We start from the raw sequence: 454,961 nt of genomic DNA on the forward strand, positions 1-454,961 counted from the left end.
AGCGAAACCGACGACGCGATCACCCGCTACGAGTACACGCCCACCGGCCTGGTCAGCAAGATCACCCAGCCCGACGGCAGCTACACCGTGTTCGGCTACGACGCCGCGCACCGCCTGACCACGGTCACCGATAACGCCGGCAACCAGATCGTCTACACCCTGGACAACGCCGGCCAACGCACCAAGGAAGACACCAAGGACAGCGGCGGCGTGCTGCTGCGCACACTGTCGCGCGTCTACAACCAACTCGGTCAGCTCAGCACGCGCAAGGACGCCTACAACCACGCCACGGGCTACGTCTACGATGCGGCAGGCAACCTGGACACCGCCACCGATGCCCTCTCCACAGTCTCCGACAACGCCTACGACCCGATCGGCCGCCTAGTGCAGACCTTGCAGGACACCGCAGGGATCAACGCCCAGACCCAGTTCCAATACGACGCGCTGGACCGCCTGACCCAGGTCACCGATCCCAAGGGCTTGAACACCCAGTACCAATACAACGGCCTGGGCGACCTGACCCAGCTGACCAGCCCGGACACCGGCGTCACCGGCTACAGCTACGACAGCGCCGGCAACCGGAAGACGCAGACCGACGCCCGCAACGAGACGGCCACCTACAGCTACGATGCCCTCAACCGCGTCGTCGGCATCGCTTACAGCGATACCGCGCTCAATGTCGGCTACACCTACGACACCACCCAGGCCGTCTGCCAGAGCGGTGAGACCTTCAGCGCCGGCCGCCTGACCCGCATGGACGACGGCAGCGGTAACACCCGCTACTGCTACGACCGCCGCGGCAACGTGGTGCGTAAGGTTCAGACCACCAATGGGCAGGTGTTCACCCTGGTCTACGGCTACACCCTGGCCAACCAGCTGTCCTCGGTCACCTATCCCAGCGGCCTGCGGGTGGACTACACCCACAACGCTCTGGGCCAGCCCAGCGGCGTGACGGTCACCCAGCCAGGCCAGGCCCCGCAGGTCCTGCTGACCAGCGTCACCTACTACCCCTTCGGCCCGGCGGCCGAGCTGGAATACGGCGACGGCCGCCGCCTCAAGCGCACCCACAACCAGAACTACCANCTGCTGACCAGCGTCACCTACTACCCCTTCGGCCCGGCGGCCGAGCTGGAATACGGCGACGGCCGCCGCCTCAAGCGCACCCACAACCAGAACTACCAGCCGGGCGTGATCGAAGACGTGGGCCCGGATGGCCTGTCCCTGGGTTACGAGTTCGATGCCGTCGGCAACCTGATCAAGCTGCGCAAGGGCGACCAGTCCGAACCGCCGCTGCGGGCTTACGCCTACGACAAGCTCGGCCGCCTGACCGAGACCCGCGACGGCACGACCAACGCGTTGCTGCAGGGCTACACCTACGACGCTACCGGCAATCGCACCAGCAAGACCGACAGTGGTGCAACCGAAACCTACACGTACCCGACTACCAGTCATCGTCTGTCGCAGGTTGGCGCCACCGCCCGCAGGTACGACGCCGTCGGCAATACCGCCGCCATTGGCGGTACCGCCAAAGAGTTCATCTACACCGCGGCCAACCGCATGGGTCAGGTGAAGCAGGGCGGCAATGCGGTGATGAACTATGCCTACAACGGCAAAGGTGAGCAGACGCGACGTTACCCGACTACCGCGTCAACGACTCAGACCTATGCGAGCTACGACGAGGCGGGGCATGCGGTCGGCGTGTACGACTACGCGGGCAGTCGCATCCAAGAAGTCATCTGGCTGGGCGATCTGCCGATTGGTGTGATCGACACGAACAAGCTGCACTACGTTCAGGCCGATCATCTGGGCACGCCGCGCAATGTGATCGATCCAGTCGCGGAGAAGTCAGTGTGGGCGTGGCAGTTAGGTAATGAAGCGTTCGGCGATAGCACACCCAACCAAGACCCCGACGGCAATGCCACGGCATTTGTGTTCGATCTGCGGTTCCCGGGGCAACGGCATGACGCGGCTAGCGGCCTTAACTACAACTACTTTCGAGACTACGATTCGACCACGGGTCGCTATAGCGCAGCCGATCCAATCGGCCAATTTGGAGGGGGCGCGCTCTACGGCTACGTAGGAGGGAAAGTCATCACTCGGTTTGATCCGCTCGGCCTGCAGTCTGCTGCCCGCGACCATGTGCGCAATAGCGGATACGGTGGAGAGCGGGGAAGCTTGGGAGGAGAGTTGCTTCAGGACTTTGTCTCAAACGTGTGGGGTGCGATCGGATTTGATTTGAAGGCCAGAAAGCTCACGAATTGCGAGCGGAACGTTCTGTCGAACTATTATCCTAAGGAGACACTCGAAAATGTAACTGTGCATGGTCATCTGCCTTGGTTCATGGTTGACGGTTTTGATGGGATTACGATCGGGAACGATATCTATTTGGCTGACGCAAGTCCCGATACGCCTTATGGGATACCGGTCCTGGGGCATGAGGTTAAGCACGTTACCCAGCAGCAGAGTCCTAGTTTCATTCCCAAGTACCTGTGGGGTTCTTTTTGGGGGCTGTTGTCGACAGGTGATCGTGGTAAAGCTCATGATTCGATTGGGATGGAGGTGGAGGGTATCAATATGCAGGATAGGATCCGTGCCGACATGTCGCGATCAGAAGATCCTGGGTGTTACTGCAGATGAGAAATTGCGCCGCACTGGCTTTCATCCTTTTGCTTGCGGCCTGTGCGCAAGAGTTCCCTTTGACAGCGGAGTACAAAGAGATTGCAGCGAAAGGTTTGCAGGAACGAGCTCGCATTGTCTGTAGTAAGCGTCCAGTCCAGCGAGTCGATCTCTATCTCTATGGGGTAGAGAAAAGGCGGCCCAGCAACTACGCTTTGATGCCGAGCGACTGCATTGATGCTGAGACGGTGGAGGTTGCGGTCAAGTTGATTCGCCGATCCGATGACAAAAATCGCACATTTGCTCTCACGTTGCTGTTGCACGAGGCGCCGGAGAGTATTCTGAGGGGCAGAACGGATGCGTTCGATGCCGCGGCGAAGTGCTCGAAGTTTTATGCGGCAGGATCGCCATGTCACGATCTGGCAGGCGATGTTGACGCGATTTATGGGCGAAAGTCTTCTGCTAACTGATGGTGAGGATGGCTGTCGTTGCCGCATCGCAGCGGAGGGGCGCATTGAGCCAGGGTCGGCGGGGAACGGGGTCAGAGTGCACTTTCAGGTGCAGTTCCCCGCAAGCTCAAGCCTTACGCGGCCGCCCGATCGTTAGCAGTGGAACAAGCCATGAATGACATCAAGTATCCGCATATGCGGGGTGAATTGATTGACGATCTAAGGGCGCTCTTCGAACCTGCGCGCGCCACGGACAAATTTGCGCTGCGCTCAACCGCACTGGATTATCTGGTCCATTTCTTGTACGACGACACATCGCTCGGCAGTGATGCTGACGCAGCAATAGGATGGTTTCTTAGAAGTCGCGCCGAGGCCGAGGCGATAACGGTTCTGGTGAAGAGCTTTGATCGCTTCTTTTCCTTGTATGGGCTGAAGCCAGATTCCGAGGGGTACTTTGAACGGCCCGAATGGTTGGAAGTGGAGAGGAACGGGTTGCTAGCACTGAGCCTGCTCAGAGATGGGGCGCCAAAGGGCAACGGCAGTTAGCCTAGAAGGCTGGTCCATTTACTGGCCGTGTGGTGTTGTGGAGAAAGTCCGAATTACGCCCGTCTTGCGGCCGTCCCCAGTTGCTGTGCTATAAGCCCACTTAACCGTCTCTTCTACCCCAAGAAAAGCAGGAATGGCTCGTAACAAGGACGATCGGGCGCGGCGCTCTGGGCGCCACCGCACACTCACTTTCAGCGCGCTGCTGCTGGCGGCCCTGTCGGGCTGCCAGGGCGCTGCGCAGTCGCAGCCCGCGGCGGAACCTGCCGCGCCGCCCCAGGCCGAAACAGCACCGGCTCCAGCACCCGCCGCCGCCCCGACCGCCGTGCCTGCAACCGCAGACGCATCGGCGCCGCAAGGCAGCCGCAAATACCGCGAGTGCCTAACCGCCGCCCGCGACGACGCGCAGGCCCAGGCCCGTTGCCTGGATGACGAACTGGCCTATCAGGCCCGCGCCCTGGATCAACTGCTGCAGGAACGCATCGCAGAGCTGGCCGGCGCGGAGCGTGAAGCGCTGCGCGCGCAACAAGCCGCGTGGGAGGACAAGACCCACAGTCTGTGCAACTCAGGGACTCCGAGCTTGGGGCCGAGCCGTGCCGACGGTGGTCTCTGCCGGCTGGAACGCACCATTGAGCGCTTCGACGTACTGGCCGATGAATCGTTCTCTGCCGCACCGGCGCTGAGCGCGCGGGGCGTGCCCGACGCGCAAGGTGCGCTGCGCCTGAAGTTGGGCGATGCCGTCATTACCTTGAGTTCGGAGGGGTGCAGCGGCCAGGGGCGGATGGTGTGCCAAGGCCCCAGCCTGCAGATCAAGGCGCCGGACCTGGCTGAGCCGCAAACGCTGACGCCGGCGCAGGTAGTGGTGGCCTTGCCGCCGCAATCCGGCGCCACTGGCTATCGTGGCCCCCTGGACACCGGTTTTGCCGACGGTTGGCATAGCTTCGCACTGTCGGACCTCAACGCCGACGGGCATGAGGATCTGATGGTCTGGACCGGCTTGGACGGCACTTACGGCGATCCGTCCTACACCTACTATTTGTACGACGCCGGCACTCGGCGCTTGGTCGAAAACCGCGCGCTGGCGGAACTGGTGCGTGGGCAATCGGTGTCGCGCATCGCCGTGGGCCGGCTGTACGTGTGGTCCCGCAGCGGGGCCTGCGAGCGCGGCGAGCAAACCATCGACGCGCGCGCCGGCATGCCCAAGGTCGTGGAACGCAAGCAATACAACACCTGCACCAAAAACGCCCCATAACACGGGCCGGGGCCGCGCACGACGCGCGGCCCCCAGGAGTTCAAAGACACAAGGAGATAGGACGTCATGAGCGATGGATACGGGCGCAGTGCCGCTTCCCCCATTACCCGCGATCAGGCGGTGCGCCTGATCGTGCAAACCTGCTTGAACGAGGGCGTGACCGACCAGCGCCAGATCGCCTACGTGCTGGCGACCGCCGAGCACGAAAGCCTCAACTTCACCAAGCCCGAGGAAGACTACGGCCGCCAGCAGGCGGCGCGCCTGGGCTACCAGGGCGGCGAGGAGTACTTCGGCCGCGGCTACGCGCACCTCACCCATCGCGACAACTACCAACGCCTGGGCGAAGCGCTGGGGCGCGGCAGCGAGCTGGCGGACACCCCCGCCTTGGCCGCCGATCCGCAAACCGCTTCGCGCGTGCTGGTGATCGGCATGCGCGACGGCCTGTTCACCGAGCGCCGGCTGGACCAATACGTCAACGCCAACACCACCGATTACGACGGCGCGCGCGCCATCGTCAACGGCAGCGACCGCGCCGCCCACATCGCCGGGCTGGCGCGCGGCTGGGAGGGCCAGGTCGCCGACCTGGTGACCTCCGTGCAGCGCGACGGCGCGGACCTTACGCCGGTGGCGCCGGCGCCTGCCGCCGACGCTGTTCTGCGCAGCGGCGACGCCAACGCCCGCGCATTCGAAATGCAGCAGTACCTGGCGGCGCTGAACGTGCGTGGCACCAACGGTCAAGCGATTTCCACGGACGGCGATTTCGGCCCGTCCACCGCGCAAGCCGTGCGCAACTACCAGCGCGACGCCGGCATCACCCCGCAGACCGGGACCGTCGACCAGGCGCTGATGGACCGCATGCGCGGTGAAGTGCTGCAGGCCGATCCCAACTTCCGCCTCAAGAGCATCACAGACCTCTACGGGCCCTTGAACGACCGCGTGTTGAACACCGGCGATCGCGGCGATCCGGTCGCCGACCTGCAGGGCCAGCTGCGCGGTCTGGGCTATCGCGACAACGACGGTCTGCTGGATGTGACCCGCCGCTACGACGCCAACACCCAGGCGGCCGTGCGCCGGTTCCAGCGCGACGAAAACATCGAGCCCGCCAACGGCATCGCCGACGAACGCACCCGCGATGCGATCAACGCCCGTGCGGTGGAGCGCGGTCTGCCCGAAGCCGCCGAAGCCGTGCGCCGGCGCCAGGAAAACGCCCCCGCGCCCAACCCGCAGGCGCCGGCCCAGCAAGCGCCCGGTGCCGCCCCCGTCGCGCCGCCGGCACAGCCGCCCGGCGACCAGCGCCAAGGTGCGGTCCAACCCACCGGCGGCGCGCAAAGCACCTATGCCTCGATGTTTCCGCAGGTGCTGGACCACGTGCACGGCGTCGAGCGCGAACGCGGCATCCCCGCCGGCCAACACAGCGCCAACCTCGCCGGTGTGCTGACCGTGGCCAGCCTGCGCGCGGATATCAACCCCGACCGCGTGGAGTTGAACAACGACGGCTCGCGTGCCCGCGCCGTCGAAGTCAGCCGCGTCAACGACCACCCCGCGTTCAACCGCAGCACCGAAGCGGTCCACACCGCCGCCGCGGTCGCCGTCCCGCAACGCCAGAGCGCCGAGGAAGGCGAGCGCGTGGTGGCCGAGCGCGAACTGGCGCAACGCACGGCGACTCAGAATCAGACCCAGACGCAGGGCTCGGGCATGAGGATGGCCTAGCCGGGGCGGAGCGCGCTGTCCGAATCGTGCCTCTGTAGCCGACGCTGCCGCCCGCGGATGCGGCGCGTCGTGCGCTGAGCCGGTGACGCGGCCCCGTACCGGCGCGCTACAGTCGCTGGCGTGTGTCCTCATCGGATCAAGGAGCGCCGTCTCATGGAAGATACTTCGCGCAAGTCGCTGCGTTTCGCAGCGGTGTCTCTAACCGGCAGCCTGTTGCTCTCGATGACCGTCTTGGCGAATCCGCCCGAGGATAGTCCCATCGCGGACTGGTATGCGCAGACCTACGGCGTGTCCATCGCCGAAGCCAAGCGCCGCACCATGCGCGAGCTCGAGATCGGCAAGCTGGGACAGCGCATCCAGGCCGAACGGCCGGACACGTTCGCCGGGCTGTACATCGAGCACCGGCCGACCTATCGCGTGGTGGTGCGCTTCACCGGCGACGCCAAGGCCCAGCTCGCCGCCTACAGCGACGATCCTCTGTTCGTGGCGGAAACCGCGCCACGGTCGCTACAAATCCTGCTCAGCACCCAGCAACTACTGACTCAGCGTCTGCACGAGGCGGGCATCGAGTTCCTGTCCGAAACCGACCTTAAGACTTCACATGTCGACATCTTCGTGCGAGACGTGGAGCAAGCCACCGCATGCCTGGCGGACCTGCCGGTGATGAAGGAAGGCTTCGTCCGGATGCACAAGACCAGCGGATTCATCGAGCCGACCTAAGCCGCCGGGTGCGGATCCCGGGCCGATACGCGTGGACACGCGCTTGACTCCGCCGGCGTTACCGTCCGCTATGGCCGATCTGGCTTAGAGGAGATGCGCCATGGAGCGAGTCACCGGCAGTTGCCTGTGCGGCGACGTCCGATTGGTGGCCTCGGGTCGCCCCTACCGGGTCGGCCTGTGCCACTGCCTCGATTGCCGCAAGCACTCCGGCTCCGTGTTTCACGGCTCCGCGATCTTCCCCGAGGACGCGGTGACGGTGGAGGGCGAAACGCGCGACTACGCCGGACGCTACTTCTGCCCGCGCTGCGGCTCATCGGTGTTCGCGCGCATGGGCGACGAGATCGAGGTGAGCCTGGGCGCTCTGGATGCTCCCAATCGACTGACGCCGACGTACGAGAACTGGACGGTCCGCCGCGAGTCGTGGTTGCCGGCGTTTCCGTTCAAGCGGCATTACGAACGCGATCGCGAGGGCACGGGGCGCTCGGAGGAGTAAGGCGCGCGGGCGCTACTCGGGCAAGTGCCTGGTCCTGTGCAGTACCCGGAGGCTTATGCCAATTCGGCTTGAGGGGTGGGTGCGCGACGTACCCAGCGCGCTATGGCGGACATCAGCTCGTAGACCAGCAGCGGCGCGGCCCAGCTCAGCCACAGCAGCGTCGGGATCAGCACCGCCGGATGCGCCAGCGTCATCATGCCCGGCACCTGGATCGACAAGCGGAACACCATCGGCGCCAGGGTGACGATGTAGTTGCGCAGCATCCAGCGCCTGTGGTCCTGCGTGCGGCCGGCGCGGATCGCGATATAGCCGGGCAGGGCGGTGCACAGCCAAGCCAGCGCAGTCGCGGCGAACGCGGCCTGCAGGGCGAAACCGCCGGGCGTGGTGGCGATCAGGCCGGCGGCGCCGACGCAGGCCACCAGCATCGCGCTCAGGTATACGCGGCCGGTCCAGCGGTGCGCGCTCGGGTAGGCGTTGCGCAGGCGCGTGATGAACTGCCACGGCCCCAGCAGCGCGGTGAGCGTGCCGCCGGCCAAGTGCGTCCACAGCCACGCGCGCCGCGACCAGAACATACCGTAGGCGTTAGGGTCTTGCGCTGCGTACTTGTGGAAGGTGCCCCACAGGAAGTGCAGCACCACGGCTACCGCGAGCAACCACAACGCGGCCCACGCGACGCGGCGGGCCACGATCGCGGCGGTGACTGAACCTGCTGCACGGCTGGATGGGGCCATGGTGCCCTCGCTGGCGGTAAGTCGGTTAGTGCTTGCTGCCCGAATCATAGCCCGCGCGCCTGTGGGTTCCGGGGCGTCGGCGTTCGCTTCAGCGCATCTCGCGCACGGTCCATCGACGCAGCGGTGCGTTAGCGCCTAGGGCTGGCCGGTGAGGATATTTCGATGCGGCTGATCGCCAGACCTGGGTGAAGTACACCCAAGGCTGCGTTCCCGCACACGAGTACCTCGGTACGCGGGTTCCGCCGTGCAGCGGATCGCACGCTGCTCAATCGACCGAAACGCCGGCCCTCAGCATGGCCTCCAGCAACGGCCGCTGTTGCTCGCGTTCCAGGCCGGCGAGGATCTCCGCGAGATCGCTCGGCCGCTCGTTCTGTCCGAGCTTGAACTTGGCGTAGGCCGCGATCACGCGCGCGCGGAAGGCGACCACGTACGGAGCCAGCTTGGCGTAGCGCGCGCCCATTTCGGCGACCGCCCAGGCGTTCGGGCGACCGCGCTCCATGTGGTCGACCAGGCGGTTCAGTGCATTCTGGGTGGCTTCGTCGCTGTCGTCGAAATCGACTTCGATCTCCAGTTGCACGCTCTCGTAGTTCCAGGTCGGCGCCTGGGTGCGGTCGCTCAGCCACGACGGCGAGATGTAGCCGTGCGCGCCCTGGAACACCGCCAATGCCCTCGGTTGCTGGCGCAGCAGGTCGGTATGCGGATGGGCGCGCGGCACGTGGCCCAGCAGCGTCATGTCGCCGTTGACGCCGCGTTCCAACAGCAGGGGCACCGGCGTGGCCAGCGGCGCGCCGTCGGTGGAGCTGATCACCAGCGCGAAGGGGTGCGCGGCGATCATGCTGTCGACGTCGGCGAGGGAGGCGGGCTTGTAGACGGGATGGGTGTTCATGCGCTCGGGGCGTCGGTGCGATCGGCAATTCTAGGAGCAAACCGGCGGCGCGGATGCCCGCTACTGCACGAAGATCAGCAACACGCCGCACGGGTCCCAGACATGCAGCACGCTGGAGTCGTCCACCGGTTCGGGCGGCATGTAGCGCGCCGGCGCATAGCGGCCGCTGGCCACGACCTCCTTGGCGCGCTGGTGCCAGGCTTCGATGTCCGGCACGCCGATCACCATCATGAAGTTCTCGGCCCAGTCCTTGACGTAGTAGTTCTGCAGCCGGAAGCGCTGCCCGTTCATCTCGAAATCGGCAGTGCCGCCCCAGCCCTCGGACAGGGCGAACCCCATGGCCTGGTAGAAGCCTTTGGACACTTCGAAGTCCTGGGCGGGGACGTAGGCCTTGAGGTCGGTGATGCTTAAGGACATCTCTGTCGCTCCTGAGACAGGATCTGATGCCGATGGCTCGCTTTCGAGCGCTATTCAACCATCTCCCACATCCGATTGCGTGGTTGCGCTACGTCCCTGTCCACCGCGCGAGGCCATCGGCTTTACGGTTCGATTACCCGCCTTTCACGGTTCCCTCCACGCGTCATGCTCGAATGCGCGCGTCCACTCGGGCACGGGAGAACTAGCATGAGGAAATACTCGATAACGACAGCACTGGCGCTGCTGTTGATCTGCGGATCCGCCTTCGCGACGGTGGTGACCGTTAGCGGCCAAGGGCAGAGCTACGATCCGGGCATCGCCCTGGCGGATGCGCGCGCGGATGCGAATGCCCAATGCATCGCGCAAGGCGGCACGCCGCTGGAAGAGGTCTACAACCACGTCACCCGCGCCAACCTGTGGCTGGCGAGTTCGATCTGGCGTTGCGACGTACCTTGACGCGGGCGTTGCAGCCCGCCGCTCCGCGCGCATGGACGGCTAACGTTCGGTAACCGTGAAGAGCGGCGAGCATGCGCTAGACCCTGCCTTAACCGCCCAGCACGCAGCGTGCAGATTAGCCGGACCCCACCCGGCGCTTACGAGGCGATCGATATGGGCAAGGACACCAGCAAGCAAGGCGGCGAAGGCCCGCCGGACGGGCAAGGTCATCAGCCGCTGCCGGGCGAAAACCCGAATTCCGGTGAAGGGCATGCGCGCCGCAAGCACGTTCAGAACGCGGACCTGCCGGAGGGCGAAGGGCATCAGCCGTTGCCGGGCGAGGATCCGCCGTCGAAGGACTAGCCCTGAGCGTTATCGGCGCTGCACGAGCGCAGCGCCGACGCTTCGATGTGCAGTCGCGGTGTTAGCTGCTAGCGGCACGCAGCGATTCGACTGCGTTCTTCGGCCAAGCGAAATAGGTCCGCCACGCGTAGCCCCACGGCACCACCAAGGCCAGCAGCGGCAGCGCCAAAAACGACGCCGCGACTTCGCCGGTGGGCGTGCCCCACAAGGTCCCGGCCTGCCACAGCGGGTAGGCGATGAAGGCCAGCCACACTGTCTTGTAGCCGACGGTGAAGAACATCAGCGGCAACCAGCGTAGCGGACGCAGCAGGCCGAACAGGGCGAGCGCGGGGTAGGTGGCCCACACGGCGAATGCGACCGCGCGCACCGGATCCCAGGGGCCTTCGTGGGTTAGCAACGCGCTCCATGCGGTGGGTGTGACGAATACCAGCATCAGCAGGAAGAACAGGCGCAGGCCCCAGAGCTGGATCGGGCGCACGCCTTCATGGCGCGGGTCGGGTGCTAACGGGTTGCGCATGGCGTCAGTCCTCGGAGGGCAGGCTGGGATCGAACGCGAGCAGGTCGCCGGGTTGGCATTCCAGCACCGCGCAGATCGCTTCGAGCGTGGAGAAACGGATGGCCTTGGCCTTGCCGGTTTTGAGGATGGACAGGTTGGCCAGGGTGATGTCGATGCGCGAAGCGAGCTCGGTCAGGGTCATGCGGCGCGCATGCAGTTGTTCGTCCAGGCGGACCACGATCGCCATGTCACACCGTTCCTTCGAGATCGGCGCGCATGCGGGCACCGCGGGCGAACACGCCGGACAGCACGAACAGCAGCAGCACCGCCAGCCAGGGCGCGAAGGAGAAGGCTTCAATGCGGCCGGGTTCCCACACGGCGGCGGCGATCGCGGCCACGATCAGGCGCAGCACTTCCAGTGCGACCACGCTCCAGGCGATCCAGTCCAGGCGGCGGACGTTGGCGAGGATGAAGGGATCGCCATTGCGCACGGTATCGACGATGGCCAGCAGCCGGCGCAGCACGGTGTGCACGATGACCGCGCTGGCGATGCCGACCATGACGATGCCACGCAGCCCATAGGAGGCCTGCGGGTACTTCGCGACCAGGTCGAAGCCCAGGGCGCGTTCGGGCCAGCCGTTCATCAGGAAGCTGGCGCTCAGCAGCGCGGCCAGGCAGCCCAGGTAGATCAGGTTCAAGACGGTCAGGCCTTGGATGACGGGGCGGGAGACGGCCAGGGCGCGGGCGGAGGTGCGGTTCATGGGGTACTCCTGCCTTGTTATCGTGAAGCGATAATGCACATATCGTTTAACGATAAAAATAGGCCGAAAGGCAGGGGCGCGACTGGGCGGGCGAGCGCTGACGTTGCGAATGCCCCACGGAAAAGCCGCCAGAGACAGACTTCGGCCCGGCTGCCGACGGCTTTGCGATTGTTGGCTGTTCGCCTCAGCCCTGCATAAGGGCACAGGAATTGCCGGCCAAAAGGCACTCAAATCGGCCCGAAGCCGGGCGAGGGCGCTTGACCCCGCCCGCCAAAGAAAAGAGAATGATCGTTCATTCTACGATGTGGCCGCGGTCTGTCCGACCGCAATAACGACCTGAGGCTCCCCCATGCCGTCGCGCAAGTTCATGACCCATAACGCTATTTCCCGCGTCCCCGCAGTACTCACCGTGGCCGTGCTGGCGCTGTCCCTGGCCGCCTGCGGCAAGGGCGGAGAGCCGCAGGGCGGTCCCGGCGGCCAGAAGGGCCAGGTCACCGTGGTGACCCTGAAGCCCGAGACCGTCACCCTGACCCGCGAACTGCCGGGCCGCACCAGCGCCTCGCTGGTTGCCGAGGTGCGGCCGCAGGTCAGCGGCATCGTCGAACAGCGCCTGTTCGTCGAAGGCGGATTGGTGCGCGCCGGCCAGCCGCTGTATCAGCTGGACGACAAGACCTACGCCGCCGATCTGGAAACCGCCAAGGCCACGCTCGCGCGCGGCGAGGCGGCGCTGAACTCGGCGCGTTTGAACGCGCAGCGCTCCAGCGACCTGGTCAAGATCGACGCGGTCAGCAAGCAGGACGACGAAACCGCGGTCGCCACGCTCAAGCAGAGCCAGGCCGATGTGGCCTCGGGCCGCGCGGCGGTGCAAAGCGCCGGCGTCGTGCTGGGACGCGCGCGCATCACCTCGCCGATCAGCGGCCGCATCGGCAAATCGGCGGTGACTCAGGGCGCCCTGGTCACGGCCAATCAGGCCGATGCCCTGGCGGTGGTGCAGCAACTCGATCCGGTGCACGTCGACATCAGTCAGTCCAGCGCCGAATTGCTGGCGCTGCGCAAGCAGATCGCCGCCGGCACGCTCACCGAGGCCAACACGCCGGTGACGATCCTGTTGGAGGACGGCAGCCAGTACCCGCTGCAAGGCAAGCTCGCGTTCTCGGAAGTCACCGTGGACGAAGGCACCGGCAGCTTCCTGCTGCGCGTGGTGGTGCCCAACCCCGACAACCTGCTGATGCCCGGCATGTACGTGCGCGCGCTGATCGGCACCGGCGTGCGCCAGAACGCGCTGCTGGTTCCGCAGCAGGGCATCAACCGCGACCCGAAGGGCAATGCGACCGCGATGGTCGTCAACGCCAAGGGCCAGGTCGAGCCGCGCGAAGTCCAGGTCAGTCAGGCCATCGGCGACAAGTGGCTGGTCGAAGGCGGCCTGAAGGCCGGCGACAAGGTGATCGTCGAGGGCCTGCAGAAGATCGGCCCCGGCATGCCGGTCGACGCGACCGAGAAGGGCGCCGCCCCGGCCAAGCCGGCCGCGGCCCCCGCCGCCGCGCCGAAGCAGTAATCGGAGAAATTCATGGCACGGTTCTTTATCGATCGCCCGATCTTTGCCTGGGTCCTGGCGATCATCATCATGTTGGGGGGCGCGATCGCGATCACCCAGCTGCCGATCTCGCAGTACCCGACCATCGCGCCGCCGACCGTATCGGTGAACGCGTCCTACCCCGGTGCTTCCGCCAAGGCCGTCGAAAACTCGGTGACCCAGATCATCGAGCAGAACATGAAGGGCATCGACGGCCTGATGTACATGTCGGCGACCAGTTCGTCCGACGGTCAGTCCGGCGTGACCCTGACCTTCGAAAGCGGCGTCGACCCCGACATCGCCCAGGTGCAGGTGCAGAACAAGCTGCAGCTGGCCACGCCCTTGCTGCCGCAGATCGTGCAGCAGCAGGGCGTGAGCGTGTCCAAGGCGAACTCGTCGTTCCTGCAGGTCATCGGCTTCGTGTCCGAGGACGGCAGCATGAACGGCGCCGACATCGCCGACTACGTGGCCGCCAATCTGGTCGATCCGCTGGCGCGCGTCGACGGCGTCGGCAGCACCCAGCTGTTCGGCACCAAGTACGCGATGCGCATCTGGCTGGATCCGGACAAGCTCAACACCTACAAGCTGACCCCGACCGACGTCATCACCGCCCTGCGGGCGCAGAACGCGCAGGTCGCGGTCGGCCAGCTCGGCGGCACGCCGTCGGTGAAGGGCCAGCAGCTCAACGCCACCATCACCGCGCAGGACCGCCTGCAGACCGCCGAACAGTTCCAGAACATCGTGGTGCGTTCCAATAGCAGCGGCGCGGTGCTGAAGCTGCGCGACGTCGCGCGCGTCGAACTGGGCCAGGAGGACTACAGCACCATCGCCCGCTTCAACGGCAAGCCGGCCACCGGCATCGCGATCTCTCTGGCGACCGGTGCCAACGCGCTGGCCACCGCGCAGGCGGTGCAGGCCGAACTGGAGCAGCTCAAGCCCTCGTTCCCCAAGGGCTTGAAGGCGGTGACGCCGTTCGACACCACGCCGTTCGTGCGCGTGGCGATCGAGGAAGTGATCAAGACCCTGCTCGAAGCGATCGTGCTGGTGTTCCTGGTGATGTACCTGTTCCTGCAGAACTTCCGCGCCACCCTGATCCCGACGATCGCGGTGCCGGTGGTGCTGCTGGGCACCTTCGGCCTGCTGGCGCTGTTCGGCTACTCGGTCAATATGCTGACCATGTTCGCGGTGGTGCTGGCGATCGGTTTGCTGGTGGACGACGCCATCGTCGTGGTCGAGAACGTCGAGCGCGTGATGAGCGAGGAAGGGCTGTCGCCGGTCGAAGCCACGCGCAAATCGATGGACCAGATCACCGGCGCCCTGATCGGCATCGGCCTGGTGCTGTCGGCGGTGTTCGTGCCCATGGCGTTCCTGGGCGGCGCCACCGGCGTCATCTATCGTCAGTTCTCGGTGACCATCGTTTCGGCGATGGCGCTATCGGTGCTGGTCGCGATCGTGCTGACCCCGGCGCTGTGCGCGACCATGCTCAAGCCCATCGCGAAGGGTCAGCACGCGTCCGACAAGGGCTTCTTCGGCTGGTTCAACAAGAAGTTCGACGCCGGCAACAGCAAGTACCAGGGCGTGGTGCGCGGCATCGTCACCCGTTCGGGCCGCTTCATGATGGTATTCGTCGCGATGGCGGTGCTGATGGGCGTGATGTTCTTCCGCCTGCCGTCCTCGTTCCTGCCGCAGGAGGATCAGGGCTTCCTGTTCACCATCGTGCAGGCGCCGGTCGGCGCGACTCAGGAGCGCACCGGCGAGGTGCTCAAGAAGGTCGAGGAGCAGTTCCTGTCCGACAAGGCCGTGGATTCGCTGTTCACCGTGCAAGGCTTCAGCTTCGCCGGTAACGGCCAGAACGCCGGCATGGCGTTCTCGCAGCTCAAGCCGTGGGAAGAGCGTGCGGCCACCTGGGGCGACCGCTGGCGCTGGCTGACCAGCTTCGGCAAGACCCCGATGCCGGACAACAGCGTCAACGGCGTGGTCGGGCGTGCGATGGGCAGCTTCATGCAGATCAAGGACGCGTTCGTGTTCGCGCTGGCGCCGCCGGCGGTGTTCGAACTGGGCAACTCCAACGGCTTCGTGTTTTACCTGAAGGACAACGCCGGTTTGGGCCACGACGCCCTGGTCGCCGCGCGCAACCAGTTCCTCGGCATGGCCGCACAAAACGAGGCGATGCAGAACGTGCGACCGAACGGCATGGAAGACACGCCGCAGTTCCGCGTCGACGTCGACAACCAGAAGGCTTCGGCGCTGGGTCTGAACATCGCCGACATCAACTCCACCCTGCAGGCGGCCTGGGGCGGTCAGTACATCGACGATTTCGTCGACCGCGGCCGGGTCAAGCGCGTCTACATCCAGGCCGACGCGCCGTTCCGCATGGTACCCAGCGACTTCAACCGCTGGTACGTGCGCAACGACAAGGGTGAGATGGTGCCGTTCTCGGCGTTCGCGACCACGCGCTGGGAATACGGGTCGCCGCGACTGGAGCGTTACAACGGCGTATCGGCGCTGGAAATCAACGGCGAAGCCAAACCGGGCGTGAGCTCGGGCCAGGCCATGGCCGAGGTCGAGAAGCTGGTGGCTCAGCTGCCGGCGGGCATCGGCCTGGAATGGACGGGGCTGTCGTTCCAGGAACGCCAGGCCGGCGCGCAGACGCCGCTGCTGTACACGCTGTCGTTGCTGATCGTGTTCCTGTGTCTGGCGGCGATGTACGAGAGTTGGGCGATCCCGACCTCGGTGCTGCTGATCGCGCCGATGGGCATCCTGGGTACGGTGCTGGCCACGTGGCTGCGCGGCATGGAGCGCGACGTCTACTTCCAGGTGGCGATGCTCACTACCGTGGGCTTGTCGAGCAAGAACGCGATCCTGATCGTCGAGTTCGCCAAGGAGAATCTGAAGAACGGCATGGATCTGATCGGCGCCACCCTGGCCGCGGTGCGCGACCGTCTGCGCCCGATCATCATGACCTCGCTGGCCTTCGGCCTCGGCGTGTTGCCGCTGGCCCTGGCCACCGGCGCGGGTTCCGGCGCGCAGCGCGCGATCGGTACCGGCGTGCTCGGCGGCATGGTGGTGGGCACCTTCCTGGGCATCTTCTTCGTCCCGCTGTTCTTCGTGGTGGTCGAGAAATTGTTCGTGAGGAAGAAGCACGCGCCCGCTGCGCAGGCTACGGAAGGAGTGCAGAGCCATGAATAAACTGTCGATCCATGCGCTGGCGCTGGCGATTACGCTGGCGACCGCCGGCTGCGTGAGCCTGGCGCCGAAACTGCCGGTCGCCGACGCGGCGATCCCGGGCGAGTGGCCGTTGCCGCCGACCACCCAGGCTTTCGCCGGCGCCGCGCTGGCGGGCGAGGCCACCGAGGCGGTCTCCACCGCCGCGGTGGCCGACATCGGCTGGCGCGACTTCTTCGTCGACCAGAACCTGCAGACCCTGATCGGTCGCGCGCTGGAGAACAACCGCGATCTGCGCGTGGCCGTGCTGAACGTGGAGAAGGCGCGCGCGCAGTACCGCATCCAGCGCGCCGACCGCGTCCCGGCGGTCGGCGTCAGTGCGCAGCTACAGCGCACCGGTGGCGACAATCAGGCGGTCAGCGATCAGTACACCGCCGGGGTGGGCATCACAAACTTCGAACTGGATCTGTTCGGTCGCGTGCGCAACCTGAGCCAGTCGGCGTTGCAGCGCTACTTCGCCGAGGAGGAGGCGCGCCGCGGCGCGCAGCTGAGCCTGATCGCTGAGGTCGCCAACGCTTACCTGACCCTGGCTGCCGACCGCGAGCTGCAGTCGGTGTCCGAAGCGACCTTGAAGAACCAGCAGTCGGCCTACGACCTGACCGTGAAGCGGCGCGAGCTGGGCGCGGTGTCGGGCCTGGAAGTCAGCCAGGCGCGCACCCAGGTCGAGCAGGCGCGCGCAGACGCGGCGCGCTATGCGGGGCAGGTGGCCCAGGACATCAACGCGCTGAATCTGCTGGTCGGCGAGCCGGTCGATCCGTCGTTGCTGCCGCAGCGCTTGAGCGATGAGGTGAGCGGCATCGCGGCCCTGCCGTCCGGTCTGCCGTCGGAGGTGCTGTTGCGCCGTCCCGACGTGCTGCAGGCCGAGCACACGCTGCGCGCGGCCAACGCCAACATCGGCGCCGCACGGGCGGCGTTCTTCCCGTCGATCAGCCTGACCGGCTTGTTCGGCAGCGCCAGCACCGAGCTGTCGGGGCTGTTCGATGCCAACACGCGCGCCTGGTCGGTCAACCCGGTGGTCAATATCCCGATCTTCCAGGGCGGCAAGCTGCGCGCGGGCCTGGATTCGGCGAAGGCCGATCAGCAGATCGCCCTGGCGCAGTACGAGAAGGCGATCCAAGCCGGTTTCCGCGACGTCGCCGACGCGCTGGCGCTGACCCAGACCCTGGCCCAACAGCGCGAGGCGCAGCAGGCGCTGGTGGAAGCCGCGGCGCGCGCGGACCAGCTCTCGACCGCGCGCTACAAGGCCGGTCGCGACAGCTACCTCAATCAGCTCGATGCTCAGCGCACGCTGTACGGCGCGCAGCAGGGCCTGGTAAGCACGCGCTTGAGCGAACAGGTCAATCGGGTGACGCTCTACAAAGTCCTTGGAGGTGGCTGGAACGAGCGCAGCCAATGAGCACTCCCAAGCGTACCGTCAAAGCCGAGGAGCGCGCGCTGGCGCAGCGCGAGCGGATACTGGTCGCCGCGCAGAAATGCTTCGTGATGCATGGCTTTCATGCCGCGAGCATGGCCAACATCGCCGAGACGGCCGGCATGAGCGCCGGCCTGATCTATCGCTACTTCAAGGCCAAGAACGACATCATCCTGGCCATCATCGAGCGTCAGCTCGAAGAGGCCAGGGCCGATGTGGCCAAGCTGCATGCGAGCAGCGACCTGGTCGGCGGCATCGCCGAAGTGTTTCAGCAGTGGCAGGCCAACGATCCCAGCATCACCAACGCGGCGCTGTTTCTGGAGCTTACCGCCGAGGCCACGCGCGATCCCGAGATCGCCGCGGCCACGCATGCCTCCGACAAGGTGTTCCGCGCCGATCTGGCGGCGTGGTTCGCGCGCAGCTGCGAGCAGGGCGGCCTGGGCGTGCCCGAGTGCGAGGTCGAAACCCGGGTGTTGATCCTGCAGTCTTTGATCGAGGGCCTGGCGATGCGTTCGATCGCGCAGCCGGATCTGAGCGTGGCGCAAGTGAGGGTGGCGCTGGAGCGGGTCCTGCCGGGGCTGTTGTCGACCACTGATTGAACGGCCGGCGCCGCGGCGCCGACGAATCGCTTTAAGACGGCCGCCTTCGGGCGGCTGTCTTGTCTGAGGGGCTGCGATCGCGCGCGCGATGTTCGCGCCGTCGTCAGGCTCAGCGCTTGGTCGCCAACACCCCATCCAGCGCCAGCTGCGCCTTGAAGCCCGCCTTGTCCAGGCGCTTGGCGACTTCGCGCGGCACGTCGCGGCCGCTGGTGAGCTTGTTCGGACTGCCGGTGTAGTGGAACAGACGGCCCCCGCGGCGCAGCACGCGCGCGAGGTGGTCGTAGAAAGTTTGCGAGTACAACTCGCCGGCGATGCCGAAGCGCGGCGGATCGTGGAGCAAAGCGTCCACCGAGGCGTCGCCGATCTGCGCGATCGCTTTCGACACGTCGGCATGGGTGAGCTGCAGACGGCCGCCGCTGCTGGGCGCGTCGGGATCGGGCGACCAGGGGTTGAGCGTGCGTAGCCACAGCACGCTCTCGTTCTTCTCGAAGGACTGGATGCGCGCGGCGCCGGCCTCCAGGCAGCAGGCGGCGAAGTAGCCCAGGCCGCCGCAGGTATCCAGCACCGCTTTGCCGCGCGGTTCGACCAGCGCGACCTTGCGCTGCGCGTCGTCAACAGGCGAGGTCTTCGCGGTGGGCAGCATCTTGATGCCGTCGATCTCGAAAGTAGGCGCGCCCCATTCGGTCGGCACCAGCTTGATCAGCGAGCCGGCGTAGCGCGATACCGCCGCGTAGTCCTCGCCGTCCCAGTAGTAGATGGTGCGGTCCTTGAGCGTATCCGGGTAGGGATAGGCCTGGTCGCGCCAGTGCCAGGCGTCCGCTTCCAGCCGCGTCTCCTGGTTCGATCGACCCAGATCCAGCGAGCCGGTCCACGCGCCGGCCTTGGCGTCGCGTGCGGCCAGCAAAGCATCGGCGACGGGGCGGGTGAGCAGGGGACCTGAGTAATGGGACACGGCGGGCGGCATCTCGGAGGGCGCGATGGTGAGCGCATGCATCCGGAGCGATCGGGAGCAGTGCGGCTTGGAGCTGCGGATCGTACCGCGCGCCAACGCCCTTGTGAGCCAGGACGAGTTCGTCGACGCCGCTATCCGCGTCCCAGCGGCGTGGGGGCCGTCTTCATGGGGACGCGCGGATGCGCGTGTCGATGGCGATCCAGTTGGTTTCCCAGGTCCGGCCGCCGTCGCCGGAGTAGGCCTGCTCGAAGCGCGCCGAATCGGGCGTGATGTCGGAGATCACGAAGCGCACCAGGATCGCGCGGCCATCCAGGTCCTCCGGGCCGTAGAACTCGCCGCGCCCGTTCTGGAATCCGCCGTACAGCGGACGGGTCAGCATGCCGTTGCCGGCGCTGGCGTAGTTGATGTTCCACTGCCGCGTCTGCGGGTTGTACAGGCGCAGGCTGGTGCCGTGGATGCGGCCGCTGGGGCCTTCGATGCGCAGCTCGACCAGGTTGGCGCGATCGTCCAGCACGCCGCTCACCACGCTGGTGCCCGTGTACTCCACCCAGTCCTGCGATCCCGATAAGGGGCGCGTCAGCCGGCGCACCTGGGTCTTCCAGGTGCCCAACTCCCAGTCGAAATCGTGTTGACCATCGCGCTGCGCGGTTGCGGCCTGCGGCGGTTGCGCGGACGCCGTCATCGCCAGCAGGGCCAGCAGGCAGGCGCCGTGGCGCCAGTGTCGCAGGGCGTTTTGCATCGCGGGGCTCCGTTTCGCATGATGGCGCACAGATTGCGAGCGCGAGGCGGCCATGAACAAGAACGCACCTGCAGGTAACCGTGCCCGGCCCAATCCGCTGGAAGGCTGTCCGCTCGCGGCGGCGTTCGCCGCCATCGGCGGCAAATGGAAGCTGACGATTCTGTACTGGCTGGCCCACGGCGAACTGCATTTCGCCGGCCTGACGCGCCGGGTCGCGCCGATCTCGCACAAGGTGCTGGCGCAGCAACTGCGCGAACTCGAGGCCGACGGCATCGTGGAGCGCACTCCGACCGGCACGCCACCCGCGCCAGTGATCTATCAACTCACCGCGTACGGCCAGACGCTGCTGCCGCTTATCGAGGGCGTGCGGGTTTGGGGCGAAGGGCATCTACAGCGGAGATCCGCATCGCCCATCGCCGCGGAGGGCCTGGCGTGCGGCCTTGCCATCGAGCCGCGCGGTTAGGCGCATTCGTGACCCTCAAAGCGGTGTCGCGATCGAGGCCGGGGACCGCTACGGCGACGGTTATGTCGTATCCGTAGCGGTTGAGTCCGCAAAGCAAGCCATCGCAGCTGGCTTTGCGGCTCAGACGCTTCGTCGGAATTCAGAACTGCCCCAAGCCCCACGCGTCGTACAGCGCCTGCAAGGCGAAACGCTGGCCCAAGGTGACCTGGCCCCGGGCGGTGTAATGCATGGGGTCGTTGTTGTAGGCCTCCAGGTCGCGGCCGTTGACCAGGTAGACATTCGGATCGGCGTCGGCAACGGCTTGCTGCGCGTTCCAGATGTGCTGGCGATAGGTCCAGACCGGCGTGTCGCGGATGGTGGCGACGTAGAAATCCAGATTCGGCTTGTTGAGCTGGGTCCTCAAGGTCGCGATCAGGCGTTCTAGATTGGCCTGGTAGTGCTGGGCGTACTTGATGTCGCCCGAATCGCTTTCGCCCTGCATCCAGAACACGCCCTGGATATCCAGCGCGATGCCGCCTGCGGCCATGGCTTGGGTGGCATGGTTGATGGTGTTGATTAGATAGTCGTAACGGTTGATGCCGGGATCGGTCGGGTCCCAATCCACCGCGAGCAAAGTCCCGCCCTTGCTGTACTTGATGATCGCGATCGGCTCCTTCAGGTGCGCGGCGATCTCGCGGCCGATTCCCAGTTCGGGCCCGAACATGTTATTGCGGTAGAGCGAATGTTCGTATCCGCTGCCGTAGGCGGGGCGCATCGCATCCCAACCCGGGCCGACGCCGCTGTCCGGATGGCCCTTGTAGATCAAGGCCTGGTTGTAGTCGCTGTCCCAATGGCCGAAGCCGATGGTGTAGAGGTCTTGTTGCGGATTCAGGCCGTTGGCCGGGTTGTTTCTGCGAACGCCGGTGCCTTCGGCATTGGACTGTCCGGCGACGATGTAGGTGCGCAGGGTCGGCATCGGGGCTTGCTGGGCCTGCGCGCTGGAACTACCACCGAACACGCACAGGGCGAGCATGAGACCGACACAGCGACGGATGCGCTTGCGAGAGCTGGAGTGCGACATGCGGGTTGTCCTCTTTGGGGCGCGGACGCTAGCCGGCCATTACGATCGGCTAGCGTCCGACGCCGGGGGCGAAGTGGCGAGCCGGCCTTACCAGGGGACCTGGCCCAGGCCCCAGGCGGTGTAGAGCCCTTGCAGCGCAAAGCGATTGCCCAGCGTGACCTGACCTGCCGCGGTGTAATGCGCGGGGTCGTTGTCGTAGGCCTGCAGATCGCGACCGCTGACCCAATTGACGTTGGGGTCGGCGTCGGCGACGGCCTGCTGCGCATTCCAGATCATCTGACGGTAGGTCCAATGCGGCGTATCGCGGATGGTGGCAAGGTGGAACGGCAGTTGCGGCTTGCCCAGTTGCGTCCTCAAGGTCGCGATGAACTGTTTGAGATTCGCCTCGTAGGCCTGCGCATACGGCAAGGCGATGGAGTCGCTTTCGCCCTGCATCCAGAACACGCCCTGGATATCCAGTTCGACACCGGCGGCCTGGGCGGCGGCGGTCGCGTTGGCGATGGCGACCAGCAAGTGGTCGTACTGGTTGGTGCCCGGATCGGCGGGGTTCCAGTCCACCGCCAGGGTGGTGCTGCCCTTGGATTGCTTGATCAGTACGATCTGTTCTTCGAGGTAGTGGGCCATGCTGCGCGCGATGCCCAGCTCGGGGCCGAACAGGTGATAGTTGAGCGGATTGCTTTCGTGCCCGAGGCCGTAGGTCGCGCGCATCACGTCCAGGCGTTGGCCGACACCGCTGTCCGGATGGCCTTTGTAGATTAGGGTCTGGCTGTAGGTGGTGTCGTAGTGGCCGAATCCGATGGTGTACAAATCCTGCTTCGGATTCAGGCCATAAGCCGCGGCGTTTCTGCTGATGCCGACACCCTCGGCATTGGATTGTCCGGCCACGATGTAGGCACGCAGCGTCTTGACCTGGCCCTTGCCCCAGGCCGCGTACAGGGCCTGCCGCGCGAAACGCTGGCCCAGGGTGACTTCGCCCCTGGCGGTGTAGTGGGCGATGTCGTCGTTATAGGTTTCCAGGTCTTTGCCGTGGACCAGATAGGCGTTCGGATCGGCGTCGGCCACGGCCTGTTGCGCATCCCAGATGAGCTGCCGATGCGTCCATAGCGGCAGATCCTTCAGGGTGGCGATGTGGAACGCCAGGTTCGGCTTGTTGAGCCGGGTCCTGAGCGCGGCGATCAGGCGTTCGAGATTGGCTTTGTAGTTCTGCGAATCGGCCAGGCTCCACGAGTCGCTTTCGCCCTGCGTCCAGAACACGCCCTGGATGTCCAGGGTAATGCCGGCGGGCGCGATCGCCTGCTTGGCGTTTTCGATGGTCGCGATCAGCTTGTCGTAGCAGTTGATCGCCGGGTCGTCGGGGTTCCAGAACTGCGCCAGCGAGGTGCCGCCCTGGCCGTATTTGATGATCGCGATCTGCTCGTTCAAATGCGTGGCGACTTCGTGCCCGATCGCGAGTTCGGGGCCGAACTGGTTGTTCAGATGCCTTGCTTGGTCGTAGCCGCCGCCGTAGGCCGGGCGCATGTTGTCCCAACCGGGGCCGACGCCCGTGTCGGTATGGCCCTTATAGATCAAGGCCTGCGGGAAGTCGGCGTACCAATGGCTGTAGCCGATGGTGTTGAGATCCTGTTCGGGATTCCGGCCGCCGGGGTTCTTGCGGGTGCCGCCGCCTTCGGAGTTGGATTGCCCGGCGACGATGTAGGCGCGGATGGTTCGGGTTTGCGCTTGCGCGGCCAGACTGGCGCACAGCACGAATAGCACCAGCAGCAGGCTGCAGGCGCGGCGGATGCTGCTTGGCGTGTTGGGATGGAACATAGGGAGCCCCCCGAGGGTGAAGTGCGTGCGCTACGGAAACTGCCGGTGATCGGATGGGCCTCGTTGCAGAGGCCCCGGACCGCGCCGAGCCCGTTGCGAGATGGATCGCGTTTCGGGCCAAGGCGGCGCGGATGCATTTACCAGGCGACTTGGCCCAGTCCCCAGACGTCGTACAGCGCTTGCAAGGCGAAGCGCTGGCCCAACGAGACTTGGCCGCGGGCGGTGTAGTGGATGGGATCGCTGGTGTAGGTCTCCAGGTCCCGGCCGTGGACCAGATAGACGTTCGGATCTGCGTCGGCCACCGTCTGTTGCGCGTTCCAGATCTGCTGCCGATACGTCAGGTACGGCGTGTCCTTGATGGTGGCGACGTAGACGTCCAACTGCGGCTTGTTGAGGTCCCGTCGCAAGGCGGCGACGAACTTCTTGAGATTCGCTTCGTAGGCCTGCGCGCGCGCCTGGTCGATCGAATCGGCCTCGCCCTGCATCCAGAACACCCCCTGGATATCCAGGGCGATGTTGGCGGGGGCGATCGCATGTTTGCCGTTGTTAACCGCCGCCAGCAGGTGGTCGTAAAGATTCTGAGCCGGATCGTCCGGGTCCCACATCGAGATGGGCGAGCCGCCGAGGGTGTACTTGATGATCGCGATCCGCTCGCCCAGATGGGTGGAGACTTCGCGACCGATGGCCAGTTCCGGACCGAACATGTTGTTGTGGTGCAGGTATTGCTCGTAGTAGTAGCCGTAGTGGGGGCGCATGGCATCCCACCCCGGCGCGACGCCGGTGGAGGGGTGGGCTTTGTAGATCAGCGCCTGGTCGGTGGTGCTGTCCCAAGTGCCGAAGCCGATGGTGTACAGGTCCTGCTTGGGAACGACGCTGTTGATGTAGCGGTCCTGGTCGGTGTTGTTCTTCGCGGAGAGGGCGATGTTGCGGATGCCGAAGCCTTCGGCATTGGATTGCCCGGCCACGATGTAAGTGCGCAGCGTCACGACCGGGGCTTGCGCGTGAGCGCCCAGGCTGGCGCCCAGGACGGCGAGCGACAGCAGCAAACCGGAGAGGCGGTGGGCGCGGGTTGCGGCGGTGCGTAGCGGCATGTCGTGGCTCCTTCGTGCGTGTAGGCGGGCGGACGGGGCGGTGCGAGGCGGCAGGGGCCGGCTACGGCGGATGCGAAACCTGTTTTCCAATCGGAGAACATGGGCCCGTCATAAAGCTCCCGAGCGGCGTCGAGCCAATGGTCTTGGGGGTCCTGTGGAGTACTGCGCGAACGCTTGCCTGCGGCTGTGCCAGCGGGCTGGAGCGAGTCGGTCCGCGTCCGGCGGATGGGATCGACGCTAGGAATGCCCGCCCGGACTGTCAAGCCGAAATGGACCGGTGTTCTTCCTGAGTGTTTTCCCTAGGCGTATGATTTTTATAGCTATTCAGGGCAGTTGCGCGGCCGCAATTCAGACCAAAGTATCAGGATCGGACAGCCAATTTCCGCAGTCGAAAATGACGCCGCCGAGTCGAATGCGCGGCGGCCTCACCCTGCGCACGAAGACCGGTTCACAGAATGCGTGCTGACGGTCTGCGCAATCGGCGCCTAAGAAATGCTGGCGCACCACCGACTGCGCGTAGACGCCCAGGGGCGCCCGCGCAGTCCGCGATGCGTGGGGGTGGAACTGGATTACATGCCTGGAATCGGCAGGCACTCCATGACCTCGACGCCGTCGCCGGGGAAGATCGCGAAGTGCGGATGGTTCTCGAACAGCTTGGCGGCGTCGTCCTGCGACTCGGCGCGCACCACGGTGTAGGCGGCCATGGCGTTGCGGATGTCGGCAATGCCGTCGCTGGTGATGCGCTTGGTTTTGCCCAGTGGTGCGCCATGATCGACGATGGCGTCGGCGTTGCGGGTCGCCCATTCCTGCCAGGCCTGCATGCCGGCTTGCTCGCGCGCCGCGCGCGTGCCCTCGTCCAATGTTTTCCAAACGTCCATCGAGGCGGGGGATCCGGTAAAGATCGCCAGATAAGTCTTCATCGCTTACTCCTGTGAGGGTGAGGGATCCACGGTGGGCTCGGGGCCGCCGTGGCGAGGTGAAAGATCGCTGGATCGCCAGCGGGGGGGGCTGCGTTCAAGCGCACTGTGCGAATGACGGATTTTTGGAATGCACCGCTTGGAGCGTTATTCGCGGCTATTTGTCGCCTTCCTTCTTCATGCCCTTCAGCAGCGCCACGATCGCCATCGAATGGCCATGCCCCAGGTCGAAGTCCTGCTTCAGCCAGGCGATGATGTCGCCGGGTTTGACCCCCGGCAGCAAGCCCTTGGGACCCGCATAGCCCTTCTTGGCGGCCAATGCACGGAAGTCGGCCGGGCTCTTGCCGGTCTTGGTCTGGATGTTGTCGAGATAGGCCTGGAAGGACATGGGTGGGCTCCTGGATGGTGGGCGAGCGTGCGAGATCGTGGGCGATTCGGCCGCTCTTACTTGAGACGACGAACCAGGGCGGGCCAAATCGACATGGCCGGCGAACTTTTTTTCGACCGGGCGAGGCGGAGCGGACCGCCCTCCCGCAGCCGGCCCGGTTCCAGGCGTGCGACGGCTGCCGCGAAACGCATCGAGCGAGCCGCGAACGGCCCGTTGCCGACAGGCTGAGCGGCGGAATCGCGATGCTAAAATGTCGGCCTTCCCAGCCAGCCTTCGGAGCGAGCGACGCGATGACCGCCACAGCCTTCTATCCCATCGGTACCCCCGGCCAGGCCTGGGGCGCCGCGGAAGTCGCCCAGTGGCGCTCGCGACAGGTTCGCCATCGCAGCTATGCGGACGATGTGCTGAGCAAGATCGATGCGCTGCGCTCGCGTTTCGACGTGCTGGAATACGGCCGCCTGGACTACGCGCCCGATAGCTACCCGCTGTTCGCGATCAAGAGCCGCGACTGGCAGGAAGGCCTGCCCACCGTGCTGGTGACCGGCGGCGTGCACGGCTACGAGACCAGCGGCGTGCACGGCGCGCTGGAGTTCGTCGACCGCCATGCGGCGGACTACGCCGGCCGCGCCAATCTGCTGATCGCGCCCTGCATCAGCCCTTGGGCCTACGAGCGCATCCACCGCTGGAATCCGCAGGCGATCGATCCGAACCGTTCCTTCCGCGAGGACAGCCCGGCGCCGGAGTCGGCCGCGCTGATGCGTCTGGTCGCGCCGCTGAGCGACAGCGTGCTGGTGCATATCGATCTGCACGAAACCACCGACAGCGACGAGTCCGAATTCCGGCCGGCCCTGGCCGCGCGCGACGGCAAGCCGTTCGAACCCGGCGAAATCCCCGACGGCTTCTATCTGGTCGACGATGCGCAGGCGCCCCAGCCGGCGTTCCAGCAGGCGGTGATCGCGGCGGTGGCCAAGGTCACCCACATCGCGCCGGCCGACGACAAGGGCGAGATCATCGGCTCGGCCGTGGTCGCCCCGGGCGTGATCAACTACGCGCTGCGCCCGCTGGGCCTGTGCGCCGGCGTCACCGACGCGCGCTACCGCACCACCACCGAGGTCTATCCCGACAGCCCGCGCGCCACGCCCGAGCAGTGCAACACGGCGCAGGCGACCGCGGTGTGCGCGGCGATCGATTACGCGCTGGCGCATCCCTGATCGCAGGCGCCCACGATTCGGCTTGAGGACTGGATCGAAGGGCCGCTGACCAGCGGCCTTTCTTTTTGCCCTCGCGACTGATTTCAACGCGGTTTGCGGCCGAAGTGGACGCGCCTCGGCGGGCTCTGCTATCAATGCGCCAGACCGTGGGCCTGGGGGAGGCCGAATGGATCCGAAGCTGCAACAACTGGTGGCGCGCACCAATCTGGACGAACTGCTCGCACCGCCCGCGCAGGCAGTCGATCTCAATCAACCCGTGGCGCCGCCCGCATCCGCGCCCATGGAACCGGCACGCTCCACCTCCGATCCGTTCCAGGTCAGCTTCGCCACCACCGACGTCATCGGCAAGCTGCACGACGGCGGCAGGAGTTCGGGCGTGCGCTGGTTCGCGCTGGTGTTCCTGGGCGGACCGATGCTGATCTTCGGCCTGAGCCTGCTGTACCTGACCTGGTACGACCCGCAGTTGCAGATCTTCAAGATCCCCAACGACGTCCGCTCGGCCTTGAAGGCGTTGTTCGGTACGGTGGCCGGGCTGGCGTTCAGCGGTTTTTGGCCCTACGTCATTTTTCGGCGCAGGCCTGCGTCGGCGGGCAAGGCGTGAGGCGGCTCGCGCTGGTCGCCGTGCTGGGGCTGAGCGTGGGCGTCGTCTCCGCACAGGAGCGCGCGTCCGACTCGCCCGATCCGCTGATGCACGAATACACGCGCGCCGTGCAAAGCGCCATCCTCAAGCGTTGGACGCGACCGCAGTCGGCGGTCGTCGGTCAGCATTGCGTTTTGGACGTGCGCCAGCTCCCCGGCGGCATCGTCGCGAGCGTGGACGTGGCGTCGGACTGCGAGTACGACGCGGCCGGCAGGCAGTCCATCATGGCCGCCACGCTGAAGGCGCAGCCGCTGCCGTACGCGGGCTACGAAAGCGTGTTCCATCGTCGCTTGATCCTGAAATTCGTCGTTCAGGACATCGTGCCATAGCGTAGGCCAACCGCGGAGGGCCGTGCGCCGCGCGCCGGGGCGGCATCGTAGCTGACCGGCTTAGGTTGCCAATCCATGCTGCGTCGTGTCCTGGATGCACGGGGCACACATTGTCCGTCTTCCTGGGGAGGCCCCATCGGCTTAGGATGAGCGCCTGAAGCAGGGGGCTACATGGCACTCATCAAACGGCATCGCGCAGTAGGAGCGCTCGCGATTTTCCTGGCGCTGTCGTCGGGCCAGGCTTGGAGCCAGGACAAACCAGCGGTACTGATGTTCGACGATTCCATGGACACCGTCTCCGGCGCGCGCATGCGCTTGGGCTTCGAGCGTCTTCCGGCCGAGAACGAACATCCGGTCTGGACCGATGGCAGTCTGGCGGACGATGTGGCAGTGGCGCTGCTGGCCGGCGGCGGCCTGGTAGGCGGCGGAATCGCCGAGGCGCGCAAGCAGGAGCAGCGCAACGACTCGATCGCTCCGTTGCGTCAAGCGATGGAGCGCGGCGATCGGCTGCGACTGCTGATCGACACAGCACTGGAAGGCGCGGTTCGAGGGCAGGGCTACACGATCACGCAAACGGTGCGTTCCAACAGCCTCAGTCAGGGGGCCGTCTCGCGCATCCTCACCAAGCCCGAGGACGGCATGGGGATCGCGGTTCAGAGAACGCCCGCTGTACAGTTGGTCACGCTGAGCTGGGACAATCGTCAGCTGTTTTTGGCGATGGATTTGCGGTTCTATAAGCACGGCGGCGGCGTGCGCATGCCGATCCGTGAAAAGGGCCGTCGTGTCGTGCGATACGTGGGGCCGCAGTCGCCCACGGGAGTAGACCCGCTGGCGTATTGGTCAGCGCAGGACGGTACCGCGTTCCTGGCACAGGTCGAGTTGGGTTTGCAGCATCTATTGCCGTTGGTGTGGGACGAGACTCTGGATATACCGAATGTCTCGCGCAAGGACACAACGATGCTGCAGATCGGGCAGGGGGTGCAGACCTTTCCGGGGCGCTTGTGGAAGCAGGAGGGCGGCTACGCTTATCTCTACAACAAGGACGGCGGCGTCACCGTCGTGGCCACAGAGCCTGCGCAGGTCGCTGCCGGGCAATAGCTCGAATCTGGTCGGGTGGCTCTGACGCCACCCGACGTCTGGGGGCGTGCCTATCGTTTGCCGCCGCTGCCCTCGTCGGTCAGCGGCCGCACGTAGGTGAGCAGGCTGGTCAGCAGCTTGCCGGGCTCCTCCCAGGGCACCATGTGCGAGGAGTGTTCGAACCAAACCCCTTGTTTATAGGGCGCCTTGATCCGCGATAGCCAGGCATCGGTCGGTTCCGACGGCGTGGTGTAGTCGTGGCGGCCCATGAACATCAGCACCGGTATCGGGAATTCGCGCACGTCGCTCATGTTCACGGCCAGGAACTCCGGCAGCAGGCGGCCCAGCGAGAACACGTTGCCTTCGTCCACCGCGGCGCGGTCGCAGTCGTCGTAGTCCGGCGACAGCAGCGGCGCGCGGTAGTAGTACAGCGAGCTGTCGCGATAGGCGCTCAGGCCGCCGTAGTGCTGGGCCCATTTGCGTGCGGCGATGATGCGTTCGCGGGTGATGGGCTGGTCGCCGGGGTAGGGGGCGATAGCCTGCATTTCCTTGATCGCCTCCTGGTTGCCCTCGGCGGTGGCCTGGCGCAGGCCGTGGTCGAAGCTGATGCGCTCGTTCTCGCGTACGTTGATGACCTGGCCGATGCCGATGTAGGCGTAGAACAGGTCCGGTCGCTTCAACGCCGCCTGCATGCCGACGATCGTGCCCCAGCTATGGCCCATCAGCACCAGCTTGCGCTTGCCGTAGCGCTTGCGCAGGTGCTCGGCCACCTCGATGGCGTCGTCGACGTAGCGTTCGATGTGCAGGGTGTCGGCGTAACCGTTCGGGTCTTGCTGGGTGTAGGTCTTGCCGGCGCCGCGCTGGTCCCAGTTGACCACCGTGAAGTATTCCTCGAGCGGGCGCTGGAACTGCCACATGCCCGGAATCAACGGCGAGGCGGGTCCGCCGTGTACGAACAGGATCATGGGGTTGGCCTTGTCCTGGCCGCGCACGTTCACCCATTGCTCGATGCCGCCGGCCTTCACGGCGTAGGCCTCCTGCACGCCGTCAGGGTTGAGGATGCGGCCCAGGTCCTGGATGACGAGGCGGGCGTCCGCGTACTTGGAGGTGTCCTTGCATTCGGCCGCCTGAGCGACGGGGCTCAGGAGCAGCGACAAGGCGAGCAGCAGCGACAGTGTTTTCATAGGCGGGCCTCATGCGTGGAAACGGAACGCGCGGCCGCACGATGTACTGGACTGAGGCGACGGGTGCAAGACCGGCCGCTCGTATCTGTGCGGTTACCGATACAGATACGGAGAAAGCGCGCACGGTTGCATCGACCGCTCGCGGTCGTCGGCGCAGGAACAGCGTGGGTACGAGCGCGCCTTGTGCGCGCTCGCTTGCAGGGCTGCCCGGGGCTAGCGGTTCACCGACGGCCCGTTCACGCCGACATAGCCGTTCGCGCACCCCGTGGTGCACGTGGTCGCCAGCATGTTGTAGACGATCCGGCCCGCGTTGCTCTTGGAGCGGAAGTGGCCGACGCCGCTGCTGGTGTCGCCGCCGCCGGCGTTGTAGGGGCTGCCGTCCGACCAGTCCCAGTCGTAGGCATAGGCGCTGCTGCCGGTGCCGATGTCGACCTGCGCTTTGACGTTGCTGGCTGCATTGAATAAGGCGCCGGAGCTGCAGCCACCCGAGTAGCTGGTGGTGAAGCAATGGACCTGGTCGTAGAGGCCGCCGGTGATGGTGTAGAACGAAATCGTGCTGAGCAGGGTCGGCATCGCGCGCAGACTGTTGCTGCCACTGCCGGTCCAACGGTTGTAGCCGTAGTAGACGGCGCCGCTGCTGGGATAGAGGCCGAAGGTGTAGTAGTCGTAAGGGAAGACGTAGGCCTCGGCGTTGCAGGTCGGCGCGTAGGGCGACTGGTAGCCCGTGCTCAGACAGGTCTGCAGGCCGCGCAAGCCTCCGCCGATGTTCACGAAGCGGCGCACGCTGCCCTGATAACCGTAGTAGCGCAGCATGGCCAGACTCATCGACGAGCCCAACGAGTGGGCGACGATATCGACCTGGCTGCGGCCGGTGTAGGCCTTCACTTTGTCGATGAAGGTCTTGAGGATCTGGTATTTGGCCGGCTCGTGGTAGTTGTACTGCGGCGTCGCGCGCTCGTCCGCGTCCAGATAGGTCACGCCGAACAGCTCGCAGTCGTTGTAGCCGCGCGCCTTGAGCTCGTCGTAGATCGAGTTGGCCGGCGTGGTGTAGCCGGCGACGGCGGCGGGCGGCATGTCGAAACTGATCGCGCTGTCGCCGTTGCCGGCGATGAACACCACCGGCGTGCGTGTGGCGACGCAGCTGCCGCCGCCGAAACCGCCGCTGCCCACGCCCGGGCTGAATCCGCCCGCGTACTGACTGGCCGTGCCCAGGCAGGTGTAGCCGTTGTTGCTGCCGCAATCCAGGGCTTGTGCGGTGGCGGGTGCGAGCAGGGCCGCGCCGCCGAGCGCCGGCAGCAGCGCCGCCAGGGCCAAGCCGGACAGGCGGGCGCGAATGAGGGTGGATGTCAGGGCCGCGGCGGCGCACGACCGGGTAAGACCGGAGCCAACGAACTTCAGCGTGCTGCGAAACATGAGAGCCCTCCCCAGGGTGCCAGTTCGATCACAACGAAAGCCGGATCGAACGATGGTGAACCTGCGGGACAGGGCTTGGGTATTGCACCTATGGGCAATGCCGGGCGCTTGGGCGCTTGCAATGACCTTCATTCATCGCTCAGCTCGAATCGGGCCTGCAGCAGCTACTGCCGATGGTGTAGGACGAGACGCTCGAGGTGCCTCAGGTCCCTGGCAAGGAGGTGGCCCGCCTGCAGGTAGGCGGAACGACCCTGACTTTTCCCGGTCGCGTATGGAAGCAGGAGGGCGGTTATGCCTATCTCTACAACAAGGATGGCGGCATCACCGTCGTCGCCACGCAAGCGCTTCCGGCCCGATGAAGTTTGGCGTCTGAACCAGCTGCACCAAGACGGCATGGCTATGGGCATCGTCGCGGTTCACGCCCGCGGCGGCGCGACGTTCGTAACTGAAGAGGTGCGTAATCGCGCACCGCCGCTTCAGTCACGAATCGAGCGATTTCCATGCCCACTCCCGCCAAGAAGACCGACGAAGCCCAGCTCGAGGATTACCTCAAGTCGCTGGGCCTGAAGAACCAGATCAAGGTCATCAAGGCCTACGGCATCGATTCGCTGGAGTTCCTCAAGGCGGTCTGCGCCAATTCGGCCGAACGCAAGGCATTGGCGCAGCAGATCCGCGGCGACAATCCGGATGGGCCGGCGCGGATCGCGGCGGGCATCGTCGAGAAGCTGACCGCCAAACAGGTGCAGACGCGTATCGACCAGTTGGCCAGCGAGACCGAGGAATCCGGCAGCGCGAACTTCGACCAGAAGAAGCAGCAGCTGGCCGACGCGATCGAGGCGGTCGAGAAGCTGCGCAAGGAGACTGCCGACGCGGCCGCCGCCGACCGCGAGGCCGCGACCAAGCAGGCTCAGGCACAGCTCGATCGGATCCTGGCCAAGGTCAACGCCAAGGATCTGCTCAAGGGCGGCGAGACCAGCTTCGCGACCATCGCCAGCGCCACCGCGCTGATGGAACGCATCCAGGAGGGTCTGCAGAGCAAGATCGCCGACAGCCTCAACGGTTACCTCGATCAGCGCCCGCGCAGCACCGCCGAACTGCTGGAGGAGAACCAGTTGCTGCGCGGCTACTGCGCCAGCGCGGCCGGTCTGGCGCGCGCCAGCGGTTCCAACCTGCTCGACATGGCCGCGCTGCTCGGCAAGCCGGCGCCTATCCAGACCCAGGATTTCGAGTTTAGCAGCGAGGCCGCCTACAGCGAGGCCTCGCAACAGTTCGAGACCTCGGCCAGCTCCTACGCCACCGCCAACAGCGCGCGCGGCGCGATGTTCATGGGTACCGGCATCGGCGCGGCCAGCCTGATGGTGCAGTACGCGACCGCCGGCCAGCGCCAGCGGGACGAGGCTGCGATGAAGCGCTCGCAGAAGGCGACCAAGTTGCGCGTGCACTACCAATGGGCGCCGCAGGCGACCCTGACCCTGCCCAGCAACCGCTTCGCGCTGAGCGAGGACGCGCTGGACGCCCTGCGTGCGATCGAGGCCGCGCAGCCCGCACAGAAGGCCGCGGCGGCGGCCGAGTTCCTGCGCAGCTTCGGCAGCCATGTGTTCTGCACCGCGGTGCTGGGCGGCTGGTACAAGCACGTGGCCAAGGCCAGCTGCAGTTCCTCCGAACAGATGAGGACCCTGGACGAAGCCCTGTCCACAGCGACCAACTGGGCGGTTTCGGCGTCGGCGTCCTACGTGGGCCTGAGCGGCGCGGGCTCGGTGTCGAGCGCGCACGCCGGCGGCGTCAGCTCCGCGCGCGCGACCTCGACCGCGATGTCGTGCGTGGTCAAGGAGCAGCAGGTGTCGGTGGCGACCAGCGTGTTCGGCGGCCTGCCGGAGCTGCCCAGCGACCTGTGGCTGACCAGCGTCAAGGCCAACGCGCATTGGCAGGTGATCGACCGCAGCGACGAACAGCCGGTGTGGAAGATCGTGGGCCTGCTGTCGGCGAAGACGCTGGGCTTCGATCGCAAGGCCATGGCCGAGCTGTTGGAGCGGGCCTGGGTCAACGAGGTGTTCATCCCCTCGATCGCCGACGCCAAGGTGCGCGAGGCGATGCGGCCGAAGGCGCTGGCGAGCGCCGCCGCGCTGACCGAGGCGTTGCTGGCGCTGACCCGGCCGCCGGCCATGCGGCTGACGGTGATCCAGCGCCGCTGGGACCAGGCCGAGCAGCACTTCGGCCAGGAAGTCGCGTTGCCCAAAGGCTACAAGATCCTCGCCGGCGGCGTGTCCGCGGTGACCCAGGCGGCCGGCAACTTCGTCGTCGCCAGCTATCCCAAAGTCAGCGGGCAGGGCGCGGATCAGCGTTGGAGCTGGTGTGCGCGCATGAAGGACATCAAGCATGTGTCCAAGGTCCGACATGCGCTCACCATCGTGGCCTTGCACGACCCCGACGACGTCTGGGACGTGCAGATCTTCGTCAAGGAGGCGACCGCGCACCAGACCCTGCACGAGATCGCGCTGCAGCCGCCGGGCGACTTCCTGCTGACCGGCTGCGGCGGCGAGGTCGACGTGTTCTCGGTGGCTGCGCTGAAGGCCTGCGGCTTCGCCCAGTTGGACGGCAAGCCGCCCGCCGCGATCGAGCGCCGATGCCAGGTGGTGGTGCGAACGACCGATCTGGTGCTGGCCTGCCCGCACACGGCCAAGGCCTATGCGATCGGCGTACGCGCGCGCGCCGGCACCGCCCTGGACGCCGACTACCAGTACCACCGCTTCGGCGCCACCAGCAATCACGACCACACCGTCACCCACGCGTTGCATCCGGGCGGCGACGAGAGCAAGCGCAGCGTGATGATCGCCGGTGGCGCCTGCCTGACCGACGCCGACATGCACCACGGCCTGACCGGTTCGCGCCCGGTGGTCTCCGATGCCTGGCGTGGCGGCGCGGCTCAGGTTTATGGCTGGCTGGCGACCAGCAAGGATCACGAGATCAAGCAGACCAGCGCGATGACCTTGTACACGCTGGGTCTGTCGAACGTCGACATCGTGTGGGAGGCCGAACCCGCGGGCAGCTGACGGCTCGTAACGCAGCGGTGGCGGTTGCGCGCAGCGCCGGGCAACCCGGCATTCTGGCCGGCGCCGGCGCGCGCCGCATCGCCGAAAACGGGTAGGACGCGCGCGCTCGCGCGCGTCGTCGCGGCGCTATCCTGGCGCGCAAACGGGGCCAACCCGGCGCGATCAAGGACGAAGTCGTGAACGACGAACGCAGCGGTCGTGAGGAGGCGGAGGCGCGGTCCGCGGACGCCAACCTGCAGGCCTACCTCGCCGAGGCGAGACGTTTGTTCGAGCGCGAAATCCTGCCGCGCTGGGTGACGGCCGACAACGTCTGGCGCAGCGCCTGGGCGATGGACGGCATCCTCGACTATTTCCTGGTCAGCGGCGCCGACAGCGCGCCCTACGGCGACGCCGCGCTCGGCGCGCTGGACCCGACCCAGCTGGGCAACTGGTGGGACGACTTCGGTTGGATCGGTATCGCCGCGTTGCGTGCCGCCGAGCAGGGTTTCGCGCCGCAACGCCGCGACGATTTCCTCAAGATCGCGATCAACGCCTGGGCTTACATGTACGGCCCGGGCTGGTCCACGCAGGCCGGTGCCGCGATCTATCCGTTCCGGGACTTGCCGGGCTGGGCGAGCTTCGCCAGTGAGCACGCGAACAACATCGGCGCGCCCAACGTCGGCAAGCGCATCGGCCAGACACGTCCGAATCCGCAGCCGCCGTTGCCGCCGAATGCGTGGATGATGCCGCGCCGGATTCCCGGCGGCGCGTGGAACTCGCCGATCACCTTGGACGCCTACCCGGACCCGGTGCCGACGCGTCAAACCGATTGGTGGCGCAGCTACCTCAACCCGGTGCAGAACACTGTCACCAACGGTTTGTATGCGCTGTTGAGCCTGCGCCTGCATCGCGCCTCGCAGAACCCCGCGTTCGCGCAGGTGTTCCGCGCCAGCAACTTGAACACATCGGCCTGCAGGGTCGCCTGGACCGAACAGATCGGCTGGTTCAACCAATGGATGACAGGCACGCCGCAGCCCGACCAGTCCTTGTTGATGTCCTTGCCGTCGGGCGTGCTGGTGCGCGAGCGCGTGTCCACGTTCCAGCCGGTCGGGCCAAACGCGCAGCTCTATTGGGACGCGATGTACCGCAGCAGCCTGGCCTGGACCGGCGATCAGGGCCTGCTCCTGGGCGCCTTGCGCGAGGCGCAGGCGGCCTGGCCCGGCGGTGTCGCGCCGCCCAAGGTGCTGAGCCTGTATCCGGCTTTGATCGAGGGCGTGTTCAAGAACGCCTACCAGCCGCGCAGCTACGGCTCGGTGTCCGGCAGTTTTCCGATGCCGTGGTTGGACACCTCCTCACCCAGCCCGTATTACGCGCCGTCGCCCGGCAACGACGACGGCGACTACCAGACCGGGGTGGGCGTGTTCATGCGCTATCTGCTGCAGGCTTGGCGCGCCAGACCGACCCTGGTGCAGGGTTATCGCGCGCAAATTCTGGCCAACGCCGACGCCATCGTGCAGCCCGGTTTCGGCGAGCATGCCTATCCGGGCGGCGCCTGCGATGCGTTCACGCCGAGGCAGGGCAGCATCGCCGATACGATGACGGCTTACGTCAATCGGCTGTCGGTGCTGGTGCTGGCGATCGCGATGGGGCGCTGACGCAACGCCTGGATCACAGCGACGCCAGGAAGGCTTCCACCTGGGCGGTGTAGTCGCCGGGCAAGCCCAGATCTGCGTTGATCTGCGCGTGGTTCAGATCCACCGGCAGCACGGTCGCGCGAGCGCCCAATGCGACCGCGCGGCGGGCGAACCCCTCGGCTTGCGCGCAGGACAGGCGACGCTGGCTGGAGCACACCAGCAGCATCGGCGCCGGCGCGCTGCGCAGTTGCAGGGTGGGCGAAGTCCGGCGCCAATAGGCGGGGTCGCGGCCGAAGGCCTGGTCGTAGAGCGGCAGGTGCGGCCGGCGCATGAGGGCATCGACGTCGTACGCGGCGCTGTCCAGCGCCACGGTGCCGCGCCAAGGCTTGGCGCCTTGAGCCCGCACGATATCGGGCGCGGCGGCGAGCAGGGCGACCAAGTGCGCGCCAGCGGAATGGCCCATCAGCGCCACCCGCGCCGGGTCGCCGCCCCAGTTGGGGGCTTCCTTCTGCACATAGGCCAGAGCGCGCGCCACGTCTTCGGCCTGGCTCAGCGGATCGGCCCCCGGCAGCAGGCGGTAATCGATGGAGACGAATATCCTGCCGCTGGCCAGGGCGTGCTCGGCCTTGTTGCCGACCACGCCGCGCGCATCCTTGCTGCCGATCCGCCAGCCGCCGCCATGGACCATCACGACGATCGGCGCCTTGCGCGCCCGTGCCGGACGGTACACGTCCAGGCGCTGAGCGGGATCGGGACCGTAGCTCAGGTCGCGGGGGGCGGCGCGTGGCGGCGCAGCGGCGGCCATGGATGCGATCGCTGCCAGCAGCAGGGCCAGTACGGTTGGAGGGATCGAACAGGGGCGCATGGCGATGAAGTCCCGGGGCGTTGCCGATCCAACGCGTGACCGGGCGCCGGGATGACATGTGTCGCGATCGATAAGGCGAACTCTGGATGTTCGCCCCTAACCACTCTCGCCGCGGGCGCGTTCCAGCCAGGCCCAGATCTCGGACGTGCTGCTCTCCCAAACCCCACCGAGCAGATGCCGGAATGCAGAGCTTCGCCGCGCTTCGTGCTCGATGCGATCGATGAAGTGCGGGCTGGCGGAATGAATCAAGTCTTCCAGCGGGCCCGCAGTCAGCAGAGCGAGCACTTCCTTAGCTTCCGTCTTGTCGATAATCGAGAGGATTGCGGCCCGATTGTCCTCCCAATGCTCGTCCTCCATGAATCGGTCCACGGCCCACCACTGCGGATGGCCCTCGGTAGGTCGTTGGGCGTCCAACTAAAAGTCGATGTAGGCGGCCGCCCATGCTTCGATCTCGTCGCTGGACCAAAGTCTCCCACTCACTCAGCCGGCTCTTCCTCGTCGTCGGGCGCGCACCACCACACGCCGCCGTCCGCGGGCGCTTGGGGCAGGGCATCGACCGCATTCACTGCGTCGACCCGGCGGCCGCGACCGCCTCTGGTCCAATCGCGCAGGAGCTTGTCCACCACCCGCCGGCTTTGCGCGGCGATGCCCAGGCTGCGCTCGGGCTCCCAGTCGGCGTCGTCCTGAGCGGATGCGTGGCTATGCGGGGCGCCGTAACTGCAGCGCAAACAGTAGTGAACGATGGATGCGCTCCAGTCTTCGGCATCGGCGTAGCCCGGCAGCGAGACCGAGCCCAAGGCCGCGATATCGTCCGCGCTCTCGCACGATACGAAGGCCACATAGGTCTGGAGGTCGGAAGGCACCAGCCGGGCGAGGGCATTGAACACCGGTACGCGTTGGCCGAAGTAGCCGCGTTCGCCGGTGCGTGCGCCGTCGTGCAGGACGATGTCGCCGTAGCGGTAGCCGCTGTCGGGCAGGGGAACGTTGAGCAGCCGCGCACGGACGAGATCGATGCGTCGTGCGTAAAGGGTTTCGCCGTCGCCCCAGGGATTCAAGCGGATGCTGACGATTCCGTAGTCCGCCTCGATGGGGCCGGTGCCCTCAGGAATGGCGATCCCGCCCAGCGTCCATAGGCGACGCGCTTGCGCCCAATCGCCCAAGGCGGTCGCTGCGATGGCGCCGTTCCAGACGGCGCCTTCATTGGGAGCCTGTTCCAGCGCGAGTGCGTCCAGGTTGTGACGCAACGAGGTCGGCCAGTCGAGCAGGTACTTGTGGGTCAGCCCGCGCATGTAGTGGTAGTGCGCGGCATCGGGCTCGCGGCGTAACAGCTCCGCGAACAGGGTTGAGCTGTCTTTTAGCCGGCCGGCATCGAATGCGTCGTAGGCGCGTTGGTGCAGAGTCTCGATGTCGAGATCGCGGTGGTCCATGCGTATGCCGGCCTGAGGGAGACTTCAGTATCGCAGGCTTGGGCGCGACCGGTCGACGGAACGGATTCGCAACAAGGGCGGCCTCGCCGCCGCCCCTGCTGCGAACCCAACTGCGAGAGGCGATTACGGCAGCGGCGTGCCCTGATCGGCGATCGCCAGCCACTTGCCGCGGTCGTAGGTGTAGGTGACCCCGGTCAGCGCGCGCGAGCGGAAGCCGATGCGCGGGATCTCGTACACGGTTTCGTACAGGATGAAGGCGGAGCTGCAGCCGTCGACCACGCGATAGCGCTCGGTCCAGCTCCAGCGAGCTTCGCGGTTGCTGAAGTGGCCGGTGAAGGCGTTCATGATCGCGTCGATGCCGATCAGGGTGGTGCCGCTGCCGAACACCGTGATCGCGCGCTCGTCGTGCACGGCGCGGAAGGTTTCGGCGTCGTAGTCGCGGAAGGATTCCATGTCCATGCGCTGGGCGACTTCGAACTGGCGGGCGCAGATGCGGGTGATGATGTTGTCCTTCCAATCCATGCCGACATGGTGCGCATCGCCGGCAACGGCGCTGGCGGAAGAGCACAGGGTGATCAGCGTGGCGGCGACCAGAGTCGACAGCGGGGCTAGACGGAACGTGCGGGTCTTCATGGTGAGTACCTCCTTGTGGTGTGCAGGGCGGACCTTAGGCCCGATGCCTGCCGACTTGGAGTGCCAATTACCCTGCGGCGGAGAGGGCCAATTCGCCGGCCACGGTCTGCGTGCGCCGCGCGGCGGCAGGATCGATCCGAATCGAAGGCACGATCTGTACGCGGCGTCCCGAGCTCGAGCCAAGTAAGCGCCGCCGAGGTTCAGTCCCGCGGTTGTTCGGTGGCGATCAGCAGGATCGTGCTTGCGGCGGACAGGCCGAGCGCGCTGCGGGCGCGGTCGTCGACCGTGGCTTGCAGCAGTCCGGCCAGGCCGGCGGCTCCGGAAGAACTGGTGCGCGGACCGCCATGCTCATGCAGGCAGGCGGCCGCGTTGACCAAGGCTGACTCGTCGACGGCGATGGCGACCGCGCCGTGGTCTCGCAGCACGCGCAGGGCGGGCGCCGATGCCAGGCCGCAGGAAAGCATTTCGGCGCTGGTGCGCAGGTCGCCGGGGATGCGCGAAGGCGCGCCTTGCGACAGCGCATGCGCCACGCAGGCGGCCGCCTCGGGTTCCACCACGACCAGGCCCGCGGGCTGGGCGAGACGGTCGTGCAGGCCTTGCGCGACCGCGGCTGCGAGGCCGCCGACCCCGGCCTGGACGAAGGCGTGACTGATGCGGCCATCGCCGTGTTCGTGCAACTGCGCGCGCAGTTCGTCGACCAGCAGGCCGTAGCCGGCCATCACGTCGCGTACGACCGGGTCGTTCGGATCTTCGCTGGTGTCCGCGATCAACAGCCCGTCGCCCCGCAGCGCGGCGGCCTGGGCGGCATCGACTGCGTCGTCGTAGGTGCCGTGGACGCGCACGACCAAGGCGCCCAAGCGGGCGATGCGACGGGCGCGGCCGGCGTCTACGTCGGCGGGCAGATAGACCGAAGCGCCGGCACCCGCACGCGCCGCCGCGGCGGCCACGGCCAGGCCGTGGTTGCCGTCGCTGGCGCAGAGCAGGCGATAGGTGCCGGTCGCCCGCTTGCGCGTCTCCAGCTCGCGCAGCGAGGACGCGCCGGTCGCGCGCGCCAGTGCGCGCAAGCCCGCGTACATGCCGCCCAATGCCTTGAAGTTGCCCAGCGGGCGCTGGCCCTCGCATTTGACCAGCACCTGGGCGACGCCGGTGTGGCGGGCGAGCGCGGGCAGGGCGATCAACGGGGTGGGACGGTAGTCGTCCCAGAGTTCGGCGATGTCCCAGTGCGTGGCGTCGGTGTCGGAGTTCATGCCGACAGTCTGCGCGCCGCGTGCGCGGTCTGGCCGCGTTGTGGGCGCGCGGATGCGGGAAAAACGCGCGCAAGCGTCCGGCGACGCCAGAATCCGGCGCCGCGCCCGTGCCTCATTCGTCTTCGTCCAACGGTATCGGAATCGTCAGCCCGCGCTTGACCACGCCCAGGGCGACATTGGTGGTGAAGCGCTTCACGTTCGGGTTGTCGCCGACCAGTCGCGCCATCAGGGCGTCGTAGGTCTCGGTGTCGGGCGCGGTGATGATCAGCACGAAGTCGGCCTCGCCGGTGACGTAGAAGGCCTGCTGCACGTGTTCCTGTGCCGCCAACCATTGCCGCAACTGGGCCAGCAGTTCGGGGCGTTCGCGTTCGACCTGCAACGAGACCACGAAGAAGGTCGGGCGCCCGACCTTTCTGGGGTCGACCACCGCCGCGTCGCGCACGATCACCCCTTGTTCGCGCAGGCGCCGCAGCCGGCGTTGCACCGCCGATGGCGACAGGAACACCTGTTCGGCCAGGCGCTCGGCGGTCTGGCCGGCATCGTCCTGGACCAGGTTCAGGAGTTGGCGATCGAATCGGTCTAGCGACATGCGGGGCTCCGGAGCTTGCCGACAACGCGGAAAAAAAGCGCAGGACCATGCCGGTTCGCGGCGAAACCGCGGGGCTGCGCTCCTAGGATGCTAGCTCCAAAACACAGACCCAGGCCATGGATTTTTCCGCATTGCAGCGTTTCATCGCCCACCGCTGGCAGGACGACCTGTTGCCGGTGCTGAGCGACTACATCGCCATTCCCTGCCAGTCCCCGGCTTTCGAGCCCGACTGGGCCGAACGCGGACATATGCAGCGCGCGGTGACATTGATGATCGACTGGGCGCGCGAACGCCTGGCGCAAGTACCGGGCGCGCGCGTCGAGGTCGTGACGTTGGCGGGGCGCACGCCGGTGATCTACATCGAGATTCCCGGCGAAGGCACGGCGCCGGTTTTGATCTACGGGCACCTGGACAAGCAACCGCCGATGACGGGCTGGACCCACGGACGCGATGCCTGGACACCGTCCCTGGAGGGCGAGCGGCTCTACGGCCGCGGCGGCGCCGACGACGGTTACGCGATCTTCGCCGCGATCCTGGCGATCCAGGCTTTGCGCGCGCAGGGGCTGACGCATGCGCCCTGCGCGATCCTGATCGAGGCCTGCGAAGAATCCGGCAGCGGCGATCTGCCTTACTACGTCGAACACCTGGCGCCGCGGATGGGGTCGCCCGCGGTGGTGGTCGCCTTGGACGCCGGCTGCGGCAACTATGAGCAACTGTGGCTGACCACCTCCTTGCGCGGTCAGGTCGCGGGCGCCTTGAGCGTGCGCGTGCTGGAAGAGGGCGTGCATTCGGGCGATGCCTCGGGCGTGGTGGCCTCGTCGTTCCGGATCGCGCGGATGCTGCTGTCGCGCTTGGAGGATCCCGGCAGCGGCGAGATCGCCAGCCCGTTCCACGCCCCGATTCCGCCTTCGCGCCGTGCGCAGGCGCGGATCGCGGCGCGCGCCCTCGGCGACGGCTTGCATGCGCAGCTGCCGCTGCGTCCGGGCATGCGCCCCGTGCATGCCGACGCCGCCGAGGTGTTGCTCAATCGCGCCTGGCGGCCGCAGTTGGCGATCACCGGCCTGGACGGTCTGCCCGCGGTGGCCGATGCGGCGGCGGTGATGCAGCCGGCGACGACGCTGAAGCTCAGCCTGCGTCTTCCACCGACGCTGGACGCGCAGGCCGCGGCCGGGCGATTGAAGGCGCTGTTGGAATCCGAGCCGCCCTACGGCAGCGAGGTCGCGTTCCGCATCGACATGGTGTCGCAGGGTTGGCATGCGCCCGAGACCGCGCCCTGGCTGAGCGCCAGTTTGGAGCGGGCCTCGCAGGCCAGCTTCGGCGCCGGCCTGGCCTTGATCGGCGGCGGTGGCGGCATCCCGTTCCTGGCGATGCTGGGCGAGCGCTTTCCATCGGCGCAGTTCGTGGTCACCGGGGTGCTGGGTCCGCAATCGAACGCGCACGGTCCAAACGAGTTTCTGCATTTGCCGACCGCGCAACGGATCACCGCGGTGGTCGCGCAATTGCTGCACGATGCCCGCCTGGCCCACGCCGATGGTCCGGCATCGCAGCCGCGCGTCTAAGCGTTTCCTTCCTCTTCAAGGTCCTGCCATGAAACTGCTCTATCAAACCCATTCCCCGTACGCGCGCAAGGCGCTGGTGTTCGCGCACGAGGCTGGCATCGCCGACCGCATCGAGGTCGTGCACCACGAAACCAGCCCGACCTTGCGCAACGAAGCGGTCTACGCCGCCAACCCGTTGGGCAAGGTGCCGGTGCTGCTGCGCCCGGGCCTGCCGGCCCTGTTCGATTCCGACGTGATCTGCGCCTATCTGGACACGCTGCACGCGGGCCCGCGCTTGATTCCCGACCAAGGCGAAGCGCGCTGGCAGGCCCTGCGCGTTCAGGCGATCGCGCAAGGCCTGGGCGACGCCGGCATCAAGGTGCGTTGGGAGACGGTGCGGCGGCCGGAAGCGCTGCGCTATCCGGCGCTGTGCGAGGGCTATACGGAGAAGCTGGTGACCAGCTACGACTGGCTGGAAAGCGAGCTCGATACCGACGGCGCGTTGCATGTCGGCCATATCGCGCTGGCGACCGCGCTGAGTTGGCTGGAATTCCGCGCGCTGCCGGATTTTCGCGCGGGGCGTCCGCGCCTGAGCGCCTGGTTCGATGCCTTCCAGGCGCGGCCCTCGATGCGGGCGACGCCGTTGTCGGGCGAGACCCACGATTGAGTCTCGGGGGAGGGCAGGGCGGTCGCCTGGCGCCGCCCTGGGGCGGGCCTACTGCTCCAGCAGCAGGTACTCGCCCTTGGGCCCGTAGCGTTTGGCGTTCGCGTCCACGCGCGCGCACAGCGCCTGGCCGCAACGGCTGAGCGCACCGGACTTGGTCGCGCGCAGGATGTCGCTGGCGAATTCGGCGCGTTTGACTTCGCGACCGCTCTGCCAGATCAGATATCCCGCGCCGCTGGCGGCGAGCAGGGCGCCCAGACCCAGGCCGATCAGGCCGGTCCAGATCAGCGACTTCTGTTCGCGCTTGAGCTCGCGTCGTTGGTCGTCCAACTGCTGCAGGGTCTTCTCGGCATTGCGCGAGACCTCGCGCAGCGCCGCGGCGGTGTTCTGCAACTGCTGGCCGTACTGCGCCGAGGCCGCGCCCACGCCCTGCTCGATGGCGTCGCGGGTCTGCTCGCCGACGCTGGCGACCAGATCGCGGGTCAGCAACTGGGCGTTGGTCTCCCAGACATCGGCGGTGCGCTTGAGTTCGGTCGCGCTTTGGGTGAAGCGTTCGGTGGCCTTGTCGCAGACCACCTCGAACATCTTGGCGACGCCCATCAGCTGGACGGCGAACAACTCCAGATCCTGTTTCTCCATCGTGCGCTTTCTCGTCCTGCTGTCAGAGCCGCGGCGTCATGCGGCGTTCGGGGCCTTCGTGGCCGTTCGGCGGCAACGTGGGCGGCGTGGGCGTCGTGGGGTCGGCCGGCCGGTCCTGCTGGCGCTCGGGCGGTGCGGCCGCGGCCTGGGCTTGTTCGCCGCCGCGGCGTTGCAGGTGCTGGCCCTGCTCGGAGGCGAGGAAGCTGCCGCCGACGGCGCGTGCGCCGTCGACGTCGCCGTTCACCGCGGCCTGGCCCAGGCGCTGGAACAGCGCGCGGGTGTCCGCGGCGGCGATCGGCGCGGGCTCGGCATTGAGGCGCGGCTCGGGCGAGGGCCGCTCCGGCGGCACCGGCCCGATCGCGACCGGGCGCTGCGGGAAGCGCCCGTTCATGATCTCGTCGCGCGCCTCGTTGTTGTGCTGATCGGCCACGCGCTTGTCCCGTGTCAGCTGGGTCATGCGGTCGCGCTGGCCGTCCTTGTCGAAGTCGGAGGTGCGGTAGAACCACTGGTGCTCTTCGGAGCGGTGGACGACGTTCATCTCCGGCGCGGTGGGCAGCGGGCGCTTGGCCAGGAACGGTTGGTCGCTGAGCGAGTTGAGGTAATCGACCATCAGATTGCCGCTGCGCACCGACAGGCCGTTGAGCGCATAGCTGCCGCCGATGTCGCTGTGGGCGCCGCCGACGGTGACGTTGAGGAAGCGGCCGTTCTCGCTCACGCCCGGGTCCAGCACGCTGGTGGACTTGAACAGGTTGCGGCGTTCGTCTTCGGCGGTGATCTGAAAGCCCGACAGCACCGACGGCGGTTGGCGGCGGTCGTGCTTGCGCGGTTCGCCGGTGCCGACCGGATCGAACAGGGCCACGGCCTGCGGCACTTCGTGCGCCGGCACCAAGGGCTCGCCGGTGTAATGCACGCCCTTGAGCTTGCCGAACAGGTTGCGATCCTCCACGCGCTCTTTCGGGTCGCCGATGCCGCGCTCGTCGACCAGGCGGGTGAAGCCCGCCGCCTGTTCCGCGCCGCGGCTGAAGCCCAGGCTGACCACGCGGATCTCCGCCTCCGGATCCTCGGCCAGCCACTTCTTGCTCTGGGTGGTGAGGCGCACGTACATCTCTTCGACGCGGTCGTCGTAGGTGCCGCCGGTCATGCTGTCCAGACCGCTCTTGATCGCGCCGTCCTGGGTGCCGGGGCCTTCCATGTAGTCGACGCGGATGTTGGACATGCCGCGGCTGTTGGCCGCGGCGGTCTGACGCACCACGTCGGCGATGTTGGTGTGGTTGGTCGGCGCGTCCTTGAGCATGCTGTTGCCGGTGCCGTCGAAGGCGGCGATGAACAGCCGCTCATGCGGGTTCGAGCTGTGCAGCAGCACCGGCGTGGACAAACGCGATAGCGCCTCGCTGGCCTGTTCGTAGCTGGCCAGGTCGTGCGCGTCGGCGGGGTAGGTGCTGACCCCGTCCGGGCCCTTTTTCTTCTTGTCGTCCGTCATCGCACTACTCCTTTAGTACGTATGGCTGAACACCAGGACCGGATCGTTGCGGAAGTCGCTGTGTTTGTTGCCGGGGATCTGCAGCTCGCGGGTATGGACCATGGCGCGCATGTAGACGTTGACGGTGCGGTCGTTGACCTCGACCAGGATCTCCGGGTCTTCGGCGATCACGCCGGATCCGGCGAGCTCGGCGCTGGGCACGTTATGGCGGATCACGCGGTCTTCGAACAGGCCGGGGATATCGATCGTGGCCTCGTGCGCGCTGCCGTCCTTGGACCGCCAGCTCAGCTGCGCCGGGCCGGGGAAGTTGCGGATCGCGGCCCAGGGCGCGGCGATGTGCTTGCGGTAGTCGGTGCCCAGTGAGGCCGAGGACGGCGTCTTGGTCTCATCGGAATCGCGCAGGGCGTATTCGCCGTTGTAGAGCACGCTGCAGCCGAAGGTGTCGTAGGCCGCGGCGCCGAAATCGTGCTGGGCGAAGGTCAACGGCCGGCTGGCGTCGGTCTTGTTGGGCGCGACGTAGGCAGGTTGGGTGGACATGGCGGGTTGGCATCCTGTTACGAATAGGACGGAAAGCGCGAGCACGCGGGCCAGTGCGGCCAGACGCGTACGAGGGGATGGCATCGGAATGCCGCGGCGGGCGGCGCGGGGCGAGGCGCGGTCCGGATCGGGACCGTCGTGGCGGCCGGGAGCGCTGGCGGATCCGCGAGAGCGGGGCGCCGAGCCCTGACCTGACTTTGGATCCATTCCCCTCCTCCCTTGGAGACCGTCGCCGCGGTCCATCGCCGGCATGAGCATCGCCCGATGGTAGCGCAGGCACGCTACCGACACACGCCGCCGTATCGTGAGAGGAGACGCAGGTCCGCTTGCGCGGTCGCGGCCGCGCCCGGGAGGCCGGTCCAGGGTCGAGCAGCGCTCAGCTTCGCTCGGCTATGCTGTTTGTCCCTTCCACCGCACCCGGAGGCGGCCATGGCAACCGGCTGGGCAGGCGACGGCGCCGTGCAGGACCAGATCGACGCCACCATCAAGGACGCGATCAAGCGCGCCCGCGACCAACTACCGCAGGGCCCCGGTCTGGAGCGCTGCGAGGAATGCGACACGCCCATCCCCGAAGCGCGCCGCAAGGCGATCCCGGGCGTGCGTCTGTGCGTGAGCTGCCAGGAAGCGCACGACCGCGAGCAGGGCGCGGCCAGCGGCTACAACCGACGCGGCAGCAAGGACAGTCAGCTGCGCTGAGATCGCTTGCGTGCGCCTCGCCGTGGCGAGCGGGGCGCGAACGATCGGGTTCTCCATCCAGGACTGCGGCGGCCTGCCACGGATGCCGCCAGACGCGTTCCGGCGAGGGCCGCGCGCGCCGTCGAACCCCTGCCTTCGGCACATACGCGCGCGCCGATCGGCCCCTATGATCCGGCCACCATCCGAACGCGGGGAGTTCCGGCATGTCCTCCAGTCTCAATCACGCCTCGCGCTCGCCTGCTTGGGCGCAGGTGCTGCTGGGCGGCCTGCTGGTGGCGCTAGGCGACATGAGCTTCGCGGCCACGCTGTGGTTCGGCTGGGACGCGGCCGGCATGGTGCGTCTGTTCCAGACCATCGCGGTGGGCGTGCTGGGGCCGGCCAGTTTCGACGGCGGCCTGCAATCGGCCGGGTTGGGCGTGTTGTTGCATGTGTTCATGGCGACCCTGTTCGTGCTGATCTACACCCTGGTCGCGTGCCGCTACACCGGACTGCTGTCGCGCATCTGGGCCTACGGCCTTCCCTACGGCGTGGTCCTGTACCTGGTGATGAATTTCGTGGTGCTGCCGCTGTCGCGCGTCAACGCCACGCCATCGCTGAAGCATCCGGACTGGATCGCCTGGAGCGTGCTCGCGCACATGCTGTTCGGGGTGATCTGCGTGGTGTTCGCCAAGCGCGCGCTGCGGCGTTGATGCGCCGAACCGGTTAGGCGCAATGGCGGCGCCTTGCGCTTGTAACGGTCATGGCGTTCCGACACCATCCGCATGAAGTTTCGATCGTCGCGATAGCCGGCGCTTTCGTTGCCGGCGACGTGTGCCGATAGCGAGCCGAGCCGGCCGCGTTCACAGGGGAAAGCATGAAATTGGCAAACAAGACGCGCGCGGCCCTGCTGGCCGGCGTGCTGCTGGCGTGTTCGTCGGGTGCCGGTCTGGCCCAGAGCTTGCCCGTCTCGCCCGCGGCCCAGTACCAGCCCCGCAGCGAACGCGGCGCGCTGGTGGCCGGCATCGTGCGCCGTTGGGCCGGCCATGTGCAACGCATCTACGGCACGCCGCCGCAGCGCTGGGCGCAGACGATGGGCCCGACCTTCGCGCGCGCGCCGTTGGTCAATCTCAAGCGCGCGGCGTCGATGCCGGACTACGAGGCGATGATGGCGGCGGTTAGCGAGCCGTTTCCGCACATCGCCGAGACGGCGGCGAAGGCGCCGCCGGTTTCGGTGAAGGCCTTCTATCCGCAGACCGACCGGCTGCTCTACACCATGCTGTCGCCGTGTCGCCTGGCCGATACCCGTACGGTTGCGCGTCGTCTGTACGCGGGCGAGGCGCGCGTGTTCAACACCGATACCATGCTGACGCAGCAGGGCGGCGCCAACGGCGGCTGTGGCCTGCCTAGCGATGCCTCGGCGGTGACGCTCAACATCACCGTGGTCGACCCGGGCACCGCCGGCTACCTCACCGTGTATCCGACCGGCGGCGTTCGTCCGCTCGCTTCCAGCTTGAACTACCGCAATGGCGACATCGTCGGCAATGAAATCATCGCCCGCATCGGCGGCGACAACCTGCCCAGCTTCACGCTGTACAGCTATGCGGCGGCGGACGTGGTGATCGATGTGGCCGGCTACTTCAGCCCGACCAAGAACGAACCGTTGAACTGCACCACGGTTTACTCCTTGAACGTCACTATCCCGCCTGGCGGCACCGATGCGGCGATCACGCCGGCGTGTCCGGCCGGTTCCACCCTCAGCGGCGGCGGCTGCAGCTCGGTCGATCTGTACCCCTCGGTCAACGGCGTGTACTTCCATAGCTTCGGACCGCGCGCGGACGGGCGTTACGCTTGCTACGCGCGCAACCGCGCCACCACTAGCGACAAGATCACGGCCTCGGGCATGTGCTGTCGCGTGCCCAGTCGCTGAGCCTGGGATCGCGATCGTGAAGACTCCGATGAAGAAGGCGGCCCTGGCGCTGGCGTTGTTGCTGCCTGCGGGCTTGATGTTCGCGATCGCGGCGCCGCGCGCGCTAGGCGCGTTGCGCGGGGAGACCCGTGCGGTCGCGCAGGCCGGGAGCGCGGCGGCTGCGGCCTCGGTGAGCGAGGCGCCGACGCGACAGGCCGGCGAGCGCCTGCTGCAGCTATGGGCGCCGCATGTACAGCAGGTGTACGGCACGACGCCGCAGGCCTGGGCGCGGGCGATGCGTCCCACCCTCGCGCGTCTAAGCGAACGCGATTTGCGGCGCGCCGCAGCCATGCCCAGTTTCGACGCGATGATGGCTGCCTTGACCCCGCAGCCGGCGCTCGACATACCCGCGCCCTCGGCCTGGGACGCGCGCAAGGCCGGTGCGGCCGCGTTGCTGGAGACGACGTCGGCGCAACTGGTCTACAACATGCTCTCTCCTTGTCGCCTGTCGGACACCCGTCTGAACGGCGCGCGCCTGGTGGCGACTGGGCAACTGCACCTGAAAACCGCCGGCGCCGACCTGAGCGCGCAAGGCGGGCACCCGGCCGGCTGCGCGATTCCCGTCGATGCGCGCGCCGTGGTGGTCAATGTGGTCGCGGTGAATCCGGCTCAGGCCGGTTACCTCACCGTGTTCCCTTACGGCACGCAGTTGCCGGTCGCGTCCAGCCTCAACTATCGCGCTACCGACATCGCCGGCAACGAGATCATCGCCAAGCAAGGCGCCGACCCGGCCCAGCCCTCGTTGTCGGTGTTCTCTTCGGCGGCCACCGACCTGGTTGTGGACGTCGTCGGTTACTTCGGCGATGCGCCCAAGGTCGGCATGGCTTGCGAGCAGGTGGTGCAGGTCTACGACATGGAACCTAGTCGTTACGGCAGCAAGGGCGCGCAATGCCCTTACCTGACGCCCGACAGCGGCTCGCGCGGCACCGCGATGGGCGGTGGCTGCCGTTGGCTGGAGAACGCGGCCGGCGATCCCGAGCCCGGACAGGTGAACGGCAGGCCGAGTAGAGACACCTACTACTGCGACGCGGACAACAGCGGCCGGCAGGTAACGCGCAGCTTCGAAGTCACCGCGACCTGCTGCTGGGTGGCGTCGCAGTAAACTTGGGGCTTACCATCGGAGGCGCCCGAACCGGAGCCGTCACCGCATGAACCCGCCCCGTCATCCCGGCGCGCGCAGCGCCGGCCGTCGCCGTATCGCGCGGCCTTCGCGCCGCGCCGAAGCGCGCGCCCAGCGACTGATGCCGGGCGAACTGGCCTGGTACGCGACCGGACGCTTTTACCTGGACAACGACAACCGACTGGCCGACTTCGGTTATTTCCTGCATCTGTCCGGCATCGACGCGCCGCTGTTCGACGGCGCGCAAAGCGACACCACCGCGCATTTCACTTTCGCCGCGCGTCCCTTCGAAGCCGGCAGCGTGGTCAACGGCGCCTTGAGCCTGGGGCTGGACCCGGTCGGCGAGTTCTCGGTGTACCTGCAACGCGAGCCGGCGGCGAGCTTCGACGACCCAGCCTCGTTCGCCCTGGGCGAATGCATCGCGACGCTGCGCAGGACCGGGCTGGTCGTGGGCACCACCGTGGAGCAGGGCATCGGCCCGGCGCAGACGCCGTTGTTGGCGTCGAACGTGTTCTCGGCCTGGCTGCTGGAAAGCCGCGCCTTCGAGTTCGGCGGGCGCCGCTACGATCTGGCCCAGATCCTGGGCGCCGGCGTGACCCAGTTCGGCACCGCCGCCGCGACTTCGGCGCCGGTGCCGGCCGGCTACAAGCTGGCGGTGCCGTTCACCGGCTCGGCCCTGGCTTTGGGACCGAAGTAGCCTCGGCCGGCGACGCCCGCTTCATGTCCTGATTGCCGCGCGGAGCGCGTTGGTGATCGATGGCGCCGGGAACGGCGCGACGCGGGCTGTCGGCCCGCCATCACAAGGAGTGAGGCCATGAAGAAGGCGTTCGGGCTGTTGTTGATAGCGCTGCTGGGCCTGCTCGGGTACTGGTTCTGGCGCGGGTCCGTATCGCGGCCCGAGCCTTCGCCAGCTTCGGTATCGACGTCGGTCATCGCGGGCGCGGACGGCGCCAGTGCGCCCTTGGCGCCAGGCTGGCCGCAGGGCGACGCGCTGCGGGTGGCGCTGAAGCCCGATCCCGGCGCAGTGTCGCTAAGCAAGGCTTTGTACCGCGACGGCGATGAGGTGTTGGAGCAGCGTTGGCCCGACGGCAGCAGCGAGCGTTGGTGGCATCCGCCGTCCGCGCCCTCGCGCTACATCGGCCGCGACGGTCGCGAGACGGTGGCCGGCGCCGGAGGGGCGCCATGAGCGCGGGGGCGAGCGCCATGCGCACCTTGCTGCTGGCGGTGCTGGCGTTGGCCTGCGTGCCTGCCTATGCACAGGTGCAATGCCCGTCGCCGCGCGCGGCCGGCGATCCGCTACGCAAGATCAACGAAGGCTTCACCCAGAACGTCACCGAACCGTTGATCCGCGCCAATGCGGGCGGCCTGGGGCCGGTGCTGTGGACCTACATCGCCGGCCAGGCGCGTGCGGAAAGCCTCGGTGGCAAAGTCGACAAGGCCGGCAACCACACGGTCAAGCCGGGCAATAATCTTTGGAACGTGCAGAAGGACGCCAAGCCGGGCTGCGCGCAGACCACCATCGTCAACTGCAAGGTCAGCAATCAGGCCAAGCCCCTGGCCGCGTCCAAGGCCGACGCGCTGAAATCGCCCGTGGCCACGCCGTGCTGGATGGAGAACGGCCAGTCGATGCAGGCGGTAACGGTGTGCTTCCCCTCCTATCCGACCCTGAAAGACGCCGCCAACGAATACTTGGCGTTCCGGCCCTCCTATACCGAAAAGCTCAAGGCCATGGCCCAGGCCGGCACGCCGGGCATAGACGAATTCCTCCAGCATCTGGGGGCGACCGGCTGGTCCTCGCGCATGCGCGCCGACCCGGACAAATACAAGAAGGAAACCCGCGACAACATTGACGAAGCCCTGCGCGGCATCGCCGAACGCCGCGACACCACCGAGCGCGAACTGGCGCAGAACCAGCAGGCGATCGCGGCCTGGTGCGGGGAGGCCAACGGCGCCGACGACCCGGCCCGGCGCGAGGCCCTGAAACAGCAACAGGACGCCCTGCTGGAACGGGTGGCGCTGTACGACCAGGTCTGTCTGCGGCCTTCGGCCAACGGCAGCGCCACGCCCGCGCCCACGCCCACGCGCAACTCCGCGATCGACGAATGCCGCAAGCCGACCGCCGCGGCCCCCGCGACGCCGCCGACCGTGCCGGCTTCGACGGGCGGCCCCGATGGGCATGGCAGCAAGCACGGCGGTGGCGCGGTCGGCGAGCCGCATTACATCGTCCCCAGCGGCGCGGTGTTCAGTACCCAGCGCGCGGGTGAGTTCTGGTTGCTGCGCAGCACGCGCGGCGTCCAGATCCAGGTGCGCCAGGAGCCCAGGCACGGCAGCGACTCGGTGGCCGCGGTCACTGCGGTGGCGATACGCGCCGGCGCGCGCCGCGTCGGCATCTATGCCGACGGCGTGCGCGTGGACGGTCGTCCCCTGCAGTGGCAGGGCGCTTTCGTCCAGCACGATCTGGGCGACGGCCATGTGCTGGGCGTGTGGGGTGCGTCGACTCGGCCGGAGGTGATCGCGCTGATGTGGGCCGACGGCAGCAGCTTGCGCGTGGTTCATCACGGCAGTTGGCTGGACCTCGACTACCGGCTGATGCGCGGCGTCGATACCGCCGGGGACGCGGGGCTGATCGGGCGCGCCGACGACGATCCCCGTCATGATTTCGTGCCGCGTTCCGGGGTCGCGCTTTCGCAGCCCGATACGGCCGGCATCGACGGCTTCGTGCAGAGTTGGCGCATCGGCGCCGACGAGTCGCTGTTCGACTACGCGCCGGGCCGCAACGCGGCCAGCTACGCCCTGCGCGACTTCCCGCGCACGCCCGCGGCGCCGACGGCCGCCGCGCTGGCGCAGGCACGCGAGGCCTGCGCCGCCGCCGGGGTGGCCGCGCTACTGCTGGACGCCTGCGCCTTCGATCTGGCGGTTACCGGCGAGCGCGGTTTCCTGAGTTCGCATCAACTGGGTTCGCGGGCGCTGGGCCGGATCGCCAAACCCGAGGCGGGGGCCGCACGCGAGACCGGGCCGAGCGTGTTCTTCGAGGCGCGATGGACGCCGGACATGGATCGGGCCGAGGCGCTGGCGAACGGCAACACCCGCAACGTGGCGCTAGCGGCCGGACAACGCACCACGTATCTGATCGACATCGTCAAGCCCGATGTCGGCGACCTGTTCGTGCTGTCGCATCAGATGACCTGCATCGGCGACCCCTACGACGGAGAGTCCCCGGGCTATCAACTGTTCGATGCCCGCGGCCGCGCCTTGTCCAAGGCCCTGGCGATCTGCTCGGACCTGTACTCGGGGCCGATACGCCCGGGCAAGTACTACCTGGTGCTGGTCGGCGCCGCGTCCGGCGCCCCGGTCGAGGTGAAGTTCGAAGCCTTCCACAACTAACGGCGGTGGCCGTCAGCGCCGCGTTTGTTCGGCGGTGCAGCGCGGGCAGACCTGGGCCGGTGCGTAATGGCGCTGCGCGATGTGCAAGGCATCGCGCGCCTGCGCGAACTCGCCCAGGTGGATCCGATACAAGGGCAGGCGCGGGCAGCCCAGCGCATGCACTTCGTAGGTGCCGTTGGGTTGCGGCGTCCGGTTGAGGTAGTAGCTGGGCATGCGGGCGGCGGCGCGGATTCGACCGCCTACTGTGCGAGGCATGCGTCTCGCCGGCTGCGACGGCGCGATCGAGGGGGGCGAGGTGTGAGTGTTGAGAAGTGAGAAGTGAGAAGTGAGCAGGCAAAGAGGCTGTACTCACTTCTCCACGCTCACTCCTGCTCCCTGGATATACCGCGGCGACGCGGCTCAGTCGCCACCGCCTCCACCGTCTCCGCCGCCGCCATCCCCGCCGCTGCTGTCGGCGTCGTTGGCGCTGCAGTCGCGATTGTCGTCGTTGCTGTTGCTGGACGAGTTCCAGTCGCTGCTGGAGCTGTTGCTCCAGCTGCTGCCGCCGTCGTAGCCCGAGCCGGTGTCCGCGGCCAGGGGCACGTTGCGCCGAGCGCTGTTGACGACCAGCACGCCCACGATCAGCACCGCCACGCCGATCAGCCAATGACTGGCCAGGGCGAGCAGGGCGCCTGCGACGATCGCCACGAATCCCACGAGCATCCGCTGCATCGGTGTCTCCCCTCCGATCCGGCACGGGCCGCGGGCGCGCCGCGGTTGCGCGCATTGTCCATGGTTTTGCGTCGCCGGCGGTACCGGCCGACGGGGTTTTTCGGCCCTGCGGCGGGGCGGCGGGCCGGTCCCGAATCGGGCCGCCAGGCGACTCGGCCGCCTCGGCACCCAGCGCTGGGTCGCGCCGTCGCGGCAGCGCGGTGCGGCGCCGCCGCAACGACTCGGCGCAAGGCCATCGCGAGGGATAGGCAGGACCCCGCCGCGGTTCTATGCTGACGCTGCGGGCGCAGCCAGTGGTCGCGACGGCGCCCGCATCCCCCAATCCCTTCCACTGTCGCGCGCCGCGGTCGCTGCGCCTCGCGACGCTATACGAGTACTCGATGGGTCGCCTTCCCGGTCTGGATCTGCTGCGCGCCATCGCCATCGTCTGGGTGATGCTGTTCCATTCCTATCTGGTCGGCGGATTGGGCGAGTTCTGGCAGGCGGGGGTCACGCATGGCTGGATGGGCGTGGACCTGTTCTTCGTGCTCAGCGGTTATCTGATCGGCGGCCAGTTGCTCAAGCCCTTGAGTCAGGGCCAACCGTTCCGCCCCGGCGACTTCTACCTGCGCCGCGCGTTCCGCGTGCTGCCCGCGTTCCTGGCGGTGCTGGCGCTGTACTTCACCGTACCGGGCTTCCGCGAGGCTCCCGGCATCCAGCCGTTGTGGCAGTTCCTCACTTTCACCTTGAACCTGCTGATCGATTACCAGCACAACAAGGCCTTCTCGCACGCCTGGTCGTTGTGCGTGGAGGAGCATTTCTACCTGGTGTTCCCCTGGCTGGCGTGGTGGATGACGCGGCGCCCTTCGACGGCCAAGTTCCTGAGTGTCTGCGCCGCGGTCCTGATCGCCGGGCTGGCGCTGCGCGGCTACGTCTGGGTGTACGAAATGGCCCCGGTGCGCGGCCTGGAGACCGCCGAACGCAGCTTCGGCCAACGCTTCGTCGAGGACATCTACTACCCGACCTGGATGCGCCTGGACGGCCTGCTCTGCGGCGTAGTGCTGGCCAGCATCCAGGTCTACCGCCCGCAGCTGTGGGCCGGCCTGCAGCGCCGCGCCAACTTGCTGCTGATCGCCGGCCTGGCCGTGGTCGCCGTGGCGATCGCTTTGTTCAACGAGCGCACCGCCTTGCTGCCGACCGTGATCGGCTACCCGCTGCTGTCGATCGGCCTGGCCTTGCTGGTCGCTGCCGGCGCCAGCACCAGCGGCTGGCTCGGCCGCTGGCGCGTGCCCGGCGCGGGCTGGATCGCGCTGACCTCGTTCAGCTTGTACCTGATCCACAAGCCGGTGTTCCGCCTGGTGGAGACCCATTTGGGTGCGCAGTTGGAGGGGAAGGGGGTGCTGGCGTTTGCGGTGTACGCGATGGCCACGCTGGTGGCGGGTGCCTTGCTGCATTACGCGGTCGAGCGGCCGTTTCTGCAGTTGCGGGCGCGCTGGTTGCGGCGCGAGGCGAGCGCTCCGGCCGCGATTGCTCCTGCCGGCTGAGCCGGGCCCTGGGCTATGCTTCGATGAGGGGTGGTAGCGGATATACGCGTGGATAGGGGGCGCCCGTTGGGGCGTGGGTAGCGATGGCGAAACTGGCGGATGGCCGCGGCAGCGATCGGGTGAAGACGCACGGCCCGCGGCGGGCATGGAAATGGGGCGCGTGCTGGCTGGCGGCCCTGCTGTTGATGTCGCTGGCGCTGGACGCTGCGGCGATGCGCAAGATCGATCCGGGCGAAGCGCCCAAGCTGGCGCCGGACGAGGGCCTGCTGGTGCTGGTGGTGGATACCAGCGTTTACGTCAGCAGCGTGCACGTGCGCGAGGCCGGGCATGGCCCGACCGAGGGTGTGCTCAACCGCATGGAAGGGGGCCGCAACCTGCAGTTGTACGCGCTGAAGGCGGGCGAATACGAGTGGGCCGAGGTCAATCTCTATGGCGGCGACTATCACGCGCGCTACTCGATCACCGATCCGGAATACCGCTTCAGGGTCGAAGCCGGAAAACTTAACTACGGCGGCGATCTGGTGCTGCGCGCGACCGGCTTTCTGCGCATCTTCATGCACGTCTCGAACCGCTCCTTGCCGGTGATCGACTGGCTGGAAGCTCAGCATCCGGCCGTTTACGCGCAGCATGGCCTGTCCTTCGTCGGGCGCTATCCGGACCCGTTCCCCGCTTTGTATCGGAGCGCGCGCGCATCCAATTCCGAAGCGCCGGCCAAGCTCAACGTCGGCCGCGAGCCGCCCAAGCCCGGGACGCTGCCGATTCCGGTCGAACAGATGTGGAAACCCGGCCGTGTGGTCGATGTCGCGCTCAATCCCGGCGGCGACCTGTTGGCCGAGGTGGTGCGCGAAGGCGAGGACCGTTACGGGCTGGAGTTGATCGACCTGGTCGCCGGTAGCGTGCAACGCCTCACCACCCGCAAGGAGGCCATCGACTCGCTGGCGTGGGACAGCGATCGCATCCTGCTGGCCGGCAATGGCAGCGGCAACTACACCGTGGCCCGGATCGGCGAGTCCAAGGATGGAAAGCGCGCCGCGCAAGTGCTGGCATTGGAAGGCAAGGGTGCCATAGTCGATCTGCTGCCCGACGAGCCCGGCGCGATCCTGTTCGAGGGCTACGACAGCCGTGGCACCCTGGTGGTGCATCGCATCGACTTGACCGTCGGCGATCGAGACATCCGCAGTTTCTCCACTGCCGCTTCGCGCGACCGGCTCAACAAAGGCATGAGCAACGACCTGGGCTGGTACGCAGACGGGCAGGGACGGCTGCGCGCGGCGATCGTCAAGCGCGATGAGCGCATGGTGCTGCTGCACGGCATCGCCGGGCAGTATCAGGAAGTGCTGGAGCTGGGCAAGGAGGGTGGGTTCCAGCCCTTGGCGCTGTCCTTCGACGGCGACCTGATCTATGGGCTCAGCGACGAGGGCCGCGATCAGCGCGACCTGGTGGTGTTCGATCCGGCGACGAAGAAGATCGAGCGCACCTTGTTCAGCAAACCGGGCGTGGACGTGGCGGCGCCGGTGCTGGATCGCCGGCGCGAGCCGGTGGCGGCGCGCTACTACCAATCGGGCCGTCTGGTCACCGAGTACTTCGACGAGAAGGATCGCGCGCTGGGCGCGACCCTGCAGGCGGCATACCCCGGCCGCACCGTCGCCGTGATCGACCGCAGCCTGGACGGCAAGCAGCTGATTCTGTGGGTAGACGGCAGCGATCGCCCGCCGCAGATCTACCACATGGACGTCGCCGCCAAGCGTGCCTCATTGATCGATGAAGTGATGCCTTGGCTGGCGGAGAAGCGCTTCGCGCCCGCGAAGGTGCTGTCGGTGAAGGGCAGCGATGGGCTCACGATCGAGGCCTTCCTGACCTTGCCCGAGGCACCTGGCAAGCGGCCGATGGTGGTTTTGCCGCACGGCGGCCCGGTCGGGGTCGGCGACCGCCTGCATTTCGATCGCCAAGTGCAGTACCTGGCGTCGCTGGGCTATGCGGTGTTGCAGGTGAACTTCCGCGGCTCCGACGGCTATGGCAAGGCCTTTCGCGAGGCCGGCCACCGCAACTACGGAAAGATGATCGAAGACGACATCGACGCGGCCGTACGCAGCGCGATCGCGTCCTACCCCATCGACGGGACCCGGATGTGCATGGTCGGCGCCAGTTACGGCGGCTATTCGGGCCTGGTGTCGGCCATGCGCTGGCCTGGGCGTTTCCGTTGCGTGGTGTCGATCTCCGGCGTCAGCGATCGCGCCTTGTTCTTTACCGCCAGCGACAGCGCGCGCTCGGCCAAGACCCGCGCCTTGATGGAGCGCATCATCGGCGATCCGAATAAAGATTTGGCTGAAATGGAAGCGACTTCGCCGCTGTACAACCTCGACAAACTGCAGTTGCCGATCATGCTGGTCCACGGCCGCGAGGACCTGCGCGTGGATTTCGAGCACACCCGTCGCCTGGTGCGCATGCTCAATCTCAAGGGGCGCCAGCCGGTGGTGCTGGCGTTCCCGAACGAGGGCCACAGCTTCGATCAGCCTTTGGCGCTGGAGATTACCTGGTCGGGCATCGCGGGCTTTTTGCGCGAGCATCTGGACGGCGCCGCGGCGCCCAAGACGGATCCCGCCGGCACCGCTCCCGCTCCCGCTGCGACGACGCAATGAGGCCGCAACCCGTGCGCATGGCGCGGCGCATGCCTGTCGCCGGGCGGGTGCGTCGATAATCGCGCGATCCGCTCTCGTGCCTGTCGCCGAGGCCGATCAATCTCAACGGGGCACTGCATGCATACGCTTTTGAAGATGATGACGACTGGTTGCTTGGCGGTCTGTGTCTGCGCCTCCGCGCTGGCTGCGGAACCGGCCGTCGTCGCCGAACCCGTGCCCGCGCACGAGAGCTTCACCATGGACACCTCGGCGCCGAAGGAAACGCGGCGCATCAACGTCTATACGCCGCCGGGTTACGACGCGGCCAGGGGGCCGCGCTATCCGGTGCTGTACATGCTCGACGGCGGCTTGCAGGAGGATTTCCCGCATGTGGCCAGCAGTGTCGATGCGGCGATCCGGGCCGGGGAGATGCGGCCGGTGCTGGTGGTCGGCATCGAGAACACCCAGCGGCGGCGCGACATGACCGGTCCGACGGCGTTCGCCGAGGATCGTAAGATCGCGCCGGTGGTGGGCGGCTCGGCGCAGTTCCGTGCCTACATCGCCGACGAGCTGATGCCGTTGATCCGCAAGCGCTATCGGGCAGGCGATGAGACCGGCATCATCGGCGAGTCGCTGGCGGGGTTGTTCGTGGTCGAGACCTTCTTCGAGCAGCCCAAGCTATTCGATGTCTATATCGCGATGAGTCCCAGCCTGTGGTGGAACCAGGATGCGTTGGTGCAGGCCGCGGAGCCGCGTTTGAAGGCGGGCGGGTTCGGGCGACGGACCTTGCTGTTGTCGTCGGCCAACGAAGACAACATCGCGCCGCAGACCGCGCGCTTGGCCGATGCGCTGCGCGCGGTCGCGCCCAAGGGACTGACCTGGCGCTACGATCCGCGGCCCGACCTGCGGCACAGCACCATCTACCGCGCCCTGTCGCCGCAGTTGCTGCGCGATGCGTTTCCGCCCGAGACTGGCGCGGGCTCGCGGCAGGCGAAGTGAGGAACGGGATGGATCATCGGCGGATACTGATCGGTTTGGGGTTGGCCGGCCTGATGTGCGGGGTGTCGGCCTTGGCCGCGCCGCCGAAGTCCGCGGCCGCATCGGCGGTGCTGCCCTTGAACGCCAAGGTCGAAGGCCTGGGCTATGCCGAGCTCAGCGCGCACTGGTGGCGCTGGACCGATCGCTTTCCGGGCGGGATGGAGCCTTATCGCGACCCCGACGGCCGCTGGTGCAAGATCGCGCAGTCTGGGCCGGTGTGGTTTCTGGCCGGCACCGACGGCAGCGAGAACGTGAAGCGGCGCTGTTCGGTGCCGGTCGACAAGCATGTGTTCCTGCCGATCATCAATCTGTACCAGCGCAGCCGCTATCCGGTTCCGGCCAGCCTCAAGCCGGCGCACTGCAAGTCGCTGCTGGACGGACTGGCCCTGAGCAACGACGCGCTGCGCAGCGCGGTGGTGCTGATCGACGGCGTGCGGGTGGCCGATCCCAAGCGCTATCGGGTCCGCACCGAACGTTGTTTCGACGCCTTCGGCGAGGACGATGGCAGCGGCGCCACGGTGATCGCCGCCAGCGACGGCTACTGGCTGTTGCTGCCGCCGATGAAGCCGGGTCGCCACACCCTGGTGGTCGGCGCGAACTACGGGCGCGACGCCGAGGACGACGACGGCTACGGCAACATGGTGCAGAACTTCGAGTATGTGCTGGACGTGGGCGGTCCGACCTACTGAGGCCTGGCGCGTCGCATCCACACGCTCTGCGCTCTGCTTGACCTATGCCGCGTGCGCTTCAGCGCCAGCGCGGCGCGCTTCAATCCCGCTTGATCGTCGCGATGCTGCGCGCGCAGGCCGCCGCACGTTCGGTCAAAAACTCGCGCTCGCGCGCATTGCGGGTCAGCAAGGCCGCGCGTTTGAATTCGGCATGCGCCTCGCCGTAGCGGCCGAGCTTGGCGAGGAAATCGCCGCGTACGCTGGGCAGCAGGTGGTAGGTCTTCATCGACGGTTCGTCGAGCAGGGTGTCGGCCAGTTCCAGGCCGGCGGCGGGGCCGAAGGCCATGGCCAGGGCGACGGCGCGGTTGAGTTCGACCACGGGCGAGGGTGCGAGCTGGGCGAGGGCGTCGTAGAGCGCGGCGATGCGCGCCCAGTCGGTTTCGTCGGCGGTGCGCGCGCGGGCATGGCAGGCGGCGATTGCGGCTTGTAGGGCGTAAGGGCCGCGTGCGCCGCCGAGTTTTTCGGCGCGCTCCAGCGCGGTCAGGCCGCGCCGGATCAGGACCTGGTCCCAGCGTGCGCGGTCCTGGTCCAGCAGCAGCACCGGCGTGCCGGCGGCGTCGACGCGGGCACGGGCGCGCGAGGCCTGGATTTCCATCAGCGCGGCCAGGCCGTGCACTTCGGGTTCGCGCGGCACCAGCTCGGCGACGATGCGGCCCAGGCGCAGCGCTTCCTCGCACAGCGCCGGGCGCATCCAGTCGTCGCCGGCGGTGGCCGAATAGCCTTCGTTGAAGATCAGGTAGATCACCGCCAGCACCGAGGCCAGGCGTTCGGCGAGTTCGTCGCCGCGCGGCACTTCGAAGGGCACGCGCGCTTCGGCCAGGGTGCGCTTGGCGCGCACGATGCGCTGGGCCACGGTCGGTTCCGGTACCAGAAACGCGCGCGCGATCTCGTCGGTGGTGAGGCCGCCGAGCAGGCGCAGGGTCAGGGCGACGCGCGCCTCGGTCGACAGCACCGGGTGGCAGGCGGTGAACACGAGCCGTAGCAGGTCGTCGCCGATGTCGTCGTCGATGGCCGCCTCGAACGCGGCCTCGGCGTCGTCCTGCCAGTCCTCCAGTTCGTAGCCCAGCTCCTCGTACTTGCGCTGCTGCAGTTTGCTGCGGCGCAGGCGGTCGATCGCGCGGTGCTTGGCGGTGGCCATCAGCCAGGCGCCCGGATTGTCCGGCACGCCGGTCTCGGGCCAGCGCTCCAGCGCCGCGACCAAGGCATCCTGGGCGAGTTCTTCGGCCAGGCCGACATCGCGCACCATGCGCGCCAGGCCGGCGATCAGGCGTGGCGATTCGATCCTCCAGACGGCATCGATGGCGCGGTGGGTGTCGGTGGTCATGCGGTCCGTCTTCGTGATGGCGGTAGGGCTTACTTTTCGGACAGAGCCTTGAGCGAGGCCAGGCCAGTCTCGAAATCGCGTCCGATCATACGGTCCATATTGAAGAAAACGCCCATGAGTTTGGTCATGTAGGCGGCCGGGCCCTGCATGGTCCAGGTCACCCGGGTGGCGTCGGCCTGCGCGACCGCGGCGAACTCGGCGATGTTGTGGCTGACGAAGGGCTTGCTGAAGTCGAGCTGGATGGTGGTGCGGTCCGCGCGGGTGTCGGTGATTTCCATGCGGCCGGCACCGGCCTTGCCTTTGCCCTCCCAGGCGTAGGTCGCGCCGCGTCCGCTGGCGGCACCGCCGATCTCGCGGCGCATGTCGGGCTCGAGCTTTTCGTAAGGCGACCAGTCGCGCCAACGGCGGAAGTCGTTGACGTGGGCGAGGATGGTTTCGGCGGGGGCGTGGATGACCAGGCTGCGTTCGATGTGCAGCGTGCTCGGCCGGGTGGCGGCATAGATCAGCACGGCGACCACGATCAGGGCGAGCAGGGACAGGGTGAGTGCGAGCATGAGGGTGGTTCCGGTTTAGTTGCGCTGGCCGATGCCGGTCTGCATCTCGCGCAGGCCGGAGGCGGCTTCCTGTACGTCGGCGGGGAAATCGGCCAGTTCCTGGACCTGGCGGATCTCGATGGTTTCGTTGTCCGAGCCCGGGCAACGCCGGGCCCAGGCGATCGCTTCCTCGCGCGAGGCGACGTCGATCATCCAGTAACCGCCCAACACTTCCTTGGCCTCGCTGAAGGGACCATCGGTGACCTTGGGCTTGCCGCCGGCGAAGGACACGCGCGCGCCCATCGACGGCGGATGCAGCCCGTCCAGCGCGATCAGCACGCCGGCCCGCTGCAGGGCCTGGTTGTACTCCATCATCGCCGCGACGCGGTCGGCGGGCGGGGAGGTGCCGGGCTCGGCTTGTTCGTAGCCCTGGGGAATCATCAACATCATGAAGCGCATGGTGCGGCTCCGGTGGTGGCGGAAAAGCGGGGCGTCGAGCGACGTGGCAAGGCTACGCCGCGCGCCAGGGGGAGGGGTATTCGTGGGCGAGGGCCGCGCGTACGCGGTGCGAATGCGGGAGCGCGACGGCTCCCGCGTTCGCAAGGCCGCTCAGGCGGTCTTTTCGCAGTTGATCAGCCAGCTCACGCCATAGGCATCGGTCACGCAGCCGAAGCGTTCGGCCCAGAAGGTCTGCTGCAACGGCATGGTGATCTGTCCGCCTTCCGACAAGCCCTGAATGATGCGTTCGGCATCGGCGGCGGAGTCGAGGTTGAGCGAGATCGACATGCCCTTGATGCCCTGGTACGGATACTCGGGCGTCGCGTCGGAGGCCATCAGCACCCAATCCTTGGCGGCCAGGCGCACGTGCATGACTTTGTTCTTGTCGGCGGCGGACATGCCTTCGCAGCTGCCGTCCGGCGCCTCGCCGTAGCGCAGCAGCAGTTCGATCTTGCCGCCCAGCAGTTCGGCGTAACGGTGGAAGGCTTGTTCGGCGTTGCCGTCGTAGCTCAGGTAGGGACTCAGGTACATGGTGGGCTCCGGTGTGGGTGGGGGGATCAGGGGCAGCCGGCGTCGCCTTCGGCGATGCGATGGATCTGGCTGGTGCCGTCGCCGGCGATCTCCAGGAAACGCCGGGTCTGTTCGATCGCCGCCGCGGTGGATTCGGCTTCGATCAGGGCGTAGCCGGCGATCACTTCCTTGGCCTCGGCGTAGGGGCCGTCGGTGACGGTGATGCGGCCCGCAGTCAGGCTGACGCGCGCGCTGCCCTGTGCGAGCAGACCGCCGGTGTGCAGCAGGCTGCCGTCCTTGAAGCCTTGCTCGATCAGGGCGCCCATGCGCTGTTGCTGCTCCGGGCCGAAATCGGCGGGCTTGGTCGGGTCGGGGGTGTAGATGGTCAGGAACTTCATCGCGTGCTCCGTGGCGGTGATGCGGGTTGGGTTTCGACGCTGTATGGGAGTGCGACGAACGGGGGCGGGCGGAATCGACAAGCGCGCCGAATCGATTTCGTCGCGCATCAGTGGCGGGCGGCGCTCTCGGCGCGCAGGCGCTGTTCCTGCTCGCGCAGTTCGGGGGTGAGTTCGGCGCCGAAGTCCTCGGCCTCGAAGACCTGGCGAATCTCGATCTCCGATTCGTCCTCGCAGGGATTGGGGCAACGCTTCACCCACTCGATCGCTTCTTCCTTGGATTTGACCTGGATCAGCCAGAAGCCGCCGATCATTTCCTTGGTTTCCGGGAACGGGCCGTCGATCACGCTGCGCCGCTTGCCGAAGAAACGCACGCGCGCGCCCTTGGAAGAGGGGTGCAGGCCTTCGCCGGCCAGCAGCACGCCGGCCTTGACCAGTTCCTCGTTGTACTTGCCCATCGCGGTCAGCAGTTCTTCGCTGGGCATTTCGCCGGCTTCGCTGGCGGCGTTGGATTTGACTATCACCATGAATCGCATCGTCGTGTCTCCGGGTCGAGTGAGGAGCGTCGTCCGCGTTCGGCGGTGGTTTGACGGCGCTCTTACCCAAGACGACGAACGCAGGCGCGCGGAATCGACAAGGAGTGCGAAATAAATTCCCAATCGGCGCGGTTGCCCCTGGGCGGGGCCCGGTGCTAGCGTGCCGGCTCCCGCCACGGACCCTGAGGCCGCCCCGATGAAGTCGCTCAAGTATCTGATCCCGCTCGCTTTTCTGGCCAGCACCGCGGCGGTCGCAGCGCCCGAGACCTACGAGATCGACCCCTCGCACACCTATCCCAGCTTCGAGGCCTCGCACATGGGCGTGTCGCTGTGGCGCGGCAAGTTCAATTCCTCCAGCGGCCAGGTCGTGCTGGACAAGGCCAAGGGCGCGGGCACGGTCGAGGTGACGGTGGACGTCAACAGCATCGACTTCGGCCACGACAAAATGAACGAGCACGCGCGTGGCGCGGATCTGTTCGACGTCGCCAAGTACCCGACCGCCACCTACAAGGGCAAGCTCGAGGGCTTCGTCGACGGCAATCCGACCAAGGTGGTCGGCGAGCTCACCTTGCACGGGGTGACCAAGCCGCTGGAACTGAAGATCAATTCCTTCAAGTGCATCCCGCATCCGATGCTCAAGCGCGAGCTGTGCGGCGCCGATGCGCTGGCCACTTTCCAGCGCGACGCGTTCGGCATCTCCGCCGGCAAGGACTGGGGCTTCAGCATGGACGTGACCCTGCGCATCCAGGTCGAAGCGGTGGCCAAGGCCAAGTAAGCGCGGCCCGCCTCGATGCCTACCGTGCCAGGAGCATGAGCATGAACAACGAACCGCAAGCCGAACACCGCTGGCTGCATCGTCTGGTCGGCGAATGGGAAGGCGATGGCGAGATGCCGGCGGCGCCCGGCGAAGCGGCCACCACCTGGCGCTCGCTACAGAGCGTGCGCAAGATCGGCGAGCTGTGGATCCAGTGCGAGGCGCGCATCCAGATGGCGGACGGCGGCGCGGACATCATGCAGATCACCCTGGGCTACGACACGGCCCAGGGCCATTACGTGGGCGTGTTCGCCGGCAGCATGATGTCCAACCTGTGGATCTACCAGGGCAAGGTCGAGGCCGACGGGCGCACGCTTACGCTCGATACCGAGGGTCCGGACTTCGGCAGCGGGCAGACCCGCAGGTTCCAGGACATCGTCGAGCTTATCGACGACGACCGCCACGAGCTGCGTTCGCGCATGCTCGGCGACGACGGCCAATGGCAACCGGTGATGACGGTGCGTTACCGACGCACCGGCTGAGCGCCTTTCGCGGCCGCGACTGCGGTCGCGGCCGCGGCACTTGTCAGCGCCGCGGCCGGGCGGCAGTGTCGGGGCTTTGCACAGGAGAGTCCCGGCATGTCGCGTGCGCTATCGGCCTTGAGCCTCGTTGCGGCGATCGCCGCGTCCTTGTGGTCCGGCGCCAGCCCGGCCGCGCCGGCGGCCGACGAGGCCGCGTTCCGCGCCTTGTATCGCGAACTGGTCGAGATCAACACCACCCGTTCGGTCGGCAGTTGCACGCGCGCGGCGCAGGCGATGCAGGCGCGCCTGCTCGCGGCGGGCTTGCCGGCGCAAGACGCGCGCATCCTGGCGCCGGCCGACCGACCGCAGGACGGCGCCCTGGTCGCGGTGCTGCGCGGCCGCGAGCGCACGCTCAAGCCGCTGTTGCTGCTGGCGCATATCGACGTGGTCGAGGCCCGGCGCGAGGATTGGGAACGCGATCCCTTCACCCTGGTCGAAGAGGACGGCTGGTTCTACGCGCGCGGCGCCAGCGACGACAAGGCCATGGCCGCGATCTTCACCGACAGCCTGGTGCGCTATCGCCAGGCCGGTTACGTGCCGCGCCGCGACATCAAACTGGCCCTGACCTGCGGCGAGGAAACCCCGGACGTGTTCAACAGCGTCAAGTGGCTGATGCAGACCCAGCCCGAGACGCTGGCCGCCGGTTTCGCGCTCAACGAAGGCGCCGGTGGCGAGCTGCGCGACGGCAAGCCGCTGGCCTTGCAGATCCAGGCCGGCGAGAAGGTCTATCAGGACTTCGAGCTGAGCGCCCGCGACGGCGGCGGCCACAGCTCGCGCCCGACCCGCGACAACCCGATCACGCGCATGGCTGTCGGCCTGGAGCGGTTGGGCGCGTATCGCTTCCCGATCGCCCTCAACGCGGCCACGCGCGCCTACTTCGAGGCCCAGGCCGGCCTGTCGGCCCCGGCGATCGCGGCCGACATGCGCGCGGTGCTGGCCGATGGGTCCGACGAGAAAGCCGCCGAACGCCTGTGGGCGATCAATCCCGGCTGGAACAGCTCCTTGCGCACCACCTGCGTGGTCACCCAGATCGAGGGCGGACACGCGCCCAACGCGCTGCCGCAGCAGGTGCGCGCCAACGTCAATTGCCGGATCCTGCCCGGCGTGCCGGTCGAGGAGGTGCGTCAGACCCTGGTGCGCGTGCTCGGCGACGAACGCATCGCGGTGGCCGCGCACGGCGAGCCGGGCATGGCTACCAGCGTGCCGCCGTTGTCGCCGCGCATCCTCGGCCCGGTACGCGAGGTCGCCGACACGATCTGGCCTGGGGTGGCGATCGTGCCGACCATGGCCACAGGCGCCACCGACGGCCGCTTCCTCAACGCCGCCGGCATTCCGACCTACGGTTTGTCCGGGCTGTTCCACGATGCCGAAGGCAGCCGCGCGCACGGGCTTAACGAACGCATCCGGGTGCGCTCGCTGCTGGACGGGCGGCGTTTCCTGCACGAGATCGTGCGCCGTTACGCCGACGCCGCGGATTGAACGGCACGCCGGTACGCGATGCCCGGCCAGGGCTGGGTGCCCCGGCCGGCGACCACAGGGGAGGCCCATGGAAATCCTGCTGCACACCACCGAACTCGGCGACGGCGCGACCGTCGCCAACGCCAGTGTCGACGATTTCGCCGAACTCATCGCGCAAACCTCGCACCTGGGGCTGGTGCACTACCTCGTCTACGACGAGCGCGACGTCCGCCTGGTCGTCAGCAGCGATCCGGGCATCGCAGCGAAAATCGCGCAGTCGGACGTGCCGGACAACCTGCTGAGCTTGTTGAGCGCGTTGCGGGCCGCCGGCGCCTGCGCGTCCTAGCCCAACGCACGCATCGCCGCCGCGCGCGCCGGTGCTATCGGTGCGCCTCGGGCGATAATGCCCGCCTTCCCAGCGAACGAGGTGCAGCATGATCCAGCGTTTCGAGGTCGGTCCGCGGATGTCGGAGATGGCCGTACACAACGGCACGGTGTACCTGGCCGGCCAGATCGCCGACGACGAACATGCCGATATCGGCGAGCAGACCCGCCAGGTGTTGGCGGCGATCGACGCCCTGTTGGCCCAGGCCGGCAGCGACAAGTCGCGCATCCTGCGCGCGCAGATCTATCTGGCCGACATCGGCGATTTCGCCGGCATGAACGCGGTTTGGGACCAGTGGGTGGTGGCCGGCCGCACGCCGCCGCGCGCGACCGTGCAGGCGGCGTTGGCGAATCCGAACTGGAAGATCGAGATCGTGGTGACCGCGGCGGTCTGAGGGGTTTCGCGTCGCGACCTTGCGGCTTAGCCCTCGTCGCGACGCCCGGCCTCGGCCGCGGCCAGGAACGCATCCAGCAGCGGCCGTCCGGGCATCAGGTCCGGAAAGCGCGCGTCGTGGAACTCCGGATGCCATTGCACGCCGACCACGAAGGCGGCCTCGGGCGCGCGCACACACTCGGGGATGCCGTCCTCGGACCAGGCCTCGACCTCCAGGCCTTCGCCGAGCCGACGGATGCCCTGGTGATGGATGGAATTCACCCGCGTGCCTTCCTGCGGCGGATACAGACCGGCCAGCCATCCATCGGCCTGCACGCGCAGCGGGTGGGCGTGCTCGTCGTAGCGATCGGGCAGGTAGTGCACGCTGCGGGTGGCGCCGCCGGCGACCAGGTCCTGATACAGGCTGCCGCCATAGGCCACGTTGATCAGCTGCATGCCGCGGCACACGCCCAGCACCGGTTTGCCGGCGGCGACGAAGGCGCGCAGCAGCGACAGCTCGAAGCGGTCGCGGTCCGGGTCGGTGCTTTGCAGCATCTCGCTGGGCTGTTCGCCGTAAGCGACCGGGTCGATGTCGGCGCCGCCTTGCAGGATCAGGCCGTCGAAGGAGTGCGCGTACTCGCGCACCGACAGGTCGCTGCGCTGGACGTCGCCGTGCGGGTCGACGGTGGGGATCATCGCCACCAGCGCGCCGGCCGACATCACCCAGTGCGCCATCGACTGCTCCAGGTATTGCAGGGTCTTGTTGCGGAAGCCGTACTGCGCCGGCAGGTTGCGCATCAGGCGCGGGGACAGGCCGATCATCAGTTTGCGCGGAGTGGACATGGACGGCCTCGTGGGATGAGCGATCAGTCGGCGACGACGGTGGCCGCGCGCAACCAGTCGACCACCGCGTCCAGCGAGGCCACCCGGCCCAGGCCGCGTTCGCGCTGCTCGCGGTACAGGGCCAGCTGCACATGCGCGCTGCTGCCTTCGGCGATGATCGCATCCAGCGGCGCCAGCGCGTCGGCGCAGTCCAGGGCGCGGATGTCGTCGGCGCACAGCGCGCGCAGGCGCGTGAGCGCTTGCGGCAGCGGCTCGGGTTCGGCGCCGCTTTCGTCGAAGAACTTGGCTTCGGTGCCGAAGCGCTTGGCGCGCCAGCGGTTCTCGTCGATCACGCGCCGGGTCAGGGCGCTGCGCGGCGGGTCGTCCTGCGGGGTGCGCACCAGGTAGCGCAGCAGGCAGCGGTACAGCGCGGCGATCGCCAGCGCGTCGCGCACCCGCGTGCAGCAGTCGGCGATGCGCAGCTCCAGGGTGGGGTAGCGCAGCGAGGGCCGGATGCCCCACCACAGCGAGCGCGCGTCGTTGATCGCGTTGACCCGGGTGAGCAGGGCGGCGAAGGCGTCGTACTCGGCCTCGTCGGCGAAGAAATCCGGGATGCCGGTGCGCGGCCATTCGTCGTACACCGCCTGGCGATAGCTGAGCAGGCCGGTGCGCGAACGGTTCCAAAACGGCGAGGAGGTCGACAGGGCCAGGAACAGCGGCAACCAGGGCATGGCCCGGTTCATCACCCGCACCCGGTCCACGCCCGGCGGCAGCTGCACGTGCACGTGCAAGCCGCAGACCAGGCTGCGGCGGGCGACGATCTGGAAGTCCTCCATCATGCGCCGGTAGCGCGAACGCGGGCTGCGCTCCTGTTCGCGCCATACGCCCAGGGGGTGGGTGCCGGCCGCGACCAAGCCCAGGTCGAAACGCGCGGCCACCTGCGACAGGCTGGCGCGCAGATCGGTGAGGCAGCGCTGCGCATGAGCGGCGTCGCGCAGGATCGGGCTGGAGATCTCGATCTGCGATTGCAGCATTTCGTTGGCGACCGAGTCGCCGAGTTCGCGCCGCGCCTGCTTGAGCAGTTCGGCCGGCACCCGCGTGGCCAGGCCGTGCGCGCCGGGACGCACCAGGAAATACTCCTCCTCGATGCCGTAGGTGTAGTCGTGGGCCTCGCTCACGCGCGGCGACCGCGCGGCGGGAACGGAACGATGGGGTGGCGTCGGCGCATGCGGCGCTCCTTGCGATCGCGGGAACGTTCAAGGTAACGCGGGCGATGTAAGCGCCAGTTGAAGACGACGCGCTATCATCGCGGTATGTCGAAATTACTGCTTAACCTGCGCCAGGTGCCCGACGACGAGGTCGCCGACGTGCGCGCGATGCTGGACGCGCACCGCATCGAGTACTACGAGACCCAGCCCAGCCGCTGGGGCATTTCCTATGGCGGCATCTGGATCGCCTCCGACGCCGACGAGACCGCCGCGCGCGCGCTGATGGCGCAGTACCAGGCCGGGCGTCAGGCGCGCGCGCGCGCCGAGCACGCGGCCGCGCAACGCGACGGCAGCGCCGAAACCTTTTCCGGGATCGTGCGCCGCGAACCGTTGCGGGTGCTGGCGATCGTCGCCGCGATCGTGGCCCTGCTGGCGGTACTGGCTTTGCCGGCCTGGTTGCTGCGGCCCTGAGCCTGCCGCCGTGGGCGCGCGCCGCGCGCATGCGGCCTTAGGCGTGCTCAGCCTTGCGATGCCGCTGCGGCGCCTTCCAGGTCCAGCGAGGTGAGGTAGAGGCGCAGATCGAACTCGAGCTGGTGGTAATCCGGCTCCATGTGCGTGCACAACTGATAGAACGCGCGGTTGTGCTCGCTTTCCTTCAGGTGCGCCAGTTCGTGCACCACGATCATCTTCAGGAACTCCGCCGGCGCGTCGCGGAACACGCTGGCGATGCGGATCTCGCGGCTGGCCTTGAGCCGCCCGCCTTGCACGCGCGAGATCGCGGTGTGCGTACCCAAGGCCTGGCCGATCACCTGCAGGCGATTGTCGTAGATCACCTTGTGCAGCGGCTCGGCCTTGCGCAGATAGCGGGCCTTGAGCTCGGTCGTGTACTCGTACAACGCGCGGTCGCTGCGGACCTCGTGCGCCTGGGCGTAGCGCTGGCGCAGCACCTCGCCCAATCGGCCTTGCGCGAGCAACTCGCGCACGCGCGCCAGCACGGGTTCGGGATAACCGTTGAGATAGGTCAGTCGCTGCATCGCTAGACGATACGGCAGGCGCGATGCGCAGCGGCCAGCGCATGCGGTCGCCGACGAAGCGCAGACACAGATTCTGCGCACTGCATCACCTAATGAAATGCCTTCGATGCGTGCAAAGCGCGCCGTTCTATGTAGCAACTTAAAATTGGTATTGATTATCAATTTAGGATTGTGTTTTATCTTCCGGCAACTTGAAGTTGCGCGTTTCTCCAATGCGAACTGGCGAGCGCATGCCGGCGATGGCCGGAGACGAACAAGACGGCGTAGGAGCGAAGGAATGCAATCCAATCAGCGCCGGTCGCGTACCGCGATCGTGCTCATAGCCTTGGTGACGGTGGGTCTGGCGGCGGGCTGGTGGTGGAGCCGGCGTGGACAGGATGCGACGCCCATCGCGCAATGGGCCGCTCCTGCACCCGCGCCGATCGCAGGTGTCGACCAGCCGACCGACCTCGTCGGCGGTGATCCCGCTGGCGATATCGCGCGGGCACGCCGTCCCGGCGCGGCGCGACGGGACCTGAGCACCGAGCGCAGTTACGACCTGCCGCGCGGTCGCGCGCTGGACGTGATCGCAGCCCTGCAGCCGCGTGCCGAGGCCGGCGACAACGACGCGGCGTTCTATCTGTTTCTCAAGATAGAGGGCTGCCGTTACCAGCTCTATCACAGCGGCGACAACAACCGTCCGGCACCGACCAGCGGCGACAGTGTCGAGTCGCAACTGATCGCGCGCACGTCACCGGATTGCCACGGCCTGACGCCCGAGCACTACCGGAACAACCTGCGTTGGCTGGAGCAGGCCGCCGACAGCGGATTGATCATGGCGCAGCTCAGCTACGCCGGAAATGCCGAGGCCGTGGTCGGGAATTCCTCGCAGATGCTGGCGAATCCCGAAAAGGTCATCGCCTACCGGCGCAAGGCGATGGGCTACCTGCATCGGGCGGCCGCCAACGGCAGCGTCGGTGCCCTGCACAGCCTCGGCGATGCCTACCACTACGGCGTGCTAGCCCCGCGCGACCCGGCTCGCGCCTACGCCTATGCCTACGCGGAAAGCCTGGCCTTGCCGCAGTACGGGCAGTTCCGTCTGGGCAACTACGCGAAACAACTCGATCCCTCACAACTGGCTGCGGCCACTCAACAAGGAAGGAGAATTTACGATGCGTGCTGCAAATAAACACAAGGTGTGGCTCGTCGCTGCGCTGGCGATACCGCTACTGGCTGCGGGTACTTGGCTGGTGGCAGCCGAACGCGGGCCTTTCGAATGCGACAACGGCTGTCAGATCGGCTATCCCAAACCCGATCCCGCCACCTTGGACTACATCGAACGCATGAAGCCCTTGTTCAATCGATGGTTCGGCGATGTGTTCTGGAACAAGGGCGACATCTACATCGTCTGCAATGCGACTTATTGCGCGAAGTACTACATCACCGACGACTTCGGCATCTTCGGTACCAACGACGGACGCATGGAGCGCGAAGGCGGCGACAGCGGTAGCGGCAATGCCAGCGGCGGTGGCGAAGCCGGCGGCCAGGGTGGCTACAACCCGGGTTGGGACGGCGGTGGCGGTGGCAGCACGGGCGGCGGTACCGGCACGGTGTACGTGGGCGATCCGCAGACGGTGCAGGAGTGATCCTGGGGCGGCGTCCGTATCGCACGGACGTCGCTTTGGGCCGGTTGTTCCGCACGAACGCAACGCCGCCGCGGCTGGCGGGCGATCGGCTCGCCAGCTGCGGCCCAGAGGTGCCACGGCCGAGTCGGTTAGCTCAAGGCATCACGTACTCCACCCGCAACTTCGCGCTCGCGCCGCGATCGATCCACAAATAGTTCGTCGCGTCTGCGGGCTGGCGTAGCGCAGGCGTAGCTGGGTGCGGCTGTCGCGGTTGATCGCGGCCAAGCCGGCGGCGTCGAAGGCGGTGCTGGTCTGGCTACTGCCTGAGTCGTAGATCGCCTTGTGCGGCGGCTCGGTATTGCGCAGGTAACGGGCCTTGGGCTCGGTTGCGTATTCGTACAGCGCGTGGTCGCCGCGGACCTCGTGCGCCTGGGCGTGGCGCTGGCGCAGCATCTCGCCCAATCGGCCTTGCGCGAGCAACTCGCGCACACGCGCCAGCACGGTTCGGGATAGCCGTTGAGATAGGTCGGTCGCTGCAACGATAGACGCACGGCAGGCGCGATGCGCAGCGGCCAGCGTACGTGCTAGCTCCTCCTGCAAGCACGCAAATCATGAGTATTCCATCGTCGTACGAGGTGCCTTCGGTGTGTGCAAAACACGCCGTGACTCCTATCGCAACTTCAATTTGGAATTGATTTTCATATCAGGGCTATGTTTTTCTTTTCGTCAAATGGCGGGCTCATTTGTCGAATGCGAGCTGGCGAAAGCATGCCGGCCTTCTCGCCGGCGACCTAGATGGAACGAAAAGGAGCGAAGGGATGCAGTCCAAGCGCGGGTCGCGCATCGCGATCGTGATGGCGTTGTTGCTGGCCGTGGGGCTGGGTGCGGGCTGGTGGTGGAGCCGGCGTGCGCCGGAACCGGATGCGGCCGGGCCGATGGCCAGCGCCGGACCCGCCGAGCCGCCGGCGACGGCGACGGCGACGGCGACGGCGACGGTAGCGGCGGCGCACGAGCGCGACGTCGATGGACCGGCCGCCGAGCTGCTGCGGGCGCGAGCGCCGAACACTGTGCCTCGGGTATCGACTTTCACTCGCAGCTACGACCCGCCGCCCGGACGCGCGGTGGACGTGGTGGCGGCCCTGCAGCCGAGAGCGGAGGCGGGCGACAACGAGGCCGCCTTCTATCTGTTCGTCAAAGTCGAAGGCTGTCGCTACGCGCTCTATCACGGCGCCAGCAGCGGCGCGCGACCCGCGCCCGTGCGCGGCGACGATGTCGAAACGCAGTTGATCGCGCGTACGCCCACGCAATGCCACGGCCTGACCCCCGATCAATACCGGAACAACGTGCGCTGGCTGGAGCAGGCCGCCGACAGCGGCATCGCCATGGCCCAGCTCAGCTATGCACGGAATGCGGAAGCGGTGATCGGCAACTCCTCTCAGATGCTTTCCGATCCTGAGAAGGTCATCGCTTACAGGCGCAAAGCCATGCACTACATGCAGCGGGCCGCTGCGGGCGGGAGCATCGAAGGGCTGATGAGTCTCAGCGATGCCTACCACTACGGCGTGATTACCCGCCGCGATCCGATCAGGGCCTATGCCTACTACTACGCGAAGGACCTGGCCGCACCCAGCACCTACGGCCAGAAGCGGCTGCAAGCCTATGCCGATCTATTGAATTCAACGCAACTGGCTGCGGCCACCCAACAGGGAAGAGGGATCTATGATGTGTGCTGTAAACCTTAAGAAATGGTGTCTGATCACGGGCATCGCCGTGCCGCTGGCGGTTGCGGGTGCTTGGCTGATTGCCGCAGAGCGCGGCCCCTTCGTATGCGATAACGGCTGCCAGATCGCGCATCCCTTGCCGGATGAGAAGACGGCGGAGTATGTGGAGCAGATGAAACCCTTGTTCAACCGATGGTTCGGCGACATGTTCTGGAACAAAGGCGACATCTACATCATCTGCAATCCGACGCATTGCGCGAAGTACTTCATCACCGACGACTTCGGCATCTTCGGCACCGACAACGGACGCATGGAGCGCGTAGGTGGCGACAGCGGTAGCGGCAATGCCAGCGGCGGTGGCGAAGCCGGCGGCCAGGGCGGCTACAACCCGGGTTGGGACGGCGGTGGCGGTGGCGGCACGGGCGGCGGTACCGGCACGGTATACGTGGGCGATCCGCAGACGGTGCAGGAGTGATCGTGGGCGACGCCCGTGTCATGGGGCGTCGCTTTCCGGCTTGTCGTTTCACCAGAACGCCATGCATGAGTGGCTGGCAGGCAATCGATCCGTCAGCTGCGATCCGCATGCAGTGCGACCGGCCCGATGAGTTCAGGGCATCACATACTCCACCCGCAACTTCGCGCCCACGCCGCGATCGATCCACAGATAGTTCGTCGCCGTCTGCGGGCTGGCGTAGCGCAGGCGCAGTTGGGTGCGGCCGCCGCGGTTGATCGCGGCCAAGCCGGCGGCGTCGAAGGCGGTGCTGGTCTGGCTGCCGCCGGTGAAGGGCGGTAACTGAGCGACCGCGCTGGCGCTCGCGGCGGCGGCGTAGTCGGCGGCCTCGATGGTGCAGGCGCCGTAGCAGCCGTTGCGTACGTCGATCAGCAAGGTGTTGCCGGCCGGGTTGCTCCAGGGGTCGCCGTAGGCGCTGCGGTAGACCACGCTGAGCGTGGCCGAAACCACGGTAGCGCCGTCGGGAATCGCGGCGGTATCGAAGGACAGCAGGCTGCGGTTGTACTTGCCATCGGCGCCGCGGCCGGAGGCCAGGCCATAGGTCGCTTCCAGGGTGCCGACGACGGGCGCGCCGCCGTTGGCGTCGGCTTTGACGTAGCCGTCGTTGGCGTCTTCGTTGTCGAAGCTCAGCACGCCGCCGCCGCCGCCGGTACCGCCGCTGACACTGACGCCGACCGCGGCGGAGCTGCCGACGTTGCCGGCCAGGTCGTAGGCGCGCGCCTGCAGGCTATGCGCGCCGTTGCTGCTGTTGGCGCTGTTCCACGTACCCGTATACGGCGCGCTCGCGTCGTTGGCGATCAGGTTGCCGTCGAGCAGGAACTCGACCCGGTCCACACCGACGTCGTCGCTGGCATCGGCGCTGAGGGCGACGTTGCCGCTGACGGCGGCGCCGTCGGCAGGCGCGGTCAGCACGACCTGCGGCGCGATGCCGTCCAGGTTGTCCAGGCCCCAGAAGCGCGCGATGTAATAACTAGAGCAAATGTTGACGTCGAGGATGTAGGCGCCGGCGGTGCCGCATTGGCTTTCGCCGCTGCCGGGATCGACCGGGGTGCCGTGGCCCATGCCGGCGATCGTGTAGGTTTCGACCAGGGCGCGGCCGGCGGCGTCGCGGTAGACCCGGTGCGGATAGCCGGCGACCGTGTCCTGCACCTCCGGGATCTGGTCGATGCCGTGCACGTTGGTCCATTGCTGCAGGATTTCGGTCTGATTGGCCGGGCGCACGGTGTAGTCGGCGTCGCCGTGCCAGATCGAGACGATGGGCCAGGGGCCGGCGTGGGGGCTGGCGGCGCGCACCTTGTCGCCCCATTGCGCGGGCGTGAGGTCGCTGCCGGGGTTCATGCAGCCGAAGGCCGCGCTCTGGCTGGTCGCGCAGCGGTAGGGGATGCCGGCGACGATGGCGCCGCCAGCGAACACGTCGGGGTAGGTCGCGAGCATCGTCGAGGCCATCGCGCCGCCCGCGGACAAGCCGGTGACATAGACGCGGTCGGCGGCGCTGGCGTGGTCGCTGCGCATGCGGTCGACCATTTGCTTGATCGACAGCGCTTCGCCTTGGCCGCGGGCGATGTCGCCGCTTTCGAACCAGTTGAAGCAACTGCTGGAATTGTTGCCGCTTTGCTGTTGCGGCAACAGCAGCGCGAACTGCCAGCGCTGGGCCAGCAGCTCCCAGCCGGTTTCGGCGTCGTAGCTGGCCGCGCTTTGGGCGCAGCCGTGCAGGGCGACCACCAGCGGCGCGTTGGCGGGCAGGCCCGGCGGCACGTACTTGAACATGCGCAGGTTGCCGGGGTTGCTGCCGAAGCCGGTGACTTCGGTCAGGGCCAGGGCGGGCGTGCTGATGGCGAGCGCGAACAGACCGGCCAGGGCGACCGGCAGGAAACGGCGGCGACGTGCGGGCGTTGTGGCGGGGCGAGACGGGACAGTCATGCGGTCGACTCCTTCGGACGAGGATCCTGCGGGTGACGCGGAGCGGGCGACGACGTGGTTCCCCGGATGCGCCCGATGCCGGCGGAGTAGGCCATGCCGACAGGCGGCTCACCATCGTCCGATGGGGCAAGCTGCGCTGCAGCATCGGGCGCGAAGGCGGTCGCCGGCCGCCGGTTCAGGCCGCCGCCATAAATCCGTCATCGCCTCGCCATAGTCTGGTGGCCATGAACATCCTGATGCTGTCCGACGTGTATTTCCCGCGGGTCAACGGCGTCTCGACGTCGATCCGCACCTTCGCCCAGTCGCTGGCGCGCATGGGCCACGCGGTGACCCTGGTGGTGCCGGACTACGGCCCGGGCAGCGGCCAAGAGCAGCACGACGGCCACGGCGAGTTCGAGATCATGCGGCTGCCGTCGCGGGTGATCTTCTTCGATCCGGAGGACCGTCTGATCCGCGCCTCCGCGCTGCGCGAGGTGGCGGAGACCTTGGCGGCCCGCGATTGGGACGTGATCCACATCCACACGCCGTTCCGCGCCCACAGCCTGGGCGTGCGCCTGGCGCGGCGGATCGGGCGGCCGACGGTGGAGACCTACCACACCTATTTCGAAGAATATGTGGGCCACTACCTGCCGTGGCTGCCCGCGCCGCTGCTGCGCGCGTCCGCGCGGCGCGCCTCGCGCTCGCTGTGCCATGGCGTGGATCATCTGATCGTACCGACCGCACAGATGGTGGAAGTGCTGGACCGCTACGGCATCACCACGCCGTCGACGGTGCTGCCGACCGGCATCGACCTGAGCGAATTCGCGCGCGGCGACGGCGCGCGCTTCCGCGCCGAGCACGGCATCGCGCCGCAGCGGCCGACCCTGGTGACGGTGAGCCGGCTGGCGGTCGAGAAGAACATCGCCTTCCTGTTGCGGGTGGCCAAGCGGCTGGTCGGGGAGTTTCCGGAGCTGTTGTTCCTGATCGCGGGCGAAGGCCCGGACGCCGAACGCCTTAAGCGGCTCAGCGTCGAATTGAAGTTGCAGGACCATGTGCGTTTCTTCGGCAATCTCGATCGCCGCACCACCTTGCTCGACGCCTATCGCGCCGGCGACGTGTTCGTGTTCGCCTCGCCCACCGAAACGCAGGGCCTGGTGCTGATCGAGGCGATGGCGCTGGGCGTGCCGATCGTATCGACGGCGGTGATGGGCACGGCCACGGTCCTGCGCGACGTGCGCGGCGCGGTGGTCAGCGCCGAGGACGAGGCCGCGTTCGCGGGCCATGTCGCCGACGTGCTGCGCTCGCCCGAGACGCGTGCCGCCTTGTCGGCTGCGGGGCCGCAGGATGCGCGCGCCTGGAGCACCGACGGGCTGATGGAGCAGGTGGTCGCCTTGTACGAGCAGCTCGCGCGCCCGCGCGCCGTCGCGACGCCGATGACCGCGGAAGCCAGTTCGTAAACCCATCGCCACGCAGGATGCGGTAAGCCACAGGCGCGCCGCATCGCATTTCCACGAGCGAACGCAATGAAGCCGATGCGGTTATCACCGCATCCTACGGTTTACGCACAGCGTTCTCGTAGGATGCGGTAAGCCGTAGGCGCACCGCATCGAATCTCCACGAGCGAACGCAATGAAGCCGATGCGGTTATCACCGCATCCTACGGCTAATGCGCAGCGTTCTCGTAGGATGCGGTAAGCCGCAGGCGCACCGCATCGCATCTCCACAAGCGAACGGGATGAAGCCGATGCGGTTATCACCGCATCCTACGGTTTACGCGCAGCGCTCTCGTAGGATGCGGTAAGCCAAAGGCGCACCGCATCGAAACTCCACAAGCGAACGTGATGAAGCCGATGCGGTTATCACCGCATCCTACGGCTAATGCGCAGCGCTCTCGTAGGATGCGGTAAGCCGTAGGCGCACCGCATCGAATCTCCGTGCACGAACGCGATGGAGCCGAAGCCGTGGTCGCAGCCGCCTACGGCTGCACCCGCCGCGCCAGCAGCGCGCCGAGCACGGCCAGCGCCAGCGAAATCGCGAACCCGGCCAGATAGGCGCCGGCGTGGCCGTGCGGCAACAAGGCCGCGAACAGCGAGCCGCCGATCGCCAGGACGCTGGCTGTGAACAGCGCGTCGCACAGCTGCAGCGCCGAGGAGTTGAGCCCTTGCTGCGCCGGTGGCGACAGCTCCAGCGTCAGCACCGACAGGCTGGGGAAGGTCACGCCCATGCCCAGGCCGGCCAGCACCCAGCCCGACACGCCGACGGCGGTGGGCACCGTCGGCACGAGTATCGCGACGATGGCCGCGATGCCGATCGCGATGAGGCTCATGCCGATCTGCAGTAGACGCGCCGGGGCGTAGCGCTGCACCGGACGTCCGCGATACCAGGAGCCCGTCGACCAACCGACCGCACCGACGGTAAGTGCGAGCCCCGCCGCGGTCGGCGACCAGCCACGCTCGTGCGAGAGCAGCAGCGGCAGGAACACCTCGGTGCCGAAGAACGCCGACGAGGCGATGCCGCGCAGCGCGATCACGGTCGGCAGGCCGCGCGCGGCGCGCAAGGTGCCGGTCGGCAGCAGGCGCAGCGCGCACACCACCAGGCCGAGCGCGGCCAATGCGAGCAGGACGGCCGCGAGCGCGCCGCGTTGCTGACCGGCGATATGCAGCAGCAGCGCACTGGCGGCGGCGCCGATCGCCCAGGGCATGCGCGCGGGTGTGGCGGCGTCGGAGGCGTCGGCGTGTTCGGGTGCACCCAGATCGCGCACCGCGGGCAAGACCAGCGCCGCCGCGGCCAGCGCGATCAACGGCACCGACAGAAACACCCAGCGCCAACCCCAGTGTTCGACGATGGCGCCGCTGATCGCCGGTCCGATCACCGCCGGCACCACCCAGGCCGCGGCGAACGCGGCGAAGATGCGCGGGCGCAGCGCTTGCGGATACTTGCGGCCGACCACCACGTAGAGCGCGACCGACATCAGTCCGCCGCCGAAACCTTGCACGACGCGGCCCAGCAGCAGCCACGCCATCGACGGCGCCAGGCCCGCCAACAACAGGCCGATCGCGAACCAGACGATGCCCTGGCGCAGCGGCGCGGCCGGGCCGCGCGTATCCGCCCAGCGTCCTGCCGCGACCATGCCGACCACGCTGGCCGCCAGCGCGCCGCCGAAGGCGAGCGCGTACAGCGGCAGGCCGTGCAGCGCTTCGGCCACGGTCGGCATCGCGGTCGCGACCGCCAGCGCCTCGAAGGCGGCAAGCGCGACCAGGGCGATGGCGCCGACGGTGAGCGCGCGGTAGCGGCGATCGAACAGGCCGGCCGCGGCGCCGTCGGCGTCGTGCGCGCGCAAGGGCGCGAGAGCGTCGGCCGCGCTGTCGGCCTCGCTCATGGCCCGAAGCCGCTGTCGCCGGTCTGGTAGACCATCAGCACCACCTTGCCGCGACCGTGGCCGGTCTCGACGTCGCGGTGCGCGACCGCGGCGTGCGCGAGCGGGTAGATCTCGCGCACGTGCACGTGCAGGCGGCCGTGTTCGTACAGCTCGACCAACTGACGCAGGCGGTCGCGGTCGCATTCGCCGCGCAGGCGCAGCACGCCGTGTTCGCGCGCGCCGTCGGCGTCGACCAGGGTGCCGATGCGTTCGCGCGCGGCGCCCAGCGCCAGCGAGGCGGCGATCGCGCCGCGCCCGGCCGCGTCCAATGCCGCGCTCACGCCTTGCGGCGCCAGCTCGCGCACGCGCGCGACCAGGCCTTCGCCGTACAGCACCGGTTCGACACCCAGGGTGCGCAGGTAGGCATGGTTCTCGCGGCTGGCGCTGCCGATCACGCGCGCGCCGGCCAGGCGCGCAAGCTGGACCGCGATCGAACCCACGCCGCCGGCCGCGCCGTGCACCAGCAAGGTGTCGCTGCGGCCGACGTTGAGCGCGCGCAAAGCGACCTGGGCGGTCTGGCCGGAGGCCGAGAGCGCGCCGGCGACCGCCCAGGACATCATCGGCGGCTTGGCCACGACTTGCGCGGCGGGCACGGCCAGGACCTCGGCGTAGGCGCCGCCGTCGCACCAGCCCAGCACTTCCTGGCCGTGGTAGTAGCCGCGCACGCCGTCGCCGATCTGGTCGACGACGCCGGCGAATTCGTAGCCCAGTCGTTGCGGGAAGGCGGCGTCGGCGTCGATGCCGCGGCGCGCGAACTCGCCGTTGCGGCGCGCGATGTCGGCCGGCTGCACGCCGGCCGCGCGTACGCGCACGCGCAGCTCGCCGTGCGCCGCATCGGGCACCGCCAGCACGGTGGGATAGAGCACGTCGGGCGAACCGTAGCGATCGAAATGCACGGCTTGCATCAGGTTGTCGTCGCCGTCGTCGAGGGCGTCGGCGTCGCGATCGAGGCGGGCGCCGGAGCGGTCGAGGTCGTCCTCGCGCGCGTTGCGATTGTCCATGGCTTGACCGTAAAGAGGGGGGAGATCCAGGATAGGACCTGAACTTAAGTTGAGGTCAAGCCCATGGCTGCGGCTACCGAACTGAGCGTGGGGCAGATGGCGCAGCGTAGCGGGGTGGCGGTGTCGACGCTGCACTTCTACGAGGCCAAAGGCTTGATCCACAGCCAACGCACGGCCGGCAACCAGCGCCGTTACGGGCGCGACATGCTGCGCCGGATCGCGATCATTCGGGTCGCCCAGCGCGTGGGCATGCCGCTGGCGACGATCCTGGAGGCGTTCTCGACGCTGCCCGACGGACGCACGCCCACGCGCAAGGACTGGGAGCGCCTGTCGACGATCTGGCGCGAGGAACTGGACGAGCGCATCCAGAAACTGAGCCAGATGCGCGACACCCTGGACGACTGCATCGGCTGCGGCTGCCTGTCGATCGATCGCTGCCGCCTGGCCAACCCAGGCGACGTGCTGGCCGAGGACGGGCAGGGTGCGCAGCGTTGGGAGCATGCGGGGGAGTAACGGCCAACTTCCCCCTTTGTAAAGTGGGGGTCGAGGGGGATTTGCTTTACCACCGCCGCGTAAGCGATCCGCCCACGCTTAGACGCACTCGCCCCAGCGCGCATCCCATACGCCACCGCCCGCAGGACGCATCGATCCACGGTTGCGCGCGTGGTCGGACGCCGGAGGCGGCGTACCATGTGCGATTCACCCCACGAGTCCCGCCATGACCGTTTCCATGCACGCCGCCTCCGTTCCCGTGTTCAAGCAGTTTCTCGGCAGCCTCAGCGCGCTGCTGGACAAGGCCCAGGCCTATGCGGCCGAGAAGAAGGTCGACCCGGAGGTGCTGCTGCAGTCGCGTCTGTACCCGGACATGTTCCCGCTGCTGCGTCAGGTCCAGATCGCCTGCGACTTCGCCAAGGGCGTGAGCGCGCGCCTGGCCGACGCGGAGGTGCCGGTGTACGACGACTCCGAGCGCACGTTCGAACAGCTGCAGGCGCTGGTCGCCAAGACCACGGCCTTCATCGACAGCCTGGAGCCGGTGCTGTTCGACGGCGCCCATGAGCGCGAAGTGGTGCTGCGCCCGGGTACGCCCAAGGAGCGCCGTCTTATCGGCCACGACTACCTGCTGCACTACGGCCTGCCGCAGTTCCAGTTCCACGTCGTCACCGCCTACGCGATCCTGCGCCACAACGGCGTCGAGGTCGGCAAGCGCGATTACATGGGTCAGTACTGAGCCTTGCGCGCGCCGCGCGCGCTTGCATCGCGCGCGCGGCGCGGCGACCATGGTTCCCAGGTTTTAGGGGAACCCGCATGGAACTGCTGACGCTGGATCATTTCGCCCGCCACGTGAACGAGACCTTCTCGGCGGCCTTGAACGACGGCGAGGTGCCGTTCGTCCTGGTCGAGGCGCGGGCGCTGAACCCCCAGCAGGTCATGCCGGGGGCGGCGCGCGCGCCGTTCTCGCTGCTGTTCCGCAATACCTCCTCGTTCCTGTTCCCGCAGCAGACCTATCTGATGCGTCACGACAGCGTGGGCGAGATCGGGATCATGCTGGTGCCGGTCGCGCGCGAGCGCGAGGGCTTTCTGTATCAGGCGATATTCAACTGAGCGCGCACCGGCCCGCGGTCCGTTTGGCGGCTGGGTGATCCCAACCTGATCCAAGCGCTCCTGCGTGCGGCGCGGATCGTGCCAGCCTGGTCGCGGTTTACGCCGCTCCTTCCCCTTAAACGGATCGCCGGCGTCAGGGCGCCGGCCAACGCATGCGGCGGTGGGCGCCGCTGTCTTCGGTCTGGACGAAGCCCAGGCGCCGGTATAGGCGCTGCGCGCCCGCGTTGTCGGAGGCCACGTGCAGATGCAGGCCGCGGCCCAGCGCGGCGGCGTCGCGCTGGCTGTGCTCGATCAGCGCGCTGGCGATGCCTTGGCCGCGCGCGGCGGTCAGCAGGCTGATATCGACGATCAGATGATCCGGTGCGCGTCGTTGCAGGTAGTAGCGGCCGACGGGGGCGCCGTCGCGTTCGATCGCGAGGAAGTCGGCGTCGGCGTAGTGCAGCAGATAGTGCTGATGCTGGAGTGCGAACTGGCTGTCGAGGAAGGCGCGCTTGGCCTCGTCGGGCCAGGGGATGGGAGCGAGTTCCTCGGCGCGGGTGCTGGCGTAGAGCGTGCGCAGCCAGGGCAGATCGTCGTCGCGTGCGGGGCGCAATGCGAACCCGCGCTCGCTCAGGAGCGCGGGTGTCGCCAGACGGTCGTCGCGGCCTTGCGGATCGTCGCTGCGCGGAAACGGCAGCAGCCGCGATGGCGCCTGCATGGCCTCAGGGGAAGCTGGGGAAAATGCCCTGCAACGCGATGCAGAAGTTCGACGCGAGGTAGGGCTGACGGTTCTCGTGCGGCTGGCCGCCGCCGGCCGGACCGCACATGGTCGGGGCGAACTGCACGTTCGGCTGCAGCCCGCCGATGAACGGGTTGCTCGAGGTCGGGATACCCAGGTAGTTGCCGGGGGCCGGCGCACTGGTGCGCAAGGTGCCGGTAGGTTGGTTGTAGGCGGTCAGCGTATGGCTGTGTCCCGGCATTTCGCCCTGCTGCAGGGTCACGCTGTTGGAACCGAAGGTCTCGCCCATGCTGCGCGGGGTCAGGCCTTGGCCTTGGCCTTGGTTGCAGGCGGTGCGGTTGACGAAGTTGGGCAGCTGGAACGTGGTGGTGCCGTTGCCGCCGTAGTTGGTGCCCAGCAGCGAGAACAGCGCGGTGTTCTGCTGAATGGCCAGGGTGGCGCCGTTGCAAGAGGCCCAGCCGCGCGGTGCGAAATTGAATCCGAACAGCTGGATTTCGCCGATGAAAGGTTCGGTCATGGTGATGTCCTCGAATGATGGTCCGCGGCGGCCGCTCAGCTCTGCGACGGGTAGACGCCGGCCCAGGCGATGCAGTACCCCACCGTCAGGGTGGGCATCAGGTTGGCGTGCGGCTGGGTGTTGCCGCTGATCGAGACCGCGGCCGGCGCAAGCGCGGCGCCGGTGGCGCCGGTGATATCGGTGACGTACATGGTGTCGCCCGCCACCGCGCCCGGCTGCACCGTCACGCCGACCGCGCCGGTGGTGGCCGCGGCCGTAGTGGCCATCAGCGCGTGGTTATGGCTGGGCAGTTGCTGGCTGATCAGGGTCACGCTCTCGCTGCCGGACATCTGGCCGATCACATAGGTGCTCAGGCCCGGGCCGGTGCCCTGGTGGATCGGCGCGCGACCGCGCAGGTCGGGCACGGCGAAGGTGCTCTGGCCGTCGCCGCCGTAGATCGTGCCGAGCAGGGTGTACAGCACTTCGTACTCGCTGATGGGCTTCAACGAACCGTCGCAGCTGAACCAGCCGTTGGGCACGCGGCCGAAGCCGAACATACGGATTTCTCCGACGTAAGGGGTGCTCATAGGGAACTCCTGTAGATGGCTAAGGCGTCAGTTGCGCGACGGGAAGATGCCGGCCAGCGCGATCACGAAATTGATCGTGGTGTAGGGCTGCATGTTGCTGTGCGGCTGGTTGTTGCCCGTCATGCCGATGCCTTGCAGCGCGACCTGGGCACCCGTGGAGGGGGCGAAGGTGAAGGCGCTGTTGGTGCCGTACAGGGCGTTGGTCGGGTTGCGGACCGCGCTCGCGGTCGTGTTGCCGGCCACCATGTGGTTGTGCGTCGGCATCTGCGTGGTGAGCAGGGTGACGTTCTCGACACCGCCGGTTTCGCCCTGTTGATAGGGCGCCGGATTCCAGCCGCCATCGACCGAATTGCCGAAGCCCACCGGGGTGCGCGACTGCATGTTGGGCAGCTGGAAGTTAGTGGTGCCGTTGCCGCCGTAGGTGGTGCCGAGCAAGGAGAACAGCGCTTGGTTCTGGGCGATCGGCAGCAGCTGCCCATTGCAAAGGGCAAAGCCCTTGGGCGCGAACTGGAACCCCGTGAGCATAATCTGCCCGAGGAAGACTTCGGTCATACCTTTCCCCCCAAAGGATGGTGGCACCGGACGTCATGTCCGGCGCGGTGGCTACTCTCGCTCACAGCCCGTACGCCGTACAAGCTAATTTTTTGTGGCAGTGCAGCATATAAATCTGTGAAGTGGGTGGCACTTTATTTGCGGGCCGATTCCTGATTGAATGGGGGAGAGCAGTTCGCAAGGGGTGCGGCTCGGGCGTAGGCCCGGTGTCCGCGGACAGGGATTCGAGTCTCGCCGGACGGTTCGACAGCCAGCGGCCGATCGAGCTCGTGTGGTGTCAACAGGGGCAGAACATGCATCAGTTTTCAGCGCATAGCGTGGAGACGCCGCGTGCGCCTTCGCACGTCTTCTTTTCCTGGTTTTCATGGCTCGCGATAGCGCTGCTGTGCCTGGCCAGCGCATGGCCGCAGCGGGCGATGGCGGCGCCATCCACGTTCTGCCCGACCTTGAGCATGTCGGTCGCGCACAGCGGCTCGCAGACCATCAACATCAACAACTGCCATGGCGGCTTCGGCATCACCGCCGGCACCGCGACCACGCCGCACGGCACCCGCATCGTCGGCGCGCAATCGCCTGGCAACATCCCGCTGACCTATTCGCACAACGGCGATAGCGCGACCACCGACACCTTCACCCTGCAGGACGATTTCGGCGGCGACATCGTCGTCACCGTGGCCATCGGCCCGGCCTCGACCATCGTGATCGGCCCGGCCACCATCAGCCTGACCGCGGGTGTGCCGTTCAGCACCACCCTGACCGCGACCGGCGGCACCGGGTCCTACACGTACACGCTCGACAGCGGCGTGCTGCCGGCCGGCCTCACGCTGAGCGGCGCCGTGATCAGCGGCACGCCGACCCAGCGCGGTCCGCACAGCTTCTCGATCCGCGCCACCGACAGCGCCAGCGTCAGCGGCGTCAAGACCTACACCCCCAACGTCGCCAACCCGACCCTGCAGATCGTGCCGTCCACGCCGCCGAACGCGGCGCAGGGCTTCCCGTATTCGGTGACCTTCAGCACCAATGGCGGCGTCAGCCCGTACACCTATGCGCATGAGGTCGTTTCCGGCCCGCTGCCGCCAGGCCTGAGCCTGAGCGGCGCGACCCTGAGCGGCACGCCGACCGCCCTGGGCACCTTTACCTTCGGCATCCGCGTCACCGATAGCAGCACCGGCGTGGGCTCCTACTTCGAAGTCGAGACCGTCACCCTGACCGTGGTGGTCGCGCCGACCATCGTGGTCAACCCGGCCACCATTCCGGGCGCGACCGTGGGCGCGGCGTACAGCCAGACCTTCACCGGCAGCGGCGGCACCGCGCCTTACGGCTTCGCGATCACCGCCGGCGCCTTGCCGGCCGGCTTGAGCCTCAACACCACCTCCGGCGCCCTGACCGGCACGCCGACCGCGGCCGGCACCTTCAACTTCACGGTGCGAGCGACCGACGCCAACAACTTCTCGGGCACCCGCGCCTACACCCTGGTGGTGGCAGCGCCGACGACCGTGATCGCGCCGACCACCTTGCCCAACGGCACGGTCGCGGCGGCCTACAGCCAGGCCATCACCGCCAGCGGCGGCATCGCGCCGTACAGCTATGCGATCACCGCGGGCGCGTTGCCCGCAGGCCTGACGCTGAGCGGTACCGGCACGCTGAGCGGCACGCCCACGGCGGGCGGCACCTTCAACTTCACCGTCACCGCCACCGGCAGCAGCACCGGCACCGGCGCGCCGCATACCGGTTCGCGCGCTTACTCGCTGGTGATCGCCGCACCGACCATCTTGCTGCCGGCGACCACGCTGGCCAACGGCACCCAGAACGTCGCTTACAGCGCCACGCTCAATCCGGCCAGCGGCGGCACCGCGCCGTATGCCTACGCCGTCACCGCAGGCGCCTTGCCGCCGGGTATCGCCCTGAGCAGCAGCACCGGCGCGCTGTCCGGCACGCCGACCGCCGCGGGCACGTTCAACTTCGCCGTGACCGCGACCGACAGCAGCACCGGTACCGGCCCTTACAGCTCGGCGCCGCGTGGCTACACGCTGCAGATCGTCAACATCCTGCCGGTGGCCAACCCGGTCTCGGCGACGGTGGCCTACAACAGCAGCGCCAACCCGATCACGCTGAGCATCACCGGCGGCGTTCCGACCTCGGTGGCGATCGGCACGGCGGCCGCGCATGGCACCGCGATCGCCAGCGGCACCACGATCAGCTACACGCCGGTCGCCGGTTACGCTGGTCCGGACAGCTTCACCTACACCGCGACCAACAGCGCCGGCACTTCGGCGCCGGCCACGGTGACCATCACCGTCGGCAATCCGACCATCACCGTGACTGCGGGCGGCCCGCTGACCGCGCAGATTGGCGTCGCTTACAGCCAGACCTTCAGCTGGAACGGCGGCACCCAACCGTTCGTCGGCTATGCCGTCACCGGCATGCCGCCGGGCCTGCTCATCACCGGCACCACCGCCAACAGCGTGACCGTGTCGGGCACGCCGACCGCGGCGGGCTCGTTCGCGCTCAACGCCAGCGCCACCGACTCCAGCACCGGCAACGGTCCGTTCACCGTCGGCCAGGCCTTCACCCTGACCGTGAGCGCGCCCACGCTGAGCATGACGCCGGCGGCCGGTACCTTGAACGCGACTTACGCTGCGGCGTATAGCCAGACCTTCGTCGCCAGCGGTGGCACGCCGGCCTACACCTATACGGTGTCGGCGGGCGCCTTGCCGGCCGGCCTGAGTCTGGACGCCAACACCGGCGTGCTCTCGGGTACGCCGACCGTCACCGGTCTGTTCACCTTCTCGGTGCGAGCGACCGATAGCTCCACCGGCGCCGGCGCACCGTTCGCGCGCACGCAGAACTATGTGCTGCAGGTGGCCGCGCCGACGATCACGATCACGCCGGCCACCGTGCCGGGCGCGCAGATCGGCATCGCCTACAGCCAGGCCGTGAGCGCGGCGGGCGGCATCGCGCCGTACACCTACGCGGTCACCGCCGGCGCCTTGCCGGCCGGCATCAGCCTGAGCGCCACCGGCACCCTCAGTGGCACGCCGACCGCGGGCGGTACCTTCAACTTCACCGTCACCGCCACCGACAACCACTCGCAGAGCGGTTCGCGCGCCTACAGCCTGACCGTGAGCGCGGCGACCATCACCGTCGCCCCGGCGACCCTGCCCAACGGCGGCGTGGCCCAGGCCTACAGCCAGACCATCACCGCCTCGGGCGGTACCGCCGGCTACAGCTTCGCGGTCACCGCCGGCGCCTTGCCGGCCGGCCTGAGCCTGGCCAGCAACGGCACGCTGAGCGGCACGCCGACGGCGGGCGGTACTTTCAACTTCACCGTTACCGCCACCGACAGCAGCACCGGCAGCGGCCCGTACACGGGCTCGAACTCCTACACGCTGTTGATCACGGCCGCGACGGTGATCCTGCCGCCGACGACCCTGCCGAACGCGACCGTGACCAACGCTTACGGCGTGGCCGTGACCGGCGCCACCGGCGGCGTCTCGCCGTACACCTACGCGCTGGTCAGCGGCGCGCTGCCGCCGGGCCTGTCGCTCGGCAGTTCCGGTGGCATCACCGGCACGCCGACCGCGCCGGGCACCTACAACTTCAACCTGACCGCGACCGACAGCAGCACCGGCAGCGGCCCGTACACGTCGGCGCCGCAGAGCTACACCCTGCTGGTCAACGACATCGTGCCGGTGGCCAACCCGGTCTCGGCGACGGTGGCCTACGACAGCAGCGCCAACCCGATCACGCTGAACATCACCGGCGGCGTTCCGTCCTCGGTGGCGGTGGCGGCAGCGGCGGCGCATGGCACGGCGACGGCCAGCGGCACCACGATCACTTACACGCCGACCGCCGGCTACGCCGGTCCGGACAGCTTCACCTACACCGCGACCAACAGCGCCGGCACTTCGGCGCCGGCCACGGTGACCATCACCGTTTCGAACCCGACCATCACCGTGACCGCGGGCGGTCCGCTGACGGCGCAGGTCGGCGGTGCCTACAGCCAGACCTTCACCTGGAACGGCGGCACTCAGCCGTTCTCCGGCTACAACGTGACCAACCTGCCGGCGGGCCTGAGCATCACCGGCACCACCGCCAACAGCGTGACCGTATCGGGCACGCCGACCGCGGCGGGTTCGTTCGCGCTCAACGCCAGCGCCACCGACTCCAGCACCGGCAACGGTCCGTTCACCGTCGGCCAGGCCTTCACCCTGACCGTGGGCGCTCCGACGCTGAGCATGACGCCGGCCGCCGGCAACCTGCCGATGAACTACGGCGTCGCCACGACGATCAACTTCGCCGCCAGCGGCGGCACCGGTCCGTACAGCTTCTCGCTGGCCTCCGGCTCGCTGCCGGTCGGGGTGAGCTTCAGCTCGGCCGGCGTGCTCAGCGGTACGCCGACCGTGCCGGGCAACTACAACGTGAGCGTCCGAGTCACCGACGCCAGCACCGGCGTGAGCGCACCGTTCGCGCTGCAGCAGAACTACACCATCGTCGTAGCGACTCCGGCGATCGCGATCGATCCGCCGAGCCTGCCCAACGGCAACGCGGCCGTCGCCTACAGCGCCCAGCTCAGCTCCACCGGCGGTGTCGCGCCGTACAGCTACTCGCTGCTCAGCGGTGCGCTGCCGATCGGCATGAGCTTCACCTCGGCCGGCGCGTTCTCCGGCATCCCGCGTTCGGACGGCAACTTCAGCATCACCGTGCAGTCCACCGACAGCAACGGCCAGACCGGCAGCCGCGTGTACACCTTCACCATCGCCCCGGCGACGGTGACGATCTCGCCGGCGACCCTGCCGGGCGGCACCGTCGGGGTGGCGTACAACCAGAGCCTGAGTAGCAGTGGCGGCATCGCGCCGTACACCTACTCGATCGTCTCGGGCAACCTGCCGGTCGGTCTGGCCTTCAGCTCGGCCGGCGTGCTCAGCGGCACCCCGACCACCGCCGGCAGCTACACCGCCGCGATCCGCTCCACCGACGACGCCGGCTACAACACCACGGTGAACTACACCATCGTGATCGCCGACGCCGTGCCGGTGGCCAACAACGACACCGCCACGACCCTGGCGCAGCAGCCGGTGACCATCGCCGTCACCGCCAACGACACCGGCGTGATCACGTCCATCGCGATCGCCTCGGCGCCGGCGCACGGCACCGCGACGGTCAGCGGACTGAACATCGTCTACACCCCGACCACCGCGTACTTCGGTCCGGATACGCTGACCTACACCGCGATCGGCCCGGGCGGCACGTCGGCTCCGGCCACGGTCTCGATCACGGTCACGCCGCTGCCGGTTCCGGTCGGCCAGCCGCGCACCGCGACCACGCTGGCCGGCCAGCCGGTGACCATCGACACCACGGTCGGCGCCACCGGTAGTCCGTATACCGGCGTCACCATCGTGACCGCGCCGGCCACCGGCACCACCACCGTGGCGGGCACCAACATCACCTACACGCCGCCGGCCAGCGCCTCGGGCTCGGTCTCGATCGTCTACACCTTGAACAACGCCTTCGGTCCCTCGGCGCCGATCACCTCGACGGTCACGGTCAATCCGTTGCCGGTCGCGGTGTCGCGTCGGGTCGCCGCGATCGCCGGCACGCCGGTGACGGTCGAGCTCACCACCGGCGCGACCGGTGGGCCGTTCACCGCCGCCAACCTGGTCTCGCTGACGCCGGCCAGCGCCGGTACCGCGACCATCGCGTCCTCCGGCAGCGGCGCCAGCGCGAGCTACCGCCTGACCTTCACCCCGGCGGCCTCGTTCTCGGGCACGGCCACGGCCACGTTCACGCTGAGCAACGCCTACGCGACCTCGGCCCCGGCGACCATCGACTTCGACGTCGCCGGCCGTCCGGATCCGACCCAGGATGCGGAGGTCATGGGCCTGCTCGGTGCGCAGACCTCGGCCGCGCGCCGCTTCGCCACCTCGCAGATCGGCAACTTCCAGCAGCGCATGGAGGGCATGCACGGCGGCAACGGCGACGGCGCCCGCTTCCAGAACCGGATCAGCTTCGGCGTGGATCGCCGTTGCGCCGACGACGTGCGCCGCACGCCGGGCAGCGACTGCCGTCAGGTCGCCACCCGCGACGAGGCCGCGCCGGTGGAAACCGCTGCGCCTGCGTCGGGCGGCGGCGATGCGAGCTCGTTCACGATCTGGACCGGTGGCGCGCTCAACAGCGGCGACCGCGACAGCCGTTCGGGCAGCGCCGGGTTCGACTTCGAGACCACCGGCATCAGCGCCGGCATCGACACCCGCGTCAACGATGCGTTCGCGATCGGCGGCGGTATCGGCTACGGCCGCGACAACACCGACATCGGCCGCAACGGCACCCGCAGCGACGCCAAGAGCTACACGCTGGCGATGTACGGCAGCTACCACCCGGGCGAGACCTTCTTCCTCGACGGTCTGCTCGGCTACCAGTGGATGTCGTTCGACTCGCGCCGCTACGTGACCGCCAACGGCGGCCGCGTGCGCGGCGAGCGCGACGGCAAGCAGTGGTTCGCCTCGTTCTCGGCCGGCGGCGACTACCAGCGCGACCGCCTGCACATCTCGCCCTACGCCCGCATCGATATCGCACGCGCGCGCCTGGACGGGTACACCGAGCAGGGCGACGCGGTGTATGCGCTGCGTTACCAGGATCAGGACGTCGATACCACCACGGCCAGCCTCGGCCTGCGGCTCGACTACAAGATCCCGGTCAGCTACGGCACCTTCTCGCCGCAGCTGCGCTTCGAGTACCAGCACGACTTCCAGGACGACAGCGCGGTCACCATGAACTACGCCGACCTGCTGTCCGGTCCGTTCTATCGGGCCGAGATCGAAGGGCTGGAGCGCAACCGGTTCGTGTTCGGACTGGGCGCGATCCTGCACACCGAGCGCGATTTCACTCTGCGCTTCGAGTACCGCGGTCTGTTCGGTAGCGATGACGACAGCGACCATGGCGTCCTGCTGAACCTGGAGAAGAAGTACTGATCGAGCAGGCGGAGGCGGCGACACCGCTTCCGCCTGTTCTCAGGAACGCCGGCGCGACGTCACCGTGAACGTCGCGCCGGCACTTTATTCCGGCGCCTCCGGCCCGAACGGGCCGGGGGCGCGCTGACGGAGGCGCGCATGCGCTGGCGGTCGTGGGGCTGGGTGGTGATGCTGGCGGTGCTAGGCGCACCGGCGGCGCACGCGCACGGCGGCGGTCTCAACCGCGACGGCTGCCACAACGACCGCCGCAATGGCGGTTATCACTGCCACCGCGGGGCGCCCGCGACGCGAGCGCAGGCGCGGTTCTCGTACTCGGCTTCCGATGCCAACGCCTACGTCCCCGCGCGTGCGCAACGCCACGCGCCGGCATCCGGCTCGGCCTACCGCAATTGCACCGAAGCGCGCGCGGCGGGCGCCGCGCCGGTGCGTCGCGGCGACCCCGGCTACGGCCCGCATCTGGACCGCGACAACGACGGCATCGGCTGCGAGCCGTATCGCGGCCGCTGAGCGATCCCTGCCTGGGCCAGGATGAGCGGGGCGCCGTGGGGCAGGGCATGGCCGGTCCGTGCCGGCTTGGACGCGACCCTGCCGATACGCGCGCCGCCGCCGCGTTCGGTGCCAAGATGCGCGCAGGTTCCCCTAACCGTGCCGCCGATGTCGCCTGCATTGCCCGTCGATCTGCCCATCGCCTTGCCGCCCGAACTCTGGGCCGAGCTGGAAGCCGCCTACGCGACGCCGCCGCGGGCGTACCACAACTTCGATCACGTGCGCGAAGTGCTGCGCCACTACGGCGAGGTCGCGGCCGGGCCAGGCTGGCAGCAGCCGGTCGAGGTGGCGCTGGCGGTGCTGTACCACGACGCGATCTACCAGGCCGGACGGCGCGACAACGAGGCGCGTTCGGCTGAACTGGCGGCGGCGCACATCGCGCGCTATCTGCCGGAGGCGGGCATCGAGGTGCGGCGGGTGGTCGAGTTGATCGATCTCACCGCGCGTCATGGGCAGATCGATCCGAGCCAGGTCGACGAGGAGGCGGCGCTGTTCCTGGATGGCGACATGGCCATCCTGGGGGCGCCGCCGGAGGCGTTCGACGCTTACGACCGCGGTATCGCGTCGGAGTATCGCGGGCACGTGCCGGGGCCGTTGTTCCGGCTCAATCGGCGCCGTTTCCTCAAGGGGCTGCTCAAGCGCGAGCGCATCTATCTGAGCGAGTTTTACCACCAGCGTTACGACGCGGCGGCGCGCAATAATTTGCGGCGGGCGATTACGACTAAGCGCTAGCGCGCCTGGCTCGGCGCTTGATTGTCGGCCGATTTGATATTCACTGCTTTGGCTCTGGCTCCCCCTTTATCCAAGGATGAAGTCGTGCAGCTTACGAATCGCAGGTTCGTGCACGGCTGGACGCCAGCAGGCTCTTGCTGCTAGCTCCCTCCTTTGTAAAAGGAGGGTTGGGGAGGATTTGCTCTTGCTTGGCTTTTCGTCGGTTCTTCACGGAAGTCAACAGCTTCCGCCTGCTGCGCATGCGGGTCACTTTCTCTTGCTAGCCCAAGAGAAAGTAACCAAAGAGAAGGGCTAGCGTGACCAACCCTCCCCTGCGGGTTCATTCGAAAAACGGCGCGCGTCCTGCGCGCCGCCCTTCGGGTCTACGGTTGGTCGTGTGAGTGCGGGGCTTTTGGACTTCAATGCCACGGCCACGGCCACGGCCACGGCAGCGACAACGACAACGACAACGACAACGACAACGACAACGACAACGACAACGGCAGTGCGCGGGCCTTCGTGAAGATGGGGCAGGTACCGCGGGCGACGGCCGCGCAGCGCCAGCGCATTAATGCGCCAGCCCAGTCGGGGCCCTGCCGGCGTCCGGTCGCCGGCCCGGGTAAAATGCCCGCATGTTGCTCAATATCGCCGCCTACCACTTCGTCCCCATCGACGACGCCGATGCCCTGGCCGTGCGCCTGCGCGCGAGCGCCGAGGCCGCGGACCTGCGGGGGACGGTGCTGGTGGCGGAGGAAGGGCTGAATCTGTTCCTGGCCGGTAGCGAGGACGCGATCGGGGCGTTCCTGGCCGAACTGCGCGCCGACCCGCGCTTCGCCGAGCTCGCGGTCAAGGCCAGCCACAGCCACGCCCAGCCGTTCGCGCGGCTCAAGGTCAAGCGCAAGCGCGAGATCGTGACCTTCCGGCGTGAGGACAGCGCGCCGCTGAGCCGGCGCGCGCCGGCGGTGACGCCCGAGCGCCTCGCCCAATGGCTGGACCAAGGCCACGACGACGACGGCCGCCAGGTCGTGCTGCTGGACACCCGCAACCGCGAGGAGGTCGGCTACGGCAGCTTCGCCGGCGCCCTGACCCTGCCGATCGACAACTTCGTCGACCTGCCCGAGGCCCTGGCGCCGCACCGCGAGGCGTTGGCCGAGGCTACCGTGGTCAGCTTCTGCACCGGCGGCATCCGCTGCGAGAAGGCCGCGCTGTGGCTGCGCGACGACGGCATGGACAACGTGCTGCAGCTCGAGGGCGGGATCCTGGGTTACTTCGAACGCGTTGGCGGCGCCCACTACGAAGGCCGCTGCTTCGTGTTCGACGAGCGCGTCGCGCTGGACCCGGAACTGCGTCCACTGGTCGACGCCGCGGCCTGAAACGCAGGCCCGGGCTGCGCCATCGGCGCCCCGAAAACGGTATTGTTCGGTCCAAGGACAGGGGAACGTTAGCCGAACCGTAAACCGGGCGGGCGATCCCATTCAGACAAATCAAGGGGTTACCTGAGGCGACGCGGCCGCTATGATCGACGGTCGTCTCTTCCAGCCCCCGTACGAAGGACCCCTGATGCGTCGAATCCACCCTTTATCTGCCCATCGTTTTGCTTGGCCGCTAGGCTTGGCGCTGTGTGCGCTGGCCCTTAGCGCCTGCCAACCGCAGGCTCCGGCCAACGCCGCCGCGCCCGAATCCACCACCGCCGCGCCGCCGCCGGCCATGCCCTCGCCGGACCCCAACGCGGCCCCGGTTGAGCGCGCCGCGCCGCCGCTGATCAAGCCCGTCGCCCTGGGCGAGTTCGAACCCGGCAATCCCGTCGCCAGCGCCGCCACCGGCAAGCTCAGCATCGAGGATGCCACCCTCAAGGGCGCCAACGGCGCCAGCTTCGGCACCGAGCGCGTCGCCCTGGTCACCGGCGGCGACGAGTACAGCGCCGGCGCCACCTATGCCGCCTCGATGCAGATCGACGCCAGCCAACCGGTCGAGCTGCGCCACGTGGTCGAACAAACCCCGCCCACCGATCAGCCCGGCAACGCCTTCTGCGGCGGCACGCCCACCGCCTATATCGCCCTGGCCAAGGTCGGCGAAGGCGAGCGCGAGGTCGTCAAGGTGCTCGCCCTGCAGGGTCAAGATTTGCCCGCGCCCGGCGCCAAGGGCGTGAGCGTGTGCGCCACCACCAGCTACCTGGTCGCCAGCCGATGACATCCACGCCGCGTACGACTCCGCAACGCCTGCTGGGCCTGGCCTGGTCGGGCCCGCTCGCCCTGATCCTGTGTTGCGCGAACGCCTACGCGGCGCCGATGCCCATGCAGCCGCCGACCCTGCGCGTGGCCGGCGACAGCGCGATGGCCAACCGCCGTCCCGAACAGCGCCCGGCCACCGGCTGGGGCGAGTCCTTGCCGATGCTGCTGCGCGGCGACGTGGTGCAGTACGAGAACCGCGCCGCCGACGGCCGCAGCAGTCGCCGTTATCTGGAAGAAGGGCTGTGGTCGAAGCTGATGACCGCGACCAAGTCCGGCGACGTGGTGTTCATCGCTTTCGGCCAGGACGACGCCTCCAAGCGGCCGGAGCGCTACACCGCGCCGGAGGCGTTCCGCGCCAATCTCGAGCGCTTCGTCGACGAAGCGCGCATGCGCGGCGCCACCCCGGTGCTGCTGACCCAGGTCGCGCAGCCGGACTTCCGCTCCGGCGGCCTGCGTACCGACAACACGCCGTATGCCGACGTCGTGCGCGCGATCGCGGTGCAGCGCCAGGTTCCGCTGATGGACATGCAGCGCGCCAGCGAAGCGCTGCTGCGCGAGGCCGGGTCGGAGGGCGCCAAGACGCTGTTCGTGTACGACAGCGAATACGAGCTGGTGTACGCCAACCGCAACACCCGCTACGTGCTGCCGGTCGACGATGAGGCTTCGCCGACGGCCTGCGGCGCGGCCAGGATCGCCCAGCGCGCGGCCATGCTGATGCGTGCGGGCGGCTTGGAAGCCTGGTTGGAGGACGCGCCCACCATCGAGCAGCGCGTGAACCAGGTCTGCAATGCCCAGCGCGATGCCTTGAAGCGCTGAGGCGGCGCGCGCCGCGGCGCACGATTTTCCGATGTCCCGCAAACGGCCGCCTGCGCGGCCGTTTTGTTGAGTTGTCGGGGCAAATCCTGCCGCTTCGACCTCTGCCCCCCAGGCAGATGCGCTATCAGGCCTTATTGGGGCAGAAGCGGCGTAAGCCGCGACCGCGTCGTGGCCGCAGTGGCGTGGTCGCGGCTTGCGCCGCTGCTAGCCGAAGCGGTGTCGCGTTCGCGGTCGCTCACCGGCCGCGCAAATACGCCACCGCCGCGCGTCCCGCGATCAAGCCGCTGGCGTAGCAGGCGGTCAGCAGATAGCCGCCGGTCGGGGCTTCCCAATCCAGCATTTCGCCCGCGCAGTAGGTGCCGGGCAGGGCGCGCAGCTGCAGTTGCTCGTCCATCGCCTCCAGGCGCACGCCGCCAGCGCTGCTGATGGCCTCGGCGATCGGGCGCGCGCGCAGCAGGCGCAAAGGCAGGCGCTTGATCGCCTCCGCGATGCGCGCGGGATCCTGCTTGGCCTGCGCATCCAGCACCTCGTGCAACAGTGCCGCCTTGACGCCGCTGAGGCCGGTCTGGCGGCGCAGGTGCTCGCTGAAACTGCGGCCCGCGCGCGGGCGCGCGAGCTCGGATTGCAGGCGTTCGCGTTCGCGGCCGGGCGCGAGATCCAGCCACAGCGATGCCGCGCCCTCGCGCGCGATGGTCTCGCGCAGCTCGGCCGACAGCGCGTAAATCAGGCTGCCCTCGATCCCGTGCGCGGTCGCCACGCATTCGCCCTGCAGCGCGTGCTCGCGGCCGTCGGCATCGCGCCAGTGCGCGATCACCGGCTTCAGCGGCGCGCCGGCGTGACGCTGGGCGAAGTGCTCGCTCCAGGCGATGTCGAAACCGCAGTTCGACGGCTGCAACGGCGCCACCTCGACGCCGCGCTGCGCCAGCCAGGGCGCCCAGGCGCCGTCGGAACCCAACTCGGGCCAGCTGCCGCCGCCCAGCGCGAGCACGCAGGCGCGCGCCTGTACGCGCCGTTCGCCGTCGGGCGTGGCCAAGCGCAGCGCGCCGTCCTCGCTCCAGCCTAGCCAGCGGTGCTGGACGTGGAAGCGCACGCCGTCCTCGCGCAGGCGCCGCACCCAGCCGCGCAACAGCGGCGCGGCCTTGCGATCGACCGGGAACACGCGGTCGGAGCTGCCCACATAGGTCTCCACGCCATGCCCGCGCGCCCAGGCGCGCAGGTCCTGGGCGTCGAACTCGTCCAGCCAGCGCGCGATCTGCGGCGCGCGTTCGCGATAGCGCGCGTCGAAGCCCGGGCGCGGCTCGGCATGGGTGAGATTGAGCCCGCCCTTGCCGGCGATCAGGAACTTGCGCCCGACCGAACCCTTGCCCTCGTAGAGATCGACCTCGACCCCGGCCGCGCGCGCGACCTCGGCCGCCATCAGGCCGGCGGGACCGCCGCCGACGATGGCCAGGCCGGGCAACAGGGTGGGGGCATCGCTCATCGGTTCGCGGCCGGCGCCGTCGTGTACGGCGCGCCATTATGAGGCCGCACTCGCGCTGCGAGGCCGGGGCCCATGACCATCGTGCCGGGTCGCGGCGGCCGGCTTCGGGTATCGTCGGGCGTCACCCCTGATCGGCGGAGTTGCGAACGATGCGATCCACGTCCCTGGCCACGCGCGGCGCCGGCCTTTTGTTCGGCGCGCTGCTGGCCTGCCAGGCCCTGGCCGCGCCGCCCGCGCCGGAACTGCCGGCGCAACTGCAGGACTTCGATGCCTACGTCGAAGGCGTGCGCCAGCGTTTCGACGTGCCGGGTATCGCGGTCGCGATCGTCAAGGACGGCCAGATCGTGCTCGAGCGCGGCTACGGTCTGCGCCAGCTCGACCGTCCCGAGAAGGTCGACGCGCGCACCCTGTTCGCGATCGCCTCCAACACCAAGGCCTTTACCTCGGCCTCGCTGTCGATCCTGGCCGACGAGGGCAAGCTCAGCCTGGACGACCGCGTGATCGACCACTTGCCGTGGTTCCGCATGGCCGATCCCTACGTCACCCGCGAGATGCGCGTACGCGACCTGCTGGCGCACCGCAGCGGCCTGGGCCTGGGCGCGGGCGATCTGCTGTATTGGCCCGGCACCGACTACAGCACCCTGGAAGTTGCCCAGCGCCTGCGCGATGTCCCGCTCAGCGGCAGCTTCCGCGGCCAGTACGCCTACGACAACATCCTGTACGGCGTCGCTCAACTGGTGATCGAACAGGCCAGCGGGCAAAGCTACGAGCGTTTCCTGCGAACGCGCATCCTCGAGCCCCTGGGCATGCGCGACACCCGCTACAACAGCGACGCGCTCAAGCCCGGCGACAACGTCGCCACCGGCTACGCCAAGGCCGACTTCAAGGACCTGCAACCGGCGCCGCGCATGGCCTGGGGCAACGTCTCCGGCGCCGGCGGCCTGTACTCCAGCGTGCACGACATGAGCCAATGGCTGCGCATGCAGCTGGACGGCGGCGCGTACACCGACGCCGGCGGCAAACCGCAGCGCTTGTTCAGCGCGCAGCGCCAGAAAGCGATGTGGTCCATCGTCACGCCGATGCCGATCAGCGAGCCCTCGGTGCCGGCGCTGGCGCCGGTGCGTCCCAACTTCCTCGGCTACGGCGAAGGCTGGCAGCTGTCGGACTACCGCGGCCGCAAGCTGGCCTGGCACACCGGCGGCTGGCCGGGCATGGTCTCGCGCGTGACTCTGGTGCCGGAGCACAAGCTGGGCATCGTGGTGCTGACCAGCGCCGAGCTGTCGGGCGCGTTCCAGGCCGTGACCCTGCGCGCGCTCGATGCCTATCTCGACGGCCCGCGCACCGACTGGACCGCCGCCTATGGCGCGGCGCTGGACAAATCGCTGGCCAAATCCGACGACGACTGGAAGCAGCACCAGGCCGCGCGCGCGCCCAACACCCAGCCCTCGCTGGCGCTAGCCAAATACGCCGCGACCTACTGCGACCCCTGGTACGGCGACGTGGTGATCGAACAGCAGGGCGGCAAGCTGCGCATGCGTTTCGCGCGCAGCGAAGCGCTGGTCGGCGAACTGCAGCACTGGCAGTACGACAGCTTCATCGTGCGCTGGGACCAGCGCTGGCTCAACGCCGACGCCTTCGTCGATTTCTCGCTGAGCGCCGACGGCGCGGTGCGCGAAGTGCGCATGGAGTCGGTGTCGCCCAACACCGATTTCAGTTTCGATTTCCACGATCTGCGCCTGACGCCGGTGCCGGCCAAGGGCGGCGGTTGAGCGCCGGCTGCTAAGCTCGAAGCCACAAGCGCGGCGCCGCTGCCGGCGCCCGCACCGAAGGAGCGAACGATGAGTTGGATGGCCATAGGAATCGTGATCGTCGCGGGCTATCTCGCGTTCAAGGCGGTCAAGCTGGTGTTCAAGCTGTTGCTGTGGGCCGTGGTGCTGGGCGGCCTGTACTGGCTGGCCGCGCCGGCGCTGGGCTGGCCCTTGCCGTTCTGAGCTGGAGCCGCGCCGCATGTCCTATGTGAGGTGTCTGCGCGGTCTGGGTTCGGGCATCGAGTACTCCGCCGACACGGCGATGAATCTCGATCCGGTCGACGGCCGCCCGGTGGAGATGTTGCTCGACCTGGAGCGCCTGGCCGCGCAGCGACCGAACGCGGCCTGGTACGACCCGCGCCGCCGCGACCTGTGGCGCTTCGGCGCGCTGATGGCGCTGGACGCGTCCGATCCCGAGGACGCGCGCCATATCGTCGCGCTGGGCGAGGGGCACACGCCCTTGCTCGACTACTCGGCGCATCCGATCGCGCGCGCGGCCGGTATCTCGCTGTGGTTGAAGGACGAAGGCCGCGCGCACCCCGGCTACGGCGCCAATCCGACCCAGAGCTTCAAGGACCGCGGCATGGCCATGGTGGTCGCGCAGGCGCGCCGCCTGGGCCTGCGCAAGCTGGCGGTGCCGACCCAGGGCAATGCCGGCGATTCGCTGCTGCGCTATGCGCTGGCCGGCGGGCTGTCGGTGGCGATCGCGATGCCGCCGGACACGCCGATGCCGATCCTGGGCAACGTCGCCGCGGCCGCGCAGCGCGACCCCGAGCGCGTGCGCCTGGAACTGGTCGGCCCGACCATCCGCGAGGCCGGCGCGCTGCTGAAGGAGCGCTACCTGCCGCAAGGCTATTTTTCGGTGGCCACGTTCCAGGAACCGGGCTGGCGCATCGAAGGCAAGAAATCCCTGGGCCTGGAACTGGCCGAACCCGCGCCCGGATCGACGCGCTGGTTGCTGCCCGACGCGGTGATCTATCCCACCGGTGGCGGCACTGGCGTGCTCGGCATGTGGAAGGCCTGGGACGAGCTGCAGGCGCTGGGCCTGATCGACGCGCGCCGTCCGCGCATGCTGTGCGTGCAAAGCGCGGCCACGCCGCCGCTGGTGCGCGCCTTCGATAGCGGCGCGGCCGACACTCAAGCGGTCGCGGCGGGCCAGACCCTGGCATTCGGGCTCAACGTGCCCGGCGGCGTCGGCCACTTCCGCGTTCTGGAAATTCTGCGCGCCAGCGGCGGCGCCGCGGTCGCGGTGGAGGAGCGCGACAGCATGGCCGAGTTCGCGCGCCTGTGGCGCGAGCCGGTCGGCGGCGGCGCGCCGGCCTGGATCGCGCCGGAAGGCGCGGCCTGTCTTGCCGCGTTGCCACAGCTGATCGAACGCGGCCTGATCGCGCGCGGCCAGCGCGTGGTCGCGGTGAATACCGGTTCGGCGGAGAAGTACCTGCCGGACCTGCGTCATCTGATCTGACCTCAAGCCCGCAGGAGCGGACATGGACACCGACAACCACGAGTGGTGGCAGGACACCCAGGACATCGAGCGCTGCGTGCGCGCGGTTTACGCTTGCATCTCCGGCCCGGCCGGCGCGCCGCGCGACTGGGCGCGCTTCCGCTATCTGCAGCACCCGAACGCGCGCAGCCTGCGCACCGTGGTCGAGGCCGACGGCAGTACCCACGCGATGGTGTTCGACGTCGACAGCTACATCGCCAACGTCGAGGCCTTCTTCGCTCAGAACGACTTCTTCGAAGTCGAGATCGACCGCCGCGTGCAGCGCTTCGGCCAGGTCGCGCACGTGTGGAGCCTGTACGAGGCGCGCCCGACCGCGGACTCGCCGGTGCTGCTCAAGCGCGGCGCCAACAGCGTGCAGCTCTGCCACGAACACGGGCGCTGGTGGGTGTTCAGCACGATCTGGGACAACGAGCGCGAGGGGCTTAAGTTCGATCTTTGGTGAGGGTGAAAGCAAATCCCCCCTAGCCCCCCTTTTGCAAAGGGGGGAAGAGCATTACGTTCGTCGAAAGCCGCTTGTTTCCCCCCTTTGCAAAAGGGGGGCTAGGGGGGATTTGCTCCTAAGCAACGCCACCCCCGCAACACTGCGTACCCCCGACGCGCTCGCAATCGTGCGCAGGTGCCCCCAACTTCATAGGGACGCCATCGCCGCGAGCGCCCATGATTCCCTTTTCCGTACTCGACCTGGCCCCGGTCACCGAAGGCAGCGACGCCGCCCAGGCCTTCGCGCACAGCCTCGAGCTGGCCCAACATGCCGAGCGCCTGGGCTACCGGCGCTACTGGCTGGCCGAACACCACAACATGCCCGGCATCGCCAGCGCCGCGACCGCGGTGTTGATCGGGCATATCGCCGGCGGCACCTCGACCATCCGGGTCGGCGCCGGCGGCATCATGCTGCCCAACCATTCGCCGCTGCAGGTGGCCGAGCAGTTCGGCACCCTGGCGTCGCTGTATCCCGATCGCATCGATCTGGGCCTGGGCCGCGCGCCCGGCACCGATCAGGCCACCGCGCGCGCCTTGCGCCGCTATTTCGACGGCGCCGACAGCTTTCCGCAGGACGTCGCCGAGCTGCTGCAGTACTTCGAGCCGGTGCGGCCCGGCCAGGCGGTGCGCGCAGTGCCGGGCGCGGGCCTGCGGGTGCCGGTGTGGCTGCTCGGCTCCAGCCTGTTCGGCGCGCAGCTGGCCGCGCAGTTGGGCCTGCCGTACGCGTTCGCCTCGCACTTCGCGCCCGATGCGATGGACGAGGCGCTGGCGATCTACCGGCGCGAGTTCCGGCCCTCGGCGGCCTGGCCGCGCCCGCATGCGCTACTGGCCTTGAACGTGGTCGCCGCCGAAACCGACGCGCAGGCGCGGCGCTTGTTCACCACCCAGCAGCAGAGTTTCGTCAACCTGCGGCGCGGCCAACCTGGCCTGATTCCGCCGCCGATCGACGACATCGACGCCTACTGGACGCCGGCCGAACGCTCAGGCGTGGAGCGCGCGCTGGCCTGTGCGGTGGTCGGCGATCCCGATAGCGTGCGCGAGGGCATCGCCGCCTTCATCGAGCGCCATCGTCCCGACGAGTTGATGCTGACGGCCAACGTGTACGAGCACGCGGCGCGGCTGCGCTCGTTCGAGCTGGCCGCGCAGGCGCGCGCGCAGTTGGCGCAGCGCGCCTGACGCGCGACAGGCTTGCCTCAGCGCGAGCCCGGCACGTGCTCGCGCACGCCCAGCAACTCGACCTCGAACACCATCGACGCGTCCGGCGGAATCACGCCGCCGCCCGCGCCGTCGGCGCCGTAGCCGTATTCCGGCGGCAGCATCAGCACGCGCTTGCCGCCGACCTGCATGCCGGCGATGCCTTCGTCCCAGCCGCGTACCACCCGGCCGGCGCCGAGCAGGAACGAGAACGGCTTGCCGCGATCGACCGAGCTGTCGAACTTGCGGCCGCGCTTGTCGGCGGCCTTTTCGTCGTAGAGCCAACCGGTGTAGTGCACGCTCACGTCCTGGCCGCTGCGCGCGGCCGGGCCGGTGCCGGGGCGCTCGTCTATCCATTCGAAACGTTGCACGCGTCCGCCGCTGGCGGGTTCGGCTTCGCGGCGGGCGCAGCCGGCGAGCAGAAGCGTAGCCAGCAGCGCGCTGGACACGAGGGTGACGAGGGTTGGGCGCATCGGGTTCATCCCTGAGGGCGTGGCGGTGACGACGCCCAGGATAACGGACCCGGCGCGCGCTCAGTCGACCAGCGCGCCGCAGCTGAGATTGGCGACGGCTCCGGTCATGGCGCCGGCGCGGTCGGAGGCGGCGAAGGCGGCGTAGTCGGCGACCTGGGCCAGGGTCGGCAGGCGGCCGAGCAGGGTGCCGGTGCGCGCGGCCTCGTCGAGCATGGCCTCGATCGACACGCCGGCGCGGCGCGCGCTTTCGGCGAAGACCTCGTGCGCGTGCGAGGCCGGCTGCGCGTCGGGTATCGCGTGCGGACGCAGGCAGACCACGCGGATACCGGACGCGCCCAGTTCGGCCGCGAGCAGACGCGAGTAGGCCTCGATCGCCGCGCAGGTCACGCCGTAGCCGAGGAAGCCCACGCCGCTCATGCGCGAGCCCGGCGTGGACAGGGTCAGGATCGCGCCGCCGGACGACATGTGCCGCGCCGCCGCCTGGGCGGTGATGAAGTTGCTGCGCGTGTAGGCCTGGATCGGGTGCAGATAGTCCGACAGCGTCAGCTCGGCGAAGGGTACGCCCTGCACGTGCGGCACGCCGATCGCGTTGAGGGCGATGTCGATGCCGCCCGCGTCCGCGGCGACCGCGGCGGCATGCGCTTGCACCGCGGCTTCGTCCAGCGCGTCCACGGTCGCGATATCGGCGTGGCCGCCGCCGGCGGCGATGTCGGCGGCCACGCGTTCGAGCTTGGCGCGGCCGCGTCCGGCCAGATAGACGCGCGCGCCCTCGCGGGCGAAGGCACGCGCGACCGCGCCGCCGATGGCGCCGCTGCCGCCGTGGATCAGCGCCACTTTGTGTTCGAGCAGCATCGGGAACTCCTGGGTCAGGGCAGGGTGGCGGCGGTCGCCGCGAGATCAGAATCTGCGTCGCTGAAAGGGCAGGCCGACGCCTTCCTCGCAGTAGGACTTGAGGCTGTACAGGAACATCGCCCAGTTGTAGTTGCACCAGCGATAGAACTCGGTGACCTCGCGCCAACCTTCATGGCGCAGCACCACCGCGGTCTTTCCCTCGCGCGCTTCCAGGTCGAAGCTGATCTGGGTGCCGATCCACTGCGGATCCGAATCCAGGCAGCGCCAGGCCAGGCGGCTGCGCGGCAGCCATTCGGTGATCTTGACTCGCACCAGGCCGGCCTCGCCGAAGCGGAATTCGTTGACTGCGCCCTGCACCGCCTGCACGGTCAGGTCGTCGGTCCAGACTTCGGCCAGGCCGCGTTCGCTGGTCAGCGCGTCGTAGACCTGCGCCGGCGATGCGTTCACGTATTGGATGTGTTCGATGGCGGCCATGGCCGGCTCCTGTCGCGGATACGAGGGCTCATTCCTTGGGGATCCGCCGTTCGTACTCCGCCTCGATCGCGGAGTGCTTGGACCAGAAATGGCTGGGCGTGCGGCCCTCCAGCAGGTCCAGCAGCAGATCGAGGTGGCTGTGCCAGCCGCCGGCGACGCTGACCATCTCGCCGCGGTTGGGCAGACGGCGGTGGGTGACCACCAGCAGCACGCGGTCCTGCTTCGGGGTCAGCTCGAACACCACTTCCGATTCGCCGTCCCAGGTGTAGCTGAGTCGATGCGGCGGATCGCAGTCGATCACCCGGCCTTCGCTGCGGTACTCCTCGTGGTCGGCGTACTTGGCCGGGGTTGGGTCGTCGTTGGTCAGTTCGGCGTTGCGGAACACGTGTTCGACGCGGCCGCCGGGGCGCAGTTCGATCTCACCGGCGGCCATCCAGGTGCGGCGCTTTTCGGATTCGGTGAGATAGCTCCACAGCCGTTCGATCGGGCCGGGCATCAGGCGTTCGATGCGCACGGTGTCGGGGGCGGTGACGATGCCGTAGTCGCTCATGGTAGGGCTCCTGGGGAATGCTCAGTGGGGGGCGTGCGACAGCTGCTCGGCCAGCGAGGCGAGGATGTGCTGCCAGCCCGCTTCGGTGCGCTGCGCGTACGGCGCGTATTCGGCCGCCATTTCGTGGGTGAGGCGGAGTTCGCAGCCGCTGCCGATGGGCGCGATCTCTATGGTGATGCGGTCGCCGTCCCCGGCCGGATCCAGGGCCAGGGTGAACACCAGCCGGCGCGGGCGATCGATCTCGAGATAACGGCCGTAGTGCGCGGCGTCGCCGTCCTCGCGGGTTTCGACGATGACGTAGCCGCCGCCGACGCGCGCGTCGATCTCGACCCGCTGCATGCGTCCGTTCGCGGTCGCGTAGAGGAAGCGCGCGGCCATGCGCGGATCCAGCCAGGCGTCGAACACGCGTTCGGGCGAGGCCTCGAAGCGGCGCGCGACGCGCACGACGATGGGGGAGGTCGGGCTCATCGTTTGCTCCTGGGTTTGCGCGCGGCCGCGAGGGCGCGATCCTCGGCCTGCAGCAGGGCGTCGAGGGCGTCGAGGCGTTCGTTCCAGAACCGTTCGTAGTGGCGCATCCACTCCATGCCGCCGTGCATGGGGCGCGCATCGAGGCGGCAGACGTGGGTGCGGCCCTGGACTTCGCGCTGGACCAGGCCGGCGCGCTCCAGCACCTTGATGTGCTTGGAGGCCGCGGCCAGCGACATTTCGAACGGCGCGGCCAGTTCGCCGACGCTGCAGGGCTGGCGCGACAAGCTGCGCAGCATCGCGCGCCGGGTCGGGTCGGCAAGGGCGTGGAACACGGCGTCCAGGCGTTCGGGTTTATTCTCAACCATAGAGTTGAATATCCTCCGGCCGGGAGCGATTGTCAACCATTCGGTAAAATATTGAGCGACCCCAGCAAGGCGTCCTGCGGGGCGGATGGCGTCTAAAAGTGGCTGCGCAGCGCAGCCTGGTAGCAAATACACGTCGCCGGCGGCCGTGCGCTGGCACTGCTTAGCCGCCTCCAGCTATGCGTGACCAGCGGCGCGCCGCTGGCTGTGCTGGATTGCCAGAGCCGAGTCGGCGCGATCTGGCGCTGCGGCGGCGCTCTAGCCGGCCTGGCTTTCGGCGGCCTGCAGCGCGCGCAGCGCGTTGGCGGTGGCGGCGTCGGCGGGAAAGAAGGATTCGATCGCCAGTTCCGCCAGGGTCACGTCCATCGGCGTGCCGAACACGGTGGTGGTGCTGATATAGGCGTGCTCGCCGCCGTCGGGGCTGCGCAAGCGCAGCGGCACCGCGACGCTGAGCGTGGTGGGCAGTTCGACCTCGTCGGCATCCGCGCAGGGGTAGGCGGCGAGTTCATCGTGCAGCTCGCTCAGCACCGGATCGCCGGTGGCGTCGGCCTGATGGCGTAGGCGATGCAGCAAGTGCGCGCGCCACTGCGCGAGGTTGACGATCAGCGGCGCCAGGCCGCGCGGGTGCAGGCTCAGGCGCAAAACGTTGATCGGCGGCTGCAGCAGGTCGGTGGGGATGCCTTCGAGCATGCGTTCGACGGCGCGGTTGGCCGCCAGCAGGTTCCAGTGGCGGTCGATGGCCAGCGCGGGGTAGGGCTCGTGCCCGTGCAGCACCAGTTGGATCGCCGCATGCGCTTCGTGCAGTGCGGGATCGTCCAGCGAGCGCTGCGCGTACATCGGCGCCAGCCCGGCCGCGGTCATCAACTGGTTGCGCTCGCGCAGTGGCACGTCGAGGCGATCGGCCAGACGCAGCAGCATCGCCCGGCTCGGCAGCGAGCGCCCGGTTTCGATGAAGCTGACGTGGCGGGTGGAGATGTCGGCCATGCCGGCCAAATCCAATTGGGTTAGGCGGCGGCGCTGGCGCCAGTCGCGCAATTGTTCGCCTACGGGTCGGGTCGCGTTCATGGCCGAACGATAGCCCAGGGCGGCGGGTTCGGACATGACCTCGCAGGTAATCGACCGGCGGCGAGCGCTGGGTTGAGATGGCGTCGAACCCAACCGACCGACATCTCCGACAGAACCAGGAGCAACTCATGAGCGCCATCGTCCGATCCTCCCAGTCCCAACTGCTGCGCCGCGCGATCCAGCTCGACGCCATCGCCACCGCGGCCATGGCCGCGCTGCTGATCGCGGCCGCCGCGCCCTTGTCTCAGTGGCTGCACTTGCCGCAGAACCTGTTGCTGGGCGCGGGCCTGGTACTGGTGCCCTACGTGGCCTTCCTGGGCTGGCTACTCAGCCGCGAGCGCATCTCCGCGCCCCAGGCCTGGTCGGTAATCGCGATCAACGCCTGCTGGACGATCGACAGCGCGATCCTGCTGCTCAGCGGCTGGGTCTCGCCGAACGCGCTGGGCTTGGCCTTCGTGATCGTGCAGGCGCTGGCGGTGGCGGCGTTCGCCGAGCTGCAGTACTTCGGCCTGCGCAAGCAGCAGCGCGGCTGAGCGGGCCCGGATCCACCTTTGCCTTCATGCAGGAGCGGCGCAAGCCGCGACCGCGCCACTTCGCTTGCGGCGATGGCGCGGTCAAAGGGATGGATGACAGTCGCGGCTCGCGCGGCTCCACCCCCAAAGCGCAGCGCCCCTTGCTTGCTGTGGGAGCGGCGTGAGCCGCGAAGGATGTGTCAGATCGAGACGAGATTCGGCATCTCGGTGCTTCGATCGCGGCTCACGCCGCTCCCACAGAAGGCAGAGCTCTGCTCCCACAGCGAGCGCGGAGCCGGTAGCGGCCTTCAGCTCAGACCGCGATACCGGCCGCGTGTCCCGAGGCCCAGGCCCACTGGAAGTTGTAGCCGCCCAGCCAGCCGGTCACGTCGACCACTTCGCCGACGAAATGCAGGCCCGCTACGCGCCGCGATTCCATCGTGCTGGAGGACAACTCGTCGGTGTCGACGCCGCCCAGGGTGACTTCGGCGGTGCGGTAGCCCTCGGTGCCGCTGGCGACCAGGGACCAGTCCTGCAGCGCCGCCGCCAGTTGCTTCAACTCCGGCGGCGTGTACTGCTTCATCGGCTTGTTGCTCAGCCACAGCTCGCACAGGCGCTGGGCGAACCGCCGCGGCACCGCATCCGACAGCACGGTCTTGAGTTCGGCCGCCGGGCGTTCCAGTTGCTGCGCGCGCAGCCAGGCCGCGGCGTCCTGGCCCGGCAGCAGGTCCAGGCGCAAGTCGTCGCCGGGCTGCCAGTAGGACGAGATCTGCAGGATCGCCGGGCCGCTGACGCCGCGGTGGGTGATCAGCATCTGGTTGCTGAAGCTGCGGCCGTTGCAACGCGCGGTCACCGGCAGGGCGACGCCGCTGAGGTCGGCCAGACGTTCCTGATGCTTGCCGCTGAGGGTCAGCGGCACCAGGCCCGCGCGCGTGGGCAGCACGCTATGGCCGAACTGGCGGGCGAGTTCGTAGCCGAAACCGGTGGCCCCCATGCTGGGGATCGACAGCGCGCCGGTGGCGATCACCAGCCGCGGTGCCGCGAATGCGCCGCGCGTGGTGTGCAGGCGGAACGGCGCCTCGCCCTCGGCGTGCAGCACGCGCTCGACGCTGCATGAGGTCTCGATGCGCACGCCCGCGTCCGCGCATTCGTCCAGCAGCATCTTGACGATCAGCTTGGACGACACGTCGCAGAACAGTTGGCCGAGTTCCTTCTCGTGGTAGGCGATGCCGTGGCGTTCGACCAGATCCACGAAATCGGCCGGCGTGTAGCGCGCCAGCGCCGATTTGCAGTAATGCGGATTGGCCGAGATGAAGTTGGCCGGGCCGGTGCCGGTGTTGGTGAAGTTGCAGCGGCCGCCGCCCGACATCAGGATCTTCTTGCCGACCCGGTTGGCGTGCTCCACCACCAGCACGCGCTTGCCGCGCTGGCCGGCGGTCAGCGCGCACATCAGGCCGGCCGCGCCACCGCCTAGGATCAGGACGTCGTAAAGCTCCGCCATGCGTTCAAGCGGCCTGCGTGCCCACGCCCTGGCGCACCGACGGCGTCAGCGTGAGCGCGACGCGGTCGTTGCTGAGCGCGACTTCGCCGTCCTGGATCTGGCAGTCCAGGCGGAAGCTGCGTTCGACCATCGCCGCCATCGCCTCGACCGCGTCGCTGTCGATGTCCAGCACGGTGAGGTTCTTCAGGCGGCGCAGAATGGCGACGTTCTTGTCCCACCAGATGTCGGCCGCGCGCCCGCCGTAATTCACCACCACCACCTGGCGCGCGCGTCCGCAGGCCTTGCGGATGCGCGACTCGTCCGGCTGGCCGACGTCGATCCACAGCTCGATGTCGCCGGTGTAGTCGCGCAGGGCGAGATCGGGCTCGTCCTCGCTGCTCAGGCCTGGGCCGAATTCCAGGCGCTCGTGCGCGTTCAGGGCGAAGGCGAGCATGCGCACCATCAGCCGCTGCTGGGTTTCCGAGGGGTGCTGGGCCAGGGTCAGGGCGTGGGCGGCGTAGTAATGCCGGTCCATGTCGCTGATTTGCAGTTCGATCTTGACGATGGTGGCGTTGGGCGCCATGGACGGACCTGCGGAGTGAAAAACAGCGCGCATTCTAGGCCCTGCGCGCCGGCGCCGCCTGAGCGGGGCCGGCTGGGCGAGAATGCGCGCATGCCCGCACCCCCCTTTCAGCCGCTCGACGGCGTCGCCGCCAGTCGCCTGCAACTGCCGCCGGGCCCCTGGGCGACCGTGCTGGACGGCCTGTGCGCGCGCTTCCCGGCGATCGACCGCGCGCAGTGGCGCGAGCGCTTCGCGCGCGGGCGCGTGCTGGATGCGCAGGGCCGGGCGCTGGCGGAGGACGCGCCGTACCGGGTCGGCGCCGAGATCCGCTACTTCCGCGAGGTCGCCGCCGAGGCCGAGATCCCGTTCGAGGAACGTGTGCTGTACGCCGACGCCCATCTGCTGGTGGTCGACAAGCCGCATTTCCTGCCGGTGGTGCCGTCCGGCGGTTATGTCAGCCAGACGCTGCTGGCGCGGCTGACGCGCCGTTACGGCAGCGCCGAATTGGCGCCCTTGCACCGCCTGGATCGCGCCACCGCCGGGCTGGTGCTGTTCTCGGTCGATCCGCGCACGCGCTCGGCTTATCAGGCGCTGTTTCGCGAGCGCCGCATCGTCAAACGCTACGAGGCGCTGGCCGCGCCCTTGCCGCAATGGGCGTTTCCGCTGGAGCGGGCCAGCCGGCTGGAGCCAGGCGATCCCTTCTTCCTGATGCGCGAAGCCGAAGGCGCGCCCAACAGCCTGACCCGGATCGAGGTACTGGCGCGCGGCGACACGCATTGGCGCTACGGGCTGGAACCGGTGAGCGGCCGCAAGCACCAGCTGCGCGTGCACATGGCGGCGCTGGGCGCGCCCATCCTCAACGACCCGTTCTATCCCTTGCCGGCCGAGCGCACGGCCGACGATTACGCCCGGCCCTTGAAGCTGCTGGCGCGGTCGCTGGCGTTCGTCGATCCCGTGGATGGCAGCCAGCGGCGCTACGAAAGCGGCCTGTCGCTCTAGCGCTGCGATTCGCAGGGCAGGAACGGCGCGAACCACGACCGTCATCCACCGCCTGCCGCGCTGGCGTCGTCAGCAGGGCGACGCGGTCGCGGCTCGCGCCGCTCCCTTAAAACAGGTTCACACCCACTCGCGCGAGGGCAGGGTGTAGCGGCGCTGCGGGCGGCCGACCAGGTCCAGGAAGTTGTTGAACACCGCGTCGGCGCGTTGCTGCATGCCGGCGATGTGTTCGGCGGTGTGGGCGCGGATCGCGGCCTCGCTGGTGCCGTGGCCCAGCTCTTCCAGTTCCCGCCGGTAGACCGGATTGGCCAGCCAGCGCTCGATCAGGGGCACGTCCATTTCCAGATGGAACTGGAAGCCGTAGGCGTTGTCGCCCCAGCGAAACGCCTGCTGTTCGCAGCTGTCGGTGCGCGCGAGATGGGTCGCGCCTTGCGGGACCTCGAAGCTGTAGCGATGCCACTGGAACACCGGAGCGCTCTCGGCCAACGGCGCCAGCACCGCGTCGTCGCGGCCCGGTTCGGTCGCGTGCAGCGGATACCAGCCGATCTCGGGCTGATGGTGGCGCCGCACCGGCGCGCCCAGCACATGCGCGAGCAACTGCGCGCCCAGGCAGATGCCCAGGATCGGTTTGCCCTGTTCCAGCATGCGTTCGATCGCGAGCAGCTCGGTGCGCAGGTGCGGGCGCTGGGCCTGGTCTTCGACGTTCATCGGCCCACCGAGCACGATCAGGCCGCGGTAGCGGTCGACATTGGGCTGGGCGTCGGGATCGCGATCGAAGTTGGTGAACCGGATGCGGTGCCCGCGACGACGGATCAGCGGGTCCAGCGTGCCCAGCGGCTCGGCGGCGACGTGTTGGAAAACCAGGATGCGGGGCATGGGGGACGAGGCGGCGGCTTACCTCACGACTATGCCAAAGCCGGGGCGTGCGTAGCGAGACTTGGCTTATGACGATTGGTTCGCTGAAGGCGGCGGGGGGCTGAGGACGCCTCAAGCTTGCGCCGCCGCTTTGGATTCGCGCGCCCTCATCCGCCCTSCGGGCACCTTCTCCCGCAAGCGGGAGAAGGGACCGCTAAGGTCGCCTGTTTGCGTTAGCCCCTCTCCCGCTTGCGGGAGAGGGGTTGGGGTGAGGGCACGCGCAGCATCAACTTGCGCCGCCGCTTTGATTCGCGCGCCCTCATCCGCCCTGCGGGCACCTTCTCCCGCAAGCGGGAGAAGGGACAGCCAAGGTCGCCTGCTTGCTTTAGCCCCTCTCCCGCAAGCGGGAGAGGGGAGCCAGCCGCCTCAGCGCGGATCGCGCGGCTTGAACGGCTTACGGGGACCGGCGCCGTGCGGCTTGCCGCCGGCGGGACGCGGGCCGCCTGGGCCGCGCGCACCGGGGCCGCCAGGGCCGCCCGGACGACGGCTGCGGCCGCCCTCGGTGTCGCCGGGGCCGGCGCGCTGGATGCGCAGAGGCTGGCCGGCCACGCGCACCTTCTTCAGGTGCTCCATCAGTTCGCGCGGCATGCCTTCCGGCAAATCGACCAGGGTGTAGTCGTCGCGGATGTCGATGCGGCCGATGTAGCGGCTTTCCAGGTCGGCCTCGTTGGCGATCGCGCCGACGATGTTGCCCGGCTGCACGCCGTGGCTGTGGCCGACCTCGATGCGGAAGGTCTCCATGCCGACCTCGGGACCGGCCTGCGGCGGGCGCGGGGCGCGTTCGCGCTCCGCGCGCGGCGCGGGCGCTTCGTCGTCGAAGAAGGACTCGGCGGCATTGACCGAACGCGGCGCGGGCGGGGTGAACTGGCGGGTCTCGTGGCGGTGCGCGGGCGGCGCCTCGTCGCGCGGCGCGTAGCTGCGCTCTTGGGCCGGACGCGGCGCGTCGGCGCGCGGATGCTCGCGGCGGTGGGCGCCGGCGTTGGAGGCGTTGTCGCGCTCGACGAATTTGCGCGTGGCCGCGCCGCGGTGCTCGCGCGGCCCCTCGCGCTCTTCGCGCTGGTAGCGTTGCGCCGGCGGCGGGGTCAGCAGCAGCGGGTTGTCGCCCTGCACCAGCTTGGCCAGGGCCGCGGCGATCTCCACCGCGGGCACGTTCTTTTCGCGCTCGTAGCGCTCGACCATGTCGCGGAACAGGCTCAGGTCGCTACTTTCCAGCGCATCGCTGATGCGGCCGAGGAAGCGCGTCACCCGCTGCTCGTTGACGGTCTCGACGCTGGGCAGCTCCATCGGTTCGATCGGCTGGCGGGTGGCGCGTTCGATCGCGCGCAGCATGCCGCGCTCGCGCGGGGTCACGAACAGGATCGCTTCGCCCTTGCGCCCGGCGCGGCCGGTGCGGCCGATGCGGTGGACGTAGCTTTCGGTGTCGTAGGGGATGTCGTAGTTCAGCACGTGGCTGATGCGGTCCACGTCCAGGCCGCGCGCGGCCACGTCGGTGGCTACCAGGACGTCGATCTTGCCGTCCTTGAGGTTCTGGATGGTCTTCTCGCGCTGCGCCTGCTGCACGTCGCCGTTGATCGCTGCGGCCGAAATGCCCCTGGCGGACAGTTTCTCGGCCAGTTCCTCGGTGCCCAGCTTGGTGCGCGAGAACACGATCATGGCGTCGAAGGTCTCGGCCTCCAGGATCCGGGTCAGCGCATCGAGCTTGTGCACGCCGCTGACCGACCAGTAACGCTGGCGGATGTTGGCCGCGGTGGTGGTCTTGGCCTTGATCGCGATCTCGACCGGCTCTTTCAGATAGGTCTGGGCGATGCGCTTGATCGGCGCCGGCATGGTCGCCGAGAACAGCGCGACCTGGCGCGATTCCGGGGTCTTCTTGAGCACGCTCTCGACGTCGTCGATGAAGCCCATGCGCAGCATTTCGTCGGCTTCGTCCAGCACCAGGCAGCGCAGCTCGGACAGGTCCAGGGTGCCGCGGTCGAGGTGGTCGATGACCCGGCCCGGGGTGCCGACCACCACGTGCACGCCGCGCTTGAGCGCCTGCAGCTGCGGGTAGTAGCTCTGGCCGCCGTAGATCGGCAGTACGTGGAAACCGGGCAGGTGCACGGCGTATTTTTGGAAGGCCTCGGCGACCTGGATCGCCAGTTCGCGCGTCGGCGCCAGCACCAGGGCCTGCGGCTTGAACTGCTTGGGATCGATCTGGGCCAGGATCGGCAGCGCGAACGCGGCGGTCTTGCCGGTACCGGTCTGGGCCTGGCCCAGCACGTCGCGGCCTTCCAGCAGCGGCGGGATGGTGGCGGCCTGGATCGGCGAGGGCGACTCGTAGCCGACGTCGGACAGCGCGCGCAGCAGCGGCTCGGACAGGGCGAGGTCGGTGAACTTCAGCGACGGCGCCTCGGCGGAACTGGCGGGGTCGGAAGGGGCGGAACTGGAACTGGGCGTCTCGGCGCTCATGGGGCGGCTCGGCAGCGCCGGCGGAGGCCGGTCGGAAGACCGCCTAGTGTACCGGACCCGGGTGGAGCACTGGCTCAGCGGCGCGGAAACCGCCTGGAAATGCGCGGTTTTCTGGCGCTGGCGGCGTTCCGCGCGCTGAATCGTCGTTCAGTTCCCGCCTTTGGAAAAGGGGGCTGGGGGGGATTTGCGCGAAGGCGATCGGCTGCGTCCGCTTAGAAGCGAAAGCAAATCTCCCCCAACCCCTCTTTTTCAAAGAGGGGAGACCAGCCAAAAATGGGGAGGGCCGCGGCGAGCGATATCCGCGCCTCAGCGCGCCCGCGCGTCCTTCTCGACTCGCCCGTCCTTCATCACCCACTCGACCCGCTTGAGCACGGTCACGTCTTGCAGCGGGTCGCCCGATACCGCGATCAGGTCGGCGCGCTTGCCCGGTTCCAGGCTGCCGACCTGGTCGGACAGGCCCAGCAGGTCGGCGGCGTTCACGGTCGCGGCCTGGATCGCCTGCGGCGCGGTCATGCCGTGGGCGACCATGAGCTCGAATTCGTCGGCGTTGCGGCCGTGCAGGCTGACGCCGGCGTCGGTGCCGAAGGCGATCTTCACGCCCGCCGGCACGGCCGCTTCCAGGGCCTTGCCGGTGATGCCGATGCGCCATTCGATCTTGGCCCGGACTTCGCCGGTATAGGCTTGCGGGTTCTTGGCCAGACGCTCCTTGTAGCCGTTGACCGTGGACAGCGTGGGCACGTAGTAGGCGCCGGTCTTGCGGAACAAGGCGATGTCCTCGCGATCCAGCAGGGTGCCGTGCTCGATCGAATCGGCGCCCGCGCGCAGCGCGACCGCGATGCCGTCGGCGCCGTGCGCGTGCACCGCGACCTTCTTGCGGTACAGGTGCGCGGTTTCGACGATGGCGCGCGCCTCGTCGTCGAACATCTGCTGGCCCAGGCCGGCGCCGATGCGGCTGTTGACGCCGCCGGTGGTGGCGATCTTGATCACGTCGACGCCGCGCGCGATCTGCCGGCGCACCGCGCGCCGGCAATCGTCGGCGCCGTCGCAGGTGTTGCCGTGCACGTCCAGCGCGGCATGCAGGTCCTCGCGGAAGCCCAGGGTCGGGTCCATGTGGCCGGCGGTGGTCGAGATGGCCGAACCGGCGTCGAGGATGCGCGGCCCAGGCAGCTTGCCGGCCGCGACCGCGTCGCGCAGGGCCAGGGTCACGCCGTCGCTGTCGCCGAGGTTGCGCACCGTGGTGAAGCCGGCATGCAAGGTCTTGCGCGCGTTGACCGCGGCCTCGAAGGCGTGGTCGGCGACGCCGCCGGAGACGCTGTCGAGCTGGCCTTCGACGCCGGCCTTGTCCGACACCAAGTGCACGTGGCAGTCGATCAGGCCCGGCAGCACGTAGCGGTCGCGCAGGTCCAGCACGGTCGCGTCGGCGGGCACGCCGGCGAACGCGGCAGCGTCCTGGTAGCCGTCGCGCACCGCTTCCACGCGCCCGGCGCGCAGCAGCAGGGTGCTGGCGCCGCGCGGCGCCTGGCCGGGGCGGTCGAGCAGGTGGCCGGCATGGACCAGGGTCCAGTCGGCGTTCTGAGCGGACGCGGCCAAGGGCAGGCAGGCCAGCAGCGCGGGCAGGCACCAGGCGGGCAGGGCGGGGCGGCGCGGGTTCGGGGTCATCGTCGGGCTCGGCTGGACGCGAAGCCCCGAGCATACCCGCGCGCGCCGGGCTTCAAACGCGACTTCGCGCCAGCCAGCGATCGAGTTGGTTGGCGAAGGCCTGGCGATCGCGCGCATGGAACACCGGCGGGCCGCCGGTCTGCACGCCGGCGCCGCGCAGTTCGTCCATGAAATTGCGCATCGACAGGCGCTGGGCAATGTTGTCGGCGGTGTAGAGGTCGCCGCGCGGATTCAGCGCGACCGCGTGTTTTTCCAGCACCAGCGCGGCCAGCGGGATGTCCTGGGTGACCACCAGGTCGCCGGCGGCCACGCGCTGCACGATCTCGTTGTCGGCCACGTCCAGGCCGGACGGCACCTGGATCGCGCGCACGTAGCGCGAGCCGGGCGTGCGCAGCCACTGGTTGGCGACCAGGGTGACCTGGATGCGCGCGCGTTCGGCGGCGCGGAACAGGATCTCGCGGATCACGCCGGGGCAGGCATCGGCATCGACCCAGATCTGCGGGGCAGGCGGCTGCGCGGCAGGGACGGGGGCGTCGGTCATCGGAAGGGGGTCGCAGGCACGGCCGTGACGGCTGCGCCGGGGGGGAGGCGGGGCGGACAGCGGGGTCCGCGCGCCTGCACTGGCTGGGGCGGGGCGGGCGACTGGCGTCGCCTCGGCCCGGGGCACGGCTCAGCCGTTGCTGCGTTCGTCGTCGCGGGGGCTGCCGCTGGGATCGGCCGGCGCGCCGGTGTCCTTGGCCGCGGCCTTCTTGGCCGCCTTTTCGTCCTGCTTCTTCTTCTTGGCGATCTCGCGCTGGCGCTTCTCGAACGAGTAATTGGGCTTGGCCATGTATGGCGATCTCGATGGGGAATGCCACCAGTCTAGGCCATGCGCGGCCCTGGAGCCGAATCGCCGAACCGCCGCGACCGCTACCATGGGCCCGGACCCCACCGCCCAGGCCGTCATGATCCGCGTCCACCATCTGAACAATTCGCGCTCGCAGCGCGTGCTCTGGCTGCTGGAAGAGCTGGAACTGCCCTACGAGGTCGTGCGCTACCAGCGCGACGCCCAGACCCTGCTGGCGCCGCCGGAACTGCGCCGGATCCACCCGCTGGGCAAATCGCCGGTGCTGGAGGACGGCGAGCGGGTCCTGGCCGAGTCGGCCGCGATCCTGGAATACCTGGCCGAGCGCTACGACGGCGAGCATCGCTACAGCCCGCCGCCGGCGCCGCTGGACGCGCCCGAACGCCTGCGCTGCCGCTACTGGCTGCACTACGCCGAGGGTTCGGCGATGCCGCCGCTGCTGCTGAGCCTGGTGTTCGCGCGCCTGAAGCGCGCGCCGATGCCGTTCTTCGCCAAGCCGGTGGCGCGCGGGATCGCCGACAAGGCCATGGCCAGCTTCGTCGGGCCGCAGCTCAAGCTGCACCTGGACTACATCGAAGCCGAGCTGGGCCGGCACGCCTGGTTCGCGGGCGAGCGCTTCGGCATCGCCGACATCCAGATGAGCTTCCCGGTCGAAGCCGCGGTCGCGCGCGCGGGTGGCGATCGTCCGCGCATGCAGGCGTTCCTGGAGCGCATCCACGCCCGGCCCGCGTACCAGCGCGCGCTGGAGCGCGGCGGTCCCTTCGACGTGCTGGGCTGAGATGCTGGCCTTCGACTTCGACAACGCCTTAATCCGCGAACTGCCCGCCGACCCCGAAACGGGGCCAGGCGTGCGCCAGGTGCAGGGCGCCTTGTATTCGCGCGTGCAGCCGACCCCGGTGGCGGCGCCGCGCCTGCTCGCGTACTCCGCCGAGATGGCCGCGCGCCTGGGTCTGGACGAGGCCGCGCTGCGCTCGCCGGAGTTCGCCCAGGTGTTCGCCGGCAACGCCTTGCTGCCCGGCATGCAGCCGTTCGCGTCGAATTACGGCGGGCATCAGTTCGGGCATTGGGCGGGGCAGTTGGGCGACGGTCGCGCGATCAGCCTGGGCGAGGTCGTCAACGCCGCCGGCGAGCGCTGGGAGCTGCAGCTCAAGGGCGCCGGCCCCACCCCGTACTCGCGCACGGCCGATGGCCGCGCGGTGCTGCGCTCCTCGGTGCGCGAATTTCTGTGCAGCGAGGCCATGCATCACCTGGGCGTGCCGACCACGCGCGCGCTCAGCCTGATCGGCACCGGCGAGCACGTGGTGCGCGACATGTTCTACGACGGCCACCCGAAGGCCGAACCCGGCGCGGTGGTATGCCGGGTCGCGCCTTCGTTCCTGCGTTTCGGGCATTTCGAATTGCCGGCCTCGCGCGGCGACAACGAATTGCTGCGGCGCCTGGTGGATTTCTGCATCGGCCGCGACTACCCGCAGCTGACGGGCGGCGGCGAAGCGCTGTACGCGGCCTGGTTCGCCCAGGTCTGCGAGCGCACCGCGATCACCACGGCGCATTGGATGCGGGTCGGTTTCGTGCACGGGGTGATGAACACCGACAATCTGTCCATCCTCGGCCTGACCATCGATTACGGCCCTTACGGCTGGATCGACGACTACGATCCGGACTGGACCCCCAACACCACCGACGCCGGCGGCCGCCGCTACCGTTATGGCGCGCAGCCGCAGGTGGCGTACTGGAATCTGTCGCGTCTGGCGGGCGCGCTGTCGCCGCTGTTCGCCGACGTGGCGCCGCTGCAGGATGGCCTGCGCCGCTACGTCGAGGCCTGGAACGCGGCCGAGCGCGACACGGTCGCGGGCAAGCTCGGCCTGCGCGAGTGCGGCGATGAGGACCTGGCGCTGATGGACGCGCTGCGCGAACTGATGCGTGCGGCCGAGATCGACATGACCTTGTGGTTCCGCGCCTTGTCCGACTGGGACGCCGAGGCCGGCCTGCAGCCGTTCGCGGATGCGTTCTACGACCCGGCCAAGCGCGCCGAGCACGAACCGGCGCTGCTGGCCTGGCTGGCCCGCTACCGCACGCGCCTGGCCGAGGACGCGCTGCCCGCGCCCGAGCGACGGGCGCGCATGCGCGCCAGCAACCCGCGCTATGTGCTGCGCAATTACCTGGCCCAGCAGGCGATCGACCGCGCCGAGCAGGGCGATCCGGACGGCGTGACCGAGTTGCTGGAGGTGATGCGCCGACCCTACGAGGACCAGCCCGGCCGCGAGGCCTATGCGCAACGCCGCCCGGACTGGGCGCGCGACCGCGCCGGTTGTTCGATGCTGTCCTGCAGCTCCTGAAGTCGGGTGCCGTCGTCGCAGCGAGGGTCGGCTCGATGGCTACGCAAACCGCCGCTCCCACAGGAAGCAGGGGTGCGGCTTTGCGAGTGGTCGCGCGCGCTCGAGGTCTCGGGATAGGAGCGGCGTAAGCCGCGATTCGTCGGTGGGCGCCGGTGGCGCTGGAGTGTGCGGTGGCGCGATCGCGGCTTACGCCGCTCCCACAGGAAGCGGGGCGCGGCGGTCTTGCGAGGGCTTGCGCCGCTGCTATCCCGAGGCGTGGGGCGTGCCGACGAATGGCGTCAGCGGGCTCGGTGGCTGGGGCCGGCTTGCCCGAGGCTCCTGAAGCACGCCCGCGCACAGGCGCGGGCGGCGGGGTGGATCGGCGATCCGGCCGGCCGCATAGGGCCGGCGAAGCGCGCGATCAGGTCGGCGCAAAGCCCTTGGTGGCCTTCTTTTCGTTCTTCTCGGCGCGCTTTTCCTTGATCGTCTTGGTCGGTTTCTTCTTGGTTTCTTTCTTGCGGTCCAAGCCCTTGCTCATGGCAGGCTCCTCGATTCGGTGGTGGCGGCCGCAGCACCATGCCGGCGGCGAGGCGCCAGTATGCGCCGTGCCGGCATCCGGCGCGCGGCCGGACGGCGCCGGGGCACGTGCCCCGGCTACAATGGTCGGATGCCTTTGATCACCGTTCAGAACGTCGACTACAGCGTCGGCGGCCCGCTCCTGCTCGAAAACGTCGAACTGTCCATCGAACCGGGCGAGCGCATCGCCCTGATCGGTCGCAACGGCGCGGGCAAGTCCACGCTCATGAAACTGCTGGCCGGAGAAATCCAGCCCGACGACGGCCGCATCCTGGTCGACGGCGGCCGCCGCGACGGCAATACCCGCATCGCCCGGCTCGAGCAGGAAGTCCCGCCCGGCGCCAACGGCACCGTCTTCGACGTGGTCGCCGACGGCCTGGGCGAGCTCGGCCATTGGTTGGCCGAATACCACCATCTGACCCACGCCGACCACTACGACGCCGATGCGGTCGCCGCGGTCCAGACCAAGATCGAGGCCGCCCACGGCTGGGGCCTGGATCAGCGCGTCACCGAGACCCTGGCCCGGCTCGACCTGGACGGCGAGGTCGAATTCTCCGGCCTGTCCGGCGGCATGAAGCGGCGCGTGCTGCTGGCGCGCGCGCTGGTCTCCGCGCCGGACCTGCTGCTGCTGGACGAGCCCACCAACCACCTCGACATCGAAGCCATCGACTGGCTGGAACAGTTCCTCAAGTCCTGGCAGGGCGCGCTGGTGTTCGTGACCCACGACCGCCGCTTCCTGCGTGCGCTGGCGACCCGCATCGTCGAGATCGACCGCGGCCAGGTCACCAGTTGGCCCGGCGACTGGGACAACTACGTGCGTCGCCGCGAGGAACGCCTGAACGCGGAAGCGCAGGAGAACGCGCGCTTCGACAAGCTGCTGGCGCAGGAAGAGGTCTGGATCCGCCAGGGCATCAAGGCCCGGCGCACCCGCGACGAAGGCCGCGTGCGCCGCCTCAAGGCGATGCGCAACGAGCGCGCCGCGCGCCGCGACCTGACCGGCAACGTGCGCATGGACTTCGCCCAGAACGAAGCCTCCGGCCGCAAGGTCGTGGAGACCAAGTCGGTGTCGTTCGATTTCGGCGGCAAGCCGCTGCTGCGCGACGTGTCGACCACGATCTTCCGCGGCGACCGCATCGGCCTGATCGGGCCCAACGGCAGCGGCAAGACCACCCTGCTCAAGATCCTGCTCGGCGATCTGCAGCCCAAGGCCGGCGAAGTGCGCGAAGGCAGCAAACTGCAGGTCGCCTACTTCGACCAGTACCGCGCGACCCTGCGCGAGGACTGGAACGCGATCGAGAACGTGGCCGAAGGCCGCGAGTTCGTCGAGGTCGGCGGCAAGAGCAAGCACGTGATCGGCTATCTGCAGGATTTCCTGTTCACCCCCGAACGCGCGCGCGCGCCGATCACGCGCTTGTCCGGCGGCGAGCGCAACCGCCTGCTGCTGGCCAAGCTGTTCGCGCAGCCGTCCAACCTGCTGGTGATGGACGAGCCGACCAACGATCTGGACGTGGAAACGCTGGAGCTGCTGGAGGAATTGCTGGGCGATTACCCCGGCACCCTGCTGCTGGTCAGCCACGACCGCGACTTCCTCGACAACGTGGTGACCTCGACCCTGGTGATGGAAGGCGAGGGCCGGGTCGGCGAGTACGTGGGCGGCTACACCGATTGGCTGCGGCAGCGGCCGGTGGCCTCGGTCAGCGCGGCCAAGCCCGCCGCGGGCGCGCCCAGCGCGGGCAAGCCGGAGCCGGCCAAGGCCGAAGCCGCGGCGCCGGCGGCCAAGCGCAAGCTCAGCTACAAGGAAGCGCGCGAGCTGGAGCAGTTGCCGCTGCGCATCGAGCAACTGGAAACGCGCCTGGCCGAACTGGCCGAACAGATGAACGAGCCGGCGTTCTACCAGCGCGACAGCGCCGCGATCAACGCCCACAACGCGACCTTGGCGCAGGCCCAGGCGGAGTTGGACGCGGCATACGCGCGCTGGAGCGAACTGGACGCCTGAGGCCGCGCCGCCCCCCAACTTCCGTCGCTTGCGCGGCGGCCGCGGCGCGGTTCCTAATCGCCGCATCGGCCCATCGCGGCCAGGCGAGAGGAAGGCGGCTATGGGGCGGATCGCAATGGCATGCGCCGCGGCGCTGCTGCTGGGCGTTGGCGGCACGGCCACGGCCGCGGTCAAGGACGTCGCCGCCAACGGCTTCAGCATCGAGAACGAACAGGTCGTGCCCGTCGACCAGGCCACGGCCTGGAAGGCGCTGGTCGGCGAGGTCGATCGCTGGTGGCCGAAGGATCACACCTGGTGGGGCAAGGCGTCGCGGCTGTCGATCGAGCCGCGTGCGGGCGGTTGCTTCTGCGAGATCGGCCTGGACGGGCAGCAGCAGGCGCTGCACATGACGGTGAGCTTCGTCGATCCCGGCAAGACCCTGCGCCTGCTCGGCGGGCTGGGCCCGCTGCAGGGCATGGGCTTGAGCGGCGCGATGGAGTTCCGGCTGGCGCCCGCCGACGGCGGCGGCACCCGCATCACCCTGGCCTACCGCGCCGGCGGCTACACGCCGGACGACCTGAGCAAGTTCGTGCCGGTGATCGACAAGGTCCAGGGCTTGCAGTTGGGCGGTTTGGCCGACTACCTGCGCAAACCCGAAGCGCGCGGCGGCGCGAACGGCGCCCAGGAGCCGCCTCGTTGAATCCGATCGGCAGTGCCTACCGCACCCGTCACGAACGCGGCGCGACCTTGGCGACCCATCGCCACAGCGCGCCTTACGCCGCGCTGGTGCTGGACGGCGACTACACCGAAGCCAGTCTCGACGGCCCACTGCCGTGCCGGCCCGGCACCCTGGTGCTGCACCCGGCGTTTCACGCCCACGGCGACCGTTTCGGTGGCTTGGGCGCCAGTGCGATCAACATCGAACTCGCGCCCGGCGCGTTCGAGTTGGCCGCCAGCGCCTGGGAAGTGCACGACCTGCGCGAGGTGGCGGAAGTGTTCGAGCGTTGCCCGCAGCGCCTGTCGGAATTGCTGGCCTGCGCGCGCCCGCAGGCCGCGCCGGAGCTGCCCGACTGGCAGGGCGAGCTGTTGCGCGGCATGGCCGAGTCCGAACACGAGATCGCCGTGCTCGCGCGCGGGCTCGGGGTCTCGGCCGAACACGCCAGCCGCGCGTTGAGCCGCAGCTACGGCATGTCGCCGCGCGCGCTGCGCCGCGAAGCGCGCTGGCGCCACGCCCTGCAACTGCTGGGCGGCGCGCTGCCGCTGGCCGAGGTGGCCGCGGCCGCGGGATTCGCCGATCAAAGCCACCTGCACCGCATCGTGGTCGCGCATGCCGGCTGCACGCCGGCGCGGCTGCGCCGCCAGATCAAGTACGTACAAGACCGGCGGCTCGCCATCGCGGCCTAATGGCTCCAACGCGCATCCCCCGCGCTCTGGAGTCTTCGCCATGAAACCTTCCCTGTCGTCCGCCGCGATCGCCGCGCCGCTGCTGCTGGCCTGGGGGCTGGGCGGTGCCGCCGCTCCGCCGGCGCCGTTGCCGGAAACCAGCGGCCCGCTCGCCGCCAAGGCGGTCAGCGACGCTTTGGGCGCCTCCCTGCGCGCCGACGTGCCGACCGCGCTCACCGCCTTGAAGGCGGCGCCGGTCGAGCAGTTCAACGCCAAGGACGCGGCCTTCCGCAGCTGCATGCTGGATCGTCACGAGCGTCGTTCGCCGCCGCCGCCCTCGGCCGCCGAGGTCCGCGATCCCTACGCCCGGCGCGTGCTCGAGATCTATCAGCGCTATTGGTGGCTCGCGGTGCGCAATCCGGCCCAGCGTCCGGCCGAGGATGCCAAGCTCAAGGCCGACTTGGCCGCGACGATCGGCGAGAAACCGCCGGCCGACGGCGACGAGGCATTCGATGCGTTGACCGAACGCATCAACGTGAAACTGCGCGCCAGCGGTTTGCATCCTCTGCAAGGCCGCACCCCGCCGCTGTACGACCTGTTCCTGTGGAGCGAGCAGGAGGAGCAGGACCACGTCGTCGCGCTGCCCGGCGGCGAACAGCAACCGGTCAAGGTGTTCGTGATGGACGGCTGGCTCAGCCGCGGCTGGAGCAATTACACCGCCTGCAATCAGACCGGTGCGGCCGGCTGGGCCAATCCCGAGGGGCTGTACGCGGTGCGCGCGGCCTACGGCGATCTCAAGGGCGAGGACTTCCAGGTCAGTTTCCTCGGCCACGAGTCCCAGCACTACGCCGACCTGAAGCGCTGGCCCGACATGCCGCCGTGGACGCTGGAGTACCGCGCCAAGCTGGTCGAGCTGGCCAAGGCCGACGTCACCCGGATCAAGCTGCTCGACCGCTTCTACCGTAGCCAGGACGACGAGCCCGATCACCCGCATCCGTACGCGAACAAGCGCGTTATCGCCGACATGTTGGCCAAGCTGGGTCTGCCGGCCAACGCCGACTTGCGTCAGTCCGATCCCGAAGCGCTGCGCCGCGCCGCGCGCGAGGCGCTGATCGAGGACACCCGCAAGCGCGAGGCCGAATCGCCGGCGGCGGCGCCGAAGGGCTGAGATCGCCGCGCGCGGGCGCTAAACTGACGGCATGCAACAAGACTCCTTGTTCGGCCCGGCGCCCGCGGCGCGTTCCGATATCCATCGTTTGTTCTTCGCGCTGATGCCGGACACGGCCACGCGCGAGCGCATCGCCGGCCTCGCGCCGGCCTTGCGCCAGCGGTACGAGGGCGGCGGGCGCCTGATCGGCGCTCACCGCTATCACCTGACCCTGCAGTTCCTCGGCGATTTCGGCGCGCTGCCGCAGGCCATCGCCGAACGCGCCGCCACGGCCGCGCAGACCCTGCGCCTGCCCGCGTTCGAGCTGTCCCTGGACCGCGCCGGCAGCTTTCGCAACCACGCCATTCCGTGGTGGCTGGGTTGCGAGCACCCCGCGCCGGGCCTGACCGAGTTGTGGGAGCGTCTGGGCGTGGCCCTGGCCAAGGCCGGCGTGCGCATCGAATCCGGCCATCGCGCGCATGCGCCGCACGTGACCATCCTGCGCGATGCCGAACGCGCGCTGGCGCCGACGCCGATCGAACCGATCGCGTGGCGGGTGGACCGCTTCGTGCTGGTGCATAGCCTGTTGGCCGCGCAAGGACAGAGTCGCTACGACATCTTGGGCGAGTGGGCGCTCGCGGACGCATGAAGACGCTGGCGCTCGCCGTGCTCGCGGTCGCGACGCTGTCGGCCTGCGGCGCGGACGAAACCTTGCAAGGCCATTGGGTGGTGGACCTGGACGCGACCGTCGCCGAGGCGCGTCGGGGCGGCCGCAGCGAGCGCGAGATCGCGTTTCTGCGCGAGCTCTACGGCCGCGGCCTGCTCGAAATCACCGACGACGCCCTGGTGATGCGCGTGGTCGGCGTGCCCGACGCGGTGGCGCGCAACTACCGCGAGCTCGAGCGCGACGGCGACTGCCACCGACTGCAGGTGCAGGGCAGCGCGCCCAGTCACCGCTACTGCCTGCGCGACGGCCGCTTGATCGTCGACGATCCCGGTGCCACGCTCAGCCTGGTGTTCAAGCGCCAGTGAGCCGCGCCGGCCCCGGGAGCCCGTCATGCCCCAGCACGACCCACGCATCGACGCTTACATCGCCCAGGCCGCCGAGTTCGCCCGGCCCATCCTCGAACAGGTACGCGGCGTGGTGCATAAGGCCTGCCCGGAGGTCGAGGAAACCCTGAAGTGGGGCATGCCCAGCTTCGTCTACCGCGGCCGGATCCTGTGCGGCATGGCCGCGTTCAAGCAGCACGCCAGCTTCGGTTTCTGGCAGGGCGCCAACATCGTCGGGCCGGACGGTCGCAAGGGCGAGGAGGCGATGGGCCAGTTCGGGCGACTGACCCGGCTCGCCGATCTGCCCAGTAAGCGCGAGCTCGGCGGCTACGTCCAACAGGCCATGGCCCTGATCGACGCGGGCGTGAAGCGGCCCACGACCAAGAGCGCGCAACCCAAGCCGCCGCTGGCGGTGCCCGAGGACCTGGCGGCGGCGCTGAAGAAGAACGCCCCGGCGCGCAAGACCTTCGAGGCTTTCCCACCCAGCCACAGACGCGAGTACGTGGAGTGGATCGTCGAAGCCAAGCGCGAGGCGACCCGGCTCAAGCGTGTGCAGCAGGCCGTGGAATGGCTGGCCGAAGGCAAGCACCGCAACTGGAAGTACATGCAGCGCTGAGTGGGGCCCGCTAGGTTCGCGCGTCGATCGCTGCGCGGCGGTCGCGTCGAAGCGTATCGGTCACGGAGCGGTCGGCGGCGTCATGCGCAGCACGGCATGCAGGCCGTAGTGGTCCGATGCCCACACGCCGTCCGCATCCGGTGCGTCGAACAGAATCTCGGCCTGGCTGGGCGCGAACGCGTCGGGCTGGTACCAGACATGGTCGATGCGCAGCGGCGCGTATTGATTGAGGTTGAGCGTGCTGTGCTCGCGGGCGTCGTCGGCGATGCCCGGATGCAGCGCGCCGTAGGCGTTGCGGAAGCGGCGGCCGAACTCGGCGAACTCGGGCGCGTGCTCGGGCGCGTTGAAATCGCCGGCGACCAGGCTGGGAGCGCCGCCGGCCGTGGCGTCGATATAGGCCAGCAGATCGTCGATCTGACGCCGACGGATCGCGCCGCCTTCGGGCTTGTAGTGCAGGTGGGTGGCGTAGACATTGACGACGCGACCGTTCACCTCGATGCGGGCGTGGGCGACGGTGCGGTAGTCGTCGGCGGGCTGCAAGGGCTTCCAATCGAAGGCCAGCACCGGGCGACGGCTCAGGATCGCGTTGCCGTAGCGGCGCGCCGCGTCGGTGGCGTCCACCGAAACGAAGTAGGCGCGGTAACCCAGCGCATCGGCCAGGGTCTGGGCCTGGTTGGGTAGGGTCTGGTGTTGCAGCACTTCCTGCAGCGCGATCACGTCGGGTTGCAGGCGGCGCAGTTCGGCCACGATCTGGCGTTGGCGCGCCGGCCAGTCGCTCTTGTCGTGCCAGAGGTTGAGGGTAACGACCGAAAGCCCGCCGTCGGCGGGCGCCGCTTGCGGGCGCGCCTGCGGTTCGGCGGCCGGCGATGGCGCGGCCGCCAGCGCCGCCAGCAGGGCGACGCCGCCCAGCAGCCGCGCGGCCAGGCGCCGCGGCGCCGGCCCGCCGTTCGCCCGCGCGCTCAGCGCGGCACCGTCGCGATGCGCAGCACCGGATACAGGCGGTAGCTGTCGTCCCAGGACGAGTGGCGACGATAGAAGAACTCCAGGCGCGCCTGCGGATCCTTGGCGAAAGCCGGGTCGGATTTCAGCTTCTGCTCGAACGCGGCCTTGAGCTTGGGATCGGCGGCGAGCATCTCGCGCGCGACCTCCTCGGCGACGTAGTCCTCCATGTACTCCTTGCGCTCGAAGGCGTTGTTGAACTCGCCCCAGGCCGCCAGCGCGTCCGGTGCCTGCGGTTCCAGCAGGGCCATGGCCAGGCGCGCCTTGGGCTGGGCGATCGGCACGAACAGTGCGCCGGCCCCGAGGTTGCGCAGTTCCGGCTTCCATTCGCCGCTGGCGGTGAGGCGCTGGTGGCCTTCCACCGACTGCGCGCCGAACTCGGCCTTGTCGGCGCGGAAGGTTTCGACCCGCGCCTTGGGCAGCGCGCCGTCGAGGCGACGGTAGGCGATGCCGTGCTGGTCGAGCTTGGCCGCTACCCAGGCCGCGTGTGCGGCCGGCACCAGGTAGCCGCCGCGCGGCGCCTTGACCGTGAGGCTGGGCTGGACGTCGTCCTTCATCGGGATGTTCCAGACCTGCGGCGTGGTCTCGTCGTAGCGCGTCATCAGCGCGCCGGAGATCTCCGAGGGCGTGCGCGTGTAGGCGTAGCCGCGGAAGGCGACGGTGCGGGTCTTGGGGCCGGCCTTGTAGTCCAGCGCCACCGGCTGACCGCCGAGCTTGGTCGCGCGCTGATCGGCGGCGGCGGTTTCGCGCTGCCAGGCCGCGCCCTGCGCGCCGACCAGTTCCATCAGCGCGACCACGGTGTTGCGGGTGATGCGCACGCGGGTCGGGTAGTCCTTCCAGGAATGGGTTTCGACCAGCATGCCCAGGCGGTTGCGCAGCTGGAAATAGCCGTGCGAGAAGCGCGGCGGCGCCACGCCGTCCTCGAAGCCGGAGCTGGGATCGTCGTTCTGCACGAACGAGGGGTAGTAGGGCAACGGCAGCGAACCCTGCGCGGCCAGGCGCTGGATCACGCCGTCGCGCAGCGCGGTGCCGGCCTTGCGCAATGCGGCGTCGCCGGACTTCACCGGCTCGACCTGGATCGACACGTCGTGCTCGAACTTGGCGCCGTCGGTCACGTGCAGATCGACGTAGACCAGCGGGTCCCAGGCGTCGACCAGCTTGAGCATGGACTGCATCTCGATGCTGTCGGCCTTGAGATAGTCGCGGTTGAGGTTGTAGTTCTGGGCGGTGGTGCGCCAGCCCATTTCCTCGGGGCCGCGCTGGTTGGGGCGATTCCAGCGCGCGAAGCGCTCGTGGCCGTCGACGTTGAACACCGGCACGAACAGCAGCACCTGCCTGGCCAGCGCGCCGGGCGCGGCGGCGCCGTCCAGGGCTTCGCGCAGGGCCAGGAAGCCCGCATCCTTGCCGTCGATCTCGCCGGAATGGATGCCGCCCTGGATCAGCGTCACCGGCAGGTTCTTGGCCTTGGCCGCCTGCGGGGTGAACGCGCCGGCCGGCGACACGATCAACACCTTCATCGGCCGGCCCTCGGGCGAGGTGCCGAAATCGGCGCAGCGCACCGCGTCCGGATAACGCAGCGCATAGGCCTCGCACAGCGAGATCACTTCGTCGTAGCGGCCGGTCTTGGTGAAGCCGCTGCGCTCGGCGACGGTGCTTAGCGAGGTGTCGGCGGCGGCGACGGGCAGGGCGCTGGCGAGCAGCGCGGCGAGCAAGAGCGTGCGGGTCATGCGGGGTCTCTCTCCCAGGTCTGCCCGCATGGTAACGGAGCCTCCGGGCCAAGGCTGTGCACGGTTGGCACACTGCTGACAAGCGGCGTCAGCACATTCGAAACGCAAGGCGCGCGCTCCACGCGGCAGCGTACGGACCGAGGCCTGGCTTAGACTGCTCGGCCGTCTCCAGGGATGTCCGCATGTACGCGCTCTACTACTCTCCCGGCGCCGCCAGCCTGGTCGTGCATTGGTTGCTGATCGAGCTGGATCAGCCGCACGAGCTGCGTCTGACCGACATCGACAGCGGCGCGCACAAACGCCCGGACTATCTGGCCCTGAATCCGGCCGGCCGCATTCCGACCCTGCTGGTCGATGGCCAGCCGCTGCACGAGACCTGCGGCCTGTTGCTGCTGCTCGGCGACCGCCATCCCGAGTCCGGCTTCGCGCCCGCGCCCAGCGATCCGCGCCGTGGCGCTTACTACCAGTGGATGCTGTACCTGGCCAACGCGGTGCAATCGCCGCTGCGGTTGTGGTGGTACCCGGGCGACGTCGGCGCCGATCCCGAGGCCGTGCGCGCGGGCGTGCGCGAGCGCGTCGAGGCGGCCTGGCAGCACATCGACGCGCACCTGGCCGCGCATGGCCCCTATCTGCTGGGCGAGGGCCCGGGCATCGCCGATTTCTACCTGACCATGCTGATGCGCTGGACCCGCAACATGCCGCGCCCCGGCCACGACTGGCCGCACTTGGGCGAGCTGGCCCGACGCATGAAGGCGCGGCCCTCGTTCCGCACCTTGTACGAGCGCGAAGGCCTGAGCGAATGGGCCTGAACGACCGCGCCTGAGCGGCGCCCGGCTGTGCCGTATCTGGCTGCCGGCGACGCCGGCACGGGCTCCCGGCCGAGCGGCCGGTGCGGCCCCCCGGCGGCCCGGCCGCGACGATCGGTTAGGCTTAGCGGACCGCAACCGCAGGACCGCCCGTAGATGAGCCAAGCCGCCACCGCCCGCGCCGATTCGCAGGGGCGCATGCCCCGCCAGATCGCCTACATCATCGGCAACGAGGCGGCCGAGCGCTTCAGCTTCTACGGCATGCGCAACATCCTGACCTCGTTCCTGGTCGGGACCCTGTTGCTGGCGTCCACCTCCGACCTGGCCGAGCGCGAGCACCTGGCCAAGGAGGTGTTCCACAGCTTCATGATCGGCACCTACTTCTTCCCCTTGCTGGGCGGCTGGCTGGCCGACCGCTATTTCGGCAAGTACAACACCGTCATCTGGTTCTCGCTGATCTACTGCGCCGGCCACGCCTGCCTGGCCCTGTTCGAGCACAGCCAGACCGGCTTCTACACCGGTTTGTTCCTGATCGCGTTCGGCGCCGGCGGCATAAAACCGCTGGTGGTGTCCTTCGTCGGCGACCAGTTCGACCAGAGCAACAAGGCCAAGGCCAAGCTGGTGTTCGACGCGTTCTACTGGACGATCAACTTCGGCTCGCTGTTCGCGTCCTTGCTGATGCCGATTTTCCTGCGCGAGTACGGCCCCAGCGTCGCCTTCGGCATCCCCGGCGCGCTGATGTTCCTGGCCACCCTGATCTTCTGGCTGGGCCGCCACCGCTACGTGCGCGTGCCGCCGACCCGCGACACGCCCGATCCGGATTCGTTCTTCAACGTCGCCCGCACCGCTCTGACCACGTCGGCGCCGGGGCAGGGCAACCCCGGCGCGATCGTCGCCTGCCTGGGCGTGGCCCTGGCGCTGGCCGCGGCCTCGCTGAGCTTCGTGCCGGCGATGGGCTTCGTCAAAAGCGTGTGCCTGGCGCTGGGCCTGCTGATCGGCTTCGGCGGTTACGGCATCTCGCTGCAGCTGGACCGCGCGCGCGGCAAGCATTCGGCGGTGGCGGTGGACGGCGTGCGCGCGGTGCTGCGCATCGTGATCGTGTTCGCCCTGGTCACCCCGTTCTGGTCGCTGTTCGACCAGAAGGCCTCGACCTGGGTGCTGCAGGGCCAGAAGATGGTGGTGCCCACCGACCTGTGGTGGTGGCCGACCTGGCTGATCTCCGGCGAAGGCGGCGCGCGCGCCGCGGCCTCGCAGATGCAGGCGATCAATCCGCTGCTGGTGATGCTGCTGATCCCGTTCAACAACCTGGTGCTGTACCCGGCGCTGCGCCGGGTCGGCCTCAACCCGACGCCGCTGCGGCGCATGGGCTTCGGCATCGCGATCTCCGGCCTGTCCTGGATCGTCGCGGCGGTGCTGCAGCTGTACCTGGACGCCGGGCACCCGATGTCGCTGTCCTGGCAGATCCTGCCCTACGTCCTGCTGACCCTGGGCGAGGTGCTGGTGTCGGCGACCGCGCTGGAGTTCGCCTACAGCCAGGCGCCGCAGTCGATGAAGGGCGTGATCATGGCGCTGTGGTATCTCACCAGCACCTTCGGCAACCTGTGGGTGATGCTGACCAACGCGGCGGTGCGCAACGCCTCGGTGACCGCTCACATCGCCGGCACGGGCCTGAGCGAAAATGCCTTCCTGATGTTCTTCTTCGCCGGATTCGCCTTCGTTGCGGCGGCCGCGTTCGGGCTATACGCGCGGCGCTATCCGATGCAGGACCATTACCGAGCCGCCTGACGCAACGCCGCGAGACCCGACCCGATGCTGACCTATGTACTGATCGCCGCGACCGTGCTGGTGTCGTGGCTGGCGTTCGATAACCCCAAGGCGAAGCAGCGCCTGCTGTTGTGGCCGCCCGCGGTGGAGCGGCATCGTCAGTACGACCGGCTGCTCACCCATGGCTTCGTCCACGCCGATTGGCAGCACCTGCTGTTCAACATGCTGACCTTGTATTTCTTCGGTCTCAGGGTCGAGGATGCCATGACCCAGTCGGTGGGTCCCGTCGTGTTCGTGCTCTTCTATCTGTCGGCGATCGTGGTCGCGATCCTGCCCAGCTACCTGCGCCATCGGCGCGATGCCGGCTACAGCAGCCTGGGCGCTTCGGGTGGCGTGTCGGCGGTGCTGTTCGCCGGAATCCTGCTGCAGCCCTGGACGCTGGTCTTCATTCCGATCCCGATGCCGGCGATCGTGTACGCGGTCGCATACGTGGCCTATTCGTTCTGGATGGACAAGCGCGGCGGCGACGGCATCAACCACAGCGCCCATCTGTCGGGCGCGATCTACGGCGTGTTGTTCATGCTGCTGATGGATCCGCGCGTGGGCCCGTCCTTCCTGCAGCAGCTGAGCAACCCTCAGTTCCGCTGATCGCGCCCTTCCCCTAAGACGGGGGTCAGGCGGCCCAGCGGCTCTCGATGCGGGGCAGGGCGTCCAGTTCCGGAATGGTCTCGCCGTAGGCTTCGGCCAGGCGGCCGTAGATGGCGGCGTCGAGCTGCATCAGCTCCTGGGGATCGCCTTCGCCGGTGCGCACCAGGTCGTACATGCGGGTGACCAAAGCGTCGTCGCTGACGGTATTCATGGGTAGGTTCATGGACATGCGCCTTCTCCTCTCACTTTCCCTTTCTGGTAACGGAAAGAACGCAGAAACCATGCCAGCGTTTGTGGCGGCTATCACCCGGAAAATGTGACGTACGGTGTCAACGCTGGCCGTTCAGGGCCGGCCGGGGCTGACGCGCTGGGGCGGCCGGGCGGGGCGTCGCTCACCCGGCTTGAATGCCCGCCGTGCTACCACCGATACAGCGGTGGCACCGCGCCGCCGCCCCCTCGGAGACGCCACAGGAGGCAAGGCATGGCGACCAAGAAAGCCGCCAAGACCGTCAAGAAGGCGCCCGCCCGCAAGGCGGTGGCCAAGAAAACGGTACGCAAGACCGCCGCGCGCAAGGTGCCGGCCCGTAAGACCGCGAAGAAGGCGGCCAAGAAGACGACCCAGCAGGTCGTCAAGAAAGCGGTCAAGCAGGCCGCGAAGAAGGCGGTGAAGAAGGCCGCGAAGAAGACCGCGAAGCCGGCGGCCAAGAAGGTCGCGGCCAAGCAGGCGGCGAAGAAGGTCGTCAAGCGCAGCGCGGGCAAGGTCGCCACGGCGCGGCCGGCGGCCAAGCCGGCGCCGGCCAAGAAAGTCGTCAAGCCGGTCGTGGTCAAGAAGACCGCCGCCAAGTCCGCGTCCGCGAAGCCGGCCGTCGCTAAGCAGCCGGTGGCCGTGCCCCGGCCCGCCGTCGTCCGGCCCACGCCGCAACGCAGCCCGGTGGCTGCGCCGGCCCAATCCAAGCCCACGCGCGCCGCGCCGGCGGCCAAGGCCGCCGCGAAGCCGCGCGCCGAGCCAGCGGTCACCGCACCCGCCGCGACCTCGGCCGTTGCCGTGCCGGCGCTGGGCGCAGCCAAGCCGGCCACGCGCGCGCCGGTGGAGCAACCGATGGCGACCTCCGCGCCGGTGCCGGCGGCCGCGCCGCGCAGCGCCGCCGCGCAGGCCAAGGAGGCCGCAGCGGAGGCCGCAGCGGAGGCCGAACGCAGCCGCCCGATCACCCCCGAGCAGGCCCTGGCCAATACCCGCCAATTGTTGGAGGCCAAGCAGGAACACGACCGCCAGCCGCCGCCCTGGCAGCACCTGGATCCGCAGCACGGCCAGGCCCCGCAGCAGGGCAGCGAGTCGCCGGGCGCCGCCGCCAAGGCCGAGGAACTGCACGCCGCCGAGAGCCGCATGCAGGCGATCCAGGGCAGCATCGGCACCCAGGATCGACGCAACCAGGGCAAGCGCGATAATCGCTGACCCGAGCACCGCGCCGGGGCCCGCCGTGCGCGGGTCTCGGCGCCCCCACCAGGAACCGCCATGCCCGATATCCGCCACGACGCTCCCAGCGGCCGCTTCTCGACCACGGTCGACGGCGAGCTCGCCTACCTGGACACCCGCCTGGACGGCCACCATCTGGTGATTACCCACACCTGGGTGCCGGAAGTGATCGGCGGGCGCGGCATCGCCGGCGGTCTGGTCCGGGCGGCGTTCGAACATGCCCGTGCCACCGGCCTCAAGGTCCGGCCGGCCTGCTCCTACGCGGCGGCCTGGATCGAGCGCCATCCTGAATTTTCCGACCTGCTGGGCTGAGCCCGACGCTGCACCGCGGCCCAAGGTGTGACAGCATGCGCGCCCGTCCCAGACCGGCGCGCCCCGCGTCCGATTCCGCATGCGCCTGAACAAACACATCAGCGACACCGGCCACTGCTCGCGCCGCGAGGCCGACCGCCTCATCGCCGAGGGCCGGGTGGCCGTGAACGGCGTGCGCGCCCGGATCGGCGCCGAGGTCGGCGAGGACGACGAGGTCCTGGTCGACGGCCAGAAGCTGCGCACCCGCGTGGCCATCAAGGGCCAGCGCCAGCACGTCTACATCGCCCTCAACAAGCCGACCGGGGTGACCTGCACCACCGAGTCCACGGTCAAGGGCAACATCGTCGACTTCGTCGGCCACGAGCGCCGGATCTTCCCGATCGGGCGCCTGGACAAGGAGTCCGAGGGCCTGATCCTGCTGACCAGCAACGGCGACATCGTCAACGAGATCCTGCGCGCCGAGAACAAGCTGGAGAAGGAATACCTGGTGGCGGTGAACCACGAGGTCACCCCCGAGTTCCTGCGCGGCATGAGCCGCGGCGTGCCGATCCACGGCCAGACCACGCTGCCGTGCAAGACCGGCAAGCTCAACCGTTTCGGTTTCCGGATCGTGCTGGTGCAGGGCTTGAACCGGCAGATACGCTTGATGGCCGAGCACTTCGGTTTCCGGGTCAAGCAGCTGATGCGGGTGCGCATCGGTAACGTCAAATTGGCATACCTCAAGCCCGGCCAGTGGCGCAATCTGACCGACGCCGAACTGCAGGGGCTGCTGCCGCACCGCAGCCAGTGGTGATCGGCCGTCGTACCTAGCGCGAATTCGGCGAGCTTGTGCATGCGGGCATCACGGTTTCGACGATAATGTCCGCGGGAACACCAAAGGATTGCCCCATGAAGTCCGTTATCGCCCGGCGCGCCGTCGCCGTCACTGTGCTTTGTCTGGCCATGGCCGCGTGCAAGCGCGAGGCCGCCGCCCCGACCACGGCCGCCGCGCCGGGCACGACGCCCGCGGCCGCCACGCCCGCGGCCGTGCCCGCGGTCGAACTCAAGGACGTGGTCGAGACCACGCCCGATTACATCATCGGCATCAGCTACCAGACCCCGGCGGCCAAGTACCCGGGCCTGGCGGCCGAGCTCAAGCGCTATGCCGACGCCGCGCGCACCGACCTGATCGAAGCCGCGCAGGCGCGCAAGAAGGGCGAGGGCAGCGCGCCCTACGACCTGTCGCTGAACTTCACCGAGGTGCTGGATTCGCCGACCCTGGTGGCGGTGGCCGCCGAGGGCAGCAGCTACACCGGCGGCGCCCACGGCTCGCCGCTGATCGCGCGCTTCGTATGGCTGCCGCAGCAGAACCAGATGCTCAAGGCCACCGACCTGGTGCCCGACAAGAAGGGCTGGGATGCGATTTCGCGCTACGTGCGCGAGCAACTGCATTCGGCGTTGTCGCAGCGCGTCGACGCCGACGACCTGGCCCCGGCCGAACGCGCCGAGGTGGTCGAAAGCGCCGGCCGCATGATCGACGACGGCACCGACGCCGACCCAGCCAACTTCGCCCTGTTCGAGCCGGTGGTCGCGCCGGACGGCAAGCTGAGCGCATTGCGCTTCGTGTTCGCGCCCTACGAGGTCGGTCCGTACTCCGACGGCACCCAGACCGTGGAAGTGCCGGCCAGCGTGCTGCTGCCCTACGTGGCACCGACGTACAAGGCGCTGTTCGCGGGAAGCTAGGAACGAGTAGCGAGTAACTAGCAACTAGTGGCGATAGGTGGGAGTAAGCACACAGGCACGGCCTTTACTCGTTCCTGTTTACTCTCCACTCGTTGCTAGCTTTCAGCTGGATCGGAGCCACCATGCCCGCCACCTTGCGCAATCGGGTCGTCGCTCTATTGGCGCTAGCCGACGTCCAGGTCGATGGCGACCGTCCCTGGGACATCCAGGTCGACGACGAGCATTTCTATTCGCGCGTGATCGCGCAGGGTTCGCTCGGCCTGGGCGAGTCCTACATGGACGGCTGGTGGCGCTGCGCATCGCTGGACGGGATGCTGTACCGGCTGCTGCGCGCGCATGTGGACGAACGCGTGCACGGCTGGAGCGCGTTGTTCGACGGCCTGCGCGCGCACCTGATCAATCTGCAAAGCCGCAAGCGCGCGTTCGCGGTGGGCGAGCGTCATTACGACCTGGGCAACGACCTCTACCGCGCCATGCTGGGGCGGCGCATGGTCTACAGCTGCGGCTACTGGCGCGATCGCGGGGGCGCGCCGCTGCAGGACCTGGACCTGGCCCAGGAGGCCAAGCTGGACCTGGTCTGCCGCAAGCTCGGTCTGGCGCCGGGCATGCGCGTGCTCGACATCGGTTGCGGCTGGGGCGAGGGCCTGAAGTTCGCCGCCGAACGCTACGGCGTGAGCGGCGTGGGCGTGACCATCTCGCGCGAACAGGCCGAGTACGCGCGCGAGCTGTGCGCCGGGCTGCCGGTGGAGATCGCGCTGCAGGACTACCGCGATCTGCAGGGCGATGCGCTGGGCGGCGGCCGCGCCGACGGCCGTTTCGACCGGGTGTTCTCGCTGGGCATGTTCGAGCACGTCGGCGTGCGCAACTACGCGATCTATTTCGACGCCGCGCGGCGCGCGCTCAAACCCGACGGCCTGTTCCTGCTGCACACCATCGGCGGCAACCATTCGGTCACCCATACCGATCCCTGGATCGGCAAGTACATCTTCCCGAATTCCATGCTGCCCTCGGCGCGCCAGATCGCCGAAGCGGTCGAGCAGCGCTTCGTGATCGAGGACTGGCATAACTTCAGCACCGACTACGACCTGACCCTGCAGGCCTGGCGCGCCAACGTCGAGCGCGCCTGGCCGGAGCTGGACGCGCGCTACGACGAACGCTTCCGGCGCATGTGGCGCTTCTACCTGGCCGGCGCCATGGCCAGCTTCCGCAGCCGCCACGCCCAGCTGTGGCAGCTGGTGCTGTCGCCGGAGGGCGTACCGGGCGGGTATGTGGCGCCTCGCTGAAGGCGAGGAGTGAGCGTAGAGGAGTGAGAAGTGAGCGTAATGCTTTTGCTCACTTCTCACTTCTCACTTCTCACTTCTCACTTCTGCTCCAACGCCAGCTTGCTGTGGCGGATGCCGTAGCCGAAATACACCAGCAGGCCCAGCGACAGCCAGATCAGGAAGATCAGCCAGGTGATCGCCTGCAACTCGGACAGCAGCCAGATCGAGAAGGCGATGCCGATGATCGGGATCAGCGGGACTAGCGGAGTGCGGAAGGAGCGCTCCAGGTTCGGCTTGCGCACGCGCAGCAGCCACACCGAGGCGCAGATCACGATGAAAGCCGAGAGCACGCCGATATTGACCAGCTTGGCGACCTCGCCGATCGGCAGCAGGCCGGCGACCAGGGCGGTGAACACGCCCAGCACCACGGTCGGGCGATGCGGGGTGCCGTAGCGCGGGTGGATCTTGGCGAACCAGGCAGGCAGCAGGCCGTCGCGCGACAGCGAGAACCAGATCCGCGCCGCGCCCAGCATGAAGGCGAACAGCACGCTGGCGATACCGACCACGGCCGAGAAGGCGATGGTCTTGGCGATCCAGGGCAGGCCCAGCGCCGCGAACGCGTCCGACACCGGCGCGTCGCCGCCCAGGGTCGAGTAGTGGGCGATGCCGGTCAGCACCAGCGACACCGCCAGGTACAGAATCATCGACACGCCCAGCGACAGCAGCACCGCGCGCGGCAGATCGCGCTGCGGGTTCTTGGATTCCTCGGCCGCCGTGGTCAGGGTGTCGTAGCCGAACACCGCGAAGAACACCACCGCCGCGGCGGTACCGACGCCGGCGAAACCGAAGTGGCCGACGCCGTCGGCGCCGATCACGCGCTCGGGAATGAACGGCGTCCAGTTGGCGGTGTCGATGTAGAAGACGCCCACGCCGATCACCAGCAGCACCGCCAGCACCTTGATCGCCACGATCAGGGTGTTGAAGCGCGCGCCCCATTCGGTGCGGAACACCAGCAGGGCCGAGACGGCCAAGGTGACGGCGGCCGCGATCACGTTGAACACGCGGCCTTCGCCGGTGCCGATCGCGCCCTGCGCCCACACCGGCAAATGGATGCCCATGCCTTCCAGCAGCACCTGCACGTAGCCGGACCAGCCTATCGCCACCACCGCCACGATCAGCGCGTACTCCAGCAACAGGTCCCAGCCGATCAGCCAGGCCGGCAATTCGCCCAGGGTCGCGTAGCTGTAGGTGTAGGCGCTGCCGGTGACCGGAATCATGCCGGCGAACTCGGCGTAGCACAGCGCCGCGGCGGCACTGGCGATGCCCGCGATCAGGAACGACAGCGCGACCGCGGGGCCGGCATTCTCGGCGGCCTGATGGCCGGCTAGCACGAACACGCCGACGCCGATGATGCCGCCGATGCCGATCGCGGTGAGCTGCCACAGGCCCAGCACGCGCCGGAAATCCGATCGCTTGCCGATATCGGCCTGAAGTTGCTCCACCGACTTGTGCCGCAAGATACGCGCCAACAGGCTCATCCGCTGTCCTCCCCAGTGATCGCCGCATCATAGCCGCTGTCGCCCCGGACGGTGGCGCATGGGCGGTTCGATACGGCCAGAGCCCGCGCGTCACAGCCGCGTCGCCGCCGCGTTTTTCCTGTCACCACGCCAACAGGCGCACCACAGGAGAGATTCGAATGAGTATCCGCTGGAACCGCACCTTTTCCGACCTGATCCGGCGCAGTCGTCCGGCGTATTGGGGCAACTGGGCGCTCAATGCGCAGATCCGGCCCGGCGCGGTGGGCATCGTCGATGCCGAAACCGGCGACTTCCGCCTGGTCCGGGAGCAGCTGCCCAATGTCGAGCTGCTGCACACGGCGACTTCGAGCTCCTGGCAGCTGATGTCCGAGCGCGTCTCGCGCACCGAGGCCAGCGTCGACGTGAGCGCCGAGGCCACCGATCCGGATTCGGGCATCAAGGGCGAGGCCGGGCTGGAGGTGAGCTGGTCGATGGCCAACAGCAACTCGATCGCCTCGGAGTTCTCGCTGCGCCAGGAGTCCTTCCTGCGCGATCTCACGGTGGTCGAGCGCAGCGTCGATTGGCTGGCCGAGCAGGCGCAGTCGGTCGGCTTCGGCGGCAACGGCCAGATCGCCCAGGGCTTCGGCGTGGTCACCAATGTGATCTTCGCCAACAGCGGCCTCAATGTGGGCTCGCAGTCCAGCGACGCTTCGTTCTCGATCGCCGGCCGCGCCAGCGCGGTCCAGGAGATGCTGGGCGGCGCCAGCGGCAAGGGCTCGTTCAGCTCGATCCGCAAGGCCCGCGACGTCGACCGCCACCTGTGGCCGGATCAGGCCAACACCCGTCCGGTCGAGCCGGTGCCGATCGCGTACTCGTTCGCGTCCTTCGACGGCCGCCTGCTGATGCCCAACTGGATCGGCAAGCTCGGCGGCTTCCAGATCTTCTTCAACAACCGTCCGGGCAGCACCTACATCACCCGCATCCTGCTGACCTACAACACGCCCAGCGGCCCGCGCCGCGAGCAGTTCGAGATCAGCGGCGGGCTGTCGCGCACGATCGGCAACATCCCGCTCGACGCCACCGACCTCAACCTCGACGTGACCTTCGTCGGCATGATCAATTCCGATCGTTACCGCCGCCATTGGGCGCGCCCGCTGGGTCAGTGGTTGACCGGCCAGCGCCATGTCGAGATGTCGGGCGTGTGGCCCGGCGCCACCCACTTCTCGGTGCTCGAAGAGTGATCGCCGCCGCGGTCGCCCCGGCGGCCGCGGCTTACTCCGCCCACATCCGCGCAAGGGCGCCGCGCGCCCGGAGCCATCCGCATGACTTACACCTACGTCAACGAAATCAGCGCCAAGAAGATCTCCAAGCTCGGCGATCCGGTCACCGCCGAGGCCCGGCTGCAGGCCATCGACACCCTGTGCACCGAGACCGAGCCCACCGAAGGCGATCAGGTCAACCAGTGGCTGCTGGTGCTGAAGCAGAACGGGATCGTCGCCCAGAAATGGAAGAGCAGCCTCAACGGCATCGAGATCTATCCCGGCGGCAAGCGCAGCGAGGACCGTCTGGCGATCACCGTGGCCGACGGCACGGTGACCGCGGTCAACGCCTGGATCAGCGAACACTGAGGCACGCGCGGCCCGGCGCGAGGCCGGGCCGCAGGGGCAGGGCCGTCCGCGTGCGCAGGCGTTGTCGCCGCCGGCGCGCGCGGCCGGCGCGGAATGCGCCGGCGGTCGCAGTCCGGCGATCGCGGGCATGGACGGTCAAGTGCGCGCAATGTTCGGCCGCGAGCATGGCGGTGCCGGCACGCAGGGGCGCCGGTCTTCCCCCACGCCCGAGGTTGTCCGCCATGACCCCGCATTGCACTAAGCTGGCCCGACTGTTCGGCGCCGTGCTGTTGACCGCCGTCAGCGCCGCCGCCTGCGCCGAGATGCCCACCGTGACCGACCGCTCGCCCGACCGCGCCGCCGACCGGCACGCGCCCGACCGCCACGGCCTGATCGTGATCGGCCACCGCGGCGCCAGCGGCTACCGCCCCGAACACACCCTGGAGTCCTACCGCCTCGCGATCCGCATGGGCGCCGACTTCATCGAGCCCGACCTGGTCGCGACCCGCGACGGCGTGCTGGTCGCGCGCCACGAGAACGAGATCTCCGGCACCACCGACGTCGTCGCGCATCCCGAGTTCGCCTCGCGTCGCGTCACCAAGACCATCGACGGCGTCGCCGTCACCGGCTGGTTCACCGAGGATTTCACCCTCGCCGAGCTCAAGACCCTGCGCGCCAAGGAGCGCATCCCGGCGATCCGTCCGGCCAACACGCGCTTCGACGGCATGTACCAAATCCCGACCTTCGCCGAGGTGGTGCGCCTGGCCCAGCGCGAGAGCCGCGGCGGCCGCCGCATCGGCATTTATCCGGAAACCAAGCACCCGACCTATTTCGCCCACGAAGGCCGCCGCATCGACGGCACCCCGATCGCGACCTCGCTGGGCGCCAAGCTGATCGAAACCCTGGTGACGGAAGGCTTCACCGATCCGCGCCGCGTCTATATCCAAAGCTTCGAGATCGAGAACCTGATCGAGCTCAAGACCCGGGTCATGCCGCGCGCCGGCGTCGACCTGCCGCTGGTGCAGCTGTACGAGGACTTCCAGAGCCGGCGCCCGTACGATCTGGCGTATCACGTCGCGCGCGGCGACGATCTGGGCGCGATCTATGGCGACTTGAACCAGCAGATCGAAGGCGGGCTCGGCGCGAACACGCGCTATGCCGACTTCGCCACCGAGCCGGCGCTGCGCTGGATGAAGGGGCACTACGCCAGCGGCGTCGGCCCGTCCAAGAGCAGCCTGCTGCCGCGCCTGGCACTGGACCCGAAAGTCGACGCCGACGGCGACGGCAAGGCCGAACTGGGCACGCGCAATACCGGCGTGGTCCATCCCATGCTGGCCTGGGCGCTGAAGGTCGGTTTGGTCGTGCATCCGTATACGGTGCGCGCCGAGGAAGCGTTCCTGAGCCAGGGCCCGAACGGCATCGCCCAGACCGCGCTGGCCGAAGCCGTGCAGCTATACGGCCTGGGCGTGCAGGGCTTCTTCATCGACCAGCCCGACATCGGCGTGGCCGCGCGCGACATCTTCCTCGACCTGCATCGTCCGCTGCGCGAGCGGTGAGGGCGGCGCGAACCACCGCGCGACTTCAGTCGAGGCGGCGGCTCGCTCCTCGGTGCTTGCGCCGCACCGGACCCGACCTGGTCGCGGCAAGCGCCGCTCCTACCCCTAGGTAGGCGCGGCTGCGCGTTCTTGCAGGCTTTCTGTGGGAGCGGCGTAAGCCGCGATAGAGCAACTACGGCCACCAGCGCAGGTGTACGCATGACGCGATCGCGGCTTACGCCGCTCCCACAGGAGGCAAAAAGGCGGGCTATTGGCGCGAGGCGCGAGTACAGCGTTACGCCGCCAGCGCGAGATCCAAGGTCGCCGCGCAATCGGCTTCCAGCTTCAAGGTCGCGATGTCGTCGGCGCGGGTCACGCCGCGGTTGAGCAGGGCCAGCGGCAGCCCGGCCTCGCGCGCCGCGCGCGCGAAGCGGAAGCCGGAATACACCATCAGCGACGAGCCCACCACCAGCATCGCATCCGAGGCTTGCAGGGCTTCGTGGGCGGCGGCGACGCGCGCGCGCGGCACGTTCTCGCCGAAGAACACCACGTCGGGCTTGAGCAGGCCCGCGCAGACTTCGCAGCGCGGCGGCACGAAATCCTCGAAGCGTACGTCTTCCAGATCGGCGTCGCCGTCGGGCGCGCTGCGCGCGCTCAACGCGGTCCATTCGGGATTGTTCGCCGCCAATTCCTCCTGCACCGCCGCGCGCGAACGTCGCGCGCCGCAATCCAGGCAGACCGCCTCGTCCAGACGGCCGTGCAGATCGATCACGTCGGTACTGCCCGCGCGCTGGTGCAGGCCGTCGACATTCTGGGTCAGCAGCCGCGACAGCCCGCCGCGCGCCTGCCAGCGCGCGAGCGCGGCGTGGCCCGCATTCGGCTGCGCGCGCGCGAACCAGGGCCAGCCGACAAAACTGCGCGCCCAATAGCGCGCCCGCGTCGCCGCCTCGCCGACGAAAGCCTGATAGGTGACCGGCGGCTTGCGTTGCCATTGGCCGTCTTCGCCGCGGTAATGCGGTATCCCCGAGCCGGTGCTGACGCCGGCGCCGGTAAGCACGAACACGCGACGATGCCCGTCCAGCCAATCGCGCAGCGCCTGTGCGGCCGCGTGCGGGTCGTGGCGGTCGGAGTCGGGTAGGGTGGTCATGGCGTCCATTCTAGAGCGCTGGGTCGGATCGCTTCGCTGCCGCGGAAAGCAAATCTCTCCTGACCCCTCTTTTTCAAAGAGGGGAACCGTGCCGGAAAGGAACCGCCCCGACGCAACGCCTCCGCATTTGCTTTCAGCCTCCCCCTTTGAAAAAGGGGGATTGAGGGGGATTTGCTCCCCCGAGTCCGCAGCCACCACGCACTGGAACGCCGGCTCGGACCGCTTCGCTGCCGCGGAAAGCAAATCTCCCCTAACCCCTCTTTTTCAAAGAGGGGGACCGTGTCGGAAAGGAACCGTTGCGACGCAACGCCTCCGCATTTGCTTTCAGCCTCCCCCTTTGTAAAAGGGGGATTGAGGGGGATTTGCTCTTCACCTGCCTGACGACCGCCCAAAAAAAACCGCCCGGATCGCTCCGGGCGGTTGCGGTGCGTAAACCGGAGGATTACTCCTTGGAGCCGGTCTTGACCGGGCTGCCGCCGGCCGGCGCGGTCAGGCCGCGGCGCTCCAGCAGCGGCTGGATCTGCGGCTCGTGGCCGGAGAAGTCGCGGAACAGCTGCAGCGCGTCCTTGCTGCCGCCCTGCGAGAGCAAGGTGGCGCGGAAGCGGTCGCCGTTCTCGCGGGTCAGGCCGCCGTGCTCCTTGATCCACTTGACCGTGTTCGCGTCCAGCACTTCCGACCAGATGTAGGCGTAGTAGCCGGCCGCGTAGCCGCCCATGATGTGGCTGAAGTACGGGGTCTTGTAGCGCGGCGGGACCGGCGCGTAGCTGACGCCGTCCTTCTGCAGCGCCGCCGCTTCGAAGGCCATCACGTCCTTGGCCGCCGGGACCTGGTCCGGGCTGCCGATCTGGTGCCAGTTCTGGTCCAGCATCGCCGCGCCGAGGTACTCGGTGGTGGTGAAGCCCTGGTTGAACTTGGACGAGGCCAACACCTTGTCCAACAGCGCCTGCGGCATCGGCTCGCCGGTCTGGTAGTGCTTGGCGTAGTTGGCCAGGATCGACGGCCAGTCGGCCCACATCTCGTTGACCTGCGACGGGAACTCGACGAAGTCGCGCGGCACATTGGTGCCGGAGAAGTAGGGATACTTCACGTTCGAGAACATGCCGTGCAGGGCATGGCCGAACTCATGGAACATGGTGGTGACCTCGTCCCAAGTCATCAGGGTCGGCTTGCCGGCCGGCGGCTTCGGGATGTTGAGGTGGTTGGCCACCACCGGCAGCGTGCCGTACAGCTGCGACTGGTCGACGTAGGAGTTCATCCAGGCGCCGCCGCGCTTGCTGTCGCGGGCGTACATGTCGGCGATGAAGATCGCCAGCTGCTTGCCGTTGGCGTCGAACACGTCGTACACGGCGGTGTCGGGGTGGTACAGCGGCAGGTCGGTGCGGCGCTTGAACTTCAGGCCGTAGAGCTGGCCGGCGGCGTAGAACACGCCGTTCTCCAGCACGTTGTTCATCTCGAAGTACGGCTTGAGCTGCGCTTCGTCGAAGGCGTACTTCTCCTGGCGCACCTTCTCGGCGTAGTAGGCCCAATCCCAGGGCTCGAGCTTGAACGAGGGCTGGCCCTTGGCGGCCTGCTCCTTGTCGATCATGGTCTGCAGATCGGCGGCTTCGAGCTTGGCGTTGGCGACCGCGGCCGGGGCGAGCTGGCCCAGCATGTCGTTGACCGCCTTCGGGGTCTTGGCGGTCTCGTCCTCGAGCACGAACGCGGCGTAGTTCGGGTAGCCCATCATCTTGGCGCGCTCGGCGCGCAGCTTGACGACCTGGGCGACGATGGCGGTGTTGTCGAACTCGTTGCCGCGGCTGCCGCGTGCGACCGAGGCGCGATACAGCCTCTCGCGCAGGGCGCGGTTGTCCAGGTCGGTTTCCGGCGGCTGGCCGGTGGTGTTGAGCAGGGTCAGCACGTACTTGCCGTCGAGCTTGCGCGTCTTGGCCGCTTCGGCCGCGGCGGCGATGCGCTCGTCGGACAGGCCTGCCAGCTCTTCCTTGGTGTCGACGGTGATCGCCGAGGCGTTGACCTCGCCCAGCACGTTCTGGCTGAACTTGGCACCCAGCCCGGCGAGTTCGGCGTTCATCTCCTTGAGCTTGGCCTTGTCGGCCTCGGACAGGTTGGCGCCGCTGCGTACGAAGTCGGTGTAGTAGCGCTCGATCAGGCGCACGCCCTGAGCGTCGAGGCCGAGCGAGTCGCGGGTTTCGTGAAGCTTCTTGATGCGTGCAAACAGCTTCGGGTTCAGCGAAATCGCGTCGCGGTGCGCCGACAGCTTCGGCGCGTATTCGGCCTGCAGCTTCTCGCGGGTCGGGTTGGTGTCGGTGCCGACCAGGTTGTAGAACACCGAAGTCGAGCGGCCGAGAATGCGGCCGGACTGCTCCAGCGCGATGATGGTGTTGTCGAAGGTCGGCGCGTCGGGGTTATTGGCGATCGCCTCGACTTCCTTGATCTGGTCGGCCATGCCGCGATCGAAGGCCGGCGCGAAATCGCTGTCCTTGATCTTGTCGAACTGCGGATACTGCAGCGGCAGCGGGCTCTGAGCGTAGAACGGGTTGGCGGTTTGCGCGCTCACGGCGGTGTCGGCCTTTTTAGCGGGGGACGCGGCATACGTGGGGGCGGTGACGCTCAATGCCACGGCCAGCGCCAGGGCGAGGGGGTGCTTCATCGGACGGACCTTGTCGAAAGGAACCCTGAAGCCTACCGGATGGGGTCTGTGCCGACGTATGACTAAAGGCATGGTTGCCGCGGGCCGGCCGCTGCGGCAAGGCCGAACGCCTGGTCGGAAGCTGCCTGAACCGGCGACTTCAGGCACATACGCGCCGGGGGCCCTGGCTTACACTGCCGGGCACGCACAGGCCGGGGCAGGGCGCATGGGACAGCGCAACGAGGGGCGTGGATCGCGGCATTCCCATCGCCGGGCCGGGTATGAATCCGCCGCCGGTACGCGTCTGCACCTGCTCGGCGCACCTCGCCGACCGCCGTGCGCGTCCGCATTCCATGCCTACCCGGGCTTGCGCATCGAAAGCCGGCATTGCGATCCAGGCCGCCGCGGCGTCGCAGATGCCGGCGGAGACGCCGTCATGATCCCCACACCTAAAACGCGCGTGGTCACATCCGCGGCCGCGCCCGCGTCTTTTACCCACCTCCCTGAGACGAGCGAAACGACGATGACCTTTGTGCTTACGACGTCCGCGATCCCCCATCCGATCCGTCCGCGCCGCGCCTTGGCCCGCCTGGCCTTGGGGCTGTGCCTGAGCGCCTGCTTCGTCAGCAGCGTGCTGGCGGCCGAGACCACGCGTTACCTGGCCCTGGTCGACGGCGGCAAGCAGGCCGGCCACCAGACCGTGACCCGCGCCGACGACGGCAGCATCGCCGTCGACTTCATCTTCAAGGACAACGGCCGCGGCCCCGAACTCAAAGAGACCTACACCCTCGCCGCCGACGGCACCTACCAGACCTACGCGGTCAAGGGCACCTCGACCTTCGGCGCGCCGGTGGACGAAAGCTTTTCCATCGCCGACGGCAAGGCCAAGTGGAAATCCACGTCCGACCAGGGCGAGCAGGCCGCCGCGCCGGGCGCGCTGTACTCGCCGCTGGGCGGCACCCCGGCCGGTTTCAGCGTCGCCCTGGCCGCGCTGAGCAAGCGCAGCGACGGCAAGCTGCCGTTGATCCCCAGCGGCAATCTGACCGTGCGCAAGGTCGGCGAAGCCGAGGTCGTGCGCGACGGCAAGAAGCAGAAGGTGCAGCTGGTCGCGATGACCGGCGTCGGACTCACCCCGACCTTCGCCTGGGCCACCCAGGGCGAGAATCCGCGCTTGTTCGCCTACATCTTCCCGGGCTTCCTGCAATTGATCGAGGAGGGCTGGCAGGGCAACGCCGACGCCTTGGAAACCCAGCAGAAAGTCGCCGAGGGCGAGGCCCTGGTCGATCTGCGCAAGCGCCTGGGCCATCCCATCGCCGGCAGCACCCTGATCCGCAACGCGCGCGTGTTCGACAGCGAGCACGCCAAGCTCGGCCCGGCCTCCGACGTGCTGCTGCGCGACGGCCGCATCGTCTCGGTCGAGGCCGGCGGCGCCACCAAGGTCAAGGCCGACCGCACGATCGACGCCGGCGGCAAGGTGCTGTTGCCCGGCCTGTTCGACATGCACGGCCACGTCGGCCGCTGGGACGGCGGGCTCAACCTCGCCGCCGGCGTCACCACCGTGCGCGACATGGGCAACGACAACGCCACCTTGCAGCAGATCCTGGGCGAAATCCGCGAGGGCAAGCTGATGTCGCCGGACGTGGTGCCGGCCGGCTTCATCGAGGGCGAGAGCAACTTCTCGGCGCGCAACGGCTTCGTGATCAAAGACCTGGACGGCGCCAAGAAAGCGGTGGACTGGTACGCCGAGCACGGCTATCCGCAGGTCAAGATCTACAACTCCTTCCCCAAGGACCTGCTGCGCGACACCGCCGCCTACGCCCACAGCAAGGGCCTGCGCGTAAGCGGCCACGTGCCCGCCTTCATGCGCGCCCAGGACGTGGTGGAGCAGGGCTACGACGAGATCCAGCACATCAATCAGGTGCTGCTGAACTTCTTCGTCGACGACAAGACCGACACCCGCACCCTGACCCGGTTCTACCTGGTCGCCGACAAGACCGCCGACCTGGATTTCGATTCCAAGCCGGTCCAGGACTTCATCGCGCTGCTGGCCAAGAAGCAGACCGTGATCGATCCCACCCTGACCACCTTCGATTTCCTGCGTCAGCGTCCGGGCGAGTTGTCGCAGGCTTACGCCGCGGTCGCCGCGCATCTGCCGCCGGACCTGCAGCGCGGCCTGCGCGTGGCCGAGATGAACATCCCCGACGACGCCACCGCCGCGCGCTACAACAAGTCCTACGGGAAGCTGGTCGAGTTCGTCGGCCGCCTGTACAAGGCCGGCGTGCCGATCGTGGCCGGCACCGACGCGATCCCGGGCTTCACCCTGCAGCGCGAACTCGAGCTGTACGTGCAGGCCGGCATGACCCCGTCGCAGGCGCTGCAGATCGCGACCTGGAACGGCGCCAAGTACTCGCGCACCCTGGAAGACCGCGGTTCGATCGCGCCGGGCAAGCACGCCGACCTGATCCTGATCGACGGCGATCCGACCGCCAACATCGCCGACATCCGCAAGGTCGCGCTGGTGCTCAAGGGCGAGGTCGCCTACTACCCCAGCGAGATCGACGAAGCGCTGGGCATCAAGCCGTTCGCGGCGCCGGTGAAGGTCGGCGGCGCGCAGTAAGCGCAAGCGAATGGACCGTCGCCGACACGGCGGCGGTCCATTCCACCGGCCCCGCTTTGGGGTAGCAGCGGCCTAAGCCGCGACCGCGCCACCGCGACTGCCCGCGCAATCGCGACTCACGTCGCTCCCACAGACAGCGGTCGCGTCCGTGCCCGGCTCCGGGCCTAAAGGTAGGAGCGGCGCAGGCCGCGACCGCGCCGTTTCCGTTGCGGCGTCAGCTTCGTTTAGCGATTCGGGAGTCGGTGACCGCGGCTTTTTAAGGTCCGCCGAGCCCGCCACGGCCCGTGCTTGCACGCGCCGCTTCGTCGGCCCGTTCGGTGGCACGCGCGATTCGACCGGCGTCGGCCCGGTGGTTCGCGGTTGCGGCTCGCGCCGCTTCTAGCCGAGCAGGGCCAGGATTTCTACGTATAAATTCAGTTATTTCATTTAGTTGCGCGATTTTTATCGCGTAGTCTTGCAAGCGCGACTTGGCCGAAACATGTGCCAAATCCATGCCTAAACGCATACCGCCGAGTACGGGCTCTTTAATGCTTTGGTAACATTCGCCTGTCAAAGAGCCGCCACCGGCGCGGGCAGGTCCGCGCTACGGCCGTCAGGGGACGGTCGGACCGACGTAGCAGTCGTCCCGTCGCCGAGCCGCATGCCAGGCGCATGCATCGCCCGGCTTCTTACGAACCCAGGCCGCCCCGATCCGGGCCGCCGCTTTCATCGAGACCCCCCGCCATGCGTCAGCACGTCCGTGCTCCCCGCAGCCATGCCCTGGCCATCGCCGTCGCGATCAGCCTGACCTCCGCCGCCGCTTTCGCGCAGGACGCGCCCGCCGCCGCCACCGAGACGGCGCCCGCCGCCGAATCCGACGCCAAGACCCTGGACGCGCTGATGGTCACCGCGCAGCGCCGCGTCGAACGCGCCAAGGACGTGCCGATGGCGCTCACCACCGTCGACGCCGAGAAGCTGCACGTGCTCGGTTCCGGCGGCGGCGACATCCGCTTCCTGTCCGGCCGTCTGCCCAGCCTGAACATCGAGTCCTCGTTCGGCCGTGCCTTCCCGCGCTTCTACATCCGCGGCCTGGGCAACACCGACTTCGACCTCAACGCCTCGCAGCCGGTCTCGCTGGTGTACGACGACATCGTGTTGGAGAACCCGCTGCTGAAGGGCTTCCCGGTGTTCGACATGGAGAACGTCGAACTGCTGCGCGGCCCGCAGGGCACGCTGTTCGGCCGTAACACCCCCGCCGGCGTGGTCAAGTTCGAATCGGCCAAGCCGACCCGCGAACTGGAAGGCTACGGCCAGGTCGCCTACGGCAGCCACGGCACCACCAATATCGAAGGCGCGATCAGCGGCCCGCTGGGCCCGAACTGGTCGGCGCGCGCCTCGGTGCTGTACCAGCGCCGCGACGAGTGGGTGACCAACACCAACCCGAACGCCCGTACCAATCCCAAGCTGGAAGGCTACGACGAGTCGGCCGCGCGCCTGCAGCTGCAGTACGACGGCAGCGAGACCTTCCACGCCCTGTTCAACGTGCACGCGCGCCATCTCAACGGCACCGCGCGCCTGTTCCGCGCCAACATCTTCAAGCCGGGCACCAACGACCTGGTCGCCGGTTTCGACGACAGCAAGGTCGCCATCGACGGGCGCAACTCGCAGCAGCTCGACACCTTCGGCGCCAGCGCCCGCCTGAGCTGGGACTTCGGCAACGACCTCACCCTGTACTCGATCACCGGTTACGAGTCGGCCGACTCGCTCAGCCGCGGCGACATCGACGGTGGCGTGGGTGCGGCCTTCCTGCCGACCGGCAGCTACCCGGGCGTGATTCCGTTCACCGCCGAGTCCGCCGACGGCCTGCCCGATCACCGCCAGTGGACCCAGGAATTCCGCCTGGAGTCCAACTACAGCGGCCCGTTGAACTGGCAGGCCGGCCTGTTCTATTTCGACGAAGACATCACCGTCGACAGCTTCAACTACGACACTCTGGGCGGCGGCGTGCAGGCCGGCTGGGCGCAGCAGAAGCAGCGCAACAAGGCCTGGGCGGCCTACGGCTCGCTGGACTACGCGGTGACCGACAAGCTGACCCTGCGCGGCGGTCTGCGCTACACCCAGGACAAGAAGGACTTCACCGCCAGCGTGCTGCAGAGCGCGCCGTTCGGTGCGCCGGTGTCGGGCCCGTTCCCGGTCCACACCGACGTCGACGACGTCAGTTGGGACGCCAGCGCGGTCTATCAGGTCACCCCGGACGTGAACCTGTATGCGCGCGTGGCCAAGGGCTTCCGCGCGCCGTCGATCCAGGGCCGTTTGCTGTTCCAGGTGCCGCCGCAGCCGTCGGTCGCCGACGCCGAAAAGGTCATTTCCTACGAAGCCGGCGTCAAGGCAGATCTGTGGGACAAGCGCGCACGCCTGGGCTTCGCGGTGTTCCATTACAACGTCGACAACCAGCAGCTCAACGCCGTTGGCGGCGCCGCCAACCAGACCATCCTGCTCAACGCCGACAAGACCGTGGGTCAGGGCTTCGAGCTGGATTTCGACGCCTACGTCACCGATAACCTGATGATCACCCTCGGCGCCAGCTACAACGACACCGAGATCAAGGACGCCAACCTCGCCGTCGCTCCCTGCGGCAGCGGCATGTGCACGGTGACCGATCCGGTGATCGGCGGCCTGGCCCGCATCGACGGCAACCCGCTGCCGCAGGCCCCGAAGTGGGTCTACAACCTGACCGCGCGCTACTCGCTGCCGGTCGGCGACGGCGGCGAGTTCTTCGTCTACACCGACTGGGCCTACCGCAGCGAAGTGAACTTCTTCCTCTACGAGGCCAAGGAGTTCCGCGGCAAGGCCCTGGTCGAAGGTGGCCTGCGCGTGGGTTACGGTTGGGAAAACGGCAAGTACGAAGTGGCGCTGTACGGCCGCAACATCCTCGACAAGGTGCAGGCGGTCGGCGCGATCGACTTCAACAACCTGACCGGCTTCGTCAACGAGCCGCGCATCGTGGGCGTGGAGTTCAAGGCCGGCTTCTAAGGCCGGGCTGGGCGGCCCGCCGCCTGCCATCGCAATACCGGACGGCCCGCCTCGCGCGGGCCGTTTTTTTATGCGAAAGAGAGGAGTGAGTAGTGAGAAGTGAGTAAAGGCGGGGCTTGCTCCGGCTCACTTCTCACTCCTCCCCGCTCACTTCTATTTCCGTACCCTCGGAACGCGCTATCGTCTCCCAATCCCCGCCGCCCCGCCGGAGCGACCATGACCACCGCCTACGACTTCACCGCCACCGACATCGACGGCCAGCCGCGCTCGCTGGACGAGTATCGCGGCAAGGTGCTGCTGATCGTCAACGTCGCCTCGCAATGCGGCTTCACACCGCAGTACACCGGCCTGGAACAGTTGGAGCGCAAGTTCAAGGATCGGGGCTTCGAAGTGCTGGGCTTCCCCTGCGACCAGTTCGGCCACCAGGAGCCGGGCAACGAAGCCGAGATCAAGGAATTCTGCTCGCTGACCTACGACGTGAGCTTCCCCCTGTACGCCAAGGTCGACGTCAACGGCGCCCAGGCGCATCCGCTGTGGAAGTGGCTGAAGGACGAGAAGGGCGGTTTCCTCGGCATCGACGCGATCAAATGGAACTTCAGCAAGTTCCTGGTCGGCCGCGACGGCAAGGTCATCAAGCGCTACGCCCCGACCGACAAGCCCGAGTCGATCGCGTCGGATATCGAGAAGGCGCTGGCCTGAGCCGTTGGCGCTCTGGCTTTGGGGTAGGAGCGGCGTGAGCCGCGACCGCGCAATCGCCAATGCCCGCGCCGCTTCGCTCGAGTCGATACCGAGGCGCGACGCCCTCGTTCTGTGTGGGAGCGGCGTCAGCCGCGATAGCGACACCGCGAGGTCCTGCGTTGCTCCACGGAGGGCGACAAACCGCCAGTCGTTGCTTGCGCCGCATCGGCGTTTGCGCGATCGCGGCTGACGCCGCTCCCACAGGAAGCGGCGTCGCTTTAGGTCCTTAAGCGCAGCGCGATGGCGCGGGAATCCTCAAGCCGCGTCGTTCGCCGCTTGCAGGCCGGTTGCGGCGATTGCCGGTCGGCGCGGCTGGACCCGCGCCTTGAGCCCGAAGCACGGCCGCAGCAGCGGCACCCGGCGAATGATCGCGTGCAGCCCCCAGCAGCCCAGCACCGTGCCCACCACCACGATGACCGGCTCGCTCACCGGGCCCAGGTGCAGCGGCAGGATCCAGTACGCGATCAGCACGATCAGGCTCTGGTGCAGCACGTACCAGGGATAGACCGCCTCGTTGGCCCAGGGCAGCCAGCGGAACGGGCGATTGAGCAGGGCATGGCCCCAGCCCAGGATCGCGGAAATAGCGAACCAGATGTACAGATTGCGCAGCAGCCACACGCTGTTCTGCAGCAGGTCCGGAATCTGGTCGGGCAGCACCAGCACCAGGGTCAGGTAGAAGCCGAACAGGCCCAGGGCCAGGCTCAGGGTCCACTTGCGCAGCCGCACCAGCTCGTTCCACAAACCGCTGTCGTTACCCAGCCAATAGCCGTACAGGAACACGCTGAAATAGATCGCGTGGCGGTACCAGTCGTGGATCAGGTCGCCGGTTTCCTCGAAGTGCGGCTGCAGCAGCATGGTCGCCAGGGCCAGCGGCAGGGCCGGCAGGATCACCAGCTTCCAGCCACGCAAGCCCGTCGCCAAAGCGTGCAGGCGCCGGCCCAGACCGTTGCGGAACAGCGGCAGCAGGGCGGCCAGGGCGAGGGTGTAGACCCACAGATAGGCCAGGTACCACAGGTGGTTCCAGGTGAAGCCGTACTCCCAGCCGTCGAAGGCGTCCTTGGGCCAGGGCTGGAACTGGTAGTAGCGCAACAGGAAGTCGACGAAACCCGGCTCGACCAGGCCGTTGGCCACGCCCTGGGCGTAGGGCTGGATCGGCACCACCACCAGGCAGCCGAAGGTCAGCGGCAACAGCAGGCGCCAGCTGCGCTGGATCACGAAGCGGCCCAGCGAGGTGCCGCGCAGCAGGAAGTGCACCGACAGGCCCGAGATCAGGAAGATCAGATCCATGCGCCAGCGGTTCATGAACAGCATCGGGATCTGCAGCGGTTCCGACAGATGGGTGCTTTTCAGATGCCAGTCCCACTCGGCGACGTAGAGCATGGCGCAGTGGTAGAGGATCAGCAGGGCGAAGGCGATCGCGCGCAGGGCGTCGATGTCGTGGCGGCGTTGCATGGTCGGTCCGCGGCAGTGAAGGTGCGCCCAGCCTTGCCGCGAGCGGCGCCGCGCGCAGCGCTCAGGTGACCGGTGGCGGGCCGGCAGGGACGAATCGCGGGCCCTGGGGACGGCCGGTTGCCGCGCGCCTGCCCGCACAGGCGAGAATGCGCCCATGAATTACGAACCGACCGCGGCCAGGACGGCCGACGCCGACACCGCCATTCCGCCGGCCCAGCCGGTCGCCCCGCTCAGCGCCTGGGACCGCTACCAGCCCTGGCGGCGCACCGCCGAGGTCGCGAGCTGGGTGCTGCTGTTCGCGGCCAACGCGATCGGCGGCACCCTGACCACCATCATCGACATCCATCGGGTCGGCTTGGACATCCCCGACTGGGCGCCCGCGATCTGGGAGGCGACCAGCTGCCTGGTCGCGCTGTGCCTGGTGCCGGCCCTGGTCTGGTACACCCGCCGGATCCCGTTCCATATCGACAGCTGGCGACGGGCGCTGGCGCTGCACCTGCTGGGCAGCGTGATCTGGTCGTTGCTGCACGTGAGCCTGATGGTCGGCCTGCGCAAGCTGATCTATGCCGGGCTGGGCGAGTCCTACGATTTCGGTTCCTGGGGCATGGGGTTGGTCTACGAGTATCTGAAAGACGTGCGCTCCTACGTCTACATGGTGTTGTGGATCGAGGGCTACCGCCTGCTGATGCGGCGTTGGCAGGGCGAGGCCAGTCTGCTGGCGCCGCCCGACGACCTGCCCGAGCCGGCCACGCCCGAGCGCCCGGAGCGCTTCCTGGTGCGCAAACTGGGCAAGGAATTCCTGATCGCGGCCGGCGAGGTCGAATGGCTGCAGGCCTCGTCCAACTACGTGAACCTGCACTTGCGCGGCCGCGACTATCCGCTGCGCACCACCATGGCCACGATCGAGGCCCAACTGGACCCCGCGCGCTTCGTGCGCGTGCACCGTTCTTATATGGTCAATCTGGACTGCGTGGGCGAGATCGAGCCGCTGGAAAGCGGCGACGCGCGCATCACCATGCGCGACGGCACCCGCATCCCGTGCAGCCGGCGCTACCGCGGTGTGCTGCGCCAGGACCGGCGCGCGGCCTGAGTCGTCTCAGTCGCGGCCGGCCTGCGCGGCCGGCGGCGGCAGCAGGGCGTGCAGCTCGCGCACCAGGCGCTCGACCTTCTGCGGGGTGTAGCCGCGCTGCACGTGCGCGATCCGGCCGCGAGTGTCGATCAGGAAGGCGTTGGGGACCGCGCGCACCCGGTAGTAGCGCGCGACCGTGCCCGGGTCGCGCAGCGTCAACAGGTCCAGGCCGGGGTTCTGGCGCAGGAAGGCCTCGTAGTCGCGCTGCGGTTCGGCGTAGTTGATCGCGACGATCTGCAGGCGCTCGCGGCCGAATCCGGTCTGCAGCGCCGACAGCTGCGGCAGCTCGCGCCGGCATTGCTCGCACCAGCCGGCCCAGAACACCACCAGCACCACCTTGCCGCGGTAGTGGCTGACCTGGATCGACTTACCGTCGCGGTCCAGCCCCAGCCAGTCGGGCGGCAGGTCGCCGACCTGCGGGCCCTGCGCGGTCGCGCTCGCCGGTGTGGCGTCGCCCGTCGCGGCCTGCGCCGGCAGCAGCGCCGCGCCGCACAGCAGCGCCAGCATCGTTGCGAACAGCCAGCCCCGCAGCGTATGGGTCAGCGGCGAGGGCGGGCGCGCGCTCATTTCTCGACGAACGCGCGCTCGTACACGTACTGGCCGGGGACGCCGATACGCGGCGCCGCGCCGAAGCCGCGGCCGTCCAGCAGTTCGCGGAAATCGGCCAGCATCTGCGGGCTGCCGCAAATCATGGCGCGGTCGTGTTCGGCTGCCAGCGGCTCGATCCCGAGCTGCTCCATCATGCGCCCCGTGGCCATCATCTCGGTCAGGCGCCCGCGCTGGTCGCGGCCGGCGAAATCGAAGCCCTCGCGGCTCACCGCCGGGTAGTACAGCAGTTTGGCCGCGATCTGCTCGCCCAGGAATTCGTGCTTGGGCAGCTCGTTAACGATGTAATCGCGGTAGGCCAGGTCCCGCGCGCTGCGCACGCCGTGGCACAGGATCACGCGCTCGAAGCGTTCGTAGGTCTCCGGGTCCTTGATGATCGACAGCCACGGCGCGAAGCCGGTGCCGGTGCCCAACAGATACAGATTGCGGCCCGGGTGCAGGTCGTGGATCAGCAGGGTGCCGGTGGGCTTGCGGCCGATCAGCACCTCATCGCCGGGACGGATTTCCTTCAGGCGCGAGGTCAGCGGCCCGTTGGGCACCTTGATGCTGAAGAACTCCAGCTGTTCTTCCCAGTTAGCGCTGGCGATCGAATACGCGCGCAGCAACGGCTTGGACGAACCGTCCGCCTGCGGCACCTGCAGTCCGATCATCACGAACTGGCCGTTGTCGAAGCGGAATCCGTCGTCGCGGGTGGTGGTGAAGCTGAAGTAGTCGTCGGTCCAGTGACGGACGTCCAGCACCGTCTCGGTGCCAAAAGCGGAGGACATGCGGGGCAGGGGTGTGGAGCTGGGAGCGCATTGTAGCCGATTGATGAGATTGACTCTCATCTGTCGCACGGCGGCCGTGGCAGCGGTTCAGACCGCCGCCACCATGTCGGCTGCCAGCGCAGCAATGGTTTCCGGGCCAGTCCAGGCCGGATCGAGCTCTCGGCCGATCCGGGGGTAGGCGTCGACCTGATAGGCGCGCCCGAAGCTGATGGCCCCGTCGCTGAAGCCTTCGTAGCAGACCATCGCGTGACGGCTGCCGGGCGGGGTGACGGGCAGGTAGGGCTGTTGCGGCGCAGGCCACGCATTGAGCGATACGTCGAAGCGAATGGCGACGGCCTCGCGCGCGATACCGATGGCGATATCGGTGGCGAGGCATTTGAGCTCCAGCGCCACCAGCGCCGGCATCCTATGGCCGCCTTCGGTACTGCCGCCGGCGGCGATGCGCCGGCGTTCCTCATCGACGGCGCCCGGGCGCAGCAGGGCGATATCGAATTCGTGCGCGACGCCGCTGCGGCCGGAGAATCGGAGGGAGTTATGCAACTGCGCGATCGGTTGTGCGTTGCGGTAGAGGGTGATGTAACCGGGGCTGTTGGGGCGCGAGCCCAGCAGCCCGGGGCCGCCGCGAATTACCGCACGATCGGCGCTGGTGGCCGAAGCGCCGGAGCCGAGATGCCAATGAGCGTGGTACGACCCCGCCGAACGGGTTTTCAGTTCCTCCACTAGCGCGGCCGACAATGCCAGCATCACCCAGGCTTCGTAGCACTTGCCCTTCTCTTGGTTCTTGTCGCTGTGGCGCAGATGGCGGTCCTCCACGTGGGCGCCGAGCGCGCCGGCGATCCGGCCGACCTCCGCGATGGCCTGGTCGATATCGAAGGCGACTTTGCTCATGGCTTCATGCCTCGGCCGTAGCGATGAGCGTCTTCATCCAGATCGACATCGGGTTCGATGTCCCCCTGGCGGGCATAGTCGGGCGCGATTTCCACCAGCAAGGCTTGCTGTTCGAGCGGCTGGATCCAGGTGTCGGCATCGGCGCCGTAGCCCACGACCGTCGATTCGAAGCTGGCGGCCCTCGGCGCACCGCCCGGGCTTCCGCCCTGGTCGGGTTCGCGCTGGGCGTTGCTGGCACCGGATTCGGGATCGTCCGGTGTGAACGCGGCAAGGATGCGGCGCAATTGCAGCGCCAACTGCTCGATCAGCGGTTCCAGCTTCGCGCGCTGCTCGATCACGCGCTCGTGGACCAGTCGCTGCGCAGGCGCTTCGGTATGGGCGATCAACATCTGCTTCCAATGCAGGCCCACCGCTTCGGCCAGACGGTCGGCGATGTCCCACTGCATGCGGATCGGCAGCACCAGCACCGATTCGATCGCCTGGGCGACGAATACCGTCGCCTGCGCGGATTCGGGGCTGTAGTCATGCAGACGCAGGTTGGCGCGGATGTCCTCGGCGATCGCCGGAAACGCCGGCGCGATCGCGTCGATCAAGCCCAGCGCGGGTGAGGGGTTCGCAGCCATCGTCGTGCTCCCTGCCTGCCGATGTCGTCCTTTCGCGCCATATAGCACGAATCCCGCGGCAGCGGCGACAGCGCGGAAACGACCCCGCTTCCGTGCCCGCTGTCAACGGGTTTCCCCTGCCGCCCGGCGTTGCGACAATCGGTCCAGCCCGCAGCTAGCGGGTGCCAGACCGATTGGAAGCAATGCAAGACACGACCTCGAAGTCCGCACCGCAGATCGCCGAACAGATCGCACGCACCATCGCCGCCGAGATCGGCGCGCAACCGGCCCAGGCCCGCTCCGCCATCGCCCTGCTCGACGAGGGCGCGACGGTGCCGTTCATCGCGCGCTACCGCAAGGAAGTCACCGGCGGGCTGGACGACACCCAGTTGCGCGATCTCGAGGGCCGCCTGCGTTATCTGCGCGAGCTCGAGGACCGCCGCGCCGCGGTGCTGGAGAGCATCGCCGAACAAGGCAAGCTCACCGACGCGTTGCGCGCCGACATCGAGGCCGCCGACAGCAAGGCGCGCCTGGAAGATCTGTACCTGCCGTACAAGCCCAAGCGCCGCACCAAGGCCCAGATCGCGCGCGAGGCCGGCCTGGAGCCGCTCGCCGACGGACTGCTCGCCGACCCGACCCTGCAGCCCGAGGTCTACGCCGCCGAATTCGTCAGCGAGGAAAAACAGGTCGCCGACGTCAAGGCCGCGCTGGACGGCGCGCGCGCGATCCTGATGGAGCGCTGGGGCGAGGACGCCGCGCTGGTCGGCGAGCTGCGCACCTGGCTGCACCAGACCGGCGTGATCCGTGCGCGCGTGGTCGAGGGCAAGGAGAACGAGGGCGCCAAGTACCGCGACTACTTCGACCACGCCGAAGCGCTGGCCAAGATTCCCTCGCACCGCCTGCTGGCGCTGTTCCGCGCGCGCCGCGAGGAAGTGCTGTACCTGGACCTGGAACCCACCACCGATCCCGCTGCCGGCCACGCTTACGGCGAAGGCCGCGTCGCCCTGCATGCCGGTGTCGCCGACCGCGGCCGCGCCGGCGACCGCTGGCTGCTCGACGCCTGCCGCATGACCTGGCGCGCCAAGCTGCACCTGCACCTGCTGCTGGACCTGTTCGGGCAGGCGCGCGAGAAGGCCGAGGCCGAAGCCATCGACGTGTTCGGCGACAACCTCAAGGATCTGTTGTTGGCCGCACCGGCCGGCCCGCGCGCGGTGCTCGGACTGGACCCGGGCCTGCGCACCGGCGTCAAGGTCGCGGTGGTCGACGCCACCGGCAAACTGGTCGCCCACGACACCATCTACCCGCACGAACCGCGCAAGCAGTGGGACCAGTCGCTGCACACCCTGCGCGCGCTGTGCGCCAAGCATGCGGTCGAACTGATCTCGATCGGCAACGGCACCGCCTCGCGCGAAACCGACAAACTGGCCGGCGATCTGATCAAGCTGGCGCCCGAGCTGAAGCTGACCAAGATCGTGGTCAGCGAGGCCGGCGCGTCGGTGTACTCGGCTTCCGAGTTCGCATCCAAGGAATTTCCGGACCTGGACGTGAGCATCCGCGGCGCGGTCTCGATCGCGCGGCGGCTGCAGGATCCGCTGGCCGAGCTGGTCAAGATCGAGCCCAAGGCGATCGGCGTTGGCCAGTACCAGCACGACGTCGACCAGTACCGCCTCGCGCGCGCGCTGGACGCGCGCGTCGAGGACTGCGTGAACGCGGTCGGCGTGTACGTGAACACCGCGTCGGCCGCGCTGCTCGCGCGCGTGTCGGGCCTGTCCAGCACGGTCGCCGAGAACATCGTGCGTCACCGCGACGAGAACGGTCCCTTCGCCTCGCGCAAGGCCTTGTTGAAAGTGCCGCGCCTGGGCGACAAGACGTTCGAGCAGTGCGCGGGCTTCCTGCGCATCGTCGACGGCGATCAGCCGCTGGACGCCTCGGCGGTGCACCCCGAGGCTTATCCCGTGGTCGAGCGCATCGTCCAGCAGTGCGGCCGCGAGGTGAAGCAACTGCTGGGCGACCCGCAGTTCGTGCGCGGGCTCAAGGCCGAGCAGTACACCGACGACACCTTCGGCCTGCCGACGGTGCGCGACATCCTCAAGGAAATGGAAAAGCCCGGCCGCGATCCGCGCCCCGAGTTCAAGGCCGCGCGTTTCGCCGACGGCGTCGAGGATCTCAAGGACCTCAAGGTCGGCATGATCCTGGAAGGCGTGATCAGCAACGTCGCCGCATTCGGCGCCTTCGTCGACATCGGTGTGCACCAGGACGGTCTGATCCACATCTCGGCGCTGTCGGACAAGTACATCAAGGACCCGCGCGAGGCGGTCAAGGCCGGCGACGTGGTCAAGGTGCGGGTGTTGGAAGTCGACATCGCGCGCAAGCGCATCGCACTCACCCGACGCCTCGATGACGCGGTGCCGGCGCCGCGTCCGCCGGGCAGCGGCGATCGTGCCGGGGCGGATCGCGGTGGTCCGCGCGGCGGCGATGGCGGCCGTGGCGGACGTCGCGAGCCGCCTGCCCGCGGCGGTTCGTTCGCGCCGGCGGGTAAGGGCAATGCGCCGATGGGCGGGGCGTTGGCTGATGCGTTCGCGCGGGCTAAGCAGAAGAATTGATTCCGCGACTGCTTCAGGCGTCCTCCTTTGGAAAAGGGTGAAGCCGTGCGGCTCACGAACCGCAGGTTCGTGAGCTGCTGAACATCAGTAGGCTCTTGCTCCTAGCTCCCTCCTTTGAAAAAGGAGGGTTGGGGAGGATTTGCTTTTGCTTTGCTGTCGCCTCTTCTGACCGAAGGTCAACTTCTGACCGAAGGTCAACGGCTTCCGCCTGCTGCGCATGCGGGTCACTTTCTCTTGCTAGCCCAAGAGAAAGTAACCAAAGAGAAGGGCTAGCGTGACGAATGGACATCCCTGTCCATTCGAAAAACGGCGCGCGTCCTGCGCGCCGCCCTACGGGTCTGCGGCTGTCTGTGTGAGTGCGTTGCTTTTGGACTTCAATGCCGCGGCGACGGCGACGGCGACGGCGACGGCGACGGCATTGGCATTGGCATCTATTTTTTGCTGTCATCCCCACGAACGCGGGGGGCCAGTGACTTTGGGGCGCAGCGGCGCCGACGCCAATCGCCTCGACCGTAGGATGCGGTGAGCCATAGGCGAACCGCATCGTCGCGTCATCGCACATCGCCACGGCAACACGGCCATCGCTGCGTTGCCTCGCAACGCAGCTCTACTCAGCCGCCAGCCTTCCCCGGCGGATCCAGGCGCAACAACTTGCCGTCCTTCTCGTCGGTCAGCACATAGACCTTGCCGTCCGCGCCAACACGCACGTCGCGGATGCGCAAGCCGAGCTCCTTGAGCAGGCGCTCTTCCTTGACGATCTTGTCGCCATCCAGCGTGAGGCGGATCAGGTTGCCGTCGGCGAGCGCGCCCAGGAACAGGCTGTCGTTCCAGGGCGAGTCGGGGCGGCCGGTATAGAAGGCCATGCCCGACAACCCCGGCGATTTCGCCCACACGTGGTACGGCGATTCCATGCCGGGCTTGCTCTTGCCCTCGGCTTCCGAGATCGGCAGGCCGCTGTAGTCGATGCCATTGGTGATAATGGGCCAGCCGTAATTCTTGGTCGGCTCGGGCAGATTGATCTCGTCGCCGCCGCGCGGGCCGTGCTCGGCTTCCCACAGCTTGCCGCTGCGCGGATCCAGCGCCAGCGACTGCATGTTGCGATGGCCGTAGCTCCAGATCTCGGCGCGCGCATCGCTGCGGCCGACATAGGGATTGTCGGTCGGCACGCTGCCGTCCAGGTTCAGGCGCACCAGCTTGCCCTGCAGCATCTTCAGATCCTGCGAGGCCATGCGCTCCTGGCGCTCGCCTTGGGTGATGAAGACATGCCCGTGGCCGTCGAAGGCGACGCGCGAACCGAAGTGGTTAGGTCCGACCAGCTTGGGCTGCTGGCGGTAGATCACTTCGACCTCGCTCAGGCCGGCATCGCCCAGCGTCGCCGTGGCGACCGCGGTGCCGGCGCTGCCGTTGGGGCCCGGCTCGGCGAAACTGAGGTAGATACGCTTGCTGCTGGCGAAGTCCGGTGCCAGCACCACGTCGAGCAGGCCGCCCTGGCCCTCGGCCCAGACTTGCGGCACGTTGGCCAGCGGCGCCGAGATCGCGCCGTCCGCGCCGATCCGGCGCAAACGCCCCGGCCGTTCGGTGACCAGGAAGCCGCCGTCGGGCAGCAGCGCCACGCTCCAGGGCTGCTCCAGGCCGTGGGCGATCTCGGTGACCTGGATCGGCCCGCGTTCGCTGGCCAGTGGCTGGGCTTTCTGCTGCGCCGGCGCGGGCCGCGCCGCGGCGCTGTCCTGGGCCGGGGTCTTGTCGCAGGCGACCAGGGCGCAAGCGAGGGCAAGGGCGAGCGCGATGCTGCGGTGACGGACAACCATGCGGGGAATCTCCTTAGCGATAACCGGCGGCTTGCAATTCGAACAGTTCGGCGTAGCGCCCGCCTTGCGCGAGCAGCTCGGTATGGGTGCCGCTGGCCTCGAGTCGGCCTTCGGCGAGCACCAGGATACGATCGGCCATGCGCACGCTGCTGAAGCGGTGGGAGATCAGCACCGCGGTGCGGTCGTCCGACAATTCCTTGAAGCGCTGGAATACCTCGAACTCCGAACGCGCGTCCAGGGCCGCGGTCGGTTCGTCCAGGATCATGACCTGGGCATCGCGCATGTAGGCGCGCGCGATCGCGATCTTCTGCCACTGCCCGCCGGAGAGGTCGACGCCGGTCTTGAAGCGGCGCCCGATCTGCTGGTCGTAGCCCTGCGGCAGCGATTCGATGACCTGGTCGGCCATGGCGCGCCGGGCCGCGTTGCGGATGCGTTCCTCGTCGTGCATGGCGTCGATCTGGCCGACGCCGATGTTCTCGCCGGCGGTGAGGTGGTAGCGCACGAAATCCTGGAAGATCACACCGATGTTGGCGCGTAGCTCGTCCAGGTCGTATTCGCGCAAGTCGCGGCCGTCGAGCAGGATGCGGCCTTCGTCGGGGTCGTACAGGCGTGCCAGCAATTTGACCAGGGTGGTCTTGCCGGCGCCGTTCTCGCCGACCAGGGCCAGCACTTCACCCGCGCGCAGTTCGAAACTCAGCCCGCGCAGCGCCCAGCGCTCGGCATCGGGATAGCGGAAGCCGACGTTCTCGAACGCGAAGCCGCGCACGATCGGGCGCGGCACCGGCAGCGGATCGGCGGGCGAGACGATCTCCGGTTCGATCTCGAAGAACGAGAACAGGTCGTCCAGGTACAGGGCCTGGCCGGCCACCTGCGAGAACCCCACCAACAGACCTTCCAGCAGCTGGCGCAGGCGCCGGAAGCTGCCGGCCAGGAAGGTCAGGTCGCCGATGCTGAAATCGCCCTTGACCGTGCGCCAGGCGATGTAGGCGTAGGCGACGTAGTAGCCCAGCGTGCCCAGCGCCGCCAGCAGCGTGCCCCAGAACGCGCGCCGCCGCGCCAGCGAACGGTTGGCCTTGAAGAACTTGTCCGCCAGCTCGCGGTACTTGGCGATCAGATAACGGTGAAGATTGAAGATCTTCACTTCCTTGGCGGTCTCGACGCTGGCGCCCATCTGGCGCACGTACTCGAGTTGGCGGCGCTCGGGCGTCCAGGCGAAGTTGAGCGAATAACCCAAGGCGTTGAAATGCGCCTCGCCGACGAAGGCTGGGATCAGCGCCACCGCCAGCAGCAGGATCAGCCAGGGCGCGTACACCAGCAGGCCGATCGCGAAGCTGATCACCGTGATCGTGTCCTGGACCTGGCCGAACAACTGGCTCATCAGGTTCATGCGCCCCATGGTCTGGCGACGCGCGCGGTCCAGCTTGTCCTGCAGGTCGGGGTCCTCGAAGTCCTCCAGGTCCAAGGTCGCGGCGTGCTCCATCAGGCGCACGCTGGTGGCGTTGGTGAACAATTCCGACAGCAGCGAATCGCCGTAGCTGATCAGGCGGCCGAGCAGGTCGGAGCCGATCGCCAGCCCGAACTCCAGCGCCAGCAGGCCGAGCAGGGTGGTGAGCTGGCCGCCGTCGAGCGCGGCGCGCACCGATTCGAACTGGACGCCGGCCGCGACCAGGCGCACCGCCTCGTCGATGATGAGCTTGCCGACGTACAGGGTCGCGACCGGCAGGAATGCGCGCACCAAACGCAGGCCCAGCGTAATCAGAGTCAGGCTACGGCTGGTCTGCCATATCTGGCGCAGGAACGGCGGCAGATTGCGCAGCGCGTCGAAACGCTCGCGCAGGCTGGGCTTGCCGCTCGATCGGCCGGCGTTGCGGCCGGGCGTGCTCTGTCCAGGAGCGTTCTGGTCAGGTGCGCTCGGGTTGGAGGCGGGCGGGGCGGCGTCGGCGGGCGAGGGCATGGCCGGATTGTGCCTGGGCTGCGCTAGAGGGCCGTGAAAGCGACGCGGCTCACAGGCGCATGCCCAGCCGGATCACCGCTTCGGTGGAGGCCGCGACCACCGTATCGATGCCGCGGGTGAGCGCATCGTCGCGGCCGACGCGCTCGGCGGCGACGTCGCGGTGCTCGAGTTCGTCGTGCACGATCGAGGCCACTGCGGCGTGCGCATCCGGATCGCTATGCGCCATGTGGGCGAGCTGTGCCTCTAGGTGGCGGTTGACCACGGTCTCGACCGAGCGCGTGCAGGCCATGACCGCGCGCTCGCCCAGCAGGGCGGTGATCAGGCCCAAGGCATATCCGCCCACGCCGCACCACAGGAAGCTGCGGCAACGGCGGATGCCGCGCGCGGCGAGGATTTCGTCGAAGGTGGCTAGATGGCGGCGCTCGTGACTGAGGAAGTCTTCCAACAGGCCAACCGAGGGGCGGCCCAGCCAGCGCCCGACCAGGATCTGGGCGCGATAGATCTGGATCGCGCCGAACTCGCCGGCGTGATCCACGCGCAGGTAGCGCGCAGCCAGCGACGGCGTCGGGATCGGTGTGGGCAACGCGGAGTCCAGGCTGTGCGTCATCGCGGCGGCATCGAGGTGGAGGCCTGCATGCAGCATAGCCGCGACGAAGCCCGCCGGCGCCGCCGCGAGCGGTTCGCCCTCAAGCCGCGGCCCGCTCCGCGGGGCAGGCCAGCGCGATCGCGGTCAGGCGTTCGGCCAGCTGCGCCGGCGCCGACAGCATGGCCAGATGGCCGGCGTCGAGGTCGTGCACCCACGCCTGCGGCAGGCGCGCGATCATCGCGTCCTGGCGCGCCGGCAGCAGGCTGCGGTCGCGCAACAAGCGCAGATAGGTCGCGGCCGCGCGCACCGGCTGCGCGCATGTGGGCGTGAGGTAGAGGCCGGGGAACTCGGCTTGGTAGCGCGAGACCACCAGGGCCGCGCTGGCCTCGTCGAGGTCGTTGCACAGTTCCTTGCGGATCATCGCCGGTCCGGGCGCGAGCCCGTCGCGGTTGAAGCGGAACAGCAGGCGCAGCAGGGTGCGTTCGACCGTGCCCAGCGCATCGACGAAGGCGCCGCCCGGCGGTGGCACCACCGCGGCCAGATAGAGGGCATGGCGCAGACGCGCGCCCAGGCCCGCGGCCAGGTCCGGCATCAGCACGCCGGCCAGCGAGTGCGCGACGATCGTCACCTCGTCGAGGCCGCGACGGTCCAGTTCGGCGATCAGCGCCCGTGCGCAGCGCTCCGGCGTCGCGTCGGCATGCCGACCCGCGATATCCAGCGCGATCGCGGGGACCGCCATGCGTTCGATCACGCGATCCCAGACCCAGGCGCCGACGCCGGCGCCATGCAGCAGGACGGTGGTGGGGGTGGACATGCGGCGGTGCCTCGGCGATGGCGGGAATGGCCTCAGGCTAAGGCGCGCGGCTGCCAGCTTTTGTCAGCAGCGCCACCGCCACGGCGCACGGCGCCGGGTTTTTCTTGACGGCGCAGGAGCGCGCACCGAACAATCCCGCGGCGAATCGGCGCAATCCCGTACCGCGCGCCGGCGTCGCGACTACGTCACTATCAGGGGAACCATGAGAATTCTTGCGTCTGCGCTGATCCTCGCGATCGGCTTCGCCAGCGCGCCTGCGGGCGCGCGCAAGCTCCAGTACGCGCTGCCGCCCGCGGCCTCGGCAGCGGGCGAGGTGCGACTGGTCGAAGGCGAGCGCGGTGCGCTGCCGCCGGAGGTTTCCGGCGTCGCCTATCTCGACGAGGCGCGCAGCGTCGTCTACCGCCAGGACTTCGGCGGCATGGGCGTGGCCGGCGGCCTGCTGCTCGGCCCGTTCGGCGCGGGCGCCAACGCCCTCGCGATCCAGAAGAACACCGCGCGCGAGGCCGAGGCCCTGCGCGGCAAGCTCGGCTTCGCGCCGGATGCGCTGCTGCTGGCCGCATTGACGGCGATGCCGGCGAGCGCGTCGGCCAGCCGCGAGGCCAAGCTGCGGCCCAGCCTCTACCTCACCCGCGACAAGCAGGAGCGCCTGATCTTCTGGACCATCGTCGATGTCGACCTGGACGGTTGGCGCGGACGCTATTCGCGCGTGCTGCCGGCGCGTGTCGCCTCGGCGGCGGTCGTGGCCGGCCTGCCGGAAGCGGAACGCGCGGTGCTGGAAACCCAGCTGCGCGACTCCTACATCGAGACCTTGAAGGTGCTGCAGCTCGATCTGGAAGGACGGGCCGGCGAATTCGCCAAGATGAAGGTCGAGGTGGAAGCGCTGGCGCCGCGCTTCCATGCCGCGGTGAAGTACGAGTTCGTGCGTCGCGACGAGACCCACACCCTGATCCGTGCGCTGGCGCCGTCGACGGTGCAGGCCGCGGGCCTGGGCTTCTCCGGTGTGCTGATCGTTCCGAATTCGGAAGCGCTGGTGAAGTAATCCGGTGCCGGGCCTGGCTTCGCTCAGGCCCACAACCGCAGCGGCCATAGCCCCCAGGCCGCCAGCACCAGCGTCCATTGCAGCAGTGCGAGCATCGCCACCGCATCCAGGGCCGCCACGATGCCCGCCGGTCGCAGGCGCAGATGGCGCCACAGGCCGAACAGCAGCGCGACGGGCAGGGCGCAGGCGACCGCGGTGAGCAGACCGCTGCCGAAGGTGAGGTCGCCCAGTTGCAGGAACGACTGGCGATAGAGGAACGGCAGCGGCAGCAGCAAGGCCAACGTCGCCAGCCACGGCGCGAAGACGGGGTCGCGTCGGCGCAAGCGGCGCAGCGCCGCGCGCATGCTGCCGCCCAGCATCAACCACAGCAGGCCCAGGCCTCCCGCGGCCAGGCTGGCCCACAGCGCCAGCAGTTTCCACAGCGCGATGCGCTGGTAGCTCTGGGTGCCGGTGGTGAGCACCTGAGCGCCGTCGGCGGCGGCGAGCAGCGCGTGCGAAGCCTGGGTTCGACCTTCGGCGCGGAACAGGGCACCGCCCAGCGGCGTCAGCGCGGTCGGTTGGCCCTGGAACGGCAGCAGGCGCAGGCCGTCGCCTTCGCGGCGCAGCCGGACGAACCCCAGCGTGGTGTCCAGCCAGGCGAAGCTGGCGAAGCGATTGGGCGCGGGCACGTAATAGCCTTCCCACGCCGGCAGCGACAGCGCGCTGCGCCGCTTCGCGGCGAGCGTCGGCGCAGGCAGGCCGAGGGCCTGGATCAGGGTCCGGTCCAGCGCACCGGCGTCGGCGGTTTCGCTGTCGGTGTTGGTGGTGTGAAAGAACGCGCGCTGCTGCTGCGGAAACACGCACAGCATCGCCCGGTAGCCGATCGTGCTGCCGCCGTGGCAGTGCCCGAAAACGCCGTGGCGGTCGCGTGCGAACAGGCCCAGGGCATAGCCGACGCCGAGTCCGGCATTCGCCCCTTCGGTGCCCGTGGGGCGGCCCATGCCGCGCAGCAGCGTCGGGTCGATGAAGGGCGCGCCGCCGACGCGGCCGTCGCTCATCAGGAAGCGCGCGAACCGCGCCATGTCGGCGGCGGTGGTGCTGAACTGCCCGGCAGGCCGCAGATAGATCGGCACGATCGGATGCGTGCTGCCATCGTCGAAATGGCCCATCGCCAGGCGCGGATCGCGGTGCTGGTCCGTGTAGGCGAAGCTGCTGTCGCGCATGCCCAGCGCCTGCAGCAGTTCGCGGTCCAGATACGCTTCGTAGCGCTGACCGACCGTGGCCTCCACCACCATGCCCAGCAGGGTGTAGCCGCTATTGGAGTAGGACATGCGCGTGCCGGGCCGCGAGCGCACGCGCAGGCGGCCGTCTTCGCGCGCGAACGCCAGCGCGAGCGGCGTGTCGGGCGTGGGCTTGCGGCTGAACACCTGACTGAAGCGCGCGTCGTCGAGGCCGGCGCTTTGGTCGAGCAGATGGCGCAGGCGCACCGGATCGGTCGCGGCCCAAGGGTTGTCGAAGGCGATGCCGGGCAGCAGTTCGGTCACCGGCTGGTCCAGGCGCAGCCGGCCCTGGCTGACCAGCCGCAACACGCCGGTGGCGAGCATGGTCTTGGCGATCGAGCCGACCAGCACCCGATCCTCGGCGCGCAGCGGCGTACCGGTGCGGGCGTCCTTGAGACCGGCCGCGCCGATCCGCACGCGCTGCGGTTCGACCAGCGCCCAGGTCGCGCCGGTCAGGCCCTGTTGCCGCAAGGTAGTGGCGACGTCCGGCTCCGGCGCGGCCACCCCGGGGGCGGCGGCGAACAGGTGGGCGGGCAGGATCAGCAGCGCGAGCAGGCAGGCACGCCAGGCGGCGGACGCGCGTTTGCGGGCGATCGTCGAGGTTCTTGCCAAAGCTGCACCAGCGAATCGGAAGGGTGGCAGTGTGCGCGAGCGGCGCAAACGCGCCCCGTGGCCAAGGTCACGGGGCCTTCCCGCACGGAGCGGCGGCGGCGCGGTCCCGGCCCGGGATGCTCGGCGGCCGCAGGCGGCGCGACAGGCCGGGCGAGTAGAATAGCCGTCCCCACCGCCAGCTTAAGCCCGCCGTGACCGCCAGCCCGTCCCCCGCCGCCTCCAGCGGCCCAGTCGTCATCCGCCAGGACGACCTGATCCAGTCCATCGCCGATGGCCTGCAGTACATCAGCTACTACCACCCGGTCGACTACATCAAGAATCTCGCCGCCGCTTACGAGCGCGAGGAGAGCGTCGCCGCCAAGGACGCGATCGCCCAGATCCTGATCAATTCGCGCATGTGCGCGGAGGGCCACCGGCCGATCTGCCAGGACACCGGCATCGTCACCGTGTTCCTGGAAATCGGCATGGACGTGCGCTGGGACGGCGCCACCATGGGCGTGGAGGATATGGTCAACGAGGGCGTGCGTCGCGCCTACAACCACCCCGACAACAAGCTGCGCGCGAGCGTGCTGGCCGATCCGGCCGGCAAACGCAGCAACACCAAGGACAACACCCCGGCCGTCGTCAACGTGAAGGTCGTGCCGGGCAATACGGTCGACGTGATCGTCGCGGCCAAGGGCGGCGGTTCGGAAGCCAAGTCCAAGTTCGCGATGCTCAACCCCTCCGATTCCATCGTCGATTGGGTACTCAAGACCGTGCCGACCATGGGCGCGGGCTGGTGCCCGCCGGGCATGCTCGGCATCGGCATCGGCGGCACCGCCGAGAAGGCGATGCTGCTGGCCAAGGAATCGCTGATGGAGCCGATCGACATCACCGAGCTGCAGGCGCGCGGCGCCAGCAACCGCGCCGAAGAGCTGCGCCTGGAGCTGTACGAGAAGGTCAACGCGCTGGGCATCGGCGCGCAGGGCCTGGGCGGCCTGACCACGGTGCTGGACATCAAGGTCAAGGATTACCCGACCCACGCGGCCAATCTGCCGGTGGCGATGATTCCGAACTGCGCCGCCACCCGCCACGCCCATTTCACCCTCGACGGCAGCGGCCCGGTGATGCTGGATCCGCCCTCGCTGGAAGACTGGCCGAAGCTGACCTACGACGCCTCCAAGGGCCGTCGCGTCGATCTGGACACGGTCACGCCGGAAGACGTGGCGAGCTGGAAGCCGGGCGAAGTGCTGCTGCTCAACGGCAAGCTGCTGACCGGGCGCGACGCCGCGCACAAGCGCATGGTCGACATGCTCAACAAGGGCGAGCCCTTGCCGGTCGATTTCAAGGGCCGCTTCATTTATTACGTCGGGCCGGTCGATCCGGTGCGCGACGAGGTCGTCGGCCCGGCCGGTCCGACCACGGCCACGCGCATGGACAAGTTCACCGAGCAGGTGCTGGCGCAGACCGGCCTGCTGGGCATGGTCGGCAAGGCCGAACGCGGCCCGGTCGCGATCGAGGCGATCAAGAAGCACCGCTCGGTGTATCTGATGGCGGTCGGCGGCGCGGCCTACCTGGTGTCGAAGGCGATCAAGGCCTCGCGCGTGGTCGGGTTCGCCGACCTGGGCATGGAGGCGATCTACGAATTCACCGTGCAGGACATGCCGGTCACGGTGGCGGTCGACAGCGCCGGCGAGTCGGTGCACAAGACCGGCCCGAAAGAATGGCAGGCGCGGATCGGCAAGATCCCGGTCGTGGTCGAACCGGCCTGAGCGCCGGACCCGTCGTCCTCGCAACGCCCGGCCCGCGCCGGGCGTTGCGCTTTATGAGCGCAGCTTCGCCTTGGGGGAGGAGCGGCGTCGGCCGCGACCGCGCAACTCAGGCATCGACGAACCCGGCCGCTGCCGGCGCATGCGCCGTCACGCCACGTGGTCGTCGTAATGCTTGCCCTTGCGGAACGGCATCAGGTGCTGCTCGACGATGCCGCGCGGCACGGTGGCCAGCTTCATCACCCCGTACTCCTGCGGCCAGGCGTCGCGCTCGCGCGGCAGCTTGAAGGTGCCCATCAGCATGTCTACCAGCGGCAGGTGGATGGCGTAATTCACGTCGATGTACTCGTACTGCCGGGCGTGGTGCCAGTGGTGGTAGCGCGGCAGCACCAGCAGGTACTCCAGCCAGCCGAAGCGGATGCCGAGATTGGCGTGCGCCAGCACCGCTTGCAGACCCACCAGGATCACGTAGGCGTTCACCGCGGGGGTGGAGAAGCCCAGGATCAGCAGCGGCAGCAGCACCGCGCTGCGGGTCAGCACGATCTCGACGAAATGGATGCGCGAGCCCGCCAGCCAGTCCATCTCGCGGCTGGAATGGTGCACGGCATGGAAGCGCCAGAGCCAGGGGATGTTGTGATACGCGCGGTGCAGCAGCGCCTGCGCCAGGTCGGCGATGAACACCGCGATCAGGAACTGCGCCCATACCGGCAAGGACTGGATCGCGGCTTTCAGGCCGGGAAAGACCGCCAGCCCGGCGATGGTCGAGGTCGACGCCGTGACCAGGATCAGGATGAACTGCACCAGTACATGGCTCATGAAAAAGTAGGCCACGTCGGTGCGCCAGCCGCGCCGCAGCGGCGAGACCCGGCGGCGCCCCAGGTAGTGTTCCAACGGCACGAACACCAGCGCCGAGAAGAACAGCGAGATCACGAACCAGTCCAGCCCCAGCGAATACGGCGTCTGGCCGATCGCGTCGAATTGCACGTTGCTGCCGCCCAGCAGCACCGCCAGGGTCGCGCCGCCGACGCCGAGCATGGCCACGCGCCTATTGCGGTCGCGCAGGATCGCCACGGTGCCCAGCACGAACGCCGCCACCAAGCCCACCAGCAGCAGGTGGCGGGCGAAGGTCTCGTTGTAGACCGCGCGGAATTCCTTGCTGGTCAACAACTCGGGAAAGTGGAAGCACAACACCGCCATCAGGCTGAGCAGGCCCAGCAGGGCCGAGGCGTAGGCGAAGAACGAACGGCGGGGGCGGGTGGCGGTCGACGTCATGTCTGCGAGCGGGGTACGCCGCAAGGCGGCGGCACGCCTAGCCTAACGCCTGCGCGCGCCGGTCCGCACGGCCTTGCCCGCCAAGCCGATACGACCGGCCGTAGGTGCGGGCCTACAGCTGCCGCGCCAGCTCCGCCAGCATCTGCTGGGTGTCCGCCTTGGCCAGATACTCCTTGGCCATGAACTCCAGCGCGATCAGGTTGGTCGAGCTGGTGTCGTCCAGATCGTCCAGGCCGATGTGCAGGTGCTCCTGCATGCGGAAGTAGCCGTCGCCGACCAGTTGCCGGGCGATGTAGTCGACCGAGTCGGTGCTGCCGTCGAACAGCACGTCGATGATCGGCACCGCCCATTCCAGCGCGCCCCACTCGCGCGCCGAGGCCAGCGAGATGCTGCGCGTGCGCTCGCCGGTGCCGACCGACAGCACCACCAGGTCGCGGCTGTTGTCGACCTGGGCGTCCTTGCGCAGGGCCTCGGCGATCGCGCAGGCGGTGGGGTTGTTGGCGACCACGCCGCCGTCGATCAGGGCGCAGTCGCGGCCCTCTATCTTCATCGCATGCGCGGGGAAATAGGTCGGCGCCGCCGACGAGGCGCGGCAGACCTCCCACAGCGGCAGGTCGCGGTGTTTGGCGTTGAAGCTCTTGAACATCACCGGCGTGCGCGAAATCGTGTCGTACGCGGTGATCAGCAACGGCACCTGGGCATCGCCCAGGGTGGCGTCGCCGAATACCTGTTTCAGCACCTGCTCCAAACCCTTGGCGTCGTACTTGGGCGCCGACACGCCGGCCGAGAGCACGCTGCCGGCGCGCGTCCACAAGCGCTGCGCGATGCCCGGGAAGATGGCGTGGCGGTGATCGCGGTAGAGGTCGGCCATCTTGATCGGGGCCAGGCCGATCGCCAGGCCCGAGGCGACGATGGCGCCGGTGGAACTGCCCGCGAGCAGGTCGAAGGCCTGCGGCAATCCGGGCTTGCCGGCCTGGGCCAGCGCCTGTTCGACGCCGCCCAGCCACAGGCAGCTGACCAGTCCGCGGATGCCGCCGCCGTCCAGCGACAGAATGCGGCGCATTTTCATGGGGAGTCTCGCGCGTGCGTGGGGTAGGTCGAGCCTACCCCAGCGTAGTCGCGCGGTTTGCGAACGGGCGGGGCCCGTCTTGCGCGTTTCGTGCGCTCAGTACCATTCCAGCAGCGATACGCCCAGGCCGATGTAGGTCGCACGATGGTTGTAGTCGATCAGGCTCTCGCCGTAACCGTCGAAGATCTGCAGGCGGCCGCGCAGCGAATTGTGGATCGGAAACGCCCAGTCGAACTGGACCGCGCCGTGCGAGCGGTCGCCGCCGCGCAGCGAATGCCGCGCCATCAGGCTGAACTCGTGGCCGCCGCGGCGGTGGACCAGGGTCATGTCGCCGCGACCGATGTAATCCTCGATATCCGGATTGTCGTCGTCGTTGCCGTCGGAGATGCGCCACCACGGACGCAGGGTCAGCGCCCAGTCCTCGCGGTCCAGGCCGATGTTGGCGATCACCCGGTTCCAGCTGCGCGAGAGCGGATCGGCGCGGCCATTGGACTGGTGGTTGAGGCCGATCGCGGCCATGCGCCCGTTCCAGCCGCCGATGCGGTAGTTGTTGCGGAATACCAGCAGCACTTCCGGCTCGTAGTTGGTCTCGCGGAACGGCCGCGAGTTGTCGGCGTTGTAGACCTGCCAGCGCGAGCTCTGGGTGTAGCCCATCCAGATGTCGCCGTTGTCGCCGAACAGGTTCTCCACCGCCTTGGTCTTGAAGCTGAGCTGGAACTTGGCCTCGACGCTGTCCAGCGCTTGCGGGGTCGGGACCTGGTTGCGTGGGTTGGGCGAGTAGGGCTGTTCGTTGATGTCGCTGGTCCAGAACGCCGGCAACAGATACACCGGCTTGTAGGCGCGGAAGTTGAACACGCCCAGCTTGGAGTCCTTGGCCAGTTCCCAGCGGCTGTCGAGCAGGCCGCCCTTGCCGGCGTTGGCGATTGCGCTGTCCAACGGCGCCTCGCTGGAATACAGGTCGTTGCGGCGGCGCTGGCTTTCGGCTTCGACCGGCGGCGCCTTGCCTTCGATCTGGTCGGCCAGTTCCAGATTGCGCTGGATCGCCTTGGCTTCCTTGGCCGCCACGTCGGCGGCGCGGGTGTCCGGGGCTTGCCGGTTGAGCGCCTTGTCGTAGCAGGCCAGGCGATCGGCGTCGCCGGCGATCGCGGTGCAGGCCTCGGGCGTGGCCGGGGCCGGCACCGGTTGCGCCGACGCGGCCAAGGGCGCCGCGGCCGCCAGCGCCCACAGCAGCGGGCGGACCGCGGCGTGGGCGTTGGGGCGGGAGCGGGCGGGACGGTTCGCGGCTGAACGCATGTGCGGGTTCCATGATCGAAGCGATTACGCAGACAGTGTGTCTTCCACTGCCTGCGGTTTCCAGTTTTCATGAGTTCGAGCTTCAGCCACGCTTTTAGTATCCAAGCCGGCCTCCCGCGAAACTCGCTAGTAACTATCGGCCTAGAAAATCCAGGCCGCGGCGAATAGCGCGAGCATCGCGAATGCGAGGCCGAGTTTCAGCACCGTGCCGATCAGAATGCCGACCCAGGTGCCGACCCCGACCTTGGTCGCCTGACCGAGCTGGCGGCTGTGGATCAGCTCGCCGACCAGAGCGCCGACGAAGGGGCCGGCAAACAGGCCGATCGGGCCGCCCACGAACAGGCCGCCGAAGGTGCCTACCACGGCGCCGATCAGGGCCAGCTTGCTGGCGCCGACGCGCTTGGCGCCCATCGCCGTGGCCAGGAAATCCACGGCCAGCGATACCAGGGTCAACAGCCCCAGCACGGTCAGCATGATCCAGCCGACCTGTTCGAACTTGCCGGCCCAGGCGGCCAGCAGCATGCCGGCGAAAACCAGCGGCAAACCCGGCAGTGCCGGCAGTACCGTACCGGCGATTCCGACCAGGATCAGCAGCCCGGCCAGCACGTAATAAACAGTCGTGAAATCCATCCAGAACCCCCGTCCGGACAGGCTGTCCGGGCTGTTTGCATTTTGCCCCATAGCGGGGTAAGTTGCGGGCGCTGTGTTTGCCAAGGGTCACCGTGAATCGTGGCCCGATGCGGTTGATCCTCGATCCGCTACATCGTTGCACCTCGCTTCCTCCTTGCAACCAGCACGCAGCGCGAGCTGCGGTTAAACAACCAACGTTTCAAGGAGCAAGTAAAAATGTCGAACCGTGAATTCGGTACCGTCAAGTGGTTCAACGATGCCAAGGGCTTCGGCTTCATCAGCCGCGAGAACGGCGAGGACGTGTTCGTGCACTTCCGTGCGATCCAGTCCCAGGGCTTCAAGAGCCTGAAGGAAGGCCAGAAGGTCTCCTTCACCGTCGTGCAGGGCCAGAAGGGTCTGCAGGCCGACGCCGTCGAACCGCTATAAGGCAACACCCCTGATCGAAGCGTCGCCGCAAGGGGGCGCTCAGGACCTGAAAAACCCGGCGCGAGCCGGGTTTTTCTTTTTCCGGGATTTATTCTCGGCGTGTATCTGCCGCCGACGCCCACTCGCCCGATAAAGTTTCTAAAACTTGCGATTTCGAAACATAAAGAAAGCGGCCCGTCGAAACGGACCGCTTTCCGGTATCGCCGCGTCGTTGGATAGTCGACGCTTAGTTCTGGAACGGGGTGTTCTCGGCGAAGTACTCGTGGTTATCGGCATTATCCAACGCGTTGGTCGGATTGCTGATCGCCAGATTCTTGGCGCCGGTCTGGCCGTAGACGTGATCGTCGGTGCCGGCGACCGCGTTGAAGTGGCTCATCTCGTGGATCAGGGTGCCGGCCTTGGAGTCGGTGCCGGTCAGCGGTGCGTTCCAGAACGCCTTGCACACGTAGATCTGGTAAGGCTGGTTCGGATACACGTAGGCGTAGGCGCTGCTGGTGCAGCCGCAGTTGATGGTGATCTGGCCGCTGTTCTGGTCCATCGCCGCGTCGATCGAGACGAAGTGCTGGCGCGCGGTGCTGTAGCGCGACGAGGTGTAGGCGCCGAACCAGGTGGTGTAGCGCGCGCCGACGGTGCCGCCGTTGAGATAGCCCTTGGCGTTCTCGGAGTAGTTGCGCGCCGCGGTCACGGCCTGCCCGGCGGTGGTGATGCGTGCGCTGGTGCAGCCGACGTAGTTGACGCCGTTGACCACCTGCAAGGGGCCGACCGGCTTGGCCGCCGCGCTCACGCGCTGCGCGGCGTCGAGCTTGGCGCCGCCGTCCAGCCACAGGCGCAAGGGCGCGCTGCGCGCGCTCATCGGCAGGCCGTTGGCCTGGTTGAGCAGCTTGCGGTCGTCGGTGGAGGCGAACTGCAGCGGGGCGTTGTAGGTGACGGTGTAGTCGCCGGCCTGCGAGAGGTCGTAGGCCGAGGCCAGGTCGACCACCACGCGGTAGGTTTCGCCCGGACGCAGGATCGTGAAGTCGGCCGCCTGCGGCGCGCCGCGCTTGATCATCGGGCCCTGGTAGTCGAGCTTGACGCCGTCGACGCTGACTTCGAACAGATTGGCATCCAGCACTTCGGTCGGCAGCTGCCACTTGGGCAGGCGCACGGTGCGGCGGCTGGTGTTGGTGACCGCGATTTCGACCGCGCCCTGCAGCGCGCCGGCGTCGGCGCTGAGCGCCTGGGCGCCGCCGTCGAAGGCGTTGATGCTCACGCGCAGCGGATTGGTCGGGGCGGCGGGGCCGGCGGCGGTGGCCGCGGCGATGGCGCCGGCCAGAACGGCGGTGCCGGACACGAGGTGCAATAGCTTCATTCGACTGGTCTCCATGTCTTGGGTAGGCGAGGCCCGCGGGGGCGGACCTGCCGACACTAATCCTCTACGCAGGCGTTGGGCGCGCTCGGCCACGACCGCGTCGCGACGCAATCGTGACTGCCGTTGCAGTGTGGCGATCGGCTGCCGATGCTGCTGTGCAGCATCGGCGCGGGCGTCGTGCTAGCGCTTCAGACGCAAAAAAGGCGGCCCGCCGTAGCGGGCCGCCTTCGTGTTCGCGACGCCGAGGCTCAGCGCACCGAGGCGCGGCCGTTGTAGACGCGTACGTAGCTGCCTTCGCGAATGCCGCCCAGATCGTTCTGGGTGACCACCGTGGTGCGGCCGTCGTCCATGCGTACGTAGACGTTGAAACGGCCGCCGTCGGTGCGGTTCTGGATCGCGTTGCCGGCGATCGCGCCGCCGACCGCGCCGGCCACCGCGGCGACGTTCTGGTTGCCCTTGCTGCCGCCGGTGTGGGACGAGATCTCATGGCCGGCGACCGCGCCGACGATGCCGCCGAGCACGGCGCCGGTCTTGCTGGGCGCGGAGCCGCCGGCCAGCTGCTCGATCCGGGTCACGGTGCCGCAGTCGTAGCAGTTGGCCGGGGCATTGCCGTAGCTGGGCTGCGGGTTGCCGTAACCGGAGGAGTAGCCCGGTCCCGTGGCGCAACCGGCCAAGGCCAGGGTGGCGGCCGCGGCGATGCCGAGCAGGCGTAGATTCTGGGTATTCATTCGGATCTCCTGCGGATGGAGGGGCGAGTGGCATACCTCGCCACGCGCCCTCCAAACTAGGCGGCTCCGCGTGAACAGCCGATCAACCGTTCCTGTGCCGCGACGCAATGTTCAGCTTGCGGCGGGGCTGGCGGCCTCGCTCAGCCCTTGAAGTCCTGGTGACAAGCGCCGCAGGCATCCTGGATCTGCTTGTTCATCGTGCCCACGCCAGCGCAATTGAGCGGCGGGCTCGCCAGCGCGCTGTCCAGGGTCGCGCGGAATTTGCTCGCGTGGCCAGTGAAACGGGCGTCGTCCTTGAGGTCGGGGAAGGCCCATTCCAGGTCGTCGCCGGTGGTGCGCAGCGCCTTGACGTGGGGCAGGGTGTCGGTGGCCGCGCAGCGGTTCTCCTGCACCCGGCTTTCCAACTGCTTCAGGTGCCAGGCCTGCACGTGCATCACGCTGTCGGGGAAGGGGTCCTGGCGCGCCTGCCAGGCGCGCATCAGCATCACCGTGCCGATCGCGCCCATCACCAGGCCGATCAGGAACAGGAACAGGTACTTCCTGCCGTTGCCCTTACGCGGGGCGGCGACGGTGTTGGGCTGGGTATCGTTCATTGCCTGGCCTCCATCCAAGATGGCCGAACCTTAACACGCAGCGTTGCGCGTTCCGCCATCGGGCCCCGCGCGGCGCGCCCGTACAATGCGCGCATGAGCGAAAACACCCTGGCGCCCGCATGGCGGGAGCGCTTCGCCGGCATCGACCGGCTTTACGGCACCGGCACCGTCGCCCGGCTGTCCCGCTGCCGCGTCGCGGTGGTCGGGATGGGCGGCGTGGGCTCGTGGGCGGTGGAGGCCCTGGCGCGCAGCGGCGTCGGCCATCTGACCCTGATCGATGCAGACGATTTGTGCCTTTCCAACACTAACCGGCAGTTGCCGGCCATGGACGGCCACTACGGTCGCGCCAAGGTCGAGGTCATGGCCGAGCGCTGCCGCGCGATCAATCCGGAAATCGGCCTGGACGTGGTGCAGAGCTTTCTGACCCCGTCCAACCTGGACGAATTGCTGGACCGCGACTACGACCTGGTGCTGGACGCCTGCGACAGTTTCCGCAGCAAGGTCGAGTTGATCGCCTGGTGTCGCCGCCGCAAGCGGCCGGTGATCGCGGTGGGTTCCGCCGGCGGGCGCACCGACGCGACCCTGGTGCGCGTGCGCGACCTGTCGCGCACCGAGCACGACGCGATGCTGGCGCTGATCCGCAAGAAGCTGCGCGGCGAGTTCAACTTCCCCAAGAATCCGGACCGCTACTTCGGCGTCTCGGCGATCTACTCGCTGGAGAACGTCAAGTATCCGCAGGCCGACGGCACCGTCTGCGGCCTGCGCCCCAAGCTGGACGCGGACGCCGCGCTCAAGCTCGACTGCGGCGCCGGCTTGGGCGCGGCCACCCATATCACCGGCGCCTTCGCGTTCGCGGCGGTGGGGCGGGCGCTGGAGATATTGCTGAAGCCCAAGCCGGCGTCTTAGCGCCGCCAGCTCGGGGTAGGAGCGGCACAAGCCGCGACCGCGACACAACCCTTGCCGCGCTAGCCACAACGATTTCGAGTGACCGCGATGGCGTCGGCTTACGCGCTGCGTGGTCGCGGCTTACGCCGCTCCTACCCCGAAGCGACCGCGATCGCCTTATCCGACGCTTGCGGCTGGCAAGCGAAACAACCGCTCCGCGTTCGCGCTGGTCACGCGCGCTAGTTCGTCGGCATCGATTCCGCGCAAGGCCGCGATGGTGTCGCGCACCGTCGCCAATCGCGCCGGTTCGTTGCGCTGGCCACGGATGCCGGCGTCGGGCTGGTCGGGCGCGTCGGTTTCCAGCAGCAGGTGTTCGATCGGCATGCTCGCCGCCAGCCCGCGCAAACGATTCGCGCGTTCGTAGGTGACCGGCCCGCCCAGACCCAGCAGGAAGCCGGCCTTCCACAACTGCCGCGCCTGTTCCTCGCTGCCCGAATAGCTGTGCACCACGCCGCGCAGCGGGCCGCAGCGGCGGATCGCCGCGATCACCGCGTCCACCGCGCGCCGCGCATGCACGATCACCGGCAGATCGAAGTCGCGCGCCAGCCGCAGCTGACCGTCGAAGTACAGCGACTGCGCTTGCGGGTCCAGGTCTTCGACGAAGTAGTCCAGCCCGCATTCGCCGACCGCCAGCGGGCGCTCGCGCTCGATCCAGTCGCCGAGTTCGCGCAGGTGCTCGGGCCGGTGCGACGCCAGATACATCGGATGCAGCCCGTAGGCCGGATACAGCCCCGGAGCGCGCGCGCAGACCTCGCGCAGCTTGGGCCAGCCGGCGGCATCGACCGCCGGCACCACCTGTCGGGTCACCCCGGCGGCGCGTGCGCGCGCCACGACTCGATCGCGGTCTGGGTCGAACTCGGCCGCGTCCAGATGACTGTGGCTGTCGACCAGCGCCACCACGGTTCAGCGCGCGGGCGGGGCGGGCGGCTCCAGCGGCGCTTTGCGCTTCTTCCAGTTGGCCAGCAGCAAGGTGCCCAGGCCCAGCAGCAATTCGTCCGCGAACGGCACCAGGTCCGGGATCACCAGATCCAGGCCGAACAGGACCGCGGTCAGCATGAACAGCCGCGGATAACTCAGGCGTCCGAGGAAGCCCATCAAAGGAGCGAGCAGGGGATTGGCCATGGACTCACCAGGGGTGTGACACGCGTTGCAAACACGCTAGCACGTCGTCGCGATGGGTTCATGCAGGGGACAGTTTTGCGGATTTCAATAGGTGCTCGTTCAGGTTTCGAGTGGTGCAATGGCGCCGTCCACACCCGCGGCTCGTCCCGCACCAATTCGCTTCACTGCAGGAGGCTCACGATGAACAAGAACATGTTGGCTGTAGCGCTCGCTTCGCTGCTCGTAGGCGGCGTCGCCGTCGCCGCGTTCCAGAGCTTCCGTGGCAACGGCTCGGCCGCCCCGACCACGGCGCTGACCAGCGCCGACGCCGCGGCTGCCGCCGAGGGCGACATCGCCGCGAACGGCGCGATCGCCACCACCGCCAAGCCGGAAGTCGATTACGCCGACGTCGTCAACGTCAAGCCGATCAACCAGAAGGAAAAGCTGTACGCCACTGTGATCGGCACCGACCCGGTGCGCGAGACCAGCACCGCCTCGACCCCGCGCGAAGTCTGCGAGGACGTGGTCGTGCAGGAGCGCCTGCCCGAGCGCGACGGCAACGTCGGCGGCACGGTCGCCGGCGCCCTGATCGGCGGCCTGGTCGGCAACCAGATCGGCGGCGGCAACGGCAAGAAGGCGGCGACCGTGGCCGGCGCCGCCGCCGGCGGCTACATCGGCAACCGCGTCGACCGCAACCACGTCGGCGGCAAGGTCGTGAACCGCACCGAGCGCCAGTGCCACACCGTGTCGGAGACCTCGCAGTCCACCCGCGTGGTCGCCTACAACGTGACCTACCGCAATCCCGACGGCACCACCGGCACCATGCGCACCGGCAGCAAGCCGGGCAACCGCATCGCCCTGGGCGACGAGAACAAGGTGGTCGGCTACGACGTGACCTACCGGTATCAGGGCCAGGAGCAGACCGTGCGCATGGACGAGCGTCCGGGCCAGCAGTTGCCGGTGATCGACGGCAAGGTCGTGACCCAGACCGCCTCGGCCGGCGCGGGCAACGAACGCGGCTGAGTGCGCGCGCGGGCATGGCCCGCGGCCATCCAGCGCAACCGAACGGGGCCGGCTATCCGGCCCCGTTTCTTTTTGGGTGCGCTGTATCGGCGCAGCGCCAGCGCCGACCGGCCTGATAACGCTTACATGCGGGCTTGAGCGCGCGCAGCGCGGGTTTACCCCGGACCGGGCGCGGCCAGTACAATGGCGGTCTTTCCGTTCCTACGGTCTCCTGAGCGCGCCATGGCCCTGCATCCCTACGATCTGTACGACGTCCGTTCCCTGCTCACCGAAGAGGAGCGCGCCGTCCAGGACACCGTGGCCCGCTTCACCGACGAGCGCGTGATCCCGATCATCGGCGACGCCTTCGACCAGGGCCGTTTCCCCAAGGAACTGGTGTCGGAGATCGCCGACCTCGGCCTGCTGGGCTCCTCGCTGCCCGAGCAATACGGCTGCGCCGGCCTCAACGCGGTCAGTTACGGCCTGATCTGTCAGGAACTCGAGCGTGGCGACAGCGGCATCCGCAGCTTCGTCAGCGTGCAGTCCTCGCTGTGCATGTACCCGATCTACGCCTACGGCAGCGAAGAGCAGCGCCAGCGCTGGCTGCCGGGCATGGCCCGCGGCGAGATCATCGGCTGCTTCGGCCTGACCGAGCCGCACGGCGGTTCCGATCCGGCCAACATGAAGACCCACGCCAAGAAGGACGGCGGCGACTGGGTGCTCAACGGCTCCAAGATGTGGATCACCAACGGCAACCTGGCCGACATCGCGATCGTCTGGGCGCAGACCGAGGACGGCATCCAGGGCTTCGTGGTCGAGAAGGGCATGGCCGGTTTCGCCGCCCAGGAAATCAAGCACAAGATGAGCCTGCGCGCGTCGGTGACCTCGTCGCTGTTCTTCGACAACGTGCGCGTGCCCGAGGCCAACCGCCTGCCCAACGTGAAGGGCCTCAAGGGCCCGCTGGGCTGCCTGACCCAGGCCCGCTACGGCATCACCTGGGGCCCGATCGGCGCGGCCATCGCCTGCCTGGACGAGGCCTTGAACTACAGCAAGGAACGCATCCTGTTCGACCGTCCGGTCGCGGCGACCCAGTCGGCGCAGATCAAGATGGCCGAGATGGCGCGCCGCATCACCCTGGCGCAGTTGCTGGTGGTCCAGCTCGGCCGCCTCAAGGACGCCGGCCAGATGCAGCCCACCCAGGTCTCGCTGGCCAAGTGGAACAACTGCCGCATGGCCATCGACATCGCGCGCGAATGCCGCGACCTGCTCGGCGGCGCCGGCATCACCACCGAGCACGCCGCGATCCGGCACGCGCTGAACCTGGAGTCGGTGATCACCTACGAAGGCACCGAGACGATTCACCAGTTGGTGGTCGGTCGCGAGCTGACGGGCATCAACGCGTTCTAACGAGTTTCCCTGCTCCCGCATCGCGGGAGCAGGTGGCCCGCAGGGCCGGATGAGGGCCCGCGCCAAGGCAACGACGGCGCAAGTCGCAAGCTTAGGAGCGGCCTCACCCCAACCCCTCTCCCGATAAGAGAGGGGCTTGCATACCGCTAGCGATGTCACGCTCAGCAGGAGAGCCGATCCGTGATGACCATCCCCGACATCGAACTGGAAACGCCGCGGTTGCTCCTGCGCCCGCCGCGCTTGGACGATTTCGAGGATTGGGCGGCCTTCATGGCCGGCGGCGGCGACTATCTGCGCTACCTCGGCGGGCCGCAGGCGCGCTCGCCGGCCTGGCGCTCGCTGATGTCGGTGATCGGCTCCTGGGCGGCGATGGGCTACGGCTTCTTCTCGGTGTTCGAGAAATCCTCCGGGCGCTGGATCGGCCGGCTCGGCCCGTGGCAGCCCGAGGGCTGGCCCGGTCCCGAAGTGGGTTGGGGCATCATCGAAAGCGAAGGCGGCAAGGGCTATGCGACCGAAGGCGCGACCGCGGCCATCGACTGGGCCTTCGAGCACCTGGGCTGGAGCGAAGTGATCCACAGCATCGACACCGGCAACCTCGGCTCCAAGGGCGTGGCCGCCAAGCTGGGCTCGCGCTACCTGCGCCAGGACCGTCTGCCGGCGCCGTTCGACGACAAGGACATCGAGATCTGGGGCCAGAGCCGCGAGCAATGGCGCGCGCGTCGCGCGGGGGCGCCGACATGATCGCGATCCACGGTTTCTCGCCCTCGGGCAACTGCCACAAGCTCAAGCTGCTGCTGGAGCAACTGGGCCAGCCCTATCGCTGGGTCGAGGTCGACAGCAGCCGCGGCCAGACCCGCACGCCGCAGTTCCTGGCCTTGAATCCGAACGGCAAGGTACCGGTGATCGAACTCGAGGACGGGCGCACGCTCAGCGAGTCGAACGCGATCCTGTACTACCTGGCCGACGGCACGCCGTTCCTGTCCGACGACAGGTGGGAGCGCGCGCAGACCCTGAGCTGGATGAACTTCGAGCAATACAGCCACGAGCCCTATGTCGCGGTCGCGCGTTTCATCGCCGGCTGGACGCCGCTGGACTCGCCGCGGCGCGCCGAACTGCCGCGCCTGCGCGAACGTTCGCACGCGGCCCTGCAGGTGATGGAAACCCACCTGCGAGAGCACGACTGGTTCAGCGCCGGGCGCTATGGCATCGCCGATATCGCCTTGTTCGCCTACACCGATGTCGCCGGCCACGGCGGCGTCGATCTGACGCCGTACCCGGCGCTGCGGTCCTGGCTGGCGCGCGTGCGCGCGACGCCGGGCTTCGTCGCCTTGCCCGAGCCCGACGCGGTCGCCGCCGAGCTCATCGCGCAGACCCCATGAACACGATCCGCGACTAAACGACCCGATTCCCCCTACGACTAGCCGGCCCCCGGGGCGGCGGAGCCTCACGATGTCAGCGCAAGCGCAGTCTTCGATCTTCAGCAGCGTCCCCCACTTCAACGCTGTGCCCAGCCCGATCCCGGCACGCATGAAGGGCCTCAACCGGGCCGAGATCTGCGACCTCAACTTCGTCGAGTTCGTCAAAGCCTGGAGCGGCCGCGCCGACGCGCGCCCGGCCGCCCACGAGGCGGTGCTGGACGGCAGCGCGCTGGACGCGCAAGGCTTTCGCGAGCTGTTCGAATCGCAGCTGATCAGCCGCCATCTGGATCTGATGGCGCGCGTGCTGCGCGTGCAGAACAAGGTCTTCTACACCATCGGTTCCAGCGGTCACGAAGGCAACGCGATGGTCGCCCGCCTGACCCGCCATACCGATCCGGCCTTCCTGCATTACCGCAGCGGCGGCTTCATGGCCGAGCGCTTCCGCAAGCTGCCGGGCATGGACCCGGTGATGGACTCGGCGCTGTCGTTCGCGGCCAGCAAGGACGATCCGGCTTCCGGCGGCCGTCACAAGGTCTGGGGCAGCAAGCCCTTGTGGGTGCTGCCGCAGACCTCGACCATCGCCTCGCACCTGCCCAAGGCGCTGGGCACGGCGGTCGCGATCGAGACCGGCCGCCGCCTCGGCCATGCGCTGCCGATCCCCGACGACAGCATCGCGATCTGCTCTTTCGGCGATGCCTCGGCCAATCACGCCACCGCCCAGACCGCGTTCAACGCCGCGGCCTGGACCGCCTACCAGAAGCTGCCGGCGCCGGTGTTGTTCGTGTGCGAAGACAACGGCATCGGCATCTCGGTGAAGACCCCGGGCGGCTGGATCGGCAATCGCTTCCGCAACATGGACGGCCTGGACTATTTCGCCGCCGACGGCCTCGACCTGGCCAGCGGCTACGCCGACGTGCAGCGCGCGGTCGAGCATTGCCGCCGCAACCGCCGCCCGACCTTCCTGCACCTGCGCACCACCCGCATCATGGGCCACGCCGGCACCGACTTCGAGATCGAATGGCGTTCGATCGAGGAACTGTGCGCGGTCGAAGCCAGCGACCCGCTGCTGCGGTCGGCGGCGATCGCGCTGGAGTCGGGCCTGATGTCGCGCGACGAAGTGCTCGAACTGTACGAGGCCACGCGCAAGCGCTGCTTCGCCGCGGCCGAGGAAGCCGACCGCCGGCCCAAGCTCGACCAACTCGCCGAAGTGATCGCGCCGCTGGCGCCGTACACGCCGGCCGCGGTCGCGCAGGAAGCCCAACGCGCCGACTACGCGCCGCGCCGCCTGGAGGTGTTCGGCGGCGAAGCCAAGCTGCCCGAGCACCAGCCGCCGCGGCATCTGGCGATCCAGATCAACAACGCCCTGCACGACCTCTTCGCCAAGTACCCCGAGACCCTGCTGTTCGGCGAGGACGTGGCCCAGAAGGGCGGCGTCTACACCGTCACCAAGGGCCTGCAGAAGGCCTTCGGCCCGCGCCGCGTGTTCAACACGCTGCTCGACGAAACCATGATCCTGGGCATGGCCCAGGGCTTCGCCAACGTCGGACTGCTGCCGATCCCCGAGATCCAGTACCTGGCGTATTTCCACAACGCCTGCGACCAGATCCGCGGCGAAGCGGCCTCGCTGCAGTTCTTCAGCAACAACCAGTACCGCAATCCGATGGTGGTGCGCATCGCCGGCCTGGGCTACCAGCGCGGTTTCGGCGGCCACTTCCACAACGACAACTCGATCACCGCGCTGCGCGACATTCCGGGCCTGGTGGTCGGCTGCCCCTCGCGCGGCGACGACGCCGCGACCATGCTGCGCACTCTGACCGCGCTGGCCAAGGTCGACGGGCGCGTGGCGGTGTTCCTGGAGCCGATCGCGCTGTACATGACCAAGGATCTGTACGAGCCGGGCGACGGCGCCTGGCTGACCGCGTACCCGCAACCCGACCAGGCGATGACGCTGGGCGAGGGCCGGGTGTACGGGGAGGGCGAGGATCTGGTGATCTTCAGCTACGGCAACGGCGTGCCGATGAGCCTGCGCGCGGCGCGCGCGATCGAGGCCAAGCACGGCTGGAAGACCCGCGTGGTCGATCTGCGATGGCTGGTGCCGCTCAACGACGCCTACATCGCCGAGCAGGCGCGCACCGCCAAGCGCATCATCGTGGTCGATGAAGGGCGGCGCAGCGCCGGCGTGGGCGAGGGCGTGATCACCGCGATCGCCGAGGGCGGCTACGGCGCGCGCCCGTTCCAGCGCGTGGTCGGCGTGGACACCTACACCCCGCTCGCGGGCGCTGCCTTCCTGGTGATTCCGGGCGAAGACGACATCGTCGCCGCGGCGGACACGCTGGCCGCGGGCTGAGGCATCGGTGGGCGGAGCGACTCGCTCCGTCCGCTAGCGTCAGCGCTTGGGTGCAAGAGCGGCGTCCCGCAGGGATTTCCTACGCTCACAAGCCGCGACCTTGAGGCATAGCATCGCCGCCACACGCGGCGGCGCGGTCGCGGCTTGCGCCGCCTCTACCGGAGGTTGCCGCGCGGCATTGGGCGGCTAGCGCGCCAAGCCGTCCAGCAATGCGATCTCGGCCACCGCATGGCCGTCCAGGCTGAGTCCGCCTTCCGCACGCTCCAACGGCGCGACCGCGAGGGCCAAGTGGCGGTCGCCTGCGCTGGCGCTGGCCGCGATCGTGCCCAGCACCGCATCGTGCGAGCGCAGCTCGGCGCCGACCGCCACCGAGTGCGGCGATTCGATCAGCGCCAGCCCACGTTTGGCCTTGCCCAGGAAATGCGTGCGCGCCACGATTTCCTGGCCCGGGTAACAGCCCTTCTTGACGCTGAAGGCGCGTAGGCGCTCCAGCGAGAGCTGCTGCGGGGTCCATTGTTCGATCTGGGACGGGCCCAGCCGGGGCAGGCCGTGGCGCAGGTCGTCCAGGGCCCAGCGCGCGGCCTGGACAGGGTCTTCGGCGCCCGCCGCCTGTGCGGGTGCGATGCGCAGCGCGCGCGCGTCGCCGTCGCCGCGATAGTCCAGTTCCACGCCCGTCGTCTCCTCGCCGGCCAGGGTCGCACCCACGGCCGCCTGCGGCGCAGCGTAATGCCCGAACGCGCGCAGATCGTCGCGTACGACGATGGTCGTCTTGCTTCTGAACAAGAAGCGTTTCAGCGCAGTTACGACCGATTCCGGGTCGGCATCGGGCAACAGCAGCCAGATCCGCTCATCGGCCAGACGCAGTAAAGCCATCAGCGCGATGACCCGTCCTTTGGGCGTCAACCAGCCGCTCCACTGCCACTGGCCGGGGGCCAAGGCGTTGACATCGTTCATGAACTGCGCCTGCGCGAACGTCGCCGCGTCGCGGCCGGAAAGCTCGATCACGCGGTGGCCGGGCAGGGCGAATGCCTGTCCGGACGAAGGCTGCGGGTTGTCATGCATGGGGGCGGGACTTAAGATTTAACGCTGTGATGATAGGCGAAACCACCCCGGAAGCAGCGCCCGACCCCCAGGTCCAGGCTCCGACGACTTCCGTTCCGGCCACCGGCAGCGATGCGCCACCGGGCAAGGAGTACGGCGGTCGCGAGGGTCCGGAACCGACCCGTTACGGCGACTGGGAAAAAAACGGCCGCTGCATCGACTTCTAGCTACGCCCCGCCTTCACGACACCTCACCGATCCTTCCTGCCACGCGGCGCCGCCGCCCAGCCGAGACAGCCATCGCTCATGGCGAACCGCGAACGCCCCTTGTCACCGCATCTGCAGGTCTACGCCTGGCAGATCCAAATGGTGACCTCGATCGTGCACCGGGCCACCGGTGTCATCCTTGCCATCGGCGGTCTCCTGATCGCCTGGGCGCTGGTCGCGCTGGCGGCCGGTCCCGAAGCCTGGGCTCAGTTCACCGCCTGCGCGCGCTCGCCGCTGGGCTTCCTGATCCTGTTCGGCTGGACCTGGGCCTTCGCCTACCACCTGATCAACGGCATCCGTCACCTGGTCCAGGACGCCGGCTACGCCTACCGCGTGGCGAGCTTCGTGCGCAACGGCTGGATCAGCGTGATCGGCAGCCTGGTGCTGACCGCCATTATCTGGTTGGTCGCGATGATGCAGCGGGGTGGCGCATGAGCGGCCGCGGCAAATTGCGCAATCCGCTCAAGACCGCGCGCGGTCTGGGCTCGGCGAAGGACGGCACCCATCACTTCGTGGTCCAGCGCGTCACCGCGATCGCGCTGATCTTCCTGAGCCTGTACGTGCTGGGCCTGGTGATCTCCTGGATCGGCGGCGACTACGCCGCGGTGCGCGCCTCGGTCGCCCACCCCTGCAACGCCGTGCTGCTGGTGGCGTTCCTGGTCGCGATGTTCTGGCACGCCAAGCTCGGCCTGCAGGTGATCATCGAGGATTACGTGAGCCACCACGGGCTGGCGCTCGCCTCGCAGCTGGCCGTCGTTTTCATTTGCGTCCTCGCTGCGCTCGCTAGCGTGCTCGCCGTTATCCGCATCGCGCTGGGAGCCTGACCGTGGCCGCTGCTTACAAGATTCAAGAACACAAGTTCGACATGATCGTGGTCGGCGCCGGCGGCGCCGGCCTGCGCGCCACCTTCGGACTGGCCCAGAAGGGCCTGAAGACCGCCTGCATCACCAAGGTATTCCCGACCCGCTCGCACACCGTCGCCGCCCAGGGCGGTATCTCGGCCGCGCTGGCCAACATGGGCGAGGACGACTGGCGCTACCACTTCTTCGATACCGTCAAGGGTTCGGACTGGCTGGGCGACCAGGACGCGATCGAGTACATGTGCAAAGAGGCCATCCCGGCCATCATCGAACTCGAACACCAGGGCGTGCCGTTCTCGCGCACCGAAGAGGGCAAGATCTACCAGCGCCCGTTCGGCGGCATGACCACCAAGTACGGCGAAGGCCCGCCGGCGCAACGCACCTGCGCCGCCGCCGACCGCACCGGCCACGCCATCCTGCACACCCTGTACCAGCAGTCGCTGGCGCACGACGCGCAGTTCTTCATCGAATACTTCGCGCTCGACCTGATCATGGACGCCGACGGCGCCTGCCGCGGCGTGCTCGCCCTGGACATGGCCGAGGGCACGCTGCACCTGTTCCGCGCCCAGGGCACGGTGCTGGCGACCGGCGGCTACGGCCGCGCCTATTTCTCCGCGACCTCGGCGCATACCTGCACCGGCGACGGCGGCGGCATGGCGCTGCGCGCCGGCCTGGGCCTGCAGGACATGGAGTTCGTGCAGTTCCACCCGACCGGCATCTACGGCGCCGGCTGCCTGATCACCGAAGGCGTGCGAGGCGAGGGCGGCATCCTGCGCAACAGCAACGGCGAGCGCTTCATGGAGCGCTACGCACCCAGCGTGAAGGACCTGGCGCCGCGCGACATGGTCAGCCGTTCGATGACCATCGAGATCCGCGAAGGCCGCGGCGTCGGCGAGCACAAGGACCACATCCTGCTCGACCTGACCCACCTGGGCCCGGAAGTGATCCACGAAAAGCTGCCGGGCATCGCCGAGTCGGCGCGCATCTTCGCCAACGTCGACGTCGAGAAGGAGCCGATCCCGGTTATCCCGACCGTCCACTACAACATGGGCGGCATCCCGACCAACTACCACGGCGAAGTCGTGCAGCTGAAGAACGGCAACCCCGATGCGGTGGTGCCGGGCCTGTACGCGATCGGCGAAGCGGCCTGCGTGTCGGTGCACGGCGCCAACCGCCTGGGTTCCAACTCGCTGCTGGACCTGGTGGTGTTCGGCCGCGCGGTCGCCAACCGCTGCGCCGAGACCGTCAAGCCCGACGCGCCGCAGCCGCGTCTGGCCGCGGACGCCTGCGACGTCGCCCTGGCGCGCCTGGACAAACTGCGCAACGCCAACGGCGGCACGCCCACCGCGGTCATCCGCGACAAGATGCAGCGCACCATGCAGGCCGACGCCGCGGTGTTCCGCACCGGCGAGACGCTCAGCGACGGCGTGCGCAAGATCCGCGAGATCCACGCTTCGTTCGCCGACGTCAAGGTCAGCGACCGTTCGCTGATCTGGAACTCGGACCTGATCGAGACCTACGAGCTGTCCAACCTGCTCGGTCAGGCCCTGGCTACCATCGTCTCGGCCGAGAACCGCACCGAGTCGCGCGGCGCCCACGCCCGCGAGGACTTCCCGACGCGCAACGACGAGCAGTGGCAGAAGCACACCCTGTGCTACGTCGATGAGAGCGGCAAGACCAGCATCGACTATCGCCCGGTGCACAACTACACGCTCACCGACGACGTCGCCTACGTCCCGCCCAAGGAGCGTAAGTACTGATCGGCCCACACGGCGCGCGCCGCAATGCGCGCCCGCACCGCACCCGACCCCAGTACCGACGCTAGCCGAGAGATTGCCAGCATGGCCGAATTCGCCCTACCGAAGAACTCGCAGATCCAGAAGGGCCGCCATTGGGCGACGCCGGGCGCCAAGCAGCCGCGCACCTTCAAGGTCTACCGCTGGAACCCCGACGACGGCATGAACCCGCGCGTGGACACCTACGAGGTGGACCTGGCGACCTGCGGCCCGATGGTTCTCGATGCCTTGATCAAGATCAAGAACGAGATCGATCCGACCCTGACGTTCCGCCGCTCCTGCCGCGAGGGCATCTGCGGTTCCTGCGCGATGAACATCGACGGCACCAACACCCTGGCCTGCACGCGCGCGATCGCGGACTGCGGCAAGGCCGAGGTGCCGATCTATCCGCTGCCGCACATGGACGTGGTCAAGGATCTGGTGCCGGACCTGACCCACTTCTACGCCCAGTACGCCTCGATCAAGCCCTGGCTGCGCACCCAGAGCGCAACCCCGTCCGATCGCGAGCGCCTGCAGTCGCCGGAAGACCGCAAGAAGCTCGACGGCCTGTACGAGTGCATCCTGTGCGCCTGCTGCTCGACCAGCTGCCCCAGCTACTGGTGGAACGGCGACCGTTACCTAGGCCCGGCGATCCTGCTGCAGGCCTACCGCTGGATCGTCGACTCGCGCGACGAGGACACCGGTGCGCGCCTGGACGACCTGGAAGATCCGTTCAAGCTCTACCGCTGCCACACCATCATGAACTGCGCGCGCACCTGCCCGAAGGGTCTGAACCCCGCGCAGGCGATCGGCGAGATCAAGAAGCTGATGCTGGCGCGTCGCGTCTAAACGCGACGCTAGCGGCCTGTTCGCGGCGACGTGCCCTCTCTCCCGCCTGCGGGGCGGGGGCAGCGCAGCTCCGCTAGCCCGGCTACCATCCCCATCTAGCCCGACACCGACAGGCGAGCGATGGACCCCAAGCAGTTGTTCCTGCCCGCCGCCGCGATGGCGGCGCTGACCTGCCTGGTCTGGATCCGTCTTTACGTGGTCCGTATCGGCCAGATGCGGCGCGAGCGCATCCACCCACAGGCGGTGGCGACCTCGGCCCAGGCCAGCGCCCGGCTCACTCAGAGCGCGGCCGCCGACAATTTCCGCAACCTGTTCGAACTGCCGGTGCTGCTGTACCTGGCGCTGACCGTGGCGGCCATGACCTCGCTGGGCGATCGGGTCGTATTGAGCCTGGCCTGGAGCTTCGTGGCGCTGCGCGTCGTCCACAGCGCCATCCATTGCGGCTACAACCGGGTCATGCACCGATTCGCGGTCTATGTCGCCGGCGCCGTGGCGTTGTGGTCACTGTGGGCTTATCTGGCCTGGGGGCTGTTGCGCGCATGAAGACTTCGATCCGCAGTTCGGATGCGGGCGCGATGTCGTCGCGACCTGGCCCTGGCTGGCGCGGAGGGTGGCTGGCGCTTGCCCTGGGCGCAGCCCTCTGGAGCCTGGCTGCTCCGGCCGCCGACAACGCCCAAACCGATAGGCTGGCGCTGGCGCGCGAGTATGTCGCCAACGCCAAGCCGCACGGCTTCCTCGATCATCTGCCGCCGCCCGATCCGGACGCCGACGCCGATCGGCTGCGGCTCGCGCGCGCGGTGCGCGCCATGCCGCGCGAGGTCCTGGCGCAATCCCTGGCGGTGGCCCTGGCCGAACGCGCCAGCCTCGAACAACTGCGCGAGGCCGCGGCCTACGCCCGATCCGACGCCGGCCGTTTCGCGGCCGACTGCTTCGCGCGCATGCCTTTCGCCGGAGCGCGCGGCGAGGGCTGCTTCGGCAGCGACGAAGACCAGCAGCCCTTGTTCGCGCAGGTGGTGGCAGCCCAGTCGGGCGTGCCCGGGCAGGTGTACCAATTGGCGGCGCAGGGCATGCAGGGCGCCATCGCCGATGCGCTGCGCGCCCTGATGGCCAGCGACGACGATACCCGCCGTTTTTTCGACGATTACTGCGCTCGCCAACCGCAAGCCGGTCCATGTCCATCCTTGCGCCCGCCCAGCGGGGCGACGCCCACCGCCGAGAGCCGCATCCATGACTGACCGTACCCAGCCACGCCGCCCGCGCACGCGTCGCGCCAGGATCGCGCTGTCGAGTCTGCTGGCGCTGGCGCTGCCGTGGTCGCTGTCGGCCGCGCCTGCGGAGGCGACGGCCGACCGGTTGGGCGTGGCGCGCGACTACGTCGTGAGCGCGCGCTTCGTCGACCTGCTGGACGGCATGATCAACTACATGGCGGCCAATCCCGCCGCTCCGGAAAGCGCGGACGATCTGGCCATGAAGCGCCGCATCGTGCGCGACCTGTCGCGCGATGTCATCGCCGATTCGTTGGCGCGCTCGCTTGCGGCCAATGCGTCGCTCGACGTGTTGAAGGCCGGTCTGGCCCACGCCAGGAGCGATATCGGCCGGCTCGAGTTCGGTTGCATGTCGCGCTGGCCGCAGCCGGCCGAGGGCTACCAAGCCTGTCTCGAGGCCGGCGCCAGCAAGGCCCAAATCCTGCGCATGGCCGAGCACGGCGAAACCGAATCCGGCTGGCCCCTGGTCAACAAGTTGCTCAAGGGCGACGCCATCGTCACTGCTTTGAATGCCTCCACCCGCGACCTGGCTTCGCGCGACTCCGAAATCGCCGCGCAGCTGGCCGACTACTGCAAGCGCAAGCCGAGCGAGGGCATGTGCGGATACAGCGCGGACGCCACCGCCGAGCAGGCTACAAGCGCGGATGGCGCGGCGGGAGACGACGATGAGCGGCCTTGAGGGCGACGCCATGGCCGCGGTGCGGGCGCACGGCGCGCGCGCCGTCTCGGCTGCCGACACCTGGGCCGCGTCCGCGATGGTTCGAGGCTCCCGGCCACGGTCCTCGCGCACGCTGCGCAACGTCACGATGCGATTCGTCCTCGCGGGCGTTTTGACGGGCTGGGCCGGTAGCGTCTGTGCGGCCGAGCCCGCCGCCACCGACGAGCGCCTAAGCCTGGCGCGCGACTACGTGGCCACGGGCCGGGTGCTGGCGCTGTTCGATCGCATGGTCTCGGCCGACCCGCCGGCCGACCCCGACGACCGTATGCTCACGCGCATCCTGCGCGATGCGCCGCGCGAGGTCATGAACGAAACCCTGGCCCAGGGCTTGGCCAAAACGGCGAGCGTGGCCCAGTTGCGCGAGGCCTTGGACTACGTCCGCTCGGACGCGGGGCGCTTCGAGTCCGAATGTTACGCGCGCTGGCGCCTGGAGGCTGGGCAGCCGCCCAACTGCTTCAAGGACGACGTCGACAACAAGTTCTTCCCAAAGATCGTCAAGGCGAATCTCGGCGCGCCGGGTGAAGTTCGCGTCCTGGCGGTGGAGCCGATGGAAACCGCGCTATGGGACGCACTACAAGTGCTGAAGGCGCGCGACGCGGAGGTCGCCCGCTTCATGGTCGATTACTGCAGCCGTAACCCAGACATCGGTTTATGCGTGGGGCCGGGCAAAGGGACCGAAGCGAAGGCGGCACCGAGCCAGGAGACCGGTCATGACTGACGACGTCGAACTGCGGCGCCTGCGCTGGCGCAGCCGCCGCGGCATGCGCGAGCTGGATCAGCTGTTCGGCCGCTACCTCGACCGCGCCTGGGCGCAGGATTCCGAAGCCCAGCGCGGCGTTTTCCTACGCTTGCTGGATTGCGAGGACGATAAGCTCTGGCGCTGGTTCATGGGCTACGACGCTTGTCCCGATGCCGAACTCGACGCGCTCATCCAACGCATCCGCGCCATGCCGGCTTGAATGGCGGCCCTCGCGCGGGCTCGCCTGCGTGCTGGTCGCGATCGGGCTGCTCGCCGCCGGTGCGGTCCTGAGCAGCGAATTGCCGGCGCCGGGGTCGTTGCCCTTGGCCGCGGGCGCCGCGCTCTACGGCGCCTGGCTGGCGCGGCGGGAGCTGCGCAGCGCGCCGCAGCAACTGGTCGTATCGGCCGACGCGGTCTCCCTGGACGGCGCGCCCCTGGACCAGCCGGCCCTGCAATGGCGCGGTCCGCTGGCGTTTCTGCGCTATCGCGACGGCTCCGGCCGGCTCCGGTACCGGATCTGGTGGCCCGACACCCTGGATTCCACCGGCCGTCGTGAACTGCGGCTGGCTTGGCCGGTCCAAACGCCTACGCCCGATTCGCTTTCGATGGCACCATAGCCGGATATGTTCAAACCTATTCCTGTCGCCATCGGCCTGCGCTACCTGCGCGCCAAGCGCCGCAACGGCTTCATCTCCTTCATCTCGCTGGCCTCGATCGCGGGCATCGCCCTGGGCGTGACCGCCCTGATCACCACCCTGGCGGTGATGAGCGGCTTCCAGCGCGAGATCCGCGACCGCATGCTGCAGATGGCCGCGCACGCCACCGTCAGTGCCTACGGCGAGCCGCTCACCGACTGGCAGCGCGCCGTCGACGCCGCCATCGCCGACAAGCGCGTGGCCGGCGCGGCGCCCTACATCGAGAAGGAGACCCTGCTGTCCGGCGCGCGCAACCAGCCCGCGATGGTGCGCGGCGTGCTGCCGGCCGAGGAGGGCAAGGTCTCGGTGCTGGCCGAGAAGATGGTCCAGGGCAAGCTCGATTCGCTTACCCCCGGCAGCTACAACATCGTGCTCGGCAAGGAACTGGCGGCGTGGCTGGGCGTCGGGGTCGGCGACAGCGTGGTGATGATGACCTCCGACTTCCGCAGCACCCCGATGGGCGCGCTGCCGCAGCTCAAACGCTTCACCGTCAGCGGCATCTTCGAGGCCGGCTACAACGAGTTCGACAAGGGCCTGGCGGTGGTCAACCTGCGCGACATCCAGCGCGTGCTGCGCATGGGCGACGGCGTCACCGGGGTGCGCCTGAGGCTGCACGACATGGACCTGGCCTGGGACGTGGCGCGCGATCTCGCGATCGGTCTGGGCGGGCCCTACAACGTCAGCGACTGGACCAGCGACAACGCCAATATGTTTCGCGCGCTGAAGATGGAAAAAACCATCATGGCGATCCTGCTGTCGCTGATCATCGCGATGGGCGCGTTCAACCTGGTGTCCTCGCAGGTGATGCTGGTCACCGACAAGCAGGCCGACATCGCGATCCTGCGCACCTTGGGCCTGACCCCGCGCGGGGTGATGCAGGTGTTCGTGGTACAGGGCACCCTGATCGGCGTGATCGGCACCGTGCTGGGCGTGATCGGCGGCATCGTCCTCACCCTCAACCTCGAACACATCCTCAAGGCCATCGAGAAGGTGCTGGGCGTGCAGTTGTTGCCCGAGGACGTCTACTACATCACCGGCCTGCCCACCGACCTGCAATCCGGCGACGTGGTCGCGATCGCCGCGGTCGCGCTGGCGATGGCCTTCGTCGCCACCATCTATCCCGCCTGGCGCGCCGCGCGCACGGCTCCGGCGGAGGCGCTGCGCTATGAGTAATCCGCAAGCCGAAATGGCCGACGACGCGGTGATCCGCTGCTCCGGCCTGGCCATGACCTACGCCGAGGGCAAGATGCGCACGCCGGTGTTCGACGGCCTGGACCTGGCGGTGGAGCGCGGCGAGACCGTCGCCATCCTCGGCGCGTCCGGCGCCGGCAAGAGCACCCTGCTGCATTTGCTCGGCGGTCTCGACACCCCGACCGCGGGCGAGGTCTTCGTCGCCGGGCGGCGCATGAACGCCTTGTCCGACGCCGCCCGCGGCGCGCTGCGCAACCAGGCGCTGGGCTTCGTCTATCAGTTCCACCACCTGCTGCCCGAGTTCACCGCGCTGGAGAACGTGATGCTGCCGGTGCTGTTGGCGGGCGCGGCTGTGCCCGACGCCAGCCAGCGCGCCAAGGCGCTGCTGGAATCGGTCGGCCTGGGCCATCGTCTCGAACACAAGCCCGGCGAGCTGTCCGGCGGCGAGCGCCAGCGCGCCGCGGTCGCGCGCGCCCTGGTCAACAAGCCCGCCTGCGTGCTCGGCGACGAGCCCACCGGCAACCTGGACGAGAAGACCGCCGCGACCGTGTTCGAGCTGATGCTGGCCTTGAACCGCGAGCAGGGCACCAGCCTGGTCCTGGTCACCCACGACCGCCGCCTCGCGCGCCGCCTGGATCGCGTGCTGGAGCTGCACGAAGGCAAGCTGCGTCAGCTGGCGGCCAGCGAGGTCTGATCGCGCATAGGTCCGGTCCGCCGGACCTGAGCTTCGCTCAGATTTCTTCGGGGCGCGGCGCGCGCACGCGCGGCAAGAAGCGCCTGTGACACGCACCGAACTGGCCGTAGTTGAGTCTGGCCAGGCTCAAGCTGAGCTCGCCATTCGGCCCGCCGCGGACCTCATCGGCGTCGGTGTCGTCCTGGCCGTCGTCCTCCCAGCAGCACACCGCGCAGATCTCGTAAGCGCGACGCTCATCCAAGGTTTTGCAGCCGCAGCAAGGGCAGCGCAGCGCTAACTCGTTTGCGGCCATGCGGGTGACCTGAGCTCTGCGCGTATGTTGGATTCTAGCTGTCCGTGTCCCGCCGGTGCTCCAGGGCGTTCATCGCCGCGCCGGCGCCCACGAAGGCCAGCAGGCCCGCCAGCACCAGTTCCCAGGCTTCGCTACCGGCGATGCCGTTCCTGACGAAGAAGATCGCGCCGCCGATGCAGAACAGCAGCAGCACCAGGTCGGCCTAGGGCAGGGGCTTGCGGCCTTGCCCGGACTGCTCGCCGTAAACCCGATCCATCCGCCGCCCCACCGCGGCCCGCACCCGGTTCGTGCGCTCGTCCGTCTCGCCGAACGTGTGCCTCGATTTCTCCAGTATCTCCAGGTCGAGCTTGATCTTGTCGCGACGCGACTTGGTGCGCAGCTGATGCAGCCAGGCGATCGCGCCGCCCAGCAGGGCCAGCGCGGAGAGAATCGCTTCCATGTTGACGTCGGACAAAAGGCCTCCTCGATGCTGCGCGCGTATCAAGCGGAATCGTCGACGAGGTCGGCGCGAGCCTGTCGCCGCGGAGCGGTGTTCGAATCTTCGGTTTGCCGTCGCCGACGGGTGGCCTGCGCGCTCATATCTCGTAGCGATAGTGGCAGGACATCTTGATATCGCGCACGTAGTCGTCGTAGAGGTAGCTGGCGCCGGCGTCCGCATGGCGCGAGGGTCGCAGCGCGGTCAGTTTCGCGACGAAGCGGGCGTCGGTGCCGTAGGGCAGAGGCGTGGCTTTCACCGTGGCGGGAATGGCATACAGCGTGGTCTCGAACCCGCGCGACCTGATGTTCAGCGCGAACACGCCCTCCGCCAGGGACTCGATCACCGTGGTTTCGGAGCCCGCGTCGCTGAGCGTGTAACGATGCTCGCGGCTGGAAACCACCAGGGACAGGGTTCCCTCGCTCGCCGGAATCGTGCCGTCGAGCTGCATGCTCGAGCCCTTGGTCAGCGGCGTGCAGGTCAGGCTGGCGGGGGCGGAGCCGGCGTGGGCTTGGCTGTGCAAGCAAGCTGCGAGTATCGAAAGCGCCAGTATGGTTCTGAGATGCACGACGAAGTCCTTGGAAAGCGAGTCAGCCTGTTTGGTAGCGGCCCGGCCGGCTCGAATGTTCAAATTGGATGAGACGCGTCCGCGGTGCCGTGCCAGCGCGCGCCCTTGCGGCGGCAGATCGAACAGTTGCACTCGATCGCGTACTTCACTTCGCCGTCGAGCTCGAAGCTCACGCGGCGGCAATGGCAGGAACCGCGATAGGTCTGTTGCATGGCGTCTGATCTCCTTGGCGGCCTGCTCGCGCCCATGGCGATCATACGGCCGCTCCGATGTCGCCGGCATTCGGATTAATCCTAGTCCGCATCGGGTGTAGCGCCGATAGTGGCGCGCCAGACGGATTCCTAAGCTGGACGCACACGATTCGGTGCGGGCGGGGCGATGGCGAAGGGCGTCGAGATCAGGGCAACGACGGTGGCGGCTTTCGGTCCGGCGGCCGCGATCGGCTTGCTGGGCGGTACCGCGGTCAGCCTCGCGGCGCCCGTTCTGTCGCCGGTTCTGTTGCTGTTGCCCCTGCTCGTGGTCGGCGTGTGGGTCTGGCGCCGCTGCGGTCGCGCGTGGCGCCTGCTCGGGGTCGCCCTGGTCGGGTTCGCCTGGACCGGGCTGCACGCGGGCTACGCCTTGTCCCGGCAGCTGCCGCCGGAATGGGAACGGCGGCAGGCGACGGTGTCCGGTCGCATCGTCGAAATGCCGGCGCATGAAGTCAGGCGCACGCGCTTCGCGTTCCGCGTCGATGGCGGCGACGATCAGCCGGCGCCCTTGCGCGGGCGGTTGCTGCGCCTGTCGTGGTACAGCGAGGATCGCGTCGAGCGCGAGCGGTTGCGCGCGGGCCAGCGCTGGCGCTGGAAGCTGCGGCTGCGCGCACCGCGCGGCCTGCGCAATCCGGGCGGCGCCGACGCCGAGAAGTACGCGCTAATGCAGGGTCTGAGCGCGAACGGCTATCTGGTCGCCGCCGAGCAAGCGCAACTGTTGGCGCCGGCGAGCGGGCTGGAGGCCTTGCGCGAACGCCTGTCGGACCGCATCCGCGACGCGGTCGCGGCGCCCTCGTCGCGCTACGTGCGCGCGCTCGCGTTGGGCGACACCCGCGCCTTGGACGAGCGCGACTGGGAGGTGTTGCGCGCGAACGGACTCACCCACCTGATCGCGATCTCCGGTTTCCACGTCGGCCTGGTCGCGGGCTTCTTCGCCTTGATCGTGCGCGGCGTGTGGCGCCTGCGGCCGGGGTTGGCGCGGCGTTGGCCGCGGCCGATCGCCGCGGCCTCGGCGGCCGCCACCGGTGCCTTGCTGTACGCCGCGCTGGCGGGGTTCGCGTTGCCCACGGTGCGTACCCTGCTGATGATCGCGGTGGTCGCCGGCGTGCGTCTGTCGCGGCGGCCGTTCGAGGGCGCCGCGGCGCTGGCCCTGGCCGCGATCGCGGTCCTGCTGGTGGATCCGCTGGCGGTGCTGGGTGCGGGCTTCTGGCTGAGCTTTCTCGGGGTGGCCTGGCTGCTGTGGTGCCTGCCACGCAGCGGGCCGCGGCCTTCGCTGCTGCGCGAGTTCCTGTCGGCGCAGGGCGTGGCCACCCTGGGTCTGCTGCCGGCCTGCGTGGCGCTGTTCGGCCAGGCCTCCTTGGCGGGCCCGCTCGCGAACCTGCTCGCCGTGCCTTGGTGGGGCCTGGTGGTGGTGCCGCTGGCCTTGATCGGCACCGGGCTGGATCTGCTGTGGACGGGAGCGGGCGAGGGTGCCTGGCGCCTGGCGGCGCTCTGCTTCGACCTGAGTTGGCCCTGCTTCGAGCGCCTGGCCACGGGCGGCCTGGCGTTGTGGTGGTTGCCGCAGGCGCCATGGTTCGCCCTGCCGCTGGCCCTGCTCGGAGCGTTCTGGCTGTTGCTGCCGCGCGGGGTGCCCGGCAAGCCCTTGGCCCTGCTGCTGTGGCTGCCGTTGCTGTGGCCGGACCGGAACCTGCCGCAGCCCGGCGAGGCCGAGTTGACCGTGATCGACGTCGGCCAAGGGCTGTCGGTGCACGTGCGTACCGCGCGCCACGAGCTGCTGTACGACTTCGGGCCGGCCGTGGTCGACGGCTACGACGCCGGCGAACGCGCGGTGCTGCCGACCCTGCGCGCGCTGGGTGTGCGCTCGCTGGACCGGCTGGTGGTCAGCCATGCCGACAACGATCACGCGGGCGGGCTGGAGGCGGTGGCGCGGGCCTACCCTGGCGACGACCGGCGCGCACCCGAAGGGGCCGGAATCGCGCTGGCCCGGGCCTGCGTGGCCGGCGAGGCCTGGACCTGGGACGGGGTGCGCTTCCGCTTCCTGCACCCGCCGCCGTATTTCCCTTATCTGCGCAACGAGTCCAGTTGCGTGCTGCGCATCGACACAGCCCATGGCGCGGTGCTGCTGACCGGCGACATCGGTGAGGTGGTCGAGCGCGATCTGGTCCGTCGCGATCGCGAGAGCGGCCGTCGCGACCTGCGCGCCGATGTGGTCCTGGTTCCCCATCACGGCAGCCGGGGCTCGTCGGATCCGGCCTTCGTGGCCGCCACCGGCGCCCGCCACGCCCTGATCTCCAGCGGCTACGGCAACCGCTACGGGCACCCCAAGCCGCAGGTGCTGACGCGCTGGCGCGCGGCCGGCGCCAGCGTCTGGGACACCAGCCGCGGCGGGGCCCTGCGGCTGCGGCTCGCGGCGGAGGGGCTCGAGCTGGAAACGCGACGCCAGGCACATCCGAGGCTGTGGGACGCGGCCAGGCGGGTGGAGGCCGCGCCGCCTGGGCTATCCTATCGGCCAGATTGACGCGGCCGAATGGGCCGGAGGTTCGCGAGTGCTGGAACTGATCAAGGCCGGCGGTTGGCCGATGATCCCGCTGTTGCTGCTGTCGGCCGTCGCGCTGGCGATCATCATCGAGCGGTTGTGGACGTTGCGGCGCAAGGCCGTGCTGCCGCCCGAACTGGGCAAGGAAGTCCGTGCCTGGGCCGGTCGCGGCAAGCTGGACCCGGCCCACATCGAATCCCTGCGTGCGACCTCGCCGCTGGGCGCGCTGCTGGCCGCGGCCCTGGACGTGCGCGGTCGCCCGCGCGACGAGATCCGCGAGCGCATCGAGGACGTGGGCCGCCACCTGGTCCACCGCATGGAGCGTTACCTCAACACCCTGGGCACGATCTCGGCCGCCGGTCCGCTGCTGGGCCTGTTCGGCACCGTGGTCGGCATGATCCAGATGTTCCTGGGCATCCTCGACCACGGTATCGGCGATGTGAACCAGCTCGCCGGCGGCATCGGCAAGGCCCTGGTCTGCACCGCGGCCGGCATGATCGTGGCGATCCCGGCGCTGATTGCGCACCGCTGGTTCCGCGGCCGCATCGCCGAGTACATCGTGGCGATGGAGCACGAGGCGATCCAGTTGCTGGACACCCTGGACCCGCGCACGCCCGCGCGCCCGGTCGCGGCCACGCCGGCGGCGCCGGCGTCGGCGCAGCAGCAGGCCGCGGGCTGAGGCAGGGCCGGCATGCGCATACGCGACCACCGCGCCGACGACGAGCCGGAGATCAACCTGGTCCCGTTGATCGACGTGATCCTGGTGCTGATCATCTTCTTCGTGGTCACCGCCACCTTCGACGCGCGTTCGGTGCTCAAGCTGGAGCTGCCGCGCGCCAGCGGCGAGCCGGTCAGCGACGCGTCCAAGGCGCTGATCGTGTTGGTCAACGCCGATGGCCGCTATTTCGTCGACGATCGTGAAGTGCTGCGCGACGATCTGGAATCGCTGAAGACCACCATCGCCGAGGTCGCCGGCAGCGACCGCGAGCGCCCGGTTATGCTGCGCGCCGACGCGCGCACGCCCTACCAGGCGGTGGTGACCGTATACGACGCCCTGGGCCAGCTCGGCTTTCGCCGCATCATGAGCGCGACCGCGCCGCCGGCCGGCACGGGCGCCGCGCCCAGCGAGGGCAAGCGGTGACCGCCCAGGTATCGCCCTGGCAGACCTACCGCCGCCTGCTCGGCTTCGCCCGTCCCTACGGCGGGCTGTTGTGGCTGGCCCTGATCGGCATGCTGGTCGAGGCCGCCGCGGCCGGCATCTTCACCACCTTGATGACGCCGATCATCAATCTGACCTTCATCGAGAAGGAAAAGAACCTCAGCACCCTGTTGCCGCTGGCGATCGTCGGCCTGTTCCTGCTGCGCGGCGTGGCCGGCTACGTCACCGACTACCACATGGCCAAGGCCGGCCGCAGCATCGCGCGCGACCTGCGCGTGAACGTGCTGGGCAAGTACCTGCGCCTGCCGGGCCTGCGCTTCGACACCGAGCCGGTGCCGTCGATGCTGGTGCGCCTGGGCTCGGACAGCGATCAGGTCGCGCAGGCCGCGGTCGACGCGATGAAGGTGATGCTGCAGCAGAGCTTTCAGGCCATCGCGCTGCTGGGCGCGATGCTGTTCGCGAGCTGGCAGGTGACCCTGGCGGTGCTGTTGATGGCGCCGCCGCTGGCCTTCGTGATGGACAAGATCGGCCGCCGCTACCGCCGCATCAGCCATCGCATCCAGGAGAGCGCGGGCGCGTTGCTGCAGTCGGCCGACCAGGCCCTGGGCAACCACCAGGAGGTCAAGGTCTACGGCGCCCAGGACGTCGAGCTGGCGCGCTACGGCGCGATCGCCGACAACCACCTCAAACTGAGCATGAAGGTCGAGTCCACGCGCTCCATCGCCTCGGCGATGGTGCAGCTGATGGGCGCGGTCGGCCTGGCGCTGTTGCTGTTCGTGGCCGGGCGCGAAGCCCTGGCCGGGCGCCTGGATGCGGGCAAGTTCGTGACCCTGATGACCTCGATGATCGCGATCATCCCGGCCCTGCGTCAGCTCACCAACGTGCAGAACATGCTGCAACGGGGCGTGGCCTCGGCCGAGCGCCTGTTCTCGGTACTGGACGCCGACGACGAACCCGACAACGGCAGCCGTCCGCTCACCCGCGCGCGCGGCGAGCTCGAGTTCCGCGATGTGGTCGCGCGCTATCCGGGCCAGAAGGACCCGGCGCTGGCCGACATCAGTTTCAGCGCCCGGCCCGGCACGGTCACCGCCATCGTCGGCCGCTCCGGCAGCGGCAAATCGACCCTGATCAAGCTGATTCCGCGTTTCTACGAGCCTGAATCCGGCCAGATCCTGCTCGACGGCCATCCGCTGCAGGACTACCGCTTGGCCGACCTGCGCCGTCAGATCGCCCTGGTCGGCCAGCAGGTGATGCTGTTCGATGGCACCGTGGCCGCCAACGTCGCCTACGGCGAATTGCAGGAAGCCGCGCCCGAAGGCCTGGAGCGCGCGGTGCGCGGCGCCAATGCGATGGAATTCGTCGAGCGCCTGTCTGAGGGCGTGCAGACCCACATCGGCGCCAAGGGCGGCAAGCTCTCCGGCGGCCAGCGCCAGCGCCTGGCGATCGCGCGCGCGATGCTCAAGGATGCGCCGATCTTGATCCTCGACGAGGCCACCGCGGCGCTGGACACCGAGTCCGAGCGCCTGGTGCAGGACGCCCTCGACCGGCTGATGCCCGACCGCACCACCCTGGTGATCGCGCACCGGCTCTCGACCATCGAGCACGCCGACCAGGTGCTGGTGCTGGACCAGGGCCGCATCGTCGAGCGCGGCAGCCACGCACAGTTGCTGGAGCAGGGCGGCCTGTACGCGCATCTGCACCGCATGCAGTTCCGCGAGGCGGAGTAGGGCATGGCCGGCGGTTCCCACGAGCGCCGCGCGCGCCTGCCGGCGTACTGGTACGGCGACGCGCCGATTCCGCTCGGCGCACGCCTGCTGTCGGCGCTATACGGCAGCGTCAGCGGCTTGCGCCGCGGCCTGTACCTGAAGGGCTGGCTGCGTCGCCGCCATCCCGGCGTGCCGGTGATCGTGGTCGGCAACATCACCGCCGGTGGCGCCGGCAAGACCCCGATGACGATCGCCCTGGTCGAGCGCCTGCGCGCCGAGGGCTGGAACCCGGGCGTCGCCAGCCGCGGCTACGGCCGCGAGCGTGCGGCGCAGCCGATGTGGGTCGAGGCCGCCACCGATCCCGCCTTGGGCGGCGACGAACCGGTCCTGATCGCCATGCGCACCGGCGTCAAAGTGCGCGTCGACCGCGACCGCGTCGCGGCCGCGCGCGCGCTGGTCGAGGCCGGCTGCGACGTGGTGGTCTGCGACGACGGACTGCAGCATTACCGACTGGCGCGCGACATCGAGATCGAGGTGGTCGACGGCCGTCGCCGCTACGGCAACGCGCAACTGCTGCCCGCCGGCCCGCTGCGCGAGCTGCCCGAGCGCGCCGCGCGTTGCGACTTCCGCGTGGTCAACGGCGGCGAGACCGGCTTCGGCGAATGGCCGATGCGCCTGGTCGCCGACCAGGCCCAGCCGGTGCTGGGCGGGCGCGGGCGCAAGCTCAGCGCCTATTCCGGCCAGCGCGTGCATGCCGTTGCCGGCATCGGCGATCCCGAGCGCTACTTCGCCATGCTGCGCGGCTTCGGCATCGCCTTGGTCCCGCACGCGTTTCCCGACCACCATCGCTACAGCGCCGCCGATTTCGAGTTCGGCAGCCAACTGCCGGTGCTGATGACCGAGAAGGACGCGGTCAAGCTGGCCGGCGTGGGCGAGGGCTCCTTCGTCACCGAGCAGTTCTTCAGCGTGCCGGTGCGCACCGAACTGCCCGAGGCCTTCTGGGTGTCGTTGCTGGCCAAGCTGGCGGCATTGAAAGGGTGCTAGCGGCCGCGATGCGGGGCCGCATCGAACACAAATCCTGCCGCAGGCGTGAAGCACCAGCCCTTACGCTGATCGGTCGGTATTCGGCGGGCCGGGGCAGGCATGCCGGAGCGGGCCGCAACGCGCATCCGCGAGCTCCGCCGTAAGATGAGACAGGCTGCGGTTTCGCCCTGCGCCGTCAGCCCACACCCCCGCGGCCCGTCCGCGAAACGGAAATCCCATGTCCCAGGACTTCGTCGTCGCCATTCCCGCCCGTTACGCCGCCACGCGTCTGCCCGGCAAGCCGCTGCGCCTGCTCGCCGGCGAGCCGCTGGTGCTGCACGTCGCGCGTCGCGCGCTCGCGGCCGGTGCGCGCGAGGTGTGGGTAGCGGCCGACGACGCGCGCATCGCGCAGGCCCTGCGCGACAGCGGCGTACAGGTGGCGATGACTTCGACCGAACACGCCTCCGGCACCGATCGCCTGGCCGAATGCGCGCGCATCGCCGGCTGGTCGGACGACACCGTGGTGGTCAACCTGCAAGGCGACGAGCCGTTCGCGCCGGCCGCGGGCGTGCGCGCCTGCGCCGAGGCGCTGCGCGCGAGCGGCGCGGAGATGTCGACCCTGGCCGCGCCGGTGACCGAAGTCGAAACCCTGCTCGATCCCAATGCGGTCAAGCTGGTGCGCGCGGCCAACGGCGACGCGCTGTACTTCAGTCGCGCGCCGATCCCGTGGCCGCGCGACGAGTTCGCGCGCGAGCGCGAGCGCATGCCCGAGCACGGGCAGTGGCTACGCCACATCGGCATTTACGGCTACCGCGCCGGATTCCTGCAGCGCTTCGCGGCGATGCCGCCGGGGCGGCTGGAGCGGATCGAATCGCTGGAGCAGCTGCGCGTGCTCGAGGCCGGGCACCGCATCGCGGTCGCGCTTACGCCCGAACCGTTTCCGCCCGGCGTGGACACCCCGGAAGACCTCGCGCGCGCCGAGTCGCGCCTGGCCCAGGGCGCCTGAGCGGTGCGCTTGCTGGTGGTCTGCCTGGGCAACATCTGCCGCTCGCCGGTGGCCGAAGGCGTGCTGCGCGCGCGTATCGCCGCCTCGACGTTGGCCGGCCAGGTCGAACTGGATTCGGCCGGCACCGGCGACTGGCACGTGGGCCAGCCGCCGGACCGGCGCGCGATCGCCAACGCGGCCGAGCACGGCATCGACATCGCCGGCCTGCGCGCGCGCCAACTGCAGGCCGCCGACTACCGCGACTTCGACTGGTTGCTGTGCGCCGACCGCGCCAACCTGCGCGACGTGCAGGCGCGCGCGCCGCGCGGCGCGCGTGCGCAGGCGGCCTTGCTGCTGGATTGGACCGGCGTTGAAAGCCAGGGCGAGGTGCCCGATCCCTACACCGGCGGTCCCGCCCAGTTCGAACACGTGTTCGGCCTGCTGGACCGCGCCGCCGACGGCGCGATCGCGCGCCTGCGCGAGGAATTGGGGTTGCGCGGGCGCTAGCGCAAATCCTCCTCGCTCCCCCGTTGGAAGGGGGAGGGCAGGGTGCGGTTCCCCTTTCGGAAAAGGGGGCAAGCTGCCGCCCTGTTCGGTGCAGGTAGAAAACAAGCTCTCGCCCCACGTCGGAAAATGGAAGAAGGCAAGCCGCCGCCCCCTACCGCGAAAAGGGAGAACACCAGCGCTTGTTCCCCCCCCTTTGCAAAAGGGGGGGCTAGGGGGATTTGCTTCACCAGTCCGCAACCCCCATTCCAGCGCCGCCGTCTTGCCTTCACGCATAATCGGCCCAATCCAGTAGCCGATGTTCGCGACCGTGACCGCCCGCACCCCGCCTATCGTTCCGCTCGCCGCGCGCTTCGGCGGCTCGGGCGCGGCCGCGCGCGCATGCCGCCCAAGCGCGACGGAGCGGGCCGCATGAGCGCGTCGCCGCCGCCGTTCGACGGCAAGTCCTTCGTCAAGGCCTTGAGTACGGCGCCCGGCGTCTACCGGATGATCGGCGCCGACGACGGCGTGCTCTACGTGGGCAAGGCCGGCGCGCTCAAGAACCGCGTCTCCAGCTATTTCAACGCCACGCCGAAGTCGGCCCGGATCATGTCCATGCTGGCGCAGACCGCGCGCATGGAGGTCACGGTCACCCGCACCGAGGCCGAAGCGCTGATCCTGGAAAACCAGCTGATCAAATCGCTGAAGCCGCGCTATAACGTGCTGCTGCGCGACGACAAGAGCTATCCCTATGTGCTGATGACCCAGGAGGCCTGGCCGCGCATCGCCATGCACCGCGGCCCGCGCGCGATCCCGGGGCGGTATTTCGGCCCCTACGCCAGCGTCGGCGCGGTGCGCGACAGCCTGAACCTGATGCACAAGCTGTTCCGCCTGCGCAGTTGCGAGGACAGCGTGTTCCGCAATCGCTCGCGGCCCTGCCTGCAGCACCAGATCGGCCGTTGCAGCGCGCCCTGCGTGGGCCTGGTCGCCGCGCGCGACTACGCCGAGAGCGTGCGCCGCGCCGGGCTGCTGCTGGACGGCCGCAGCGACGAGCTCACCGACGAACTCGGCAGCGCCATGGAGGCCGCCAGCGCGCGCCTGGATTTCGAGGAGGCCGCGCGCATGCGCGACCTGGTCACCTCGATCCGCACCCTGCAGGCGCGTCAGTACGTCGACGGCCGCGCCGCCGACCTGGACGTGCTGGCGGTGGCGATGCAGGGCGTGGCCGCCTGCGTGCTGCTGCTGGCCTTCCGCGACGGCCGCAATCTCGGCACCCGCGCCTTCTATCCCAAGACCAACGGCAGCGACAACGCCGAAGAAGTGCTGGCCGCGTTCGTGTCGCAGTACTACGCCGAGCAGACCCCGCCGCGCGAGATCGTGCTCGATCGCGACATCCCGGATCGCGAGCTGTTGGAGCAGGCCCTGTCGGCCGCCGGCGAGCGCAAGGTCCAGATCCGCAGCAACGTACGCGGCGAGCGCGCTGGCTACCTCGATCTGGCGCGCCGCAATGCCGAGCTGTCGCTGGCCGCCGAGCGCACCAGCCACGCCGCCCAGCACGCGCGCGCCGAGGCCCTGCGCGAGATGCTGGGCATGGCGGCGATCCCGACCCGGATCGAATGCTTCGACATCAGCCACACCATGGGCGAGGCCACGGTGGCCTCGTGCGTGGTGTTCGACGCCGAAGGCCCGGTACGCGGCCAGTACCGCCGCTACAACATCGCCGGCATCGTCGAGGGCGACGACTACGCGGCGATGAACCAGGCGATCGAGCGGCGCTTCCGGCGCGCGGTGGAAGAGAACGGCGTGATGCCGGACCTGCTGCTGATCGACGGCGGTGCGGGGCAGGTCGCGCAGGCGCGCGCGGCCCTGGACGAACTCGGGGTCGAGGGCGTGATCCTGGTCGGCGTGGCCAAGGGCCCGGCGCGCCGCCCCGGCGACGAGGAACTGCTGCTGCCGGACGGCCGGGTGCTGCACCCGGGCGCGGAGTCGCCGGCCCTGCAACTGGTCCAGCAGGTCCGCGACGAGGCCCACCGTTTCGCCATCACCGGCCACCGCGGCCGCCGCCAGAAGGCGCGCAATACCAGCCGGCTGGAGGACATCCCGGGCATCGGCCCGCGCCGCCGCGCCAGCCTGCTGCGCCACTTCGGCGGCCTGGGCGGGCTGAAAGCGGCCGGAATCGAGGAAATTTCGCGGGTCGAGGGCGTCAATGCCGCCCTGGCCGAGCGCATCTATGCGACCCTGCACGGGCTGGAGGCGCCGGATGCCGGCGCCCCGGTCAAGGCCAACCCGAAAGCGGCCAACGGCGGCACGCGGAGCGAAGGATGAAGTTGACGATACCCACCATGCTCACCCTGGCGCGGATCGTGCTGATCCCGGTACTGGTGGTGGTGTTCTATCTGCCGTTCCAGTGGACCAACTTCGCCGCGGCCTTCATCTTCGCGTTCGCGTCCGTCACCGACTGGCTCGACGGCTGGATCGCGCGCCGCTACAACCAGTATTCGGCCTTCGGCGCTTTTCTCGATCCGGTCGCCGACAAGCTCATGGTCGCCGTGGCGCTGCTGCTGATCGTGCAGAAGCACCCGACGGTGTGGATGACGCTGTGGGCGGCGGTGATCGTGGGTCGCGAAATCGCGGTGTCCGCGCTGCGCGAATGGATGGCCGAACTGGGCCAGCGCGCGGCGGTGAAAGTGGCCTCGATCGGCAAGATCAAGACCATCGTGCAGATGGTCGCGCTGGTATGCCTTTTGTATCAAGAACCTGTATTCGGTTTGCCGATCTTCCGCATCGGCGAATGGCTGCTGGCCGGCGCCGCGCTGCTGACTTTGTGGTCGGGGCTAGCGTATTTGCGCGCGGCATGGCCTATAATGCGCGAGGACGCGAAGGGCCCCTCGGGCTGATCGCGGTATCCGTCTCCGGGGCACTGGGGGCCGGATGCACCGGGGCTGAAGCCCGGGTCCGGGGCTGTAAGGAAAACGAAATTGGGTGTTGACAGTTTTGTTTCCATGCCTAAAATGTTGGTTCCTCTGCGGGAATAGCTCAGTTGGTAGAGCACTACCTTGCCAAGGTAGATGTCGCGAGTTCGAGTCTCGTTTCCCGCTCCAAATTCGAGGAGTCATCCTCAGGAACAAAGCCCCGCATGCGGGGTTTTGTTTTTTCGGCGATAGCCCACGCGCGACGTGTGCAATCGCCACCGCAAGCGGTATGCTTGCGACCAGTCACCGGCCTCGTGGCAGAGTGGTGATGCACCGGATTGCAAATCCGTTTACAGCGGTTCGATTCCGCTCGAGGCCTCCAATTTCGGACCCTGCTTGCAGGGTCCGGCTTTATCGGAACTCCGAAGCCCCGCGCAAGCGGGGCTTTCTTTTTGGCGCGTCGCCGCGCGACGACCCGCGCGGCCCCTTTGAAGCGGGTGATGGCGCGTTTACGAACCGCAGGTTCGCGCGCGACCGAACGCCAATGGTCTGCGCGCGCCGGCCGGACCGATCGAGGGGGCACTGTTGCGCATCCTCGCTTGATGCCGACCCGCAGCCACCGCAGCCACTTTCCAGACCAGCGGCGCCGTGTCGTAAGCTATCGCCGCAGTCGCAACCCAGGCCCGGGTGGCGAAATCGGTAGACGCATCGGACTTAAAATCCGCCGGCCGCAAGGCCATGCCGGTTCGAGTCCGGCCCCGGGCACCATTCCCTGATTCGGGCGATCCGCCCATAGCCGCCTTCGGCGCGCCCCTGGCTGCGCCGCAAGAGGCGGCCCGCGCGCTCCGCACGCGTTTGCCCTTAGCGAGAGTCGCTGTGGCCCGTGGCCCGTGGCCCGCGGCGATTCCGCACGGTCGCGTACGTTCGCGTACCCATTCGTGCGCTTCGCCCCTGCGTCGTTGTCGCGGCGTTGGCCTTGGCATTGACTGAGTGTGGGGACTCCCGTGGTCGAACCCGTGTCGCGCGCCTGACTGGCGTCGCGCCCGGGCGGGCGCCGCTGGAGATCGAGCCCACATCGCACAGCCCCGAGCGTCGGGGCGGGGTCAGGAGGCCGCATATGCGTGCTGTTGCAACTAGGCTGTCGTTGTTGAGATTGATCGCCGGATCGGGCGCGGTTCGAACGCCGAACCGCACGCTCGCATCCTTGCTCTGCCTGATGGCGCTGGCGGGCTTGTGCTTCGCGCCGGGCCTGAGCGCGCAGACGGCGAGGACCGAAGTGGAGGATTACGACAATGCCATCAAGGGCGCTCAGAGCCTGAGTCGCTCCGGCCCCGATCAGTTCGGCGAATCCGTCGATCTCAAGGACGGCGCCACCGCGTTCGACGCGACCGATATCGAACTGCGCACCAACAGCGGCCTGCCGCTAGCGGTGAAGCGTTCGCTGCGCATCAACACCCGGGACGCCGGCCAGTACGCCGATCCGGCCAGCGACGGCGAGTTGTTCGGCAACTGGCAACTCGACGTGCCCTACATTTCCGGCATATTCGACGAGCGCACCGGCTGGGTGTCCAGCATGCCCAACGGGCAGCAGCGATGCAGCATCTCCGGATGGGGAGCGGCCGGCCCGCCGGCGGTCAAGAGCGCCTATACGTCCTGGAATACCTACTACCTGCCGGAGGAGTACTGGAGCGGCAACAACGTCAATATTCCGGATGTCGGCCGCTATCCCTTGCTGTATCTGCCGCCCGAGCGCTCGCGTCCCAGCGATGGCCGCGCCTACTACTGGACCACGCGCGGCGATTGGCGCGTGGCCTGCGTCCCGACGCTGAAGAACGGCACCGGCGAGGGCTTCCTGATCGTCCTGCCCGACGGAACCCGGTACACCTTCGATTGGATCTCCTCGCGCAAGTCGGCGCCGCTCAAGAGCAGCAACTGCGTGTCGACCGCGTTGTACGAAAGTCTGTTCGCGCAGCGCCCGTCGGCGCCGGTGACCACTCAGTTCGGGCGTCCGCCGCTGACCTGGGAGAGCGGCTTCAATACCCATTACGCGCACGCGTTCGAGGGCGGGGGCGGTTCGCTGGGAGGCTGCGCCCTGAGCAAGCAGGTCGTCGTCAACCGACGCGAGTACTTCCTGCACGCGACCAAGGTCGAGGACCGCTTCGGCAACTGGGTCGCGTACCAGTACGACCCGGCGCGGCCGCGGCGCTTGACCTCGATTACGTCCAACGACGGCGTGTCGGTGTCGTTCCAGTACGGCGCCAACGGCAAGATCGTGTCGGCCACGACCGGCGATCGCAGTTGGCAGTACCAGTACGCCGATGCCGGCGGTCGCGCGCTGGCCGCGGTGGTGCAACCCGACGGAGGCCGCTGGACGTATCAGTACGGCGACCTCGAGCGCATGCTCAATCCGGAGAATCAACGGGTCGTGTGGATCGATTGCGACCCCGTCATCCTGGCCGACGCGACCCAGTCGGTGACGATCGGGCATCCCGCCGGCGCCAAGGGCGTCTTCACCTTCAAGACCTTGCTGCACGGCACCGACCGCACCCCGGGGTCGTGCTCGGTTCCCAATCCGAACCGTCCGCTGCAGGTCGATCTCAGTCCGAACCTGATGGCCTACAAGGTCGCCTCGTTGATATCCAAGCAGGTCAGCGGCCCGGGTCTGGCCCCGATGACGTGGAGCTATCAGTACCAGCCCAGTTGGAGCTGGAACCCGACCGGTTATTCCGACGACTGCACTTGGGCCGGCGCTAGCTGCAACGCGACCTCGTCCACCCAGGTCGTGGGCCCGGATGGAACAGTCACGCGTTCGACCTTCGGAAACGACTACTACCGCAGCGCGGGGCAATTGCTGCGCGTGGATGTCGTCAGCAACGGCACGGTCCTGCGCAGCGTCGCCCACACCTACATGGCCGACGCCAACGGGCAGGCGTATCCGGACCGCGTGGGCTGGGACCCGAACCTCACCAACAACCGCTTCGCGACCGAGCGCCTGCATCCCCTGCGCGCCACCTCGATCACGCAGGACGGGGCTACGTTCGCGTGGGAAGTGGAGGCCTGTGCCGGCGCGGCTTACTGCTTCGACGGCTACGCGCGGCCCACGGTGGTCAAGAAGCACAGCAGCCTGGGTTACAGCAAGCGCGAGGAGATCGCTTACCACGACAATCCGGCGCTGTGGGTACTGGGCCAGATGCGTCGGCGGGCCGACCTGGGCACCGGCATGCTCGAATTGGATATCCGCTACAACGACCGTGCCTTGCCCGCCGAGGTCTATTCGTTCGGAGCGCTGCAAAGCTCCATGACCTACGCGGCCGACGGCAGCCTGGCCGCCAGCTCGGACGGGCGCGGCAACACCACCTCTTTCGAGAACTATTACCGCGGCATTCCGCGCCTGACCCGTTACCCCGCGACGCCCGAGGCGCCGTCGGGCGCCGTTAAATCGGTCTCCGTCGACGACAACGGACGGATAGCCTCGTTGACCGACGAGGTCGGCGCGAAGACCTGCTATGGCTACGACGCGATGGGGCGGCTGGCCAGCATCACGTATCCGTCCGAGACCGCGCTCGGCGTCTGCGACGCCTCGCGTTGGCAGCCGGTCACGCTCGCGCTTCAGTACGTCGATTCGGAGGAGCACGGAATCGCGGCGGGCCACTGGCGCCTGGCCAGGCGCATCGGCGCGAATGCGCACATCAATACCTACTACGACGGACTCGCGCAGCCGCTGCTGGAAGCGTCCATGGACGCCAACGACATCGCCGGCACTCTCAAGCAGGTGGTCAAGCGTTACGACGCCGACGGGCGCAAGACGTTCGAGTCCTATCCGACCCGAGGCGTAGTTGGTTTCGCCGACGTGACCGAGGGCACGCGTACCTACTACGACGCCCTGAGTCGCGTCACCAAGGTGGAACAGCACAGCGAGCACGGCCCGCTGACCACGGTGACGGAGTACTTGTCCGGCTTGCAGACGCGGGTCACCAACCCCCGCGGCGCGCAAATCAGCAACCGCTACATGGCCTGGGAGCAGCCGCGCTACGACCTTCCGGTGCAGAGCCTGCAGCCGGAAGGCAAGGTCGTGGAAATCTCGCGCCACGCGCAATTCGGCTGGCCGCTGCAGCTCAAGCAGCGCAGCGCCGACAACACGCTGCAGGCCAGCCGCTACTACGCCTACGACGGCAATGCGCGGTTGTGCAAGACGGTCGAGCCCGAAACCGGCGCGACGGTGATGGGCTACGACGCCAGCGGCAATCTGGCCTGGTCCGCATCGGGCCTGGACGCGACCGCCTTCGGCCCGTCCTACGACTGCCAGCACGTCGCTGCATGGAACGCGGGGCGTCTGGCGCTGCGTAGTTACGATGCGCGCAATCGGCTGTCGCGTTTGAGCTTCCTGGGCGACGGTCGCGGCAACCAGGTGTGGACCTACACCCAGGACGGGCTGCCGGCCAGCATCACGGCCTACAACGAGCCCAACGACGCGGCCCCGGTCGTGACCGGCTACACCTACAACAACCGGCGCCTATTGGAAGGCGAATCGTTGACCCAGCCCGGCTGGTACACCTGGGGCATCGGCTATCACTACGACGCCCGCGGCCATATGGATTGGCAGACCTATCCGGGCGGAGTGGCGATCGACTACGCCCCGAACGCGCTGGGTCAGGCGACCAAGGCCGGCCCGTTCGCCCGCGGCGCCAGCTACCACCCGAACGGCGCCCTCAAGCAGTTCACCTACGGCAACGGTCTCGTCTACACGATGACCCAGAACGCGAGGCAGCTGCCGCAACGCATCGCCAGCAGCGCAGGCGTGCTGGACCTGGGCTACCACTTCGACCAGAACGGCAATGTCACCCAGATGGTCGATGGCCTGCGAGGCGACCATTACGGACGTTGGATGAGTTACGACGGTCTGGACCGTCTGACCGACGCCGGCTCGTGTTCCTTCGGTGGCGACTGCTGGCATCGCTTCGGTTACGACGCGCTGGACAACATGAAGTCGTGGAAGCTGGCGGGCGTCAAGGACCATGCCGAGTATCTGTACGACGGTCGCAATCGCCTGACCAATGTCCGCAACAGCGCGGGCGCCTCGGTGATCGGTCTGGGCTACGACCTCCACGGCAACCTTCAGAACAAGAATGGGCAGGGCTACGAGTTCGACAGCGGCAACCGCCTGCGCGCCGTGACCGGAAAGGAGTACTACCGTTACGACGGCCTGGGGCGCCGGGTGACGAGCTGGCGTCCCGCGGCTCCGGACGGCGCCGATCTGCTGATGTCGCAGTACGGCCTGAAGGGGAAGCTGCTGTTCCAGCACGAGACCGGCAAGCTGGATAACTCGTATATCTATCTCGGCGACCAACTGGTGGCCACGCTGGACAGCGCGAGTCAGGCCAAGTACCGGCATACCGACGCACTGGGCAGTCCGGTGGCGACGACCAACCAGGCCGGAGCGGTGATCGAGCGTCAGGAGTACGAACCTTACGGCGCGATCGTCGGTCAGCCCAGTCCCAACGGCTTGGGCTACACCGGCCATCACATGGATGGCGCCACCGGCCTCACCTACATGCAGCAGCGCTACTACGACGCGCAGTTGGGTAGCTTCCTGAGCGTGGATCCGATCGCCGCGAACGCGACCTCGGGCGAGGGCTTCAATCGTTACCGGTATGCCGACGGCAATCCCTACCGGTTCGTGGATCCGGACGGGCGTCAGGCCAGGAACGCGCCCGTGGTGCCGACTCCGCCGCCGCCGCCGGCTGCGGATGAGGTTCCCATTCTCGAGACCATTCATGTTTTCGCTCCGAAGCCGGTGCCTGCGCGTGGGACCGTTCGGAATCCGCCCATGGGTCAGATGTCCGACAAGCAGGCCGAGTGGTACATGAGGAGGAGGGTGTCGGCGGACTTCCTGTTCACGACATTGCCTGCCCAGGCTGGCGCGGACTGCGCCGTCCGGGGCTGCGTCAAGTCGGTGACGAAGGCCTACAAAGCCGCACGAGACGTAGCCATAAGCGGGGCAGCGGGAATGGCGACCGTCGGCAATATCGAAGTGCCGACGGATGCGGAGATCGATGCCCATTACGCCAAGCCCTGGATGGAGAGGAACGGGGTGGATCTGCTGAAGCTGGAGAAGAAGCTGACGGGAATAGCGGAGAGCGTCTGGAAAGCCATGCAGGAATGAGGGTTCGATACCGGAGCCCCCGGTCTTTATAGTGGTGTCTCGAACCAGCCAGCCGCAGTGCTGGCTGGTTCGTGTCCGCATAGGCGGATATCGCGACCCAGGGGCACGGATGCCGGTTGTTTCCCCGTGTGCGGTGTGGTTCTTCGTATTGAAGTATCGGCGACCCCCTATCGGTATCCGTCCATATGTCTAAGCGCAATCTATCGGTCTTCTGGATCGTCTTTTTCTGGTGGGCCGCTTGCTCGCTGGTCCTGAGCGGCCAGACCGTGCGGATGAACCAGGCGCTGGGCACGCCCGTCAGTTGGGCCGAGTCCCTGGTCAGCACCTACGCGGGCTGGATGACCTGGGTGCCCCTGACGCTGGGCCTGTACTGGCTGATTCGGCGCTACCCCATCGAGCGCGGTCGGGTCCTGCGCTCGGGGCTGGTGATGGCGGCGGCCGTGGCGGTGATCGTGTTTCTGCGCGCCGTCTACGTCTACTCCACCGATTCGATCTTCGACTGGTACGGCGACAAACCGCTGCCCGATTTCGGTGGCGTGTTGTTGGCCAGCGTGGACAGCAACTTCTTGATGTCCTGGATCGTGGTCGGCATGGTGCACGCCCTGGTCTTCTACGAACGCATACGCGAACGCGAGAAAAAGGTGGCGGAGCTGGAAACCAGCCTGGCGACGACGCGGTTGGATGTGTTGCGGGCCCAGCTCAATCCGCACTTCCTGTTCAACGCCTTGAACTCGGTGGCGGAGATGGTCCATCGCGATGCCGAGCAGGCCGATCGCATGTTGGTATCGCTGTCGTCGCTGTTGCGCGACAGCCTGGCCTTGGATCGAGGGCAGCAGCGGCCCTTGCGCGAGGAGCTCGCATTGGTGCGCCACTACCTGATGATAGAGGCGATACGGCTCGGCGATCGCTTGCGCGTCGAGTGGCAGGTCGCCGCCGATTGCCTGGAGGTGCCGGTGCCGGCGCTGATTCTGCAACCGCTGGTGGAGAACGCCATCATTCACGGCATCGCGCGTCGGCGCACGGCCGGCACCCTGCGCTTGAGCGCGAGAATCGTCGGCCGACAACTGCTGCTGGAGGTCGAGAACAGCGCCGCGCCGCAGACGGACGTGGTTCCGGGCACGGGTATCGGCTTGCAGAGTACCCGCAGCCGCCTGCAGTTGCTGTACGGGGCGGAGGCGGGTCTGAGCCAGGCCGTTACCGATTCCGGGCGTTATCTGATGCGTCTGAACATCCCGGCTGTGCGGATGGATCGGGTCGCGAAGCCGAGCCTGCGCGAGGCGTTCTCGTGACCGCTCTACGCGTGGCCATCGTCGACGACGAGCCGCTGGCGCGCGCGCGCCTGCGCCGTCTGCTGGGGAAAGTGGGCAACGGTTCGCTGGAAGTGGTGGCCGAATGCGTCGACGCCGAGGAGCTGATCGCGATCGCCGACAGCGCCAGGCTGGACGTGCTGTTCCTGGATATCGAGATGCCCGGGGTGGGCGGGTTCGGCGCGCTGGCGCGCTGGCAGGGGCCGCGGCCGCAGGTGGTATTCGTCACCGCGTATCCGCAACACGGCGTGCGTGCTTTCGATGCGCGCGCCACCGACTACCTGATGAAGCCGGTTTCGGCCGAGCGGTTACGCGACACCCTCAAGCGCGTGCGCGAAAGCATGCCGGCGCTGGCCGCATCGGCGCAGGTCCCGGGCGAGGGAAAACGCTTGTCGCTGCAGGTCGGTCAGCGCACCCACCTGGTGCCGGTTGATCAGATCGATCTGGTGCTGGCCCAGGGCAATTACCTGGATGTGCATGCCGCCGGCGCCGTATACACGGTTCGCGGCACCCTGACCGAGTTCCACGGCGGTCTGGAAGCGCAGCGCTTCGTGCGCGTGCATCGCTCGGCGGTGGTGCGCATCGCCGCGGTCCGCGAGATCCGCCCGATCGGTTCCGGGCGCTTCCGTATCAGCTTGTGGGGTGGCCAGCATCTGCATTCGGGCCGCCACTACCGCGATCAGGTGCACGATCTGATCGGTTGACGATGCCGAGGGTGGCGCAGCGCCGCTCCCTGTCGCGGCGAGAGTGCGGTTCGTCGACGCGGTAATGGCGTTCGTCCCCGACGCGCGCGCAGCGAAGGCCGTATGCGTTCTGATCGAGTCTCTTCCATTCGCTACGGAGCGAGACATGAGCATAGGCAACAAACCGTCGGCCCAGTTCGGCATCGCGGCGATCGCGGCGTCGGCGCTGCTGTCGGCCTGCGCGTCCTTCGCGGTCAGCGACGACGCGCTGGTCCAGCGCACGGGCTTCGCCTTGGGCATGGAGCCGGGCGAGTTCATCATTTCCAATCGCATGGACGAGGGCACCACCACGCGCTACCAGGTCAAGGCGAGCGGCGGGCGCACATACAACTGCTTCGTCGGGGGTTCGGTGTCGGTGCTGGGGAAATCGGTGTCCGAAGCGGTATGTACCGAAACCGGCAAGGGCGCGGGGCAGTCGGCTCCTAAGTCTCAGCGCTCCGGCACTTGCAACGCGCTGCTGAAGGCCGCGGGCAAATGCTGAGGCGGCCGCAAGAATGCGCGGCACGCCGGATCTAGCGGTCGTGCCGCTCGTCGTGCGTCTTGGCGCGGCGTTCCAGGACGTTGAGCACGGTCAGTACCAGCAAGGTCAATAGGGTCGCGGCGAAGGCAAGGGCGTGGTAGCCGAAACCGCAGGCGACGCCGATCACGGCCACCATCAGCAGCGAAGCGGCGGTGGTGATGCCGGCGACCGCCTGGCCGCGGCGGTGCGAGAAGATCGTGCCGGCGCCGATGAAGGCCACACCCGCGACGACCGCTTCGACCAGACGCAGAGGGTCGGTGCTGATCCGGCCCGGCGGCGCCAGGTTGGCGTCGGCCAGGCTGAGCTGACCGATACCGATCAGCAAGGCGGATGCGCTCGCGACCAGCATGTGGGTGCGAAAGCCGGCGGGGCGATCCTTCAACTCGCGCTCCAGGCCGATCAAGCCGCCCAGCGCCATGGCGTAACCGGTGTCGACGATCACCCACAGCTGGTCCATCCAATCCATGCTCATTCGCGCTCCTCGCGTTTCATGTGGCCGCTTCGATCCGGTAGGGGCGGCTGATGCGATGCGGCTGCGCCAGCGAGGCGGCCGCCAGCGCGCCGTACGCGCGCACCGCGTCGATGCGCAACTCGTTCAAGGCCGGTGGTTCGCCGACGACCAGCGCCGACATCAGCAGGTGCGGATCGTCGGCATGCGGGCTGACCCAGCCGGCGATGCCGGCGACCGGTTCGTCCTCGCCCATGTCCCAGAAGCAGCCGGTCACGGTGTGCAGCCGGCGATGCGCCACGGCCGTGGTTGGCGACGTGGCGGCATCGGCGCGGTACTGCGCCGCACCGATCAGCAACACGGTGCGGGCGGCAGCCGCGCAGGTGAGGTAATCGGCCCAGGTGTGCAGGGGCACCTGCGCGATCGGCCCGTAGTGATGCAGGGCGAGGAAGGCATGCAAGCAACGCTCCACCAAGGCGGTCGCGCCGCGGCGATCGAGCTGGATCGCCGTGGACAGCAGGGCCTGGCGACGGTAAGGCGGCGCATTGCGTTGCCTTACCGCCTGACGGAAGCAGGCGCCGACCTCGGCAACGATGTCGACCTGCAGGGACGCGAGCGCGTCCAGGGCCCGCGCCTGCGGCGGGCCGCGTGCGGGGCGGGCCTGGCGAGCCTCCAGGCCCGCGAGCAGGAGCAGCTCGGGGACCGGTGGATAGTATTCGCGGCTGGCCAGCCGCAGGGCGGCGTCGATGGACATCGGAAGGTGGACTCGGCGTGTGTGACTGTCCAATACGCCTGCGCGAGTCAAGCTTGCGTCATGTGCAGCCGCGCGCATTGACCCCGTCGTCACCGACGTGAACCGTTCGCCGTCGGCGATATGCACCTCGTTCAAGAGGCTCGCTTGCTGGCCCGACGCTTGCTCGCCTTCGCCGCCTTCTTGGCGGGGGCGGCCTTCTTCGCCGCGGGCGTGCGCTTCTTGGATTTCAGGCTTTGCTCCAGCAAGGCCATGAAGTCGACCACGTTGGTCGCCGCGTGCTCGTGCTCGGCCGGCTCGTCGACGATCTTGGTGGTCTTGCCCTTCGATTTGATGCGCTTTTGGATGATCGCCGACAGGCGCTTGCGGAACTCGTCGTGGTAGCCGTCCGGCTTCCATTGCGAGGTCATGGATTCGATTAGCTGCTTGGCCATGGTCAGCTCCTTGGGCGCGATGCGGTAGCGACCGGTGGCGGCGTGCGGCAGCTTGTATTCCTCTGGGTCGACCAGCTCCTGCGGATAGCGCAACAACATCAGGATCAACGCGTCGCCCTCCGGAATCAGCGCGCACAGATACTCGCGCGTGCGGATCACCACCCGCGCCACTCCGACCTTGTCGGTCTCCTTCAGGGTTTCGCGCAGCAGCACGTAGCCTTTTTCGGCCTTCTTGCCGGGCACCAGCACGTAGGGCTTCTCGAAGTAGCGCGTGCCGATTTCCGCGCGGCCCACGAACGCTTCCACGTCGATGGATTCGTGGGTCTCGGGCGCGGCCGCGGCGATGTCCTCCTTCTCGATCACGACATAACTGCCCTTGTCGTATTCGAAGGCCTTGACGATGTCCTTCCAGGGCACTTCCTCGCCGGTGTCCGCGTTCACGCGCTCGAAGCGGATCGGTTTCTTGTCGCGCGAGTCGAGCATGCGGAAGCTCAGGTCGGTGCGGCGCTCGCCGGACATCAGCGATACCGGGACATTGAGCAAACCGAACGAGAGGGTGCCGGTCCAGATGGGGCGTGCCATGGCGTTTTCCTTGCGTAGACGAGACGAAGGCGTTAGGCCGGACGATACGAGCGCCCGCGTTAACGCCGTTTCATCGGGCTGAAGGCGCGCCGAACGCGCCTCGGCTCAGGCCCGCCTGTGCCGCGCGAGCAGGGCATCGACCCTATTCAGGTCCTGCGACACGCGCTCGATGCCGTCCCAGGGATGGGCCTTGAGGCGCTTGAGGCGTCGCAGCGCGGAATCGATGTCGAAGGCATCGCCGGCCTTGACGCGCCCCAGTTCCTCCCAGCGCAGCGGCATCGCCACCGGCGCGCCTGCGCGCGCGCGTAGCGAGAACGAGGCCACGCTGGTGGCACCGCGGCCGTTGCGCAGATAGTCGATGAAGATCTTGTTGCGGCGGAATTTCTTGGCCGCCGACGCCACGTACTTGAGCGGTTCCGCCGCCGCCATGGATTCGGCGAAACCGTGGGCGAAGGGTTTCACCTGCGACCAGTCGCAGGCCGGGGCCAAGGGCACCACCACGTGCAGACCCTTGCCGCCGGAGGTGCGCACGTAGCTGCGCAGTTCCAATGCCTCCAGCAGCGTGCGGATCTTGCGCGCCGCGGCGACGGTATCGGACCAGGTTACGCCCGGTCCCGGGTCCAGATCGAAGACCATGCGGTCGGCGCGGTCCGGCGCGTCGGCGAGCGCGCCCCAGGGATGGAACTCCAGCGCATTGAACTGCACCAGCTCCATCAGGCCGGGCGCGTCGCGGATCACCAGATAGTCGGCGCGCGCGCCGGACTCCTCTTTCAGCGCCACCGCGTCGACGCGTTCCAGGCCGGCGATGCGGTGCTTCTGGAAAAAGCACGGCCGCGCCGTGCCCTGGGTGCAGCGGATCACCGAGACCGGACGATCGATCAGTTCCGGCAACAGCCAATCCATCACGGCCTGGTAGTAGTCGGCCACGTCCTGTTTGGTGGTGCCGCGATCGGGATAGACGACGCGATTGGGACTGGTGAGCTGCATCTGTGTCTCCGGTAGCGCGGTTTTGTCCTGGGCGGCGGCGCGCTTGCGTGGCGAAGTCGGCGCCGCCGGCCTCGCGCGCGGACGATCGGAGTCGACGAGGTCCGCCGGCGCCTTATCCGAACGCAGGCCCTTGAGCGAAGGCTGGCGCAGCAGGCCGTAGCCGCCGTAACCGCGGTAGTAGACCTCGACCACCGCGCGCGGCTCGAACCAGCGCGCGCCGCGCAGATCGGTGCTGTGCGGCGGCACGTGCACGCTGGGGCTGTCCTGCGCGTCGCGTGCGAGCAGCGGCGCGAGTTGTCGGATCAAGCCTTCAGAGAATCCGGTGCCGACGCGACCCGCATATACCCAGCCGTGGCGCGCGTCCGGGCGCGCCAACAGCAGCGCGCCGAAGCCCTGACGCCGGCCCTTGGGCGCGGTGTAGCCGACCACCGCGAACTCGTCGCTGCTCAAGCGTTTGGTCTTGCGCCAGTCGTCGCTGCGGCCGGCGTGATAGTGGCCGTCGGCACGCTTGGAGATGATGCCTTCGTAGTGTCGGTCGGCGGCCAACTCATAGGCGGTTTCGCCGTCGCCTGCGATGTGCGAACTCAGGCCCAGCCGTGCGGGCGGCGGCTCGAGCAAGCGCGCAAGCAGGCGCTTGCGGTCGAGCAGGGTGGCCTTGCGCAGGTCGACGCCTTCCAGATGCGGCAGGTCGAACAGCATCAGGGTGAGCGCACCGGTCCTCTCGCCGGACAAAATGCCTTGCAGGAGATTGAAATCCGCCTTGGTGCCGGCGCCGGCGATCAGCTCGCCGTCGAGCTGGGCCTGCTTCAGCCGCAAGGACGCCAGCGCCGAGACGATGTCCGGCAGGCGCTGCGTCCATTCCAAGCCGCTACGCGACCACAGCCGGACCCTGCCGTCGACCACCGTCGTCAGCAGGCGGTAGCCGTCCCATTTGAGCTCGTGCACCCAGCCGTCGCCCGCGGGCGGTCGCTCGTGCAGACGCGCGAGCTGGGCTTCGAAGGCTTGGTCGCGGATGCGGGCTTTCGTGGCGCCGGCGATCGCCAGCGCCCGCGCGCCCCAGTCGATGCGACGGCGGCGCGACGGCGCGGCGACTTCGCTCAGGCGGCGTTTGCTCGCCTTGCCGGTGCCGGCGCGCCTGCGGTCCGCGGCGGGCGCGGGGGTGACGTCGCCCAGCAGGTCGTCGGCCTCCAGGGCGCTGGCGTATTCGTCGGCTTCCTTGAACAGCAGCCATTGCGGTTGCCGCGCCGGCTTGCCGGATCGGACCAAGTGCCAGGCGCCCTTGAGCTTGCGGCCGTGCAAGGCGAAGCGCAGGTGGCCCTTGGCCAGTTGCGTCTCCACGTCGTCGTCGGTGGTCCATGCGCCGTGGTCGAATTGGGCGACGTGGCCGGCGCCGTACTCGCCTTCGGGAATGGCGCCTTCGAACGCGGCATAGCGCAGTGGATGGTCCTCGACCTCCACGGCCATGCGCTTGATCTTGGGGTCGTAGGACGGCCCTTTGGGCACGGCCCAGCTTTTCAGCACGTCGCCCACTTGCAGGCGGAAGTCGTAGTGGCGACGGCCGGCGTGGTGCAGTTGCACGACGAACTGCGGTCGATCGCCGTGCCGCGGTCCCGTCTTCGCAACCGGCTCCCGGGTCTTGTCGAAGCGCCGTTTGCGCTGGTACTCGCTCAGACTCATTGCGGCGTCCGCTCGCAGGCGCTGGGCGATACGCTGGGCGGCGGACGAGTGGCCATGGCGCGATCCGGGCCTCTAGCTCTCGCTTATCAGGGAGAGCAGGGGCCGTCGGCCCATACGGCTCGACAGCAGCGCCTTGAGCGGATCCAGGCTCACGTTTTCGTAGGCGTAGGCCGTAAGGTTGTGGCGCCCGTGGTAGTACTCGTAGCGCCGGCTGTCCTGGCTGCGGCGGATGCAGCCGACCCTCTTGCCGTCGCAGTACACGTCGATGGCATCCGCGCTCGATCCTTTGCGGAACGTGACTTGCATAAGTCTGCTCCCGAGACGTATCGCGATCGGATGGTGCGCACCGGCGCGTGCACAGCGCGTCAGCAAGGTCGATCCAGTCGAAACCCTGAACGGCCGATATCCCCGTCGATCTCGACGCGCAGCGCGGCGACGGGACGCGAGCCCCGCCGCCGCGCCGTTGCCGGCGTCCTACTGCTGGGTCGGAATGTTGACCTTGTCGATGCCGTGGAGGACGCCGTTGCTGGAGCCTATGTCGGCCGCGGTGATGCGTGCGCCGTCGATGCTGATCGTGTCGTCGAGCACGGCGATCGGCGCCGATTGGCCGTTCACGGTTCTGGCGTTTTCCCACTGGCCGATATCGGCCACCAGCCTGCGTCCGCTGACGACGTGGTAGTTCAGCAGCGAGGTCAGCTCTTGCTTGTTCTCGGGCTTGAACAGGCGCTCCAGATCGCTGGCTGGCAGCTTCTCGAAGGCTGCGTCGGTGGGCGCGAAGAGGGTGTACGGACCTACGCTGCGCAGGATGTCGCTCATGCCGGCGCGATCGATCGCCTGACCGAAGGTCTTGAACGAGCCGTGGGCGGCGGCGGTATCGACCAGGTTCTGGCTGTTGGGCGCGCGGTTGTCGGGATTCATGCGATGAGTGCCTTTGAGTGCGATCCGCACGAGGGCGGAATCGGGAACGGCCGTGGCCGCGACTCCCGCGTCGGCAGGAGGTCGAAAGGCTCAGTGCGGATGGGGAGGGAAGCGTGCTGCGCGGCTGAGTGGCCGTTACGACCTTGCGTCGTAGTGCCGCCGGAGCATGCGCGCGTCGGCGTTACTGATTCGTGATCGCAGGCGGGGTGCCGTCAGGCGTCGTTTCGCGCGCGATGCGGGCCTCATCCGGCGCTCTCGCATCGCCGACCGCCGGTCCGAAACTTCAACGCCGCAGGCCGGTTGGTGCTAGTTTGAAGCTGCCTTCAAGGGCTGCGGCACAGCATGTGCTACGGGATCTTGTCCGCTCCAGCGAGACGATCTCATGAATCCGGTCAAGCGTCACCGCGTCGTCCGTCACTCAGCTGCGGCTGCGGGCGAGTCCGACCCGTATTCCCGTCCCGCCATCGAATCGGCGGAGAACGAGGGCTGGCCCCCACGATGGTTGGGTGCGCAGCTGGTTCAGATCCTGCATGCGGTGCCGGGCCCGCGGCCGGGTGGGCGTTGGTCGCGCAAGGAAATCGCGCCCAGCCCATGAGCAGCGGCCCGACCCTATGCGCCCTGGTTTTCTTCGTGTCGGCCATGCTGCTGGAAAGCGCGGTGTCGCTGCGCTTTCTGCTGCGCCTGAGGCGCAAACATCCCAAGCAATGGGCGCACGCGGCGCAGCCGCCGTTGTGGCAGGACCGTACGCTGTTCAGCGCGCGCGAGACCATGCTCTATCTGAAGGACCACGCCTTCGTTTCCAGTCGGGATTCCAGCGGCATCCGCTATTGCGAACGCAATCGCGCGGCGATGCTGGCGGCCTACTGGATCACGGCCGTGGCCGGCGTGGCGTTCCTGGTCAGCGTGGCGACGAACGGATGGTAGGGCGCGCCATCGAAACCGCTGCGAGCGGCAGGACCAGCAATGGCCGCCTGTTCGAGCGCTATCGCGGGGTGGCCTATGAGATCGGCATCGCCGGGCACCGCGGCGGCCGCTTCGATCCCCAGGCCTGGGTGGAGGGCAGCGCGATCGGTATCGTCGGCGCCGGCGCCGGAACCTATGCCCTGGCGCTGGCCGACATCCGCGCCAGGGTCGAGATCCGGATTGGGCGGATGCTGCTTGGACTGGAATGCGCGGGCGAACCCCTGTAAACCGGAGTGTGGCGATGCGGCGATCCAACACCCATTCCTACGCAATCTCGGCCAAGAGGGGCTAGCCATGTTTCAGAAGAACGACGGCGAGTTTCAATTCGCCTTCGCGGGCTACGGGTCCTCGCGCGAGGACAAGCTCGCGCCGATGGTCGAAGTCGGCGATCAGGTCATATTGCGCGTCGACGCGGGCGACGAGCTCGATCATCAGTTGATCGTGCGGGTGCGCACCGCCGCGCCCGGACAGGACTATCTGGGCGCGGTCGAAGGCTTCGAGGAACTGTCCGAGCGCGTGGCGGGTTTCCCGCGCGGGCAGATGGTCCGGTTCGCCCACGATGAGATCCATTTCTGCGACAAGTCGGGGATGCGCTCGCCGGATCGCGGACCCAACAAGCGCGAGCGGGCCTAGGACGGCTCGCTCACTCCTGGCGCGTCGTCGCCAGGCGCAGGAAGGCTTCGTGCTGGTAGCGGCTCATGCGCAGCTGCTGGCCGGTGTCCATGGTGACCACGTGGTGGCCGTTGAACCAGGGATGGATGGCCTGGACGCGGCGCACGTTGACGATCGCCGAGCGGTGGACGCGGGCGAAGTGGCGCGGGTCCAGGCGCGCGGCCAGCGCGGCCATGGTCTCGCGCAACTCGTGCACACGATCGGCCAGGTGGATCTCCACGAGGTTGCGGCTGGCCTTGATCCAGACGATGTCCTCGACCGGGATGAAGACCAGGCGTTCGTCCACGCGCACCGGGATGCGCTCCAGGTAGTCGTCGCGGCGGCGCAGCGCTTCCAGCGCCTGCAGGATCTGCGCGGAGGGCAGGGCGCCACCGTCGGCGGCCGCGTTCAGGCGCGCCTTCGCGCGCTGGAGGGTGGCGGCGAAGCGCTCGCGGCTGAAGGGTTTGACCAGGTAGTCGACCGCGTTGGCTTCGAAGGCGCGCACCGCGTATTGCTCGTAGGCGGTGACGAAGATCGTCGCCGGCATGCGTTCGGCGCCGATCGCGGCGACCACCTCCATGCCGGTCATCGCCGGCATCTGGATGTCCAGGAACACCAGATCGGGCCGTTGCGAACGGATCGCGACCACCGCCGAGGCGCCGTCCCCGCATTCGCCCAGCAGCTCGATCTGGGCATCGTCGCGCAGCAGACGCACGATCGCGTGGCGCGCGATCGGCTCGTCGTCGATCACCAGCGCGGTCAGGTTCATGCGGGCACGTGCTCCGGCGCCTCGTCGGCTTCCTCGATCTCGCGGTAGGGCAGGCGGATGCGGCAGGCGACGCCGCTGGGCCAGATCATGTCGAGACGGATATCCGCGGTCTCGCCGTAGAGTTCCTTCAGGCGCAGGCGGGTGTTGGACAGGCCGATGCCGTGCCCCAGCGGATCGGCGCCTTCCTCCAGCGTGCTGTTGCGGTTGCGCACATCGATGCAGAGCTGGGCGTCCTCGCGCCGGGTCTCGATCTCGATGCAGTCGTCGCCCACGCGGCGGCCGATGCCATGGCGGATCGCGTTCTCGACGATGGGTTGCAGGACCAGGCTGGGCACGGCGCAGTCGAGGGTGTCGGGGGCGATGTAGATGCGCGTGCTCAGGCGGTCCTTGAAGCGCATGCGCTGGATGCCGAGATAGAGATCGAGCAGGGCCAGTTCGCGGCGCAGGGTGATCTCCTGGCCGTCGTAGTCCTCCAGGAACGCGCGCAGCAGATCGCTCAGGCGCAGCAGCATGTCCTCGGCCGAGCGCTGATCCTCGTCCAGCAGGGTCACGATGGCGTGCAGGGTGTTGAACAGGAAGTGCGGCTGCAGCTGGGTCTTGAGCACCTGCAGGCGCGACTGCGCCAACTCGGTCGCGAGCCGGCTGGCCTCCAGTTCGCGCCGCGCCTGCTCGGCGCGGAAGTGCAGGGCCTGCTGGATCGCCAGCAGGGTCCAGTAGGTGAGCAGGCAGGTGGCGGTGTGCTTGCCGACGAACTGGCGGAACTGATCGGCGAAGGTGCTGGACTCGGTCACGCTCGAGATCAAGGCGCCGATCACCAGCGCCAGCAGGCTCACGCCGGCGCTGGCGAGCAGTTGGGTGCCGAACGAGTCCAGGCGGAACGGCGGCTGGATCGGGTAACGCTCGGCCAGGCGGAACACCAGCGGCGCCAACGCGGCCCAGGTGTACCACTGGATCGCCGACCAGCGCAGATAGTCGAAGGACGACCAGGTGCTGCCGCCCAGGGCGTCGTGCATGTAGCCCTGCAGGGCGAACACCACCACCACCGCCGACCACAGGACGAGGTAGCGCGACAGGGCGATCTCGGTGCTGCCGAAGCGGATCTTCATCGGGCGCGGTCGTGAGGGATGTCCGCATCCTAGGCGCAGCGCTGGCCGGCTGGAAGCGCCGCACGCGCTCGCTACGATTGGTCGCCGCGCTGCGACGATTCGTCCCGAATCGCTTTCGCGCGCGGCGGCGGGCTGCCCTGATGGTCGCGCCGATGGCGACGCGCATGCGCGCCGCGGCGCCCCTCCATCCCGCCGGAGTCCCGCCATGCGCCCCATCCGTTCCGCCGTCGCCCTCACCCTGTGCGTCGCCGCCACGACCGCCGCGAACGCCCATGCCCGCGGCCGTTACCTGGAATTGGTCAACCGAGCCCACGACAGCGTGGTCGCCGTGGCGATCGCCGACGTCGGCCAGAGCGCGTTCCGCGACGCGGCGCTGGGCGAGTCGCTACGCGGCGGCGGCGGCTCGGCCACGATCGAGCTGGACGGCGAGGCCTGCCGGCGCGATTTCCGGGTTGCCTTCCGCGACGGCCGTAGCCAGCTCTATCGCGATATCGATGTGTGCCGCCGCCAGCGCCTGCAACTGCGCCCGTTTCCGCGCGAGCGCGAAGCCGGTGCGATGGCCCGGGAGTGAGCCGGGCCGTGCGCCGCGTGCACGGGCCTAGACCATCAGGCCCGTGCTGGACAGCGGCGAGCGCCCCATGCGAGCGCCGAGCACGCGTTTGAGTTCGTCCAGGCTACTGTTGCTGTAGGCATAGGCGAAGTCGTTGAGGACGCCGTGGTAGTACTCGTAGCGCGCCTGGTCGGCGCTGCGGCGGATCCAGCCGACGTGCACGCCGCCGTAGCGCACCTCGATGAGCACGCCCTTTTCCGTAACGACTTCCAGATAGCCCAGATCCATGCTTGCCTCATGCAGTCGTGGCGACCGCGGCACCTTGCCTGTGCCTACATGAACGTACTGGCTCTGGTGGCCGCGACGCGCGGAATTCGTATGGGTTTGTGAAAACCGCGTCAGTGCCGCGTTCGCGCTCGCGCATTTGACGTTTGCGCGGCGCCGATCCAACAATCCGCCGGCCTTCCTTTGCGGAACCCTCATGCCGGCCAGCCGCGACATCGAGATACTCAACCTGATCAACGCGATCGTGCATCAGGCCACCGCGCGCATGCAGCGCTCGCTGCGCGAGGCCGAAGTCGGCCTGGCCGCGATGGAAGCGCGCACCCTGCGTTTCATCGCCCGCCATCCGGGCTGCACCCAGAGCGACATCGTGCGCGAGAGCGGGCGCGACAAGGCCCAGATCGCGCGCGTGATCAAGACCCTGTTGGAGCGCGATTACGTGCGCCGGATGCCGGACCAGGCCGGCGAGAAGCGCCAGCGTCTGCGCATGACGGCAAGCGGCGCCGCTACCCACGAGACCGCCGAAGCGCTGCGCGCCACGGTCGCGCGGGACCTGCTGGCGGACCTCGCCGCGGCCGAACGCGCGCAGTTGGAAAAGCTGCTCAAGCGCATCGCCCAGGCGCCGCCGTCCGAGCCGGACTGAGCTTCTCTCGGTTGACTTTATCAACTCGCTTCGGCAAGGTTGACATTATCAACTCTATGCCCGCGTCCGTGACCGGGCGCGGTCGGACACAGGACCGACGAAGCCATGAATGACGACAACCGCGACATCGCGGCCATGCCCGACAACGGCGAAGCCTTCGCGCGTTTGCGCGCGCAGCTGGCCACGCAAGCGCCGGCGCTATTGATCGACGGCCGCTGGCAGGCCTGCGCCTCGGGCGCGACGCTCGAGGTCGACGATCCCGCCACCGGCGAGCGCATCGCGCGCATCGCCGCAGGCGACGCCGACGACGTCGATCGCGCGGTGGCGGCAGCACGGCGCGCGTTCCGCGACGGCCCCTGGCCGCGCCTGCCGCCGTCGCGGCGCGCCGCGGCCTTGTTCGCCCTGGCCGATGCGATCGAGCGCGAACAGGACGAGTTCGCGCTGCTGGAAGCGCTGGACGCCGGCCACAGCCTGGCGTCGATACGGCGCGGCGACCTGCCGCTGGGTTTGCGCTCGCTGCGCGATTACGCGGGCTGGGCGACCAAGATCGCCGGCGAGGTGCCGATGCGCGCCAGCGAGCAGGCCGGCATGGATTACTTCCTGCGTGAGCCGATCGGGGTGGTGGCCATCGTCACGCCCTGGAACGCGCCCTTTCTGATGGTGCTGCAGAAGCTGGCGGCCGCACTGGCGGCCGGTTGCACGGTGGTGATCAAGCCGGCCGAACTGGCGCCGCTGTCGGCGCTGCGCATCGGCGAGCTGTGCCGGCATGTCGGCATTCCCGACGGCGTGGTCAACATCGTGACTGGTACCGGCCCCACGGCCGGGCAGGCGCTGGCCGAGCACGCCGACGTCGACCTGATCAGCTTCACCGGCTCGACCCAGGTCGGACAGTCGATCATGGCCGCGGCGGCGCGCAGCAATCTCAAACGCATGGTGCTGGAACTGGGCGGAAAATCGCCGGTGCTGGTGTTCGCCGACGCCGACCTGGACAAGGCGGCGCGCGCGATCGTCGGCGAGATCGCGTTCAAGAGCGGGCAGTACTGCGCGGCCGGCTCGCGTTTGTTCGTGCAGCGTTCGATCCAGGACGCCCTGCTGGAACGCATGCAAGCGGCGATGGACGGGATTCGCATCGGCGCCGGTTACGCGCAGGGCAGCGACATGGGGCCGATGATCTCGCAGCGCCAGCGCGAACGCGCGCAGGCCATCGTCGATCACAGCCTGGGCGAGGGCGCGCAGGCCTTGCGCGGCGGGCGCGCGCGGCCGGGGCCCGGCTATTTCTACGAGCCGACCCTGCTGACCCAAGCCACGCCGAAAATGCGGATCGCGCGCGAGGAGATCTTCGCGCCGGTGCTGACGGTGATGGCTTTCGACGACGACGCGACGCCGGCGCAGGTCGCGGCGCTGGCCAACGATTCGCACTACGGCTTGTCGGCCAAGCTGTGGGCGCGCGACCTGGGTACGGTGCACGAGCTGATCGGACGACTCCAGAGCGGGCAGGTCATCGTCAACGGCGGCGGCGGCGAGGCCACGCTGCCGTTCGGCGGGGTCAAGCAGTCCGGTTACGGCCGCGAGAACGGCCATGTCGGCCTGTCGGCCTACACCGAGATCAAGGCGGTGCGGCTGGGCTACTGACGGCGCCGGCTCAGGCCGGCGAACGCGCCAGTCGCGCCTGCTTCGCCGGCGGGCGGCTGGGCAGGGCGTGGCGCAGGATCCGCCACACCACCTGACCGAACTGGCGCGGCAGCGAGCCGGTGTTGTAGTGCTGGCCGTAGCGCGCGCAGATGTCGCGCACGTCCACCGCCATCGCGGCGTAGCGGTGGGCGGGGATGTCGGGATAGAAGTGGTGCTCGATCTGATGGCTGAGGTTGCCCGTCATCAGGTCCATCAGCTTGCCGCCGGTGAGGTTGGACGAGCCGCGCAGCTGGCGCAGGTACCAATGGCCGCGCGATTCGCCGGCCACCGACTCCTTGGAGAAGGTTTCGGCGTCGGCGGTGAAGTGACCGCAGAAGATCACGGTGTAGGTCCACAGGTTGCGCAGCACATTGGCGACCACGTTGCCCAGCAGCACCGGCAGGAAGAACGGGCCGGCCAGCAGTGGGAAGAACACGTAGTCCTTCAGGACCTGACGCGCCATCTTGCGGCCGACCGGACGGAAGTGCCGGCGCAACTGCGCGGTGCTGGTCTTGCCGATCCACCAGCGGCCCAGGCGCAGGTCCTGGATCGCCACGCCCCATTCGAACAGCAGGGCGAAGATCACCGCGACCAGCGGCTGGACCAGGTAGTAGGGCTTCCAGCGTTGCTCCGGGAACAGACGCAGCAGGCCGTAGCCGATGTCGTCGTCCATGCCGCGCACGTTGGTCCAGGTGTGGTGCTGGTAGTTGTGGGTCTTGCGCCAGTTGTCGCTGGTGCCGGCGATGTCCCATTCGTAGGTCTTGCCGTCCAGATGCGGGTCGCGCATCCAGTCGTACTGCCCGTGCATGACGTTGTGGCCCAGCTCCATGTTCTCCAGGATCTTGGACAGCGCCAGCAGCAGCACGCCCAGGATCCAGGCCGGCAGCAGCAGGGCCGGCAGGAAGGCGCCGCCGATCGCGCCGATCATCAGCGCCAGGCGTCCGCCCAGGCCGGTCCAGCGCACCGCGGCGACGATGGTGCGGATGTAGTCGGCGTCGCGCTGGCCGAGCTGGGCGGCGGTGCGCGCGCGCACCGCGTCGAGTTCCACGCCGAAACGTTCGAGTTCGTCGGGGCTCAGCGCGCGATTGCGGGGTGTGATGGTCATGGGGGTCACAGATCGAGGACGAGATCGCTGGTGGCGCTGTTCACGCACAGGCGCAGCGCGGACACCGGCTCGTGTTGGACATCGCCGGTGTGCAGGTGGCGGGTGCTGCCCGAACGCTTGCCGCAGGCGCAGGTGTTGCAGATGCCCATGCGGCAGCCGGAGGCGGGCTTGAGGCCTTGCGCTTCCAGCGCGCTGAGCAGGGACTGCCCGCGCGCCACGGTGAAGCTGCGTGCGCTCGCGGCCAGGGTGATCTCGACCGTGCCCTCGGTTTCCAGCGTGCGCGGCGGCGGGCTGAAGGCCTCGGCTTGGAACGAGCGTGCCTGCGTGGCGAGCAAGGCGCGCGCCTGGTCGACGAAACCGCCGGGGCCGCAGGCGTAGACCTCGCGCTGCGCGAGATCGGCCAGGCTGGCCAGCTGCGCGGCGTCGATGCGGCCTTCGCCCTCATCGCGCGCGAGCGCGGCCTCGCCGGTGAGCAGGAAGCGCACCTGGAACTGCGGATGCGCGGCCGCGTAGCCGCGCAGTTCGTCGACGAAGCACAGCTGCTCGCGCTTGCGCGCCCAGTACAACAGGCTCAGCGGGGCGGGCATGCCCTGCGCGGCCAGGGCGCGGGTGAGCGCGATCATCGGGGTGATGCCGCTACCCGCGGCCAGCAACAGGCGTGCCACGTGAGCGCCCTTGTCCAGGCGCAGCTCGCCGAAGGCCGGGCCCAGGTCGAGCACATCGCCGACCTGGGCCTGTTCGCACAGATAACGGCTGAGCTTGCCGCCCTCGACCGCCTTGACCGTGATCGCGATGCGGCGGTCGCGGCCGGGCAGGCCGGTGGGGCTGTAGCTGCGGGTCACCCGGCAGCCGTCGATCTCGGCGCTGACGTTGAGGTGCTGGCCGGGCAGGCAGCCGGCCCAGTGGCGGTTCGGGCGCAGGACCAGGGTCACCGCGTCGGCGGACTCGGCGCGGCGCTCAAGGATGCGCGCCAGCGGGCGCTCCCAGGACCAGGTCGGGTGCAGGCGCGAGGCCCAGAAATCGAACACGCCCGGCGACAGCCAGGGCCGGGCCAGGCGCCTGAAAGGGCTTTCCGGGCGGCTGGAGTTGCGGGCGGGGGTGGGGCGGGGGCGGGCGCTCATGGGCGACACTATACACGTGAGAGCACAAGTGTATAGACACATGTATATTGACCGCCGTCGTTATGATGCAGGCCCGATCCCGTCCATGCTCGTCTCCGTGACCCAACACCCCGTAGCTGCCGACGACGATTCGACCTCCGCGCGCAAGGCCGCGATTTCTCGCGACGACCTGCTGGCCGCCGCGCTGCGCCTGATCGGGCCGCATCGCAGCGTGTCCAGCCTGAGCCTGCGCGAGGTCGCGCGCGAGGCCGGGATCGCGCCCAACAGCTTCTATCGCCAGTTCCGCGACATCGACGAGTTGGCGGTGGCCCTGATCGATCTGGCCGGGCAGTCGCTGCGCAAGATCGTCGGTGCGGCGCGCCGGCGCGCGGCGACCAGTCACAGCATCGTGCGCGACTCGGTCACCGCCTTCATGGAACAGGTGCGCGCCGACGACAAGTTGCTGCACGTGCTGCTGCGCGAGGGCACGGTGGGTTCGGACGCGTTCAAGCAGGCGGTGGATCGCGAGCTGACCTTCTTCGAGGAAGAGCTGCGCATCGACCTGGTACGCCTGTCGGCGGCCGACGGCGTGACCCTGCTGGAACCGGCGCTGGTTGCCAAGGCGATCACCCGCCTGGTGTTCGCGGTCGGCGCCACCGCGATGGACCTGCCGCCGCACAAGGACGCCGAGCTGATCCAGCAGCTGACCCAGATGGTGCGGATGATCCTGGCCGGCGCGCAGGCGATGGCGCGCGACTGAGGCCGCGGGGCGCGCTCGACGCCGCGCCGCGGATGCCGCGATCGCGCCGATCGCGTAGGCGCCAGATTGGACGGATGTAGCCGCGTAGCCGCGGCAGCGCGGCCTGGGCCGACGAATGTGGATGCGAAATCGCGAGCGCTACGCTCGCCGGCATCGTGCACCCGCGCTCAGGGTGCGCTTGCGACCAGGGTCAGATGCGGCCGCGGCCGGCCCGGTGCGGCGACTTCGGAATGACGTACCTGGGTGCCCATGGCGAGCTGGCCGGACGGGGCGTAGATCTGCACGCGCACGTCCACCCGGTAGGCCTTGGCGTGCTCGACCGCGTCCTGGTGCGCGGCGGCGCCCGCGGCCTGCAGGTCGCGGTGCGGCTCGATCGTGGCCGGACTGCAGATCAGGCTGCCGCGGTTGTGCTGTTCACGAAGTTCGACTCGGTACGGCATGGCACAGGTCCCGGTGGCGTGGGCGGGGGCCGGCTTGGACGGGCCGGTGGTCGGGGGCATCCAGGGGCGAGCGAGGTCCTGGTCCGGATCCGCGCTGGCTGCCAGACCGGGCCAGTCTGCGCCCGCGTCGGTGGCGAGTCAGTCGGCGCAGGCCTGATACGCATGTAGGAAAAATCCGAATCGGCCCGTTCACGCGTGCGCACGGCCGCCTCGCGGTCGGATAGTGGCGCGCGCCGATGACAGTCGTGCGTTGCCGGGCGCTGGCGGCGTGGGCCGACCCCTATAATCGGCCGGCGCCTGGCCTGGGCCTTCCCGGGACGGTGGCGGTTCCTCACTACGTCAGGGCAGGGCATGCAGGATCTGGCAAGCGCACGCATCGCGGTCATCGGGCTGGGCTACGTCGGGCTGCCGCTCGCGATCGAGCTGGGCAAGCGCTACGACACCCTGGGCTACGACATCGACGCCGCGCGCGTGGCCGCGCTGGCCGCGGGCGAGGACGGCAACGGCGAGGCCGGCGCCGACGAGATCGCGGCCGCCGCGCGCCTGCGCTTGAGCGCCAACCCCGAGGACCTGCGCGACCGCGACGTGTTCGTGGTCACCGTGCCCACGCCGGTGGACGAGCACAAGCGCCCCGACTTCTGCCCACTGGTGCGGGCCAGCCGCAGCATCGGCGGCCTGATGCGGCCGGGCGCGCTGGTGATCTACGAATCCACCGTGTACCCGGGCGCGACCGAGGAAATCTGCGTGCCCGAGCTCGAGCGCGCCTCGGGCCTGCGCTACAACCAGGACTTCCACGTCGGCTACAGCCCGGAGCGGATCAATCCCGGCGACAAGCAGCGGCGCCTGATCGATATTCCGAAGGTGACCTCGGGGTCGACCCCGGAGGCGGCCGAGCTGGTCGATGCGCTGTACCGCAGCATCATCCTGGCCGGCACCCACAAGGCCTCCAGCCTGCGCGTGGCCGAGGCCGCCAAGGTGATCGAGAACACCCAGCGCGACGCCAACATCGCCCTGGTCAACGAATTCGCGCTGATCTTCCAGCGCCTGGGCATCGACACCACCGAGGTGCTGGAAGCCGCGGGCACCAAGTGGAATTTCCTGCCGTTCCGTCCGGGCCTGGTCGGCGGCCATTGCATCGGCGTGGACCCGTATTACCTGATCCAGAAGGCGCAGGCCGCCGGCTACCACCCGGAGATCCTGCACGCCTGCCGCCGCATCAACGACGCCATGGGCGAGCACGTCGCCGCCGACGTGATCAAGCGCATGATCCAGCGCGGCGTCGCCGTCGCCGGGTCGCGCATCCTGATCCTGGGCCTGGCGTTCAAGGAAAACTGCGCCGACCTGCGCAATACCCGGGTGATCGAACTGGCGCGCCAGTTCGGCGAGTACCGGGCCCAGGTCGATATCCACGACCCCTGGGTCGATGCCGACCATGCCTTGCGCGAATACGGGGTCGAGGTGGTGACGCAGCCGCAGGCGGGCGCTTACGACGCGGTCGTGCTGGCGGTCGCGCACGAGCAGTTCCGCGCGCTGGGTGCGGCCGGCGCGCGCGCCTACGGGCGCCCGGGCGCCTTGCTGTACGACATCAAGAGCGTCTACCCGCGCGACCAGATCGACGCCCGGCTTTGATCGTTCGATGCGACCCGCGCGACGCGCGGCCGCGTTATGCTCGCCGCAGCCCGCGATCGAACCGCCCTCCATGCGCTATGCCGTCTACATCGCCAGCCTGATCCTGCTGCTCGCATCGGTGCTGATCGCGACCCTGTGGGAACCGGATTGGTGGTGGGGCGCGCTCGCGTTCGGCGCCATCGCCGCGCTGGGCACCTGGGACCTGCTGCAGACGCGCAGCACCCTGCGCCGCAACTATCCGGTGCTCGCGCATTTCCGCTACGGCCTGGAATCGATCGGCCCGGAGATGCGCCAGTACTTCATCGAAGCCGATACCGCCGAGGTGCCGTACTCGCGCCAGCAGCGCGCCCTGGTCTATCAGCGCGCCAAGTCGGTCAACGACGTGCGCCCGTTCGGCACCCAGCAGGATGTGTACGGCCACGACTACGAATGGATCAACCATTCGATGTCGCCCACGCCTCATGTCGAACACGATTTCCGCATCGTCATCGGCGATGCCAGCGCGCAGCCGTACTCGGCCAGCGTGTTCAACATCTCGGCGATGAGCTTCGGCTCGCTGTCGGCCAACGCGATCCGCGCGCTCAATCGCGGCGCCAAGCTGGGCGGCTTCTACCACGACACCGGCGAGGGCTCGATCTCGCCGTATCACCGCGAGAACGGCGGCGACCTGGTCTGGGAAATCGGCTCGGGCTATTTCGGCTGCCGCGACGAGCAGGGCCGTTTCGACCTGGCGCGCTTCACCGCGGCCGCGGCCGATCCGCAGGTCAAGATGATCGAGATCAAGCTGTCGCAAGGCGCCAAGCCCGGCCACGGCGGGGTGCTGCCGGCGGCCAAGGTCAGCGCCGAGATCTCGGCCACGCGCGGCGTGCCGATGGGTCAGGACTGCGTTTCGCCGGCCAAGCACAGCGCCTTCGATTCGCCGCGCGGGCTGCTCGAGTTCGTCGCGCGCCTGCGCGAAGCCTCGGGCGGCAAGCCGACCGGCTTCAAGCTCGCGATCGGCCACCCCTGGGAATGGTTCGGCATCGCCAAGGCCATGCACGAAACCGGGTTGCTGCCGGACTTCATCGTCGTCGACGGCGCCGAGGGCGGCACCGGAGCGGCGCCGGCGGAGTTCATCGATCACGTCGGCGTGCCCATGCATGAGGCGCTGATGCTGGTCCACAACACCCTGGTCGGACTGGAGCTGCGCGATCGCATCCGCATCGGCGCGGCCGGCCGCATCACCAGCGCCTTCGATATCGCACGCACCCTGGCGATGGGCGCGGACTGGTGCAACGCGGCGCGCGGCTACATGTTCGCGCTGGGCTGCATCCAGGCCCAGAGCTGCCACACCGATCGTTGCCCGACCGGTGTCGCCACCCAGGATCCCAGCCGCTGGCGGCGCCTGGACGTGCCGGACAAGGCCACGCGCGTGTTCCATTTCCACGACAACACGCTCAAGGCCTTGCGCGATCTGCTGTGCGCGGCGGGGCTGTCGCATCCGGAGCAACTGGGGCCCGAGCACATCGTGCGCCGGGTGTCGGCGACCGAGGTGCGTTCGCTGGGCGCGCTGTACAACTTCCTCGCGCCCGGCGATCTGATCGGGCGCATTCCGCAGCACGCGGTGTTCCAGAGCTACTGGGCCGGCGCGCGCAGCGATTCATTCGCCGCGCCCGACAAGGTGGCGTCGCTGCGGGCCAGCAAGTCCATGTGAGTCCGCGGTTTGCCGCGGGGCCCGCTTTCTGTGGGAGCGGCGTGAGCCGCGATTGAGCCCGCACACCGCAGTGCGAGCCCGACAGCCGTTGGAGTTCAATCGCGGCTCACGCCGCTCCCACAGAAGTCCAAAGCGGCCAAGCGGCAAGACTCAGAGCAGCTCCAACACCCGTTCCGGCGGTCGCCCGATCACCGCGCGGCCGCTATGCACGAACACCGGGCGTTCGATCAACTGCGGGTGCGCGGCCATCGCGGCGATCAGCGCCGCGTCGTCGAGGTTGGGGTTGTCCAGGCCGAGCGCGGTATAGGCGTCCTCGCCGTTGCGCAGCAGGGCGCGCGCGGGCAGGCCCAGCAGGTCGAGCAGGCCGCGCAGTTCCTCGGCGTCGGGCGCGCGTTCCAGATAGGCCACGATCTGCGGCTCGATGCCGCGCTCGCGCAGCAGCTCCAGCGCGCCGCGCGACTTCGAGCAGCCGGGGTTGTGATAGAGGCGGGTAGGGGACGAAGGCTGCATCGCGCGCTCCTGACGGCGGCAGTGCCGGCCGCGATCGCACGGCGCCGGCCCACGGTACCGGCTCCGGAGAATCGAGCCGCGGAAAAGACGAAGGCCGGCTTGGGCCGGCCTTCGTCAGTATCTGGTGGGCGGTACAAGTTTCGAACTTGTGACCCCTGCCGTGTGAAAGCAGTGCTCTACCGCTGAGCTAACCGCCCAAATACTTGGGCCGCAGATTGTAGGGGGCGGGCGCGGACTAGGCAAGCCTTCCTCGTTGCCGCCCCCCGTGGCCTCATTCCAGCTGCGCGCGCGCGTAGGCCCCGTCCAGCGCCTCCATGGCGTCGATGGGCTTGAGTTTGGCGGCTTTTTCGTAGGCCGCGGCGGCCGCATCCTCCTGCTTGTCGCCGTGCAGCAGCATCAGCACGTTGCCCTGCTCGATGTAGGCGATCGGCGAGTCCGGAGTCAGCTTGAGCGCGGTCTTGATGTGCTTGTCGGCCTCGGCCGCCTTGGCGCCGTAGGTGAGGCCGCCGATCATCGCGCCGACCTTGCCGATGATCTCGGCGTGGTACAGCGCCATCGCGGTATGCGCCTCGGCGTGCTTGGGCGCCAGTTCCAGGGTGGCGTCGAGCGCGGCGCGGACCTTGCCGGCGATGCCGGCCTTGAGCGCCTTGGCGATGCTCAGGCCCTGGCTGTAGCGGCCCAGCGCGAACGCGTGGCGGTAGTGGCTGTTGGCCTCGTCGGGCAGGGCCTTGACCGCGGCCTCGGCGAGCTTGGCCGCGTGCTCGTAGCGCTTGAGCTTCTCGGCCTCGTCGTCGACCAGATAGGTCGCGTGGATGCCCAGCGCCTTCACCGCCACCGAGGCGCCGACCGGGCCCAGCGCTTCGCCGGCGTCGAAGGCGGCCTTGAAATCGCCGCGGTGGAAGGCGCGCCAGGCGTCCTGCAGCGCGCTCGCGAGCGCGTCGGCATCCAGGCCCTTGGGCGCGGCCTTGCCGGCGGCGGCGATCAGCGCGGCCGCGCGCTTGGCGTCCGGATAGGCTTCGGTGTCGCCGGCGTGCAGCTTGGGCCAGGCTTTCTTGAGGGCGTCGCCGGCGTAGGCGTAGCCCTTGGCATCGTGCGGAAAAGCGGCCCAGGCGGATTTCGCGGCCATCTGCAGTCCTTGTCGTAAGTCGGTAGCGCAGCATCCCGCCACCGGCGGTGTTCTGGCAAGGGCCGGCGCCTAGTGTGATTGCTCCATGGCGCTTGGCCACAGTGGCGGTCGAGAAACCGGCCCTCCGGCCGGTCAGCGGAGCACTCAGATGGCAACCGTCAAACGCAAGACCCGCGCGCCCAAGGAAACCACGCTGCGCCACCTGTGGCTGGCCGGCCTCGGCCTGGTCGCGATCGCCCGCCGTGGCGGCTTCGACGCCGCCGGCCGCGCGGTCGAGCGCGCCGATGCACTGCAGCGCCGGGCGCAGAAGTTGGTGCGCGAAACGCGCCAGAACCTGCGCGGGCAGCTGGACAACGTACGTGGCCAGGTCGAGCCGCGGGTGGTCAAGTTCAGCGCCGAGGTCGAGACCCGTCTGGCGCCGGTGCTGGACAAGCTGGGCCTCAAGCCCAAGACCCAGCGCAAGGCGCGCAAGCCGGCCAAGGCCAAGAAGAAGCCGGCGCCGGCGCGGCGCGCGGTGCGCAAGCCGGCCAAGCGGGCCGCGCGCAAGGCCTGAGGCCGAGGCGTTAACGACGAGAAAGGGCGCCGATCGGCGCCCTTTTTTGTGGCTGGCGTCGGCGGTCACGGCCGCTGCCGCGGATGGAATGCCGATCGCGGCCTACGCCGCTCCCACAGCAGGCGCCTGGTTCCGTAACGACGGATTCGCGGTCAGTCCAGGTAGGCGCGGGTCAGCGAGTTGAGGTGGACGCGCTCGGCGTCGCGCAGGAACGGCGCCATCAGCATCATCACTTGGACGATGCCGTCGCGGATCGCGGCATGTTCGTCCTTGTCGCCGCGCGCGGAGGCGTAATTGAGCCAGAAGGTGGCGATCACCAGCACGTTGGTGGCGGTGGCGGCCAGTTCGTCGCTGGAGGCGCGCATCACCCCGGCCTGGGACAGGCCGCGCATGACGGTATGCGCCTGTTCGTCGGCGCGCTTGAGGATGCGCGCGAAGCGCAGGCGCAGGCGGCGGTTGCGGCTGAGGATCTCGACCAGGTCGCGGTACAGGAAGCGGTAGTCCCAGATGCACTCGAACACCAGGTGCAGTTGCAGCCAGATGTCCTCCAGCCCGGGCAGGCGCCCCTGCGGCGCGGCGAGCGCGCCGTCCATGCGCTCCTCGTAGCGCGCGAACAGCTGCTCGATGATGTCGTCCTTGTTGCGGAAGTGGTAGTACAGGTTGCCGGGGCTGATCTCCAGCTCGTCGGCGATATGGTTGGTGGTGACGTTGGGCTCGCCCTGGGCGTTGAACATGGTCAACGCGGCGTCGAGGATGCGCTGGCGGGTCTGTTTGGCCACGGGGTCAACCCGCCCTGGATCGTGACGCCATCGGTCGGCGCGCCCCGCGCGGCATCAGTCGCGCAGCTTCTTCACGAGGTCGACGTACTTCTTCATCGCCTCGTCCTGGCCGGTGCCCTTGAGCTTGGCCCAGGCCTCGTACTTGGCGGTGCCGACGAAATCGAAGAATCCCGGCTTGGCGCCGCTGACGTCGCCTTCGGCGCCCTGCTTATACAGCGCGTACAGGCGCAGCAGGGTGTCGTTGTCGGGGCGCTCGGACAGCGACTGCACATCCTTTGCGGCTTGCTCGAAACTGGACTTCAGATCGGACATGGTGTGCCCCTCCCGGCGACCAAGGTGATGGGGCATTACCGCACGCACCGGCGGGGTGGTCAATACGGAAGGGAATTGTCCGCGCGCCCGGGCTCTGGCAAGTTAGGCGTGTACCGCCGCCGCGCGGCCGACTTGGGGTCAAGGAGAGGGGCATGAGTTATTTCGTTACCGGCGCGACCGGGTTCATCGGCCGGTTCCTGGTCAGCAACCTGCTCAAGCGCAAGGGCACGATCCATGTGCTGGTGCGCAAGGATTCGCAAAAGAAGTTCGACGCCACGGCCAAGAAGATGGGCTGGGACCTGAAGCGGGTGATCCCCGTCTACGGCGACATGACCGCGGCCAAGTGCGGGCTCAGCGCGGCGCAACTGCGCGCGCTCAACGGCAAGATCAAGCATTTCTTCCATTTGGCGGCCATCTACGACCTCACCGCCAGCGCCGAGGCGCAGCGCGCGGCCAACATCGACGGCACCCAGCACGCGCTGGACCTGGCCGCGGCGATCGGCGCCGGCTGCTTCCACCACACCAGTTCGATCGCCGCCGCCGGCATGTACCAGGGCGTGTTCCGCGAGGACATGTTCGACGAGGCCGAGGGCCTGGACGATCCCTACCTGCGCACCAAGCACGATTCCGAGGGCCTGGTGCGCGCCGAGAAGCGCGTCAAGTGGCGCATCTACCGGCCCGGCATGGTGGTCGGCCACTCGCAGACCGGCGAGATGGACAAGATCGACGGCCCCTACTACTTCTTCACCTTCCTCAAGAAGCTGCGCGAGATGCTGCCGCCGTGGATGCCGACCCTGGGCATCGAGGGCGGACGCATCAACATCATCCCGGTCGATTACGTGGTCGACGCGATGGACCACATCGCGCACAAGCCCAAGCTGGACGGGCATTGCTTCCACCTGACCGATCCGGAGCCGCAGCGCGTCGGCGAGGTGCTCAACACCTTCGCCCGCGCCGGCCACGCGCCGGAGATGACCATGCGCATCGACGCGCGCATGTTCGCTTTCGTGCCCTCGGGCATCCGCGGCGCGGTCGGCAACCTGCCGCCGGTCAAGCGCTTCATCGGCATGCTGCTGCGCGACTTCAAGATTCCCAAGGAGGTGATGAAGTTCATCACCTATCCGACCCGCTTTGACAACCGCGAAACCGAGCGCGCGCTGCGCGGCAGCGGGATCAAGGTGCCGCACCTGGACGGCTACGCCTGGCGCCTGTGGGACTACTGGGAACGCCACCTGGACCCGGATCTGTTCATCGACCGCACCCTCAAGGGCAAGGTCCGCAACAAGGTGGTGGTGATCACCGGCGGTTCCTCGGGCATCGGCCTGGCGACCGCGGAGAAGGTGGCCGCGGCCGGCGCGATCACGGTGATCGTGGCGCGCGGCGAGGAGGAGCTGTTCAAGGCCCGCGACGCGATGAAGGCGGCCGGCGGCAAGGTCTTCGCCTACACCGCGGACCTGGCCGACATGGCCGACTGCGACCGCCTGGTCAAGCAGATCCTGGCCGAGCACGGCCACGTCGACATCCTGGTCAACAACGCCGGCCGTTCGATCCGGCGTTCGATCGAGCTCAGCTACGACCGCTTCCACGATTTCGAGCGCACCATGCAGCTCAACTACTTCGGCAGCCTGCGCCTGATCATGGGCTTCATGCCGAAGATGACCGAGCGCCGCAAGGGCCACATCATCAATATCTCCTCGATCGGCGTGCTGGCCAATTCGCCGCGTTTCTCGGCGTACGTGGCCAGCAAGGCGGCGCTGGACGCGTTCAGCCGCTGCGCCCAGGGCGAACTGTCGGGCAAGGGCATCAGCTTCACCACCATCAACATGCCGCTGGTGAAGACGCCGATGATCGCGCCGACCAAGATGTACGACAGCATCCCGACCCTGAGCCCGGACGAGGCCGCCGATCTGGTGGTGAAGGGCATCATCGAGAAGCCCAGCCGCATCGCGACCCGTCTGGGCATCTTCGCCTCGGTGGTCAACGCGCTGGCGCCCAAGGCCTACGAGGTGGTGATGAGCACCGCCTTCGAACTGTTCCCGGACTCGGCCGCGGCCAAGGGCGATCGCAAGGGCCTGAAGGACGAGCACGCGAGCAACGAGCAGATCGCGTTTGCGGCCTTGATGCGCGGCGTGCACTGGTAGGCGTAGCGCGAATAGCGGGTATGGAATCGGCCGCCTTGCGCGGCCGATTCTTTGTCCGGGGTAGGGGCAGAGCGCTGGGCGGTGGCGATGCGGTTCGCCTTCGGCTCACCACATCCTACGCATGCGATTCCCCCCTTTGAAAAAGGGGGGCTAGGGGGGATTTGCTGTTGCTGGTGCCTTGTGTTTTTCGAGCGAGAAGCAAATCCCCCCTGGCCCCCCTTTTTCAAAGGGGGGAAGAGCATCAGCGGGGGAAGAGCCTCAGACGGGGAGGATCGTCGGAGGCGACAACTTCCTACAGACGAACGCGCTCAGTAAGTCTTGCACTGCAGGAAACGCACCCGCTTGTCGCTGCCCGGCGGCGGCTGCAGTTGCAGGCGCGAGGAGCGCAGGAAGGCGTAGCGCTCCAGGATGGTGCAGATCTCCTTGGCGTCGGTCTGGTCGTCCTCGCGCAGCTGGTACACCAGCAGCGTCGACGAGGTCGACCACAACGCGCGCTCCACGTTCGGCAGCGACGAGACCATGCGCATCACTTCGGCGCGTTCGTATTGCTCGCGATTCGGGTCGGCCGGCGCGGGCGCGGTCAGCACCGGTTCGGCGGTGGCGGCCGGCGGCGCGGCGGCGGCCGGAGCGGCGGCGATGGGCGCCACCGGCGCGGCGTCGAGGTTGCGCGGCGGATCCGGCAGCAGCAGGCTCGCCAGCGCGCCCAGCACGATCGCCGCGGCCCAGCCGAACAGGGTCTCGCGCATCACCCGCTTGCGCGTGCTCGCGGTCAGGTCGTTGCGCAGCGACTCCGGCAGCAGCGGGCGCACCAGCGCCCACAGCGCGGGGCCGTCGTAGCGTTCCAGTTCGGTCCCGCGCACTTCGACGTCGGCGATCCGGCCGGGCGTGGCCAGCACGCCGCCGCTGGCGCCGGCGAAGCGCACCGCGTTGGCGAACTCGGCCACCACCGCGGCGCTGACCTGGTAGTCGGCATGGCCCTGCTTGCAGGCCAGCAGCCAGGGGCGGCCGTCGCGCTGCAGGCGCAGCTCCTCGGACTGGGTGCCGCGTTCCAGGGTCTGCTCGACCGATTCGGGTTCGAAGCCGCGCGGCTGCAGGGCCTCGACCACCAGGCGCGAGAATTCGCGCCAGCGCATGGTCGCCAGGGCGTCGATGCCGGCCTTGGTCTCGGCGCGGCGACGGCGGTACAACCACAGATAGGCCGTGATCGCGCCGCCAGCCAGCACGGCGGTCAGGAGCGCGGTCAGCAGCGAAACAGCATTGGACATGCAGGCCTCAGGCCGGATGTGGGGCGCAAAATATACGCCACTCGGCACCTTCAGCTGCGGCCGTGGCTCACGCTATGCGCGAGTGGCCACACCGCGAACACAGATCGGCGCCGGTTTCCACAGAAACGCGGGCGCCCGCGGGCGGCGGACAAAGAAAGCCCGCCAGTCCGAAACCGTAAGGGGAGGGGAGCATACGGAGCGACGGACTGGCGGGCTTAGCGGGTCGCGCGGCCGGCGTTCAGGCGCGCGAGCTGGAGCGTTGAAGCGCTGCGGCCGGGCGGCGGACCGCCCGGCTGGGTGGATCAGGGAGCGACCGGCGGCTTGGGCTTGGCGATCGACTTGCGCGGCGCCTTGCTCGCGGCCTTCTTGGCGGCCGGCTTCTTGGCCGGCGCCTTCTTGGCAGCGCTGGCTTTCTTGGCCGGGGCCGGCTTGGCGGCGGCGCGCTTGGCGGCGGGCTTGCCGCCCTGGCGGCGCAGTTCGGCGGTCAGGGTGTCGACGCGCTGGCTGAGGCCGGCGAGGTCGTCGCGGCCCGGTACGCCCAGCTTGACCAGGGCGCGCTGCACGCGCTCCTCGAACACCTTCTCCAGGCGGTCCCAGGTGTCGGCGGCGCGCTCGCGCGCGTGACCGACCTTGGACTCGACGACGTCGCGCAGGGCATCGGCCTGACCGCCGGTGAACTTGCGTGCGGTCTGCTCCAGGTTCAGGCCTTCCTTGACCAGGCCTTCGAACAGCTTGGTGCCCTCGGCCTGGGCGCGACCGAACGCGCCGACGCCGGCCAGCCAGATCTGCTGCGCGGATTCGCTCAGGGTCTTGGACAGGCGCTCGGCCTGCTCCTGGGCGCTGCTGCTGGCCTTGCCGGCCGTCGTTTTCTTAGCGTTCTTCTTGAACTTGGCCATGTGCCCTCCAAGCGGGCGTGAATTCGATGTCACTGCACGATGGGCGCGCTGTCTAGAGTTTTCACACCATTGGACGGGACGCGCGGCCAAGGCCGACGAAAATCAGCGAAGCCCGGCGCTGCCAGCCCGTAGGAGGCGGTGAGCCCAAGGCGAACCGCATCATTGCGCCGTGCCGAACCTCAGTGCCGGTGCGGTTATCGCCGCCCCTACGGCCTGCGAACCAAGATCGGCCCGTAGGATGTGGTGAGCCGAAGGCGAACCGCATCATCGCGCCGAACCGAACCTCCGTGCCGGTGCGGTTATCACCGCACCCTACGGCTACTTGGCCCTGGCTCGCTTGCGACGGCTCGTCACCAAATGGTCGACATCGTCCAGCGCCCGGCGCAGGCGCGCGGTGGTTTCGGTGTCGCGCGAGGGCGGCGCGATGCCGTCCAGGACCGAGCGCTGTGGATCGGCCAGGACCTCCTCGCGCAGGCGGATGCCGTGCGCGGCCAGCACCGGCCGCAGGGCATCGGCGCGCTGGCGCAGGTCGGCCAGGGTGTTGCGGTAGGCGATCTCGCAGATCCGCCGCCGCGCCGAGAAGCTGAAGGCGTTGGTGAAGAACAGCTCGCCGTCCTCGGCATTGGGCTCGAACACCAACTGGTCGATGTTGGGGTACTGCTGGGCGTAGCGCGCCAGGCCGACCTGCATGCGCGACTGCAGCAGGGTGCGGAAGGTCTGCGACAGCACCGCCGGCAGGCCGCCCGCGGCCAGGCTGTTGTCCTCGGTCACCGGCGCGCCGCCGTGGTTGTGGTTGAACGGTACCAGCGGATTGATGCCGATCAGCAGGTCGATGCCCTGTTCCAGCACCAGCGAGGCATGCATGGTCCGGCGCAGCGCGCCGTCGACGAAATGGCGTCCGCGGATATTCACCGGCGGGTACAGGCCGGGCAGGGCGGCGCTGGCCTGGACCGCCTTGGAGATCGGGACGTCGTTCCAGTCGTCGCCGCCGAAGCGCACCGCGTCGCCGCTGTCGATGTCGACCGCGACCACGTACAGGCGCGCGTCGAGTTCGCGGAAATCGTTGCTGCGGCCGCGCCGGGTGAAAACCTCGCGCAGGAAGCGCTCGACCTCGCCGTTGTCGAACAGGCCGTTCGGGATCAGGCCGCCAAAGCGGGTGATCAGGTCCGACCAGCGCGCCTCGCGCGGCGAGAACAGCAGCTCGCGCCACCACTGCGTGGCCAGGCGCGGGAAGCTCGCGGCGCGCTTCATGTATTCGAAGAAGGCCGGCCGCATGAAGGTCTCGGGCCGGAACTGGACGTCGTCGCTGTCGCCGGTGATGAAGATCCGACACATCTCGGCGGTGTCCATGCGGTTGGCCAGGCCCGCGGCCAGGAAGGCGCCGCTGCTGACGCCGACGTAGCAATCCAGACGGGTCAGGTCGAGGCCCTCCAGGGCTTCGTCCAACGCGCGCAGCGCCCCCAGTTCGTACATGCCGCCGATCGGACCGCCGCCGGCGATGGCCAGGCCGATCTTGGCCGGCGCGCCGGTGCTACGCGCCCGTTGCTGGGCGGAATGGAGTGACAGCATGAGGTGAGCGGCGACCGTGCGGAGGAGTATCCCGCGAGTGTAGCCGACCGCGGCGGGCATGCCAGACGCCGCGACTTTGGTCGTAGCCAAGGGCGGTTGCGGCAGCCGGCCGCGGCCGCGATCATGCGCTCGATGTCCAGGACGACCGACCTTTCCGCCCGCCTGAGCGACCTGCTGGCGCGCCATCAGGCCCTGCACGACCCACGACAGGAGTCGCGCAACGGCTTGCGCTGGTTGCCCGAGGTACGTGCGTGGCAGGCCTGGCGCCTGGAGGCCAGCTTCGACCGCTTCCTGCGCGACCCGCGACGGCGCCCGGCGGCGCAGTTCTTCCTCAGCGACGTCTACAACGACCACGACTTCAGCCGCCGCGACGCCGACATCGCGCGGGTGCTGCCGATGATGCAGCGGCTGTTGCCCTCGGCGCTGTTGAGCACGGTCGCCGACGCGATCGAGCTGGGTCTGCTCACCCACGCTTTCGACCTGCGCATGGCCCAGCGCCTGCAGACCCTGGCGCCGCGGCGCCGGCGCCTGGATGCAGCCCTGTATGCGCTGGCCTACCGCGACTGCGGCCTGCCGCGCCTGCGCGGGCACCAGATCGACCTGATCGGACGCGTCGGCCTGGGCCTGGGACGGGCGGTGCGCATGCCGGGCGTGGCGACCTTGCTGAAACTCTCGCGCGGACCGGCCAAGGCGGCCGGCGTGGCGGAGTTGCAGGGCTTTCTCGAACGCGGCTTCGCGGCCTTCGGCCAGTTGGGCGACGTGCGCGAGTTCATCGCCGAGATCGAAGAGGACGAACGCGAGGTCGCGCAGCGCCTGTTCGAGGGCGATCCGGACCCGTTTCCGGGGTTGGAGTAGGGCGGGCTTGCTGGATCTGTCGGTTGGGGGCGAGCCCGCTCAGGACGACCGCGAGGTCACTTCGGGGCGCGCGCGGGTGGCTGTGGCCGCGCGGGACTGCGCGTGACTGCGTGCGACTCGTATGACTGCGCGAGATGACGACGTCGTGCTTGACGACTAGGTCAGACCAAGAGCGCCAGACCTGCGCCGCCCGAATCACGCAACGCAACTCGAGGACGATCCCCCGAGTCGAAGCCGCGCAGCGGCGCTAGCGCCGCCGCACTCGTCTTATTTGAAGCGCTCGTCCAGCACCCGCCGGATTTCGCTTTCGATCGGGCCTTTGAGCGCGCCCAGCAGGAAGCCCAGGCTCGCGGTCACGCGCAGCTGCTTGGGGCCCAGCGCGATCTTGCCGTCGACGCCGCTGCGGGCGAAGTTGAGGGTGTCGCCGGCCCAGTCGTACTCGATGCCGAAGCGTTCGGCCAGCTTTTCCGCCACCTCTTCGACGGCTTTGCGGGCCTTGGACGGCGTCAGCGAATGATCGTGGCGGATATCGATGCTCGACATAAACGGTTCCCTCCCAGGGTCCGCCTATTGTGCGGGCGTGACGCGCCGCATCCAAGAGTGCGCCGACAGCGGCCGTCGATGCGGTGTGCGTGATTGCCGCGCAGCATGCTAGATTTCCGCTGCGTGGAAAGCCTAAGACTGCGATACCCCAACCGCGAACATGCCGACCTGGCCCTGAGCCCGGGCGTGCATGCGATCGGCCGCGACGCCGACGGTCGCACTGCCCTGGTCCGCGACGGCGCGGACGCGGTCGCACAGGTGTGCGTGGACCGTCGCGGCGTATGGCTGCAGGTGCGCGAAGGCGTGCGCGGCCTGCACGTCAACGGCCGCCCGGTGCGGCGCATGGCGATGCTGCGCGCGGGCGACACGATCTTCCTGGACGGCGTCGAACTCCTGTTGCTCGCCGGCGAGCCCTTGCCGGCCCCGGCCGACTATGGTTTCGGCGAGGCGCCGGAGAGCCGTCTGGTGATCCGCGGCATCGCCGGTCCGCATCACGGCCGCTGCTATCCCTTGGACAAGCCGCGCACCATCGGCCGCGCCAGCGAGTGCGATATCCGCATCGACGACGCTTCCTTCGCCGAGCGCCACGCGCGCCTGGAAGCGCACGCCGACGGCGTGGTCCTGCGCGATATGGGTTCGGTCGAAGGCAGCCTGGTCAACGGCCGCTCGGTACGCAATGCGCTGCTGCGGCCCGGCGATCAACTGGTGCTGGAATCGCAGCACCGCTTCGTGATCGAAGCGCCCAGCCGCGGCGGCGGCGGCGAGCCGCCGCATACCCCGCATCCGGTCGAATTCGAGGCCGAGGAACGCGCGCGTCCGGCCGCGGCCTTGCCGTCGTCGGTGCGGCGCATGCCGTGGCTGTTGTTGGCGGCCGCGTTGCTGGCCGCCGCGCTCAGCCTGCTGCTGCTGTACGGCGCGAGCTGAGCGCGCGCAGCTTCTTCCACACCCGCCAGCCCAGCAGCACGGCCAGGATCGCCGCGTACAGCAGCGGCTCGCGGATGTCGGACTTCACCAGCCACCAGAAGTGCAGCACCGCCAGCACGGCGATCGCGTAGATGAGCTGATGCAGCCGGCCCCAGAGCCGGCCCAGCTTGCGCATCGCGGCCTGGGTCGAGGTCAGCGCCAGCGGCACCAGCAGCAGCCAGGCCAGGAAACCGACGGTGATGTAGGGCCGCTTGAGGATCTCCTCGAAGATCTGGGTCCAGTAGCCGCGCAGGTCCAGGACCAGGTAGGCGGCGAAATGCAGGCAGGCATAGAAGAACGCGTACAGGCCGAGCAGGCGCCGGAACCGGATCAGCACCGCTTGCCCGCTGAGCTGGCGCAGCGGCGTGATCGCCAGGGTCAGCAACAGCAGGCGCAGCGCCCACAGGCCCAGGCGGTGCTCGATCTCGGCGACCGGGTCGGCGCCGAGGCCGCCGCTGCCGGTCAGGAACTCTTCGCGGATCTGCCAGGCCAGGATCGCCGCCGGGGTCAGCGCGAGCAGGTGGACCAGGGTTTTGGCCGCGATCATGGCCTTGGATGCCGCGCGGCGCGGCGCCGGCCGCGCGGTGGCGGCCGGGGTGCGGTCGTTCATGCGCTCAGAACCACTGCTTGAGGTTCATGCCAGCGTACATGGACGCGACCTGGTCGCCGTAGCCGTTGAACGGCCGGGTCGGGATGCGCTCGGCGAACAGTTTGCTGGCGGTGCCGGCGATGCGGCGTTCGCTCTTCTGGGTCCAGCGCGGGTGATCGACGTTGGGGTTCACGTTGGAGAAGAAACCGTACTCGCTGGACTGGGCGTCGTTCCAACTGGTGAACGGCATCTTCTCGACGAAGGTGATCGCGACGATCGACTTGATGCTCTTGAAGCCGTACTTCCACGGCACCACCAGCCGCAGCGGCGCGCCGTTCTGCTGCGGCAGCGGCTTGCCGTACAGGCCGGTCGCCAGCAGGGTCAGCGGATGCATGGCTTCGTCGATGCGCAGGCCTTCGCGGTACGGCCAGTCCAGGGCGGGGTAGGCCAGGCCCGGCATCTGCTTGCGGTCGGCCAGGGTGGTGAAGGCCACGTACTTGGCCTTTGAGGTCGGCTGGAAGCGCTTGAGCACCTCGCCCAGCGGCACCCCCAGCCAGGGGATCACCATCGACCAGCCTTCCACGCAGCGCAGGCGGTAGATGCGCTCCTGCGGCGTCAGGCCCTTGAGCAGATCGTCCAGGGCCAGGGCGCCGGGCTTGGCGCAGGCGCCGCCGACGGCGACCGTCCAGGGCCGGGTGCGCAGGGTCTTGGGCGCCTTGCCGGGATCGGCCTTGCCGGTGCCGAACTCGTAGTAGTTGTTGTAGCTGGTGACGTCCTCGTAGCGGGTCAGGGTTTCGTCGGTGCGGAAGCCCGAGGCCGCCTGCGCGGGCGTGATCGCGGTCTTGGGCGCGGGCGGGGGCTCGGCATCGGCGCAGCCGGCCAGGCCCAGCGCGGGCGCGGCGGCGAATGCGGCCAGCAGGCGCCGGCGCTCGCGGTAGACGGTTTCGTCGGTGATTTCGCGGGCGGGGAGGGTAAAGGCGTCGCGCAATGCCATTGGAGCTGACTCCTGCAGGAAGCGGGTGCGACGGGAACCGTCGCGGGGCCGTACGGGAGATACGGCCGGGTTAGCCATATAGAGGCAGCCGGAGGGGTAAAAGTTGCGCGGGTAACCAAGGCGCGCGCAAGTGTTGCACTGCGGCATACTTGGGTTCCAACCCCCACTCCACGGAGCACCCGATGTCCCGCGCGTTCAATTTCAGTGCCGGCCCCGCGACCTTGCCCGAAGCCGTCCTCCAGCAGGCCCAGGCCGAAATGCTGGACTGGCATGGCGTCGGCGCCTCGATCGTCGAGCTGAGCCACCGCGGGCCGGAGTTCCTGCAGGTCGCGCAGGAGGCCGAAGCCGACCTGCGCACGCTGATGTCGATCCCCGCGGACTATGCGGTGCTGTTCCTGCAGGGCGGCGCGACCACCCAGCAGGCCTTGATCGCGCTGAATTTCGCCGCCCCGGGGCAGACCGTGGACTACGCGGTGACCGGGCACTGGGGCAAGACCGCGCTCAAGCAGGTCAAGCCCTACGTCAACGCCAAGGTGGTCGCCGACGGCGAAGCCGGCGGCTATCGCGACATCCCGGCCTACGGCGAGTGGCAGCTGTCCAAGGACGCCGCCTACGTCCATTACACCGCCAACGAAACCATCCACGGCGTCGAGTTCCGCGACATTCCGCAGACCGGCGACGTGCCGCTGATCGGCGACTTCAGCTCCAGCATCGTGTCCGAGCCGCTGGACGTGTCCAAGTTCGGCGTGATCTACGCCGGCGCGCAGAAGAACCTGGGCCCGGTCGGCGTGAGCGTGGTGATCGTGCGCCGCGACCTGCTCGAGCGCGCCGGCCAGCCGCGCGCTGAGATCCTCGACTACCGCGCCCACGTCAAGGGCGAGTCCATGCTCAACACCCCGCCGACCTGGAACTGGTACCTGGCCGGCCTGGTGTTCAAGTGGATGATCGCGCAGGGCGGCGTGACCGAGTTCGCCCAGCGCAACGCGCGCAAGTCGGCGCTGCTGTACCAGACCATCGACAACTCCGGCGGCTTCTATCGCAACGAGGTCGCGGCCGCCGCGCGCTCGCGCATGAACGTGCCGTTCTTCCTCAAGGACGAAGCGCTGGACAAGCCCTTCCTGAAGGAAGCCGAGGCCGCCGGCCTGATCTCGCTCAAGGGCCACCGCGCCCTGGGCGGCATGCGCGCCTCGATCTACAACGCGATGCCGGAAGAAGGCGTGCAGGCGCTGGCGACCTTCATGCAGGACTTCCAGCAGCGGAATGGGTGAGCGACCGCCCGGCCATGGGTGAGCAACCGTGCTCAGTCGATGCCCTATCGGCATCGACTACGGTAGCGAACGCACGGCCATGGATGGCCGGGCCGGACGGTCCTCAAGCGAGCTAGTCTCGCCATGGACGGCAGCGTAGAACTCCAGCTCGCGTCGTAGATTTTCGTGAGCCCCAAAGATCCTCGTACCTCAGCACCACCTCCGGCCGAGCCCCCCGGACCCACGAGACAACCATGGCAAAGAACCCCACCAAGCCCGCGCCGCCGAAGCCGAAGCCGAACAAGGCCGCCGCCAAACCGGCCAAAGCCGCGAAGCTCAAGCCCGCCGTCCCCGAGCCCGCGCCCGAGCCGCCCGCACTCGACCTCCCGACCCTGCGCACCCGCATCGACGGCATCGACCAGCACATCCAGCAGCTGATCGCCGAGCGCGCCCAGTTCGCCAACCAGGTCGGCAAGGCCAAGGGCAAGCTGGCGGCGGCGGTGGACTATTACCGCCCTGAGCGCGAGGCCCAGGTGCTGCGCCGCGTGGTCGACCGCAACGACGGCCCGCTCAACGACGAAGTGCTGGTGCGGCTGTTCCGCGAAATCATGTCGGCCTGCCTGGCCCAGCAGGAGCCGCTCAAGATCGGCTTCCTCGGCCCGGAGGGCACGCATTCGCAGCAGGCGGTGTTCAAGCATTTCGGCCACTCGATCCACGGCCTGCCGCTGTCCAGCATCGAGGAGGTGTTCCAGGAGGTCGAAGCCGGCAACGCCGATTTCGGCGTGGTGCCGGTGGAAAACTCCACCCAGGGCACGATCCAGTCGACCCTGGACATGTTCCTGACCTCGAAGCTCAAGATCTCCGGCGAAGTCGAGTTGCGCGTGCACCAGCACTTGCTCTCGCGCAGCGGCCGCATCGAGGACATCGAGCGCGTCTACTCGCATCCGCAGTCCTTCGCCCAATGCAAGGCCTGGCTGCGCCAGTACCTGCCCAAGGCCGAGAAGATCGCGGTGGCCAGCAACGCCGAGGCCGCGCGCCGCGCGCGCAACGCCGACGACGCGGCCGCGATCGCGGGCGCCAGCGCCGGCAACGTCTACGGCCTGAAGAACGTGGCCGGCCCGATCGAGGACCGCCCCGACAACACCACCCGCTTCCTGGTGATCGGGCGCGAGCTGTTCACGCCGTCGGGCAACGACCGCACCTCGCTGCTGATCTTCATCAAGGACCAGCCCGGCGCGCTCTACAACGTGCTGTCGCCGTTCGCCAAGCGCGGCCTGAGCATGAACCGCATCGAGTCGCGTCCGGGCCATACCGGCCGCTGGCAGTACGCGTTCTTCGTCGACATCGGCGGCCACGTCCAGGAACCGGCGATGCGCGAGGCGCTGGAGGAGCTCGAAGAGCTGGCGCACGAAGTCAAGGTGCTGGGCTCCTACCCGGTCGCGATCGCGTGAGCGCGGCGCCGTCCTTGCCAGCGGCGACGCCGGCCTATGACGAGGCCTGGTTCGCCGCGCGCGCGCAAGCGGGCGTGCAGCGCCTGCGCGCCTACGACCCGGGCCACGATCTGGTCGCGCTGCGACGCAAGTTCGGCGCCGCGCAGCTGGTCGAGCTGGGCTCCAACGAAAACCCCTACGGCCCGTCGCCGCGCGCGCGCGCGGCGGCATTGGCGCAGTTGGATCAGCTGCACCGCTATCCCGATCCGCTGGGCGCCGATCTCAAGCGCGCGCTGGCCGCCAAGCACGGCGTGAGCGGCGCGCAGATCCTGCTCGGCAACGGCTCCCACGAACTGCTGATGCAACTGGCGCAGGTGTTCGCCGCGCCGGGCAGCGAAGTGGCGTTCTCGCGCTACGGCTTCGCGGTGTTCGCGCTGGCCACCCAGGCCGCCGGCGCGGACATGCGCATCGTCGAGGCGCTGCCGCGCGACGCGGCGATGCCGGCCGGCCACGATCTGGACGCGATCGCCGACGCGATCGGGCCGCGGACGCGCCTGGTCTACCTGGCCAACCCCAACAATCCCACCGGCACCTGGTTCGATCGCGCGGCGCTGCAGGCGTTCCTGGCGCGGGTGCCGGCCGAGACCCTGGTGGTGATGGACGAGGCCTACGCCGAGATGGTCGACCGCGGCGAGGCCGCCGATTTCGCCAGCGCGGTCGCGTTGCTGGGCGCGCATCCGAACCTGATCGTGACCCGCACCTTCAGCAAGGCCTACGGCCTGGCCGGACTGCGCGTGGGCTATCTGCTGGCTGCGCCAGGCCTGGTCGCGGTGATGGAGCGCTTGCGCGAGAGCTTCAACGTCAACGGGCCCGCGCTGGCCGCCTGCGAGGCCGCGCTGGCCGACGAGGCCTATCTGGAATCGGCCTGCGCGCGCAACGCCGAGCAGCGCGCCGCGCTGAGCGCCGCATTGCGCGAACGCGGCTTGCGCGTGTTCCCCTCGCAGACCAATTTCGTCCTGGTCGAATTCGGCGCCGATACCGCGCGCATCGAATCCGAACTGATCGCGCGCGGCGTGGTGCTGCGCCCGATGGGCGGCTACGGCCTGGGCGACTGTCTGCGTATCACCGTCGGCGACGCCGACGAAAACCGCCGCTTGCTGGCCGCGCTGGACGCGGTGCGCGCATGAGCGCGGGCCAGACCTGGATCGCGGCGCCCGGCGCGCCGCTGCGCGGCACGCTGCGCGTCCCCGGCGACAAATCGGTGTCGCATCGCGCGGTCATGCTGGGCGCGCTGGCCGAGGGCGTCACCCGCGTCACCGGCTTCCTGGAAGGCGAGGACACCCGCGCCACCGCGCGCGTGTTCGAGCGACTGGGCGTGCGCATCGAAACGCCCAGCGCCAGCGAGCGCATCGTCCATGGCGTCGGCCTGCACGGTCTGCGCGCGAGCGCGCAGGCGCTGGACTGCGGCAACGCCGGCACCGGCATGCGTTTGCTCGCGGGCGTGCTGGCGGGGCAGGGTTTCGATTCGGTTTTGATCGGCGACGAATCGCTGTCCAAGCGGCCGATGCGGCGCGTGACCGAGCCGCTGGCGGCGATGGGCGCGCGCATCGACAGCGAGGCCGGCGGCTTGCCGCCCCTGCGCATCCACGGCGGACGCGGCCTGCAGGGCATCGACTACACCCTGCCGGTGGCGAGCGCGCAGGTGAAGTCGGCCTTGCTGCTGGCCGGCCTGTACGCGCAAGGCGAGACCGTGGTGCGCGAACCGCACCCGACCCGCGACTACACCGAGCGCATGCTGGCCGCGTTCGGCTGGCCGATCGAGTTCTCGCCCGGCTATGCGCGCCTCAGCGGCGGCCACGCGCTGCGCGCGACCCAGGTCGCGGTGCCCGCGGATTTCTCCTCGGCCGCGTTCTTCCTGGTCGCGGCCAGCGTGGTGCCGGGCTCGGAGCTGTTGCTGGAAGCGGTGGGCATGAACCCGCGCCGCACCGGCCTGCTCGCGGCCCTGCGCCTGATGGGTGCCGACATCGTCGAGGAGCATGCGCGCGCGGAGGGCGGCGAAGCGGTCGCCGATCTGCGCGTGCGCTACGCGCCGCTGCACGGCGTCGAGGTGCCCGAGGCGCTGGTGCCGGACATGATCGACGAGTTCCCGGCTCTGTTCGTGGCGGCGGCTTGCGCGCAAGGGCGCAGCCGGATCTCCGGCGCGGCCGAACTGCGAGTCAAGGAGTCGGACCGTATCGCGACCATGGCACAAGGGTTACGCATTCTTGGTGCACAAATCGAAGAGACGCCGGACGGCGCGATCATCGACGGCGGCGCCTTGCAGGGCGGCGCGGTCGACAGCCACGGCGACCATCGCATCGCGATGAGCTTCGCGGTGGCGGCGCAGCGCGCGCGCGGCGACGTCCGGATCGGCGATGTCGAGAATGTGGCGACGTCGTTTCCGAACTTCGACGGCCTGGCGCGCGGCTGCGGCTTCGAACTGCGTACGGCGTTTGGTTTGTAGACAGGCAGCGAAGTCGGGTTTCGCTAGACTTCGTCGACCGATCGAATCGCGCCGCCGGCGGCGCTCGATCGGCCGACGTACGCACCCGGATGTGCGAACAAGGAGGTAACGGCCGTCGTCCACCGCCCCCGCGGCGCGACGGTCATCACGTGGTTCGCGCCAGGCCCGGCGCGATTTACGAGAGGACGCAAGCGATGCAGCAACCCCGATGCGGCTCGACGACGCCAGCCACGCGCGTGCGCGTGCGGACGTCGAGCGATTTTGCGATGCCGGCGGCGATCGCGCATGGCTGAGGATGCGCTCGCCATGAACCGTGCATCGCGCGCCCGTGCGGAAGGCGCGGGCATGGCTCTGTACTCCGAGGCCGCCGCCGATCTGCCGCCATGGCTGCGCCGGGTCGCGCTGTTCGCGCTGGCCTACCAGGCCTTCTTCTCGCTGACCGACATTGGCCTGTATCTGCGGCCGGAGCTGGGCGCGGGCGTGCTCCTGCTGCTGATGGTTTGCGCCGGCCGCCGCCCCTGGCGCGAACTGGCGGCGCAGCCGGCGGTGCGCGCGCTGCTGCTGCTGATCGTGTTCGTGGTGGCGCAGGCGGTCTACGCGGCGGTGAGCGTGATGCCGGACATACCGCTGTCGGCGCAGTTGTCGACCGCGGGCAAGTTGGTGCGACTGGCCGTGTTCACCTGCGTGACCGGCTGGTGGCTGTCGCTGATGCCGCGCGCGATCCCGCGCCTGGTCGTGCTGATGGGCCTGGGCCTACTGTTGTCGGCGCTGATCTACCTGCCGTGGACCCAGGCCGATGCCTTGTGGAACGGGCGTTTGCGCCCGGACCTGGGGATTCCGGAAAACCTGAGCGGCCAACTCGCCGCGGTCGGCGGCTGGCTGGCGTTGTGCTTGTCGATGGCGCTGTGGGCACGGCGGCGCGAACGCGGGCGCGGCCTGGCCCTGGCGATCGGCTTCCTCGCCTATGTGGGCTGCTTCTGCCTGCTGCTGTTCTCGCAGTCGCGCGGCGCCTGGCTAGCCTTCGCGGCGGTGCTGCCGCCGGTGGTGCTGGGCTACGCCTGGGCCCTGCGCCGCGGCCGCGGCGGCTACGGCGCGCTGGTGCCGGCGATCGCGGCGGCGCTGGTGTCGGCCCTGTTGCTGTTCGCGGCCCGCGATCTGATCAGCCTGCGCTTCGCCGGCTCCGAGACTGTGGTCAGCGAGGCCCAGCAGGCCGCGGCCGCGGGCACCGTCGCGATCGCGCCCACGCCGGCGCCGGCGGCTCCTGCCGCGCCCGTCGCGACGCCGCCTGCCGCCACGCCCACGGCGCCTGTCGCCGCACCGATCCCGGCTGCGATCGCGGCCCAGCAGACCCAGGTCAACAACAAGGCCGTGAGCGTGCGCATGGCCCTGTACAAGCTGGGCATGGAGAAGTGGCTGGAGCGGCCGTTGCTGGGCTGGGGCCTGCGCAGCACGCCGTCGCTGATCGCCGAGAGCCGGCGCGACATGGCCGGTCAGCACCACATGCATCTGCATAACACCTATCTGGACGCGCTGGTGGGCTTGGGCGCGCTGGGCACGCTGCTGCTGGCGGTCGCGTTCGCGCTGTTGCTGCGCGAGGCCTTGCTGGCCTGGCGGCGCGGCCTGATGCCGTTGGCGGGGTTCTGGGCGCTGACCGGCAGCGTCGGCATCGTCCTGGTAGCGAACAATTTCGATTCGCTGCTGTGGCGTTTCGAATACGGCCGTGCGCCGCTGGAGTTCCTGTTCGGCGCCTGTCTGGCCTGGGGCTTGATCCGCCGGCGCAGCGAAGCCGGGCAGGGCGCTCGCGGCTGAGCGTCGGTAGCGGGTTCGTTGACGGCGGGTGCGTCCGCATTCGCACTTCTTGCATCGCTCCGGCCGCCGTCGTGGCGGCCGGAGCCCGCTCTCCCCCGATTGCGCGGTCCTACGGCTCAGGACCGTTGGGTCTGGATCGCGCTCAGGCCTGCGGCTTGAACTCGATCGGCACTTCCACGACCGCCGGCACGGCCTTGCCGTTGCGCGTGGCCGGCTCGAAGCGCCAGCGGCGCACCGCGTCCTGGGCGGCGCGGTCGAGCTCGCGCGAGCTGCTGCGGCGGACGAAGTCGATCTCGCCCGGCACGCCGTCGGCGCCCACGTTCACCCGCAGCAGTACGTCGCCGCCCTCGCCGCGACGCAGCGCGGTGGCGGGGTACTCGGGTTCGGGACTGCGGCTGGCGATGCGTTCCGGCGCGGTCTCACGCGGGGCGGCGATCGCCGGCTTGGTCGGCTTGGGCTTGGCCGCGCTCGCGACCGGCTTGCGCGCGTCGCCTTCGGGCGTGGTCGCGGGCGTGGTGTCGGTCGGAACCGGCGCGATCGAGGCATCCGGCGGCATCGGCACCGGTAGCGGCGCACGTTGGCTCAACAGATACCAGATCAGCAGGATCGCAGCCAGCAGCACCAGCAGCCAGAGGCCGGTACGGTTGCGCGCAGGCTCGGCGGCGTCCGCGGTGGCTTGCGGTTGAGTGTCGCGATGTTCCAGCGTGTTGTCCGTCATGTGTCCCTCCTCGGGTCGTCCCCGGTGTTCCGGGTGGCGATCCGACTTTCCCCACGCCGGTGTTAGCGGCGAGTGAGGCGGAGGGGGTCAGGGCGTTACGCGTTCAGCGACTGGCATCGAATGTGATCGGGACCATCACGGTGCCGCTGACCGGCTGGCCGTTGGCCAGGGCGGGGCGGAAACGCCAGCGCCGGACCGCATCCTGGGCTGCGCGATCGAGCATGCGCGAGCCGCTAGTGGTGCCCACGCTGACGTCGGTCGGCACACCGTCGGCGCCGATCTGCACGCGTACCGTGACGGTGCCGCTTTCGCCGCGGCGCAGGGCCTGGGGCGGGTAGCGCGGCGCGGGATTCTGGCCCGGGATCGGCTTGGGGTCGGAACTGGCCACCGCGGCCGGCGCCGGGGTCTGCGGGCTCGCGGGGATCGCGGCATCGGCCGGCGGCGGAGGCGCGGTCTCGACCAGGCGCGGTTGATCGCTGCCGCGGGGCGGCGCGGACTGCGGCGCGGGACCGACGCCGCTGCCCTCGTTGCCCGACATCGGCGCCGGCAAGGGCGCGTAGTTGGGGCCGGCCGCGGTCGGCGGGGCGACCCCGTCGGCGCGATAGAAGTCGTACTCGCCGCTGCGCGACCAGACCAGGGCGAACAGGATCAGACCGAGCGCGAACGCGCCCAGTACCCACCACAGGGCCTTGCGCGAGGGGCGCCAGGCAGCCAGATCGAGGCTGGGACGGGACGGTGCGGGGGACGGTGTCGACATGCGGGATCCGGCGGGGATAGGGAACGTGGCTGAGCGCATTCTGCCTCTAACGGGGTTAATCCGTCGGCAACCGGTCGCGGTTTGCGGCCGCGATTGGCCCTGAACGCGTTAAGCACGCGATAATCGCGCTCCGCTTCCCCACCGGTTCCGCCATGCTCGATCCTATTTTGCTGCGCCAGCAACCCGCCGAACTCGCCGCGCGCCTGCGCGATAGCCGCGGCTACGTACTCGACGCGAGCGCGCTGGAGTCGCTGGAAAGCGAGCGCAAGCAGATCCAGATCCGTACCCAGGAACTGCAGAACCTGCGCAACACCCGCTCCAAGGCGATCGGCCAGGCCAAGGCCAAGGGCGAGGACGTGGCCGCGCTGATGGCCGAAGTCGCCGGCTTCGGCGACGAGCTCAAGGCCAGCGAACTGCGCCTGGACGAAATCCGCGGTCAGATCGAGGCGATCGCGTTGGGCATCCCGAATCTGCCGCACGAGTCGGTCCCGGTCGGCCGCGACGAAACCGGCAACGTCGAACAGCATCGCTGGGGCGCGCCGCGCGCCTTCGATTTCGCGGTCAAGGACCATGTCGAACTGGGCGCGCGCAAGGGCTGGCTGGACGGCGACACCGCCGCCAAGCTGTCGGGTGCGCGCTTCACCGTGCTGCGCGGCCAGCTCGCGCGCCTGCACCGCGCGCTCGCGCAGTTCATGCTGGACCTGCATTCCAACGAGCACGGCTACGAAGAAACCAACGTGCCGCTGCTGGTCAACGCCGATTCGATGCGCGGCACCGGCCAGTTGCCGAAGTTCGAGGACGACCTGTTCGCGACCACGGTGGGCGAGGGCGAGGCGGCCAGCAAGCGCTATCTGATCCCGACGTCCGAAGTGCCGCTGACCAATATCGTGCGCGACGCGATCGTCGAGGACGCGGCGCTGCCGCTGCGCATGACCGCGCACTCGATGTGCTTCCGCGCCGAGGCCGGCAGCCACGGCCGCGACACCCGCGGCATGATCCGCCAGCACCAGTTCGAGAAAGTCGAGCTGGTCACGATCGCGCGCCCGCACGAAAGCTACGACGAGCACGAGCGCATGACCCGCTGCGCCGAGGTGGTGCTGGAGCAGCTCGGCCTGCCGTACCGCCGCATGCTGCTGTGCACCGGCGACATGGGGTTCTCCGCGACCAAGACCTACGATCTGGAAGTCTGGCTGCCCAGCCAGGACAACTACCGCGAAATCTCCTCGTGCTCGAACTGCGAGGCCTTCCAGGCCCGCCGCATGCAGGCGCGCTGGCGCAACCCGGCCACCGACAAGCCCGAGCCCGTGCACACCCTCAACGGCTCCGGCGTCGCCATCGGCCGCGCCCTGATCGCGGTGATGGAGAACTACCAGAACGCCGACGGCTCGATCACCGTGCCCGAGGCGCTGCGCTCGTATATGGGTGGGGCTGAGCGCATCGATTGATGCGGCGGCCGAAGTAACGGTGCAGCGCTCTAGCGAGCGCTCGCTACCGTGCCGTTGTAGGGTGCGGTAAGCCGAAGGCGCACCGCACGCGTACTACGCCGCATCGCGAATATTCCGATTCTTCATTCCCGCGCAGGCGGGAATCCAGTGACTTGGACTCATCTATAGCCACGACGTAGTCGAACGGAGGCGCGTCGCGCTACCTGTCTCCGATTGCGTTCGCTCGGTGTCAGTCCGCGATACACCGGCGCATTGCGCTGAAGTCACTGGATTCCCGCCTTCGCGGGAATGACGAGCAAAAAAGCTATGCGCTTATCACCGCATCCTACGTCGCTGGATGTTCGACTGCGCCAAAGCGAAGCGGAGCCCGCGTCCGCGAGAATGACGAGCCGAAGTGACCGTGTTGCCGCCGCCTCCCGCCTCACCTGTCACAACGAAACTCTTGCCCAACAAGCTGCCGGCTATAGGCGCCAAGGTGGCCGTACCGGCCAGGCGAGCTCAAGTAGCCCGATACCGTGCCTCGCTGACACGAAGAGAACGCTGAGGTCGAATCCTCACCCAGCCAGCTATGCAGCCACCAACGTTTTGCGTTCCGACGCTTCACTCGCACCAATGCACATGCAACGGCGCGCCATGCCCCGCTTCCAGCGCCGCCAGCACCGGATAGCGCGTCACATCGCCGCTGCGTAGCGCGGCTTCGAAGACTTCGCGTTTGCGTTCGCCCTGGATCAGCAGCAGCCGGGTCTGCACGCGCGCCAGGCCGACTGGGGTCAGGCTGATACGGCGCGGCCACTGTTGCGCGCCGGGGGCGTCCCGGGCGTCGACGGCGACATAGGCCTGCCGGCTCTCGAGCGCGCGCGCGAGGTCGCGGCTGTTGGGGAACAACGAGGCGGTGTGGCCGTCCTCGCCCATGCCCAGCACCGCGGCGCTGGCGCCGAGCTGGGCGTGGGCGTTGGCGGCGGCGACCGCGTCCTCGATGCGGCGGCCGGCCAGGGTCAGCGGCTCGAAGCGCGCGACGGCGGCGTGGTCGTGCAACAGATGGGTGCGGACCATGCGCGCGTTGCTGTCGGGATCGTCCGGCAGCAGCCAGCGCTCATCGACCAGGCCGATGTCGACCCGGCTCCATTCCAGCGGGGCCTTGGCCAGCGCGCGATAGACCGGGCCGGGCGTGCTGCCGCCCGACAACAGCAGGCGCGCGCGCGGGCGCAGCGACAGGTCGCGGCGCAATTCGGCCGCGATCGCGACCGCGCACGCCCAGGTCCACACATCGCGGCCCCGATGTGCGTGCATCACATAGCGTGTCGTTTCCGGCTCCGGAGGAGCGGCTGAGGCGGGCGACGTATCGTCGAGCATCTCCCGATCTTCGCACGAACAACCTCAACGTGGCGTGTGCCTGGCCAGAGCCGCCGCACCCAGCAAGCCGGGCTGGGGATGGGTGACGGCGAGGGTGGGGATACGCGCCATGGCCGGCGAGAAGCGGCCCTTGTGCTCGAAGCGCTGGCGGAAGCCGGAATGCTGCAGCCAGGGCATCAGGCGCGGCACCAGCCCGCCGGGCAGGAATACGCCGTCCCAGGCGCCCAGGGTCAGCACCAGGTCGCCGGCGGCGGCGCCGTACACCGCGCAGAACACGTCGATCGCGCGCAGGCAGCGCGCGTCGCCTTCGCGCGCCATCGCGGTGATGTCGGCCGGCTGCAGCGGGCCCGGGTCCTCGCCCGCGATCTGGCTGAGCGCGCGATGCAGATTGACCAGGCCGCTGCCGCTGACCAGGCGCTCGTTGGAGACGCGGCCGAACTCGCCCGACAGGCGTTGCAGGATTTCGATTTCCTCGGGCGTGCCGGGCGCGAAACTCACGTGCCCGCCCTCGGTCTGCAGCGGGTAGTAGCGGCCGTCGCGGCGGATCAGTCCGCCCACTCCTAGCCCGGTGCCGGCGCCGATCACCGCATAGGTACGGTCGCCTTCCTCGTCGGCGCCGCGCCAGGCGTTGCCACCGATCGCGACCACGTCCTGCGCGCGCAGCAAGGACACCGCCATCGCCTGCGCAGCGAAATCGTTGACCAGTTGCAGGCGTTCCAGGCCCAGGGCCTGGCGCGTGCGCGCGGCCGAGATCACCCAGGGATGATTGGTGATGCGCGCTTCGTCGCCGTCGACGCGGCCGGCGACCGCGAATACGGCCTCGCTCGGCGTGGCGCCGATGCGGTCGAGATAGTGGCGCGCGGCGTCGGCCAGGGACGGGAAGTCGGCGACCGAGAACACCTGCACGCTGTCCTCGCGCAGCGGCTGCTCGAGCTGCGGCGCGGCCAGGGCGAAACGCGCATTGGTACCGCCGATATCGGCCAGCAAGGTATCCGGCGTGGACGCGCTCACGGTTCGCCTCCGCGGCCCTGGCGCAGCGTCGCCGGCAGGAAGTCGGCGGCCTCGGTCGGGCCCCAGGAGCCGGCCGGGTACTCGATCACGGGCTGGGCGGTGCCGCTCCAGGCGCGTTCGACGCTGTCGATCCACTGCCAGGCCGATTCGACCTCGTCGTCGCGCACGAACAGGGTCTGGTTGCCGCGCAGCGCGTCCACCAGCAGGCGTTCGTAGGCGATGCGGCGTTGCGGCGAGTTCGACATCGACAGGTCCAGCGACATCGGCCGCAGTTCCAGCGCGCCCCATTCGGGCGCGGCCAGGCTGCCCATCAGGCCCAGCTCGACGGTTTCGTCGGGCTGCAGGCGCATGCGCAGGCGATTGGGCCGTTCGCGCCCACGCGCGGGGCGCTCGAACAGCCAGTGCGAGACCGGCTTGAACGAGACCACCACTTCGGTCGCGCGCGCGGCCAGGCGCTTGCCGGTCACCAGCCGGAACGGCACGCCGGCCCAGCGCCAATTGTCGATATAGGTGCGCAGGGCGACGAAGGTCTCCACCGGCGCGTCGTGGACGAAGCCCTTGACCGCGCGGCCCTCGACCACGCCGGCGCCGTAGCGGCCGCGCACGGTATCGCGCGCGGCGTCGGCGGCGTTCATCGGGCGCAGCGCGCGCAGCACCTTGCGCTTCTCCTCGCGGATGCTGTCGGCGTCCAGATTCGAGGGCGGCTCCATCGCGATCAGCGCCAGCAACTGCAACATGTGGTTCTGGACCATGTCGCGCAGCGCGCCGTAGCCGGCGTAGTACTCCTCGCGGCCATCGACGCCGGCGGTCTCGGCGACCAGGATGTCGACCGATTCGATCCAGCGGTGCTGCCACACCGCTTCCAGCAAGGTGTTGCCCAGGCGCAGCGCCAGCAGGTTCTGCACCGCGGCCTTGCCCAGGTAGTGGTCGATGCGGAAGATCCGCGACTCGTCCAGGCAGGCGCGCAGCGCGGCGTTGATTTCGCGCGCCGAGGCCAGGTCGCGGCCGATCGGTTTTTCCAGGACCAGACGCGAGGGATCGGCGAGCACGCCGGCCGCGCTCAGGCCTTGCGCCACCGACACGAACAAATCCGGCGGCGTGGCCAGGTAGCTCACGCTGGGGCGGTCGGCGTAACGCGACAGCGCGGCCGCGATCGCGGCGGTGTCGCGCAGGTCGACCGCGACATAGACGATGCAGCGCAGCAGGCCGTCCACGGACGCAGCGTCGTCGGCGGCTTCGGCCGCCATGCGTTCGCGCAGCCAGGCGCGGAAGTCCTCGTCGCTCAGTTCCTGCCGCCCGACCGCGATCAGGCGGAAGTCGGGCGGCAGCAGGCGGTCGCGCCAGAGGTGGATCAGCGAAGGGAACAGATAGCGCTGGGCGAGATCACCCGTGGCGCCGAACAGCAACAGGGTGTCGTGCATGGCGGCGCCGCCTGGTCGGGATCGAAGCGCTTAAGGTAACGGCTCGGACAGCGAGCGGCCATGCGTCGCGATCACGTTCGAGTACCACTTCGCGCTGTCCTTGGGCGTGCGCTCCTGGGTCGCGTAGTTCACGTGGACCACGCCGAAGCGCTTGGAGTAGCCCAGCGACCATTCCAGGTTGTCCAGCAGCGACCACACCATGTAGCCGCGGATGTCGCAGCCGGCCTGAATCGCGTCGTGGATCGCGCTGAGGTGCTTTTGCAGATAGTCCATGCGCAGCGGGTCGCGCACCCGGCGCTCGCCGCTGGCGTCGGGCTCGGCCACCGGCGGATCGAAGAAGGCCGCGCCGTTCTCGGTGACGTACATCGGGATGTCGCCGTAGCGCTGCTTGAACCAGGTCAGGGTGTCGGTGAGGCCCTGCGGGAACACTTCCCAGCCGGTTTCGGTGTAGGTGCCCGAGGGCTGGCGCACCACGCCGGTGTTGAGCGGGTAGCTGACCGCGTCCTGGGTGACGCTGCGGGTGTAGTAGTTGATGCCGACGAAATCGAGCTTCTGCTGGATCAGCGCGTAGTCCTCGGCCGGCCACTCCGGCCAGGCCTCGCCGAAGATCTCGCGCAGCTCCGGCGGATAGGAGCCGAGCAGGGCGGGGTCGAGGTACTGCTCGTTCATGTAGGCGTGCGCGCGCTTGACCGCGGCGGCGTCGGCGGCGCTGTCGGTGGCGGCGTACTTGGGTTCGATATTCACCACCAGCCCGATCTCGTGCTGGCCGATCGCACGGTAGGCCTGGACCGCGGCGCCGTGCGCGCGCATCAGGTTGTGCGAAGCGATCGGGGCTTCGAAGCGGCTGCGGTGGCCGGGCGCGAGCGCGCCGTGCAGGTAGCCGCCGTCGGTGATCACCCAGGGTTCGTTGAGGGTGACCCACTTCTTGACCCGGCCGTCGAGCGCGCGATAGAGCACGCTGCCGTATTCGGCGAACCAGTCGGCGCAGTCGCGGTTGAGCCAGCCGCCACGGTCGTCCAGCGCCGCCGGCATGTCCCAGTGGTAGAGGGTGAGCAGGGGTTCGATGCCGTTGGCCAGCAGCTCGTCGACCAGGCGCGAATAGAAGTCGACGCCGGCCTGGTTCACCCGGCCGGTGCCCTCGGGCAGGATCCGCGACCAGGACACGCTGAAACGGTAGGCCTGCAGGCCCAGGCGCTTCATCAGCGCGACGTCGTCCTTCCAGCGCCGGTAGTGGTCGCAGGCGACGTCGCCGGTGTCGCCGTTGAGGGTCATCCCCGGCGTGTGGGCGAAGCGGGTCCAGATGCTGGGACCGGCGCCGTCGGCGAGCGGGGAACCCTCGATCTGGTGGGCGGCGGTGGCCGCCCCCCACAGGAACCCCTCGGGAAAGACACGAACTTGACTCATCGCGGTTTGGTCTCCGGAGCGGGCGCCCGTTTCGAGCGCCGGCGTGCATGTAAACGGTTACATGGCAGAATAGCCCAGGGCGACGACAATTGCATCGTGGCCGGGGTCACGATTGGGAGAATTCATGGCGAAGGTCACGCTTGAACGTCTGCGCAAGGTCTATCCGAACGGGTTCGTCGGCGTCGACGAGGCCAGTTTCGAGATCCGCGACGGCGAGCTGCTGGTGCTGGTGGGGCCTTCGGGCTGCGGCAAGTCGACCCTGCTGCGCATGATCGCGGGGCTGGAGACGATCAGCAGCGGCGAGCTGCGCATCGGCGAGCGCCGGGTCAACGAGGTCCCGCCCAAGGACCGCGACATCGCCATGGTGTTCCAGAGCTACGCCCTGTACCCGCACATGACCGTGGCCGAGAACCTCGGCTTCGGCCTCAAGCTGCGCGGCGCGTCCAAGGCCGAGATCGAGGCGCGCGTGAACGAGGCCGCGGCCACGCTGGAGCTGGAATCGATGCTGCAGCGCAAGCCGGCGGCGCTGTCCGGCGGCCAGCGTCAGCGCGTGGCCCTGGGCCGGGCGCTGGTGCGCCAGCCGCAGGTGTTCCTGCTCGACGAGCCGCTGTCGAATCTGGACGCCAAGCTGCGCATGGGCATGCGCGTGGAGATCGCGCGCCTGCACCGTCAGCTCGGCACCACCATGGTCTACGTCACCCACGACCAGATCGAAGCCATGACCCTGGGCCAGCGCATCGTCGTGCTCAAGGACGGCAAGATCCAGCAGATCGACACGCCGATGGCGCTGTACCGGCATCCGGCCAATCTGTTCGTGGCGACTTTCCTGGGCAGTCCGAAAATGAACCTGCTGTGGGGCGAGGTGATCGAACGCGACGGCCTGCGCCTGCGCATCGCCGAAGGCGTGGAGCTGCCGCTGCAGCCCGACGAATCGCTGCGCGAGAGCGTGCGCGGCTACCTCGGCCGCCAGCTCACCGTCGGCCTGCGGCCGGAGGACATGCATCTGGCCGAAGCCGCGCCCGAGCGCCTGGCCGCGCGCGTGGAAGTGGTGGAGCCGGTCGGCAACGAGGCCTTCCTCAACCTGGGCTGCGGCGGCTGCGACCTGGTGCTGCGCCTGCCGCCCTACGACCTGCCCACGCCGGGCGATACCGTGCACCTGGGCTATGCGCCCGAGCGCATGCATTACTTCGACCCCGACACCGAGCGCAGCCTGCGCGCGGCGCCGGCGGCCGGCTGAGCGCGGACAGTCCCACCCAAGGAGCGGCGCATGCGGATCGATCAGGCGACGGCCATCCCGGAAGGCGCGATGTTCTGCGTGCCGCTGGTCGAGGGCGCGGGCTACGCTTATGGCTACGTCGCTCTGGCGCGCGGAGGCTGGGGCTATCTGTACGACGTGTACGACCGCATCGGCGCGGATGACACCCCGCCGGACGGCATCGAGGACGCCGGCCTGGCGGTGCGCAACCTGCTCGGCAGCGGCGGCGAGTTCCTGGCCGCGACCTACAACCCGCGGCCTTGGCGCCTGCTGGACCGGCAGGTGCGCGCGATCGTGCCGCTCGGGCCGGCGCTGTTCCAGGTCGGCAGCAAGGTATTGGACATGCGCGACGGCCAGCCGGTGACCGATGCGAGCATCGATCTCAAGAGCCTGCCGTACAAGGAATACCCGACCGACGACGAACACTCCTACCTGATCACGGCGCGGCTGCTGGGCTGCGAGTATCGCTTCAACGATGCGGGCACAGGCTACGAACTGCTGCGCTGAGCGACGATCCCGCGACGGAAACGGAGAGGAAGCCGGTTTGCTCACGATCGCTCGCCCGCGCCTGGCGGCGCTGTATGCCCTGAATCCCGGATGCGACGCCCAGGCGATCGCCGCGGCCGAAGCGGAGCTGGCCTTTCGCCTACCGGCCGACTACGCGGTGCTGCTGCGCCTCAGCGATGGCCTGCATACGCAAGGCCGGCTGGCGCTGCTGGAACTGGCTGCGATCGGCCCGCGCAATGCCGATTACGAAGTGCAGGTCTATCTGCCCGGCTATGTGATGATCGGCGACGACAGCGGCGGTAGGGCGCTGCTGATGCGCGGCGACCAGTCCACGGTGTACGAGGTCGGCATGGGCTGCATGGATGAGAACGAGCTGACGGTGTCGGCGCAGTCGCTGGAGCAACTGCTGCTGGCGTTCGGCGGGCGCACGCTGGGCGAGCGCGACGCGCCCTGTTCCTGAGCGATGCGGGACGATCGCTGCGGCGCCTGACCTGCGCGACGGCGCGACGCTCCGTCGTTGCCGATAGTCCTGTGCCTCAGGCGGCACCTTGCGCGGCCAGGGCCGCGTCGGCGCGCAAGGATTGGCGCTTGAGGCCGACGATCGCGAGCAGCAACAGGGCCATCGGCGCCAGCGACAGATAGAACGCGGTCTCGCCGCCGGTGCGCGCGAACAGCTGGCCGGTGATGAAGGAGCCGGTGGTGCCGCCCAACGCCGAGAACACCACGATCAGGCCGGTCATCGCGGCGTGCCGCGACTTCGGCAGCGCGCTCAGCACCACCGAATTGATCGCCGGATAGATCGGCGCCATGAACAAGCCGATCAACGGGAACACATAAGCCGCGACCGGGGCGTGGGTCCAGCTGGCGTTCGGATCCGGGCGCAGGCCCGCGGCCAGCGGCAACGCCAGCAGCACCAGCGCGCCCATCGCCAGCACGCAGGCGATCAGCAGCCAATGCCAGGGCACGCGCCGCAGCAGCAGGCCGGCGCCGAGCCGGCCCAGCGCCAGCGACACGGCGAAGATGCTCGCGGCCTGCACGCTCATGGTCGTGGGCAGGTGCAGGATTTCGCGGTTGAAGGTCGGCAGCCAGGTGCCGATGCTCTGTTCGATCAGCACGTACAGGAAGGCCGAGACCAGGAACACGCCGATCAGCGGCTGCGCGATCAGGCGGAACATGTCGAAGAAGGCCTGGCCCGGCGCATGGTCGTCGCGCGCGGCGGATTCGTCCAGGCGGCTGCCCGCCAGCAGCAGCGCGGTCGCGGCGGCGACCGCGGCGATCACGTAGTACACCCGCAGCCAGCGCGGATCGGCGGGCGATTCGGGATTGATGAAGCTCGCGAACAGCCAATAGCCGGCGAGCACGCCGACCATGAACCAGCCTTCGATGGTGCTGGTCAGACTGGCGTGCTGCTGCTTGCCGTCGGTGAGCAGGCCGATCGAGGAATACACCGCGACCTTGGCCAGCGCGAACGAGGCGCCGACGGTCGCGAACAGCAGCTTGGTCGCCCAGAACGCGTGGAACAGCGGCATCAGCGCGCAGGCCGCGGCGACCAGGCTCAGGCCCAGGATCATCGCGCGCCGATAGCCCAGGCGCGGCAGCAGGGACGCGGTCAGGAAAGACACGATCGCGATCGGCAGGTCCTTGAACGCTTCCAGGAAGCTGGCCTCGGCCTTGTTCACGCCGAAGCCCTGGATCGCCTGCAGGATCACCGTGCCGACGCTGTTGAGCAGCACCGCGAACACCATGTAGGTCAACACCATCGCCAGGATCATGCGGCCGCGGTGGCTGCCGGTAGGGCTCATGCGCTGCTCCTGCGCACGGCCGTCGCGGCCGGGCGCTGTGAAGAAAAAGACCGTTCGCGACGGTCGCGGAGGCCGCCTGCGCCTTGGGGGGAGGGCTTGCGCAGGCGGCGATTCCGGGAGCGCGTCGCGAACGGGCTTCGAAAACCGCGCGCCGGGCGGCGCGCGGCGGTCGAACGCGACGGAGCGAGCATCGCATGCCGCTCCGCCGCCGCCGCGCTCACCAGCGGTAGGCCGCCGAGAGTTGGTAGGAACGGCCCGCGATCGGCCGGCCCAGGAACACGCCGCCGGTGGCGGCGCCGGGCACGCGCACGTTGCCCTCGGTCAGGCCCAGCTCGTCGCTGACGTTGCTGCCGCTGGCGGTGAACTCCCAATGCTCGCCCACGTGCAGGTTCGCGCCCACGTCCAGCGTGTGGTACGAGGGCAACTGCTGGGTGTTGGCCAGGTCGGCGTAGCGGTCGCCGATGTGCGAGTAGGTCGCGAACAGTTTCAGATCGCCGACCGGCAGGGTCCAGTAATAGCTCGGGGTGATCCGGAACTGGGTCTTGGGCTGGCGCATCACCTGGTTGCCGGTGAACTCGCGATAGTTCTCGTACTGGGCGTCCAGCCAAACCCCGGTCGCGCGCAGCTCGAAGCCGCCGAAGGGACGGATCGCGCCTTCCAGCTCGACGCCGTAGGCGCGCGAATCGCCGACCGTGGTGAAGTTGCTGCCGTCGTCGAGGAAAGCCTGGAACGGCGAGTTGGTGAAGCTGTTGTAGAACGCGGTCAGGTACAGGTCGTAGACCGAGTTTCCGGACTTGAAGCCCAGCTCGTACTGGTCGACTTCCTGGACCTTGGTGTTGCCGTCGCGCAGGTTGTCGAAGGCCGGCAGCTTGTAGCCTGAGTTGGCGCGCGCGAACAGGCTGGAGGTCTCGTTGAGCTTGAAGTTCAGGCCCAGGGTCCAGGAGAAATGCTTGTCGTCCTGGTCGATGCGGCGCGTGCTCGGCAGCGAGATCGAGGTGTTGCTGTCGTAGAGCGTGTTGGGGTTGCCATCCAGATCGACCGTGGCGGTGTTGTGCACGGTGCCGTCGACCTGTTGCCACTCGTAGCGGATGCCGCCGTCCAGGCGCAGGCGGTCGTTGATCTGCCATTCGTCGGCCAGGAACACGGCGGTGTTCTGGCCGTCGTAGTCGCCGCGTAGCGAGAAGAACGAGGTGCCGACGAAGCCGTCGCGGGTGACCTGGCGGCCGTCGGCCAGGGTCACGTCGATGCGGCGCGCGTTGTTCTGCGCGGTCAGCAGCATGTTGTTGCCCAGGTACCAGGTGTCCTTGGAGGAATAGCGCGCGTAGTAGACGCCGGCGGTGAGGGTGTTGCCCTCGAACAGGTCGCGGCTGAAGCGCAGGTCGTTGGTGAAGGACTCGATCTGCTTGTCGACCACCCAGAAGCCGGCGGTCAGTACCTGCTGGTTCGGATCCACCGCGCCGCCGCCGTTGGTGTAGGTGGCGGTGCCGGGGCTGCCGAAGGAGGCGATGTAGCTGCTGATGGTCTGCGGGCTGGCGCCGGTGAACAGGCCGTTGGTGGGCGCGCTGCCGTTGACGTAGTTGACGCGGTCGCTGATGGTCCAGTCGCCGACGTAGAAGTCCATCGAGGCGCCGAACACGTCGAGGTTGATGCCGCGGCCGTCGGCGAGGTCGCGGCTGATGGTCTGGCCGTTGGGACCGGTCGGAATGGTCACGCGGCGGAAGTCGTTGCCCAGCAGGGTGCCCGATTGCGCGTTCAAGCCCGGGAAGCTGGACAGGTCCTTGCCGTTGTTGCGCGACAGCAGCGGGATCGGAGTGAAGAAGGCGTTCTTGTCGTCGGTGTGGCGCGCGTACAGGGTGATCTCGCCACTGTCCCAACTGCGGGTCAGGGTGGCGCTGAACTGGCCGCCCTTGTCGGCCGGGAACTGGGTGTCGCGCACGCCGTCGGTGACGCGGTAGAAGCCGCCGATGCTGTAGTACCAGCCTTCGCCGAGCTTGCCGCTGTTGAACACGTCGACGCGGCGCAGGTTGTCGCTGCCGGCGGTCACGCGCAGGCTGCCTTCGGTCTCTTCGCCGCCCTTCTTTTGGATGAAGTTGACGGTGGCGCCGGGCTGGCCGTTGGAGAAGATCGGGCTGGGGCCGCCGCGCAGCACTTCCATGCGGTCGATGGTGTCGTCCATGCGGAACAGGGTGGAGTTCTCCAGGAACGACAGGGTCGGCGGCGGGAACAGCGGCGCGCCGTCCATCTGCACGGTCACGAACGGGGCGTCGCCTTCCGACGGCATGCCGCGCACGAAGATGTTGGCGCCGGTGCTGCCGCCGGCTGATTCGGCCCAGATGCCGGGCACCACCTTGAGGGCGTCGGCCGTGCTCAGCGGCACCGCTTCCTGCAACTGCTCCAGCGAGGCGGTGGTGATCGAGAAGCTGGCGTCGCGCTTGCGCACGCCCTTGAAGCGCGCGGTACCGGAGACCACCACCGCATCCAGGGTGGTAGCCTGACTTTCGTCGGCGGGCGGCGCATCCGCGGCCGGCGCCGGCGCGGCGTCCTGCGCGCGCACCAGGCCCGGGCTCAACGCGGCGGCGATGGCCATCGACAGGGCGTAACGGATCAGAGACTGCTGCTGCATGGTGTTCTCCCCACTCCTCAAGAATGTCAGGTTGCGTAGATCGCGCCGAGTGCCGGCGCGGCGTCAGGGCGTCACGAAAGCGTCCAGGTCGAAAGCGGCGATCTCGGGCAGGTGCGCATCGGCGCCGGGCAGGGCATCGGCCGAGCCGATGCCGACCGCGGGCATACCGGCGGCGCGGATCGCGACGATGCCGGCGGCCGCGTCCTCGATGCCGATGCAGCGGTCGGGTGGCACGCCCAGCGCCTGCGCCACGCTCAGGAAAATGTCCGGCGCCGGTTTGGCGCGTGCGATCGTCGCGGCGTCGGCGATGTAGTCGAAGCGGTCGGCGATGCCCAGCCGCGCCAGCAGCGCGGGCGCGTTCTTGCTGGCCGAGGCCAGGCCGAGCTTGAGGCCGCGCGCACGCGCCGCGTCCAGCAGTTCGGTCACGCCGGGATACAGGTCCTGCGGGCCCACGCTTTCGATCGCGGCGCGGTAGTAGCCATTCTTGCGCGCGGCCAGTTCGCGTCGTTCGGCCTCGTCGTAGGGCCGGTCCGCGCGCTCCAGGATGATCGCCAGCGAGGCCTCGCGGTCCACGCCCTTCAGGCGCAGGTTCACGGTCTCGTCGAAGGGCACGCCGATCTCGTCGGCCAGGCGCTTCCAGGCCAGGTAATGGGTGTGCGCGGTGTCGGTGAGCACGCCGTCCAGGTCGAAGATCAGGGCCTGGGTCGGGCGCGGGAACGGGGCGGATGCGGCGGCATCGGCGGGCGCGCGCGCCAGCGTCTGTGCGGCGTCCACACTCAGGCGCAAGCGTTGTCCGGCGTGCACGATCTCCAACGGCTCGCCTTCGATCAGCCGATACACCACCTGCGCGCGTTCGACGCCCACATGCAGTTCGCGGCCGCGCCAGCGCAGGCCGAAGCCGTAGCCGTTCCAGCGCGCGGGCAGGGTGGGGGCGAAATGCAGTTCGCCCTCGATCGCGCGCAGGCCGGCGAAGCCCTGGGTCAGGGCCAGCCAGCTGCCGGCCATCGCCGCCATGTGCACGCCGTGATCGGTGTTGCCGTGCAGGTCGTCCAGGTCCACGCGCAGGCTGGCGTCGAAGTAATGCAGGGCGCGATCGGGGTAACCGACCTCGCTGGCGAGGATGCCGAACATCGACGCCGACAGGGTCGAGTCGTGGGTGGTCACCGCTTCGTAGTAGTCGTAACTGCGGCGCTTGCGCGCCAGGTCGATGTCGGCGCCGGCCAGCACCAGCGCCATCACCACGTCGGCCTGCTTGCAGACCTGGTAGCGGTAGAGCGTGAGCGGGTGGTAATCCAGCAGCAGCGGGCGGTGTTCGCCCTGTCGCGGCGGGAACGGCCAGCGCGGTTTGTCGAGGAAGCCGTCGTCCTGCGCGTATACGCCCAGGGCTTCGTCGTAAGGCAGGTACATCGCCTCGGCAGCGCGCTCCCAGTTCGCGACTTCGTCGGCGTCCAAGCCCAGGCGCGCGGCCAGGGCGATGGCCGCTTGCGGTCGCTCCTCGTGCAGGCGCCGCCACACCGCGACCGCGCGCCGCAGATGCTGCTGGGCCAGGCGGTTGGTGTAGTAGTTGTTGTCGACCATGGCCGTGTACTCGTCCGGCCCGGTGACTTCGTGGATGCAGAAGGCGCCGCCGCGGCGCGGGTTGTAGTGGCCGATCTGCGGCCAGATGCGCGCGGTCTCGAACAGCATCTCGGCGCCGCCGTCGAACAGGAAGCCGACGTCGTCGCTGGCGTCCAGGTACAGGCCGATCGCGTAGGCGATGGCGGCGTTGATGTGGTACGCGGCCGAGCCCGAAGGGTAGTGCGCCGAGCACTCGCCGCCGCCGATGGTGCGCCAGGGGTACAGCGCGCCGGCGGCGTGGTTCATCTCGCGCGCATGCGACCGCGCGGCCTCGAGCATGCCGTGACGCGCCTGCAGCATCGCGCGCGCCACCTCCGGCGCGGTGTAGGCCATCACCGGCAGCACGAAGGCCTCGGTGTCCCAGAAGCAATGGCCTTCGTAGCCTTCGCCGGTCAGGCCCTTGGCGGCGGTGCCCGACACGCCGTCGCGGCCGGCGGACTGCCACAGGTGGAACAGGTTGAAGCGCAGCGCCAGTTCGCTGTCGGGATCGCCGTCGATGGACAGTTCGGCGTCGCGCCAGAACTCGGCCATGGCGCTGGACTGCAATGCGGCCAGGGCCTCATAGCCAGCCTCCACTGTCGCCGACAATGCGCTGTCGACGCGCGCGTCCAAGCCGCCGGCGTCGGCGGCGCTGGCGTAGGCGACGAACTTCTCCAACACCACGCTGGTGCCCGGCAGCAACTGCGCTTCATAGCGCTGCGCGGCGCGCGCCTCGTCGGCCATGGCGTCGGCATAGCGCAAGCTCGCCTCGCCCGAGGGCAGACGATGGCGTTGGCCGCACAGCACCGCGCCGGTACCGTGGCGGGTGCGCTGGCCGTAGCGGGCCTGCACGGCGTCGGCGCGCGCGCCGTTGGCGAGCAGGCCTTCGCTGCCGGACACGCCGATGCGCGGATCGTCGCCCTGGGCCGCGGCCTGACGGCCGCTTTCTATCGCCGACACCAGCGCGATCGGGCCGCTGTAGTCGATCGAGGTCACCCGGTAGCGGATCGCCAGCAGGTCGCAAGCGCCTGGATGCACGTTCAGCGGCACCACGCGTTCGGCCAGGATTTCGATCGTCGCGCCGTGCGCATCGCGCAGACGCATGCGCCGCCGTAGCGCGCCGGCATGCAGGTCGAGTTCGCGTTCGAACGCCAGCACCTCGGCGCTTTCCGGATCCAGGCGCCGTTCGCCCAGCCAGACCTCGATGCGTTTGCCGTCGGCGACCGGCACGCGGGTGTCGGTGCTCAAGGCGAAACCACGGAAGCGCTCGTGGTAGTGGATCGGGTTGTGCTCGTAGACCGCGGCCAGGTAGCAGCCGTCGCCGTCGCCGCGACCTTCCTCGAAACCGCCGCGCACGCCCAGCGAGCCGTTGGCCAGCGCGTACAGGCTGGCGTCGCGCTGTCGGCGCGCCGGCTCGTAACGGTCCTGGCGCAGGCGCCAGGCGCGCTGCGCTTGCGGGTCTTGGTCGGGGCGGGGCGGGGGATTCGTATCGGTCACGCGGGTTCGGCCTGCACGCTGGACCGCCGGTCGGCGGCTTGGAGGCGGACCCTAAAAGCGCATTGTTATCGATGTCAAGTTATCGATAACAAAAACCGACGTCATGGGCGTGCCGAGCTGCCGATCAGGGCCGCAGGAGCATTCGATCCCGCGTTGGCCCAGGTCTAGGCGTCTGAATTCATGACGGTTTTTGGTTGCCGCGACGCGGGTGGGCCGAATCGCTGGCGCCCGGCATCCGCTATTGCGCTGCGGTCAATCGCGTTGCGGCGCAGCATGCGTCTGCGCCGCGCCCAGGCCGGGCTCAGGTCACCCGCACCACCAGGTTGGTCGCCAGGATCTCCGACTGCGCTGGCTGGCCCTCGATCAGGGCCAGGATCTTGCGCGCCAGCAGCACGCCAGCGTCGGTGAAGTTCTGGTGCACCGAGGTCAGCGGCGGCAGATAGGTCGCGCCTAGCGGGGTGTCGTCGTAGCCGATTACCGATACGTCCTCGGGCACCCGCCGGCCGCGTTCGATCAGGGCCCGGATCGCGCCGATCGCGAGCAAGTCGCTGGCCGCGAACAGGGCGTCGAACTGCGGATGCTCGTCGAGCAGGCGATGCACCGCGGCCGCGCCGGCGCTTACGGTCAGGGCCGGCACCGAGGGCGTGAGCGGAATCAGGTCGTGACGGGCGAGGGCGCGGCTGTAGCCGTCCAGGCGCTCGGCGAATTCGCCGTGCGCGGGATCGCCCAGGAACACCGGCCGACGCCGCCCCAGGGCGATGAAACGCTCGGCCGCGAGCGCGCCGCCGCGCTGGTTGTCGCTGCCTACCACCACCTGCGATTCGTGGCGGCTGACCGCGCCCCAGACCACCATCGGCCGGCCCCAGCGCTCGACCTGGTGCATGGCGTCCTCGTGCGCGCCCTGGCCCAGCAGGATCACGCCGTCGGCGGCCTGCACGCTGGGCAGCGCGCCGCCCTGCAGCGAGGTCAGCAGCACCGCGTAGCCGGACGAGGTCAGTTCCTGGCTGATGCCGCCGAGCAGGTCCAAGGGGTAGGGCCCGGACATCTGGCGTTCGATGGTCGGGGTCATCTCGACCACCACCGCCACGGTCATGCTGCGGCGCAGACGCAGATTGCGCGCCGAGATGTTGAACATGTAGCCCTGGGTCTCGGCCAGCGCCTTGATCTGGGCGCGGGTCTCGGGATTGACCAAGGGGCTGTCGCGCAGGGCGCGCGAAACCGTGATCGCCGAGACCCCGGCCAGCTTGGCCAGATCGGCCATGGTCGGGCTGTCGCCGGGTTCTTTCTTGCGGCGTTGGGCGCGGGGTCGGCTCATCGGCCTGGCTACCTTGCGTTGCGGACGGGCGCGGACCGCGTCCGGGTCCGTGCGTCATCAATAGCATGACGGCCGTTGCGGTTCGCAGTCCCCCGGGGCGGCGGAAGCCTGTGCCGATCCGGGTCGCGGCTGCACCGGCGACGGGCCCGGCGAGGCCGGCTCCAGCCCGTTATACTCACGAGGCTGTGCGGCGTTTTCGCTGCATATCGTCTATAGTAATCAGTAATTTAGACGAACAACTTCATCTTCCTTGGTATCTACGGCAGCGCCTCGCAGGCGCGCCAGAGGCAACCCCGCCGCATGCGTCTGTCCACGATCAAGCTCTCCGGTTTCAAGTCCTTCGTCGATCCGACCACGTTGCACCTGCCCACCAACATGACCGGCGTGGTCGGTCCCAACGGCTGCGGCAAGTCCAACATCATCGACGCGGTGCGCTGGGTGATGGGCGAGAGCTCGGCCAGCCGACTGCGCGGCGACTCGCTGACCGACGTGATCTTCGCCGGCTCCTCGGCGCGCAAGCCGGTGTCGCAGGCGATGGTCGAGCTGATCTTCGACAACTCCGACCACACCATCACCGGCGAATTCGCGGCCTTCAACGAGATCTCGGTCAAGCGCACCGTCAGCCGCGACGGCACCAGCCAGTACTACCTCAACGGCGGCAAGTGCCGTCGTCGCGACATCACCGATCTGTTCCTCGGCACCGGCCTGGGCCCGCGCAGCTACTCGATCATCGAGCAGGGCATGATCAGCCAGATCATCGAGGCCAAGCCCGAGGAACTGCGCGTCTACCTGGAAGAGGCCGCCGGCATCTCCAAGTACAAGGAGCGCCGCAAGGAAACCGAGACCCGCATCCGCCACACCCGCGAAAACCTCGACCGCCTCAACGACCTGCGCGAGGAAGTCGGCAAGCAGCTCGAACACTTGCGCCGCCAGGCTCGCCAGGCCGAGCAGTACCAGGCGATCCAGGCCGAGCGCCGGGTCAAGGACGCCGAGTGGAAGGCGCTGGAACACCGCGCCCTGGACCAGAAACTGCAGGCGCAGCGCGAGAAGCTGTCGCAGCAGGAAACCCGCCTGCAGCAGCTGATCGCCGAGCAGCGCGAGGCCGAGCGCGAGCTTGAGACCGGACGCGTGCGCCGCGAGGAAGCCGCCGAAGCGCTCAACAAGGCCCAGGCCGCCAGTTACGAAGTCGGCGGCGCCTTGGCCCGGATCGAACAGCAGATCCAGCACCAGCGCGAGATGACCACCCGCCTGCAGCGCGCGCGCGACGAAGCCGCCGCGCAGCTGGCCGAACTCGGCAGCCACATGGGCAGCGACCAGGAACGCCTGGACGCGCTGCGCGCCGCGGTCGAGGACGCCGAGCCGCGCCTGGAAGCGTTGCGCGACAACGACGAAGCGCGCCAGGAAGCCCTGCGCGACGCCGAGACCAAGCTCAACGACTGGCAGCAGCGCTGGGACGCGCACAGCCGCGCCCAGTCCGAGGCCGCGCGCGCGGCCGACGTCGAGCGCACCCGCATCGAGGGCCTGGACCGCCAGAGCCTGGACGCCGAACGCCGGCGCGAAGCCCTGTCCAACGAGCGCACCGGCCTGGACCTGAGCGCGCTGGCGGCCGCCTTCGAACAGATCCAGAGCCAGCACGACGTCCAGAAGGAATCGCTGGAAGGCCTGACCCACGAACTCGAAACCCGCAAGGCCAGCGTCACCGAGCTGCAGGAACAGCAGCGCGGCACCCAGTCCGAACTGGCCGAAGCGCGCAAGCAGGCGCAGGCCGCGCGCGGCCGCTTGTCCTCGCTGGAAACCTTGCAGCACGCCGCGCTGGGCCAGGAGCAGGGCGCGGCGGTGAACTGGCTCAAGAGCCGCGGCCTGGACAGCGCCGCGCGCGTGGGCGAGCGTCTGGACGTCGACGCCGGCTGGGAGAACGCGGTCGAAAGCGCGCTCGGCCAACTCATCGAGGGCGTGCTGGTCGACGCCCCGGAGTCCCTGGTCGACGCGATCGGCGAACTCGCCGACGGCCGCCTCAGCCTGGTGTCGCCCGAGGCCGACGACAGCGTGTATCCGCCGACCTCGCTGGCCGCCAAGGTGCGCGGCCCGCGCGCGATCCGGCGCCTGCTCGCGCGCCTGCACACGGCGGAGGATCTGGCCGCGGCGCGTGCGCTGCAGTCCTCACTGGACGAAGGCGACTCGGTCATCACCCGCGGCGGCGAGCGCCTCGGCGCGGGCTGGGTGCGGGTGCTGCGCTCCGGCGCCGCCCAGCAGGGCGCGCTGCTGCGCGAGCGCGAGATCCAGACCCTGCGCGGCGAGATCGAGACCCTGCTCAATCGCGAACGCGAACTCGAATCGCTGCTGGTGCAGCTGCGCGACCGCACCCTGGCCGCCGAACAGCAGCGCGAAGACGCCCAGCGCGGCCTGTACATGGCCCACCGCGGCGTATCCGAACTGGCCGGCCAACTGCAGAGCCAGCAGGGCCGCCTGGACACCGCGCGCGGCCGCATCGAGAAGATCGAAGCCGAGCTGGAACAACTGATCCTCACCCTCGACGGCAGCCGCGACCAGGCCCGCGACGCGCGTGCGCGCCAGGAAGCCGCGGTCGAGCGCATGGGCGAACTCGAAGACACCCGCCTGGCGCTGGAATCCGAGCGCCGCAGCCTGGGCGACGCGCGCGAAGCCGCGCGCAACGCCGCGCGCGAATCGCGCGACGTGGCGCATGCCCTGGCCCTGACCCTGGAAGCGCAGCGCACCCAGATCGTCGGCCTGTCGCAGGCCCTGGACCGCATGGGCGGCCAGCGCGGCCAGCTCGACAACCGCCTGGGCGAACTCGCCGCGCAGCTGGCCGAAGGCGACCAGCCGGTGCAATCGCTCGAGACCCAGCGCCAGGTCGCGCTGGAACAACGCGTGCTCGCCGAGCAGAGCCTGACCAGCGCGCGCAGCCACCTCGACGGCATCGACAACGACCTGCGCCGCTACGAGCAGACCCGTCATCAGCGCGACGAGCAGGCCCTGCAGCAGCGCGAGGCCATCGGCCAGCGCCGCCTCGAACAGCAGGCCCTGGTGCTCAAGGCCGAGACCCTGTCGGCGGCGATCGCCGAGGCCGGCTTCGTGCTCGAGGACGTGGTCAACACCCTCACCGAGGACATGCAGCCGCAGGTCTGGGAGCGCACCGTCGCCGAACTCGACGGCAAGCTGCGCCGGCTGGAGCCGGTCAATCTGGCCGCGATCGCCGAGCATGCCGAGGCCGCGACCCGCAAGGACTACCTGGACGCGCAGTACACCGACCTCACCACCGCGCTGGAGACCCTGGAAGACGCGATCCGCAAGATCGACCGCGAGACCCGCGGCCGCTTCAAGGACACCTTCGACCGCGTCAACTCCGGCGTGCAGGAACTGTATCCGCGCCTGTTCGGCGGCGGTCATGCCTACCTGGAACTCACCGGCGAGGACCTGCTCGATACCGGCGTGGCGATCATGGCGCGCCCGCCCGGCAAGCGCGTGTCCAACATCTCGCTGCTGTCCGGCGGCGAGAAGGCGATGACCGCGGTGGCGCTGGTGTTCGCGATCTTCCGCCTCAACCCGGCGCCGTTCTGTCTGCTCGACGAGGTCGACGCGCCGCTGGACGAAGCCAACGTCGGCCGTTTCACGGCGATGGTCAGCGAGATGAGCGAACAGGTACAGTTCCTGTTCGTGAGCCACAACAAGGCGACGATGGAAGCCGCGCAGCAGTTGTCGGGCGTGACCATGCGCGAGCCGGGCGTCAGCCGTCTGGTCTCGGTGGACCTGGCCGAGGCGACGCGTCTGGCAGGCGCGGCCTAAGCGGCCACGCCGGGATTAGTGATTTGGGATTCGGGATTGGCAAGAGCCGCTGCCCGGCCCGTGATGTCGCATCGCAACTGCTTTTTTGCAGTTAACTTAGGAGCCGGGAGCGGGTAGGGAATCGAAAGTCGGCGCAAGTGCTTCGACGAATCCCGAATCTCGAATCCCGAATCTCCGCTTTCAAAGGAGCAATCGATGTCCGAAGTGACCCTGCTGCGGATCGGCATCCTGATCGCCGGCTTGATCCTGATCGGCGCGATCGTGTTCTTCGGCCGTCCGCGCAAGCCCGGGCAGGGCAAGCGCGTGCCGCGCGAGAGCGGCGCGGATGCGCGCAAGGGCGAGGGCGGCCGTCGCGAGCCCACCCTGGGCGAGCTGATCGAAGGCGAGGGCGAAGCGGCCGCGGCCGGCGAAAGCACGCGTCAGGCCGAGCTGGAACTGTTCGATCGCACCCTCGAGGGCGGCGCCGCCAACAGCGAACTCGGCCGCCGCGCCACCGAGGAATTCGACAAGATCGTCACCCTCTACCTGGCCGCGCGCGCCGGCGCCAAGCTGCACGGCCCCGACATCGTGGTCGCGGCCGAAAAGGCCGGCCTGGTCTACGGCCACATGGGCGTGTTCCACCGCCTGGTCGAAGGCCATCCCGAGCGCGGCCCGGTGTTCAGCGTGGCCAACATCATGAAACCCGGCAGTTTCGACATGGCCCAGATCCAGGCCCTGGAAACGCCGGCGATCGCGTTCTTCCTGACCCTGCCGGCGCCGGTGCCCGCGCTGGACGCCTGGGAGACCATGCTGCCGACCGCGCAGCGCATGGCCGAACTGCTGGACGGCGTGGTCCTGGACGAACAGCGCAACGCCCTCGGCCGCCAGCGCATCGCCCACCTGCGCGACGAACTGCGCGCCTACGACCGCCAGCGCGAAGCGCCGCCGCTGACGCGGCCTACGCGCTGGTAAGCGATCCCGCGCGCTAGCCCGGCTGCGCCGCGGCGACGTCGCGGCTCGAAAAGCAAATCCCCCTCGATCCCCCTTTTTCAAAGGGGGAAGACAATCGACCGTGCAAGGCCGGGAGTATCGGCTGCGACGATGAGCGTTACGGTTGGCGTTGCCGCCGTTGCCGCCGTTGCTGCCGATGCCGCCGATGCCGCTATTGCCGCCATTGCCGCCGACGCTGCCGTTGCTGCCGTTGCCGCCGTTGCTGCCGTTGCTGCCGTTGCCGCCGTTGCCGCCGCTGCTGCCGCTGCTGCCATTGCCGCCGATGCCGCCGATGCCGCCGATGCCCCCGACGCGCCTATGTCGCCGTTGCTCTCGCCGTTGCCGTTGCTGTTCCCCCCTTTGGAAAAGGGGGGCAGGGGGGATTTGCTCCACCCCACGCAAACTCACAAACCCAGCATCCCCAGATTCGCCCAAACCGGTCAAAATGCGCCGATAGCGCCGCAACCGCAGCGCCATGGACGCCCGCGATGACCGACTCCGCCAAAGCCGCGCAACGCGCCGCCGTATTGCGCCAGCAGCTCGAAGACGCCAACTACCGCTACCACGTGCTCGACGATCCCAGCATTCCGGACGCCGAGTACGACCGCCTGCTGCGCGAGCTCGACCAGCTCGAGGCCGCGCATCCCGAGCTGCTCACGCCCGATTCGCCGACCCAGCGCGTCGGCAACGCGCCGTCCTCGGCCTTCGCCGAGGTCCGTCACGCGATTCCGATGCTGTCGCTGGGCAACGCCTTCAGCGACGAGGAAGTCGCCGACTTCGAACGCCGTATCGAAGAGCGCCTGGAGCGCAGCTCGCCGAGCTTCTCGGTCGAGCCCAAGCTCGACGGCCTGGCGATCAGCCTGCGCTACGAACACGGCCGCTTCGTCCAGGGCGCGACCCGCGGCGACGGCGCCACCGGCGAGGACGTGACCGCGAATCTGCGCACCGTCAAGGCGATCCCGTTGCAGCTGCGCGGCAAAGGCTGGCCGGAGGTATTGGAAGTGCGCGGCGAGGTCTACATGCCGCTGGCCGCGTTCAAGGCCTACAACGAGCGCGCGCTCAAGGACGGCGGCAAGGTCCTGGCCAATCCGCGCAACGGCGCGGCCGGCTCGCTGCGCCAGCTCGATCCGCGCATCACCGCGCAGCGTCCGCTGGCGTTCTACGCCTATGCGGTCGGCATCGTCGAAGGCTACGAGCTGCCGGCCACGCATTCGGCCACGCTGGCGCAGTTGCGCGAGTGGGGCTTCCCGGTCAGCGCCGAAAGCGATGTGGTCGCCGGCACCCAGGGCCTGCTCGGCTATTACCGCCGCATCGGCGAAAAGCGCGACAAGCTGCCGTTCGACATCGACGGCGTGGTCTACAAGCTCGACGACTACACCGGCCAGCGCGAGATGGGCTTCGTCTCGCGCGCGCCGCGTTGGGCGATCGCGCACAAATTCCCGGCGCAGGAACAGGCGACCACGGTCGAATCGATCGAGATCAACGTCGGCCGCACCGGCGCGGTGACGCCGTGGGCGCTGATGGCGCCGGTGCAGGTGGGCGGCGTGGTCGTGACCCGCGCCACCTTGCACAACGCCGATCAGGTCGCGCGCCTGGACGTGCGCAACGGCGACACCGTGATCGTGCGCCGCGCCGGCGACGTGATCCCCGAGGTGGTGCGGGTGGTGATCGAACAGCGCCCGCCCGGCACCCGGGCCTGGGCCATGCCCGAGACCTGTCCGCAGTGCGGCTCGGAGCTGGTGCGCGAGGAAGGCGAGGTGGTCTGGCGCTGCTCGGGCGAGCTGATCTGCCCGGCTCAGCGCAAGGAAGCCATCATTCATTTCGCTTCGCGCCGCGCCATGGACATCGAAGGCCTGGGCGAGCGTTATGTCGAGGTGCTGTCGGACCTGGGTTATGTGCAGTCGGTGGCCGATCTGTACAAGCTGGGCCTGGACGACCTGCTGGAGATGAAGCGCCGTGCGGACGAGCGCGACGGCACCACGCCGGAAACGGTCAAGGCCGGTAAGGTCGCGACCAAGTGGGCCGACAATCTGATCGAGGCGATCGACCACAGCCGCGCGACCACGCTCGAACGCTTCCTGTTCGCGCTCGGCATCCAGCACGTCGGCGAGAGCACCGCCAAGGCGCTCGCGGTCTGGTTCGGCGATCTGGCCCTGATCCGCCATCTGCCCTGGCCCATGTTCAAGCGCGTGCCGGACATCGGCGGCGAAGTCGCGCGTTCGCTGGGCCATTTCCTGGACCAGCCCGGCAACCAGCAGGTGATCGACGACCTGCTCGCGCGCGGCGTGACCATTACCGACACCCATGAGCCTACGCCCAAGCTCGCTCCGGATCTGAATCTGGCGACCCTGTTGGTGGATATGGAAATTCCCAAGGTCACCCGCATCCGCGCCGAACAGCTGGCCGCCGCGTTCGCGGATGCGGCCAAGCTGGCTGCCGCGCCCGAGCACGCCTACGTCACCGCCGGCCTGCCCGCCGACAGCGCGCAGGCCTTCGCCTTGTGGCGCGACGACGCCGACAACGCGGCCCTGCTGCAACGCGTGGGCGCGGCGTTGGCGCAACTGCAGGCGCGCCTGCCCGATGCGGCCGCGGCGGCCGCGGCCGCCGGCCCGCTGGACGGCCAGACCGCCGTGCTCACCGGCAGCCTCAGCGCCTTGTCGCGCGATCAGGCCAAGGATCACTTGGAAGCGCTGGGCGCCAAGGTCGCCGGCAGCGTGTCCAAGAAGACCAGCTTCGTGGTCGCCGGCGAGGCCGCCGGTTCCAAGCTCGACAAGGCCCAGGAGCTGGGCGTGCCGATCTGGGACGAGGCGCGGTTGCTCGCGTTCCTGGCCGAACACGGCCGCTCGGTCCCGTGAGCGAGACCGGCGCACGCGACTGGCGGCCATCGGCGAGCTTCGAGGCGCTGCGCCTGCGCGCGGCGCTCAATGCGCGCATCCGCGAATTCTTCGCCCAGCGCGGCGTGACCGAGGTCGAGACCCCGGTGTTGTCGATGGCCGGCAACACCGACCCCAACATCGCCTCGTTCTCGCTGCAGTTCAGCGGCCGCACCGACGGCGCGCCGCGCACGCGCTGGCTGCGCACTTCGCCCGAATACCCGCTCAAGCGCCTGCTCGCGGCCGGCTTCGGCGACTGTTACGAACTCGGCCGGGTGTTTCGCGACGGCGAGGCCGGCGGCCGCCACAACCCCGAATTCAGCATGCTCGAGTGGTACCGGCTGGGCTACGACCATCAGGATTTGATCGCCGAGACCGCCGAACTGATCCAGGCCGCGTTGGCCCTGGTCGGGCGCGAGGCGGCGCTGGAACGCGTGGCCTATCGCGAGCTTTATCAACAGCGCCTGGGTCTGGATCCGCTGAGCGCCGACGAAGCCGAATTGCGCGCCGCCTTGGGCGAGCTGGTGATCGATCCCGAAGACCTGGGGCGCGACGATTGGCTGGATCTGCTGATGACCCACCGCCTGCAGCCCGGCTTCGCGTCCGATCGCCTGCTCGCCGTCTACGACTACCCGGCCTCGCAGTGCGCGCTCGCGCGCGTGCGCGCCGGCGAGCCGCCGCTGGCCGAGCGCTTCGAGCTTTACCTGGGGCCGCTGGAACTGGCCAACGGCTATCACGAACTCGCCGACGCGCACGAACAGGGCGTGCGCTTCGCACGCGACCTCGCGCTGCGCGCGCAACGCGGCGCGCCCGCGCCGCCGCGCGACGAGGCGCTGCTGGCCGGCCTCGCCGCCGGTCTGCCGGACTGCGCGGGCGTTGCGCTGGGCGTGGACCGTTTGCTGATGGCGATGCTGAACGTTCCGCGCATCGCCGATACCTTGGCCTTCGATTTCGCGCGCGCATGACAAGCCTGAACGCAGAGCGCAAGTCGGCGCAGTTGCAAGATGTTTTGATTGACCATTCAGGTGCGCGGGGTAGAGTGATCGCGTATCGCAAGGGGGAGCTCGCAATGCGCACAGGTACTGCCGCGGCACTGTCGTTGGCGCTGGTCTTGATGGCCGGCGCGGGCGACGCCATGGCCCAGGCCGGCGGCGAACGGCTGTACGGCGACCGCGTGCTGCGTTGCGAATCCGATGGCGAAACCCCGCGCCAATGTCCGGCCGACACCACCGGCGGCGTGCGTCTGGCGCGGCGCCTGTCCGACAGCGACTGCGTCGAGGGCAAGGGCTGGGGCGTGAATCGCAGCGGCGTCTGGGTCGCGCGCGGCTGCAGCGCCGACTTCGTGCTCGGCCAGGGCGGCAGCGGCCGCGACAGCCGCAGCGGCGATCGTGTCATGCGGTGCGAATCCAAGGGCGGGCGCTGGAATCACTGCCGTGGCAACAGCGCCAATGGCGTGCAGCTGGTGCGCCAGTTGTCCAAGCGCCCCTGCATCCGCGACCAGAACTGGGGTGTGGACGCCCAGGGCCTGTGGGTGTCCGGCGGTTGCCGCGGCGAGTTCCAAATGCTGTCCGACGGCGCCACCGAACCGGTGGCCGTCGCGCCGCGCGGCAAGGTGGTGCTGTGCGAATCGATCAAGAGCCAGGCCCAGCGCTGTGCGGTCGAGACCGGCGCTGGCGTGCGCCTGCACAAGCAGCTCTCGCGCTCGCAATGCGTGGAAGGACGCAGCTGGGGCTTCGATGGCAACGGCATCTGGGTCGAAGACGGCTGCCGCGCCGAGTTCGAAGTCGATACGCCGCGCGGCGGCTGAGGCCCCACCGCGGCGCCGTCGCCACCTGCCATAAGTCCGGGCGACTGCCGCCCCCTGCGCGCGGCATACTTGCGCCCATGCGCGCCGCTGTCCGGCCGCGGCCCCGGGACTCGTTAAGCGGCAGATAAACGCATCCGAATCGGGTCCGGCGCGGTGCCGAAATCTTGAGCCTGCGTTAAGCGGGCGTGGATAAAGTTGCAGCCAACTGACAAAGGAGTGACGGACATGTTCGTACGCATCGTTTCCTGTTTCGCCCTGGCGCTGGGTTTCAGCGCGACCGCACAGGCGGCGCCGCAATACGATTCCGGTTACTACGGCGGCGGTCAGCAGACCATCCGCTGCGAGTCCGACGACGGCCGCAACCGTCAGTGCTATGCCGACACCCGCGGCGGCGTGCGCCTGGTCCGCCAGTTCTCCAAGTCGCAGTGCATCCAGGGCAGCACCTGGGGCTACAACCGCGACACCATCTGGGTCAGCGGCGGTTGCCGCGCCGAGTTCGAACTGGGCCGCGGCGGCGACGGTGGCTGGAACGGCGGTGGCGGTTGGAACGGCGGCGGCAATAACGGCGGCAACAACGGCGACACCGTGCGCTGCGAATCCGACGACGGCCGTTACCGCACCTGCGCCATCGGCGGCAACCGCGCGCGCCTGGTGCGCCAGCTTTCGAAGTCGCCCTGCGTGGAAGGCCAGAGCTGGGGCTCGCAACGCGGCAGCGTGTGGGTCAGCAACGGCTGCCGCGGCGAGTTCAGCAGCGGCCGCGGCGGCGGTGGCTGGAACGGTGGCGGCTGGAACGGCGGCAACAACCAGTGGCGCACCGTGGTGTGCGAATCCAACGACGGTCGCGAGGGCCGCATGCGTCGCTGCAATACCAGCATCCGCGACGGCGCGCGCCTGATCCGCCAGAAGTCCAAGGGCGCCTGCATCGAAGGCCAGACCTGGGGCTGGGATCAGAACGGCATCTGGGTGCAGATGGGCTGCCGCGGCGAGTTCAGCGTGCGCTGATCGCCCGCGCCAGCGCTTGAGTACGACGGGCCCCGCGGCGACGCGGGGCCCGTTTTCGTTGGCGCCTTCGCGCGGCCGCAACCAGGGCCTGGCGCGGCTGCGATAAACTGCGCGCATGAACGACATCGACTTCGACCGCTACGACCGCATTCGCCCGATCCGCTGGACCGGCGACGCCCTGGAACTGCTGGATCAGCGCCGCCTGCCGTTCCACGTCGAATACGTGCGTTGCCAGGACAGCGACGCGGTCGCGGCCGCGATCCACGCCCTGACCGTGCGCGGCGCCCCGGCGATCGGCATCGCCGCCGCCTGGGGCGTGGTGCTGGCCGCGCGCGATATCCAGGCCGACGACGGCGCCGGCGCACTGGCCGCGCTGGAACCTGCGCTGCAGCGGCTCAACGCCGCGCGTCCGACCGCGGTCAACCTGGCCTGGGCGCTGGCGCGCATGCGCCGCAGCCTGAGCGGGGCTGGCGCCGATTGGCGCGCCACGCTCGCGCGCGAGGCCCAGGCGATCGCCGACGAGGACCTGGCCGCCAACCGCCGCATGGGCGCGCTGGGCGCGGCCCTGATCGCGCCCGGCAGCGGCGTGCTCACCCATTGCAACACCGGCTCGCTGGCCACCGCCGGGTTTGGCACCGCGCTGGGCGTGATCCGCGCCGGTGTCGCCCAGGGCCGCATCGACCAGGTCTACGCCGGCGAGACCCGGCCCTGGCTGCAGGGCGCGCGCCTGACCGTGTGGGAGCTGCAGCAGGACGGCATCGCGCCGATCCTGATCGCCGACTCCGCCGCCGCGCATCTGATGAAGAGCGGGCGCGTGCAGTGGGTGGTGGTCGGCGCCGATCGCATCTGCGCCAACGGCGACACCGCCAACAAGATCGGCACCTACCAGCTCGCGATCGCCGCGCGCCACCACGGGGTCAAATTCATGGTCGCCGCGCCGTCCTCGACGGTCGACATGGCCACCGCCTCGGGCGAGGCGATCGAGATCGAGGAGCGCGATCCCGGCGAGCTGTTCGCGGTCGGCGGGGTGCGCACGGCGGCCGAGCAGGTCGGCGCCTGGAACCCGGTGTTCGACGTCACCCCGCACGAACTGATCGACGCCATCGTCACCGAGCGCGGCGTAATCGAGCGTCCCGACGCGCAGGCCATGCGGGCCGCGTTCGCGGCCTGATCGCCGCGCCTGTCGCGCGGCTGCGCCAAAGCCTGGAAAAGCACCCGCAAGTGCTTGTTTCTGCGTGGGAATCGGGCCGCTGTCCGACCCCGTTTCGTGCTATCATTTCCTGTCCTTTTGATGCCGCCTTGAGCGAGCTGCAGAACAGGCCCGCACGGGCAGGTTTCGCCGCCGTCCGGGGCGCCTAGCAAAACCGCTCAGCACGGAACCCTGATGGCCGAACTCGCCAAGGAAATCATCCAGATCAATCTCGAAGACGAGATGCGTCGCAGCTATCTCGATTACGCCATGAGCGTGATCGTGGGCCGCGCGCTCCCCGACGTCCGCGATGGTCTCAAGCCGGTGCACCGCCGCGTCCTGTACGCGATGAGCGAGCTCGGCGCGCACAGCAACAAGCCCCATTTCAAGTCGGCGCGTATCGTCGGCGACGTGATCGGTAAGTACCACCCGCACGGCGATCAGTCGGTCTACGACACGCTGGTGCGCATGGCCCAGCCGTTCTCGCTGCGTTACCTGCTGGTCGACGGCCAGGGCAACTTCGGTTCGGTCGACGGCGACTCCGCCGCCGCGATGCGTTACACCGAATCGCGCATGGCCAAGCTCACCCACGAGCTGATGGCGGACATCGACAAGGAAACCGTCGACTTCCAGCCCAACTACGACGAAAAGGAACTCGAACCCACGGTCATGCCGACCCGGGTGCCGAACCTGCTCGTGAACGGCTCGGCCGGTATCGCCGTGGGCATGGCGACCAACATCCCGCCGCACAACCTGTCGGAAGTGATCAACGCGACCATCGCCCTGATCAACGATCCGGAGCTGGACGTCGACGGCCTGATGGAATACATCCCCGGCCCGGATTTCCCGACCGCGGGCATCATCAACGGCACCGCCGGCATCATCGCCGCCTACCGCACCGGCCGCGGCCGCGTGCGCATGCGCGCGCGCGCCGACATCGAGGTCAACGAGGACACCGGTCGCGAGGCGATCGCGGTCACCGAGATCCCGTATCAGGTCAACAAGGCGCGGCTGATCGAGAAGATCGCCGAGCTGGTCAAGGAAAAGAAGCTCGAGGGCATCAGCGAGCTGCGCGACGAGTCCGACAAGGACGGCATGCGCATCTTCATCGAGGTCAAGCGCGGCGAATCGGCCGAGGTGGTGCTGAACAATCTGTATCAGCAGACCCAGATGGAGTCGGTGTTCGGCATCAACATGGTGGCGCTGGTCGACGGCCGCCCGCAGTTGCTGAACCTCAAGCAGATCATCGAGGCCTTCATCCGTCACCGCCGCGAAGTGGTGACCCGCCGCACCATCTTCGATCTGCGCAAGGCGCGTCAGCGCGCGCACATCCTGGAAGGCCTGACGGTAGCGCTGGCCAACATCGACGAGATGATCGAGCTGATCAAGACCTCGGCGAATCCCAACGAAGCGCGCGAGCGCATGCTGGCCAAGACCTGGGAACCCGGCCTGGTCGGCGCGCTGCTGGCCGCCGCCGGCGCCGAGGCCTCGCGTCCGGACGATCTGCCGGCCGGCGTCGGTTTCGCCGACGGCCGCTACCAGCTCACCGAGGCCCAGGCCAGCCAGATCCTGGAAATGCGCCTGCACCGCCTGACCGGTCTGGAGCAGGAAAAGCTCACCGACGAGTACAAGCTGCTGCTGGAGACCATCCGCGGCCTGATCGAGATCCTCGAAAATCCCGACGTGCTGCTGGAAGTGATCCGCACCGAGCTGCTGAACCTGAAGGAAGAGTTCGGCGACGCGCGCCGCAGCGAAATCCGCGCCAGCGAAGAGGATCTCGACATCCTCGACCTGATCGCGCCGGAGGACGTGGTGGTCACGCTGTCGCATTCGGGCTACGCCAAGCGTCAGCCGGTCAGCGCCTATCGCGCCCAGAAGCGCGGCGGCAAGGGCCGCAACGCGGCGGCGACCAAGGACGAGGATTTCATCGACAAGCTGTGGTTGGTCAACACCCACGACACCTTGTTGACCTTCACCAGCTCCGGCCGCGTGTTCTGGCTGCCGGTGCACCAGTTGCCGGAGGCCGGGCCTAACGCGCGCGGCCGTCCGATCATCAACTGGCTGGCGCTGGAAGCCGGCGAGCAGGTCCAGGCCGTGCTGCCGGTGCGCGAGTACGACGACCAGCACTTCGTGTTCTTCGCCACCCGCAAGGGCATGGTCAAGAAGACGCCGCTGACCGAGTTCGCCTATCGACTGGCGCGCGGCAAGATCGCGATCAACCTCGACGAGGGCGATGCCCTGGTCGATGTGGCCCTGACCGACGGCCAGCGCGAAGTGATGCTGTTCGCCAGCAACGGCAAGGCCGTGCGCTTCGCCGAAAGCGGTCGCGAGGACGAGGCGGACAGCGCCGACGAGTCGGCCGAGATCGAGGGCGCCGAGGACGGCGTCGAGGCCGAGGCGGCGGGTGAGGGCGAAGGCGCCGACAAGTCCAAGCGCGGCAAGGGCGGCGTTCGCTCCACCGGCCGCAACAGCCGCGGCGTGCGCGGCATCAAGCTGGCTTCGGGCGAGATGGTGGTCAGCATGATCGTGATCGACGGCGACGGCGACATCCTCACCGCCAGCCAGCGCGGCTACGGCAAGCGCACTCCGGTCGAGGAGTATCCGTGCAAGGGTCGCGGCACTCAGGGCGTGATCGCGCTGAAGACCACCGAGCGCAACGGCGCCCTGGTCGGCGCGATCCAGCTCAGCGATCACCACGAAGTGCTGATGATCTCCGACGGCGGCACCCTGGTGCGTACGCGCGCGGCGGAAATCTCCCAGGTCGGCCGCAACACCCAGGGCGTGACCCTGATGCGTCTGGCCGAAGACGAGACCTTGCAGACCATCGAGCGCGTCGATGCTTCGTTGGAAGACGACGCGGACGAGAGCGGCGATGGCCTGCCGCCGATCGCGGATGCGGGCGACAAGGCAGGCGACGCGCCCAGCCCGGAAAGCTGATCCGCGGCCCGCGCTTGCCACGAGAACGCCACCTGCGGGTGGCGTTCTCGTTTGCGGCGTCCGGACGACGCGTCGCCGATCGGGATCGTAGCGTGAGCGTTCGTGTGGTTCGCGCATGCAGCGCGACGCTCAAAAGAAAAACCCCGGCCGAAGCCGGGGTTTTTTTATCGCATAGCCGTCGCCGAGCCGTTCCTTGGCCCGGATCGGGCAATCAGAACGTGATGCTCCAGCTGTCGATCTTGCCGGTGTCGAGCGAAGCGTTGTCGTTGACGCGCAGCTTCCAAGTGCCGTTCAGTGCTTCGCTGGTCAGGTTCTTGGTGAAGGTGCCGGTCACGTTGTCGGCGCTGCCGCCGGTGCGGTTGTGGATGTTGTACAGCGTGCCGTCCGGCGCGACCAGATCGACCTTCAGATCACCCTTGTAGGTGTGCAGGATGTTGACGGTGATCGAAGCGTTGCTCGGACCGTTGCCGGTACGACCGGAGACCGAGATCGGGCTTTCGACCGTGCTGTTGTCGGCGATCGGGAAGTCCGTGCCGTTGCTGTAGGTCTGGGTGCCGCCGGTGCCGCCGACCGTGACCGTGGAGGTCTTGGTGTTGGTGGCGCCGTTGTTGTCGGTCACCGTCAGGGTCACCGTGTAGGTACCCGCCGTCGTGTAGGTCTTGCTGGGGTTGGTGGCGGTGGAGGTGGTGCTGTCGCCGAAGTTCCAGCTACGCGAGGCGATGGAGCCGTCGCTGTCGGTGGAGGTATCGGTGAAGGCCACGGTCAGGCCGCTGACCGACGAGGTGAAGTTCGCCACCGGGGGAGCGTTACCGCCGCCTGGGCAGTCGACGCCGACCAGCGCGAAGGCCGCACTCACGTCGGCGACGTTGTAGCCCAGATCGGTGGCCGCGGTCTCGACGCCGCAGGAGCCCTGGATGAAGTTGGTGCTCGCCGTCCAGTACAGCTGGTTGGCGCGGGCGAAGGCCTTGAACGCCTTCTGCGTATCCCAGCCCGAGGTGGTCGCCAGCTTCCAGAACGCCTTGTTGTACACGCCGGACGAGTAGTGCACGTCCATGCCGTTGGTGTAGTTCGAGGCGTGGCCGATCGAGCTGCCGTCCTGCGGCGGGTTGGCCATGTAGCGCAGGGCGCCGGTGGCCTTGAAGATCTGCGCGCCGACCAGGAAGTCGTTCGTGCCGTTCATGTAGTACTCGGCGGCTTCGCCGGCCATGTCGGAGAACGCTTCGTTGATGCCGCCGGACTGGCCGGAGTAGGTCAGGTTCGAGTTCTGCTCGGTGAAACCGTGCGAGACCTCGTGCGCCGACACGTCCAGGCTGACCAGCGGGTAGAAGGTCGAGCCGCCGTCGCCGAAGGTCATCGCCGAGCCGTCCCAGAACGCGTTCTGGTAGCTGTTGCTGTAATGCACGCGCATGGTCAGCTGGAAGCTCAGCGGGGGCACGCCCACGTAGGCGCCGTACATGTCGTAGACGACCTTGCCGAAGTAGTGCGCGTCGTTGAGCGGCGAATAGGCGCCGTTGATGGTCTTCACGGTGTTGCGCGGGCAGGTGTAGGAGAACGCCGTGCTGCCGGTGGTGCCGTGATTGAGGTTGACCGTCTTCACGTTGGCGTTGTTCATGGTGCAGGTGCTGCCGCTCTGCGCCACGTCGAGGAAACCGAAGTTGGTGCCGTACTCGTACTGGCCGGTCTTCTGGTTGCCGCCGGGGCCGGTGCCGTTGGCGTGTGCCAGCGCGTCCCACTGCTTGAGCACGCGGCCGTCGTTGGCGTCGACGATCACGAACGGACGCGTCGGCGAACCGCCCTTGGCGGCGTCGGCGAAGTACGACACGACATAGGCCAGGTGGGCGCGGCCGCCGTCGTCGACATAGATGACCTGCTCGGTCTTCTCGTCGCGGGTGCCGAGCAGGCCCTGACGGTTGCCCAGGCCGGCGCGCTTGCCGACGCTCAGCGCCTGCGACTTGGCCAGCTTGGGCGTGACGCTGGGCACGTCGGCGTCGATGCCGTTGATCATCTGACCGAACAGCGTGCGCACGTTGCCGTTGGCGTCTTCGCTGACGACCATCTGCTCGCCGAAGATCCGCACGCCGCGATGGCTCTGCTGATAGCGGTAGTGGCGGGTGCCGTCGCGGTCGGCCTTGATCGCGACCGCCTTGAGCGTGGACTGCGTGTCCAGCGCCAGCAGCTCGGCGTGACGCGCACCGGCATCGGCGCTGGCGCCGACGCTGGCCGCGGCCGCGCGATACTGCTGATTGAGCTGGTTGACGTTGCTCTGGTGCAGATCGACGCGTTGCGCCGCATCGGCCGCGCCAGCGGCCAGGACCAGGGCGGCCGCGGCCGCGAGTGCGTGCAGTTTCGGTACGGAATGACGATTCACTGGTGTTACCCCCGAAGCTAGTGTTGTTGGTCGGGCCGCGGTCGCGGCCGGCTCACTGCAGGTGGTGCATCCGCCCCCTGTCACCAACACGCCCTGGCCCTGCGCACTCGATCGTCCTTGTGCGTGCGGTAGGTCGTGGGTCTATCGGATGCCGCCGCGATGTCCTTCGCGACGGCGGAGCGACGCTAGGCCGGGGTGCAAATTGGGGTCAAAGCTGTGGAACTAAGTCACATTCGTTAAGGAATGAATGCGTACTGATGCAGTGCATGGCGCTTGCATCTGAAACCGTTTTTTTGCCGTATTTGGCGCGTGAATCCGGATTTCACGAGACCGCCATCGGATTGTAATAATGTTTTAAATATATTGTTGCAATGCACAAGGATTATGCGCGGTGCGGGTGGGGGTTTTGTCGCCTGAATGCGTTGATGATCTTATCCAGCGAAATCAAAGGCTTTCACGCTCACTAACATGAACGAGTAAGCGGTCTTGATTATTTTCAGCTAGATAATCAATCGTCGAATGTGACCTAATTCCGCGCATAAGCGTGGGGGCTATTCCAGTTACGGCAGGAGCCGGTCTTCGCAGACGCTGACGGGCCCGGCGATGCGGATTCAGCGGGTGTCGGCCGCGACCGCGACGCCGCGGAAGTCCGGCCTCCGTCCTCCAGCCAGGCACGGCCAGACCTCGACCACCGATCTGGTGCGCCTGGTGCACGGTCGCTAACCTGACCGCATGCCCCGCGCGCCCCACGCTTCGATCGAGATCCCGGCATTCGGACCGGCCGGCGCGCGGCGGCTGGGTGGAGGGCGCCGCGCCGATCGGGCCGGAAGCGACCCACGTTGATGGGCCGCGACGACAGCGATACCGCCTGCGGCGACGCCGACGCCGACGTCGCGAACGAGGTTTGCGCCGATCCCGGACGGCGCCAGGCGCTGCGGGTGCTTGCCACCTGCGCCGCGCTGGGCGTGTCCGGCTGCGCGCGCGAGTCGCCGGACCGCGACGAACGCCGTCTGCGCGATATCGGCGGCATCGACGAAATCGAAGTGGGGCGCGTGCTCAGACCGAACTCGGTGGCCGCGGTCGTGGCGGCATTGCGAAGCGGTCCAGGCGCGGTGTCGATCGGCGGCGCGCGTTGCAGCATGGGCGGCCAGATCGCCGCGGACGGATCGTTGCATCTGGACATGCGCGGCTTGAATCGCATGGTGTGGCTGGACCCCGCGCAGCAGCGCGTGCGCGTGCAGACCGGCATGTCCTGGCGCGAGTTGCAGGAGCTGATCGACCCGCACGGTCTGGCGGTTTCGATCATGCAAAGCTACAGCAACTTCAGCATAGGCGGCTCCCTCTCGGTCAATTGCCACGGCCGCTACGTCGGCAAGGGCAGCCTGATCCACAGCCTGCGCGCGCTTCAGCTGATCGACGGCGACGGGCAGGTGCACGAGCTCAGCCGCGAGCGCGACCCGCGGCTGTTCCATGCGGCGGTGGGCGGCTATGGCGGACTGGGCGCGATCACCGAGGCCGAGTTCGATCTCAGCCTCAACCATCGCATCGTGCGGCGCGCCGAGCGGGTGGCCTTGGACGAGTATCCGGCCTGGTTCGCCGAACGCGTGCTCGCCGATCCAGCCAGCGTGCTGCACAACGCCGACTTGCTGCCGCCACGCTTCGACGCGCCGGTCGCGGTGACCTGGAGCCGCTGCGCAGAGCCGCTGACCGTCGATGAACGCCTGATCGCGCGCAATGGCGACTACCGCCGCGACCGCAAACTGATCTGGAGCGCGTCCGAATTGCCGGGCGGCCCCTGGATGCGCGAGCGATACTCGGTCGAGAGGCTGCTACGCGAGCGCGAGGTGGTCTGGCGCAATCGCGAAGCCAGCCTGGACATCGCTTCGCTGGAGCCGAGCACGCGGCGCTATTCGACCTATCTGCTGCAGGAGTACTTCGTGCCGGTCCCGGCCTTCGCCGAGTTCGCGCGCGCGCTGGCGCGGCTCCTGCGCGACTTCGAGGTGCACGCATTGAACGTTTCGATCCGGCATGCGCCCGCGGATCGGCAATCGCTGCTGAGCTGGTCGCCGACCGAGGTGTTTTCGTTCGTGCTCTATCACAAGCAGCGCAGCGGCGCGCGCGCCGACGCGGTCGCCGGGCAATGGACGCGGCGCCTGATCGATCTGGCCCTGGATCACGGCGGCCGCCACTATCTGCCATACCGCCTGCATGCCACGCGCGAGCAGTTTCTACGCGGCTATCCGGCAGCGCCGACGTTCGCGGCGCTCAAGCGTCAGATCGATCCGCGAGGACGTTTCCGCAATCGGATGTGGGACAAGTACTTGCCGAGGTGAGGGCGGGCTCGTCGGGCGATGCCGCCGTGGCGCTTCCCGCTGGCGCAAGAGAAACCCCGGCCGTGGCCGGGGTTTCGGTGGGATCCGGAGCCGGGCGCGCGGGCCCGGTCGCGGCGCATCAGAAGGTGATGCTCCAGTTGTCGATGTAGCCCACGTCCTGGCCGGCCCGGTCGGCCGCGCGCAGGCGCCAGGTGCCGTTGAGCGCTTCGGTGGACAGGTTCTTGACGAAGGTGCCGCTGACGTTGTCGGCGCTGCCGCCGCTGCGGTTGTGGATGTTGTAGACCGAGCCGTCCGGCGCCAGCAGGTCCACGATCAGGTCGCCCTTATACGGATGGACGATGTTGACCGAAATCGAAGCGTTGGACGGGGCGTTGCCGGTGCGGCCGGAGACCACGATCGAGCTGCTCACGCCGGTGGCATTGTTGTCAGGAATGTTGACGTCGGTGCCGTTGGTGTAGGTCTGCGCGCCGCCGGTGGAAACCGTGACGGTGGCCGTCTTGGTGTTGCTGGCGCCGTCGTCGTCGGTGACGGTCAGGGTGACGGTGTAGGTGCCGGCCGTCGCGTAGGTCTTGCTGGGGCTGGTGGCGGTGGAGGTGGTGCCGTCGCCGAAGTTCCAACTGCGCGAAGCGATCGTGCCGTCGCTGTCAGTGGAGGCGTCGGTGAAGCTTACCGTCAGGCCGCTGGCCGAGGAACTGAAGTTGGCCGTCGGCGCGACGTTGGCGCCCGGGTCGGCGCGGAACGCCGCCATCGCCGCCTTGGTCTGCACCAGCACGCGCTGGTTGTGGCTGAGGTTGGTGTTGCCCATCGGCACGCCGTTATAGCTGACGTCGGGGTTGGACCAGTAGTTCAGGCGCGTGCAGGCGGCGCCGCTGCACTGGTAGGCCATGATGGTGCGCCAGCGCGTGCCCGTGGCCGGTGCGTACTGGTAGCCGTGGCCGTAAGCGTAGGGCGTGCTGCTGGGGTCGTTGGTCGGATCGTGGCGCGCCGACAACAGGTGGCCGATCTCGTGGGCGAAGCTGTAGTAGCCGGTCGCGCAATCCCAATACACCGTCGCGAACGCGCTGGCGGCGTTGGAGCCGATCGAACTGGCGCGGCCGCAGTTGCTGTCGTCGTCGATGACCAGCACATTGACGTCGGCGGCGTTGGCGTCGCGGCTGGCATGCACGTCGTCCATGTAACCGTCGCTGGTGCCCGCGAAACGCTGCACGTCGGTGGCGTGGCCGTCGCCGACCGAGGTGTATTGCACCGTGCGGTAGTTGGCCAGGACCATGTTGATGCCGACGTTGGAGTTGACGTAGCCCTGGTTGCTCTCGGCCACGGCCAGTTCGATCAGCGCTTCCATGTCGCCGCCGTACGCGGCGACCGCCTGGTTGGTGGCGACCACCTGGACGCGGATGGTGGCGGTGGCACCGGGGTCGATCGCGGCCGCGCCGACCAGGCCGCCGCCGCTCACAGCGCGCGCCGCGGCGGCGCGCATGTCGATCTGCGGCATGCCGGCTTCGTTGTAGTCGGCCGCGTGATCCGGCGGCAGGCGGCTTTCGTCGACTTCGATCACCGCGTTGCTGCCGTCGGGCAGGGACTGGATGCGGTACAAGGTGCCGTCGACGCGCACGTTGCCGGTGATGCGGTCGCCGTGGCGGACCAGGGCCACCGAGTTGCGTTCGTCGACACGCACTTCGCGGGAGCCGCGCAAGGCCGCGGCGCCGCGCGAATCGCGCAGACGGCCGAGCCAGACGGTGTTGCCGCGCTCGGTCTGGTGCGCGTCGTCCAGCGTGGCGGTGACCAGGCGCGAGCCCAGGCGCAGTTCGATCTCGCGGTTCTGCGCGCTGACCACCGAGGCGTCGGCGCGTTCGATGCGCAGGCTGCGGGTGGGGGCGGCGTGCGACAGCTGCTGGGCGGTGGCGAGCGCGGCGCGTTGCGGAGCCGGCGCCTGTCCGACGAACAGCGGCTTGGCCGCGAACGCTGGGGCGCTGGCGATGGACAGGAGCAGGGCGGCCTGGGCCAGGCGCGCTGCATGCTTACGGGTGGTCATCGGGTTCTCTCTCCCTGGTCGGCCGGGGCGCGGCCGCGTCGATGGCGATCCCTGGCGCGGCGTCCGTGCTAGCCGATGCGCAGGGCGATGGCGGACGGATCGTCGATCCGGCCGTTTTCCAAGCTAGCCAACGAGGCGCCAGGGCGGGGCAGGGGAAACTAGTCGCGCCTGTACTCACAGTGTGATTCGAGTCATGCATTGGCACATGCGTCGCTGGCGCTGGATCGGCCCGACTTCGGTTTGAAACATTGTTCCAGGGTGTGAGGGGCGATTGCGCCGGGCGCTCGATGCGGCCGTCGTCGGCGTTCGGCAACGCCAGCAAAACGATGCCTGCGCATGGCCCGCAAATTGTCCTTATGGCGATGCTGGGCGCGCTCTATACTCGTCGCAACCCTAGGGGAGACGACATGGATAGCGTGGTGGGTGGTGCTGCATTTTCGTTCCGGCGCGTCGTGCGCGCGGCCGCTGGCTTGGCCTTGGCGCTGCTGGTGATCGGCGGGCCCGTCGCCTGCAAGCGCGACACCACCGGCCAACTGCCCGAGGTCAGCGGCGAGGCGATCAAGGCCAAGCGCGAGACCGTCGAGGGCTTCGGGCTGGTCGCGGCTTATCCCGATCAGAAAGCCGACGAGCAGCTCGCGATCGCCCTGGAATTCAGCCAGCCGCTGGTCGGCAGCCAGGCCTTCGACGACCTGATCGCGGTCGCCGACAAGAACGGCGCCGTGGTCAAGGGCAGCTGGGTGCTGGACGACGGCGGCAAGGTCCTGCGTTTCCCCCACGTCGAAGCCAGCAAGGATTACGTGGTCACCATCAAGGGCGGCCTCACCGCCGCCGACGGCGACCGCATCGGCAAGGCCGTCACCCGCAACGTCTACACCGGTCCGCTGGATCCGGTGGTCGGCTTCGCCTCGCAAGGCAGCGTGCTGCCGGCGCGCGAGAGCCGCGGCCTGCCGGTGGTGTCGATCAACGTCGCCGAAGTCGACGTCGAGTTCATGCGCATCAAGGACAAGGAACTGCCCAAGTTCTTCGCCGAGTACCAGCGCGGCGGCCGTCGCGGCAGCTGGGAGCTGGAGCGCGACTGGGACGACAAGACGCCGCTGTCCAAGCTGGCCGAGCCGGTCTACGTCAATCGTTTCGTGCTCGGCGGCAAGCCCAACGAGCGCGTGTTGACCTATCTGCCGCTGCAGGACATCGAGGAGCTGCAGAAGCCCGGTCTGTACTTCGCGGTGATGAAGCGCAGCGGCCAGTTCAAGGACGAGTTCGAGACCGCGTTCTTCACCGTCAGCGATCTCGGCCTGCACGCGCGCGCCTACAAGGACAAGCTGTTCGTGCACACCGCCTCGCTGGAGAACGGCGATGCGGTCGGCGGCGTCGAGCTCAAGGTGCTGGACGCCAATGGCGAGCCGGTGCTGAAGGGCGAGACCGATCGCAACGGCAACGTGATGCTGGCCTACAAGCTCGACGCCACCCAGGTGCTGGTGGCGCAGCGCGGCAGCGACGTGTCGATGCTGCCGTTCAACCAGCCGGCGCTGGACCTGTCCGAGTTCGCGGTCTCCGGCCGCGAGCAGGCCTGGTTCGACGTGTTCGCCTGGTCGGGTCGCGATCTCTATCGCCCGGGCGAGACCGTGCGCCTGTCGGCGCTGCTGCGCGATCAGGACGGCAAGCCGGTCGCGCTGAAGGGCAAGGCCTTGCAGCCGGTGTTCCTGCGCTACGTGCAGCCCGACGGCAAGACCTTCCTGGAAACGCGCCTGCAGCCCGACAGCCAGGGCTATGTGCGCCACGCCCAGGTGATTCCGGCCGACGCCGCGACCGGCCGTTGGCGGGTCGAGTTCCGCACCGATCCGGCCAGCAAGGAAGCGGTGCAGGGCATGACCCTGCGCATCGAGGAGTTCCTGCCCGAGCGCCTCAAGCTGGACCTCAACGCCCAGGCCACGCTGAAGCCGGGCGAGCCGATCAAGCTCGCCGTCGACGGCGCCTATCTCTATGGCGCGCCCGCGGCCGGCAACCGCTTCACCGCCAAGCTGGCGGTGATGGTGGAGCAGCATCCGTTGGAACAACTGCCCGGCTACTTCTTCGGCGACCCGACCCTGAGCCTGCCCAAGGAAGCCAAGGACGTGGTCGATACCGCGCTCGACGCCCAGGGCAAGTTGCAGCAGAGCGTGGCGCTGCCCAGCGAGGCCAAGCCGGTCAGCCCGATCGCCGCCATCCTCACCGGCAGCGTCTACGAAAGCGGCGGCCGCAGCGTCAATCGCAGCCTCAAGCGCGTGCTGTGGCCGGCCGATGCCCTGGTCGGCGTGCGTCCGCTGTTCGACGACAAGGAAGGCACCGATTCCAACGGCAACGCCGGTTTCGAGCTGACCCGCGTCGGCGCCGACGGCAAGCCGCGCCCGGCGCGCGGCCTGCGCGTGACCCTGATCCGCGAACACCGCGACTACCACTGGAACTACGACGCCGACGGCGGCTGGGACTACGACTTCAACCGCCGCTACGAAGACGTGCAGACCCGCAACGTCGACCTCGGCGCCTCGCCGCTGCGCCTGGATTTCCCGGTCGAGTGGGGCGAGTACCGCATCGACGTCTACGACCCGGCGACCCAGCTGACCTCGCGCTATCCGTTCAAGGCCGGCTGGAGCTGGGACGACCAGAACCGTGGCCTCGACGCGCGCCCCGACAAGGTCAAGATCGCGCTCGATAAGACCGCCTACAAGGCCGGCGACACCCTCAAGGTCACCCTGACCCCGCCGCACGCAGGCAAGGGCCTGCTGATGGTCGAAAGCGATCGCATGCTGTACGTGCAGGCGATCGACGTGAAGGCCGGCAGCAGCTTCGAGATTCCGGTCACCAACGACTGGGACCGCCACGACGTCTACGTGACCGCGCTGGTGTTCCGCGGCGGCAGCGCGCCCAGCAAGATCACGCCCGCGCGCGCGGTCGGCATCGCCCACGTGCCGATGGACCGGCGCGAGCGCACGGTCGCGGTCGGGCTCAACGTGCCCAAGCTGATGCGGCCGGAGCAGGACCTGCCGGTCACCGTCAGCGCGCCGCAGCTGGCCGGGCAGGAAGCCTATGTGACCGTGTCCGCGGTCGATGTGGGCATCCTCAACATCACCCGCTTCCCGGTGCCGGACGCGGCCGCGCATTTCTTCGCCCAGCGTCGTCTGGGCGTGGACGCCTACGACGTCTACGGGCGCGTGATCGAGAGCTTCGAGGGCGGCACCGCCAAGCTCCGCTTCGGCGGCGACGCAGCGCTGGAGGCTTTGCCACAGGCACGGCGCCCGACCGCCAAGGTGCAGACGGTGGATCTGTTCGCGGGCCCCGTACGCCTGGACGCCAAGGGCAATGCCCTGGTCAAGCTGGCGGTGCCCGATTTCAACGGCACCTTGCGGGTGTCGGCGCTGGTGTACTCCGGCGGCAAGTACGGCAAGCGCGACCGCGAGACCATCGTGCGCGCGCCGGTGCTGGCCGAGGCCAGCACGCCGCGCGTGCTCGCACCGGGCGACCGCAGCAACGTCACCCTGGACGTGCAGAACTTCACCGGCAAGCCCGGCGAGTTCGAGGTCAAGGTCGAGGGCATCGGCCCGCTGTCGCTGAGCGACGGCAACCGCAAGGCCAACCTGGGCGTGGAGGCCAAGACCACCTACACCTTCCCGATCGTCGCCCGCGAGGGCTACACGGTCGCGCAGGTGCGCGTGCGCGTGGAGGGCAACGGCTACAAGGTCGACCGGCGCTACGAGGTGCCGGTGCGGCCGGCCTGGCCGCAGGTCTTGCGTGCGCGCACCCAGGTGCTGGAGGACAACGCCTCGGTGCGCCTGGGCGCGGACTTCGCCGAAGGCCTGATGCCGGGTTCGGTGAACGCGCGCATGACGGTCAGCGCCTTGCCGCCGATTCCGTTCGCCAGCGCGCTGCAGGGCGCGCTGGAGTATCCGTACGGCTGCGCCGAGCAGACCACCAGCAAGGGCTATGCCGCGCTGGAGCTGGACGAGGCGACCGCCAAGATGCTCGGGGTCAAGGGTCTGGACGCCAAGCAGCGGCGCGCGCGCATGGAAGGCGCGTTCGGTCGCCTGGCGGCGATGCAGATCGGCTCCGGCCACTATTCGATGTGGGGCGACGGCGACTACGTCAATCAGGCGATCACGCCCTACGTGGTCGAGTTCCTGCTGGACGCGCGCGACGCCGGCTTCGCGGTGCCCGAGACGATGCTGCAGAAGTCGCTGAAGGTGCTCAACGAGGACCTGCTGTCGGGCGGCGCCCAGTTCTTCGGCTACGACCGCCGCGAACACCTCAAGTTCGCCTACCAGGCCCACGCCGGCTATGTGCTGGCGCGCGTCAACCGCGCGCCGCTGGGTACCTTGCGCGCGCTTTACGACAACGAGCGCAAGAACAGCGTGACCGGCCTGCCGCTGGTGCACCTGGGCCTGGCGCTGTCGATGCAGGGCGACAAGGCGCGCGGCAAGAAGGCGATCGCCGAAGGTTTCGCCAAGGACTCCAAGGACCGTCCGGAGTACCTGGGCGACTACGGCAGCCGCGTGCGCGACGACGCCTTGATGATCGCGCTGGTGCACGAGCGCGGCTACGCCACGCCGGCCTACGACGGCCGCGCGGTGCCGCTGGGCCTGGAGCTGGACGCGCGCCGCAACCGCGGTTGGCTGTGGCTGAGCACGCAGGAGCAGGTCGCGCTGGCGCGCCTGGGCAAGGCGCTGATGGCCGACCAGGCCAAGAGCGTGTCCGGCCAATGGAAGGTCGGCGATGTCGCCAGCGATGCCGGTGCGGCCAAGATCGTCGGCCGCCTGTTCGACTACGACGCGCTGGCCGCGGGCGTGAGCTTCGCGCCGGTCGGTCAGCCGCCGCTGTACGCGAGCATGGAAGTGGCCGGCGTGCCGCGCCGTGGGCCGGACCCGGACAGCTCGGTGATCGAGGTCAAGCGCAAGTACTACACGACCAAGGGCGAGGAGTGGGAAGGCGGCAGCCTGGAGGAGGGCGAGGCCCTGATCGTGCAGGTCAGCATCAAGGCCAGCCGCAGCATGCCCGATGCCCTGCTCACCGACCTGCTGCCGGCGGGCCTGGAGATCGAGAACTTCAACCTCGGCGACGCCAAGCAGTGGGCCGGCGTGGTGGTGGACGGCATCGAGATCTCCGACCGCGACGACGCCGCCGAAGTGCGCCACGAGGAGTTCCGCGACGACCGTTACGTGGCCGCGCTCAAGCTCGACGTCGGCGACACCGCGCGGGTGTTCTACTTGGTGCGCGCGGTCACGCCGGGCACCTACACCGTGCCGCCGTCGTTGGTCGAGGACATGTACCGTCCGGATCTGCGCGGCGTCGGCAAGGCGGTACCGGCGATGCTGACGGTGACGCAGCCGGGCAAGTGAGGTAGCGCCGCGGGCGGGCTCGCGGCGGCCCTCACCCCAAGCCGCGCCCCGGCCCGACTGCATGGCGGTCGGGCGTTCGGTGCAGCGCATGAGGCGTAACCAATGCTGTCCCTTCTCCCGCTGGCGGGAGAAGGTGCCCGTAGGGCGGATGAGGGAAGCGAGCGCCGCAGGCGTGAGTGCTTCCATTCCCAAGTACTTCCAGTAAACGAAAGCCGGTGAATCCAGTGAGCAGTACGGAACCTCCGGCGCCGGAGCGGCCCTCACCCCAACCCTCTCCCGCAGGCGGGAGAGGGGGCATAGGCGCGTGCAAGCGCTGGTGGCATCGCCTGCGCGCAGCGAAGTCCGACCCCGCAACGGCAACGACCGCGCTGCCGACGCCGCGCCGCTTCGGAATGAAGCTGCTGCTAACCGCGCTGCTGTTCGTCACCTCGGCGATGCTGCTCGATCTGGCCTTCCCGCTGCCGCTGCCGCGCGAGGGCCAGGCCGGCGCGGTGGTGGTCGCCGCCGACGGCACGCCGCTGCGCGCGTTCGCCGATCGCGGCGGCATCTGGCGGTACCCGGTGCGCATCGAGCAGGTCTCGCCGCTGTACCTGCAGGCACTGCTGAACTACGAGGACCGCTGGTTCTGGAAGCATCCCGGCGTGAATCCCTACGCCTTGCTGCGCGCGGGCGGGCAGTGGCTGGGCAGCGGCCGGGTGGTCTCCGGCGGTTCGACCCTGACCATGCAGGTCGCGCGCATCCTGGATCCGCATACGCGCACGCCCTGGGGCAAGCTCAAGCAATTGCTGCGCGCGCTGCAGTTGGAAACGCATCTGTCCAAGCGCGAGATCCTGACTCTCTATCTCAATCGCGCCCCGTTCGGCGGCACCGTCGAAGGCGTGGAGGCGGCGAGTTGGGCCTATCTGGGCAAGCCTTCGTCGCGCCTGTCGCATGCCGAGGCCGCGCTGTTGGCGGTGCTGCCGCAGTCGCCGAGCCGGCTGCGTCCGGACCGCGAACCTGAGCGCGCGCGCGTGGCGCGCGACAAGGTGCTGGCGCGCATGGCCGCGCTGGGCGTGTGGTCGCGCGCGCTGGTCGCCGATGCGCGCATCGAACCGGTGGTGGCGCGTTCGCTGCAACCGCCGCAGCACGCGCCCCTGCTGGCGCAGCGCCTGCGCTTCGAGCAGCCCAAGGCGACGCGGCTGACCTCGACCATCGACATCGAACTGCAGCGCACTCTCGAGGATCGCGTCGCGGCCTACTTCTCCAATCTGCCCGAGCGCACCTCGGCGGCCTTGCTGGTGATCGACAACGCCAGCCTGGAAGCGCGCGCCTACGTCGGTTCGGCGACCTTCGCCGATACCGCGCGCCTGGGCCACGTCGACATGGTCAAGGCCTGGCGCTCGCCCGGTTCGACGCTCAAGCCCTTCCTGTACGGCCTGGCCCTGGACGACGGCCTAATCCATTCCGAAAGCCTGCTGGTCGACGCGCCGCAGTCGTTCGGCGACTACCGGCCGGGCAATTTCGACGCGACCTTCAACGGGCCGGTGGGCGCGGCCGAGGCGCTGCGCCTGTCGCTCAATGTGCCGGCGGTGGATCTGCTGGATCGGGTCGGGCCCAGCCGCTTCTCGGCGCGGCTCGCGCATGCGGGCATCGAACTGCATTGGCCGCGCGGCGCGACCCCGAACCTGTCGATGATCCTGGGCGGCACCGGCGCGCGCCTGGAGGATCTGGTCGGCGCCTACGCGGCGCTGAACCGCGAAGGCCTGGCCGGACGCGTGCGCTACACGCCGGACGCGCCGCTGCTGGAACGGCGCTTGTTGTCGCCGGGCGCGGGCTGGATCGTGCGCGAAATCCTCGAGGCCAATCCGCGGCCGGGCGCCGTCGCCGATACCTTCGATACCTCGGGCCGACCGCGGGTGGCCTGGAAGACTGGCACCAGTTACGGCTTCCGCGACGCTTGGGCGCTGGGCAGCACGCGCCGCTACACGGTCGGGGTCTGGGTCGGGCGGCCGGACGGCACGCCCTTGCCTGGCCAGTACGGCGCGGTCACCGCCTTGCCGCTGCTGTTCGAGGTGGTCGACAGCCTGCCGCGCCAACGCGGCGACGGCGCGCTGAAGCCGCCGCCGGCGAACGTCGAGCAGATCGAGGTGTGCTGGCCGCTGGGCTTGCCGCCGGATCCGCAGGCGCCGCAGCTGTGCCAGAAGAAGCTGCAGGCCTGGACCCTGGACGGCTCGGTGCCGCCGACCTTCGCCGAGCGCGATGCGCGCCTGTGGAACGCGGGCGTCGAGCGTTTCCAGGTCGATGCGCGCAGCGGCCTGCGCCTGTCCGCCGATTGCAGCGCCTCGCATGCGCGCCGCGAGGCCAGCATCGCGCGCTGGCCGGCCCTGGCCTCGCCCTGGCTGGCCGCGGAAACCCGCCGCGCCTCGCGCCTGCCGGCGCTGGCGCCGGACTGCGCCGCCGATGGGCGCGACGCCAGCGAGGAACTGCGCATCGAGGGCCTGGCCGATCAGGCCACGATCGCGCGCGCGCCCGGCAGCGTGCATGCGCTGCGGCTGTCCCTGCGTGCGATCGGCAGCGCGGCGCGGATCCGTTGGTTGCTGGATGGGCGCCTGATCGGCGAGACCGAGGGCGACACCGCCTTCGCGCACGACTTCGGCGAGCCCGGCGATCATCAGCTCACCGCCTTGGCCGACAGCGGCGCCTGGTCGCGAGTGCGGTTCCGGGTGCTGCGCTGAGCTGGCTCGAATAGCGCGGTGTTCGTCCGGGCCTGAATCGCAAGCTCGTAACGACGGAGAATGGCACGCTGCAAATGCATCAAATGGACACTGCGCGTGTCTATTTGGCGCATGCGCGGTGAGATGTCTGTGCATGCCGTCCGATTCGTCACTCGACGCTAACCGCACGGCTGTTCCATTGCAGCGGCTGGCATGATCGTGGCGATGAGGCGATGGTGGAAAGCCGGCTGCCGTTGCGCGCCTCGCGCCTCCGTCACTACAGGATGTGCTCATGAACAAAATCACCGTGCTTGCTGTGCTGTCGATCGCCGCTTTGCCCGCGTTCGCGCAATCCTTGGGCGAGCAGAAGCAGTTGCTGCAATGGCAGGGCTGGCTGGATGCGAAGGTCTCGCTGTTCCAGGAAAAATGCGGCTATGCCCTCGGCGCCAAGCTCGATCCGAATCTGGTCGCGCCGTTCGTGGCGCAAAAGCAGGTCGCCTCGAACTATTGCCAGGCCGTCGCCGACGGCATGGCGCATATGTGCGACGACCCCACGTCCAAGGCGGCCATCGCGGCCAGGGTCAAGGCCTTGCGTTGCAGCCACAAACCCGGCGACCGCAACGGCAGTTTCAGCCTGGCCGCGGACGGCACGCTGACCTTCGCCTTCGATGTGGACACGCCGAACATTTCCGACAAGACCAAGGCGTATCTGGAAAAGACGTTGTAAGCGGGCATGCATGGCGGTTGGATCGCAACCACCCCGCGCCGATCCGCCGTACGGTGCGGTGAGCCTCAGGCGAACCGCGCCGTCGCCATGCAGGACTCGCGCCAGTGATGCGGTTCGCCGCGCTCACCGCATCCTAAAACGCCGCCGGGCGGTCATCTGGTCGCCGCGCTTTAAGCGCGACGTCTCAGTCGTCGCTGCGCGGTTTGCGCTTGCGATGCTCGTCCAGCGATACGACCTGGCCGCGTTCGCCCGGCGCGCGCGGCTTCGGCTTGACCGGCTTGGCCTGCGCGCGCATGCGCCAACGCTGCCGCAACCAGGGCAGTACGCGCCAGGCGCGAGCGCCGTCCAACGGCGGCACCGGCAGCAGGTTGAGCACCAGGATCATCAGGTTGACCGGCCCCCAGGCGATCACCACCGCGGTCTGCAGCGGGGCGAGCATCCCGGGCGTGGAGGGCAGCGCGCCGATCAGCATCGCCAACCCGAACAGCAGGGCCTGCGCGCCGACGCCGCCCCAGGCGATCGCGATGTCCTGCGCGGGCGTACGCGCCGATTCGTGCACGCAGCAGCCATGCATCGGATAGATCCGCAGGCTCTCCACGTAGAGACCATGGCGGCGCGCGACCCAGGCGTGGCCGGCTTCATGAGCGACGATCAACAGCAGATACGCGAGCACGCCCACGGCAGCGGTGAGCGGATTGCTTCTGAACGACAAGCTGAGGAGCAGCGCCACGACCACCAGCACGCTCCAGTGGAACACCACCGGCGCGCCGAGCAGGCGGAACGGGACGAATTCGCGCGGCGAAGGGCGCATGCGTTGAGGTTTCACTCGCGCGCCCGCATCGCGGCGACCACGTCGCCGATGGAGTCCGCGCCCGGCGCGTAGCGTGTTCCGGCATAGCCGAGCACGGCCAGGGTCAGGGTGACGCCCAGCACCGGCCAGATCGTGCGTCGCAGCGCGGTGCGCAGCCAGTGCTGGGTCTGGATACGGCGCAGTCTCCGGTACAGGCTACCGGCCAGGGCGACGTCCAGGATCAGCTCGGCCATCAGGGTGGGCGCGATCCAGACCACCCAGCCGACGGTCAACAGCAGGGCGCCCAGCGCCACCGTCGCCACCAGCAGCAGGAGCGCCAGCGCGCAGCCGCCTTCCTCGACGCCGCCCAATGCGTCGGGCAGTTCCAGCTCAGGCAGGCTCATGTCGATGTCGGGCGCCGCGATCGAGGGCATGGGCACGTTGCCGTCGACCTCGAACGACGCCGAAGCGCCCCCGCCGCCGCTGTGCCCGCCGCCGCCGGGAGATCCGCTGCCGCCGCCACCGCCGCTGTGGCCGCCGCCATCGGGCACCAGGTCGAGCCAGTCGTAGGCCTTGCGCTCGAAGAACCGCGCCCACAGCCACAACAACAACAGAAATACGGCGTAGGCGATGGCGACCGCGAGCGGGTAACGCTGCCACATCGCGTCCATGCCGCCGCGCAGCAGAACGTAAGAGGCCACGAAGCCGACGCCGCCGGTAATGGCGACCACCGTCGCCATCTGCAGGCGCGGCCAATGCGCGCGCTCCAGACGGGCGCGCATGCGGGCGATATGGACCAGGCGGCTCATGCGGCGAGTCTAGCAGCGGCCCTGGCGGCCGCCGCCGTCGCCCGATCCGGGCGCGCCGCCTAGGCGCTTACTTGCCGGTCCAGCCGTCGAGCAGGTCGGCCAGCTCGTCGGCGTGTTCCTCTTCCTGGGCGAGGATGGCTTCCAGCATGCGCTTGGTGGTGGTGTCGCGGTCGCCGAGGTAGTCGATGATCGCGCGATAGCTGTCGATGGCGATGCGTTCGGCGACCAGATCCTCCTTGACCATGTCGCGCAGATCGCTGCCTTCCACGTACTCGGCATGCGAACGCTTGGACAAGACATCGGGGTTCAGGTCGGGCTCGCCGCCGAGCTGGACGATGCGTTCGGCGATGCGGTCGGCGTGCGCCTGCTCCTCGTTGGCATGCTCGAGGAACTCGGCCTTGACCGCGTCGGCCATCAGACCGCTGGCCATGAAGTAGTGGCGCTTGTAGCGCAATACGCAGACGATTTCGGTCGCCAGCGCTTCGTTGAGCAGCTTGATCACGGTGCCGCGGTCGGCGTTGTAGCTGCTGGTGATCGCGCCGTCCTGAATATGCTGACGGGCGCGGGCGCGGATCGCCTTGACGTCGGTGATCATCGCCGCTTCGGGCTTGCGGCTGGCCGTGGCGGCGACCGCGTGCGCTGACTTGCGTGTGGGTTTGGCACTCATATCGACCTCCTGGCGGGTCGCTGGGGGCGAGGTGCCCCCAACGATGCCCGGCGGCCGGTGACGGCGATGTAGGCGCCGCCTCCCGCGTTCAGTTCGCTGCGGTCAGACCAGCGACAGCATGTGCTCGGCCGAGGACACGCGGTACTCGCCCGGGGCTTCGACTTCCAACTGGGTGACCACGCCGTTCTCGGCGTACAGCGCGAAACGCTTGGCGCGCGTGCCCATGCCGTAGGCGCTGGCGTCCAGCTCCAGGCCGAGCGCGCGGGTGAAGTCGCCGTTGCCGTCGGCCAGCATCATCAGGCCGTCGGGCACGTGCTGGCTCTGGCCCCAGGCCTGCATCACGAAGGGGTCGTTGACCGCCATGCAGGCGACTTCGATGCCCTTGGCGCGGAAATCGTGGAAGTGCGAGACGAAGCCGGGCAGGTGCTTTTCCGAGCAGGTCGGGGTGAAGGCGCCGGGCACGGCGAACAGCACGATCTTGCGGCCGTCGAACAGGGCGTTGGTGTCGACGGTCTCGACGCCTTCGCGGATGCGTTGCAGATTGACTTCGGGCAGGCGGTCGCCGACCTGGATGCTCATGGGGATATTCTCCGGTGGGGATGGCAGTCTGGTCGGCGCGCGCGTAACGGCGCGTCAAGACCCGGGTACAGCGCGCATTGTGCGCGCAAGCATTGAAAAACGCAGGCGCAGCGGCCATTTCGACCCGGTCTTCCCGTGCGATCGCGCGCCGCCTACTCTGTGGGGCGGTGTCGGCCGCTCACCAGCGAGCTTGAGGGAGCCGCGATGCAGTTCAAGGATTACTACGAAACCCTGGGTGTGGAGCCCAGCGCCGGCGAGGCCGAGATCAAGACCGCGTACCGGCGGCTGGCGCGCAAGTACCATCCGGACGTCAGCAAGGAGGCCGGCGCCGAGGACAAGTTCAAGGCCGTCAACGAGGCTTACGAAGCGCTGCGCGATCCGCAGAAGCGCGGCGCCTACGACCAACTGCGCGCGCGCGGCTACCGGCCCGGCGACGAGGTCCAGCCGCCGCCGGGCGGCTTCGGCGGCGGTTACGGCGGCGCCGATTTCGACGAGATCTTCGCCGGCGGCGGCGCGGGCGGCGGTTTCAGCGACTTCTTCGAGAGCCTGTTCGGACGCGGTCGCGGCCCGGCCGGCTTCGGCGGTCAGGCCGGGCGTCCGCCGCCGCGCGGCGATAGCCGCGCCAAGTTGGCGGTGGCGCTGGAGACGATCTACGAAGGCGGCATGGTGCGCATCTCGGTCAACGGGCGCACCTTGGAAGTGCGCATTCCCAAGGGCATCCAGCCGGGGCAGTTGATACGCCTGGGCGGGCAGGGGACGCACGGCGATCTGCTGCTGGAGATCGAATACGCCGCGCATCCGCATTTCGAGGTCGACGGCCGCAACGTGATCCACGTGCTGCCGCTGGCGCCCTGGGAAGCGGCGCTGGGCGCGACCATCAGCGTGCCCACCCTGGGCGGCGCAGTCGAGCTGAAGATTCCGCCGAACTCGGAAGCCGGGCGCAAGCTGCGCCTGCGCGGCCGCGGCCTGCCGGGCACGCCGCCGGGCGACCAGATCGTCGAACTGGAGGTGCTGGCGCCGCGCGCCCACACCGAGGAACAGCACGAGGCCTACGCGCGCATGCGCGACGCCTTCGGCGACGATTGGCGGCGCGGCTGAGCGGATGCCTTAGGCTGCGGTGAGCGCAGCGAACCGCACCGGCGCGATATCCCACTGGCGACGGGCGATGCGGTTCGCCTGCGGCTCACCACATCCTACGCATCAGGTCTACGCGAGGCCGAACTGCGCCGACGCCGACGCTCCACGATCGCGACTCGCGTCGCTCCCACGGAAAGCGGTAGGGCTTTACGGTAAAGCGGCGGGCCTGCCACGGCCCGCTGGCGTCGATCAGCCCGGCAACAGCTGGGCGATGATCTCGGACAGGTCGCTTTCGCTGAAGGGCTTGGTGATGTAGGCCTTGGCGCCCTGGCGCATGCCCCAGACCCGGTCGGTGTCCAGGTCCTTGGTGGTCACCAGCACGATCGGGATGTGCTTGGTGGTGGCCTCGCGGCAGATCGAGCGCGTGGCCTGGAAGCCGTTGAGGTTCGGCATCACCACGTCCATCAGGATCAGGTCGGGGATTTCGCGCTTGGCGGCTTCCACGCCCGCCGCGCCGTCTTCGGCGGTCAAGGCCTCATGCCCCAGCTTCTCGACGATGCGGCGGATGCCCATCAGCTGAGACGGTGAGTCGTCGACGATCAGAATACGCGCCATGTGTTTCCCCCGGAATTGTCTCGATTGTAGCGATGCGCGCTGACGCCGCAATGCCAACTAGATCACGACCAGCGTCCGGCCCAGGGAACCCCCGGCCAGCATGCCCGGGAACACCTGGGGCAGTTCGGCCAGCCCCACTTCACGGGTGCATATGCGGTCCAGGTGCGCGGGTTTCCAGTCGCTGCCCAGGTGGCGCCAGACTTCGTCGCGGATCTGGCGCGCGGTGCCGGCCGAGGCCACCCCCAGCAGGGACACGCCGCGGATGATGAACGGCATCACCGTGGCGTCCAGCGCAGGGCTGGCGGCCAGGCCTGCGCTGGCGACGTTGCCGTAGGGCGCGGTCTGGGCCAGCAGGCTGGTCAGCATCGGCCCGCCGACGTTGTCCAGGCCGCCGCCGAAGCGCGCCGATTCCATCGGCCGGGCGGTGGCCAGAGCGTCGCGCCCCAGCACCTGGCTGGCGCCGATGGACTTCAGATAGTCGGCCTGCTCGGCCTTGCCGCTGATCGCGTGCACTTCGTAGCCGGCGCGGCTGAAGATGTCGATCGCCAGCGAGCCCACGCCGCCGCTGGCGCCGGTCACCGCCAGCGGGCCCAGTTCGGGCGTCTGGCGGTTGTCCTGCATGCGGTGCAGGGCGAGCGCGGCGGTGAAGCCGGCGGTGCCCAGGATCATGCTCTCGCGCAGGCTGAGGCCGCCGGGCAGGGGAATCGCCCATTGCGCTTCCAGGCGCGCGTACTCGGCGTAGCCGCCGTCGCGGGTTTCGCTGAGGCCGCAGCCGGTCACCAGCACCGCGTCGCCCTCGCGGAACTTGTCGTCGCTGGAGGCGACCACATGGCCGGCCACGTCGATGCCGCCCACCAGCGGGAATCGGCGCAGGATCTTGCCTTCGCCGGTGCCGGCCAGCGCATCCTTGAAGTTGATCGAGGAATAGGCGGTCTTGATCACGATCTCGCCCGGCGAGAGCGCGTCGATGGACACGCGTTCGATGCCGCTGCGGTAGCCGGCGTCGTCGCTGTGGATGCGGAAGGCGTTGAAGTCGCTGGGCACGGTCATGGCGCGGTCTCTGCGGACAGAACGCGATGATAACCGAGCGCGATTGCGCGCCCCGTCATGGCGCGGCCAGGCGCGGACGCGTCGCGCTTAGCCGATCGGGCTCGAAGTCGGCGCGGCCTCGTGCTTGCGTTCGATGCCGTCGCTCCACTGCTTGAGCTTGCGGTAGTCGGGCTCGTCCGGGCCCAACAGCCGGATACGGCCCTGTTCGACCTTCCACAACTGCTCGTTCTGGGTGGTGAACACCACGATCGGCGTGCGGTACTGCAGGCTCATGAACACATGGAACATGGTCGGCGCGGCCGAGGTCAGATGCGAGACGAACAGCGCATCGGGCTTGCGCGCCTGATCCAGGGTCGTGCTCACGCAGCCGCGGGTCTGTTCGTAGCGGTCGATCAGGCGTTCGCCCTGGGCGTCGATGCGGTACATCGCGTAACCGCCCAGCGGCGCGGACTCGTCCAGCCATGGGGTCATCACGAACACCAGGATCTGGTCCTGGCCGTCCTCTTCGTACTCGAAGGCGACCGTATTGGGCGGACGTTGGCTGCAATAGACCTGGTCCTGCTGGCGGGCCAGATGCAGCGCCGCCATCAGCCGTTGTTCGCGCGGCTGCGCGGGCTGCCGCGGTTGCAGGCGGGTGGCGTCGCGCACACCGAGCGGCGCCAAGCCCAGGGTCGCCGATGCGAACGCGACCAACTGGCCGTCGACCTTGCTGAAGTAGCGCACGTCGATGTCGTCGTCGCGCTCGAGGGTGAGCCAACCCGAGGGCTGGCCGGGCGCGTCCGGCAGGGCCTTGATCTTGACCAACTGGTCGGTGGTCAGCCACGCCGCCAGGTCGTGGCGGCGGATCGCGTTGCCGATGTACTCGGCGATGGCGACGTCGCGGCGGTATTTGTCGGGGATGGTGCAGGTCAGGCGGCGGTCGGTGTCGCTGGCATCGGCGGGCAGCTCGGCGACCTCGGCGCAGTCGTAGGCCGATTTGGCCGCTTTGTCTTTGGCGCCGGCGGCGAGTGGCCAGACCAGCAAGGCCGCGAGCGCGGCGGTCGCGAACGGAGTGCGCATCGGATGTTCCGGATTCTGTATTCCCCGACGCGATCCTAACGCAGCCCGGGGCGGATCCGGGCCGGGGTCGCGCGCGTTGTCGTCAGTGGGGATGATCCGCCGGGCGGCACTGCCACGGCGGCGACAGGCGCGGATCGGCCGGGTCGTCGGGCGCTTCGAGTTCGGCGCTCCAATAGGTGGCGCAGCTGGCGCTGTCGATCAGCTCTACGGTTTCGCAGAACACGTCCGGCACCCAGCGCGCCGGCTTGCCGGCCGCCGCGATCGCCTTAAGCGCGCCCGGCTGCTTGCTGTCGCGCAGGCAGGCGGCGCCGTTGCGCGAGACCGAGCGGGTGCCTTGGCGATCGGTGATGGTGATCGTCGTGGTCTGGCCGTCGCCGGCGCCGGCGCTGTAGACCGGTTCGAGTTCGGCGTAGCGTGGGGAGAAGATCAGATCGAACATCGCGCGGCGATGCGGGTAGGCCAGCGCATAAGCCCTGACCAGATCGCCGTCCTGATTGCGCTCGGGGTGCTTGCCGTTTCGATCGCGTCCGACGAACACGGCATTGCCGCCGGGGCCGATATGCACCTCGTAGGGCGTGCACGCACTGGGGCAGCCGCTGCGCTTGAGCACGACATGGGTGTCGTCGCGGAACTCGGGCTCGACCGATTCGGCGGGCTGGCAAGCGCATAAGCCGAGCAGCAAGGGCACCGCGATCGCGCGCATCGTCCGATCTCCTTCTGGATCGATGCAGCTTAGCGCAGCGCGTTGCGGCGCTTCTCGTCCATCCACTTGCTGGCTTCGGCCGGGCGGTAGGCCCGCATCCAGGTCAACATCGCGTCCAGATCGTCGCCGTGCCACAGGTCGCGGCGCTGGTCGGCATGCAGGAAGCGTTCGGCGACCATGCGGTCCAGCATCGCCATCAGCGGCGAGTAGAAGCCTTCGACGTCGAGGAAGGCGCAGGGCTTGTCGCCGATGCCGAGCTGGCGCCAGGTCAGCATCTCGAACATTTCGTCGAGAGTGCCGAAGCCGCCGGGCAGGGCGACGAAGGCGTCGGCGAGATCGAACATGCGCGCCTTGCGCTCGTGCATGGAGCCGACCACTTCGAGTTTGCTCAGCCCGCGATGCGCGACTTCCCAGTTGACCAGTTGCTCGGGGATCACGCCGATGGCCTCGCCGCCGGCTTCCAGCACCGCGTCGGCGACCACGCCCATCAGGCCGACGTTGCCGCCGCCGTAGACCAGGGCGATGCCGTCGCGGGCCATGCGCTGGCCCAGCGCCATCGCGCGTTCGGTGTAGATCGGTTGCGAGCCGGAATTGGAGCCGCAGTAGACGCAGAGCGATTTCATAGCACGGGATTCGTGATTGGGGATTCGGGATTGGTAAAAGCAAAACGCCAGGCGTGGCCTGGCGTCTGCATGGGATCCGGATAGGGGACGGGCCGCTGTTGCGAATCCCGAATCCCCAATCCCGAATCCCGGCTTCAATTGGCCTTATGGATCGCGCGCTTGTCCACCGCCATCGCCGCGTCGTGGATCGCTTCCGACAGGGTCGGGTGGGCGTGGCAGATGCGGGCGAGGTCGTCGGCGGAGCCGTTGAACTCCATGGTCAGCACGCCCTCGTGCACGAGTTCCGACACGCCAACGCCGACCAGGTGCAGGCCGAGCACGCGATCGGTCTCGGCGTGCGCGATGACCTTGACGAAGCCGGCCGGCTCGCCCATGGCCACGGCGCGGCCGATCGCCGCGAACGGGAAGCTGCCGGTCTTGTAGGGGATGTTCTCGGCCTTGAGCTGCTGCTCGGTCTTGCCGACCCAGGCGATTTCCGGCTCGGTGTAGATGACCCACGGCACGGTGTCGAGATTGACGTGGCCCGGCAGGCCGGCGATCAGCTCGGCGACCGCGATGCCTTCCTCGAAGCCCTTGTGCGCCAGCATCGGGCCGCGCACGCAGTCGCCGACCGCCCACACGCCGTCGACGCCGGTGTGGCAGTGCTCGTCGACTTCGATCTGGCCGCGCTCGTTGAGCTTGACGCCGGTGCCTTCGGCCAGCAGGCCCTTGGACGCGGCGCGACGGCCGACGGCCACCAGCAGCTTGTCGACGACCAGTTCCTGATCGGCCTTGCCGTCGTTGTAGGTCAGGTGCACGCCGTCCTTCTTGATCTCGGCCTTGCTGACCTTGGCGCCCAGCTTGATGTCCAGGCCCTGCTTCTTGAATTCCTTGGCCGCGGTCTTGGCGACCTCGGCATCGGCGGCGGCGAGGAAGTCGGGCAGCGCTTCGAGGATGGTGACCTCGGCGCCCAGACGCTTCCACACGCTGCCCAGCTCCAGGCCGATCACGCCGGCGCCGATCACGCCCAGGCGCTTGGGCACTTCGGTGAAGTCCAGCGCGCCGACGTTGTCGACGATCTTGTCGCCGTCGAACTTGGCGAACGGCAGCTCGATCGAATCCGAACCGGCGGCGATGATGACGTTGGTGCCCTTGAGCTCGACTTCCGAACCGTCGTGCTGCTTGACCTTGACCACGTTGCCCGGATGCAGGGTGCCGAAGCCGTAGTACGGGGCGATCTTGTTGGCCTTGAACAGCATCGCGATGCCGCCGGTGAACTGCTTCACGATCTTGTCCTTGCGGCCGATCATGGTGGCGACGTCGATCTTGGCGTTGTCGGTGGTGATGCCGTGTTCGCCGAACAGGTGCTGCAGGTTCCAGAACTGGCGCGAGCTGTCGAGCAGGGCCTTGGACGGGATGCAGCCCACGCGCAGGCAGGTGCCGCCGAGCGCGGGCTTGCCGTCCTTGCCCAGCGCGGCGTCGATGCAGGCGGTCTTGAGACCGAGTTGGGCGGCGCGGATGGCGGCGTGGTAGCCGGCCGGGCCGGCGCCGATGACGACTACGTCGAATTGTTCGCTCATTATCATTCGCTCACGGGATTCGGGATTGGGGATTCGGGATTCGTTCAAAGCGCGTCAGCGCTGCGAATTCCGAAGCCCGCGAAAAATGCTTGCGTAAGGCCAAGGTTCCGGGGGAGGGGAGGAACCCGCATCGGCCTTTTGCCTTTGCGAATCCCGAATCCCCAATCCCGAATCCCGGCTGGGCATTACATGCCCAGCAGCATGCGATGCGGGTTCTCGAGCTGGTTCTTGATGTCGACCAGGAACAGCACCGCGTCCTTGCCGTCGATGATGCGGTGATCGTAGGACAGCGCGATGTACATCATCGGCGCGGCGATCACGGCGCCGTTCTCGACGATCGCGCGCTCCTTGATGGCGTGCATGCCCAGGATCGCCGACTGCGGCGGGTTCACGATCGGGGTCGACATCAGCGAGCCGAAGGTGCCGCCGTTGGTGATGGTGAAGGTGCCGCCCTGCAGGTCTTCCAGCGCCAGCTTGCCGTCGCGGGCCTTCTTGGCGTAATCGCCGATGGCCTTTTCGACGTCGGCGAAGCCCATGCGCTCGACATTGCGCAGCACCGGCGTGACCAGGCCCTTGTCGGTGGACACGGCGATCGAGATGTCGGCGTAGCCGTGATAGACGATGTCGTTGCCGTCGACCGAGGCGTTGACCACCGGGTGGCGCTGCAGCGCGTTGGCGGCGGCCTTGGCGAAGAAGCTCATGAAGCCCAGCTTGACGCCGTTGGCCTTCTCGAAGGACTCGCCCAGCTCCTTGCGCATGGCCATGACCTTGCCGAGGTTGACTTCGTTGAACGAGGTCAGCATCGCGATCGAGTTCTTCGACTGCATCAGGCGCTCGGCGATGCGCGCGCGGATGCGGGTCATCGGCACGCGCTCTTCGGCGCGTGCGCCCGAGGCGTTGCCGACGCCGCCGGACTTGGCGTAGTTGAGGATGTCTTCCTTGGTCACGGCGCCCTTGCGGCCGGTGCCTTCGACCTGGGAGGCGTCGATGCCCTCCTTGTTCGCGGTGAAGCGCGCGCCCGGGGGCAGCTGGTCGTTACCGGCCGGCGCCTTGGCGGCCTCAGGCTTCGGGGTGATCGGCTGAGCGCCGGCGGCCGGCAGTTCGGCGGCCTTGGCGGCGGCCGGAGCGGCTTCCGCGGCCGGCTTGGCCTCGGCGGCGGCGCCGGCTTCCACGATCGCGATCAGCTGCGAGCTGGTCACGGTGGCGCCTTCCTCGAACTTGATTTCCTTGAGCACGCCGTCGACCGGCGAGGGGACTTCGAGCACGACCTTGTCGGTTTCGAGGTCGACCAGGTTCTCGTCGCGCTTGACCGCGTCGCCCGGCTTCTTGTGCCACGTGGCGATGGTGGCGTCGGAGACGGACTCGGGCAGGACGGGGACTTTGATCTCGGTGCTCATGGGGTGGGCATCCTGGCTTGCTTGATTGATATGGGGCGTAGGTAGGGGGTATGCGCGGGACGGCGCCGATTACTCGGCGCTGTCCTCGCCATGCAGCGAATTGACCAGGGCGTCGGCGACCAGCTTGGTCTGCTCGGCGACGTGGTCGGCCAGATGGCCCGCCGCCGGCGAAGGCGAACGCGCGCGGCCGGCGTAATGCAGGGCCTGCTTCGGCGCCAGGCAGGCGGCGAGGTGATGGCGGATCTGGTACCACGCGCCCTGGTTCTGCGGCTCTTCCTGGCACCACACCACGTCCTTGGCCGCGGCGTAGCGCTTGAGCTGTTCGCTCAGGGCCTGGCGCGGGAACGGGTAGAGCTGCTCGACGCGCAGCAGGGCGACGTCTTCCAGGCCCTGCTTCTGCGACTCTTCCAGCAGGTCGTAGTAGACCTTGCCCGAGCACAGCACGACCCGCTTGACCTTCTTCGGATTGGCGGCGGCGTCCGGAATCAGGTGCTGGAACTCGCCCTGAGCCAGTTCGTCCAGGCTCGACACCGCCAGCTTGTGGCGCAGCAGCGACTTGGGCGTCATCACCACCAGCGGCTTGCGCGTGCTCATGCGCATCTGGCGGCGGATCATGTGGTAGGCCTGGGCCGGGGTGGTCGGCGCGCACACCAGCATATTCTCCAGCGCGCACAGCTGCAGGAAACGCTCCAGACGCGCGGAGCTGTGCTCCGGACCCTGGCCTTCGTAGCCGTGCGGCAGGAACAGCGCCAGACCGCACAGACGGCCCCACTTGGCTTCGCCCGAGGACAGGAACTGGTCGATCACGACCTGGGCGCCGTTGGCGAAGTCGCCGAACTGGGCTTCCCAGATGTCCAGGGTCATGGGATCGGCGGTCGAGTAGCCGTACTCGAACGCCATCACCGCTTCCTCGCTAAGCAGCGAGTCGATGATGGTCACGTCCGACGGCGTCTTGACCAACTCGCGCAGCGGCAGCACGTAATCGTCGCTGGTCTGCTCGTGCAGGATCGCGTGGCGGTGGAAGAAGGTGCCGCGGCCGCAGTCCTGGCCGACCAGGCGCAGCTTGTAGCCCTCGGTCAGCAGGGTGGCGTAGGCCAGGTTCTCGGCGAAGCCCCAGTCGCCGGCGAGTTCGCCGGCGGCCATCTTGCGGCGGTCCTCGTAGATCTTGGCCACGCGCGGGTGCAGCTTGACGCTGTCGGCGACGGTGTTGATCTGCACCGCCAGGCCGTCGAGCTTGGCGCGGTCGAAGGTGGTGTCGACCGGGTCGGTGACCTTGCCCGACAGGTACTTGGACCAGTCGATGGTGAACTCGTCCGGCTTGACCTCGACCAGTTCGGTGGTGACCGCGCCGGCGTCGAGCTTGTCGCGGTAACCGTCGACCAGGGCCTGCGCGTCGGCGGCTTGCAGCGTGCCCTCGGCGACCAGGCGCTCGGCGTACAGCTCGCGCGGGGTTTTGTGCTTGCGGATCACCTGGTACATCAGCGGCTGGGTCGCCGCCGGCTCGTCGGCCTCGTTATGGCCGTGGCGGCGGTAGCAGACCAGGTCGATGACCACGTCGCGGCCGAAGCGGTTGCGGAAGTCCAGCGCCAGTTCGGCGCAGAACACCACCGCTTCCGGATCGTCGCCGTTCACGTGCAGGATCGGCGCGCCGACCATCTTGGCCACGTCGGTGCAGTACAGGGTCGAGCGCGCGTCTTCGCGGGCGCTGGTGGTGAAACCGACCTGGTTGTTGATCACGATATGGAGCGTGCCGCCGACCGCGAAACCGCGCGCCTGCGACATCTGGAACAGTTCCATGCCCACGCCCTGGCCGGCGAACGCGGCGTCGCCGTGCAGCAGGATCGGCAGCACCTGGGCGCGGCCCTGGTCGCCGCGGCGGGTCTGGCGCGAACGCACGCTGCCGGCCACCACCGGGTTGACGATTTCCAGGTGCGAGGGATTGAACGCCAGCGCCAGGTGGACCGGGCCGCCCGGGGTGGCGACGTCGGCGCTGAAGCCCATGTGGTACTTGACGTCGCCGGTGTGGGCGAGATCGCCTTCGATGTGCTCGAACTTGCCTTCGAACTCGTCGAACAGCTTGCGCGGCGGCTTGCCGAGCGTGTTGACCAGCACGTTGAGGCGGCCGCGGTGGGCCATGCCGATCACCACGTCCTGGGCGCCGTGCTCGCCGGCGCGGCGGATGGTGGTGTCCATCAGCGGGATCAGGGCGTCGCCGCCTTCCAGCGAGAAGCGCTTCTGGCCGACGTACTTGGTGCCCAGGTAGCGTTCCAGGCCATCGGCCGCGGTCAGGCGCTCGAGGATGCGCTTCTTGTCTTCGGCGCTGCGACCGTACTTGCCGGCCGCGGTTTCCAGACGCTCGTACATCCAGCGGCGCTGTTCGGCGTCGGCGATGTGCATGAACTCGGCGCCGATCGGGCCGGTGTAGGTGGCCTTGAGCAGGGCGACCAGGTCGCCCAGCTTCATGCGTTCCTTGCCGCCCACGCCGCCGGTGCTGAACTCGCCGGACAGGTCGCTTTCGGACAGGCGGTGGAAGCCCAGCGCCAGGTCCGGCGCTTCCGGCTTCTCGAGCAGGCCCAGCGGGTCGATGTTGGCTGCCAGGTGGCCGCGCGAACGGTAGGCGGTGATCAGTTTGCCGACCCCACGCTCGCGTTCGTCGCTGGGGCCGGTGCCCGGCGCGGCGCCGTTGAGCGCGCCGCGGGCGGCGGCCCGGCTGGCCTGGGCGATGGCGTCGATGGCGGCCGAATGCGGCACGTCGCCGGCTTCGCGGCCCTTGAAACCGTCGAAGTAGGCCTTCCATTTGGCCCCGACGCTGTCGGGATCGACCAGGTACTGCTCGTACAGGTCTTCGATGAAGGCGGCGTTGGCGCCGAGTTGCGAGGACTGGGAGAACTGCTTCAGGAGGCTGTCCACGATGATTATCGGGAAACTCTAGGGGGCGGATGTGGAGTCGCGCGCGCGCCGACGGCGCTGTGCGCGGACATAGGATCGGAATTATAGCGGTAGTGTTAAGCCCAGCGGCATAACTACTTAGGTCTAAGCGACAGATTTTCTTCGATTTCCGGCAGCCGACCGGGCGGGACCGTCGAAGCGGCCGTTGCGGCAAGCCCGGAAAATCTTGGGCTGGCGCGCGCGCTTTCAAGCCGCGCCGGAAGGCGGCCACGGCGGGGCGGAGGTTTAACCGGCACTCAGGCCCCGGCGTCGAAGCCGGGCCGGGCCCGGCTCAGATCCCGAGCGCGCGGTACTCGCTGCAAGGGCGGGCGCGCTCCCAGACCGGATCGAAATGCGCGCGCAGCTGGCGCGCGCGGGCGCCGTCGTCGATGCGGGTCTCGCCGTCGAAACGGTGCCCGAGGGTGCGGAAGTACCAGCCGTCGCGGTCGTTGACGACGTAGGCGGAAGGGTAGTTCTGATCGACCGGTTCCTCGATCGCGCGGAACTCGAACGCGGTCGGCAGGCGTTGGGCCAGGCCGATCAGCGGCGCCAGCGCGCGTTGCGGCGCGGCCGGGTCCTGCAGCAGCACGCGCACGCCGCCGCCGGCGGTGGCGTGGCGGCGCAGCGCGGCGATCGCGTCGGCGCGGTCGAGCAGGCCGGGGTCGAGTTCGCGGCTGTAGATCGACAGGCCGCGCCGCGCGCCCGCGATCACGCCCAGCAAGGCCGCCAGGGCGGCCTCGCGGCTCTCGACCGGGTTGGCCGCGCCGAGCAGGCGGCGCATGCCCAGGTGCTCGATCCCGGCTTCCAGGAAGCGCTCGCCCAGCGGCAGAAAGCCGTGGCGGGCGTAGAAACCGACCGCCGCGGCCTGGCTGTGCAGCGACACCTCGCGCCAGCCCAGCTCGGCGGCGCGCTGCAGCAGCGCGGCGAGCAGGGCGTCGCCGACGCCGCGGCCGCGCCAGGGCGCGAGCACGGCCATGCGGCCGATGCGCCGGTCCGGGGTGAGCCGGCCGGTGCCGATCGGGGCGCCGGACGCGTCCAGGGCCAGCACGTGTTCGCACAACGGGTCGCGTTCGGCGTCCAGTTCCAGCGCCTCGGGCACCTGCTGTTCGCGCACGAACACCGCCTCGCGTACCGCCCGCAGCGCCGGCTTCGCGGCCGCGTAGTCGGCCACGGCGACCACGCTGAAGCCGTGGCCGGCCGCGCTCACGCGTCTTCTCCTTCGTCCTCGCCTTCGTCGTCGTCCAGGCCCAGGCGGTAGTGGCCGCCGGCGATCAGCTCGTGCACGCAGGCGCGGCCGGCTTCGGACAGCGCGGCGTACACGGCCTGGTCGATCTCGACCGCATTGGCCAGGGCCTGCGCGTCCTTGGCCGCCAGGGCGTACTCCTGGCCGCTCACGTACAGGCGCGCGGCTTGGCCCTTGGCGTGGGCGCGGCGCCAGGCTAGGCGCGACCAGGGGTGGCGCCACAGGCTCGCGCCCTGTTCGAGGTCCCATTCGATCTCGATGCGCGAGCGCGCCGGTTCGGCGCCCGCCGAGACCACGCCGGCGGCGCGGTAGACGGTGATGAAGCGGCCGAACCAGTCGCCCAGGCGGTCGGGGTCGTTCATGCGCAGGGTGTTCAGGGCCTCGACCACGCGCGTCATCGCGGCGGCGTCGATCTCGGCCGGGTCGGTCGGCGGGCTCAGGTCGGGGTCGCGGTAGCGCAGCGACTCGTCGGCCTCGGCGGCCAGGGTGTCGATGTAGTCGCCCATCAGCTCGGCCGAGGAGGGCGCGCGCATGCCCACCGAGAAGGTCAGGCAGGCGTCCTCGGCGACGCCGTGATGGGGCACGCCGGGCGGCAGATAGAGCATGTCGCCGGGGCCCAGCACCCACTCGTGGCTGGGCGCGAACTCGCGCAGCAGCTTGAGCTCGGCGTCGGCGCGGAATTCCTGTGGCGGGTTGGGGCCGGCATCGATCTGCCAGCGCCGATGGCCCTGGGCCTGGAGCAGGAACACGTCGTACTGGTCGACATGCGCGCCGACCGAGCCGCCGGGCGCGGCGAAGGACACCATGATGTCGTCGACGCGCCAGCGCGGCAGGAAGTCGAATGCGGGCAGCAGCGCGGCCACGTCGGCGTCCCATTTGTCCACGTCCTGCACCAGCAGGGTCCAGTCCTGATGCGGCAGCGCCGGGAACTCGGCCTCCTCGAAGGGGCCGTGGCGCAGCGAATAGCGGTCGCTGGCGCGGTCGTGCTGGATCAGCCGCGACAGCGCGGCCTCTTCGCAAGCCAGGCCGGCCAGATCCTCGGGCTGGATCGGCGAGACCAGGCCGGGAAAGGCGTTGCGGATCAGCAGCGGGCGCTTTTGCCAGTAATCGCGCAGGAATTGCGCGGCGGGCATGCCCAGCGGCGGCGCGCGGCTGGCGTCGATCGCGATGGGCGCGGCGGCGGTCTTGGACTGGCCGGTGGACGCGGCGGGGGATTTCTTGGCCATGGGGCGGGCTGGCTCGATGCGGTGGCGCGGCGATCCGCGCGGATCGCCTCATTGTCGCTCATGCGGCGATGAAGAGAGGGGGAGAGTCCCCCCTTTGAAAAAGGGGGGCTAGGGGGGATTTGCTTTTGGCTCTGCGCGAGCAACAGCAAATCCCCCGGCGCCGCGAGTAGAGCATCGACATCGATTCACATCGGGCGCACGCCCCCTTTTGCAAAGGGGGCGATGGTTGGCGTTCCCCCTTTGAAAAAGGGGGGCTAGGGGGGATTTGCTTTTGGCTCTGCGCGAGCAACAGCAAATCCCCCGGCGCCGCGAATAAAGAATCGACATCGATTCACGCGAGGCGCCCGCCCCCTTTTGCAAAGGGGGCGACGGTTGACGTTCCCCCCTTTGAAAAAGGGGGGCTAGGGGGGATTTGCTTTTGGCTCTGCGCGAGCAACAGCAAATCCCCCGGCGCCGCGAGTAAAGAATCGACATCGATTCACATCGGGCGCCCGCCCCCTTTTGCAAAGGGGGCGATGGTTGGCGTTCCCCCCTTTGAAAAAGGGGGGGTAGGGGGATTTGCTTTTGGCTCTGCGCGAGCAACAGCAAATCCCCCGGCGCCGCGAGTAAAGAATCGACATCGATTCACATTGGGCGCCCGCCCCTTTTGCAAAGGGAGCGATGGTTGGCGTCCCCCCGTTGCAAAGGAGGCGATGGAGAGGGCGCGATGGAGAACCCGCCGACGAGGCGTCAGCTTGCGATCTCGTCGTAACCGCGGCCGAGGAATTGCAACAGGCACCAACCATGCCCGAACGGGTCGGCCAGTTGCACGATGCGGCCCCAGTCGGCTTCGCGCACCGCGCCTTCCTGAATCGCGCCGGCGGCGAGCGCGCGCGTCAACGCCGTGTCCAGGTCGTCGACCACCACGTCCACGTGCGCCGGCATCCAATGGCGCGCGTAATCGCGCACCGAGCCGCTGGCGCCGACGCTGCCGGCTGGCTTACGCAGCAGGTAGACCGGCACCTGCGCGCCGTCGAGTTCGAGCACGCTATCGCCGAGCCGGCGCGCCGGACGCAGGCCGAAGGCGGCGACGTAGAAGGCTTCGGCCGTGGCCAGGTCGGGGACGTCGAGATTGAGCAGCAGGCGCATCGTCGTCGTCATGGCTCGGTCTCGGCGCGGGCCTGCTTCAACGCAGGCCGATGGCTTCGGCGAAGGAGCGGTAGAACTCGCCGCCCGGATCGCTCTCGCGATCGATCTCGATCGGGTAGGGCGTGGCTTCCTGCGGCATCGCGTTGAGCACGCCGATGAAAGCCTCGACGTTGCGGCTGTAAAACACGTACTCGCGATGGTCCGGTTCGGTGAACACGATCGCCAGCAGGCTGTGACCGGCGGCTTCGATGCGTTCGCAGACGCGGTCCTCGAAGCGCTGCATGGCCTCCAGTTCCTCCGGCGAGGCGGTGTCGACGCTGCGGTCGTCCTGGTAGGCCCAGATCAGGTTCAGGCGTTCGGGGTAGGCGCGGAAATCGAAACCGCGCTCGAAGCGCTTGAGCCGCATCAGCGACAGGCCGTCGTCGGCGCGGTGTTCGGCCAGGGTCCAGCCGCGGGTGTCTTCCATGGCGCGTGCGCTCCTGGCGGCCTTAGATCTCGCGCGCCAGGCGTTCGGCCAGGCCGCTGTAGCTGCCCGGCGTCATCGCCAGCAGGCGCTGTTTGTCTTCCGCCGGCAGCTCCAGGCCGGCGATGAACTCGCGCATCGAGGCTTCGTTGATGCCGTGGCCGCGGGTCAGCGCCTTGAGCTGCTCGTAGGGGTTGGGCAGGCCGTGGCGGCGCATCACCGTCTGCACGGCTTCGGCCAGCACTTCCCAGGCCGCGTCCAGATCGGCGGCCAGACGCTCGGGATTCACGCTGAGCTTGCCCAGGCCGCGCAGCAGCGCGTCGTAGCCGATCAGGGCGTGGCCGAAGGCGGTGCCCAACGCGCGCAGCACGGTCGAGTCGGTGAGGTCGCGCTGCCAGCGGCTGATCGGCAGCTTGGCGGCGAAATGCTCGAACAGCGCGTTGGCGATGCCGAAGTTGCCCTCGGCGTTCTCGAAGTCGATCGGGTTGACCTTGTGCGGCATGGTCGAGCTGCCGACTTCGCCGGCCTTGACCGCCTGCTTGAAGTAGCCCAGCGAGATGTAGCCCCAGATGTCGCGGCACAGGTCCACGCAGATGGTGTCGATGCGGCGCTGGGCGTCGCAGATCTCGGCGATGCCGTCGTGCGGTTCGATCTGGGTGGTGTAGGGCTGCCAGTCCAGGCCCAGCGAGCTCACGAAGCGCTGCGAGAACGCCGGCCAGTCGATGTCCGGGTAGGCGGCGACGTGGGCGTTGTAATTGCCGACCGCGCCGTTGATCTTGCCCGGCATCGGCGCCGCGGCCAGGGTCTCGCCTTGGCGCAGCAGGCGCGCGACCACGTTGGCGATTTCCTTGCCGACGGTGGTCGGCGAGGCGGTCTGGCCGTGGGTGCGCGACAGCATCGGCAGGGCGGCGTGCTCGTGCGCCATCGCGCGCAGGACCTGGATCAGCTGGTCCAGGCGCGGCAGCAGCACGTGCTGGCGCGCTTGGTTGAGCATCAGGGCGTAGCTGAGGTTGTTGATGTCCTCGCTGGTGCAGGCGAAGTGCACGAACTCCAGCGCGGGGCCCAGCTCGGCGTCGTCCTTCAGGCGCTCCTTGATCAGGTACTCGACCGCCTTGACGTCGTGGTTGGTGGTGCGCTCGATTTCCTTGACCCGGGCCGCATCGGCCACCGAAAGATCGTCGGCAAGCGCGCGCAGGCGCGCGGCGGCGGCGGCCGAGAACGGCGCCAGTTCGGCGATCCCCGGTTCCTCGGCCAGCGCCAGCAGCCATTCCACCTCGACCTTGACCCGGGCCTTGATCAGGCCGAATTCGGAGAAGATCGGGCGCAGTGCGTCGACCTTGGCGGCGTAGCGGCCGTCGAGCGGGGAAAGGGCGAGCAGCTGGGCGTTGGGGTCGGCGGACATGGGCAGAGGCGGCGGGAAACAGTCGAACATTCTAACAGCCCGCCGGTTTTCTCCGTTCGGACCACGCCATATGGCGCCTGCCACGGCCGCCCGCACTCGACGCCCCGGGCCGCGGCGGCCATCATGACGGCCGCCAGCGCTGTCCGATGCCAGCCGGCCGCGCCGCTCTTGCAAGCGAGCACGGCGCACCCGATCTGATCGACGTGGCCGCCCGCGCGCCCGCCAGGCCCGCGCGCCGCCACGCTCCCGAATCCCACGACGCAATGGAGTTGGCAATGGCGACCCGACGCAAGACCCCGGCCCAGGCCGCGAACAGCAAGCCTGCGAAATACGTGCCCGGCCAGGGCCGGACCCCGGCCGCGGCGTTCCGCCTCGAACACGACAGCATGGGCGAGCTGCGGGTGCCCACGGCCGCGCTGTGGGGCGCGCAGACCCAACGCGCGGTGCAGAACTTCCCGATTTCCGGCCAGCCCATGCCGCGCGAGTTCATCCGCGCCCTGGCCTACGTCAAGGCCGCCGCGGCCGAGGTCAACGGCGATCTCGAACTGCTGGACGAGGGCCACTGGCTGGCGATCCGCGACGCCGCCCTGGAAGTGGCCGACGGCCGCCACGACGCCCAGTTCCCGATCGACGTGTTCCAGACCGGTTCGGGCACCTCCAGCAACATGAACGCCAACGAGGTCATTGCGACCCTGGCCACGCGCGCCAGCAAGCTCGCCATCCATCCCAACGACCACGTCAATCTGGGCCAGAGCTCCAACGACGTGATCCCGACCGCGATCCGGGTCTCGGCCAAGCTGGCCGCCACCGAATCGCTGCTGCCCGCGCTCAAGCACCTGCGCAAGACCATCGAACGCCGCGCCAAGTCCCTGTCCAAGGTCACCAAGACCGGCCGCACCCATCTGATGGACGCGATGCCGCTGACCTTCGGCCAGGAGTTCGGGGCCTGGGCCTCGCAGCTGGGCTCGGCGCAGGCGCGCATCGAGGACAGCCTCAAGCGCGTGCGCCGTTTGCCGATCGGCGGCACCGCGATCGGCACCGGCATCAACGCCGATCCGCGTTTCGGCAAGGCCATGGCGCGCGCGCTGTCGGCGCTGGGCGGCAGCAAGTTCGAGTCGGCCACCGACAAGTTCGAAGGCCTGGCCGCGCAGGACGACGCGGTCGAGCTGTCCGGCCAGCTGCTGACCCTGGCGGTGGCGCTAAGCAAGATCGCCAACGACCTGCGCTGGATGAATTCCGGCCCGCTCGCCGGCCTGGGCGAAATCGAGCTGCCGGCGCTGCAGCCGGGCAGCTCGATCATGCCGGGCAAGGTCAATCCGGTGATCCCGGAAGCCGTGGCCATGGTTTGCGCCCAGGTCATCGGCCACCACGGCGCGATCACCGTGGCCGGCCAGAGCGGCAACTTCCAGCTCAACGTGATGCTGCCGCTGATCGCCTACGACCTGCTGGATTCGATCCGCTTGCTCGCCAATGTCATGCGTGTGCTTGCCGACAGCGCGATCGCGGGGCTCAAGGTGCGCGAGGACCGCGTGCGCGAGGCGCTGGATCGCAACCCGATCCTGGTCACCGCGCTCAATCCCATCATCGGTTACGAAAAGGCGGCTGCGATCGCCAAGCGCGCCTACAAGGAAGGCCGGCCGGTGCTGGAGGTCGCGATCGCCGAGACCGGCCTGTCCGAAAAGGAACTGCGCCGGCTGCTGGACCCGACCGCGCTGACCCGCGGCGGCATCCATGCCGGCGCTGGTGGCGGCGGCTGAGTCCGGGCGCGATTACGGCCGCGGCAACGGCGCGCAGGCCGGATGCGGCTGCGCACGCGCGGCCGGTTCGCGCCACTCCGGGTGGTCGTAGGGGATGTAGCCGTTCCAGAACCAGGGCAGGCAGGTCGGCCCCAGGGTGGCGTCGGCGAGGTACTTGAACAGGCCTTCGCCGTTGGAGCTGTTGCTGAGGATCACCATGCAGCGGCGGCCGTCGGCCACGCACAGGGCGAGGTTGTTGGTGCCGTCGTCGTGGCCGCCCTTGGCCCAGGCCTGGCCTTGCGGCTCGCGATAGGTCAGCCAGCCCAGGGCATAGGACAGCGCGATGCCGCGGTTGTCCTGAGTCGTGTCCGTCAACAGGGTGGGGAACTGCTGTACCGAATCGATCGCGATCTGCGGACGTAGCAGTTCGGCCTTGCCGGCCGCGCTCAGCCCCTCGCCACGGGCCAGCCCGGCCAGGAAGGCGGCCTGGTCGGCGATGCTGGTGTCCATCGATCCGGCTGCGCGCACCGCGCCGCGTTTCTTATGGCCCAGCGGTTTGTTCTGCGGGTCGTAGCCGATCGCCAGGTTGTCGGCGAAATCCTCGCGCCACACCAGGCTGGTGCGCGTCATGCCGAAGCGATCGTAGACCTGGCGCTGCATCAGGTCGGCGACGTCGATGCCCAGACCGACCTCGATCACGAACTGCATCAGGTTGATGCCTTCGCCGGAGTAGGCGTAGCGCGCGCCCGGTTCGAAATAGAACTTGAGCTTGCCGTTCTGGTCGAAGGTCCCGTCCGGCAGGAAGAAGCGGAAGTTCGGGAAGCCCGAGGTGTGCGACAGCAGCATGCGCGGGGTCAGCTTGCGCCAACGCTCGTCGCCGGCCAGGTCGGCGTACTTCTCGTACGCGGGCAGCGGCTTGGGCAGGTACTGCGCGATCGAGCGGTCCAGATCCAATTGCCCGGACTCGACCAGCGACATCGCCGCATAGGAGAACTCGCCCTTGGTGATCGAAGCGCCGTACATGATGGTGTCGGTGGTCAGCGGCAACCGCTGTTCGAGATCGCGCGAACCGTAAGCCTTCAGGTGCACGACGCGGCCGTCGTCGATGACCGCCAGCGCCAGGCCGGGCACGCGCGCGGCCTGCATCAGGCGTTCGACTTCGCGGTCCAGCGCCGGGCCGCGCAGGGGCGCGGGCTCGCGTACGGCCTGGCCGGCGCAGCCGGCCAGCAGCAGGATCGCGAAACAGGCGGGCAGAAACCGGGTGAACGAGCGACGAGCGGGCATGACGAGACCTCCGATGGCGTTCGGACGGCGACCCGCGTGGCGGGCGTAGGGAGATGCGTTACAGGTCGAGCGGGTGCCCGTCGCAGCACCGGAGAAGCGACGGGCACCGCACTCGGTTAAGCGTTGCAGTCGGTCACGCTGCCCCGGTCCAGGGTGGCGAAGGGCTTGAACGCGGGCAGGGTTTCGACCAGCGCGTCCTGGGCTGCGCGCATTTCGACCACGCGCTTGCACAGGCGCTGGGCCTGCTGGGCGATGTTGTTGGCTTCGGCGTCCATCTTGTCGCCGACGGCGCCGGGGTCGCCCTTGACCATGCCCTCGATGGTTTCGCTGACGGCCTTGCCGGCGATCGCGGCCCCGGCCTTGCCGATCGCGATGCCGTCGTCGCGCACGCCCACCGCGTTGGCGTACAGGCGCTGGGCCTGGCTGCGCTGGGCCGGATTCAAGGCCACCGCTTTGCCGCCGATGCTCAGATCGCCTTGCTTGGTGATGACCGCGACGTCGCGCCCGCCGTGCAGGCTGATGCGGTCGTCGCCGAGTTCGATGCCCTTGAGGACGCTGTTGCCGATCGTTGCTCGGTCTTGGCTGCCGCAGCCGACCAGGGCGAGGGCGAGCAGGGTGCAGGCGAAAGCGGCGGTGGCGAGTTTCATGGCGAAGTCCCGAGGACGTAAGTGGGTGGGGAACGCGATCATTCGTTGTCGCGCGGCACGGCGACCGTGCCGGCGACGTCGCGGTGGTCGACCGAGCCGCTGCCGACCGCGTGCACGCGCAGGTTGCCGCGCACGCCGACGACATCGATGTCGCCCGAGCCGATCTCGTCGACGTCGACGTTGCCGCCGACCTCGCGCAGCTCGACGTCGCCCGAACCGATATCGCCGACCTTGACGTTCTGGGCGATGCGTCGCGCCTTGAGGTCGCCGGAACCGACCGAGACCACGTGCAGCGAACCGATGTTGTCCAGCTCGATGTCGCCGGAGCCGACATCGGCGGTGACCTGACCGCGCACGTTCTCGGCGCGCACGTCGCCGGAACCGACATCGGCGCTGAGCGCGGCCACGCCGTTGGCGCGCGCGTCGCCGGAGCCGACGTTGAGCTGGACCATCAGATCGGCCGGTACCGTCGCTTCCAGGCGCAGGTAGGCGTAGTGGTCGCCGAGGTTGAACCAATTGCGTTCGCTGCGCCGGGCCACCACCACCAGCTTGTCGCCGACGCGGTGCTGGGTGAGGGTGAGCTCGGGCAGGTACTTGGCGTCGGAGGCGCAGGCGCGGCCGTGGACGGCGTATTCGCTGCCGGTCACCACGTTCAGATCGTGCTGGCCGATATCGAAGACCACCGCCTTGGCGCCGGCCAGGTCCAGCTTCAGATCGCGGGCCTGGGAATGCTGGCAGTTGCGGTCCTGCGCCATGGCTGCCAGCGGCAGCAGGGCTAGGACGGCGAGCATGGACTTGCGCATCACGTACTCCTGTCGGGTCTGACCCGCCGCAGCGGCGGGCGTCGCGTACTCGGATGCAGCGGGAGCGATCAAGGTTGCAATCGGGTGGTGCCGAGGTGTCGCTTGGGAGCGTGCGCCGGGCGGTGCCGCTGTGCGGTCCGCCCGGCGCCGCGGGGTCAACCCTCGTCGCGCCAGCGGCGCAGACGGACCGAGGCGAAGATCATCGCCGCACCGGCCACCGCACCGCCCCACATATGCGGACTCAGCAGGGTCGAGTACATGGTGCGGATACCGACCAGGTGGCTGACCGAGTCCGGCCCTTCGATGTTGTTGAGGACGGAAGCGGGGATGGCGCTCATCCAGGTGCCGGGGATCGCGCTCGTCAGGGAGCGGGAACTCACGTGCTGCAGGATCCACATGAAGGAGTCCGCATCGACCACGCCCATCAAGGTGATCCAGCCCAGCAGCAGGGTGGCCACGACCGGGATCAGGATGGCCCACAGGAAGGGCAGGCTACGGGCCCAGGCGGAGCAGAACATCAGCCAGCCGATGGTCGGCAGGGCCCACAGCGCGTAGATCGGGATCGCGGCGATCAGCGTGGCGGCCACCGACAGCGGATTGCCCGGTCCCCACAGCAGATCGATCGGATTGGCGCCGTGCAGCATGACGAATCCGCTCATGATCAGGAGATAACCGAACATGGTCGCGATAGCCGCCGCCGTGGCCAGTGCCGGGGCGACCAGGGCCGCGCTCACCAGCTTGGACAGTACGGTTTGACCGTCCGATACCGGTAGCGACTTCCAGAACAGCACGCTGCGGTCCTTGCGCTCGTCGTAGAGGCTGCCGAGGCAATAGAAGAACACCACGAAAGCCAGCACGATGAAGGGCCACAGCGAGGCGCCGTACAGCGACAGATCGATCGCCGGGCCGATGTGGCGCAGGTCCTCCGGATCCATCTTGCTGATCAGGGCATTCAGATCCAGGCCGTTGACGGCGAAACGCCCGCCGTTCATTTCGATGTTCTGGTCCTGGATCTTGGGCAGCGCGACCGCCTCGAAGAACACGATCACCAGCACCAGCAGGAACAGGGAGATCGCGCCGGCGATCAACGGCGCCTTGAGGAAGCCGCCGCGGTTCTCCCAGAACTCGCGCCGCAGCAACAGCCGGAAGGTGTGGGTGGGATGGACCGCGGCTACGGCGCGCGGGGCCGGACGGTCGGCGTTGATATCGAGCGCGTTCATGCGTAGGTCCCCTTCATGGTGGCGACGAACAGATCGGCCAGGCCCGGCGTGCGGGTTTCGCCGAGCTCCGCCAGGCGTTCGTGCGGCGCGCCGTCGAACAGCATCACGGTCTTGCCGAACGGCAGTGCGCGTTCGTCCAGCGGCTTCAGGCTGCGCGCCTGTTCGAGCTTGTCGGCGTTGACCAGCACTTCGACGAAACGCTCGCCTAGCACTTCCATATCGCTGTTGAGCACGACCTTGCCGTCGCGGATGAACATCACGTCGGTGAGGATGTGTTCGATCTCCTCGACCTGGTGGGTGGTGACGATGATGGTCTTGTCCTCGTCGAAGTAATCCTCCAGCAGGCGCTGGTAGAACTGCTTGCGGTAAAGGATGTCCAGACCCAGGGTGGGCTCGTCCAGCACCAGCAGGCGGGCGTCGATCGCCATCACCAGGGCCAGATGCAGCTGCACGATCATGCCCTTGGACAGTTCGCGCACGCGCAGCTCGGGCTTGAGCTGGGTGCCGGCGAGGAAGCGTTCGCACTTGGCGCGGTCGAAGCGCGGGTGCACGCCGGCGACGAACTCGATCGCCTCCTTGACCCGGATCCAGCGCGGCAGCACCGCCACGTCGGCGATGAAGCACACGTCGCGCATCAGTTCGTCGCGCTGGGTGCGCGGGTCGCGGCCCAGCACCTTGAGGTCGCCCTCGAACGGGATCAGGCCGAGGATGGCCTTGAGCGCGGTGGTCTTGCCGGCGCCGTTGGGGCCGATCAGGCCGACGATGCGTCCGGCCGGAATTTCGAACGCGGTGTTGTCCAGCGCGAGCTTGTTCTTATAGGCCTTGCGCAAACCGCGCGCGCTGACGACATTGGCGGAGCTGGCGAGGGAGTCGGCGTTCATTGCGCACCTGCCTTGTTGCCCGCCGTCAGCAGCTCTTCCGTGCTCAGGCCCAACCGCAGGATGCGCTCCAGCACCAACGGCCATTCCTCGCGCAGGAACCGCTCGCGCTCGTTCAGCAGCAGTTTCTTGGCAGCCTCTTCGGTGACGTACATGCCCAGTCCTCGGCGTTTTTCGACTAGTGCCTCGTCCGCCAGCTCTTGGTAGGCGCGCGAGACGGTGATGGGGTTGAGCTGGTACTCGGCCGCCACCTGCCGCACGGAGGGCAGGGCGTCGCCGGGCTTGAGCACGCCGTCGAGCATCATGGCGACGACGCGTTCCTTCAGCTGGCGATAGATGGGAGCGCCGTCGCTCCATTGGATAGCGGTCATGGTTCAGCCCCGCGGTGCGAATGAGAAATAAGGCATGACTAAGGCCTGGCGATTGCGCCGCGTGGCCTTCCGGGCCTTGCGGTGCGGTACTGCGTCAACGGCCGGCTCCGCGGCAGAGGCTTTATCCAGTGCGTTCGCCAGGGCCACCGCGGTGGCGACCTCGGCGGTCAGGGCGGCGACGTCGGCCAGGTTTTCGACCTGCTGGGCGCGGGCCTCGATGCGCAGGGCCTGGGCCTCGGCGCGACGCACGATGGCGGCGGCATCCAAGGGCAGGGGCGCGGCCGCAGCCGCGACCTGGGCGGCGGGGGCTTCCGGCAGGGCCGGGTTCGCCGCCACCAGGGCCAGCACCAGCGTGGCGCCGCTGACCAGGAGGGCTGAAATCGAGTTATGGAGCTTGCTGTTCATGGCGAACGTCCTGCTCGTTGGTAGACCGGTGTTGTATGCAACTATAACACCAAAACACGCCCGGTCAAGTCCGGCCTACCCAACTGAAGTCATACTTGGCCCACCGGCCGTCCGGCCCCGCTCCGAAGCCCGCCATGAACGCTATCGCCCCCCGCATCCGCCGTACGGCCGCCGTCGCCGCCGTTTCCCTGCTCCTGGTCGCCGGCCTGGCTTCGGCCGCGGGCGGCCTGCTGGACCGCAGCTTCCGCCCGCTGGCGGGCAAGCAGGCGGTCAACCTGCGCGGCCAGTACGGCGGTCAGGTGCTGCTGGTGGTCAATACCGCCAGCAAGTGCGGTTTCACCCCGCAATTCGAGGCGCTGGAAGGCCTGCACGCCAAGTACAAGGGCCAGGGTTTCGCCGTGCTCGGCTTCCCCTCGGGCGATTTCAAGGCCCAGGAATTCGAGGACGAGAAGCAGATCCAGGAGTTCTGCACGCTCACCTACGGGGTCAAGTTCCCGATGTTCGAGAAGGTGCACGTGGTCGGCGAACAGGCCACGCCGCTGTATCAGGACCTGGCCCGCAGCGCCGGAGAAGCGCCGAAATGGAACTTCCACAAGTACCTGATCGGCCGCGACGGCAAGCTGATCGCCAGCTACGGCAGCAAGATCAAGCCCGACGATCCGACCGTGGTGGCCGCGATCGAGGCCGCGCTGAAGGCACCGCGCCCCAAGAAGGCCGGTTGAGCGCGCGCAGCGGCCCAGCCGGTGCGAGCAAGGCGCCGGCGCAAATACTGTGAATTTCGGTGCGATTGCCGATAGGCGCGCAGCCCGCGACAATGGCAGGCTTGCGCCCGCATCCGCAGCGTCAATCATTCCCAATACAAAGGAGTAGGGACCCGATGAAGGCTTTTGTGCGCGGCGCCGCCGCGCTGATCACCACTGCGGTCGCGCTGAGCAGCGCGGCGGCCATTGCCCAGGACAAGACCGTGCTGACCACCGAACGCGAAAAGATCAGCTATGCGATCGGCCTGGACGTAGGCAAGTCGATCAAGCCGGTGGGTCCCGACCTGGATATGGCCGCGTTCGAGAAGGCGGTGCGCAACAGCTTCGACGGCGGCAAGCCGTTGATCAGCGAGGACGAGGCGCGCGCCACCGATCAGGCCCTGCGCGCGCGCGTGGCCGCACGCGACGGCAAGCCCGCGCCGGGCAGCGCCCCGGGCACGCCGCCGCCGGCTCCGCCGGCCGTGGCCAAGGAAAAGGTCAGCCAGCTGGTCGGCGGCTACATGGTCGGCCCCTCGCTGGCGCCGATCAAAGCCGAAATCGAAGTGCCGCTGCTGATGCAGGCGGTGCGCACCGTGCTGGGCGACGCCAAGCCGCTGCTCGACGAGACCCAGGAAAAGGCCGTGCTGACCGCTTTCAGCGAGCGCATGCGCAAGAAGATGGAAGCCGATGCTGCCGCCGCGGGCGAGAAGAACCGCGTCGCCGGCGCCGACTTCCTGGCCAAGAACAAGGCGGTCAAGGGCGTGTTCACCACCCCGTCGGGCCTGCAGTACATGGTGCTGCGCGCCGGTTCCGGCGCGCGTCCCAAGCCCAGCGATCGCGTGCGCGTCAACTACAAGGGCTCGCTGCTGGACGGCACCGTGTTCGACAGCTCCTACGACCGCGGCCAGCCGGCCGACTTCGGTTTGAACCAAGTGATCCAGGGCTGGTCCGAAGGCGTGGCGATGATGAACGTGGGCGCGAAGTTCCGCTTCTGGATCCCGGCTGAACTGGCCTACGGTCCCAAGGGCGCGCCGCCGAGCATCGGGCCGAACGCGACCTTGACCTTCGACGTCGAGCTGGTCGAGATCCTGTAAGGACTAGGTGTCCGGCGTCACGGCGTCGGACACGCGCGGCATGCGATAAGCGATACGTTCAGCCGGCCGCTGGCAACTTGGCGGCTCCCCCGATTGCAAGACGGCATGACCGAGCAGGCATGCCCACCCACCAGGAGTTCCGTTTGATGAAGCCCTTCCTGCGCCACACCGCCCTCGCGCTCGCCGTGGGTTCGTTGGTTCTGTTCGCCGCCGGCTGCGACAAGAAGCCCGGCGAAAAAGCAGCCGACGCGGCCAAAACCGAAACCGCAAAGGCCGACGGCAAGGGCGAGGTCAAGGCCATCCCCGGCCTGGCCACCGAGAAGGAGCAGGTCAGCTACATGATCGGCCTGGACATCGCCAAGTCGCTGGAGATGGCCAAGGACGAGATCGACCTGGACACCATCAACAAGGCCATGAAGACCGCCCTGGCCGGCGAAAAGCCGCTGATGGACGAAAAGCAGGCCGCCGAAGTGCGCGACAGCTTCGCCCAGAAGATCCAGGCCAAGCAGATCGCCAAGATGATGGCCGAGGCCAAGAAGAACCTCACCGACGGCGAGGCCTTCCTGGCCACCAACGGCAAGAAGCCGGGCGTGGTGACCACCGCCTCGGGCCTGCAGTACCAGGTGCTGACCGAAGGCAAGGGCGCCAAGCCCAAGCCCACCGACATGGTGCGCGTGCACTACAAGGGCACCTTGCTGGACGGCAAGGAGTTCGACAGCTCCTACGAGCGCAACCAGCCGGTCGAGTTCCCGCTGCAGCAGGTGGTGCCGGGCTGGCAGGAAGGCATCGCGCTGATGCCGGTCGGCAGCAAGTACAAGCTGTGGATCCCGAGCAAGCTCGGCTACGGCGAGAAGGGCACCCCGGGCGGTCCGATTCCGCCGAACTCGGTGCTGGTGTTCGAGGTCGAGCTGCTCGACGTGCTCGGCGCCGGCGGTCCCAAGCCCGGCAAGTAAGCCGCCGCGCCTCGCGCGCACGCGTGCCCGGCGGCGGAGTTCGCCGGGCACGAACGCAACGCAACAAGAGAGCCCGATATGCGCGTTACGATTTTCGGCACCGGTTACGTGGGCTTGGTCACCGGTACCTGTCTGGCCGACGTCGGCCATGACGTGGTCTGCGTCGACATCGACGCGGCCAAGGTCGAAGGCCTGAACCAGGGCGTGATTCCGATCTACGAGCCCGGCCTGGAGCCGATGGTCAAGGCCAATCACGCCGCCGGCCGTCTGCACTTCACCACCGATGCCGCCGCCGCGATCGCGCACGGCGACATGATCTTCATCGCGGTCGGCACGCCGCCCGACGAGGACGGCAGCGCCGACCTGCAGTACGTGCTGGCGGTGGCCCGCACCATCGGCCGGCATATCGAACGCGCGGTGGTGGTGGTCAACAAATCGACCGTGCCGGTCGGCACTGCCGACAAGGTCCAGGCCGCGATCGCCGCCGAGCTCGCCCAGCGCGGGGTCGAGGTCGGATTCGACGTCGCCTCCAATCCCGAATTCCTGAAAGAGGGCGATGCGGTCAACGACTGCATGCGTCCGGACCGCATCGTGGTGGGTTCGTCCAATCCGGCCGCGGTGGAGAAACTCAAGCGCCTGTACGCGCCGTTCAACCGCAATCACGAGCGCATCGTGGTGATGGACGTGCGTTCGGCCGAGCTGACCAAGTACGCCGCCAACGCGATGCTGGCGACCAAGATCAGCTTCATGAACGAGATCGCCAACATCGCCGAGAAAGTCGGCGCCGATATCGAGATGGTGCGCCAGGGCATCGGCTCGGATCCGCGCATCGGCTGGCATTTCATTTACCCGGGCGCCGGCTACGGCGGCTCCTGCTTCCCCAAGGACGTGCAGGCGCTGGCGCGTACCGCCCAGCACAGCGGTTACAGCGCGCGTCTGCTGGATGCGGTGGAGGCGGTCAACGACAGCCAGAAGGGCCACCTGTTCGAGCTGATCCAGCGCCATTACGGCGGCGCCATCAAAGGCAAGACCTTCGCGGTCTGGGGCCTGGCCTTCAAGCCCAACACCGACGACATGCGCGAGGCCTCGAGCCGGCGCCTGTTGGCGCAGTTGTGGGAGGCCGGCGCCAAGGTGCGCGCCTACGATCCCGAGGCGACCGAGGAAGCCCAGCGCGTCTTCGGCGAGCGCGACGATCTGGTCCTGTGCGATTCCTCGCGCGCGGCCCTGGCCGACGCCGACGCCTTGGTCGTGGTCACCGAGTGGAAGCAGTTCCGCAGCCCCGATTTCGCGCGCGTGCGCAACGCGCTGGCCGACGCGGTGATCTTCGACGGGCGCAACCTCTACCATCCCGATGAGGTCGAGTCGGCGGGCCTGGCCTATTACGGCATCGGCCGCGGCCGCTCGATCCGGCTGGACACGCCGTGAGCGCCGACACCGCCAGCGCCGAGGTCGAGCGGCGCCTGATCGACCTGGAGACGCGGCTCGCGTTCCAGGAGCATGCCCTGCTCGAACTCAGCGACGCGCTCGCCACCTCGCGCGACGAGGAAACGCGCACCACGCTGCTGCTGCACCGCGCCCTGGAGGAACTGCGCCAGCTGCGCATGGCCATGTCCAGCGGCGGTCCGCTCGGCAACGACGCCGCCAGCGAGCCGCCGCCGCCGCATTACTGATCGCCGCGGCGCGTTCACCGACAGCGCCCGAACTCGTTAGATCCCTTATCCACGCACGTCCCCCAGCCGAAGATCCAAGCCGATGAGCGACACACTGCGCGACCAATTGTTAGGCCTGGGCTTCAAGCCCGCGCCCAAGCCCGAGCGGCCCGAACGCGGCAACGATCCCAAGCGCGGCAACGGTCGTCGCGACGGCAAGCCCGCGTCGGGCGCGCGCGCCGATGCGCGCGGTCCGGGCGCCAAGCCCGCACAGCCGGGTCAGCACCGCAACGAACAGCGTCGCGGCCCGGGCGGCAAGCCGGCTGGAAGGCCGGCCGGAAAGCCGGGCCAGCCGGGGCAGGGCAAGCCGCGCTCGCGCGAGGACATCGACCTGGCCAAGGCCTACGCGATCCGCGCCCAGCGCGAGAAGGACGAGCGCATCGCCGCCGAACAGGCCAAGCAGGAAGAGGCGCGCCAGCGCCGCGAGGCGCGCGCGCGCCTGGCCGAACTGGTCAAGGATCAGGCGCTCAACGTGCCCGACGCCGAGATCGCGCGCCACTTCCCGTACGGCGGCAAGATCAAGCGCATCTACGTCACCCCCGATCAGCTCAAGGCGCTCAACGCCGGCGAGTTGGGCGTGCTGCAGATGGACGGCCGCTACGTGCTGGTGAGCGCGCAGATGCTGGCCCAGGCCGAGGCGGTGTTCGCGCCGGCGGTCGCGCTCAAGGTCGATCCGAACGCGCCCGCCCAGGACGACCCCTACGCCGATCCGCAATACCAGGTGCCCGACGACCTGGTCTGGTAAGGTCGCGCCGTTCCGATCACCCGCGCCGCGGCGCACGCGGCGCGTCCGCGAATGGATACCGATGCGCGTAGACGAGCGTCAGTCAGACTATCTTCCGTATATCGACGGCCTGCGCGCCGTCGCCGTGCTCGCGGTGGTCGCCTACCATCTCAATGCGGCGTGGCTGCCGGGCGGTTTCACCGGCGTCGATATCTTCTTCGTCATTTCCGGCTTCGTGGTCAGCGCTTCGGTCGCGCGTTTTCCGCGCGCCGGCTTCTTCGAATCGCTGCTGCGCTTCTACGCGCGCCGCCTGCGCCGGATCGCGCCGGCGCTGATCGTCTGCCTGCTCGCGACCGTGGTCGCCAGCGCCTTGTTCATTCCCGAGGCCTGGCTCAGCGAGACTAGCCGCAATACCGGGCGCATGGCCTTCTTCGGGCTCAGCAACTTCGTCCTGGCCGCGACCGGCAACGACTATTTCTCGCCCAAGGTCGAGTTCAATCCCTACACCCACACCTGGTCGCTGGGCGTGGAGGAACAGTTCTATGTGGTGTTCCCGCTGCTGTTCCTGGCTTGGAGCTACGGTGCGCGCAAGCGCTGGATCTCGCTGGGGCTGTTTGCGGTAGGCGCGCTGGTGTCGCTGTGGTACGCGCGTTTGCTGGCAGGGGCCGGCGACCGCGCGGTCGAGGCCTTCTATCTCAGCACCAGCCGCTTCTGGCAGCTGGGCGCGGGCGTGCTGCTGTACCAGGCGCTGAGCCTGGCGGGCGTGTCGGCGCGCACGGGCGAGGGCGGTGCGCGCGTCGGGGCCTGGCTGCGTTCGGCCGGACTGGCGCTGGCGGTGCTGCTGATCGCGGCCGGTTTCGTGTACGCGCGGCCCGGCCATTCGCCTTGGCCCGACGGCGTGTGGCCGGTGCTGGGCACGCTGTTGCTGCTGGGGCTGCTGTACGCCGGCGGCGCGGGCGGCTGGGTCGGACGCGTGCTGTCGACCGCGCCGGCGGTCGGCATCGGACGCATCTCGTATTCGCTGTACCTGTGGCATTGGCCGGTGTTCGTGCTGTTCCGCTGGACCCTGGGACTGGAGTCGACCGGCACGCGCGCGCTCGCGCTGGGCCTCACGTTCGCGCTCGCGACGGCGTCCTATCTGTGGGTCGAACGCCCGCTGCGGCATGCCGCGCCGCTGGTGCGTATGCGCAACTGGGGCTTCGTGACCGCGGCGGTGCTGGTGGTGTTCGCCTCCAGCGCGATCTACCGGCATATCGCGCGGCATGCGCAGGATTACTCGCTGAGCGTGGTCAGCCGCAACGCCGGCGACTGGTATCCGTACGGGCCGGAAACCGATCCGGCGTATCCGGGCTGCAAGCTGGTATCGCGCACCGAACAGATCGAGGGCGGCGCGGCCTGGGTCTACGAGCGCAGCGGCTGCGCGTCGGCGCCGGTGGACGCGCGGCGCGTGTTCGTGGCCGGCGATTCGCATGCCGGCGCCTATTCGGAACTGCTGCAACGCTCGGTGCTGGCCAGCGGCCGCACGGTGCGGCTGTACTTCGCCGGCGGTTGCGGCGTGGCCGGTCTGGTCGATCGCCGCGAGTTCGACAACCCGCAATGCCGTGGCTATGTCGATGCGGTGCTTGCCGACGTGACGCGCCAGGCGCGCAGCGGCGACGTGCTGTTCCTGCCGGCGCTGCGCCTGCCGCGGCTGTCCGAGCAATGGATGCTGTTCGACGAACAGGCGGCGGTGAGCGCGATGTTCAGCGCCGATGCCGACGCTTCGCGGCGCCAGGGCGTGGCCGGTGCGATCGAGCGCCTGCGCCCGCTGGCGCAGCGCGGCGTGCGCATCGTGTTCGAGGCGCCCAAGCCCTTGCTGCGCGCGCCGCCCTACCGCTGTTCGGATTGGTTCAATCGCGACAATCCGATCTGCGCGCGCGGACTGACCGTGGAGCGCGATTTCCTGCAGCGTTACCGGGCGCCGGCGGTGACGGCCTTGCAGCAGATCGCCGCGCAGGTGCCGGGCGCCAGCGTCTGGGACCCATTCCCGCTGCTATGCCCCGGCCCGACCTGCGCGGCGCTGCGCGATGGCCGCCCGCTGTACTTCGACGGCGACCACCTCAGCGGCTACGGCAATCGCGTGCTGTTGCCGGGCTTCGCCGCGCACCTGGAGGGGTTGAAGACGGGCGCGTCGGCTCCGGTTGTGGTCGCGCCCGCGCAGTAAGGTTCAGGGCGCGCCGGTTCAGGCGGCTTGCATCGCCTGCGTCGCGCCGTTGGCGGCGGCGGCAGGGCGCATGCGCGCGATCATCGCCGCGATCGCCTGTGCGGTGTCCAGCGGCCGCTCCATCGGAAACAGATGGCTGCCTTCGATCCAGGCCCAACGCCCGTCGACCAGACGGCGCGTGGCCGCGCTGCCGGCATGGCGCAGTTCGCGCGAACGCGTGCCGGCCAGGAAGGCCACCGGCACGCGCAGCCGCGTGGCCAGGTCGCTCAGCGCGGTGGTCGGCAGGCTGCGGTAGATCGCGTATTCGGTCTCGCGCACGAACGCCAGTTCGCGGCCGCCGTCGTCGGCGACGCGGGTGCCGTGTTCGACATAGTCCCGCAGCACGCGCGGGTGCCAGCGTGCGAACGCGGGCTTGGCCTGGAAATGCGCGAGCACCGCCTCACGGTCGGGCCAATGCTTGCGTCGCTGCAGGGTCGCGCGCATCGGCATCAGCAGATTGTCCAGGCCGGTGCGGCGGCCGATCGCGACCAAGTGCGCGCGCCAGCCCGCGATCAACGGCGAATCCAGCATCACCACGCCGGCCACGCGCGCGCCCAGCGGCGCGTCGGCCAGGCGGTGCGCGGCGAGCAGGCTGAGGTAGCCGCCCAGCGAGTGGCCGACCAGCCAGATGCGGCGCGCGTCGCCGGCGGCGGCGTGCACGCGCGCGACCAGTTCCTCGACCAGGTGCGGCCAGTCCGGCGTGACCGGATAGCGTGGGTCGTGGCCGATGCGTTCCGGCCGCTCGATCCGGTAGTCGGCCGCCAGCGCGTCCAGCATCAGTCCGTAGACCGGCGCCGGAAAGCCGTTGGCGTGCGAGAACAGCAGCAGATCGGACATGGCGGGGCGGGGCGAGACGGCGGAGGATCAACCATACCATTGAGTACGGTCTCGGGGCATCCGCTGAGGACGCGGCGCTGGAGGGACGGAAGTTTTGCCGACCTTCAACCACGAACCGCATTCGCGGCAACGGCGACGATCGAGCGTCGCGCCGTGGCGCGACGCCGCGAACGGACTGTCGCAAGACGCGCACGCCTGGGCGCAGCCGTGACCGCAAGTCGCGGGCTATGCGACAGCGGCCGCCTAGGATGATCCAGGGCCGATGAGCGGCCCCGCGCCGACCGGCGCGACATCGATCGAGAGGGATTTCATGCGCGTCGTACCGACTCTGGGCCTGGCTTTATCCGGCCTGTTGTGTTCCACCTCCGTGCTGGCCTGCGACACCGTGCTGGCCGCCGATGTTTACGTCATCGACGCGCCGGGCAAGTACTGCCTCAACGCCAATCGCGATCACCCGCTGACCATCGACGCCTCCGATGTGGAGCTCGACTGCAAGACCCGCACGATTTCGCGCGGCGATCAGCAAAATGGGCACATCGGCATCGAAGTACGGCGCCACGACAACGTGACCGTGCGCAATTGCCGCGTCGACGGCTATCCGGTGGGCATCGAAATGCTGATCGAGCGCAACGGCCAGCTCATCAACAACACCGTGAGCAACGCCGGGCAGCCGATTTTCGTCTCTGGCAGCCGCGATCCGCAGGGCTCGCGCCTGACCGGCAACCGGGTCGTGGGCTACGAGCGCCAAGGCCACGAGGTTCCGGCCTGGACGCCCGCGATCGAAGTGTGGGATCTGCCCAAGTCGCAGCTGATCAACAACGTGGTCGTGGGCTACCGCGGTAACCGCGGCATCCTGATGATGCGTTCGCCCGAGTCGCAGCTCACCGGCAACCAGATGCTGGATTTCCTGGCCGAGGCCGACGGTGTGATCTCGATGCAGGAATCGCCGCGCACCCGCCTGGTGCACAACACCATCGCCCTGCAAACCGTGCGCGGGCGTTCGGCGGTCAGCAGCGACACCAACGACCACACCTGCGTGGAGAACATCGTGGTCAACGCCATGGGCGGCGGTTTCGAGATCTGCGGGGTGTCGCGCTTTAACGTGGTGCAGCCCTGGATCGAGCCGCACTGAGGTAGGCGCGGGCCGCGGATCGCGCGCGTAACGGCGATCCGCGGCCGGCTTGCACGGGTAGGCCGTGCTTGCCGCGAAGGCGGGGGTCCAGTGACTGCAAAGTCAAGCCTGGCGAGGCCCCTGGATCCCCGCCTTCGCGGGAATCACGGCAGCTCGCCTGTGGCGGTCGGGGCGGCGGCAGGGCCGCTACCAGACCGCGGTGTTCGGGCGACGTCGCTCAGCTGAAGCGCGACAAGGCCTCATGGCTAAGCTCGCGCACCGTAGACACGCCCAGGTCGCGCAGGATGCGGTGGGTGCGGTGCGGCAGCGGCGATTCGTCGATGTCGTGCGGGGCGATGTTCTTGCCGGGCACGCCGGGCAGAAATTCGATGCCGGCCGCGGCGTAGCAGTGCTGGACCAGCGCCGAGCAGTACAGCGCGCCTTCCTTGGCCAGCAGGTTGCTGCGCCGGCGCAGGCGCCGGCTGTGCATGGCCATCAGGGTGCCGACCAGCTCGCTGATCGAATAACTGGACAGGCCCGACAGCAGGTCCAGGCCGGCGATCTGGATCTGGCGGATCTGCGTCTCGTCCAGGCCGAAGTCGAGGATGGCGATGTTCGGGAAGGCCTCGGCGTCGTAATAGCGCTCGACCCGGTTCTCCTGCACGCCCAGACGGATCTGGCGGTAGCGCAGGTCCAGGTCGGACTCGATCACCCACCACTGGCCGTCGACGCGGCGCTCGCTGAAGACGAAGGCGTGCGACCACAGGCTGCGGTGACCGTCGTGGGTCAGCGGCGCCTGCGCCTTGCGGATCAGCTTGTTGATGAAGTCGCGGCCGCCGCACAGGCCGATCCGGCCGGGGCCGGCGTATTTCTCGATGAAGGCCGCGTTGCCGAGGTTGTCGTCGTCGGCGTCGGCATCGTGGTGGGGCGGCAGCGTTTCGCTCATCGGTCGTGCTCGGCAAGGGCGGCGGGCGGGGCGGTCGACGAGCGCCCCGCGCGGTGTCACTCCGGATCGTAATCCAGATTCGAGGCCAGCCAGCGCTCGGCCTGGATCACGCTCACGCCCTTGCGGCGCGCGTAGTCCTCGACCTGTTCCTTGTTGACCCGGCCGACCACGAAGTACTGGCTGCCCGGATGGCTGAAGTAGTAGCCCGAGACCGCCGCGGCCGGGTACATGGCGTAGCTCTCGGTCAGCTGCAGGCCGGCCTTGTTCTCGGCGTCGAGCAGGCGGAACAGGGTGGCCTTCTCGCTGTGCTCGGGGCAGGCGGGGTAGCCCGGGGCCGGGCGGATGCCGCGATAGCCTTCGTCGATCAGGGCGTCGTTGCTCAGGGTTTCGTCGTCGGCGTAGCCCCAGAACTCCTTGCGCACGCGCTCGTGCAGGCGCTCGGCCAGGGCCTCGGCGAAGCGGTCGGCCAGGGCCTTGAGCATGATCGCGTTGTAGTCGTCGTGGTCGGCCTCGAAGCGCGCCACGTGCGGCTCGATGCCCAGGCCGGCGGTCACGGCGAAGCCGCCGATCCAGTCCTGGCGGCCGGAGTCCTTGGGCGCGATGAAATCGGCCAGGCAGAAGTCGGGGCGGTCGACCGGCTTGTCGGCCTGCTGACGCAGGAAGTGCAGCACCGTGCCGGCCTCGTCGCCCAGCACCACGTCGTCGCCGACGCTGTTGGCCGGCCACAGCCCGAACACGGCCTTTGCGCCGATCCACTTCTCTTCGACGATGCGCTTGAGCATCGCGCGCGCGTCGCGGTAGAGCTCGCTGGCCTGGGCGCCGACGACCTCGTCGGTGAGGATGGCGGGGTAACGGCCGGCCAGTTCCCAGGTGTTGAAGAACGGCGTCCAGTCGATGTAGTCGACCAGCTCGGCCAGCGGATAGTCGTCGAACACGTGCAGGCCGGGCTGGCGCGGCGCCGGCGGCGCGTAATCGGCCCAGCCGCCGTCGTAGCGCTGGCCGCGCGCCTTCTCCAGCGGCACCAGGCGCTTGCCGTCGCCGCGGTTCTTGTGACGCTGGCGGATCTCGGCGTAGTCGGAGGCGTTGGCGGCCACGAACGGTTCGCGCAGCTCGATCGAGATCAGCGACTGGGCCACGCCGACCGCGCGCGAGGCGTCCTTGACCCAGATCGTCGGCGACTTGTAGTGCGGATCGATCTTGAGCGCGGTGTGCGCGCGCGAAGTGGTGGCGCCGCCGATCAGCAGCGGCATGGTGAAGCCCTGGCGCTGCATCTCGCGTGCGACGTGGCTCATTTCCTCCAGCGAGGGCGTGATCAGGCCGGACAGGCCGATCAGGTCGGCGTTCTCGGCCTTGGCCCGGTCCAGGATGGTCTGCGCCGGCACCATCACGCCCAGGTCGACCACGTCGAAGTTGTTGCAGGCCAGGACCACGCCGACGATGTTCTTGCCGATGTCGTGCACGTCGCCCTTGACCGTGGCCATCACGATCTTGCCGTTGGACTTGCCGACTTCGCCGGTGCGCAGCTTCTCGGCCTCGATGTAGGGCAGCAGGTAGGCCACCGCTTTCTTCATCACCCGCGCCGACTTCACCACCTGCGGCAGGAACATCTTGCCGGCGCCGAACAGGTCGCCGACCACGTTCATGCCGGCCATCAGCGGGCCTTCGATCACGTCCAGCGGGCGCGTGGATTCGGCGCGCGCGGCTTCGGTGTCCTCTTCGATCCACTGGTCGATGCCGTGCACCAGCGAATGGCTGAGGCGGTCGCGCACCGGGCGTTCGCGCCAGGCCAGGTCCTCGACCCGCTTCTCGCCCTTCTTGCCCTTGTAGCGATCGGCGATCTCGAGCAGGCGCTCGGTGCCGTCGGCGCGCCGGTTCAGCACCACGTCCTCGACCCGCTCGCGCAGGTCGGTATCGAGATCGTCGTACAGCGGCAGGGCGCCGGCGTTGACGATGCCCATGTCCATGCCGGCGCGGATCGCGTGGTACAGGAACACCACGTGGATGGCCTGGCGCACCACCTCGTTGCCGCGGAACGAGAACGAGACGTTGGAGACGCCGCCGGAGATGTGGCTGTAGGGGAAGCGGCGCTTGAGCTCGCGGGTGGCCTCGATGAAGTCGACCGCGTAGTTGTTGTGCTCCTCGATGCCGGTGGCGATCGCGAACACGTTGGGATCGAAGATGATGTCCTCGGGCGGGAACCCGATTTCCTCGGTCAGCAGCTTGTAGGCGCGCGAACAGATGTCGACCTTGCGATCGATGGTGTCGGCCTGGCCGACCTCGTCGAAGGCCATCACCACCACCGCCGCGCCGTAGCGGCGCACCAGGCGCGCCTGGCGCAGGAACTCGGCTTCGCCTTCCTTCATCGAGATCGAGTTGACGATGCCCTTGCCCTGCAGGCACTTCAGGCCGGCCTCGATCACGCTCCACTTGGAGCTGTCCACCATCACCGGCACGCGCGCGATGTCCGGCTCGGCCGCGATCAGGTTGAGGTATTCGACCATCGCCTTCTCGGAATCGAGCAGGCCCTCGTCCATGTTGACGTCGATGACCTGGGCGCCGTTCTCGACCTGCTGGCGCGCGACCACGACCGCTTCGTCCAGGCGGCCTTCCATGATCAGCTTCTTGAACTGCGCGCTGCCGGTCACGTTGGTGCGTTCGCCGACGTTGATGAAGTTGCTTTCGGGCGTGATCTGCAGCGGCTCGAGGCCGCTGAGGCGGGTCTGGCGGGGGAGTGCGGTGGTCATCGGGTGTGGGATTCGAAAATGCTCTTGAGGCTGGAAGCTGAGGAGTAGCAACGAGAATCTAGTAACGAGTTGGGGTGCGTCGGCTCGTTGCTGGTTTCTCTCTTTACTCGTTACTGACTTATTACTCGTTACCGATTCACGCCGCCGCGCTGACCAGTTCCGGCAGGCGTCGCGGCGGCGTGCCCTTCACCGCTTCGGCGATCGCCGCGATATGCGCCGGGGTACTGCCGCAGCAGCCGCCGACCAGGTTCAGCAGGCCGGCTTCGGCGAACTCGGACAGCACCGCCGCCATGTCCTCGGGGGTTTCGTCGTAGCCGCCGAAGGCGTTGGGCAGGCCGGCGTTGGGGTGGGCGCTGACATAGGCGTCGGCGACCTGGGCCAGCACGTCGACGTGGGCGCGCAGGTCCTTGGCGCCGAGCGCGCAGTTCAGACCGATCGCCATCGGCTGGACGTGGCGCAACGAGTACCAGAACGCTTCCGCGGTCTGGCCCGAGAGGGTGCGGCCGGAGGCGTCGGTGATGGTGCCGGAGATCATCAGCGGCAGGCGCGCGCCGCGCGCGTCGAAGGCTTCCTCGACCGCGAACACCGCCGCCTTGGCGTTGAGGGTGTCGAAGATGGTCTCGACCATGATCACGTCGGCGCCGCCGTCGATCAGGCCATCGGTGGCCTCGCGGTAGGCGATGCGCAGCTCGTCGAAGGTCACCGCGCGGTAGCCGGGGCGGTTCACGTCCGGGCTCAGCGAGGCGGTGCGGCTGGTCGGGCCGAGCACGCCGATCACGAAGCGCGGGCGCGACGGGTCCAGCGCTTCGGCGGCGTCGCAGGCCGCGCGTGCCAGGCGCGCGCCGGTGGCGTTGAGCTCGTACGCCAGGTGCTCCAGGCCGTAGTCGGCCAGCGAGATCGTGGTCGAGTTGAAGGTGTTGGTCTCGATCAGGTCGGCGCCGGCGGCCAGGTACTCGGCGTGGATGCCGGAGATCACCTCGGGCCGGGTCAGGCTGAGCAGGTCGTTGTTGCCGCGCTGGTCGCGCGCGCAGCCGCAGCCTTCGCCGTGCGCATGGCCGGCCTCGGCCTCGGGCGCGCGCAGGCCGTCGTAGCCCTGGGCGAAGCGTTCACCGCGGTAGGCGGCCTCGTCCAGCTCGTGGCGCTGGATCATGGTGCCCATGGCGCCGTCCATCAGCAGGATGCGTGCGGCGAGCGCGTCTTGCAGGGCGTGCGCGCGGGTCGGGTTGAGCCAGGGCAGGGTCTTCATGTTCAGGCCTTCTTGGACGGCTTGCGCGCCGGAGTTTCGACGGGGGGCTTGCGCGCGATCAGGGCGATGACTTCGAAATGCGGCGGCCGGCGCTCGCGGGTCACGGTTTCGCAGCTGACGATCTCGAAGCCGGCCTTGGTCGAGAACTTCTGCAGGTCCTTCTCCGAGAAGCCCAGGTTGACGTGGCCGTAGGCCGCGACCACGCCGCGGTGCTCGTGCCGGGCCAGGCTGGTCAGCAGCAGGCGCCCGCCCGGGCGCAGCACGCGCTCGGCCTCGGCCACCGCCTGCGCCGGGTGCTCGGCATAGGTGAGCGCGTGCATCAACACCACCAGGTCGAAGCTGGCGTCGGGGAAGGGCAGCGCGTGCATGTCGCCTTCGCGCACTTCGACGTTGTCGAGCCGACGCAGGCGCTCGGACGCGGCGGCGACCACCTTGGTGCTGGCGTCCAGGCACAGATAGCGGTTGGCGTGCGGTGCCAGCAGTTCGGCCAGTACGCCGTCGCCGGAGGCGATGTCGAGCACGTCGCCGGGCTGCAGCAGAGGCACCGCCGAGCGCGCCAGCGCCTCCCAGGTGCGGCCCGGGGAATAGTGGCGTTCCATGTCGCCGGCGACCGAGTCGGCCCAGTTCTGATCGGCCGCGCGCATCGACAGCACCCCGGCCACGCGCTCGGCGTCCTGGCGCAGCAGGGGATCGTCGCTGCCGGTGCTCAGGGTCTGCCAGAGCGCGCGTTGGGCCTGGTCCAGGGCGGCTTCGTCGAAGCGGTAGTAGGCCGACACGCCAGCGCGCCGGTCGCGCACCAGGCCGGCCTCCTTGAGCTTGGACAGGTGGGTCGACACGCGCGGCTGGGCCAGGCGGGTGATCGCCGACAGCTCGGCCACGGTCAGCTCCTCGCCTTCCAGCAGGGTCAGCAGGCGCACGCGGGTGGCGTCTGCGAACACCTTGAGTCGGGACGACCAGCCTTCGAGATCCATGGGTTGAGCCTTAGATATGCGGGATTCGGGAGTCGCGACGGAGAGGACAGGGCGGCGCCGGTGCCGCAGCGGGCACGGGCTGGATCCGCGATCGCCGGCCCTGGCTTCCATCAACCTATCGCGATACAGAGATAAGTGTCCTCCGCGCGCCCGAAAGGGTCAAGTCTTGCGCCGCGCGCGATGCAGCTGGCGTTGGGGTGGGAGGTGGGGTTATTCGGCGCGCGCGGCTACAATTCGCATAGCGGCCGCGGAACGATGGCCGCGGCTCGATCCGCGCGCCGGTTTGCGCGGCGCGGATCCCTGTCCCGGGGGCGGTTTCAGGCCGCCGCCACTCCAGAACCAGCAGAGGTGCCGACGTGGATTTTGGCTTTACCGAAGAGCAGTTGATGATCCAGGACGTGGCGCGCCGTATCGCCCAGGAAAAGATTGCTCCCAGCGCCGAGCACCACGACCGGACCGGCGAATTCCCGCTCGAGAACATCCGCACCCTGGGCGAGAACGGCCTGATGGGCATCGAAGTGCCGGCCGAGTACGGCGGCGCGGGCATGGATCCGATCAGCTACGTGCTGGCCATGGTCGAGATCGCGGCCGGCGACGCCGCACACTCGACCATCGTGTCGGTGAACAACTCGCTGTTCTGCAACGGCATCCTCAAGTTCGGCACCGAGGTGCAGAAGCAGCTCTACGTGCGCGCGATCGCCGAGGGCCGCGAGATCGGCGCCTTCGCCCTGACCGAACCGCAGTCCGGCTCCGACGCCACCGCGATGCGCTGCAAGGCGGTCAAGCAGGCCGACGGCAGCTTCGTGATCAACGGCAAGAAGAGCTGGATCACCTCCGGCCCGGTCGCCAAGTACATCGTCCTGTTCGCCATGACCGACCCGGACAAGGGCGCGCGCGGCATCACCGCCTTCATGGTCGACACCTCGCGTGCGGGCTTCCACCGCGGCAAGACCGAGCCCAAGCTGGGCATCCGCGCCTCGGCCACCTGCGAGATCGAGTTCGAGGACTACGTCGCCCGTGCCGAGGACGTGCTCGGCGACGAAGGCCACGGCTTCAAGATCGCCATGGGCGTGCTCGACGCCGGCCGCATCGGCATCGCCAGCCAGGCCATCGGCATCGCCCGCGCCGCCTACGAGGCCACCCTGGCCTACGTGCGCGAGCGCAAGGCCTTCGGCCAGCCGATCGGCGCCTTCCAGATGACCCAGGCCAAGATCGCCGACATGAAGTGCAAGCTGGACGCGGCCTTGCTGCTGACCTTGCGCGCGGCCTGGCAGAAGGGCCAGACCGAGAAGAACGGCGGTCGTTTCAGCAACGAAGCCGCGATCGCCAAGCTGACCGCCTCCGAGGCGGCGATGTGGATCGCCCACCAGGCCGTGCAGATCCACGGCGGCATGGGCTATTCCAAGGAAATGCCGCTGGAGCGCTACTTCCGCGACGCCAAGATCACCGAGATCTACGAGGGCACCAGCGAGATCCAGCGCCTGGTGATCGCCCGCAACGAAACCGGTCTGCGCTGATCGCCACGGCATGAAACGCATCGATATGAAGCGCATCGGCTCGTATCGAGTCACCGCCTCACCCGGGGATCGCGCTCGCGGTCTGCGGGTATCAAAGACCGTCAAACGCGACGCGGGCCGCCCGGCCCGCGGAGGCGTCGTTCTGCATCAAGCCGTCACGCCAGCGAACTGAATCTCTTCACGGCCCATGCGCGAGCGTGGGCCTCATTCCATCGGACCTCCAAGTTCCCATGAGCAGCAAACCCAAAGCCGCGAAACCGACCGCCCAGGCCGCCTCGAAATCGGCACCCGCCAAGGCCGCAGCCACCAAGGCCACCAAGGCGGCAGCCAGCAAGCCGGTCGCCAAGCGCAACGTCAGCCAGCCCGCCGCGCCCAAGAGCGACGCGGTGTCCCTCGAGCCGATCATCGCCGCGATGCGCAAGCGCCTGCCCAAGGCGCGCCACGCCGAGGCCGAGGCCTTCGCCCAGGCCTTCTACCGCCGCATGAGCGGCGACGAGCTGCCGCAGCACAGCGCCGACGGCTGGGCCGCGCTGGCCAGCGACTTCCTCGAGTTCGCGCGCGCGCGCAAGACCGGCAAGGCGCTGGTGCGCCTGTTCAACCCGACCATCAAGACCCACGGTTGGGAATCGGCGCACACCGTGCTGCAGATCGCCAACGACGACATGCCGTTCCTGGTCGACTCGGTCACCATGGCGCTGGCCGAGCAGGGCATCGGCGTGCACGTGCTGGGCCACCCGGTGGTGACCTTCCGCCGCGACAAGAGCGGCAAGATCGTCGCCGTCGGCGAGGGCGTGGCCGAATCGCTGATGCACCTGGAGATCGACCGCCAGTCGGTCGAGGCCATGCCGCGCGTGCAGAAGGCGCTGGAAGCCGTGCTCGAGGACGTGCGCGCGAGCGTGCGCGACTGGGCGCGGATGCGCGACAAGATGGGCGAGGTCGCCGACGCCCTGGGCGGTCGCAAGCTGCCGGTCAGCGACGACGGCCGCCGCGAGGCGCAGGAGTTCCTGCGCTGGGCCGCCGACAACCATTTCACCTTCCTGGGCTATCGCGAATACGAAGTCACCAAGAAGGGCGGCCAGGAAGTGCTGTGCGCGGTGCCCGACAGCGGCCTGGGCCTGCTGCGCGGCCAGGACGCCGGCAAGCCGCGTCCGCTGACCTCGCTGGCGGCGCACTACATGCCGCAGTCGGGTTCGGTCGACGCCCTGATCCTGACCAAGACCAACGCGCGCTCGTCGGTGCACCGTCCGGGCTACATGGACTACATCGGCGTGCTCAGCTTCGACGCCGACGGCAAGCCGGTGCGCGAGGAGCGTTTCATCGGCCTGTATACCTCCAGCGCCTACAACCGCCGCCCCTGGGACATCCCGCTGGTGCGCCAGCGCCACGCCTACGTGATGGACAAGTCCGGCCTGTCCTCCGACAGCCACAGCGGCAAGGCCCTGCGCCACATCCTCGAAACCCTGCCGCGCGACGAGCTGTTCCAGTCCGGCGAAGAGGAACTGCTGCGCACCTCCACCGGCATCCTCGGCCTGCAGGAGCGCGTACGCAGCAAGCTGTTCCTGCGCCGCGACCGCTACGGCCGTTTCTTCTCCGGCCTGGTCTACATCCCGCGCGACCGCTTCAACACCGACGTGCGTCTGCGCATCGAGGCCATGCTCAAGCGCATGCTGCACGGCGAGCAGGTCGACACCACGGTGCTGATCGGCGAATCGCCGCTGGCCCAGCTGCACCTGATCGTGCGGCCGAAGTCGGGCGAGGCGATCCAGATCGACAACGCCGCGATCGAGGCCGAACTGGCCCAGATCGTGCGCGACCGTCGCGACGAGCTGCGCGAGGCCCTGGTCGCCCGCCACGGCGAGGAGCGCGGCCTGGCCCTGATCAACCAGTACGGCCGCGCGCTGCCGACCGGCTACGTCGACGAAGTCTCGGCCGCGGTCGCCGCCAACGACATCGAGCACCTGGCCGCGCTCAGCGGCCCGGACGACCTGCGCCTCAACCTGCGCCGCATCGGCAGCGGCGAGGGCGGTCTGCGCTTCAAGTTCTACCGCCAGCACGACGACATTCCGCTGTCGGACGCGCTGCCGATGATGGAGAACATGGGCCTGCGGGTGATCTCCGAGCACCCCTACCGCCTGATCGCCGGCGACACCCCGCTGTACATCCAGGACTTCGAGGTCGAGACCGTCGGCGCCGACGTCGACGTGTCGCGCCTGGACGAGACCTTCGAGGACGCGTTCGGCCAGATCTGGCGCGGCAACGCCGAGAACGACGGCTTCAACCGCCTGATCCTGGCCGCCAACCTGTCCTGGCGTCAGGTCGCGATGCTGCGCGCCTACTGCAAGTACCTGCTGCAGGTCGGCGTGCCGTTCTCGCAGAGCTACGTCGAGGAAACCTTCTTCCGCTATCCGTTGCTGGCGCGCCTGCTGGTCGAGCTGTTCGAAGCCCGCTTCGATCCCTGCACCGGCAAGGAAAGCAAGGCCGATATCAAGGCCGGCATCGAACGCCTGAGCCAGCAGTTGCAAGCGCTGGCCGGCGGCGACGCGGCCGTGCTGGCGGCGCTGCAGCCGGTGATCGAGGCCCGTAACGGCAAGCGCGAGCAGCAGGTCGACGTGACCCGCTCGACCCTGAAGGGTCTGCTCGACCGCGTCGCCAGCCTCGACGAGGACCGCATCCTGCGCAGCTTCATCGGCGTGATCGACGCCACCCTGCGCACCAGCTACTACCAGCGCCCGGCCAACGGCGGCGAGCGCGGTTACGTCAGCTACAAGTTCGATTCGGCGCAGGTACCGGACCTGCCCAAGCCGCGTCCGTACCGCGAGATCTTCGTCTACGGCCCGCGCGTGGAAGGCGTGCACCTGCGCTTCGGCCCGGTCGCGCGCGGCGGTCTGCGCTGGTCGGACCGTCGCGAGGACTTCCGTACCGAAGTGCTGGGCCTGGTCAAGGCGCAGATGGTCAAGAACACCGTGATCGTGCCGGTCGGCTCCAAGGGCGGTTTCTTCGCCAAGCGTCCGCCGGTCGGCGGCGATCGCGACGCCGTGCTGGCCGAAGGCATCGCCTGCTACAAGATGTTCATCAACGGCCTGCTCGACGTCACCGACAACATCGTCGACGGCAAGATCGTGCCGCCGCGCGACGTGGTCCGTCACGACAACGACGATCCCTACCTGGTCGTCGCCGCCGACAAGGGCACCGCGACCTTCTCCGACATCGCCAACGGCATCGCCGCCGAGCACGGCTTCTGGCTCGACGACGCGTTCGCCTCGGGCGGTTCGGTCGGCTACGACCACAAGGGCATGGGCATCACCGCAAAGGGCGCCTGGGAGTCGGTCAAGCGCCACTTCCGCAGCCTCGGCCGCGACAGCCAGACCCAGGACTTCACCACGGTCGGCATCGGCGACATGTCCGGCGACGTGTTCGGCAACGGCATGCTGCTGAGCCAGCACATCCGCCTGCTGGCCGCGTTCGACCACCGCCACATCTTCCTCGACCCGAACCCGGATGCGGCCAGGACGTTCAAGGAACGCGAGCGCATGTTCAAGCTGCCGCGCTCGAGCTGGGACGACTACGACAAGAAGCTGATCAGCAAGGGCGGCGGCGTGTACCCGCGCTCGGCCAAGTCGATCCCGCTGTCGCCGGAGATCAAGGCCGCGTTGGGCATCGACGCCGGCGTGGCCGCGCTCAGCCCGACCGAGCTGATGAGCGCGATCCTGAAGGCGCCGGTGGACCTGCTGTGGAACGGCGGCATCGGCACCTACGTCAAGGCCAGCAGCGAGTCCAACCTGGACGTCGGCGACCGCGCCAACAACGGCCTGCGCGTCAACGGCAACGAGCTGCGCTGCAAGATGGTGGGCGAGGGCGGCAACCTGGGCCTGACCCAGCTCGGCCGTATCGAGGCCGCGCTGCACGGCGTGCTGCTCAACACCGACTTCATCGACAACTCGGCCGGCGTGGACACCTCGGACCACGAGGTCAACATCAAGATCCTGCTCAACGGCCAGGTCCAGACCAAGAAGCTGACCCTGCCCGAGCGCAACAAGCTGCTGGCCTCGATGACCGACGAGGTCGCCGGGCTGGTGCTCAACGACAACTACCGCCAGAACCAGGCGATCAGCCTGATGGAGCGGATGAGTCTGTCGCGCCTGGGCTCCAAGCAGCACTTCATCCGCACCCTGGAATCGCAGGGCCTGCTCGACCGCCAGATCGAGTTCCTGCCGTCCGACGCCGAGATCGCCGAGCGCAAGGCGCGCGGCCAGGGTTTGACCCGTCCGGAACTGTCGGTGCTGCTGTCCTACTCCAAGCTGGTGGCGTTCCAGCAGTTGCTGGATTCGGACGTGCCGGAAGACCCGTACCTGTCCAAGGAACTGGTCCGCTACTTCCCCGAGCCGCTGCAGAAGAAGTACGCCAAGGCGATGGAGAACCACCGCCTGAAGCGCGAGATCATCGCCACCGCGGTCACCAACTCCACCATCAACCGCATGGGCGCGACCTTCCTGCTGCGCATGCAGGAAGACAGCGGCCGCACCCCGGGCGAGGTCGCCAAGGCCTTCACCATCACCCGCGAGACGCTGGACGCGCGCGAGCTGTGGGCGCAGATCGACGCGCTCGACGGCAAGGTCGCCGAGTCCACCCAGATCGACGCCTTGCAGGTGATCTGGAACCTGCAGCGTTCGTTCACGCGCTGGCTGCTGTCGCGTCCGGGCGCGATTCCGGACATCGCCACCGCGGTCGCGCGCTATCACGACGGCTTCAAGGACATCCGCGCCGGCAAGGGCATCCTCGGCGACGGTCAGCGACCGGTCTACGAGGCCAGCTTCGCCGACTGGAAGGCCAAGGGCGTGCCGGTCGCATTGGCCGACCAGCTCGCGGCGCTGCCCTACCTGGAGCCCAGCTGCGACGTGATCGAGGTCGCGCGCGAGCGCAAGCTCAAGCCGGTCGATGTGGCCAAGGTCCACTTCCGCCTCGGCGAGGCGCTGCGCCTGCCGTGGCTGCTGGAGCAGATCGACGCGCTGACCGTCGACGGCCGCTGGCACGCGGTCGCACGCGGCGTGCTGCGCGAGGAGCTGGGCACCCAGCAGCGCATCCTGGTCGGCCAGGTCCTGGCGATGCCGGGCGCCAGCGCCGAAGCCAAGGTCAAGCAGTGGCTGGAGCGTGACGACGTCTCCCTGCGTTTCACCCTGGCGATGCTCAACGAACTCGCCGCGCAGAAGGCCCTGGACTACCCGACCGCCTCGGTCGCGGTGCAGCGCCTGTCGCAGCTGGCTTCGCGCGGCTGATCCACGCGCCCCTCTCCCGATGGGGGAGGGGCGCGGTTTTCCCGCCACGGCTTTGTCTGCCTGCGCATCCCCGCGGAATCCGCCGTCATCGGCATTTCCCCTGGCGCGGGTTATGCTGCGGTCGCCATCCGTTCGGAGCCGCCGATGACCGCGACGCCTCGCATCGCCTTCCTCGCCAGTCCCATCGACGAAGCGCAACGCGCGCTCGCCGAGCTGATCGCATCGCACGGACAGCATGAGCCGGCCGATGCCGATGTCCTGGTCGCGCTGGGCGGCGACGGTTTCATGCTGCAGACCCTGCATCGCTACGGCAGCCTCGGCAAGCCGGTGTACGGCATGAAGCTGGGCACGGTCGGCTTCCTAATGAACCAACACGGCGAGGGCTTGCTCGAACGCCTGGCCGCGGCCGAACCCGCGGTATTGCGGCCGCTGGAGATGGTCGCGCAGACCGAATCCGGGGCCACCGTCGGCTCGCTGGCCTACAACGAGGTCTCGTTGCTGCGCCAGACCCGCCAGGCCGCGCATCTGCGCATCGATCTCAACGGCCAGACCCGGCTGGACGAGTTGATCTGCGACGGCGTGCTGGTGGCGACGCCGGCCGGCAGCACCGCCTACAACTTCTCCGCCCACGGCCCGATCCTGCCGCTGGGCTCCAGCGTGATCGCGCTGACCCCGATCGCCGCGTTCCGTCCGCGCCGCTGGCGCGGCGCGCTGCTCAAGGCCGACACCGAGGTGCGCTTCCGCGTGCTCGACCCCTACAAGCGTCCGGTCAGCGCCACCGCCGATTCGCACGAGGTACGCGACGTGGTCGAGGTGATGATCCGCGAGTCGCTGGACCGTACCGTGACCTTGCTGTTCGATCCCGAGCACAACCTCGAAGAGCGCATGCTGATCGAGCAGTTCACCAGCGGTTGAGGCGGGCGCCGCTGGCTTCCTGTGGGAGCGGCGTGAGCCGCGACCGTCTCTCCATGCAGCTGCGCGATCGCGGCTCACGCTGCTCCCACTCAGGGAGGTGGCCGCGTCGGCACGCGGAGGGCCGACTCGGATCGCGCCTCAAGCCGCTGCCCCGTCGTGCAGGCGCCGCCGTCGCAAGCGCTGAGACGCCGCAGGAGGCACAATAGCCGCATGCCCGACCGCGACGCCGACCCTTTGATCGTAGCGATCTCCTCGCGAACCCTGTTCGACATGGAGGAGAGCCACTTGCTGTTCGAGCGCGAGGGCCTGGACGCCTACGCCAGCTTCCAGCGCCAGCACGAGGACGATCTGCTCGCGCCAGGCATCGCGTTTCCGCTGGTGCGCAAGCTGCTCGCGCTCAACGACGGCGCGCCGGCGGAGGCGCCGCGGGTGGAGGTGATCCTGATCTCGCGCAATTCCGCCGACAGCGGCCTGCGCATCTTCAATTCGATCGCCCACCACGGCCTGTCGATCAAGCGCGCGGCCTTCAGCAACGGCGCGCCGCCGTTCCCCTACATCAAGCCCTTCGGCGCCGACCTGTTCCTGTCGGCCAACGCCGAGGACGTGCGCAACGCGCTCAGCGCCGGGGTCGCCGCCGCTACCTTGCTGCCGGCCAAGGCGCCGCAGCAGCGCCACGACCAGCTGCGCATCGCCTTCGACGGCGACGCGGTGATCTTCGACGACGAAGGCGAGCGCGTGTCGCGCGAGGGCGGTCTGGCTGCGTTCGCCAAGCACGAGCGCGAACATGCCGGCGAGCCGCTGTCGGGCGGGCCGTTCCGCGGTTTTCTGGATGCCCTGCATCGCCTGCAGGCGGCGTTCCCGATCGGCCCGGACGCGCCGATCCGCACCGCCCTGGTCACCGCGCGTTCGGTGCCGGCGCACGAGCGCGTGATCCGCACCCTGCGCGAATGGGGCATCCGCCTGGACGAGGCGCTGTTTCTAGGCGGCCGCGCCAAGGGGCCGTTTCTGGAAGCCTTCGGCGCCGATATCTTCTTCGACGATTCCGAACACAACATCGTTTCGGCGCGCGACCATGTCGCCGCCGGCCACGTACCGCACGGCGTCGCCAACCGCTGAGATCGGCGCTCAGCGAGGCGTGGGCGCGGCGTCGCCGAAGGGCAGGCGGATGTCGCTAAGTTTCCAGCTCAAGCCGGAGCGGGTCAGCACGAACACCACCGGTTCGCCGTCGGCGTTGTTGACCGTGGCGGTGAAGCGCGACGGCGACTCGAAGCCGTACTTGGCGTCCTTGAGCGGATCGGCGGGAATGTTGGGCGCGTAGCTGTCCTGGCCGCGCCCGCCGCCGCCCAGGCGGTTGAACAGGTTGCGGCCTTCCAGCACCGCGCCGATACCGACCGGCGTGGCCAGCGCATCGACCGCGCCGCCGGCGACGCCGCTGGCGATGCGCACCGCGATCGCGCCGAAGGGATTGGCCTGCACATCCTCGCCGGCCTCGCGCACCAGGTAGTCCTCGAGCTGGGCCTTCAGGCTCAGGCGCAGAGCCGGGAAATCGATGTGCTTGGACAAGGCGGCGGTGTCCTGCTCCTGCACCGCCTTGCGGATCGCGTTGACGGTCAGATACGGGCCGGCGGCGACGTAGCCGACCAGCAACAGCAGCACCAGGACGACGAGGGCGATCCACTTCTTCATACGGGCCTACCGGGCACGGGAAGGGCCCAGCTTAGCGCCGTGGCGTCCGCGCGTGATGAATGTCGGCCTTTGCGGGCGCGACGCGGGCCCGGCGCCCGTCGTGTACGCGCTTGCGTCGAAGCGGGTGCGCGCTGCGCCAGGGCGTGCGCGCGAACGCGGCGCGAGCGGCTAAGGTCGTGGTCGCCGGCAATGAGGCCGGCGCACGGCAAGGAGCGAACGATGCGTAACAAGAAACCGATGTGGGCGCTGGGATTGGCGTTGCTGGCGGTGGCGACCGCGGCGTGGGCGATTCCGCCCGTGTACGTGGGCGAGGTGCACGAGTACTACCAGGACGGCCAGCACGTGGGCTGGGCGCAACGCGACTGCAAGGGACGTTTGACCAGCGGCGGCATCGCCACCGAAGACGTGCAGATCAGCTACTTGGTCTGTCCTTTCTCGTAAACGCGGCAAGGCCGGCGTCAGCGGTGGCGGCCAGGCCCGCCGCTGTCGCCTGCGGGCCGCGCCTCGGATTCGTTCTCAGAATTCCAGATCCAGCGCCGCGCACAGGTAGTCGGTGAACGGCGCCAGCCCGCTCAAGTCGGTTTGCAGCGTCTTGAGCAGGCGCGGGCCGGTCATCACCTCGTCGTCGATCGCGCGCAGGGCCACGAAGTTCTTGCGGCGCAGGTCGTGGGCGAACTCGAAGTCGTCGGGAAAGCCGCGCGGCATGCGCACCAGCATCTCGTCCTCGTCGAGGTCGAAACGGCGGCGGAACTTGGGATCGTGCGCCGCGGCCTTCCAACTGCCCGGATTGTCCAGGATGAAATGACGGATGCGGCGCAGCGAATCCGGCTCCGGGTGCCACAGGCCGGCGGCGATGAAGCAATTGCCCGGCTGTAGATGCAGATAGAACGACGGCGCCTCGACCTGACGGCCGCGTTCGTGGAACAGGCGCGCGCCCTGCCAGGTCTTGTACGGGGTCTTGTCGTTGGCGAAGCGGGTGTCGCGCTGGATCCGGAACAGCGAACCGCCGACGGTCTTGGGCTCGGAGCGGTAGTGCTCGCTGACCCCGGCCAGCACCGGTTGCAGGTCGGTGAGCAGGCGCTGGAACGGCGCGCGCACCTGCTCGTCGTATTCGGCCTTGTGGACTTGGAACCATTCGCGCTCGTTGTGGCGCGCCAGACCGCGCAGGAACTTGAAGCTGGCGTCGGAGAAATAGCGGCTCATAAGCGAGGAGTGAGCGGGGAGAAGTGAGGAGTGAGCCCGAGATTACCCCGCTTTGGCTCGCCGCTCACCCCTATGCGCTTCAAGACAGGAAATGAGCCGCGAGCAACGAGCTGTCGACCGCTTTCGCTCACTCCTCACTTCTCCCCGCTCACTCCTGGCTTTCACGCCAAGCCGGCGTCGATATCGCGGCCCCAGGCCTCGAGTCGATCGAGCAGGGCCAGGCGCGCGCCGTCCTCGGCGTGGGTCTGGCGCAGCGCGGCCAGTTCGGCGTGGAAGCGCTCGAAGTTGTATTCGGCCAGGCCCGCGTCCTGGTACAGGCGCCGACGCCGGTAGTCGTTCCAGCGCTCGTGCTCGGCCGGCGTCAGGGTGTCGGGCCAGTTGCGCGCACGGTAGCGGAACAGCAGTTCGGGCAGGCGCGCGTCGCGGAAACCGAAGCTGGCGGCGCCCAATTCGACCGGCGCGGTGGTGCGCACCTGCGTGAACAAGCGCTTGTCGCCGTCGCCGATGAAGCCGTCGTAGAGCGAGGCGTCGGCGTCGGCGGCCGCACGTTCGCGTTCGGCGCCGTAGACGCGACGCACCTTGTCGGCCAGGGCCGGGCCGACCGCGCGCAGCACCGCCGCGCGGCGTTCGATCACGGCCGGGTCGATCTTCAAGCGCTCGAAGTCGGGTTCGCGCAGGTGGTCCCAGGCGATCAGCGCCGGACAGCGGTTGGTCTGCACTTCTTTCAGCGCGACCCGGGTCTCGCCCTCGGGCAGATCGGCCAGGGGCGTGTACAAACGATCGGCGATCGCGTCGGCGTCCAGGCTGAGCAGGGCGTCGGGTTCCTGATCCAGGTCGAACACGATCACCCGGCTGTCGATGCGCGGATGGCGCGCGATCGGCAGCACCGCGGCCGCGCACAGTCGGCTGGCCGGGAAGCGCTGCGAAACGTGCAGCACTGGTTTCATGCCGACCACGTCGAGCAGGCTGGCGGCGTAGCGCTTGTCGCGCAGGCGCAGGGCGTAATCCCACAGGCGCGGCTGCGCGGCCTTGAACTTGCGCGCCAGGCCGATCAGGGCGCGCACGTCCGACAGCGCCTCGTGGGCGTCGCCGATGCGTACCTCGTTGGCCAGGGCCAGGTGTTCGAGCTTGAACGAGGTCAGGCCGTCCTCACGCCGCGGCCAGATCAGCCCGTCGGGGCGCAAGGCGTGGGCCAGGCGCAGCACGTCGAGCAGGTCCCAGCGCGAATTGCCGCCGCGCCACTCGCGCTCGTAGGGATCGTAGAAATTGCGGAACAGGCCGTAGCGCACGAACTCGTCGTCGAAGCGCAACGAGTTGTAGCCCAGGCTGCAGGTCTCCGGACGCGCCATTTCGTCGTAGATCAGGGCGAAGGCCTCGGCCTCGCTCATGCCCTCGCGCAGAGCGTCCTGCGGCGCGATGCCGGTGATCAGGGTCGCGGTGGGCGAGGGCAGTAGGTCGTCGGCGGGTTTGACGAAGACGCTGATCGGGTCCTCGATCTCGTTCAGATCCGCGTCGGTGCGCATCGCCGCGAACTGGGCGATGCGGGTCGTGCGCGGGTCGGCGCCGTAGGTCTCCAGGTCGTAGAACAGGAAGCTGGCGGGCATGCGTTCAGTCGTCCACGGGTAACGGCGAAAGGCGCGCACGCACCGCTGCGTCGACGCGGTCCCAGTCCAGGGTGTCCAGGCTGTCGTGGCCGCGGGTCAGTTCGACCAGCAATTCGCGCTGCAGGTTGCCGCGCTCGAACGCGACCGCATAGGGCATGCGGTGGAAGGTGACCATGGCGTAGCGCGGCATGAAGCGGTCGGGGTGGCGTTCGGCCAGGCGCCGCTCCAGGGCGCGCTGCAGCAGGTAGTCGTCGTCGTCGACGCGGTCGCGCATCTCCAGGTAGTTCTCCAGCGCCATGGCCTGGATCGCGCGCGCGTTCGGCAGGCGCTGGGCCTGGAACGCGGCGAACGCGGCGGCGCGGTCGGCGCCGTCCTCCAACTGCTGGGCCAGGGCGACGCAGTCTTCGAAGGCGCAGTTCATGCCTTGGCCGTGGAAGGGCACCATCGCATGCGCGGCGTCGCCCAGCAGCACCGCGCGTTCGTCCAGGTGCCAACGTTCCAGGTAGAGCGTGGCGAGCAGGCCGGCGGGATTGCGTTCGAAGTCCTGCTCCAGGTTCGGGATCAGCGGCAGGGCGTCGGCGAAGTCGCGCTCGAACAAGGCGCGCGCCTGGGCGCCGTCGCGGATGCTGGCGAAACTGGGCTCGCCCTCGTTGGGCAGGAACAGGGTGACGGTGAAGGTGCGCTCGTCGTTGGGCAGGGCGATGCACATGTAGCGCCCGCGCGGCCAGATATGCAGCGCATTGGGTTCGACGCTGAAGCCGCCGTCGGGCGCGGGCGGGATCTCCAGTTCCTTGTAGGAGTGGCCGAGGAATTCGGTGCGCTCGCCCAGATCGGTGGCGCGGTTCATCGCCGCGCGCAGCGCGGAGCCGGCGCCGTCGGCGCCGACCAGGCTGCCGAAGCTGGTCTCGTGCAGGCTGCCGTCGCGTTCGTCGAGGAAGCGCGCGATCCGCGCATCGAAGTCCACCGACTGCAGGCCGCGATGGAAATGCAGGCGCGCGCCGGCGTCCTGGGCGATCTGCAGCAGGATCAGGTTGAGCTCGCCGCGGTGCACCGACCAGATCACTTCGCTGTCGTCGCGCCCGTAGCGCTGCAGGTCGGTGCGACCGTCGAGGAAATGCACCATGCGCCCGCGCATCATCACCGCCTGCGCCATCACCGCCGCGTCGGCGCCGGCCAGGCGCAGCGCGTGCAGACCGCGCTCGGCCAGGGCCAGGTTGATCGAACGCCCGCCCTGATACCCCTTCAAACGCGGATCGCCGCGCTTCTCGTACACATCCACGTCCCAGCCGCGCCGCGCCAGCAGGGTGGCCAGCAGCGCGCCGGCGAGGCCTGCGCCAATGATGGTGAGGTGTTTGTGGGGTGCGGGTGTGTTCAAGGCGTTTCGCTCTAAGCTGTTGTTCTTGCCGTCATTCCCGCGAAGGCGGGAATCCAGGGACTTCAGCGTTACCTGCAATCTCCGGCCATAGATCCCTCCAGGTCGGATTCCGCTCTTCAATCAGGCGTATTTTCCATTCCCGATTCCACTTCTTGATCTGCTTCTCGCGTTGTATCGCGCTTTCCATCGATTCGGTCAGTTCGTACCAGACCAGACGCGTGACATCGTATCGCTTGCTGAAACCGTCGGTGATGTGTTCGCGGTGCTGCCAAATGCGACTCACTAGATCACTGGTAACGCCGACGTATAGCGTTCCCTTGCGGGAGCTTGCCAGGACATAGACTGCCGGCGATTTGCTCATGACGTGGGGTCACTGGATTCCCGCCTTCGCGGGAATGACAGCTTTAAGAGCCAGAGCTCCTCGGCGGGAATGACAGCTTTAAGAGCCAGAGCTCCTCGGCGGGAATGACAGCTTTAAGAGCCAGAGTTCCTCCAAGCATCCACCGCCCGCACGAATCGCAGCACATCCGCATGCGTGTTGTACAACGGCGCCGGGGAGATCCGGATCACGTCCGGTTCGCGCCAGTCGCCGAGCACGCCGTTCGCGGCCAGGTAGTCGAACAGTGCGCGGCCGGCGTCTCGGCCGCTGAGACCGCGGCCGCCGATCACGCGCAGGGACAGCTGGCAGCCGCGCTGGCCCGGATCGGCCGGCGTGGCGATCTGCAGGGTCTCGGACAAACGCTCGCGGATCAGCGCCTCCAGGTAACCGGTCAGGCGCAGCGATTTCGCGCGCAGGGCCGGCATGCCGACGCGGTCGAACAGGTCCAGCGAGGCGCGCAGCGGCGCCAGGCCCAGGATCGGCGGGTTGCTGAGCTGCCAGCCGTCGGCGCCGGGCGTGGGCACGAACTGCGGCCCCATGCGGAAGCGCGTGGCCGCTTCATGGCCCCACCAGCCGGCGAAGCGCGGACGCTGCGTGCGCGCATGGCGCTCGTGCACGAAACAGCCGGCGACCGCACCGGGGCCCGCGTTCAAATACTTGTAGTGGCACCACACCGCGAAATCGACGCCGCTGTCGTGCAGGGCGAGTTCGAGATTGCCGACCGCGTGGGCGAGGTCGAAACCGCAGACCGCGCCTTGCGCGCGCGCCACCCGCGCGATCGCGGCCAGATCGAAGGCCTGACCGCTGCGGTACTGGATGCCGGGCCACAGCACCAGGGCCAGACGGTGACCGTGCTCGACGATCGCGCGTTCGATCGCGGCCATCGAATAGGTGCCGCCCGGCTGATCGGGTTCCAGCTCGATCAGATCGGCCGCCGAGTCGTAACCGTGGAAGTCGATCTGCGAGGCCACCGCATGGCGATCGGACGGAAACGCGCCGGCCTCGATCAGGATCGCCGGGCGCTCGCGCGTGGGCCGATAGAAGCTGGCCATCATCAGATGCAGGTTGGCGGTCAGCGAATTCATCGCCACCACTTCCGAGGGCTGCGCGCCGACGAGGCGCGCCAATGGCTCGCGCACCAGCTCATGGTAGGACATCCACTGGGCCTGACCGGTGAAGTGGCCTTCGACCGCTTCGTGCGCCCACTTGTCCAGCACTTCCTCGACGTGCGCGCGCGCGCCGCGCGGCTGCAGGCCCAGGGAGTTGCCGCAGAAGTAGGCTTGCTCGGATTCGCCGTGGCGCGGCAACAGGAACTGCTCGCGCAGGGTCGGCAGCGGGTCGGCGGCATCCAGCGCCAGTGCGTGCGATTCGGAATACAGGTCGGTCATGGACTCAGGGCAGGTTCGCGTCTAGGACGGTTTTGGCGTAGGCGGGCGCATACAGCTCGTCGACTTCGACGCACAGCTGCACGGACGGATGGTGCGAGGGCAGGCCGCGGCGCAGGGCGTCGAGCGCGATCGCGGACAAGGCGCCGCGTACCGCCTCGCTGCGGCCGGGCAGGATCTTGAGCTGCGCGTGGACGAAGGCGCGGCCGCCGTCGGCGGTGTCGACGCGGTAGTGGTTCAGCAAAAAGGCGCGGCTCTTGATCGCGAATTCGTCGAAATGGCCGCTGTCCGCGAGCGCGCGATTGAGCTCGGCCAGGGCCGCGTCGGCGTCGTAGCCTTCGAGATTGGCGGTGTACTGCAGGCTCAGATGCGGCATCGCTGGAACTCAGGCGAAGCGCGCCAAGGGCAGCCCCAGCCACTCCAGGGCGGTGCCGTGGTACAGCCGCGCCTGGTCCGCCTCCGGCAGCGCCAGCGAGGCGATGCCCGCGCCGGGCTCCTGTTCGCCCAGCGGGAACGGATAGTCGGTGCCCAGCATCACCCGCGACACGCCGCAGGTATCGAGCAGGTACTGCAGGGCGCGGGGATCGGCGACCCAGGAATCGAAGTACATTCGTCCCAGATACTCGCGCGGGTTGCGCGGGTTGTCGGTGGCGACCAGGTCGGGGCGCATGTTGAAGCCGTGCTCGATGCGGCCGATGGTGTAGGGGAAACTGCCGCCGCCGTGGGCCATGCAGATCTTCAGCTTGGGCAGGCGTTCGAGTACGCCGCCGAACACCAGGCAGCAGGCCGCGCGCGACTGCTCGGCCGGCATGCCGACCAGCCAGGGCAGCCAGTACTTGGGCATGCTGGCCGCGCCCATCATGTCCCAGGGGTGCACCAGCACCGCCGCGCCCAGGTCGCTGGCGGCCTGGAAGAACTCGAACAGCTCTGGCGCGTCCAGGTTCCAGTCGTTGACGTGGCTGCCGATCTGCACGCCCTGCAGGCCCAACTGGTCCATGCAGCGCTCCAGCTCCTGCACCGCCAGACGCGGCGATTGCAGCGGCACCGTGCCGATGCCGGCGTAGTGGCGCGGATGGCTGCGGCAGGTCTCGGCCATGTGGTCATTGAGGGCCTGGTGCAGCTCCAGCGCGTGGTGCGGCTTGGCCCAGTAACTGAACATCACCGGCACGGTGCTGATCACCTGCACCTGCACGCCGAAACGCGCGTAGTCGTCGATGCGTTCCTGCGGGTCCCAGGTCTTGGACCAGATTTCGCGGAAGAACTTGCCGTCCTTGTAGATGCGGTGGCGGCCGTCGTCGGTGTGGTGAATCACCGGGAAACGGTCGTCGCCGAACTTGCGCGCCAGGTCGGGCCAGTCGCGCGGCAGGTAGTGGGCGTGGGTGTCGATCTTGAGCACGGAATGCCGGAAACCTTAATCGCCTGGTGGATTGAGCGTATCAGGCCGGGCGTGGCGGCGAGCTCGCCCGGCTGCGTCGATGAGCGACCGCGGGAACTCAAGGATACGGCCTTCGCCACCGACCGGGATGCGTTCGGTGGGCCGATCGGGCCGCCTGTCCGGCTGGGCCCGATTGGGGCCCCGAGCGCCGCTGCCGTCCGCAGGGTCGCGCATCGGACCCAACGGCCCCGTGGCGGCCTCAGGTATCCGGCATCACGTACTTGGACGGGGCCGGGTTCAGGTGCCCGCATTGCTTGCAGCTGCGGTGCTCGCGCGAGGCGTAGAAGCGCTCGAACACCGGTGGGAAGTCGGTCTCGATGTTGCGCAGATGGAAGTACTCTTCGTAGAGCTTGTGGTTGCAGCGTTCGCAGAACCACATCAGGCCGTCGTCCTCGTCGGGACGGCGGCGGCGCTCGATCACCAGGCCGATGGAGTCGGGCATGCGCTGCGGCGAATGCGGCACGCGCGGCGGCAGCAGGAAGGTCTCGCCGGCGCGGATCGGGATGTCGCGAACGGCGCCGTCCTCTTGAATGCGCAGCACCATCTCGCCCTCGAGCTGGTAGAACCACTCCGCGCCCTCGTCCCAGTGGTAGTCGGTGCGCTGGTTGGGGCCGCCGACGATCATGACGATGAAGTCGTCGACGTAGATCGTCTTGTTGCCGACCGGCGGCTTGAGCAGGTGGCGGTGTTCCTCGATCCAGGCCTGCAGGTTGATCGGTCCGGGCAGCATGATTTACTCCGCGGGGCGCGCCAGGCGCGCGATGCATTTGAGTTCGATCGCGATCGGAGTCGGCAGCGCGGTGATGCCCAGGGTGGTGCGGCAGGGCGCGCGGTCGATGTCGGGAAAGGCGTCGGCCCAGGCCGCGTTGTAGGCGGCGAAATCGCGGGCCATGTCGGTCAGGTAGACGGTGACGTCGACCAGGTCGTCCCAGCCGGCGCCGCTGGCTTCCAGCACCGCGCGCACGTTGGAGAACACCGCGCGGCATTGCAGGCCGATGTCGTAGGCGATCAGGCGGCCGTCGGCGTCGTGGACGTTGCCGGGTATGCCGTTGCCGGCCGGATCGCGCGGGCCGATGCCGGACAGGAACAGCAGCTCGCCGACCCGGCGCGCATGCGGATACAGGCCGACCGGCCGCGGCGCGGCGTCGGTGCGGATGCTGTCGCCGACGGCGCTCATCGCGGCGAACCGCCGTGGGTGGAATGCACGCGCGCGATCGCCGAGTCGTAGGCCGATTGCAGTTCCTCGTGCGCTTCGATGTCCATGCCCAGGTCGTTGACCCGGCCGTTGCGCAGGCTGTAGACCCAGCCGTGCACGGTCAGCGGCTGGCCGCGCGCCCAGGCGTCGCGCACGATCGTGGTCAGGCAGACGTTCTGCACTTGTTCGATCACGTTGAGCTCGCACAGGCGGTCGTGGCGCTCGTCATGATGGGCATGGCTGATGCAGGACACGTGCTTGTCGGCGACGTCGGTGACATGGCGCAGCCAGTTGTCGACCAGGCCGTAGCGATGGCCGTGCAGGGCCGCGTGCACGCCGCCGCAGCCGTAATGGCCGACCACCAGGATGTGCTTGACCTTGAGTACGTCGACCGCGAACTGGATCACCGACAGGCAGTTCAGGTCGGTGTGCACGACCACGTTGGCGATATTGCGGTGGACGAAGACCTCGCCGGGGGCGAGATCGACGATCTGGTTGGCGGGCACGCGCGAATCGGAGCAGCCGATCCACAGGTATTCGGGTGCCTGCTGGCTAGACAGGCGCGCGAAGAAGTCGGGGTCCTCGGCACGCAGCCGTTCGGACCATTCGCGGTTTCGGCCAAGCAGGTTTTCGAGTGAGCTCATGGCGGGTTCGCAGAGTCCGTTTCAGTGGGCGGCGCGGGACGGACGGGCGCAAGCGCGCACGTACGCGGCCTGCGCCGGAGCGCAGACCCGCAAAAGGTGTCGGCCTACAATTTGGCCGCTGCGGTCGCGGACCTTGAGGTCGTAGCGTCCCGGTTTCAGGTACAGCGGCAGGCGATGCTCCGCCGCGCTGAGGATCACGGTCTGGTCGGCCGGTACCGCATCGACGCTTTCGCCGAGATACCGCGCTTCCAGCGCGCACGGCAGGCGTGCCAGACAGGGCCGCAATTCGTCGGACAGATCGATCGGATTGCGTAGGCCGCCCAGGCGCATCCAATCCGGGCGCAACACCGAATCGGCCGTGTCCGGGAACACCACGGTGAGATCGTTGCGTCCGGGCCACAACGTCCATTCGCGGCCGACGCGGCGGTCGAGCAAGACGCTGGGTCGGGTCAGACGGAATTCCGCGGCGATGCGGTCGGCGATCGAGGCGGCGGTTCCCGGCGGTGCCGGTGTCAGCAGCGCCTGCTCGACGCTGAGCGGCTCGATCCCGCTCAAGCGTTGGAACTCCATCGCCATCGGCCGGGTGCGCGGCCCGAAGCCTCCGGGCGACTTGTCGATATGCGCGTAGCCGGCATGCACCAGCAGCTTGGCGCGCGGGTTGTCGCGGAACACGCGTTCGATCAGTTGCTCGGCCTGGCGGGTTTCGCGCTGCTGTTGAGTCTGGCCGGGCACCCGGATCGAATCGTAGGGCACCAGCACGAAGCCCAGACGCAGCGCCGTGCGAATGATTTCGGCGTAGATCGGGTCGCCGCTGTAGTAGCCGGTGCGAGAGTAGAGCGGATAGCCGCGTTGGCGCAGCCCGGTGTCGTCGGCTTCCAGGGTTTCCAACGCCACATGCGTGTAGCCGAGCGCGCGCAGGCGCGGCAACAGGGCCAGGGTCAGGCGGCGGGTGTCGTTGCGGTGATGGGCCTCGTTGATCATCAACACCTGACGCCGCGCGGCGCGCGCGGCGATCCATTCCAGCGCGGGCAGGGCGGTATAACGGCGCCGGTCCGGCAAGCTGAAGCCTGCGGGCGCCTCCTCCCAGAACGGCATCGTGCGGTCGGCGTCGTTGGGTCGGCCGAAGAAGCCGTACTGGGTCGCCAGCATCTGCCCGATTTCGTTAGCCAGGGCCTCGTCCTGGCCGCTGTCGTAGCCGTACGCGAGCAGGAAGCGGCTGTACTCGTCGGGCTGGGCGTTGAATTGGCGGTAGAACTCGTCGACCGGGTCCAGCGGCGCCTGCTGCGCCTGGGCGAGCAGGGCGACGCCGGACAGCAGCAGGGCGAGTACCGAGGTCAGGGCCCCGCGGATCGAGCGCGGGCGCGATTCGGCGGCGGACGGCGGCATGGACGGGCTCATCCCAGGTGCAGACCTACATTCTTGGCATCGGTGAAGAAGCGCATGGCCTCGGCACCGCCTTCGCGGCCGAGACCGGACGCGCCGACGCCGCCGAACGGCGTGCGCAGGTCGCGTTGCAGCCAGGTGTTGATCCAGACCATGCCCACGCGCAGTTGCGCGGCCAGGCGGTGCGCGCGGTTGAGATCGCGGGTCCAGATCGAGGCCGACAGGCCGTAGTCGCCGGCGTTGGCCAGGGCCAGGGCGTGGCTGTCGTCGTCGAAGGGCTGCAGGGTGACCACAGGCCCGAAGATCTCCTCGCGATTGCTGACGCTGTCCGGCCCCAGGCCTTCGATCACGGTGGGGGCCACGTACCAGCCCGCGCGCTCAAGCGCATGGCCGCCGCACAGGACCTGGCCGCCTTCCTCGCGGGCGCGGGCTAGCGCCAGCAGAACCTTGTCGTAATGCGCCTGCGATACCAGCGGGCCTAGCGTGGTCGCCTCGTCCGCGGGCGCGCCCGCGCGCAGCGCTTGCGCGCGCTCGATCATGGCCTCGCGCACCTCGGCGTAGATCGAACGTTCCACCAGCAGGCGCGAGCCGCACAGACAGATCTGGCCCGAGTTCTGGAACGCCGAGCGCGCCAGGGTGTCGAGCTGGGCGCGCCAGTCGCTGTCGGCGAACACCAGGGTCGGATTCTTGCCGCCCAGTTCCAGCGAGACCTTCTTCAGGCGCGGCGCGGCCAGCGCGGCGATGCGCTGGCCGACCGCGGTGCTGCCGGTGAACGACACCGCGCGCACCGCGTCGTGATTCACCAGCGGCTCGCCGACCTGGGGCCCCAGGCCGTGGACGATGTTGAGCACGCCGGCCGGGAAGCCGATCTCGATCGCGAGTTCGCCCAGCATCGTCGCCGTGGCCGGCGTCACCTCCGAGGGCTTGGCGACCACCGCGTTGCCGGCGGCCAGGGCCGGGGCGATCTTCCAGGTGAACAGGTACAGCGGCAGGTTCCAGGGCGAGATCGTCGCGACCACGCCCAGCGGCGAGCGCAGGGTGTAGTTGAGCCCGGCCTGGCCGTGGTGGGATTCGCTGGCGAACTGGGTCGCGGCGTGAGCGAAGAAGCGCAGGTTGGCGACCGCGCGCGGAATCTCGACCTCGCGCGCGAGTCGGATCGGCTTGCCGGCGTCCTCGGACTCGGCCTGCGCGAACGCATCCAGGCGCGCTTCCAGTGCGTCGGCCAACTTCTCCAGCCAGCGTGCGCGCTCGCTATGGGGCAGGCCGGCCCAGGCCGGGAAGGCCTGGCCGGCGGCCGCGATCGCGGCCTCGACATCGGCGGCGTCGCCGGCGGCGACTTTTGCATACGCCTGCGCATTGGCGGGGTCGTAGACATCTAGCCAGCGGCCGCTGGCAGGGTCGCGGGACTGTCCGTCGATGCAGTGCCGGAAATATCGCATCCGTCTAGCTTAGCGCGCTGGCCGTCGCGCGCCCATCGGCGGCGTGCGCAGGCGCGTCCGTCCGGCACGCTCGTCCTCGAACGCGCTGCGGCCAAGTTATGCAAAGCGCATGCGCATCCAGGTCCCAGCTTCGCGCCGCGCGGGCATGACCCGGGCCTCTCGGCACTTGACGCGCCGGTTAGCGGCTCTGCACATTCGGACGGACCCTTCTCATCCACGCCCGATGGCGGACGGCGACGTCGACATGCGGGCCTCAACGGCGGAAGAATCAACGTGGACAGACGAGATTTCCTGACGATGTCGGGCCTGGGATTGGCCGGGCTGATGGTTCCCTACGGCAACCTCATCGCCGCCGAGGCGCTGCTTTCGCCGTTGGATGTGGCCAAGAAGAAGGTGCTGGCCGACGCCGCGCTGGGCGCGGCCACCCAGGCCGGCGCCTCCTACTGCGATGTGCGCATCGGGCGCTACCTGCGCCAGTTCGTGATCACGCGCGAGGACAAGGTCCAGAACGTGGTCAACACCGAGTCCACCGGCATCGGCGTGCGCGTGCTGGTCAACGGCGCCTGGGGCTTCGCCGCCACCAACCGCCTCACCAACGACGGCGTGGTCAAGGCCGCGCAGCAGGCTGCCGCGATCGCGCGCGCCAACGCCAAGAGCCAGACCGCGCCGGTGCAGCTGGCCAAGGCGCCGGGCGTGGGCGAGGTGTCGTGGAAGACGCCGATCAAGAAGAACTCGATGGAAGTTCCGCTCAAGGAGAAGGTCGATCTGCTGCTGGGCGTGAATGCCGCCGCGGTCAAGGCCGGCGCCGACTTCGTCAACTCGATGCTGTTCCTGGTCAACGAGCAGAAGTACTTCGCGTCCACCGACGGCTCCTACATCGATCAGGACGTGCACCGGATCTGGGCGCCGATGACGGTGACCGCGATCGACAAGGCCAGCGGCAAGTTCCGCACCCGCGACGGCCTGTCCTCGCCGATGGGCATGGGCTTCGAGTACCTCGACGGCGCCGCCTCGGGCAAGGTGGTCTCGCCCAACGGCGTGGTCAACTACAGCGATTCCTACGACATGCTCGAGGACGCGGTGGCCTCGGCCAAGCAGGCGCGCGAGAAACTGACCGCGCCCTCGGTCAAGCCGGGCAAGTACGACCTGGTGCTGGACCCTTCGCACACCTGGCTGACCATCCACGAGTCGGTCGGCCATCCGCTGGAGCTGGACCGCGTGCTCGGCTACGAGGCCAACTACGCCGGCACCAGCTTCGCCACCCTGGACAAGCTCAAGGACAAGTTCCGCTACGGCAGCGACAACGTCACCCTGTTCGCCGACAAGACCCAGGTCGGCAGCCTCGGCGCGGTCGGCTATGACGACGAGGGCGTCAAGACCAAGCGCTGGAACCTGGTCAAGGACGGCACCTTGGTCGACTACCAGACCATCCGCGACCAGGCCCACATCGTGGGCAAGACCGAATCCGACGGCTGCTGCTACGCCGACAGCTGGTCCAGCGTGCAGTTCCAGCGCATGGCCAACGTCTCGCTGGCGCCGGGCAAGAACAAGCTCAGCGTCGCCGACATGATCAAGGACGTCGAGAACGGCATCTACATCATCGGCGACGGCTCGTTCTCGATCGACCAGCAGCGCTACAACGCCCAGTTCGGCGGCCAGCTGTTCTACGAAATCAAGAACGGCAAGATCACCGGCATGCTCGAGGACGTGGCCTACCAGATCCGCACGCCGGAGTTCTGGAACGCCTGCACCGCCGTCTGCGACGACAGCGACTACCGCCTCGGCGGCTCGTTCTTCGACGGCAAGGGCCAGCCGGGCCAGGTGTCGGCGGTCTCGCACGGATCGAGCACGGCGCGCTTCAACGGCATCAACGTCATCAACACCGCCCGCAAGCTCGGCTAAGCGACGCCAGGAGAATCCACGATGAGTATCTTTACCGAAGCCGAAGCCCGGACCCTGCTGGAGAAGGTCGTCAAGCTGTCCAAGGCCGACGAATGCACGGCCACGCTGAGCGGCTCGATCAACGGCAACATCCGTTTCGCCCTCAATAACGTCTCCACCAGCGGCATCGTCGACGACGCCGATCTGGCGGTCCAGGTTGCATTCGGCAACCGCGTCGGCGTGGCCACGATCAACGAGTTCGACGACGCCGCGCTTGAGCGCGTGGTGCGCCGCGCCGAGGATCTGGCGCGCCTGGCGCCGGAGAACCCCGAATTCATGCCGGCGATCGAGAAGCAAACCTACAAGCCCAGCAATACCTTCAGCGAAGCCACCGCCGCGATCACGCCCGAGTACCGCGCCAAGGTCGCCGCCGATTCGATCGCGCCCTGCCGCGCCGACAAACTGACCGCCGCCGGTTTCCTCGAGGACGGCCAGAGCTTCGTCGCCTTCGCCAACAGCAAGGGCAATTTCGGCTATCAGCGCGCCACCAACTTCGACTACACCTGCACCGTGCGCACCGACGACGGCCGCGGTTCGGGCTGGGTCGGCCGCAACCTCAAGAGCGCGGGCGACTTCAAGGTCGACAGCGACGTGCGTACGGCGATGCGCAAGGCCACCGAATCGGCCGAGGCCAAGGCGCTGGAGCCGGGCAAGTACACGGTGATCCTGGAGCCGGCCGCGGCCGCCGGCCTGATCTCGTTCATGATGAATTTCTTCGACGCTCGTCAGGCCGACGAGGGCCGCAGCTTCCTGTCCAAGAAGGGCGGCGGCAACAAGCTGGGCGAGCAGGTCTACGACCCGCGCGTGAACATCGTCGCCGATCCCTGGGACGAGCGCGCCGCGGTCATGCCCTGGGACGGCGAGGGCCTGCCGCGCGAGAAGATGGCGGTGGTCGAGAACGGCAAGATCGCGGCGCTGCGCTACTCGCGCTACTGGGCCAAGAAGCAGGGCAAGCGCGCGGTCGGCACGCCCGGCAACCTGCTGATGGCCGGCGGCGACAAGTCCACCGCGGACCTGATCAAGGGCACCCAGAAGGGCATCCTGGTCACCCGCACCTGGTACATCCGCCTGGTCGATCCGCAGACCGTGCTGCTGACCGGTCTGACCCGCGACGGCACCTTCTACATCGAGAACGGCGTGATCAAGCACCCGGTGAAGAATTTCCGCTTCAACGAGTCGCCGGTGATCATGCTCAACAACATCGAAGAACTCGGCAAACCGGTGCGCGTGGCTGGCGACGAGTCCTCGTTCGTGATGATGATTCCGCCGATGAAGCTGCGCGATTTCACCTTCACTTCGTTGTCGGACGCGGTCTGACGCCACAGCGCGCGGGCGGCGCCGCCGGTGTCCGGCGCGCCGCCCGTCGCCGACGCGCCAGCCGCGCGTTCCCCCGCTACAGCCGAGCCTGTGACCCGTGCAACGACGCGACTTTCTGAGTTTCACCGGCCTCGGTCTGGCCGGTCTCATGCTTCCCTACGGCCGCAGCATCGCGGCGGAGGCCTTGCTGGAGCCGGTCGACGCCGTGCGTCGGCGCACCCTGGCCGACACCGCCTTGAGCGCCGCGCGCGAGGGCGGGGCGTCGTACTGCGACGTGCGCATCGGCCGCTACCTGCGCCAGTCGGTGATCACCCGCGAGGCCCAGGTCCGCAACGTCGTCAACGGCGAATCCGCCGGCGTCGGCATCCGCGTGCTCTGCGACGGCGCCTGGGGCTTCGCGGCCACCGGCCGCTCCACGCCCGAGGCGGTGGCCGCCGCGGCGCGTCAGGCCCTGGCGATCGCGCGCGCCAACGCCAAGGCCCAGACCCGCAAGGTCGAACTGGCGCCGGTGCGCGGCGTGGGCGAGGTGCGCTGGGCCACGCCGGTGCGCAAGAACGCGATGGCGGTGCCGATCAAGGACAAGGTCGAGCTGTTGCTGGGCGTCAACGCCGCGGCGATGAAGGCCGGCGCCGATTTCGTCAATTCGACCCTGTTCGTGATCAACGAGCAGAAGTACTTCGCCTCCACCGACGGCAGCTACATCGATCAGGACGTGCACCGCATCTGGCTGCCGCTCACCGCGACTGCGGTGGACAAGGCCAGCGGCAAGTTCCGCACACGCGACGGCCTGTCGGCGCCGATGGGCCTGGGCTACGAATACCTGGACGCCGATCCGGCCGGCAAGCACGCCTTGCCCGGAGGCATGACCGGCTACGGCAGCTCCTACGACGTGATGGAGGACGCGGTCGCGGCCGCCAAGCACGCGCGCGCCAAGCTCAAGGCGCCTTCGGTCAAGCCCGGCAAGTACGACCTGGTGCTGGACCCGTCCAATATGTTCCTGACCATCCACGAAAACGTCGGCCACCCGCTGGAACTGGACCGCGTGCTCGGTTACGAGGCCAACTACGCCGGCACCAGCTTCGCCACCCTCGACAAGCGCGAGCAGGGCTATCGCTACGGCAGCGAGCTGGTCAACTTCGTCGCCGACAAGACCCGCCCCGGCAGCCTGGGCGCGGTCGGCTACGACGACGAGGGCGTGAAGACGCGCGAGTGGGATCTGGTCCGCGACGGCATCCTGGTCGACTACCAGGCCACCCGCGATGAGGCACATATCCTCGGCCACAAGGAATCGCACGGCTGCAGCTACGCCGACAGCTGGTCCAGCGTGCAGTTCCAGCGCATGGCCAACGTCTCGCTGAAGCCCGGCAAGAAGCCCCTGAGCGTGGCGGAGATGGTCAAGGGCGTGGAGCGTGGGCTGTACGTGCACGGGCGCGGTTCCTATTCGATCGACCAGCAGCGCTACAACGCCCAGTTCAGCGGCCAGCTGTTCTTCGAGATCAAGAACGGCCAGGTCGTGGGCCTGGTCGAGGACGCGGCCTACCAGATCCGCACGCCGGAGTTCTGGAACGCCTGTGTGGCGGTCTGCGACCAGCGCGATTTCCGCATGGGCGGCTCCTTCTTCGACGGCAAGGGCCAGCCCAGCCAGGTCTCGGCGGTGTCGCACGGATCGAGCACGACGCGCTTCAACGGCGTCAACATCATCAACACCGCGCGTTCGCTGTAGCCGCCGATGCCCAGTGTCGTCGCCCGCAGCCCTCAGGCGCCTTCGAGCGCGGGCGCGTACGCATGAACCGCGCGCAGTTCCTGCGCCTGATGCTGGGCGGCCTGGCCGGCGCGGCCCTGGCCCGGCCCTGGCAGTCGGCCCTGGCCGCGGCCGAGTACGACTTCTGGTTCACCCGTTTGAAGTACGACTCCGGCGACTGGGACGTGGACCAGCGCATGCCGGCCAACCTGATCACCTCGCTGATCGACTACACCAACCTGCGCGTGGATCCCAAGGAGCACGTGCTGGCGCTGGCCGATCCCAAGATGCTGACCGCGCCGTTCTGCTACCTGGCCGGGCACAAGCTGGTCGAGTTCAATCCCGACGAGCGCCGCAACTTCGAGCGCTATGTGCGCAACGGCGGCTTCGTCTTCGTCGACGACTGCAATCACGACATCGACGGCCTGTTCGCGCGCTCGTTCGAATCGCAGATGGCGGCGATCTTCGGCCGCAAGGCGATGAAGAAGCTGCCCAAGAACCATCCGATCTACCGCAGCTTCTTCGTCTTCGACGGCCCGCCCGCGACCGGCTTCGAACTCAACGGCTGGGGCGACGACCTGGTCCACGAGTACCTGCAGGGCATCGAGATCGACGGCCGTCTGGGCGTGCTCTACAGCAACAAGGACTACGGCTGCGAGTGGGACTACGACTGGCGCAACAAGCGCTTCCTGGCCGAGGACAACACCAAGTTTGCGGTCAACATCGTCATGTACGCGCTGACCGCGTGAACGAACCAGCAAGGGCACACCCATGAGCCAGATCCCCAGCGAATCCGACATCCAAGCCGAACTGGCCCAGCTGAGCACGCTGCGCAGCGCGATCGCGCAGGCCATCGTCGGCCAGGACGACGTGGTCGAACAGTTGCTGATCGGCCTGCTGGCCGGCGGCCACTGCCTGCTCGAGGGCGTGCCGGGCTTGGGCAAGACCCTGCTGGTGCGCTCGTTGGGGCAGGCGCTGGAACTGCAGTTCCGGCGCGTGCAGTTCACCCCCGACCTGATGCCCAGCGACATCCTCGGCACCGAGCTGCTGGAGGAGGACCACGGCACCGGCCATCGCCATTTCCGTTTCCAGCCCGGCCCGATCTTCACCAATCTGCTGCTGGCCGACGAACTCAACCGCACCCCGCCCAAGACCCAGGCCGCGCTGCTGGAAGCGATGCAGGAACGCACGGTCAGCTACGCCGGCGTCACCCACACGCTGCCGTCGCCGTTCTTCGTGCTGGCCACCCAGAACCCGCTGGAACAGGCCGGCACCTATCCCTTGCCGGAAGCGCAGCTGGATCGTTTCTTGCTGCATATCCGCGTCGACTACCCCAGCGAGCGCGAGGAGCACGACATCCTGCAGCAGACCACCGGCGCGCACAGCGCGCAGGTGCCGCGGGTGATGCACGGCGAGCAGGTACTGGCCCTGCAGGCGCGCGTGCGCGAGGTCCATCTGGGCGACGATCTGCTGCTGTGGATCACCCGCCTGGTGCGCGCGAGCCGGCCGCGCGACAGCGCCCTGGCCGAAGTGCGGCAATGGGTGAAGTGGGGCGCCGGTCCGCGCGCGGGCCAGTCGCTGGTGCTGGCGGCCAAGGCGCGCGCGCTGCTGCACGGGCGCCTGGCGGCTACCCGCGACGATGTGCTGGCGCTGGCCGCGCCGGTGATGCGCCACCGCCTGCTGCTGTCGTTCGCGGCCGAGGCCGAACAGAAGAGCGCCGACGACGTGATCGCGGCGCTGCTGCGCGGCGTGCCGTTCGCCGGCGCCTGAGCGTCGGGGCAGGGCGGATAGCGCGATGAGCGGCGATCTGATTCCGGCGGCGGTGCGGGCGCGCTTGCGCACCCTGCGCCTGACCTCGCGGCGCGCGGTCGGCGCGCACGGGCTGGGTCTGCACCGCAGCCGCAGCCGCGGCGCCGGCCTGGAGTTCGCCCAGTACCGCGCCTACGAACCCGGCGACGAACTGCGCCAGATCGACTGGAAACTGTATGCGCGCTCGGACCGCTTCTTCGTGCGCGAAGCCGAGCGCGAAAGCCCGCTGGCGGTGTGGCTGCTGGTCGACGCCAGCGCCTCGATGAATCAGACCGACGCCGCGCGTCCGAACTGGAGCCGACTGGATGCGGCCAAGGGCCTGGCCGCCTGCGTGGCCGAACTGGCCTTGCGCCAGGGCGACCGCTTCGGATTGATCGGCCTGCGCGGCGACGGCTTGCGTCTGCTCGCGCCCGCCAGCGGCCCGCGCCAGCGCGATCGCCTGCTGCTGGAACTGCAGGCGCTGTCCGCGCAAGGCGCATGGCCCAGCAGCGAGCAGTTGCGCCCGCTGTGGGAACGCATCGGCGCCGACGACCTGGTGCTGATGCTCGGCGACGGCTTCGACGAAAGCGGCATCGCGGTGGCCGAGCGCCTCGCATCGGCGCGGCGCGAGGTCTTGAGCGTGCGCATCCTGACCGCCGAAGAGCGCGATTTCCCGTATCAGGGCGGGCACCGCTTCCGCGACCCCGAGACCGGCGAGGAGCTGCTGGGCGACGGCGTCGCGCTGCGCAACGAGTTCCTGGCGCGTTTCGCCGCCGCCCGCGCCGAGGTCGATGCGCGCCTGGATGCCTGCGGTATTCGCCATGCCGAGTACGTGCTCGACCAGGAGCTCGATCTGCCGCTGCGCCGCTTGTTCGGCGCCCGCGACGCCGCGGAGTACGCGTGAATTTCGCGCTGCTGCTGCCTGCCGCCCTGGCCGCGCTTGCGGCCCTGCTGCTGCCGCTGCTGATCCATCTGGCGCGACGCAGCGAGCAGCGTCCCACCGATTTCGCGGCGCTGCGCTGGCTGCGCCACAAGCCGCGGCCGCGCCACCGCATTCGCTTCGACGAACGCTGGCTGTTGCTGCTGCGTCTGTTGTTGCTGGCCTTGCTGGCGCTGTGGTTGGCGCGTCCGGTGATGCACGGCGCGGCGACCGCGCGGCCCTGGGTCGCGGTCGCGCCTGGGCTGGATCCGCGCACGCTGCAGCTCCCGCCCGATGCGCGCGCGCACTGGCTGGCGCCAGGCTTCCCGAAGATCGACACGCCATCGCCGACCCAGCCGGTCGCGCTGGCCAGCCTGCTGCGCGAGCTGGATGCGACCCTGCCGGCGGATGTGCCGCTGCGTGTGCTGGTGCCGGCGCAACTGACCGGCGCCGATGGCGAACGCCCGCTGCTGTCGCGCAAGATCGAATGGCAGGTGGTGGCCGCTGCGGCGCCGGCCGCGCCAGTCACGCGGCCGCTCGCGGTGCCGAAGCTCGCGATCCGCTATGCGCCCGAGCGCGCGCCCTCGCTGCCCTACCTGCGTGCGGCGGTGTCGTCGTGGTCGCCGCAAGCCGCCGCGCTCGACGTCGCGGCCGCGACGTCGGCTGCGCCCGGCGATCCGGGCACGCGCAGCCTGCTATGGCTGGCGCCGGGTGCCTTGCCTGCGCCGCTGCTGGAATGGGTAGGGGCGGGCGGTAGCGTTCTGCTCGATGCGGGCGCGCCGCTGCCGGAGGGAACCTCGCCCGCGCCGCTGTGGCGCGACGCCGACGGCGCGGTGCTGGTCGAAGGCGGTCGCTACCGGGACGGGCGCGTGCTGCGCTTCACCCGCGCGCTTACGCCGCAGGCGATGCCGGTGCTGTTGGAGCCCGAGTTTCCGCGCCGTCTGCGCGAGCTGCTGAGCGCGCCGGCACCCGAGCCCACGCTCGCGCTAGCCAGCGACTACGCGCCGCGCAGCGGCGGCCCGGCCTACGCCGCGCCCGCCCGCGATCTGCAAGCCTGGCTGGCCTTGCTGATCGGCCTGCTGTTCGCGCTGGAACGCTGGCTGGCCTGCCGGCCCGGCCGCGGGACGACGCCATGAACGCAACTGGCGAACTGCAGCGCTTGTTGCGCGCGGCGCGCTGGCGGCGCGGGCTCGATGCCGGCCTGGTGGCCGCGCCCTGGGCGATCGTCGCGGCGGTCGCCGCCTGGCGATGGAGCGGGGGCCCGGTCGCGGCCTCGGTCGCGCTGCTGGGTATCGTCGCCGTAGCGCTCCTGGCCTGGCGCCTGGCGCTGCGCCTGGACACGGCCTGGCTCACGCGCCAGCTCAATGCGCGCCGCCGCGATATGGACGACAGCGCCGATCTGCTGTTCGCCGACACGGCGACGCTGGGTGCCCTGCAGCGGCTGCAGCGCACGCGCCTGCAAGGGCGTCTCGAAAGCGTGGCGACGCCCGCACTGGGACCGGTCGTGTCGTCGCGTCGCGCGTGGCTGTCGGCGGTGCTGGCCGGACTCGCCTTGCTCGGACTGTCGCTGTGGCCGCGCCCGAACGATGCGCCCTTGAGCGAACGGCTGGCCGATGCGGTCGGCCTGGCGTCGTCGCCCACGCATACGCGGCTGAGCGAGGCCTCGCTGGCGATCGCGCCGCCCGCCTACACGCGTCTGCCGGCGCGCGAGGAAGCGCAACTGGAGGCCAAGACCGTGCAAGGCGCGCGTTTGCGCTGGCGCCTGCGCTTCCAGCCGCAGCCGGGCTCGGCCGAGCTGGTGTTCCACGACGGCCGCCGCCTGGCCTTGCAGCGCCAGGGCGAGGACTGGTCGGCGAGCGCGGTGCTGGAGAAGTCGACGCTGTATCGCATCGTGCTGGATGCGCACGCGCTGCCCTTGCAGCAGCGGCGCCTTTATCGTCTCGATCTCACCCCCGACCGTGCGCCGCAACTGCGCGTGATCGAACCCGACCGCGGCTTGAGCCTGCTCACGCCGGGGCAGCGCGTGTGGCCGCTGGTGTTCGACGCCAGCGACGACTACGGCCTGGCTGCGAACGCGAGCCTGCGCATCACCCTGGCCCAGGGCTCCGGCGAGAGCATCACTTTCCGCGAGCAGCGCATCGGTCTGCGCGGCAGCGGCGGCGCCACCGCCAAGCGTTATGCGCATCGTCTGGATCTGGCCGCGCTGGGTTTCGCGGTCGGCGACGACCTGATCGTGCAGCTCAGCGTCGACGACAACCGCGCGCCGCAGCCGCAGAGCGCGCGCAGCCCCAGCCTGATCCTGCGCTGGCCGGCGGACCTGGGCCAGGAGGCGACCGGCATCGAAGGCCTGGTCAAGACCACCTTGCCGGCGTACTTCCGCAGCCAGCGCCAGATCATCATCGACGCCGAGGCCTTGTACGCGCAGCGGCGCAAGCTGGCGGCCGCGCAATACGAACAGCGCTCGGACGCGATCGGCGTGGATCAGCGCATCCTGCGCCTGCGCTATGGCCAGTTCCTGGGCGAGGAAGCGGAAGGCGAGCCCAAGCCGCCGCCGACCAACGATGCCGAAGACCAGGCGCATGCGGACGGCGGGCACGACGCGCAAGCGAAGCCCGAGGCCCACGACGATCACGATCACGCGCCGGCGCAGACGCCCTCGCGTTTCGGCGATGCGGGCTCGGTGCTGGAGGAATACGGCCACACCCACGATCACGCCGAGGCCGCGACCTTGCTGGATCCAGAGACGCGCAAGTTGCTCAAGGCCGCGCTGGACGAGATGTGGCAATCGGAGCTGCACCTGCGCCAGGCCCATCCGGAGACCGCCTTGCCCTATGCCTATCGCGCCTTGCGCTACATCAAGCAAGTGCAGCAGGCCAGCCGCATCTACCTGGCGCGGGTCGGCCCGGAGCTGCCGCCGATCGACGAGAGCCGGCGCATGAGCGGCGAGCGCGAAGGTCTGGCGCGGCGCGGCGATGCGCTGAGCGCGGCCAGCGCGCCCGATGCCAGCCTCGAAAGTCTGTGGCGCAGCCTGGAGACCGCACCTGGCGCGGCGAACGCGACCGTCGACACCGCCGCGCTGGAGCGCTGGCTGGGCGAGCACGAGGCGCGCGTCGCCGATCCGCTCGCGTTCGTGGCCGCGATCGATGCCTTGCGCGAGCGTCCCGACTGCCTGCCGTGCCGCGCGCGTCTGCGCGGTTTGCTGTGGCCGCTGCTGCCTCGTCCGCCGGCGGCGCTGCCGCGGCGCGAGGACGGCGGCGAAGAAGGGCGGCGCTATCTCGATGCCCTGCGCAAGGAGTCGGCGCCGTGAACCCCGCCTACTTCACGCCGGAATTCGCCTTGGCCGCGCTGCTCGCGCTGGCGGTGTTGGCGGCCTGGACCGGACTGATTCTGCGCCAGGCGCGTGCGCCCGCGGGCGGGGGCGCGCGGGGTTGGCGTCTGGGCTTGCTGCTGATCGCGCAACCGCTGGGCGCGATCCTGCTCTACCTGGCGCTGCTGCCGCCGCGCTTGCCGGGCGAAGCCGGCACGATGGTGGTCGCGACCCAAGGCGTCGCCGATTTCGCCGAGGGCGTCGCCGGCGACGTGCGCGTGGTTCTGCCGGAAGCGCCCGCCACGCTGGAAGGCGAGCGCGTGCCCGACCTGGCCACCGCCTTGCGCCGGCATCCCGGCACGCGGCGCTTGCGCGTGATCGGCGCCGGCCTGGAGGCCCGCGATCTGGATGCCGCAAGCGGCCTGGCGATCGAATTCCGGCCGTTGCCCTTGCCGCGCGGCCTCACCGGACTGTGGCTGCCGCGCCGGATCGCCGCCGGCGACGATTTCGTCGTGCATGCGCGCGCCCATGGCCTAGCCGGCGGTAGCGCCGAACTGCTGGATCCGGCCGGACAACGCGTCGATCGCGTGGCTGTGGACGCGAACGGCGCCCTGGCCCTGAGCGGCAGTGCGCGCGGCGCCGGTCTCGCCCCGTTCCGTCTGCGCCTGCTCGATGCCCAACGCAAAGTCGTGCAGGACGTCGAGCTGCCGCTGAGCGTCGCCACCCAGACCGCGCCGCGCATCCTGATCCTGGCCGGTGCGCCCAGTCCCGAACTCAAGTACCTGCGGCGTTGGGCGCTGGACAGCGGCGCCGATCTGCACACCCAGATCAGCGTCGGCGGCGGCCTGCAGTTGGGCGATGCGCCGATCGCGCTCAACGCCGCCAGCCTCGCCAACTTCGATCTGGCCGTGCTGGACGATCGCAGTTGGGAGGGCCTGGGCGCGGCCCAGCGCGCGGCCCTGATCGAGGCCATGCGCAACGGCCTGGGCGTGGCCCTGCGCGCGACCGGGCCCTTGTCCGAGAGCACGCGCGCGCAATGGCGTGCGCTGGGCTTCAACGTCGACGCCGGCCGCGAAGCCGCCACCGCCAAGCTCGCGCTGGACGGCGGCGCCGACGAAGACGCGATCCGCGCACGCCTCGGCCCCGGCAGCGCCGACGCGCCGCGCGCGCGCGACGAGGCCGTGCCGGAGACGCCGGTGCTGAGCCGACGCGTGCTGCGCCTGGAATCGCCGCGGACCCAGACCCTGCTGCGCGATGCCGGCGGCGTCGCCTTGGCGGTGTGGCGCGAGCAAGGGCGCGGACGCGTCGCGCTGTGGACGCTGACCGACAGCTTCCGCCTGGCCCTGGCCGGCCGCGGCGATCTGCACGCGCGTTTGTGGAACGACTTGCTGGCCAAGGTGGCGCGTGCGCAGAGCGGCGGCGCGCCGGACATCGACACCGAAGCGCGACCACACCGGCGCATGCGCCTGTGCGGCCTGAGCGCGGGCGCGCGCGTGTCCGCACCGGACGGCAGCGAGCTGGTGTTGCCGATCGATCCGGCCAGCGGCGCGGCACGCTGCGCCGCTTATTGGCCGCGCCTGCCGGGTTGGCACACGTTGCGCCAGGGCGACCGCGCCTGGCCGTTCGCGGTGCGCGCCGCCGACGAAGCGCCTGGTCTGCGCGCGAGCGCCTTGCAGGCCGATACGCTGGCGCTCGCCGCGCAGCCGTCTTCGCGCACAGACGTTGCGGACGTCGCTGCGAACACGCATCGCAGCGCATCCTGGCCCTGGTTCCTGGCCTGGTTGTTGTTCAGTGCGGCGTTGTGGTGGTTCGAACGCTCGCGCCTGGGACGCCCGCCCGCGGCGGTCTGAGGCGCATCCCGTGCGATGCCGGCGCTCGCCGGCTCAGATCGACTGCATGCGACCACCGTCCACCGCCAGGCTCACGCCGTTGACGTAGGCGGCGGCAGGCGAGGCTAAGAAGGCGATGCTGGCGGCGATCTCCGCGGGCTGGGCGAAGCGGCCGGCCGGCACGGTCTTGCGCATGGTTTCGATGATCGCTTCTTCGGATTGCCCCGAGCTGCGAGCTCGGTCGCCGATGATCTGGGTGATGCGACCGGTCTCGGTGTAGCCGGGCAACACATTGTTGACGGTGATGCCGAACGGCGCCAGTTCGCGCGACAGGGTCTTGGCCCAGCTCGCGACCGCGCCGCGGATCGTGTTGGACACGCCCAGGCCGACGATGGGTTCCTTCACCGAAGTAGAGATCACGTTGACGATGCGGCCCCAACGCGCGGACTGCATGCCCGCAAGCACCGCCGCGACCAGAGTCTGGTTGGCGAGCAGGTGACGATTGAAGGCGTCCAGGTAAGCGTCGAGTTGGGCGCTGTGGGCGGGTCCGCCGGGCGGGCCGCCGCTGTTGTTGATCAGGATGTGCACCGGCCGACCGGCGGCGAGGGCTTCGACCTGCGCGCGCAGGCCGGCGGTGTCGGAGACGTCGGCGGCGATCCAGCCGTGCTGCTGCGCCGCGCGCGTGGGCAGGGCCGCGACCACCGCTTGCAGCGCGTCGGGCCGGCGCGCGAGTACGGTGACGTCGGCGCCGAGCAGGGCCAGTTCGTGCGCGGCGGCGCGGCCGATGCCGTCGGAGCCGCCGCATACCAGGGCGTGTTTGCCGGTCAGATCGAGGTCCATGGCGGTGCTCCGGTTGCGATACGGCGTGAGAGAGATCAGGCGTCGGGCAGGGCGGCGCGCATCAGCGCGGCGACCTCGGTCGCGTTCTCGCCGCCCAGCGCGTCCAGGCGCTCGGCCACCGCGACCCGGTTGGCGAGCGGGTGGTTCTGGCTGAGCTTGAACTTGAGCGTGGCGCGTTCGACTTCGAAACGAAAACCGACGATACCGCGCAACTGCCGGCGCAGGTCGTCGCGCTCAACCTCGAAGCGCCAGTCGCTGTCGACTTCGGCCTCGTGTCGCACGCTGAGATCGTCGACCAGGCGCGCGAGCTCGGCTTCGTCGTCGTAGGTCTCCAAACGCCCGTGCAGATGCGCGACCGCGTAGTTCCAGGTCGGCACGCGCGCGGCTTCCTCTTTGTCGGTGTACCAGCCCGGCGAGACGTAGGCATGCGGACCGTGCACCACGGCCAGCGCGGAGCCGGCATGCGTGGCTTGCGGATTGGGCCTGGCCCAATGCCCGCGCAACAGGATGCGGTCGCCGTCGCGGCTGTACAGCACCGGCAAATGCGACACCGTGGGCTCGCCGTCGCGCACACTGATCAAGCTGATGAAGTTGTCGCGCGCGAACAGTGCGTCCAATGCGGCCAGATCGGTCTCGGCGAAGGCGCGCGGCAGGTACATGCGTCGCTCAGTGCCGCTGCGGCAGCTTGCGCACCATCAGCTCGCGCAGCACCTCGTCGTCGTCGGCGCGCGGCGGGGTCAGCTCGTCCACCGCGAAACCGCGTTCGGCCGCATCTTCGTCGTCCAGGCCGTCCAGCGACACGAACTCGGCGTCCATTAGGGCCGCGCGGGCCGTGTCCTCGCTGTCGTAGGCCAGGGTGTTGCCGTCGCTGTCGAACACTTCCGCGGTGCCGGCCTCGCGCACGCGCAGGCGCGCCCAGATCACGGTGCGGCCCAAAGTGGCCAGCCACCATTCCTCGCGCAGGGTGTCGTTCACAGCTTCATCGTTCATGGAGGCATCGCTCATGGCAGCACCGTGGACAACGCCCACAGCAGGCCGGCGCAAACCAGGCCGGCGATGATGGTCAGCAGCGACAGCCGGGCCGGATTGGCCAGGCCGTCGAGGTTGCGGTCGTTGGCGCTGCGGTAGCCGCGACCCAACAGCCAACGCCAGGCCGAGGGATTGGCGAACGCGCCCGCGCCGAGCTCGCGCTGCAGGTCCGGATGGCGGTCGCGGATGTGCACCAGCGACAGCGGCCAGAAAATCACGAAAGCGCAGAAGCCGGCAATGGCGACGGCGACGAACAGCAGGGCTAGAAACAGGATCACGGGCTACTCAGGATTGCGGTGCGCGGTATTCGCCGATGACTTCGATCGGCCCGACGATGTGGTCGTTGAGCTGCTCCAACTCCTCGGCCGGTATCCACCATTCGGTGTGGTGCGCGCCGCCGACCTTCTGGATTTCGTAGCGCGCCATGAAATCCGCATCGACTTCGAACCGGGTCACATAGCCGACGCCGCTGTCCTTGATGTTCCACTGGGTGGCGATGTCGATCGCGTACTGCTCGTTGGTCACCGGATAGAAGATCGGCTGCTCGGGCAGGCGCGGCGGCCAGCGCCGGAAGCCGCTGGCCTCGACCAGGGCCAGTTCCTTCGGGCCGGTCGGGCGATACAGGGTTACCGTGGTCATGGCGTGCGGGGGCTCAGAACTCGGCACTACCAGGCGCGCGCGGGTAGGGGATCGCGTCGCGGATATTGCTCAGGCCGCAGACGTAGACCACCAGGCGCTCGAAGCCGAGGCCGAAGCCGGCGTGCGGTACCGTGCCGTAGCGGCGCAGGTCGCGATACCAGCCGTAGTGGGTCGTGTCCAGGCCGAACTGGGCGATGCGCGCATCGAGCACATCCAGGCGCTCCTCGCGCTGGCTGCCGCCGATGATCTCGCCGATGCCCGGCGCCAGCACGTCCATCGCGGCGACGGTCTTGCCGTCGTCGTTGAGGCGCATATAGAAGGATTTGATGTGCTCGGGATAGTTGGTGACCACCACCGGACGGCCGACGTGCTGCTCGGTCAGCCAGCGCTCGTGCTCGGTCTGCAGGTCCAGGCCCCATTCGACCGGGAAGTCGAACTTCTGCCCCGACTTCTGCAGCAGGCCGATCGCATCGGTGTAGTCGATGCGTTCGAACGGCGCGTTGACGAAGGCTTCCAGGCGGGTGATCGCATCGGGCTGGACGCGCTCGGCGATGAAGGCCAGGTCGTCGCCGCGCTCGTCGAGCACCGCGCGGAACATGTACTTGAGGAAATCCTCGGCCAGGCGCGCGTTGGCGGCCAGGTCGTTGAAGGCGACCTCCGGCTCGATCATCCAGAACTCGGCCAGGTGGCGGGTGGTGTTGCTGTTCTCGGCACGGAAGGTCGGCCCGAAGGTATAGACCTTGCTCAGCGCCAGTGCGTAGGCCTCGGCGTTGAGCTGGCCGGACACGGTCAGGAAGGTTTCCTTGCCGAAGAAGTCGCGCGAGAAATCGACCTCGCCGTCCTTGCCGCGCGGCAGGTTGGCCAGGTCCAGGGTCGAGACGCGGAACATCTGGCCCGCGCCCTCGGCGTCGGACGTGGTCACGATCGGGGTGCTGATCCAGTTGAAGCCGTTCTCGTGGAAGAAACGGTGCGCGGCCTGGGCCAGGCTGTGGCGGATGCGGGTGACCGCGCCGAACAGATTGGTGCGCGGGCGCAGGTGGGCGAACTCGCGCAGGTACTCCAGCGTGTGCTGCTTGGGCTGCATGGGGTAGGTCAGCGGCTGTTCGACCCAGCCCACCACCTCCAGCGCGCTGGCCTTGATCTCGTAGCTCTGGCCCTGGCCCTGCGAGGCCACCAGGGTGCCGGTGGCGATCACCGAACAGCCTGTGGTCAGGTGCTTGATCTCGCTGTCGTAATTGGCCAGCGCCGCCGGCGCCACCACCTGGATCGGCGCGAAGCAGGAACCGTCGCTGACATTGACGAAGCTGAGCCCGGCCTTGGAGTCGCGACGGGTACGCACCCAGCCGCGCACCGTGACTTCACCGCCCGCCGGGACCTTGCCTGCGAGTGCCTGTTCGACGCTGACCACCGTCATGGGATTCCTGCCTCGGAACGCTGTTCGATAAGAACCGGGGATGATAACGGATCGGCGCGGCCCGAAGCGCCGACGGCGCCGCTACACTCGGGCCAGGATCGGGCAGGGGAGTGGGACATGCGACGAGGCTGGATGGTGGCGCTGCTGTGGCTGTGCGCCGCGAGCGCGTGGGCGCAGGCGCCGGCGGCGCTGGACGAAGCCCGCGCCGCGCGCTTCGCCAAGCTGGCGCTGGATTGCGTGCAACGCGAGTACCCGAACAAGCTGTCGCACCAACTGCGCAGCGACGCCGACGCGCTACCCCCGCGCAAGCTCTATCCGGCCTTCTACGGCTGCTACGACTGGCACTCCTCGGTGCACGGGCATTGGCTGCTGGCGCGCCTGCTGCAGCGTTATCCGCAGGCCGAGTTCGCCGCGCCCGCGCGGCGCGCCCTGGCCGCCAACCTGACCGCGGCCAACATCGCCGGCGAGCTGGCCTATCTGCGCGCCGGCAGCGACGAATCCTTCGAACGCCCCTACGGCCTGGCCTGGCTGCTGCAGCTGGGCACGCAGCTGCGCGGCTGGGACGATCCGCAGGCGCGGCAGTGGGCCGCGGCGCTGGAGCCGCTGGAGCGCGAGGCCGCCGGGCGCCTGCTGCGTTGGCTGCCCAAGCTGACCATGCCGATCCGGGTCGGCGAGCATTCGCAGACCGCATTCGCGTTCGGCCTGGCCCTGGACTGGACCCAGGCCAGCGGCGATGCGCGCCTGCGCGAGGCGCTGCTGGCGCGCGTACGCCAGTTCCATCTGAACGATCGCGACTGCCCGATCGCCTACGAACCTTCCGGCCAGGACTTCCTCTCGCCTTGTCTGGCCGAGGCCGACCTGATGCGGCGCGTGCTGCCGCCGGCCGAATACGCGCGTTGGCTGAAGGCCTTCCTGCCCGCGATTCCGCGCAAGGCCGACGCCGGCTGGCTGACCCCGGGCGTGGTCCTGGACCCCACCGACGGCAAGCTCGCCCACCTAGACGGCCTGAACCTGAGCCGGGCCTGGATGCTGGAAGGCATGGCGCGCGGCCTGCCGCCCGGCGACCGCCGCATTGCCGCCCTGCACGCGGCCGCCGCGCGCCATCGCGACAGCGGCCTGGCCGCGGTCAGCGACGCGCACTATGCCGGCGCGCACTGGCTGGGCAGTTTCGCCACCTATCTGCTGCTCCCGCCTGGAACTTGAAACGCTGCGTCCCGGGGCCATATCGGTAGGGCCCAGGCCGTCGCCGCGGCCCGCCTGTTACCATGACCGCCTAGCAACGAGAGTCCCCGATGTCCGTCAGCCTCGCCCCCGCCGCCCTCGAACGCGTCCGCCATTTCCTGGCCGAGGCGCCCGATGCCTTGGGCCTGCGTTTCGGCGTGACCCGCACCGGTTGCTCGGGCTGGCAGCACATCGCCGACCTGGCCCGCGACCAGCGCCCGGGCGACACCGTATTCGAGCAGGACGGCGTGCGCATCTACGTCGATCCGATCAGCCTGCCGCTGGTCGACGGCACCCGCATCGAGTTCATGAAGCAGGGCCTGGGCGAGCAGTTCGTGTTCCAGAACCCGAACGTGAGCGCCGAATGCGGCTGCGGCGAGAGCTTCACCACCGCCGCCGACGCGGCCTGAGCCCGCGACCCGGCCGGATCGCGACCTCCCCTGACGATTCCGATCCCGCGCCGTGCGCGGCGGGTTGCCTCGTCTCGACCACGACTGAAACCTCGCCCGCACGCGCGCAGACCCAGCCTGTCCGAATCGGTCCGATAGTGCCGACATTGACTTTCGGCCTAGCGCCGATGCGCAAGTCGCGGGCTAGACTCGGGATCCGCTTCCAGGGGATCGCCATGTTCCGCAAGCTCGTGTTCGCCGCGCTCGCCGCGGCCGTGTTCGTCGCGCCCGCGCATGCGCAGAATGCCGACGCCCGCCTCAAGGCCTATTTCGAGGCCGAGTGGGAGCGCGGCCTGGTCGAGAGCCCGGAAGGCGCCAGCTACAACGGCGACAACCGCTTCAACGACCGCTGGACCGACCGCAGCCTGGCCGCGATCGCGCAGCGCGAAGGCGCCGACCGCGATGCGCTGAGCCGGCTCAAGGCGATCGACCGCGCCGCCCTGTCGGCCGACAGCCAGCTCGATTACGACACCTACGCCTGGAACCTGGAGCGCAACATCGAGCGCCAGAAGTTCCGCGAGTACCTGCAGCCGGTCGGCCACCAGGGCGGCGTGCAGACCGCCGACGGCATCGCCGAGGTGCTGCCCTTCGCCAGCGTCAAGGATTACCGCGACTGGCTGGCGCGCTTGAACGCGCTGCCGGCCACGATCGAACAGACCACCGTGCTGATGCGCGAAGGCCTGAAGCAGGGCAGCACGCCGCCGCGCGTGCTGATGCAGCGCGTGCCGGCGCAGATCGCCTCGCAGATCGTCGACGACCCGGCCAAGAGCGCGTTCTACCGTCCGTTCCTGCGCTTTCCGGCCGCGGTGCCCGAGTCCGACCGCGCCGCGCTGCAGGCCCAGGCCAGGCAGGCGATCGCCGAGCGCATCGTGCCCGCGTACCGCAAGTTCGCCGCCTTCTTCAACGACGAATACCTGCCCAAGACCCGCACCGGCATCGCCGTGGCCGAGCAGCCCGACGGCAAGGCCTATTACGATTTTCTGGCGCGCTACTACACCACCACCGACCTGAGCGCCGAGCAGATCCATCAGACCGGCCTGCAGGAAGTCGCGCGCATCCGCGCGCAGATGGAGCAGGTCAAGGCCGAGGTCGGCTTCAAGGGCACGCTGACGGAGTTCTTCGCCTACCTGCGCAGCGATCCGAAGTTCTTCTACAAGACGCCGCAGGACCTGCTGACCGCGTATCGCGCGCTCTCCAAGCGCATCGATCCGGAGCTGGTGAAGGTATTCCACACCATCCCGCGGCAGCCTTATGGCGTGCGTCCGATCCCCGACAACATCGCCCCGGACACCACCACCGCCTATTACCAGCCCGGCGCCGTCGACGGCAGCCGCGCCGGTTTCTACTACGTGAATCTGTACAAGCCGGAGGTGCGCCCGAGCTGGGAAATGATGGCGCTGTCGCTGCACGAGGCCGTGCCTGGGCATCACTTCCAGTTCGCGCGCGGGCTGGAGCTGCCGGAGCGGCCGATGTTCCGCCGCACCGCCTACTTCGTCGCCTACGGCGAAGGCTGGGGCCTGTATGCCGAACAGCTCGGCTACGACATGGGCCTGTACGACGATCCCTACGATCGCTTCGGCCAGCTCACCTACGAGATGTGGCGCGCGGTGCGCCTGGTGGTGGACACCGGCATGCACGCCAAGGGCTGGAGCCGCGAGCGCGCGATCGCCTACTTCAAGGACAACGCGGCCAAGACCGACCAGGACATCGTCAACGAGGTCGACCGCTACATCGGTACGCCGGGGCAGGCGCTGGCCTACAAGATCGGCCAGCTCAAGATCTCGGCGCTGCGCGCCAAGGCCAAGGCCGCGCTGGGCGAGCGTTTCGACCTGCGCGCGTTCAACGACGAAGTGCTGGCGACCGGCTCGGTGCCGCTGCAGGCGCTGGAGGCGCATATCGATGCGTGGATCGCGGCGGAGCAGGGCAAGCGCTGAGCGCGCTCGGCTGCTGGGGAAAAGCAAATCCTCCTCAATCCCCCTTTTTCAAAGGGGGGAGACAAACAGGTGCGATGCGAGACTTTCCGAAGTCGACGGTTCCCCCCTTTGAAAAAGGGGGGCTAGGGGGGATTTGCTCCACCCGCTCTCAGGCGCATATCGATGCGTGGATCGCGGCGTAGCAAGGCAGGCGCTGAGCGCGCTTGGCTGCTGGGGAAAAGCAAATCCCCCTCAATCCCCCTTTTTCAAAGGGGGAAGACAAACAGGTGCGATGCGAGACTTTCCAAAGTCGATGGTTCCCCCCTTTGAAAAAGGGGGGCTAGGGGGGATTTGCTCCACCCGCTCTCAGGCGGATATCGATGCGTGGATCGCGGCGGAGCAGGGCGGGCGCTGAGCGCGCTCGGCTGCTGGGGAAAAGCAAATCCCCCTCAATCCCCCTTTTTCAAAGGGGGGAGACAAACAGGTGCGATGCGAGACTTTCCGAAGTCGACGGTTCCCCCCTTTGAAAAAGGGGGGGCTAGGGGGGATTTGCTCCACCCGCTCTCAATCGATCACCCGATCAACTTGCCCAACATCCGCAACCCACCCGTCCACACGCCGATCGCGGTGCCCAGGCTGGTCAGGAAGAAGTTCAGCAGCACGCGTGCGACCCGGTTGCGCCACCAGCCGCGCAAGGTCTGGACGTCGTCGCGCAGGGCCATGAAGTCGGCGTAGGTGGGCTTGCGTACCCAGGCCTCGGTGAGCGCGCTGAGCGTGCCCGAGGCCAGGGCTGGGTGCAGCGGCGTGATCGGCGAGGCCACGAACGCGACCAGGATGCTGAGCGGATGGCCGCCGGCGACCGCGCAGCCGATCGCGCCGAGCACGCCGGTGGCCAGCACCCACTGCAGCAGCAAGTCGGAGCCGACGTCGATGCCGCCGCGCCAGAAGCCCCAGGCGAAGCCGCCGAGCACGAACGCGGACAGGATGATCGTGAACCAGGGAATGCTGCTCTTCTGCGGCAGCGATTCGAGTTCCTCGCGCACCGTCGCCGGCGCGCGGGTTTCCTCGCGCAGGTGCTGGGCCAGGCCCTGCAGGTGGCCGGCGCCGACCACGGCCAGCACTTCGCGCGCGTCGCCGTGCGATTCGCGCAGGCGCGCGGCCATGTAGCGGTCGCGCTCGGCGATCACGCTTTCGTACAGCTGCGGGCTTTCGCTGGCGAATTCGCCGAAGCTGGATTCGAGCATGTCGCCTTGCTTGAGCTTCTCGATCTCCTCTTCGCCGACTTCCTCGTCGACGAACAGCGCCGCCAGCAGGCCGCCGCCGAGCTTGGCCCGGCCCCACCAGCCCAGCTTGCTGGAGGCGCGCTTGAAGGTCAGGCCGACCTCGCGGTCGATCAGGTGCACGGGCAGGTCGCGCTGGCGCGCTTCCAGCACCGCGCGCTTGAGTTCGGCGCCGGGCTCGATGCCCAACTGCTCGGCGAGCCGGCGCTGGTAAGCGGCCAGGGCCAGGTTGGCCGCGAACAGCGCAGTCTTGCCGGTGCGCAGAACCTGGATCAGGTCCAGGCGCGCGAGCGCGTCGGGGTCGGTGAGCGCCTGCAGGCGCTGCGGGTCCAGTTCCACCGCGACCGCGTCGTAGGCGCCGCTGCCGATCGCGTCGCGCACCGCGTCCACGCTGGCCTGCGACACGTGCGCGGTTCCGAGCAGGGTATAGCGGACGCCGTCGCGTTCGACGATGGCATGGGGTTGGCCGTGCAGGCCGTCGCTGATCGGTGCATTCATTCGGTGATTGGGCGCCGTACGGGGGCTGGCACAGGAAGGCCGGCAGGATAGAGGCTGGGGGAGATAGCGGCAAACCGCGTAGGTCCGACCGCGGCCGGGCCCGGAAGTGCCCGGGCCGCCGCGATCACTGCTCGCGCGCGTCGAACGGGGCCCGATACCAGAACACCAGGCCCAGCGCGAGCAAGACCGCGCCTATCCAGCGCAGCCAGCGCGGCCACGCCGGCGCGGGCTGGAGCAGGTCGAGCTGGCTCACGAACAGGGTCTCGCAGGCGCCGTTGCCGGTGTCGTCGCGCGACAGCGAGGTGCCGCGCACGAAATTCATGCCGGCCTGGTGCTTGTATACCGCCAACTGGCCGCGCAGGCGCACCTGGTCGCCCACGCGCAGCGCGCGGATGCGTTCGGCGATGTCGCTGCGCTCGGTCAGCAGATGATTGTTGGACAGCGCACGGGTGTGTTCGGGCCCGATCGCGGCGTCGCCGCCGTAGCGGAAATTACAGGTCCACTGGCCGTTCCAGAACGCCATGCGCTCGTAGGCGCCGTCGCTGGCGTTGGCGCCCCAGACCAGGCACAGGTCGGCGACGTTGAGGTGGTCGTTGGCGCGGGTGTGGAAGCTATCCCAGAACGTGTCCGAGTCGTGCCGGCTCACCACCAGGCCGGTGATGTCGTAGTCGGCGACCGGCTCGATGCGGTAGTCGACGTCGCCGGCGCGCACCGAGAACGGCGCCTCCTCGACCGCCCGTTGGCGCGGTTCGGTCAGGACCTCGGGCAGCAGCAGGCCGTGCTCGGGCACGGTGTCGCGCTTGAGGTAACCGAACGCGAGCAGGCCGGCGCCGAGGATCAGCAACAGGCGGACCGGGGAGATCACGGGCGCGCGCTCCTGCGTGCGTCCGAGCGCGCGCGTCGGGCGTGGGTGTGCGTAGCCGAATTCACCGCGTCTTCCCCTGGTTTCGCCGCGGCCGCGGGCCGCCAGCGCGCAGAGTAGAAGCAAGCGCGGCGCCGGAACAAGAGCGGCGTCGCGGCTCAGGGCGCGGCGCTGGCGCGGCGGCTCACCGGCGGCTCATCGGCGGCAACGCGGCGCGGGTATCGGTGGGCGCCGCGCCGCCTGCGCGCTCACGCCCAGCCGTAGGGCAGGTTGGGGCTGGACACCATGCGATCGCCGACGCACTCGCCGTGCAGGAAGCGCAGGCCGGCGTCGATCACGCCGCGGTCTTCGAGCACGCGCTTGTGGCCCAGCCCGGTGGTGCTGAGCAGGCGCGAGTCGGGCCAGTAGCGCGCGTAGCGTTCGCCCTCCGACCACGGCACTTCACGGTCGCCCAGGTCGTGCACGATCAGGGCCGGACTGGCGATGGCCGGCGCGTTGAGATGCGCCTGTTGTTCCTGAAAGCCGATGCCGATGCGCGCCTCGAAGTAGGCGAACATGCGCCGGCACAGGTGCTCGCCGATCCAGACCAGATCGGCGAAACGGTGGGCGGCCGCGACCGGGTCGGCGGCGGGCGCGATCAGCACCGCGCGCTCGGCGCGCAGGCCGCGCGCCATCGCCAGCAGGGTCGCCGCGCCGCCCAGCGAGTGGCCGATCACCGCCGCCGCCGGGCCGTAGTGGCGGCCGACCGCGAGCAGGTGGTGGGTGAAGTCGGGCAGGGTGCTCTGACGGCCGGGGCTCTTGCCGTGCGCGGGCTGGTCGAACGCGACCACCGCGTAGCCGTCGCCGCGCAGGCGTTCCAGCCAGGGCGCGATGCGGGTGCCGTGGCTGGACCAGCCGTGCGCGAACAGCACATAGGGCTGGCGCTGCGGATCGCCCCAGACGTAGGTGACGATGCGATGGCCGTCGACCTCCAGTTCGCCCTCCTGGGCGCCATGGCTGGGCGCGGCCAGCGCTCGGCTGCGCGAGGACGCGAACGGGGTGCTGAACAAGCGCGCGGCGCGCTGCACGGCCGCTTCGGGCGCGAAACGGCTGCCGATCAGAAAGCCCAGGCGGACGCCGTAGAGTTTAATAAAACTACGAACGGTCGTGCTAATTTTGGAGATAAGCGGGTACATGGCGGAGCCTCTCTGCGCGAGCTCAGGCGGTGGGGGAGGAGTAGGAACGGATCAGGCGTTCGAACGCGCGGTGGCCGCGCTCGACGCTGGCTTCGAAGCCGAACAGGCCGGCGTCGTGGTGCACGACCAGGGCCAGCCCGTAGATCTCGAACGCCAATTGGTGGGCGTCGGTGTCGGCCTGCAGTTCGCCGGCATCGACCGCCATCTGCACTGCGCGCGCGATGTCGTTGCGCCAGCGGGTTTCGTGCTGCAGCACGCGATCGCGCAGCACGCCGGGGCGGTCGTCGTACTCGTTGACGGCCGACAACAGCACGCAACCGCCGGAGGTGTGGCGGGCCCAGTCGAACCAGGCGGCGATGATGGCGCGCAGGCGCGGCAGACCGCGCTTGGCCTTCAGCGCCGGCAGCAGCACGTACTCGAGGAAGCGCTGGCCGGCGGCGTCGAGCACCGCCAACTGCAGGTCCTCGCGCGAGCCGAAGTGGGCGAACACGCCGCTCTTGGACATGCCCACCGCCTGCGCCAGCGGACCGATCGACAGGCTCTCCAGACCGCCGCCGATGGCGATGCTGTAGGCCCGGTCGATGATGGCGTCGCGGGTGGCGGCGCCCTTGCCGGTGGCGGTCAGATTGGACATGGCTGAGAAAATAGCACGTTCGTTCGTTTTGCGCCTACCGCTCGTCGGCAGAATGGCAAATTCAGCGTGCGCGACTCAGCGCGATTCCGGCGCCGCGCCATCGCCCGGACCCAGCGGGCGCAGCATCTGCACGGTATCCAGCCAGCGCCCGTGCTTGCGCCCCAAGCCTTGGAACACGCCCACGGTGCGAAAGCCCAGGCGCTCGTGCAGGGCCACCGAGGCGGCGTTGGAGCCGTCGCCGATCACCGCCACCATCTGCCGATAGCCGCGCGCCTCGCAGTCGGCGATCAGCGCCTGCAGCAGGGCGCGGCCGACGCCGCGGCCCTGGCAACCGGGCTGCACATAGACCGTGTCCTCGACCGTCCAGCGGTAACCCTCACGGCTGCGGTAGCTGCTGGCGTAGGCGTAGCCGGCAAAGCCGCCATTGAGTTCGGCGACCAGATAGGGATAGCCCTGAGCCAGCACGGCCTGCCAGCGCCGCGTCATCTCGGCCAGGTCCGGCACTTCGTATTCGTAGGTGGCCACGCCCTCACGCACTTCCAGCGCATACAGGGCGGCGATCGCCGGCAGATCGCCGGCGACGGCGGCGCGGATCAGCGGCGCGGCGGCCACCGCGCTCAATCGCGATAGCGCTTGAGCAGGTCGCCGTAGGCGTCGATGCGGCGGTCGCGCAGGAACGGCCAGATCCGGCGCACGTGCTCGCTGCGCTGCAGGTCGACCTCGGCCATCAGGATCTCGGGCTCGGCCTGGGCGGACTGGGCCAGGAACTCGCCCTGCGGGCCGAGCACGTGGCTGGTACCCCAGAAGTCGATGCCGGACGCGCCCATCGGCGACGGCTCGTGGCCGACCCGGTTGCAGCTCAGCACCGGCAGGCCGTTGGCGACCGCGTGGCCGCGGTGGCTGAGCACCCAGGCGTCGCGCTGGCGGTCCTTCTCGGCCTGCTCGTCGCTGGGATCCCAACCGATCGCGGTCGGATACAGCAACAGCTCGGCGCCGGCCAGGGCCATCAGGCGCGCGCCTTCCGGGTACCACTGGTCCCAGCACACCAGCACGCCGAGGCGGCCGACCGAGGTCTGGATCGGCTCGAAACCGAGGTCGCCCGGAGTGAAGTAGAACTTCTCGTAGAAGCCCGGATCGTCCGGGATGTGCATCTTGCGGTACTTGCCGGCGGTGGAGCCGTCGGCGTCGAAGACCACCGCGGTGTTGTGGTACAGGCCGGCCGCGCGGCGCTCGAACAGCGAGCTCACCAGGACCACGCCGTGCTGCTTGGCCAGCGCGCCAAGACGCTCGGTACTGGGGCCGGGGATGGTCTCGGCCAGGTCGAATTCGTCCACCGACTCGTGCTGACAGAAGTAGGGGCCGTTGTGCAGTTCCTGCAGCAGTACCAGCTTGGCGCCGCGCCTGGCGGCTTCGCCCACGCGGTCCTCGATATTGGCGAGGTTGGCCTCGCGCGAGCCGTGGTCGCGGTCCTGGATCAGGGCGACGGGGAGAGTGGTCTTCTTCATGGGCGGATTCGTATGGGCGGGCCCGGCAAGCCGGAGCGGCGGCGTAGCCTGGCATTGTAAGGCTTGCGGGTCTGCGACAGCCCGAGTAGCGGTCGCTATTGCTGGGCCGCCTCGGGCGGCCAGAGGGCCGGACGCCCCGCACGCAGGAAATCCAGCAACTCGTCTTGCGACACGCCCTGATTGACCCAGCGTAAAGGCTGGGCCCGCAGCACGGAGTGCGCATAGGCCAAGGCCTGCGCCGGCTCGTCCGCGACCATCGTCGGCTCAGGCTGTGCCTCGTAAAGGTCGTGCAGATCGCACAGCGCGTAGAGGTCCAGAGATGTTTCGCTGAGCGATCCGCCGACATCGGCGGCGTGGTACTCGCGGACTTCGATCCCGGCCTTTGTCGGGCACAACTCGATCCAGCGCACCGATCGTTCGCCGAGTGGGCCGACGCTGCCGCCCATGAACTGTTCCAGCGTCGCACCGCGTCTCAGGGTCGACTCCAGGAAGGCCGGCGCGAGGTGACGCATTACGCGGCGCCGGCTGCCGGAATCGCTTAGACCAGCCCGGCCGGCAGCTGCATGGTGATGCAGTGCAGGCTGCCGTTCTGCCAGATCAGCGGGCGGCAGGGCACCGCCACGATCTCGCGATCGGGGAAGGCCTGGGCCAACACCGCCTGGGCGTCGGCGTCGGCGGCATCGCCGTAGGCCGGCATCAATACAGCTCCGTTAACGATGAGGAAGTTGGCGTAACTGGCTGCTAGCCTTCGGTTTTCGTCGATGATCGGCTGCGCCCACGGCAGCGCGAACAGGCGATAGGGCTGACCGTCGCGGGTGCGCAGCGCGGCCAGCTCGGCAGCCATGGCCTGCAGTTCGGCGTAGTGCGAGTCGGTCGGGTCGTCGCAGCCCTGGTAGACGATCGCGTCCGGGCCGGCGAAGCGGGCCAGGGTGTCGATATGGGCGTCGGTGTCGTCGCCCTCGAGGTAGCCGTGGTCCAGCCACAGCACGCGGTCCTGGCACAGCCAGTCGGCCAGCTTGGCGGTGATCTCTTCGCGGCTGGCGTCCGGATGACGCTCGTGCAGGCACTGCCAGGTGCTCAGCAGGCTGCCCGCGCCGTCGGTTTCGATGGCGCCGCCTTCTAAAGCAAAATCAATGCTTTGGCGCTCACTCTTCGAGAATATTCCCAAGTCGTGCAGGCGCTCGACCAGCAGATCGTCCTGGCTGGCGTCGAACTTGCCGCCCCAGCCGGTGAAGCGGAAATCGAGCAGGCGGAAGCCGTCGCCGGCGCGCAGGCTGATCGGGCCGGAATCGCGCAGCCAGGTGTCGTCGTAAGGCGCTTCGACGAAACGCACCCGGTCCATGTCGATGCGGGCCGAGGACAGGCGCGCGCGCGCATAAGCCTGCACGTCGTCGTCGGCGACGCAGACGATCGCCGGCTGGAAACGGGTGATCGCCGCGACCAGGGCGATGTAGGTCTCTTCGACCTCGCCCAGGCGATCGGCCCAGTCGGTGTCGGCGTTCGGCCAGGCGATCAGGACCGCGGACTGGGGTTCCCACTCCGCGGGGAAGCGCAATGCTTGCTCGGTCAAAACTACGGTCTCGTTCGGCGGCTCAGCGCACGGGCGGCTTGGGCCCGATCTCTTGCGCGTCGGCCTTGTTGGCGACCACGTCGACCACCTTGTTCTTCTCGAAGTACACGGTGAACGCCGGGTAGACCCAACGGTTGATGGTGGGCCACTGGCGCTTCTGGCCGCCGCGCGGGTCCAGGCGTTCGGCCGGGGCGCCGTAGCGGGCCTCGACCTGGGCCATGGTCTGACCGCGGACGGGCATGGCCGCCTTGTTCTCTTCGGACACGCGCTCGATCAGCAGGGTGTCGGCGGAGGCGGCGGTGGACAGGAGCAGCAGGGCGGCAAGCGCGAGTACGGCAGGAGCGGTGCGGGACGTCATGGGTGCAACCTCGCTGGAGGACGCGAGATTGTACGCACAAGCCCCGATGCCACGGCAGCACGCGGCCGTCACGTTTTCGCGATTCGGCCGGGCCGGCGAGGGCGCCGGCGCGCAACGCAGAAAGGCCGCCTCGCGGCGGCCTTCCAGTCGAGCGGTTCGAGGCGCGAACGCCGCGAACGGGCTTCTTAGCGCTGACGCGCCTTGAACATGCCCTGGTTTCAGCGCTGACGCGCTTTGAAACGCGGGTTCGACTTGCAGATCACGAAGACCTTGCCACGGCGGCGAACGACTTTGCAGTCGCGGTGACGGGCCTTCGCCGACTTCAGGGAGGACAGGACCTTCATGACAGACCTCGGCAACAGGATTGGAATAGACAGCCCGCGATAATAGCGGGTAAATCCCACTGCGATCAAGTGTTTGCGCGAAATAAATTGCGGGTGGGCCGAATCGGGCCCCGCCGCGCATCCGGATCGGGGCGCTTGCGGCCGTCACGATGAACAGGGAAGGGCCGGCGTCCTTGCATAATAGCCGGCATGACTACCCCTCACGACAGCAGCATCCCCGTCCTCACCATCGACGGCCCCTCCGGCTCCGGCAAGGGCACGATCAGCCGCCTGGTCGCCCAGTCCCTCGGCTGGCATTACCTGGATTCCGGCGCCCTCTACCGCGCGGTCGGCGTCGCCGCCGGCTGGGCCGACCTGGACCTGGCCGACCCGGCCGCCCTGGTCCGCTGCGCCTTCGACACCCGGATCGGCTTCCGCGACGACGAGCGCGGCGAGCTGCGGGTGCTGGTCAACGACCAGGACGCCACCGACGAGCTGCGCACCGAGACCGCCGGCGCGGCCGCCTCGGCCATCGCCGCCATCCCCGAGGTCCGGGCCGCCCTCAAGGACCGCCAGCGCGCCTTCCGCCAGCCGCCGGGCCTGGTCGCCGACGGCCGCGACATGGGCACGGTGATCTTCCCGGACGCCCCCTACAAGGTGTTCCTGACCGCCAGCGCCGACGAAAGGGCGGAAAGGCGCTATAAGCAGTTGAAAGACAAAGGGGTTTCCGTTACTTTAGACGGTCTGCTGCGGGAGATTCTCGCCCGCGACGCCCGCGATGCACAGCGAGCGGTGGCACCGCTGCGCCCGGCCGACGACGCCGTGCGCATCGACACCACCGGCCTGGGCATCGCGCAGGTGGTCGAACGCGTGCTGGCCTTGTTGCCGGCGCGCTGACGTTTCCGCAAACGCGGATCGAGCGCGGCAGTACGCAACAAAAAACAGCCCCGCCGTAATTCCGCGGCGGGATCCACAACGACACATGGTGCAGTCCATCGCGCCACATAACGGGTGGGTCGACCACGTGCTGCTTGCGTCGCTACGACAGCGACGATGCCAGCCGGTGCGGCCCGTGTGTTCAACCGAGTAAATCAACCAATGACCGAATCATTTGCCGAGCTGTTCGAATCCAGCCAGCAGTACCTGGCCAAGCTGAAGCCGGGCGCTATCGTCGTCGGCGTAGTCGTGGAAGTCCGCGGCGACGTCGTCGTGATCAACGCCGGCCTGAAGTCCGAAGGCATCGTGCCGATCGAACAGTTCCGTAACGACGCCGGCGAGATCGACGTTGCCGTTGGCGACGAAGTCAAGGTCGCCCTCGACTCGATCGAGAACGGCTTCGGCGAAACCGTGCTGTCCCGCGAGAAGGCCAAGCGCGCGATGGTGTGGGACGAGCTCGAAGAGGCGCTCGAAAAGAACGAGACCATCACCGGCCGCATCAGCGGCAAGGTCAAGGGTGGTTTCACCGTCGACATCAAGGATGTCCGCGGCTTCCTGCCGGGTTCGCTGGTGGACGTGCGCCCCGTGCGCGACTCCGCCTACCTGGAAGGCAAGGAGCTCGAGTTCAAGCTCATCAAGCTCGATCGCAAGCGCAATAACATCGTCGTCTCCCGCCGTGCGGTGGTCGAGAGCGAGTACAGCGTCGAGCGCGAGCAGCTGATGGAGAAGCTGCAGGAAGGCGCGATCCTCAAGGGCGTCGTCAAGAACCTCACCGATTACGGTGCGTTCGTCGACCTCGGCGGCATCGATGGCCTGCTGCACATCACCGACATGGCGTGGAAGCGCGTGCGTCACCCGTCGGAAGTCGTGGAAGTCGGCCAGGAGCTGGACGTCCGCGTGCTCAAGTACGACCGCGAGCGCAACCGCGTCAGCCTCGGCCTCAAGCAGCTGGGCGAGGATCCGTGGGACAACATCGCGCGCCGCTACCCGGCCGACACCCGCGTGTTCGGCAAGGTCAGCAACGTCACCGATTACGGCGCGTTCGTCGAGATCGAGCCGGGCGTCGAAGGCCTGGTCCACGTCTCCGAAATGGATTGGACCAACAAGAACGTCAACCCGTCCAAGATCGTGCAGGTCGGCGACGAGGTTCAGGTCATGGTGCTGGACGTCGATGAAGAGCGTCGCCGTATCTCGCTGGGCATGAAGCAGGTCACCTCGAACCCGTGGGAGACCTTCGCGGCCATCCACAAGAAGGGCGACAAGGTCGAAGGCCAGATCAAGTCGATCACCGACTTCGGCATCTTCATCGGCCTGGACGGCGGCATCGACGGCCTGGTCCACCTGTCCGACATCAGCTGGAACACCACCGGCGAAGACGTGGTCCGCAACTACAAGAAGGGCGACACGCTCGAAGCCGTCGTCCTGGCCGTGGATCCGGAGCGCGAGCGCATCAGCCTGGGCGTCAAGCAGCTGGAGCAGGACCCGATGGGTCAGTACGTCGCTTCCAACGCCAAGGGCTCGATCGTCAAGGGCGTGGTGAAGGAAGTCGACGCCAAGGGCGCCACGATCGAACTCGCCGACGGCATCGAAGGCTACGTCGCCGCACGCGACATCGCCAAGGAGCGCGTCGAGGACGCCAGCCAGTACCTCAAGGTCGGTCAGGAAGTCGAAGCCAAGATCGTCGGCACGGACCGCAAGGGCCGTTCCATGCAGCTGTCGATCAAGGCCAAGGACGAAGCCGAGCAGCAGGAGGCCCTGGCCGACTACAACCGTTCGGCGTCGGATGCCTCTAGCGGCACCACCAAGCTGGGCGCGCTGCTGCGCGAGCAGCTGAGCGGCAACAAGTCCGAGTAATACCAGCGTCAAGGCGCGCCGTTCCGGGCAACCGGATCGGCGTGGCCGCACTACCGCGGAGGCGGCCCGGCCGAGCCGGGTCGCCTTCGATTTGTGGCACCGTCGCGGCGCCGTCGTATCGGCACCGTCCCGACATCCCAGTACTAGAGCTTGCGCAGCGCCCATGACCAAGTCCGAACTCATCGAGATCCTTTCGCAGCGTCAGGCCCACCTGAAGGGCGACGACGTGGATCTGGCGGTGAAGGCCTTGCTCGAAATGATGGGCGGCGCGCTGTCGGTGGGCGAACGCATCGAGATCCGCGGCTTCGGCAGCTTCTCCTTGCACTTCCGTCCGCCGCGCCTGGGTCGCAACCCCAAGACCGGCGAGTCGGTGGCATTGCCCGGCAAGCACGTCCCGCATTTCAAGCCCGGCAAGGAACTGCGCGAACGCGTCAGCGGCGTGGCGCCGCTGGATGACGAAGCCTAAGGGCTAGGAACGAGCTTAGAGCAGTGAGGAGCGAGTAGGGCGGCGTTGCCGTGAGCTCGTCACCGCGCTTTGTCGTTTCGCTATTCTGGCCGCTGGCATGGCCGGCACCGGCTTTTCTCTAGTTCCTCGTTCCTCTGCACTCGTTTCTGGCCTTAAGCTAGAGCGACATCGCGGACGTTGGACCCATCCCCCATGCGCCTGATCCGTTTCCTCATCGCCTTCGTCTGCCTCGCGGCCGGCGCCACCGTCGGCGCGCTCAATCGGCAGATCGTGCCCATCGACTTGGGCTTCGGCACCTTTCCGACCACTCTGGGCGTGGCCCTGATCGTGTCGCTGCTGATCGGCGTGCTCGCCGGCGGCCTGGCGATCACGGCCAGCCTGGTGCTGCCGCTGCGTCGCCGCCTGGCCCGCGCCGAGCGCGCCGCCGCCGCCCCGCGCGAGGCCTGACGCATGGAATTCATCAGCGAGTGGTTCTGGTTCTTTCTGCTGCTGCCGATCGCGGCCGTCAGCGGCTGGGTGATCGGCCGTCGTGGCGGCGAACGCCACAGCGACAACCAGGTCAGCCACCTGTCGACCACCTACTTCCGCGGCCTGAACTACCTGCTCAACGAGCAGCCCGACAAGGCCATCGAGATCTTCCTGCACATCGCCGAGCTCGATAAGGACACCTTCGAGACCCAGGTCGCGCTGGGCCATCTGTTCCGCCGCCGCGGCGAAGTCGATCGCGCGATCCGCCTGCACCAGGCGCTGGTGCAGCGCCCCGGCCTGAGCGATCAGCAGAAGGTCCAGGCGTTGCTGGCCTTGGGCGAGGACTACATGCGCTCGGGCCTGCTCGACCGCGCCGAGACCGTATTCAGCGACCTGGTCGCCTTGGACATGGCGCCGCTGGCGCTGCGCCACCTGATCGGCATCTACCAGTCCGAACGCGATTGGGACAAGGCGATCGAGAACGCGCGCCGCTACGAGGCCGCCACCGGCGAGCCCATGGGCAAGCTGATCGCGCAGTTCGAGTGCGAACTGGCCGATCGCCATCGCGCCGCCGGCGACGTCGAGGCCGCGCGCGGTTCGGTCAAGCGCGCCTTCGATGCCGACGCGAACTCGGTGCGCGCCGGCATGCTCGAGGGCCGGATCGAGGTCGAGGCCGGCAACGACGCCGCCGCCATCCGCGCGTTCGAGCGCGTCGCCCGCGCCGATCCCGACTACCTGCCCGAAGTGCTGCCCGCGCTGCTGAGCTGCTACGAACGCGACGGCGACCCGACCGGTGCGCGCGCGTTCCTGGCCGAGATGTGCGAGCACTACCGCGGCATCGCGCCGGTGCTGGCCCTGACCCGCATGGTCGAGGCCGAGGACGGCGTGCCGGCCGCGCGCAGCTATCTGGCGCGCCAGCTCAAGGACCGGCCCTCGGTGCGCGGCGAGGCCGCCCTGATCGACCTGACCCTGGCCGAGGGCGCCGATCCGCTGGCGACCCTGCACGATCTCAAGCACATCACCGACCAGTTGCTGGTGCGCAACCCCAGCTATCGCTGCAACCGCTGCGGCTTCGGCGCGCGCAGCCACCATTGGCAATGCCCCAGCTGCAAGGAATGGGGAACGGTCAAGCCGCTGCTGAACTACGCGGTGGTCTGATCCCATGGCGAGTTGGCTGCTCATCCACCTGCTGATCGGAGCGGTCGGCACCTGGCTGGCGCGTTGGTACGCGCTGCGCAACGAACTGATCGACCAGCCCGGCGAGCGCCGCAGCCACGCCGTGGCGACTCCGCGCGGCGGCGGCATCGCGCTGGTGATCGCCCTGCTGGTCGCGACCCTGGCCCTGGCCGTGCGCCTGCCCGCGCAGGCGCCCTTGCTGGCCGCGTTCGGCCTGGGCCTGGCCCTGGTGGCCGGGGTCGGCCTGATCGACGACCACCGCCCGCTGTCGGCCTCGCTGCGGCTGGCGGTGCACGCCGTGGCCGCGGCGGTGCTGGCCTACGCGGTCTGGCACGTGCTGGACGCGCCCTGGCTGGCCCTGGGCGCGTTCGTGGCCGCGCTGGCGCTGACCAACGTTTGCAACTTCATGGACGGCATCAACGGCCTGGCCGCCAGCCAGGCCGCCCTGATCGCCGTGGCGCTGGGTTGGCTGGCCGGAGCGCCGGGGCTGTGGCTGGGTCTGGCCCTGGCCGCGGCCTGCCTCGGTTTCCTGCCCTTCAACTTCCCCAAGGCCCGGATTTTCATGGGCGATGTGGGCAGCGGAGCGCTCGGCTATGCCCTGGCCGGGCTCATGGTCCTGGCCGCGACCGTGCTGGGCAGCCGATCAGCGGTCGTCCTGATGCCGCTGTCGGCGTTCCTTATCGACGCGGGCTTGACACTGTTGCGCCGCATGCTGCGTCGGGAAGCGTGGTGGACGGCGCATTCTCAGCATGCATATCAGGTTTGGGCCAGGAGGGTAGGGCACACCAAAGTCACCATCGCCTACGCCATGCACACCCTCGTCGCTGTGCTGGCGCTCCCAGTCCTGCTGCAAACGAGAATGGCTTTCATGTTGTGTACGGTTGCGGCGTGGTATATGTCCGGCGCTTTTTTGTGGTGGTGGTTACAACGCGCCGGCTCCGAGCCGGCGTTGAATTCTCCCGGCAAGGTATAGGGGCATGGAATGAGCTCATGGCGCGATCGTCTTAAAGGTGCACTGCCGCGCATGGCGGTAGTCGCGCACGATCTCGCGATGGTGTGGTTGGTCTGGCAGGCCCTGTACCGTTTGCGCTTCGGCATCATCCCCGCCCCGGTTCCGCTGCCGCTGTGGTCGTCCGAGATCGCGCTGGTGATGGTGGCCCAGGGCCTGGTGTTCTGGCAGGTCGGTCTGTACCGCGGCCTGTGGCGCTTCGCCGGCGTGCCCGACCTTTGGAACATCTTCAAGGCCTGCATGCTCGGTCTGTTCGCGATCGTGCTGGTGCTGTTCCTCTATAACCGCCTCGACACCACGATGCCGCGCACGGTGCTGGTGCTGTATCCGGTGGTGCTGGTGGGCATGCTGGGCGCGCCGCGCCTGCTGTACCGCGCCTGGAAGGACAGCCGCGTCGAACGCGCCGACACCGCCTCGGTGCGCATCCTGATCCTCGGCGCCGGCCGTGCCGGCGAAGCGCTGGTGCGCGACCTGCGCCGCTTCGGCACCTACGAACCCGTCGGCTTCCTCGACGACGCCGCGCGCCTGCGTGGCAGCAAGGTCCAGGGCGTGCCGGTGCTGGGGCGCGTGCCCGAAGTGGCGGAGATCGCGCGCGAGACCGCGGCCAAGCTGCTGGTGATCGCGATGCCGTCGGCCGACGCCAACGCGCTGCAACGGGTGGTGATCGCCTGCGAGCGCACCGGGCTGCCGTTCCGGATGGTGCCGCGCCTGCAGGACGTGCTGGAAGGGCGTTCGCTGCCGGGCGAGTTGAAAGAGGTCGCGATCGAGGACCTGCTCGGCCGCAAGCCGGTACTGCCGGATTGGAAGGCGATCCGCAGCTGGCTGGGCGCGCGTTCGGTGCTGGTCACCGGCGCCGGCGGTTCGATCGGCTCGGAGCTGTGCCGCCAGTGCGCGCGCCACGGCGCACGCCGGATCGCCTTGATCGAGATCGACGAACTCGCCCTGACCCAGACCGAGGCCGCGCTGCGCCGCGACTTCCCCGATCTGGAATACATCCCCATCCTCGGCGACTGCGGCGATCCGGCGGTGATCGCGTTCGCGCTGGGCCAGTCCGAACCCGACGCGGTCTTCCACGCCGCCGCCTACAAGCAGGTGCCGCTGCTGGAAGCGCAACTGCGCGAGGCGGTGCGAAACAACGTGCTCGCCACCGCGACCGTGGCCAAGGCCTGCCGCGAGGCCGGCGTCGGCACCTTCGTGCTGATCTCCACCGACAAGGCGGTCGATCCGGTCAACGTGCTCGGCGCGACCAAGCGCCTGGCCGAGATGACCTGCCAATCGCTGGCCGACCAGCGCTCGACCCGCTTCGTGACCGTGCGCTTCGGCAACGTGCTCGACTCGGCCGGCAGCGTGGTGCCGTTGTTCCGCGAACAGATCCGCAGCGGCGGCCCGGTCACGGTCACCGATCCGGAGGTCACGCGCTTCTTCATGACCATCCCGGAAGCCTGCCAGCTGATCCTGCAGGCCTCGGCGATCGGCACGCACGAGGCGATCTATACCCTCGATATGGGCGAGCCGGTGCCGATCCGCCTGTTGGCCGAGCAGATGATCCGTCTGGCCGGCAAGCAGCCGGGCCGCGACGTCGCGATCATCTACACCGGCCTGCGTCCGGGCGAGAAGCTGCACGAAACCTTGTTCCACGCCGACGAGCGCTACCGCCCGACCCAGCACCCCAAGATCCTGCAGGCCGAGCCGCGCGAGGTGTCCGCCCACGCGATCGAGTCGGCCATCGCACAGCTGCGCGAGGCCTCGGCGCGCTACGACCGCGAATTGCTCAACCAGCTGCTGCGCATGGCGGTGCCCGAATTCGCGCCGGTCGGCGAGCATCCCGACTATGTCGAATCCGCCACCGTGGTGGCGTTCCCCACACGCAACGCCAGGAAGGTTTGATGGCCGCTCGCATCCGCAAAGCCGTATTCCCGGTCGCTGGGCTGGGGACCCGGTTCCTGCCCGCGACCAAGACCGTCCCCAAGGAAATGCTGCCGATCGTCGATCGGCCCCTGATCCAGTACGCCGTCGACGAAGCCATCGAAGCCGGCTGCGACACCCTGATCTTCGTCACCAACCGCTACAAGCACGCGGTCGCCGACTACTTCGACAAGGCCTACGAGCTGGAACAGAAGCTCGAACGCAGCGGCAAGCTCGAGCAACTGGAACTGGTGCGCAACGTGCTGCCTCCGGGCGTGCGGGCGGTGTTCGTGACGCAGGCCGAGGCGCTGGGCCTGGGCCATGCGGTGCTGTGCGCCAAGCCCGTGGTCGGCGACGAGCCGTTCGCGGTGGTGCTGCCGGACGACCTGATCTGGAACCGCGGCCCGGGCGCGCTCAAGCAGATGGCCGACGCGGCCGAAATCTCCGGCGCCAGCGTGATCGCGGTGCAGGACGTGCCGCGCGAGCAGACCGGCAGTTACGGCATCGTCGCCACCGACGGTTTCGCCGCGCGCCAGGGCCGTATCCGCGCCATCGTCGAGAAGCCCTCGCCGGACGTCGCGCCCAGCAACCTGGCCGTGGTCGGCCGCTACGTGCTCAACCCGCGCATCTTCTCCCTGCTGGAGAACACCACGCCTGGCGCCGGCGGCGAGATCCAGCTCACCGACGCGATCGCGGCGATGCTCACCGAGGAGGCCGTTAACGCTTACCGCTTCCAGGGCACGCGTTTCGACTGCGGCACCCACCTGGGCCTGATCGAAGCCACGATCCGTTTCGCTCTGGACCACGAAGTGCTCAGCGACTCGGCGCGCCAGCTGATGCAGAACGCCTTGGCGGAACTGGGCGTGGCGGATCTGGAGTGAGGCAGTAGCCAGTGTGAAGTAACGAGCAACGAGTAGAGGCGCGCAGCTGTCTCACTCGTTACTACTTACTCGCTACTACTTACTCGTTCCTGCCCCTCACCCGCAGCGCCAGAACGTCGCCATCGCCATCGGCCCGCGCAACGCGCGCACGGCGGTGGCGGCTCGATCAAGGCGTGCCGCGATGCGCCCGATAGGCCAGCAACGCGCATAGCGCGGCGAACCCGATCCAGAGCGTCACGATCACAGCGGCCGCGACGCGGCCTGCCAAACCGCCCTCGGGATCGCCGGCCTGCGCGGCACGCGCGCGGCACTCGATCATGACGGTCGCTGGAATCATGCGGATCGCCCAGGCGATCCCTAGCGGAAGCAGGAGCAGGTCGTCCAGATAGCCCAGGACCGGGATGAAGTCCGGAATCAGGTCGATGGGGCTGAGCGCATAGGCCACGATCGCCGCGACCAGCAGCTTGGCGTACCACGGCGTGCGCGGGTGCCGCGCCGCGAGATAGAGCGCATGGATCTCGCGCTTGAGTTCGCGAGCGCGTTGCCGCAATGCATCGATCCACTGCACGTCTTCGACCTCTATGGCGCTTGGGCTGCGGGCACGCATCACGATGTATGCGAAGGCCAGTCAGGGCAACCGTTTCCTGCGCTTACCGTTCACCGGTAATACCAGAGCATCGCCATCGCCAGGGCCGCGCACAGGACGGCCAGCACGCTCGCCGCCGCGGCCATGCGCCGCACCCGCACGATCCAGCGCTGCGCGACCACGCCGCGCAGCACGCGCACGTCGCGCAGGGTGCGCCAGTCGCGTGGTGGGAAGCGCCGCTCGGCCTGGGCCGCCGCGGCCAGACGCCGCAAGCTGCGCGCCAACAGCGACAGCGGGACCACCGGCAACAGCGCCAGCGCGACCAGCAGGCCGCGCAGCCAGCGCCGGGTGCGCTGCGGGTCGTCGTCCTGGGCCAGCTGGGTCGCGAGCCCGCTCAGCCAGCCGTCGAGTTGCCACAAGCCGAACAAGGCCAACACCACGATCGCGGCGATGATCAGCAGGCTGCGCCTGCGATAGGCTAGGTCAGCCGGGTGGATGTCCGCTTCGCGCACTATCGCGTTCCTGTGAATCCGAGCGTTCCCGCGCATTTCAACAAACCCGACCGCCGCATTCCAGACCGCCCATGACCGTCCCCAGCTACTACCGCGCCACCTTGCCGCCGACGCCCGAACGCCCGGCGCTGCAGGGCCGCCGCGAGGCCTCGGTGTGCGTGATCGGCGGCGGCTTCGCCGGGCTCAACACCGCGCTGGGCCTGGCCGAGCGCGGCGTCGCCGGCGTCGCCCTGATCGAGGCCCAGGGCCTGGGTCACGGCGCCTCGGGTCGCAACGGCGGTTTCGTGTTCGGCGGTTATTCGCGCGGCGAGGACGCGCTGCTGCGCGAACTGGGCCCCGAACGCGCGCGCGCCCTCTATGCGGGCACCACCGAGGCGGTCGAGCTGATTCGCACGCGCATCCATCGCCACGGCCTGGACTGCGACGCGGTCCAGGCCGGCGTGATCTGGGCCAACTGGTTCCGCGATCCCGAGGTCCTGCGTTCGCGCCAACGTCTGCTGGCCGAGCGCTACGGCGCCGAGTGGCGCTGGCTGGCGCAGGACGAACTGCGCGACCTGGTACGCAGCCCGCGCTACCACGACGGCCTGTTCGAACCGCAGGCCTTCCATTTCCACCCGCTCAAGTACGCGCACGGGTTGGCCGCACTGGCCGAGCGCGCCGGCGTCGCCGTGCACGAGCGCACGCCGGCGACCGCGCTGCGCCGCGAGGGCGCTCATTGGCGGGTGACCACGCCGCAAGGCGAGATCGCCGCGCGCCAGGTCGTGCTGGCCTGCGGCGGCTACCTGGCCGGCCTGAGCGCGCGCGTGGACGCGGGCGTGATGCCGATCGCGACCTACGTCATGGTCACCGAGCCCCTGGGCGCGCGCCTGGACGAGGCTCTGCGCACGCGCGCGGCGGTCTACGACACCCGTTTCGCGTTCGACTACTACCGGCCGCTGCCGGACACGCGGCTGCTCTGGGGCGGGCGCATCTCGGTGCTGGACCGCTCGCCGGCGGCGGTGGAGCGCCTGCTGCGGCGCGACTTGCTCAAGGTGTTCCCGCAATTGGAGGGCGTGCGCATCGAGCAGGCCTGGTCCGGCCTGATGAGCTATGCGCGCCACCAGATGCCGCAGATCGGCCAGGTCGAGGACGGCCTGTGGCTGGCCCAAGCCTTCGGCGGCCACGGCGTGGCGCCGACCACCTACGCGGGCGAAGTGCTGGCCGCGGCGATCGCGCACGGCGATCCGCGCTGGCGCGAGTTCGCCCATTACGGCCTGGTCTCGGCGCTGAAGCCGGCGGGATTGCTGGGCGCGCAGCTGAGTTACAGCTGGGCCCAGTTCAAGGATCATTGGAAGGATTGGAACGAGGGCAGGCGCGCGTGAGCGAAAACGAAACCACGGTCGCCGGCGGCGATCTGAGCTGGAGCGAGTTCGAGCGGGTGATGCTGTGCGCGGGCACGGTGCTGCGGGTCGAGGCGTTCCCGGAAGCGCGCAAGCCGGCCTGGAAACTGTGGGTGGACTTCGGACCGCACGGCGTGCGCAAGACCAGCGCGCAGGTGAAACAGCTGTACACGGCCGAGGAACTGGTCGGGCGCCAGATCGTCGGCGTGATCAATTTCCCGCCCAAGCAGGTCGGCCCGTTCCGTTCCGAATTCCTGCTCACCGGCTTCCCCACCGACGAAGGCGTGGTGGTCACCGCGATCGAACGGCCGGTGCCGAACGGAACGCGCCTGGCCTGAGCCTCTCGCTAGCATTGGGGTAGGAGCGGCCCGAGCCGCGACCGCGCCATCGAAGCGACGACGCAAGCAAGCTTCGCGGTCGTGGCTCGCGCCGCTCCTGCACGGGACTCACCGCGCATTAAACATCGTTAATCCCGCGCCCAGACTGCCGTAGCCCGCAACCGCCTAGCCTGCGAACGCGATCGCACCGGTCGCGTCTTCGGGAGAGGCCGTCATGTTCCGTAAATCCCTGCTACCGATCGCCGCCGCCTTGCTGTCGCTGAGCCTGGCCGCCGGCGCCGCGCAACCCGCAGCGGCCATGCATCCGGCGCCCGCCGCAAAGCCCGCGCCCGCGCGTGCCGCCGTCCAACCGATGGCGGCCGCGGCCAAACCGGCGCCGGCCAAAGCGACCGCGGCGAACCACTGCCGCGATCCCCAGGGCAAGTTCGTGTCCTGCGACAAGCAGGCCGCCAGCAAGCGTTGCCGCGACGCCCAGGGCAAGTTCACCGCCTGCCCGAAGTAGTGCGCGCACGACGCCGGCTACCGTGGGCCGGGCGTCGCGCGCCCAGCGTGGTGCGAGGCGAGGGCAGTTCCGGCTGCCCTCGCTTTTTTTGTGGGCCGTAAACGCATCGGGGCGACCGTAGCCGCCCCGATGATTCGATGCGAAGGCCGAGGCCTTCGCTCGATGGCCGAACTCAGAGCGCCTCGAACACGCCCGCCGCGCCCATGCCGGTGCCGATGCACATGGTCACCAGGCCGTACTTCTGCTGACGACGGCGCAGGCCGTGGACGATGGTCGCGGTGCGGATCGCACCGGTCGCGCCCAGCGGATGGCCCAGCGCGATCGCGCCGCCCAGCGGGTTGACCTTGGACGGATCCAGGCCGCTGTCGCGGATCACCGCCAGCGCCTGCGCGGCGAAGGCTTCGTTGAGCTCGATCCAGTCGATCTGGTCCTGGGTCAGGCCAGCCTGCTTGAGCGCCTTGGGAATCGCCGCGATCGGGCCGATGCCCATCACTTCCGGGCGCACGCCGGCGACCGAGAAGCTGACGAAACGCGCGAGCGGGGTCAGGCCGTAGTCCTTGACTGCCTGGCCGGAAGCCAGCAGCACCGCGGCCGCGCCGTCGCTCATCTGCGAAGCGGTGCCGGCGGTGACCGTGCCGCCGAACTGGCCGTTGCGGAACACCGGCTTGAGCTTGGCCAGCGCTTCCAGCGAAGCGTCGGCGCGCGGGCCCTCGTCCAGCTCGATCAGGCTCTTGCGCAGCTTGATCGTGTTGCCGCTCAGATCGGGCTGGTGCGACAGCACCTCGTAGGGGCTGATCTCGGCGGCGAACTCGCCGGCCTGCTGCGCGGCGATCGCCTTGCGGTGCGAGGCCAGCGCGAACGCGTCCTGGTCCTCGCGCGAGATCTTCCATTCCTCGGCGACCTTCTCGGCGGTGATGCCCATGCCGTAGGCGATGGCGACGTGGTCGTCCTTGAACACGCTGGGGCTCAACGCGACCTTGTTGCCCATCATCGGCACCATCGACATCGACTCGGTGCCTCCGGCCAGGACCAGGTCGGAGTTGCCCAGGCGGATCTCGTTGGCGGCCAGGGCCACGGCCTGCAGGCCGGAGGAGCAGAAGCGGTTGATGGTCTGCGCGGCGATGGTGTTGGGCAGGCCGGCCAGCAGCACGCCGATGCGCGCCACGTTCATGCCTTGCTCGCCCTCGGGCATGGCGCAGCCGATGATGGCGTCGTCGATGCGGTTGAGGTCGATGCCCGGGGCCTGCGCCACCACCGACTTCAACACGTGGGCGAGCATGTCGTCGGGACGGGTGTTGCGGAATACGCCGCGCGGGGCCTTGCCGACCGGGGTGCGGGTGGCGGCGACGATGTAGGCGTCTTGAACTTGCTTCATGATCTTTCTCCGAAAGAGGGATTCGGGATTAGGGATTCGGGATTAGTTAGGAACGGCGATTCGGGAACCGCTTTTGCGAATCCCGAATCTCGAATCACCAATCTCAGTTCCTCAGCGGCTTACCGGTCTTGAGCATGTGCGCGATGCGCTCCTGCGTCTTGGGCATCTGCGCCAGGGCGACGAAGTGTTCGCGCTCGAGCTTGAGCAGCCATTCCTCGTCGACCAGCGCGCCGCGGTCGACTTCGCCGCCGCAGATCACGGTGGCGATGCGGGTGGCGATCTCGTAGTCGTGCGGCGAGATGAAGCGGCCTTCCAGCATGTTGACCAGCAGCATCTTGAAGGTCGCGATGCCGACGTCGCCGGCGACCTGGACGCGGCGGCCGGGCAGGGGCGGGCGATAGCCGCTCTCGGCCAGGGCGCGGGCCTGGGCCTTGGCCACGTGCAGCAGTTCGAAGGCGTTGAACACCACCGCGTCGCCGTCGCGCGCCAGCTTGAGCTCGCGCGCCTCGAAGGCCGAGGTGGAGACCTTGGCCATGGCCACGGATTCGAACGCGGTCTTGAGCTGGGCGAACACATCGCCGCCCGGGCCGGCCGCGTCGGAGGCGCGCACCGCGAACTCCTTCAGGCCGCCGCCGGCCGGCAGCAGGCCAACGCCGGCCTCGACCAGGCCGATGTAGCTTTCCAGCGCGAACACGCTCTTGGCCGCGTGCATCTGGAACTCGCAGCCGCCGCCCAGGGCCAGGCCGCGCACCGCCGCCACCACCGGCACCAGCGCGTACTTGATGCGCTGACTGGTGGCCTGGAAGTTGGCGACCATGGCCTCGAAGCCCTTGAGGTCGCCGGCCTGCAGCAGGCCGAGCGCGCCGGACAGGTCGGCGCCGGCCGAGAACGGCTCCTTGGGCTGCCAGATCACCACGCCCTTGAACTTCTTTTCGGCGATGCCGATCGCTTCCTGGATGCCGTTGAGCACGTGGTCGTTGACCGTGTGCATCTTGGTCTTGAAGCTGATCACCGCGATGTCGTCGCCGTCGTCGGCCCACAGGCGGATGCCGTCGTTCTCGAACACGGTCTGGCCCTGCGAGAACTTCTCGCCGAGCAGGGCGTCGGGGAAGCGCTGGCGCGCGTAGACCGGGTTGGACGAGCGCGCGACCTTGGCGTTGCGGCCCGGGCTGTAGCTGCCGTCGGCAGCGTGCACGCCGTCGCGGCCATCGAACACCCAGTTCGGCAGCGGCGCGGGCGCCATCGCCTTGCCGGCCACGATGTCCTCGGCGATCCAGTCGGCGACCTGCTTCCAGCCCGCGGCCTGCCAGGTCTCGAACGGGCCCAGCGACCAGCCGTAACCCCAGCGCATCGCGAAGTCGACGTCGCGCGCGGTGTCGGCGATCGATTCCAGATGGAAGGCGCTGTAGTGGAAGCTGTCGCGGAACACCGCCCACAGGAACTGCGCCTGCGGATGGCCGCTGGCGCGCAGGGCGGCGAACTTCTTGGCCGGGTCGCGCTCCTTGAGCAGGGCGGCGACGTCGGCATCGAGCTCGCCGGCCGAGACGCGGTAGTCCTGCGCCTTGAGGTCGAGCACCAGGATGTCCTTGCCGCGCTTGGTGTACACGCCAGCGCCGGTCTTCTGGCCCAGCGCGCCCTTTTCGATCAGCGCGGCCAGCCACTTGGGCGCCTTGAAGTACGAGTGCCAGGGGTCATCGGGCAGGGTGTCGGCCATGGTCTTGATGACATGGGCCATGGTGTCCAGGCCGACCACGTCGGCGGTGCGGTAGGTCGCCGACTTCGGGCGCCCGATCGCCGGACCGGTCAGGGCGTCGACGGTGTCGAAGCCCAGGCCGAACTGCTCGGTGTGGTGCATCGCGGCCAGCATCGAGAACACGCCGATGCGGTTGCCGATGAAGTTCGGGGTGTCCTTGGCGATCACCACGCCCTTGCCCAGGGTGGTGGTGAGGAAGGTTTCCAGGCCCTCGAGCACGCTGGCGTCGGTGCCGCGGGCCGGGATCAGCTCGGCCAGGTGCATGTAGCGCGGCGGGTTGAAGAAGTGCACGCCCAGAAAGCGGTGGCGCAGTTCCTCGGGCAGGACTTCGGCCAGCTTGTTGATGCCCAGGCCGGAGGTATTGGAGGCCAGCACGGTGTGCGCGGCCACGAACGGCGCGATCTTCTTGTACAGGTCCTGTTTCCAGTCCATGCGCTCGGCGATGGCCTCGATGATCAGGTCGCAGTCGCGCAGCTGTTCCAGGCCGGTTTCGTAGTTGGCCGCGCTGATGCGCTCGGCCAGGCCCTTGGCGGCGAGCGGGGCGGGGCTGAGCTTGCCCAGGTTCGCGATCGCCTTGGCGACGATGCCGTTGGGGTCGCCCTCCTTGGCCGGCAGGTCGAACAGCACCGTGTCGACGCCCGCGTTGGTCAGGTGCGCGGCGATCTGCGCGCCCATGACGCCGGCGCCCAGGACCGCGGCACGGCGGACAAGCAATTTATTAGACATCGTCTGCAACTCCTTGGATTGATTGCATTTATGTTGCAGCGTCCGGGCGGAAACGGAGGCGAGGGCCCCGATGGGGTCGCCCGGACGCGACAGGAAAAAAGCGGCTGGGCGCGGCGCTCAGCTCTTGAAGCCGGCGGCGGCGAAGCGGATCAGTTCGCGGCCCGCGCGTTCACGATGCGCCGCCTCGGTGACACCGGCGGGACGCTTGATCAGGCCGAAATCGGCCATGGCATAGGTCAGGGCGCCGGCCAGGAAGTCCAGGCGCCAGTACAGCTCTTCCTTGCTCAGGCCCGGCACCGCGGCCGCGATCGCCTTGGCGAATTCGCGCAGCACGTGGCCGTAATGGTCGGACAGGAACTTGCGCAGGCTGTCGTTCTTCTCGGCATAGGCGCGGGCGACCACGCGCACGAAGGCGGCGCCGCCGTGGCGGTCCTGGGCCAGGGCCAGGGCCGGTTCCACGAACGCGGCCAGGATCGGATCCAGCTCGCCCGGATGCTGCTGCACGGCCTCCTGCAGGGCGCTCAGGCGCTGCCGGCTCATGTCGTCCATGCGTCGGCGGAACACCTCGTTGACCAGGTTTTCCTTGCTGCCGAAGTGGTAGTTGACCGCCGCGATGTTGACGTCCGCGCGGCTGGTCACCTGGCGCAACGAAGTGCCGGTGAAGCCGAACTGGGCGAACAGTTCCTCGGCGGCGCCGAGAATGCGGTCCTTGGTGGAGAAATGCGCGGTGGCGGCCATGGGGCTCCGGGGCTGGGCTGAATCAAACGCTTGTTTGATCCTAGTCCCGCCCCGGCCGGATCGTCAACGGATTTTCAGCACAACCGTGCAAATCGCCTGACCGATCCGGTAGAATTACCGTAGCCATATTGGCTAAACCCGCGTCCTGTCGCGGGTTTTCTGTTATTCTCGGGCCCTCGCAAGGAAGCAGCAGCGGCCCGCCTACCCGGAGAATTTCCATGGCGCTGGAGCGCACCCTGTCCATCATCAAGCCCGACGCCGTCGCCAAGAACGTCATCGGTGAGATCTACACGCGCTTCGAGAAGGCGGGCCTGAAGGTCGTCGCCTCCAAGATGAAGCACCTCTCCAAGCAGGAAGCCGAAGGTTTCTACGCCGTGCACCGCGAGCGTCCGTTCTTCGCCGCCCTAGTCGAATTCATGATCAGCGGCCCGGTGGTGATCCAGGCGCTGCAGGGCGAGAACGCCGTGCTCAAGCACCGCGACCTGATGGGCGCGACCAATCCGAAGGACGCCGCGCCGGGCACGATCCGCGCCGACTTCGCCGACAGCATCGATGCCAATGCCGTGCACGGCTCGGACAGCCTGGAGAACGCCGCGATCGAGATCGCGTACTTCTTCCCGGCCACCGACGTCTACGCGCGCTAAATCGCCGTGACCGAGCTGCGCGCCAACACGAACGATCTTCCGCACGCCGGCGACGCGCCGGCGGCGGCAACGCCCGTGAGCGCGCAAGCCCTCGCCAACGACGTCGCGATCGCGGCGGCGCAGCCGGCCACGCCCGGCTACGTCGCCGTCGATCCGAGCAAGACCAATCTGTTCGATCTCGACCGCGTGTCGCTGGAAGACTTCTTCGAGCAGACCCTGGGCGAGAAGCGCTTCCGCGCGCACCAGGTGATGAAGTGGATCCATCACCGCTACGTCACCGATTTCAACGACATGACCGACCTGGGCAAGGCGCTGCGCGCCAAGCTCGAGCAGCATGCGCAGGTGCGCGTGCCGCAAGTCGTGTTCGACAAGGCCTCGACCGACGGCACCCACAAGTGGCTGCTGGGCATGGACCCCAAGAACGCGATCGAAACGGTGTTCATCCCCGACAAAGGCCGCGGCACCCTGTGCGTGTCCTCGCAGGTCGGCTGCGCCCTGAACTGCCAGTTCTGCTCCACCGCCACCCAGGGCTTCAACCGCAACCTGTCGACCGCCGAGATCATCGGCCAGGTCTGGGTGGCGGCGCGCCATCTGGGCAACGTCCCGCATCAGCAGCGCAAGCTCACCAACGTGGTGATGATGGGCATGGGCGAGCCGCTGGCGAATTTCGACAACGTCGTGCGCGCCATGAGCATCATGCGCGACGACCTGGGCTACGGCCTGGCCAACAAGCGCGTGACCCTGTCCACCGCCGGCATGGTGCCGATGATCGACAAGCTCGGCGAAGTCAGCGACGTCTCGCTGGCGGTCTCGCTGCACGCGGCCAACGACGAGTTGCGCAGCGAACTGGTCCCGCTCAACAAGAAGTACCCGATCGCGCAGTTGATGGAAGCCTGCGTGCGTTACGCGCTGCGCAAGCGCGGCACCTCGGTGACCTTCGAGTACACCCTGATGAAGGGCGTCAACGACCAGCCCCAGCACGCGCGTCAGCTGCTGCGTCTGCTGCGTCAGTTCGACAACGCGGTGCAGATGAAGGACGCCGCCAAGGTCAACCTGATCCCGTTCAATCCGTTCCCGGGCACGCGCTTCGAGCGCCCGGACGACGCCGCGATCCGCAGCTTCCAGAAGCTGCTCAACGACGCCGGCATGATCGCGCCGGTGCGCCGCACCCGCGGCGACGACATCGACGCGGCCTGCGGCCAGCTCAAGGGCCAGGTCATGGACCGGACCCGGCGCCAGGCCGAATTCCGCAAGAAACTCGAATCTCAAGGGCTGGGCGATGCGGCTTGAAGGACGTCGGCTGTGGGTCAAGTGGCCGCTGTTGGCGGCGCTGATCGCGCTCGCCGCGATCTCGCTGTCCGGCTGCAAGCGCCTGACCTTCGTGCGGCCGAACTTCGATAAGGCCAAGTACGAGCACACCGGGCCCGACTACGCGGTGCGCGACGACAAGCGCACCAAGGACGCTTCCTCGGCGCGCACCCGGGTGCAACTGGCCCAGGCCGCGCTGCGCAACGGCGACCTCGACGGCGCCGAGCGCGACGCCCGCACCGCGCTCAAGGCCGACCCGCGCTCGGTCGACGCCATCACCATCCTGGGCGCGGTCGCCGAACGCCGTGGCGACATGGCCGGGGCAGGGCAGCACTACAAGAAGGCGGTCGATCTCGCGCCCGAGCGCGGCGCTTTCCTCAACAACTACGGCGCCTGGCTGTGCGCCAGCGGCCACGCCGCCGAATCGCTGAGCTGGTTCGACCGCGCCCTGGCCGACAGCGCCTACGCCACCCCGACCGCGGCGCTGGCCAATGCCGGCAGCTGCGCCGCCACCGCCGGCCAGACCCAGCGCGCCGAGCGCGACCTGCGCACCGCGCTGGCGCTGGACGCCAACAACGCGCTGGCCCTGGGCGGCCTGGCGCGGATCGAGCTGCAGCAGGGCAATGCCTTCGAGGCCCGGGCTTTTTCTGAACGCAGGCTGGCTGCCGCCCCGGCGGATCCGGACGCGCTGGTGCTTGCGTCACAAATCGAACAAAAACTCGGCGACACGGCTGCCGCCGCAAGATACGTTCAGCGTCTACGGGCGGAGTTCCCTGACGCGCAGGGCTCCGGGACAGGGGATGACGGTAAGCGATGATGCTTTCTAACGAAGTCGCGCCTGACGGCGGGGGTAGCTGTGGCGCGCGCCTGAAACTCGCCCGCGAACGGGCCGGTCTGTCGCACGCGGACGTGTCCGCGCGCCTCAAGATGCCGACCCGCGTGGTGCAGGCGCTGGAAGAGGACGACCTGTCGCGCATCGGCGCGCCGGTGTTCGTGCGCGGCCAACTGCGCAGCTATGCGCGCCTGCTCGGGGTCGATCTGGAACCCGAACTCGACCGTGTCGCCGTCGCCCAACTGGCGCCGTCGCAGCTGGTCAGCCACACCCACACGCCGCGCTACCGCCGCGTGTTCGAACAGGCCACCCGCCGCGCGATCTACATCGTGCTGACCGCCGCGATCGCGGTGCCGGTCTGGCTGGCCACGCGTCCGCACCTGGACAGCAACCTGGCCGTGCAGTCGCTGGACGTGCCGGCCAGCGCGCTGAGCGCCGGCGCCACGCCCTCCACCGAACCCGCCGCCGCGGCCCAGCGCACCCCGCTGATCGCCTCGATGGCGCCGCTGCCGGCCGCGCCGGCGGCGCAAGCGCAGACCGCCTTGTCGCTGAACTTCACCGGCGACAGCTGGGTGCAGGTCTACGCGACCGACGGCAGCACCCTGGAACAGGGCCTGCTCGGTGCCGGCGAACGCCGCAGCTACGCCGCCGGCGAAGTCGCGCGCGTGGTGCTGGGCAACTCGTCCGCGGTCGAAGTGCAGCAGGCGGGCCAACCCGTCGATCTGGCGCCGTTCAGCCGCGCGAACGTCGCGCGCTTTACGCTATCCTCTGACGGTTCCCTCGCGCCGGTCTCCGACTGACCCGCGACGCGGGTCTGCGCATGCCCCGGTAATCCGGCATGTCCCTCACTGGCCCGCACTGCGGGCCGGTCATATTCCTTTGGGCTCCAGCCGGTCGGCGGAGCGAGATGAACGATGGCGATCGACGATCTGGCTGACGAACACGAACAAAGCGAACGCGTACTGGAGTGGCTGCGCCGCAACGGCGCCGGACTGATCGGCGGCATCGCCCTGGGTCTGGCCGCGATCGGCGGCTGGAAGTGGTGGGAGAACCATCAGGTCCAGCAGCAGGCGCAAATCGCCAACCAGTATCAGGCCGCGCTCGACGCGATCGAGGCCAAGGACAAGGGCGCCGAAGCCAAGGTCAAGGCGCTGGGCCAGAACACCTATCACACGCTCGCCGCGCTGCGCCTGGCGCAGTCGCAGGTGGTCGCCAACCAGCGCGACGCCGCGATCGCGACCCTGCGCTCGATCCAGAGCGACGAGCCGGCCATCGCCGAGATCGTCAATCTGCGCCTGGCGCGTCTGTTGATCGACGCCAAGCAGGCCGACGCCGCGCTCAAGCTGCTGGCCAACGCGACCACGCCCACCGCCATCGCGGTGCGCGGCGACGCGCAACTGGCCCTGGGCCAGCGCGCCAAGGCGCAGGAAGCGTATACGCAGGCGATGACCAAGCTGGACGTGGCCTCGCCGCAGCGCCGCCTGCTCGAACTCAAGCTCACCGAAGCCGGCGGTTCCCCGGTCAAGCCCGAGGCCAAGTCTTGATGAAGGTTGCAGCCATGCCCCCCAGCCGCACCGTAGTCCGCGTTTCCGCCGTCCTGATGTGCGCTTTCGCGCTGGCCGGCTGCTCCACCGTCAAGGGCTGGTTCGGCGGTAGCAAGAAGGACGACGGCAAGCCCAACGAGCCGGTCGAACTGACCGACATCACCCCGACCGCCAACGTCGCCAAGCTGTGGTCGACGCATGCCGGCAAGGGCGAGGACCGCATGGGCGTGCGCCAGGGCCCGGCCATCGCCGACGGCCGCGTCTACGCCGCCGCGATCGAGGGCGGCGTGCACGCCTTCGACCTGCAGACCGGCAAGTCGATCTGGGATTACCTGCCGATGCGTCAGGGCGAGGACGCCAAGAAGAAGGACAAGGACATCCGCCTCTCCGGCGGCCCCGGCGTGGGCGAAGGCCTGGTCGTGGTCGGCAGCCTGGAAGGCGACGTGATCGCACTGGACGCCGCCAGCGGCGCCGAGAAGTGGCGCGCCAAGGTCGGCAACGAAGTCATCGCCGCGCCCGCCGTCGGCATGGGCCTGGTGTTCGTGCGTTCCAACGACGGCCGCCTGAGCGCGTTCGACGCCGCCAGCGGCGAGCGCCGCTGGTTCTGGACCCGCGACGTGCCGATGCTGTCGCTGCGCGGCAACGACGCGCCGGTGCTGGGCCCGGGCTTCGTCTTCGTCGGCAACGACGACGGCACCGTGGTCGCGCTGTCGGCCACCGACGGCCGCCCGATGTGGGAGCAGGCCGTGTCGCAGCCGGAAGGCCGCACCGAGCTGGACCGCATGGCCGACATCGACGGCACTCCGGTGCTGGAAGGCAGCACGCTGTACGCGAGCAGCTTCAAGAAGCAGACCCTGGCGATCGACGGCCCCAGCGGCCGCCCGATGTGGAACAGCGAGCACGGCGGCGCCGGCCGGATCGGCGTCAGCGCCGACCGTCTGGTCGTCACCGATCCCACCGGCACCGTGTTCGGCCTGGACAAGGCCGGCGGCAGCGCGATGTGGCAGCAGGCCGGCCTGGCCCGTCGCAACGTCACCGGCGCCGCGATCCAGGGCGATTACGCCGTGGTCGGCGACTTCGACGGCTACGTGCATTGGCTGAAGCTCGACAACGGCGAGTTCGCCGCGCGTCAGCGCGTCGGCGGCAAGGCCCTGCGCGCCGCGCCGGTGGTCTCCGACGGCGTCCTGGTGGTGCAGAACGTCGAAGGCGAGCTGACCGCGTTCAAGCTGCAGTAAAGCCGGGATTCGGGATTCGGGAGTAGGGATTCGCAAGAGCGGATCCCGAAGCGGCGCGGTTTGCGTCGTCCGGCTCGACCCACCGTCAGGTAGGGCCCGGTCGGCGTATGCCGCTCCGGGCCGTTCGTTTGTGGCCTTTAAGCGCGCCCTTTACCAGCGCGGCAAAACGCCGGGGCGGCCGCTCTGGCACTATGTACCGCTATGCCCTTCGGAAATCCGGCCGCGAGCCCCTGGGCTCCGCGCTTGTGCTTTTCCGAATCCCGAATCCCGATTCCCAAATCCCGGCTCTAAATCATGCTTCCGTTAGTTGCCCTCGTTGGCCGCCCCAACGTCGGAAAATCCACCTTGTTCAACGCGCTCACGCGCAGCCGCGATGCGCTGGTCCACGACCAACCCGGCGTCACGCGCGACCGTCACTACGGCGTCTGCCGCCCCGAGGGCCTGCGCCCGTTCGCGGTGGTCGACACCGGCGGCATCGCCGGCGAGGACGAAGGACTGGCCGGCGCGACCGCGCGCCAGGCCCGCGCCGCCGCCGAGGAGGCCGACCTGGTGCTGTTCATCGTCGATGGCCGCGAAGGCGCCTCGGCCCTGGACGACGACATCCTCAAGTGGTTGCGCAAGGCCGCGCGTCCGACCTTGCTGGTGGTCAACAAGACCGACGGCATCGACGTCCAGGCCGCGCTCAACGATTTCGCCCGTTACGGCTTCAGCGACCGCGTCGCGGTGTCCTCGGCGCATCGCCAGGGCATCGACCGCCTGCTCGAGGAAGTGCTGGCCAAGCTGCCGGAAGAGGGCACCCAGGCCGAGCTCGACAGCGACCCCTCGCGCATCCGCGTGGCCTTCATCGGCCGCCCCAACGTGGGCAAGTCGACCCTGGTCAATCGCCTGCTCGGCGAAGAACGCATGATCGCCTCCGAAGTGCCGGGCACCACCCGCGATTCGGTCGCCATCGACATGGAACGCGACGGCCGCCTGTACCGGCTGATCGACACCGCCGGCCTGCGCCGCAAGTCGCGCGTCGAGGAAGCGGTGGAGAAGTTCTCCATCATCAAGACCCTGCAGGCGATCGAGCAGTGCCAGGTCGCGGTGGTGATGCTGGACGCGGGCGAGGGCGTGACCGACCAGGACGCCAGCGTGCTCGGTTACGCGCTGGACGCCGGCCGCGCGCTCGTGGTCGCCGTCAACAAGTGGGACGGCCAGACCGACTATCAGCGCCAGCAGACCGAAAACCTGTTGGTGCGCAAGCTCGCCTTCGTAGACTGGGCCGAGGCGGTGCGCATCAGCGCCAAGCATGGCTCCGGCCTGCGCGAGCTATTCAAGGCCGTGCACCGCGCCCACGACTCGGCGACCCGCGAGTTCGCCACCGCCGAGGTCACCAAGGCGCTGGAAATCGCCTACGAGACCAATCCGCCGCCGGTGGTGCGCGGTCACGTCGCCAAGCTGCGCTACGCCCACCCGGCGGCCAGCAATCCGCCCACCTTCGTCGTCCACGGCACGCGCCTGCGGACCCTGGCCGACAGCTACAAGCGCTACCTGGAAAACTTCTTCCGCAAGCGCTTCAAGCTGGTCGGCACGCCGGTGCGCTTCATCTTCAAGGAAGGCACCAACCCTTACGAGGGCAAGAAGAACGTGCTGACCGAGAAGCAGGTGGCGAAGAAGCGGCGCTTGATCCGGCATGTGAAGCGCGGGAAGTGAGGCGGGCGCGCAGGTGTTGCGCGCTCGACTGAGATAGCTCGTAGTAGCGTAGATACCCGCTCCTCAGCGTCGTCATTCCCGCGAAAGCGGGCTCCGCTTCACTTCGGCGGAGCCGAACATCCAGTGGCTTTAGCGCCATGCAGCGATGATCGTCGTTAGTTCCCTAGCAGCGTCTAATTCCATGGCTGTTCTTTGCCACTACTCGACATCTCGTAGCGCTCGCTAAAGTCACTGGATGTTCGGCTCTGCCGAAGTGAAGCGGAGCCCGCCTTCGCGGGAATGACGAGCAAAAGCGCGCGGTGCTTGCGGGCTTGCACTGCTAGTTCGTCTTCGGAGTCGATCCCAAGCCAATGCGAGCGCAGCCTGCCAACGTTATCGCCCCCTCCGACCTGACCCTAGGCCTCCTAGCCGGCGGCCGCGCCACCCGCCTAGGCGGCCTCGACAAAGCCTGGCTCGAACGCGACGGCGTCGCGCAGGTACTGCATCTCACCCAGCGCTACGCAGCCCAAACCAGCGCGACCCTGATCAGCGCCAACCGCGACCTCGACCGCTATACCGCCCACGGCCTGCGCGCCGTCCCCGACCCGCATCCCGACCTGGGCCCGCTGGGCGGCCTGGAAGCGCTGGCCGCGGCCACCACCACGCCCTGGTTGTTCACACTGCCGGTCGATGCCTTGAACCCGCCCGACGATCTGCTCGCGCGCCTCGCGGCCGCCGGCCCGCACGGCGCCTGCGCGATCGACGACGACGGCCTGCAACCCTTGTTCGCGCTCTGGCACGTGGACAGCCTGCGCCCGACGCTGCGCGAGGCGCGCGCGCAGGGCCGCCTCGCGGTGCAGCGGCTGCAGACCGATCTGGGCATGGCGCGCGTGCGCTGCGATGGCCTACGCTTCGGCAACCTCAACACGCACGACGATCTGGCCGCGGCCGGAATCGTCGCGCCCGCACGCGATTGATCGAAGCCATGCATGAGTTCCCGACCGGTCTGAGCTACGACGAAGCGCTGGCCATCGTCGCCGAGGTCGCGGCCACGCACCGCCTCGACACCGAAAGCCTGGCCCTGCCGCGCTGCCACGGCCGCGTGCTGGCTCAGGACGTGGACGCGCCGCTGGCGTTGCCGCCGTTCGACAACAGCGCGATGGACGGTTACGCCTTCCGCCATGCCGATCTGGCCGGGCAGGGCGACGGCCTGCGTCTGGCCGGCGAGCAGTTCGCGGGCGCCGCGCTCGCGCTGGCGCTCGACGCGGACCAGTGCCTGCGCATCACCACCGGCGCAGCGTTGCCGGCGGGCGCCGACACGGTCGCGATCAAGGAAAACGTGCGGCTCGACGGCGAGCGCGTGCGCATCCCGGCCGACACAGTCCCTGGCGCCAACGTGCGCTACGCCGGCGAAGACGTGCGTGTGGGCGACCGTGTGCTGCACGCGGGCCAGGCGCTGACGCCGGCGCGGGTGTCGCTGGCTGCCTCGCTGGGGCTGCCCTCGCTGCGCGTGGCGCGGCGCCCGACCGTGGCGGTGTTCACCACCGGCGACGAACTGGTCGAACCCGGACTGCCGCTGGGACCGGGTCAGATCCACGACAGCAATCGCGACCTGCTGATGGGCTTGCTGCGCGCCGACGGCCTGGAGCCCACCGCCTGGCCGCGCCTGCCCGACGATCCGCGCCAGGTCGAGATCGCGCTGCGCGACGCCGCCTGCGCCTTCGACCTGATCCTGACCTGCGGCGCGGTCTCGGCCGGCGAAAAGGACCATGTGCCGGCCGTGCTGGCGCAGTTTGGGCGTACCCATTTCTGGAAGGTGCGCATGAAGCCGGGCATGCCGCTGCTGTTCGGCAGCCTGGACCAGGCCCGCTTCCTCGGCCTGCCGGGCAATCCGGTCTCGGTGATGGCGACCTATCTGACCTTCGGACGCGCCCTGATCGACGGCCTGCAAGGCCGCAGCGAGCCGCGCCCGCGCTGGCGCGCGCGCCTCGCCGATGCGGTCGACAAGACCCACCCGCGCCGCGAGTTCATCCGCGCGCGCCTGTACGCGGGCGAGGACGGCAGCCTGTACGCCGATCCCAATCCCGCCACCGGCTCGCACCGCCTGCGCGCGGCCGCCGATTCCAATGCCCTGATCGTGATCGGCGAAGGCCCGCAACGCCTGGCCGCCGGCGCGGTGGTCGAGGTGCTGCCGTACTGATGCGCGCAACGCTGCGTCGCCGTCCGCGCCGCACAGCGCCACCGCGAAGGCGGATAATCGCGGCATGAGCATCGAACGCATCACCCCGGCCGAAGCCCGGCGCCGGCAACGCGCGGGCGCGGTATTGATCGACGTGCGCGAAGCCCACGAACGCGCCGCCGGCCGCGCCGAGCACGCGCTGGGCGTGGCCCGCACCGAGCTGGAAACCGACCCCGCCGCCAGCGTCGCCGACCGCGACGCCGAGGTCCTGCTGATCTGTCAGTCCGGCGCGCGTTCGCTGCTGGCCGCGCAGGCACTGCTAGAGGCCGGTTACACGCGCGTCGCCTCGGTCGACGGCGGCACCGCGCGTTGGATAGCCGAGGGCCTGCCGCTGGCGCCGCCGGATGCGCAGGCCGATTTCTACGACCGCTATTCGCGCCACCTGCGTCTGCCGGAAGTGGGCGAGGACGGGCAGCGCCGGCTGCAGGCCGCGCGCGTGGCCATGGTCGGCGCGGGCGGCTTGGGTTCGCCGGCCGCGTACTACCTGGCCGCGGCGGGCATCGGCACGCTGGTGCTCGCCGACGATGACCGCGTCGATCGCAGCAACCTGCAGCGCCAGATCCTGCACACCGAAGCGCGCATCGGCACGCCCAAGGTCGAGTCCGCGTGGATCGCGCTGACCGCCTTGAATCCGCACATCGAGGTGATCGCGTTCCCCGAGCGCATCGATTCGGGCAACGTCGAGCGCCTGATCGCCGACGCCGATGTGGTCATCGACGGCGCCGACAATTTCCCGGTGCGCTATCTGCTCAACGACGCCTGCGTGAAGCTGGGCAAGCCGTTGATCTACGGCGCCGTGCATCGCTTCGAAGGCCAGACCAGCGTGTTCGACGCCGGCCGCCAACGCGGCCAGGCGCCGTGCTACCGCTGCCTGTTCCCGGAGCCGCCGCCGCCGGAAGCCGCGCCCAACTGCGCCGAGGCCGGCGTGCTCGGCGTGCTGCCAGGGGTGATCGGCCTGTTGCAGGCGACCGAGGCGATTAAGCTGATCCTGGGCCTGGGCGAGCCGCTGCGCGGACGCCTGCTGCATTTCGACGCGCTGGGCATGCGCTTTCGCGAAACCCGCCTGCGTCCCGATCCGGGCTGCGCGGTGTGCGCGCCGGGCCTGGCCTTCCCGGGCTACATCGACTACGCCGCGTTCTGCGCCTTGCATTGAGCGCGGCGATGTGAAAACGGCCGACACACGGACTGTGCGACGTTCGCTCCATCGGGGATAGCCGATGGAGCGGAGCATGCGGGCAGGGTGGGCGACGATAGCGCTGTGGCTGGCCATGGCCCTGATACCCGCGCACGCCAGCGGCGTCTGCGTCCCCGCCGCCGGGCCCGACAGCTACGCCAACCGCATCGCCGCCATCGCCTGCCAGGAGAACGCGCTGTGGTTCGGCGCCTTCATCGACGGCGACGGCCGCCTGGCCAGCACCACCGTCGCCGAAGCCGAGACCTCGCGCCTGCGCGACGCCAGCACCCCGGCCTGGCGCCGCGTCGCCGACTACTGGAAGGGCAGCGGCCTGCTGTGGCAGATGAGCAGTTTCGCCGGCGCCAGCGAATGCGGCTATTCGCCGGCCGCCGATCCCGACCAGATGCGCGTCGCCAACGCCTCCTGCCGCGCCTTCCTGATCGACAACCCCTGGTCGGCGGTGTTCGTGTCCTACGTGATGAACCGCGCCGGCGTGCCCAACTTCCGCGCCTCGGCCAGCCACATCGACTACGTGCGCGACGCCTACCTGCATCCCGACAGCAGCCCGTACACCTTCGCCGATCCCGACACCACCGCGCCCGCGCCGGGCGATCTGCTGTGCTTCGTGCGCGCCTCGTCCACGCCGTTCGGCTACGCGGGCCTCAAGGCCTTCCTCGATCGCGACCAGGGCGCCTTGAACATGCACTGCGACATCGCCGTTAGCATCGACGGCGGCAAGCTCTATCTGATCGGCGGCAACGTGCTGCAGAGCGTGACCCTGCGCGAGCTCAACCTCAATGCCGGCGGCCAGCTGTGGGCCTTGCCGCGCCGCGACGGCGCGCCCGCGGACTGCCGCCCCGGTCACGAGCAGGGCTGCAGTTTCAATCGCCAGGACTGGGCCGCGCTGCTCAAGCTCAAGACCATGGTGCCGACCACGCCGGCGCCGACCCTGACGCCGATGCGCAATTGCTGCGAGGTCTGCCCGCTGCCTATTCCCGAAGGCATGCAGCGCTGCCCGGCCGCAGCGGCTGCGTCGCCGCTGCCGGAAGCGCCCGCGCCGGCGAACTAGCGCGCCGCGTCCGCCACCGCGAAGAACTCGCGCAAGGCCTGCTCGAACGCCGGCTGCTCGCCGATGCTGCTGTGGTCGGCATAGGACAGCGCGACCACTTTGGGCGGTGTCGCCAGCGCAGCGATCAGGCGGTCGGTGTTGCCGGCGGGGATCACTTGGTCGAGGCCCGCGCGCAGCACCAGGGTCGGTCCGCGATAGCCCGCCAGCCAGCGCGCCGAGTCGAAACGGTCGCGCACCAGCCAGCCCACCGGCAGCAGCGGATAATGCGACTGCGCGACCGCGGCCAGGCTGTCGAACGGGGTCACCAGGGCCAGCCGCGCCACCGGCCGTTGCGAGGCGACGTGGCTGGCCACGCCGCTGCCCAGGCTGCAACCGATCACGTCGATGGGCTGGCCCGGATGCGCGGCGCGCACGCGGTCGTAGAAGCTCAGCGCGTCGCCGAACAGCGCCGCCTCGCTGGGCTGGCCGTCGCTGGCGCCGAAGCCGCGGTAGGCGAGCAGATAGACGCTGCGATCGGGAAATAGGCGCGCGAGCTGGTCGCGGCGCGCCTCGATGCGCTCGGCGTTGCCGCCGAAGTAGAGCAGGGGGCGCGGCGCGTCCGGGTTCACCGCCCAGCCGCGCAACTGCACGCCCTCGCGTTCCAGCACGAAATCGGTGCTGGCCGGATCGACGCGCGTGTACTGGCCGTAATAGATCAGGTCGCGCTGCTTGGCGTACATCAGGCCGCAGATGCCGGCGTAGACCACCGCCGGCAACCCCAACATCGCCATCCAGGCATGCCGCGAGACTTTGAGCGCCATCGTCACCCCCTGGCCGATACGGTTGCTTGCGAACGGTCTCGACTATGACCAACGACGAACGCGTCTGGCAACGGGCGTTCGACCGATGCCAGTCTGGAGGGTCCGAGCGAAGGCCGCGTCTAGACCGCGGCGATCACCGCGTCGATCTGCTCGGGCGTGGTCGCGTAGCTGGTCACCAGGCGCAGAAAACGCTGGTCGGCGGCGATCGCGAAACCCTCGGGCAAACCGCGGCTGGACCAGCCCGCGCAGACGATGCCGGCTTCGCGCCAACGCGCTTCCAGCGCTGCCGGCACCACCGCGAACACTTCGTTGGCCTGGGTCGGCCAGGGCAGGCGCACACCCGGCCGCGCGGCCAGCGCCGCGGCCAGGCGCGCCGCCATCGCGTTGGCGTGCAGGGCGTTGTCGCGCCAATGCCCGTCTTCGAGATAGGCGGCCATCTGCGCGCCGAGCAGGCGGCTCTTGGACAGGGTGTGGCCGGCGCGCTTGCGTTGGAACGGCAACGACGCGGCCAGCGCCGGATCGAACATCAGCACCGCCTCGCAGGCCAGCGCGCCGTTCTTGGTCGCGCCGAACGTGATCGCGTCGAAGCCGGCCTGCCAGCTCATCGCCGCGGCGCTGCAGCCCAGCGCCACCATCGCGTTGGCGTAGCGCGAGCCGTCCAGGTGGCAGCGCAGGCCGTGCCGGCGCGCCAGCGCGGTCAGCGCCTGCAGCTCGTCCAGGCTGTACAGCGTGCCGGCCTCGGTGACCTGCGACAGCGACAGCGCCGCCGGCTGCACGCTGCGCGCGACGCCGGGGCTGAGGCGGGCGAGGGCGTCGGTCAGGCCGGCGGGGGTGATCTTGCCGGCCACGCCGGGTATGCCGATCAGCTTGGCGCCGCCGCTGTAGAACTCGGGCGCGCCGCACTCGTCTTCGAGGATGTGGCTTTCGGCGTGGCATAGCACCGCGCCCCAGGGCGGACACAGCGCGGCCAGCGCCAGCGCGTTGGCGGCGGTGCCGGTGGCGGTCAGGCAGACCTGCAGCGGTCGCTCGAACAGTTCGGCCAGCGCGGCCTCGGCCTGGGCGCAGTAGCGGTCGGCGCCGTAGGAGGGTTCGGCGTCGGCGTTGGCGCGCACGATCGCATCCAGCACCTGGGCGCTGGCGCCGACCACGTTGTCGCTGGCCAGATTGATGCGGGAGGCGGCCCCGCTCATCGCGGATGCGCGCGCTGCGCGGCCTCGAACGCGGCCAACTGCTCCGGGGTGGCCTCGGCCTGGTGCTGCGCCTTCCATTGCGCGAAGGGCTGGCCATAGACCGCCTCGCGCGCTTCGTCGCGGGTCATGCCGATGCCGCGCGACTCGGCGGCCTCGCGGTACCAGTCGGCCAGGCAGTTGCGGCAGAAGCCGGCCAGGATCATCAGATCGATGTTCTGCACGTCCGGGCGGTCCTGCATCAGATGCTGGCGCAGGCGCCGGAACGCGGCGGCCTCGATGGCAAGGGTGTCGTGATCGATTTCGTTCATGGCGGCTCGGTTGGTGCGTCGTGAATGGGGGATAATGCGCGGCCCAGAACCCGACGCCAATCCCGCCTCATGACGTCCGCTCCGACCCCGGCCCGCATCCTCGACGGCAAACGCATCGCCGAGGACTTGCTCGACAATCTCAAGGCCCGGGTCGACGCGCGCGTGGCGGCCGGCCTGTCGCGCCCCGGCCTGGCCGTGGTCCTGGTCGGCAACGACCCGGCCTCCAGCGTCTACGTCAAGAACAAGCGCCGCGCCGCGCAGAAGGTCGGCATTCGCGCGATCGACTACGACCTGCCGGCCAGCACCAGCGACGCCGAGCTGCTGGCCCTGGTCGACCGCCTCAACGCCGATCCCGAGGTTCACGGCATCCTGGTCCAGCTGCCGCTGCCGGACCGCCGCGACGGCACCGCCCTGATCCACCGCATCGACCCGCGCAAGGACGTCGACGGCTTCCACCCCGAGAACGTCGGCCACCTCGCGCTGCGCCAGTTCGGCCTGCGCCCGTGCACCCCGCGCGGCATCACCACGCTGCTGGGCTATACCGACCGCCCGGTGCGCGGGCAGAGCGCCACCATCGTCGGCGTCAGCAACCACGTCGGCCGGCCGATGGCGCTGGAGCTGCTGATCGCCGGCTGCACCGTCACCAGTTGCCACAAATTCACCCCGCCCGAGGTGCTGGAAGCCTCGGTGCGCGGCGCCGACATCCTGGTGGTGGCCGCAGGCCGCCCGGGCCTGATTCCGGGCGAGTGGGTCAAGCCTGGCGCGGTGGTCATCGATGTCGGCATCAACCGCCTCGACGACGGCCGCCTGGTCGGCGATATCGGCTTCGAGGCCGCCGCCCAGCGCGCCAGTTGGATCACCCCGGTCCCCGGCGGCGTCGGCCCGATGACGGTCGCCACGCTGATGCAGAACACCCTGGAAGCGGCTGAGGCCTCCGACACCTAAGCTTCGCGGCTTCGGGGTAGGAGCGGCGTAAGCCGCGACCACGAAGCTACGGCCACCTGCGCGGGTCGCGGCTCACGCCGCTCCTACCCCTAGGCCGGCACCGAACCCCCATCTGGTGGCCCAGGCCCGGGGCGCACCCAGCCCTAGTGGCGCATCCGCCCGCGGAACGCCGAATTCCACCCGTCGCCCCAGCGCCGCGGCTGCGATTCGGGTTACAATGGCTCGCTTCATCCTCCCGGGACCGCCCATGCTGCGCATCCAGGCTGAAGCGCTTACTTACGACGATGTGTCTCTCGTCCCCGCGCATTCGAATGTCCTGCCTAAGGACGTAAACCTCTCCACGCGCCTGACCCGCGACTTGTCGATACGCCTGCCGATTTTGTCGGCGGCCATGGACACCGTCAGCGAGGCCCGTCTCGCGATCGCGCTGGCCCAGCTGGGCGGCATCAGCATCCTGCACAAGAACATGAGCCTGGAAGCCCAGGCCGCGCAGGTCGCCAAGGTCAAGAAGTTCGAGGCCGGCGTGATCCGCGAACCCTTCACCGTGGGGCCGGCGACCACCATCGGCGAAGTGCTCAAGTTGACCCGCGCGCGCAACATCTCCGGCGTGCCGGTGGTCGACGGCGGCCAGTTGGTCGGCATCGTCACCAGCCGCGATATGCGTTTCGAGACCAAGCTGGACGATCCGGTCCGTCACATCATGACCAAGCGCGATCGCCTGGTCACCGTGCACGAAGGCGCCAGCGACGAGGAAGTGCTGCAACTGCTGCACAAGCACCGCATCGAAAAGATCCTGGTGGTCAACGACGGTTTCGAGCTGCGCGGGCTGATCACGGTCAAGGACATCCAGAAGAAATCCGACAACCCCAACGCCGCCAAGGACAGCGCAGAGCGCTTGCTGGTCGGCGCCGCGGTCGGCGTCGGCGGCGACACCGAAGCGCGCGTGGAAGCGCTGGCCATGGCCGGCGTGGACGTGATCGTGGTCGATACCGCGCACGGCCATTCGCAGGGCGTGCTGGAGCGGGTGCGCTGGGTCAAGAAGAACTTCCCGCAGTTGCAGGTGATCGGCGGCAACATCGTCACCGGCGATGCCGCGCTGGCGCTGATGGATCATGGCGCCGACGCGGTCAAGGTCGGCGTAGGCCCGGGCTCGATCTGCACCACGCGCGTGGTCGCCGGCGTCGGCGTCCCGCAGGTCACCGCGGTGGCGATGGTGGCCGAAGCCTTGCAGGACCGCATCCCGCTGATCGCCGACGGCGGCATCCGCTATTCCGGCGACATCGGCAAGGCGCTGGTCGCGGGCGCGTCCACGGTGATGGTCGGCGGCCTGTTCGCCGGCACCGAGGAAGCGCCGGGCGAGATCGAGCTGTTCCAGGGCCGCAGCTACAAGAGCTATCGCGGCATGGGCAGCCTGGGCGCGATGGAGCAGGGCTCCAAGGACCGTTATTTCCAGGATGCTTCCGACGCCGACAAGCTGGTACCCGAAGGCATCGAAGGCCGCGTGCCGTACCGCGGCTCGCTCGGCGGCGTGGTCCACCAGCTCGCCGGCGGCCTGCGCGCCACCATGGGCTACGTGGGCTGCGCGACGATCGAGGAGATGCGCAAGAATCCCAGCTTCGTGCGCATCACCAACGCCGGCGCCCGCGAAAGCCACGTGCACGACGTCCAGATCACCAAGGAACCGCCGAACTATCGCGCCGGCTAAACCGGCGCGCGGGATTGGGGATTGGGGATTCGGGATTCGGCGAAGCCGGTCCGTTCCCATCCCAGCGTTCCGCTTTGACGAATCCCGAATCCCCATTCCCGAATCCCGGCTCTCATGACTGACATCCACAGCGACAAGATCCTGATCCTCGACTTCGGCGCGCAGTACACGCAGTTGATCGCCCGCCGCATCCGCGAGATCGGCGTGTATTGCGAGATCTGGGCCTGGGACCACGACCCGGCCGAGATCGCCGCGTTCGGCGCCAAGGGCATCATCCTGTCCGGTGGCCCCGAATCGACCACCGAAGCCGGCGCGCCCAGCGCGCCGCAGCAGGTGTTCGACGCCGGCCTGCCGATCCTGGGCATCTGCTACGGCATGCAGACCATGGCCAAGCAGCTCGGCGGCGACACCGAAGCGGCCGACCAGCGCGAGTTCGGCCACGCCGAAGTGCAACTGGTCGCGCACGACCGCCTGTTCGACGGCCTCAAGGACCATCCGGGTTCGCCGCCGCGCCTGGATGTGTGGATGAGCCACGGCGACCACGTCTCCAAGGCCCCGGACGGCTTCGTCGTCACCGCCAAGACCGACCGCATCCCGGTCGCCGCTTTCGCCGACGACGCGCGCCGCTGGTACGGCGTGCAGTTCCACCCCGAAGTCACCCACACCAAGCAGGGCCAGACCCTGCTGCGCCGCTTCGTGGTCGACATCTGCGGCTGCCAGACCCTGTGGGACGCGGCCCACATCATCGAGGACCAGATCGAGCGCGTACGCGCCCAGGTCGGCAGCGACGAGGTCATCCTCGGCCTGTCCGGCGGCGTCGATTCCTCGGTGGTGGCGGCGCTGCTGCACAAGGCCATCGGCGACCAGCTCACCTGCGTGTTCGTCGACACCGGCCTGCTGCGCTACAACGAAGGCGACCAGGTGATGGCGATGTTCGCCGAGCACATGGGCGTCAAGGTGGTGCGGGTGAACGCCGCCGACCGCTATTTCGAGCGCCTGGCCGGCGTCAGCGACCCGGAAGCCAAGCGCAAGATCATCGGCAACCTGTTCGTCGAGATCTTCGACGAGGAATCGCACAAGCTCGCCAACGCCAAATGGCTGGCGCAAGGCACGATCTACCCCGACGTGATCGAGTCGGCCGGCAGCAAGACCGGCAAGGCCCACGTCATCAAGAGCCACCACAACGTCGGCGGCCTGCCCGAGAACATGAAGCTGGGCCTGGTCGAGCCGCTGCGCGAGCTGTTCAAGGACGAGGTGCGGCGCCTGGGCGTCGAACTCGGCCTGCCGCGCGAGATGGTCTACCGCCATCCGTTCCCGGGCCCCGGCCTGGGCGTGCGCATCCTGGGCGAAGTGAAGCGCGAGTACGCCGATCTGCTGGCCAAGGCCGACCACATCTACATCGACGAACTGCGCAAGGCCGGCCTGTACGACAAGACCAGCCAGGCCTTCGCGGTGTTCCTGCCGGTGAAGTCGGTGGGCGTGGTCGGCGACGCGCGCGCCTACGAATGGGTGATCGCGCTGCGGGCGGTCGAGACCATCGACTTTATGACCGCGCACTGGGCGCACCTGCCTTATGACTTCCTGGGTACGGTTTCCAACCGTATTATCAATGAGTTGCGCGGTGTTTCTCGTGTCGTTTACGACATCAGCGGTAAGCCGCCGGCGACGATCGAGTGGGAGTAGTCGACCTGCTTGCGAGCCACTGGCTCGCAGGTCGACTACTGACCGGCCATGGATGGCCGGGCCGGACCAGCCGAAGCTGAAGTGTTGCGCCATGGACGGCAGCCGCGTCTTCGCGAGCCACTGGCTCGCAGGTCGACTACTGACCAGCCATGAACGGCCGGGCCGGACCCGCCGAAGCTGAAGTGTCGCGCCATGGACGGCAGCCGCGTCTTCGCGAGCCACTGGCTCGCAGCTCGACTACTGACCGGCCATGAACGGCCGGGTCGGACCCGCCGAAGCTGAAGTGTCGCGCCATGGACGGCAGCCGCGTGGCTGCTGGGCGCTAGCGCTTCCCCGCTAGCCGCACGGAGCCGGCTATACAGTCGCCAGTTCGCTGCGTTTCGCCGGCCCGAACACCAGCAAGCTCAGCGCCGCGAGCACGCACACCCCCACGCCGCCGAACCACAGCACCCAGCCGAAGCCGTGCACCAGCGCGGCGTGCCCGACGGCTTCGATCGCCGCGGGCGACAGCTTGCCCGAGGTTCCCGCCGGCAACGCGGCCGCATGGCCGGCCGCGATCCGCTGCGCCATCGCTTGCAACTGCGCGGCGTCGACCGTAGCGGGCAGCTCCTGGCGGAGGTGCGACGAGATGCCCGCCAGCAGCAGGAAGCCCATCAGCGCGATGTTGATCGCCAGCGTGATCAGGCGCGCGCTCATGTCGATGCCCGAGGCCATGCCGGCGCGGTCGCTCGATACCGCGCCGGTGGTGGTGTTGGTGACCGGCGTGTTGGTCAGTCCCAGTCCGATGCCCGCGATCAGGGCGCCAGGCAGCATGCTCAACCAGCTCGGCTGTTCGACGGCGCTGCCGTAACGCATCGCCACGAAGCCCAGGCCGATCGCGAACAAGCCGCTGGGAATGACCAGCCCCGGGCGATAGCGCAAGGCCAGGCGTTCGGCCAACGGCGGCACGACCAGGGTCGGCAGGGTGTAGGCCAGCAGGGCCAGGCCGGTGGCGACCGCGTCGTAACCCAGCGCACCCTGGAAGTAGATCGGCAGGTAGATCATGAACGGCCAGAAGCTGAAGTTCATGCCGACCGAGCCGATCAGCGCGCCGGAAAAGTCGCGCGACTTGAACACCGAAAAGTCGAACATCGGGTGCGGCGCGATGCGTTCGACGACGCAAAAAGCGACGAAGGCCGCGAGCGTCGCCACGACGATGCCGATGCCGACGGGACTGGCGTAGCCCAGTTCCGGCCCCTGGGTGATGTAGTAGGTCAGGCCCAGCACGGACAGCGACAAAGTGAGAATGCCGAGCACGTCCAGCCGCTGCGCCTGGGTGTCGCGCGACTCCACGATGCCGGCCACGGCCAGCGACATGGTCAGCAGGCTCAGCGGCGCATGCACCAGGAACACCCACTGCCAGTTCGACAGTGCCACGATCGCGCCGCCGATGATCGGGCCGAAACCCAGGCCGACGCCGAACACGATGCCCCAGACGGCGAAGGCCTTGCTGCGCTCCGGGCCGGGCCGGAACTGATGCGAGAGCACGGCGGTCTGGCAGATCAGCATCGTGCCCGCGCTCATGCCCTGCAGGAAGCGCGCGACGATCAACACCTGGGCGTCCCACGCCAGTCCGCAGATCAACGAGGTCAGGCCGAACAGCAGCAGGCTGATGAGCAGGACGCGCTTACGGCCGTAACGATCGGCGAGGGTGCCGGCGGCCATCAGCACCGTGGTACAGGCGATGGTGTAGGCATTCATGATCCACTGCATGTCGTTGAAGTCGCCATGCAGCAGCGTCTCCAGGGTCGGCAGGATCACCGGCACGCTGGAAATTTCCAGACCGAACATCAAGGCCGACAGGGACACGGCGGCCAGCGCGATCGCGTTCTTGCCGGTGGCGGATGAACTCATGCGTAGGTTCTCGATAGTGAGGCGGGCACGCGGCCGCGTCGCGGATATCGCGGCCGGACCCATCGGGTAGGGGAGGAAGAAACCGCCGCAGCGTGCGGCGTAGACGGCGCGCGGCTGACGAGTCCGGCACATCGGTCCGCGTTCGGCGCGGCCCGCCGAAGCGCCGCCGTCGTCAGCCTGAAGGCGCCTGCAGGCCGGTCGACGCAGGCCATTCTCGGCCCAGCGATTTCATGATGGAAATGATTTAATTTTGTAGTATTGATTAATTCACATCATGGATGTCCGGCCGTGGACTTCGACCCGACCCTGTTGCGCGCCTTCGTCGCCGTCAAACACTGCGGAGGATTCACCCGCGCGGCGCAGCGCCTGCACCTGACCCAGTCCGCGGTCAGCCATCAGATACGCCGCCTCGAAGAACACGTCGGCCGGCCGCTGCTGCATCGCACGACGCGCAGCCTGACCCTGACCGAGGACGGCGAAGACTTCCTGCGCTACGCCGAGCAGATCCTGGAGTCGCTGGATGCGTTGAGCCGGCGTTTCCTGCCGTCGCCGGTGTCGGGCATCGTGCGCTTCGGCGTGCCGGAGAACTTCATGGGCGAACGCCTGCCGACCCTGCTGTGCCAGTTCGCGCGCGGCTATCCGGCGGTGCGAATGGACGTGAGCGTGGGCATGAACTTCGACCTGCACAGCATGATCGACGCCGACGATCTCGATCTGGCGGTGGTGATTTCCGTGCCCAAGCACGAGCGCGGTACCGTGCTGCGGCGCACGCGCCTGGTCTGGATCGCCGCGGACGGCTTCGACCCCGCGCCCGGCGCTTCCTTGCCGCTCGCGTTCTATCCGCCGCCTTGCGTCTATCGGCGCGAGAGCCTGGCCGCGCTCGGCCGCACCGACGTCGAATGGCATGTGATCTTCACCTCGCCCAGCCATCAGGGCCTGCGCGCGGCCGTGCTCGCCGGGCTGGCGGTGACCGCGCTGACGGTGGACGACCTGGAGCCGGGCATGAAGATCGTCGACGGCATGTACGGTCTGCCGTCGTTGCCGAAGGCGGATTTCGCCCTGATCTGCGGCGCCGGCGGCAAGACCCCGGCCGCGCTGGAGTTCGGCCGCTTGATCCTGGACATGCCCGAGCCGTCGATCGCCGCAAAACGGGCGAACGCGAGAGCCTGAGACCCGCAACGTTGCCATGCACCGAGGCACGCAGGCTCGCGCCTCGGAACCCGCGAGCCGCGGCCGCAACGGTGCGCGCCCGGCGTGGCTCGGGGATAATCGCGGTTTGCGCGTACGGGATGCCTTGGTGAGCGAGCAAGACGACATCGACGAACGCTGGATGCGCCATGCCCTGGCCCTGGCCGAACGCGCCGAACGCGAGCACGACGAGATCCCGGTCGGCGCGGTGCTGGTCTCGGCCGCGGGCGAAGTCCTGGGCGAGGGCGGCAACCGCAACATCGGCGACCGCGATCCCAGCGCCCACGCCGAGATCGTGGCGATGCGCGAGGCCGGCCGCCGTCTCGACAACCACCGCCTGATCGGCACCACGTTGTACGTGACTCTGGAGCCCTGCGCGATGTGCGCGATGGCGATGGTGCATGCGCGCGTCGCCCGGGTGGTCTACGGCGCCAGCGACCCCAAGACCGGCGCTGCCGGCAGCGTGTTCGACCTGCTCGCCGACCCGCGCCACAACCACCGCGTCGAAGTCCGCGGCGGCGTGCTGGGCGAGGAAGCCGGCGCCCGGCTGACCGCGTATTTCCGGCGCAAGCGCGGCAAGACCGACTGAGCCACACCCGCTTTGGGGTAGGAGCGGCGTGAGCCGCGACCGCCATGCCCCGCCCACGGTGCTACTGCGATTCCGTCGCCGCGCGATCGCGTGCGTATCCGGCCTGCGCCGTAATTCAATCGGCGCGGTCGCGACTCACGCCGCTCCTACCCCAAGGCGGGGCGCCGCCTCACTCCGTCGGCAGCTTGCGCCCGTCGCGGTCGAACTCGCGCTTGAGCTCGGCGTCCAGCATGGTCACGCTCATGCGCGCCTCGCGGCCCAGGTTGATCGAGGCCGCCAGCACCAGCAGCACGCCCAACATGGCCAACCCGGTCGGCACGCCGCGCAGGCGGTAGTCGCTGAACTGGTCGATGCCGATCGACAGGCTGGTGGCCACGAACGCGCTCATTGCCGCGTACAGCAACTGCAGGCAGGTCAGGATCAGCCGGACCCGGCGCCGGTGCTGGATGATGCGCGCCTCCAGATAGGCGCGCGCATCGTCGTTGGTGGTCTCTTCGAGTTGCTTGAGCTGCTGGCGCATGCGGTCGACCACGCGCGCCAGGCGATTGTTCGACGACACCAGCAGCGACGCGGTCGCGGTCAGGAAGAACGCCGGCGTGATCATCGCCGAGACCACGGCGTAGTGGCCGGTGGTCAGGTTCAGCACATCGCTCATGGGCGCGGGTTCCGGCGGCAAGGTCCCGTTGGGACGACCCGCCTATGATGCCGCCAGACGCGTCGTTCGTCAGTCGCCGTCGCGCGGGCGCCGGACCTTGGCGCGGCGGTGGCCGTGGTCCATTTCCTCGTTCACCGCTTCCACCGCCAGCGAGGACTCCAGCGCCAACAGCACGCTGGCGGCGAACATCGCCAGCACGCCGAACACCGCCAGGATGGTCGGCAGCGAGGCCAGGCGGTAGCCCAGGTAGGCGTCGCCGGCGACGGTCAGGCTGGTGCCGACGAAGAAGCTGATCGCGGTGTACAGCAGCTGGCTGCCGCGCAGGATGATCTTGCTGCGGCGCTTCTGGCGGGTGATGTGGCGTTCCAGCATCTCGCGCTCTTCCTCGTCCTCGCTCTCGGCCAGCTCCTTCAGCAGCACGCGCGCGCGGTCGATCACGCGCGCCAGGCGGTTGTTGGCCGACAGCAGCAGCGAGGCGGTCGCGGTCAGGAAAAACGCGGGCGCCAGCATCGCGGTCAGGATCGCGTAATGGGCGTAGGCGGCGGTCTGCGACATCGGCCGGGAGAGCGGGGAGGGGAGGTGGGCTATGATGCCCCGAACGGACGCATCACGGCGAGGACACGACAGGGGCCCATGACAGCGAAGAACGGCAACGACCACCGACTGATCTGGATCGACCTGGAGATGACCGGGCTCGACACCGACAACGACGCCATCCTGGAGATCGCGACCGTCGTCACCGACGCCCAATTGCAGGTGCTGGCCGAAGGGCCGGAACTCGCGATCCGCCAGCCGCTGGAACGGCTGATGGCCATGGACGAGTGGAACCGCAACCAGCACAGCAAGTCCGGCCTGTGGCAACGCTCGCTGGACCAGGGCGTGAGCCTGGAAGAGGCCGAGGACCGCACCCTGGCCTTCCTGGCGCAGTGGGTGGCGCAGAACGCCTCGCCGATGTGCGGCAACTCGATCTGCCAGGACCGCCGCTTTCTGCACCGCCAGATGCCGCGCCTGGAGAAGTACTTCCACTACCGCAACCTCGACGTCAGCACGGTCAAGGAACTTGCGCGCCGCTGGGCCCCCGAGGTGCTGGCCGGCGTCGGCAAGGATGCCAAGCACACCGCCCTGAGCGACGTGCACGACTCCATCGCCGAACTGCGCCATTACCGCGCCTCGATGGGCAAGCTGGGCGGCCTGGGCTAAGCCTCTGGCTGTGGGGTAGGAGCGGCGTAAGCCGCGACCACGCCCCTACGGCCACCTGCGCAGGTCGCGGCTCACGCCGCTCCTACCCCAAAGCAGCGCACAGAGGCTCACAGGCCGGAACACGACCCGACCTTGTAGGAACGGCGTAAGCCGCGATGCCATTGCGGGCCGTCGTCGTTGCCGGGATTCAATCGCGGCTCACGCCGCTCCCGCAACGGCGCCCGCTCAGGTCTTCGGCTTGCCCGCAGGCCGCGCCACGTCGCCATCATCGGCGACCGCCTTCACCAGCACGTCCGACAACGGCCGGCCGTCGGCATCGTGGTGGTACACGTGCAGATCGCGCTGCGGATACGGAATGCTCAGCCCGCGCCCGATGATGTCGTTGCGCACCGCTTCGTTGAGATCGCTGCGCGTGCGCAGCACGTCCGCGGTCTTGGCCCAGACCCGCAGCTCCAGATTGACGCTGCTCTCGCCCAGCGCCACCACCAACACCTCCGGCGCGGGCTCCTTCAACACCTTCGGATGCGCGGCCGCGGCGCCCAGCAGGGTCTCGCGCGCCTGCTGCAGATCGTCGTCGTAGCCCACGCCCACCGCGATGTCGATGCGGCGGCGCGGATTGGCGGTGAAGTTCACGATCGGCGCGGTGGTGATCAGGCTGTTGGGCAGCACCACGGTGCGGTTGTCGATGGTGCGCAGGCGGGTCTGGAACACCCGGATCTGGTCCACCGTGCCCTCGACGCCCGCGGCCTGCACGTAGTCGCCCACGCGGAACGGGCGCTGCATGATCAGCATCACGCCCGAGGCGATATTGGACAGCGAATCCTTCAGCGCCAGGCCGATCGCCAGGCCGGCCGCGCCCAGCACCGCCAGTACCGAGGCAGGCGACACGCCCAGGGTGAACAGCGCCGAGGTGGTGACCACGACCACCATGCCGGCGTAGGCGATGTTGCGCAGGAAGCCGCGCAGGGTGGCTTCCATGTGGCCGCGCGCCATGGCCCGGTCCAGGGCGTTGGACAGGCGCTTGGCCAACCAGATCCCGATCAGCAGGACCAGCAGCGCGCCGATCAGCTTGAGCCCGGCGGCCTGCGCCATGCCCAGCCAATCGAAGCCCTTGAGCTCCGCCAGCGACGCCGGGACCTCGACCTGCACCGGCGGGACTTTCGCCGTCACCGCCTCAGCCCGCCTTGGCCTTCGCCAGGCGCAGCCAGGTGTCGACCACGGTATCGGGGTTCAGCGACACCGACTCGATGCCCTGTTCCATCAGCCACACCGCCAGATCGGGGTGATCGCTGGGGCCCTGGCCGCAGATGCCGACGTACTTGCCCTTGGCGCGCGCGGCCGAGATCGCCATCGCCAGCAGCTTCTTCACCGCCGGGTCGCGCTCGTCGAACAGCTTGGCCACGATCGCCGAGTCGCGATCCAGGCCCAGGGTCAGCTGGGTCAGGTCGTTGGAGCCGATCGAGAAGCCGTCGAAGATGTCCAGGAACTCGTCGGCGAGCAGCGCGTTGGACGGCACCTCGCACATCATGATGATCTTCAGGCCGTTCTCGCCCTGCTTGAGGCCGTTCTTCTCCAGCACCTCGACCACGCGCCGGCCTTCGTCCAGGGTGCGCACGAACGGGATCATGACCCAGCAATTGGTCAGCCCCATCTGCTCGCGCACCTTCAGCACCGCCTGGCATTCCAGCGCGAACGCGTCGGAGAAGGACGGATCGACGTAACGGCTGGCGCCGCGGAAGCCGATCATCGGGTTCTCTTCGTGCGGCTCGTAGCGCGAGCCGCCGATCAGGTTGGCGTATTCGTTGGACTTGAAGTCCGACAGGCGCACGATCACCGGATGCGGCGCGAACGAAGCGGTGATGGTGGCGATGCCCTCGGCCAGGCGATCGACGTAGAACTGCACCGGATCGTCGCCGTAGCCGGCGATCTTCTCGTCGATCTTCTTCTTGGTCGCCGCGTCCTGCTGCGCGTATTCCAGCAGCGCCTTGGGATGGATGCCGATGTGGCTGGCGATGATCATCTCCAGGCGCGCCAGGCCGACGCCGGCGTTGGGCAGCATGGCGAAGTCGAACGCGCGCTCCGGGTTGGCGACGTTCATCATCACCTTGAGCGGCGCCGGCGGCATCTTGTCCAGGTCGGCGACGTGGCGCTCGAAGGGCAGGGCGCCGTCGTAGATGAAGCCGGTGTCGCCCTCGGCGCAGCTGACCGTGATGGTCTCGCCGTCCTTGATCGTCTCCAGCGCGTTGCCGGTACCGACCACGGCCGGCACGCCCAGCTCGCGGGCGATGATCGCCGCGTGGCAGGTGCGGCCGCCGCGGTTGGTCACGATCGCGGCCGAACGCTTCATCACCGGCTCCCAATCGGGATCGGTCATGTCCGCCACCAGCACGTCGCCGGGCTGCACGCGGGCCATGTCGTCCAGGCTGCGCACCACGCGCGCCACGCCGCTGCCGATCTTCTGGCCGATGGCGCGGCCCTCGGCGATCACCGGGCCGCGGGCGCCGAGCTGGTAGCGCTCGATCTGGGTGGCCTTGCCGCGCGATTTCACCGTTTCCGGGCGCGCCTGAACGATGAACAGCTTGCCGCTGACGCCGTCCTTGGCCCACTCGATGTCCATCGGACGGCCGTAGTGCGTTTCGATCACCAGCGCCTGCTTGGCCAGCTCGTGCACGTCGGCGTCGTCGATCGAGAAGCGGTTGCGCAGCTCGGCCGGGGTGTCCTCGGTGCGCACGCGCTCGCCGGGCTGGTCGGAATAGACCATGCGCAGCTGCTTGGCGCCGATCGAGCGGCGCAGGATCGCCGGCTTGCCCTGGCTCAGGGTGGGCTTGTAGACGTAGAACTCGTCCGGATTGACCGCGCCCTGGACCACCATCTCGCCCAGGCCGTAGCTGGAGGTGATGAACACCACATCGCGGAAGCCCGATTCGGTGTCCAGGGTGAACAGCACGCCGGAGGAACCGACGTTGGAGCGCACCATCAGCTGCACGCCGGCGGACAGGAACACGTCCTCGTGCTTGAAACCGTGGTGGACGCGGTAGGCGATGGCGCGGTCGTTGTAGAGGCTGGCGAAGACCTCCTTGACCTTGCGGACCACGTCGTCTTCGCCGGTCACGTTCAGGAAAGTCTCCTGCTGGCCGGCGAAGGAGGCGTCGGGCAGGTCCTCGGCGGTGGCCGAGGAGCGCACCGCCACCGCCACGTCGCCGCCGCCGTTCTCGGCGCAGAGCTGGCGATAGGCGGTGCGGATGTCCTGATCCAGGGCCGGCTGCAGCGGGGCGTCGATGACCCAGCCGCGGATCTCGCCGCCGGCCGCGGTCAGGGCCGGCACGTCCTCCACGTCCAGCGTGGCCAGGCGGTCGAAAATGCGCTGGTGCAGGTCGTTATGGGCGATGAAGTCCTTGAACGCCTCGGCCGTGGTGGCATAGCCGCCCGGGACCGAGACCCCCAGATTGGCGAGGTTGCCGATCATCTCGCCGAGGGAGGAATTCTTGCCGCCTACGCGGGCCAGATCGTTGAGGCGCAGCGCGTGCAGCCAGAGGATATTCTCGTTCAAGGCACACTGTCTCCGAGGGGGGCGCGCGTGGGGGCGCGGCCAAGCGGATATGATCGCCGCTGCGTCGGGCGCATACAAGCTTGATCCGACGGGCTTTTTCGTATTGGAACGCGGTTTTGGAGGGGTGGGCGATGGCGGGAACACGGCCGGTTTTCTACGTTTCGGACGGCACCGGCATCACCGCCGAGACCATAGGCCATAGCCTGCTGACCCAATTCACCGAGACCCGCTTCGTCACCGACCGCATCCCGTTCGTGGACAGCGTCGAGCGCGCGCGAGAGGTCGGGGCCAAGATCCGCGAGGCCGCGGAAGTCCATGGCGTGCGCCCGATCGTGATCAATTCCTGCATGGACGGCGACGTGGGCGCGGCCCTGGCCGAGAGCGGGGCGCTGATGCTGGACGTATTCGCGCCCTTCATCGAGCCGCTGGAGCGCGAACTGGGCGAGGGGCGTCAGCGCCGCATCGGCCAGGCCCACGGCATCGCCGATTTCGAGACCTACCATCGCCGCATCAACGCGATGAATTTCGCCCTGACCCACGACGACGGCCAGAGCATCGACTACGCCGAGGCCGATCTGATCCTGGTGGCGGTGTCGCGCGCGGGCAAAACGCCCACCTGCGTTTACCTGGCGTTGCACTACGGCGTACGCGCGGCCAACTATCCGCTGACCGAGGAAGACCTCGAGCACGACCGCCTGCCGCCGCGCCTGCGCCCCTACCGCAACAAGCTGTTCGGCCTGACCATCGATCCGGTTCGGCTGCAGCAGATCCGCCAGGAACGCCGCCCCAACTCGCGCTACGCCCAGCTGGACACCTGCAAGCGCGAAGTCGCCGCGGCCGAGATGATGTTCCGCGCCGAGCGCATTCCGACCCTGAGCACGACCCATACCTCGATCGAGGAAATCTCGAGCAAGGTGCTGACGACGTTGGGGATCCACCGCGAGATGTTCTAAGCGCCGGCGGCGCCTGGCGGCGGCGTTTTCGCCAGCGCCATCAATGATGCGGTAGGAACCCTTAACTTAGGCCTCCGCGACAGGTCCGTCAACGCTGCCGCGAAGCGGTTTGCGCGTGTAGCATCGCTCGCATGACATCGCTTGCCGCCCGCTCCGCACGCATCCCGCGACTGACCCGTTTCGGTTGGCTGATGGGCCTGTACGCCGAGAACCACCGCCGCCTCACGCGCCTGTTCGCGCCGGCCGACCTGGCCGTCGGCACCTACCGGTCCTCGATCGGGGACGGCCTGGATCTGCAGCTGGACGTGATCGAGCAGCACCGCTACACCACCGAGCTGCGCATGACCTATGCGTTGCTGGATCCGCTCACCGGCGAGCCCGATCCCTCGGCCTGGCTGCGCCTGTACAACGACGCCCACCAACTGGAAGCCACCAATTGCTATGTCGGGCGCCGCTGGCAGGACGTGATCGGCATGTATCCGCCGCCGGCGGAGCTGATCGGCCACCGCATGCGCATGAACACTTTTCTAGGAAAGTGGCTCGAGTATCTAGCCGAACGCGGTCATGGCATGGCAACATTGCGCCCGGTCGAGATTCACCCGCCCGGAACACCCCTCAACGAGGGTCCCGGCGGGGCGGCAAAAAAATTAGCGATGAATGCTTGACGACATCGCTGAACGCCCGCTAGAATTTTCGTCTTTCCAGCACGTGGGGCCATAGCTCAGCTGGGAGAGCGCTACAATGGCATTGTAGAGGTCGCCGGTTCGATCCCGGCTGGCTCCACCACTCTTCGAACACTGTGAAAGGGTTTCGATGAGTTAGCTGCAAGAACAATCAGTTTTGTCCCCATCGTCTAGAGGCCTAGGACATTACCCTTTCACGGTAGCGACCGGGGTTCGAATCCCCGTGGGGACGCCAAGTAAAAAACACTTAGGGCTCGGGAAACCGGGCCCTAAGTGTTTTTGGCGTTCGGCATCTTGCGCGCGACTAGCGCGGCCGATGGCGGCGCGATTGCGTGGGGCAGAACGAATGCGATGCGCTTTCTTACTTTTGCTTCCGTGCGCGGGGACGCAGGCGCACGCATGAGAACCCGCATCCGCATCCGCGTACGCGATGGAGTTCGTCGCGCATGGCGCGGATGATGCGTCGCGCGATCGCGATCTTGCTCACCGATTCCGCGGCGGCCGCGCGCTCTCGTTGCGCTCGGCTCGTCGAACGACAAGCATCGCAGCCGCTGCGCGCTGCGCGTTGCGCTATAGACGCTACGCGTCCAGATGCGGACGGATCAGCGCCTGGAACCAGTCGACGAACGCGCTCAAACGCCGCGAGCGCTGACGACGGTGCGGATACAGCGCCGAGACCGTCATCGCGCCGGCGCGATAGGCGGGCATCACTTCGATCAATTCGCCGCGGTCGAGCAAGTGCTGCACGTCGAAGCGCGGCACCTGGATCAGCCCCAGACCGGCGCGGCAGCAGGCGATGTAACTCTCGGCGTTGTTGACCAGCACGCGACTGTGCAGCGGCGCCGTATGCGTGCTGCCGCCGCATTCGTACTCCCAAGGCAGTTCGCGTCCGGTGCTGGGCGAGGCGTAGCCCACCGACCAATGGCCGCGCGTCAGTGCGTCCGGCGTTTCCGGCAAGCCGAACTCGCGCAGATAGGCGGGGCTGGCGCAGTTCACCAACGCGATCCGGCCCAGCGGATAGGCGACCAGCCGGCTGTCTTGCAGGTCGCCGACGCGGATGGCGCAATCCACCCCTTCATGGACCAGATCGATCATGCGATCGCTGGAGCCCAGGGCCAGCTGCAGGCGCGGGTAGCGCCGCACCAGGCCGGGCAGCGCGGGCGCGACCAGGCGCCGGGCGATGCGGCTGGGCAGGTCGACGTTCAGGCGGCCGGCCACTTGGCGCTGGCGGGTCTGAAACAGTTGCTGGATGTCTTCGGCATCGGCCAGCAAGGGACGCACGCGCTCCAGCAGTTGCGCGCCATCGGCGGTCAGCCGCACCTCGCGCGTCGTGCGGTGCAGCAGGCGCGCGCCGATGTCGCGCTCGAGTTGCTGTATCGCCGCGGATGCGGACGCGCGCGGCAGGTCCAAGGCGTGGGCGGCCTTGATGAAGCTGCCCATTTCGGCGATCCGCACGAATACGCGGTATTGGTCGAGGAGATCCACGGCGGTTCCGGCCTTGGGCGCTGGGGTGCTTGCAGAATAGACGCCGCCGCGCCCGTCGCGCCCCACCGAGCGCACGGCGACGCGGGCGCGGCCGTGCGCGATGAGGTCACTTGGTGGTGTAACCGCCGTTGATCAGCAGGGTCTGGCCGGTGATCCACCAGCCCTCGGACACCAGGAAGCGGACGAAGGGCACCACGTCCTCAATGTCGGTCAGGCCGGTCTTGGAGAACGGCGACAGCGCCGCGGCGCCCTTGTGGTACTCGACCGCGTCGGCGCCTTCGGCCGGATAGAAGAACGGCGTATCCATCGGGCCCGGACCGATCGCGGTGACCGAAATGCCGCGCTGGCCGAACTCCTTGGACGCGGCGCGGGTGTAGTGCTCCACCGGCGCCTTGGTGCCCGCGTAGGCGGCGTAGTAGGGCGTGAACGCACCCAACAGCGAGGTCACCAGGGTGCAGACCTTGCCGTTGTCGTTGAGGTGACGGCCGGCCTGCTGCAGGAAGAAGAATGCCGACTTCGAATTCACCGCCGTCATCTCGTCGTATTCGGCTTCGCTGATGTCGACGAAGGGCTTCTTCAGGACTTTACCGACGGTATTGATGGCGATGTCGGGCCGCCCCACCGCGGCGACCGCGTCTTCGAAAAGCTTGGCCATCGCACCGGCGCTGGTCAGGTCGGCCTGCAGCGCGACCGCATGCGCGCCCGCGGCTTTCACCGCCGCCACCGTGGCCTCGGCATCGGCGCGAGTCGCCGCGCTGTTGTAATGGATCGCCACGGCCTTGACGCCGTGCTTGGCCAGATCGCGTGCGATCAAGCCGCCTAGATTCTTGGCGCCGCCAGCGATCAGCGCGACTTTGCCGTTGAGAGAATGATCTGCCATGAACGTCTCCGTGGTGAGGGGGAGATCCGATTCTAGGCAAGGCCATCGCCCGCATTGGCCGGGCGATCGTGGATGGATTATCCAGAGAATCGGCCCAATGACGCAGCGGTCGCAAGCGGGATCTGTACATCCGCGACCCCGCCAAGACCCGTTCGCGTCGCCACGAGCGCGGCCAGGCGACGGCGCTACCCAGCGCCGGTGAAGCCCTCGGATTAAGTGGCATTTATGTGGCTTGAAGATGCCTTACACGCCAGCAGCCGCCATCTACCAGCCTGCGAATGTGCCCATTGCGCGTGCCCGCCGCAGCGGAATCGCGGCGGCAAGCGTGCAGGACACTCGACAGCCGGTCCGATCGTGGCGACGATTCGCTGAAATCGGAGAAACCTCATGCACGCACGCATCATCGCAGGCGGGATCCTGGGCGCCTTGTGGCTGGCCGGATCGGCCGTCGCCCAGGAGCCGAAGCCCACGACACCCGAGATCGCGTTTCAATGGAACGTGAGGATTCCGCTGCGCGATGGCGTGAACCTCAGTGCGGTCCGCTATCGCCCGCAGGCCCAGCAAGTCGGCACGCCGTGCATTTTCGCGCTGACTCCGTACACGGCCCAGCGCAATCATCCGCGCGCGATGTACTTCGCCGGCCAGGGTTACACCTACTACGCCGTCGACGTGCGCGGCCGCGGCAATTCCGAAGGCGTATTCACGCCGATGCTGCAGGAGGCGAAGGACGGCTACGACGTGAGCGAATGGCTGGCGCGACAGCCCGAATGCAACGGCAAGGTCGCGATGAGCGGTGGATCGTATGGCGGCTACAGCCAATGGGCGGTAGCCAAAGAGTTGCCGCCGCATCTGGTGACGATCGTTCCGGTGGCGGCGGTGGGGCCGGGCATCGATTTCCCGATCCTCAACAACATTCCCTATACCTACAACATGCAATGGCTGACCTTCGTCAGCGGCCATGCCTCGCAGGATCGGATTTTCGCGGATGGCGCGTTCTGGGGAGCGCAATACAAGCGTTGGTACGAGGCGCACGCGCCGTTCAAGGAACTCGATACCTACATCGGCAATCCGTCGCCGATCTTCCAAGGCTGGATCGAGCATCCGCAACAGGACGCCTACTGGGACAGTTATCGGCCATCGCCCGAGCAGTACGCGAAGATGACGATGCCGATCCTGAGCATTACCGGCCACTACGACGACGATCAGCCGGGCGCGCTGAGCTACTACAAGGAGCACATGCGCCACGGCGGCAGCCGCGCCAAGGCCGCGCACTACCTGATCATCGGCCCGTGGGATCACGATGGCACCAATATTCCGCAGGCGGAGATGGGCGGGCTCAAGTTCGCGCCGGCCGCCTTGATCGACATGCCCGCCCTGCATATCGCGTGGTACGACTGGGTTTTGAAGCAGGGCAAGAAACCCGAGTTCCTGAAGGACAAGGTCGCGTTCTACATGGTCGGCGAGGAGGCCTGGCGTTACGCGCCGTCGCTGCAGGCCGCCACCGCGAGCACCCAGACTTGGTATCTGGATTCGCAAGGCGGCCGTGCCAACGATGTATTCGAAGCCGGCCAACTGCGCGGCGCGCCGTCGGCCGCCAGCACGCCGGACCGATACGTCTATGATCCGCTGGACACAGGCCCGCTGCAGTACGAGTACCGGCCGGACGTGTTCGCGCCGGGCTACGCCTACATCCTCGATCAGCGCGGGACGCAGTTGTCGTCGGGCAAGCAGTTGGTCTACCACACGCCCGTGCTGGAGCGCGATACCGACATCGCTGGTTTCTTCAAGCTATCGGCGTACATCGCTCTTGACCAGCCGGACACCGACTTCACCGCGAAGCTCTACGAAGTCAGAGCCGACGGCAGCACGGTATACCTGACCCAGGAGCTCAAGCGCGCGCGCTATCGCGCAAGTCTGCGCGAGGCGGTATTGGTCACGCCGGGCAAAGTGGAGCGTTACGACTTCGATCGCTTTCCCTTCACCGCGCGACGCTTGAGCCAAGGCAGCCGCCTACGCCTGGTGATCGCGCCGCTGAACAGCCTGGCGATGCAGAAGAACTACAACAGCGGCGGCGTCGCCGCGGACGAATCCGGCAAGGACGCGCGCAAAGTGACGGTGACGCTGTATCACGATGCGCAGCATCCCAGCGCCTTGTACGTACCGATCGCGGCGAAGTCGTCGGTTAACGGGAAGTAGCGTCGCTTAGGCGCCCCGACGAGGCGGGTCGACTCTCATCGCCAAGTCCGTGCGATAGGGGGAACGCTAAGCGAGGTATGCCTGGCCGGCGGCCCTTGCGAATCGGGCTTAATGCACCGCTTCGTTACCGCCGCTAGGCCCATCCAGCGAGGGCCGCTGGCTGTCGGCGAGTTCCTTTTCGAACTCGGCCTCGAACTGCTCGAAACTCAGGCCGCGGTCGGCGGCTTCCTGGGCGGCGGCGGCGCTGAGCGCGGGCGAGAACTTGAGCTGCACGGTTTCGCCTTCGCGCTCGTGCAGCGCGGCCGCGCGCTTGAGCATGATCAACACCTTGGCGGCGCTGTCGGAGCCGCCGACGATGCGTCCGCCCAGGCCCAGGGTCCATTCGCCGTCGCGCCGCACGATGCCGCCCAGCAACTGGCCGTTGCGGTCGCGCATCTCGGCGTGGGGCTCGATCGCGGGCGGGGCGGGGGCGCGGGCGGCCTTGGCGGCCTTGCGCTTCTTGGCGTCGCGACGGGCTTTGGAATGGATCGACATGGGGCTTCCTCTGGCCGCTACCGGACTGTCTACGCGCAGATCATAGCCCGAGCCGGAAGGCGCCGCGCCCCGTCGCCGGGAGCGCGGCGCGACGTGGCGTTCAGCCGATCCGTGTCGAGTTCAGGCGCAGGGCGTTGGCCACCACCGACACCGAGCTCAGGCTCATCGCCAGCGCGGCGATCATCGGACTCAACAGGCTGCCGGTGAACGGATACAGCAGACCCGCCGCGATCGGTACGCCCAGCGCGTTGTAGAGGAAGGCGAAGGCGAGGTTCTGTTTCATGTTGGCCACCGCCGCCGCCGAAATCGCGCGAGCGCGCACGATGCCGTTCAGATCGCCCTTGATCAGGGTGACCTGGGCGCTGGCCATGGCCACGTCGGTGCCGGTGCCCATGGCGATGCCGACGTCGGCGCTGGCCAGCGCGGGGGCGTCGTTGATGCCGTCGCCGGCCATGGCCACGTGTCGGCCCTGCGCGCGCAGGCGTTCCACCAGCGCCGCCTTGTCCTGCGGCCGCATCTCGCCGTGCACGCCGTCCAGACCCAGCCTGCGGCCGACCGCGTGCGCGGTGGTCGCGGCGTCGCCGCTGGCCATGACCACCTTGAGGCCGGCGTCCTGCAGCGCACGGATCGCGGTGGCGGTGGTGGCCTTGATCGGGTCGGCCACCGCCAGCACGCCGGCGGCGCGGCCGTCCACAGCCAGGAACATCGCGCTGGCGCCGTCCTGGCGCAGGGTTTCGGCCTGGGCCGCCAGGTCGCCGAGATCCACGCCGTCCTGCGCCATCAAGGCCGCGTTGCCTAGCGCCAAACGTCGCTCGCCGATGCGCCCGCGCACGCCCTGGCCGGTCGCGGAATCGAAGTCCTGTGCGGCCTCCAACGCGAGGCCACGTTCGCGTGCGGCGGCGATCAGGGCCGCCGCCAGCGGGTGCTCGCTGCCCTGGTCCAGGCTGGCGGCCAGGCGCAGCACCTCGTCGGGCGTGCGGCCTTCGACCGCGATCGCATCGCGGAACGCGGGCCGGCCTTCGGTGAGGGTGCCGGTCTTGTCCACGATCAGGGTATCGATCTCGCGCAGGCGCTCGATCGCTTCGGCGTCGCGGAACAGCACGCCGGCCTCGGCGGCGCGGCCGCTGGCGACCATGATCGACATCGGCGTGGCCAAGCCCAACGCGCAGGGGCAGGCGATGATCAGCACCGCGACCGCGTTGAGCACGCCATAGGTCCACGAGGGTTCCGGGCCGAACAGGCCCCAGCCGAGCAGGGTGGCCACGGCGATGCCGAGCACGCCCAGCACGAACCAGAATGCGACCCGATCGGCCATGCGCTGCATCGGCGCGCGCGAGCGCTGCGCCTGCGCCACCAGTTGTACGATCTGCGCCAGCACCGTGTCGGCGCCCACGCGCGAGGCGCGCATGACCAGGCTGCCGGTGCCGTTGAGGGTGGCGCCGATCAGGTTGTCGCCGGCCTGCTTGGCGACCGGCATCGGCTCGCCGGTCAGCATCGATTCGTCGATGCTGGAGCGGCCGTCCAGCACTTCGCCGTCCACCGGTACCTTCTCGCCCGGACGCACGCGCAGACGGTCGCCGACCTGCACTTGCGCCAGCGGCACGTCTTCCTCCTCGCCGTCGTCGCGCAAGCGGCGTGCGTGGTCCGGCGCCAGGCCGAGCAGGCGCTTGATCGCGGCCGAGGTCTTGGAGCGCGCGCGCAGTTCCAGCAACTGCCCCAGCAGGGTCAGCGACACGATCACCGCGGCTGCCTCGTAGTAGACGCCGACGCGGCCGTGCTCGCGGAACGAGGCCGGGAAGATGCCTGGCGCCAAGGTCGCCACCACGCTGTAGCCGAAAGCCGCGGCCACGCCGATGCCGATCAGGGTCCACATGTTGGGGCTGCGATTGCGGATCGAGGCCAGGCAACGTTGGAAGAACGGCCAGCCGGCCCACAGCACCACCGGCGCGCTCAAGGCGAGTTCCAGCCAGGTGCGGGTGTCGGTGGACAGCGCCGACCAGCGGTGTCCGAACATCGCCAGCAGCAGGGTCGCCACGCTCAGCGGCAAGGTCCAGGCGAAACGGCGGCCGAAATCGCGCAGTTCCGGATTGTCTTCCTCGTCCAGGCTGGGCATGTCCGGCTCCAGCGCCATGCCGCAGATCGGGCAGGTGCCGGGCCCGATCTGGCGCACGTCCGGATGCATGGGGCAGGTGTAGATCGTGCCGGCCGGCGCCGCCACCGTCTCGGCGGGCGAGGGCGCGAGGTACTTGAGCGGATCGGCGACGAACTTATTGCGGCACCCGGCCGAGCAGAAGGCGTGATCGTGGCCTTCGTGCTGGGCGTGGTGCGGGCTCTTGGCCGGATCCACGCGCATGCCGCAGACCGGATCGATCACGGTCGTGACGCCGGCGTCGGCGGACTTGTTCGCGCAGCAGGCATGCGCGGCGGCGGGGGCGGGCGTCGGATACGCGCTGTGGTCGTGGTCGCGGTGGTTCATGCGTCCTCCTGCGCCAGCGCGGCCAGGATCGGGCAACGCTGCAGCGCGCCGTGGCCGGGACAGGCCTCGATCAGCATGCGCAGGCCGTCGCGGATGAGGCTCAGTTCGGCCAGCTTGCGCTCGACATCGGCGAGCTTCTCGCTCGCGGCCGCCTTGAGGCTGCCCATGTCGTCGTCGCGGCGCGAGGACAGTTCCAGCAGGTCGCGGATCTCGACCAGGGTGAACCCCAGCGCCTTGGCGCGGCGCAGGAAGCGCAGGCGTTCGACGTCGCGCTCGTCATAGGCCCGATAGCCCGAGGCCTGGCGCTCGGGAGCCGGCAGGATGCCGTTGCGTTCGTAGTAGCGCACGGTGTCGATGGGGACACCGGCGCGTTTGGCCAGTAGACCGATCTGCATGGCTGCAGTCCCTTGAAGAGAGTGGAGAGGGGGCCAGTCTCCGGTCTGGACCATGGTCCAGAGTCAAGCCTTCGCGGGCGACGGCGTGCGCCGCCGCCCGCGCCTAGGGCTCAGTGTCGGGCGTAGGCCGTGGTCGTGCCGTCGTCGGCCACCAGTTCGACGGCGTAGGCCTGCTTGCTGCCGTCGGGCATCTCCATGCCCGGCGAACCGGCAGGCATGCCCGGAACGGTCAGACCGCGCGCCTGCGGACGTTCCAGGAGCAGGCGCTGGATATCCACGGCGGGTACATGCCCCTCGACGAAATAGCCGCCGACTTCGGCGGTGTGGCAGGAGCCTTTGGCGTAGGGTACGCCCAGGCGCTCCTTGATCGCCGACAGGTCCTCGCGATCGCGCACTTCGACCTCGAACCCGGCCGCGCGCATGTGATCGACCCAGAGGCTGCAGCAGCCGCAGGTCGGACTCTTGTGCACCACCATTTTCGGCAGCGATGCAGACACGGAAGCGGTCGCAGGCTTGGCGTGGTCGGCTTGCTCGCCGTGAGCCGCGTGCGCGCTGTGATCGACGTGATCGGCGTGATCGGCGTGATCGACGTGATCGGCGTGATCGGCGTGATCGTCAGCAGCTTGCGAGGCGGAGGCGGCTGTGGGTGTCGCCGGCGTCGTTGCCGCGACGGCTCGCTCCGGCGCGGCGGTGCCGCTGCAGGCGCTGGCCGCCAACGCGACGCTCAACGCGACGACGAATCGGCTCGTTGCTGGTTTCATCGTGGATCCTCGCGGTCAATGCGCATGCTCATGCGCCTGGTGTTCGTCGGTGGGCGGTTCGGCGGGCGCGGCTTGCGGCGCGACCGCCTTGGTCGGCGCCTTCGGCGTCGGCGCGTGCGCATGCGGCTTGCCATCGGCGGGGACGTGAGCGGACTCGGACGCGGCGCCTGGCTCGCTCGCGGCCAGTTGGCTCACCGCTTCGTGGTGGCCGTGTCCTTGCGTCTCGACGGGCGCGGTGCGGCCGTGGTGGTCGTCGCCGGCTGCGGTCTCGCCGCCGCCGTGCGAATGTCCGCCACTTTCGGCGACCAGTGCGCGGTACTGGGCCGCGTCCATGCTCGGCAAGGCCTGCAACAAGGCCGCCATGTTCCAGATGTACTCGTCGCCCACGCTCGCGCCCCAGGCCGGCATGCCCGAGGCCTTGATCCCGTGCTTGATGGTCCAGAACGCGCGTCGCGGCTCGACCGGCGTCTTGCTGAGGTCGGGCGGGGCAGGGTAGAGGCCGCGGCTGAGCTCGGTGCTCCGCATGCCCGGTGCCAGGTGGCAGCCGGAACACATGGCCTGGTAATTGCCCGCGCCCTGGCGGATGCGCGCCGGACTGTTCAGATCCGGCGGGGCCTGCAACTCGTCCGCACGCGCGGCGATCGAGCGTTCGCGTACGGTTTCCAGCAGCGCGTACACCGGTCGCGTATGCGGCGTGTCGGCGCCGACGTCGTAGACGCCAGCGAAGACCAGGCCGCCTGCCGCCACCGCCAATGCCGTCGCGGCGATGGCGACCGCCACCGCCGCCTTTCGGGTTGTGAGGGTCATGGGCGTGCCCTCAGAACCAGATCCGCACGCCGGCGACGACGCGGGTGTCCTCGCGGGCTTCGCCTTCGTCGCGGCGCAACTCGGCGGTGTTGCCGAAGCTGCGTTCGTGGACCACGCCCACATATGGCGCGAAGCGGCGGCTGAACTCGTAGCGCAGGCGCAGTCCGGCTTCCAGCGTACTCAGTCCGGAGCCGATGCCGCGGCGCGTGTCCTGGCTGCCGTTGAAGTCCAACTCGACCAGCGGCTGCAGGATCAGGCGATTGGTCAGCAGCACGTCGTACTCGGCCTCGACATTGGCCGCGACGCGTCCCGAGGCGCCGACATAGGCGGTGGCCTGAACCTCGAACTTGTAGGGCGACATGCCCTGCACACCGACGGCCAGCCAATCCTGCGAGCGACCGGGTTTGAAGTCGTGCTTCAAGCCGACCACCACGTCCCACCAGGGCGTGACGCTGCGGCCGTACAGCACCTCCAGATCGGCCGCGGCGGTGGCGCCGCCTTCGCGTTCGCCCTCGCTGCGCAACCACACGCGGTTGAGATCGCTGCCGAACCAGGCCGTGGCCTCCCAGGCCTCGCTGCGACCGTGGTCGGTGTCGCCGACCTCGATGCGATCGAACAAGACATAGCTGTTGAACTCACGCGCGTGCTGCATGTGGTGACGCAGGCGCGGGAAGGCGGCCGCGCGGTCGGCGTCGGTTACCTCGGGAATAGGTTCGCGCGGGGTCTGGCTCGCCGCCGACGGGGCCGTGTCGGCCATGGCCGCGTGGTCCATCTTCGAATGGTCCATGCTGCCGTGGTCGGCATCCGCCTTGCTGGGCGCAGCGTGGCCCATCGCGGCGTGGTCCATCTTCGAATGGTCCATGCTGTCGTGATCGGCGTCCGCCTTGCTGGGCGCAGCGTGGCCCATCGCGGCGTGGTCCATCTTCGAATGGTCCATGCTGTTGTGATCGGCATTCACCTTGCTGGGCGCGGCATGCCCCATCGCGGCGTGGTCCACGGCCGGCTCGGTCGCGACCGGCGCGGGTTCGGGCGGCGTCGGCGCGGCCTGCGCAGCGTGATGCTGGGCCTGCGCGGCACCTACGAAGGCCAGCGTCAATGCGGCCGCGAGCGCGGCGCGGTGCGGAGAGTGGAGGGCGCTCATTCCTCGACCCTCACTTCGCGCATCATGCCCGCTTCCATGTGGTAGAGCAGATGGCAGTGGTAGGCCCAGCGGCCCAGCGCGTCGGCGCGCACGCGATAACTGCGGCGGGTTCCGGGCGGCATGTCGATGGTGTGCTTGCGCACTTGGAACTCGCCTTGCTCGTTCTCTAGGTCGCTCCACAGCCCGTGCAGATGGATCGGGTGAGTCATCATGGTGTCGTTGACCAGGGTGATGCGCATGCGCTCGCCGTAGTTCAGGCGTAGCGGCTGCGCATCCATGAACTTCAGCCCGTCGAACGACCAGGCGAACTTCTCCATATGGCCGGTCAGATGCAGCTCGATCGTGCGGCTGGGCTCACGGCCATCGGGATCCTCGAACAGGCTCTTGAGGTCGGCGTAGCGCAACACGCGGCGCCCGTTGTCGCGCAATCCGATGCCCGGATCGTCCAGCCGCGGCGTGCTGGCCATCGTCTGCATGTCGATCAGCGGGTTGCCGTTTTCGCTGGCCGGGTGCGTCGCACCGCCGTCCATGCCTGCCATGCCGCCGCCGGAATGGTCCATGCCGGCCATGCCCATGCTGGCGCCGCAGCCGCCTTCGGGCATCGTCTTTTGCTTGGGTGCGCCGTGGCTGCCGTGGTCCATGCTGCCGTGATCCATGCCGCCGTGGCCCATATCGTCCATGGTCAAGATGACGCGCGGATCGGACGCAGGCACCGGCGCCGACAGGCCCTCGCGCACCGCCAGGGTGCCGCGCGCATAGCCGGTGCGGCCCATGTCCTGGGCGAAGATCGTGTACGCATCCTGGCCCGAGGGTTCGACGATCACGTCGAAGGTCTCGGCCACCGCGATGCGGAACTCGTCGACGCTGACCGGATGAATGTACTGGCCGTCGGCCGCGACCACGGTCATCTTCAGGCCGGGGATGCGCACGTCGAAGTAGCTCATCGCCGAGGCGTTGATGAAGCGCAGCAGGACCCTCTCGCCCGAACGGAACAGCCCGGTCCAGTTGGCCGCCGGCGCGGTTCCGTTGAGCAGGTAGGTGTAAGTGTGCGCGTTGATGTCCGACAGATCGGTCGGGGTCATGCGCATGCGCCCCCACTGGCCGCGATCGCGCAGGGTCGCCGCCAGGCCCTGCTCGCGCGCGTCGCGGGCGAAGTCGCCGACCGTGCGCTTGTAGGTGTTGTCGTAGTCCGACATCTTCTTCATGCGCCGGAACAGCGCGGCCGGATCCAGATCGGTCCAGTCCGACAGCAGCATCACGTGCTCGCGGTCGTAGTGGAACGGCGGCGGCTGCAACGGATCGACCACGATCGCGCCGTACAGCCCGGCCTGTTCCTGGAACATCGAATGGCTGTGGTACCAGTAGCTGCCCGACTGACGCAGCTGAAAGCGATAGGCGTAGGTCTCGCCCGGCGGAATGCCGTCGAAACTCAGGCCCGGCACGCCGTCCATGTTGGCCGGCAGCAGGATGCCGTGCCAATGGATGGAGCTGGTGTCGCGCAGGCGGTTGGCGACGCGCAAGGTGACCGTGTCGCCCTCGCGCCAACGCAGGATCGGGCCCGGCAGCGAGCCGTTGACGGTGATCGCCGGGCGCACCCGGCCGGTGAAGTTGACCGGCGCCGCGTCGATGGCGAGGTCGAAATCGAGGCCACGCAGTTCGCGTGCGGTGGTGGCCAGCGCCGCGCCCGCGAACGCGGGCGAGCGCCACAGGCCCAGGCCTGCGGCGACACCGCCCGCGGCCAGACCGGTAACGAAACGCCGGCGCGAAGGCTCGGCCAGGGCATCCGGCCGTCGGCCGGAGAAATCGGAAGACATCGTCGAACTCCAAAGGATCGATAACGCCGACGCACGATGCGATCGGCGACACCAGGCCGCGTAGACGCGAACGCCGCACGCGACCTGCCTGAGCGCGCCGCGACGGCGGCGCGTGGAGCGCTTAAGCGATGGGAGGTCGGATGGGGTAGGGCAGGGCCGGCGCGTCGTGATCGACCGACATCGGCCGCGCGATCAGGCTGTGGCCGATATGCGCGCCGCCGAGGGCGAACGCGATCGCCGTGGCCGGCGCGGGTTGCAGGCAGGAGCAGGTACAGGTCGGCGACTTGCAGCAGTCCGGCTGGGCGCCGTCGGGCGCCTGGCCTTGGCCGTGATGGCGGTGATCGGCGGGCGCCGACATCGACGCGTGATCCATCGCGGCCATCGCCATGCCGTCGTGAGCCATGGCGCCTGCGGCCATGCCGTCGTGGCAAGAGGTTTGGACGGTGGCCGCCGCTTCGATCGCGGCGCTCATATGCGTCAACTGCATTTGCGTGGACGCGACCGCGTACGCCGATCCGTTGAGGATCAGGCCGACGCACAGCAGCAGTCGCAGCAGGACGGACATCACCCGGCTACTTTAGCGCCAGCGCGTGGGCTTGTCGTCAAATCCGCCGAAAAACGCCGTTGCAAGCCTGAACCATGGTTCAGACCCTGGACCCTCCCGAGCGGCGGCGGCCGGGCGTTTTCATCGCGTTGACGGACCGCTGCGTATGTGTGGCGCATGGCTAAACCCGCGAAGGCCGCACCCACGCCCGGTCCAATGCCCGACGCCGCGTCCGCGCGCGTGGCCGCGCAGGCCGGCCTGCGCTACGTCAGCGACGCCGATCCCGGCATCGCGCGCCTGCGCTCGGGGCGCGGCTTCCGCTACCGCGACGCCCAGGGGCGCGCCGTGCGCGACCCGACCACCCTGGAGCGGATCCGCTCGCTGGCGGTACCGCCGGCCTATCGCGAGGTCTGGATCTGCGCCCAGGCCAGCGGCCACTTGCAGGCCACCGGCCGCGATGCGCGCGGGCGCAAACAGTACCGCTACCACCCGGATTGGCGGCACGCACGCGACCACGGCAAATTCGACCGCATCGTGGAGTTCGGCGCAGCTCTGCCGCGCCTGCGCCGGCGCTTGCGCAGCGATCTCCAACTGGCCGGCTTTCCACGCGCCAAAGTGCTGGCGATCGTGGTCGCGTTGATGGCCGACACCCTGCTGCGCGTCGGCAACGACGCCTACGTGCGCAGCAACGGCACGTTCGGCTTGAGCACCTTGCGTAACCGCCACATCGACTTCCTGCGCGACGGTCGCGCGCGTTTGCACTTCCGCGGCAAAGGCGGACAGATGCACGACGTCGCCATCGACGACGCCAAACTGGTGAAACAGATCCGGCGCTGCCAGCAACTGCCCGGGCAGTCGCTGTTCCAGTACCGCGACGACGACGGCACGGTGCAGCCGGTGGATTCGGACGCGATCAACGGCTACCTGCGCGAGGTCATGGGCGGCGAGTTCAGCGCCAAGGATTTCCGCACCTGGGGCGCGACCCTGGCCGCCTTCCGACGCCTGGCCCAGCTGCCGCTGCCAGAGGGCAAGCGGAGCGCAACGCCCAGCGAGCGGGCCTTGGCTCGGATCGAGAAGGCGGTCGTAGGCGAAGTTGCGCA

General features: G+C 68.7%; 417 protein-coding genes, 6 tRNA genes and 3 pseudogenes (2 of these 426 only partly in view). 220 read left to right on the forward strand and 206 right to left on the reverse strand.

The genetic code is table 11. The annotated features are described in order from the left end of the window. From ASD69_RS22600 to ASD69_RS03240, 8 genes and pseudogenes are all read left to right on the forward strand, one after another. Positions 1–1,082: pseudogene (locus ASD69_RS22600) on the forward strand (RHS repeat protein) (its annotated part extends 1,095 nt beyond the left edge of the window); the annotation flags it as partial. Positions 1,083–1,590: 508 nt separating this feature from the next. Beyond that, on the forward strand, positions 1,591–2,637 hold the full coding sequence (locus ASD69_RS22605) for an RHS repeat-associated core domain-containing protein (protein WP_235567176.1): 1,047 nt from the start codon (positions 1,591–1,593) through the stop codon (positions 2,635–2,637). Beyond that, entirely contained in the window at positions 2,622–3,086 is a 465-nt protein-coding gene (locus ASD69_RS21665) for a hypothetical protein (protein ID WP_157498941.1), read from the forward strand. The genes ASD69_RS22605 and ASD69_RS21665 overlap by 16 nt, the downstream gene beginning before the upstream one ends. A gap of 150 nt (positions 3,087–3,236) precedes the next feature. Beyond that, a complete protein-coding gene (locus ASD69_RS03220) occupies positions 3,237–3,611 on the forward strand; it encodes a hypothetical protein (RefSeq protein WP_056173958.1) in 375 nt (124 codons plus the stop codon). A 133-nt stretch (positions 3,612–3,744) separates the two neighbouring features. Further along, positions 3,745–4,860 carry a lysozyme inhibitor LprI family protein gene (locus ASD69_RS21670; protein WP_157498943.1) on the forward strand — a complete coding sequence of 372 codons (1,116 nt, stop codon included), beginning with the start codon at positions 3,745–3,747 and terminating at the stop codon, positions 4,858–4,860. Between the two features lie 66 nt (positions 4,861–4,926). After that, on the forward strand, positions 4,927–6,570 hold the full coding sequence (locus ASD69_RS03230) for a peptidoglycan-binding protein (protein WP_082576237.1): 1,644 nt from the start codon (positions 4,927–4,929) through the stop codon (positions 6,568–6,570). A gap of 153 nt (positions 6,571–6,723) precedes the next feature. Further along, the gene (locus ASD69_RS03235) at positions 6,724–7,290 is read left to right on the forward strand and encodes a hypothetical protein (RefSeq protein ID WP_056173967.1); all 567 of its coding nucleotides are present in this window, start codon (positions 6,724–6,726) and stop codon (positions 7,288–7,290) included. A gap of 100 nt (positions 7,291–7,390) precedes the next feature. Then, a complete protein-coding gene (locus ASD69_RS03240) occupies positions 7,391–7,783 on the forward strand; it encodes a GFA family protein (RefSeq protein WP_056173972.1) in 393 nt (130 codons plus the stop codon). A 53-nt stretch (positions 7,784–7,836) separates the two neighbouring features. Here the strand turns inward: ASD69_RS03240 and ASD69_RS03245 are convergent, their stop codons facing one another. From ASD69_RS03245 to ASD69_RS03255, 3 genes are all read right to left on the reverse strand, one after another. Then, positions 7,837–8,514, reverse strand: a complete 678-nt coding sequence (locus tag ASD69_RS03245) for a DUF2306 domain-containing protein (RefSeq protein ID WP_162250605.1) — start codon at positions 8,512–8,514, stop codon at positions 7,837–7,839. 265 nt (positions 8,515–8,779) lie between these two features. Then, positions 8,780–9,400, reverse strand: coding sequence for an FMN-binding negative transcriptional regulator (locus tag ASD69_RS03250; RefSeq protein WP_056173979.1), 621 nt, complete (start codon positions 9,398–9,400; stop codon positions 8,780–8,782). Between the two features lie 60 nt (positions 9,401–9,460). Next, on the reverse strand, positions 9,461–9,817 hold the full coding sequence (locus ASD69_RS03255; RefSeq protein ID WP_056173983.1) for a hypothetical protein: 357 nt from the start codon (positions 9,815–9,817) through the stop codon (positions 9,461–9,463). A gap of 207 nt (positions 9,818–10,024) precedes the next feature. Between ASD69_RS03255 and ASD69_RS03260 the strand changes: the two genes are divergently transcribed. Next, a complete protein-coding gene (locus tag ASD69_RS03260; protein ID WP_157498945.1) occupies positions 10,025–10,273 on the forward strand; it encodes a hypothetical protein in 249 nt (82 codons plus the stop codon). Between the two features lie 153 nt (positions 10,274–10,426). After that, positions 10,427–10,615 (forward strand): hypothetical protein, encoded by a 189-nt coding sequence (locus ASD69_RS03265; protein WP_056173991.1) that lies wholly within the window; start codon positions 10,427–10,429, stop codon positions 10,613–10,615. 61 nt (positions 10,616–10,676) lie between these two features. On the opposite strand, the gene ASD69_RS03270 is transcribed toward ASD69_RS03265, so the two are convergent. Genes ASD69_RS03270 through ASD69_RS03280 form a run of 3 tightly spaced genes read right to left on the reverse strand, consistent with a single transcriptional unit; the run spans position 10,677 to position 11,872 of the window. After that, a complete protein-coding gene (locus ASD69_RS03270) occupies positions 10,677–11,132 on the reverse strand; it encodes a hypothetical protein (protein ID WP_056173995.1) in 456 nt (151 codons plus the stop codon). Positions 11,133–11,136: 4 nt separating this feature from the next. Further along, on the reverse strand, positions 11,137–11,358 hold the full coding sequence (locus ASD69_RS03275; protein WP_056173998.1) for a helix-turn-helix transcriptional regulator: 222 nt from the start codon (positions 11,356–11,358) through the stop codon (positions 11,137–11,139). Between the two features lies 1 nt (position 11,359). Beyond that, positions 11,360–11,872 (reverse strand): DUF2975 domain-containing protein, encoded by a 513-nt coding sequence (locus tag ASD69_RS03280; RefSeq protein ID WP_056174001.1) that lies wholly within the window; start codon positions 11,870–11,872, stop codon positions 11,360–11,362. A gap of 349 nt (positions 11,873–12,221) precedes the next feature. Here ASD69_RS03280 and ASD69_RS03285 point away from each other — a divergent pair, with 349 nt between their 5' ends. Genes ASD69_RS03285 through ASD69_RS03300 form a run of 4 tightly spaced genes read left to right on the forward strand, consistent with a single transcriptional unit; the run spans position 12,222 to position 18,680 of the window. Continuing rightward, positions 12,222–13,427 carry an efflux RND transporter periplasmic adaptor subunit gene (locus ASD69_RS03285; protein ID WP_304438361.1) on the forward strand — a complete coding sequence of 402 codons (1,206 nt, stop codon included), beginning with the start codon at positions 12,222–12,224 and terminating at the stop codon, positions 13,425–13,427. A 12-nt stretch (positions 13,428–13,439) separates the two neighbouring features. Then, positions 13,440–16,634 (forward strand): efflux RND transporter permease subunit, encoded by a 3,195-nt coding sequence (locus ASD69_RS03290; RefSeq protein ID WP_056174002.1) that lies wholly within the window; start codon positions 13,440–13,442, stop codon positions 16,632–16,634. Continuing rightward, positions 16,627–18,066 (forward strand): efflux transporter outer membrane subunit, encoded by a 1,440-nt coding sequence (locus ASD69_RS03295; RefSeq protein ID WP_056174005.1) that lies wholly within the window; start codon positions 16,627–16,629, stop codon positions 18,064–18,066. Before ASD69_RS03290 ends, ASD69_RS03295 begins: the two co-directional genes overlap by 8 nt. Further along, positions 18,063–18,680, forward strand: a complete 618-nt coding sequence (locus ASD69_RS03300) for a TetR/AcrR family transcriptional regulator (protein ID WP_056174008.1) — start codon at positions 18,063–18,065, stop codon at positions 18,678–18,680. The genes ASD69_RS03295 and ASD69_RS03300 overlap by 4 nt, the downstream gene beginning before the upstream one ends. Positions 18,681–18,789: 109 nt before the next feature. On the opposite strand, the gene ASD69_RS03305 is transcribed toward ASD69_RS03300, so the two are convergent. Together ASD69_RS03305 and ASD69_RS03310 are read right to left on the reverse strand one after the other, a co-directional pair. Continuing rightward, positions 18,790–19,632, reverse strand: a complete 843-nt coding sequence (locus ASD69_RS03305; protein ID WP_056176478.1) for an MnmC family methyltransferase — start codon at positions 19,630–19,632, stop codon at positions 18,790–18,792. Between the two features lie 163 nt (positions 19,633–19,795). Then, on the reverse strand, positions 19,796–20,371 hold the full coding sequence (locus tag ASD69_RS03310) for a hypothetical protein (protein ID WP_056174010.1): 576 nt from the start codon (positions 20,369–20,371) through the stop codon (positions 19,796–19,798). Positions 20,372–20,423: 52 nt separating this feature from the next. Here ASD69_RS03310 and ASD69_RS03315 point away from each other — a divergent pair, with 52 nt between their 5' ends. After that, positions 20,424–20,834 carry a helix-turn-helix domain-containing protein gene (locus ASD69_RS03315; RefSeq protein ID WP_056174013.1) on the forward strand — a complete coding sequence of 137 codons (411 nt, stop codon included), beginning with the start codon at positions 20,424–20,426 and terminating at the stop codon, positions 20,832–20,834. A gap of 139 nt (positions 20,835–20,973) precedes the next feature. On the opposite strand, the gene ASD69_RS03320 is transcribed toward ASD69_RS03315, so the two are convergent. From ASD69_RS03320 to ASD69_RS03340, 5 genes are all read right to left on the reverse strand, one after another. After that, entirely contained in the window at positions 20,974–21,894 is a 921-nt protein-coding gene (locus ASD69_RS03320) for a sialate O-acetylesterase (RefSeq protein ID WP_082576239.1), read from the reverse strand. 87 nt (positions 21,895–21,981) lie between these two features. After that, positions 21,982–23,703: a sialate O-acetylesterase gene (locus tag ASD69_RS03325; protein ID WP_056174019.1), complete on the reverse strand. Its 1,722-nt coding sequence runs from the start codon at positions 23,701–23,703 to the stop codon at positions 21,982–21,984. 137 nt (positions 23,704–23,840) lie between these two features. Further along, positions 23,841–24,794 (reverse strand): sialate O-acetylesterase, encoded by a 954-nt coding sequence (locus ASD69_RS03330; protein ID WP_082576240.1) that lies wholly within the window; start codon positions 24,792–24,794, stop codon positions 23,841–23,843. 569 nt (positions 24,795–25,363) lie between these two features. Further along, positions 25,364–25,714 (reverse strand): hypothetical protein, encoded by a 351-nt coding sequence (locus ASD69_RS03335; RefSeq protein ID WP_056174023.1) that lies wholly within the window; start codon positions 25,712–25,714, stop codon positions 25,364–25,366. A gap of 154 nt (positions 25,715–25,868) precedes the next feature. Then, positions 25,869–26,099 (reverse strand): DUF4287 domain-containing protein, encoded by a 231-nt coding sequence (locus tag ASD69_RS03340; protein ID WP_056174026.1) that lies wholly within the window; start codon positions 26,097–26,099, stop codon positions 25,869–25,871. A 290-nt stretch (positions 26,100–26,389) separates the two neighbouring features. Here ASD69_RS03340 and ASD69_RS03345 point away from each other — a divergent pair, with 290 nt between their 5' ends. The 4 genes from ASD69_RS03345 to ASD69_RS03360 all read left to right on the forward strand — a co-directional run bounded on the left by ASD69_RS03345 (position 26,390) and on the right by ASD69_RS03360 (position 29,377). Continuing rightward, entirely contained in the window at positions 26,390–27,310 is a 921-nt protein-coding gene (locus tag ASD69_RS03345; RefSeq protein ID WP_056174029.1) for a M14 family metallocarboxypeptidase, read from the forward strand. A gap of 166 nt (positions 27,311–27,476) precedes the next feature. After that, the gene (locus ASD69_RS03350) at positions 27,477–27,911 is read left to right on the forward strand and encodes a hypothetical protein (protein WP_056174031.1); all 435 of its coding nucleotides are present in this window, start codon (positions 27,477–27,479) and stop codon (positions 27,909–27,911) included. Beyond that, positions 27,908–28,279, forward strand: a complete 372-nt coding sequence (locus ASD69_RS03355) for a cell envelope integrity protein TolA (RefSeq protein WP_056174034.1) — start codon at positions 27,908–27,910, stop codon at positions 28,277–28,279. The genes ASD69_RS03350 and ASD69_RS03355 overlap by 4 nt, the downstream gene beginning before the upstream one ends. Before the next feature lie 171 nt (positions 28,280–28,450). Beyond that, complete coding sequence (locus ASD69_RS03360; protein ID WP_056174036.1) at positions 28,451–29,377, forward strand: hypothetical protein; 927 nt, start codon at positions 28,451–28,453, stop codon at positions 29,375–29,377. Between the two features lie 50 nt (positions 29,378–29,427). Here ASD69_RS03360 and ASD69_RS03365 read toward each other — a convergent pair whose 3' ends face one another. After that, positions 29,428–30,540 carry an alpha/beta hydrolase gene (locus ASD69_RS03365; RefSeq protein WP_056174039.1) on the reverse strand — a complete coding sequence of 371 codons (1,113 nt, stop codon included), beginning with the start codon at positions 30,538–30,540 and terminating at the stop codon, positions 29,428–29,430. 213 nt (positions 30,541–30,753) lie between these two features. Beyond that, positions 30,754–31,953: a lipase gene (locus ASD69_RS03370; RefSeq protein WP_162250606.1), complete on the reverse strand. Its 1,200-nt coding sequence runs from the start codon at positions 31,951–31,953 to the stop codon at positions 30,754–30,756. Positions 31,954–32,453: 500 nt separating this feature from the next. Between ASD69_RS03370 and ASD69_RS03375 the strand changes: the two genes are divergently transcribed. Continuing rightward, on the forward strand, positions 32,454–35,003 hold the full coding sequence (locus ASD69_RS03375; protein WP_056174043.1) for an MAC/perforin domain-containing protein: 2,550 nt from the start codon (positions 32,454–32,456) through the stop codon (positions 35,001–35,003). Between the two features lie 176 nt (positions 35,004–35,179). Next, the gene (locus ASD69_RS03380) at positions 35,180–36,637 is read left to right on the forward strand and encodes a hypothetical protein (protein WP_056174046.1); all 1,458 of its coding nucleotides are present in this window, start codon (positions 35,180–35,182) and stop codon (positions 36,635–36,637) included. Positions 36,638–36,650: 13 nt separating this feature from the next. Here the strand turns inward: ASD69_RS03380 and ASD69_RS03385 are convergent, their stop codons facing one another. From ASD69_RS03385 to ASD69_RS03410, 6 genes are all read right to left on the reverse strand, one after another. Beyond that, the gene (locus ASD69_RS03385; RefSeq protein ID WP_056174048.1) at positions 36,651–37,481 is read right to left on the reverse strand and encodes an alpha/beta hydrolase; all 831 of its coding nucleotides are present in this window, start codon (positions 37,479–37,481) and stop codon (positions 36,651–36,653) included. Positions 37,482–37,577: 96 nt separating this feature from the next. Continuing rightward, a complete protein-coding gene (locus ASD69_RS03390) occupies positions 37,578–37,895 on the reverse strand; it encodes a DUF6869 domain-containing protein (protein WP_056174049.1) in 318 nt (105 codons plus the stop codon). Positions 37,896–37,957: 62 nt separating this feature from the next. Then, a complete protein-coding gene (locus ASD69_RS03395) occupies positions 37,958–38,908 on the reverse strand; it encodes a hypothetical protein (RefSeq protein ID WP_056174051.1) in 951 nt (316 codons plus the stop codon). 123 nt (positions 38,909–39,031) lie between these two features. Further along, positions 39,032–39,541, reverse strand: a complete 510-nt coding sequence (locus tag ASD69_RS03400; RefSeq protein ID WP_056174053.1) for a hypothetical protein — start codon at positions 39,539–39,541, stop codon at positions 39,032–39,034. A gap of 200 nt (positions 39,542–39,741) precedes the next feature. Then, entirely contained in the window at positions 39,742–40,788 is a 1,047-nt protein-coding gene (locus ASD69_RS03405; RefSeq protein ID WP_056174055.1) for a pyridoxal-phosphate dependent enzyme, read from the reverse strand. Between the two features lie 112 nt (positions 40,789–40,900). Next, on the reverse strand, positions 40,901–41,377 hold the full coding sequence (locus tag ASD69_RS03410) for an Lrp/AsnC family transcriptional regulator (RefSeq protein WP_056174057.1): 477 nt from the start codon (positions 41,375–41,377) through the stop codon (positions 40,901–40,903). Positions 41,378–41,493: 116 nt separating this feature from the next. On the opposite strand from ASD69_RS03410, the gene ASD69_RS03415 reads away from it, so the two are divergent. Both ASD69_RS03415 and ASD69_RS03420 read left to right on the forward strand, forming a co-directional pair. Further along, a complete protein-coding gene (locus ASD69_RS03415; protein WP_056174059.1) occupies positions 41,494–42,936 on the forward strand; it encodes a M20/M25/M40 family metallo-hydrolase in 1,443 nt (480 codons plus the stop codon). A gap of 28 nt (positions 42,937–42,964) precedes the next feature. After that, on the forward strand, positions 42,965–43,582 hold the full coding sequence (locus ASD69_RS03420; protein ID WP_056174061.1) for a glutathione S-transferase: 618 nt from the start codon (positions 42,965–42,967) through the stop codon (positions 43,580–43,582). A 48-nt stretch (positions 43,583–43,630) separates the two neighbouring features. Here the strand turns inward: ASD69_RS03420 and ASD69_RS03425 are convergent, their stop codons facing one another. From ASD69_RS03425 to ASD69_RS03435, 3 genes are read right to left on the reverse strand one after another with little or no spacing between them, the layout of a single operon-like run. Next, the gene (locus ASD69_RS03425) at positions 43,631–44,218 is read right to left on the reverse strand and encodes a hypothetical protein (protein ID WP_056174062.1); all 588 of its coding nucleotides are present in this window, start codon (positions 44,216–44,218) and stop codon (positions 43,631–43,633) included. 22 nt (positions 44,219–44,240) lie between these two features. Beyond that, positions 44,241–45,698, reverse strand: a complete 1,458-nt coding sequence (locus tag ASD69_RS03430) for a DUF2235 domain-containing protein (RefSeq protein WP_056174064.1) — start codon at positions 45,696–45,698, stop codon at positions 44,241–44,243. A 12-nt stretch (positions 45,699–45,710) separates the two neighbouring features. Continuing rightward, entirely contained in the window at positions 45,711–46,235 is a 525-nt protein-coding gene (locus ASD69_RS03435) for a hypothetical protein (protein ID WP_056174066.1), read from the reverse strand. A 429-nt stretch (positions 46,236–46,664) separates the two neighbouring features. Between ASD69_RS03435 and ASD69_RS03440 the strand changes: the two genes are divergently transcribed. From ASD69_RS03440 to ASD69_RS03470, 7 genes are all read left to right on the forward strand, one after another. Beyond that, positions 46,665–46,931, forward strand: a complete 267-nt coding sequence (locus tag ASD69_RS03440) for a DksA/TraR family C4-type zinc finger protein (protein ID WP_056174068.1) — start codon at positions 46,665–46,667, stop codon at positions 46,929–46,931. A gap of 203 nt (positions 46,932–47,134) precedes the next feature. Beyond that, positions 47,135–47,620, forward strand: coding sequence for a hypothetical protein (locus ASD69_RS03445; protein ID WP_056174069.1), 486 nt, complete (start codon positions 47,135–47,137; stop codon positions 47,618–47,620). 164 nt (positions 47,621–47,784) lie between these two features. After that, positions 47,785–48,837 carry a hypothetical protein gene (locus ASD69_RS03450; RefSeq protein ID WP_056174071.1) on the forward strand — a complete coding sequence of 351 codons (1,053 nt, stop codon included), beginning with the start codon at positions 47,785–47,787 and terminating at the stop codon, positions 48,835–48,837. 16 nt (positions 48,838–48,853) lie between these two features. After that, positions 48,854–49,978, forward strand: a complete 1,125-nt coding sequence (locus tag ASD69_RS03455; RefSeq protein ID WP_157498949.1) for a hypothetical protein — start codon at positions 48,854–48,856, stop codon at positions 49,976–49,978. A gap of 46 nt (positions 49,979–50,024) precedes the next feature. Beyond that, on the forward strand, positions 50,025–50,693 hold the full coding sequence (locus ASD69_RS03460; RefSeq protein ID WP_056174075.1) for a hypothetical protein: 669 nt from the start codon (positions 50,025–50,027) through the stop codon (positions 50,691–50,693). Positions 50,694–50,810: 117 nt separating this feature from the next. Next, on the forward strand, positions 50,811–51,182 hold the full coding sequence (locus ASD69_RS03465) for a hypothetical protein (protein ID WP_056174077.1): 372 nt from the start codon (positions 50,811–50,813) through the stop codon (positions 51,180–51,182). Further along, on the forward strand, positions 51,179–53,380 hold the full coding sequence (locus ASD69_RS03470) for a hypothetical protein (RefSeq protein ID WP_157498951.1): 2,202 nt from the start codon (positions 51,179–51,181) through the stop codon (positions 53,378–53,380). Before ASD69_RS03465 ends, ASD69_RS03470 begins: the two co-directional genes overlap by 4 nt. 12 nt (positions 53,381–53,392) lie before the next feature. On the opposite strand, the gene ASD69_RS03475 is transcribed toward ASD69_RS03470, so the two are convergent. Continuing rightward, entirely contained in the window at positions 53,393–53,635 is a 243-nt protein-coding gene (locus ASD69_RS03475; protein WP_157498953.1) for a hypothetical protein, read from the reverse strand. A 144-nt stretch (positions 53,636–53,779) separates the two neighbouring features. Continuing rightward, positions 53,780–54,091 (reverse strand): hypothetical protein, encoded by a 312-nt coding sequence (locus tag ASD69_RS03480; RefSeq protein WP_056174084.1) that lies wholly within the window; start codon positions 54,089–54,091, stop codon positions 53,780–53,782. A gap of 380 nt (positions 54,092–54,471) precedes the next feature. Here ASD69_RS03480 and ASD69_RS03485 point away from each other — a divergent pair, with 380 nt between their 5' ends. From ASD69_RS03485 to ASD69_RS03500, 4 genes are all read left to right on the forward strand, one after another. After that, positions 54,472–55,614 (forward strand): acyltransferase, encoded by a 1,143-nt coding sequence (locus ASD69_RS03485; RefSeq protein ID WP_056176481.1) that lies wholly within the window; start codon positions 54,472–54,474, stop codon positions 55,612–55,614. An 83-nt stretch (positions 55,615–55,697) separates the two neighbouring features. Then, positions 55,698–58,253, forward strand: coding sequence for a S9 family peptidase (locus ASD69_RS03490; RefSeq protein WP_056174087.1), 2,556 nt, complete (start codon positions 55,698–55,700; stop codon positions 58,251–58,253). A gap of 237 nt (positions 58,254–58,490) precedes the next feature. After that, positions 58,491–59,231, forward strand: a complete 741-nt coding sequence (locus ASD69_RS03495) for an alpha/beta hydrolase-fold protein (RefSeq protein ID WP_235567134.1) — start codon at positions 58,491–58,493, stop codon at positions 59,229–59,231. A gap of 8 nt (positions 59,232–59,239) precedes the next feature. After that, a complete protein-coding gene (locus tag ASD69_RS03500; RefSeq protein WP_235567135.1) occupies positions 59,240–59,959 on the forward strand; it encodes a hypothetical protein in 720 nt (239 codons plus the stop codon). 79 nt (positions 59,960–60,038) lie between these two features. Here ASD69_RS03500 and ASD69_RS03505 read toward each other — a convergent pair whose 3' ends face one another. From ASD69_RS03505 to ASD69_RS03530, 6 genes are all read right to left on the reverse strand, one after another. Then, positions 60,039–61,322: an RNA polymerase sigma factor gene (locus ASD69_RS03505; RefSeq protein WP_056174089.1), complete on the reverse strand. Its 1,284-nt coding sequence runs from the start codon at positions 61,320–61,322 to the stop codon at positions 60,039–60,041. Positions 61,323–61,351: 29 nt separating this feature from the next. Next, positions 61,352–61,876, reverse strand: a complete 525-nt coding sequence (locus tag ASD69_RS03510) for an SRPBCC family protein (RefSeq protein WP_056174091.1) — start codon at positions 61,874–61,876, stop codon at positions 61,352–61,354. A gap of 15 nt (positions 61,877–61,891) precedes the next feature. Then, positions 61,892–62,314, reverse strand: coding sequence for a YciI family protein (locus ASD69_RS03515; protein ID WP_056174093.1), 423 nt, complete (start codon positions 62,312–62,314; stop codon positions 61,892–61,894). Between the two features lie 150 nt (positions 62,315–62,464). After that, positions 62,465–62,884, reverse strand: coding sequence for a VOC family protein (locus ASD69_RS03520; protein ID WP_056174095.1), 420 nt, complete (start codon positions 62,882–62,884; stop codon positions 62,465–62,467). Positions 62,885–62,910: 26 nt separating this feature from the next. Continuing rightward, positions 62,911–63,261: a YciI family protein gene (locus ASD69_RS03525; protein ID WP_056174097.1), complete on the reverse strand. Its 351-nt coding sequence runs from the start codon at positions 63,259–63,261 to the stop codon at positions 62,911–62,913. A 107-nt stretch (positions 63,262–63,368) separates the two neighbouring features. Further along, positions 63,369–63,794, reverse strand: coding sequence for a YciI family protein (locus tag ASD69_RS03530; protein ID WP_056174099.1), 426 nt, complete (start codon positions 63,792–63,794; stop codon positions 63,369–63,371). Positions 63,795–63,990: 196 nt separating this feature from the next. Here ASD69_RS03530 and ASD69_RS03535 point away from each other — a divergent pair, with 196 nt between their 5' ends. The 5 genes from ASD69_RS03535 to ASD69_RS03555 all read left to right on the forward strand — a co-directional run bounded on the left by ASD69_RS03535 (position 63,991) and on the right by ASD69_RS03555 (position 67,366). After that, positions 63,991–64,569 (forward strand): YceI family protein, encoded by a 579-nt coding sequence (locus tag ASD69_RS03535; protein WP_056174101.1) that lies wholly within the window; start codon positions 63,991–63,993, stop codon positions 64,567–64,569. A 41-nt stretch (positions 64,570–64,610) separates the two neighbouring features. Continuing rightward, positions 64,611–65,090: a DUF1579 domain-containing protein gene (locus ASD69_RS03540; RefSeq protein ID WP_162250608.1), complete on the forward strand. Its 480-nt coding sequence runs from the start codon at positions 64,611–64,613 to the stop codon at positions 65,088–65,090. Between the two features lie 96 nt (positions 65,091–65,186). Then, the gene (locus ASD69_RS03545; RefSeq protein WP_056174105.1) at positions 65,187–66,608 is read left to right on the forward strand and encodes a M20/M25/M40 family metallo-hydrolase; all 1,422 of its coding nucleotides are present in this window, start codon (positions 65,187–65,189) and stop codon (positions 66,606–66,608) included. Positions 66,609–66,675: 67 nt separating this feature from the next. Then, positions 66,676–66,933, forward strand: coding sequence for a hypothetical protein (locus ASD69_RS03550; RefSeq protein WP_056174107.1), 258 nt, complete (start codon positions 66,676–66,678; stop codon positions 66,931–66,933). A gap of 88 nt (positions 66,934–67,021) precedes the next feature. Further along, on the forward strand, positions 67,022–67,366 hold the full coding sequence (locus ASD69_RS03555; RefSeq protein WP_056174109.1) for a RidA family protein: 345 nt from the start codon (positions 67,022–67,024) through the stop codon (positions 67,364–67,366). A 26-nt stretch (positions 67,367–67,392) separates the two neighbouring features. Here ASD69_RS03555 and ASD69_RS03560 read toward each other — a convergent pair whose 3' ends face one another. After that, positions 67,393–68,187 carry a type 1 glutamine amidotransferase gene (locus ASD69_RS03560; protein WP_082576242.1) on the reverse strand — a complete coding sequence of 265 codons (795 nt, stop codon included), beginning with the start codon at positions 68,185–68,187 and terminating at the stop codon, positions 67,393–67,395. A 23-nt stretch (positions 68,188–68,210) separates the two neighbouring features. Beyond that, entirely contained in the window at positions 68,211–69,344 is a 1,134-nt protein-coding gene (locus ASD69_RS03565; RefSeq protein ID WP_056174111.1) for a carboxylate-amine ligase, read from the reverse strand. A 135-nt stretch (positions 69,345–69,479) separates the two neighbouring features. Between ASD69_RS03565 and ASD69_RS03570 the strand changes: the two genes are divergently transcribed. Next, positions 69,480–69,845 (forward strand): DUF6164 family protein, encoded by a 366-nt coding sequence (locus tag ASD69_RS03570; protein WP_056174112.1) that lies wholly within the window; start codon positions 69,480–69,482, stop codon positions 69,843–69,845. A gap of 47 nt (positions 69,846–69,892) precedes the next feature. Here ASD69_RS03570 and ASD69_RS03575 read toward each other — a convergent pair whose 3' ends face one another. Further along, on the reverse strand, positions 69,893–70,408 hold the full coding sequence (locus ASD69_RS03575) for a M48 family metallopeptidase (RefSeq protein ID WP_056174114.1): 516 nt from the start codon (positions 70,406–70,408) through the stop codon (positions 69,893–69,895). A 106-nt stretch (positions 70,409–70,514) separates the two neighbouring features. Between ASD69_RS03575 and ASD69_RS03580 the strand changes: the two genes are divergently transcribed. Together ASD69_RS03580 and ASD69_RS03585 are read left to right on the forward strand one after the other, a co-directional pair. Then, positions 70,515–71,576: a hypothetical protein gene (locus ASD69_RS03580; protein ID WP_157498957.1), complete on the forward strand. Its 1,062-nt coding sequence runs from the start codon at positions 70,515–70,517 to the stop codon at positions 71,574–71,576. After that, positions 71,560–72,033, forward strand: coding sequence for a hypothetical protein (locus ASD69_RS03585; RefSeq protein ID WP_157489247.1), 474 nt, complete (start codon positions 71,560–71,562; stop codon positions 72,031–72,033). The genes ASD69_RS03580 and ASD69_RS03585 overlap by 17 nt, the downstream gene beginning before the upstream one ends. Before the next feature lie 141 nt (positions 72,034–72,174). Here the strand turns inward: ASD69_RS03585 and ASD69_RS03590 are convergent, their stop codons facing one another. Further along, on the reverse strand, positions 72,175–72,513 hold the full coding sequence (locus ASD69_RS03590) for a hypothetical protein (RefSeq protein ID WP_056174119.1): 339 nt from the start codon (positions 72,511–72,513) through the stop codon (positions 72,175–72,177). Positions 72,514–72,830: 317 nt separating this feature from the next. Between ASD69_RS03590 and ASD69_RS03595 the strand changes: the two genes are divergently transcribed. After that, complete coding sequence (locus ASD69_RS03595) at positions 72,831–73,754, forward strand: sel1 repeat family protein (RefSeq protein WP_056174121.1); 924 nt, start codon at positions 72,831–72,833, stop codon at positions 73,752–73,754. 151 nt (positions 73,755–73,905) lie between these two features. Beyond that, positions 73,906–74,208, forward strand: coding sequence for a hypothetical protein (locus tag ASD69_RS03600; protein ID WP_157489249.1), 303 nt, complete (start codon positions 73,906–73,908; stop codon positions 74,206–74,208). A 132-nt stretch (positions 74,209–74,340) separates the two neighbouring features. On the opposite strand, the gene ASD69_RS22325 is transcribed toward ASD69_RS03600, so the two are convergent. After that, positions 74,341–76,164, reverse strand: coding sequence for a PHB depolymerase family esterase (locus ASD69_RS22325; RefSeq protein WP_056174125.1), 1,824 nt, complete (start codon positions 76,162–76,164; stop codon positions 74,341–74,343). Between the two features lie 224 nt (positions 76,165–76,388). Between ASD69_RS22325 and ASD69_RS03610 the strand changes: the two genes are divergently transcribed. Continuing rightward, positions 76,389–77,600 carry a glycosyltransferase gene (locus tag ASD69_RS03610; RefSeq protein WP_056174127.1) on the forward strand — a complete coding sequence of 404 codons (1,212 nt, stop codon included), beginning with the start codon at positions 76,389–76,391 and terminating at the stop codon, positions 77,598–77,600. Between the two features lie 518 nt (positions 77,601–78,118). Here the strand turns inward: ASD69_RS03610 and ASD69_RS03615 are convergent. Continuing rightward, positions 78,119–79,522, reverse strand: a complete 1,404-nt coding sequence (locus ASD69_RS03615; protein ID WP_082576243.1) for an MFS transporter — start codon at positions 79,520–79,522, stop codon at positions 78,119–78,121. After that, on the reverse strand, positions 79,519–80,562 hold the full coding sequence (locus ASD69_RS03620) for an NADP-dependent oxidoreductase (protein WP_200943930.1): 1,044 nt from the start codon (positions 80,560–80,562) through the stop codon (positions 79,519–79,521). Before ASD69_RS03620 ends, ASD69_RS03615 begins: the two co-directional genes overlap by 4 nt. 63 nt (positions 80,563–80,625) lie before the next feature. On the opposite strand from ASD69_RS03620, the gene soxR reads away from it, so the two are divergent. From soxR to ASD69_RS03635, 3 genes are all read left to right on the forward strand, one after another. Beyond that, positions 80,626–81,075 carry a redox-sensitive transcriptional activator SoxR gene (gene soxR, locus ASD69_RS03625; RefSeq protein ID WP_056174128.1) on the forward strand — a complete coding sequence of 150 codons (450 nt, stop codon included), beginning with the start codon at positions 80,626–80,628 and terminating at the stop codon, positions 81,073–81,075. Between the two features lie 205 nt (positions 81,076–81,280). Next, complete coding sequence (locus ASD69_RS03630) at positions 81,281–81,790, forward strand: DUF1993 domain-containing protein (protein ID WP_056174131.1); 510 nt, start codon at positions 81,281–81,283, stop codon at positions 81,788–81,790. A gap of 77 nt (positions 81,791–81,867) precedes the next feature. Then, entirely contained in the window at positions 81,868–82,164 is a 297-nt protein-coding gene (locus ASD69_RS03635) for a hypothetical protein (RefSeq protein ID WP_056174133.1), read from the forward strand. Positions 82,165–82,297: 133 nt separating this feature from the next. On the opposite strand, the gene ASD69_RS03640 is transcribed toward ASD69_RS03635, so the two are convergent. The 5 genes from ASD69_RS03640 to ASD69_RS22180 all read right to left on the reverse strand — a co-directional run bounded on the left by ASD69_RS03640 (position 82,298) and on the right by ASD69_RS22180 (position 84,971). Continuing rightward, positions 82,298–82,861, reverse strand: a complete 564-nt coding sequence (locus ASD69_RS03640; protein ID WP_056174135.1) for a GNAT family N-acetyltransferase — start codon at positions 82,859–82,861, stop codon at positions 82,298–82,300. 4 nt (positions 82,862–82,865) lie between these two features. Further along, the gene (locus ASD69_RS03645; RefSeq protein ID WP_056174136.1) at positions 82,866–83,399 is read right to left on the reverse strand and encodes a tail fiber protein; all 534 of its coding nucleotides are present in this window, start codon (positions 83,397–83,399) and stop codon (positions 82,866–82,868) included. 35 nt (positions 83,400–83,434) lie between these two features. After that, on the reverse strand, positions 83,435–83,965 hold the full coding sequence (locus ASD69_RS03650) for a tail fiber protein (protein WP_056174138.1): 531 nt from the start codon (positions 83,963–83,965) through the stop codon (positions 83,435–83,437). A gap of 27 nt (positions 83,966–83,992) precedes the next feature. Further along, complete coding sequence (locus ASD69_RS03655; RefSeq protein ID WP_056174140.1) at positions 83,993–84,517, reverse strand: tail fiber protein; 525 nt, start codon at positions 84,515–84,517, stop codon at positions 83,993–83,995. 298 nt (positions 84,518–84,815) lie between these two features. Then, complete coding sequence (locus tag ASD69_RS22180; RefSeq protein WP_162250609.1) at positions 84,816–84,971, reverse strand: hypothetical protein; 156 nt, start codon at positions 84,969–84,971, stop codon at positions 84,816–84,818. Here ASD69_RS22180 and ASD69_RS03660 point away from each other — a divergent pair. The 6 genes from ASD69_RS03660 to ASD69_RS03685 all read left to right on the forward strand — a co-directional run bounded on the left by ASD69_RS03660 (position 84,970) and on the right by ASD69_RS03685 (position 95,792). Next, positions 84,970–91,488 (forward strand): putative Ig domain-containing protein, encoded by a 6,519-nt coding sequence (locus ASD69_RS03660; protein WP_056174142.1) that lies wholly within the window; start codon positions 84,970–84,972, stop codon positions 91,486–91,488. The two genes, ASD69_RS22180 and ASD69_RS03660, sit on opposite strands and share 2 nt — an antisense overlap. A gap of 138 nt (positions 91,489–91,626) precedes the next feature. Further along, entirely contained in the window at positions 91,627–91,995 is a 369-nt protein-coding gene (locus ASD69_RS03665) for an excalibur calcium-binding domain-containing protein (protein WP_157498961.1), read from the forward strand. 147 nt (positions 91,996–92,142) lie between these two features. Then, complete coding sequence (locus ASD69_RS03670; RefSeq protein WP_157489251.1) at positions 92,143–92,766, forward strand: hypothetical protein; 624 nt, start codon at positions 92,143–92,145, stop codon at positions 92,764–92,766. 611 nt (positions 92,767–93,377) lie between these two features. Continuing rightward, positions 93,378–94,118: a sulfurtransferase gene (locus ASD69_RS03675; RefSeq protein WP_056174146.1), complete on the forward strand. Its 741-nt coding sequence runs from the start codon at positions 93,378–93,380 to the stop codon at positions 94,116–94,118. A 187-nt stretch (positions 94,119–94,305) separates the two neighbouring features. Beyond that, positions 94,306–94,935 carry a hypothetical protein gene (locus tag ASD69_RS03680; RefSeq protein WP_157489252.1) on the forward strand — a complete coding sequence of 210 codons (630 nt, stop codon included), beginning with the start codon at positions 94,306–94,308 and terminating at the stop codon, positions 94,933–94,935. Then, complete coding sequence (locus tag ASD69_RS03685) at positions 94,932–95,792, forward strand: GDSL-type esterase/lipase family protein (protein WP_056174150.1); 861 nt, start codon at positions 94,932–94,934, stop codon at positions 95,790–95,792. The genes ASD69_RS03680 and ASD69_RS03685 overlap by 4 nt, the downstream gene beginning before the upstream one ends. Positions 95,793–96,027: 235 nt before the next feature. On the opposite strand, the gene ASD69_RS03690 is transcribed toward ASD69_RS03685, so the two are convergent. Next, positions 96,028–97,272 (reverse strand): TIGR03862 family flavoprotein, encoded by a 1,245-nt coding sequence (locus ASD69_RS03690; RefSeq protein WP_056174153.1) that lies wholly within the window; start codon positions 97,270–97,272, stop codon positions 96,028–96,030. 149 nt (positions 97,273–97,421) lie between these two features. On the opposite strand from ASD69_RS03690, the gene ASD69_RS03695 reads away from it, so the two are divergent. The 5 genes from ASD69_RS03695 (at position 97,422) to ASD69_RS03710 (ending at position 102,240) form a co-directional block, all read left to right on the forward strand. Then, positions 97,422–99,041, forward strand: coding sequence for a serine hydrolase (locus tag ASD69_RS03695; RefSeq protein ID WP_056174154.1), 1,620 nt, complete (start codon positions 97,422–97,424; stop codon positions 99,039–99,041). 69 nt (positions 99,042–99,110) lie between these two features. Continuing rightward, a complete protein-coding gene (locus tag ASD69_RS21675) occupies positions 99,111–99,263 on the forward strand; it encodes a hypothetical protein (RefSeq protein ID WP_157489253.1) in 153 nt (50 codons plus the stop codon). A gap of 16 nt (positions 99,264–99,279) precedes the next feature. Then, positions 99,280–100,545 carry a threonine synthase gene (locus ASD69_RS03700; RefSeq protein WP_056174157.1) on the forward strand — a complete coding sequence of 422 codons (1,266 nt, stop codon included), beginning with the start codon at positions 99,280–99,282 and terminating at the stop codon, positions 100,543–100,545. Between the two features lie 22 nt (positions 100,546–100,567). Beyond that, positions 100,568–101,026 carry a hypothetical protein gene (locus tag ASD69_RS03705; protein ID WP_056174159.1) on the forward strand — a complete coding sequence of 153 codons (459 nt, stop codon included), beginning with the start codon at positions 100,568–100,570 and terminating at the stop codon, positions 101,024–101,026. Between the two features lie 215 nt (positions 101,027–101,241). After that, a complete protein-coding gene (locus tag ASD69_RS03710) occupies positions 101,242–102,240 on the forward strand; it encodes an LLM class flavin-dependent oxidoreductase (protein ID WP_056174161.1) in 999 nt (332 codons plus the stop codon). Between the two features lie 17 nt (positions 102,241–102,257). Here the strand turns inward: ASD69_RS03710 and ASD69_RS03715 are convergent, their stop codons facing one another. The 7 genes from ASD69_RS03715 to ASD69_RS03745 form a co-directional block, all read right to left on the reverse strand. Next, positions 102,258–102,740, reverse strand: a complete 483-nt coding sequence (locus tag ASD69_RS03715; RefSeq protein ID WP_157498962.1) for an FKBP-type peptidyl-prolyl cis-trans isomerase — start codon at positions 102,738–102,740, stop codon at positions 102,258–102,260. A 51-nt stretch (positions 102,741–102,791) separates the two neighbouring features. Continuing rightward, on the reverse strand, positions 102,792–103,583 hold the full coding sequence (locus ASD69_RS03720; protein ID WP_056174163.1) for an SDR family oxidoreductase: 792 nt from the start codon (positions 103,581–103,583) through the stop codon (positions 102,792–102,794). Positions 103,584–103,628: 45 nt separating this feature from the next. Then, positions 103,629–104,057: an SRPBCC domain-containing protein gene (locus ASD69_RS03725; protein ID WP_056174166.1), complete on the reverse strand. Its 429-nt coding sequence runs from the start codon at positions 104,055–104,057 to the stop codon at positions 103,629–103,631. 28 nt (positions 104,058–104,085) lie between these two features. Further along, complete coding sequence (locus ASD69_RS03730; protein ID WP_056174167.1) at positions 104,086–104,607, reverse strand: SRPBCC family protein; 522 nt, start codon at positions 104,605–104,607, stop codon at positions 104,086–104,088. A gap of 21 nt (positions 104,608–104,628) precedes the next feature. After that, positions 104,629–105,075, reverse strand: coding sequence for an SRPBCC family protein (locus ASD69_RS03735; RefSeq protein ID WP_056174170.1), 447 nt, complete (start codon positions 105,073–105,075; stop codon positions 104,629–104,631). Further along, positions 105,072–105,440 carry a metalloregulator ArsR/SmtB family transcription factor gene (locus tag ASD69_RS03740; protein WP_056174172.1) on the reverse strand — a complete coding sequence of 123 codons (369 nt, stop codon included), beginning with the start codon at positions 105,438–105,440 and terminating at the stop codon, positions 105,072–105,074. The genes ASD69_RS03735 and ASD69_RS03740 overlap by 4 nt, the downstream gene beginning before the upstream one ends. Positions 105,441–105,695: 255 nt before the next feature. After that, positions 105,696–106,538, reverse strand: coding sequence for a helix-turn-helix transcriptional regulator (locus tag ASD69_RS03745; RefSeq protein ID WP_157498964.1), 843 nt, complete (start codon positions 106,536–106,538; stop codon positions 105,696–105,698). 92 nt (positions 106,539–106,630) lie between these two features. Here ASD69_RS03745 and ASD69_RS03750 point away from each other — a divergent pair, with 92 nt between their 5' ends. Beyond that, positions 106,631–107,035, forward strand: coding sequence for a hypothetical protein (locus ASD69_RS03750; RefSeq protein ID WP_056174173.1), 405 nt, complete (start codon positions 106,631–106,633; stop codon positions 107,033–107,035). A 292-nt stretch (positions 107,036–107,327) separates the two neighbouring features. Here the strand turns inward: ASD69_RS03750 and ASD69_RS03755 are convergent, their stop codons facing one another. Both ASD69_RS03755 and ASD69_RS03760 read right to left on the reverse strand, forming a co-directional pair. Continuing rightward, positions 107,328–108,515 (reverse strand): NAD(P)/FAD-dependent oxidoreductase, encoded by a 1,188-nt coding sequence (locus tag ASD69_RS03755; RefSeq protein ID WP_056174175.1) that lies wholly within the window; start codon positions 108,513–108,515, stop codon positions 107,328–107,330. A gap of 4 nt (positions 108,516–108,519) precedes the next feature. Continuing rightward, on the reverse strand, positions 108,520–109,077 hold the full coding sequence (locus ASD69_RS03760; RefSeq protein WP_056174177.1) for a YaeQ family protein: 558 nt from the start codon (positions 109,075–109,077) through the stop codon (positions 108,520–108,522). 90 nt (positions 109,078–109,167) lie between these two features. On the opposite strand from ASD69_RS03760, the gene ASD69_RS03765 reads away from it, so the two are divergent. Continuing rightward, complete coding sequence (locus ASD69_RS03765) at positions 109,168–110,055, forward strand: pseudouridine synthase (RefSeq protein WP_056174179.1); 888 nt, start codon at positions 109,168–109,170, stop codon at positions 110,053–110,055. Positions 110,056–110,172: 117 nt separating this feature from the next. On the opposite strand, the gene ASD69_RS03770 is transcribed toward ASD69_RS03765, so the two are convergent. The 5 genes from ASD69_RS03770 to ASD69_RS22330 form a co-directional block, all read right to left on the reverse strand. Then, complete coding sequence (locus tag ASD69_RS03770) at positions 110,173–110,928, reverse strand: gamma-glutamyl-gamma-aminobutyrate hydrolase family protein (RefSeq protein ID WP_056174181.1); 756 nt, start codon at positions 110,926–110,928, stop codon at positions 110,173–110,175. A gap of 405 nt (positions 110,929–111,333) precedes the next feature. Then, entirely contained in the window at positions 111,334–113,415 is a 2,082-nt protein-coding gene (locus ASD69_RS03775) for a DEAD/DEAH box helicase (protein WP_056174184.1), read from the reverse strand. A gap of 306 nt (positions 113,416–113,721) precedes the next feature. Then, positions 113,722–115,074 (reverse strand): amidohydrolase family protein, encoded by a 1,353-nt coding sequence (locus ASD69_RS03780; RefSeq protein WP_056174186.1) that lies wholly within the window; start codon positions 115,072–115,074, stop codon positions 113,722–113,724. Positions 115,075–115,126: 52 nt separating this feature from the next. Further along, complete coding sequence (locus ASD69_RS03785; RefSeq protein WP_056174187.1) at positions 115,127–115,615, reverse strand: YaiI/YqxD family protein; 489 nt, start codon at positions 115,613–115,615, stop codon at positions 115,127–115,129. Positions 115,616–115,744: 129 nt separating this feature from the next. Beyond that, on the reverse strand, positions 115,745–115,903 hold the full coding sequence (locus ASD69_RS22330) for a hypothetical protein (RefSeq protein ID WP_200943932.1): 159 nt from the start codon (positions 115,901–115,903) through the stop codon (positions 115,745–115,747). Positions 115,904–116,018: 115 nt separating this feature from the next. Here ASD69_RS22330 and ASD69_RS03790 point away from each other — a divergent pair, with 115 nt between their 5' ends. From ASD69_RS03790 to ASD69_RS03830, 9 genes are all read left to right on the forward strand, one after another. Then, positions 116,019–116,696, forward strand: a complete 678-nt coding sequence (locus tag ASD69_RS03790) for a glutathione S-transferase (protein WP_056176507.1) — start codon at positions 116,019–116,021, stop codon at positions 116,694–116,696. Between the two features lies 1 nt (position 116,697). Continuing rightward, a complete protein-coding gene (locus tag ASD69_RS03795) occupies positions 116,698–118,254 on the forward strand; it encodes a YdiU family protein (RefSeq protein WP_056174189.1) in 1,557 nt (518 codons plus the stop codon). Between the two features lie 646 nt (positions 118,255–118,900). Then, entirely contained in the window at positions 118,901–120,805 is a 1,905-nt protein-coding gene (locus ASD69_RS03800; RefSeq protein ID WP_056174191.1) for an ATP-binding cassette domain-containing protein, read from the forward strand. Between the two features lie 100 nt (positions 120,806–120,905). Next, positions 120,906–121,484, forward strand: a complete 579-nt coding sequence (locus ASD69_RS03805; protein ID WP_157498966.1) for an SRPBCC domain-containing protein — start codon at positions 120,906–120,908, stop codon at positions 121,482–121,484. Further along, positions 121,481–122,188, forward strand: coding sequence for a helix-turn-helix domain-containing protein (locus ASD69_RS03810; RefSeq protein WP_056174195.1), 708 nt, complete (start codon positions 121,481–121,483; stop codon positions 122,186–122,188). Before ASD69_RS03805 ends, ASD69_RS03810 begins: the two co-directional genes overlap by 4 nt. Before the next feature lie 40 nt (positions 122,189–122,228). Continuing rightward, positions 122,229–123,335: a hypothetical protein gene (locus ASD69_RS03815; RefSeq protein ID WP_056174197.1), complete on the forward strand. Its 1,107-nt coding sequence runs from the start codon at positions 122,229–122,231 to the stop codon at positions 123,333–123,335. A gap of 31 nt (positions 123,336–123,366) precedes the next feature. Then, the gene (thpR, locus tag ASD69_RS03820) at positions 123,367–123,963 is read left to right on the forward strand and encodes an RNA 2',3'-cyclic phosphodiesterase (RefSeq protein WP_056174199.1); all 597 of its coding nucleotides are present in this window, start codon (positions 123,367–123,369) and stop codon (positions 123,961–123,963) included. Continuing rightward, entirely contained in the window at positions 123,960–124,346 is a 387-nt protein-coding gene (locus ASD69_RS03825; RefSeq protein WP_056174202.1) for a hypothetical protein, read from the forward strand. The genes thpR and ASD69_RS03825 overlap by 4 nt, the downstream gene beginning before the upstream one ends. 25 nt (positions 124,347–124,371) lie before the next feature. Next, positions 124,372–124,980 carry a YdeI/OmpD-associated family protein gene (locus tag ASD69_RS03830; protein WP_056174204.1) on the forward strand — a complete coding sequence of 203 codons (609 nt, stop codon included), beginning with the start codon at positions 124,372–124,374 and terminating at the stop codon, positions 124,978–124,980. 60 nt (positions 124,981–125,040) lie between these two features. On the opposite strand, the gene ASD69_RS03835 is transcribed toward ASD69_RS03830, so the two are convergent. Then, positions 125,041–125,904 carry an endonuclease/exonuclease/phosphatase family protein gene (locus ASD69_RS03835; protein ID WP_343123756.1) on the reverse strand — a complete coding sequence of 288 codons (864 nt, stop codon included), beginning with the start codon at positions 125,902–125,904 and terminating at the stop codon, positions 125,041–125,043. Positions 125,905–125,939: 35 nt separating this feature from the next. Further along, positions 125,940–127,736 (reverse strand): M14 family metallopeptidase, encoded by a 1,797-nt coding sequence (locus ASD69_RS03840; RefSeq protein ID WP_200943933.1) that lies wholly within the window; start codon positions 127,734–127,736, stop codon positions 125,940–125,942. Positions 127,737–127,888: 152 nt separating this feature from the next. On the opposite strand from ASD69_RS03840, the gene ASD69_RS03845 reads away from it, so the two are divergent. From ASD69_RS03845 to ASD69_RS03855, 3 genes are all read left to right on the forward strand, one after another. After that, positions 127,889–128,515 (forward strand): glutathione S-transferase, encoded by a 627-nt coding sequence (locus ASD69_RS03845; protein ID WP_056174207.1) that lies wholly within the window; start codon positions 127,889–127,891, stop codon positions 128,513–128,515. A 153-nt stretch (positions 128,516–128,668) separates the two neighbouring features. Beyond that, on the forward strand, positions 128,669–130,297 hold the full coding sequence (locus ASD69_RS03850; RefSeq protein ID WP_056174209.1) for an oligopeptide:H+ symporter: 1,629 nt from the start codon (positions 128,669–128,671) through the stop codon (positions 130,295–130,297). Between the two features lie 24 nt (positions 130,298–130,321). Further along, positions 130,322–130,924: a rhomboid family intramembrane serine protease gene (locus ASD69_RS03855; RefSeq protein ID WP_056174211.1), complete on the forward strand. Its 603-nt coding sequence runs from the start codon at positions 130,322–130,324 to the stop codon at positions 130,922–130,924. Between the two features lie 25 nt (positions 130,925–130,949). On the opposite strand, the gene ASD69_RS03860 is transcribed toward ASD69_RS03855, so the two are convergent. After that, entirely contained in the window at positions 130,950–131,147 is a 198-nt protein-coding gene (locus ASD69_RS03860) for a hypothetical protein (RefSeq protein WP_157498968.1), read from the reverse strand. Between the two features lie 258 nt (positions 131,148–131,405). Here ASD69_RS03860 and ASD69_RS21680 point away from each other — a divergent pair, with 258 nt between their 5' ends. From ASD69_RS21680 to cfa, 5 genes are all read left to right on the forward strand, one after another. Beyond that, entirely contained in the window at positions 131,406–132,377 is a 972-nt protein-coding gene (locus ASD69_RS21680; RefSeq protein ID WP_056174214.1) for a hypothetical protein, read from the forward strand. A gap of 60 nt (positions 132,378–132,437) precedes the next feature. Continuing rightward, positions 132,438–132,710, forward strand: coding sequence for a GNAT family N-acetyltransferase (locus ASD69_RS03870; RefSeq protein WP_056174217.1), 273 nt, complete (start codon positions 132,438–132,440; stop codon positions 132,708–132,710). A 79-nt stretch (positions 132,711–132,789) separates the two neighbouring features. Further along, complete coding sequence (locus ASD69_RS03875) at positions 132,790–133,503, forward strand: pseudouridine synthase (RefSeq protein ID WP_056174219.1); 714 nt, start codon at positions 132,790–132,792, stop codon at positions 133,501–133,503. A gap of 95 nt (positions 133,504–133,598) precedes the next feature. Further along, positions 133,599–134,432, forward strand: coding sequence for a DUF3298 and DUF4163 domain-containing protein (locus ASD69_RS03880; RefSeq protein WP_200943934.1), 834 nt, complete (start codon positions 133,599–133,601; stop codon positions 134,430–134,432). Positions 134,433–134,554: 122 nt separating this feature from the next. Next, complete coding sequence (gene cfa / locus ASD69_RS03885; protein WP_056174221.1) at positions 134,555–135,715, forward strand: cyclopropane fatty acyl phospholipid synthase; 1,161 nt, start codon at positions 134,555–134,557, stop codon at positions 135,713–135,715. 77 nt (positions 135,716–135,792) lie between these two features. Here the strand turns inward: cfa and ASD69_RS03890 are convergent, their stop codons facing one another. Next, positions 135,793–137,232, reverse strand: coding sequence for an amino acid permease (locus tag ASD69_RS03890; RefSeq protein ID WP_056174223.1), 1,440 nt, complete (start codon positions 137,230–137,232; stop codon positions 135,793–135,795). Between the two features lie 158 nt (positions 137,233–137,390). Between ASD69_RS03890 and ASD69_RS03895 the strand changes: the two genes are divergently transcribed. The 3 genes from ASD69_RS03895 (at position 137,391) to ASD69_RS03905 (ending at position 140,374) form a co-directional block, all read left to right on the forward strand. Next, a complete protein-coding gene (locus ASD69_RS03895; protein WP_200943935.1) occupies positions 137,391–138,452 on the forward strand; it encodes a hypothetical protein in 1,062 nt (353 codons plus the stop codon). A gap of 81 nt (positions 138,453–138,533) precedes the next feature. Continuing rightward, entirely contained in the window at positions 138,534–138,839 is a 306-nt protein-coding gene (locus ASD69_RS03900; RefSeq protein WP_056174225.1) for a hypothetical protein, read from the forward strand. 221 nt (positions 138,840–139,060) lie between these two features. Further along, positions 139,061–140,374: a glycerophosphodiester phosphodiesterase family protein gene (locus tag ASD69_RS03905; RefSeq protein WP_200943936.1), complete on the forward strand. Its 1,314-nt coding sequence runs from the start codon at positions 139,061–139,063 to the stop codon at positions 140,372–140,374. A gap of 274 nt (positions 140,375–140,648) precedes the next feature. Here ASD69_RS03905 and ASD69_RS03910 read toward each other — a convergent pair whose 3' ends face one another. After that, the gene (locus ASD69_RS03910) at positions 140,649–141,500 is read right to left on the reverse strand and encodes an NAD-dependent protein deacetylase (protein WP_056176520.1); all 852 of its coding nucleotides are present in this window, start codon (positions 141,498–141,500) and stop codon (positions 140,649–140,651) included. Positions 141,501–141,942: 442 nt separating this feature from the next. Next, entirely contained in the window at positions 141,943–144,147 is a 2,205-nt protein-coding gene (locus tag ASD69_RS03915) for a M3 family metallopeptidase (protein ID WP_056174227.1), read from the reverse strand. Positions 144,148–144,649: 502 nt separating this feature from the next. Between ASD69_RS03915 and ASD69_RS03920 the strand changes: the two genes are divergently transcribed. The 3 genes from ASD69_RS03920 to ASD69_RS03930 all read left to right on the forward strand — a co-directional run bounded on the left by ASD69_RS03920 (position 144,650) and on the right by ASD69_RS03930 (position 150,454). Continuing rightward, positions 144,650–146,743, forward strand: a complete 2,094-nt coding sequence (locus ASD69_RS03920; RefSeq protein WP_056174229.1) for an amidohydrolase family protein — start codon at positions 144,650–144,652, stop codon at positions 146,741–146,743. 723 nt (positions 146,744–147,466) lie between these two features. After that, positions 147,467–149,755 carry a TonB-dependent receptor gene (locus ASD69_RS03925; RefSeq protein WP_056174230.1) on the forward strand — a complete coding sequence of 763 codons (2,289 nt, stop codon included), beginning with the start codon at positions 147,467–147,469 and terminating at the stop codon, positions 149,753–149,755. A gap of 216 nt (positions 149,756–149,971) precedes the next feature. Continuing rightward, the gene (locus tag ASD69_RS03930; RefSeq protein ID WP_056174232.1) at positions 149,972–150,454 is read left to right on the forward strand and encodes a glutathione peroxidase; all 483 of its coding nucleotides are present in this window, start codon (positions 149,972–149,974) and stop codon (positions 150,452–150,454) included. A 294-nt stretch (positions 150,455–150,748) separates the two neighbouring features. Here ASD69_RS03930 and ASD69_RS03935 read toward each other — a convergent pair whose 3' ends face one another. Then, positions 150,749–151,945 (reverse strand): acyltransferase family protein, encoded by a 1,197-nt coding sequence (locus tag ASD69_RS03935; RefSeq protein ID WP_056174234.1) that lies wholly within the window; start codon positions 151,943–151,945, stop codon positions 150,749–150,751. A gap of 154 nt (positions 151,946–152,099) precedes the next feature. Between ASD69_RS03935 and ASD69_RS03940 the strand changes: the two genes are divergently transcribed. Next, a complete protein-coding gene (locus ASD69_RS03940) occupies positions 152,100–153,035 on the forward strand; it encodes a LytTR family DNA-binding domain-containing protein (RefSeq protein WP_082576247.1) in 936 nt (311 codons plus the stop codon). Between the two features lie 6 nt (positions 153,036–153,041). Here ASD69_RS03940 and ASD69_RS03945 read toward each other — a convergent pair whose 3' ends face one another. From ASD69_RS03945 to ASD69_RS03960, 4 genes are all read right to left on the reverse strand, one after another. Continuing rightward, positions 153,042–153,641: a TlpA disulfide reductase family protein gene (locus ASD69_RS03945; protein ID WP_056174236.1), complete on the reverse strand. Its 600-nt coding sequence runs from the start codon at positions 153,639–153,641 to the stop codon at positions 153,042–153,044. Beyond that, on the reverse strand, positions 153,638–154,447 hold the full coding sequence (locus tag ASD69_RS03950; RefSeq protein WP_056174238.1) for a ferredoxin--NADP reductase: 810 nt from the start codon (positions 154,445–154,447) through the stop codon (positions 153,638–153,640). The genes ASD69_RS03945 and ASD69_RS03950 overlap by 4 nt, the downstream gene beginning before the upstream one ends. An 87-nt stretch (positions 154,448–154,534) precedes the next feature. After that, positions 154,535–155,335, reverse strand: coding sequence for a hypothetical protein (locus tag ASD69_RS03955; protein ID WP_056174240.1), 801 nt, complete (start codon positions 155,333–155,335; stop codon positions 154,535–154,537). Further along, positions 155,332–155,958, reverse strand: coding sequence for a hypothetical protein (locus ASD69_RS03960; protein WP_157498970.1), 627 nt, complete (start codon positions 155,956–155,958; stop codon positions 155,332–155,334). Before ASD69_RS03960 ends, ASD69_RS03955 begins: the two co-directional genes overlap by 4 nt. A 182-nt stretch (positions 155,959–156,140) precedes the next feature. On the opposite strand from ASD69_RS03960, the gene ASD69_RS03965 reads away from it, so the two are divergent. After that, positions 156,141–158,540, forward strand: a complete 2,400-nt coding sequence (locus ASD69_RS03965; RefSeq protein WP_056174244.1) for a Tex family protein — start codon at positions 156,141–156,143, stop codon at positions 158,538–158,540. 611 nt (positions 158,541–159,151) lie between these two features. Here the strand turns inward: ASD69_RS03965 and ASD69_RS03970 are convergent. From ASD69_RS03970 to ASD69_RS03985, 4 genes are all read right to left on the reverse strand, one after another. Continuing rightward, the gene (locus tag ASD69_RS03970; protein ID WP_056174246.1) at positions 159,152–160,348 is read right to left on the reverse strand and encodes a PQQ-dependent sugar dehydrogenase; all 1,197 of its coding nucleotides are present in this window, start codon (positions 160,346–160,348) and stop codon (positions 159,152–159,154) included. 13 nt (positions 160,349–160,361) lie between these two features. Beyond that, a complete protein-coding gene (locus tag ASD69_RS03975; RefSeq protein ID WP_082576248.1) occupies positions 160,362–162,302 on the reverse strand; it encodes an ABC transporter ATP-binding protein in 1,941 nt (646 codons plus the stop codon). A 49-nt stretch (positions 162,303–162,351) separates the two neighbouring features. Next, positions 162,352–162,909 carry a demethoxyubiquinone hydroxylase family protein gene (locus tag ASD69_RS03980; RefSeq protein WP_162250610.1) on the reverse strand — a complete coding sequence of 186 codons (558 nt, stop codon included), beginning with the start codon at positions 162,907–162,909 and terminating at the stop codon, positions 162,352–162,354. A 79-nt stretch (positions 162,910–162,988) separates the two neighbouring features. Next, positions 162,989–163,702 carry an alpha/beta fold hydrolase gene (locus tag ASD69_RS03985; protein WP_056174251.1) on the reverse strand — a complete coding sequence of 238 codons (714 nt, stop codon included), beginning with the start codon at positions 163,700–163,702 and terminating at the stop codon, positions 162,989–162,991. A 202-nt stretch (positions 163,703–163,904) separates the two neighbouring features. On the opposite strand from ASD69_RS03985, the gene ASD69_RS03990 reads away from it, so the two are divergent. Next, entirely contained in the window at positions 163,905–164,741 is an 837-nt protein-coding gene (locus tag ASD69_RS03990) for a hypothetical protein (RefSeq protein ID WP_056174254.1), read from the forward strand. A gap of 23 nt (positions 164,742–164,764) precedes the next feature. Here ASD69_RS03990 and ASD69_RS03995 read toward each other — a convergent pair whose 3' ends face one another. Continuing rightward, positions 164,765–166,612 carry a serine hydrolase domain-containing protein gene (locus ASD69_RS03995; protein ID WP_056174255.1) on the reverse strand — a complete coding sequence of 616 codons (1,848 nt, stop codon included), beginning with the start codon at positions 166,610–166,612 and terminating at the stop codon, positions 164,765–164,767. A 191-nt stretch (positions 166,613–166,803) separates the two neighbouring features. Here ASD69_RS03995 and ASD69_RS04000 point away from each other — a divergent pair, with 191 nt between their 5' ends. Further along, positions 166,804–168,363 carry a fumarate hydratase gene (locus ASD69_RS04000; RefSeq protein WP_235567137.1) on the forward strand — a complete coding sequence of 520 codons (1,560 nt, stop codon included), beginning with the start codon at positions 166,804–166,806 and terminating at the stop codon, positions 168,361–168,363. A gap of 147 nt (positions 168,364–168,510) precedes the next feature. Here the strand turns inward: ASD69_RS04000 and ASD69_RS04005 are convergent, their stop codons facing one another. The 4 genes from ASD69_RS04005 to ASD69_RS04020 all read right to left on the reverse strand — a co-directional run bounded on the left by ASD69_RS04005 (position 168,511) and on the right by ASD69_RS04020 (position 172,624). Next, positions 168,511–169,632 (reverse strand): sterol desaturase family protein, encoded by a 1,122-nt coding sequence (locus tag ASD69_RS04005; protein ID WP_056174257.1) that lies wholly within the window; start codon positions 169,630–169,632, stop codon positions 168,511–168,513. Positions 169,633–169,744: 112 nt separating this feature from the next. Further along, on the reverse strand, positions 169,745–170,701 hold the full coding sequence (locus ASD69_RS04010) for a patatin-like phospholipase family protein (RefSeq protein ID WP_056174259.1): 957 nt from the start codon (positions 170,699–170,701) through the stop codon (positions 169,745–169,747). 96 nt (positions 170,702–170,797) lie between these two features. Then, positions 170,798–171,994 carry a phospholipase A gene (locus ASD69_RS04015; protein ID WP_056174260.1) on the reverse strand — a complete coding sequence of 399 codons (1,197 nt, stop codon included), beginning with the start codon at positions 171,992–171,994 and terminating at the stop codon, positions 170,798–170,800. A gap of 141 nt (positions 171,995–172,135) precedes the next feature. Continuing rightward, positions 172,136–172,624 (reverse strand): DUF456 domain-containing protein, encoded by a 489-nt coding sequence (locus ASD69_RS04020; RefSeq protein WP_056174262.1) that lies wholly within the window; start codon positions 172,622–172,624, stop codon positions 172,136–172,138. A gap of 216 nt (positions 172,625–172,840) precedes the next feature. On the opposite strand from ASD69_RS04020, the gene ASD69_RS04025 reads away from it, so the two are divergent. After that, positions 172,841–173,050, forward strand: coding sequence for a cold-shock protein (locus ASD69_RS04025; protein ID WP_055906256.1), 210 nt, complete (start codon positions 172,841–172,843; stop codon positions 173,048–173,050). A gap of 226 nt (positions 173,051–173,276) precedes the next feature. Here the strand turns inward: ASD69_RS04025 and ASD69_RS04030 are convergent, their stop codons facing one another. From ASD69_RS04030 to ASD69_RS21685, 3 genes are all read right to left on the reverse strand, one after another. Then, positions 173,277–174,398 carry a M35 family metallo-endopeptidase gene (locus ASD69_RS04030; protein ID WP_056174265.1) on the reverse strand — a complete coding sequence of 374 codons (1,122 nt, stop codon included), beginning with the start codon at positions 174,396–174,398 and terminating at the stop codon, positions 173,277–173,279. A gap of 248 nt (positions 174,399–174,646) precedes the next feature. After that, complete coding sequence (locus ASD69_RS04035) at positions 174,647–175,126, reverse strand: glycine zipper 2TM domain-containing protein (protein WP_056174267.1); 480 nt, start codon at positions 175,124–175,126, stop codon at positions 174,647–174,649. Positions 175,127–175,266: 140 nt separating this feature from the next. Then, positions 175,267–175,719 (reverse strand): hypothetical protein, encoded by a 453-nt coding sequence (locus ASD69_RS21685; RefSeq protein WP_056174270.1) that lies wholly within the window; start codon positions 175,717–175,719, stop codon positions 175,267–175,269. A 108-nt stretch (positions 175,720–175,827) separates the two neighbouring features. Here ASD69_RS21685 and ASD69_RS04045 point away from each other — a divergent pair, with 108 nt between their 5' ends. Next, positions 175,828–176,625: a tRNA threonylcarbamoyladenosine dehydratase gene (locus ASD69_RS04045; RefSeq protein WP_157499101.1), complete on the forward strand. Its 798-nt coding sequence runs from the start codon at positions 175,828–175,830 to the stop codon at positions 176,623–176,625. Between the two features lie 156 nt (positions 176,626–176,781). Here the strand turns inward: ASD69_RS04045 and ASD69_RS04050 are convergent, their stop codons facing one another. Together ASD69_RS04050 and ASD69_RS04055 are read right to left on the reverse strand one after the other, a co-directional pair. Then, positions 176,782–177,564: a TatD family hydrolase gene (locus ASD69_RS04050; RefSeq protein WP_157498972.1), complete on the reverse strand. Its 783-nt coding sequence runs from the start codon at positions 177,562–177,564 to the stop codon at positions 176,782–176,784. Between the two features lie 3 nt (positions 177,565–177,567). Continuing rightward, a complete protein-coding gene (locus ASD69_RS04055; protein ID WP_056174275.1) occupies positions 177,568–177,786 on the reverse strand; it encodes a DUF6116 family protein in 219 nt (72 codons plus the stop codon). A 180-nt stretch (positions 177,787–177,966) separates the two neighbouring features. Here ASD69_RS04055 and ASD69_RS04060 point away from each other — a divergent pair, with 180 nt between their 5' ends. From ASD69_RS04060 to ASD69_RS04080, 5 genes are all read left to right on the forward strand, one after another. Further along, positions 177,967–178,788 (forward strand): glycine zipper 2TM domain-containing protein, encoded by an 822-nt coding sequence (locus ASD69_RS04060; protein WP_056174277.1) that lies wholly within the window; start codon positions 177,967–177,969, stop codon positions 178,786–178,788. A 222-nt stretch (positions 178,789–179,010) separates the two neighbouring features. After that, complete coding sequence (locus tag ASD69_RS04065; protein ID WP_056174279.1) at positions 179,011–180,174, forward strand: acyl-CoA dehydrogenase family protein; 1,164 nt, start codon at positions 179,011–179,013, stop codon at positions 180,172–180,174. Between the two features lie 183 nt (positions 180,175–180,357). Next, entirely contained in the window at positions 180,358–180,915 is a 558-nt protein-coding gene (locus ASD69_RS04070; RefSeq protein WP_056174281.1) for a GNAT family N-acetyltransferase, read from the forward strand. Beyond that, positions 180,912–181,553, forward strand: coding sequence for a glutathione S-transferase family protein (locus tag ASD69_RS04075; RefSeq protein ID WP_056176538.1), 642 nt, complete (start codon positions 180,912–180,914; stop codon positions 181,551–181,553). Before ASD69_RS04070 ends, ASD69_RS04075 begins: the two co-directional genes overlap by 4 nt. A 70-nt stretch (positions 181,554–181,623) precedes the next feature. After that, positions 181,624–183,939: a thiamine pyrophosphate-dependent enzyme gene (locus tag ASD69_RS04080; protein ID WP_056174284.1), complete on the forward strand. Its 2,316-nt coding sequence runs from the start codon at positions 181,624–181,626 to the stop codon at positions 183,937–183,939. A 186-nt stretch (positions 183,940–184,125) separates the two neighbouring features. Here ASD69_RS04080 and ASD69_RS04085 read toward each other — a convergent pair whose 3' ends face one another. After that, positions 184,126–185,001, reverse strand: a complete 876-nt coding sequence (locus ASD69_RS04085; RefSeq protein ID WP_056174286.1) for a folate-binding protein YgfZ — start codon at positions 184,999–185,001, stop codon at positions 184,126–184,128. Positions 185,002–185,030: 29 nt separating this feature from the next. Between ASD69_RS04085 and ASD69_RS21055 the strand changes: the two genes are divergently transcribed. From ASD69_RS21055 to lolD, 13 genes are all read left to right on the forward strand, one after another. Then, positions 185,031–185,207: a DUF1674 domain-containing protein gene (locus ASD69_RS21055; protein ID WP_082576252.1), complete on the forward strand. Its 177-nt coding sequence runs from the start codon at positions 185,031–185,033 to the stop codon at positions 185,205–185,207. A 78-nt stretch (positions 185,208–185,285) separates the two neighbouring features. Further along, entirely contained in the window at positions 185,286–185,681 is a 396-nt protein-coding gene (gene sdhC / locus ASD69_RS04090) for a succinate dehydrogenase, cytochrome b556 subunit (RefSeq protein ID WP_056174288.1), read from the forward strand. Further along, complete coding sequence (gene sdhD / locus ASD69_RS04095) at positions 185,678–186,070, forward strand: succinate dehydrogenase, hydrophobic membrane anchor protein (protein WP_056174290.1); 393 nt, start codon at positions 185,678–185,680, stop codon at positions 186,068–186,070. Before sdhC ends, sdhD begins: the two co-directional genes overlap by 4 nt. A 41-nt stretch (positions 186,071–186,111) precedes the next feature. Next, positions 186,112–187,866 carry a succinate dehydrogenase flavoprotein subunit gene (gene sdhA, locus ASD69_RS04100; protein WP_056176540.1) on the forward strand — a complete coding sequence of 585 codons (1,755 nt, stop codon included), beginning with the start codon at positions 186,112–186,114 and terminating at the stop codon, positions 187,864–187,866. Between the two features lie 81 nt (positions 187,867–187,947). Next, positions 187,948–188,730 (forward strand): succinate dehydrogenase iron-sulfur subunit, encoded by a 783-nt coding sequence (locus ASD69_RS04105; RefSeq protein WP_056174292.1) that lies wholly within the window; start codon positions 187,948–187,950, stop codon positions 188,728–188,730. 120 nt (positions 188,731–188,850) lie between these two features. Continuing rightward, the gene (locus ASD69_RS04110; RefSeq protein ID WP_056174293.1) at positions 188,851–189,273 is read left to right on the forward strand and encodes an MAPEG family protein; all 423 of its coding nucleotides are present in this window, start codon (positions 188,851–188,853) and stop codon (positions 189,271–189,273) included. Next, the gene (locus ASD69_RS04115) at positions 189,270–189,965 is read left to right on the forward strand and encodes a hypothetical protein (RefSeq protein WP_056174295.1); all 696 of its coding nucleotides are present in this window, start codon (positions 189,270–189,272) and stop codon (positions 189,963–189,965) included. The genes ASD69_RS04110 and ASD69_RS04115 overlap by 4 nt, the downstream gene beginning before the upstream one ends. A 124-nt stretch (positions 189,966–190,089) precedes the next feature. Next, complete coding sequence (locus ASD69_RS04120) at positions 190,090–190,674, forward strand: hypothetical protein (protein ID WP_157498974.1); 585 nt, start codon at positions 190,090–190,092, stop codon at positions 190,672–190,674. Beyond that, a complete protein-coding gene (locus ASD69_RS04125) occupies positions 190,661–191,431 on the forward strand; it encodes a hypothetical protein (RefSeq protein WP_056174300.1) in 771 nt (256 codons plus the stop codon). The genes ASD69_RS04120 and ASD69_RS04125 overlap by 14 nt, the downstream gene beginning before the upstream one ends. Further along, the gene (locus ASD69_RS04130; RefSeq protein WP_056174303.1) at positions 191,424–191,672 is read left to right on the forward strand and encodes a succinate dehydrogenase assembly factor 2; all 249 of its coding nucleotides are present in this window, start codon (positions 191,424–191,426) and stop codon (positions 191,670–191,672) included. The genes ASD69_RS04125 and ASD69_RS04130 overlap by 8 nt, the downstream gene beginning before the upstream one ends. Before the next feature lie 28 nt (positions 191,673–191,700). Then, on the forward strand, positions 191,701–192,069 hold the full coding sequence (locus ASD69_RS04135) for a hypothetical protein (RefSeq protein ID WP_157498976.1): 369 nt from the start codon (positions 191,701–191,703) through the stop codon (positions 192,067–192,069). A 6-nt stretch (positions 192,070–192,075) separates the two neighbouring features. Then, positions 192,076–193,320 carry a lipoprotein-releasing ABC transporter permease subunit gene (locus tag ASD69_RS04140; protein ID WP_056174306.1) on the forward strand — a complete coding sequence of 415 codons (1,245 nt, stop codon included), beginning with the start codon at positions 192,076–192,078 and terminating at the stop codon, positions 193,318–193,320. Between the two features lie 13 nt (positions 193,321–193,333). Then, entirely contained in the window at positions 193,334–194,032 is a 699-nt protein-coding gene (gene lolD / locus ASD69_RS04145) for a lipoprotein-releasing ABC transporter ATP-binding protein LolD (protein WP_091634392.1), read from the forward strand. Positions 194,033–194,069: 37 nt separating this feature from the next. On the opposite strand, the gene ASD69_RS04150 is transcribed toward lolD, so the two are convergent. The 4 genes from ASD69_RS04150 to ASD69_RS04160 form a co-directional block, all read right to left on the reverse strand. Further along, a complete protein-coding gene (locus tag ASD69_RS04150) occupies positions 194,070–194,324 on the reverse strand; it encodes a CPCC family cysteine-rich protein (RefSeq protein ID WP_082576254.1) in 255 nt (84 codons plus the stop codon). A gap of 34 nt (positions 194,325–194,358) precedes the next feature. Then, positions 194,359–194,517, reverse strand: coding sequence for a hypothetical protein (locus ASD69_RS21690; protein ID WP_157498978.1), 159 nt, complete (start codon positions 194,515–194,517; stop codon positions 194,359–194,361). Positions 194,518–194,526: 9 nt separating this feature from the next. Next, positions 194,527–194,778, reverse strand: coding sequence for a hypothetical protein (locus ASD69_RS04155; RefSeq protein WP_157498980.1), 252 nt, complete (start codon positions 194,776–194,778; stop codon positions 194,527–194,529). Positions 194,779–194,899: 121 nt separating this feature from the next. After that, positions 194,900–195,499: a hypothetical protein gene (locus ASD69_RS04160; RefSeq protein ID WP_157498982.1), complete on the reverse strand. Its 600-nt coding sequence runs from the start codon at positions 195,497–195,499 to the stop codon at positions 194,900–194,902. Positions 195,500–195,745: 246 nt separating this feature from the next. Between ASD69_RS04160 and ASD69_RS04165 the strand changes: the two genes are divergently transcribed. The 16 genes from ASD69_RS04165 (at position 195,746) to ASD69_RS04240 (ending at position 215,113) form a co-directional block, all read left to right on the forward strand. Then, on the forward strand, positions 195,746–198,133 hold the full coding sequence (locus ASD69_RS04165; RefSeq protein ID WP_082576255.1) for a DNA internalization-related competence protein ComEC/Rec2: 2,388 nt from the start codon (positions 195,746–195,748) through the stop codon (positions 198,131–198,133). Positions 198,134–198,161: 28 nt separating this feature from the next. Beyond that, the gene (locus tag ASD69_RS04170) at positions 198,162–198,830 is read left to right on the forward strand and encodes a MotA/TolQ/ExbB proton channel family protein (protein WP_056174315.1); all 669 of its coding nucleotides are present in this window, start codon (positions 198,162–198,164) and stop codon (positions 198,828–198,830) included. A 12-nt stretch (positions 198,831–198,842) separates the two neighbouring features. After that, on the forward strand, positions 198,843–199,292 hold the full coding sequence (locus ASD69_RS04175; protein ID WP_056174316.1) for a biopolymer transporter ExbD: 450 nt from the start codon (positions 198,843–198,845) through the stop codon (positions 199,290–199,292). Next, positions 199,289–201,037 (forward strand): lipid A export permease/ATP-binding protein MsbA, encoded by a 1,749-nt coding sequence (gene msbA, locus ASD69_RS04180; RefSeq protein WP_056174318.1) that lies wholly within the window; start codon positions 199,289–199,291, stop codon positions 201,035–201,037. Before ASD69_RS04175 ends, msbA begins: the two co-directional genes overlap by 4 nt. A gap of 3 nt (positions 201,038–201,040) precedes the next feature. Continuing rightward, the gene (gene lpxK, locus ASD69_RS04185; protein WP_056174321.1) at positions 201,041–202,060 is read left to right on the forward strand and encodes a tetraacyldisaccharide 4'-kinase; all 1,020 of its coding nucleotides are present in this window, start codon (positions 201,041–201,043) and stop codon (positions 202,058–202,060) included. A gap of 217 nt (positions 202,061–202,277) precedes the next feature. After that, entirely contained in the window at positions 202,278–203,045 is a 768-nt protein-coding gene (kdsB, locus tag ASD69_RS04190) for a 3-deoxy-manno-octulosonate cytidylyltransferase (RefSeq protein ID WP_056174323.1), read from the forward strand. A 3-nt stretch (positions 203,046–203,048) separates the two neighbouring features. Continuing rightward, entirely contained in the window at positions 203,049–203,531 is a 483-nt protein-coding gene (locus tag ASD69_RS04195; RefSeq protein WP_056174325.1) for a low molecular weight protein-tyrosine-phosphatase, read from the forward strand. 408 nt (positions 203,532–203,939) lie between these two features. Continuing rightward, a complete protein-coding gene (uvrC, locus tag ASD69_RS04200; protein WP_056176547.1) occupies positions 203,940–205,832 on the forward strand; it encodes an excinuclease ABC subunit UvrC in 1,893 nt (630 codons plus the stop codon). Further along, positions 205,829–206,404: a CDP-diacylglycerol--glycerol-3-phosphate 3-phosphatidyltransferase gene (gene pgsA, locus ASD69_RS04205; protein WP_056174327.1), complete on the forward strand. Its 576-nt coding sequence runs from the start codon at positions 205,829–205,831 to the stop codon at positions 206,402–206,404. The genes uvrC and pgsA overlap by 4 nt, the downstream gene beginning before the upstream one ends. A gap of 128 nt (positions 206,405–206,532) precedes the next feature. Continuing rightward, a tRNA-Gly gene (locus tag ASD69_RS04210) sits at positions 206,533–206,608 on the forward strand. Between the two features lie 119 nt (positions 206,609–206,727). Further along, a tRNA-Cys gene (locus tag ASD69_RS04215) sits at positions 206,728–206,801 on the forward strand. Positions 206,802–207,100: 299 nt separating this feature from the next. After that, positions 207,101–207,187: transfer RNA gene (locus ASD69_RS04220), tRNA-Leu, on the forward strand. Positions 207,188–207,623: 436 nt separating this feature from the next. Further along, the gene (locus tag ASD69_RS04225) at positions 207,624–212,582 is read left to right on the forward strand and encodes an RHS repeat-associated core domain-containing protein (protein WP_162250611.1); all 4,959 of its coding nucleotides are present in this window, start codon (positions 207,624–207,626) and stop codon (positions 212,580–212,582) included. A 185-nt stretch (positions 212,583–212,767) separates the two neighbouring features. Continuing rightward, complete coding sequence (locus ASD69_RS04230) at positions 212,768–213,871, forward strand: histidine kinase (RefSeq protein WP_056174331.1); 1,104 nt, start codon at positions 212,768–212,770, stop codon at positions 213,869–213,871. After that, complete coding sequence (locus ASD69_RS22185) at positions 213,868–214,593, forward strand: LytTR family DNA-binding domain-containing protein (RefSeq protein WP_056174333.1); 726 nt, start codon at positions 213,868–213,870, stop codon at positions 214,591–214,593. The genes ASD69_RS04230 and ASD69_RS22185 overlap by 4 nt, the downstream gene beginning before the upstream one ends. Positions 214,594–214,738: 145 nt before the next feature. Beyond that, complete coding sequence (locus tag ASD69_RS04240) at positions 214,739–215,113, forward strand: hypothetical protein (RefSeq protein WP_056174335.1); 375 nt, start codon at positions 214,739–214,741, stop codon at positions 215,111–215,113. A gap of 31 nt (positions 215,114–215,144) precedes the next feature. Here ASD69_RS04240 and ASD69_RS04245 read toward each other — a convergent pair whose 3' ends face one another. From ASD69_RS04245 to ASD69_RS04270, 6 genes are all read right to left on the reverse strand, one after another. After that, positions 215,145–215,624 (reverse strand): MgtC/SapB family protein, encoded by a 480-nt coding sequence (locus ASD69_RS04245; RefSeq protein ID WP_235567138.1) that lies wholly within the window; start codon positions 215,622–215,624, stop codon positions 215,145–215,147. A gap of 16 nt (positions 215,625–215,640) precedes the next feature. Next, positions 215,641–216,489 carry a hypothetical protein gene (locus ASD69_RS04250; RefSeq protein ID WP_157498986.1) on the reverse strand — a complete coding sequence of 283 codons (849 nt, stop codon included), beginning with the start codon at positions 216,487–216,489 and terminating at the stop codon, positions 215,641–215,643. After that, the gene (locus ASD69_RS04255) at positions 216,486–217,367 is read right to left on the reverse strand and encodes a Ku protein (protein ID WP_056174339.1); all 882 of its coding nucleotides are present in this window, start codon (positions 217,365–217,367) and stop codon (positions 216,486–216,488) included. The genes ASD69_RS04250 and ASD69_RS04255 overlap by 4 nt, the downstream gene beginning before the upstream one ends. A gap of 105 nt (positions 217,368–217,472) precedes the next feature. After that, entirely contained in the window at positions 217,473–220,031 is a 2,559-nt protein-coding gene (gene ligD / locus ASD69_RS04260; protein WP_056174341.1) for a DNA ligase D, read from the reverse strand. Positions 220,032–220,103: 72 nt separating this feature from the next. Next, positions 220,104–220,337 (reverse strand): hypothetical protein, encoded by a 234-nt coding sequence (locus tag ASD69_RS04265; RefSeq protein ID WP_056174344.1) that lies wholly within the window; start codon positions 220,335–220,337, stop codon positions 220,104–220,106. 168 nt (positions 220,338–220,505) lie between these two features. Next, entirely contained in the window at positions 220,506–220,949 is a 444-nt protein-coding gene (locus ASD69_RS04270; RefSeq protein ID WP_056174346.1) for a fasciclin domain-containing protein, read from the reverse strand. Between the two features lie 591 nt (positions 220,950–221,540). Here ASD69_RS04270 and ASD69_RS04275 point away from each other — a divergent pair. The 3 genes from ASD69_RS04275 to ASD69_RS04285 all read left to right on the forward strand — a co-directional run bounded on the left by ASD69_RS04275 (position 221,541) and on the right by ASD69_RS04285 (position 222,545). Beyond that, the gene (locus ASD69_RS04275; RefSeq protein ID WP_056174348.1) at positions 221,541–221,873 is read left to right on the forward strand and encodes a hypothetical protein; all 333 of its coding nucleotides are present in this window, start codon (positions 221,541–221,543) and stop codon (positions 221,871–221,873) included. After that, positions 221,867–222,139, forward strand: coding sequence for a hypothetical protein (locus ASD69_RS04280; RefSeq protein ID WP_056174351.1), 273 nt, complete (start codon positions 221,867–221,869; stop codon positions 222,137–222,139). The genes ASD69_RS04275 and ASD69_RS04280 overlap by 7 nt, the downstream gene beginning before the upstream one ends. 67 nt (positions 222,140–222,206) lie before the next feature. Next, complete coding sequence (locus ASD69_RS04285; protein ID WP_056174353.1) at positions 222,207–222,545, forward strand: hypothetical protein; 339 nt, start codon at positions 222,207–222,209, stop codon at positions 222,543–222,545. A 10-nt stretch (positions 222,546–222,555) separates the two neighbouring features. On the opposite strand, the gene ASD69_RS04290 is transcribed toward ASD69_RS04285, so the two are convergent. After that, a complete protein-coding gene (locus ASD69_RS04290; RefSeq protein WP_056174355.1) occupies positions 222,556–223,332 on the reverse strand; it encodes a LytTR family DNA-binding domain-containing protein in 777 nt (258 codons plus the stop codon). Further along, the gene (locus ASD69_RS04295) at positions 223,329–224,438 is read right to left on the reverse strand and encodes a histidine kinase (protein WP_056174357.1); all 1,110 of its coding nucleotides are present in this window, start codon (positions 224,436–224,438) and stop codon (positions 223,329–223,331) included. Before ASD69_RS04295 ends, ASD69_RS04290 begins: the two co-directional genes overlap by 4 nt. Before the next feature lie 205 nt (positions 224,439–224,643). Between ASD69_RS04295 and ASD69_RS04300 the strand changes: the two genes are divergently transcribed. Then, positions 224,644–225,009, forward strand: a complete 366-nt coding sequence (locus ASD69_RS04300; protein WP_056174359.1) for a hypothetical protein — start codon at positions 224,644–224,646, stop codon at positions 225,007–225,009. A 27-nt stretch (positions 225,010–225,036) separates the two neighbouring features. On the opposite strand, the gene ASD69_RS04305 is transcribed toward ASD69_RS04300, so the two are convergent. After that, positions 225,037–225,276, reverse strand: a complete 240-nt coding sequence (locus ASD69_RS04305; protein WP_056174361.1) for a hypothetical protein — start codon at positions 225,274–225,276, stop codon at positions 225,037–225,039. Between the two features lie 193 nt (positions 225,277–225,469). Between ASD69_RS04305 and ASD69_RS04310 the strand changes: the two genes are divergently transcribed. Together ASD69_RS04310 and ASD69_RS04315 are read left to right on the forward strand one after the other, a co-directional pair. Beyond that, a complete protein-coding gene (locus ASD69_RS04310; RefSeq protein WP_056174362.1) occupies positions 225,470–225,913 on the forward strand; it encodes a MarR family transcriptional regulator in 444 nt (147 codons plus the stop codon). Positions 225,914–226,018: 105 nt separating this feature from the next. Next, positions 226,019–227,545: an aldehyde dehydrogenase family protein gene (locus tag ASD69_RS04315; RefSeq protein ID WP_056174364.1), complete on the forward strand. Its 1,527-nt coding sequence runs from the start codon at positions 226,019–226,021 to the stop codon at positions 227,543–227,545. Between the two features lie 10 nt (positions 227,546–227,555). Here the strand turns inward: ASD69_RS04315 and ASD69_RS04320 are convergent, their stop codons facing one another. Then, on the reverse strand, positions 227,556–228,689 hold the full coding sequence (locus ASD69_RS04320; protein ID WP_056174366.1) for an acyl-CoA desaturase: 1,134 nt from the start codon (positions 228,687–228,689) through the stop codon (positions 227,556–227,558). 5 nt (positions 228,690–228,694) lie between these two features. Then, positions 228,695–229,810: a ferredoxin reductase gene (locus ASD69_RS04325; protein WP_056174368.1), complete on the reverse strand. Its 1,116-nt coding sequence runs from the start codon at positions 229,808–229,810 to the stop codon at positions 228,695–228,697. Between the two features lie 85 nt (positions 229,811–229,895). Here ASD69_RS04325 and fabR point away from each other — a divergent pair, with 85 nt between their 5' ends. After that, positions 229,896–230,549, forward strand: a complete 654-nt coding sequence (fabR, locus tag ASD69_RS04330) for an HTH-type transcriptional repressor FabR (protein WP_056174370.1) — start codon at positions 229,896–229,898, stop codon at positions 230,547–230,549. 167 nt (positions 230,550–230,716) lie between these two features. Here fabR and ASD69_RS04335 read toward each other — a convergent pair whose 3' ends face one another. Then, positions 230,717–230,989 carry a hypothetical protein gene (locus ASD69_RS04335; protein WP_157498988.1) on the reverse strand — a complete coding sequence of 91 codons (273 nt, stop codon included), beginning with the start codon at positions 230,987–230,989 and terminating at the stop codon, positions 230,717–230,719. 351 nt (positions 230,990–231,340) lie between these two features. On the opposite strand from ASD69_RS04335, the gene ASD69_RS04340 reads away from it, so the two are divergent. Beyond that, the gene (locus tag ASD69_RS04340; protein WP_056174375.1) at positions 231,341–232,618 is read left to right on the forward strand and encodes a nucleotide sugar dehydrogenase; all 1,278 of its coding nucleotides are present in this window, start codon (positions 231,341–231,343) and stop codon (positions 232,616–232,618) included. A gap of 70 nt (positions 232,619–232,688) precedes the next feature. Then, positions 232,689–234,311: an FMN-binding glutamate synthase family protein gene (locus ASD69_RS04345; protein ID WP_056174376.1), complete on the forward strand. Its 1,623-nt coding sequence runs from the start codon at positions 232,689–232,691 to the stop codon at positions 234,309–234,311. Positions 234,312–234,461: 150 nt separating this feature from the next. Here the strand turns inward: ASD69_RS04345 and arsC are convergent, their stop codons facing one another. From arsC to ASD69_RS04360, 3 genes are all read right to left on the reverse strand, one after another. Continuing rightward, positions 234,462–234,821, reverse strand: a complete 360-nt coding sequence (gene arsC, locus ASD69_RS04350) for an arsenate reductase (glutaredoxin) (RefSeq protein ID WP_056174378.1) — start codon at positions 234,819–234,821, stop codon at positions 234,462–234,464. A gap of 122 nt (positions 234,822–234,943) precedes the next feature. Beyond that, positions 234,944–235,018: transfer RNA gene (locus tag ASD69_RS04355), tRNA-Val, on the reverse strand. Positions 235,019–235,092: 74 nt separating this feature from the next. Continuing rightward, positions 235,093–235,947, reverse strand: a complete 855-nt coding sequence (locus ASD69_RS04360; protein ID WP_056174380.1) for a hypothetical protein — start codon at positions 235,945–235,947, stop codon at positions 235,093–235,095. A gap of 148 nt (positions 235,948–236,095) precedes the next feature. Between ASD69_RS04360 and ASD69_RS04365 the strand changes: the two genes are divergently transcribed. Further along, positions 236,096–236,500: a phasin family protein gene (locus ASD69_RS04365; protein WP_056174382.1), complete on the forward strand. Its 405-nt coding sequence runs from the start codon at positions 236,096–236,098 to the stop codon at positions 236,498–236,500. A gap of 152 nt (positions 236,501–236,652) precedes the next feature. Here ASD69_RS04365 and ASD69_RS04370 read toward each other — a convergent pair whose 3' ends face one another. Further along, complete coding sequence (locus tag ASD69_RS04370) at positions 236,653–237,279, reverse strand: TetR/AcrR family transcriptional regulator (RefSeq protein ID WP_056174384.1); 627 nt, start codon at positions 237,277–237,279, stop codon at positions 236,653–236,655. Between the two features lie 54 nt (positions 237,280–237,333). Further along, complete coding sequence (locus ASD69_RS04375) at positions 237,334–237,591, reverse strand: acyl-CoA-binding protein (protein ID WP_056174386.1); 258 nt, start codon at positions 237,589–237,591, stop codon at positions 237,334–237,336. A 152-nt stretch (positions 237,592–237,743) separates the two neighbouring features. On the opposite strand from ASD69_RS04375, the gene ASD69_RS04380 reads away from it, so the two are divergent. Further along, positions 237,744–239,732 carry an SDR family oxidoreductase gene (locus ASD69_RS04380; RefSeq protein WP_056174388.1) on the forward strand — a complete coding sequence of 663 codons (1,989 nt, stop codon included), beginning with the start codon at positions 237,744–237,746 and terminating at the stop codon, positions 239,730–239,732. Positions 239,733–240,040: 308 nt separating this feature from the next. On the opposite strand, the gene ASD69_RS04385 is transcribed toward ASD69_RS04380, so the two are convergent. The 3 genes from ASD69_RS04385 to ASD69_RS04395 form a co-directional block, all read right to left on the reverse strand. After that, complete coding sequence (locus ASD69_RS04385; protein ID WP_056174390.1) at positions 240,041–240,997, reverse strand: restriction endonuclease; 957 nt, start codon at positions 240,995–240,997, stop codon at positions 240,041–240,043. Positions 240,998–241,299: 302 nt separating this feature from the next. Then, the gene (locus tag ASD69_RS04390) at positions 241,300–241,893 is read right to left on the reverse strand and encodes a phasin family protein (RefSeq protein WP_056174392.1); all 594 of its coding nucleotides are present in this window, start codon (positions 241,891–241,893) and stop codon (positions 241,300–241,302) included. A gap of 318 nt (positions 241,894–242,211) precedes the next feature. After that, complete coding sequence (locus tag ASD69_RS04395; protein ID WP_056174394.1) at positions 242,212–243,462, reverse strand: patatin-like phospholipase family protein; 1,251 nt, start codon at positions 243,460–243,462, stop codon at positions 242,212–242,214. Between the two features lie 132 nt (positions 243,463–243,594). Between ASD69_RS04395 and ASD69_RS04400 the strand changes: the two genes are divergently transcribed. Beyond that, complete coding sequence (locus ASD69_RS04400; protein ID WP_056176553.1) at positions 243,595–244,317, forward strand: hypothetical protein; 723 nt, start codon at positions 243,595–243,597, stop codon at positions 244,315–244,317. A 267-nt stretch (positions 244,318–244,584) separates the two neighbouring features. Here ASD69_RS04400 and ASD69_RS04405 read toward each other — a convergent pair whose 3' ends face one another. Beyond that, positions 244,585–244,860, reverse strand: coding sequence for a polyhydroxyalkanoic acid system family protein (locus tag ASD69_RS04405; protein WP_056174401.1), 276 nt, complete (start codon positions 244,858–244,860; stop codon positions 244,585–244,587). Between the two features lie 123 nt (positions 244,861–244,983). Here ASD69_RS04405 and ASD69_RS04410 point away from each other — a divergent pair, with 123 nt between their 5' ends. Further along, positions 244,984–245,784: an FHA domain-containing protein gene (locus ASD69_RS04410; RefSeq protein ID WP_157499102.1), complete on the forward strand. Its 801-nt coding sequence runs from the start codon at positions 244,984–244,986 to the stop codon at positions 245,782–245,784. On the opposite strand, the gene msrQ is transcribed toward ASD69_RS04410, so the two are convergent. Together msrQ and msrP are read right to left on the reverse strand one after the other, a co-directional pair. After that, a complete protein-coding gene (msrQ, locus tag ASD69_RS04415; RefSeq protein ID WP_056176555.1) occupies positions 245,753–246,370 on the reverse strand; it encodes a protein-methionine-sulfoxide reductase heme-binding subunit MsrQ in 618 nt (205 codons plus the stop codon). The genes ASD69_RS04410 and msrQ overlap by 32 nt on opposite strands. Positions 246,371–246,437: 67 nt before the next feature. Then, positions 246,438–247,406, reverse strand: a complete 969-nt coding sequence (gene msrP / locus ASD69_RS04420) for a protein-methionine-sulfoxide reductase catalytic subunit MsrP (protein WP_056174406.1) — start codon at positions 247,404–247,406, stop codon at positions 246,438–246,440. A 182-nt stretch (positions 247,407–247,588) separates the two neighbouring features. Between msrP and serC the strand changes: the two genes are divergently transcribed. From serC to ASD69_RS04445, 5 genes are all read left to right on the forward strand, one after another. After that, on the forward strand, positions 247,589–248,674 hold the full coding sequence (serC, locus tag ASD69_RS04425) for a 3-phosphoserine/phosphohydroxythreonine transaminase (RefSeq protein WP_056174408.1): 1,086 nt from the start codon (positions 247,589–247,591) through the stop codon (positions 248,672–248,674). A gap of 233 nt (positions 248,675–248,907) precedes the next feature. Continuing rightward, positions 248,908–250,104 carry a prephenate dehydratase gene (gene pheA, locus ASD69_RS04430; protein ID WP_056174410.1) on the forward strand — a complete coding sequence of 399 codons (1,197 nt, stop codon included), beginning with the start codon at positions 248,908–248,910 and terminating at the stop codon, positions 250,102–250,104. Next, positions 250,101–251,270, forward strand: a complete 1,170-nt coding sequence (gene hisC / locus ASD69_RS04435) for a histidinol-phosphate transaminase (protein ID WP_200943937.1) — start codon at positions 250,101–250,103, stop codon at positions 251,268–251,270. The genes pheA and hisC overlap by 4 nt, the downstream gene beginning before the upstream one ends. Continuing rightward, positions 251,267–252,586, forward strand: coding sequence for a 3-phosphoshikimate 1-carboxyvinyltransferase (gene aroA, locus ASD69_RS04440; RefSeq protein WP_056174412.1), 1,320 nt, complete (start codon positions 251,267–251,269; stop codon positions 252,584–252,586). Before hisC ends, aroA begins: the two co-directional genes overlap by 4 nt. Before the next feature lie 306 nt (positions 252,587–252,892). Continuing rightward, the gene (locus ASD69_RS04445; protein WP_056174414.1) at positions 252,893–254,395 is read left to right on the forward strand and encodes an O-antigen ligase family protein; all 1,503 of its coding nucleotides are present in this window, start codon (positions 252,893–252,895) and stop codon (positions 254,393–254,395) included. Positions 254,396–254,537: 142 nt separating this feature from the next. Here the strand turns inward: ASD69_RS04445 and ASD69_RS04450 are convergent, their stop codons facing one another. Both ASD69_RS04450 and ASD69_RS04455 read right to left on the reverse strand, forming a co-directional pair. Then, positions 254,538–255,113 carry an energy transducer TonB gene (locus ASD69_RS04450; protein ID WP_056174416.1) on the reverse strand — a complete coding sequence of 192 codons (576 nt, stop codon included), beginning with the start codon at positions 255,111–255,113 and terminating at the stop codon, positions 254,538–254,540. Positions 255,114–255,216: 103 nt separating this feature from the next. Continuing rightward, positions 255,217–255,870 carry an energy transducer TonB gene (locus tag ASD69_RS04455; protein ID WP_082576258.1) on the reverse strand — a complete coding sequence of 218 codons (654 nt, stop codon included), beginning with the start codon at positions 255,868–255,870 and terminating at the stop codon, positions 255,217–255,219. Positions 255,871–256,022: 152 nt separating this feature from the next. Here ASD69_RS04455 and serS point away from each other — a divergent pair, with 152 nt between their 5' ends. Further along, complete coding sequence (gene serS / locus ASD69_RS04460; protein ID WP_056174418.1) at positions 256,023–257,315, forward strand: serine--tRNA ligase; 1,293 nt, start codon at positions 256,023–256,025, stop codon at positions 257,313–257,315. A gap of 600 nt (positions 257,316–257,915) precedes the next feature. Here the strand turns inward: serS and pgl are convergent. The 4 genes from pgl to ASD69_RS04480 all read right to left on the reverse strand — a co-directional run bounded on the left by pgl (position 257,916) and on the right by ASD69_RS04480 (position 262,504). Beyond that, a complete protein-coding gene (gene pgl / locus ASD69_RS04465; protein WP_056174420.1) occupies positions 257,916–258,605 on the reverse strand; it encodes a 6-phosphogluconolactonase in 690 nt (229 codons plus the stop codon). Positions 258,606–258,692: 87 nt separating this feature from the next. After that, positions 258,693–259,679 carry a glucokinase gene (gene glk / locus ASD69_RS04470; protein ID WP_056174422.1) on the reverse strand — a complete coding sequence of 329 codons (987 nt, stop codon included), beginning with the start codon at positions 259,677–259,679 and terminating at the stop codon, positions 258,693–258,695. Beyond that, entirely contained in the window at positions 259,676–261,100 is a 1,425-nt protein-coding gene (gene zwf, locus ASD69_RS04475; protein WP_056174424.1) for a glucose-6-phosphate dehydrogenase, read from the reverse strand. The genes glk and zwf overlap by 4 nt, the downstream gene beginning before the upstream one ends. A gap of 30 nt (positions 261,101–261,130) precedes the next feature. Continuing rightward, on the reverse strand, positions 261,131–262,504 hold the full coding sequence (locus tag ASD69_RS04480; RefSeq protein WP_056174426.1) for a GH1 family beta-glucosidase: 1,374 nt from the start codon (positions 262,502–262,504) through the stop codon (positions 261,131–261,133). 124 nt (positions 262,505–262,628) lie between these two features. On the opposite strand from ASD69_RS04480, the gene ugpC reads away from it, so the two are divergent. From ugpC to ASD69_RS04495, 3 genes are read left to right on the forward strand one after another with little or no spacing between them, the layout of a single operon-like run. Further along, positions 262,629–263,741: a sn-glycerol-3-phosphate ABC transporter ATP-binding protein UgpC gene (ugpC, locus tag ASD69_RS04485; RefSeq protein ID WP_056174428.1), complete on the forward strand. Its 1,113-nt coding sequence runs from the start codon at positions 262,629–262,631 to the stop codon at positions 263,739–263,741. A 30-nt stretch (positions 263,742–263,771) separates the two neighbouring features. Continuing rightward, positions 263,772–264,266 (forward strand): hypothetical protein, encoded by a 495-nt coding sequence (locus ASD69_RS04490; protein ID WP_056174430.1) that lies wholly within the window; start codon positions 263,772–263,774, stop codon positions 264,264–264,266. Between the two features lie 37 nt (positions 264,267–264,303). Further along, positions 264,304–264,726 carry an SMI1/KNR4 family protein gene (locus tag ASD69_RS04495; RefSeq protein WP_056174432.1) on the forward strand — a complete coding sequence of 141 codons (423 nt, stop codon included), beginning with the start codon at positions 264,304–264,306 and terminating at the stop codon, positions 264,724–264,726. Between the two features lie 76 nt (positions 264,727–264,802). Here ASD69_RS04495 and ASD69_RS04500 read toward each other — a convergent pair whose 3' ends face one another. The 4 genes from ASD69_RS04500 to ASD69_RS04515 form a co-directional block, all read right to left on the reverse strand. Beyond that, entirely contained in the window at positions 264,803–266,068 is a 1,266-nt protein-coding gene (locus tag ASD69_RS04500; RefSeq protein ID WP_235567139.1) for an MFS transporter, read from the reverse strand. Positions 266,069–266,285: 217 nt separating this feature from the next. Beyond that, on the reverse strand, positions 266,286–268,691 hold the full coding sequence (locus tag ASD69_RS04505) for a TonB-dependent receptor (protein ID WP_056174435.1): 2,406 nt from the start codon (positions 268,689–268,691) through the stop codon (positions 266,286–266,288). A gap of 63 nt (positions 268,692–268,754) precedes the next feature. Further along, on the reverse strand, positions 268,755–271,784 hold the full coding sequence (gene pgmB / locus ASD69_RS04510) for a beta-phosphoglucomutase (protein ID WP_056174437.1): 3,030 nt from the start codon (positions 271,782–271,784) through the stop codon (positions 268,755–268,757). Between the two features lie 301 nt (positions 271,785–272,085). Continuing rightward, a complete protein-coding gene (locus tag ASD69_RS04515) occupies positions 272,086–273,099 on the reverse strand; it encodes a LacI family DNA-binding transcriptional regulator (RefSeq protein ID WP_056174439.1) in 1,014 nt (337 codons plus the stop codon). 300 nt (positions 273,100–273,399) lie between these two features. Here ASD69_RS04515 and smc point away from each other — a divergent pair, with 300 nt between their 5' ends. The 9 genes from smc (at position 273,400) to gyrA (ending at position 287,680) form a co-directional block, all read left to right on the forward strand. Continuing rightward, a complete protein-coding gene (gene smc, locus ASD69_RS04520) occupies positions 273,400–276,903 on the forward strand; it encodes a chromosome segregation protein SMC (RefSeq protein ID WP_056174441.1) in 3,504 nt (1,167 codons plus the stop codon). A 195-nt stretch (positions 276,904–277,098) separates the two neighbouring features. Next, entirely contained in the window at positions 277,099–277,854 is a 756-nt protein-coding gene (gene zipA, locus ASD69_RS04525; protein ID WP_056174443.1) for a cell division protein ZipA, read from the forward strand. Positions 277,855–277,983: 129 nt separating this feature from the next. Next, the gene (locus tag ASD69_RS21695) at positions 277,984–278,364 is read left to right on the forward strand and encodes a hypothetical protein (RefSeq protein WP_157498992.1); all 381 of its coding nucleotides are present in this window, start codon (positions 277,984–277,986) and stop codon (positions 278,362–278,364) included. Then, entirely contained in the window at positions 278,361–280,727 is a 2,367-nt protein-coding gene (gene ligA, locus ASD69_RS04530) for an NAD-dependent DNA ligase LigA (protein WP_056174445.1), read from the forward strand. The genes ASD69_RS21695 and ligA overlap by 4 nt, the downstream gene beginning before the upstream one ends. Next, positions 280,724–281,710 (forward strand): EF-P lysine aminoacylase EpmA, encoded by a 987-nt coding sequence (gene epmA / locus ASD69_RS04535; RefSeq protein ID WP_056174447.1) that lies wholly within the window; start codon positions 280,724–280,726, stop codon positions 281,708–281,710. Before ligA ends, epmA begins: the two co-directional genes overlap by 4 nt. 104 nt (positions 281,711–281,814) lie before the next feature. Next, positions 281,815–282,552 carry a DUF3011 domain-containing protein gene (locus ASD69_RS04540; RefSeq protein ID WP_056174449.1) on the forward strand — a complete coding sequence of 246 codons (738 nt, stop codon included), beginning with the start codon at positions 281,815–281,817 and terminating at the stop codon, positions 282,550–282,552. 225 nt (positions 282,553–282,777) lie between these two features. Further along, a complete protein-coding gene (locus ASD69_RS04545; RefSeq protein WP_056174452.1) occupies positions 282,778–283,554 on the forward strand; it encodes a DUF3011 domain-containing protein in 777 nt (258 codons plus the stop codon). A gap of 115 nt (positions 283,555–283,669) precedes the next feature. Next, positions 283,670–284,725 (forward strand): S-methyl-5-thioribose-1-phosphate isomerase, encoded by a 1,056-nt coding sequence (gene mtnA / locus ASD69_RS04550; protein WP_056174454.1) that lies wholly within the window; start codon positions 283,670–283,672, stop codon positions 284,723–284,725. Between the two features lie 213 nt (positions 284,726–284,938). Further along, complete coding sequence (gene gyrA, locus ASD69_RS04555; protein ID WP_056174457.1) at positions 284,939–287,680, forward strand: DNA gyrase subunit A; 2,742 nt, start codon at positions 284,939–284,941, stop codon at positions 287,678–287,680. Between the two features lie 211 nt (positions 287,681–287,891). Here gyrA and ASD69_RS04560 read toward each other — a convergent pair whose 3' ends face one another. Then, a complete protein-coding gene (locus ASD69_RS04560; RefSeq protein WP_082576261.1) occupies positions 287,892–290,048 on the reverse strand; it encodes a M4 family metallopeptidase in 2,157 nt (718 codons plus the stop codon). A gap of 842 nt (positions 290,049–290,890) precedes the next feature. Between ASD69_RS04560 and ASD69_RS04565 the strand changes: the two genes are divergently transcribed. Then, positions 290,891–292,381 carry an FAD-binding oxidoreductase gene (locus ASD69_RS04565; protein ID WP_082576262.1) on the forward strand — a complete coding sequence of 497 codons (1,491 nt, stop codon included), beginning with the start codon at positions 290,891–290,893 and terminating at the stop codon, positions 292,379–292,381. A 118-nt stretch (positions 292,382–292,499) separates the two neighbouring features. Here ASD69_RS04565 and ASD69_RS22610 read toward each other — a convergent pair whose 3' ends face one another. Together ASD69_RS22610 and ASD69_RS04570 are read right to left on the reverse strand one after the other, a co-directional pair. Further along, positions 292,500–293,129, reverse strand: a complete 630-nt coding sequence (locus tag ASD69_RS22610) for a PKD domain-containing protein (protein WP_235567177.1) — start codon at positions 293,127–293,129, stop codon at positions 292,500–292,502. Then, positions 293,115–294,413: pseudogene (locus ASD69_RS04570) on the reverse strand (M12 family metallo-peptidase); the annotation flags it as partial. The gene ASD69_RS22610 and the pseudogene ASD69_RS04570, both read right to left, overlap by 15 nt. Positions 294,414–294,820: 407 nt before the next feature. Between ASD69_RS04570 and ASD69_RS04575 the strand changes: the two are divergent. The 3 genes from ASD69_RS04575 to ASD69_RS04585 all read left to right on the forward strand — a co-directional run bounded on the left by ASD69_RS04575 (position 294,821) and on the right by ASD69_RS04585 (position 303,199). Beyond that, a complete protein-coding gene (locus tag ASD69_RS04575) occupies positions 294,821–299,779 on the forward strand; it encodes an alpha-2-macroglobulin (RefSeq protein ID WP_056174458.1) in 4,959 nt (1,652 codons plus the stop codon). Positions 299,780–300,171: 392 nt separating this feature from the next. Continuing rightward, positions 300,172–302,493 (forward strand): penicillin-binding protein 1C, encoded by a 2,322-nt coding sequence (gene pbpC, locus ASD69_RS04580; RefSeq protein ID WP_082576263.1) that lies wholly within the window; start codon positions 300,172–300,174, stop codon positions 302,491–302,493. 271 nt (positions 302,494–302,764) lie between these two features. Next, a complete protein-coding gene (locus ASD69_RS04585; protein ID WP_056174460.1) occupies positions 302,765–303,199 on the forward strand; it encodes a hypothetical protein in 435 nt (144 codons plus the stop codon). 184 nt (positions 303,200–303,383) lie between these two features. Here ASD69_RS04585 and ASD69_RS04590 read toward each other — a convergent pair whose 3' ends face one another. From ASD69_RS04590 to ASD69_RS04605, 4 genes are all read right to left on the reverse strand, one after another. After that, on the reverse strand, positions 303,384–304,010 hold the full coding sequence (locus ASD69_RS04590) for a M50 family metallopeptidase (protein ID WP_056174462.1): 627 nt from the start codon (positions 304,008–304,010) through the stop codon (positions 303,384–303,386). A gap of 11 nt (positions 304,011–304,021) precedes the next feature. Beyond that, complete coding sequence (locus ASD69_RS04595; RefSeq protein WP_200943938.1) at positions 304,022–304,798, reverse strand: hypothetical protein; 777 nt, start codon at positions 304,796–304,798, stop codon at positions 304,022–304,024. A gap of 67 nt (positions 304,799–304,865) precedes the next feature. Then, positions 304,866–305,393, reverse strand: coding sequence for a DUF892 family protein (locus ASD69_RS04600; protein ID WP_056176571.1), 528 nt, complete (start codon positions 305,391–305,393; stop codon positions 304,866–304,868). 174 nt (positions 305,394–305,567) lie between these two features. Further along, positions 305,568–306,044 carry a peroxiredoxin gene (locus tag ASD69_RS04605; protein WP_056174466.1) on the reverse strand — a complete coding sequence of 159 codons (477 nt, stop codon included), beginning with the start codon at positions 306,042–306,044 and terminating at the stop codon, positions 305,568–305,570. A 204-nt stretch (positions 306,045–306,248) separates the two neighbouring features. On the opposite strand from ASD69_RS04605, the gene ASD69_RS04610 reads away from it, so the two are divergent. Beyond that, a complete protein-coding gene (locus ASD69_RS04610) occupies positions 306,249–307,142 on the forward strand; it encodes a DnaJ C-terminal domain-containing protein (protein ID WP_056174468.1) in 894 nt (297 codons plus the stop codon). 228 nt (positions 307,143–307,370) lie between these two features. On the opposite strand, the gene pilH is transcribed toward ASD69_RS04610, so the two are convergent. The 13 genes from pilH to purB form a co-directional block, all read right to left on the reverse strand. Continuing rightward, the gene (gene pilH, locus ASD69_RS04615) at positions 307,371–307,736 is read right to left on the reverse strand and encodes a twitching motility response regulator PilH (protein WP_056174471.1); all 366 of its coding nucleotides are present in this window, start codon (positions 307,734–307,736) and stop codon (positions 307,371–307,373) included. 57 nt (positions 307,737–307,793) lie between these two features. Next, the gene (locus ASD69_RS04620) at positions 307,794–308,786 is read right to left on the reverse strand and encodes a YhdH/YhfP family quinone oxidoreductase (RefSeq protein ID WP_056174474.1); all 993 of its coding nucleotides are present in this window, start codon (positions 308,784–308,786) and stop codon (positions 307,794–307,796) included. Positions 308,787–308,873: 87 nt separating this feature from the next. Further along, positions 308,874–309,845 carry a hypothetical protein gene (locus ASD69_RS04625; protein ID WP_056174476.1) on the reverse strand — a complete coding sequence of 324 codons (972 nt, stop codon included), beginning with the start codon at positions 309,843–309,845 and terminating at the stop codon, positions 308,874–308,876. Positions 309,846–309,927: 82 nt separating this feature from the next. Then, positions 309,928–310,548: a hypothetical protein gene (locus tag ASD69_RS04630; protein WP_056174479.1), complete on the reverse strand. Its 621-nt coding sequence runs from the start codon at positions 310,546–310,548 to the stop codon at positions 309,928–309,930. 29 nt (positions 310,549–310,577) lie between these two features. Next, on the reverse strand, positions 310,578–311,171 hold the full coding sequence (locus ASD69_RS04635) for a TIGR00730 family Rossman fold protein (RefSeq protein ID WP_056174481.1): 594 nt from the start codon (positions 311,169–311,171) through the stop codon (positions 310,578–310,580). Positions 311,172–311,305: 134 nt separating this feature from the next. Continuing rightward, positions 311,306–312,730, reverse strand: coding sequence for a dihydrolipoyl dehydrogenase (gene lpdA, locus ASD69_RS04640; protein ID WP_056174483.1), 1,425 nt, complete (start codon positions 312,728–312,730; stop codon positions 311,306–311,308). A 185-nt stretch (positions 312,731–312,915) separates the two neighbouring features. After that, positions 312,916–314,127 (reverse strand): dihydrolipoyllysine-residue succinyltransferase, encoded by a 1,212-nt coding sequence (sucB, locus tag ASD69_RS04645; protein ID WP_056174484.1) that lies wholly within the window; start codon positions 314,125–314,127, stop codon positions 312,916–312,918. A 69-nt stretch (positions 314,128–314,196) separates the two neighbouring features. Next, positions 314,197–317,037, reverse strand: a complete 2,841-nt coding sequence (locus ASD69_RS04650) for a 2-oxoglutarate dehydrogenase E1 component (protein WP_056174487.1) — start codon at positions 317,035–317,037, stop codon at positions 314,197–314,199. Between the two features lie 310 nt (positions 317,038–317,347). Further along, complete coding sequence (locus ASD69_RS04655) at positions 317,348–318,262, reverse strand: GNAT family N-acetyltransferase (protein WP_235567140.1); 915 nt, start codon at positions 318,260–318,262, stop codon at positions 317,348–317,350. Next, positions 318,259–319,431, reverse strand: a complete 1,173-nt coding sequence (locus ASD69_RS04660; protein ID WP_162250612.1) for a cupin domain-containing protein — start codon at positions 319,429–319,431, stop codon at positions 318,259–318,261. The genes ASD69_RS04655 and ASD69_RS04660 overlap by 4 nt, the downstream gene beginning before the upstream one ends. Positions 319,432–320,253: 822 nt before the next feature. After that, positions 320,254–320,664 carry a VOC family protein gene (locus ASD69_RS04665; RefSeq protein ID WP_235567141.1) on the reverse strand — a complete coding sequence of 137 codons (411 nt, stop codon included), beginning with the start codon at positions 320,662–320,664 and terminating at the stop codon, positions 320,254–320,256. A 25-nt stretch (positions 320,665–320,689) separates the two neighbouring features. Further along, positions 320,690–321,118, reverse strand: a complete 429-nt coding sequence (locus ASD69_RS04670; protein ID WP_056174494.1) for a DUF695 domain-containing protein — start codon at positions 321,116–321,118, stop codon at positions 320,690–320,692. Positions 321,119–321,140: 22 nt separating this feature from the next. Further along, a complete protein-coding gene (purB, locus tag ASD69_RS04675; RefSeq protein WP_056174496.1) occupies positions 321,141–322,517 on the reverse strand; it encodes an adenylosuccinate lyase in 1,377 nt (458 codons plus the stop codon). Positions 322,518–322,792: 275 nt separating this feature from the next. On the opposite strand from purB, the gene ASD69_RS04680 reads away from it, so the two are divergent. Further along, on the forward strand, positions 322,793–324,274 hold the full coding sequence (locus ASD69_RS04680; RefSeq protein WP_082576266.1) for a class II fumarate hydratase: 1,482 nt from the start codon (positions 322,793–322,795) through the stop codon (positions 324,272–324,274). A gap of 12 nt (positions 324,275–324,286) precedes the next feature. Here ASD69_RS04680 and ASD69_RS22190 read toward each other — a convergent pair whose 3' ends face one another. The 7 genes from ASD69_RS22190 to ASD69_RS04715 all read right to left on the reverse strand — a co-directional run bounded on the left by ASD69_RS22190 (position 324,287) and on the right by ASD69_RS04715 (position 329,861). After that, positions 324,287–325,537 (reverse strand): serine hydrolase domain-containing protein, encoded by a 1,251-nt coding sequence (locus tag ASD69_RS22190; RefSeq protein ID WP_082576267.1) that lies wholly within the window; start codon positions 325,535–325,537, stop codon positions 324,287–324,289. 116 nt (positions 325,538–325,653) lie between these two features. Beyond that, positions 325,654–326,184, reverse strand: coding sequence for a hypothetical protein (locus ASD69_RS22195; RefSeq protein WP_056174498.1), 531 nt, complete (start codon positions 326,182–326,184; stop codon positions 325,654–325,656). Positions 326,185–326,222: 38 nt separating this feature from the next. Further along, entirely contained in the window at positions 326,223–326,987 is a 765-nt protein-coding gene (locus ASD69_RS04695) for a DUF2807 domain-containing protein (RefSeq protein WP_056174500.1), read from the reverse strand. Between the two features lie 155 nt (positions 326,988–327,142). Beyond that, a complete protein-coding gene (locus tag ASD69_RS04700; protein ID WP_056174502.1) occupies positions 327,143–328,207 on the reverse strand; it encodes a hypothetical protein in 1,065 nt (354 codons plus the stop codon). Then, the gene (locus ASD69_RS04705) at positions 328,204–329,088 is read right to left on the reverse strand and encodes an ABC transporter ATP-binding protein (protein ID WP_056174504.1); all 885 of its coding nucleotides are present in this window, start codon (positions 329,086–329,088) and stop codon (positions 328,204–328,206) included. The genes ASD69_RS04700 and ASD69_RS04705 overlap by 4 nt, the downstream gene beginning before the upstream one ends. Then, positions 329,085–329,456 carry a GntR family transcriptional regulator gene (locus ASD69_RS04710; protein WP_056174506.1) on the reverse strand — a complete coding sequence of 124 codons (372 nt, stop codon included), beginning with the start codon at positions 329,454–329,456 and terminating at the stop codon, positions 329,085–329,087. Before ASD69_RS04710 ends, ASD69_RS04705 begins: the two co-directional genes overlap by 4 nt. A 3-nt stretch (positions 329,457–329,459) precedes the next feature. Continuing rightward, entirely contained in the window at positions 329,460–329,861 is a 402-nt protein-coding gene (locus tag ASD69_RS04715; RefSeq protein ID WP_056174508.1) for a hypothetical protein, read from the reverse strand. Positions 329,862–329,995: 134 nt separating this feature from the next. Between ASD69_RS04715 and ASD69_RS04720 the strand changes: the two genes are divergently transcribed. The 7 genes from ASD69_RS04720 to ASD69_RS04750 all read left to right on the forward strand — a co-directional run bounded on the left by ASD69_RS04720 (position 329,996) and on the right by ASD69_RS04750 (position 337,284). Continuing rightward, entirely contained in the window at positions 329,996–330,583 is a 588-nt protein-coding gene (locus ASD69_RS04720; protein ID WP_056174511.1) for a glutathione peroxidase, read from the forward strand. Positions 330,584–330,738: 155 nt separating this feature from the next. Then, positions 330,739–331,695: an FKBP-type peptidyl-prolyl cis-trans isomerase gene (locus ASD69_RS04725; RefSeq protein ID WP_056174514.1), complete on the forward strand. Its 957-nt coding sequence runs from the start codon at positions 330,739–330,741 to the stop codon at positions 331,693–331,695. A 119-nt stretch (positions 331,696–331,814) separates the two neighbouring features. Beyond that, a complete protein-coding gene (locus ASD69_RS04730; protein ID WP_200943939.1) occupies positions 331,815–332,648 on the forward strand; it encodes an FKBP-type peptidyl-prolyl cis-trans isomerase in 834 nt (277 codons plus the stop codon). Positions 332,649–332,726: 78 nt separating this feature from the next. Next, the gene (locus tag ASD69_RS04735; protein WP_056174516.1) at positions 332,727–334,073 is read left to right on the forward strand and encodes a UDP-glucose/GDP-mannose dehydrogenase family protein; all 1,347 of its coding nucleotides are present in this window, start codon (positions 332,727–332,729) and stop codon (positions 334,071–334,073) included. After that, positions 334,070–334,318 carry a SlyX family protein gene (locus ASD69_RS04740; protein ID WP_056174518.1) on the forward strand — a complete coding sequence of 83 codons (249 nt, stop codon included), beginning with the start codon at positions 334,070–334,072 and terminating at the stop codon, positions 334,316–334,318. Before ASD69_RS04735 ends, ASD69_RS04740 begins: the two co-directional genes overlap by 4 nt. Positions 334,319–334,400: 82 nt before the next feature. Continuing rightward, positions 334,401–335,102: a DUF2058 family protein gene (locus ASD69_RS04745; protein ID WP_056174520.1), complete on the forward strand. Its 702-nt coding sequence runs from the start codon at positions 334,401–334,403 to the stop codon at positions 335,100–335,102. Positions 335,103–335,163: 61 nt separating this feature from the next. Next, positions 335,164–337,284, forward strand: coding sequence for an acyltransferase family protein (locus ASD69_RS04750; protein ID WP_056174522.1), 2,121 nt, complete (start codon positions 335,164–335,166; stop codon positions 337,282–337,284). Positions 337,285–337,302: 18 nt separating this feature from the next. Here ASD69_RS04750 and ASD69_RS04755 read toward each other — a convergent pair whose 3' ends face one another. Then, a complete protein-coding gene (locus ASD69_RS04755; RefSeq protein WP_056174524.1) occupies positions 337,303–338,160 on the reverse strand; it encodes an alpha/beta hydrolase in 858 nt (285 codons plus the stop codon). A gap of 310 nt (positions 338,161–338,470) precedes the next feature. Here ASD69_RS04755 and ASD69_RS04760 point away from each other — a divergent pair, with 310 nt between their 5' ends. Next, on the forward strand, positions 338,471–339,292 hold the full coding sequence (locus tag ASD69_RS04760; protein ID WP_162250613.1) for a right-handed parallel beta-helix repeat-containing protein: 822 nt from the start codon (positions 338,471–338,473) through the stop codon (positions 339,290–339,292). Between the two features lie 217 nt (positions 339,293–339,509). Here the strand turns inward: ASD69_RS04760 and ASD69_RS04765 are convergent, their stop codons facing one another. From ASD69_RS04765 to ASD69_RS04780, 4 genes are all read right to left on the reverse strand, one after another. Beyond that, on the reverse strand, positions 339,510–340,217 hold the full coding sequence (locus tag ASD69_RS04765) for a hypothetical protein (RefSeq protein ID WP_056174527.1): 708 nt from the start codon (positions 340,215–340,217) through the stop codon (positions 339,510–339,512). A gap of 56 nt (positions 340,218–340,273) precedes the next feature. After that, positions 340,274–342,961, reverse strand: coding sequence for a methionine synthase (gene metH / locus ASD69_RS04770; protein WP_056174529.1), 2,688 nt, complete (start codon positions 342,959–342,961; stop codon positions 340,274–340,276). Between the two features lie 136 nt (positions 342,962–343,097). Next, positions 343,098–344,207 carry a homocysteine S-methyltransferase family protein gene (locus ASD69_RS04775; RefSeq protein ID WP_056174530.1) on the reverse strand — a complete coding sequence of 370 codons (1,110 nt, stop codon included), beginning with the start codon at positions 344,205–344,207 and terminating at the stop codon, positions 343,098–343,100. 2 nt (positions 344,208–344,209) lie between these two features. Further along, entirely contained in the window at positions 344,210–345,178 is a 969-nt protein-coding gene (locus tag ASD69_RS04780; protein ID WP_056174532.1) for a metalloregulator ArsR/SmtB family transcription factor, read from the reverse strand. 296 nt (positions 345,179–345,474) lie between these two features. On the opposite strand from ASD69_RS04780, the gene ASD69_RS04785 reads away from it, so the two are divergent. The 4 genes from ASD69_RS04785 (at position 345,475) to ASD69_RS04800 (ending at position 353,999) form a co-directional block, all read left to right on the forward strand. Next, complete coding sequence (locus tag ASD69_RS04785) at positions 345,475–346,695, forward strand: acyl-CoA dehydrogenase family protein (RefSeq protein ID WP_343123757.1); 1,221 nt, start codon at positions 345,475–345,477, stop codon at positions 346,693–346,695. A gap of 230 nt (positions 346,696–346,925) precedes the next feature. Continuing rightward, positions 346,926–351,968, forward strand: coding sequence for an NAD-glutamate dehydrogenase domain-containing protein (locus tag ASD69_RS04790; protein ID WP_056174536.1), 5,043 nt, complete (start codon positions 346,926–346,928; stop codon positions 351,966–351,968). Between the two features lie 144 nt (positions 351,969–352,112). Continuing rightward, positions 352,113–352,883 (forward strand): NAD kinase, encoded by a 771-nt coding sequence (locus tag ASD69_RS04795; protein WP_056174538.1) that lies wholly within the window; start codon positions 352,113–352,115, stop codon positions 352,881–352,883. 210 nt (positions 352,884–353,093) lie between these two features. Further along, positions 353,094–353,999, forward strand: coding sequence for a 5'-nucleotidase (locus ASD69_RS04800; protein WP_056174539.1), 906 nt, complete (start codon positions 353,094–353,096; stop codon positions 353,997–353,999). 9 nt (positions 354,000–354,008) lie between these two features. Here the strand turns inward: ASD69_RS04800 and ASD69_RS04805 are convergent, their stop codons facing one another. Beyond that, positions 354,009–354,569 carry a DUF2939 domain-containing protein gene (locus tag ASD69_RS04805; RefSeq protein ID WP_056174542.1) on the reverse strand — a complete coding sequence of 187 codons (561 nt, stop codon included), beginning with the start codon at positions 354,567–354,569 and terminating at the stop codon, positions 354,009–354,011. Positions 354,570–354,788: 219 nt separating this feature from the next. Here ASD69_RS04805 and ASD69_RS04810 point away from each other — a divergent pair, with 219 nt between their 5' ends. Then, a complete protein-coding gene (locus ASD69_RS04810) occupies positions 354,789–355,010 on the forward strand; it encodes a hypothetical protein (RefSeq protein ID WP_157489264.1) in 222 nt (73 codons plus the stop codon). Between the two features lie 75 nt (positions 355,011–355,085). On the opposite strand, the gene ASD69_RS04815 is transcribed toward ASD69_RS04810, so the two are convergent. The 12 genes from ASD69_RS04815 to ASD69_RS04865 form a co-directional block, all read right to left on the reverse strand. After that, a complete protein-coding gene (locus ASD69_RS04815; RefSeq protein WP_056174547.1) occupies positions 355,086–355,772 on the reverse strand; it encodes a DUF2461 domain-containing protein in 687 nt (228 codons plus the stop codon). A 161-nt stretch (positions 355,773–355,933) separates the two neighbouring features. Continuing rightward, on the reverse strand, positions 355,934–357,376 hold the full coding sequence (sbcB, locus tag ASD69_RS04820; protein WP_056174549.1) for an exodeoxyribonuclease I: 1,443 nt from the start codon (positions 357,374–357,376) through the stop codon (positions 355,934–355,936). Between the two features lie 4 nt (positions 357,377–357,380). Continuing rightward, positions 357,381–358,751, reverse strand: a complete 1,371-nt coding sequence (locus tag ASD69_RS04825) for an NAD(P)/FAD-dependent oxidoreductase (protein WP_056174551.1) — start codon at positions 358,749–358,751, stop codon at positions 357,381–357,383. 31 nt (positions 358,752–358,782) lie between these two features. Continuing rightward, entirely contained in the window at positions 358,783–359,112 is a 330-nt protein-coding gene (locus ASD69_RS21070) for a GIY-YIG nuclease family protein (RefSeq protein WP_082576268.1), read from the reverse strand. A gap of 113 nt (positions 359,113–359,225) precedes the next feature. Beyond that, on the reverse strand, positions 359,226–360,518 hold the full coding sequence (kynU, locus tag ASD69_RS04830; RefSeq protein ID WP_056174554.1) for a kynureninase: 1,293 nt from the start codon (positions 360,516–360,518) through the stop codon (positions 359,226–359,228). A 4-nt stretch (positions 360,519–360,522) separates the two neighbouring features. After that, positions 360,523–360,891 (reverse strand): 5-carboxymethyl-2-hydroxymuconate Delta-isomerase, encoded by a 369-nt coding sequence (locus ASD69_RS04835; RefSeq protein WP_056174556.1) that lies wholly within the window; start codon positions 360,889–360,891, stop codon positions 360,523–360,525. A gap of 9 nt (positions 360,892–360,900) precedes the next feature. After that, positions 360,901–361,911: an amidohydrolase family protein gene (locus ASD69_RS04840; RefSeq protein ID WP_056174558.1), complete on the reverse strand. Its 1,011-nt coding sequence runs from the start codon at positions 361,909–361,911 to the stop codon at positions 360,901–360,903. A gap of 238 nt (positions 361,912–362,149) precedes the next feature. Further along, positions 362,150–362,680 carry a 3-hydroxyanthranilate 3,4-dioxygenase gene (locus tag ASD69_RS04845; protein ID WP_056174560.1) on the reverse strand — a complete coding sequence of 177 codons (531 nt, stop codon included), beginning with the start codon at positions 362,678–362,680 and terminating at the stop codon, positions 362,150–362,152. A gap of 3 nt (positions 362,681–362,683) precedes the next feature. After that, entirely contained in the window at positions 362,684–363,127 is a 444-nt protein-coding gene (locus tag ASD69_RS04850) for a RidA family protein (protein WP_056174561.1), read from the reverse strand. After that, positions 363,124–363,789 (reverse strand): carbonate dehydratase, encoded by a 666-nt coding sequence (gene can / locus ASD69_RS04855; RefSeq protein ID WP_056174563.1) that lies wholly within the window; start codon positions 363,787–363,789, stop codon positions 363,124–363,126. Before can ends, ASD69_RS04850 begins: the two co-directional genes overlap by 4 nt. Before the next feature lie 21 nt (positions 363,790–363,810). Then, positions 363,811–365,175, reverse strand: coding sequence for a hypothetical protein (locus ASD69_RS04860; protein WP_056174565.1), 1,365 nt, complete (start codon positions 365,173–365,175; stop codon positions 363,811–363,813). Between the two features lie 8 nt (positions 365,176–365,183). Further along, positions 365,184–366,611: an aldehyde dehydrogenase gene (locus ASD69_RS04865; RefSeq protein ID WP_056174567.1), complete on the reverse strand. Its 1,428-nt coding sequence runs from the start codon at positions 366,609–366,611 to the stop codon at positions 365,184–365,186. A 273-nt stretch (positions 366,612–366,884) separates the two neighbouring features. On the opposite strand from ASD69_RS04865, the gene ASD69_RS04870 reads away from it, so the two are divergent. From ASD69_RS04870 to ASD69_RS04910, 9 genes are all read left to right on the forward strand, one after another. Beyond that, positions 366,885–368,513: a TldD/PmbA family protein gene (locus tag ASD69_RS04870; protein ID WP_056174569.1), complete on the forward strand. Its 1,629-nt coding sequence runs from the start codon at positions 366,885–366,887 to the stop codon at positions 368,511–368,513. Between the two features lie 21 nt (positions 368,514–368,534). Next, positions 368,535–369,869: a TldD/PmbA family protein gene (locus ASD69_RS04875; RefSeq protein ID WP_056174572.1), complete on the forward strand. Its 1,335-nt coding sequence runs from the start codon at positions 368,535–368,537 to the stop codon at positions 369,867–369,869. 97 nt (positions 369,870–369,966) lie between these two features. After that, positions 369,967–371,592 carry a TldD/PmbA family protein gene (locus ASD69_RS04880; RefSeq protein WP_056174574.1) on the forward strand — a complete coding sequence of 542 codons (1,626 nt, stop codon included), beginning with the start codon at positions 369,967–369,969 and terminating at the stop codon, positions 371,590–371,592. A gap of 62 nt (positions 371,593–371,654) precedes the next feature. Next, positions 371,655–372,359 carry a DUF4159 domain-containing protein gene (locus tag ASD69_RS04885; RefSeq protein ID WP_056174576.1) on the forward strand — a complete coding sequence of 235 codons (705 nt, stop codon included), beginning with the start codon at positions 371,655–371,657 and terminating at the stop codon, positions 372,357–372,359. Positions 372,360–372,381: 22 nt separating this feature from the next. Continuing rightward, positions 372,382–373,380: a MoxR family ATPase gene (locus ASD69_RS04890; RefSeq protein ID WP_056174578.1), complete on the forward strand. Its 999-nt coding sequence runs from the start codon at positions 372,382–372,384 to the stop codon at positions 373,378–373,380. Between the two features lie 25 nt (positions 373,381–373,405). Then, on the forward strand, positions 373,406–374,302 hold the full coding sequence (locus tag ASD69_RS04895) for a DUF58 domain-containing protein (RefSeq protein WP_056174580.1): 897 nt from the start codon (positions 373,406–373,408) through the stop codon (positions 374,300–374,302). Then, complete coding sequence (locus tag ASD69_RS04900) at positions 374,299–375,453, forward strand: BatA domain-containing protein (RefSeq protein ID WP_056174582.1); 1,155 nt, start codon at positions 374,299–374,301, stop codon at positions 375,451–375,453. Before ASD69_RS04895 ends, ASD69_RS04900 begins: the two co-directional genes overlap by 4 nt. Then, positions 375,450–377,624, forward strand: a complete 2,175-nt coding sequence (locus tag ASD69_RS04905; protein WP_056174584.1) for a hypothetical protein — start codon at positions 375,450–375,452, stop codon at positions 377,622–377,624. The genes ASD69_RS04900 and ASD69_RS04905 overlap by 4 nt, the downstream gene beginning before the upstream one ends. Further along, on the forward strand, positions 377,621–379,474 hold the full coding sequence (locus ASD69_RS04910; RefSeq protein WP_082576269.1) for a hypothetical protein: 1,854 nt from the start codon (positions 377,621–377,623) through the stop codon (positions 379,472–379,474). Before ASD69_RS04905 ends, ASD69_RS04910 begins: the two co-directional genes overlap by 4 nt. A gap of 33 nt (positions 379,475–379,507) precedes the next feature. Here the strand turns inward: ASD69_RS04910 and ASD69_RS04915 are convergent, their stop codons facing one another. The 6 genes from ASD69_RS04915 to asnS are packed head-to-tail and all read right to left on the reverse strand — an operon-like array spanning position 379,508 to position 383,375. Further along, positions 379,508–380,293, reverse strand: a complete 786-nt coding sequence (locus ASD69_RS04915; protein WP_056174585.1) for an SDR family oxidoreductase — start codon at positions 380,291–380,293, stop codon at positions 379,508–379,510. Between the two features lie 35 nt (positions 380,294–380,328). Continuing rightward, the gene (locus tag ASD69_RS04920) at positions 380,329–380,952 is read right to left on the reverse strand and encodes an FMN-binding negative transcriptional regulator (protein ID WP_056174586.1); all 624 of its coding nucleotides are present in this window, start codon (positions 380,950–380,952) and stop codon (positions 380,329–380,331) included. 7 nt (positions 380,953–380,959) lie between these two features. Next, entirely contained in the window at positions 380,960–381,283 is a 324-nt protein-coding gene (locus ASD69_RS04925) for a hypothetical protein (protein ID WP_056174587.1), read from the reverse strand. An 11-nt stretch (positions 381,284–381,294) separates the two neighbouring features. Further along, on the reverse strand, positions 381,295–381,600 hold the full coding sequence (locus ASD69_RS04930; protein WP_056174588.1) for a hypothetical protein: 306 nt from the start codon (positions 381,598–381,600) through the stop codon (positions 381,295–381,297). A 7-nt stretch (positions 381,601–381,607) separates the two neighbouring features. Then, positions 381,608–381,961: a hypothetical protein gene (locus tag ASD69_RS04935; protein ID WP_056174590.1), complete on the reverse strand. Its 354-nt coding sequence runs from the start codon at positions 381,959–381,961 to the stop codon at positions 381,608–381,610. A 13-nt stretch (positions 381,962–381,974) separates the two neighbouring features. Continuing rightward, a complete protein-coding gene (asnS, locus tag ASD69_RS04940; RefSeq protein WP_056174592.1) occupies positions 381,975–383,375 on the reverse strand; it encodes an asparagine--tRNA ligase in 1,401 nt (466 codons plus the stop codon). Between the two features lie 117 nt (positions 383,376–383,492). Here asnS and ASD69_RS04945 point away from each other — a divergent pair, with 117 nt between their 5' ends. From ASD69_RS04945 to ASD69_RS04955, 3 genes are all read left to right on the forward strand, one after another. Beyond that, positions 383,493–384,578 carry a DUF2891 domain-containing protein gene (locus ASD69_RS04945; protein ID WP_200943940.1) on the forward strand — a complete coding sequence of 362 codons (1,086 nt, stop codon included), beginning with the start codon at positions 383,493–383,495 and terminating at the stop codon, positions 384,576–384,578. A gap of 89 nt (positions 384,579–384,667) precedes the next feature. Continuing rightward, complete coding sequence (locus ASD69_RS04950) at positions 384,668–385,006, forward strand: iron-sulfur cluster assembly accessory protein (protein ID WP_056174597.1); 339 nt, start codon at positions 384,668–384,670, stop codon at positions 385,004–385,006. A 215-nt stretch (positions 385,007–385,221) separates the two neighbouring features. Continuing rightward, positions 385,222–386,979 carry a DUF885 domain-containing protein gene (locus ASD69_RS04955; RefSeq protein ID WP_082576270.1) on the forward strand — a complete coding sequence of 586 codons (1,758 nt, stop codon included), beginning with the start codon at positions 385,222–385,224 and terminating at the stop codon, positions 386,977–386,979. Between the two features lie 551 nt (positions 386,980–387,530). Here the strand turns inward: ASD69_RS04955 and ASD69_RS04960 are convergent. The 10 genes from ASD69_RS04960 to ykgO all read right to left on the reverse strand — a co-directional run bounded on the left by ASD69_RS04960 (position 387,531) and on the right by ykgO (position 395,184). Next, the gene (locus ASD69_RS04960; protein ID WP_056174599.1) at positions 387,531–388,736 is read right to left on the reverse strand and encodes a TraB/GumN family protein; all 1,206 of its coding nucleotides are present in this window, start codon (positions 388,734–388,736) and stop codon (positions 387,531–387,533) included. 124 nt (positions 388,737–388,860) lie between these two features. Then, the gene (locus ASD69_RS04965; protein ID WP_056174603.1) at positions 388,861–389,601 is read right to left on the reverse strand and encodes a hypothetical protein; all 741 of its coding nucleotides are present in this window, start codon (positions 389,599–389,601) and stop codon (positions 388,861–388,863) included. Positions 389,602–389,846: 245 nt separating this feature from the next. Next, positions 389,847–390,773: an alpha/beta fold hydrolase gene (locus ASD69_RS04970; RefSeq protein ID WP_056174605.1), complete on the reverse strand. Its 927-nt coding sequence runs from the start codon at positions 390,771–390,773 to the stop codon at positions 389,847–389,849. 22 nt (positions 390,774–390,795) lie between these two features. Beyond that, positions 390,796–391,407, reverse strand: a complete 612-nt coding sequence (locus ASD69_RS04975; protein ID WP_056174606.1) for a TetR/AcrR family transcriptional regulator — start codon at positions 391,405–391,407, stop codon at positions 390,796–390,798. A gap of 75 nt (positions 391,408–391,482) precedes the next feature. Beyond that, positions 391,483–392,028, reverse strand: a complete 546-nt coding sequence (locus ASD69_RS04980; protein ID WP_235567142.1) for a GNAT family N-acetyltransferase — start codon at positions 392,026–392,028, stop codon at positions 391,483–391,485. After that, positions 392,025–392,912, reverse strand: coding sequence for a carbon-nitrogen hydrolase (locus tag ASD69_RS04985; RefSeq protein WP_056174608.1), 888 nt, complete (start codon positions 392,910–392,912; stop codon positions 392,025–392,027). The genes ASD69_RS04980 and ASD69_RS04985 overlap by 4 nt, the downstream gene beginning before the upstream one ends. 95 nt (positions 392,913–393,007) lie before the next feature. Beyond that, complete coding sequence (locus ASD69_RS04990) at positions 393,008–393,424, reverse strand: hypothetical protein (protein ID WP_056174610.1); 417 nt, start codon at positions 393,422–393,424, stop codon at positions 393,008–393,010. 26 nt (positions 393,425–393,450) lie between these two features. Continuing rightward, on the reverse strand, positions 393,451–394,482 hold the full coding sequence (locus ASD69_RS04995; RefSeq protein ID WP_056174612.1) for an agmatine deiminase family protein: 1,032 nt from the start codon (positions 394,480–394,482) through the stop codon (positions 393,451–393,453). Between the two features lie 22 nt (positions 394,483–394,504). Next, positions 394,505–394,840: a hypothetical protein gene (locus ASD69_RS05000; RefSeq protein WP_056174615.1), complete on the reverse strand. Its 336-nt coding sequence runs from the start codon at positions 394,838–394,840 to the stop codon at positions 394,505–394,507. Positions 394,841–395,058: 218 nt separating this feature from the next. After that, entirely contained in the window at positions 395,059–395,184 is a 126-nt protein-coding gene (gene ykgO, locus ASD69_RS05005; RefSeq protein ID WP_010342887.1) for a type B 50S ribosomal protein L36, read from the reverse strand. 189 nt (positions 395,185–395,373) lie between these two features. On the opposite strand from ykgO, the gene cmk reads away from it, so the two are divergent. The 8 genes from cmk (at position 395,374) to galU (ending at position 403,858) form a co-directional block, all read left to right on the forward strand. Then, positions 395,374–396,060: a (d)CMP kinase gene (gene cmk / locus ASD69_RS05010; RefSeq protein WP_056174617.1), complete on the forward strand. Its 687-nt coding sequence runs from the start codon at positions 395,374–395,376 to the stop codon at positions 396,058–396,060. A gap of 201 nt (positions 396,061–396,261) precedes the next feature. After that, complete coding sequence (gene rpsA / locus ASD69_RS05015) at positions 396,262–397,953, forward strand: 30S ribosomal protein S1 (RefSeq protein WP_056174620.1); 1,692 nt, start codon at positions 396,262–396,264, stop codon at positions 397,951–397,953. A gap of 163 nt (positions 397,954–398,116) precedes the next feature. Beyond that, positions 398,117–398,419, forward strand: coding sequence for an integration host factor subunit beta (locus ASD69_RS05020; protein ID WP_055906732.1), 303 nt, complete (start codon positions 398,117–398,119; stop codon positions 398,417–398,419). Between the two features lie 192 nt (positions 398,420–398,611). Continuing rightward, positions 398,612–398,866 carry a LapA family protein gene (locus ASD69_RS05025; protein ID WP_056174623.1) on the forward strand — a complete coding sequence of 85 codons (255 nt, stop codon included), beginning with the start codon at positions 398,612–398,614 and terminating at the stop codon, positions 398,864–398,866. A 3-nt stretch (positions 398,867–398,869) separates the two neighbouring features. Then, positions 398,870–400,045 (forward strand): lipopolysaccharide assembly protein LapB, encoded by a 1,176-nt coding sequence (lapB, locus tag ASD69_RS05030; RefSeq protein WP_056174625.1) that lies wholly within the window; start codon positions 398,870–398,872, stop codon positions 400,043–400,045. A gap of 4 nt (positions 400,046–400,049) precedes the next feature. Continuing rightward, complete coding sequence (locus ASD69_RS05035) at positions 400,050–401,036, forward strand: hypothetical protein (RefSeq protein WP_056174631.1); 987 nt, start codon at positions 400,050–400,052, stop codon at positions 401,034–401,036. A gap of 9 nt (positions 401,037–401,045) precedes the next feature. Continuing rightward, positions 401,046–402,959, forward strand: a complete 1,914-nt coding sequence (locus ASD69_RS05040) for a nucleoside-diphosphate sugar epimerase/dehydratase (protein WP_056174633.1) — start codon at positions 401,046–401,048, stop codon at positions 402,957–402,959. Beyond that, positions 402,959–403,858 (forward strand): UTP--glucose-1-phosphate uridylyltransferase GalU, encoded by a 900-nt coding sequence (gene galU, locus ASD69_RS05045; RefSeq protein WP_056174635.1) that lies wholly within the window; start codon positions 402,959–402,961, stop codon positions 403,856–403,858. Before ASD69_RS05040 ends, galU begins: the two co-directional genes overlap by 1 nt. A gap of 226 nt (positions 403,859–404,084) precedes the next feature. Here the strand turns inward: galU and ASD69_RS05050 are convergent. Next, positions 404,085–404,387 (reverse strand): annotated as a pseudogene (locus tag ASD69_RS05050) (DUF1232 domain-containing protein); the annotation flags it as partial. 128 nt (positions 404,388–404,515) lie between these two features. Next, a complete protein-coding gene (locus ASD69_RS05055) occupies positions 404,516–404,956 on the reverse strand; it encodes a hypothetical protein (protein WP_056174638.1) in 441 nt (146 codons plus the stop codon). 71 nt (positions 404,957–405,027) lie between these two features. On the opposite strand from ASD69_RS05055, the gene ASD69_RS05060 reads away from it, so the two are divergent. The 3 genes from ASD69_RS05060 to ASD69_RS05070 all read left to right on the forward strand — a co-directional run bounded on the left by ASD69_RS05060 (position 405,028) and on the right by ASD69_RS05070 (position 407,175). After that, the gene (locus tag ASD69_RS05060; RefSeq protein ID WP_056174640.1) at positions 405,028–406,317 is read left to right on the forward strand and encodes an FAD-binding oxidoreductase; all 1,290 of its coding nucleotides are present in this window, start codon (positions 405,028–405,030) and stop codon (positions 406,315–406,317) included. Then, the gene (locus ASD69_RS05065; protein WP_082576271.1) at positions 406,314–406,673 is read left to right on the forward strand and encodes a tRNA-binding protein; all 360 of its coding nucleotides are present in this window, start codon (positions 406,314–406,316) and stop codon (positions 406,671–406,673) included. The genes ASD69_RS05060 and ASD69_RS05065 overlap by 4 nt, the downstream gene beginning before the upstream one ends. Positions 406,674–406,887: 214 nt before the next feature. After that, complete coding sequence (locus tag ASD69_RS05070; RefSeq protein WP_056174642.1) at positions 406,888–407,175, forward strand: hypothetical protein; 288 nt, start codon at positions 406,888–406,890, stop codon at positions 407,173–407,175. A 172-nt stretch (positions 407,176–407,347) separates the two neighbouring features. Here the strand turns inward: ASD69_RS05070 and ASD69_RS05075 are convergent, their stop codons facing one another. From ASD69_RS05075 to ASD69_RS05085, 3 genes are all read right to left on the reverse strand, one after another. Beyond that, the gene (locus ASD69_RS05075; RefSeq protein WP_056174645.1) at positions 407,348–408,553 is read right to left on the reverse strand and encodes an acetyl-CoA C-acyltransferase; all 1,206 of its coding nucleotides are present in this window, start codon (positions 408,551–408,553) and stop codon (positions 407,348–407,350) included. A 100-nt stretch (positions 408,554–408,653) separates the two neighbouring features. Beyond that, positions 408,654–411,029, reverse strand: coding sequence for a 3-hydroxyacyl-CoA dehydrogenase/enoyl-CoA hydratase family protein (locus ASD69_RS05080; RefSeq protein WP_056174646.1), 2,376 nt, complete (start codon positions 411,027–411,029; stop codon positions 408,654–408,656). Positions 411,030–411,146: 117 nt separating this feature from the next. After that, positions 411,147–411,767, reverse strand: a complete 621-nt coding sequence (locus ASD69_RS05085; RefSeq protein WP_056174648.1) for a TetR family transcriptional regulator — start codon at positions 411,765–411,767, stop codon at positions 411,147–411,149. Positions 411,768–411,985: 218 nt separating this feature from the next. Between ASD69_RS05085 and ndk the strand changes: the two genes are divergently transcribed. The 11 genes from ndk (at position 411,986) to ASD69_RS05140 (ending at position 423,486) form a co-directional block, all read left to right on the forward strand. Continuing rightward, positions 411,986–412,411 carry a nucleoside-diphosphate kinase gene (ndk, locus tag ASD69_RS05090; RefSeq protein ID WP_055906769.1) on the forward strand — a complete coding sequence of 142 codons (426 nt, stop codon included), beginning with the start codon at positions 411,986–411,988 and terminating at the stop codon, positions 412,409–412,411. A 108-nt stretch (positions 412,412–412,519) separates the two neighbouring features. After that, entirely contained in the window at positions 412,520–413,701 is a 1,182-nt protein-coding gene (rlmN, locus tag ASD69_RS05095; RefSeq protein WP_056176589.1) for a 23S rRNA (adenine(2503)-C(2))-methyltransferase RlmN, read from the forward strand. After that, positions 413,691–414,536 (forward strand): type IV pilus biogenesis/stability protein PilW, encoded by an 846-nt coding sequence (gene pilW, locus ASD69_RS05100; protein WP_056174651.1) that lies wholly within the window; start codon positions 413,691–413,693, stop codon positions 414,534–414,536. Before rlmN ends, pilW begins: the two co-directional genes overlap by 11 nt. Then, on the forward strand, positions 414,536–415,351 hold the full coding sequence (locus tag ASD69_RS05105; RefSeq protein WP_157489328.1) for a RodZ domain-containing protein: 816 nt from the start codon (positions 414,536–414,538) through the stop codon (positions 415,349–415,351). Before pilW ends, ASD69_RS05105 begins: the two co-directional genes overlap by 1 nt. Before the next feature lie 114 nt (positions 415,352–415,465). Beyond that, on the forward strand, positions 415,466–416,095 hold the full coding sequence (locus ASD69_RS05110; RefSeq protein WP_056174655.1) for a tetratricopeptide repeat protein: 630 nt from the start codon (positions 415,466–415,468) through the stop codon (positions 416,093–416,095). 14 nt (positions 416,096–416,109) lie between these two features. Then, positions 416,110–417,330, forward strand: a complete 1,221-nt coding sequence (gene bamB, locus ASD69_RS05115) for an outer membrane protein assembly factor BamB (RefSeq protein ID WP_056176591.1) — start codon at positions 416,110–416,112, stop codon at positions 417,328–417,330. 294 nt (positions 417,331–417,624) lie between these two features. Next, the gene (gene der, locus ASD69_RS05120; protein WP_056174656.1) at positions 417,625–419,025 is read left to right on the forward strand and encodes a ribosome biogenesis GTPase Der; all 1,401 of its coding nucleotides are present in this window, start codon (positions 417,625–417,627) and stop codon (positions 419,023–419,025) included. Positions 419,026–419,375: 350 nt separating this feature from the next. Beyond that, the gene (locus ASD69_RS05125) at positions 419,376–419,981 is read left to right on the forward strand and encodes a molybdenum cofactor guanylyltransferase (protein ID WP_056174659.1); all 606 of its coding nucleotides are present in this window, start codon (positions 419,376–419,378) and stop codon (positions 419,979–419,981) included. An 8-nt stretch (positions 419,982–419,989) separates the two neighbouring features. Beyond that, positions 419,990–421,204, forward strand: coding sequence for a gephyrin-like molybdotransferase Glp (gene glp, locus ASD69_RS05130; protein ID WP_056176593.1), 1,215 nt, complete (start codon positions 419,990–419,992; stop codon positions 421,202–421,204). A 64-nt stretch (positions 421,205–421,268) separates the two neighbouring features. Next, on the forward strand, positions 421,269–422,396 hold the full coding sequence (gene moeB / locus ASD69_RS05135) for a molybdopterin-synthase adenylyltransferase MoeB (protein ID WP_056174660.1): 1,128 nt from the start codon (positions 421,269–421,271) through the stop codon (positions 422,394–422,396). 76 nt (positions 422,397–422,472) lie between these two features. Next, positions 422,473–423,486 carry a DUF2272 domain-containing protein gene (locus ASD69_RS05140; protein ID WP_162250614.1) on the forward strand — a complete coding sequence of 338 codons (1,014 nt, stop codon included), beginning with the start codon at positions 422,473–422,475 and terminating at the stop codon, positions 423,484–423,486. On the opposite strand, the gene ASD69_RS05145 is transcribed toward ASD69_RS05140, so the two are convergent. The 3 genes from ASD69_RS05145 to ASD69_RS05155 form a co-directional block, all read right to left on the reverse strand. Then, a complete protein-coding gene (locus ASD69_RS05145) occupies positions 423,483–424,286 on the reverse strand; it encodes an alpha/beta fold hydrolase (protein ID WP_056174665.1) in 804 nt (267 codons plus the stop codon). The genes ASD69_RS05140 and ASD69_RS05145 overlap by 4 nt on opposite strands. Before the next feature lie 119 nt (positions 424,287–424,405). Next, positions 424,406–425,476 carry a beta-eliminating lyase-related protein gene (locus ASD69_RS05150; protein ID WP_200943941.1) on the reverse strand — a complete coding sequence of 357 codons (1,071 nt, stop codon included), beginning with the start codon at positions 425,474–425,476 and terminating at the stop codon, positions 424,406–424,408. Further along, positions 425,473–425,784: a DUF1244 domain-containing protein gene (locus tag ASD69_RS05155; RefSeq protein WP_056174666.1), complete on the reverse strand. Its 312-nt coding sequence runs from the start codon at positions 425,782–425,784 to the stop codon at positions 425,473–425,475. Before ASD69_RS05155 ends, ASD69_RS05150 begins: the two co-directional genes overlap by 4 nt. A 69-nt stretch (positions 425,785–425,853) precedes the next feature. Here ASD69_RS05155 and folD point away from each other — a divergent pair, with 69 nt between their 5' ends. From folD to guaA, 3 genes are all read left to right on the forward strand, one after another. Next, positions 425,854–426,729: a bifunctional methylenetetrahydrofolate dehydrogenase/methenyltetrahydrofolate cyclohydrolase FolD gene (gene folD, locus ASD69_RS05160; protein ID WP_056174668.1), complete on the forward strand. Its 876-nt coding sequence runs from the start codon at positions 425,854–425,856 to the stop codon at positions 426,727–426,729. Between the two features lie 247 nt (positions 426,730–426,976). Then, positions 426,977–428,434: an IMP dehydrogenase gene (gene guaB / locus ASD69_RS05165; RefSeq protein WP_056174670.1), complete on the forward strand. Its 1,458-nt coding sequence runs from the start codon at positions 426,977–426,979 to the stop codon at positions 428,432–428,434. A gap of 114 nt (positions 428,435–428,548) precedes the next feature. Continuing rightward, positions 428,549–430,117 (forward strand): glutamine-hydrolyzing GMP synthase, encoded by a 1,569-nt coding sequence (gene guaA, locus ASD69_RS05170; protein WP_056174672.1) that lies wholly within the window; start codon positions 428,549–428,551, stop codon positions 430,115–430,117. Between the two features lie 354 nt (positions 430,118–430,471). Here the strand turns inward: guaA and ASD69_RS05175 are convergent, their stop codons facing one another. Continuing rightward, positions 430,472–432,010 carry an MFS transporter gene (locus ASD69_RS05175; RefSeq protein ID WP_056174674.1) on the reverse strand — a complete coding sequence of 513 codons (1,539 nt, stop codon included), beginning with the start codon at positions 432,008–432,010 and terminating at the stop codon, positions 430,472–430,474. 288 nt (positions 432,011–432,298) lie between these two features. Here ASD69_RS05175 and ASD69_RS05180 point away from each other — a divergent pair, with 288 nt between their 5' ends. Further along, a complete protein-coding gene (locus tag ASD69_RS05180) occupies positions 432,299–433,180 on the forward strand; it encodes a LysR family transcriptional regulator (protein WP_056174676.1) in 882 nt (293 codons plus the stop codon). Between the two features lie 127 nt (positions 433,181–433,307). Then, positions 433,308–433,787 carry a tRNA adenosine(34) deaminase TadA gene (gene tadA, locus ASD69_RS05185; protein WP_255357215.1) on the forward strand — a complete coding sequence of 160 codons (480 nt, stop codon included), beginning with the start codon at positions 433,308–433,310 and terminating at the stop codon, positions 433,785–433,787. Positions 433,788–433,956: 169 nt separating this feature from the next. Here tadA and ASD69_RS05190 read toward each other — a convergent pair whose 3' ends face one another. Next, positions 433,957–434,442, reverse strand: coding sequence for a DUF2721 domain-containing protein (locus ASD69_RS05190; RefSeq protein ID WP_056174678.1), 486 nt, complete (start codon positions 434,440–434,442; stop codon positions 433,957–433,959). A 69-nt stretch (positions 434,443–434,511) separates the two neighbouring features. Beyond that, a complete protein-coding gene (locus tag ASD69_RS05195; protein WP_056174680.1) occupies positions 434,512–434,997 on the reverse strand; it encodes a DUF2721 domain-containing protein in 486 nt (161 codons plus the stop codon). A gap of 78 nt (positions 434,998–435,075) precedes the next feature. Here ASD69_RS05195 and orn point away from each other — a divergent pair, with 78 nt between their 5' ends. Then, a complete protein-coding gene (gene orn, locus ASD69_RS05200; RefSeq protein WP_056174682.1) occupies positions 435,076–435,642 on the forward strand; it encodes an oligoribonuclease in 567 nt (188 codons plus the stop codon). A gap of 225 nt (positions 435,643–435,867) precedes the next feature. On the opposite strand, the gene ASD69_RS05205 is transcribed toward orn, so the two are convergent. Both ASD69_RS05205 and ppsA read right to left on the reverse strand, forming a co-directional pair. Next, positions 435,868–436,812, reverse strand: a complete 945-nt coding sequence (locus ASD69_RS05205) for a mechanosensitive ion channel domain-containing protein (protein WP_056174684.1) — start codon at positions 436,810–436,812, stop codon at positions 435,868–435,870. 4 nt (positions 436,813–436,816) lie between these two features. Further along, positions 436,817–439,192, reverse strand: a complete 2,376-nt coding sequence (ppsA, locus tag ASD69_RS05210) for a phosphoenolpyruvate synthase (RefSeq protein ID WP_056174686.1) — start codon at positions 439,190–439,192, stop codon at positions 436,817–436,819. Between the two features lie 131 nt (positions 439,193–439,323). Here ppsA and ASD69_RS05215 point away from each other — a divergent pair, with 131 nt between their 5' ends. The 4 genes from ASD69_RS05215 (at position 439,324) to ASD69_RS05230 (ending at position 441,063) form a co-directional block, all read left to right on the forward strand. Then, a complete protein-coding gene (locus ASD69_RS05215) occupies positions 439,324–440,145 on the forward strand; it encodes a pyruvate, water dikinase regulatory protein (RefSeq protein ID WP_056174688.1) in 822 nt (273 codons plus the stop codon). 131 nt (positions 440,146–440,276) lie between these two features. After that, the gene (locus tag ASD69_RS05220) at positions 440,277–440,810 is read left to right on the forward strand and encodes a DUF1249 domain-containing protein (RefSeq protein ID WP_056174690.1); all 534 of its coding nucleotides are present in this window, start codon (positions 440,277–440,279) and stop codon (positions 440,808–440,810) included. A 45-nt stretch (positions 440,811–440,855) separates the two neighbouring features. Beyond that, positions 440,856–440,931 (forward strand) — tRNA-Ala (locus ASD69_RS05225). A 56-nt stretch (positions 440,932–440,987) separates the two neighbouring features. Then, positions 440,988–441,063: transfer RNA gene (locus ASD69_RS05230), tRNA-Glu, on the forward strand. A 344-nt stretch (positions 441,064–441,407) separates the two neighbouring features. On the opposite strand, the gene ASD69_RS05235 is transcribed toward ASD69_RS05230, so the two are convergent. Both ASD69_RS05235 and ASD69_RS05240 read right to left on the reverse strand, forming a co-directional pair. After that, entirely contained in the window at positions 441,408–442,313 is a 906-nt protein-coding gene (locus tag ASD69_RS05235) for a LysR family transcriptional regulator (RefSeq protein WP_057163142.1), read from the reverse strand. Between the two features lie 106 nt (positions 442,314–442,419). Then, a complete protein-coding gene (locus tag ASD69_RS05240; protein ID WP_056174692.1) occupies positions 442,420–443,193 on the reverse strand; it encodes an SDR family oxidoreductase in 774 nt (257 codons plus the stop codon). A gap of 387 nt (positions 443,194–443,580) precedes the next feature. Between ASD69_RS05240 and ASD69_RS05245 the strand changes: the two genes are divergently transcribed. Continuing rightward, positions 443,581–445,389, forward strand: coding sequence for a CocE/NonD family hydrolase (locus ASD69_RS05245; RefSeq protein ID WP_056174694.1), 1,809 nt, complete (start codon positions 443,581–443,583; stop codon positions 445,387–445,389). Positions 445,390–445,497: 108 nt separating this feature from the next. Here ASD69_RS05245 and ASD69_RS05250 read toward each other — a convergent pair whose 3' ends face one another. The 8 genes from ASD69_RS05250 to ASD69_RS05285 form a co-directional block, all read right to left on the reverse strand. Beyond that, positions 445,498–445,923: a hypothetical protein gene (locus ASD69_RS05250; RefSeq protein WP_056174696.1), complete on the reverse strand. Its 426-nt coding sequence runs from the start codon at positions 445,921–445,923 to the stop codon at positions 445,498–445,500. Positions 445,924–446,023: 100 nt separating this feature from the next. After that, positions 446,024–448,399 carry a heavy metal translocating P-type ATPase gene (locus tag ASD69_RS05255; protein ID WP_082576274.1) on the reverse strand — a complete coding sequence of 792 codons (2,376 nt, stop codon included), beginning with the start codon at positions 448,397–448,399 and terminating at the stop codon, positions 446,024–446,026. Beyond that, positions 448,396–448,794: a heavy metal-responsive transcriptional regulator gene (locus ASD69_RS05260; RefSeq protein WP_056174698.1), complete on the reverse strand. Its 399-nt coding sequence runs from the start codon at positions 448,792–448,794 to the stop codon at positions 448,396–448,398. The genes ASD69_RS05255 and ASD69_RS05260 overlap by 4 nt, the downstream gene beginning before the upstream one ends. Positions 448,795–448,904: 110 nt before the next feature. After that, positions 448,905–449,555, reverse strand: a complete 651-nt coding sequence (locus ASD69_RS22960) for a DUF411 domain-containing protein (protein WP_343123755.1) — start codon at positions 449,553–449,555, stop codon at positions 448,905–448,907. A 15-nt stretch (positions 449,556–449,570) separates the two neighbouring features. After that, on the reverse strand, positions 449,571–450,362 hold the full coding sequence (locus tag ASD69_RS05270) for a cytochrome c (RefSeq protein ID WP_082576275.1): 792 nt from the start codon (positions 450,360–450,362) through the stop codon (positions 449,571–449,573). Positions 450,363–450,372: 10 nt separating this feature from the next. Beyond that, the gene (locus tag ASD69_RS05275) at positions 450,373–451,503 is read right to left on the reverse strand and encodes a copper resistance protein B (RefSeq protein WP_056174700.1); all 1,131 of its coding nucleotides are present in this window, start codon (positions 451,501–451,503) and stop codon (positions 450,373–450,375) included. Further along, a complete protein-coding gene (locus ASD69_RS05280) occupies positions 451,500–453,317 on the reverse strand; it encodes a copper resistance system multicopper oxidase (protein WP_056174702.1) in 1,818 nt (605 codons plus the stop codon). Before ASD69_RS05280 ends, ASD69_RS05275 begins: the two co-directional genes overlap by 4 nt. Positions 453,318–453,438: 121 nt before the next feature. Beyond that, positions 453,439–453,882: a CopL family metal-binding regulatory protein gene (locus ASD69_RS05285; protein WP_056174704.1), complete on the reverse strand. Its 444-nt coding sequence runs from the start codon at positions 453,880–453,882 to the stop codon at positions 453,439–453,441. A 195-nt stretch (positions 453,883–454,077) separates the two neighbouring features. On the opposite strand from ASD69_RS05285, the gene ASD69_RS05290 reads away from it, so the two are divergent. After that, positions 454,078–454,961, forward strand: partial view of a DNA topoisomerase IB gene (locus tag ASD69_RS05290; RefSeq protein WP_056174706.1) — the 5' portion only. Its footprint extends 175 nt past the window's final position; only the first 884 of its 1,059 coding nucleotides appear in the window; the start codon lies at positions 454,078–454,080; the stop codon falls past the right edge of the window.

It is taken from the genome of Lysobacter sp. Root604, from assembly GCF_001427505.1.
Classification (GTDB): Bacteria; Pseudomonadota; Gammaproteobacteria; order Xanthomonadales; family Xanthomonadaceae; genus Lysobacter.

Coding starts and splice junctions, on each gene's coding strand:
- ASD69_RS04125 (WP_056174300.1), top strand. CDS start 190,661: ATGAGCGGCCTTGAGGGCGACGCCATGGCCGCGGTGCGGGCGCACGGC.
- ASD69_RS03300 (WP_056174008.1), top strand. CDS start 18,063: ATGAGCACTCCCAAGCGTACCGTCAAAGCCGAGGAGCGCGCGCTGGCG.
- ASD69_RS03685 (WP_056174150.1), top strand. CDS start 94,932: ATGACATCCACGCCGCGTACGACTCCGCAACGCCTGCTGGGCCTGGCC.
- ASD69_RS04695 (WP_056174500.1), bottom strand. CDS start 326,987: ATGCGCAAGTCCATGCTCGCCGTCCTAGCCCTGCTGCCGCTGGCAGCC.
- ASD69_RS03240 (WP_056173972.1), top strand. CDS start 7,391: ATGGAGCGAGTCACCGGCAGTTGCCTGTGCGGCGACGTCCGATTGGTG.
- ASD69_RS04140 (WP_056174306.1), top strand. CDS start 192,076: ATGTTCAAACCTATTCCTGTCGCCATCGGCCTGCGCTACCTGCGCGCC.
- ASD69_RS03710 (WP_056174161.1), top strand. CDS start 101,242: ATGATTCCCTTTTCCGTACTCGACCTGGCCCCGGTCACCGAAGGCAGC.
- ASD69_RS03465 (WP_056174077.1), top strand. CDS start 50,811: ATGAAGAAGGCGTTCGGGCTGTTGTTGATAGCGCTGCTGGGCCTGCTC.
- arsC (WP_056174378.1), bottom strand. CDS start 234,821: ATGCAGCCTTCGTCCCCTACCCGCCTCTATCACAACCCCGGCTGCTCG.
- ASD69_RS04445 (WP_056174414.1), top strand. CDS start 252,893: ATGAACCGTGCATCGCGCGCCCGTGCGGAAGGCGCGGGCATGGCTCTG.
- ASD69_RS05280 (WP_056174702.1), bottom strand. CDS start 453,317: ATGTCTTCCGATTTCTCCGGCCGACGGCCGGATGCCCTGGCCGAGCCT.
- ASD69_RS04545 (WP_056174452.1), top strand. CDS start 282,778: ATGTTCGTACGCATCGTTTCCTGTTTCGCCCTGGCGCTGGGTTTCAGC.
- ASD69_RS03975 (WP_082576248.1), bottom strand. CDS start 162,302: ATGCCCTCGCCCGCCGACGCCGCCCCGCCCGCCTCCAACCCGAGCGCA.
- orn (WP_056174682.1), top strand. CDS start 435,076: ATGACAGCGAAGAACGGCAACGACCACCGACTGATCTGGATCGACCTG.
- ASD69_RS05220 (WP_056174690.1), top strand. CDS start 440,277: ATGACATCGCTTGCCGCCCGCTCCGCACGCATCCCGCGACTGACCCGT.
- pgl (WP_056174420.1), bottom strand. CDS start 258,605: ATGCACGCACATCGGGGCCGCGATGTGTGGACCTGGGCGTGCGCGGTC.
- ASD69_RS04030 (WP_056174265.1), bottom strand. CDS start 174,398: ATGAAGCTATTGCACCTCGTGTCCGGCACCGCCGTTCTGGCCGGCGCC.
- ASD69_RS04700 (WP_056174502.1), bottom strand. CDS start 328,207: ATGAACGCGCTCGATATCAACGCCGACCGTCCGGCCCCGCGCGCCGTA.
- ASD69_RS04775 (WP_056174530.1), bottom strand. CDS start 344,207: ATGAAGACCCTGCCCTGGCTCAACCCGACCCGCGCGCACGCCCTGCAA.
- ASD69_RS04845 (WP_056174560.1), bottom strand. CDS start 362,680: ATGCTGCCCGGACCGATCAACCTGCAGGCCTGGATCGAGGAACACCGC.
- ASD69_RS04540 (WP_056174449.1), top strand. CDS start 281,815: ATGCGCACAGGTACTGCCGCGGCACTGTCGTTGGCGCTGGTCTTGATG.
- ASD69_RS04080 (WP_056174284.1), top strand. CDS start 181,624: ATGTCAGCGCAAGCGCAGTCTTCGATCTTCAGCAGCGTCCCCCACTTC.
- ASD69_RS03255 (WP_056173983.1), bottom strand. CDS start 9,817: ATGTCCTTAAGCATCACCGACCTCAAGGCCTACGTCCCCGCCCAGGAC.
- ASD69_RS03715 (WP_157498962.1), bottom strand. CDS start 102,740: ATGAACCCGATGCGCCCAACCCTCGTCACCCTCGTGTCCAGCGCGCTG.
- pgsA (WP_056174327.1), top strand. CDS start 205,829: ATGAAGTTGACGATACCCACCATGCTCACCCTGGCGCGGATCGTGCTG.
- ASD69_RS04895 (WP_056174580.1), top strand. CDS start 373,406: ATGAGCGGCGATCTGATTCCGGCGGCGGTGCGGGCGCGCTTGCGCACC.
- ASD69_RS03655 (WP_056174140.1), bottom strand. CDS start 84,517: ATGACCGAAGTCTTCCTCGGGCAGATTATGCTCACGGGGTTCCAGTTC.
- ASD69_RS04835 (WP_056174556.1), bottom strand. CDS start 360,891: ATGCCGCATCTGAGCCTGCAGTACACCGCCAATCTCGAAGGCTACGAC.
- ASD69_RS03930 (WP_056174232.1), top strand. CDS start 149,972: ATGACCACCGCCTACGACTTCACCGCCACCGACATCGACGGCCAGCCG.
- ASD69_RS03480 (WP_056174084.1), bottom strand. CDS start 54,091: ATGCAGCGGATGCTCGTGGGATTCGTGGCGATCGTCGCAGGCGCCCTG.
- ASD69_RS04265 (WP_056174344.1), bottom strand. CDS start 220,337: ATGCAAGTCACGTTCCGCAAAGGATCGAGCGCGGATGCCATCGACGTG.
- ASD69_RS05020 (WP_055906732.1), top strand. CDS start 398,117: ATGACCAAGTCCGAACTCATCGAGATCCTTTCGCAGCGTCAGGCCCAC.
- ASD69_RS04395 (WP_056174394.1), bottom strand. CDS start 243,462: ATGCTGTCACTCCATTCCGCCCAGCAACGGGCGCGTAGCACCGGCGCG.
- ASD69_RS04860 (WP_056174565.1), bottom strand. CDS start 365,175: ATGCCGCCGTCCGCCGCCGAATCGCGCCCGCGCTCGATCCGCGGGGCC.
- ASD69_RS04230 (WP_056174331.1), top strand. CDS start 212,768: ATGTCTAAGCGCAATCTATCGGTCTTCTGGATCGTCTTTTTCTGGTGG.
- ASD69_RS04255 (WP_056174339.1), bottom strand. CDS start 217,367: ATGGCACGCCCCATCTGGACCGGCACCCTCTCGTTCGGTTTGCTCAAT.
- mtnA (WP_056174454.1), top strand. CDS start 283,670: ATGAACGACATCGACTTCGACCGCTACGACCGCATTCGCCCGATCCGC.
- folD (WP_056174668.1), top strand. CDS start 425,854: ATGACGTCCGCTCCGACCCCGGCCCGCATCCTCGACGGCAAACGCATC.
- ASD69_RS04755 (WP_056174524.1), bottom strand. CDS start 338,160: ATGTCCGATCTGCTGCTGTTCTCGCACGCCAACGGCTTTCCGGCGCCG.
- ASD69_RS05250 (WP_056174696.1), bottom strand. CDS start 445,923: ATGTCGATCCATTCCAAAGCCCGTCGCGACGCCAAGAAGCGCAAGGCC.
- ASD69_RS03720 (WP_056174163.1), bottom strand. CDS start 103,583: ATGCTGCTCGAACACAAAGTGGCGCTGATCCACGGCGGCAGCGGCGCC.
- ASD69_RS03940 (WP_082576247.1), top strand. CDS start 152,100: ATGAATTACGAACCGACCGCGGCCAGGACGGCCGACGCCGACACCGCC.
- serS (WP_056174418.1), top strand. CDS start 256,023: ATGCTCGATCCTATTTTGCTGCGCCAGCAACCCGCCGAACTCGCCGCG.
- ASD69_RS04270 (WP_056174346.1), bottom strand. CDS start 220,949: ATGAATCCCGACAACCGCGCGCCCAACAGCCAGAACCTGGTCGATACC.
- ligA (WP_056174445.1), top strand. CDS start 278,361: ATGACCGACTCCGCCAAAGCCGCGCAACGCGCCGCCGTATTGCGCCAG.
- ASD69_RS04240 (WP_056174335.1), top strand. CDS start 214,739: ATGAGCATAGGCAACAAACCGTCGGCCCAGTTCGGCATCGCGGCGATC.
- ASD69_RS03445 (WP_056174069.1), top strand. CDS start 47,135: ATGTCCTCCAGTCTCAATCACGCCTCGCGCTCGCCTGCTTGGGCGCAG.
- ASD69_RS05070 (WP_056174642.1), top strand. CDS start 406,888: ATGTTCCGTAAATCCCTGCTACCGATCGCCGCCGCCTTGCTGTCGCTG.
- ASD69_RS05035 (WP_056174631.1), top strand. CDS start 400,050: ATGGCGAGTTGGCTGCTCATCCACCTGCTGATCGGAGCGGTCGGCACC.
- ASD69_RS04300 (WP_056174359.1), top strand. CDS start 224,644: ATGCGCCCCATCCGTTCCGCCGTCGCCCTCACCCTGTGCGTCGCCGCC.
- ASD69_RS03965 (WP_056174244.1), top strand. CDS start 156,141: ATGCAAGACACGACCTCGAAGTCCGCACCGCAGATCGCCGAACAGATC.
- ASD69_RS03640 (WP_056174135.1), bottom strand. CDS start 82,861: ATGCAGGCGCCATCGCGGCTGCTGCCGTTTCCGCGCAGCGACGATCCG.
- ASD69_RS04620 (WP_056174474.1), bottom strand. CDS start 308,786: ATGACCGTGCCCAGCGACTTCAACGCCTTCCGCATCCACAGCGACGAC.
- ASD69_RS03345 (WP_056174029.1), top strand. CDS start 26,390: ATGACCGCCACAGCCTTCTATCCCATCGGTACCCCCGGCCAGGCCTGG.
- can (WP_056174563.1), bottom strand. CDS start 363,789: ATGAGCTCACTCGAAAACCTGCTTGGCCGAAACCGCGAATGGTCCGAA.
- ASD69_RS22195 (WP_056174498.1), bottom strand. CDS start 326,184: ATGAAACTCGCCACCGCCGCTTTCGCCTGCACCCTGCTCGCCCTCGCC.
- ASD69_RS05275 (WP_056174700.1), bottom strand. CDS start 451,503: ATGAGCGCCCTCCACTCTCCGCACCGCGCCGCGCTCGCGGCCGCATTG.
- ASD69_RS03895 (WP_200943935.1), top strand. CDS start 137,391: ATGAGTATCCGCTGGAACCGCACCTTTTCCGACCTGATCCGGCGCAGT.
- ASD69_RS03460 (WP_056174075.1), top strand. CDS start 50,025: ATGAACCCGCCCCGTCATCCCGGCGCGCGCAGCGCCGGCCGTCGCCGT.
- ASD69_RS04320 (WP_056174366.1), bottom strand. CDS start 228,689: ATGACCATCACACCCCGCAATCGCGCGCTGAGCCCCGACGAACTCGAA.
- ASD69_RS04875 (WP_056174572.1), top strand. CDS start 368,535: ATGAGTATCTTTACCGAAGCCGAAGCCCGGACCCTGCTGGAGAAGGTC.
- ASD69_RS04795 (WP_056174538.1), top strand. CDS start 352,113: ATGACCGCGACGCCTCGCATCGCCTTCCTCGCCAGTCCCATCGACGAA.
- ASD69_RS04715 (WP_056174508.1), bottom strand. CDS start 329,861: ATGAACAGCAAGCTCCATAACTCGATTTCAGCCCTCCTGGTCAGCGGC.
- glp (WP_056176593.1), top strand. CDS start 419,990: ATGCATGAGTTCCCGACCGGTCTGAGCTACGACGAAGCGCTGGCCATC.
- ASD69_RS03635 (WP_056174133.1), top strand. CDS start 81,868: ATGGAACTGCTGACGCTGGATCATTTCGCCCGCCACGTGAACGAGACC.
- ASD69_RS04490 (WP_056174430.1), top strand. CDS start 263,772: ATGCGGATCGATCAGGCGACGGCCATCCCGGAAGGCGCGATGTTCTGC.
- ASD69_RS21055 (WP_082576252.1), top strand. CDS start 185,031: ATGATAGGCGAAACCACCCCGGAAGCAGCGCCCGACCCCCAGGTCCAG.
- rpsA (WP_056174620.1), top strand. CDS start 396,262: ATGACCGAATCATTTGCCGAGCTGTTCGAATCCAGCCAGCAGTACCTG.
- ASD69_RS04985 (WP_056174608.1), bottom strand. CDS start 392,912: ATGAAGAAGACCACTCTCCCCGTCGCCCTGATCCAGGACCGCGACCAC.
- ASD69_RS03760 (WP_056174177.1), bottom strand. CDS start 109,077: ATGGCGCCCAACGCCACCATCGTCAAGATCGAACTGCAAATCAGCGAC.
- ASD69_RS03535 (WP_056174101.1), top strand. CDS start 63,991: ATGAAGTCGCTCAAGTATCTGATCCCGCTCGCTTTTCTGGCCAGCACC.
- ASD69_RS03915 (WP_056174227.1), bottom strand. CDS start 144,147: ATGAAGCACCCCCTCGCCCTGGCGCTGGCCGTGGCATTGAGCGTCACC.
- ASD69_RS04790 (WP_056174536.1), top strand. CDS start 346,926: ATGAGCAGCAAACCCAAAGCCGCGAAACCGACCGCCCAGGCCGCCTCG.
- kdsB (WP_056174323.1), top strand. CDS start 202,278: ATGTCCCAGGACTTCGTCGTCGCCATTCCCGCCCGTTACGCCGCCACG.
- ASD69_RS04110 (WP_056174293.1), top strand. CDS start 188,851: ATGGACCCCAAGCAGTTGTTCCTGCCCGCCGCCGCGATGGCGGCGCTG.
- ASD69_RS03275 (WP_056173998.1), bottom strand. CDS start 11,358: ATGGCGATCGTGGTCCGCCTGGACGAACAACTGCATGCGCGCCGCATG.
- ASD69_RS05145 (WP_056174665.1), bottom strand. CDS start 424,286: ATGGCGCTCAAAGTCTCGCGGCATGCCTGGATGGCGATGTTGGGGTTG.
- ASD69_RS03665 (WP_157498961.1), top strand. CDS start 91,627: ATGCGCTGGCGGTCGTGGGGCTGGGTGGTGATGCTGGCGGTGCTAGGC.
- ASD69_RS03875 (WP_056174219.1), top strand. CDS start 132,790: ATGCGCCTGAACAAACACATCAGCGACACCGGCCACTGCTCGCGCCGC.
- ASD69_RS03730 (WP_056174167.1), bottom strand. CDS start 104,607: ATGAGCGACTACGGCATCGTCACCGCCCCCGACACCGTGCGCATCGAA.
- ASD69_RS03595 (WP_056174121.1), top strand. CDS start 72,831: ATGCAGTCCAAGCGCGGGTCGCGCATCGCGATCGTGATGGCGTTGTTG.
- ASD69_RS03910 (WP_056176520.1), bottom strand. CDS start 141,500: ATGACCACCCTACCCGACTCCGACCGCCACGACCCGCACGCGGCCGCA.
- ASD69_RS04450 (WP_056174416.1), bottom strand. CDS start 255,113: ATGACGGACAACACGCTGGAACATCGCGACACTCAACCGCAAGCCACC.
- ASD69_RS03675 (WP_056174146.1), top strand. CDS start 93,378: ATGTTGCTCAATATCGCCGCCTACCACTTCGTCCCCATCGACGACGCC.
- ASD69_RS03935 (WP_056174234.1), bottom strand. CDS start 151,945: ATGCAACGCCGCCACGACATCGACGCCCTGCGCGCGATCGCCTTCGCC.
- ASD69_RS05140 (WP_162250614.1), top strand. CDS start 422,473: ATGCGGGCAGGGTGGGCGACGATAGCGCTGTGGCTGGCCATGGCCCTG.
- ASD69_RS03475 (WP_157498953.1), bottom strand. CDS start 53,635: ATGCCTCGCACAGTAGGCGGTCGAATCCGCGCCGCCGCCCGCATGCCC.
- ASD69_RS05080 (WP_056174646.1), bottom strand. CDS start 411,029: ATGTCTAATAAATTGCTTGTCCGCCGTGCCGCGGTCCTGGGCGCCGGC.
- ASD69_RS03570 (WP_056174112.1), top strand. CDS start 69,480: ATGTCGAAATTACTGCTTAACCTGCGCCAGGTGCCCGACGACGAGGTC.
- ASD69_RS04960 (WP_056174599.1), bottom strand. CDS start 388,736: ATGAATGCACCGATCAGCGACGGCCTGCACGGCCAACCCCATGCCATC.
- ASD69_RS05285 (WP_056174704.1), bottom strand. CDS start 453,882: ATGTCCGTCCTGCTGCGACTGCTGCTGTGCGTCGGCCTGATCCTCAAC.
- ASD69_RS03960 (WP_157498970.1), bottom strand. CDS start 155,958: ATGGCTGCGAACCCCTCACCCGCGCTGGGCTTGATCGACGCGATCGCG.
- ASD69_RS04075 (WP_056176538.1), top strand. CDS start 180,912: ATGATCGCGATCCACGGTTTCTCGCCCTCGGGCAACTGCCACAAGCTC.
- ASD69_RS04600 (WP_056176571.1), bottom strand. CDS start 305,393: ATGATCACCGACGTCAAGGCGATCCGCGCCCGCGCCCGTCAGCATATT.
- ASD69_RS04290 (WP_056174355.1), bottom strand. CDS start 223,332: ATGAACCTGACCGCGCTGGTGATCGACGACGAGCCGATCGCGCGCCAC.
- ASD69_RS04890 (WP_056174578.1), top strand. CDS start 372,382: ATGAGCCAGATCCCCAGCGAATCCGACATCCAAGCCGAACTGGCCCAG.
- ASD69_RS04970 (WP_056174605.1), bottom strand. CDS start 390,773: ATGTACCCGCTTATCTCCAAAATTAGCACGACCGTTCGTAGTTTTATT.
- ASD69_RS04105 (WP_056174292.1), top strand. CDS start 187,948: ATGGCCGAATTCGCCCTACCGAAGAACTCGCAGATCCAGAAGGGCCGC.
- ASD69_RS05255 (WP_082576274.1), bottom strand. CDS start 448,399: ATGAACCACCGCGACCACGACCACAGCGCGTATCCGACGCCCGCCCCC.
- ASD69_RS04070 (WP_056174281.1), top strand. CDS start 180,358: ATGACCATCCCCGACATCGAACTGGAAACGCCGCGGTTGCTCCTGCGC.
- ASD69_RS03235 (WP_056173967.1), top strand. CDS start 6,724: ATGGAAGATACTTCGCGCAAGTCGCTGCGTTTCGCAGCGGTGTCTCTA.
- ASD69_RS03525 (WP_056174097.1), bottom strand. CDS start 63,261: ATGAAGTTCCTGACCATCTACACCCCCGACCCGACCAAGCCCGCCGAT.
- ASD69_RS04735 (WP_056174516.1), top strand. CDS start 332,727: ATGCGCGTTACGATTTTCGGCACCGGTTACGTGGGCTTGGTCACCGGT.
- ASD69_RS04345 (WP_056174376.1), top strand. CDS start 232,689: ATGCGCTATGCCGTCTACATCGCCAGCCTGATCCTGCTGCTCGCATCG.
- sdhA (WP_056176540.1), top strand. CDS start 186,112: ATGATCGTGGTCGGCGCCGGCGGCGCCGGCCTGCGCGCCACCTTCGGA.
- ASD69_RS03295 (WP_056174005.1), top strand. CDS start 16,627: ATGAATAAACTGTCGATCCATGCGCTGGCGCTGGCGATTACGCTGGCG.
- ASD69_RS21695 (WP_157498992.1), top strand. CDS start 277,984: ATGAGCGTTACGGTTGGCGTTGCCGCCGTTGCCGCCGTTGCTGCCGAT.
- ASD69_RS04325 (WP_056174368.1), bottom strand. CDS start 229,810: ATGAGCGCCCGCCCCCGCCCCACCCCCGCCCGCAACTCCAGCCGCCCG.
- ASD69_RS04815 (WP_056174547.1), bottom strand. CDS start 355,772: ATGAGCCGCTATTTCTCCGACGCCAGCTTCAAGTTCCTGCGCGGTCTG.
- ASD69_RS04175 (WP_056174316.1), top strand. CDS start 198,843: ATGCGCATACGCGACCACCGCGCCGACGACGAGCCGGAGATCAACCTG.
- ASD69_RS05025 (WP_056174623.1), top strand. CDS start 398,612: ATGCGCCTGATCCGTTTCCTCATCGCCTTCGTCTGCCTCGCGGCCGGC.
- ASD69_RS05040 (WP_056174633.1), top strand. CDS start 401,046: ATGAGCTCATGGCGCGATCGTCTTAAAGGTGCACTGCCGCGCATGGCG.
- ASD69_RS03920 (WP_056174229.1), top strand. CDS start 144,650: ATGACCTTTGTGCTTACGACGTCCGCGATCCCCCATCCGATCCGTCCG.
- ASD69_RS04915 (WP_056174585.1), bottom strand. CDS start 380,293: ATGGACCTCGATCTGACCGGCAAACACGCCCTGGTATGCGGCGGCTCC.
- ASD69_RS03855 (WP_056174211.1), top strand. CDS start 130,322: ATGCTGACCTATGTACTGATCGCCGCGACCGTGCTGGTGTCGTGGCTG.
- sucB (WP_056174484.1), bottom strand. CDS start 314,127: ATGAGCACCGAGATCAAAGTCCCCGTCCTGCCCGAGTCCGTCTCCGAC.
- ASD69_RS04035 (WP_056174267.1), bottom strand. CDS start 175,126: ATGAATACCCAGAATCTACGCCTGCTCGGCATCGCCGCGGCCGCCACC.
- ASD69_RS03765 (WP_056174179.1), top strand. CDS start 109,168: ATGCCCGCACCCCCCTTTCAGCCGCTCGACGGCGTCGCCGCCAGTCGC.
- ASD69_RS05190 (WP_056174678.1), bottom strand. CDS start 434,442: ATGAGCGATGTGCTGAACCTGACCACCGGCCACTACGCCGTGGTCTCG.
- ASD69_RS04865 (WP_056174567.1), bottom strand. CDS start 366,611: ATGCGATATTTCCGGCACTGCATCGACGGACAGTCCCGCGACCCTGCC.
- ASD69_RS03585 (WP_157489247.1), top strand. CDS start 71,560: ATGCGTGCTGCAAATAAACACAAGGTGTGGCTCGTCGCTGCGCTGGCG.
- ASD69_RS05155 (WP_056174666.1), bottom strand. CDS start 425,784: ATGAACGAAATCGATCACGACACCCTTGCCATCGAGGCCGCCGCGTTC.
- zwf (WP_056174424.1), bottom strand. CDS start 261,100: ATGCACGACACCCTGTTGCTGTTCGGCGCCACGGGTGATCTCGCCCAG.
- ASD69_RS03555 (WP_056174109.1), top strand. CDS start 67,022: ATGATCCAGCGTTTCGAGGTCGGTCCGCGGATGTCGGAGATGGCCGTA.
- ASD69_RS05215 (WP_056174688.1), top strand. CDS start 439,324: ATGGCGGGAACACGGCCGGTTTTCTACGTTTCGGACGGCACCGGCATC.
- ASD69_RS04885 (WP_056174576.1), top strand. CDS start 371,655: ATGAACCGCGCGCAGTTCCTGCGCCTGATGCTGGGCGGCCTGGCCGGC.
- ASD69_RS04605 (WP_056174466.1), bottom strand. CDS start 306,044: ATGAGCATCCAGGTCGGCGACCGCCTGCCCGAAGTCAATCTGCAACGC.
- ASD69_RS03450 (WP_056174071.1), top strand. CDS start 47,785: ATGAAATTGGCAAACAAGACGCGCGCGGCCCTGCTGGCCGGCGTGCTG.
- ASD69_RS04625 (WP_056174476.1), bottom strand. CDS start 309,845: ATGCGCACTCCGTTCGCGACCGCCGCGCTCGCGGCCTTGCTGGTCTGG.
- zipA (WP_056174443.1), top strand. CDS start 277,099: ATGTCCGAAGTGACCCTGCTGCGGATCGGCATCCTGATCGCCGGCTTG.
- ASD69_RS03440 (WP_056174068.1), top strand. CDS start 46,665: ATGGCAACCGGCTGGGCAGGCGACGGCGCCGTGCAGGACCAGATCGAC.
- guaB (WP_056174670.1), top strand. CDS start 426,977: ATGCTGCGCATCCAGGCTGAAGCGCTTACTTACGACGATGTGTCTCTC.
- ASD69_RS03415 (WP_056174059.1), top strand. CDS start 41,494: ATGGATTTTTCCGCATTGCAGCGTTTCATCGCCCACCGCTGGCAGGAC.
- ASD69_RS05085 (WP_056174648.1), bottom strand. CDS start 411,767: ATGGCCGCCACCGCGCATTTCTCCACCAAGGACCGCATTCTCGGCGCC.
- ASD69_RS05060 (WP_056174640.1), top strand. CDS start 405,028: ATGACCGTCCCCAGCTACTACCGCGCCACCTTGCCGCCGACGCCCGAA.
- ASD69_RS03745 (WP_157498964.1), bottom strand. CDS start 106,538: ATGTCCGAACCCGCCGCCCTGGGCTATCGTTCGGCCATGAACGCGACC.
- ASD69_RS03690 (WP_056174153.1), bottom strand. CDS start 97,272: ATGAGCGATGCCCCCACCCTGTTGCCCGGCCTGGCCATCGTCGGCGGC.
- ASD69_RS03310 (WP_056174010.1), bottom strand. CDS start 20,371: ATGCAAAACGCCCTGCGACACTGGCGCCACGGCGCCTGCCTGCTGGCC.
- guaA (WP_056174672.1), top strand. CDS start 428,549: ATGACTGACATCCACAGCGACAAGATCCTGATCCTCGACTTCGGCGCG.
- ASD69_RS04010 (WP_056174259.1), bottom strand. CDS start 170,701: ATGAAAATGCGCCGCATTCTGTCGCTGGACGGCGGCGGCATCCGCGGA.
- ASD69_RS03430 (WP_056174064.1), bottom strand. CDS start 45,698: ATGACGGACGACAAGAAGAAAAAGGGCCCGGACGGGGTCAGCACCTAC.
- ASD69_RS04130 (WP_056174303.1), top strand. CDS start 191,424: ATGACTGACGACGTCGAACTGCGGCGCCTGCGCTGGCGCAGCCGCCGC.
- ASD69_RS04385 (WP_056174390.1), bottom strand. CDS start 240,997: ATGTCCAATGCTGTTTCGCTGCTGACCGCGCTCCTGACCGCCGTGCTG.
- pbpC (WP_082576263.1), top strand. CDS start 300,172: ATGAAGCTGCTGCTAACCGCGCTGCTGTTCGTCACCTCGGCGATGCTG.
- ASD69_RS03325 (WP_056174019.1), bottom strand. CDS start 23,703: ATGTTCCATCCCAACACGCCAAGCAGCATCCGCCGCGCCTGCAGCCTG.
- ASD69_RS03470 (WP_157498951.1), top strand. CDS start 51,179: ATGAGCGCGGGGGCGAGCGCCATGCGCACCTTGCTGCTGGCGGTGCTG.
- ASD69_RS03360 (WP_056174036.1), top strand. CDS start 28,451: ATGGCACTCATCAAACGGCATCGCGCAGTAGGAGCGCTCGCGATTTTC.
- uvrC (WP_056176547.1), top strand. CDS start 203,940: ATGAGCGCGTCGCCGCCGCCGTTCGACGGCAAGTCCTTCGTCAAGGCC.
- lolD (WP_091634392.1), top strand. CDS start 193,334: ATGGCCGACGACGCGGTGATCCGCTGCTCCGGCCTGGCCATGACCTAC.
- ASD69_RS03485 (WP_056176481.1), top strand. CDS start 54,472: ATGGGTCGCCTTCCCGGTCTGGATCTGCTGCGCGCCATCGCCATCGTC.
- ASD69_RS03340 (WP_056174026.1), bottom strand. CDS start 26,099: ATGTCCTTCCAGGCCTATCTCGACAACATCCAGACCAAGACCGGCAAG.
- ASD69_RS03425 (WP_056174062.1), bottom strand. CDS start 44,218: ATGGAGAAACAGGATCTGGAGTTGTTCGCCGTCCAGCTGATGGGCGTC.
- bamB (WP_056176591.1), top strand. CDS start 416,110: ATGCCCCCCAGCCGCACCGTAGTCCGCGTTTCCGCCGTCCTGATGTGC.
- ASD69_RS04500 (WP_235567139.1), bottom strand. CDS start 266,068: ATGAGCCCTACCGGCAGCCACCGCGGCCGCATGATCCTGGCGATGGTG.
- gyrA (WP_056174457.1), top strand. CDS start 284,939: ATGGCCGAACTCGCCAAGGAAATCATCCAGATCAATCTCGAAGACGAG.
- msrQ (WP_056176555.1), bottom strand. CDS start 246,370: ATGATCGCGGCCAAAACCCTGGTCCACCTGCTCGCGCTGACCCCGGCG.
- ASD69_RS22325 (WP_056174125.1), bottom strand. CDS start 76,164: ATGACTGTCCCGTCTCGCCCCGCCACAACGCCCGCACGTCGCCGCCGT.
- ASD69_RS05125 (WP_056174659.1), top strand. CDS start 419,376: ATGCGAGCGCAGCCTGCCAACGTTATCGCCCCCTCCGACCTGACCCTA.
- ASD69_RS04635 (WP_056174481.1), bottom strand. CDS start 311,171: ATGAAATCGCTCTGCGTCTACTGCGGCTCCAATTCCGGCTCGCAACCG.
- ASD69_RS04365 (WP_056174382.1), top strand. CDS start 236,096: ATGGCAACCGTCAAACGCAAGACCCGCGCGCCCAAGGAAACCACGCTG.
- ASD69_RS03890 (WP_056174223.1), bottom strand. CDS start 137,232: ATGAGCCTGTTGGCGCGTATCTTGCGGCACAAGTCGGTGGAGCAACTT.
- ASD69_RS04710 (WP_056174506.1), bottom strand. CDS start 329,456: ATGACCGCTATCCAATGGAGCGACGGCGCTCCCATCTATCGCCAGCTG.
- ASD69_RS03400 (WP_056174053.1), bottom strand. CDS start 39,541: ATGAAGACCCGCACGTTCCGTCTAGCCCCGCTGTCGACTCTGGTCGCC.
- ASD69_RS03650 (WP_056174138.1), bottom strand. CDS start 83,965: ATGAGCACCCCTTACGTCGGAGAAATCCGTATGTTCGGCTTCGGCCGC.
- ASD69_RS04115 (WP_056174295.1), top strand. CDS start 189,270: ATGAAGACTTCGATCCGCAGTTCGGATGCGGGCGCGATGTCGTCGCGA.
- ASD69_RS04310 (WP_056174362.1), top strand. CDS start 225,470: ATGCCGGCCAGCCGCGACATCGAGATACTCAACCTGATCAACGCGATC.
- ASD69_RS04905 (WP_056174584.1), top strand. CDS start 375,450: ATGAACGCAACTGGCGAACTGCAGCGCTTGTTGCGCGCGGCGCGCTGG.
- ASD69_RS03530 (WP_056174099.1), bottom strand. CDS start 63,794: ATGCGATTCATGGTGATAGTCAAATCCAACGCCGCCAGCGAAGCCGGC.
- ASD69_RS04945 (WP_200943940.1), top strand. CDS start 383,493: ATGCGACGAGGCTGGATGGTGGCGCTGCTGTGGCTGTGCGCCGCGAGC.
- sbcB (WP_056174549.1), bottom strand. CDS start 357,376: ATGCCCGCCAGCTTCCTGTTCTACGACCTGGAGACCTACGGCGCCGAC.
- ASD69_RS03725 (WP_056174166.1), bottom strand. CDS start 104,057: ATGGCCGCCATCGAACACATCCAATACGTGAACGCATCGCCGGCGCAG.
- ASD69_RS03945 (WP_056174236.1), bottom strand. CDS start 153,641: ATGAGCGCGCGCCCGCCCTCGCCGCTGACCCATACGCTGCGGGGCTGG.
- ASD69_RS04280 (WP_056174351.1), top strand. CDS start 221,867: ATGGTAGGGCGCGCCATCGAAACCGCTGCGAGCGGCAGGACCAGCAAT.
- ASD69_RS03985 (WP_056174251.1), bottom strand. CDS start 163,702: ATGTCCACCCCCACCACCGTCCTGCTGCATGGCGCCGGCGTCGGCGCC.
- ASD69_RS03260 (WP_157498945.1), top strand. CDS start 10,025: ATGAGGAAATACTCGATAACGACAGCACTGGCGCTGCTGTTGATCTGC.
- ASD69_RS03705 (WP_056174159.1), top strand. CDS start 100,568: ATGGACACCGACAACCACGAGTGGTGGCAGGACACCCAGGACATCGAG.
- serC (WP_056174408.1), top strand. CDS start 247,589: ATGTCCCGCGCGTTCAATTTCAGTGCCGGCCCCGCGACCTTGCCCGAA.
- ASD69_RS03335 (WP_056174023.1), bottom strand. CDS start 25,714: ATGAAGACTTATCTGGCGATCTTTACCGGATCCCCCGCCTCGATGGAC.
- ASD69_RS03610 (WP_056174127.1), top strand. CDS start 76,389: ATGAACATCCTGATGCTGTCCGACGTGTATTTCCCGCGGGTCAACGGC.
- ndk (WP_055906769.1), top strand. CDS start 411,986: ATGGCGCTGGAGCGCACCCTGTCCATCATCAAGCCCGACGCCGTCGCC.
- ASD69_RS05270 (WP_082576275.1), bottom strand. CDS start 450,362: ATGACCCTCACAACCCGAAAGGCGGCGGTGGCGGTCGCCATCGCCGCG.
- pilH (WP_056174471.1), bottom strand. CDS start 307,736: ATGGCGCGTATTCTGATCGTCGACGACTCACCGTCTCAGCTGATGGGC.
- ASD69_RS03500 (WP_235567135.1), top strand. CDS start 59,240: ATGGATCATCGGCGGATACTGATCGGTTTGGGGTTGGCCGGCCTGATG.
- ASD69_RS03695 (WP_056174154.1), top strand. CDS start 97,422: ATGCGATCCACGTCCCTGGCCACGCGCGGCGCCGGCCTTTTGTTCGGC.
- ASD69_RS03545 (WP_056174105.1), top strand. CDS start 65,187: ATGTCGCGTGCGCTATCGGCCTTGAGCCTCGTTGCGGCGATCGCCGCG.
- pilW (WP_056174651.1), top strand. CDS start 413,691: ATGCGGCTTGAAGGACGTCGGCTGTGGGTCAAGTGGCCGCTGTTGGCG.
- ASD69_RS03770 (WP_056174181.1), bottom strand. CDS start 110,928: ATGCCCCGCATCCTGGTTTTCCAACACGTCGCCGCCGAGCCGCTGGGC.
- ASD69_RS03315 (WP_056174013.1), top strand. CDS start 20,424: ATGAACAAGAACGCACCTGCAGGTAACCGTGCCCGGCCCAATCCGCTG.
- ASD69_RS03825 (WP_056174202.1), top strand. CDS start 123,960: ATGAAGACGCTGGCGCTCGCCGTGCTCGCGGTCGCGACGCTGTCGGCC.
- ASD69_RS04925 (WP_056174587.1), bottom strand. CDS start 381,283: ATGAACGATGAAGCTGTGAACGACACCCTGCGCGAGGAATGGTGGCTG.
- ASD69_RS04285 (WP_056174353.1), top strand. CDS start 222,207: ATGTTTCAGAAGAACGACGGCGAGTTTCAATTCGCCTTCGCGGGCTAC.
- ASD69_RS04800 (WP_056174539.1), top strand. CDS start 353,094: ATGCCCGACCGCGACGCCGACCCTTTGATCGTAGCGATCTCCTCGCGA.
- ASD69_RS04060 (WP_056174277.1), top strand. CDS start 177,967: ATGAACAAGAACATGTTGGCTGTAGCGCTCGCTTCGCTGCTCGTAGGC.
- ASD69_RS05000 (WP_056174615.1), bottom strand. CDS start 394,840: ATGACGTCCCGCACCGCTCCTGCCGTACTCGCGCTTGCCGCCCTGCTG.
- ASD69_RS03320 (WP_082576239.1), bottom strand. CDS start 21,894: ATGTCGCACTCCAGCTCTCGCAAGCGCATCCGTCGCTGTGTCGGTCTC.
- ASD69_RS03660 (WP_056174142.1), top strand. CDS start 84,970: ATGTCGGTCGCGCACAGCGGCTCGCAGACCATCAACATCAACAACTGC.
- ASD69_RS03600 (WP_157489249.1), top strand. CDS start 73,906: ATGAAACCCTTGTTCAACCGATGGTTCGGCGACATGTTCTGGAACAAA.
- galU (WP_056174635.1), top strand. CDS start 402,959: ATGGCCGCTCGCATCCGCAAAGCCGTATTCCCGGTCGCTGGGCTGGGG.
- ASD69_RS04360 (WP_056174380.1), bottom strand. CDS start 235,947: ATGGCCGCGAAATCCGCCTGGGCCGCTTTTCCGCACGATGCCAAGGGC.
- ASD69_RS04390 (WP_056174392.1), bottom strand. CDS start 241,893: ATGGCCAAGTTCAAGAAGAACGCTAAGAAAACGACGGCCGGCAAGGCC.
- ASD69_RS03870 (WP_056174217.1), top strand. CDS start 132,438: ATGCCCGATATCCGCCACGACGCTCCCAGCGGCCGCTTCTCGACCACG.
- ASD69_RS04400 (WP_056176553.1), top strand. CDS start 243,595: ATGTCCAGGACGACCGACCTTTCCGCCCGCCTGAGCGACCTGCTGGCG.
- ASD69_RS03630 (WP_056174131.1), top strand. CDS start 81,281: ATGACCGTTTCCATGCACGCCGCCTCCGTTCCCGTGTTCAAGCAGTTT.
- ASD69_RS05150 (WP_200943941.1), bottom strand. CDS start 425,476: ATGAGCGGGGCCGCCTCCCGCATCAATCTGGCCAGCGACAACGTGGTC.
- der (WP_056174656.1), top strand. CDS start 417,625: ATGCTTCCGTTAGTTGCCCTCGTTGGCCGCCCCAACGTCGGAAAATCC.
- ASD69_RS04505 (WP_056174435.1), bottom strand. CDS start 268,691: ATGCAGCAGCAGTCTCTGATCCGTTACGCCCTGTCGATGGCCATCGCC.
- ASD69_RS04085 (WP_056174286.1), bottom strand. CDS start 185,001: ATGCATGACAACCCGCAGCCTTCGTCCGGACAGGCATTCGCCCTGCCC.
- ASD69_RS03900 (WP_056174225.1), top strand. CDS start 138,534: ATGACTTACACCTACGTCAACGAAATCAGCGCCAAGAAGATCTCCAAG.
- pheA (WP_056174410.1), top strand. CDS start 248,908: ATGGCAAAGAACCCCACCAAGCCCGCGCCGCCGAAGCCGAAGCCGAAC.
- ASD69_RS04950 (WP_056174597.1), top strand. CDS start 384,668: ATGTCCGTCAGCCTCGCCCCCGCCGCCCTCGAACGCGTCCGCCATTTC.
- smc (WP_056174441.1), top strand. CDS start 273,400: ATGCGTCTGTCCACGATCAAGCTCTCCGGTTTCAAGTCCTTCGTCGAT.
- ASD69_RS04335 (WP_157498988.1), bottom strand. CDS start 230,989: ATGCCGTACCGAGTCGAACTTCGTGAACAGCACAACCGCGGCAGCCTG.
- sdhD (WP_056174290.1), top strand. CDS start 185,678: ATGAGCGGCCGCGGCAAATTGCGCAATCCGCTCAAGACCGCGCGCGGT.
- kynU (WP_056174554.1), bottom strand. CDS start 360,518: ATGACCGACCTGTATTCCGAATCGCACGCACTGGCGCTGGATGCCGCC.
- ASD69_RS05175 (WP_056174674.1), bottom strand. CDS start 432,010: ATGAGTTCATCCGCCACCGGCAAGAACGCGATCGCGCTGGCCGCCGTG.
- ASD69_RS04590 (WP_056174462.1), bottom strand. CDS start 304,010: ATGCGCCCTTCGCCGCGCGAATTCGTCCCGTTCCGCCTGCTCGGCGCG.
- ASD69_RS03510 (WP_056174091.1), bottom strand. CDS start 61,876: ATGCTCGCACTCACCCTGTCCCTGCTCGCCCTGATCGTGGTCGCCGTG.
- ASD69_RS05105 (WP_157489328.1), top strand. CDS start 414,536: ATGCTTTCTAACGAAGTCGCGCCTGACGGCGGGGGTAGCTGTGGCGCG.
- ASD69_RS21670 (WP_157498943.1), top strand. CDS start 3,745: ATGGCTCGTAACAAGGACGATCGGGCGCGGCGCTCTGGGCGCCACCGC.
- ASD69_RS04305 (WP_056174361.1), bottom strand. CDS start 225,276: ATGGATCTGGGCTATCTGGAAGTCGTTACGGAAAAGGGCGTGCTCATC.
- ASD69_RS03700 (WP_056174157.1), top strand. CDS start 99,280: ATGTCCTATGTGAGGTGTCTGCGCGGTCTGGGTTCGGGCATCGAGTAC.
- ASD69_RS03840 (WP_200943933.1), bottom strand. CDS start 127,736: ATGCGGGCAGACCTGGGAGAGAGACCCCGCATGACCCGCACGCTCTTG.
- ASD69_RS03815 (WP_056174197.1), top strand. CDS start 122,229: ATGAAACCTTCCCTGTCGTCCGCCGCGATCGCCGCGCCGCTGCTGCTG.
- ASD69_RS03970 (WP_056174246.1), bottom strand. CDS start 160,348: ATGGTTGTCCGTCACCGCAGCATCGCGCTCGCCCTTGCCCTCGCTTGC.
- ASD69_RS03435 (WP_056174066.1), bottom strand. CDS start 46,235: ATGTCCACCCAACCTGCCTACGTCGCGCCCAACAAGACCGACGCCAGC.
- ASD69_RS05245 (WP_056174694.1), top strand. CDS start 443,581: ATGCACGCACGCATCATCGCAGGCGGGATCCTGGGCGCCTTGTGGCTG.
- ASD69_RS04295 (WP_056174357.1), bottom strand. CDS start 224,438: ATGAAGATCCGCTTCGGCAGCACCGAGATCGCCCTGTCGCGCTACCTC.
- ASD69_RS03420 (WP_056174061.1), top strand. CDS start 42,965: ATGAAACTGCTCTATCAAACCCATTCCCCGTACGCGCGCAAGGCGCTG.
- ASD69_RS22610 (WP_235567177.1), bottom strand. CDS start 293,129: ATGGCGGCGTTCCGCGCCGACCCGGGCGCCAACGTCGCGCCGACGGCC.
- ASD69_RS04275 (WP_056174348.1), top strand. CDS start 221,541: ATGAGCAGCGGCCCGACCCTATGCGCCCTGGTTTTCTTCGTGTCGGCC.
- ASD69_RS04935 (WP_056174590.1), bottom strand. CDS start 381,961: ATGACCACGGTAACCCTGTATCGCCCGACCGGCCCGAAGGAACTGGCC.
- ASD69_RS22330 (WP_200943932.1), bottom strand. CDS start 115,903: ATGGCCAAGCCCAATTACTCGTTCGAGAAGCGCCAGCGCGAGATCGCC.
- ASD69_RS03245 (WP_162250605.1), bottom strand. CDS start 8,514: ATGGCCCCATCCAGCCGTGCAGCAGGTTCAGTCACCGCCGCGATCGTG.
- msrP (WP_056174406.1), bottom strand. CDS start 247,406: ATGGCATTGCGCGACGCCTTTACCCTCCCCGCCCGCGAAATCACCGAC.
- cmk (WP_056174617.1), top strand. CDS start 395,374: ATGACTACCCCTCACGACAGCAGCATCCCCGTCCTCACCATCGACGGC.
- ASD69_RS05240 (WP_056174692.1), bottom strand. CDS start 443,193: ATGGCAGATCATTCTCTCAACGGCAAAGTCGCGCTGATCGCTGGCGGC.
- ASD69_RS03755 (WP_056174175.1), bottom strand. CDS start 108,515: ATGGCGGAGCTTTACGACGTCCTGATCCTAGGCGGTGGCGCGGCCGGC.
- ASD69_RS03795 (WP_056174189.1), top strand. CDS start 116,698: ATGCTGGCCTTCGACTTCGACAACGCCTTAATCCGCGAACTGCCCGCC.
- sdhC (WP_056174288.1), top strand. CDS start 185,286: ATGGCGAACCGCGAACGCCCCTTGTCACCGCATCTGCAGGTCTACGCC.
- ligD (WP_056174341.1), bottom strand. CDS start 220,031: ATGAGTCTGAGCGAGTACCAGCGCAAACGGCGCTTCGACAAGACCCGG.
- ASD69_RS04660 (WP_162250612.1), bottom strand. CDS start 319,431: ATGCCCGCCGCGCAATTCCTGCGCGATTACTGGCAAAAGCGCCCGCTG.
- ASD69_RS05195 (WP_056174680.1), bottom strand. CDS start 434,997: ATGTCGCAGACCGCCGCCTACGCCCATTACGCGATCCTGACCGCGATG.
- ASD69_RS03925 (WP_056174230.1), top strand. CDS start 147,467: ATGCGTCAGCACGTCCGTGCTCCCCGCAGCCATGCCCTGGCCATCGCC.
- ASD69_RS03740 (WP_056174172.1), bottom strand. CDS start 105,440: ATGGTTGAGAATAAACCCGAACGCCTGGACGCCGTGTTCCACGCCCTT.
- ASD69_RS04805 (WP_056174542.1), bottom strand. CDS start 354,569: ATGAAGAAGTGGATCGCCCTCGTCGTCCTGGTGCTGCTGTTGCTGGTC.
- ASD69_RS03505 (WP_056174089.1), bottom strand. CDS start 61,322: ATGACCACCGACACCCACCGCGCCATCGATGCCGTCTGGAGGATCGAA.
- lpxK (WP_056174321.1), top strand. CDS start 201,041: ATGGCCGGCGGTTCCCACGAGCGCCGCGCGCGCCTGCCGGCGTACTGG.
- ASD69_RS04720 (WP_056174511.1), top strand. CDS start 329,996: ATGAACGCTATCGCCCCCCGCATCCGCCGTACGGCCGCCGTCGCCGCC.
- ASD69_RS04850 (WP_056174561.1), bottom strand. CDS start 363,127: ATGAGCGCCGTCGGCGACAGCATCCGCACCGACGCCGCGCCGCGGCCG.
- ASD69_RS03680 (WP_157489252.1), top strand. CDS start 94,306: ATGCGTCGAATCCACCCTTTATCTGCCCATCGTTTTGCTTGGCCGCTA.
- ASD69_RS04680 (WP_082576266.1), top strand. CDS start 322,793: ATGGCGACCCGACGCAAGACCCCGGCCCAGGCCGCGAACAGCAAGCCT.
- ASD69_RS03980 (WP_162250610.1), bottom strand. CDS start 162,909: ATGACGCACAGCCTGGACTCCGCGTTGCCCACACCGATCCCGACGCCG.
- ugpC (WP_056174428.1), top strand. CDS start 262,629: ATGGCGAAGGTCACGCTTGAACGTCTGCGCAAGGTCTATCCGAACGGG.
- ASD69_RS04595 (WP_200943938.1), bottom strand. CDS start 304,798: ATGAGCCGCCTGGTCCATATCGCCCGCATGCGCGCCCGTCTGGAGCGC.
- soxR (WP_056174128.1), top strand. CDS start 80,626: ATGGCTGCGGCTACCGAACTGAGCGTGGGGCAGATGGCGCAGCGTAGC.
- ASD69_RS03805 (WP_157498966.1), top strand. CDS start 120,906: ATGGGGCGGATCGCAATGGCATGCGCCGCGGCGCTGCTGCTGGGCGTT.
- ASD69_RS04575 (WP_056174458.1), top strand. CDS start 294,821: ATGGATAGCGTGGTGGGTGGTGCTGCATTTTCGTTCCGGCGCGTCGTG.
- ASD69_RS04455 (WP_082576258.1), bottom strand. CDS start 255,870: ATGTCGACACCGTCCCCCGCACCGTCCCGTCCCAGCCTCGATCTGGCT.
- ASD69_RS04920 (WP_056174586.1), bottom strand. CDS start 380,952: ATGTACCTGCCGCGCGCCTTCGCCGAGACCGATCTGGCCGCATTGGAC.
- fabR (WP_056174370.1), top strand. CDS start 229,896: ATGCTCGTCTCCGTGACCCAACACCCCGTAGCTGCCGACGACGATTCG.
- ASD69_RS03800 (WP_056174191.1), top strand. CDS start 118,901: ATGCCTTTGATCACCGTTCAGAACGTCGACTACAGCGTCGGCGGCCCG.
- ASD69_RS04405 (WP_056174401.1), bottom strand. CDS start 244,860: ATGTCGAGCATCGATATCCGCCACGATCATTCGCTGACGCCGTCCAAG.
- ASD69_RS03670 (WP_157489251.1), top strand. CDS start 92,143: ATGTCGCCTGCATTGCCCGTCGATCTGCCCATCGCCTTGCCGCCCGAA.
- ASD69_RS04025 (WP_055906256.1), top strand. CDS start 172,841: ATGTCGAACCGTGAATTCGGTACCGTCAAGTGGTTCAACGATGCCAAG.
- ASD69_RS22190 (WP_082576267.1), bottom strand. CDS start 325,537: ATGCCCGCTCGTCGCTCGTTCACCCGGTTTCTGCCCGCCTGTTTCGCG.
- ASD69_RS04005 (WP_056174257.1), bottom strand. CDS start 169,632: ATGACGTCGACCGCCACCCGCCCCCGCCGTTCGTTCTTCGCCTACGCC.
- ASD69_RS04990 (WP_056174610.1), bottom strand. CDS start 393,424: ATGCGTCACCTCGCGCCGGCCTTCCTGGAGTCGACCCTGAGACGCGGT.
- ASD69_RS03550 (WP_056174107.1), top strand. CDS start 66,676: ATGGAAATCCTGCTGCACACCACCGAACTCGGCGACGGCGCGACCGTC.
- ASD69_RS04745 (WP_056174520.1), top strand. CDS start 334,401: ATGAGCGACACACTGCGCGACCAATTGTTAGGCCTGGGCTTCAAGCCC.
- ASD69_RS04955 (WP_082576270.1), top strand. CDS start 385,222: ATGTTCCGCAAGCTCGTGTTCGCCGCGCTCGCCGCGGCCGTGTTCGTC.
- ASD69_RS03775 (WP_056174184.1), bottom strand. CDS start 113,415: ATGAGCGCCGAGACGCCCAGTTCCAGTTCCGCCCCTTCCGACCCCGCC.
- ASD69_RS03285 (WP_304438361.1), top strand. CDS start 12,222: ATGCCGTCGCGCAAGTTCATGACCCATAACGCTATTTCCCGCGTCCCC.
- ASD69_RS04630 (WP_056174479.1), bottom strand. CDS start 310,548: ATGCGCGCGATCGCGGTGCCCTTGCTGCTCGGCTTATGCGCTTGCCAG.
- cfa (WP_056174221.1), top strand. CDS start 134,555: ATGCCCGCCACCTTGCGCAATCGGGTCGTCGCTCTATTGGCGCTAGCC.
- ASD69_RS04340 (WP_056174375.1), top strand. CDS start 231,341: ATGCAGGATCTGGCAAGCGCACGCATCGCGGTCATCGGGCTGGGCTAC.
- ASD69_RS04565 (WP_082576262.1), top strand. CDS start 290,891: ATGGGCCGCGACGACAGCGATACCGCCTGCGGCGACGCCGACGCCGAC.
- ASD69_RS21685 (WP_056174270.1), bottom strand. CDS start 175,719: ATGAACGATACCCAGCCCAACACCGTCGCCGCCCCGCGTAAGGGCAAC.
- ASD69_RS03955 (WP_056174240.1), bottom strand. CDS start 155,335: ATGAGCAAAGTCGCCTTCGATATCGACCAGGCCATCGCGGAGGTCGGC.
- ASD69_RS03645 (WP_056174136.1), bottom strand. CDS start 83,399: ATGACCGAACCTTTCATCGGCGAAATCCAGCTGTTCGGATTCAATTTC.
- ASD69_RS22180 (WP_162250609.1), bottom strand. CDS start 84,971: ATGCTCAAGGTCGGGCAGAACGTGGATGGCGCCGCCATCGCCCGCTGC.
- ASD69_RS03330 (WP_082576240.1), bottom strand. CDS start 24,794: ATGCCGCTACGCACCGCCGCAACCCGCGCCCACCGCCTCTCCGGTTTG.
- ASD69_RS03270 (WP_056173995.1), bottom strand. CDS start 11,132: ATGCGCAACCCGTTAGCACCCGACCCGCGCCATGAAGGCGTGCGCCCG.
- ASD69_RS04165 (WP_082576255.1), top strand. CDS start 195,746: ATGGCGAAGGGCGTCGAGATCAGGGCAACGACGGTGGCGGCTTTCGGT.
- ASD69_RS03265 (WP_056173991.1), top strand. CDS start 10,427: ATGGGCAAGGACACCAGCAAGCAAGGCGGCGAAGGCCCGCCGGACGGG.
- ASD69_RS03780 (WP_056174186.1), bottom strand. CDS start 115,074: ATGACCCCGAACCCGCGCCGCCCCGCCCTGCCCGCCTGGTGCCTGCCC.
- ASD69_RS04725 (WP_056174514.1), top strand. CDS start 330,739: ATGAAGGCTTTTGTGCGCGGCGCCGCCGCGCTGATCACCACTGCGGTC.
- thpR (WP_056174199.1), top strand. CDS start 123,367: ATGCAACAAGACTCCTTGTTCGGCCCGGCGCCCGCGGCGCGTTCCGAT.
- ASD69_RS03615 (WP_082576243.1), bottom strand. CDS start 79,522: ATGAGCGAGGCCGACAGCGCGGCCGACGCTCTCGCGCCCTTGCGCGCG.
- ASD69_RS04730 (WP_200943939.1), top strand. CDS start 331,815: ATGCCCACCCACCAGGAGTTCCGTTTGATGAAGCCCTTCCTGCGCCAC.
- ASD69_RS03365 (WP_056174039.1), bottom strand. CDS start 30,540: ATGAAAACACTGTCGCTGCTGCTCGCCTTGTCGCTGCTCCTGAGCCCC.
- ASD69_RS03735 (WP_056174170.1), bottom strand. CDS start 105,075: ATGAGCCCGACCTCCCCCATCGTCGTGCGCGTCGCGCGCCGCTTCGAG.
- moeB (WP_056174660.1), top strand. CDS start 421,269: ATGAGCATCGAACGCATCACCCCGGCCGAAGCCCGGCGCCGGCAACGC.
- ASD69_RS03495 (WP_235567134.1), top strand. CDS start 58,491: ATGGACACCTCGGCGCCGAAGGAAACGCGGCGCATCAACGTCTATACG.
- ASD69_RS04975 (WP_056174606.1), bottom strand. CDS start 391,407: ATGTCCAATCTGACCGCCACCGGCAAGGGCGCCGCCACCCGCGACGCC.
- ASD69_RS03395 (WP_056174051.1), bottom strand. CDS start 38,908: ATGGACCACCGCGATCTCGACATCGAGACTCTGCACCAACGCGCCTAC.
- ASD69_RS04515 (WP_056174439.1), bottom strand. CDS start 273,099: ATGAGCCGACCCCGCGCCCAACGCCGCAAGAAAGAACCCGGCGACAGC.
- ASD69_RS03540 (WP_162250608.1), top strand. CDS start 64,611: ATGAACAACGAACCGCAAGCCGAACACCGCTGGCTGCATCGTCTGGTC.
- ASD69_RS04765 (WP_056174527.1), bottom strand. CDS start 340,217: ATGAGCGAAACGCTGCCGCCCCACCACGATGCCGACGCCGACGACGAC.
- ASD69_RS03785 (WP_056174187.1), bottom strand. CDS start 115,615: ATGACCGACGCCCCCGTCCCTGCCGCGCAGCCGCCTGCCCCGCAGATC.
- ASD69_RS03950 (WP_056174238.1), bottom strand. CDS start 154,447: ATGTCCTCCGCTTTTGGCACCGAGACGGTGCTGGACGTCCGTCACTGG.
- ASD69_RS04375 (WP_056174386.1), bottom strand. CDS start 237,591: ATGTCCGATCTGAAGTCCAGTTTCGAGCAAGCCGCAAAGGATGTGCAG.
- ASD69_RS04150 (WP_082576254.1), bottom strand. CDS start 194,324: ATGGCCGCAAACGAGTTAGCGCTGCGCTGCCCTTGCTGCGGCTGCAAA.
- ASD69_RS03290 (WP_056174002.1), top strand. CDS start 13,440: ATGGCACGGTTCTTTATCGATCGCCCGATCTTTGCCTGGGTCCTGGCG.
- ASD69_RS04780 (WP_056174532.1), bottom strand. CDS start 345,178: ATGGATCTCGAAGGCTGGTCGTCCCGACTCAAGGTGTTCGCAGACGCC.
- ASD69_RS03850 (WP_056174209.1), top strand. CDS start 128,669: ATGAGCCAAGCCGCCACCGCCCGCGCCGATTCGCAGGGGCGCATGCCC.
- ASD69_RS03750 (WP_056174173.1), top strand. CDS start 106,631: ATGAGCGCCATCGTCCGATCCTCCCAGTCCCAACTGCTGCGCCGCGCG.
- ASD69_RS03990 (WP_056174254.1), top strand. CDS start 163,905: ATGAGAATTCTTGCGTCTGCGCTGATCCTCGCGATCGGCTTCGCCAGC.
- ASD69_RS05110 (WP_056174655.1), top strand. CDS start 415,466: ATGGCGATCGACGATCTGGCTGACGAACACGAACAAAGCGAACGCGTA.
- ASD69_RS03230 (WP_082576237.1), top strand. CDS start 4,927: ATGAGCGATGGATACGGGCGCAGTGCCGCTTCCCCCATTACCCGCGAT.
- lpdA (WP_056174483.1), bottom strand. CDS start 312,730: ATGAGCGAACAATTCGACGTAGTCGTCATCGGCGCCGGCCCGGCCGGC.
- ASD69_RS03560 (WP_082576242.1), bottom strand. CDS start 68,187: ATGTCCACTCCGCGCAAACTGATGATCGGCCTGTCCCCGCGCCTGATG.
- ASD69_RS04055 (WP_056174275.1), bottom strand. CDS start 177,786: ATGGCCAATCCCCTGCTCGCTCCTTTGATGGGCTTCCTCGGACGCCTG.
- ASD69_RS03830 (WP_056174204.1), top strand. CDS start 124,372: ATGCCCCAGCACGACCCACGCATCGACGCTTACATCGCCCAGGCCGCC.
- ASD69_RS04585 (WP_056174460.1), top strand. CDS start 302,765: ATGAACAAAATCACCGTGCTTGCTGTGCTGTCGATCGCCGCTTTGCCC.
- ASD69_RS03580 (WP_157498957.1), top strand. CDS start 70,515: ATGCGTGCAAAGCGCGCCGTTCTATGTAGCAACTTAAAATTGGTATTG.
- ASD69_RS03790 (WP_056176507.1), top strand. CDS start 116,019: ATGATCCGCGTCCACCATCTGAACAATTCGCGCTCGCAGCGCGTGCTC.
- ASD69_RS05260 (WP_056174698.1), bottom strand. CDS start 448,794: ATGCAGATCGGTCTACTGGCCAAACGCGCCGGTGTCCCCATCGACACC.
- ASD69_RS03575 (WP_056174114.1), bottom strand. CDS start 70,408: ATGCAGCGACTGACCTATCTCAACGGTTATCCCGAACCCGTGCTGGCG.
- ASD69_RS04015 (WP_056174260.1), bottom strand. CDS start 171,994: ATGCGTTCAGCCGCGAACCGTCCCGCCCGCTCCCGCCCCAACGCCCAC.
- ASD69_RS04610 (WP_056174468.1), top strand. CDS start 306,249: ATGCAGTTCAAGGATTACTACGAAACCCTGGGTGTGGAGCCCAGCGCC.
- ASD69_RS03410 (WP_056174057.1), bottom strand. CDS start 41,377: ATGTCGCTAGACCGATTCGATCGCCAACTCCTGAACCTGGTCCAGGAC.
- metH (WP_056174529.1), bottom strand. CDS start 342,961: ATGACCACCGCACTCCCCCGCCAGACCCGCCTCAGCGGCCTCGAGCCG.
- ASD69_RS03490 (WP_056174087.1), top strand. CDS start 55,698: ATGGCGAAACTGGCGGATGGCCGCGGCAGCGATCGGGTGAAGACGCAC.
- ASD69_RS22605 (WP_235567176.1), top strand. CDS start 1,591: ATGAACTATGCCTACAACGGCAAAGGTGAGCAGACGCGACGTTACCCG.
- ASD69_RS04670 (WP_056174494.1), bottom strand. CDS start 321,118: ATGGAAGACACCCGCGGCTGGACCCTGGCCGAACACCGCGCCGACGAC.
- ASD69_RS03845 (WP_056174207.1), top strand. CDS start 127,889: ATGTACGCGCTCTACTACTCTCCCGGCGCCGCCAGCCTGGTCGTGCAT.
- ASD69_RS03350 (WP_056174031.1), top strand. CDS start 27,477: ATGGATCCGAAGCTGCAACAACTGGTGGCGCGCACCAATCTGGACGAA.
- ASD69_RS04315 (WP_056174364.1), top strand. CDS start 226,019: ATGAATGACGACAACCGCGACATCGCGGCCATGCCCGACAACGGCGAA.
- ykgO (WP_010342887.1), bottom strand. CDS start 395,184: ATGAAGGTCCTGTCCTCCCTGAAGTCGGCGAAGGCCCGTCACCGCGAC.
- ASD69_RS04665 (WP_235567141.1), bottom strand. CDS start 320,664: ATGACGACGACGATGCGCCTGCTGCTCAATCTCGACGTCCCCGACCTG.
- ASD69_RS04705 (WP_056174504.1), bottom strand. CDS start 329,088: ATGAACGCCGACTCCCTCGCCAGCTCCGCCAATGTCGTCAGCGCGCGC.
- ASD69_RS03250 (WP_056173979.1), bottom strand. CDS start 9,400: ATGAACACCCATCCCGTCTACAAGCCCGCCTCCCTCGCCGACGTCGAC.
- ASD69_RS03405 (WP_056174055.1), bottom strand. CDS start 40,788: ATGAACTCCGACACCGACGCCACGCACTGGGACATCGCCGAACTCTGG.
- purB (WP_056174496.1), bottom strand. CDS start 322,517: ATGTCCGCCGACCCCAACGCCCAGCTGCTCGCCCTTTCCCCGCTCGAC.
- asnS (WP_056174592.1), bottom strand. CDS start 383,375: ATGACGGTGGTCAGCGTCGAACAGGCACTCGCAGGCAAGGTCCCGGCG.
- ASD69_RS03370 (WP_162250606.1), bottom strand. CDS start 31,953: ATGTTTCGCAGCACGCTGAAGTTCGTTGGCTCCGGTCTTACCCGGTCG.
- ASD69_RS03385 (WP_056174048.1), bottom strand. CDS start 37,481: ATGCGCCCCTGTTCGATCCCTCCAACCGTACTGGCCCTGCTGCTGGCA.
- ASD69_RS21680 (WP_056174214.1), top strand. CDS start 131,406: ATGGCGACCAAGAAAGCCGCCAAGACCGTCAAGAAGGCGCCCGCCCGC.
- ASD69_RS04065 (WP_056174279.1), top strand. CDS start 179,011: ATGGCCCTGCATCCCTACGATCTGTACGACGTCCGTTCCCTGCTCACC.
- ASD69_RS03905 (WP_200943936.1), top strand. CDS start 139,061: ATGACCCCGCATTGCACTAAGCTGGCCCGACTGTTCGGCGCCGTGCTG.
- ASD69_RS03860 (WP_157498968.1), bottom strand. CDS start 131,147: ATGAACCTACCCATGAATACCGTCAGCGACGACGCTTTGGTCACCCGC.
- ASD69_RS03515 (WP_056174093.1), bottom strand. CDS start 62,314: ATGCGCTTCATGATGTTGATGATTCCCCAGGGCTACGAACAAGCCGAG.
- ASD69_RS21675 (WP_157489253.1), top strand. CDS start 99,111: ATGAGTTGGATGGCCATAGGAATCGTGATCGTCGCGGGCTATCTCGCG.
- ASD69_RS03520 (WP_056174095.1), bottom strand. CDS start 62,884: ATGTACCTGAGTCCCTACCTGAGCTACGACGGCAACGCCGAACAAGCC.
- ASD69_RS04760 (WP_162250613.1), top strand. CDS start 338,471: ATGCGCGTCGTACCGACTCTGGGCCTGGCTTTATCCGGCCTGTTGTGT.
- lapB (WP_056174625.1), top strand. CDS start 398,870: ATGGAATTCATCAGCGAGTGGTTCTGGTTCTTTCTGCTGCTGCCGATC.
- ASD69_RS22960 (WP_343123755.1), bottom strand. CDS start 449,555: ATGAAACCAGCAACGAGCCGATTCGTCGTCGCGTTGAGCGTCGCGTTG.
- ASD69_RS04750 (WP_056174522.1), top strand. CDS start 335,164: ATGCGCGTAGACGAGCGTCAGTCAGACTATCTTCCGTATATCGACGGC.
- ASD69_RS04810 (WP_157489264.1), top strand. CDS start 354,789: ATGCGTAACAAGAAACCGATGTGGGCGCTGGGATTGGCGTTGCTGGCG.
- ASD69_RS04380 (WP_056174388.1), top strand. CDS start 237,744: ATGAGTTATTTCGTTACCGGCGCGACCGGGTTCATCGGCCGGTTCCTG.
- ASD69_RS03280 (WP_056174001.1), bottom strand. CDS start 11,872: ATGAACCGCACCTCCGCCCGCGCCCTGGCCGTCTCCCGCCCCGTCATC.
- ASD69_RS04245 (WP_235567138.1), bottom strand. CDS start 215,624: ATGAGCATGGATTGGATGGACCAGCTGTGGGTGATCGTCGACACCGGT.
- ASD69_RS03620 (WP_200943930.1), bottom strand. CDS start 80,562: ATGGACAATCGCAACGCGCGCGAGGACGACCTCGACCGCTCCGGCGCC.
- ASD69_RS04480 (WP_056174426.1), bottom strand. CDS start 262,504: ATGAGTCAAGTTCGTGTCTTTCCCGAGGGGTTCCTGTGGGGGGCGGCC.
- ASD69_RS21070 (WP_082576268.1), bottom strand. CDS start 359,112: ATGAGCAAATCGCCGGCAGTCTATGTCCTGGCAAGCTCCCGCAAGGGA.
- ASD69_RS03220 (WP_056173958.1), top strand. CDS start 3,237: ATGAATGACATCAAGTATCCGCATATGCGGGGTGAATTGATTGACGAT.
- ASD69_RS03375 (WP_056174043.1), top strand. CDS start 32,454: ATGCCCACTCCCGCCAAGAAGACCGACGAAGCCCAGCTCGAGGATTAC.
- ASD69_RS03880 (WP_200943934.1), top strand. CDS start 133,599: ATGAAGTCCGTTATCGCCCGGCGCGCCGTCGCCGTCACTGTGCTTTGT.
- aroA (WP_056174412.1), top strand. CDS start 251,267: ATGAGCGCGGGCCAGACCTGGATCGCGGCGCCCGGCGCGCCGCTGCGC.
- ASD69_RS04020 (WP_056174262.1), bottom strand. CDS start 172,624: ATGGATTTCACGACTGTTTATTACGTGCTGGCCGGGCTGCTGATCCTG.